The sequence below is a fragment of the Pyxidicoccus sp. M15 genome (assembly GCF_056858435.1).
This window is the reverse complement of sequence record NZ_CM166495.1, coordinates 1,084,706-1,544,703: the sequence shown is the minus strand read 5'-3', so window position 1 is coordinate 1,544,703 and position 459,998 is coordinate 1,084,706. Positions and strand designations below refer to the sequence as shown.

At 71.4% G+C, this 459,998-nt stretch carries 363 protein-coding genes, 1 tRNA gene and 2 pseudogenes (2 of these 366 running past the window's edge); 173 read left to right on the top strand and 193 right to left on the bottom strand.

The features are described 5' to 3' along the window. Positions 1–242, top strand: partial view of a Do family serine endopeptidase gene (locus tag ACX9TP_RS06200; protein ID WP_482978792.1) — the 3' end only. The gene continues 1,279 nt to the left of window position 1, outside the view; the window shows 242 of its 1,521 coding nt (coding positions 1,280–1,521); the start codon falls outside the window, past its left edge; it ends in the stop codon at positions 240–242. 156 nt (positions 243–398) lie between these two features. Further along, complete coding sequence (locus ACX9TP_RS06195; protein ID WP_482978791.1) at positions 399–4,421, top strand: serine/threonine-protein kinase; 4,023 nt, start codon at positions 399–401, stop codon at positions 4,419–4,421. Here the strand turns inward: ACX9TP_RS06195 and ACX9TP_RS06190 are convergent. Continuing rightward, positions 4,405–6,207, bottom strand: coding sequence for an OPT family oligopeptide transporter (locus ACX9TP_RS06190; RefSeq protein ID WP_482978790.1), 1,803 nt, complete (start codon positions 6,205–6,207; stop codon positions 4,405–4,407). The two genes, ACX9TP_RS06195 and ACX9TP_RS06190, sit on opposite strands and share 17 nt — an antisense overlap. Beyond that, complete coding sequence (locus ACX9TP_RS06185; RefSeq protein ID WP_482978789.1) at positions 6,204–8,465, bottom strand: serine histidine kinase EspA; 2,262 nt, start codon at positions 8,463–8,465, stop codon at positions 6,204–6,206. The genes ACX9TP_RS06190 and ACX9TP_RS06185 overlap by 4 nt, the downstream gene beginning before the upstream one ends. Positions 8,466–8,750: 285 nt before the next feature. Between ACX9TP_RS06185 and ACX9TP_RS06180 the strand changes: the two genes are divergently transcribed. From ACX9TP_RS06180 to ACX9TP_RS06165, 4 genes are all read left to right on the top strand, one after another. Continuing rightward, positions 8,751–10,160: a serine/threonine-protein kinase gene (locus tag ACX9TP_RS06180; protein ID WP_482978788.1), complete on the top strand. Its 1,410-nt coding sequence runs from the start codon at positions 8,751–8,753 to the stop codon at positions 10,158–10,160. A 237-nt stretch (positions 10,161–10,397) separates the two neighbouring features. Continuing rightward, complete coding sequence (locus ACX9TP_RS06175) at positions 10,398–11,387, top strand: hypothetical protein (RefSeq protein WP_482978787.1); 990 nt, start codon at positions 10,398–10,400, stop codon at positions 11,385–11,387. Positions 11,388–11,600: 213 nt separating this feature from the next. After that, positions 11,601–12,206 carry a hypothetical protein gene (locus ACX9TP_RS06170; RefSeq protein ID WP_482978786.1) on the top strand — a complete coding sequence of 202 codons (606 nt, stop codon included), beginning with the start codon at positions 11,601–11,603 and terminating at the stop codon, positions 12,204–12,206. A 226-nt stretch (positions 12,207–12,432) separates the two neighbouring features. Beyond that, positions 12,433–13,404 carry a sensor histidine kinase gene (locus ACX9TP_RS06165; RefSeq protein ID WP_482982368.1) on the top strand — a complete coding sequence of 324 codons (972 nt, stop codon included), beginning with the start codon at positions 12,433–12,435 and terminating at the stop codon, positions 13,402–13,404. Here ACX9TP_RS06165 and ACX9TP_RS06160 read toward each other — a convergent pair. Continuing rightward, the gene (locus tag ACX9TP_RS06160; RefSeq protein WP_482978785.1) at positions 13,340–13,951 is read right to left on the bottom strand and encodes a cysteine dioxygenase; all 612 of its coding nucleotides are present in this window, start codon (positions 13,949–13,951) and stop codon (positions 13,340–13,342) included. The two genes, ACX9TP_RS06165 and ACX9TP_RS06160, sit on opposite strands and share 65 nt — an antisense overlap. Positions 13,952–14,120: 169 nt before the next feature. Between ACX9TP_RS06160 and ACX9TP_RS06155 the strand changes: the two genes are divergently transcribed. The 5 genes from ACX9TP_RS06155 to ACX9TP_RS06135 all read left to right on the top strand — a co-directional run bounded on the left by ACX9TP_RS06155 (position 14,121) and on the right by ACX9TP_RS06135 (position 19,740). Then, entirely contained in the window at positions 14,121–15,620 is a 1,500-nt protein-coding gene (locus ACX9TP_RS06155; protein WP_482978784.1) for an FAD/NAD(P)-binding protein, read from the top strand. Between the two features lie 168 nt (positions 15,621–15,788). Then, the gene (locus ACX9TP_RS06150) at positions 15,789–17,102 is read left to right on the top strand and encodes a hypothetical protein (protein ID WP_482978783.1); all 1,314 of its coding nucleotides are present in this window, start codon (positions 15,789–15,791) and stop codon (positions 17,100–17,102) included. A 60-nt stretch (positions 17,103–17,162) separates the two neighbouring features. After that, on the top strand, positions 17,163–17,753 hold the full coding sequence (locus ACX9TP_RS06145; RefSeq protein ID WP_482978782.1) for a hypothetical protein: 591 nt from the start codon (positions 17,163–17,165) through the stop codon (positions 17,751–17,753). After that, entirely contained in the window at positions 17,750–18,763 is a 1,014-nt protein-coding gene (locus ACX9TP_RS06140; RefSeq protein ID WP_482978781.1) for a hypothetical protein, read from the top strand. Before ACX9TP_RS06145 ends, ACX9TP_RS06140 begins: the two co-directional genes overlap by 4 nt. Positions 18,764–18,876: 113 nt before the next feature. Continuing rightward, on the top strand, positions 18,877–19,740 hold the full coding sequence (locus tag ACX9TP_RS06135; protein WP_482978780.1) for an alpha/beta fold hydrolase: 864 nt from the start codon (positions 18,877–18,879) through the stop codon (positions 19,738–19,740). A gap of 1 nt (position 19,741) precedes the next feature. On the opposite strand, the gene ACX9TP_RS06130 is transcribed toward ACX9TP_RS06135, so the two are convergent. Beyond that, positions 19,742–20,527: a 2-keto-4-pentenoate hydratase gene (locus ACX9TP_RS06130; RefSeq protein ID WP_482978779.1), complete on the bottom strand. Its 786-nt coding sequence runs from the start codon at positions 20,525–20,527 to the stop codon at positions 19,742–19,744. Between the two features lie 80 nt (positions 20,528–20,607). Then, positions 20,608–20,925 carry a hypothetical protein gene (locus ACX9TP_RS06125; RefSeq protein ID WP_482978778.1) on the bottom strand — a complete coding sequence of 106 codons (318 nt, stop codon included), beginning with the start codon at positions 20,923–20,925 and terminating at the stop codon, positions 20,608–20,610. A 193-nt stretch (positions 20,926–21,118) separates the two neighbouring features. Here ACX9TP_RS06125 and ACX9TP_RS06120 point away from each other — a divergent pair, with 193 nt between their 5' ends. Continuing rightward, the gene (locus ACX9TP_RS06120) at positions 21,119–21,745 is read left to right on the top strand and encodes a hypothetical protein (RefSeq protein WP_482978777.1); all 627 of its coding nucleotides are present in this window, start codon (positions 21,119–21,121) and stop codon (positions 21,743–21,745) included. A 48-nt stretch (positions 21,746–21,793) separates the two neighbouring features. On the opposite strand, the gene ACX9TP_RS06115 is transcribed toward ACX9TP_RS06120, so the two are convergent. Continuing rightward, positions 21,794–22,576 carry an SDR family NAD(P)-dependent oxidoreductase gene (locus ACX9TP_RS06115; RefSeq protein WP_482978776.1) on the bottom strand — a complete coding sequence of 261 codons (783 nt, stop codon included), beginning with the start codon at positions 22,574–22,576 and terminating at the stop codon, positions 21,794–21,796. A gap of 213 nt (positions 22,577–22,789) precedes the next feature. Here ACX9TP_RS06115 and ACX9TP_RS06110 point away from each other — a divergent pair, with 213 nt between their 5' ends. Beyond that, a complete protein-coding gene (locus ACX9TP_RS06110; protein WP_482978775.1) occupies positions 22,790–23,020 on the top strand; it encodes a hypothetical protein in 231 nt (76 codons plus the stop codon). Then, positions 23,017–23,526: a DUF2243 domain-containing protein gene (locus ACX9TP_RS06105; protein ID WP_482978774.1), complete on the top strand. Its 510-nt coding sequence runs from the start codon at positions 23,017–23,019 to the stop codon at positions 23,524–23,526. Before ACX9TP_RS06110 ends, ACX9TP_RS06105 begins: the two co-directional genes overlap by 4 nt. A gap of 29 nt (positions 23,527–23,555) precedes the next feature. Here the strand turns inward: ACX9TP_RS06105 and ACX9TP_RS06100 are convergent, their stop codons facing one another. Continuing rightward, complete coding sequence (locus tag ACX9TP_RS06100; RefSeq protein ID WP_482974667.1) at positions 23,556–24,434, bottom strand: IS630 family transposase; 879 nt, start codon at positions 24,432–24,434, stop codon at positions 23,556–23,558. Continuing rightward, positions 24,358–24,549 (bottom strand): helix-turn-helix domain-containing protein, encoded by a 192-nt coding sequence (locus tag ACX9TP_RS06095; protein ID WP_482982262.1) that lies wholly within the window; start codon positions 24,547–24,549, stop codon positions 24,358–24,360. The genes ACX9TP_RS06100 and ACX9TP_RS06095 overlap by 77 nt, the downstream gene beginning before the upstream one ends. Before the next feature lie 294 nt (positions 24,550–24,843). Here ACX9TP_RS06095 and ACX9TP_RS06090 point away from each other — a divergent pair, with 294 nt between their 5' ends. Beyond that, the gene (locus ACX9TP_RS06090; RefSeq protein WP_482978773.1) at positions 24,844–25,971 is read left to right on the top strand and encodes a UTP--glucose-1-phosphate uridylyltransferase; all 1,128 of its coding nucleotides are present in this window, start codon (positions 24,844–24,846) and stop codon (positions 25,969–25,971) included. A 4-nt stretch (positions 25,972–25,975) separates the two neighbouring features. Here the strand turns inward: ACX9TP_RS06090 and ACX9TP_RS06085 are convergent, their stop codons facing one another. The 3 genes from ACX9TP_RS06085 to ACX9TP_RS06075 all read right to left on the bottom strand — a co-directional run bounded on the left by ACX9TP_RS06085 (position 25,976) and on the right by ACX9TP_RS06075 (position 29,766). Next, positions 25,976–28,165 (bottom strand): sensor histidine kinase, encoded by a 2,190-nt coding sequence (locus ACX9TP_RS06085; RefSeq protein ID WP_482978772.1) that lies wholly within the window; start codon positions 28,163–28,165, stop codon positions 25,976–25,978. Positions 28,166–28,278: 113 nt separating this feature from the next. After that, positions 28,279–28,824, bottom strand: coding sequence for a DUF2378 family protein (locus ACX9TP_RS06080; protein WP_482978771.1), 546 nt, complete (start codon positions 28,822–28,824; stop codon positions 28,279–28,281). A gap of 57 nt (positions 28,825–28,881) precedes the next feature. Beyond that, a complete protein-coding gene (locus ACX9TP_RS06075) occupies positions 28,882–29,766 on the bottom strand; it encodes a sigma-70 family RNA polymerase sigma factor (RefSeq protein WP_482978770.1) in 885 nt (294 codons plus the stop codon). 91 nt (positions 29,767–29,857) lie between these two features. Between ACX9TP_RS06075 and ACX9TP_RS06070 the strand changes: the two genes are divergently transcribed. Then, complete coding sequence (locus tag ACX9TP_RS06070) at positions 29,858–30,313, top strand: carboxymuconolactone decarboxylase family protein (protein WP_482978769.1); 456 nt, start codon at positions 29,858–29,860, stop codon at positions 30,311–30,313. Here the strand turns inward: ACX9TP_RS06070 and ACX9TP_RS06065 are convergent. Continuing rightward, entirely contained in the window at positions 30,273–35,270 is a 4,998-nt protein-coding gene (locus ACX9TP_RS06065; protein WP_482978768.1) for an ATP-binding protein, read from the bottom strand. The genes ACX9TP_RS06070 and ACX9TP_RS06065 overlap by 41 nt on opposite strands. 334 nt (positions 35,271–35,604) lie before the next feature. On the opposite strand from ACX9TP_RS06065, the gene ACX9TP_RS06060 reads away from it, so the two are divergent. Genes ACX9TP_RS06060 through ACX9TP_RS06030 form a run of 7 tightly spaced genes read left to right on the top strand, consistent with a single transcriptional unit; the run spans position 35,605 to position 42,418 of the window. Continuing rightward, positions 35,605–37,047, top strand: coding sequence for an aldehyde dehydrogenase (locus ACX9TP_RS06060; RefSeq protein WP_482978767.1), 1,443 nt, complete (start codon positions 35,605–35,607; stop codon positions 37,045–37,047). A 22-nt stretch (positions 37,048–37,069) separates the two neighbouring features. Continuing rightward, positions 37,070–37,501 (top strand): RidA family protein, encoded by a 432-nt coding sequence (locus ACX9TP_RS06055; RefSeq protein WP_206729888.1) that lies wholly within the window; start codon positions 37,070–37,072, stop codon positions 37,499–37,501. Further along, complete coding sequence (nbaC, locus tag ACX9TP_RS06050; RefSeq protein WP_482978766.1) at positions 37,502–38,026, top strand: 3-hydroxyanthranilate 3,4-dioxygenase; 525 nt, start codon at positions 37,502–37,504, stop codon at positions 38,024–38,026. It begins immediately after the preceding gene. Further along, positions 38,023–39,039, top strand: coding sequence for an amidohydrolase family protein (locus tag ACX9TP_RS06045; RefSeq protein ID WP_482978765.1), 1,017 nt, complete (start codon positions 38,023–38,025; stop codon positions 39,037–39,039). The genes nbaC and ACX9TP_RS06045 overlap by 4 nt, the downstream gene beginning before the upstream one ends. Further along, the gene (gene kynU, locus ACX9TP_RS06040) at positions 39,036–40,316 is read left to right on the top strand and encodes a kynureninase (protein WP_482978764.1); all 1,281 of its coding nucleotides are present in this window, start codon (positions 39,036–39,038) and stop codon (positions 40,314–40,316) included. Before ACX9TP_RS06045 ends, kynU begins: the two co-directional genes overlap by 4 nt. After that, the gene (locus ACX9TP_RS06035) at positions 40,303–41,703 is read left to right on the top strand and encodes an FAD-dependent oxidoreductase (RefSeq protein ID WP_482978763.1); all 1,401 of its coding nucleotides are present in this window, start codon (positions 40,303–40,305) and stop codon (positions 41,701–41,703) included. Before kynU ends, ACX9TP_RS06035 begins: the two co-directional genes overlap by 14 nt. Beyond that, positions 41,681–42,418: an SDR family oxidoreductase gene (locus ACX9TP_RS06030; RefSeq protein WP_482978762.1), complete on the top strand. Its 738-nt coding sequence runs from the start codon at positions 41,681–41,683 to the stop codon at positions 42,416–42,418. The genes ACX9TP_RS06035 and ACX9TP_RS06030 overlap by 23 nt, the downstream gene beginning before the upstream one ends. A gap of 9 nt (positions 42,419–42,427) precedes the next feature. Here the strand turns inward: ACX9TP_RS06030 and ACX9TP_RS06025 are convergent, their stop codons facing one another. Together ACX9TP_RS06025 and ACX9TP_RS06020 are read right to left on the bottom strand one after the other, a co-directional pair. After that, positions 42,428–43,789, bottom strand: coding sequence for an NHL repeat-containing protein (locus ACX9TP_RS06025; protein ID WP_482978761.1), 1,362 nt, complete (start codon positions 43,787–43,789; stop codon positions 42,428–42,430). An 81-nt stretch (positions 43,790–43,870) separates the two neighbouring features. Continuing rightward, complete coding sequence (locus tag ACX9TP_RS06020; RefSeq protein ID WP_482978760.1) at positions 43,871–44,677, bottom strand: alpha/beta hydrolase family protein; 807 nt, start codon at positions 44,675–44,677, stop codon at positions 43,871–43,873. 89 nt (positions 44,678–44,766) lie between these two features. Here ACX9TP_RS06020 and ACX9TP_RS06015 point away from each other — a divergent pair, with 89 nt between their 5' ends. From ACX9TP_RS06015 to ACX9TP_RS05995, 5 genes are all read left to right on the top strand, one after another. Then, positions 44,767–45,858: a hypothetical protein gene (locus ACX9TP_RS06015; protein WP_482978759.1), complete on the top strand. Its 1,092-nt coding sequence runs from the start codon at positions 44,767–44,769 to the stop codon at positions 45,856–45,858. A 13-nt stretch (positions 45,859–45,871) separates the two neighbouring features. Next, positions 45,872–46,804: a hypothetical protein gene (locus ACX9TP_RS06010; RefSeq protein WP_482978758.1), complete on the top strand. Its 933-nt coding sequence runs from the start codon at positions 45,872–45,874 to the stop codon at positions 46,802–46,804. Beyond that, positions 46,801–47,403 carry an imm11 family protein gene (locus ACX9TP_RS06005; RefSeq protein WP_482978757.1) on the top strand — a complete coding sequence of 201 codons (603 nt, stop codon included), beginning with the start codon at positions 46,801–46,803 and terminating at the stop codon, positions 47,401–47,403. Before ACX9TP_RS06010 ends, ACX9TP_RS06005 begins: the two co-directional genes overlap by 4 nt. A 10-nt stretch (positions 47,404–47,413) precedes the next feature. Continuing rightward, complete coding sequence (locus tag ACX9TP_RS06000; RefSeq protein WP_482978756.1) at positions 47,414–48,208, top strand: hypothetical protein; 795 nt, start codon at positions 47,414–47,416, stop codon at positions 48,206–48,208. 258 nt (positions 48,209–48,466) lie between these two features. Further along, positions 48,467–49,906, top strand: a complete 1,440-nt coding sequence (locus tag ACX9TP_RS05995; protein WP_482978755.1) for a glutamine synthetase family protein — start codon at positions 48,467–48,469, stop codon at positions 49,904–49,906. Here ACX9TP_RS05995 and ACX9TP_RS05990 read toward each other — a convergent pair. After that, on the bottom strand, positions 49,903–51,222 hold the full coding sequence (locus ACX9TP_RS05990) for an APC family permease (protein WP_482978754.1): 1,320 nt from the start codon (positions 51,220–51,222) through the stop codon (positions 49,903–49,905). The two genes, ACX9TP_RS05995 and ACX9TP_RS05990, sit on opposite strands and share 4 nt — an antisense overlap. Before the next feature lie 147 nt (positions 51,223–51,369). Here ACX9TP_RS05990 and ACX9TP_RS05985 point away from each other — a divergent pair, with 147 nt between their 5' ends. From ACX9TP_RS05985 to ACX9TP_RS05960, 6 genes are all read left to right on the top strand, one after another. Continuing rightward, a complete protein-coding gene (locus ACX9TP_RS05985) occupies positions 51,370–52,899 on the top strand; it encodes a TraB/GumN family protein (protein ID WP_482978753.1) in 1,530 nt (509 codons plus the stop codon). A gap of 394 nt (positions 52,900–53,293) precedes the next feature. Continuing rightward, a complete protein-coding gene (locus tag ACX9TP_RS05980) occupies positions 53,294–53,809 on the top strand; it encodes a hypothetical protein (protein ID WP_482978752.1) in 516 nt (171 codons plus the stop codon). 74 nt (positions 53,810–53,883) lie between these two features. Beyond that, a complete protein-coding gene (locus ACX9TP_RS05975; RefSeq protein ID WP_482978751.1) occupies positions 53,884–54,498 on the top strand; it encodes a hypothetical protein in 615 nt (204 codons plus the stop codon). A gap of 95 nt (positions 54,499–54,593) precedes the next feature. After that, entirely contained in the window at positions 54,594–56,420 is a 1,827-nt protein-coding gene (locus ACX9TP_RS05970; RefSeq protein WP_482978750.1) for a sigma 54-interacting transcriptional regulator, read from the top strand. Next, a complete protein-coding gene (locus tag ACX9TP_RS05965; RefSeq protein ID WP_482978749.1) occupies positions 56,417–60,535 on the top strand; it encodes an nSTAND1 domain-containing NTPase in 4,119 nt (1,372 codons plus the stop codon). Before ACX9TP_RS05970 ends, ACX9TP_RS05965 begins: the two co-directional genes overlap by 4 nt. Before the next feature lie 186 nt (positions 60,536–60,721). Then, the gene (locus ACX9TP_RS05960) at positions 60,722–62,224 is read left to right on the top strand and encodes an ADYC domain-containing protein (protein ID WP_482978748.1); all 1,503 of its coding nucleotides are present in this window, start codon (positions 60,722–60,724) and stop codon (positions 62,222–62,224) included. 6 nt (positions 62,225–62,230) lie between these two features. Here ACX9TP_RS05960 and ACX9TP_RS05955 read toward each other — a convergent pair whose 3' ends face one another. The 12 genes from ACX9TP_RS05955 to ACX9TP_RS05900 are packed head-to-tail and all read right to left on the bottom strand — an operon-like array spanning position 62,231 to position 73,895. Further along, positions 62,231–63,124, bottom strand: coding sequence for a MerR family transcriptional regulator (locus tag ACX9TP_RS05955; protein ID WP_482978747.1), 894 nt, complete (start codon positions 63,122–63,124; stop codon positions 62,231–62,233). A 13-nt stretch (positions 63,125–63,137) separates the two neighbouring features. Then, positions 63,138–64,007 carry a MerR family transcriptional regulator gene (locus tag ACX9TP_RS05950; protein WP_482978746.1) on the bottom strand — a complete coding sequence of 290 codons (870 nt, stop codon included), beginning with the start codon at positions 64,005–64,007 and terminating at the stop codon, positions 63,138–63,140. Further along, positions 64,004–64,681 carry a lysophospholipid acyltransferase family protein gene (locus tag ACX9TP_RS05945; protein WP_482978745.1) on the bottom strand — a complete coding sequence of 226 codons (678 nt, stop codon included), beginning with the start codon at positions 64,679–64,681 and terminating at the stop codon, positions 64,004–64,006. Before ACX9TP_RS05945 ends, ACX9TP_RS05950 begins: the two co-directional genes overlap by 4 nt. Continuing rightward, positions 64,678–65,028 carry a lycopene cyclase domain-containing protein gene (locus ACX9TP_RS05940; RefSeq protein ID WP_482978744.1) on the bottom strand — a complete coding sequence of 117 codons (351 nt, stop codon included), beginning with the start codon at positions 65,026–65,028 and terminating at the stop codon, positions 64,678–64,680. The genes ACX9TP_RS05945 and ACX9TP_RS05940 overlap by 4 nt, the downstream gene beginning before the upstream one ends. Beyond that, positions 65,025–65,402 carry a lycopene cyclase domain-containing protein gene (locus tag ACX9TP_RS05935; RefSeq protein ID WP_482978743.1) on the bottom strand — a complete coding sequence of 126 codons (378 nt, stop codon included), beginning with the start codon at positions 65,400–65,402 and terminating at the stop codon, positions 65,025–65,027. Before ACX9TP_RS05935 ends, ACX9TP_RS05940 begins: the two co-directional genes overlap by 4 nt. Further along, the gene (locus ACX9TP_RS05930; RefSeq protein ID WP_482978742.1) at positions 65,399–66,532 is read right to left on the bottom strand and encodes a glycosyltransferase; all 1,134 of its coding nucleotides are present in this window, start codon (positions 66,530–66,532) and stop codon (positions 65,399–65,401) included. Before ACX9TP_RS05930 ends, ACX9TP_RS05935 begins: the two co-directional genes overlap by 4 nt. Then, positions 66,529–67,455 (bottom strand): carotenoid 1,2-hydratase, encoded by a 927-nt coding sequence (locus ACX9TP_RS05925; protein WP_482978741.1) that lies wholly within the window; start codon positions 67,453–67,455, stop codon positions 66,529–66,531. The genes ACX9TP_RS05930 and ACX9TP_RS05925 overlap by 4 nt, the downstream gene beginning before the upstream one ends. Beyond that, on the bottom strand, positions 67,452–68,909 hold the full coding sequence (locus tag ACX9TP_RS05920; RefSeq protein ID WP_482978740.1) for a phytoene desaturase family protein: 1,458 nt from the start codon (positions 68,907–68,909) through the stop codon (positions 67,452–67,454). The genes ACX9TP_RS05925 and ACX9TP_RS05920 overlap by 4 nt, the downstream gene beginning before the upstream one ends. After that, entirely contained in the window at positions 68,906–70,216 is a 1,311-nt protein-coding gene (locus ACX9TP_RS05915) for a hydroxymethylglutaryl-CoA reductase, degradative (protein WP_482978739.1), read from the bottom strand. The genes ACX9TP_RS05920 and ACX9TP_RS05915 overlap by 4 nt, the downstream gene beginning before the upstream one ends. Before the next feature lie 22 nt (positions 70,217–70,238). Beyond that, positions 70,239–71,249 carry a phytoene/squalene synthase family protein gene (locus tag ACX9TP_RS05910; RefSeq protein WP_482978738.1) on the bottom strand — a complete coding sequence of 337 codons (1,011 nt, stop codon included), beginning with the start codon at positions 71,247–71,249 and terminating at the stop codon, positions 70,239–70,241. Further along, positions 71,246–72,802, bottom strand: coding sequence for a phytoene desaturase family protein (locus tag ACX9TP_RS05905; protein WP_482978737.1), 1,557 nt, complete (start codon positions 72,800–72,802; stop codon positions 71,246–71,248). Before ACX9TP_RS05905 ends, ACX9TP_RS05910 begins: the two co-directional genes overlap by 4 nt. A 7-nt stretch (positions 72,803–72,809) precedes the next feature. After that, positions 72,810–73,895 carry a polyprenyl synthetase family protein gene (locus ACX9TP_RS05900; RefSeq protein ID WP_482978736.1) on the bottom strand — a complete coding sequence of 362 codons (1,086 nt, stop codon included), beginning with the start codon at positions 73,893–73,895 and terminating at the stop codon, positions 72,810–72,812. Positions 73,896–74,162: 267 nt separating this feature from the next. Here ACX9TP_RS05900 and ACX9TP_RS05895 point away from each other — a divergent pair, with 267 nt between their 5' ends. The 4 genes from ACX9TP_RS05895 (at position 74,163) to ACX9TP_RS05880 (ending at position 77,332) form a co-directional block, all read left to right on the top strand. Beyond that, positions 74,163–74,585, top strand: a complete 423-nt coding sequence (locus tag ACX9TP_RS05895) for a hypothetical protein (protein ID WP_482978735.1) — start codon at positions 74,163–74,165, stop codon at positions 74,583–74,585. Next, positions 74,582–75,487: a TIGR01777 family oxidoreductase gene (locus ACX9TP_RS05890; RefSeq protein ID WP_482978734.1), complete on the top strand. Its 906-nt coding sequence runs from the start codon at positions 74,582–74,584 to the stop codon at positions 75,485–75,487. The genes ACX9TP_RS05895 and ACX9TP_RS05890 overlap by 4 nt, the downstream gene beginning before the upstream one ends. A gap of 10 nt (positions 75,488–75,497) precedes the next feature. Further along, positions 75,498–76,550 carry an alpha/beta hydrolase-fold protein gene (locus ACX9TP_RS05885; RefSeq protein WP_482978733.1) on the top strand — a complete coding sequence of 351 codons (1,053 nt, stop codon included), beginning with the start codon at positions 75,498–75,500 and terminating at the stop codon, positions 76,548–76,550. Positions 76,551–76,717: 167 nt separating this feature from the next. Next, positions 76,718–77,332: a hypothetical protein gene (locus tag ACX9TP_RS05880; protein ID WP_482978732.1), complete on the top strand. Its 615-nt coding sequence runs from the start codon at positions 76,718–76,720 to the stop codon at positions 77,330–77,332. Between the two features lie 485 nt (positions 77,333–77,817). Here the strand turns inward: ACX9TP_RS05880 and ACX9TP_RS05875 are convergent, their stop codons facing one another. Beyond that, entirely contained in the window at positions 77,818–78,465 is a 648-nt protein-coding gene (locus ACX9TP_RS05875; protein ID WP_482978731.1) for a hypothetical protein, read from the bottom strand. Positions 78,466–78,502: 37 nt separating this feature from the next. Between ACX9TP_RS05875 and ACX9TP_RS05870 the strand changes: the two genes are divergently transcribed. From ACX9TP_RS05870 to ACX9TP_RS05860, 3 genes are all read left to right on the top strand, one after another. Continuing rightward, the gene (locus tag ACX9TP_RS05870; RefSeq protein WP_482978730.1) at positions 78,503–81,427 is read left to right on the top strand and encodes a HEAT repeat domain-containing protein; all 2,925 of its coding nucleotides are present in this window, start codon (positions 78,503–78,505) and stop codon (positions 81,425–81,427) included. A 318-nt stretch (positions 81,428–81,745) separates the two neighbouring features. After that, positions 81,746–83,161, top strand: coding sequence for a reverse transcriptase family protein (locus ACX9TP_RS05865; protein WP_482978729.1), 1,416 nt, complete (start codon positions 81,746–81,748; stop codon positions 83,159–83,161). Beyond that, the gene (locus tag ACX9TP_RS05860; RefSeq protein WP_482978728.1) at positions 83,158–84,132 is read left to right on the top strand and encodes a hypothetical protein; all 975 of its coding nucleotides are present in this window, start codon (positions 83,158–83,160) and stop codon (positions 84,130–84,132) included. The genes ACX9TP_RS05865 and ACX9TP_RS05860 overlap by 4 nt, the downstream gene beginning before the upstream one ends. Before the next feature lie 22 nt (positions 84,133–84,154). Here the strand turns inward: ACX9TP_RS05860 and ACX9TP_RS05855 are convergent, their stop codons facing one another. Then, a complete protein-coding gene (locus ACX9TP_RS05855; protein WP_482978727.1) occupies positions 84,155–84,418 on the bottom strand; it encodes a hypothetical protein in 264 nt (87 codons plus the stop codon). A 173-nt stretch (positions 84,419–84,591) separates the two neighbouring features. Beyond that, positions 84,592–88,968, bottom strand: a complete 4,377-nt coding sequence (locus ACX9TP_RS05850; protein WP_482978726.1) for an RCC1 domain-containing protein — start codon at positions 88,966–88,968, stop codon at positions 84,592–84,594. A gap of 272 nt (positions 88,969–89,240) precedes the next feature. On the opposite strand from ACX9TP_RS05850, the gene ACX9TP_RS05845 reads away from it, so the two are divergent. After that, on the top strand, positions 89,241–90,713 hold the full coding sequence (locus ACX9TP_RS05845; protein ID WP_482978725.1) for a metallophosphoesterase: 1,473 nt from the start codon (positions 89,241–89,243) through the stop codon (positions 90,711–90,713). 19 nt (positions 90,714–90,732) lie between these two features. Next, positions 90,733–91,365, top strand: coding sequence for a TetR/AcrR family transcriptional regulator (locus tag ACX9TP_RS05840; protein WP_482978724.1), 633 nt, complete (start codon positions 90,733–90,735; stop codon positions 91,363–91,365). A 132-nt stretch (positions 91,366–91,497) separates the two neighbouring features. On the opposite strand, the gene ACX9TP_RS05835 is transcribed toward ACX9TP_RS05840, so the two are convergent. Beyond that, the gene (locus ACX9TP_RS05835; protein WP_482978723.1) at positions 91,498–96,159 is read right to left on the bottom strand and encodes a lamin tail domain-containing protein; all 4,662 of its coding nucleotides are present in this window, start codon (positions 96,157–96,159) and stop codon (positions 91,498–91,500) included. 217 nt (positions 96,160–96,376) lie between these two features. Between ACX9TP_RS05835 and ACX9TP_RS05830 the strand changes: the two genes are divergently transcribed. Then, a complete protein-coding gene (locus tag ACX9TP_RS05830) occupies positions 96,377–97,987 on the top strand; it encodes a serine/threonine-protein kinase (protein WP_482978722.1) in 1,611 nt (536 codons plus the stop codon). Between the two features lie 123 nt (positions 97,988–98,110). After that, a complete protein-coding gene (locus tag ACX9TP_RS05825; protein ID WP_482978721.1) occupies positions 98,111–98,962 on the top strand; it encodes an ATP-grasp domain-containing protein in 852 nt (283 codons plus the stop codon). Positions 98,963–98,975: 13 nt separating this feature from the next. On the opposite strand, the gene ACX9TP_RS05820 is transcribed toward ACX9TP_RS05825, so the two are convergent. Beyond that, positions 98,976–100,394: an alpha/beta hydrolase gene (locus ACX9TP_RS05820; protein WP_482978720.1), complete on the bottom strand. Its 1,419-nt coding sequence runs from the start codon at positions 100,392–100,394 to the stop codon at positions 98,976–98,978. A gap of 244 nt (positions 100,395–100,638) precedes the next feature. Between ACX9TP_RS05820 and ACX9TP_RS05815 the strand changes: the two genes are divergently transcribed. Then, a complete protein-coding gene (locus tag ACX9TP_RS05815; RefSeq protein WP_482978719.1) occupies positions 100,639–101,133 on the top strand; it encodes an FHA domain-containing protein in 495 nt (164 codons plus the stop codon). Between the two features lie 143 nt (positions 101,134–101,276). Here the strand turns inward: ACX9TP_RS05815 and ACX9TP_RS05810 are convergent, their stop codons facing one another. The 4 genes from ACX9TP_RS05810 to ACX9TP_RS05795 all read right to left on the bottom strand — a co-directional run bounded on the left by ACX9TP_RS05810 (position 101,277) and on the right by ACX9TP_RS05795 (position 106,709). Continuing rightward, entirely contained in the window at positions 101,277–102,002 is a 726-nt protein-coding gene (locus tag ACX9TP_RS05810; RefSeq protein WP_482978718.1) for a tetratricopeptide repeat protein, read from the bottom strand. Continuing rightward, positions 101,971–103,461, bottom strand: coding sequence for a serine/threonine-protein kinase (locus ACX9TP_RS05805; protein WP_482978717.1), 1,491 nt, complete (start codon positions 103,459–103,461; stop codon positions 101,971–101,973). Before ACX9TP_RS05805 ends, ACX9TP_RS05810 begins: the two co-directional genes overlap by 32 nt. A gap of 331 nt (positions 103,462–103,792) precedes the next feature. Continuing rightward, positions 103,793–105,493 carry a hypothetical protein gene (locus tag ACX9TP_RS05800; RefSeq protein WP_482978716.1) on the bottom strand — a complete coding sequence of 567 codons (1,701 nt, stop codon included), beginning with the start codon at positions 105,491–105,493 and terminating at the stop codon, positions 103,793–103,795. 7 nt (positions 105,494–105,500) lie between these two features. Further along, a complete protein-coding gene (locus ACX9TP_RS05795; protein WP_482978715.1) occupies positions 105,501–106,709 on the bottom strand; it encodes a hypothetical protein in 1,209 nt (402 codons plus the stop codon). Between the two features lie 195 nt (positions 106,710–106,904). On the opposite strand from ACX9TP_RS05795, the gene ACX9TP_RS05790 reads away from it, so the two are divergent. The 4 genes from ACX9TP_RS05790 to ACX9TP_RS05775 all read left to right on the top strand — a co-directional run bounded on the left by ACX9TP_RS05790 (position 106,905) and on the right by ACX9TP_RS05775 (position 110,777). Beyond that, positions 106,905–107,345, top strand: a complete 441-nt coding sequence (locus ACX9TP_RS05790; RefSeq protein WP_482978714.1) for a host attachment protein — start codon at positions 106,905–106,907, stop codon at positions 107,343–107,345. Between the two features lie 96 nt (positions 107,346–107,441). After that, a complete protein-coding gene (locus tag ACX9TP_RS05785) occupies positions 107,442–109,340 on the top strand; it encodes a methyl-accepting chemotaxis protein (RefSeq protein WP_482978713.1) in 1,899 nt (632 codons plus the stop codon). 16 nt (positions 109,341–109,356) lie between these two features. Continuing rightward, positions 109,357–109,956: an HAD-IA family hydrolase gene (locus ACX9TP_RS05780; RefSeq protein ID WP_482978712.1), complete on the top strand. Its 600-nt coding sequence runs from the start codon at positions 109,357–109,359 to the stop codon at positions 109,954–109,956. Next, a complete protein-coding gene (locus ACX9TP_RS05775) occupies positions 109,953–110,777 on the top strand; it encodes a glycosyltransferase (RefSeq protein ID WP_482978711.1) in 825 nt (274 codons plus the stop codon). Before ACX9TP_RS05780 ends, ACX9TP_RS05775 begins: the two co-directional genes overlap by 4 nt. A gap of 61 nt (positions 110,778–110,838) precedes the next feature. Here ACX9TP_RS05775 and ACX9TP_RS05770 read toward each other — a convergent pair whose 3' ends face one another. The 6 genes from ACX9TP_RS05770 to ACX9TP_RS05745 form a co-directional block, all read right to left on the bottom strand. Further along, positions 110,839–111,498: a glutathione S-transferase family protein gene (locus tag ACX9TP_RS05770; protein ID WP_482978710.1), complete on the bottom strand. Its 660-nt coding sequence runs from the start codon at positions 111,496–111,498 to the stop codon at positions 110,839–110,841. A 40-nt stretch (positions 111,499–111,538) separates the two neighbouring features. Next, complete coding sequence (locus tag ACX9TP_RS05765; RefSeq protein ID WP_482978709.1) at positions 111,539–112,138, bottom strand: adenylate/guanylate cyclase domain-containing protein; 600 nt, start codon at positions 112,136–112,138, stop codon at positions 111,539–111,541. 384 nt (positions 112,139–112,522) lie between these two features. After that, a complete protein-coding gene (locus tag ACX9TP_RS05760; RefSeq protein ID WP_482978708.1) occupies positions 112,523–113,347 on the bottom strand; it encodes a hypothetical protein in 825 nt (274 codons plus the stop codon). Positions 113,348–113,361: 14 nt separating this feature from the next. Beyond that, the gene (locus ACX9TP_RS05755; RefSeq protein ID WP_482978707.1) at positions 113,362–114,198 is read right to left on the bottom strand and encodes a hypothetical protein; all 837 of its coding nucleotides are present in this window, start codon (positions 114,196–114,198) and stop codon (positions 113,362–113,364) included. A 55-nt stretch (positions 114,199–114,253) separates the two neighbouring features. Continuing rightward, a complete protein-coding gene (locus ACX9TP_RS05750) occupies positions 114,254–116,530 on the bottom strand; it encodes a serine/threonine-protein kinase (protein ID WP_482978706.1) in 2,277 nt (758 codons plus the stop codon). Positions 116,531–116,700: 170 nt separating this feature from the next. Next, positions 116,701–118,779, bottom strand: coding sequence for a S46 family peptidase (locus ACX9TP_RS05745; RefSeq protein ID WP_482978705.1), 2,079 nt, complete (start codon positions 118,777–118,779; stop codon positions 116,701–116,703). Between the two features lie 133 nt (positions 118,780–118,912). Here ACX9TP_RS05745 and ACX9TP_RS05740 point away from each other — a divergent pair, with 133 nt between their 5' ends. Next, the gene (locus tag ACX9TP_RS05740) at positions 118,913–120,052 is read left to right on the top strand and encodes an esterase/lipase family protein (protein WP_482978704.1); all 1,140 of its coding nucleotides are present in this window, start codon (positions 118,913–118,915) and stop codon (positions 120,050–120,052) included. A gap of 4 nt (positions 120,053–120,056) precedes the next feature. Here ACX9TP_RS05740 and pdxR read toward each other — a convergent pair whose 3' ends face one another. Further along, entirely contained in the window at positions 120,057–121,538 is a 1,482-nt protein-coding gene (gene pdxR / locus ACX9TP_RS05735; protein WP_482978703.1) for a MocR-like pyridoxine biosynthesis transcription factor PdxR, read from the bottom strand. A 142-nt stretch (positions 121,539–121,680) separates the two neighbouring features. Between pdxR and ACX9TP_RS05730 the strand changes: the two genes are divergently transcribed. Further along, positions 121,681–122,136 (top strand): rhodanese-like domain-containing protein, encoded by a 456-nt coding sequence (locus ACX9TP_RS05730; RefSeq protein WP_482978702.1) that lies wholly within the window; start codon positions 121,681–121,683, stop codon positions 122,134–122,136. 924 nt (positions 122,137–123,060) lie between these two features. On the opposite strand, the pseudogene ACX9TP_RS05725 reads toward ACX9TP_RS05730, so the two are convergent. Further along, positions 123,061–123,138: pseudogene (locus tag ACX9TP_RS05725) on the bottom strand (hypothetical protein); the annotation flags it as partial. Positions 123,139–123,351: 213 nt separating this feature from the next. Beyond that, positions 123,352–124,242, bottom strand: coding sequence for a ferrichrome ABC transporter substrate-binding protein (locus ACX9TP_RS05720; protein ID WP_482978701.1), 891 nt, complete (start codon positions 124,240–124,242; stop codon positions 123,352–123,354). 759 nt (positions 124,243–125,001) lie between these two features. On the opposite strand from ACX9TP_RS05720, the gene ACX9TP_RS05715 reads away from it, so the two are divergent. Continuing rightward, the gene (locus ACX9TP_RS05715; RefSeq protein WP_482978700.1) at positions 125,002–126,807 is read left to right on the top strand and encodes a carboxypeptidase regulatory-like domain-containing protein; all 1,806 of its coding nucleotides are present in this window, start codon (positions 125,002–125,004) and stop codon (positions 126,805–126,807) included. Here ACX9TP_RS05715 and ACX9TP_RS05710 read toward each other — a convergent pair. Then, positions 126,801–127,292: a DUF4442 domain-containing protein gene (locus tag ACX9TP_RS05710; RefSeq protein ID WP_482978699.1), complete on the bottom strand. Its 492-nt coding sequence runs from the start codon at positions 127,290–127,292 to the stop codon at positions 126,801–126,803. The genes ACX9TP_RS05715 and ACX9TP_RS05710 overlap by 7 nt on opposite strands. Positions 127,293–127,699: 407 nt before the next feature. Between ACX9TP_RS05710 and ACX9TP_RS05705 the strand changes: the two genes are divergently transcribed. The 7 genes from ACX9TP_RS05705 (at position 127,700) to ACX9TP_RS05675 (ending at position 133,409) form a co-directional block, all read left to right on the top strand. Next, entirely contained in the window at positions 127,700–129,091 is a 1,392-nt protein-coding gene (locus ACX9TP_RS05705) for a flavin monoamine oxidase family protein (protein WP_482978698.1), read from the top strand. A gap of 93 nt (positions 129,092–129,184) precedes the next feature. Continuing rightward, entirely contained in the window at positions 129,185–129,733 is a 549-nt protein-coding gene (gene dps / locus ACX9TP_RS05700) for a DNA starvation/stationary phase protection protein Dps (protein ID WP_482978697.1), read from the top strand. 118 nt (positions 129,734–129,851) lie between these two features. After that, the gene (locus ACX9TP_RS05695) at positions 129,852–130,694 is read left to right on the top strand and encodes an SDR family oxidoreductase (protein ID WP_482982367.1); all 843 of its coding nucleotides are present in this window, start codon (positions 129,852–129,854) and stop codon (positions 130,692–130,694) included. After that, entirely contained in the window at positions 130,691–131,320 is a 630-nt protein-coding gene (locus tag ACX9TP_RS05690; protein WP_482978696.1) for a glutathione S-transferase family protein, read from the top strand. Before ACX9TP_RS05695 ends, ACX9TP_RS05690 begins: the two co-directional genes overlap by 4 nt. A gap of 77 nt (positions 131,321–131,397) precedes the next feature. After that, positions 131,398–131,901 (top strand): hypothetical protein, encoded by a 504-nt coding sequence (locus tag ACX9TP_RS05685; protein ID WP_482978695.1) that lies wholly within the window; start codon positions 131,398–131,400, stop codon positions 131,899–131,901. Between the two features lie 68 nt (positions 131,902–131,969). Next, positions 131,970–132,509 carry an inorganic diphosphatase gene (locus tag ACX9TP_RS05680; protein ID WP_482978694.1) on the top strand — a complete coding sequence of 180 codons (540 nt, stop codon included), beginning with the start codon at positions 131,970–131,972 and terminating at the stop codon, positions 132,507–132,509. Continuing rightward, the gene (locus ACX9TP_RS05675; RefSeq protein WP_482978693.1) at positions 132,510–133,409 is read left to right on the top strand and encodes a CHAD domain-containing protein; all 900 of its coding nucleotides are present in this window, start codon (positions 132,510–132,512) and stop codon (positions 133,407–133,409) included. It begins immediately after the preceding gene. Between the two features lie 117 nt (positions 133,410–133,526). Here the strand turns inward: ACX9TP_RS05675 and ACX9TP_RS05670 are convergent, their stop codons facing one another. Next, entirely contained in the window at positions 133,527–134,381 is an 855-nt protein-coding gene (locus tag ACX9TP_RS05670) for a hypothetical protein (protein ID WP_482978692.1), read from the bottom strand. Positions 134,382–134,546: 165 nt separating this feature from the next. Here ACX9TP_RS05670 and ACX9TP_RS05665 point away from each other — a divergent pair, with 165 nt between their 5' ends. Both ACX9TP_RS05665 and ACX9TP_RS05660 read left to right on the top strand, forming a co-directional pair. Continuing rightward, positions 134,547–135,803 (top strand): Hsp70 family protein, encoded by a 1,257-nt coding sequence (locus ACX9TP_RS05665; protein ID WP_482978691.1) that lies wholly within the window; start codon positions 134,547–134,549, stop codon positions 135,801–135,803. 121 nt (positions 135,804–135,924) lie between these two features. After that, positions 135,925–136,428 (top strand): hypothetical protein, encoded by a 504-nt coding sequence (locus ACX9TP_RS05660; protein ID WP_482978690.1) that lies wholly within the window; start codon positions 135,925–135,927, stop codon positions 136,426–136,428. A gap of 35 nt (positions 136,429–136,463) precedes the next feature. On the opposite strand, the gene ACX9TP_RS05655 is transcribed toward ACX9TP_RS05660, so the two are convergent. The 4 genes from ACX9TP_RS05655 to ACX9TP_RS05640 form a co-directional block, all read right to left on the bottom strand. Beyond that, positions 136,464–137,330, bottom strand: a complete 867-nt coding sequence (locus ACX9TP_RS05655; protein WP_482978689.1) for a hypothetical protein — start codon at positions 137,328–137,330, stop codon at positions 136,464–136,466. Between the two features lie 3 nt (positions 137,331–137,333). Beyond that, positions 137,334–139,955 (bottom strand): TonB-dependent receptor, encoded by a 2,622-nt coding sequence (locus ACX9TP_RS05650; protein ID WP_482978688.1) that lies wholly within the window; start codon positions 139,953–139,955, stop codon positions 137,334–137,336. Positions 139,956–140,006: 51 nt separating this feature from the next. Then, positions 140,007–140,786: an OmpA/MotB family protein gene (locus ACX9TP_RS05645; RefSeq protein WP_482978687.1), complete on the bottom strand. Its 780-nt coding sequence runs from the start codon at positions 140,784–140,786 to the stop codon at positions 140,007–140,009. Between the two features lie 128 nt (positions 140,787–140,914). Further along, entirely contained in the window at positions 140,915–141,469 is a 555-nt protein-coding gene (locus tag ACX9TP_RS05640; RefSeq protein WP_482978686.1) for a chalcone isomerase family protein, read from the bottom strand. Between the two features lie 339 nt (positions 141,470–141,808). On the opposite strand from ACX9TP_RS05640, the gene ACX9TP_RS05635 reads away from it, so the two are divergent. Both ACX9TP_RS05635 and ACX9TP_RS05630 read left to right on the top strand, forming a co-directional pair. After that, positions 141,809–145,018, top strand: a complete 3,210-nt coding sequence (locus ACX9TP_RS05635; protein WP_482978685.1) for a hypothetical protein — start codon at positions 141,809–141,811, stop codon at positions 145,016–145,018. 155 nt (positions 145,019–145,173) lie between these two features. Next, positions 145,174–147,267: a S8 family serine peptidase gene (locus ACX9TP_RS05630; RefSeq protein ID WP_482978684.1), complete on the top strand. Its 2,094-nt coding sequence runs from the start codon at positions 145,174–145,176 to the stop codon at positions 147,265–147,267. A gap of 141 nt (positions 147,268–147,408) precedes the next feature. Here the strand turns inward: ACX9TP_RS05630 and ACX9TP_RS05625 are convergent, their stop codons facing one another. Both ACX9TP_RS05625 and ACX9TP_RS05620 read right to left on the bottom strand, forming a co-directional pair. Then, positions 147,409–148,419, bottom strand: a complete 1,011-nt coding sequence (locus ACX9TP_RS05625; protein ID WP_482978683.1) for a 3-oxoacyl-ACP synthase III family protein — start codon at positions 148,417–148,419, stop codon at positions 147,409–147,411. A 222-nt stretch (positions 148,420–148,641) separates the two neighbouring features. After that, a complete protein-coding gene (locus ACX9TP_RS05620) occupies positions 148,642–149,526 on the bottom strand; it encodes a hypothetical protein (protein WP_482978682.1) in 885 nt (294 codons plus the stop codon). Between the two features lie 140 nt (positions 149,527–149,666). Between ACX9TP_RS05620 and ACX9TP_RS05615 the strand changes: the two genes are divergently transcribed. Beyond that, positions 149,667–151,880, top strand: coding sequence for a molybdopterin oxidoreductase family protein (locus ACX9TP_RS05615; RefSeq protein ID WP_482978681.1), 2,214 nt, complete (start codon positions 149,667–149,669; stop codon positions 151,878–151,880). On the opposite strand, the gene ACX9TP_RS05610 is transcribed toward ACX9TP_RS05615, so the two are convergent. Beyond that, positions 151,816–152,865 (bottom strand): lysylphosphatidylglycerol synthase domain-containing protein, encoded by a 1,050-nt coding sequence (locus ACX9TP_RS05610; protein ID WP_482978680.1) that lies wholly within the window; start codon positions 152,863–152,865, stop codon positions 151,816–151,818. The two genes, ACX9TP_RS05615 and ACX9TP_RS05610, sit on opposite strands and share 65 nt — an antisense overlap. A 312-nt stretch (positions 152,866–153,177) precedes the next feature. Between ACX9TP_RS05610 and ACX9TP_RS05605 the strand changes: the two genes are divergently transcribed. The 4 genes from ACX9TP_RS05605 to ACX9TP_RS05590 all read left to right on the top strand — a co-directional run bounded on the left by ACX9TP_RS05605 (position 153,178) and on the right by ACX9TP_RS05590 (position 156,554). Then, positions 153,178–154,164 (top strand): zinc-dependent alcohol dehydrogenase family protein, encoded by a 987-nt coding sequence (locus ACX9TP_RS05605; RefSeq protein ID WP_482978679.1) that lies wholly within the window; start codon positions 153,178–153,180, stop codon positions 154,162–154,164. A 3-nt stretch (positions 154,165–154,167) separates the two neighbouring features. Continuing rightward, on the top strand, positions 154,168–154,941 hold the full coding sequence (locus ACX9TP_RS05600; protein ID WP_482978678.1) for a glucose 1-dehydrogenase: 774 nt from the start codon (positions 154,168–154,170) through the stop codon (positions 154,939–154,941). A 129-nt stretch (positions 154,942–155,070) separates the two neighbouring features. Continuing rightward, on the top strand, positions 155,071–155,682 hold the full coding sequence (locus ACX9TP_RS05595) for a TetR/AcrR family transcriptional regulator (RefSeq protein ID WP_482978677.1): 612 nt from the start codon (positions 155,071–155,073) through the stop codon (positions 155,680–155,682). Beyond that, positions 155,679–156,554: an alpha/beta fold hydrolase gene (locus tag ACX9TP_RS05590; RefSeq protein ID WP_482978676.1), complete on the top strand. Its 876-nt coding sequence runs from the start codon at positions 155,679–155,681 to the stop codon at positions 156,552–156,554. The genes ACX9TP_RS05595 and ACX9TP_RS05590 overlap by 4 nt, the downstream gene beginning before the upstream one ends. Positions 156,555–156,566: 12 nt before the next feature. Here the strand turns inward: ACX9TP_RS05590 and ACX9TP_RS05585 are convergent, their stop codons facing one another. Next, positions 156,567–157,958, bottom strand: coding sequence for a hypothetical protein (locus ACX9TP_RS05585; protein ID WP_482978675.1), 1,392 nt, complete (start codon positions 157,956–157,958; stop codon positions 156,567–156,569). 147 nt (positions 157,959–158,105) lie between these two features. Between ACX9TP_RS05585 and ACX9TP_RS05580 the strand changes: the two genes are divergently transcribed. After that, positions 158,106–159,371 (top strand): phospholipase D-like domain-containing protein, encoded by a 1,266-nt coding sequence (locus ACX9TP_RS05580; RefSeq protein WP_482978674.1) that lies wholly within the window; start codon positions 158,106–158,108, stop codon positions 159,369–159,371. A gap of 144 nt (positions 159,372–159,515) precedes the next feature. Here ACX9TP_RS05580 and ACX9TP_RS05575 read toward each other — a convergent pair whose 3' ends face one another. The 5 genes from ACX9TP_RS05575 to ACX9TP_RS05555 form a co-directional block, all read right to left on the bottom strand. Next, positions 159,516–160,103, bottom strand: a complete 588-nt coding sequence (locus ACX9TP_RS05575) for a prolyl hydroxylase family protein (protein WP_482978673.1) — start codon at positions 160,101–160,103, stop codon at positions 159,516–159,518. Positions 160,104–160,128: 25 nt separating this feature from the next. After that, a complete protein-coding gene (locus ACX9TP_RS05570) occupies positions 160,129–160,668 on the bottom strand; it encodes a hypothetical protein (protein ID WP_482978672.1) in 540 nt (179 codons plus the stop codon). Between the two features lie 45 nt (positions 160,669–160,713). Next, positions 160,714–161,199, bottom strand: coding sequence for a GNAT family N-acetyltransferase (locus ACX9TP_RS05565; protein WP_482978671.1), 486 nt, complete (start codon positions 161,197–161,199; stop codon positions 160,714–160,716). Positions 161,200–161,260: 61 nt separating this feature from the next. After that, positions 161,261–162,568: a leucine-rich repeat domain-containing protein gene (locus ACX9TP_RS05560; RefSeq protein WP_482978670.1), complete on the bottom strand. Its 1,308-nt coding sequence runs from the start codon at positions 162,566–162,568 to the stop codon at positions 161,261–161,263. 56 nt (positions 162,569–162,624) lie between these two features. Beyond that, a complete protein-coding gene (locus tag ACX9TP_RS05555; protein WP_482978669.1) occupies positions 162,625–163,638 on the bottom strand; it encodes a zinc-dependent alcohol dehydrogenase family protein in 1,014 nt (337 codons plus the stop codon). A gap of 118 nt (positions 163,639–163,756) precedes the next feature. On the opposite strand from ACX9TP_RS05555, the gene ACX9TP_RS05550 reads away from it, so the two are divergent. Continuing rightward, a complete protein-coding gene (locus ACX9TP_RS05550; RefSeq protein ID WP_482978668.1) occupies positions 163,757–164,686 on the top strand; it encodes a LysR family transcriptional regulator in 930 nt (309 codons plus the stop codon). Positions 164,687–164,746: 60 nt separating this feature from the next. Here the strand turns inward: ACX9TP_RS05550 and ACX9TP_RS05545 are convergent, their stop codons facing one another. The 3 genes from ACX9TP_RS05545 to ACX9TP_RS05535 form a co-directional block, all read right to left on the bottom strand. Beyond that, positions 164,747–167,539 (bottom strand): M20/M25/M40 family metallo-hydrolase, encoded by a 2,793-nt coding sequence (locus tag ACX9TP_RS05545; RefSeq protein ID WP_482978667.1) that lies wholly within the window; start codon positions 167,537–167,539, stop codon positions 164,747–164,749. A gap of 73 nt (positions 167,540–167,612) precedes the next feature. Further along, positions 167,613–167,975, bottom strand: coding sequence for a hypothetical protein (locus tag ACX9TP_RS05540; RefSeq protein ID WP_163989898.1), 363 nt, complete (start codon positions 167,973–167,975; stop codon positions 167,613–167,615). Further along, on the bottom strand, positions 167,972–168,523 hold the full coding sequence (locus ACX9TP_RS05535) for a YaeQ family protein (RefSeq protein WP_482978666.1): 552 nt from the start codon (positions 168,521–168,523) through the stop codon (positions 167,972–167,974). The genes ACX9TP_RS05540 and ACX9TP_RS05535 overlap by 4 nt, the downstream gene beginning before the upstream one ends. 87 nt (positions 168,524–168,610) lie before the next feature. Between ACX9TP_RS05535 and ACX9TP_RS05530 the strand changes: the two genes are divergently transcribed. Then, positions 168,611–169,729 (top strand): hypothetical protein, encoded by a 1,119-nt coding sequence (locus ACX9TP_RS05530; protein WP_482978665.1) that lies wholly within the window; start codon positions 168,611–168,613, stop codon positions 169,727–169,729. Positions 169,730–169,898: 169 nt separating this feature from the next. Next, a complete protein-coding gene (locus ACX9TP_RS05525) occupies positions 169,899–170,264 on the top strand; it encodes a PilZ domain-containing protein (RefSeq protein WP_482978664.1) in 366 nt (121 codons plus the stop codon). A 24-nt stretch (positions 170,265–170,288) separates the two neighbouring features. Here ACX9TP_RS05525 and ACX9TP_RS05520 read toward each other — a convergent pair whose 3' ends face one another. Continuing rightward, positions 170,289–170,594 (bottom strand): catalase-related domain-containing protein, encoded by a 306-nt coding sequence (locus ACX9TP_RS05520; RefSeq protein WP_482982366.1) that lies wholly within the window; start codon positions 170,592–170,594, stop codon positions 170,289–170,291. 68 nt (positions 170,595–170,662) lie between these two features. Here ACX9TP_RS05520 and ACX9TP_RS05515 point away from each other — a divergent pair, with 68 nt between their 5' ends. After that, positions 170,663–171,574: a LysR substrate-binding domain-containing protein gene (locus tag ACX9TP_RS05515; RefSeq protein ID WP_482978663.1), complete on the top strand. Its 912-nt coding sequence runs from the start codon at positions 170,663–170,665 to the stop codon at positions 171,572–171,574. A gap of 12 nt (positions 171,575–171,586) precedes the next feature. Here the strand turns inward: ACX9TP_RS05515 and ACX9TP_RS05510 are convergent, their stop codons facing one another. Together ACX9TP_RS05510 and ACX9TP_RS05505 are read right to left on the bottom strand one after the other, a co-directional pair. Next, complete coding sequence (locus ACX9TP_RS05510; protein ID WP_482978662.1) at positions 171,587–172,480, bottom strand: sigma factor-like helix-turn-helix DNA-binding protein; 894 nt, start codon at positions 172,478–172,480, stop codon at positions 171,587–171,589. Continuing rightward, a complete protein-coding gene (locus ACX9TP_RS05505) occupies positions 172,477–175,536 on the bottom strand; it encodes a serine/threonine-protein kinase (RefSeq protein WP_482978661.1) in 3,060 nt (1,019 codons plus the stop codon). Before ACX9TP_RS05505 ends, ACX9TP_RS05510 begins: the two co-directional genes overlap by 4 nt. A 338-nt stretch (positions 175,537–175,874) precedes the next feature. Between ACX9TP_RS05505 and ACX9TP_RS05500 the strand changes: the two genes are divergently transcribed. Beyond that, on the top strand, positions 175,875–176,720 hold the full coding sequence (locus tag ACX9TP_RS05500; protein WP_482978660.1) for an urease accessory protein UreD: 846 nt from the start codon (positions 175,875–175,877) through the stop codon (positions 176,718–176,720). A gap of 103 nt (positions 176,721–176,823) precedes the next feature. Further along, positions 176,824–180,213, top strand: coding sequence for an Ig-like domain-containing protein (locus ACX9TP_RS05495; RefSeq protein ID WP_482978659.1), 3,390 nt, complete (start codon positions 176,824–176,826; stop codon positions 180,211–180,213). A gap of 58 nt (positions 180,214–180,271) precedes the next feature. On the opposite strand, the gene ACX9TP_RS05490 is transcribed toward ACX9TP_RS05495, so the two are convergent. Further along, the gene (locus ACX9TP_RS05490; RefSeq protein WP_482978658.1) at positions 180,272–180,649 is read right to left on the bottom strand and encodes a hypothetical protein; all 378 of its coding nucleotides are present in this window, start codon (positions 180,647–180,649) and stop codon (positions 180,272–180,274) included. Positions 180,650–180,826: 177 nt separating this feature from the next. Continuing rightward, the gene (locus ACX9TP_RS05485; RefSeq protein WP_482978657.1) at positions 180,827–181,858 is read right to left on the bottom strand and encodes a PDDEXK nuclease domain-containing protein; all 1,032 of its coding nucleotides are present in this window, start codon (positions 181,856–181,858) and stop codon (positions 180,827–180,829) included. Positions 181,859–182,152: 294 nt separating this feature from the next. Between ACX9TP_RS05485 and ureA the strand changes: the two genes are divergently transcribed. The 4 genes from ureA (at position 182,153) to ureG (ending at position 186,334) form a co-directional block, all read left to right on the top strand. Continuing rightward, positions 182,153–182,923 carry an urease subunit gamma gene (gene ureA / locus ACX9TP_RS05480; protein WP_482978656.1) on the top strand — a complete coding sequence of 257 codons (771 nt, stop codon included), beginning with the start codon at positions 182,153–182,155 and terminating at the stop codon, positions 182,921–182,923. Continuing rightward, positions 182,920–184,635: an urease subunit alpha gene (gene ureC / locus ACX9TP_RS05475; protein WP_482978655.1), complete on the top strand. Its 1,716-nt coding sequence runs from the start codon at positions 182,920–182,922 to the stop codon at positions 184,633–184,635. Before ureA ends, ureC begins: the two co-directional genes overlap by 4 nt. Positions 184,636–184,933: 298 nt before the next feature. After that, positions 184,934–185,596 (top strand): urease accessory protein UreF, encoded by a 663-nt coding sequence (locus ACX9TP_RS05470; protein WP_482978654.1) that lies wholly within the window; start codon positions 184,934–184,936, stop codon positions 185,594–185,596. 12 nt (positions 185,597–185,608) lie between these two features. Continuing rightward, positions 185,609–186,334 (top strand): urease accessory protein UreG, encoded by a 726-nt coding sequence (ureG, locus tag ACX9TP_RS05465; RefSeq protein ID WP_482978653.1) that lies wholly within the window; start codon positions 185,609–185,611, stop codon positions 186,332–186,334. Here the strand turns inward: ureG and cglB are convergent. Together cglB and ACX9TP_RS05455 are read right to left on the bottom strand one after the other, a co-directional pair. Then, positions 186,331–187,590 carry an adventurous gliding motility lipoprotein CglB gene (cglB, locus tag ACX9TP_RS05460; RefSeq protein ID WP_482978652.1) on the bottom strand — a complete coding sequence of 420 codons (1,260 nt, stop codon included), beginning with the start codon at positions 187,588–187,590 and terminating at the stop codon, positions 186,331–186,333. The two genes, ureG and cglB, sit on opposite strands and share 4 nt — an antisense overlap. Before the next feature lie 229 nt (positions 187,591–187,819). Continuing rightward, on the bottom strand, positions 187,820–189,832 hold the full coding sequence (locus tag ACX9TP_RS05455) for a S8 family serine peptidase (RefSeq protein WP_482978651.1): 2,013 nt from the start codon (positions 189,830–189,832) through the stop codon (positions 187,820–187,822). A 565-nt stretch (positions 189,833–190,397) separates the two neighbouring features. Here ACX9TP_RS05455 and ACX9TP_RS05450 point away from each other — a divergent pair. Continuing rightward, the gene (locus ACX9TP_RS05450) at positions 190,398–191,192 is read left to right on the top strand and encodes a hypothetical protein (RefSeq protein WP_482978650.1); all 795 of its coding nucleotides are present in this window, start codon (positions 190,398–190,400) and stop codon (positions 191,190–191,192) included. Positions 191,193–191,267: 75 nt separating this feature from the next. Here ACX9TP_RS05450 and ACX9TP_RS05445 read toward each other — a convergent pair whose 3' ends face one another. From ACX9TP_RS05445 to ACX9TP_RS05435, 3 genes are all read right to left on the bottom strand, one after another. Next, positions 191,268–194,453 (bottom strand): efflux RND transporter permease subunit, encoded by a 3,186-nt coding sequence (locus tag ACX9TP_RS05445; RefSeq protein WP_482978649.1) that lies wholly within the window; start codon positions 194,451–194,453, stop codon positions 191,268–191,270. Further along, entirely contained in the window at positions 194,450–195,637 is a 1,188-nt protein-coding gene (locus tag ACX9TP_RS05440; RefSeq protein ID WP_482978648.1) for an efflux RND transporter periplasmic adaptor subunit, read from the bottom strand. Before ACX9TP_RS05440 ends, ACX9TP_RS05445 begins: the two co-directional genes overlap by 4 nt. A 560-nt stretch (positions 195,638–196,197) precedes the next feature. After that, positions 196,198–196,974 carry an SDR family NAD(P)-dependent oxidoreductase gene (locus ACX9TP_RS05435; protein WP_482978647.1) on the bottom strand — a complete coding sequence of 259 codons (777 nt, stop codon included), beginning with the start codon at positions 196,972–196,974 and terminating at the stop codon, positions 196,198–196,200. Positions 196,975–197,098: 124 nt separating this feature from the next. Between ACX9TP_RS05435 and ACX9TP_RS05430 the strand changes: the two genes are divergently transcribed. Continuing rightward, on the top strand, positions 197,099–197,521 hold the full coding sequence (locus tag ACX9TP_RS05430; RefSeq protein ID WP_482978646.1) for a winged helix-turn-helix transcriptional regulator: 423 nt from the start codon (positions 197,099–197,101) through the stop codon (positions 197,519–197,521). A gap of 78 nt (positions 197,522–197,599) precedes the next feature. Here ACX9TP_RS05430 and ACX9TP_RS05425 read toward each other — a convergent pair whose 3' ends face one another. The 4 genes from ACX9TP_RS05425 to ACX9TP_RS05410 all read right to left on the bottom strand — a co-directional run bounded on the left by ACX9TP_RS05425 (position 197,600) and on the right by ACX9TP_RS05410 (position 202,305). Beyond that, positions 197,600–199,561: a tetratricopeptide repeat protein gene (locus tag ACX9TP_RS05425; RefSeq protein WP_482978645.1), complete on the bottom strand. Its 1,962-nt coding sequence runs from the start codon at positions 199,559–199,561 to the stop codon at positions 197,600–197,602. 3 nt (positions 199,562–199,564) lie between these two features. Next, entirely contained in the window at positions 199,565–200,785 is a 1,221-nt protein-coding gene (locus tag ACX9TP_RS05420) for a zinc metalloprotease (RefSeq protein WP_482978644.1), read from the bottom strand. Between the two features lie 115 nt (positions 200,786–200,900). Continuing rightward, positions 200,901–201,035 carry a hypothetical protein gene (locus tag ACX9TP_RS05415; protein ID WP_482978643.1) on the bottom strand — a complete coding sequence of 45 codons (135 nt, stop codon included), beginning with the start codon at positions 201,033–201,035 and terminating at the stop codon, positions 200,901–200,903. 226 nt (positions 201,036–201,261) lie between these two features. Next, positions 201,262–202,305: an MBL fold metallo-hydrolase gene (locus ACX9TP_RS05410; protein ID WP_482978642.1), complete on the bottom strand. Its 1,044-nt coding sequence runs from the start codon at positions 202,303–202,305 to the stop codon at positions 201,262–201,264. On the opposite strand from ACX9TP_RS05410, the gene ACX9TP_RS05405 reads away from it, so the two are divergent. Continuing rightward, entirely contained in the window at positions 202,294–202,776 is a 483-nt protein-coding gene (locus ACX9TP_RS05405) for a hypothetical protein (protein WP_482978641.1), read from the top strand. The two genes, ACX9TP_RS05410 and ACX9TP_RS05405, sit on opposite strands and share 12 nt — an antisense overlap. Positions 202,777–203,156: 380 nt before the next feature. Continuing rightward, the gene (locus ACX9TP_RS05400; protein WP_482978640.1) at positions 203,157–204,500 is read left to right on the top strand and encodes an erythromycin esterase family protein; all 1,344 of its coding nucleotides are present in this window, start codon (positions 203,157–203,159) and stop codon (positions 204,498–204,500) included. An 80-nt stretch (positions 204,501–204,580) separates the two neighbouring features. Here ACX9TP_RS05400 and ACX9TP_RS05395 read toward each other — a convergent pair whose 3' ends face one another. Continuing rightward, positions 204,581–205,096: a nuclear transport factor 2 family protein gene (locus ACX9TP_RS05395; protein ID WP_482978639.1), complete on the bottom strand. Its 516-nt coding sequence runs from the start codon at positions 205,094–205,096 to the stop codon at positions 204,581–204,583. A gap of 98 nt (positions 205,097–205,194) precedes the next feature. Here ACX9TP_RS05395 and ACX9TP_RS05390 point away from each other — a divergent pair, with 98 nt between their 5' ends. Further along, the gene (locus tag ACX9TP_RS05390) at positions 205,195–205,977 is read left to right on the top strand and encodes an alpha/beta fold hydrolase (protein ID WP_482978638.1); all 783 of its coding nucleotides are present in this window, start codon (positions 205,195–205,197) and stop codon (positions 205,975–205,977) included. 1 nt (position 205,978) lies between these two features. Here the strand turns inward: ACX9TP_RS05390 and ACX9TP_RS05385 are convergent, their stop codons facing one another. From ACX9TP_RS05385 to ACX9TP_RS05350, 8 genes are all read right to left on the bottom strand, one after another. Beyond that, a complete protein-coding gene (locus tag ACX9TP_RS05385) occupies positions 205,979–206,755 on the bottom strand; it encodes an SMI1/KNR4 family protein (protein ID WP_482978637.1) in 777 nt (258 codons plus the stop codon). A gap of 5 nt (positions 206,756–206,760) precedes the next feature. After that, complete coding sequence (locus ACX9TP_RS05380) at positions 206,761–208,920, bottom strand: caspase family protein (protein ID WP_482978636.1); 2,160 nt, start codon at positions 208,918–208,920, stop codon at positions 206,761–206,763. Positions 208,921–209,010: 90 nt separating this feature from the next. After that, positions 209,011–209,931, bottom strand: a complete 921-nt coding sequence (locus ACX9TP_RS05375) for a hypothetical protein (protein ID WP_482978635.1) — start codon at positions 209,929–209,931, stop codon at positions 209,011–209,013. A gap of 1 nt (position 209,932) precedes the next feature. Further along, positions 209,933–212,680: a TonB family protein gene (locus tag ACX9TP_RS05370; protein ID WP_482978634.1), complete on the bottom strand. Its 2,748-nt coding sequence runs from the start codon at positions 212,678–212,680 to the stop codon at positions 209,933–209,935. 149 nt (positions 212,681–212,829) lie between these two features. Beyond that, positions 212,830–213,618 carry an energy transducer TonB gene (locus tag ACX9TP_RS05365; RefSeq protein WP_482978633.1) on the bottom strand — a complete coding sequence of 263 codons (789 nt, stop codon included), beginning with the start codon at positions 213,616–213,618 and terminating at the stop codon, positions 212,830–212,832. 10 nt (positions 213,619–213,628) lie between these two features. Continuing rightward, the gene (locus ACX9TP_RS05360) at positions 213,629–214,057 is read right to left on the bottom strand and encodes an ExbD/TolR family protein (RefSeq protein ID WP_482978632.1); all 429 of its coding nucleotides are present in this window, start codon (positions 214,055–214,057) and stop codon (positions 213,629–213,631) included. 2 nt (positions 214,058–214,059) lie between these two features. Then, entirely contained in the window at positions 214,060–214,728 is a 669-nt protein-coding gene (locus tag ACX9TP_RS05355; RefSeq protein WP_482978631.1) for a MotA/TolQ/ExbB proton channel family protein, read from the bottom strand. A gap of 72 nt (positions 214,729–214,800) precedes the next feature. Then, positions 214,801–215,634, bottom strand: coding sequence for a YARHG domain-containing protein (locus tag ACX9TP_RS05350; RefSeq protein ID WP_482978630.1), 834 nt, complete (start codon positions 215,632–215,634; stop codon positions 214,801–214,803). A gap of 79 nt (positions 215,635–215,713) precedes the next feature. On the opposite strand from ACX9TP_RS05350, the gene ACX9TP_RS05345 reads away from it, so the two are divergent. Further along, on the top strand, positions 215,714–217,201 hold the full coding sequence (locus ACX9TP_RS05345; RefSeq protein WP_482978629.1) for a serine/threonine-protein kinase: 1,488 nt from the start codon (positions 215,714–215,716) through the stop codon (positions 217,199–217,201). Between the two features lie 62 nt (positions 217,202–217,263). On the opposite strand, the gene ACX9TP_RS05340 is transcribed toward ACX9TP_RS05345, so the two are convergent. The 6 genes from ACX9TP_RS05340 to ACX9TP_RS05315 form a co-directional block, all read right to left on the bottom strand. Next, positions 217,264–223,395 (bottom strand): Ig-like domain-containing protein, encoded by a 6,132-nt coding sequence (locus tag ACX9TP_RS05340; RefSeq protein WP_482978628.1) that lies wholly within the window; start codon positions 223,393–223,395, stop codon positions 217,264–217,266. A gap of 501 nt (positions 223,396–223,896) precedes the next feature. After that, positions 223,897–224,265 (bottom strand): hypothetical protein, encoded by a 369-nt coding sequence (locus tag ACX9TP_RS05335; protein WP_482978627.1) that lies wholly within the window; start codon positions 224,263–224,265, stop codon positions 223,897–223,899. Between the two features lie 92 nt (positions 224,266–224,357). Next, a complete protein-coding gene (locus tag ACX9TP_RS05330) occupies positions 224,358–226,676 on the bottom strand; it encodes a hypothetical protein (RefSeq protein ID WP_482978626.1) in 2,319 nt (772 codons plus the stop codon). 243 nt (positions 226,677–226,919) lie between these two features. Beyond that, positions 226,920–227,954, bottom strand: a complete 1,035-nt coding sequence (locus ACX9TP_RS05325) for an effector-associated domain EAD1-containing protein (RefSeq protein ID WP_482978625.1) — start codon at positions 227,952–227,954, stop codon at positions 226,920–226,922. Positions 227,955–228,128: 174 nt separating this feature from the next. After that, positions 228,129–230,570: an alpha-2-macroglobulin family protein gene (locus ACX9TP_RS05320; protein ID WP_482978624.1), complete on the bottom strand. Its 2,442-nt coding sequence runs from the start codon at positions 230,568–230,570 to the stop codon at positions 228,129–228,131. Then, positions 230,567–233,170, bottom strand: coding sequence for an MG2 domain-containing protein (locus ACX9TP_RS05315; protein ID WP_482978623.1), 2,604 nt, complete (start codon positions 233,168–233,170; stop codon positions 230,567–230,569). The genes ACX9TP_RS05320 and ACX9TP_RS05315 overlap by 4 nt, the downstream gene beginning before the upstream one ends. Positions 233,171–233,800: 630 nt before the next feature. Here ACX9TP_RS05315 and ACX9TP_RS05310 point away from each other — a divergent pair. Next, positions 233,801–234,991, top strand: coding sequence for a hypothetical protein (locus tag ACX9TP_RS05310; protein ID WP_482978622.1), 1,191 nt, complete (start codon positions 233,801–233,803; stop codon positions 234,989–234,991). Positions 234,992–234,998: 7 nt separating this feature from the next. On the opposite strand, the gene ACX9TP_RS05305 is transcribed toward ACX9TP_RS05310, so the two are convergent. Together ACX9TP_RS05305 and ACX9TP_RS05300 are read right to left on the bottom strand one after the other, a co-directional pair. Next, entirely contained in the window at positions 234,999–235,304 is a 306-nt protein-coding gene (locus tag ACX9TP_RS05305; protein ID WP_482978621.1) for a hypothetical protein, read from the bottom strand. 60 nt (positions 235,305–235,364) lie between these two features. Beyond that, positions 235,365–235,589 carry a hypothetical protein gene (locus tag ACX9TP_RS05300; RefSeq protein WP_482978620.1) on the bottom strand — a complete coding sequence of 75 codons (225 nt, stop codon included), beginning with the start codon at positions 235,587–235,589 and terminating at the stop codon, positions 235,365–235,367. Positions 235,590–235,810: 221 nt separating this feature from the next. On the opposite strand from ACX9TP_RS05300, the gene ACX9TP_RS05295 reads away from it, so the two are divergent. Then, a complete protein-coding gene (locus ACX9TP_RS05295; protein WP_164008711.1) occupies positions 235,811–236,020 on the top strand; it encodes a hypothetical protein in 210 nt (69 codons plus the stop codon). 120 nt (positions 236,021–236,140) lie between these two features. Here the strand turns inward: ACX9TP_RS05295 and ACX9TP_RS05290 are convergent, their stop codons facing one another. After that, complete coding sequence (locus ACX9TP_RS05290; RefSeq protein ID WP_482978619.1) at positions 236,141–236,941, bottom strand: nucleotidyltransferase family protein; 801 nt, start codon at positions 236,939–236,941, stop codon at positions 236,141–236,143. 667 nt (positions 236,942–237,608) lie between these two features. Between ACX9TP_RS05290 and ACX9TP_RS05285 the strand changes: the two genes are divergently transcribed. Continuing rightward, entirely contained in the window at positions 237,609–237,989 is a 381-nt protein-coding gene (locus tag ACX9TP_RS05285) for a DUSAM domain-containing protein (protein ID WP_482978618.1), read from the top strand. Between the two features lie 59 nt (positions 237,990–238,048). Here the strand turns inward: ACX9TP_RS05285 and sitI6 are convergent, their stop codons facing one another. The 4 genes from sitI6 to ACX9TP_RS05265 form a co-directional block, all read right to left on the bottom strand. Further along, positions 238,049–238,768 carry a SitI6 family double-CXXCG motif immunity protein gene (gene sitI6, locus ACX9TP_RS05280; protein ID WP_482978617.1) on the bottom strand — a complete coding sequence of 240 codons (720 nt, stop codon included), beginning with the start codon at positions 238,766–238,768 and terminating at the stop codon, positions 238,049–238,051. 6 nt (positions 238,769–238,774) lie between these two features. After that, the gene (gene sitA6 / locus ACX9TP_RS05275; RefSeq protein ID WP_482978616.1) at positions 238,775–239,443 is read right to left on the bottom strand and encodes a SitA6 family polymorphic toxin lipoprotein; all 669 of its coding nucleotides are present in this window, start codon (positions 239,441–239,443) and stop codon (positions 238,775–238,777) included. A gap of 70 nt (positions 239,444–239,513) precedes the next feature. Further along, entirely contained in the window at positions 239,514–240,419 is a 906-nt protein-coding gene (locus ACX9TP_RS05270; protein WP_482978615.1) for an AEC family transporter, read from the bottom strand. Continuing rightward, complete coding sequence (locus ACX9TP_RS05265) at positions 240,416–241,675, bottom strand: LysR family transcriptional regulator (RefSeq protein ID WP_482978614.1); 1,260 nt, start codon at positions 241,673–241,675, stop codon at positions 240,416–240,418. The genes ACX9TP_RS05270 and ACX9TP_RS05265 overlap by 4 nt, the downstream gene beginning before the upstream one ends. Before the next feature lie 102 nt (positions 241,676–241,777). Here ACX9TP_RS05265 and ACX9TP_RS05260 point away from each other — a divergent pair, with 102 nt between their 5' ends. The 6 genes from ACX9TP_RS05260 to ACX9TP_RS05235 all read left to right on the top strand — a co-directional run bounded on the left by ACX9TP_RS05260 (position 241,778) and on the right by ACX9TP_RS05235 (position 252,559). Further along, positions 241,778–242,374 (top strand): hypothetical protein, encoded by a 597-nt coding sequence (locus tag ACX9TP_RS05260; protein ID WP_482978613.1) that lies wholly within the window; start codon positions 241,778–241,780, stop codon positions 242,372–242,374. An 83-nt stretch (positions 242,375–242,457) separates the two neighbouring features. Beyond that, complete coding sequence (locus tag ACX9TP_RS05255) at positions 242,458–244,272, top strand: sigma 54-interacting transcriptional regulator (RefSeq protein WP_482978612.1); 1,815 nt, start codon at positions 242,458–242,460, stop codon at positions 244,270–244,272. Further along, positions 244,269–248,114, top strand: a complete 3,846-nt coding sequence (locus ACX9TP_RS05250) for an nSTAND1 domain-containing NTPase (RefSeq protein ID WP_482978611.1) — start codon at positions 244,269–244,271, stop codon at positions 248,112–248,114. Before ACX9TP_RS05255 ends, ACX9TP_RS05250 begins: the two co-directional genes overlap by 4 nt. Before the next feature lie 77 nt (positions 248,115–248,191). Then, positions 248,192–249,880, top strand: coding sequence for an ADYC domain-containing protein (locus ACX9TP_RS05245; RefSeq protein WP_482978610.1), 1,689 nt, complete (start codon positions 248,192–248,194; stop codon positions 249,878–249,880). A gap of 231 nt (positions 249,881–250,111) precedes the next feature. Continuing rightward, the gene (locus ACX9TP_RS05240) at positions 250,112–251,008 is read left to right on the top strand and encodes a hypothetical protein (protein WP_482978609.1); all 897 of its coding nucleotides are present in this window, start codon (positions 250,112–250,114) and stop codon (positions 251,006–251,008) included. A 300-nt stretch (positions 251,009–251,308) separates the two neighbouring features. Further along, complete coding sequence (locus ACX9TP_RS05235) at positions 251,309–252,559, top strand: MDR family MFS transporter (protein ID WP_482978608.1); 1,251 nt, start codon at positions 251,309–251,311, stop codon at positions 252,557–252,559. 74 nt (positions 252,560–252,633) lie between these two features. Here the strand turns inward: ACX9TP_RS05235 and ACX9TP_RS05230 are convergent, their stop codons facing one another. Then, a complete protein-coding gene (locus tag ACX9TP_RS05230; RefSeq protein ID WP_482978607.1) occupies positions 252,634–254,094 on the bottom strand; it encodes a M57 family metalloprotease in 1,461 nt (486 codons plus the stop codon). A 509-nt stretch (positions 254,095–254,603) separates the two neighbouring features. After that, positions 254,604–256,424: an outer membrane exchange accessory lipoprotein TraC gene (traC, locus tag ACX9TP_RS05225; RefSeq protein WP_482978606.1), complete on the bottom strand. Its 1,821-nt coding sequence runs from the start codon at positions 256,422–256,424 to the stop codon at positions 254,604–254,606. 343 nt (positions 256,425–256,767) lie between these two features. Between traC and ACX9TP_RS05220 the strand changes: the two genes are divergently transcribed. From ACX9TP_RS05220 to ACX9TP_RS05200, 5 genes are all read left to right on the top strand, one after another. Next, complete coding sequence (locus ACX9TP_RS05220; protein ID WP_482978605.1) at positions 256,768–257,619, top strand: hypothetical protein; 852 nt, start codon at positions 256,768–256,770, stop codon at positions 257,617–257,619. Between the two features lie 265 nt (positions 257,620–257,884). Further along, on the top strand, positions 257,885–258,121 hold the full coding sequence (locus ACX9TP_RS05215) for a hypothetical protein (protein WP_163989745.1): 237 nt from the start codon (positions 257,885–257,887) through the stop codon (positions 258,119–258,121). Positions 258,122–258,270: 149 nt separating this feature from the next. After that, the gene (locus tag ACX9TP_RS05210; protein ID WP_482978604.1) at positions 258,271–258,678 is read left to right on the top strand and encodes a response regulator; all 408 of its coding nucleotides are present in this window, start codon (positions 258,271–258,273) and stop codon (positions 258,676–258,678) included. A gap of 166 nt (positions 258,679–258,844) precedes the next feature. Then, positions 258,845–259,756, top strand: a complete 912-nt coding sequence (locus tag ACX9TP_RS05205; protein ID WP_482978603.1) for a DUF4202 family protein — start codon at positions 258,845–258,847, stop codon at positions 259,754–259,756. 90 nt (positions 259,757–259,846) lie between these two features. Beyond that, positions 259,847–260,635 (top strand): FRG domain-containing protein, encoded by a 789-nt coding sequence (locus ACX9TP_RS05200; protein ID WP_482978602.1) that lies wholly within the window; start codon positions 259,847–259,849, stop codon positions 260,633–260,635. 10 nt (positions 260,636–260,645) lie between these two features. Here the strand turns inward: ACX9TP_RS05200 and ACX9TP_RS05195 are convergent, their stop codons facing one another. Beyond that, positions 260,646–260,855 carry a hypothetical protein gene (locus ACX9TP_RS05195; RefSeq protein ID WP_482978601.1) on the bottom strand — a complete coding sequence of 70 codons (210 nt, stop codon included), beginning with the start codon at positions 260,853–260,855 and terminating at the stop codon, positions 260,646–260,648. Between the two features lie 159 nt (positions 260,856–261,014). Continuing rightward, positions 261,015–261,875, bottom strand: coding sequence for an alpha/beta fold hydrolase (locus ACX9TP_RS05190; protein ID WP_482978600.1), 861 nt, complete (start codon positions 261,873–261,875; stop codon positions 261,015–261,017). 183 nt (positions 261,876–262,058) lie between these two features. Here ACX9TP_RS05190 and ACX9TP_RS05185 point away from each other — a divergent pair, with 183 nt between their 5' ends. Further along, positions 262,059–262,934, top strand: coding sequence for an alpha/beta fold hydrolase (locus ACX9TP_RS05185; RefSeq protein ID WP_482978599.1), 876 nt, complete (start codon positions 262,059–262,061; stop codon positions 262,932–262,934). A 9-nt stretch (positions 262,935–262,943) separates the two neighbouring features. Here ACX9TP_RS05185 and ACX9TP_RS05180 read toward each other — a convergent pair whose 3' ends face one another. The 4 genes from ACX9TP_RS05180 to ACX9TP_RS05165 form a co-directional block, all read right to left on the bottom strand. Next, the gene (locus tag ACX9TP_RS05180) at positions 262,944–264,524 is read right to left on the bottom strand and encodes a PAS domain-containing sensor histidine kinase (protein WP_482978598.1); all 1,581 of its coding nucleotides are present in this window, start codon (positions 264,522–264,524) and stop codon (positions 262,944–262,946) included. A gap of 53 nt (positions 264,525–264,577) precedes the next feature. Next, positions 264,578–264,946 (bottom strand): response regulator transcription factor, encoded by a 369-nt coding sequence (locus ACX9TP_RS05175; RefSeq protein ID WP_482978597.1) that lies wholly within the window; start codon positions 264,944–264,946, stop codon positions 264,578–264,580. Positions 264,947–264,960: 14 nt separating this feature from the next. After that, complete coding sequence (locus ACX9TP_RS05170) at positions 264,961–265,590, bottom strand: response regulator transcription factor (RefSeq protein ID WP_482978596.1); 630 nt, start codon at positions 265,588–265,590, stop codon at positions 264,961–264,963. A gap of 74 nt (positions 265,591–265,664) precedes the next feature. After that, positions 265,665–266,516, bottom strand: a complete 852-nt coding sequence (locus ACX9TP_RS05165; RefSeq protein WP_482978595.1) for an alpha/beta hydrolase — start codon at positions 266,514–266,516, stop codon at positions 265,665–265,667. Between the two features lie 186 nt (positions 266,517–266,702). Here ACX9TP_RS05165 and ACX9TP_RS05160 point away from each other — a divergent pair, with 186 nt between their 5' ends. Next, positions 266,703–267,809 (top strand): sensor histidine kinase, encoded by a 1,107-nt coding sequence (locus ACX9TP_RS05160; RefSeq protein ID WP_482978594.1) that lies wholly within the window; start codon positions 266,703–266,705, stop codon positions 267,807–267,809. On the opposite strand, the gene ACX9TP_RS05155 is transcribed toward ACX9TP_RS05160, so the two are convergent. From ACX9TP_RS05155 to ACX9TP_RS05130, 6 genes are all read right to left on the bottom strand, one after another. After that, on the bottom strand, positions 267,778–268,947 hold the full coding sequence (locus tag ACX9TP_RS05155) for an ATP-binding response regulator (protein WP_482978593.1): 1,170 nt from the start codon (positions 268,945–268,947) through the stop codon (positions 267,778–267,780). The genes ACX9TP_RS05160 and ACX9TP_RS05155 overlap by 32 nt on opposite strands. After that, positions 268,944–269,402 (bottom strand): response regulator, encoded by a 459-nt coding sequence (locus ACX9TP_RS05150; protein WP_482978592.1) that lies wholly within the window; start codon positions 269,400–269,402, stop codon positions 268,944–268,946. Before ACX9TP_RS05150 ends, ACX9TP_RS05155 begins: the two co-directional genes overlap by 4 nt. Then, positions 269,399–272,545, bottom strand: coding sequence for a GAF domain-containing protein (locus ACX9TP_RS05145; protein WP_482978591.1), 3,147 nt, complete (start codon positions 272,543–272,545; stop codon positions 269,399–269,401). Before ACX9TP_RS05145 ends, ACX9TP_RS05150 begins: the two co-directional genes overlap by 4 nt. 147 nt (positions 272,546–272,692) lie before the next feature. Further along, on the bottom strand, positions 272,693–275,038 hold the full coding sequence (locus ACX9TP_RS05140; protein ID WP_482978590.1) for a xanthine dehydrogenase family protein molybdopterin-binding subunit: 2,346 nt from the start codon (positions 275,036–275,038) through the stop codon (positions 272,693–272,695). Continuing rightward, a complete protein-coding gene (locus ACX9TP_RS05135) occupies positions 275,035–275,505 on the bottom strand; it encodes a (2Fe-2S)-binding protein (protein WP_482978589.1) in 471 nt (156 codons plus the stop codon). The genes ACX9TP_RS05140 and ACX9TP_RS05135 overlap by 4 nt, the downstream gene beginning before the upstream one ends. Continuing rightward, positions 275,498–276,346 carry an FAD binding domain-containing protein gene (locus ACX9TP_RS05130; RefSeq protein ID WP_482978588.1) on the bottom strand — a complete coding sequence of 283 codons (849 nt, stop codon included), beginning with the start codon at positions 276,344–276,346 and terminating at the stop codon, positions 275,498–275,500. Before ACX9TP_RS05130 ends, ACX9TP_RS05135 begins: the two co-directional genes overlap by 8 nt. Before the next feature lie 198 nt (positions 276,347–276,544). Between ACX9TP_RS05130 and ACX9TP_RS05125 the strand changes: the two genes are divergently transcribed. From ACX9TP_RS05125 to ACX9TP_RS05105, 5 genes are all read left to right on the top strand, one after another. Beyond that, a complete protein-coding gene (locus tag ACX9TP_RS05125) occupies positions 276,545–277,369 on the top strand; it encodes a TadE/TadG family type IV pilus assembly protein (protein ID WP_482978587.1) in 825 nt (274 codons plus the stop codon). Between the two features lie 26 nt (positions 277,370–277,395). Then, positions 277,396–279,042, top strand: a complete 1,647-nt coding sequence (locus ACX9TP_RS05120; protein WP_482978586.1) for a TadE/TadG family type IV pilus assembly protein — start codon at positions 277,396–277,398, stop codon at positions 279,040–279,042. A 10-nt stretch (positions 279,043–279,052) separates the two neighbouring features. Further along, positions 279,053–280,183, top strand: coding sequence for a TadE family protein (locus ACX9TP_RS05115; RefSeq protein WP_482978585.1), 1,131 nt, complete (start codon positions 279,053–279,055; stop codon positions 280,181–280,183). Between the two features lie 223 nt (positions 280,184–280,406). After that, positions 280,407–281,072 carry a hypothetical protein gene (locus ACX9TP_RS05110; protein WP_482978584.1) on the top strand — a complete coding sequence of 222 codons (666 nt, stop codon included), beginning with the start codon at positions 280,407–280,409 and terminating at the stop codon, positions 281,070–281,072. Continuing rightward, complete coding sequence (locus ACX9TP_RS05105) at positions 281,069–281,269, top strand: hypothetical protein (RefSeq protein ID WP_482978583.1); 201 nt, start codon at positions 281,069–281,071, stop codon at positions 281,267–281,269. Before ACX9TP_RS05110 ends, ACX9TP_RS05105 begins: the two co-directional genes overlap by 4 nt. A gap of 14 nt (positions 281,270–281,283) precedes the next feature. Here ACX9TP_RS05105 and ACX9TP_RS05100 read toward each other — a convergent pair whose 3' ends face one another. Beyond that, a complete protein-coding gene (locus ACX9TP_RS05100) occupies positions 281,284–281,874 on the bottom strand; it encodes a hypothetical protein (RefSeq protein WP_482978582.1) in 591 nt (196 codons plus the stop codon). 250 nt (positions 281,875–282,124) lie between these two features. Between ACX9TP_RS05100 and ACX9TP_RS05095 the strand changes: the two genes are divergently transcribed. Continuing rightward, positions 282,125–282,712 carry a hypothetical protein gene (locus ACX9TP_RS05095; protein WP_482978581.1) on the top strand — a complete coding sequence of 196 codons (588 nt, stop codon included), beginning with the start codon at positions 282,125–282,127 and terminating at the stop codon, positions 282,710–282,712. A gap of 3 nt (positions 282,713–282,715) precedes the next feature. Here the strand turns inward: ACX9TP_RS05095 and ACX9TP_RS05090 are convergent, their stop codons facing one another. Continuing rightward, positions 282,716–283,333: a hypothetical protein gene (locus ACX9TP_RS05090; protein WP_482978580.1), complete on the bottom strand. Its 618-nt coding sequence runs from the start codon at positions 283,331–283,333 to the stop codon at positions 282,716–282,718. A gap of 309 nt (positions 283,334–283,642) precedes the next feature. Here ACX9TP_RS05090 and ACX9TP_RS05085 point away from each other — a divergent pair, with 309 nt between their 5' ends. The 6 genes from ACX9TP_RS05085 to ACX9TP_RS05060 all read left to right on the top strand — a co-directional run bounded on the left by ACX9TP_RS05085 (position 283,643) and on the right by ACX9TP_RS05060 (position 291,079). Next, on the top strand, positions 283,643–284,038 hold the full coding sequence (locus ACX9TP_RS05085) for a hypothetical protein (RefSeq protein WP_482978579.1): 396 nt from the start codon (positions 283,643–283,645) through the stop codon (positions 284,036–284,038). 22 nt (positions 284,039–284,060) lie between these two features. After that, complete coding sequence (locus ACX9TP_RS05080) at positions 284,061–285,863, top strand: acyl-CoA dehydrogenase (protein WP_482978578.1); 1,803 nt, start codon at positions 284,061–284,063, stop codon at positions 285,861–285,863. Positions 285,864–285,984: 121 nt separating this feature from the next. Continuing rightward, positions 285,985–286,794 (top strand): hypothetical protein, encoded by an 810-nt coding sequence (locus ACX9TP_RS05075; protein ID WP_482978577.1) that lies wholly within the window; start codon positions 285,985–285,987, stop codon positions 286,792–286,794. A gap of 504 nt (positions 286,795–287,298) precedes the next feature. Beyond that, the gene (locus tag ACX9TP_RS05070; RefSeq protein WP_482976662.1) at positions 287,299–288,711 is read left to right on the top strand and encodes an IS4 family transposase; all 1,413 of its coding nucleotides are present in this window, start codon (positions 287,299–287,301) and stop codon (positions 288,709–288,711) included. A 324-nt stretch (positions 288,712–289,035) separates the two neighbouring features. Continuing rightward, positions 289,036–289,707: a hypothetical protein gene (locus ACX9TP_RS05065; protein WP_482978576.1), complete on the top strand. Its 672-nt coding sequence runs from the start codon at positions 289,036–289,038 to the stop codon at positions 289,705–289,707. Positions 289,708–289,870: 163 nt separating this feature from the next. Next, positions 289,871–291,079, top strand: coding sequence for a DUF1615 family protein (locus ACX9TP_RS05060; protein ID WP_482978575.1), 1,209 nt, complete (start codon positions 289,871–289,873; stop codon positions 291,077–291,079). An 18-nt stretch (positions 291,080–291,097) separates the two neighbouring features. Here the strand turns inward: ACX9TP_RS05060 and ACX9TP_RS05055 are convergent, their stop codons facing one another. The 3 genes from ACX9TP_RS05055 to ACX9TP_RS05045 form a co-directional block, all read right to left on the bottom strand. Continuing rightward, positions 291,098–292,711, bottom strand: coding sequence for a hypothetical protein (locus ACX9TP_RS05055; RefSeq protein ID WP_482978574.1), 1,614 nt, complete (start codon positions 292,709–292,711; stop codon positions 291,098–291,100). Between the two features lie 120 nt (positions 292,712–292,831). Next, positions 292,832–294,307 (bottom strand): M16 family metallopeptidase, encoded by a 1,476-nt coding sequence (locus ACX9TP_RS05050; RefSeq protein WP_482978573.1) that lies wholly within the window; start codon positions 294,305–294,307, stop codon positions 292,832–292,834. After that, the gene (locus tag ACX9TP_RS05045; RefSeq protein WP_482978572.1) at positions 294,304–295,704 is read right to left on the bottom strand and encodes a M16 family metallopeptidase; all 1,401 of its coding nucleotides are present in this window, start codon (positions 295,702–295,704) and stop codon (positions 294,304–294,306) included. Before ACX9TP_RS05045 ends, ACX9TP_RS05050 begins: the two co-directional genes overlap by 4 nt. 191 nt (positions 295,705–295,895) lie before the next feature. Between ACX9TP_RS05045 and ACX9TP_RS05040 the strand changes: the two genes are divergently transcribed. From ACX9TP_RS05040 to ACX9TP_RS05030, 3 genes are all read left to right on the top strand, one after another. Beyond that, entirely contained in the window at positions 295,896–300,080 is a 4,185-nt protein-coding gene (locus tag ACX9TP_RS05040; protein WP_482978571.1) for a DEAD/DEAH box helicase family protein, read from the top strand. Positions 300,081–300,166: 86 nt separating this feature from the next. After that, a complete protein-coding gene (locus ACX9TP_RS05035) occupies positions 300,167–300,928 on the top strand; it encodes a hypothetical protein (protein WP_482978570.1) in 762 nt (253 codons plus the stop codon). Then, complete coding sequence (locus tag ACX9TP_RS05030) at positions 300,925–301,833, top strand: type VI immunity family protein (RefSeq protein ID WP_482978569.1); 909 nt, start codon at positions 300,925–300,927, stop codon at positions 301,831–301,833. The genes ACX9TP_RS05035 and ACX9TP_RS05030 overlap by 4 nt, the downstream gene beginning before the upstream one ends. Positions 301,834–301,843: 10 nt before the next feature. Here ACX9TP_RS05030 and ACX9TP_RS05025 read toward each other — a convergent pair whose 3' ends face one another. The 4 genes from ACX9TP_RS05025 to ACX9TP_RS05010 form a co-directional block, all read right to left on the bottom strand. Then, the gene (locus ACX9TP_RS05025; RefSeq protein WP_482978568.1) at positions 301,844–305,725 is read right to left on the bottom strand and encodes an SNF2-related protein; all 3,882 of its coding nucleotides are present in this window, start codon (positions 305,723–305,725) and stop codon (positions 301,844–301,846) included. Between the two features lie 182 nt (positions 305,726–305,907). Continuing rightward, entirely contained in the window at positions 305,908–306,450 is a 543-nt protein-coding gene (locus ACX9TP_RS05020) for a hypothetical protein (RefSeq protein WP_482978567.1), read from the bottom strand. Between the two features lie 162 nt (positions 306,451–306,612). Next, a tRNA-Phe gene (locus ACX9TP_RS05015) sits at positions 306,613–306,685 on the bottom strand. Between the two features lie 90 nt (positions 306,686–306,775). Next, positions 306,776–307,585, bottom strand: a complete 810-nt coding sequence (locus tag ACX9TP_RS05010) for a sigma-70 family RNA polymerase sigma factor (protein ID WP_482978566.1) — start codon at positions 307,583–307,585, stop codon at positions 306,776–306,778. Between the two features lie 119 nt (positions 307,586–307,704). Between ACX9TP_RS05010 and nhaR the strand changes: the two genes are divergently transcribed. Next, entirely contained in the window at positions 307,705–308,604 is a 900-nt protein-coding gene (gene nhaR / locus ACX9TP_RS05005) for a transcriptional activator NhaR (RefSeq protein WP_482982365.1), read from the top strand. Positions 308,605–308,623: 19 nt separating this feature from the next. Here the strand turns inward: nhaR and ACX9TP_RS05000 are convergent, their stop codons facing one another. Further along, positions 308,624–310,222 (bottom strand): amidohydrolase, encoded by a 1,599-nt coding sequence (locus ACX9TP_RS05000; RefSeq protein ID WP_482978565.1) that lies wholly within the window; start codon positions 310,220–310,222, stop codon positions 308,624–308,626. 99 nt (positions 310,223–310,321) lie between these two features. Beyond that, positions 310,322–310,537, bottom strand: a complete 216-nt coding sequence (locus tag ACX9TP_RS04995) for a hypothetical protein (protein WP_482978564.1) — start codon at positions 310,535–310,537, stop codon at positions 310,322–310,324. A gap of 219 nt (positions 310,538–310,756) precedes the next feature. Here ACX9TP_RS04995 and ACX9TP_RS04990 point away from each other — a divergent pair, with 219 nt between their 5' ends. Genes ACX9TP_RS04990 through ACX9TP_RS04980 form a run of 3 tightly spaced genes read left to right on the top strand, consistent with a single transcriptional unit; the run spans position 310,757 to position 314,272 of the window. Next, a complete protein-coding gene (locus tag ACX9TP_RS04990; protein WP_482978563.1) occupies positions 310,757–312,067 on the top strand; it encodes a glycosyltransferase in 1,311 nt (436 codons plus the stop codon). A 1-nt stretch (position 312,068) separates the two neighbouring features. Then, positions 312,069–313,436: an NfeD family protein gene (locus ACX9TP_RS04985; RefSeq protein ID WP_482978562.1), complete on the top strand. Its 1,368-nt coding sequence runs from the start codon at positions 312,069–312,071 to the stop codon at positions 313,434–313,436. Then, on the top strand, positions 313,433–314,272 hold the full coding sequence (locus tag ACX9TP_RS04980) for a slipin family protein (protein WP_482978561.1): 840 nt from the start codon (positions 313,433–313,435) through the stop codon (positions 314,270–314,272). Before ACX9TP_RS04985 ends, ACX9TP_RS04980 begins: the two co-directional genes overlap by 4 nt. A gap of 18 nt (positions 314,273–314,290) precedes the next feature. Here ACX9TP_RS04980 and ACX9TP_RS04975 read toward each other — a convergent pair whose 3' ends face one another. Next, positions 314,291–314,776, bottom strand: a complete 486-nt coding sequence (locus ACX9TP_RS04975) for a DUF2721 domain-containing protein (protein ID WP_482978560.1) — start codon at positions 314,774–314,776, stop codon at positions 314,291–314,293. Positions 314,777–314,967: 191 nt separating this feature from the next. On the opposite strand from ACX9TP_RS04975, the gene ACX9TP_RS04970 reads away from it, so the two are divergent. The 4 genes from ACX9TP_RS04970 (at position 314,968) to ACX9TP_RS04955 (ending at position 319,721) form a co-directional block, all read left to right on the top strand. Beyond that, positions 314,968–315,474: a MerR family transcriptional regulator gene (locus tag ACX9TP_RS04970; RefSeq protein ID WP_482978559.1), complete on the top strand. Its 507-nt coding sequence runs from the start codon at positions 314,968–314,970 to the stop codon at positions 315,472–315,474. After that, the gene (locus ACX9TP_RS04965; protein ID WP_482978558.1) at positions 315,471–318,125 is read left to right on the top strand and encodes a VIT domain-containing protein; all 2,655 of its coding nucleotides are present in this window, start codon (positions 315,471–315,473) and stop codon (positions 318,123–318,125) included. The genes ACX9TP_RS04970 and ACX9TP_RS04965 overlap by 4 nt, the downstream gene beginning before the upstream one ends. Positions 318,126–318,243: 118 nt before the next feature. Then, entirely contained in the window at positions 318,244–319,353 is a 1,110-nt protein-coding gene (locus tag ACX9TP_RS04960; RefSeq protein WP_482978557.1) for a hypothetical protein, read from the top strand. Between the two features lie 20 nt (positions 319,354–319,373). Continuing rightward, entirely contained in the window at positions 319,374–319,721 is a 348-nt protein-coding gene (locus ACX9TP_RS04955) for a hypothetical protein (protein WP_482978556.1), read from the top strand. Here ACX9TP_RS04955 and ACX9TP_RS04950 read toward each other — a convergent pair. From ACX9TP_RS04950 to ACX9TP_RS04940, 3 genes are all read right to left on the bottom strand, one after another. After that, positions 319,700–320,527: an SDR family oxidoreductase gene (locus ACX9TP_RS04950; RefSeq protein ID WP_482978555.1), complete on the bottom strand. Its 828-nt coding sequence runs from the start codon at positions 320,525–320,527 to the stop codon at positions 319,700–319,702. The genes ACX9TP_RS04955 and ACX9TP_RS04950 overlap by 22 nt on opposite strands. A gap of 105 nt (positions 320,528–320,632) precedes the next feature. Further along, positions 320,633–320,929, bottom strand: a complete 297-nt coding sequence (locus tag ACX9TP_RS04945) for a YkvA family protein (protein WP_482978554.1) — start codon at positions 320,927–320,929, stop codon at positions 320,633–320,635. An 89-nt stretch (positions 320,930–321,018) separates the two neighbouring features. Continuing rightward, positions 321,019–322,071 (bottom strand): ABC transporter ATP-binding protein, encoded by a 1,053-nt coding sequence (locus tag ACX9TP_RS04940; protein ID WP_482978553.1) that lies wholly within the window; start codon positions 322,069–322,071, stop codon positions 321,019–321,021. A gap of 291 nt (positions 322,072–322,362) precedes the next feature. Between ACX9TP_RS04940 and ACX9TP_RS04935 the strand changes: the two genes are divergently transcribed. From ACX9TP_RS04935 to ACX9TP_RS04925, 3 genes are read left to right on the top strand one after another with little or no spacing between them, the layout of a single operon-like run. Next, positions 322,363–323,100, top strand: coding sequence for a nuclear transport factor 2 family protein (locus ACX9TP_RS04935; RefSeq protein ID WP_482978552.1), 738 nt, complete (start codon positions 322,363–322,365; stop codon positions 323,098–323,100). A gap of 11 nt (positions 323,101–323,111) precedes the next feature. Beyond that, positions 323,112–323,948 carry a PfkB family carbohydrate kinase gene (locus tag ACX9TP_RS04930; RefSeq protein WP_482978551.1) on the top strand — a complete coding sequence of 279 codons (837 nt, stop codon included), beginning with the start codon at positions 323,112–323,114 and terminating at the stop codon, positions 323,946–323,948. A 53-nt stretch (positions 323,949–324,001) separates the two neighbouring features. Then, complete coding sequence (locus ACX9TP_RS04925; RefSeq protein ID WP_482978550.1) at positions 324,002–325,318, top strand: glycoside hydrolase family 2 TIM barrel-domain containing protein; 1,317 nt, start codon at positions 324,002–324,004, stop codon at positions 325,316–325,318. 544 nt (positions 325,319–325,862) lie between these two features. Here the strand turns inward: ACX9TP_RS04925 and gyrA are convergent. Both gyrA and ACX9TP_RS04915 read right to left on the bottom strand, forming a co-directional pair. Next, positions 325,863–328,655: a DNA gyrase subunit A gene (gyrA, locus tag ACX9TP_RS04920; protein ID WP_482978549.1), complete on the bottom strand. Its 2,793-nt coding sequence runs from the start codon at positions 328,653–328,655 to the stop codon at positions 325,863–325,865. 221 nt (positions 328,656–328,876) lie between these two features. Continuing rightward, the gene (locus ACX9TP_RS04915) at positions 328,877–329,659 is read right to left on the bottom strand and encodes a tetratricopeptide repeat protein (RefSeq protein ID WP_482978548.1); all 783 of its coding nucleotides are present in this window, start codon (positions 329,657–329,659) and stop codon (positions 328,877–328,879) included. A 172-nt stretch (positions 329,660–329,831) separates the two neighbouring features. Here ACX9TP_RS04915 and ACX9TP_RS04910 point away from each other — a divergent pair, with 172 nt between their 5' ends. From ACX9TP_RS04910 to ACX9TP_RS04900, 3 genes are all read left to right on the top strand, one after another. After that, the gene (locus ACX9TP_RS04910) at positions 329,832–331,214 is read left to right on the top strand and encodes a M24 family metallopeptidase (protein ID WP_482978547.1); all 1,383 of its coding nucleotides are present in this window, start codon (positions 329,832–329,834) and stop codon (positions 331,212–331,214) included. Between the two features lie 72 nt (positions 331,215–331,286). Continuing rightward, a complete protein-coding gene (locus tag ACX9TP_RS04905; protein ID WP_482978546.1) occupies positions 331,287–331,655 on the top strand; it encodes a response regulator in 369 nt (122 codons plus the stop codon). 17 nt (positions 331,656–331,672) lie between these two features. Beyond that, positions 331,673–332,419, top strand: a complete 747-nt coding sequence (locus ACX9TP_RS04900; protein ID WP_482978545.1) for an endonuclease/exonuclease/phosphatase family protein — start codon at positions 331,673–331,675, stop codon at positions 332,417–332,419. Between the two features lie 10 nt (positions 332,420–332,429). Here the strand turns inward: ACX9TP_RS04900 and ACX9TP_RS04895 are convergent, their stop codons facing one another. From ACX9TP_RS04895 to ung, 6 genes are all read right to left on the bottom strand, one after another. Then, positions 332,430–333,782, bottom strand: a complete 1,353-nt coding sequence (locus ACX9TP_RS04895; RefSeq protein ID WP_482978544.1) for a hypothetical protein — start codon at positions 333,780–333,782, stop codon at positions 332,430–332,432. Positions 333,783–333,983: 201 nt separating this feature from the next. Then, positions 333,984–334,787 (bottom strand): acyl-CoA thioesterase, encoded by an 804-nt coding sequence (locus tag ACX9TP_RS04890; RefSeq protein WP_482978543.1) that lies wholly within the window; start codon positions 334,785–334,787, stop codon positions 333,984–333,986. A gap of 76 nt (positions 334,788–334,863) precedes the next feature. After that, positions 334,864–335,814 (bottom strand): TolB family protein, encoded by a 951-nt coding sequence (locus ACX9TP_RS04885; RefSeq protein ID WP_482978542.1) that lies wholly within the window; start codon positions 335,812–335,814, stop codon positions 334,864–334,866. 293 nt (positions 335,815–336,107) lie between these two features. Then, positions 336,108–336,635 (bottom strand): hypothetical protein, encoded by a 528-nt coding sequence (locus ACX9TP_RS04880; RefSeq protein ID WP_482978541.1) that lies wholly within the window; start codon positions 336,633–336,635, stop codon positions 336,108–336,110. Continuing rightward, positions 336,622–337,227, bottom strand: coding sequence for an RNA polymerase sigma factor (locus ACX9TP_RS04875; protein ID WP_482978540.1), 606 nt, complete (start codon positions 337,225–337,227; stop codon positions 336,622–336,624). Before ACX9TP_RS04875 ends, ACX9TP_RS04880 begins: the two co-directional genes overlap by 14 nt. A gap of 57 nt (positions 337,228–337,284) precedes the next feature. Continuing rightward, the gene (ung, locus tag ACX9TP_RS04870; protein ID WP_482978539.1) at positions 337,285–337,962 is read right to left on the bottom strand and encodes a uracil-DNA glycosylase; all 678 of its coding nucleotides are present in this window, start codon (positions 337,960–337,962) and stop codon (positions 337,285–337,287) included. Positions 337,963–338,185: 223 nt separating this feature from the next. On the opposite strand from ung, the gene ACX9TP_RS04865 reads away from it, so the two are divergent. The 4 genes from ACX9TP_RS04865 to ACX9TP_RS04850 all read left to right on the top strand — a co-directional run bounded on the left by ACX9TP_RS04865 (position 338,186) and on the right by ACX9TP_RS04850 (position 345,291). After that, positions 338,186–339,988 (top strand): TadA family conjugal transfer-associated ATPase, encoded by a 1,803-nt coding sequence (locus tag ACX9TP_RS04865; RefSeq protein WP_482978538.1) that lies wholly within the window; start codon positions 338,186–338,188, stop codon positions 339,986–339,988. Positions 339,989–340,360: 372 nt separating this feature from the next. Further along, positions 340,361–341,344, top strand: coding sequence for an SPOR domain-containing protein (locus ACX9TP_RS04860; protein ID WP_482978537.1), 984 nt, complete (start codon positions 340,361–340,363; stop codon positions 341,342–341,344). Between the two features lie 14 nt (positions 341,345–341,358). Beyond that, positions 341,359–343,065, top strand: coding sequence for a hypothetical protein (locus ACX9TP_RS04855; RefSeq protein ID WP_482978536.1), 1,707 nt, complete (start codon positions 341,359–341,361; stop codon positions 343,063–343,065). A gap of 135 nt (positions 343,066–343,200) precedes the next feature. After that, a complete protein-coding gene (locus ACX9TP_RS04850; protein WP_482978535.1) occupies positions 343,201–345,291 on the top strand; it encodes a protein kinase domain-containing protein in 2,091 nt (696 codons plus the stop codon). Between the two features lie 27 nt (positions 345,292–345,318). Here ACX9TP_RS04850 and ACX9TP_RS04845 read toward each other — a convergent pair whose 3' ends face one another. Further along, positions 345,319–346,095, bottom strand: a complete 777-nt coding sequence (locus tag ACX9TP_RS04845; protein ID WP_482978534.1) for a transglycosylase domain-containing protein — start codon at positions 346,093–346,095, stop codon at positions 345,319–345,321. A 59-nt stretch (positions 346,096–346,154) separates the two neighbouring features. On the opposite strand from ACX9TP_RS04845, the gene ACX9TP_RS04840 reads away from it, so the two are divergent. Next, positions 346,155–346,847 (top strand): ferredoxin reductase domain-containing protein, encoded by a 693-nt coding sequence (locus tag ACX9TP_RS04840; protein WP_482978533.1) that lies wholly within the window; start codon positions 346,155–346,157, stop codon positions 346,845–346,847. On the opposite strand, the gene ACX9TP_RS04835 is transcribed toward ACX9TP_RS04840, so the two are convergent. From ACX9TP_RS04835 to ACX9TP_RS04820, 4 genes are all read right to left on the bottom strand, one after another. Next, on the bottom strand, positions 346,841–348,463 hold the full coding sequence (locus ACX9TP_RS04835) for an aspartyl protease family protein (protein ID WP_482978532.1): 1,623 nt from the start codon (positions 348,461–348,463) through the stop codon (positions 346,841–346,843). The two genes, ACX9TP_RS04840 and ACX9TP_RS04835, sit on opposite strands and share 7 nt — an antisense overlap. After that, entirely contained in the window at positions 348,460–350,631 is a 2,172-nt protein-coding gene (locus ACX9TP_RS04830) for an ABC transporter substrate-binding protein (RefSeq protein ID WP_482978531.1), read from the bottom strand. The genes ACX9TP_RS04835 and ACX9TP_RS04830 overlap by 4 nt, the downstream gene beginning before the upstream one ends. Positions 350,632–350,819: 188 nt before the next feature. After that, a complete protein-coding gene (gene dnaJ / locus ACX9TP_RS04825; RefSeq protein WP_482978530.1) occupies positions 350,820–351,950 on the bottom strand; it encodes a molecular chaperone DnaJ in 1,131 nt (376 codons plus the stop codon). 98 nt (positions 351,951–352,048) lie between these two features. Continuing rightward, positions 352,049–352,489, bottom strand: coding sequence for a hypothetical protein (locus ACX9TP_RS04820; RefSeq protein ID WP_482978529.1), 441 nt, complete (start codon positions 352,487–352,489; stop codon positions 352,049–352,051). A 161-nt stretch (positions 352,490–352,650) separates the two neighbouring features. Here ACX9TP_RS04820 and ACX9TP_RS04815 point away from each other — a divergent pair, with 161 nt between their 5' ends. Then, entirely contained in the window at positions 352,651–354,414 is a 1,764-nt protein-coding gene (locus ACX9TP_RS04815; protein WP_482978528.1) for an ABC transporter ATP-binding protein, read from the top strand. Between the two features lie 6 nt (positions 354,415–354,420). Here ACX9TP_RS04815 and darG read toward each other — a convergent pair whose 3' ends face one another. Both darG and darT read right to left on the bottom strand, forming a co-directional pair. Continuing rightward, a complete protein-coding gene (gene darG / locus ACX9TP_RS04810; RefSeq protein ID WP_482978527.1) occupies positions 354,421–355,473 on the bottom strand; it encodes a type II toxin-antitoxin system antitoxin DNA ADP-ribosyl glycohydrolase DarG in 1,053 nt (350 codons plus the stop codon). 6 nt (positions 355,474–355,479) lie between these two features. Continuing rightward, positions 355,480–356,109 carry a type II toxin-antitoxin system toxin DNA ADP-ribosyl transferase DarT gene (gene darT / locus ACX9TP_RS04805; protein WP_482978526.1) on the bottom strand — a complete coding sequence of 210 codons (630 nt, stop codon included), beginning with the start codon at positions 356,107–356,109 and terminating at the stop codon, positions 355,480–355,482. A gap of 149 nt (positions 356,110–356,258) precedes the next feature. Between darT and ACX9TP_RS04800 the strand changes: the two genes are divergently transcribed. Continuing rightward, positions 356,259–356,636: a hypothetical protein gene (locus tag ACX9TP_RS04800; protein ID WP_482978525.1), complete on the top strand. Its 378-nt coding sequence runs from the start codon at positions 356,259–356,261 to the stop codon at positions 356,634–356,636. A 955-nt stretch (positions 356,637–357,591) separates the two neighbouring features. Here the strand turns inward: ACX9TP_RS04800 and ACX9TP_RS04795 are convergent. From ACX9TP_RS04795 to ACX9TP_RS04780, 4 genes and pseudogenes are all read right to left on the bottom strand, one after another. After that, entirely contained in the window at positions 357,592–358,221 is a 630-nt protein-coding gene (locus ACX9TP_RS04795) for a hypothetical protein (protein WP_482978524.1), read from the bottom strand. Between the two features lie 25 nt (positions 358,222–358,246). Beyond that, positions 358,247–358,777 (bottom strand): IS630 family transposase, encoded by a 531-nt coding sequence (locus tag ACX9TP_RS04790; RefSeq protein WP_482982159.1) that lies wholly within the window; start codon positions 358,775–358,777, stop codon positions 358,247–358,249. Further along, positions 358,774–358,992 (bottom strand): winged helix-turn-helix domain-containing protein, encoded by a 219-nt coding sequence (locus ACX9TP_RS04785; protein ID WP_482982373.1) that lies wholly within the window; start codon positions 358,990–358,992, stop codon positions 358,774–358,776. The genes ACX9TP_RS04790 and ACX9TP_RS04785 overlap by 4 nt, the downstream gene beginning before the upstream one ends. A gap of 96 nt (positions 358,993–359,088) precedes the next feature. Further along, positions 359,089–359,187, bottom strand: a pseudogene (locus ACX9TP_RS04780) (hypothetical protein); the annotation flags it as partial. A 282-nt stretch (positions 359,188–359,469) separates the two neighbouring features. Between ACX9TP_RS04780 and ACX9TP_RS04775 the strand changes: the two are divergent. The 4 genes from ACX9TP_RS04775 to ACX9TP_RS04760 all read left to right on the top strand — a co-directional run bounded on the left by ACX9TP_RS04775 (position 359,470) and on the right by ACX9TP_RS04760 (position 362,306). Next, positions 359,470–360,510, top strand: a complete 1,041-nt coding sequence (locus ACX9TP_RS04775; protein WP_482978523.1) for an IS630 family transposase — start codon at positions 359,470–359,472, stop codon at positions 360,508–360,510. A gap of 196 nt (positions 360,511–360,706) precedes the next feature. Further along, the gene (locus tag ACX9TP_RS04770; protein ID WP_482978522.1) at positions 360,707–360,931 is read left to right on the top strand and encodes a hypothetical protein; all 225 of its coding nucleotides are present in this window, start codon (positions 360,707–360,709) and stop codon (positions 360,929–360,931) included. Between the two features lie 46 nt (positions 360,932–360,977). Beyond that, complete coding sequence (locus tag ACX9TP_RS04765; RefSeq protein ID WP_482978521.1) at positions 360,978–361,742, top strand: hypothetical protein; 765 nt, start codon at positions 360,978–360,980, stop codon at positions 361,740–361,742. A 3-nt stretch (positions 361,743–361,745) separates the two neighbouring features. Further along, the gene (locus ACX9TP_RS04760) at positions 361,746–362,306 is read left to right on the top strand and encodes a hypothetical protein (protein ID WP_482978520.1); all 561 of its coding nucleotides are present in this window, start codon (positions 361,746–361,748) and stop codon (positions 362,304–362,306) included. Positions 362,307–362,323: 17 nt separating this feature from the next. On the opposite strand, the gene ACX9TP_RS04755 is transcribed toward ACX9TP_RS04760, so the two are convergent. The 5 genes from ACX9TP_RS04755 to ACX9TP_RS04735 form a co-directional block, all read right to left on the bottom strand. Next, positions 362,324–362,926, bottom strand: a complete 603-nt coding sequence (locus ACX9TP_RS04755) for a hypothetical protein (protein ID WP_482978519.1) — start codon at positions 362,924–362,926, stop codon at positions 362,324–362,326. Between the two features lie 266 nt (positions 362,927–363,192). Then, complete coding sequence (locus ACX9TP_RS04750) at positions 363,193–364,146, bottom strand: hypothetical protein (protein WP_482978518.1); 954 nt, start codon at positions 364,144–364,146, stop codon at positions 363,193–363,195. A 1-nt stretch (position 364,147) separates the two neighbouring features. Continuing rightward, positions 364,148–365,689 (bottom strand): pilus assembly protein, encoded by a 1,542-nt coding sequence (locus ACX9TP_RS04745; RefSeq protein WP_482978517.1) that lies wholly within the window; start codon positions 365,687–365,689, stop codon positions 364,148–364,150. Next, positions 365,668–366,459 (bottom strand): TadE/TadG family type IV pilus assembly protein, encoded by a 792-nt coding sequence (locus ACX9TP_RS04740; protein WP_482978516.1) that lies wholly within the window; start codon positions 366,457–366,459, stop codon positions 365,668–365,670. The genes ACX9TP_RS04745 and ACX9TP_RS04740 overlap by 22 nt, the downstream gene beginning before the upstream one ends. 168 nt (positions 366,460–366,627) lie before the next feature. Beyond that, positions 366,628–369,675 (bottom strand): helicase-related protein, encoded by a 3,048-nt coding sequence (locus ACX9TP_RS04735; RefSeq protein WP_482978515.1) that lies wholly within the window; start codon positions 369,673–369,675, stop codon positions 366,628–366,630. A 251-nt stretch (positions 369,676–369,926) separates the two neighbouring features. On the opposite strand from ACX9TP_RS04735, the gene ACX9TP_RS04730 reads away from it, so the two are divergent. From ACX9TP_RS04730 to ACX9TP_RS04695, 8 genes are all read left to right on the top strand, one after another. After that, entirely contained in the window at positions 369,927–371,783 is a 1,857-nt protein-coding gene (locus ACX9TP_RS04730) for a sensor histidine kinase (RefSeq protein ID WP_482978514.1), read from the top strand. A 265-nt stretch (positions 371,784–372,048) separates the two neighbouring features. Then, positions 372,049–373,884 (top strand): cytochrome c3 family protein, encoded by a 1,836-nt coding sequence (locus ACX9TP_RS04725; protein WP_482978513.1) that lies wholly within the window; start codon positions 372,049–372,051, stop codon positions 373,882–373,884. Positions 373,885–373,914: 30 nt separating this feature from the next. Next, entirely contained in the window at positions 373,915–375,078 is a 1,164-nt protein-coding gene (locus ACX9TP_RS04720) for an FIST signal transduction protein (protein ID WP_482978512.1), read from the top strand. Between the two features lie 4 nt (positions 375,079–375,082). Then, positions 375,083–378,019 (top strand): response regulator, encoded by a 2,937-nt coding sequence (locus tag ACX9TP_RS04715; protein WP_482978511.1) that lies wholly within the window; start codon positions 375,083–375,085, stop codon positions 378,017–378,019. Further along, a complete protein-coding gene (locus tag ACX9TP_RS04710; protein WP_482978510.1) occupies positions 378,012–378,422 on the top strand; it encodes a response regulator in 411 nt (136 codons plus the stop codon). Before ACX9TP_RS04715 ends, ACX9TP_RS04710 begins: the two co-directional genes overlap by 8 nt. Positions 378,423–378,591: 169 nt before the next feature. Further along, positions 378,592–379,392, top strand: a complete 801-nt coding sequence (locus tag ACX9TP_RS04705) for a tryptophan 2,3-dioxygenase family protein (protein WP_482978509.1) — start codon at positions 378,592–378,594, stop codon at positions 379,390–379,392. Then, complete coding sequence (locus tag ACX9TP_RS04700; RefSeq protein ID WP_482978508.1) at positions 379,389–380,411, top strand: methyltransferase; 1,023 nt, start codon at positions 379,389–379,391, stop codon at positions 380,409–380,411. The genes ACX9TP_RS04705 and ACX9TP_RS04700 overlap by 4 nt, the downstream gene beginning before the upstream one ends. Positions 380,412–380,816: 405 nt before the next feature. After that, positions 380,817–381,605 (top strand): dienelactone hydrolase family protein, encoded by a 789-nt coding sequence (locus tag ACX9TP_RS04695; RefSeq protein WP_482978507.1) that lies wholly within the window; start codon positions 380,817–380,819, stop codon positions 381,603–381,605. 227 nt (positions 381,606–381,832) lie between these two features. Here ACX9TP_RS04695 and ACX9TP_RS04690 read toward each other — a convergent pair whose 3' ends face one another. After that, the gene (locus ACX9TP_RS04690) at positions 381,833–382,522 is read right to left on the bottom strand and encodes a response regulator transcription factor (RefSeq protein WP_482978506.1); all 690 of its coding nucleotides are present in this window, start codon (positions 382,520–382,522) and stop codon (positions 381,833–381,835) included. A 141-nt stretch (positions 382,523–382,663) separates the two neighbouring features. Next, a complete protein-coding gene (locus ACX9TP_RS04685) occupies positions 382,664–382,996 on the bottom strand; it encodes a hypothetical protein (RefSeq protein ID WP_482978505.1) in 333 nt (110 codons plus the stop codon). Positions 382,997–383,172: 176 nt separating this feature from the next. Here ACX9TP_RS04685 and ACX9TP_RS04680 point away from each other — a divergent pair, with 176 nt between their 5' ends. Further along, positions 383,173–385,119, top strand: coding sequence for a CheR family methyltransferase (locus tag ACX9TP_RS04680; protein ID WP_482978504.1), 1,947 nt, complete (start codon positions 383,173–383,175; stop codon positions 385,117–385,119). Next, a complete protein-coding gene (locus tag ACX9TP_RS04675) occupies positions 385,116–386,396 on the top strand; it encodes a sensor histidine kinase (RefSeq protein WP_482978503.1) in 1,281 nt (426 codons plus the stop codon). Before ACX9TP_RS04680 ends, ACX9TP_RS04675 begins: the two co-directional genes overlap by 4 nt. Before the next feature lie 129 nt (positions 386,397–386,525). On the opposite strand, the gene ACX9TP_RS04670 is transcribed toward ACX9TP_RS04675, so the two are convergent. Further along, positions 386,526–387,578 carry a chemotaxis protein CheB gene (locus ACX9TP_RS04670; RefSeq protein ID WP_482978502.1) on the bottom strand — a complete coding sequence of 351 codons (1,053 nt, stop codon included), beginning with the start codon at positions 387,576–387,578 and terminating at the stop codon, positions 386,526–386,528. Between the two features lie 314 nt (positions 387,579–387,892). On the opposite strand from ACX9TP_RS04670, the gene ACX9TP_RS04665 reads away from it, so the two are divergent. Then, positions 387,893–388,303, top strand: a complete 411-nt coding sequence (locus tag ACX9TP_RS04665; RefSeq protein ID WP_482978501.1) for a response regulator — start codon at positions 387,893–387,895, stop codon at positions 388,301–388,303. Between the two features lie 20 nt (positions 388,304–388,323). Here the strand turns inward: ACX9TP_RS04665 and ACX9TP_RS04660 are convergent, their stop codons facing one another. From ACX9TP_RS04660 to ACX9TP_RS04635, 6 genes are all read right to left on the bottom strand, one after another. Next, positions 388,324–389,628 carry an ABC1 kinase family protein gene (locus ACX9TP_RS04660; protein ID WP_482978500.1) on the bottom strand — a complete coding sequence of 435 codons (1,305 nt, stop codon included), beginning with the start codon at positions 389,626–389,628 and terminating at the stop codon, positions 388,324–388,326. A 99-nt stretch (positions 389,629–389,727) separates the two neighbouring features. Further along, on the bottom strand, positions 389,728–391,566 hold the full coding sequence (locus ACX9TP_RS04655; RefSeq protein ID WP_482978499.1) for a protein kinase domain-containing protein: 1,839 nt from the start codon (positions 391,564–391,566) through the stop codon (positions 389,728–389,730). 1,050 nt (positions 391,567–392,616) lie between these two features. Further along, positions 392,617–393,165, bottom strand: a complete 549-nt coding sequence (locus ACX9TP_RS04650; protein WP_482978498.1) for a hypothetical protein — start codon at positions 393,163–393,165, stop codon at positions 392,617–392,619. Between the two features lie 264 nt (positions 393,166–393,429). Then, positions 393,430–394,236 carry an ABC transporter permease gene (locus ACX9TP_RS04645; RefSeq protein ID WP_482978497.1) on the bottom strand — a complete coding sequence of 269 codons (807 nt, stop codon included), beginning with the start codon at positions 394,234–394,236 and terminating at the stop codon, positions 393,430–393,432. Between the two features lie 3 nt (positions 394,237–394,239). Further along, entirely contained in the window at positions 394,240–395,028 is a 789-nt protein-coding gene (locus ACX9TP_RS04640) for an ABC transporter ATP-binding protein (RefSeq protein ID WP_482978496.1), read from the bottom strand. A 144-nt stretch (positions 395,029–395,172) separates the two neighbouring features. Beyond that, positions 395,173–396,210, bottom strand: coding sequence for an alpha-hydroxy acid oxidase (locus ACX9TP_RS04635; RefSeq protein WP_482978495.1), 1,038 nt, complete (start codon positions 396,208–396,210; stop codon positions 395,173–395,175). 167 nt (positions 396,211–396,377) lie between these two features. Between ACX9TP_RS04635 and ACX9TP_RS04630 the strand changes: the two genes are divergently transcribed. The 3 genes from ACX9TP_RS04630 (at position 396,378) to ACX9TP_RS04620 (ending at position 399,434) form a co-directional block, all read left to right on the top strand. Further along, a complete protein-coding gene (locus ACX9TP_RS04630; protein WP_482978494.1) occupies positions 396,378–397,367 on the top strand; it encodes a hypothetical protein in 990 nt (329 codons plus the stop codon). A 139-nt stretch (positions 397,368–397,506) separates the two neighbouring features. Continuing rightward, positions 397,507–399,033, top strand: a complete 1,527-nt coding sequence (gene exaC, locus ACX9TP_RS04625; protein ID WP_482978493.1) for an acetaldehyde dehydrogenase ExaC — start codon at positions 397,507–397,509, stop codon at positions 399,031–399,033. Next, on the top strand, positions 399,033–399,434 hold the full coding sequence (locus ACX9TP_RS04620) for a DUF779 domain-containing protein (protein ID WP_482978492.1): 402 nt from the start codon (positions 399,033–399,035) through the stop codon (positions 399,432–399,434). The genes exaC and ACX9TP_RS04620 overlap by 1 nt, the downstream gene beginning before the upstream one ends. 134 nt (positions 399,435–399,568) lie before the next feature. On the opposite strand, the gene ACX9TP_RS04615 is transcribed toward ACX9TP_RS04620, so the two are convergent. Beyond that, the gene (locus ACX9TP_RS04615; protein ID WP_482978491.1) at positions 399,569–400,264 is read right to left on the bottom strand and encodes a type IV toxin-antitoxin system AbiEi family antitoxin domain-containing protein; all 696 of its coding nucleotides are present in this window, start codon (positions 400,262–400,264) and stop codon (positions 399,569–399,571) included. Positions 400,265–400,674: 410 nt separating this feature from the next. Between ACX9TP_RS04615 and ACX9TP_RS04610 the strand changes: the two genes are divergently transcribed. Next, positions 400,675–403,011, top strand: coding sequence for a S41 family peptidase (locus tag ACX9TP_RS04610; RefSeq protein WP_482978490.1), 2,337 nt, complete (start codon positions 400,675–400,677; stop codon positions 403,009–403,011). Here ACX9TP_RS04610 and ACX9TP_RS04605 read toward each other — a convergent pair. The 11 genes from ACX9TP_RS04605 to ACX9TP_RS04555 all read right to left on the bottom strand — a co-directional run bounded on the left by ACX9TP_RS04605 (position 402,971) and on the right by ACX9TP_RS04555 (position 418,654). Next, positions 402,971–405,643 (bottom strand): GAF domain-containing protein, encoded by a 2,673-nt coding sequence (locus ACX9TP_RS04605; RefSeq protein ID WP_482978489.1) that lies wholly within the window; start codon positions 405,641–405,643, stop codon positions 402,971–402,973. The two genes, ACX9TP_RS04610 and ACX9TP_RS04605, sit on opposite strands and share 41 nt — an antisense overlap. A 216-nt stretch (positions 405,644–405,859) precedes the next feature. Beyond that, positions 405,860–406,816, bottom strand: coding sequence for an aldo/keto reductase (locus tag ACX9TP_RS04600; protein ID WP_482978488.1), 957 nt, complete (start codon positions 406,814–406,816; stop codon positions 405,860–405,862). A 122-nt stretch (positions 406,817–406,938) separates the two neighbouring features. Then, complete coding sequence (locus ACX9TP_RS04595; RefSeq protein WP_482978487.1) at positions 406,939–408,108, bottom strand: alkaline phosphatase PhoX; 1,170 nt, start codon at positions 408,106–408,108, stop codon at positions 406,939–406,941. A 101-nt stretch (positions 408,109–408,209) separates the two neighbouring features. Continuing rightward, complete coding sequence (locus ACX9TP_RS04590; RefSeq protein ID WP_482978486.1) at positions 408,210–408,479, bottom strand: DUF5985 family protein; 270 nt, start codon at positions 408,477–408,479, stop codon at positions 408,210–408,212. Between the two features lie 10 nt (positions 408,480–408,489). Then, positions 408,490–408,750, bottom strand: coding sequence for a DUF5985 family protein (locus ACX9TP_RS04585; RefSeq protein WP_482978485.1), 261 nt, complete (start codon positions 408,748–408,750; stop codon positions 408,490–408,492). Next, entirely contained in the window at positions 408,743–409,150 is a 408-nt protein-coding gene (locus tag ACX9TP_RS04580) for a hypothetical protein (RefSeq protein ID WP_482978484.1), read from the bottom strand. The genes ACX9TP_RS04585 and ACX9TP_RS04580 overlap by 8 nt, the downstream gene beginning before the upstream one ends. 30 nt (positions 409,151–409,180) lie before the next feature. Further along, entirely contained in the window at positions 409,181–410,308 is a 1,128-nt protein-coding gene (locus tag ACX9TP_RS04575; RefSeq protein WP_482978483.1) for a response regulator, read from the bottom strand. Continuing rightward, the gene (locus ACX9TP_RS04570; protein ID WP_482978482.1) at positions 410,305–410,862 is read right to left on the bottom strand and encodes a chemotaxis protein CheB; all 558 of its coding nucleotides are present in this window, start codon (positions 410,860–410,862) and stop codon (positions 410,305–410,307) included. The genes ACX9TP_RS04575 and ACX9TP_RS04570 overlap by 4 nt, the downstream gene beginning before the upstream one ends. After that, entirely contained in the window at positions 410,859–411,692 is an 834-nt protein-coding gene (locus ACX9TP_RS04565) for a CheR family methyltransferase (protein ID WP_482978481.1), read from the bottom strand. The genes ACX9TP_RS04570 and ACX9TP_RS04565 overlap by 4 nt, the downstream gene beginning before the upstream one ends. Further along, positions 411,689–418,141 carry a HAMP domain-containing protein gene (locus ACX9TP_RS04560; protein ID WP_482978480.1) on the bottom strand — a complete coding sequence of 2,151 codons (6,453 nt, stop codon included), beginning with the start codon at positions 418,139–418,141 and terminating at the stop codon, positions 411,689–411,691. Before ACX9TP_RS04560 ends, ACX9TP_RS04565 begins: the two co-directional genes overlap by 4 nt. 198 nt (positions 418,142–418,339) lie before the next feature. After that, on the bottom strand, positions 418,340–418,654 hold the full coding sequence (locus tag ACX9TP_RS04555; RefSeq protein WP_482978479.1) for a hypothetical protein: 315 nt from the start codon (positions 418,652–418,654) through the stop codon (positions 418,340–418,342). A 233-nt stretch (positions 418,655–418,887) separates the two neighbouring features. Here ACX9TP_RS04555 and ACX9TP_RS04550 point away from each other — a divergent pair, with 233 nt between their 5' ends. The 3 genes from ACX9TP_RS04550 to ACX9TP_RS04540 all read left to right on the top strand — a co-directional run bounded on the left by ACX9TP_RS04550 (position 418,888) and on the right by ACX9TP_RS04540 (position 422,298). Continuing rightward, positions 418,888–420,795, top strand: coding sequence for a protein kinase domain-containing protein (locus ACX9TP_RS04550; protein ID WP_482978478.1), 1,908 nt, complete (start codon positions 418,888–418,890; stop codon positions 420,793–420,795). Between the two features lie 100 nt (positions 420,796–420,895). Then, positions 420,896–421,363, top strand: coding sequence for a tetratricopeptide repeat protein (locus tag ACX9TP_RS04545; protein ID WP_482978477.1), 468 nt, complete (start codon positions 420,896–420,898; stop codon positions 421,361–421,363). Next, the gene (locus tag ACX9TP_RS04540) at positions 421,360–422,298 is read left to right on the top strand and encodes a hypothetical protein (protein ID WP_482978476.1); all 939 of its coding nucleotides are present in this window, start codon (positions 421,360–421,362) and stop codon (positions 422,296–422,298) included. The genes ACX9TP_RS04545 and ACX9TP_RS04540 overlap by 4 nt, the downstream gene beginning before the upstream one ends. Positions 422,299–422,436: 138 nt before the next feature. Here the strand turns inward: ACX9TP_RS04540 and ACX9TP_RS04535 are convergent, their stop codons facing one another. The 5 genes from ACX9TP_RS04535 to ACX9TP_RS04515 form a co-directional block, all read right to left on the bottom strand. Then, the gene (locus ACX9TP_RS04535) at positions 422,437–422,937 is read right to left on the bottom strand and encodes a hypothetical protein (protein WP_482978475.1); all 501 of its coding nucleotides are present in this window, start codon (positions 422,935–422,937) and stop codon (positions 422,437–422,439) included. Positions 422,938–422,948: 11 nt separating this feature from the next. Next, positions 422,949–423,890 carry a DUF2381 family protein gene (locus ACX9TP_RS04530; RefSeq protein WP_482978474.1) on the bottom strand — a complete coding sequence of 314 codons (942 nt, stop codon included), beginning with the start codon at positions 423,888–423,890 and terminating at the stop codon, positions 422,949–422,951. An 89-nt stretch (positions 423,891–423,979) separates the two neighbouring features. After that, a complete protein-coding gene (locus ACX9TP_RS04525) occupies positions 423,980–424,798 on the bottom strand; it encodes a hypothetical protein (RefSeq protein WP_482978473.1) in 819 nt (272 codons plus the stop codon). An 8-nt stretch (positions 424,799–424,806) separates the two neighbouring features. Continuing rightward, a complete protein-coding gene (locus tag ACX9TP_RS04520) occupies positions 424,807–425,172 on the bottom strand; it encodes a response regulator (RefSeq protein WP_482978472.1) in 366 nt (121 codons plus the stop codon). 28 nt (positions 425,173–425,200) lie between these two features. Further along, positions 425,201–426,673 carry a DUF7125 family protein gene (locus tag ACX9TP_RS04515; protein ID WP_482978471.1) on the bottom strand — a complete coding sequence of 491 codons (1,473 nt, stop codon included), beginning with the start codon at positions 426,671–426,673 and terminating at the stop codon, positions 425,201–425,203. Positions 426,674–426,859: 186 nt separating this feature from the next. On the opposite strand from ACX9TP_RS04515, the gene ACX9TP_RS04510 reads away from it, so the two are divergent. The 4 genes from ACX9TP_RS04510 (at position 426,860) to ACX9TP_RS04495 (ending at position 431,499) form a co-directional block, all read left to right on the top strand. Next, a complete protein-coding gene (locus ACX9TP_RS04510) occupies positions 426,860–428,440 on the top strand; it encodes a sensor histidine kinase (RefSeq protein WP_482978470.1) in 1,581 nt (526 codons plus the stop codon). Between the two features lie 172 nt (positions 428,441–428,612). Beyond that, complete coding sequence (locus ACX9TP_RS04505; protein ID WP_482978469.1) at positions 428,613–429,305, top strand: hypothetical protein; 693 nt, start codon at positions 428,613–428,615, stop codon at positions 429,303–429,305. A gap of 248 nt (positions 429,306–429,553) precedes the next feature. Continuing rightward, the gene (locus ACX9TP_RS04500; protein WP_482978468.1) at positions 429,554–430,897 is read left to right on the top strand and encodes a short-chain fatty acid transporter; all 1,344 of its coding nucleotides are present in this window, start codon (positions 429,554–429,556) and stop codon (positions 430,895–430,897) included. A 98-nt stretch (positions 430,898–430,995) separates the two neighbouring features. Next, positions 430,996–431,499 (top strand): hypothetical protein, encoded by a 504-nt coding sequence (locus tag ACX9TP_RS04495; RefSeq protein WP_482978467.1) that lies wholly within the window; start codon positions 430,996–430,998, stop codon positions 431,497–431,499. Positions 431,500–431,574: 75 nt separating this feature from the next. Here the strand turns inward: ACX9TP_RS04495 and ACX9TP_RS04490 are convergent, their stop codons facing one another. The 4 genes from ACX9TP_RS04490 to ACX9TP_RS04475 all read right to left on the bottom strand — a co-directional run bounded on the left by ACX9TP_RS04490 (position 431,575) and on the right by ACX9TP_RS04475 (position 438,780). Next, complete coding sequence (locus tag ACX9TP_RS04490; protein WP_482978466.1) at positions 431,575–433,401, bottom strand: DUF4397 domain-containing protein; 1,827 nt, start codon at positions 433,399–433,401, stop codon at positions 431,575–431,577. 195 nt (positions 433,402–433,596) lie between these two features. After that, positions 433,597–436,338 (bottom strand): hypothetical protein, encoded by a 2,742-nt coding sequence (locus tag ACX9TP_RS04485; RefSeq protein WP_482978465.1) that lies wholly within the window; start codon positions 436,336–436,338, stop codon positions 433,597–433,599. A 198-nt stretch (positions 436,339–436,536) separates the two neighbouring features. Further along, positions 436,537–437,589: a Vgb family protein gene (locus ACX9TP_RS04480; RefSeq protein WP_482978464.1), complete on the bottom strand. Its 1,053-nt coding sequence runs from the start codon at positions 437,587–437,589 to the stop codon at positions 436,537–436,539. A gap of 123 nt (positions 437,590–437,712) precedes the next feature. Further along, the gene (locus ACX9TP_RS04475) at positions 437,713–438,780 is read right to left on the bottom strand and encodes a substrate-binding domain-containing protein (protein WP_482978463.1); all 1,068 of its coding nucleotides are present in this window, start codon (positions 438,778–438,780) and stop codon (positions 437,713–437,715) included. A gap of 945 nt (positions 438,781–439,725) precedes the next feature. On the opposite strand from ACX9TP_RS04475, the gene ACX9TP_RS04470 reads away from it, so the two are divergent. Continuing rightward, positions 439,726–440,970 carry a hypothetical protein gene (locus ACX9TP_RS04470; RefSeq protein ID WP_482978462.1) on the top strand — a complete coding sequence of 415 codons (1,245 nt, stop codon included), beginning with the start codon at positions 439,726–439,728 and terminating at the stop codon, positions 440,968–440,970. 301 nt (positions 440,971–441,271) lie between these two features. Further along, complete coding sequence (locus ACX9TP_RS04465; protein WP_482978461.1) at positions 441,272–443,800, top strand: sodium-translocating pyrophosphatase; 2,529 nt, start codon at positions 441,272–441,274, stop codon at positions 443,798–443,800. 81 nt (positions 443,801–443,881) lie between these two features. On the opposite strand, the gene ACX9TP_RS04460 is transcribed toward ACX9TP_RS04465, so the two are convergent. Then, positions 443,882–444,202 (bottom strand): transcriptional regulator, encoded by a 321-nt coding sequence (locus ACX9TP_RS04460; RefSeq protein ID WP_482978460.1) that lies wholly within the window; start codon positions 444,200–444,202, stop codon positions 443,882–443,884. Then, positions 444,199–444,753 (bottom strand): SPW repeat domain-containing protein, encoded by a 555-nt coding sequence (locus ACX9TP_RS04455; RefSeq protein ID WP_482978459.1) that lies wholly within the window; start codon positions 444,751–444,753, stop codon positions 444,199–444,201. The genes ACX9TP_RS04460 and ACX9TP_RS04455 overlap by 4 nt, the downstream gene beginning before the upstream one ends. A 266-nt stretch (positions 444,754–445,019) precedes the next feature. Here ACX9TP_RS04455 and ACX9TP_RS04450 point away from each other — a divergent pair, with 266 nt between their 5' ends. The 3 genes from ACX9TP_RS04450 to ACX9TP_RS04440 all read left to right on the top strand — a co-directional run bounded on the left by ACX9TP_RS04450 (position 445,020) and on the right by ACX9TP_RS04440 (position 446,494). Then, positions 445,020–445,223: a cold-shock protein gene (locus tag ACX9TP_RS04450; RefSeq protein ID WP_267857004.1), complete on the top strand. Its 204-nt coding sequence runs from the start codon at positions 445,020–445,022 to the stop codon at positions 445,221–445,223. Between the two features lie 101 nt (positions 445,224–445,324). Further along, complete coding sequence (locus tag ACX9TP_RS04445) at positions 445,325–445,891, top strand: endonuclease dU (protein WP_482978458.1); 567 nt, start codon at positions 445,325–445,327, stop codon at positions 445,889–445,891. Between the two features lie 243 nt (positions 445,892–446,134). After that, entirely contained in the window at positions 446,135–446,494 is a 360-nt protein-coding gene (locus ACX9TP_RS04440) for a hypothetical protein (protein WP_482978457.1), read from the top strand. A 123-nt stretch (positions 446,495–446,617) separates the two neighbouring features. On the opposite strand, the gene ACX9TP_RS04435 is transcribed toward ACX9TP_RS04440, so the two are convergent. The 3 genes from ACX9TP_RS04435 to ACX9TP_RS04425 form a co-directional block, all read right to left on the bottom strand. Further along, positions 446,618–447,154, bottom strand: a complete 537-nt coding sequence (locus ACX9TP_RS04435; RefSeq protein ID WP_482978456.1) for an NUDIX hydrolase — start codon at positions 447,152–447,154, stop codon at positions 446,618–446,620. A gap of 320 nt (positions 447,155–447,474) precedes the next feature. After that, positions 447,475–447,972 (bottom strand): hypothetical protein, encoded by a 498-nt coding sequence (locus ACX9TP_RS04430; protein WP_482978455.1) that lies wholly within the window; start codon positions 447,970–447,972, stop codon positions 447,475–447,477. Then, complete coding sequence (locus ACX9TP_RS04425) at positions 447,962–448,510, bottom strand: DUF2378 family protein (RefSeq protein WP_482978454.1); 549 nt, start codon at positions 448,508–448,510, stop codon at positions 447,962–447,964. The genes ACX9TP_RS04430 and ACX9TP_RS04425 overlap by 11 nt, the downstream gene beginning before the upstream one ends. A 54-nt stretch (positions 448,511–448,564) precedes the next feature. Between ACX9TP_RS04425 and ACX9TP_RS04420 the strand changes: the two genes are divergently transcribed. Further along, the gene (locus tag ACX9TP_RS04420; protein ID WP_482978453.1) at positions 448,565–449,317 is read left to right on the top strand and encodes a hypothetical protein; all 753 of its coding nucleotides are present in this window, start codon (positions 448,565–448,567) and stop codon (positions 449,315–449,317) included. A gap of 56 nt (positions 449,318–449,373) precedes the next feature. Then, on the top strand, positions 449,374–450,132 hold the full coding sequence (locus tag ACX9TP_RS04415; protein WP_482978452.1) for a hypothetical protein: 759 nt from the start codon (positions 449,374–449,376) through the stop codon (positions 450,130–450,132). Positions 450,133–450,779: 647 nt separating this feature from the next. Here ACX9TP_RS04415 and ACX9TP_RS04410 read toward each other — a convergent pair. From ACX9TP_RS04410 to ACX9TP_RS04395, 4 genes are all read right to left on the bottom strand, one after another. Then, positions 450,780–453,899 carry an efflux RND transporter permease subunit gene (locus ACX9TP_RS04410; protein WP_482978451.1) on the bottom strand — a complete coding sequence of 1,040 codons (3,120 nt, stop codon included), beginning with the start codon at positions 453,897–453,899 and terminating at the stop codon, positions 450,780–450,782. 36 nt (positions 453,900–453,935) lie between these two features. Beyond that, positions 453,936–455,039 (bottom strand): efflux RND transporter periplasmic adaptor subunit, encoded by a 1,104-nt coding sequence (locus ACX9TP_RS04405; protein ID WP_482978450.1) that lies wholly within the window; start codon positions 455,037–455,039, stop codon positions 453,936–453,938. After that, positions 455,036–455,815, bottom strand: coding sequence for a TetR/AcrR family transcriptional regulator (locus tag ACX9TP_RS04400; protein WP_482978449.1), 780 nt, complete (start codon positions 455,813–455,815; stop codon positions 455,036–455,038). Before ACX9TP_RS04400 ends, ACX9TP_RS04405 begins: the two co-directional genes overlap by 4 nt. Positions 455,816–455,979: 164 nt before the next feature. Continuing rightward, complete coding sequence (locus tag ACX9TP_RS04395) at positions 455,980–456,681, bottom strand: DUF2293 domain-containing protein (RefSeq protein WP_482978448.1); 702 nt, start codon at positions 456,679–456,681, stop codon at positions 455,980–455,982. Between the two features lie 114 nt (positions 456,682–456,795). Here ACX9TP_RS04395 and rnz point away from each other — a divergent pair, with 114 nt between their 5' ends. Continuing rightward, a complete protein-coding gene (gene rnz / locus ACX9TP_RS04390) occupies positions 456,796–457,719 on the top strand; it encodes a ribonuclease Z (RefSeq protein WP_482978447.1) in 924 nt (307 codons plus the stop codon). A gap of 4 nt (positions 457,720–457,723) precedes the next feature. Here rnz and ACX9TP_RS04385 read toward each other — a convergent pair whose 3' ends face one another. Next, entirely contained in the window at positions 457,724–458,248 is a 525-nt protein-coding gene (locus ACX9TP_RS04385; protein WP_482978446.1) for a hypothetical protein, read from the bottom strand. Between the two features lie 107 nt (positions 458,249–458,355). Next, on the bottom strand, positions 458,356–459,252 hold the full coding sequence (locus tag ACX9TP_RS04380) for an alpha/beta fold hydrolase (RefSeq protein WP_482978445.1): 897 nt from the start codon (positions 459,250–459,252) through the stop codon (positions 458,356–458,358). Positions 459,253–459,370: 118 nt separating this feature from the next. On the opposite strand from ACX9TP_RS04380, the gene ACX9TP_RS04375 reads away from it, so the two are divergent. Continuing rightward, positions 459,371–459,998 carry the 5' portion of a rhomboid family intramembrane serine protease gene (locus ACX9TP_RS04375; protein WP_482978444.1) on the top strand. 146 nt of this gene lie beyond the right edge of the window, so the window shows 628 of its 774 coding nt (coding positions 1–628); it begins with the start codon at positions 459,371–459,373; its stop codon lies off the right edge, out of view.

Here is a 459,998-nt window from a genome sequence, read left to right as displayed (position 1 = left end):
AGCTGCGGGACACGGAGGACGGCCCGCAGGTGATGGCGGTGGAGCCCGGCAGCCCGGCGGACAAGGGCGGCCTGGTGCCCGGCATGGTGCTCGTGCAGGTGGGCGACGAGAAGGTCTCCAGCGCGTCCGAGGCCGTGCAGGCCTTCGCCTCCGCGAAGCCCGGCGCGCCGGTGCTCCTGCGCGTGCGCGCCCCCAACTCCGACACCGCCCTGCTGCGCGCGGTGGAAGTGCCGGAGCGCTGAAAGCCTCCGCGTTCAGGCTTTGCTTGGACAAACCCCGCACACCCGGGAAGGTTGTCCAAGCCCGGGGCGGCGCGGTGGCGGACGACCCACCGGGTCGCCCCGCGGCCGGCCGTCCGATTCTGAATTGGCGGTGGACCTGACGTAGAGTGTCGCCCCGTGCCGCGCTGCCAGACATGTGGGCGGCGTTGGGAAGACTCCCACGCGCCGTGCCCGCCGAGCCCGCCCCCTCCCGGGGGAGGCCCCGCACCGTCCGCCGTGCCCACCTCGCTGCCCGCCGTCCCGGGCTACGAGGTGGAGCGGGTGGTGGCACACGGGGGCTTCGGCGTGCTGCTGGGCGCGTGGCGCGCGTCGGATGGCAAGCGGGTGGCCATCAAGGTGGCGCGCAGCGGCAACGTGCTGGGCCGCGCGCAGCTCGTCCGCGAGGCCGAGGCGCTCAAGGTGCTGGGCCCACCCACCGTGCCCGCCCTCTACGAGTTCGGCACGCTGCCGGGCGGCGCGCGCTTCCTCGCCATGGAGTACGTGTCGCTGCCCACGCTGGCCGAGCGCCTCGCCCGCACCTCCGGGCCGCTGCCCGCGGAGGAGCTGGCCCTGCGCGCCCTGGCCGCGGTGGACACGGTGGCCGCCGTGCATGCGCGCGGGCTGGCCCACTGTGACTTGAAGCCGGAGCACCTCTTCCTGGACGAGGTGGCCGGCCGCATGCGCGTCTTCGACTTCGGGCTGGTGCGCGGCACCGCCACGGAGGGAATCATCCTGCCGGTGGGGGCCACGCCCAGCGACACGTCGGGCTTCGCCGGCACCGCGGAGTACATGGCGCCCGAGCAGTGCGCGGGCAACCTGGACGTGGACGCGCGCACGGACGTGTACGCGCTGGGCGTGCTCCTCTACGAGATGCTCACCGGCCGGCCGCCCTTCTTCGGCGCCACGCCGGACGTGCTCCAGGCCCACCTGTCCCTGCGGCCGCCTCCGCCGTCGGACTTCGCGCCGGTGCCGCCCGCCCTCGAGGAGGTGGTGCTGCGCTGTCTCGCCAAGGAGCGCGCGCGCCGCCCGGAGGACGCCGCCGCGCTGGCCACCCTGCTGCGCGGGGCCTTCGAGCACGTGCACCGTCCCTCGGAGGCGTCCTCGCAGCGGCCGGTGTCGCCCGGAGAGCCGCGCCCCGCCCAGGTGCGCCGCTCCGTCGCCGTCCTCTTCCTCACCTCGCGCGCCAACCCCGTGTCCCTGCAGAAGGCGCTGGGCTCCTACGGCGGCCACATGGCCTTCACGGACGGGCCGCGCATCGCCGCCGTGTTCGACCCGGACGTGGGAGAGAATCCGGTGCGCCGGGCCATGCGTGCCGCGGAAGGACTGGCCGAGCGAGGGCTGGCTCCCGGCGCGCTGGTGGACGTGTCCGCCGTCACCGTGCAGCGCCGCCCCACCGGCGCGCCGCGCTACCTGGGCGCCATCTTCTCGCGCGAGGACCACTACCCCGTAGGGCCGGACGCGCACGGGCTCTTGCTGACGCCGGCCGCCGCGGAGGCCGTGCCGGAGGTGCCCTGCATGGAGGTTCCGGGCCTGCGCGGCCTGCTGCGCCCCGCGCCCCCGGGGGCCGCGCCGCGTCCGGACATCACCGTCCTCCAGCTCGGCAGCGAGGTGCTGGTGGGCCGCGAGGCGGAGCTGACCTCGCTCCTGGAGAGCGCGCGCTCGGCGGTGGGCGAGGCCGCGCCCACCGTCGTCACCGTGCTGAGCGACCGGGGCCACGGCAAGAGCCACCTCGCGGCCACGCTGGCCCGCAGGCTCCAGGCGCTCCTGCCGCACACGCGGGTGTACTCCACGCGCTCGCGCGAGCCGGTGCAGGGCGACCCGGACGGCACGCTGCGCACGCTGCTGCGCTGCGCGCTGAGCGCCTTCGAGCACGACGACACGGACTCGGAGGAGCAGGGCTACGCGGCGATTCAGCAGCGGCTGGGCCCCACGCTGGGCACGGAGCTGTGGCCCGGCGTGGCCGCCACGCTGGGCTGGTACGCGCCGGGCGGGCCGGAGCTGCAGAGCTGGGCCGCGGCGCCCGGCGCGCTGCGCTCGCTGGCCATGCGCGCCGCGGGCGAATTGCTGGCGGCCAACGCCCGCGAGCGCCCGCTGTGCCTCATCGTCGACGACGCGCACTTCGCCGAGGAGACGGCGCTGGACGCGCTGGAGTACGCCTGCCTCGCGGAGGCCAGCGTCCCCCTGTGGGTGTGCGTGCTGGCGCGCCCGGGCTTCGAGAAGAGCCGCCCCACGTGGGGCACGCGCGCCGCCCGGCAGGCCACGTTGTCACTGGCCGCGCTGCGCGCCGACCAGGCCCAGCAGCTGTGCCGCATGCTGCTCAAGCCGGTGGAGAACGTGCCCGCGCAGGCGGTGGAGCGCATCGTCGAGCGTGCCCAGCACGTGCCCCTGTACGTGGTGGAGCTGGTCCGCGGCCTCAAGCGCCAGGGGCTGGTGCGCCAGCGCGCGCCGGGCGGCAGCTGGTACCTCGTCACCGACGGGCTGGAGAAGGTGCCGGAGCTGCGCCTCGTGGAGTGGCTGGCGGACCGGGAGTTGGGCGCGCTGCCTCCGTCGCTCGCCGCGCACGCGCGGCTGTGCGCGCTGCTGGGCACGGACTTCACCGCCGCCACCGCGGAGGGCGTGGTGCGCGAGCTGGAGCGCGACGGCGCGGCGGGCGGCTTCCCGCTGGACGCGGGCCACGCCACGAAGCGGCTGCTGGACTCCGGCCTGCTGGTGGCCCACCGACAGGAAGGGCTGAGCTTCCGCAACGAATTGCTGCGCGAGGCGGTGGCGGCCACCCTGCCCGCCGCCGAGCGGCTGCGCATCCACCACGCCGCCTACCGCTACTACCTGGGCAGCGCGGGGGCCAGCGAGCGCCAGCGCCTGCCCCGCCTGGCGCTGCACGCCGCCGCCGCCGGCCTGCGGGACGAGGCCGCCGCGCTCTCCATTGACCTGGCCGAGTCCGCGCGCGGCCGCCACGCCTTCCTCGACGCGGAGGCCATGTACACGCGCGCGCTGGAGTTGCTGGAGCCGACGGACGAGCTGCGCTGCCTCACCGCGCTGCGGGGCCGGGGCCTCATGCGCATCCGCATCGGCCGGTATGACGACTCGCTGGCGGACTTCGCCACCGCGCGCGAGAAGGCCCGCCGCCTGGACGACACGCGCACGGAGGTGGAGCTGCTGCTGGACGAGGCCATGGCGCTGGACTGGACGAACGACTACGCGCGCAGCGAGGCCCGCGCGCTGGACGCCCAGGCCCTGGCGTCGCGCGTGGAGTCCCCCTACGTGCAGGCCCGGCTGCTCTTGGCGCTGGGCCGCGCCCAGTTCCGCAAGGGCGAGTGGCAGGAGGCGCGCATGCCCCTGGAGGCCGCCGCCGAGCGCGCGCGCCGCCTGGGGGACGCGGGCTACGAGACGCAGGTGGTGGCGCAGCTGCTGCTCGCCGTCATCCTCCCCAACCTGGGCGACATCGACGAGACGGACCGGGTGCTGACGGAGGTCATCGACGCGTGCACCGAGCGCGGAGACCGCTTCCACCTGGGCAGCGCCATCAACAACCGCCGCAACCTCTGGGTGGCGCGCAAGGATTTGGCCAGCGCGCTGAAGGACCAGGAGCGCTTCATGCACCTGGGCCGCGAGCTGGGCATGGTGGGCTGGGAGTACTTCGCCGAGCACAACCTGGGCGAGCTGCACTACCAGGCTGGCGACGTGGAGGCGGCCACGCCGCACATCGCCCGGGCCATTGCGCTGGAGCGTCGGCACCCGGAGGTGGCGCCGCGCCCGTGGGCGCTCCTGCTGCAGGCGCGGGCCATGGCGTGGACGGGCCGGCACGCGCGCGGGCGGGAGCTGTTGGCCCAGGTGCGGCAGGTGCTGGCGGACGGCCGGCACGGCGTGGACCTGAGCCCCTCGGAGGAGGTGCTCTTCGCCATGGTGGAGCTGGCCACGCGCGACGCCACGGCGGAGGCCTGGCGCGCGCTGCGCGAGCGCTCCGCCCAGGTGTCCGTGGAGCAGGAGCCCCTGGAGGTGCTGGAGATGATGGGGCTGGCGGCGCTGCGCCGGAACGACTTCGACGAGGCCGCCCGCGTGCTTCAGGAGGCGCTGGAGCGCGCCCTCCACGTGCCCAACCTCATGGAGGGCCGCATCCGCCGCTCGCTGGAGCGCGTGAGGGACCTCACCCCTGCTGCATGAGGCCCAACGCCATCAGCGCGGCGATGAGCACCCCGGTAATCGACTCGCCGGCAATCGCGCCCGCGCCCAGCGGGGCCACGTTGCGGTCCGTCGCGTCCGGCCAGCGCCTGCGCGCCAGCGCCATGCCCACCGCGCCCAGGCAGATGGACACCGCGTAGAAGGCCGGGAGGATGAAGCCGATGCCCATGGCCAGCGGCAGCGGCAGCCACTTCGCCGCCCGGCTCTTCGCCGCCAGCGTCAGCGCCGCGCCCACCACCGCTGCCACGCCCGCGGCCAGCCCCGCGTGCGGGGGCAGCCCGTCCAGCCCGCGCACCGCCAGCTCCGCCACCGCGCGGAACTGGGTGGCGAAGGGCGCCGGCAGCGCCTGCGAGCCCAGGCCATACGCCTTCGCCAGGAACAGGTAGGCCGGCACCGCCACCAGCGAGCCCGCGAGCACGCCCACCAGCTGCGCCACGAGCTGCCGGCGCGGCGAGGCCCCCAGCAGGTGCCCCGACTTGAGGGACCACATGCTGACGCCCGTCTGCGCCGCCGCGCCCGACGTCACCGCGCCGGACGTCACGTTGGGCGCCACCGCCCCGGGCAGCAGCGCGCCGAACACCACCTGCGTAATCTGGCCCATCTGCGACACCGGTGACACGTCCGTCTGCCCCGCGCCGCGCGCGCACACCGCGCACAGCGGCAGCACCAGCACGAGCGCCAGCAGCATGTACGGCACGCTCAGGCCGAAGACGAGCGCGCCCAGCCCCACCGCCAGCGCGCACGCCGCCAGCCCCACGCCCAGGGCCCAGCGCGGCAGCGCGTCCGCGCGCCCCAGCGAGCCCACGTCCTTCGCGGCCTTGAGGAAGTCGCGCGCCTGCACGCCCAGCGCCGCCAGGGCCGAGCCCACCAGCAGCCCCACGCCCGGCCACGTCAGCCACGTGTCGAGGCCGCCCTCGTAGCCCGCGGCCTTCAGCACGCCCGAGCCCTCCAGCCACGGCGCCAGCACGCCCCACCCCACCACCGCCCCGGCCAGCATGCTCAAGCCCAGGCGCAGGCCCGTCATCATTCCAATCGCCAGCAGCATCGGGCTCCAGCCGATGCCCCACGTCAGCGACGCCGCCGGCACGCCACCCAGCGCGCCCGGCATCGCCGTCATCCCCGGCAGCACCTTGAAGGCGTCCCGCAGCGCGGTGATGGCCACGGACACGCCGGCCACCGCCGCCAGCACCCACCCGCGATGCCCGGTGCGGGCCTCCGGCTGGGTGGGCGCGTGCATGGCGGTGATGAGCTCCGCGGTGGCGGCGCCGGTGGGAAAGGGCAGCGCCTCCTCCACCACCAGCCGGCGCCGCAGCACGTGCGCGGCCAGCACGCCCAGCGCGCCCAGCGCCACGCTCCACGCCACCACGCCCCAGTCGGGCACGGCCAGGCCCAGCAGGCTCAGCGCGGGCAGCGCGCCCAGCAGGCCCGCCGCCGCCGGCATGGCGCCCACCGCGGACGCGGCCGTCTGGGTGACGTTGTTCTCCAGCGGCGTGTACGGCGAGCCCCGCCGCCGCGACACCGTCGCCAGCGCGCTGAAGCCCAGCACCGCGGCGGTGACGGAGCCGCTCTCCCACCAGCCCGTCTTCAGCCCCATGTACACGTTGGTGACGGCCAGCAGGCTCCCGATGAGCAGCCCCACGCCCAGCGCGCGCGCCGTCAGCTCCCGGGGCACCTCGGGCGCCGGGGCCACGGAGGACAAGAGCGGCCGCGCCTCGGAAGGGGGCGGCTCGGCGGCCGGGAGTCCGGAGGGGCCCACGGGAGGACTCATCGCGCCGCCTCGGCGGAGCGGCCCACCAGCTCGCGCAGCTGCGTGAGGTCCAGCGGCTTGGAAATCTTGAGGTTGGGCACCTCGCGCAGGAAGGACACCGTGCGCGGGGTGAAGGCACCTCCCGTCATGAACACCATGCGTCCTGCCTGCTCCGGGGCACAGCGGCCCAGCTCGTTGTACAGGTCCATGCCCGTCATGCCGGGCATCATCACATCACACAGGATGAGGTCGTAGCGGCTGCCTTCGCTCACCAGCCGCAGCGCGGCCTGGGCGCTGTTGGCCGTCGCCACCTCGTGGTCCGCCGCCAGCGAGCGCTGCAGCGCCAGCGTCACGTTGGGCTCGTCGTCCACCACCAGGATGCGCGCCCGCGCGTTGCTCTGCACCGCGGCGGCCAGGCGCGGCAGCACCTCCAGCTCGCGCGTGGCCGCGCGCAGCACCACGCGGAAGGTGCTGCCCCGGCCGGGCTCGCTCTCCGCCTGGATGGAGCCGCCCATGGACTCGATGATGCCGTGGCAGATGGACAGCCCCAGCCCCGTGCCCACGCCCACCGGCTTGGTGGTGAAGAACGGGTCGAAGATGCGGCCCAGCACCTCCGCCGACATGCCCATGCCGGTGTCGCGCACCTCCACCACCACCCGGCCGCGCTCCTCGGCGCGGATGACGACGCGGATTTCGTGCTCGTGGGCGCGCGGGCCGTCCTCCGGAATGGCCTGCGCCGCGTTGAGCAGCAGGTTGAGGAACACCTGGCACAGCCGGGACTCGCTCGCCTCCACCGGCGCCACCGGCTCGAACTCCGTCACCAGCCGCGCGCGGTGGCGCACGACGTTGTCCGCCATCTTGCACGCCAGCTCCACCGCCCGGCGCACGTCCACCGGCATCAGCCGGTGCTCCTGCTCGCCGCGCGCGAAGACCTTCAAGTCCCTCACAATCGTGGCGATGCGCTCGGCGCCCTCCGTCGTCTCGCGCACCAGCTGCTGGAGCGACGCGACAGGGGCCGCGGGCACCACGTGCTCCAGCCGGTCCAACCCCTCGCGGATGAGGTGCAGGTTGACGAGCATGTAGGCCAGCGGGTTGTTGATTTCGTGCGCCACGCCCGCGCCCAGCGTGCCCACCGACGCCAGCCGGTCCGCCACCACCAGGTGCGCCTGGAGCTGCTTGCGCTCCGTGGTGTCGCGGTGGACCATGATGTTCGCAATCGCGCGCCCCTCGCTGTCGCGCAGCGGCACCACCACGGACTCGCACCAGCACGTGGTGCCGTCCCCGCGGCGGAACTCCAGCTCCCCGCTCCAGCGCCCCTGCTTCTCCAGCGCGGTGAGCACCTGCGCGGTGGTCCGGTCGGCCTCCTCCGGGTGCAGCACGCTGAAGAGCGTCTGTCCCAGCGCCTCGGACTTGTTGCGCCCGAACATCCGCTCCGCGCTGGTGTTCCAGTCGATGATGCCGCCGCCCAGGTCGGTAATCACCACGCCGTCGTAGATGCTCTCGAAGATGAGCGACTGGCGCTGCAGCTCCTGCTCCGCCTGCTTGCGCGCGGTGATGTCCATCACCGTGCCCGTCACCCGCGCGGGCGTGCCGGACGCGTCGCACAGCACGTCGCCCTTGCAGGAAATCCACCGCCAGCCGCTGCCCTGCGGCTCGATGCGGTACTCCACCTCCACCTGCGTCTTCTTCTCCAGCGCGGCGCGCAGCACCTCGCGCACGCGGGGCAAATCGCCGGGGTGCACCACCTCGTCCAGGTCCATGGCCCGGCCGGACAGCTTGCCCACCGCGAGCCCCAAGAGCCGGTCCACCTGCTCGCTCCACGTCACCCGGCCGCTCTGCGCATTCCAGTCCCAGATGCCCACGCGCGCGGCGGACAGCGCCTGGCGCAGTTGCTCCTCGCGCTGCTCCAGCACCTCGCGCTTGGAGAAGCGGAACACCGTGACGGTGCCAATCTGGAGCCGGTCGCCTTCCTGGAGCTCGGCGGTGGTGACGGGCACGCCGTTGAGCAGCGTGCCGTTGGTGGACTCGAGGTCCGTGACGTGGCAGCCGCCGTCGTCGGTGCGGACGATGCGCGCGTGCTTGCGCGACACCCCGTGGTCGTCGATGCGCACCGTGGCCTCGGAGCCGCGGCCAATGGTGTGCTCACCCGGCTCCAGCCGATACGCCTTGCCGATGGCGGCCGGTGTCGTCGTGCTGATGAGGATGAGGCAGGCACCGGTGGAAGACGGCGGAGCCAAGGCAAGGCCCGCGCACGTCGTGAGGTCGTCCAGCGTCGTCATGTCCACTCCCCCCGGCGCCCACCCGCGGCCCCGAACAGCCCACCCGTCCCCTGCCGCCGCGCGTGTCGCCACGTCCCGAAATCCAGCAGCCCCGGGCACTTGCCGTCCAATCCCCCCGGGTGTGGTGGGAAGCCCGAGCATATGCCAGCCGACACCCGGCCTGCCCGAAGGGCACCCGGGTGACGGGTGGTGAACGCACGGACGGTATTGATGCAGCCGGACGAGCCTCCGGGGCCCGGGCCGTGCAGCGGATACCTGGAGGAATGGTGGTAGAGTCGTCCACCCATGGCGGCGGATTCCGAGAGCACCTTCCGCATCCAGGCCCGGTCGGACCTCGGCGCCTTCGAGCGGGAGCGTGGAGAGACGACCAAGGGCGAGCGCGGCCCGGGAACGCTGGCCGGTGAGTACGTCCTCAAGGCGCTCCTGGCCTCTGGCGGACACGGCAGCGTCTACGAGGCCGAGCACCGAATCCTCGGGCGCCGGGCCGCGGTGAAGGTGCTGCACCCGCACCTGGCGGATCAGGGCGAGATGCTCAAGCGCTTCGTGCGCGAGGCGCGGGTGGTGAACCAAATCCACCACCCCAACATCGTGGACGTCTACGACTTCGGCCTGATGCCGGACGGCAGCCCCTACTACGTCATGGAGCTCCTGACGGGGCGCACGCTAAGCCAGGTCGTCCAGGAGCGAGGCAGGCTGTCCGCGTCCCGCGCGCTGGCGTACCTGGAGCCCGTCTGCGCGGCGCTGGATGCCGCGCACAAGGCCGGCGTCGTCCACCGGGACTTGAAGGCCAGCAACGTCCTCGTCATGGAGGAGGGCGAGCGCCCCCGGGTGAAGCTGCTCGACTTCGGCATCGCCAAGCTGCTGCACGCGGAGCCGTCCCAGGAGGGGCTCACCATCGCCGGCCAGCGGCTGGGCACCGCGCACGCCATGGCGCCCGAGCAGTTCCGCGGCGGCCCCATTGGCCCGCACACGGACATCTACGCGCTGGGGGTGCTGCTGCACCAGCTGCTCACCGGCCGCTACCCCTTCCAGTGCGAGGACCGCATGGAATTGGAGCGGCTGCACCTGGAGGCGCCCGCGCCCCGGCCCAGCGCGATTGCGCCCGTGTCTCCCGCCGTGGACGCGGTGGTGCTGCGCTGCCTGGAGAAGGACGGTGGCCGGCGCTACAGCAGCGTGGGCGTCTTCCTCGCCGCCCTCAGCGAGGCCGCGGAAGAGCCCGTGCAGCCCGCCCGCCGCACGCGCCTGGCGCTCGCCGTCCACTGCGAGGTGGTGCTCGCCTCGTCCGCCCAGGACGACGACGCCGTGTACGCGGTGCTGGCGGACGTGCTGGACGGGCTGGAGCAGGGCCTGCGCGGCGGAGGCTTCCTCTTCGCGCTCCAGTCCGGCACCACGCTGCTCGCCGTCCACCCCCTGGAGAATGGCGCGCCCAGCCCCGAGCGCACCGCGTACCTGCGCGAGGCGGAGAACTCCCTGCGCATCCTCCAGCAGGCCGCGCAGAAGCTCGCCGACCCCGTGAGCGCCCACGTCCACCTGTGCATGCACCTGGGCCAGGCCGAGACGCGCGGCGACTCCGGCGAGTCCGAAGTCGTCGGCGGCCCCGTCACCGACGTGGGCGCCTGGCGGCTGCGCGCCGCGGACGGCTTCGCCCTCACGCCCGCGGCCTCACTCGCCCTCGAATTTCCGGAGCCTGAGTAACAAACCGGAACACGGGCAACTCTCTGAGTCCAAGACAACCCGTTTTGCACCACACACACCGGGTGTCTGTGTTTTAACCCAGACGGCAATATTTCTGCGTGGTCGCATTTCATCTCACCGCGTCGCTTCGTCACACTTCCCTCACCTGCCAGCAACAGCGTTTTTGTTTGTCAGCGCTGGAAATGGTGGGCGCCACGGCGACCGGCCAAAAGCCGGCCGCTTCAAGCGGGGGGAGTCATGCGTCTCACACCAGCATTGCAGTCTCGCAGTGGAAGCCGTGTCAGCCGTGAGTGGAGCCAGCGCTGGCTCACCTGGGGACTCCTGGGACTGACATTGGGAGTGGGAAGCGCAGGTTGCGGTACAGCGGACGTGCCCGACACAAGCCCCGGGGAAGAGCTCGGGGTGGTGCTCGCGGAAGAAGAGACAGACAACGGCCTGTCCACCAATGGCCTGTCGACGAATGGCTTGTCCACCAATGGCCTGTCTACCAATGGATTGTCTACCAATGGCCTGTCGACGAATGGCTTCAAGAACTGGTTCAACCAGGACATCACCGCCGCGAACATGGTGATGAAGTACGTGGTGAAGTGCGCGGTGCCGGCCGGGCAGACGCGCAGCTACACAAGCCCCCTGACGGGGGTGACGTACACCTGGGCGGGCGCCCTGGGGCTGGCACCGGCCTGGGCTTCGGGCTCGACGGCGACGGAGCTGGAGCAGGAAGTGGTGTCCGCCTGCCTCGCGGCGCACACCAACAAGTACGGCATCCACGTCTCCATCTCCGTGCTGGGCCGCACCGCCCAGGGCACGCCCATTCCCTACACCACCTCGGAGCTGTCGACGTACAGCGAGCAGGAGGCGTGCTTCTTCGGCAACCTCTTCGACGGCACCGGCATCTACGCCGCCAACGACAGGGCCTACCTCACCTCGCGGGAGAGCACCTCGCGCGCCTGTGGGCTGGCCTGGAGCGCGACGTCCTCCTCGTGCCCGCCCATCATCCACCAGGGCTCGTGCGAGAGCCTGTGCGAGCGGGCCGGCACCGACTCCGACCCGAAGCCGTACTACCTGCGCTGCACGTACGGCGGGAAGCACTACCGGCCCATCGTCACGCGCATCCGTCCGCAGGAAATCTACAAGTGTGGCGACGGCAGGTGTCAGCCCACCGAGAGCTGCGGCACCGGCACGACCTACGACAACTGCCAGGCCGACTGCGGCACGTGTGGCCCCTGAGCGGTGCGCGGACCCGACGCGGCCCCGCGGCCTCTCAATCACAGACACGGACGCGGCCCCCCGGAGCGGCCCCTCCGGCGGTGTTCCACGGCAGACACCCTCCTGCCCGGCGGCCCGATGCCCCGCCGGACAGCTGAAGGCCTCTCGGATTTTGATATAGCGAGATTATTCGCGGATTGTCTGGCGAAGCCTCCAGTGGCTGGGGGGGTCTGGATGAATACGGAACGCATGCAGGAAGCGCCGGAGGGCACCGACAGCGCCGGCTTCGCGGTGGACGGCGTGCGGGGCCACACGCTGTCGCGCGGGGTGGCGGAGGCACGCTGGAACGCGCCGTCGTGCGAAGCGCCCCTGGAAGCGCAGCGCTCCGCGGATGGCCACCCCGAGTCGCTGGGGGCATGGCTTCCGGCCCGCGAGGCATGGGGGGAGGAAGGCACGGAGCGCGACGGCCCCGCGCGGCGGGGCGGGCATGCGCATACGTGGCAATGGGAAGAGGCGAAGTCGCGGGAGGACAGGCCGACGTTGAGGATTCGTGCGCCCCTGGCCCTCGTGTCCGCGCCTCCGGCGAGCGTCATGTTCCGCGCCACGGCGGTGCTGGGCATGGCCCTGGGACTCATGACGGCGGTGCTGTCGGTGCTCGGGTGGCATCCCTCCGTGAGACTCCTGGACCTCGCGGGCTCCTGGCCCTGGCGGGATGCGGCCGTGACTCCGGGGAAGGCATACGAAGCGCCGACATCTCCTCCGACGACGCGGCCCCCCGGCGATGACGTCTGGCCGCGGACACCCGCACCACACCCGGCGCTGGCGGAACCCACACCGTGAGTCCCCGCGCGCCTCCGTCCACGGGGCATCGGAGCATCCCCTCGACAACACCGGGGCACACCGCCTGAGCGCCACCTGACAAGAACCCGAGCAGGTTGGCGGGGGGCACGCCGGTTCCTCACCTCTGCTCCCTTGCCGCCACCCCCTTCCCGGTGTTGACTGCACGGGTCTGCCGCGACTTCCGGGCCTCGTGGTGAACAGCCACCGGCCGCCGGAGCTGGATGTGATGACGCTACGAGCGAGGGTGTTGCTGATGGCGGCGGTGGCGCGGAGGCGAGGCACGCTCCGGCGCGCCTTCGACGCGGTGCACGGCCCCACCGGCCGTCCCCGTCGCGAGGACACCACCCTGCTGGAGGACACGGTGCAGGAGCGCACGGCGGAGCTGGAGGCCGCCAACGCCAAGCTGTCCCGCAGCCTGGAGCAGCTCCGCGCCACCCAGGCCCAGCTGCTCTTCGCGGACCGGCTGATTGCCCTCGGGCGCATCGCCGCGGGCGTGGGTCACGAAATCAACAACCCGCTCGCCTTCATCCTCAGCAACCTCGAGTACATCCACCAGGAGCTCCAGCAGAAGGCGCAGCTGTCCGAGCAGGAACGCCAGGAGGTGCTGGAGGCCCTCGCGGAGACGCGCGACGGCGCCGAGCGCATCCGGCTCATCGTCCGTGACTTGCAGTCGCTCTCGCGCGCCGAGGACGTGGGCACCGGCCCGTCGGACCTGACGGCGGTGCTGCGCACGACGGCGAAGATGGCCATGCACGAGCTGCGGCACCGCGCGCGCCTGGTGGTGGAGTGCGAGGGCGTGCCGCCGGTGCAGGGCAACAACTCGCGGCTGGGCCAGGTGTTCCTCAACCTGCTGCTCAACGCGGCGCAGGCCATTGCCCCGGGCAACGTGGAGCAGAACGTGGTGCGCGTGGTGGCCCGGGCCGCCCCGCCCGGCCGCGTGGAGGTGGAGGTGAGCGACACCGGCTGCGGCATCTCCCCCGAGCACCGCGAGCGCATCTTCGACCCGTTCTTCACCACCAAGCCGCTGGGCGTGGGCACCGGCCTGGGGCTCGCGGTGTGCCATGGCATCGTCACGTCGCTGGGCGGCACCCTGACGGTGGACAGCGCCCCCGGCCGGGGCAGCACCTTCCGCGTCACGTTGCCCGTGGCGGGCGCCTTCGTTCAGCCCTCGCGACCCCAGGCGGACGCGGCGGCCTGAGCACGCCCTTCAGCGCCAGCTCCGCATCCAGCGTCCGTGCCACGCTCGCGTCGTACCGCGTCATCCCCACCATGGGCGGCGCGTACACGTGCAGCGACACGGCGCCATGACGGGATGCGTTGTGGATGCGGTGGATGGTCTCCGAGCGCTCCAGCAGGAAGTCCCCCTCTTCCGCGGCCGAGCGCTCGTCGGGCAGCAGCCGGTCTCCCCCCCAGGCGTAGCGCGTCTCCTGGAGCTGGCCGCGCACCACCCAGGACACTCCCGAGGAGCCGCCGTGGTCGTGCACCCGGGACACCTGGCCCGGCAGCCAGCAGACGAGCAGCAGCTCACACGCGTCCGTCCGCTCCAGGACCCGCCGCGAGTAGCCCGCGGCGTCGTAGCGGACGAGCGACTCGAGGAGCCGCCAGTCGGGCCGGCTCGCACGGAGCCGCTCCACCAGCCAGTCCAGGGACGGCACGTCCCGGGCCTGCTCCGGGAGCGACCAGCCGAGCAGGTCCACCGCCCTGGCACAGCCCTCGCTCCCTTCCTCGCTGGCGTGCTCGCGCATGGTGTCCTCCCGGTGTGCGTCGGAGTGTGAGCATCACTTCCGACCCTGGCCAGGGTGGATTGTCACCTCGTCACCTGTGACGCCTGGACAGTGGGCGGCCTCCGAGGATGCCCCCGGGGCGCACACGACATACGATTGCGACGTGCGAGCACAGACGGGTTGTTGGGACGTGGCCATCGTAGGAGGAGGGGCCAGCGGGACGCTGCTGGCGTTGAACCTCCTGAAGAGCGCGCGTGCGCCCCTTCGCGTGGCCCTGGTGGAGCGCAGCGGACGGGTGGGCCGGGGCCTGGCGTACTCCACGGACAGCGCTCGCCACCTGCTCAACGTTCCCGCCGGGAGGATGGGCGCCTTCCCGGACGACCCGGAGCACTTCCTGCGCTGGATGCGGCGCGACGCCCCGGACACGGCCCCCGGCGACTTCGTCCCGCGCCAGCGCTACGGCCGCTACCTGGAGTCGGTGCTGCGGGAGTTCGTCGCGAGCGCGCCGGCGGGCATCCACCTGGAGGTGGTGGCGGCGGACGTGGTGTCGGTGCGGGAGGACGCGGGCCGGGTGCTGCTGTCGCTGTCGGGCGGTGGACAGCTGGAGGCGCGCGCGGCGGTGCTGGCGCTGGGCAACGCGCTGCCGGCGGACCTGCGGGTGCCGGACGGCGGACTGTACGCGAGCGCGCGCTACCACCGCTCGCCGTGGGCGCCGGGCGCGATGCTCGACGTGGGCCCGAGGGACTCGGTGCTGCTCATCGGCACGGGGCTCACCATGGTGGACACGGTGCTGTCGCTGGAGGAGCGCGGGCACCAGGGCATCATCCACGCGGTGTCCCGGCACGGCCTGCTGCCGCACGTGCACCGGCGCGGCGCGCTGAGCTGCGCGACGACCTATGCGTCGCCCGGCATCCGCGACGTGCTGCGGGCGCTGCGCCAGGAGGTGCTGCGCGAGTGCGAGGAATGGGAGGGCGCCGACGGCCGCATGCACCCGATTCCCATCCGCATCCGCGCGGTGCTGCGCATCATGCGCCAGGAGGTGAAGCGGGCGACGGACGCGGGCGCGGACTGGCGGACGGTGGTGGACGCGCTGCGCCCGGCGACGGTGCCCCTGTGGCACCGGATGACGGAGGGTGAGCGGCGGCGCTTCCTGCGGCACCTGCGCTCGCACTGGGAGGTGCACCGTCACCGGATGGCACCGAGCATCGGCGACACGGTGGAGCGGCTGCGCGGCGAGGAGCGGCTGTTCCTCCACGCGGCACGCGTGCGGAGCTTCCAGCTGGAGGACGCGGGCGTGGAGGCGCGCCTGCGGCCGCGCGGAGGGGTCCAGGAAGCCGTGTTGCACGTACAACACGTGGTCAACTGCACCGGCCCCGAGGGCGCCATCACCCGGGGCCACCCGCTGCTCAAGGCAATGGCGGACACGGGACAGGTGAGCCCGGACGTGCTGGGCATGGGGCTGGCCACGGACGGGGACGGGGCGCTGCTGGACTTGAGCGGCCGGACCTCCGGACGGCTCTACACGCTGGGACCGCCGCGCCGGGGCGAGCTGTGGGAGACGACGGCCGTCCCCGAGATTCGCACCCAGGCGCGGGCGCTGGCCGAGCACCTGCTGCAGCGGCTGGGGCCGGCGCCGGTGACGCGCGCGCCGGTGGAGAGGGAGCACGCCGGGGTGCCGCTGGAGCAGTGAGCCGGGACGGTGCGCCCGGCCGGACGGGAGGATGCCTCGGGACTTCCGGCGTGCTGCTCGTGCGGAGGGCGCCCGGACAGGCGGTGAAGTGCACCAGGTGACACGTGGGAAATGCCGTGGCGCGGCATTTCGTGAGAACCTCGGTGCGCCTCTCTGGAGTCCCCCCGCATGTCCTCCCCCCGCCTCCTCCTCGCCGTTGCCGGCGGCGTGCTCGCCATCGTCCTCGCGAGCCTCGGGGGCGTGGCGTACGTGACGCTGCGCACGCGGCCCCTGGCCGAGCGGCTGGTGCGGGACGTGGAGGCGCTGGCGGGGACGCGCTACCCGAGGCCGTCGCACGTGACGCCCGCGGAGCCCGGCACCTTCGCGCAGCACCTGGAGCCGCTGATGGGAGAGGTGCTGCGGCTGTATCGCGAGCGGTCCGAGGCCTTCCAGTCCGTGGCCCCCGACTTTCCGTGCCTCGGTGTCATCGAGGGCCGGGAGCCCGTCCCCGCGCTGCCTTCCCCGTGCCGGGAGGAGTGGAAGAAGGGGCGCGAGTTGGTGGTGCGGGTGCTGGCGGCCACCCACGCGGAGGAGGGAGGGCTGCCGGAAGGCATGGGCGACCTGGCGTCTGCGGCGCACCCGTATGACCCGGGCCGGCCGGCGTTGCTGTATGTGATTCGGCTGGCCGCGCTGGAGACGCGGCTGCTGCTGGACGAGGGACAGGCGGCGAAGGCGGTGGACACGTGCCTGGACACGCTGGCGCTGAGCCGGGAGCTGACGCTGGGCGGAGGGTTGATTGGACAGATGACCGCCGCGGCGGGACATGGGCTCCTGTACCGGCCCTGCGCGGGGGCACTGGATGCGGCGCCGCAGGAGCGCAAGCGGGCCGCGGTGGCGCAACTGTCGCGGCTGGCGGAGGGATATCCGTCCTTCTCCCAGGTGCTGAAGCAAGAGTCCGTGGTGATGCAGCTCACCCTCTTTGGCGAGCGGATGCCGGCGGAGCTGCTGGCCGTGCTGCCGGAGGGAGCGCGGGAGGTCGCCACCCAGAAGCGGCCGGGTGCGCCGCTCGCCCCGGCCAATCCCGTCACCTCCCGCCTCATGTGGCGGAAGGTGGTGGCGGGGTATGACGCGCTGATACCTGGAGCCGACCGTGCGCCCGAGGCGCGGCGGCGGGCCTTCGCGGAGCTCGACACGCGGAGCGACAGTGAGCTGCTCTCCATCGAAGGGCCGAGTGGCGCCAACTATGACGGGTTCGCGAAGCGGATGGACCTGGCCCGGCTCCAGCACGACGCGCTCGTCACCCTGGCGGAGGCGGACCTGCGGCGCACGGAGGAGGGCCGCTGGCCGGAGCGCCTGACGAGCCGCGCGAACCAGTCCTTCGTGCTGGAGTCCACCCACCTCGGCGAGGCCCGGCTCAAGCCCTGCGCGCCCTCGCTGGCGGAGCAGGCGCTGCGGGTGACGGCGGATGCGCCTTCCGGCGCGTGGGTGCGGCAGACGCCGTGAAGCCGTGCGCGGGGCGGCTGCATGTCAGCCCCACGTACTACCTTTCGCGTCGTGCACGCCATGGACTACCCGATGGAGCAGCTCTACTCGGACCAGGACTTCGACTGGGTGGTGGATACCGTGCCAGGCGTCCTCGCATGGGTGCCGGGCCGCGCAAAGGGACGGCACCAACAACCCTTCCGCTTCACCGTCCACCACCAGCCGGCTCCGGATGCGCGGGCGGAACCGCTCCAGCTCTCACTGCGCTGGGACCTCCAGAAGCTCGCGGCCCATGACAGCGCGGTGCGGGAGCGGGCCGCGCGGATGCGGGCGGGGCGCACGGCGCAGCGCGAGCACGTCACCGAGCTGGCCGCGTATGGCCTGGCGCTCGTCGCCGTCTCGGTGTTCCTGCCGGGACGGCGCGTCGTGAGCATGCGCAAGGGCCTGCCACCGGACCTGTTGCTGGACGTGACACCTGGAGCGCTGCGCGGCGTGGAGGTCGCCGGGCGCAGCCAGGGTGGTCTCCGGGTGCTGGAGGAGCTTCGCCATGGCACCGGGGATGAGCCGGGCAAGCAGCCCCTGCTCCTGGCACGGACGGATGTCGCGGAAGCGCACCTGTCACTCTGGTGCGCCTCGCCCCGTGTGGCGCTCATGGCTAAGGTGAAGCCATGAGGGCGGAGCACTACCAGCTCGGGCTGGGTGAGTCGGGGAGGATGAAGCTCCGGGCCACCGCGCTGCTCGCCGAGGGAGGCAGCGCGCGGACGTTCGAGGCCGCCGCCCTCCTGCACGACGCCGCGCGCGCCGAGGCCCGGGCACTCCTCACCCTGGAGCACCCCACGCCCGAGCTGCGCCTCGCCTCCGCCGTCGAGCAGTGCGCCTGCTTCGTGGAGGGGCTCGACCCCGTGCTGGCCGCGAGGGCCTGGGGACACGTGCTCGACGCCGCGGGCCGGGTGCCCGACGCGGTGGCGGCGCCGATGCTCACCCGGCTGAAGCCCCGCTACTTCCGCCTGGAGTCCGCTTTCGGCGGCGCCCTGCGTAAGTCGCCGCTCGTGGCCCGGCACTCCGGAAGCATGGAGCTGCTGCGCGGCGGGGAGCGGCAGCGCTACGCCCGCGAGGTCGGCCTGCTGCTCGCGCGCTTCCCGGGGACGCCGTGGCTCTGGTGGGCGTCCTGCCGCATCGAGCACGTGCGCGGCCGTCCCCGCGTGGCGTGGGACGCCATCCAGCGCGCGTGCAGGTTGGAGCCGGACAGTGGCCACTATGACGCCGTGCGCCTGTGGCTCATGCCGCGCGCGGTGCCGGTGAAGCAGGTGGACGCGTACCTCTCGGAGTCCTACGCCGACATCCACCGCGCCTCGTCCGAGGTCTGCCTCGTCTACGCCCTGAACGAGATGGAGCTCGCCAGGCATGAGCCCTCCGCGAGCACGCCACGGCTGGAGCGGGCCTTCGAGGCCGTATTGCAGGGACGCAGCCGCGCCCAGCCCGAGACTCCCGTCGGCCAGTACCTGCGCGCCGCGCAGCTCTTGCTGAGCGAACAGCTCAAGGGGGGCGAGCCCACCATCGACCTGCTCTATCGCGCCGGACTGGGAGACCTCATCGTCGCGTCGTCCGCCGCCAGTCGCAGGGACCCCTTCCGGCTCCTGAGCCAGCAGGTCAGCCAGGTCATCACCCGCCACGCGGCCTGAGCTCCCTCGCCCGCCCTCTTCACCCCCAGGCAGGCAGGCTGCGACCGCCAGCCTGTCCGGGTGCGACGCGAGGGCTACCTTCCTGGCGGACCTCATACAGCTAGGGAGCGGGGATGGGCCTGCTGGCACACACGAGTCTGCGCCTCGCCGAGCGCGCGGGAAGTCGTCGGGCACTGGAAGGACTGGGCGGGCTGCCCATGGGGGCGCTGCGCAGCACCTGGCACCAGGTGAATGACTTGCGCATCCACACGCGAGTCTCCGCCCAGCCCGTGCCGGGCCGCGCGTGGAGCGTCGTCCTCCTCCACGGCCTCGTCGCGTCCAGCACGTACATGGTGCCCACCGGCATGGGCCTCGCGCCGTACTTCCGCGTCTACGCTCCGGACCTGCCCGGCTTCGGCCGCAGCCAGAAGCCCCGCCGCCCGCTCGACGTCGCGGGCCTCGCGGACTCGCTCGCCGCGTGGATGGACGCCGCCGGCCTGGAGCACCCCGCCCTCGTCGCCAACTCCTCCGGCTGCCAGTTCGCCGTGGACTTCGCGTCGCGCTACCCGGAGCGCTGCGGGCCCCTGGTGCTGCTCGGGCCCACGCTCGACACCCGCGAGCACGGCACCCCGAAGCAGGTGGTGCGCTGGCTCGCGGACGGCGTGCGCAAGCCGCCGTCCCTCAACGTCATCATGGCGCAGGACTACCGCACCTTCGGCCTCATGCGCGCCCTGCGCTCCGTGCGCTCCGCGCGCAAGGACGTGCCGGAACAGAAGCTCCCCCACGTGCGCTCGCCCGTGCTCGTGGTGCGCGGAGCCAAGGACCGCATCCTCCCACGCACCCGCGCCGAGTCGCTGGTGCGCTCCCTCCCCCAGGGCCGCCTGGAGGAGGTGCCCGGCGCCGGCCACACGCTCAACTTCAACGCGCCGGAAGCGGTGGTGAAGCTCATCCGCCGCTACCTCTACGAGCTGGAGGCGCGCGGCGAGGCCTGGCCCTGACTCAGGCCGCCGACACCGCCACCGAGCCCAGCCCCTCCACCGTCAGCTGCACCCGGTCTCCGGGCCGCAGCATGTGCGCGGCCGTCGCGGCGCCCGCGAGGACGATGCTCCCCGCCGGCAGCACCTGCCCGCGCTGCGCGAGCAGCTCGCACAGCTGGATGACGGACACCACCGGGTCCCCGGAGATGGCGTCCGAGCGCGCCGCCTGCACCCCCTCGCCGTTGACGGACATCTTCATGTCCAGCCGCGTCAAATCCAGCGCGCGCGGCGGGTGCTCCGCGGTGCCGAGCACGAACAGCGACGACGACGAGTTGTCCGCCACCACGTCCGGCAGGGAGAAGTACTTGAAGTCCCGGTAGCGCGAGTCGAGGATTTCCATCGCCGCGAAGACGGACGCGCACGCGTCCAGCACCTCGTCGCGCGTCACCTTCCCGCCCAGCTCGCGCGAGGTGCGGAAGGCAATCTCCGGCTCGATTTTCGGGTGGATGCCCTGCCCCACCTGGATGACGCCGTCCGCCGGCACCTGCATCCGGTCCGTGAGGACGCCGTACACCGGCGAGTCCAGGTTCATCTGCCGGCGCTTCGCCTCCGAGGTGAGCCCCATCTTCAGGCCCACCACGCGCTCCCCCCGGGACAGGCGCAGGCGGATGCCCGCCTCCTGGATGGCGTAGGCGTCCGCCAGCGACAGCTGCGCCAGCTCGCGGGTGAGCGGCGCCACCTCGCGGCGCTCCAGGCGCGCGGAGTCCAGCGCGAGGGCAAGCTGCTCGTGGTCCACAGGTGCGGTCATCCCCGTCCCTCTCTCGTCAGAAGTGGCCGGCGAGCTTCTGGCACCCGCGCGCGGGCGCGCAAGCACGCCGTGTCCCACTGTCAGCGGTTGAAGGCAACCAGGGTCATGAAGGCCAGAAGCGCGAGCGTCCCCAGGGCGACGAGCCCGTACGCCCCCACGCTCACCAGCCGCGCCCTGCCCGGCACGCCCACCCGGCCCAGCCCCCGGTAGACGACGGCGATGCCCGCCAGGAAGGTGGCCGCCGTCAGGCCGAGCGTCACCATCATCCCGAAGCCCGCGCGGGCGCCCATCGCCTTGCCCGCAATCAGGAGCCCCACCATCAGCCACGCGCCGGAGATGAAGAGACTGCCCGCGAAGGTCGCCGCCGCGACGAGCAGCCCCCGGACGGCGATGTTCATGACGCCACCACCCGGTCCAGGGTCAGCGGCTCCAGCACGCTCGCGTCCGGGGTGTTCACCATGCGCCGACAGGCTACCCGAGACGCCGGGAGGACTCACGGCGCCCCGCGTGAATATTGGCCTTCGCCCTGCGTCCTGCTGCATAACGTTGCTGCCCATGGCCGGGCGGGCTCATTCGGCAAGGAATCTCTTCATGCGACTCACTCCATGGATGGTCTCGGCAATGCTGCTCACGGCGACCGCGGCGAGCGCCCGCGACCGCGACAATGACCGCCGCGACGACGGCTTCCACGAGCACGACGGCTTCTACCTGCGCCTGCAGGTGGGCGGCGGCTACAACCGCGCCTCGGTGGTGGGCGAGGACCTGGCCGTCAAGGGCGGCGCTGGCGGCATCAACGCCGAAATCGGCGGCGCGGTGGCGCGCAACTTCATCCTCTACGGGAAGCTCTTCGGCACGTCCGTGCCCAGCCCGGACATCGAGGTGGGCGATTTGACCATCGAGGGCCGGGACGAAGACGTGAGCCAGAACTACGGGGCGCTCGGCGTGGGCTTCACGTACTACCTCATGCCCGCCAACGTGTACCTGTCCGGCGCGCTCTCGTTCAACCAGCTCACCATCGACGATGACGGCGAGAAGATTGCGGAGACGGACCTGGGCGGCGGCCTCCACCTGGGCATCGGCAAGGAGTGGTGGGTGAGCAAGAACTGGGGCCTGGGCCTCGGCGCCGAGCTCGCGCTCGGCCGCGTGCCCGAGAAGGACGAAAGCGCGAAGTGGAACGTCGTCAACGGCATGGTCTTCCTGTCCGCGACGTTCAACTGACGGCATGGCGGGGCGGCCCGCGGGCCGCCTCGCTCCGCCCGCCTCCGCTCAGCCCTGCTGGTTGAGGTTCGCGGCGACGGAGCGCACGGCGAAGCGGGGGCTGAAGCGCACCATCACCGCGCCCAGCCAGTTGAGCGCGCCGTGCACCGACAGCACGCGCCCGCGCATCATCGCCGCGTAGGCGTGGGCGGCCACGTCCGGCGCCTCCGCCACGCCGGCCCGCTGGAACAGGCGCGACTTGTCGTTGCCGGCCCGCTGGGCGAACTCGGTGTGCGTGGCGCCGGGGCAGTGGCACGTCACCGTCACCCCGGTGCCCTTCAGCTCGTACGCGAGCGCCTCCGACAGCGACATCACGAAGGCCTTGGTCGCGTAGTACGTGGCCATGTACGGCCCGGGCTGGAAGCCGGCGGTGGAGGCGACGTTGAGGATGCGGCCGGCGCCGCGCTCGCGCATGGGCCGCGCGAACAGGTGCGTCAGCTTCAGCAGGGCGGTGCAGTTGACCTGCACCATCTCCGCCTCGCGCGCCACGTCCTGCTCCAGGAACGGACCGGCGGAGCCGAAGCCCGCGTTGTTGACGAGGAAGTCCACCGCCAGGCCCTTCGCGCGCACCGCCTCGAAGAGCTTCTCGGGCGCGTCCGGCTGGCCCAGGTCCGCCGGCAGCACGTGGGCCTTCACCCCGTGCTCCTTCTCCAGCTTCGCGGCGAGCGCCTCCAGCCGCGCGGCGCCGCGCGCCACCAGGATGACGTCGTGTCCGTCCCGGGCGAAGCACAGCGCGAACTGCTCGCCAAGGCCAGCCGAGGCGCCGGTGATGAGGGCCACTTTGCGCGACATGGTGTTTCCTCCTAGTGCCCCCTTATAGCCGAGCGGCCACGGGCCCGTGGGAGGGGCTCCCCGTCCACCAGGCGGGGCGGCATCCCCTCCGGCCAGGGGAGGTCCCACGGCCCTTGTCGCACGGCGCGCGGGTGGTGAGCTTCCCGGCATCCACGGGGGAGATCCGCCACACGGCAGGCGCGCCACGTGCCTGCCCACCCAGGGGGCCAGTCCATGAGGGGGGCCGCAGCCACCGTCTTCACCCTGTCGCTCCTGGCGACACCGGCGGCCTTCGCGTGCACCACGTGCCGGCCGGCGGTGCAAGCCGGCATCTTCGACGAGCACTTCTGGGGACGGCTCGCCATCGCCGCCCTGCCCTTCCTCGTCATCCTGCTCGTCGTCGCCGTCCTGTATCGCCTGGGCCCCCGCCTCGAGTCGCGGCCCGGAGAGGAGCAACCCGGATGAGAGCCCTCCACCGTGGCCCGCTGGTGTCCGCGGGCGTGCTGCTCGGCGTGGGGCTGGGCGGCTTCTTCGATGGCATCCTCCTGCACCAGCTCCTCCAGTGGCACAACATGCTCTCCAGCCACCTGCCTCCCGATGACCTGGTGAGCGCCAAGGTGAACATGTTCTGGGACGGCCTCTTCCACGCCTTCACCTGGCTGATGACGCTGGGCGGAGTCATCCTGCTGTGGCGTGCGGGCCAGCGCCCGGACGTGCCCTGGTCCACGCGCACCTTCGCCGGCGCCATGCTGGGCGGCTGGGGGCTGTTCAACCTCGTCGAGGGCATCATCGACCACCAGCTCCTCGGCGTGCACCACGTGAAGCCGGGCCCGCACCAGCTCGCGTGGGACCTGGGCTTCCTCGCCTTCGGGGTGCTGCTGATGCTCGCGGGCTGGCTCCTCACCCGCACCGGACAGAGGAACCGCAGGGTGCGCGGGGGCGTGCGCGGCGAGCCGCTCGCGGCGCACTAGTGGAGTGTCCGCGAAGTAATCCAACATAGTCAGCGGCGGTGTCGCTCGAACCAGTCGTGCATCTTGGCCCGAGTCCAAAACCAGGTGAAGGGATGGGCGTAGAGGCGGTTGTACTCGGGCCAGCTTGCATCGAGGTGGGCGATGAAGTCGGAGCGGCGCTTCCAATCGCCGCGCTGCAGGTAGCGCGCGCTGAAGGCCCGCAGCAGCAACTCGGCCTGGTTGAGCCACGAGGCATGAGGTGGCGTTACGAGGACACGCACGTGGTGGTAACTGCGCAGCAACTCGCGTGTGTCCTGGGCGATGTGGCTGGAGCCTCCATCCCAGATGAGGTGGACCCGTCGAGCCTTGCGGTAGGGGTGCAGCAACTGGGGCAGGACTGCGCGCAGGCACGCCCCGTCGTTCTTCTCCAGGCACCAGCCCTGCATGGTGCCCGTGTGCACCACCAGCAAGGCCAGGAAGTTCACCGTCCCATGGCGCACGTACTCGAATTCGCGGCGCTCGATGAGGCCCGGACGCCCGAGGCGGGTAGCACAGCGGCGCTCAAGCACCTGGATGTTGGGCTTCTCGTCCACGCACAGCACCACCTCCTCGCGTTGGGCCAGGGCCTGGGCCCGCTCGTAGCACCAGAGGACCGCCGCCGCCTTCTGGCGGAAATCCTCGTCCAGGGTAGGCGTCTTCCAATACCGGCTCCGGTGAGGCTGCAGCTCCGCATGCTTGAGGATGAGCGCTACCGTGGAGTGCGACAGGGTGGGCGCGATGCCGCGCTCGCGGGCGACGCGCGCCAGCGAGCGGGTACTCCACTGGGTCATGTGCAAGCCCACTCCCGCTGGCTCACAGCAGGCCAGTTGCTCCACTTCTACGAGCTGTAGGGGGGGAGAGCCGCGATGGGCGGCCAGAACGAGGAGCATCCCAGACCACGAAGGCCCCCGCTGCTTCGTAACGTCGGCACAAGCTCCAGATGCTGGTGCGGTCCAGACCGAAGTGCTCGGCCAAGTCCTGCACAACGGTGTCCGGGTCGGCCATGGCCAGCAGAATGCGTGCCCGGCGCGCCACCCGCTGCTCGGTGCGGCCGTCGCGCACTAACTCCTCCAGGAGGGCAGTATCCTCCTGGGAGAGCTGGATGATTCGCGGAGGTCGTCTCCTCATTGAGGAGAACTATTCATCCTCCGCGACTATGTCGACTTACTTCGCGGACACTCCACTAGCTTCCCGGTGGGGAGGGCATTCCGGACCCTGAGTTCCCATCGTTCAGGAACAGACGGGAGCGGGCCTCTTTGGCATTGCTTTCATGCACGCGGGCGGGAAAGCCTCTGCCCCATGTCCTCCGAAAAGACCGACGCGGAACTCGAAAGTCCCCAGCTCGCGCGCGACGGCTTCGACGTCGCCAGCTTTCGCGACCTGCTCGCCCGGCTCAAGCGCGGGGAGCTCGCCGAGGCCGCGGCGCCCACCAGCGCGCTGCAGCCGCTCCACGAAGGCGACGTCCAGCCCCTGCCCCGCCCGGGCACGCCCGCCTACGAGAAGTACCGCGCGCGCGGGGAGGAGGCCTTCCGCCAGGGCCAGGTGGCGGCCCTCATCGTGGCCGGCGGCGCGGGCACGCGCTTCGGCGGCGCGGTGAAGGCGCTGGTGCCCGTCTACGGCGAGCGGACGTTCCTGGACATCAAGCTGGAGGAGGGCCGCCGGCTGGAGGCGCGCTTCGGGCGCCCGGTGCCCATGGCGGTGATGACGTCCTACCTCACGCACGACGGCATCGAGGAGCACCTGAAGAAGACGGGCCAGACGAAGCACGTGCACCTGTTCCGCCAGCGGATGCTGCCGCGCCTCACCGCCTCGCATGAGCTGTGGCGGGACGCGGAAGGCCAGCTGTCCTTCGCGCCGTCGGGCCACGGCGACGTCTTCCGCGCCCTGCGCGACAGCGGCGTGGGCGAGGCGCTGCGCAAGCAGGGCGTGCGCCAGGTCTACTTCTCCAACGTGGACAACCTCGCCGCCACGCTGGACCCGGCCGTCATCGGCATGCACCTGGAGCTGGGCAAGCAGATGACGGTGGAAGTCACGCCGCGCGCCAACCCCGGCGGCGCGCTGGACGCGGGCGCCGCGCCGGTGCGGCTCAACGGCATGCTCCAGCTCGTGGAGAAGGTGGACCCGACGAAGCACGCCACCATCTCCACCAACAACATCACCTTCGACCTGGAGCCCCTGCTCGACAAGGCCATCCCCATCCCCTACCGCGTCGTCACCAAGAAGGTGGACGGCCAGTCGGTGATTCAGCTGGAGCAGGTGACGGCCGAGGCCAGCAGCCTCACCCGGCCGGACGGCCAGCCGCTCTTGCCCGTCACCTTCATCGAGGTGGAGCGCGTGGACCCGGCCAACAGTCGCTTCGAGCCGGTGAAGGCCCCGGAGGACTTCCCCCGCGTGAAGGACCGCCTCCGGGCGCGGATGGGGAGCTGACCTCTCACCGGGGGAGGACCACCTCGAAGCGGCTGCCCTGTCCGGGCGTGCTGTGGACGTGGACCTCCCCGCCGTGGGACTCGACAATCTGCCGGGTGATGTAGAGCCCCAGCCCGAGTCCCCCGTAGTGCCGCTCGCTCACCGCGCGGCCGAAGCGCTCGAAGATGTACGCCAGGTGCTCGGGGGCGATGCCGATGCCCGAGTCCTCCACCACGATGCGCACGTGGGCCTCGTCCCCGCAGAGCGACAGGTGGATGGGCTTGCCCGCGCCGTACTTCAGCGCGTTGGTGAGCAGGTTGGTCATCACCTGGTCCACGCGCAGCCGGTCCCAGCTGCCGCGCATGTCGTCCCGCGCGTGCAGCGTCACCGGGCACCCGGCCTGGTTGGCGGGCAGCGAGAAGCGGGACACCACGTCGCGCGCCAGCTCGGCCAGGTCCATGGGCTCGCGGTCCAACGACAGCCGCCCGCTGGAGATGCGGGACACGTCCAGCAGCCCGTTCACCAGCGCCGACAGCTTCGTCACCTGCCGCTGCACCACGTCCAGCTGCGAGGCCACCGTCGCCGTGGGGAGGGTGGGCGTGCCCTTCTGTGTCTCCCGGCGCAGCGCCTGGAGGCGCAGCTGCAGCGGCGTCAGCGGCGTCTTCAGCTCATGGCTGGCGATGGAGAGGAACTCGTCGCGCAGCAGCACCGACTTGCGGGCCTCGCGGTAGAGGATGGCGTTGTCCAGGAGCAGCGCGGCGCGGCGCGCGAGGTCCTGCGCGGTGACCAGGTCCGCCTGCGTGTAGCGCCGCGAGGGCCGCACCGCGAGGAAGGTGAGCGCGCCCAGCGAGCGCCCCCGTGCCAGCAGCGGGACGGACATGATGCAGTGGAAGCCCACGGCGCGCATGATTTCGTAGTGCCGCTCGCTCACCGCCACCTTGCGCAGCCACGCCTCGGAGACGTCGTCCACCAGCACGGACTCGGCGCTGCGCACCACGCGCGTGGTGGGGTGGTTGGAGCCAGGGGCGCCGGGCGGGAAGTCACGCACCTCCCGGGCGAGCGCCTCGTCCGAGGCCTCCGCGTGCGCCACCGACATGCGGTGCACGGTGCCCGAGTCGTCCGTGAGGTCCACGAAGCACCAGTCCGCCATCGTGGGCACGGTGAGCCAGGCGAGCGCGTCGAGCGTCGCCTTCGGGTCGAGCGAGGAAGAGGTCAGCACGCGGCTCGCCTCGGACAGGAAGGCCGCTCGCTGCTCGGCCGCCTCCGCCAGGGTGCGCGCCGCCTGCTCCTCGCGCAGCAGCCGCTCCAGCTCGTCCTCGGCGGCTCGCATCGGGGCGAGGTGGGTGTTGATGCCCACCCACTCGCGCGCGGTGCCGTCCTCGTTCAGCAGCGGCACGCCGCGCGCCAGGGTGGAGAAGTACGAGCCGTCGCTGCGGCGCAGCCGGTACTCGCACTCGTAGTTGCCGCCCATCAGGGCGGTGCGGCGCACCACGTCCGCCACCCGGGCCTGGTCCTCCGGGTGGATGGCGGACATCCACCCCCAGCCGGCGTACTGCGCATGCTCCTGCCCGGTGAAGTCCCCCCAGGTGGTGCACAGCCGGGTGATGGCGCCCTGGGCGTCCGACGTCCACACCACCTGCTTCGACGCGCGGACGAGTGCCTGGAAGCGCTCCTCGGCCCGGTGGAGCTGCTGACGCAGGGCCGCGTTCTCCTCGCGCAGCCGCACGGCCTCCAGTGCCATGCCCGCCAGGTCCGCCAGGCCGTTGAGCGCGGCCTCGTCCTCCGGCGTGAAGTCCCTCCCCGACTCCGCGTCGAAGACCTGGAGGTTGCCCGTGACGCCCAGGAGGGGCACCGACAGCCAGCCCCGCGACGGGGCCGGGCGGGCCTCCCAGGAGGGAAGCGGCTCGCGCCCGCCGTGCTCCAGCCGCAGCCGCGACTTCTCCGTGCGGGGAGGCGGCGTGCCAGAGCCCGGGGGTGGCACATGGTAGCCGCCCCACGCCTGGTAGGTCTTCGACAGCGACGTGGCGAACAGGCCATGCGGCCGGCCGGCGTCGGCCCCCAACGTCACGGTGGCCTGGTGTGCCCGGACCAGGCCGCGCGCCGTCTCCGCCAGGAGGTAGAAGGCCTCCTCGAGCGTGGGCGCGGTGAAGAGCGAGCGTGGGCTCTCCTCCTCGGGCGGGTCCTGTAGCAAGGGCACAGCGGGTTCCATGGGCATGTTGAGCGAATCCCCTTGAGGCACAACCCCCACGGGACACGTCCACCTCCGCCGGGGCCGCGCCCCGCACGGGCCGCCTGCCCACCAGGCGAGCGGGAGCGCGGACGCCGCCGCTACCAGCGCACGCCGATGTCGAAGTTCGTGGGCTCGCGCAGGGTGACTTCCACCGAGGCCCGGATGCCGATGCGCAGGAGGCTGGCCTCCACGAGGCCCGCGATGAAGTCCGGCTTGGCGTCCGGGTCATTGCGGAACACCAGCGCCCAATCGCGCGGCGCCAGCTCGTTCGCCTCGACGCGGTAGCTGTACGTGTCCACCTTCATGTACTGCGGCAGGCGCCGGAGGAACCGCTCCGGGCCCAGCACCGGCAGCCCCACGGCCAGCACGGAGCCGACGAGCGTCTGCGTGAAGCCGTCGAAGAAGCGCTTCCCGAAGTCACGGTACGCCTGCTCCCGGGTCTTCTCCGGGCACAGGTGCTGCCAGGCGAGGCGCATGGACTCGTTCCACACCTCGATGGGGTACTCCCCCTTCGGACGCTTCGTGTCGAAGCCCGCCTCCTGCAGGGCCGCCACGAGCGTCCCCTGGACGCGCAGCCCGTTCGTGAAGAGCGCCACGAAGAAGCTGCCCTGGGTCATCCGTGGCTTGGGGGGAGCGACGGTCATGCGGCCATGTAACAACAGAACGCTCCGCCCCTGGAATACCGGCCTGGCCGCGACGCCTCAGGTGTTCAGCACTCCCAGGTCGAGCTCGCGGAGGCTCGCCGGCTCGCCGACCACGTCAATCTGTACGACCTTCCCGTGCACGAGCGTGAAGCGCAGGGCGCGGAGCAGCCGCCCGCCCGGGGCCACGACGAGGCCCACCGCCCCATCCACGAGCGCGGGCCGCGCGAGCAGGGCGCCCCGCGACACCTTGAGCGCCAGCGTGGCCGCGGCCCGGGCACCGCGAAACTCCGTCGGTGAACCCGGCGGGACGGAGACGGTGTCGGCCCGGAGCACGACGTCCGGGTCCAGCACCGCGAGCAGCGCGTCGAGGTCCCCGGCGCGCAGGGCCGCGAGGAACGCACCCACGGCCTCGCGCTGGTGGGCGAGCTCGGCCTCGGGAATCGCGGCGGCGCCCTGCACCCGGCGGCGCGCGCGGCTCGCGAGCTGCCGGGTGGCGGCCGGGGCGCGTCCGACGATGGGCGCAATCTCCTCGAAGGGCATGGAGAAGAGGTCATGCAGCACGAAGGCGACGCGCTCGGCGGGCCCCAGCGTGTCGAGGACCACGAGCAGCGCGAGGCCCACCGAGTCCGCCAGCAGCGCCTCCTGCTCGGGGGAGGCGCCGCCCTCGCGGTTGGCGAGAGGCTCGGGCAGGTGCACGCCCTGGGGCTCCTCGCGCCGGGCCTCGCGGGCGCGCAGCATGTCCATGCACACCCGGGCAACGACGGTGGTCAGCCAGCCGCCGAGGTTCTCCACGCCGCTCGTATCGGCGCGGCTGAGCCGGAGCCAGGACTCCTGGACGGCGTCCTCCGCCTCGCCCAGCGAGCCGAGCATCCGGTAGGCCACCCCGCGCAGGTGGGCCCGGTGCGCCTCGAATCGCTCCGCCAGCCCCTTTTGCTCGTGCATCGGTCACATCTCCTTTTCGCGTTTCGTCATCCCTGTGAAGGCCGAAACGGTCGCGGTGCCAATACACCTGATGAACCTCGAAGGAGAGCCCATGCAAGCCCGAATGAAGAACCCGGCGATGATTCACCCCGAAGCGATGCAGGCCCTGATGGCCCTGGGGAAGTCCGTGAAGAAGGGCAGCGTGCCGGCGAAGACGCTCGACATGGTCCACCTGCGCGCCAGTCAAATCAACGGCTGCGGCTTCTGCGTGGACATGCACGCGCGCGAGCTGAAGAAGAACGGTGAGACGGACACGCGCGCCTTCGCCGTGGCGGCCTGGCGGGACACGCCCTACTTCAACGACGCCGAGCGCGCCGCGCTGGCGCTCGCAGAGGCCGTCACCCGGCTCAACGACAGGTCGGACCCCGTCCCCGATGACGTCTGGAACGAGGCCGCGAAGCACTACGACGAGGCGGGGCTGGCGCAGCTCGTCCTGTGCATCGCCACCGTCAACCTCTGGAACCGCCTCAACGTCCCGACGCGGCAGGTGGCGGGCACGGGCTGGTGAGCGGGAGCTCCACGGTGAACGTCGCCCCCTGGCCGGGCATGCTGTCCACGAGGATGCGGCCGCCGAGCCCGCGCACCACCTCGCGCGAAATCCACAGCCCCAGCCCGAAGCCCCCGTAGTTCTCCGACACCGCGCGCTCGAACTTCTCGAAGATGCGGGGCTGGTCCTCGGGGGCGATGCCCATGCCCTCGTCGCGCACCACCAGTCGCGCGTGCTCGCCGTGTGTCCGGATGGAGACGTGGATGGGCTTGCCGGGCCCGTACTTCATGGCGTTGCCCAGCAGGTTGTCGAGCACCTGCTCCAGGCGCACTCCGTCCCAGCTCCCGACCACCGGCCCGGGTGCATCCAGCGTGTACTCGCACTTCACGCGCGCCAGCTCGTCCTTCCACCGGTCCACCGCCTCCACCGTGAGCGCGGCCAGGTCCACCGGCGCCCGGCGCACGGGCAGCCGGCCCTCGGACATGCGGGACACGTCGAACAGGTCCTCCACCAGCTTCGCCAGCCGCAGCAGGCGCGCGTTGGCTGTCTCCAGCTTCGTCACCCACGACTCCAGGCCCGCGGCCCGGGCCGGATTCTTCAGCGCGCCGAGCAGGCCCTGCATGTACAGCCGCATGGGCGTGAAGGGCGTGCGCAGCTCGTGCGAGGCCACGGCGAGGAACTCGTCGCGCTTGCGCAGCGCGGCCTGGGCCTGCTGGTACAGCCGCTCCCGTTCTTCCGAGAGGGCGTTCACCTCGGCGAAGCCCCGCGCGTTCTCCAGCGCGGCGCCGGCCAGCGTGGCGATGTACTCCGCGATGCGCAGCTCCTCCGGCCCGAAGGCCCCGGCCAGCTTGTGGTTGGTGACACGGAAGACGGCCGCGACTTCACCGCGCACCAGGATGGGGGCGCACAGCACCGAGCGCGCCTCCACGCGGCCCGCGCGCTCGAGCTCCTCCGTCGAGGGAACGAAGGGACGCCGCAGCTCCAGGGCGCGGCGCAGGAAGGGGCCGAGCCGGTCATCGGACAAGGCGGGGACGAACGCGCCTTCTGGAGTGACCTTGACGAGCACCGGGTCCTCGCCGCGCAGCAATCCCGGCACGGCCTCACGCACGGCCGAGCAGACGGCCTCCCGCGTCAGCGCCGAGGCGATGGTGCGCCCCGCCTCCAGGATGCGGGGGAACCGGTCCACGAGGGACAGACTTGCGGGGACTTCCTCGACGGGAGCGGGCTCCAGCGCCGCGCGCATCGGTCTCAGCGCCTCTTCACCGGCGGCGGCATCCCCGGCGGCCTCGGGCCACCCCACGGCCGCTCCCACCTGGGCGCGGGCCAGCAACGTGCGGGCCTGCTCGTAGCGCATGTCCAGGCGCTCGGCGATGGCGAGGCTCCGGTTGAAGTACCGGCGCGCCCGGGCATTGCGTCCCTCCATCGCCGCCATCAGCCCCAGCTCGCGGAAGATGCTCGCGAGGTTGTTGCGCAGGGGCAGCGGGTGGCGGCACTCCCTCCGGGCAACGGCCCGGGCCTGGCGCAACAGCCCTGCGCGCACGGAGAAGGCCCAGGGTGGCACCTGGGCGGCCTGCTCCCGGAGCGCCCTCACGCGCTGGGCTTGTACTTCGGCCAGGAACATGGGGACTCGAAGCCTGGAGGCTCGCGCGCTCCGGCCGGCCTGCTCCAGTGCCTCCACGGCGCGCCCGGGCTCGCCCACCCGGAGGAGCCGGCGTCCCTCGGCGTACAGGAGCTCCGCCTGGCGGAGCGCGGCGTTGCAGGCAGTGCCCGTCGAGGACCGCGCGAGCTCGGTGGCGAGGGCCGACTCCGGGACCAGCCCGTCCGATGCGCACGCCCAGAGGTACAGCCCGAAGCTGCGCCGGACGTCATCATCGTACTGCCTGCCCAGGTGGTACTGCTCCTGGCCATGGGCGGCGGCCGACGTCAGGTCCCCCAGCAGGTAGAGCGCGACGCCGAGATGGTCCTTCACGTTCCCGGCACGCCAATCGTCCGTGGCACCGGACTGCTGGCCCAGGTGAACGGCCCTGCGGCCCACCTCGGCGCTCTCCGCGAACCGCGCGCAGAACAGCAGCGTGAGCTGATACATGTAGAGCGTGACCCCTTGCAGGTAGGTGTCACCCAGGGCCTCTCGCATGACGAGCGCCCGCTGAAGGTACGTCCTCCCCCGAGCCAGCATCCAGGCCGCGACGAAGCGGGGCATGCCGGGCATGGCCTGGGTGAGCAGCGACAGCCCTGCGCCGTGGTTCACGTAGCACGTCGCCAGCTTCGAGCCAGGTGCATGCCGCTCGACGAGGTTCAGCGCATGCAGGTGGGCCCACCAACCCGCGGTCAGGGGCCGGGCCTGGACCCAATACGCCCGCGAGAGCTCGGAGGAGAGATGTGCCGCGAGCAGCGCCTCTCCCTCCAGGGGCGGCGAGCGGCGCGCCCACCTCAGCAACGGAGACACCCGCGACACATGGACGAGCATCGCCCAGAGCAGGAACCCGAGTCGGGACAGGAGACCGCCTGGCACCCGCTGTCCGACGAGCCGGAGCGCGGACTCCATCCTGTCGATGGAGTCCTGTCCGTCGAGTCTCCCGAAGGTGGCTTCTCCTCGCTGTCCCTCCAGCCGGGCCTGGTCCAGGCGCGTCGTGGCGAAGCCCTGTGCTCGCGCGTAGGCCTGCTCGGCCTCGGGGTTGCCTCGGATGCGCAGGACGTCCCCCAGTCCCTCCAGGATGCCCATCCGTGTCGCGTCGTCCGCGTCCACCGCCCCGCGGTCGGCCAGCCGGTAGTAGCGCTCGGCGACATCCAGGGTGGACCTGCGCCGGGCCTCTTGCGCTGACCTCAAGGCATGGGGCCACGCACGCTCCGGCGCTCCCGCCTCGTCGAAGTGCCAGGCCAGCTCGAAGCTCCGCTCCGGAGCCCGGCGCTCCAGCTCCAGCGCGGCCGCGAGGTGCAGCGCTCGCTCCTCCTCCGCCGGGAGCTGTTCCAGCAGGGTCTCCCGGATGAGGTCGTGCGCGAAGGTGTACGGGCCCCGGGGAAGCTCCGCCCAGACGAGGGTGCGCCGTCGGGCCTCCTTCAGCAGGTCGATGGCCCGCTCCCGGTCCTGCTTCACGAGGACCGCCGCCAGGTCCACCTCGAACTCCCTGCCGAGGACGGCCCCCGCGGCCAGCAGGGAGCGCGACTCCTCCGGGAGATGCGCCAGACAGTTCAGCAACAGCGAGGCGGCCCTCAGCGAGGAGCGCACCTCCGCGAGCCGCTCCGGCACCACGTGCCATCCGGAGGCCACTGGCTCCAGGGCCCCGGTCTCGACGAGCCCTCGCACCATCGCGGCGGCCATGAAGGGATTGCCTTCGGAAATCCTGACCACGACCTCCAGCGCCGCGTCGGGCAGGCGCCCCGCCATGGACTCCGCCAGGTCGCGCAGGTCCGGCGCGGTGAGCGGCGACAGGGCGACGTGGAGCATGGGGGACAGCCGGCGGAGCAGGTGGTCTCCGGGGACGACATCCGTCCGGAAGGCCGCCACCACGGTGACGAAGCGGCGGGCTTGCGATGCATCCTCGGAGGGCGCCTCCAGCGCGGCGAGCAGCTTGAGCGTCAGCTCATCCGACCACTGGCAGTCGTCCAGCATCACGAGGGCCGGTGTCTCCGCGTCCCCCAGCCCCCTGACCACCGCGGCGAGCGACCGCACCATGCGGGCTTCACCCAGGCTCTCGGGCCCGTTGGCGTCACATCTGAAATCAGGCAACTGCAACAACTGCTCGAGCCGGGGGTGGGCGGCACACAACGCACCGAGTGTTCCCGCTTCCGCCCGCAGGACCTTGGCCAGGGAGGGGGAGCGCTCCACGGCCGCGGCCAGGTCCTGCATGACGCCCAGCAGCGTCTGCAACGGCTGCGGCGCCGCGCGGTTCATGGCCTGGCCACGGAAGACGCGTGCACCGTGCGCCAGGGCCCGCCGCTCCAGCTCATCCAGCAGCATCGTCTTGCCTCCACCCGACACGCCCTCGACGAGGACGAGTCCCCCCTCCCCCCGGGCCGCTGCTTCCCGCGCGCGCTCCAGCGCCGTCAGCTCCTGGGCTCGACCGACGAAGGCGGGCTCGATGAGCCGGGGATGGAGGTCGGTCCTGCCCACCACCACGGCCGGGTCCGCGAGGCCGCGCGCCAGCTCCCCGGCAATCTCCTCGAGGTCACGAAGCGCCGCCTCCGCCGACTGGTAGCGCTCGCGCGGCTCCTCGCACAGCAGGTGCTGCACCACCTGCTCCAGCGCGCGAGGCACCGGGAGCCCCCGCGCGCGAAGCTCCGGGACGGTGCTGAGGTGCTGCTGGAGGAACTCTCCCAGCGTCTTGCCTGGAAACGGGAGCGTCCCGGCGAGGCACTCGAAGAGCATCAGGCCCACGGCGTAGAGGTCGGAGGCCGGTCCTGGCACGGCGGCCACGAGTCCCAGCTGCTCGGGGGCGAGGTACTGGATGGCGGTGAGCGGAAGCGCCAGGAGGGACGCCTCCCGGAAGTCCTCCAGCGCGAGTCCGAAGTCGATGAGCACCGCCTCCCTGAACGCATCCTCGGAGGCGATGACGACATTGGAGGGCTTGAGGTGGCGGTGAGGCAGGCGCTGGGCATGGGCCTCGCGCAGCGCTCGCAGCAGGCCCTGTCCCAGGTCGAGGGTTTCGTGGAGCAAGAGCGGACCTCGCGCCAGCCGCTCCGACAGCGTCCCAGACGGAGCGGAGGGGCTCACGCGGAGCAGCAGCTCGCCCTCCACCCCGCCGTGCAGGGGAGGCGAGAGCCAGGGGCTGCGCAGCTCGCGCAGGACGTCGTCGTCTCGCGACATGCGCTCGAAGGCCCCCACCTTGAGCGCGTGGAGAGGCGCCGTCTTCATCACCACCGCGGCGCCCGTGGCGAGGTCCGTCCCGCGCCACGTCTGGAGCGCGCCCTGATGGCGGAGACACTCATGCTTCAGGAAGCGTCCCTCCCGGGTAGAAGTCCGTTCGCCGCGTGTCTGCATGTGCAAAGCCTCCAGGGCCTTGAAGGCAGACAGCGCACGGCGGAGATGTGATGAGCCCCCGGCGAAGAACCTCCTGCCGGCGGGGAGGACGGCCCCGGTGACGGGCCCTACCAGCACGGCTGCTGCCCGTCAGAAGGAGCCGTCCTGGGGCGACGCGTCATCCCCGGGTGCACGAGTGGACGGCGCATGTGCGCGGCGCTGGTGGGAGCCCCCCTGGTTTCATACATTGCGCCGCGTCCTGCACTGCGCGGCGCGGCCCCCTCCCCTGCGAGCAACCAGGGAAGCGGGAGTCCGTGGCCGGGCCGTGGGGTTGGCACACACAGAGGGCCCGGCCATGGAGAAGGTACTCAACTACATCGGCGGTGAATTGCTGCCCGCCAGCAGCGGCACGTGGCTGGACAAGCCCGAGCCGGCCACGGCGGAGACGTACGCGAAGGTACCCGACTCGGACGAGCCGGACGTGCAGCGTGCCGTGGAGGCCGCCTCGCGCGCCTTCCCCGCCTGGTCCGCCACCCCGGCCACCGAGCGCTCCCGCATGCTCCGCCGCATCGCGGACGCGATTCGCGGCCGCATGGACGCGTTCGCCCGCGCGGAGTCCATCGACACGGGCAAGCCCTTGTCCGTCGCCTCCACCGTCGACATCCCGCGCAGCATCCTCAACTTCGAGTTCTTCGCGGACGCCGTCACGCAGTTCTCCAGCGAGGCGCACCAGACGGACAACGTCGCCCTCAACTACACCCTGCGCGCGCCGCTGGGCGTGGTGGGCTGCATCTCCCCGTGGAACCTGCCGCTGTACCTCCTCACGTGGAAGATTGCCCCGGCGCTCGCCATCGGGAACTGCGTCGTCGCCAAGCCGTCCGAAGTCACGCCGATGACGGCGTACCTGCTCTCCCAGGTGTGCCGCGAGGCGGGCCTGCCGCCCGGCGTGCTCAACATGGTCCACGGCCTGGGCCCCAAGGTGGGCGCGGCGATGAGCCGCCACCCGGACATCAGCGCCATCTCCTTCACCGGCAGCACGCGCACCGGCGCGGAGATTGCCCGCGTGGCCGCCCCCGCCTTCAAGAAGCTGTCGCTGGAGATGGGCGGGAAGAATCCCAACGTCATCTTCGCGGACTGCGACTTCGACGAGGCGCTCGCCACCACGGTGCGCTCGTCCTTCGCCAACCAGGGCCAAATCTGTCTCTGCGGCCCGCGCATCTTCGTGCAGCGCCCCATCTACGAGCGCTTCAAGGAGGCGCTCGTCGCCCGCACCCGCGCGCTCAAGGTGGGTGACCCGCTGGAGGCCGGCACGGACCAGGGCGCGCTGGTGTCGCAGCAGCACTTCGACAAGGTGCTGGGCTACGTGGACCTCGCGAAGCAGGAGGGCGGCCGCGTCCTCACCGGCGGCCAGCGCGCCAGCGTCCCGGGCCGGTGCCGCAATGGCTGGTTCGTGGAGCCCACCCTCATCGAGGGCCTGGACGCCGCGTGCCGCACCAACCAGGAGGAAATCTTCGGGCCGGTGGCCACGCTCATCCCCTTCGACCAGGAGGACGAGGTCCTCGCCTGGGCCAACTCCACGAAGTACGGCCTGGCCGCCAGCGTGTGGACGCGTGACTTGCAGCGCGCGCACCGCTTCGCCTCGCGGCTGCACAGCGGCATCGTCTGGGTGAACACCTGGATGCTGCGCGATTTGCGCACGCCGTTCGGTGGGGTGAAGGACTCGGGCGTGGGGCGCGAGGGCGGCTGGGACGCGCTGCGCTTCTTCACCGAGCCGAAAAACGTCTGCATCAAGCTGTGAGCCGCAAACCCGTCAGGAGCGCATCGTGAGCAGCAGCGAGCGAGTCGATTCCCAGAAGGCCCCGGAGCCGGTGGGCCTGTATCCCCACGCGCGGCGCGTGGGAAACCTCCTCTTCCTGTCCGGCGTGGGCCCGCGCGAGCGCGGCACCAAGCGGATTCCCGGCGTGACGCTGGACGCCGAGGGCAACATCTCCTCGTACGACATCGAGGCGCAGTGCCACTCGGTGTTCCGCAACGTCCGCTACATCCTGGAGGACGCGGGCTCGTCCTGGGACAAGCTGGTGGACGTGACGGTGTACCTGACGAACATGAAGAAGGACTTCCCCACGTACAACCGGCTGTGGGCGGAGTACTTCAAGGACAACCCGCCGTGCCGGACGACGCTCGAAATCAACTGTCTGCCTACGCCGATTGCCATCGAGCTCAAGTGCATCGCCACCATCGGAGATGAATGAATGGGCCGCCTGACTCCCATCAACTTCAAGAAGTGGATTGATGAGCACCGCCACCTGCTCAAGCCGCCCGTCGGCAACCAGCAGGTCTGGGCCGACCGCGAGTTCATGGTCACCGTCGTCGGTGGCCCCAACGCGCGCACGGACTTCCACATCAACGAGGGCGAGGAGTTCTTCTACCAGCTCGAGGGGAACATCACCCTGCGCGTCATCGACGAGGGCCAGGTGCAGGACATCCCCATCATGGAGGGGGAAATCTTCCTGCTGCCGCCCAACGTGCCGCACTCGCCGCAGCGTCCCGCGGGCACGGTGGGGCTGGTGCTGGAGCGCCGCCGCCAGCCGAAGGAGATGGACGGCTTCATGTGGCTGTGCCCGAAGTGCGGCGAGAAGCTCTACGAGGAGTTCGTGCACGTCACCAACCTCGTGACGCAACTGCCGCCCATCTTCGAGCACTTCTACGGGAACCCCGACAACTGCACGTGCAAGAAGTGCGGGACGAAGGTCACCAAGGGGAGCCCGGCGCGTTGAAGATCGACATCCACACGCACCTGTTGCCGGAGAAGCTCCCCCGCTTCGCCGAGCGCTACGGCTACGGCGGCTTCATCACCCTGGACCACCACGCGCCGTGCCGCGCGCGCATGCTCCGGGACGACGGGAAGTTCTTCCGTGAAATCGAGAGCAACTGCTGGGACCCGGTGAAGCGGATGGAGGAGTGCGACGCCCACGGCGTCCACGTGCAGGTGCTGTCCACCGTGCCGGTGATGTTCAGCTACTGGACGAAGCCCGAGCACGGCGCGGACATGGCGCGCTTCCTCAACGACCACCTCGCCGGCGTCGTCCGCGAGCACCCCAAGCGCTTCGTGGGGCTGGGCACGGTGCCGCTCCAGTCGCCGGACCTGGCGGTGCGCGAGCTGGAGCGGTGCGTGAAGGAGCTGGGCTTTTCGGGCGTGCAGATTGGCAGCCACGTCAACGACTGGAACCTGAGCGACCCGGCGCTGTTCCCCTTCTTCGAGGCCGCGAGCGAGCTGGGCGCCGCCCTCTTCGTCCACCCGTGGGACATGATGGGCGAGGCGAAGATGCAGAAGTACTGGCTGCCGTGGCTGGTGGGCATGCCGGCGGAAGTCTCGCTCGCCATCTGCTCCGTCATCTTCGGCGGTGTGATGGAGCGGCTGCCCAAGCTGCGCTTCGCCTTCGCGCACGGCGGCGGCTCGTTCCCGATGACGCTGGGCCGGATTCAGCACGGCTTCGAGGCGCGGCCGGACCTCGTCGCGGTGGACAACAAGGTGGCGCCCAAGGACTACGTGGGCCGCTTCTGGGTGGACTCGCTGGTCCACGACGTGGAGGCGCTGCGCTTCATCGTCCGGCTGTTCGGCCAGGACAAGGTCGCGCTCGGCAGTGACTACCCCTTCCCCCTGGGCGAGGACCGCCCGGGCACGCTCATCGAGTCCCTGGGGGAGCTGGAGCCGGCCGCGCGCGAGCGGCTGCTCTGGCGCAATGCCCTGGAGTGGCTCGGACGCTCGCGCGAGGACTTCGCACCATGACGACGCCGTACTCCTTCGAGGACACCGAGGCCTTCGCGCGCAAGCTGGACGGCGAAGACCCGCTGCGCACCTTCCGCGACGAGTTCCTCTTCCCCAAGGGCCCGGACGGCAAGCCCGTCGTCTACCTGGCGGGCAACTCGCTGGGGCTCCAGCCGCGCAACGCCGCGCGCTACATCCAGGAGGAGCTGGAGGACTGGGCCCGCCTGGGCGTCGAGGGCCACCACGAGGGGCGCCATCCGTGGCTGCACTACCACGAGCTCGTCACCGACATGGCCGCGCGGCTGGTGGGCGCGAAGCCGCTGGAAGTCGTGGTGATGAACACCCTCACGGTGAACCTCCACCTGATGATGGTGTCCTTCTACCGGCCCACGAAGGAGCGCTTCAAAATCCTCGTGGAGGGCGGCGCCTTCCCGTCGGACCAGTACGCGGTGGCCTCGCAGGTGCGCTTCCACGGGTACGACGCGCGCGAGGCGGTGCTGGAGCTGAAGCCGCGCGCGGGCGAGGAGACGCTGCGCACCGAGGACATCCTCGCGACGATTGAAAAGCACGGGCACGAGGTGTCGCTGGTGCTGCTGGGCACGGTGAACTACCTCACCGGGCAGGCGTTCGACATCGCGGCGATTACGAAGGCGGCGCACGCGAAGGGCTGCTTCGTGGGCTTCGACCTGGCGCACGGCGCGGGCAACCTGAAGGTGTCCCTGCACGACGACGGGCCGGACTTCGCGGTGTGGTGCTCGTACAAGTACCTCAACGGCGGGCCGGGCAGCCTGGGCGGCGTCTTCGTCCACGAGCGGCACGCGCGCGAGAAGAACCTCCCCCGCTTCGAGGGCTGGTGGGGGCACGACAAGACGACGCGCTTCCAGATGGGCCCGACGTTCGACCCGCTGCCGGGCGCGGAGGGGTGGCAGCTGTCCAACCCGCCCATCTTCCAGCTCGCGGCGCTGCGCGCGTCGCTGGAGCTGTTCGACAAGGCGGGCATGGAGGCGCTGCGCGCCAAGAGCGAGCGGCTCACCGGCTACCTGGAGTTCCTCCTGGACAAGCTGCCCCCGGGCTTCGTGCGCATCACCACGCCGCGAGACGCGAAGCAGCGTGGGGCGCAGCTGTCGCTGCGGTTCAAGGGCGAGGCCCAGGGCATGCTGAAGCGGCTGGCGGACGCGGGCATCGTCTGCGACTTCCGCAAGCCGGACATCATCCGCGCGGCGCCCGCGCCGCTGTACTGCAACTACACCGACGTGTACCGCTTCGTGAGGACGCTCGAAGGCCATGCCCGAGACTGACCGGAAGGAAGCCGTCACCGTGGTGGGCGCGGGCCTCGTCGGCTCGCTGCTCGCCATGTACCTCGCCCGCCGGGGCTACACCGTGGAGGTGCTGGAGCGCCGCCCGGACATGCGCCGCGAGGTCATCGACGCGGGCCGCTCCATCAACCTCGCCATCTCCACGCGCGGGCTGCACGCGCTGCGGCAGGTGGGGCTGGAGGCAGAGGCGCTGAAGCACGCCATCCCCATGCGCGGAAGGATGATTCATTCCGCGAAGGGCGAGCTGACGTACCAGCCCTACGGCAAGGACGACTCGCAGCACATCAACTCGCTGTCGCGCGCGTGGCTGAACAAGTTCCTGATGACGGAGGCGGAAGGCACCGGCCGCGTCCGCATCCGCTTCAAGCAGCGCGTCACCCACGCGGACTTCGAGACGGGCGCGCTCACGGTGCACGACGACACCACCGGCGAGACGCGCCGCGAGGAGGGCCGCGTGCTGTTCGGCACGGACGGCTCGGGCTCGGCGGTGCGGCAGGAGATGGACCGGGTGCCGGGCTTCCAGGTGTCGAACGAGCAGCTCGGCCACGGGTACAAGGAGCTCACGATTCCGGCGGGCCCGGGCGGCGCGTTCCAGATGGAGAAACACGCGCTGCACATCTGGCCGCGCGGCACGTACATGCTGATTGCCCTGCCCAACGAGGACGGCAGCTTCACGTGCACGCTGTTCCTGCCGTGGAAGGGCGGCGCGGTGAGCTTCGAGACGCTGGACACGCCGGCGCGGCTGGAGGCGTTCTTCGAGGAGCAGTTCCCGGACGCGAAGAGGCTGATTCCGGACCTGGTGGAGGCGTTCTTCTCGCGGCCCACGGGCAGCATGGTGACGGTGAAGTGCGCGCCGTGGCGCGTGGGCGGGCGGACGCTGGTGCTGGGCGACGCGGCGCACGCCATCGTTCCCTTCTTCGGGCAGGGGATGAACTGCGGCTTCGAGGACTGCGTCGTCCTGGACGGGCTGCTCGACAAGCGCGGACAGTGGGAGGACGTGTTCGCGGACTTCGAGCGGCTGCGGAAGACCAACGCGGACGCCATCGCGGACATGGCGGTGGAGAACTTCATCGAGATGCGCGACAGCACCGGCAGCCCGCGCTTCCTGCTGGAGAAGGCGGTGGAGAAGGTGCTGCTCAACGCCTTCCCCGGCGAGTTCGTCAGCCGCTACACGCTGGTGAGCTTCAGCCGCGTGCCATACCGGCTGGCGTACGAGGTGGGGGCGATTGCCGGTGGCATCGTCTCGGAGCTGTCCGAGGGGCTGACGCGGGCGGAGGATGTGAACCTGGAGCGCGCGGGGCAGCTCATCCGCGGCCGGCTGGTGCCTTTCATGAAGGAGCACGCGGATGGATTTCGGACTCAAGGGTAGGCGCGCGCTGGTGATGGGCGCGTCCGCGGGGCTCGGCTACGCGATTGCCCAGGCGCTGGTGAAGGAAGGCGCCACGGTGGCCATCTGCTCGCGCGGCGGGGACAAGCTGGAGAAGGCCGCGAAGGAGCTGGGCGCGGCGCTGGCGGTGTCGTGCGACTTGAATCAGCCCGGGGCGGCGAAGCGGCTGGTGGAGGAGACCGTCGCGAAGCTGGGCGGCGTGGACGTGCTGGTGGTGAACACGGGGGGGCCTCCGGCGGGCGGCTTCGAGTCGCTGACGGGCGAGCAGTGGCAGCTCGGGTTCCAGAGCCTGTGGATGGCGGCGGTGGACGGCATCCAGGCGGCGCTGCCGGGCATGAAGGAGCGCAAGTGGGGCCGCATCGTCCTGGTGACGTCGCTGGCCGCGCGCGAGGCGATGCCGAACCTGACCATCTCCAACGGCCTGCGCGCGGGCCTGCTGGGGCTGGTGAAGACGGTGAGCAACGAGGTGGCGCAGCACGGCGTCACCCTCAACGCGGTGCTGCCGGGCTTCCACGCGACGGAGCGGATGACGCAATTGGGGCTCACGGACGAGAAGGTGGCGCCGCAGATTCCCGCGCGGCGCCTGGGACGTCCGGAGGAGCTGGCCGCGCTGGCCGCGTTCCTGTCGTCGGAGCAGGCCTCGTACATCACCGGCCAGTCCATCGTGGTGGATGGCGGGGCGGCGCGCGGGTTCTGAAGCGGCGGCTCAGGGGTTGAGCCGCTGGAGGTAGAGGTCGCCCTCGTCCGCGATGAAGCTCGCGCCGCCGCTGAAGGTGCGCGGGCCCCGGAACACGCCGGTGCGGACGAGGGTGCCATCCTCCAGGAACTCGAGGTCGCGCGGGAGGAGCATATCCCGGGTGCACGGGCCGCTGAGGTCCTCGAAGCGCCAGCGCACCTCACCCGCGGGGGAGAACCGCATCACCCGCGAGCTGCACGACGACTCCCAGAACACCAGGGCATCACCATCCGGGGCCACCGCGAGCTGGGGGTTGATGGAGTAACCCTCCAGCTCCTCGGCCCATAGCGGCTGGCCCCGGGCGTCAGCGGCCAGGAGCGTCGTGGCGGGGGTGCAGGGAGCGCCGGTGGCGCAGGCCCGGTTCACCCGGTAGTTCCCCCACAGGAAGCTCTGCTTGACGGTGCCGGTGAGGAGCAGGCCGCCGTCCGGCAGGATGGCCAGGTCCGAGAAGTCCGCCCATCCCGCCTCCGGAGGCGTGGTGCTCCACCAGCGCTCCGCGCCGGAAGAGGACAGGCCCAGGATGAAGCCCGCGCCGTAGGACATGTCGACGAGCTCGTGCCCCGCCGCGACGATGTGGCCCTCGGAGTCCACCGCCACCGTGGTGAAGACGCGCGAGGCCTTCGAGGACGTCCAGGTCCACCGCGGTGCGCCCTCGGCGTCGTAGCGGCTCACGGCGCCCCGCTGCGTCACCGCCACCACGCCACCCTCCCCGTCCGCGGCCAGCGCAGACGCCTCCCCGTTCCGGGCCCAGCGCACCGAGCCATCCGCCGAGAACTTCGCGATGAAGCGGTCCCCCACAGGCGGGTTGTCCCCCACCAGGAGCGAGCCACCGCCCCAGACCTCGAGGGCCACGAAGATGTCGCCCGTGCGTGAGATTGCGAGCGCGGAGGACTGGGGAAGGTTCGTCCCGCTCGGGCCCGGCGTGACGACGAGGTCCTTGGACCAGAGCTGCACTCCCGCGGCGTCATGGCGGCGGAGCACCAGGTTGCCGACGCCGGTGTAGCCCGCGTCGCTCACGACATGCGTCCTCGCGAGCAGGATGAAGCCACCCGCGCCATCCGAGGCCAGGCCCATCACGTCCTGCGCTCCAGGCAGCGACACCTGCACCGACCACAGCGGGTCTCCGGAGCGCCAGCGGCCCGCTGGCGGAGGTGGGACGTTGGCAGGCTCCGGCTCGGGTTCCTGCTGCGCCACAGGCTCAGGCGCGGGCACCGGGTCTGCCGGGGGCGCTCCGTCCTGCCCGAGCTCCCGCCAGTCGTCGACTGCCCCACACCCCAGCGCCGTGCACACGCCCAGCGCGAGCCCCACCGCCCCCGTCCACCACCTGCTCATGACCCGCACCACTCCCGCCCGGCCTTCCCGCCGCGTGGAAGGTGGGGACACGGTGGGTGCACGGCAAGGGGAGCGCCGGCACTAGAGGAGTGAGCGCACGGCCTCCACCACCTGGGGCCACTCGCGCGAGCGCGGGTCGATGACCTCGAAGTGCCCGGCGCCGGGGAGCACGACGAGTCGCACGGGGTCTCCCAACTCACGGCCGCGCGCGTGGAAGGCCTCACTCATGGACACGGGCACGGTGTCGTCCTCGGTGCCATGCACGAGCACCTGTGGCAGCCCGAACGGCTGGAGCGCCGCGGGTGACGCCAGGTGGTAGCGCTCGGGCACCCGGGCAGGCGAGCCGCCAAGGAACTCTTCCACGATGCCTTCGCTGAGCCGCAATTCGAAGACGCGCTCCAGGTTCACGGCCCCCGCCAGGGACACCACGCCGCGCAGGGGCAGCGGGTCCGCATGGTGGAGCGGTCCGCCCGCGGGCAGTCGGTGACGCGCGCCGATCCACATGGCCAGGTGCCCGCCCGCCGAGTGCCCCATCGCCACCACGCGCGAGAGGTCCAGGGGGTGGGAGCGAGCCAGCGTGCGCAGGAAGTCCGTGCCGAGCGCCACGTCCTCCAGCGTCCCCGGCCAGCCGCCACCTTCATGGCCCACGCGGCGGTACTCCAGGCTCCAGGTGGCGAAGCCCTGCCGCGTCAGCTCCGCGCACAGGTGGCCGACGTGCTCCAGGTCGTACTTCGCGCGCCAGAAGCCGCCGTGGATGACGACCACCACCGGATGCGGCCCCGGGCCGACGGGCAGCCGCAGCTCACCGAACTGGTGCTCCAGCGAACCATAGGGAATCCGCGCATCCACGGCGGGCGGAGGCGTGTCGAGGACCCACATCGAGCTCATTCATCCACCATCCCACCAGCACTCCGGTCTTGAATTAACATACCTCCCTGAGCATGGCCCCAGGGTGCCATGCTCGGGGGGAGCACGTGATGGATGCGCATGTCATGGCCATGGGCATGAGCTCGTGCCTGGGCCCTGTTGTCACGGCCTGTGCCGCGTTCCGAGCGGGAATACGCCTGGCACGGGCCTCGCTCGATGCGGACTACTTCGCGGCGGACAGCAATGAGGCACACCCGCTGGATGCGTGCGCCATCCCATCGTCGACGTTTGGCTTCTCCGGCATCGGTCGACTCGTGGCCATCCTTCACGAGACCCTGGTGGACCTCCGCTGCGGCATGAGTGCCCCGGCACTGGAGCCGGAGACCCGCGTGTACCTGGCCCTTCCAGACCCGGTCGACCTGGAGCTTCCCGTCGAGCCAGAGGTCGCGGGTGTTCCCAGGAAGCGCACCGACGCCATGGGTCGCTGTGTCCTCGCCATGACACTCCAGACCCTGGGGCTTACCCACCCGAAGGCGAACTGGCGCTTCTTCAGCGGGGGCCATACCGCGTTCGCCCGAGCGCTGGAGGCAGCCATGAAGGACCTGGGGCGGGGGCGCCAGGAGTCGTGCCTCGTGGTCGCCGTCGACAGCCTGCTGGACCCGGTGGTGCGCGAGGGACTGCTGATGGAGGGCCGACTCAAGACCCAGGACCATCCAGTGGGGTTCACCCCGGGAGAGGCGGGCGTCGCGGTTCTCCTGCGACCGGCCCCGGCCATCCCGGGTGCCTCGAAGAAGTCTGGGCCGAAGGTCATCCTCCGACAACTGGCCCTCGCCTCGGGAAAAGCCGCCACGCAATGGGACGGGCAGGCACTCGCGAGCTGCGTGGAGCAACTCCTCCCCCACATGGAGCCAGATGCCGCGGCACCGACGCTGATCAGCGACCACTCGGGCGAGGAGAGTCGGGCCTCGGAGTGGGGCTTGCTGCAAGTCCGGCTGAAGGCGATGCGCCCGGCCTGGGACACGCCCGCTGCCTGGTTTCCGGCCATTGGCTTCGGAGAGACGGGCTGCGCGTCAGGGGCCATTGGCTTGTGCGTGGCGGCCCGGGCCTTCGAGCGGGGCTACGCACCAACGCGGCACTGCATCGTCCTGTCCTCGTCGGAAGGTGGGGAGCGGGCGGCGCTGCTCATGGAACGGCAGGGATGAAAGGAGACGCGACATGCCTCCCAGGAAAATCCCCAAGCACCTCTTCCTGGAGCTCAAGAGCGAGACGGAGGACTACCCGGCGCAGCTCAAGAAGCTTCGGGAAGAGAGACAGAAGTCTGGCAAGCACCTCCGCGTGCCCAGCAAGCGCCTGGTGCGCAGCGGCTTCAGCCAATACAGAGGCCCCGCCTACGTCCACCTGCACCGTGGCAGGGACCTCTACAACGTCCATCCTCTGGAGTACCTGCGCCCGCTCCTGGGCGGCAAGGCCACCTCCATTCCTGCTCCTGCAAGGCCGTGGCGGCTCCTCCAGGATGAAGCTGGCTGGAAGAACGAGGTCCGCTTCCCGGAAGGCGGCGCCTTCCCCGGCTCCAAGAATTTCTTCAACGTCGACCGGAACAGGCCCATCGACATCAAGGGGGTACTCAAGGGCTTCGCGTCCTTCCACCTGCCCTACAGCTGGAGCCCCCACCACCTCGTTCCCATCGAGGTCTTCAGCACCAGGGCAGGCGACGACCCCACCTTCACCGAAGAGGTGGCCCAGGCCATCCATGACTCCGGCTATGACGTGAACAACGGCCACAACCTGATGCTCACGCCCAGGAGCACCTATGACATTGCCTACCACTGCGTCATCCCGCACCAGGGCGGCCACCCGAACTTCAATAGCTATGCCCTCAAGGACCTGAAGAAGGTCAACCGCGCCGTGAAGGAAGAACTCGATGCTGTACGACGAGACCCGAGTCGCAAGCACGATGCCTTTCTCGACGTCGCGGTGGACAAGCTCTTCGAGGCAGAGACCGACTACTGGAACAAGCTTCGGGACCTGGGCCGCGATGTCGTGGCCTCACTGCTCAACGCAAGCCATCGGGTCCGGGATGAGGACCGGCTGCTCAAGAAAGTCGAGACGAAGAGGAAGACCCTGTGGCAACGGGTGAAGCTGGGATGAACACAACAGATGCGAAGGCGTGGTGGGTGCTCAGCACCGGGGGCAACTCGGGAGCCGTCATCTGGGGACTCCCCGAGGGCAGCCCGGAGGAGTACCACTTCTTCAGCGGCCACCGGATGAGGGACCAGTTCCCCCAGGATGGGAGCGTGCGGTTCTCGAAGAGGTTCCGGTCCCAGAAGAAGCTCTTCGACTCGGTCACGAGCCTGTCGAGCATCCCCATCGTCTCGGGCCGCATCAAGCGCATCCTGGAGTCCTTCAGCCCGAACGACTGCGAGTTCCTGTCCGTCACCATCCTCGACCACAAGGGTGCGGTGGCCAGCAAGGACCACTTCGTGCTCAACCTGCTCCGGAGCGAAGACATCATCGACATGGAGCGGTCGAACTACAAACGGGATGGGTACAACCCGGACAGGATCGACCGGCTCTACAAGCTCTACCTCCAGCCGCACGCCGTGCCCGCCGACGCGCGGGTCTTCCGGGCCAGGACGATGATGGACTGCTACTTCCTCCATCAATCCGTCGTCGACGCATTCACCCAGGAAGGCATCACCGGCCTGCGGCTGTTCCCCGCGGACGGCTGGGACGGCAACGACATGTAGTGGAGGAGTCATGCGCATCCACTTCCAAGAGCTGCGCGAGGACGCGGCACGAGACCTGGAGGAGCTGCTCGACGGTTTCGACCCACGAGCTCCCGCCGACCGCCTCGTCACGCAGGTGAAGCAAGCCTGTCTCCACCTGCACACGGTGGCCGTGGCCACCCTGCTCCTCGAAGGTCAGGTCCAGGACTTCCACCTGAACCTGTGCCGCGCCGCGGAGAACTGGCGCCGGCTGCTCACCCATCTGCGCTCGCACGGCCAGCCGCTTCCTCCCGCCACCGACAACACCCCACTGCTGGGAGCCATGGCCGCGGGACACTGGGAGCTCGCGCGGGCGCTCTCTCGCGCCTCCCCCCACGAGCGTCAGGAGGACGAGTATCCGGATGACTTCGACTGGGCCGTCCTGCTCCAGGAGCTCGTCCTCGCGGAGACAGGAGCCCCTCACCGGCTCGACGAGCAGCTCCAGCGGCTCGAAAACTCCGGCGCGCGCACCCATGCGGAGCGACTCGAGGTGGTCCGCGCCCTTAAGGCCCGGGATGCCGCGGCCTTCATCACCGCGTTCGAAGCGGCCGTGGTGGCCCAGGGCATCCTCATCGAGGAGCTCGCCGGCACCTTCACGACGCCCGTCCGGGAGTTCGCTGCGCACCGCTACCTCTGGTTCGACGGTCTCGCACTGCTGCGCCTGGCGGAACGCAGGGGCCTGCCCTGCCACGAAGAGCGGTTCCTCTACTGTCCGTGGCTCGCGAGACTGCCCATGCACCCCGTCGACCCGGAGGACTGGGACTGGGTGGTTCCTCTCGCCACCTGACCTCTTGTCCACTCGCACGCTGTCCTGCCAGGCGTACAGCCCGTGAAGCCCACCCTCTGTCCACCGCCCATCACTCCGGACCTCCCGCGGACATGTAGGTCTGTCCTCCAGCGAGCTACAAGCTTTGTGGACCCAGTTTTTAAGGCTTCCTGTCGCGAAATTTAGGCTTGATTTCCGCGCCCCAAATGTAAATACCTGCGCCCACGGATTTAGCGCGCCGCGTATACGGCGTGGAACCCGGCCTTGGGAGGCACGGACATGGAGACGAAGGGCCTGCGGACGTTCCTGGAGATTCCCTACGACGAGCTGGAGGAGAAGAACCTCCGCGTGAAGGAGCAGCGCCTCAAGCACGAGTCGGCGGACAAGGTGCGCGAGGAGCGCATCAAGTACCTCACCGACGAGCGCAAGCTGAAGGCCGTCACCGTGTGCTTCACCGACCTCGAGGGTCGGATGCACATGCTCGACTACGACAAGAAGTTCCTCCTCAAGAGCGCCGACAACCTCACCTTCGACGGCTCCTCCATCCGCGGCTTCTCGCAGCAGGCCGAGAGCGACCTGCGCCTGAACATCGACTGGGGCTCCTTCTACTGGCTGCCCTCGGACATCTTCGGGCCGGGCAAGGTGCTGGTGTTCAGCGAGGTGCTGGAGCGCGACGGCACGCCGTACCACGCCGACCTGCGCGGCCAGCTCAAGCGCGTCACCGAGGCCATGTACCAGAAGGACGGCACCGTGTTCCACGCGGCGCCGGAGGTGGAGGGCTTCCTCTTCAAGGGCCGTGACGCCGAGCGCCACTACCACGAGACGGGCAAGTTCGAGTTCATCTCCACCGGCGGCTACTACCACTCGCTGCCGGGCGACCCGCTGCGCGCCTTCATCGACAAGGCCGCCGAGGCCCAGCGCGCCATGGGCTTCCAGAACGAGAAGGACCACCCCGAGGTGGCCCCCAGCCAGTTCGAGATGAACTTCTCGTACAGCGAGGCGCTCGTCTCCGCCGACCAGATCCAGCTCTACAAGCTCCTGTGCCGCCAGGTGGCCGCGCAGATGGACACCACCGCCTGCTTCCTCCCGAAGCCGGTGACGGGCGTCAACGGCAACGGCATGCACATGAACATGTCGCTGTCCAAGGGCGGCAAGAACCTCTTCTACGACAAGGGCGGCCAGGACGGCCTGAGCGCCATGGGCTGGGAGTTCATTGACCGGCTCCTCAACAACGCGAACGACATCTGCCTGACGCTCAACTCCAGCGTCAACGCGTACCGCCGGCTGGACCCGCACTTCGAGGCGCCCAACCAGATCAAGGCCAGCGCCAACAACCGCGGCGCCATGGTGCGCATCCCCTACGGCAACGAGCGCAGCGCGCGCGTCGAGTGCCGCTCGGTGGCCCCGGACGCCAACCCGTACCTGGTGCTCTACACGCTGCTGCGCACCGGCCTGGAGGGCCCGCAGCCGCAGGAGGACGCGGAGACCAAGCGCAGCCGCACCCGCTTCCTGCCGGACAACATCTTCGACGCCGTCCGCCTCTTCAAGGGCAGCCAGTTCGTCGCCAGCATTCTCGGTGAGAACGTGCAGGGCAAGTTCGCCGAGCTGAAGACGGCCTCCGCCGAGCGCTGCCCCAAGCAGCTGGGCACCCGCGTGAAGGAAGCCGAAATCATGTTCCACCACGAGGTCACCAACCAGTACATCTGGAGCCAGTTCTAGGCTCCCGGCGCCGCGGGCGCCCCGGCACCTGCCCGGGGCCTCGCGAGCCGCAGCAGCACCAGGCCCGCCACCACCGTCAGCGCGGTGGTGGCGGCCTCTCGCGCGGTGGCGCCGTACGCCACCAGCGTCAGCCCCAGCACCAGCGTGGGCACGGCCAGTACGGCATGCAGCGGCGCAAGGCCGCGCTCGCGCCGGAAGGCCAGCGTGGCCAGCGCGGCGGCGGTGACGCCGTACTGCATCAGCACCGCGATGCTGGAGAGCGCGAACAACTCCGACAGGTCGCCCAGGTTGACGAAGAGCAGCACCAGCGCCCAGGTGACGGCCAGCGCCCGCACGGGCACGCCCGCCGGGGACATGCCGTCCAGGCCGAAGAGCGTGCGCTCGCCGGCCGCCAGCGCCGACAGGTAGCGCGGCGTCGTCACCATCATCCCCAGGCAGATGCCGAGCGCGGAGATGCTGGTGCCCGCCCCCACCCACCTCGCGAGCCCCGCCCCGCCCCACACGCCCGCCGACGCGGCCAGCGGCGCCGGTGACGTGGCCAGCGCCGGCAGCGCCGCGACACACGCCCAGACGAGCCCCACGTAGAGGAGCACCGCCACCAGCAGCGAGCCCACCGTGGCCAGCGGCACGCTGCGCGAGGACGAGCGCACCTGCCCGGCAATCACCGGGACGATTTCGAAGCCCTGGTACGCGAACATCACCGTCAGCCCCGCGCGCAGCCACGCGGTGTCACCGGCGCCCGCGGCGACTACTCCCGGCACGGGGCCCGCCGCGCCCGCCACCGCGAGGAAGGCGACGAGCAGCGCGGCCAGGGGCAGCAGCTTCAGCACCGTGAGCCCCGTCCACGCCCGCGCCGACACGCGGATGCCCGAGGCCACGACGCCCGCGAGCACCGTGGCGAGCACGGACGACAGGGCGCGCTGCCCCACCGGCCCCGCAAGCCCCAGCGAGGGCGCCAGGGCCTGCGACAGCCCGGCCACCACCGCGGCGGTGCTCAAGAAGGCGCTGACATAGGCCACCCAGCCCACGAGGAAGGAGGCCCGCTCGCCGAAGGCCGTCCTCGCGAAGAGCACCGGCCCGCCGTCCGCGTCGAAGCGGCGGCCCAGCACCGCGAAGGCGAAGGCCACCGGCACCAGTGCCAGCCCCGTCAGGGCGAAGGCGAGGATGGCGGCCGCGCCGGGCGCCTGGGCGGCGACCTCGGCGGGGGCGAAGAAGATGCCCACCCCGACGATGCCGTTGACGCCGAGCGCCAGCAATTGGAGCGGGCCAACAGGACGCTCTTGCGACGGGGCGGGGGCGGTTGCGGAAGCGGGCACGCCCGGAGTTCACTACAGGCCCGCCTCCGGCACCAACCCGCCAGGGACGGGCCGGGCCGATATGTCGGGAGCCTTCGAGCGTTGCCCCGTCAGGGGGGCACTGGCTCGACACGGTCCGACGCCTGCCCGGCTGCCAAGGAGAACGAGATGCGTCTGTACGGGATGCTGCTGGGGGTGGGACTGGCGTGCTCGGGCTGTGCGACCCTGACCCGGCCGCTGGGGGCCGTCCGCGACGACGAGACGGGGGAGTACGAGACGCCGAAGGAAGAGACGGTGTACCTGGTCCCCATCGAGGACGCGATGATGATGACCCGTCGCATCCTCGAGGAGCAGCGCTACGACGTGCTGGAGAAGGAGGGCGGGATGGAGATGTTCACCTCCGCCCAGGAGCCCGGGAAGAACATCGCGGGCTCGCGAACCTTCGAGCGCTACTACATCCGGGGCGAGAGGGTGGGCCCCCGGCAGTCGCTCGTGCGCGTCTTCCGGCTCCGCTACGACGAGACCAACAGGGTGCTGGAGATTCCGCACCAGGCCCTGGGCCCGAGCGATGAAACGCGCGGCGCCGTCAATGACCCCGACCACCCGTTCGACGCCAACCGCGTCGTCAAGTCGTCGCCCGGCTCGCAGTCGGCGATGCACAAGTACAACGCCAACCCGTTCCCGGACGCGCCCGGCATCGAGGGCTTCCAGCTCGTGCGCGGCAACCGGGACGTGGGCATCGAGCACACGCTGCTGGAGCGGCTGGAGATGGTGCCCTCGCTGGAGCTGGTGGGAGGCAATACCTCCGTGCCCGCCCGCTCCGTGGTGCTCGAGGGCTGGGCGGAGGCCTCCGAGACGGAGCCCGCGCCCCAGCCCGAGTGCGGCGCGCCGGTGGATGGCGCGGCGCCGCTGATGGCCCGGGGCCAGACGCTGCTATTGGCCGACCCGCTGGGCACGCGCGAGCTGCCCTCCGCCGCGCTGCGCATGCTGTGTGAGGCCGCGTCCCAGGGGATGCCGGTGACGCTGGCCCTCTCGCTGCCCGTCGCCGAGCAGCCGCTGCTGGACACGTACCTGGCCAGCGCGGGCTCGTCGCACGACGCGCAGGAGCTGCTGCGGGGCAGCTCCTTCTGGCGCCGCACGCACCAGGACGGGCGCAGCAGCCGCGCCATGCTGTGGCTCGTGGAGCAGGCCCGCAGGCTGCGCGCCTCCGGCAAGACCGTGTCCCTGGTGGCCTTCGACGTCGACAAGGGCAAGGGCAACGAGCGCGAGGCGCAGATGGCGCAGAACCTGCTGGACGCCCGGAAGAAGAACGCCGACGCGTGGATGCTGGTGCTGGCCGGCGGCACGCACGTGCGCACCTCCAGCGTGGGCTGGGACAGTGGCTACGAGCCGCTCGGCATGCGGCTGGCGAAGGCGCTGCCGTCGGTGAAGGCGCTGGACGTGGGCTTCACGCGCGGCTCGCAGTTCTCCTGCCGCTACAACGTCTGGGATGCCGTGGAGTGCAACGTCTTCGCCATCAGCCCGACGAAGCAGGCGCGGCAGGCGTCGACCGTCTCTCCCGGCGTGCAGCTCTACCCCGAGTCCCAGCGGGAGGGCTTCAACGGGCGGCTCTACGTGGGCGCACTGAATGCCTCGCCCCCGGCGCTGCAGGCCGGCGCCGCCGCTGTCAGCAGCGCTCCCGCGAGCCCCGGGGAGTAGGGCCGCGCAGGGCGCCGGACGGACCTCCCGGCGCCCCGCGGTCGTGCCTGCTACGGGCTGACGTAGACGGGCACGAGCACCTCGGCGAAGTGGCCGGCCGCGTCTCGCGGCCTGCACGCTGGGTCATCCAATCGGTTTTCACACGCCGAGGCACTCCGCGTGTCAGGCGGGCCATGCGGAGGGTGGAGGGCGGCAGCCGCTGCCAGGGCCGGCAAGCCTTGCCGGGCCCGGGGCCCGCGTTCGCGGCAAGGCTTGCCGGAGGTGCGCGGGGCTCCCTGGGAAGGGGCGCCGGCCGGGGCTGGCATCGCGGTTGCTCTAGGGGTCTGCACGCACGCATCCCCGGCCCGCATGACGCGGCTTCGCACGGGAGACGCGCGGCCCAAGGAACAGTCCCATGAAGAAGACCCACGGTTTCGTGTCGAAGTCCGTCGTTGCCCTCGCGATGCTGAGCGCCCTGCCCGCCGCCGCCGGTACGGCGAGCTACCCGGGCTCGCTGTGCACCTCCGTGTCGGGCTTCGGCGCGCCGACCATCTTCCGCAGCGGCCGCCTCCTCAACCAGTCGGCCAGCGCCATCGAGGTGGTCTGCCCCATCCAGCGCAACGTCGTCGCCCCCTACTTCACGGAGGACATGTCCGTCTCCGTCACCGTGAGTGACCCGCACATCAGCGCGGATGTCTGCTGCACCGGCTACGTGGCCGACAACGATGGCTCCACGCTCGCCTACGACGAGGCCTGCACCCCGGCGGGCACGGCGGACCTCACCAATCCCCGGACGCTCACCCTCAACCTGCCCTCGGTGAACGCGTCCTCGAACGGCTACCTGAGCCTGCGCTGCGAGCTGCCGGCGCAGTCCACCACCGCCGGCGTGAAGTACTCCTCCGTCCTCGCCAGCTTCGTCGTCTACGAGTAACCGCCATGCGCCAGAGCCGCTGGGGAGTCCTGGGTTCGGCCGTCGTCGTGGTGGCCGCCGCTGGAGCGTGGAGCATGAGGGGGAGTGCGCCGGAAGCGGCCACCGCGCCCACGGTGGCCACCGAGGCCCGGGCCCCCGCGGAGCTGGAGCGTGAGCTGCGTGCCTTGCGCGCGGAGCTGGAGTCGCTGCGTCAGGGCCAGGGGCGCCTGACGCGGCAGGTGGAGTCCGTGTCGGCCCCCACGCCGGTGGCCGCGCAGGCCACCGGGCCTGAAGCACCGCCGTCCGAGGAGGGCAAGAAGTCCGAAGCGGAGGAGCGGGCCGCGGCGGAGGAGGTCCGCAAGGAGCGGCTCATGGAGCTGGACGCCCGGCTGGAGGCCGCCGTCCAGACGGAGGCCCGGGACGTGACGTGGGCGGGAACCACCGAGGAGAAGCTCAGCGGCGCCTTCCACGCGCCCGAGCTCATCGGCTCGCACCTGACCCGGGTGGACTGCCGCACGAAGCTGTGCGTGCTGGAGGTGGAGCATGACACGCCGGAGGCCCGCGCGGAGCTGCTGATGTCGCTCCAGCGCTCGGCCGGAATCCGGGGGGCGCAGGCGGTGCTACGGCCCGCGGGTGACGGCACCCGGCTGGCGTCTCGCGTCTACCTGTCACGTCCGGGTGAGCGCCTGCCGATGAAGTCCCACCCGTGAGCTTCGCGACCCCACCTCCCTGGAGGCGGCGAGCGGCCCCGCCGCCCCCGGGTTGCTCCCCTCGGCGCGGGCGTGCCAGCATGGACGTCCGCGCGATGTCCGTCCCGCACCCCAGCGCCCGCGACACCCGGCCCCTCGGGGCCACATCGGAGTCGTCCGAGTCTGGCGCCGCGTACCTGCTGGTGCTGGAGGGCGACTCCTCCTGGCGTTTCCCCCTGCCCGACGAGGGCATGGTGCTGGTGGGCCGCGACGAGCAGGCGGACCTGCGGCTGCGTGACGACAGCGTGTCGCGCCGCCATGCGCGCATCCTCCTCACGGAAGACGGCGCGCGCGTGGTGGACCTGGGCAGCCACAACGGGACGTCCATCAACGGCCGGCCCGTGGACAGCGCGCAGCCGGTGCTGTCCGGGGACGTGCTCTCCTTCGGCGCGGTGGTGGCGGTGGTGCGCGCGCGCACGCGGGCCACGCCCGCCCGCCGGGCGCTGGAGGCGGAGCGGCTGATGGGGCAGCTGCGCGAGGAGGTGGAGCGCGCGCTGCGCTACAGCCGCCCCCTGACGATGCTGGTGCTCGCGCTGCCGGACGCGGGCACCGCGGGCCGCGAGGCGGTGGAGGCGGTGCTGGCCACCGACGCGGGCCCGGCCGAGGCCGCCGGCTGGCTGGACGCCACGCACCTGCTCTGGGTGCTGCCCGAAGTCTCGGGCGAGCCGGGCGAGGAGGGGCTGGGCGAGCGCGTGGAGGCGCTGCTGGGCGCCTGTCCCCAGGCACGGCTGGGGCTGGCCGCGTGCCCCGCGGATGGCTGCGACGTGGAGTCGCTGGTGGCCGCCGCGCGCACCGCCGCGCAGACGGCCGCGCCCGGGGCGTGGGCCTCCGCCGACGAGGGCATCACCCGGCTCGCGCTGGGCGAGCGCACCGTGCTGGTGGCCGACCCCGCCATGGGCCAGCTCTACGCGCTGCTGCGCCGGCTGGCCGCCAGCGAGCTGCCGGTGCTGGTGTGCGGCGAGACGGGCGTGGGCAAGGAGAACGCCGCCTTCGCGGTGCACCACTGGTCGCCCCGTTCCGCCGGGCCCTTCATCGCCGTCAACTGCGCCGCCCTGCCCGAGGGGCTGGTGGAGAGCGAGCTGTTCGGCCACGAGCGCGGCGCCTTCACCGGCGCCACCACCACGCGCACGGGCCTTTTGGAGAGCGCGCAGGGGGGCACGGTGTTCCTGGACGAAGTGGGCGAGCTGCCGCCCTCCGCGCAGTCCAAGCTGCTGCGCGCGCTGGAGGTGCGCCGCATCACCCGCGTGGGCGACGTGCGCGAGCGCCCCATCGACATCCGCGTGGTGGCCGCCACACACCGGGATTTGGAGGCGGAGGTGGCCGCCGGGCGATTCCGCGAGGACCTGTACTTCCGGCTCGGCGCGGCCACGGTGCTGCTGCCTCCGCTGCGTGAGCGCCCGCGCGAGGTGCCCATGCTGGCGCGCGACTTCCTGGCACGGGCGTGCCGGGCACTCGGGCGCAGCGAGCTGGAGCTGGCGGCGGGCACGCTGCTCGCACTGGCGCGCCATGGCTGGCCCGGCAACGTGCGCGAATTGCGCAACCTGATGGACTACGTGGCGGCGGCGGTGACGGGGGACGTGGTGGAGCCGCACCACCTGCCGGCGCGCATGCTGGGGCGCGGGGCCGCTTCCACGGCCGCACCGCCGCAGCCGGCGCCTCCCGCGCCTCCGGTGGCGGAGACGGCTCGGGGGCCGCGGGTGCCGCTGGCGCAGGAGATTCGGGAGCTGGAGCGCCGGCGCATGCAGGAGGCGCTCGACGAGGCGGAGGGCGTGCAGACGCGCGCGGCGGCGCTGATTGGGATGCCCATCCGCACCTTCTCCTTCAAGCTGAAGCAGCTGGGCCTGGTGGCGCGTCCTTCGCGGAAGGGGACGCCTACCGGATGAGCGCGGGCCCCGGGCTGCTGGAGCCTCCTCGCGAGTTCGAGGAGTACCGGCTGCTGCGCCCCCTGGGGCACGGCGCCATGGGGCAGGTGTTCCTGGCGCAGGACACGCTGCTGGAGCGGCTGGTGGCGGTGAAGTTCATCGCCACGCCCGCGGGGAGATTGCCGGACGCGGCGGCCCGGGCGCGCTTCTTCCAGGAGGCTCGCGCGATTGCGCGCCTGCAGCACCCCAACGTGGTGGCCATCCACCGCGTGGGTGAGGTGCGTGGACAGCCGTACCTCGTGTCCGAGCTCGTGCGCGGTGAGCCGCTGGACCGGCTGGCCCGGCCCGTGGAGGGACGGCAGGTGCTGCGGCTGGGTGTGGGCCTGGCGCGAGGGCTCGCCGCCGCGCACCGGTGCGGCGTGCTCCACCGCGACATCAAGCCGGCGAATGCCATCCTCTCCGAGGATGGTGAGGTGAAGCTGCTCGACTTCGGATTGGCCGAGCAGCACGAGGTGGCGCGGGCGCAGCTGGACGGAGCGACGGAGCACGCCGCCCCGGAGCGGCCCGTGGATGCGAAGGCGCGGGAGACGCGGCCCGTGGACACGCGCCCGCTACCCGGTGACCTGCAGCGCGCTCCGCAACGCGCGGACGAGGCCCCGGGCGCGCTCGCGGTGGACACCCGCCCGCTGCCCGGTGACCTGCAACGCGCTCCAGCACGCGCGGGCGAGGCTCCGGGCGCGCCCACCACGGTGGACACCCGCCCGCTGCCCGGTGACCTGCAGCGTGCTCCGCAACGCGCGGCGCATTCGACGGGCCCCTCGCGCGAGGAAAGAGCCGCCGCGCCCGACACGCAGCCTCGGCCCGGGGTCGTCTCCACGCCCGGGGACGCACCGCCGAGCTTCGGGACCGCGCCGTCCGGCGACGTGACGCGCACCTCCTCCCCGGCCCAGTGGCGGATGGTGCCCGGCACCCCGCTCTACCTCGCCCCCGAGCTGTGGCGCGGTGAGCCCGCCAGCCGCGCGAGCGACGTGTACGCGCTGGGCGTGGTCCTCTACGAGCTGTGCGCCGGCGCCCCGCCCTACCAGGACGTCTCGCTCGAAGACCTGGGCCGCACCGTGCTGGAGCACCCGCCCGCGCCGCTCGCGACGCTCGCCCCCGGACTCCCGCCCGGGCTCGCCGCCGTGGTGGACCGCTGTCTCGCCGCCGAGCCCTCCCGCCGCTTCGAGTCCGGGGACGCACTGCGCGAAGCCCTGGAGGCGCTGGCCGTCCCCGAGCGCCCCGCCAGCGCCCTGCCCTCCGGCAACCCCTACCTGGGCCTGCGCGCCTTCGACGCCGAGCACCGGGGCGTCTTCTTCGGTCGCGAGGCCGAGCTGCGCGAGGTGGTGGACCGGCTGCGCGGTGAGGCCTTCGTCCTGCTCGCGGGCGACTCCGGCGTGGGCAAGTCCTCGCTGTGCCGCGCGGGCGTGCTGCCCCTCGCCGCGGCTTCCGGCCTGGAGGAAGGCGGGCCCCCTCGCGTCGTCGTCTCCTGCACGCCCGGGCGCCGCCCGCTGGAGGCACTGGCGGAAGCACTGTCCCCCGTGCTGGATGAAGGCGCGGACGCTCTGCTCGCCCGCGTGGCCACGGAAGAGCCCGGCGCCCTCGCGCGCGCCCTGCGCCGCCGTCCCGCGAGCGCTCCGCCCGTGCTGCTCTTCCTCGACCAGCTCGAGGAGCTGGTCACCTTCTCCGAGCCCGCCCAGGCCGCGCGGCTCGCCGAGGAGCTGGCGCTGGTGCTGCGCCGCGCCCCGCGCGTCCGCGTCCTGGCCACCGCGCGCAGCGACTGTCTCACCCGGCTCGTCGCGCTGCCCGGCCTGGGCGAGGAATTGCCCCGCGCGCTGTACCTCGTGCGGGCCCTGACGGAGCACGGCCTGCGCGAGGCCGTGGAAGGCCCCGCCCGCGCGCTGGGCGTGCGCTTCGAGTCCCCCGCCATGGTGGACGCGCTCGTCGCCGCCGCCGCTCGCGCCGACGGCGGCCTGCCCATGCTCCAGTTCGCGCTGGAGGCGCTGTGGGAGGCACGCGACAGGGAGCGCCACCTCATCCCCGCCGCCGCGCTGGAGGCCCTCGGCGGCGTCGAGGGCGCGCTGGCCCGCCACGCGGACGCGGTGGTGGCGCGGCTGCGGCCGGAGCAGCGTCCCCGTGCACAGGCGCTGCTGCTGGAGCTCGTCACGCCCGAGGGCACCCGCGTGCGCCGCACCCGCGAGGAGCTGCTGCGCGGGCCCGGCGACGACACCGGGCGCGCGGTGCTGGATGGGCTCGTGCGCGGCCGGCTCCTCACCGCCGGAGAGGCCGAGGGCGGCGAGGGCGTCTACACGCTGGCCCACGAGAGCCTGGTGACGGGCTGGGACACGCTGCGCGGCTGGCTGGGCCAGGACGAGCAGCGCCGCGCCGCTCGCCACCGCCTGGAGCGCGCCGCCGCCGAGTGGGAGCGCCTGGGCCGCCCCGTGGAGCTGCTCTACGGCGAGCGCCAGCTGTCCGAGGTGCGCGCCGTGGGAGCCGCCGCCGAGGGGGCTCGCGAGCAGGACTTCCTCGCCCGCTCCGAGCAGACCTTCCGCCGCCGCCGCGCCGCCCGCTGGGCGGTGGCCGTCGCGGTGCCGCTGGTGCTGCTGTCGGCGGTGGGCGTCACCCGCGTGCAGGCCCGCGCGCAGCTGGAGGCCCGCATCACCGGGCACCTGGGCGAGGCCCGCCGGTACCGGGACGCCGCCCTCGCGCGAGGCGCCGAGGCGGACCGGCTCCGCGCCGAGGCCTTCGCCCTCTTCGACACGCCGGGACAGGACCGCCGCGACGCCGCCGAGGCTCTATGGTCCCGCGTGCTGACGGAGGAGCGCGGCGCCGAGGCGAGCGCACTCAAGGCCATGGCCGCGCTGGAGACGGCCTGGGGCCTGGACCCGGGAAGCGCCCGCGTGAAGGAGCCGCTGGCGGACCTGCTGGCCCACCAGGTCGAGTGGGCCACGCAGCGGCGCCAGCCCGAGCAGCGCACGCAGTGGCTCGCGCGGCTGGCGGCGTACGACGACTCCGGGACACGGAGCCACCTGCTGGAGGCCCCGGCGCGGCTGACCCTCGTCACCTCGCCTCCGAGTGTGAGCGTGCGGTTGCTCGGCACCGGGCCGGACGTCCCGGAAGGCCGCGTCCTGGGCGAGGCGCCGCTGCGCGACGTGGAGCTGCCGTCGGGCTCGCATCTCCTGCTGCTGGAGGCCCCGGGACACGCCCCCGTGCGCGTGCCCGTCCTGCTGGAGCCCGGTGAGCGCCTGGAACTGGAGCTCACGCTTCCGGAAGCCTCGGCCGTGCCGGAGGGCTTCGTCTACGTGCCCCCCGGACGCTTCCTCCAGGGCGTGTCGGAGAGCGAGTACCTGCGCCGCTCCTTCTTCTTCGCGCCGCCCCTGCACACGGTGCGGACGGGCGCGTACCTCATCGCCCGGCACGAGGTGACGTTCGCCCAGTACATCGCCTTCCTGGAGACGCTGCCCCCGGGCGAGCGCGCCGCGCGCATGCCCGGCGCGCGCCTGCGCTCCAGCGTGGTGGACCTGTCACGGAAGGCGGATGGCCGGTGGCGCCTGGACCTGCGTCCGGCCGCCGCGAGCTACAGCGTGCGCGACGGAGAGCCGGTGCGCTACGGCAAGCGCAGCCGCCGCGCGGTGCAGGACTGGCTGCGCTTCCCCGTGTCGGCCATCTCCTTCGACGATGCGCTGGCGTACGTGGACTGGCTCGACAAGACGGGACGGGTGCCCGGCGCGCGCGTCTGCACGGAGCGCGAGTGGGAGCGGGCCGCCCGGGGCGCGGACGGGCGGCGCTACCCCTCCGGCGAGTGGCTGGCCCCCGACGACGCCAACCACGACGTGACGTACGGCCGCGAGTCCTGGGGCTTCGGCCCGGACGAGGTGGGCAGCCACCCGCGCTCGCGCAGCCCCTTCGGCGTGGACGACCTGGCCGGCAACGTGTGGGAGTGGACGCGCTCCGACGTGGACCCGAAACAGCCCGCCGCGCAGGGCGGCAGCTGGTACCAGAGTGACTTGACGGCGCACTCCGCCAACCGGGACCGCGTGGAGCGCACCCAGCGTGAGGCCCTCATCGGCATGCGCGTGTGCGCCACGCCCCGGCCCTGAGCCGCCCCCCCGGCAAACCTTGCCGACAGGAGCCGCCGTCACCCCGGCAAACCTTGCCGGCAGGCGCCGCCCGCGAGAACCGCCGGCGAGTCACACCCGACCGAGGACTTCCACGCGAGGGCGTTGGTGTCGGTGGCATGCCGGATGCTCCGGAATTGCCGACAAGAACGAGAACGAGGTCCCCACGTGACGCCCCTCCTCCGCCTGCTGTCGACGTGTCTGTGTGTCTGTCTCCTGGCCGCCTGCGACGTGCCTCCGGATGGCGGAGAGCCTTCCCTGGAGACGCAGTCCTTCGCCGCGGGCAGCGACGGCTTCCACACCCAGGGCACGCAGCTGCACGGCACGCCGATGACGTCCGCGTCCTTCACGGGGGGCACCGTGAGGTACGAGGGCACCAACCGGAGCGCCACGCTGAAGCTCCTCCAGGGAGAGCTGGCCGCCACCATGCCGCTCCAGGTCACCGGCACCACCGCGAGCCTGCAGGCCTGCACCGGCTACTACGCCACGGGGGTGGGACGGAGCTGTGGCTGGGGCGTGGAGGGACAGGGCACGTGCACGCCGGGCACCTCCGTCCGCCTCACCAGCGGGGCGTGTGGCACCGAGGCCGGAAGCTGCTACGGCAACCCCATGGTGCGCGTCTGCGCGGGCGAGCATCCCTGCGAATACCGGGGCCGCGACTACCTCGCCTCAGGAGATGAGGCCACCGCGTGCGTGTCGTCCTGCCCGGACGTCTCGTTCGTCTGCCCCCCCAGCGGCGTCTACACGGTGCTCGCCGGAGCATCCTCCTACTCCACCCTGCGCTGGGGTGTGACGCTGGCGGCGAGCAGGGGCCTCTACCCCGCGACGTCGAAGCAGCTGCGCGGCACGGAGTTGATTGGCGCGGTGATGCTCACGCAGCCCGGAGCCACCACGGGCTTCCGCCTGGAAGTCGTCGACGCCATCAACGCCAACAGCGTCGCCAGCCCCGATGCCGAGGAGAAGTGGGACTCGAGTGGCGAGACCTTCCTGTACCGGGTGCGCTACGGGCCCAGCTACGGCACGCCCACGACGGAGCTGTGTGCGCAGAGCGCGGGCCCCGCGGGCTGGGCCTGGGCCGTGCCCATCAGGGGCGTCTTCAACAGCGTGACGGGCCACCGGACCGACAGCACCACCGTGTTCACGCTGGGGTGTGAGTCGGGGGTCATCGCCAAGTGCTACCGCTGGGGCTACAAGCCGTGGCTGGACGGCTCCGCGACGGGGAAGGTGACGCTGGCGCACCATGCGTGCACCCGCATGGCGCGCGCGGACTACTGCGGCAACGGCTCCTCGTTCACGCAGAACGGCACGCCCATCCGCCCCTGGGACAGCCTGACGCCAAACATCATCCCCGCGCCCCCGCCGGATGCGGGCGTGCAGGGAGTGACGTTCGAAGCGGGCTGGAGCCCGAGCGGCCCCGCGTGCCTCAGCCACTGGCGCTGGAAGCACCTGCCCGCGCAGCAATGCATGGAGCTCAACCCGCCCATCTATGACAACGACGGCGGCATCGTGAATGACTGCCGGGACGCGGACAACATCGCGGGCCCCTATATCGGCCCCACCAGCAAGTGCTCGCAAATCTGCAACAGCGCCGAGGACGCACAGCAGGTCTACGGCAGCCAGGTCTTCAACGAGTCCGCCAGCAACACGCTGGACGGCGGCGTCGGGTACTGAAGCGGCCTACTCCGCCAGCTTCACCCAGTCCTCCTCGTCGGAGAACACGTGCACGCCCAGGCGCAGGGCCACCTCCGGGCTGGCCTGCGCCGCGGGGCCGCCCACCCAGAGGGGCACGCCCGGGGGCAGCGCCTCCACGACGCGTGACAGCGTGTCCCCGAACACCTCCGCGCCCCTGTCGTTCACCGCCGACAGGCCCACGAAGTCCGGCCGCAACTCCGCCACCGCGCGGCCCAGGTCCACCGCCGGCATGCGCTGCCCCAGCAGCGTCACCCGCACGCCCGAGTGCCGCAGCCGCAGCGCCACGCCGAGCAGTCCCAGCTCATGCTCCTCGTCCGGGAAGCACGCCAGCACCGCGTGCCTGCGCCCGCTGTTCGGCGCCGCGTGCAGCAGGCTCACCACCCGCGCCCGCACCACCTGCGTCACCAGGTGCTCCTGCGCCACCGACAGCCGCCCCGCGTGCCAGCGCTCTCCGATTTCCCGCTGCAACGGGGCCAGCACGTCGTCGAAGGCGCGCAGCGGCGGCAGCGCGGCGAGCACCTCGTCCACCACCGCCGACACGCGCGCCTGGTCATACGCGCCGGCCGCGGCCAGCGCCGCCTCCAGCCACGCGTCCACGCGCGTCCCCCGGGCGTCGTCCGTGACGGCGGGAGCCTCCGCGCCCAGCTCCGCGCGCAATTGCGGCAGCAGCTTCGCCGCCTCGCTGATGGCCACGCCCTCGTCGGTGAGCGTCTTCAGCCGCTTGAGCAGCGCCACGTCCCGGTCCGTGTAGACGCGGTAGCCGGCCGGCGTGCGCCGCGGCTGGAGCACGCCGTAGCGGCGCTCCCAGGCGCGGATGAGCTCCACTCGCACTCCCGAGAGCTCGGCGGCGATGTGGATGCGGTAGGTGCGCTCGGCCATGTCGCGGGTGAAGTCAGGTACGACGATTCTGGGCGTTGCGCACCTGGTTCCAGATGGCGACGAGCTCTTCCGAGGACTCCGCGTACTGCGCCCCGAGCGTGAAGAGCGTCTTCAGGTGCTCCCGGGCGCCGGCCCCTCCTACCACGACGGGGAAGGGCGCGCAGGCCCGCAGTGCGTCCCCCAGCACCTCCAGGAACTCGTCCGGCTCGCGTCGGCGCACGAAGGACAGCGCCACGACGTCCGGCCGCACCTGGGCGCAGGCGACGTGCAGCGCCTCGGCCGGCGTGTCCGCGCCCAGCAGCGTCACCCGCCAGCCCTTGCGCTTGAGGTGCAGCGCCAGCGCCAGCAGGCCCCCCTCGTGGTGGTCCCTCGCCGGGCACGCGAGCAGCGCGCGGGGCCCGTCCTCCGCGGACTCCACCGCGTCCAGCACCTGCCGCAGCCGGTGGCGGATGAAGGCGGACGCCAGGTGCTCGCGCGCGATGTCCAGCCGCACGCCCATCTCCCGCAGCAGCGGCATGAGGAAGGTGTCGCAGTACGCCTCCACGTCCATGGCGGCCTGCGCCTCGTCCAGCACCCGCGTCACCTCGTCCCCGTCGAGCACCATGACGGCGGACCAGAAGCGCTCGTTCAGCTGCACCGGCGGAGGCAAATCCCGCAGCGGCGTGGCGCGCACCTGGGCAATCGCCTCGCTCACCGCCAGGCCGTCCTGCTGGATGAGGCGCGCGACGCGGCGGATGGCCTCCACCTCGTCGCGCGAGTACACGCGGTAGTTGTTGCCCTCGGTGCGGTGCGGGCGCGGGAAGCCATAGCGCCGCTCCCACGCGCGCAGCGTGGCCTCGCGGATGCCCGTCAGCCGGGCGATGGTGCGGATGCGCAACGTCATGGCGCCAGCCCCCGGGCCGCGTCCCAGCGCTCCGCCACGCCCCGCGCTCCGGACACCACCTGCGTGAAGCCCTCCAGCGACGTCGCCGCCGCCACGCGCTTCACCACCGACTCCAGGCCGCTCTGGAATTGCGCCAGCGGCCCCGGCGGGTGCGGCGTGCCCACCTCCAGCAGCACGTCCGGACGCTCGTGCTCGAAGAAGGCGTAGCGCACGCCAATGGGCACGCACTCCACCTTCGACACGCGCGCCAGCAATTCCACGCCTCGCTCCAGCTGCAGGGGCAGCACGCCGAAGGGGCGGTGCTCGCCCTCCGGGAAGACGTACAGCGCGGCGCGCGGCCGGCGCAGCAGCGCCTTCGCGTAGCGCAGGGACTCCACCGACGACACCGCGTCCTTGCGGCGGATGCTGAAGGCGCCGATGCGCGCGAGGAAGCGGTAGCGCCGCAGGTTCTCCTCCTCCATGAGGCAGTAGGAATCCCACCCCGCCGCGCGGCCGAGCTGGTGCAGCATGAAGCCGTCCCACCAGTTGCAGTGGTTCAGGTACACGAGCCGGCCTTCATCCCCCGTGGGCAGCGTGCCGCGCACCCACAATCCGCGGAACGCCGAGCGGAACTTCCACCCGATGTACGCGTCCAGGGCCCACCCGAGGGGGCCGCCTTTGGCATCACGAATCAAGATGCCCGCGCCTCCCGCGCCCGGGAGACCAGCGCGGTGAACAGGGCCAGCCCCAGCGACACGAGGATGCTGGTCAGCAGGAAGAAGAGGACCTCCTCCAGCGGGACGAGGCCCAGGTACACACCCAGGTGCCGGCCTTCGCCGAAGTTCCAGATGCCCGTGGAGATGGCCAGGTGGTCCGCCACCGAGAGGTAGACGCCGATGACGAACGCCGGAGGCAGCACCGCTCGCAGCACCGCGCCCGCGCGCTCCTTGTAGTGGCGCACCAGCACGATGAGCTGCAGGAGGATGAGCGGCAGCGTCCACGCGAGCAGGTGGATGAGGTAGGCCCACTTCGTCTCCATCATGGCGCCGCCTCCCGGGCCGTGAGCTTCCGGCCCTCGGAGCGGGGCTCGGGCCGCCGGGCCACGGGCTCCTTCTCCAGCGCCCGCGACAGGCGCGCGCGCGCCCACAGGCCCACGAGCAGCGTCTGCAGGCCGAAGAAGAGGTACTCCTCCAGCGGCAGGTAGCCCAGTTTGATGCCCCAGATGCGCTCCGGGTCGAAGCCCCACAGGCCCCACTTCACCGCCAGGTTGTCCCAGGGCGACGTCGCCACGTAGACGACGACGAGCAGCATGCCCATGGGCGCCAGGCTCCGCGCGGTGAAGGTGCGGCGGTAGCGCCACACCAGGAAGAGGATGGGCAACACGACGAACAGTCCGAGGAATCGCGCGTAGGTCATCCCGGTCCTCCACTCAGCTCCGGCCACACCCGGACCATCCGGCCCCCGGGTTGAAGCGCATAGGTTCGGCCCCGCCACGTCACCGTGCCCTGCTGCCACAGCGAGCACACGAAGGCCGCCAGCAACAGCCCCTCTCCCAGCAGCCAGTCCGTCAGCGCGTACGGCCGGCCCGGGTCCGCGCCCGTGTTTCCCGTGGGCGCACTGAGCGCGGCCAGCCGCAGGGCGAGCAGCGTGCGCACCCCCACGAGCACGGCCACCGCGCCCGCGAGCACTGGCGAGCCGAGCACGAGTGCCAGCAGCACCAGCGGCAGCGTGGGCGTGAAGAGCAGCGGCACCGTGGGGTAGAGCGCGGGGCGGTGGCTGGCCAGCACCTGCATCCACCGCGTGAAGCGCGCCAGCGGCGTGCCCCAGGACTCCACCGTGCCCAGCGGCACCACCGCCGGGGCCGTGCTCAAGGCCACGTCCAGCCCGCGCGCGTGCAGCCGCTTCGACAACTCCAGGTCCTCGCCGATGTGGTCCGCCAGTTCCTTCAGCGCGTCCATCGCCACGGGCGACAGGCCCAGCGCCTTGCCGCACACCGCCTTCGCGCCGGCGCTCATCACGTCCAGCGCGCGGAAGCTGTGGTGCGTGTAGCGCAGCAGGCCGGCCATGGCGCGACTGGCTCCGTCCTCCGGGCTCACCGGCGTGGGCGCCGCGGTGCTCAGCGCCGCGCCCGAGGCCACGGGGGCCGCGAGCCCTTCCACCAGCGCGCCCGTCACCGCCACGTCCGCGTCCACCGCGAGCACCACCCGGCCCTGCGTCTGGAGCACCTCCAGCGCGTAGAGCAGGTGGCCGACCTTGCGGTTCGGGGTGAGCGGGTCGCTCGGCAGCCAGCGCACGCCCGGGGCGAGCCGGGGACGGTACGGAGACACCACCACCTGCTCCAGCGGCCCCGCGTAGTCGATGGGGGTGGCCAGGTTCTCCAGCTCGCGAGGCGTGGGCGCGTCCACGGGGCGAAGCAGCAGCACGGGGACCTGCGTGCTCCCCGTCGCTGCCGGGCGCCGCGAGCGCAGCAGCCGCGCCAGCGCCACGCCGCTGAAGCCCGTGGCCAGCACGGCCCATGACAGGGACATGAGCGCCAGCGCGTTCATGCCGCCCGTCCCATGCGCGTGCGGAAGTGCGCCATCCAGCGGATGAACGGAGAGTGGAAGCGACGGAAGTCCGCCACCTCGCCCATCGAATCGAACCGGTCCTTGCGCGCCTCCAGCCGTGCGTAGAAGGGCGAGGACTCCAGCAGCCGGGCCTCGCCCACCACTTCATTGCCCGCATGCAGCCGCGACGGCACCCGCAGCCCCCACCCCGTCATGCTGGTGGGCCGGGTCTCCTGCGCCACGCCCCGCTCGCACAGCACGCCGCGCGCTCCCGCCACCACGCGCAGCGGCGGCACCCCGTCCGGCAGGTGGTAGTCCACCACCGTCTCGTCCTCGCGGTGCGTGCGCGCCCAGTGCCAGCCGGACAGCCGCGCGCCCAGCAGCTCATCGCCGTGGTTGGTGTCGTGGTAGCCCATCCCGTCCGCCTCCACGCCCAGCGACGGCACCTCCAGCCGCGCCTTCGCGCGCGGCGCGAGCGCCTGCCAGTAGTGCGGCAGCTCCGGCATCAACCGCACCACCTCGCCCACCGGCGTCATCGGCTCCAGCGAGAGGCTCGCGCGCACCGGCCGGCCCCACGGCGCCGTCCAGTCCTCCACGTCCATGCGCACCGGCCCCGCCCCCGCCGAGTACGTCAGAGTGGACCGGCCAATCCGCAGCTGCCCCGGCGACACCACCTCCGCCCTCGAGTACTCGCTCAGCACCCACAGCTGGCGCACGCCCTGGTGGTACAGCGCGAAGTTCACCGCGCTGTGCTCCAGCGGCCGTCCTCCGCGCCGCGCCGCCACCGAGTAGCGCGGCGAGAAGAGCGAGCCCAGCATGAAGATGCACACCGCGCTGAACGGCCCCGCGGTGACGTCCGCGTAGAACCACCGATATGCGCCCGCCGCGTCCGGCAGCGCGGGAAGGTCTCCCAGCGGCCTCATGCGCTCCTCCGCAGGTGCTGCGATGCCAGCTCCGCCGCGAACCGCCCGGACAGCATCACCAGCGGCACCCCGCCGCCCGGGTGCGTGCCCCCGCCCGCGAAGAACAGGCCCGGCGTGCAGCCGCGAATCCGCGGCCGGCGGAACGGACCGAACTTCCCGTGCGGCAGGAAGCCGTAGATGGAGCCCCCCGGAGCCCCCTGCGCCGCCAGGTCCACCGGCGTGCGCTGGCCGATGACGCGCGTGCGTCCTCGCAGCTCCGGGAAGTGCTGGTAGAGCTTCTCGAACATCTGCGCCTTCGCCCGCTCGGCGCCCAGCTCCCAGGCCCGCGCGGCTTGCTCCGCCTCCGCCTGTCCCACGGGCAGCGCCGGCGCGTTCACCATGACGAACAGGCCCGTGCGCCCCTGCGGCGCCATGGTGGCGTCCGTCGCGGACGGGTTGCAGAAGTACACCGTCGGGTCCGACGCGAGCTGCCCGTTGAACAGCTCGTTGAACTCGCGCCGGTAGTCCCCGCCGAAGAGCACCGTGTGGTGCGGCAGCCGGGGACGCCCGTCCACCTCCATCAGCAGCACGCAGCCCGACAGCGCGAGCGGCTCGTCGGCCCGGCGCAGCGACTCCAGCGGGTCCGCGTTCACCACCACGCTGTCATACGGCTCCGCGTCGCCCTGGGGCCCCACGCGGTAGCCGCCCGCCTTGCGCTCGAAGCGGGCGCGCGTGTTGAGGTGCACCGTCACGCCCAGCCGCCGCACCGCCACGCCCAGCGCCTCCACCAGCGCGCCCACGCCGCCGCGCGCGTGGTGCACGCCGTAGGCATGCTCGATGTGCGGAATCAGCGCGAAGGCCGCGCTCGCCTGGTATGGCGACGCGCCCGCGTAGGTGGCGAAGCGCCCCACGTACTGCCGCATGTGCTCCGTCTTGAAGTGCCGCACCGCCAGGTCATGCAGGGTGCTGAGCTTCATCCCCGCCATGACGGCGCCCACGCCGCGCTTCGCCACGCGCGCCATGAAGCCGGCCATGCCCTCGAAGGGGGCCTCCAGGTACGGCTCCCCCGCCGCGCGCCAGATGGCCGCGGACTCCTGGTAGAAGCCGTGCACGCCGCGCTTCTCGCTCGGCCTCAAGTCACAGGCGCTCTCGGCCATGCGCTCCAGGTCCTTGTACGCGGTGAGGCCGCACCCGTCCGTGAAGCGATAGGTGCACTGCGGCTCCAGCTCCGTGAGCGGGGGCAGCAGGTCCGCCGCGTCCAGCTTCTCGAAGGTGCCCCGCACCAGGTCCGGCAGCGTCAGCAGCGTGGGCCCGGTGTCCAGGGTGATGCCGTCCACGGTGACGGCCTGGGCCTTGCCGCCCAGCGAGGCGCTCCCCTCGAAGAGCGTCACCGCGTGGCCTTCCTTCGCGAGCAGCCCGGCCGCCGTGAGGCCACCGATGCCGCCGCCCACCACCGCGACGCGGGTGCGCTTCATCCCCGGGCCTCCTTCCGCCGGGCGACTTCCGCCGCGAGGATTTCCCTCGCGCGCTCCGGCCGGTAGACGCGCTCGCGAGACAGCCGCTCCGCGACGATTTCGATGAGCTCGCCCTGCGCCCCCGCCTCCGCCGCCACGCGCCGCGCGTGCAGCGCCATGTGGCCCTTCTGGATGCCCTCGGTGGACAGCGCCTTGAGCGCCGCCAGGTTGGTGGCCAGCCCCGCCGCCCCGGCGAGCCCCGCCAGGTCCACCGCGCCCGACACCCCCGCCAGCTTCAGCGCCCGCTGCACCCCCGGGTGCGTGCGCGCCGCGCCGCCCGCGGTGGACGTGGCCAGGGGCATGAGCAGCTCGCCCTCCAGCATGCCGTCCCCCGCCGCGCGCCACGTGGTGAGCGGCCGGTAGCTGCCCGAGCGCGCCGCCCACGCGTGCGCCCCCGCCTCCACCGCGCGCCAGTCATTGCCACACGCCACCAGCACGGCGTCCACGCCGTTCATCACGCCCTTGTTGTGGGTGACGGCGCGGTACGGGTCCAGCTCCGCGAAGCGGTGCGCCGCGAGGATGCCGTCGCGCACCGCACCACCGTCCGCGAAGCCCTCGGACACCAGCGCCGACGCGGGCACCCGGACACGCACGTGCACCTTCCGCCGGTCCGCCAGGTTGGTGAGAATCTTCAGCCCCGGCCGAGCGCGGGCCAGCTCCGCCAGCCGGGGCGCCATGCCCTCCGCCACGGAGTTGACGCAGTTGGCGCCCATGGCGTCGCGCGTGTCGATGTGCAGGTGCACCACCAGCGTGGTGGCGTCCAGCACGCGCACCTCCAGCTCGCGCGTGCCGCCCCCGCGCGCGCACATGGCGGGGATGAGCGCGTCCGCCTCCGCCAGCAGCAGGGCGGCGTGCGCGTGCAGCGCCGCGCGCGCGGCCTCCAGCGAGGGCACGTCCAGCAGCTCCACCTGCGCGGTGGTGATGGGCGGGTCCGCCTCCACGGTGAAGCCGCCGCCCTCCGCGCACAGGCGCGCGGCATAGGAAGCCGCGGCGATGATGGAGGGCTCCTCCACCGCCATGGGAATCAGCCGCTCCCGGCCGTCCACCACGAAGTTGAGCGCCAGGCCCAGGGGCAGCCCGTGGATGCCGACGACGTTCTCCACCATGGCGTCCGCGCACGCCTCGTCGAAGCCGGCCAGTCCCTCCAGCGACGCCGCGTCCTCGGGAGCCACCCAGCGCGCCTCCACCAGCCGCGCGCGACGGCGCTCCGGGGACTGCCGGTAGAAGCCCGACAGGCGGGAGGTGCGCTTTATTTGAAGACTCTTCACGCGGTCATCGCTCATCGCGTCCTCACCCTCCCGTCCCCGTGGGCAGCAGCGGCACGCCCGCGTCACCCCGGGGCGCGGGCAGCGCCGAGCCGGGGCGCATGAAGACGCCCGTGGCCAGCGCCAGCTTTCGGCGCATCGTCACGTGCGCCCGCGCGCTGAACACGTCGTAGTCGCGCGCCTCGATGTCCCGCAGGATGTCGCCGTAGATGGCGCCCATCATCCGCACCATCCGCTGGCTGCCGAAGCCCTGGAGGTAGTGCACGCCCGCGGCGGCCCGCGCGTAGTACACGCGCGCGCGCTCCACCTGGAAGCGCATGAAGGCCCGCCACCGCTCGTCCACCCTGCCGCGCCGCAGGTCGTCCTCGCCCAGCCCGAAGGCGGCCAGCTCCTCGGCGGGCAGGTAGACGCGGCCCCGCTCCAGGTCCTCGCGCACGTCGCGCAGGATGTTGGTGAGCTGCATGGCCCGGCCCAGGTCCGCCGCCGGCTGCGAGGCCTTGACCTCCGCGCAGCCCAGCACCGGCGTCAGCATCAGCCCCACCACGCCCGCGACGCGGTAGCAGTAGAGGTCCAGCTCCTCCCACGTGCGGTAGTGGCTCTTCGTCAGGTCCATCTCCATGCCGGAGATGAGGTCCTGGAAGGGCTGCTCCGGAATCCGGTAGCGGCGCACCGTGTGCTTCAGCGCGGCGAACTCGCTCGGCTCCCACGGCGACTGCGCCTCCGCCGCCATCAGCCGCTCGGCGGGAGAGCCCAGCTCCGGCGACGCCAGCTCCGGCATGGGCAGGTACACCTCCGCCACCATCTGCCGCGCCTTCGCCAGCCGCACCGACAAATCAATGGGCACCACGTCGGGCCCATCCCCGTCCACCAGGTCGTCCAGCCGCCGGCAGAAGGCGTAGAGGGCGAACGCCGCCTTCCGACGCTGGCCGAAGAGGAGGTACGAGGCGAAGAAGAAGCTCTTCGCGTGGTGGCGCGTCACCTCCTTCGCGCGCCGGTAGCCGTCCTCCACCAGGTCCTGCTGGTCGTGCGAGTTCATGCGGCCACCTCTTCCATCGAGCGGGGCGCGCTCTCGCGCGGGGGCAGGGAGACACCCGCGTCACGGGCCCAGCTCAGGAGCCGCTCGGTGACGAGGCGCGCGGAGATGAGCACCGTGGGCAGCCCCGTGCCGGGCTGGGTGGAGGCCCCCACGAAGAAGAGGTTCTTCACCCGCTCGTCCTGGTTGCGCGGACGGAACGGGCCAATCTGCGTGAAGTTCTGCGCCAGCCCGAAGGCGCTGCCGCGCGCGAGGTTGAAGGTGGACGCCCAGTCGTCGGGGGTGAAGATGCGCTCCACCTCGATGTCGGACTCCAGCCGGGGGAAGCCCAGCTCCGCCAGCCGGGCAAACACCTTCGCCCGCACCTTCGGGCCCTCCTCCCTCCAGTGCACGTCCGGGTTCTGGTGCGGCACCGGCACCAGCACGTAGAGCGCGTCCTTGCCCTCGGGCGCGAGCGACGCGTCGGTGCGCGTGGGCACGTTGACGTAGAAGCTCGGGTCCTCCGGCACGCGGAAGCGCTCGAAGATGTCGTCGAACGAGCCCTTGTAGTCCCGGCCGAACACCACGTTGTGGTGCAGCAGCTCGGGGACCTTCCGCTTCATGCCCAGATAGAGCATGTAGCCGCTGGACGTGTAGCGCAGCTTCTCCGGGCGCTTGAGCCGGGTGGCGTTCGGGTCCAGCAGTGTCTCGTACGCGTAGGGCAGGTCCGCGTTGCACAGCACCGCGTCCGCCTCCACCACCTCGCCGCTGGCCAGGCGCACGCCCGTGGTGCGGCTGCCGTCGGTGAGGATGCGCTCCACCGGCGTGCCGTAGTGGAACCGCACGCCCTCCTCGCGCCCCAGCCGCTCCAGCGCCTTGGGAATGGCATACAGGCCGCCCTTGGGGAACCAGATGCCCACGCCCAGCTCGGTGAAGGGCAGCAGGCCGTAGACGGCGGGCGACGCGAAGGGCGACACGCCCAGGTACATCGTCTGGAACGTCATCGCCGCGCGCAGCCGGTCGTCCTGGAAGTAGCGGCTGACGTCCGCGTACATGCGGCGGTGCGCGCGGACCTTCAGGATGCGCGCGAGCACCTTCGGCGAGAAGTAGTCGGAGATGCCGTCGTAGTTGCGGCCCACCAGGTAATCCAGCGAGGTGCGGTACTGGACGCGGCCCTGCGCCATGAAGGCGAGGTAGCGCTCGTAGCTGCCCGGCTCCACGCGCTCCAGCTCGCGGCCCATGGCGCACAGCTCGGAGGTGAAGGTGACGTCCGAGCCGTCGCGGAAGTGCACACGGTAGTTCGGCTCGCACCGCAGCAGCGTCAGGTAGTCCTCGATTCGGCGGCCCAGCGCGCGGAAGGTCTCCTCGAACACCTCCGGCATCAGCACGATGGTGGGACCGATGTCCCACGTGAAGCCATCCACGCGCAGCTGGTTGCAGCGCCCGCCGGGGCCGTGCGTCTTCTCGAAGACCTGGACGTCGAAGCCCTGGTGCGCCAGCCGCGCCGCGGCCGCGAGGCCTCCGACGCCCGCGCCCACCACCACCACCCGCCTGCCCTGCGTCCGTGCGCTCGTCATGGCGTCCTCAAGCGGCGCGGCGCGCCAGGCGGGCGATGAGGGCGTCCAGCAAGTCCCTCACGCCGTGCGGGTTGGGCAGCGACTGCAAGGAGCGACGCGCGGCGCGCGAGGCCCGGTCCACCATGCGCTCGCAGGCGGCGCGTCCGCCCCAGTGCTCCACCAGCGCGCGGGCGCGCTCGAGCGAGGCCTCGTCCTTCTGCTCCACCGGCAGCGCCCACAGCGCCTCCAGCTCGTCGCGCGCGGCGGCATCGGCGCGGGCGTAGGCGGCCAGCACCGGGAAGGTGCGCTTGCCCTGCGTGAAGTCGCCGTCCGTGGCCTTGCCCGCCACGCTCGGGTCGCCGAAGAGACCGATGAGGTCATCGCGCAGCTGGTAGGCGAGCCCCACGTGGCGGCCCACGCGCTCCAGCCCTTCCAGCAGCTCCGCGCCGGCACCGCCGAGCATGGCGCCGCACACCAGCGGGGCACAGAAGCCGTAGCGCGCCGTCTTGAGGTAGGCCACGCGCAGCGTCTGGAAGAGCGTCACCTCCGACAGGGGCGCGCGCCCCAGGTCGAGGTCCAGGTACTGCCCGGCCGCGGTGTGGCGGCACACGCCCAGGTAGTACTGCATCACCCGGGGCGCGCCGGGCAGCCCGGAGGCGAGCATGGCCTCCAGGGAGCGGGCGAAGAGGTGGTCTCCCACGACGACGGCAAGGTCCTCTCCCGCGCGCCCGGGCGACAGCATGCGGTGCAGCGCCGGCCCTCCGCGCCGCAGCTCCGCCTGGTCCGCCACGTCGTCGTGGATGAGCAGGAAGGTGTGCAGCAGCTCCAGCCCCGCCGCGAAGGTCCACAAGCCCGCGGGCACCGCCGTGCTCCCCCGCGCCAGCGAGTGCCCCGCCACCACCAGCGCCGGCCGCAGCCGCTTGGCCGGCCGCAGGGCGTACGTACGGGCCTGCTCCATGGCCGCCGCCCAGCGAGGGTCCAGATTGGACTCGTCCGGCAGCTCGAAGAGCGCCTTGAGCGAGGCCTCCACCTCCGTCTGCACGAGCTGCAGCCAGGCCTGCTCCAGAGGAAGCGCTCCCGGAAGGGGCCGAGCGTTGCGAACCGAGAGTGCCATGTGGCGTTCCTCCATGAAGCCTGTCCCCTTCGTTCCTAGAGGTAGCGTTTGCGTCCAGAGCTTGTCAAGGGTATGTCTAAGGTTTGCAAGAACCTTGTACACGGAGGTTCCCTCATGAAGGCGTGGATCGCAGGAGCGTTGACGGTGGCCCTGGCGACGGGCGGTGCGTACGGCGGAGAACCTGCGTACGGGCCAGTCGACGCGACGTTACGCACCTCGGCTGGTGAAGAGGTGCGCTTGTCCCGGTGGCGCGGGAAACCGGTCATCTTGTTCTACGAGGACAAGGACTCCACGACACTCAACCTGCCCTTGAAGGAAGCCCTCTTCTCCCGAGGCAAGGAAAAGGGCCTGCTGGGCTCCGCGTCGGTGGTGGCGGTGGCCAACCTGGAGAAGTTCGACTTCTTCCCCGCCCGGCAGATTGCCCTCTCGTACGTCCGGGACGAGGAGAAGAAGGTGGGCGTGCCCATCCTCGTGGACCTGGACGGGACGCTGGGCGCCGCGCCCTGGGATTTGCCCAAGAAGACGTCCAACGTGCTGCTGCTGGACGCGACGGGGGCGCCCGTCTTCCGGCACTCGGGGAAGATGAAGCCGGAGGAGCAGGAGGCGTTCTTCGCCACGCTGAGCCGGCTCATCGGCGTGGACCTGTCGGCGCCCGCGGTGCCTCCCACGGCGGCGGGGGACCGTCCATGAAGGTGGCCGTCACCGGGGCGACGGGGTTCCTGGGTCCAGGCCTTGTCCAACGTTTGCTGGCGCAGGGGCATGAGGTGCACGTGCTCGCGCGCAACGTTGAACGGAGCCTGAGCCGGCTTCCCGAGGGGGTGACGGGCGCGGTGTACGACGCCGTCACGCCGCTGGCGCCGGTGGCCCTGGAGGGAGTGGACGCCGTCGTCCACCTGGCGGGCGAGCCGGTGGCGCAGCGGTGGACGAAGGAGGCGAAGCACCGCATCCACGACAGCCGGGTGGTGGGCACGCGGCTGCTGGTGGAGGCGATGAAGGCCGCGGGCACGGTGAAGCGCTTCGTGTCGGCGTCGGCCATCGGCTACTACGGCGGCACGCGCGGGGCGGAGCCGCTGACGGAGGAGAGCTCGCCCGGGGACGACTTCCTCGCGCAGGTGTGCCGGGGCTGGGAGGCGGAAGCCACGCGGGCGCGCGAGGCCGGCATCCGCACGTCGGTGGTGCGCATGGGCGTGGTGCTGCACCCGGAGGGCGGCGCGCTGCACAAGATGCTGCCGCCCTTCCGCATGGGCGCGGGCGGCCCGGTGGGCAGCGGCAAGCAGTACGTGAGCTGGGTGCACCGCGAGGACGCGCTCGACTTGCTCCTCTTCGTGCTGGAGCACCCGACGCTGGAGGGCCCCGTCAACGCCACCGCGCCCACGCCCGTCACCAACGAGGCCTTCGCGCACGCGCTGGGCCACGCGCTGGGCCGGCCGTCGGTGATGCACGTGCCGGCCTTCATGCTCAAGGCGGCGATGGGAGAGATGGCGAAGGTAGCGCTGGAGGGCCAGCGCGTACTGCCCAGACGTGCACAGGAGGCGGGCTTCACGTTCCGCCATCAAGACTTGGAGGCGGCGCTCAAGGAGTTGCTGACATAGGTTGCGCCGCATGGATGCGAAGACGCTGGAGGCGCGGGCCCGCGCGGAAGGCACGCCGGTCATCGAGGGAGACACCGCCACCTTCGTGTGGCGCGGGCGCGGACCGGTGTCGGTGCTGGGGGACTTCCAGGACTGGCGCGGCGAGCCCCTGCCGCTGGAGCGCGTGGCCCCCGGCCTGTGGGCGCGCACGGTGACGCTGCCCCGGGACGCGTATGCGGAGTACGTGCTCCTGGACTCGCGCGGCAACAAGGTGGAGGACGCCTTCAACCCGCGCACGTCGGACAACGGCTTCGGTGACTTCAACCACTGCTTCTACATGCCCGAGGGCGGCCCGCCCGAAGTCCTCCAGCGCCCGCGCGGAGCCCCCCGGGGCCGCGTCACCCGGCACCTGCTGGAGACGGAGGACATGGCGGTGGGCGGCAGGCGCTCGGTGGCCCTCTACGCGCCGCCCGTGCCCGGCCCGGTGCCGCTGATGGTGGTGTTCGACGGGGACGACTACCTCAAGCGCGTGAAGCTGCCGGAGTTGGTGGAGTCGCTGATGGCGCGGGGGCTGATGGGCCCGGTGGCGCTGGCCATGGTGTCCAACGGTGGCGAGGCGCGCAGCGTGGAGTACGCGTGCAGCGAGTACACCGTGTACCTGCTGCTGCGGCGCGTGCTGCCGCTGGCGCGCGAGCACCTGTCGCTGGTGGAGGAGCCCGGCGCGCACGCGGTGCTGGGCTCGTCCCTGGGCGGGCTGATGGCGCTCTTCACGGGCTTGAGGGCCCCCGAGGTCTTCGGGCGCGTGCTGGCCCAGTCCGGGGCCTTCGCGATTGAAGGAAGAGACCTCGTCGTCTTCGACCTGGCGCGGCAGACGCCCCGCCGACCGCTGGACGTGTGGATGGACTGCGGCCGCTTCGAGGTGCTCCTGGAGGGCAACCAGCGCATGGCGCCGCTGCTCGCGACTTCCGGGCATCGCGTGGAGTACCGGGAGTACAACGCGGGCCACAACTACCCGGCGTGGCGGGACGACTTATGGCGGGGATTGCAGTGGTTGTTCCCGGTGTCGTCCGCCAAACGCCGGTAAGCACTGCGGTTTACAAGTGTCAGGTGGTGAAGGTCCGGGGGTGCGCGGGGGAAGGGCCGACCCCACCCTTCCGGGAGGGACGCAACTGGCGCCGCACGCGTCCGATAACCTACATGGGAATTCCCCTGGCCCTGTCCGCCAGGGGATTCCACCGCTGGAGCTCCCCCATGTCGCGCATTGATGGTGGCAACCGCCCGTCCTCCCCCAAGGGCCCCGTGACGGAGCGCTCCGGAGCGGAGCGGCCGGACACCGCCGCCAGGGGTGCGCAGCCGGGCGCGGGGACGAAGGGCGGCCAGACGCACCGCGCGGTACAGCCCTTCCAGGGGCGCAGCGACTTCGAGCCGGACCGCCGTCCCACGCCGCGCGCCACGCCGGCCGTGGCTTCACAGACGACCGCGGCGCAGGACCTCGCGGCCGCCGCCGGAGCCGACGCGGAGCTGGAGTTGCTCTCCGAGTTCCCCGACCAGGCGGATGCGCAGGGCGGCCTCGCCTCCGCGATGCTCCACGCGCACGCGGACGAGCCCGCCTCGCAGGCCCGCATCGTCGAGCGCCTGAAGCAGGACGGCCGGCTGGAGTCCCTCTTCGGCGAGGTGTTCCGCGAGGGCAACCCGTTCGTCGAGCAGCCGCACCGCAATGCCGTCGTGCGCGCGCTCGACACCGCGCTCGCGCGGGGCACGGTGACGGGTGAGGAGCTGCGAGCCTTCGCCCGCGGTGCCTATGCGCAGGAGTGGCAGCAGATCGGCTCCGAGCTGGCGTCGCCCGCAGCGCCCGGGAAGAAGTAGACAGCGCTCCTCTGGTTTCGCGTCGTCCCTCCTCATGCACGTTCCTCGTCGACGAAGCTCGGTTGCCGGCCGGCGGACGCCAACGTCCTGCCGCCCTGTCGTGGTGCGCCGCGCACAGGGCCCCCACCATGCCCGGCTCCGCCCGCCGCCTCCGAGCCGGTGCGGTGGGAGGACGCGCCCCGCACGCCGCTCGGTGTGAGGGCACTCCGCGCGCGCTACGGGGCGACACTTCCGTTGCCGCTCTGTTCCATCTCCGCTCGCGTCAATGAGGCTCCTCGACGAGCTCGGGCTCTGCCCGAAGCGTCGCAACGCCTCCGTGATCACGGGGCACAGGTCCGCACCTCCCGGCCGGACGGATACGTCCGCCCCATCGCCTGCGCACACCCACGCTCGAGACCGCGGCGAAGAGCAGCGACCCACGCACGCGTCAGGTGCCGAGGCTCCCAACCAGCGACCGCGGCGAAGAGCAGCGACCCGCGCACGCGTCAGGTGCCGAGGCGCCCCATCAGCGCACCACGCACCGACTGGGCGATGATGCGCGCATCAGCGGAGAGCTCCTCGGGCAGCCAGTAGTAGAGGACCTTGCCGCCGGTCTCCACCTTCGAGCGCAGGAAGGTGAGGCCACCCGTCGCGGCGCGCTCGGGGCTCTTCGGGAAGCAACGTCCGCACAGACACGGCAGCTTCGGCTGCGCCTCGTGCGCCGTGAGGTTGGTGGGGCCGCCTCCGGTGTCCTCGCCGCCCGCGGTCTGGAGCAGCAGCGCGGCGTCCGCCGTGGTGAGAGCCCGAGGCGTCTGCAGCGACATGCCCAGCGCGCCCTTCGCGGCCTGGATGCCCTTGCCGGACTCGAAGCGAATCTTCGGGATGAGCGCGGTGACGTCGGTGATGGGCACGGTGTTGGGCCGGGAGCGCCAGCCCTCGGCGTCCGACTTGAGCCCTTCGAGCACCGCTACCAGCCAGAGCGCCTCGTTGGGTGGACGCACCGTGAAGAGGAACAGGCGCCCGCCCGAGCTCAGTGACGCCAGGTGCTTGCTGTTGCTGCGGTAGCGGTCCATCGGAAGCACGTCACCGGGCTTCTTGCCGGCGGCTTCCTTCTCGAACACCGCCTTGCTGATGATGGCCAGCATGTCGGGCATGTCCCCGAGTGTACCAGGGCGCGTAGAGTCCGCCGCAATGCCCGACCTGGACCCGGCCACGGTGCGGTTGCTCGACGAGGACGTCGCGGTTCGACGCGAGGCGGTGGGCGAGGTCGGCACCTCCACGCTCGCGGGACGCTACGCCCTGCGGCAGGCCCTGCTCACGGACGAGGACGCGGAGGTGCGCGCCACGGCCGCGCAGCGGCTCGGTGGGACGCGGGATGCGCGCTTCACCCAGGCACTGCTCGACGCGCTCGCGGACCCGATGCCGCTGGTGAGGGACAGGGCGTGGCGCGCGCTAGCACGGCTGGGGGCACAGGCGCTGCTGCCGCAGGCGGTGCGCGCGGTGCGGGAAGAGCCCGTGTGGTGGGTACGCCGGGCGGTGGTGCGGGCGTCCGCGTCCGTCGCGGGCTCGGGGGCGATGGACGTGCTGCTGGGCGCGCTGGAGGACCCGTTCTGGCGCGTGCGACATGCGGCGGTGCAGGCGCTGGCGTGGATTGGCCTGGGCAACCCGGCCGTGCGGCAGCGCGTTCGGCAGGCAGCGGAGGGCGCCACACAAGGGCCGATGCGCTCCGCGGTGGCGTGGCTCGAAACGGCGTGGAACGAAGCGCCTTCGCTCCAGGCAACGGAGCACGTCGGGGGCGCACTAGAGCAGACGGAGCCACTGCGCACGGAGCGTCCCGAGTCCCTCGGCAACGAAGACCCGGCGGTGACGACGGCGCGACTGGAGGCCACTCCCGCCTCGGCGCTCACCGCTCGCGAGCTGGTCGAGTGGCTGGGGGACCCGCATGAGCCGCTGCGACTCCTCGCGCGTCGGCGCCTCCGCGAGCGGAAGGACGTGGACGCCCTGCTCCTCGCGATGCGCTGGCTGGACGAGCCGCGCGTGCCACATGCGGCAGCGGAAGCCCACGCGCTGCTCGAGCGCCTCGACGTGGAGGACCTCGAGCTCGCATCCCGGATTCTCGCCGCGCCACCTCGCCCAGGCGCGGTGGCCTGGGCCTCGCGCGTCGCGGTGCGTAGGGGGAGCCCCGAGCTGCTGGAGCGCGTGCGCATTCTGCTGCGTCACCACGAGCCCGCCCTGCGGCGCGCGGCGCTCTCCGGCCTCGTCTACGACCCCGACAGCCTGGACGACGTGCTCGCCGCGCTCGAAGACCCGGACGAGCACGTGCGCGCGGAGGTCATCGCCGCCTGGGAGCGCAGGCCCCCGGCACGCGCCGCCGCCGAGGCCTTCGCACTGGCACTGGCGCGCTTCGCACCTCGCGCCGCCACGACTCGCGAGCGGCGCGCCGTGGCCGTGGCGGCCATGTTCCTGGAGGAGCCCGAGCTGCTCATCCACGCCTCACACGACGAGGACCCGGCCGTGCGCGCCGTGGCCCTGCGGGCGCTCGCGTCGCTCGACCTGCTCACGGAGACCGAGCGCGAGGAGGCCGAAGGACACGAGGACCCATGGATTCGCTCCGCGGTGCTGGACACTGACTCCGCGCTCCGGGTCTGCGCGGAGGACCCGGACCCCACGCTGCGCCGCACCGCGCTCGAGCTGCTGCTGCCACTGGGCCGTCGTCTCGCGGCAGGGCCGGATGACGCGGACCACGGCATGAGCACGGCCGCCCTCGCCTGCTCACAGTCCCCCGACGCATGGCTGCGCGCCCGGGCCGCCGAGCTGCTCTCCCCCACCCGCGGCCGGGAAGAGCTGCGCGCCCTGCTGCGCCTGTCGCTCGACACCTCGCCCATGGCCCGCTCGGCGGCGGCCTCCATCCTGGAGTCGTGCCCCCTGCTCGACACGCTCCTCGACGACCTCCTGCACGGCCCCACGCGAGAGCAGGATGAAGCCCTGCGAACCTCCGCCTGGACCTGGCGCCTTCGCCTCGCGGATGCCTCCGCCTTCGAGCACCTCCGCTCCGCCCTCCTCGGCAACGCAGAGCCCGAGCGCGTCGTCTCCCACCTCCAGGCCCTCACCCTCGTCTTCCCCGACGAGCTCATCGCCTCCGAGCCCGCCCTCGCGCGCCACCGGCCCACGCGCCCCGCACAGCCGCGCGCCGCTCCCGCCCCGCGCTCCGCCGTGCCTCTCCACACCTCCTCGCGCGCCCTGGGCCGCACGGGCCTCACCGTCTCGCCGCTCGTCCTCTCCGGCGCGCACCTCACCACGCCCGAGCCCTTCTTCGAGGCCCGTGAAGCCGGCCTCAACACCTTCTTCTGGGAGCCGCGCTACAGCGCGCTCACCACGTTCCTCCGCAGTGGCCGCAACCTGCGCGACGGGCTCGTCATCATCGCCGGCAGCTACTACTCGGGTGCCACCGCCCTGCGCCGCGACGTGGAGACCGCGCTCCGCCGCCTGCGCACCCCGTGGCTCGACGTGTTCCTCCTCTTCTGGGTCCGCTCCCCCGAGCGCCTCCATGCGGAGGACTTCGCCGCCCTCGAGCGGCTGCGCACCGAGGGAAAGGTCCGCACCTTCGGCTTCTCCACGCACCTGAGAGACCTCGCCCGCGACGCGCTCCGCCAGCACCCATGGCCCGTCGTCATGACCCGCCACAGCGCCGCGCACCCCGGCGCGGAAGGAACATTCCTTCCGGAAGCCCGGGCCCGAGGTACCGGCGTGCTCACCTTCACCGCCACCTGCTACGGCCGCCTCCTCCAGCCGGCCCCCGGTACTCCGCCGGACGCGCCGCTCCCGACGGCCGTGGACTGCTACCGCTACTCCCTCTCACAGCCCGGCGTCAGCGCATCCCTCACCGCGCCGCGCAGCCGCCGCGAGCTTCTCCACAACCTGGACGTGCTCTCCCGCCCGTACATGGAGCCGGACGCCCTGCCCGCCATGCGCGTCCACGGAGAGCGCGTGCGTGCGCGAAGCCGCCAGCTCGACGCGCTCGTCCGCCGCGCTCCGGGCGGGCCGCGTGACGCACTGCTCTCACTGCTCGAAGAGGAGGATGGCCCTCCCGACGCCGGCGACCTCCCCTCCTCCTGAGTCAGCACCCGCATCCACCGCGGCCCCGGCGGGCCGCGTGACGCACTGCTCTCACTGCTCGAAGAGGAGGACGGCCCTCCCGACGCGGGTGACCTTCCCTCCACCTGACGGATGTGGTGTGCTCCACCTCGCTCCTGGGGCCGCGTGCAGCCAGCCTTCCGTCCGCGATGTCACGTCGCGGCTGCCTGTGACTCCCATTGAAGGACGAAGCGGTGCGAGGTCCGCCTGGCGGGCTTCCCCGACCTCGCCCGCCTCTGCCGTGCAGGTGGCGGCGGCCTCAGGAGCGTCGCAGTCCTTCACCGCGGTCGGAGCGCCGGAATGGACCTCGTTGGCCTCATCCTCGAGCTGAAGCCGCTGCTGGCCGACCCCGAGGCGAACTTCGACCGCATCGTCGCGCTGCTGGAGCGCCACCAGGGCCTGGCCGAGTACGAGGTGGCCCGCTTCTACGTGAGCCGCTCCTGGCTGGAGCCCGTCGCCCGCCGCCTCAAGAGCGTGGACCCGCGCGAGCGGCTCCAGGCCGTGCGCCTCATTCCCCTGCTCTTCGCCCGCGCCAGCGCCTCCGGCCAGCTCCGCCGCCGCGTGAAGGACCCGGACTCGCGCGTGGCCGCCCATGCCCGCGCCGCCGTGCGCCGCCTGGGCCTCGCGGACGTCTCCCCTCCCGACATCCGCGCCGACCCGCCGCGCTACGCCAGCGCCACCGCCCTGGGCGGATGGAATCCCACCGGCTGGAACTTCGGCCTCTACCCGAGCATGAGCCCGCCGGTGAAGCGCAAGCCCGGCCTCACCGCCGCCCTGCCCGTGCTGAAGTCGCACGCGGACGTGGCGACGCTCGTCGGCGTGCAGGAGGAGGAGCTGGACGCGCTGATGCGTCCGGGCTCGGAGGCCGGCTCCGGCTACGTGGAGTTCGACGTACCCAAGCGCTCCGGAGGCGTGCGCCGCCTCTGCGCCCCGCGCGCGAAGCTCAAGGCCGTGCAGCGCGCCATCCTCGACAAGCTCCTCGCGCACCTGCCCACGCACCCGGCCGTGCACGGCTTCGTCCCCGGGCGCTCCACGGTGACGAATGCACAGCCGCACGTGGGCTCCACCGTCGTCGTGCGCGTGGACCTGGAGGACTTCTTCCCCACGGTGCACTACCGCCGCGTGAAGGGCCTCTTCGCGGCGTACGGCTACCGCGACGAGGTGTCCTCCGTGCTCGCCGGCCTCACCACGTGGAGGCCCCGGCTGGCGGATGGCACCGTGGTGTGGCCCGGGGTGCTGCCGCAGGGCGCGCCCACCTCGCCCGCCATCGCCAACCTCGTCTGCCGCCGCATGGACGCGCGCCTCACCGCGCTGGCGAAGAAGGCGGACGCCACGTACACGCGCTACGCGGACGACCTGTCCTTCTCCTTCCAGAAGCCGCCCGAGAAGCTGGGCCGCTTCCTCTGGTGGGTGAACGCCATCCTCCAGCAGGAGGGCTTCGCGGAGAACGCCGCCAAGCGCCGCGTCATGCGCCAGGGCGGCCGCCAGCGGGTGACGGGCCTCACCGTCAACCAGCAGGTCTCCATCCCCCGCGAGGAGCGCCGCCGCTTCAAGGCCATCCTCGCCAACTGCCGCCAGCACGGCGTGGAGTCACAGGCGCGCGGGCGCCCGGACTTCCCCCAGTGGCTGGAGGGCTACGCCGCCTACGTGCGCATGGTGCACCCGGAGCTGGGGGAGCGCTGGCAGCGCGAGGTGAAGGAGCTGCTCGCCCGATGAGTACCTGGCAGGAGCTGGTGGCGCGCATCGCCGACGAGCCCGAGAGCAACGATGCGAGGCAGGTCTGCGCGGACGTCCTGTGCGGCACCGACGACGCGCGCGTCGAGCTCATCCACATGCAGCTGGCGCTGAGCGGACGCCTGGACCCGGTGCGCCGGGAGGGCTTCAAGAAGTGCGTGGAGATACTGCTCGCGGAGCACGGCCGCCGGTGGCGCCAGCCGCTGGAGGACGCCCACGCGAGCGACGTCGTCTTCTCCCGGGGCTTCATCGAGGAGGCCACCCTGTCCGAGGACAACCTCGCGAAGCACGGCGAGGCCCTGTTCGCACGCGAGCCGCTGCACCGGCTGACGTTGGAGACGAAGGACGGCAAGGGCCTGGCGCTCGCCGGCGGGCAGCCCTGGTTCGAGCGCATCCGCCAGCTGAAGCTCACCGGCTCCGGCGTGACGCGCGCGGCGAAGGCGCTGGCCTCCGCGCCGCACGCGGGCCACCTCGTGAGGCTGATGCTGGCCGGCGCCGACGACGAGGCCGTCGCGGCGGTGGCTGGGGGCAAGGCGCTGGCGGGGCTGCGCTCCCTGAGCGTCTCCAGCGCCGAGCTGTCCGACGCGTCCGCCGAGGCGCTCGCGAAGGGGCCGCTGTCGCTGGAGGCGCTCTACCTCTCCGGCACCGGCCTGTCCGACGAGGGCGCGGGGGCACTCGCGCGCGGCACCGCGCTCGGCGCGCTCCGGCTGCTGGCCCTCAACCGCAACAGCCTGTCCGACGAGGGCGCCGAGGCGCTCGCGGCCAGCAAGACGCTCCTCCAGGTGGAGCGGCTGGAGCTGTCCCGCAACGAGCTGAGCGATGAAGGGGCGCTCGCGTTCCGCTCCGTCAAGGCGATGCCGAAGCTGCGCCGCCTGGAGCTCATGGACATGGGCCTGGACCGGCGCGAGCTGGAGCCGGTGCACAAGCGACTGGGCGCGGGACTGCGGCTCTGACAGCCCCGCGCCAGGGACTGCGCTACTCCACCTCGAGGATGGGCTCGCCCTCCTCGTCCAGCAGGAGCTGGCAGTAGCTGCGCCCGAAGGAGTCACACTCCACGAAGCCGGTGCCCGCGGGAGAGTCCACCCTCCAGTAGCAGACCTTCGCGCCGGAACAGGACACCGTGGTGCCATCCACGCAACGGACGCTCACATTGCAGGGGCCGGCCTTCTGCCCGTACGCCCAAGCCACCGCCGGCACCAACGCGCCCGCCGCGGTGAGGACCGCAACCACCACTGCCATCCACTTCGACATGGACTCCCTCGCTTTCGGACAACCGGGGTTGTCACGACTCATGGTGAGCGAAGGACGGGCGCACGTCAACGCAACGGGGTTGCGCATGTTTCAGGATAACCAGCGCATCCCCATGGCGGCGCGGGGCGCACCGTGTGGGCCCCCGCGCACCCGGCCCGGGCTCAGGGCATGGCCACGGTGCCGGGGGAGCAGCGGGTGCCGCGGACGCCCTGGCCCAGCGTGCCGTGGAGGTTGCTGCCCCAGCTGAGCACGGTGCCGTCCTCCAGCATGGCCATGGAGAAGTCGCTGCCGGCGGACACGTGGCGGGTGGAGGCCAGCCCCTTCACGAGCACGGGCTCGGAGTGGTGGAGGCTGTCCCCGTTGCCGAGCTGGCCGTGGGAGTTGCGGCCCCACGTCCAGACGGCGCCCTCCGGGCTCACGGCGAGCGAGTGCCGGGCTCCGGCGCCAATGGCCATCACTCCCGTCATGCCCGCCACAGGCCCCGGCACCAGGCGGGGCTTGCCGCTGGACGTGCCAAGCTGGCCGAAGCTGTTGTCGCCCCACGTCCACACCGTGCCGTCCTCACGCCGCGCCAGCGTGTGGTACGCGCCGGCCCGCACCTCCACCACGCCGTCCAGCGACAACACCGACACCCGCGAGTAGCGCGTGGTGGTGGTGCCGTCTCCCAGCTGCCCGCTGGCGTTGTAGCCCCAGCCCACCAGGGTGCCGTTGTCGAGCAGCACCAGCGAGTGGTGGTCCCCACCCGCGGCGGCGCGCGCGTCCTCGACGCCCTCCACCTGCACCGGCACCAGGCGCGACGCGGCGGTGCCGTCCCCGAGCTGCCCGAAGGCGTTGTAGCCCCACGTCCACACGGTGCCGTCCGCGCGCACCGCCAGCGAGTGGTAGCTACCGGCGGCGATGGCCTTCACGTCCGCCAGGCCCTCCACGCGCACCGGCAGCTGCCGCGCGGAGGTGGTGCCGTCCCCCAGCTGGCCGAAGCCGTTGCCGCCCCAGGCCCACACCGTGCCGTCCGCGCGCAGCGCCAGCGAGTGGTACACGCCCGAGGACACCGCCGCCACGTCCGTCAGCCCACTCACCGCGGCGGGCGCGGACCGGCTCACCGTGGTGCCGTCTCCCAGCTGGCCGTAGGTGTTGTCACCCCACGCGTGCACGGTGTGGTCCGCCAGCAACACCAGCGCGTGCTGGTGCCAGGCGCGCACGTCGAGCACGGGCGGGCGGATTTTCGGCCCCTGCACCTTCACCTCCACCGGCTCCAGGCGCGGGCCCGACGCCACCTCTCCCAGCTGGCCGTACTCGTTGCTGCCCCACGAGCGCACCGAGCCGTCGCGCAGGAGCGCCAGGGTGTACTGCTCGCCCGCGGCCACGGCCACGGCGTCCGCCAGGCCCGGCACATGCCTCGGCAGGCCCGCGGCCGTGTACGTGCCGTCCCCCAGCTGGCCGTAGCTGTTGTCGCCCCAGGCCCACACCGAGCCGTCCGCACGCGTCACCACCACGTGGTGCGCGCCCGCGGAAACGGCGGTGACGGCCTCCAGCCCCAGCACCGGCCGGGGCACGCCGCGGCCGGCGTTGCTGCCGTCGCCGAGCTGCCCGGACGGGTTCGTCCCCCACGTCCACAGCGTGCCGTCCAGGCGGAGGGCCAGCGAGAAGGCCCGCCCCGCCGCCACGGCCATGACGCCCTCCAGCCCCTGCACCCGCACGGGCACGGTGCTGTTGACGGTGGTGCCGTCGCCAAGCTGCCCGGAGGCATTGGCGCCCCAGGCCCACAGCGTGCCGTCCTCGCTCAGGCCCAGGCCGTGCGTCTCGCCCAGCGCCACCGCCACCATGCCGCTCAGCCGCTTGACCTGGATGGGAGCCGCGCGGTCCGTCGTGCCGCCGTCACCGAGCTGTCCGTTGAGGTTGCTTCCCCAGGCCCAGACGGAGCCGTCCGAGCGCAGCGCCATCGACGTGTCTCCGCCCGCCGCGACGGACACCACGCCCGACAGCCCATCCACCATGACGGGCGTGGAGCGCGTCGCATAGGCCGTGCCGTTGCCGAGCTGGCCCCGGTTGTTGGCGCCCCACGCCCACACCGTGCCGTCACACGCCAGCGCCAGCGTGTGCTGCAGGCCGGTGGAGAGGGAGCGGACGCAGGGCACGCCGGGCACGGAGACGGGCACCGCGCGGTGGATGCTGGAGCCGTCGCCGAGCTGGCCGGAGGCATTCTGCCCCCACGCGAGCACCGAGCCGTCCTGACGCACCAGCAGCGCGTGCGCGCGGCCGGCCGCCAGCCGGTCCTCGCGCCCGAAGCCGCGCACCTGCACCGGCACCGGGCTCCAGCCGGCCACGCCGAGCCCGAGCTGGCCGAAGCGGTTGTAGCCCCACGCGCGCACCGTGCCGTCCTGGCGCAGCGCCAGCACGTGCAGGTAGCCGGGACACAGCGACTTCACCCCCGACACCCCCGGCACCGCCGCCGGCAGGGAGTGCGAGGTGAGCGTGCCGTCCCCCAGCTGGCCATAGCCATTGGAGCCCCAGGCGCGCAGCGTGCCGTCGGACAGCAGGGCCAGCGAGTGGGAGCGCCCGCCGCTGACGGCGGTGACACCCTCCAGGCCGGACACCTTCACCGGGCGGAAGCGGTCCGACCACGTGCCGTCGCCGAGCTGCCCGTCCGCGTTGTCGCCCCAGGCCCACACCGAGCCGTCCGTGCGCGCCACCAGCGCGTGCGCCGAGCCCGCGGCCACCGCCGTCACGCCCGTCAGCTCGGCCACCATCACCGGCGTCGAGCGCTGCACCCCGGCGCCGTCGCCCAGCTGCCCCTCGTAGCCCTCGCCCCACGTCCACACCGTGCCGTCCGCGCGCAGCGCCATGGAGAAGTAGGTGCCGGCCGCCACCGCCTTCACGTCCGCCAGCGCGGAGACCTTCACGGGCACCGCGCGGTCCCTGGTGGTGCCGTCACCCAGCTGCCCCAGCGCGTTGTAGCCCCAGGCCCACACCGTGCCGTCGCCGCGCAGCGCCAGCACGTGGCTGCCGCCCGCGGCCACCGCCACCACGCCCGTCAGCCCCGGCACCTGCGCGGGCACCGCGCGGTCCTTCGTCGTGCCATCGCCGAGCTGGCCGGAGGCGTTGCGCCCCCACGTCCACACCGTCCCGTCCTTGAGCAGCGCCACCGAGTGGTGGCTGGCCGCGGCCACGGCGACGGCGACGCCGGACATCGCCACCCGCGCCGCCGCGGTGCGCTCCGTCTGCGTCCCCTCCCCCAGCTGGCCGTAGGTGTTGCGCCCCCAGGCCCACACCGAGCCGTCCGAGAGCAGGCCCAGGGAGTGGAAGCTGCCCGACGCGAGCGACGTCACCCCGGCCAGCCGCAGCACCGGCTCCGCGGACAGGTGCCGCTCGGAGCCGCCGTGGCCCAGCTGGCCGGACGCGCCGCCGCCCCAGCCCCACAGCGTGCCATCCGCGCGCAGCGCCACCGCGTGCTGCGCTCCCGCCGCCAGGGCCGTCACCGCGCTCAAGCTCTGCACGGCCACCGGGGCGCCGCGCTCCGTGGTGGTGCCGTCGCCGAGCTGCCCGGAGGCGTTGTAGCCCCACGCGAGCACGGTGCCCGTCCCGCGCAGCGCCAGCGAGCCGGAGTCCTGCGCGGCCACCGCCTTCGCGTCCGAGAAGCCCGGCACCTGCACCGGCGTGGGCCGGTCCATCCACGAGCCGTCCCCCAGCTGGCCGGCGCCGTTGGAGCCCCACGCCCACACCGAGCCGTCCGTGCGCAGCGCCAGCGCGTGGTAGGTGCCCGCGGCCACCGCGGTGATGCCGGTGAGCCCGGCCACCTGCACCGGCACCAGGCGCTGGGTGGACGTGCCGTCCCCGAGCTGGCCGGAGCCGTTGGCGCCCCAGGCCCACACCGTGCCGTCCTTGCGCACCGCCACGGTGAAGTCATAGCCGGCGGCCAGCGCCACCACGCCCGTCAGGCCCGGCACCGGCCCGGGACTGGCCTCGCTGCTGGAGGTGGAGCCCCGGCCCAGCTGGCCATTGAAGTTGATGCCCCACGTCCACACCGTGCCGTCCGCGCGCAGCGCCAGCGAGTGGAACTCGCCCGCGGCCACCGCCACCACGTCCTCCAGCACCTGCTGCGGCGTGGCGCGGTCCAGGAGGGTGCCGTCGCCGAGCTGCCCGGAGGCGTTGCTCCCCCACGTCCACACCGTCCCGTCCGAGCGCAGCGCCAGCGAGTGCGAGTCCCCCGCCGCCACCGACACCACGTCCGTCAGCCCCGGCACCTGCGCCGCCGCCAGGCGCTGGAAGGAGGGCTCCCCCCCGCCCAGCTGCCCCGCCGAGTTGCCGCCCCACGCCCACACCGTACCGCCGGGGGCGAGGTAGAGCGAGTGCTGCGCACCCGCGGCCAGGCGGGGCAGGTCGCCCTGGGGCACCACCAGCCGGGAGGTCCGCGTCGAGGGGGCCTGGGGGGCGGTGGCGGCTCCGGCAGGGCTCGGCTCCCGCTCGCAGCCGGCCATCAGCAGGGCTCCGAGCAGCAGCCCCCACAGGGCGCGAGCTCCCGCGTTCATGTCCTTGCGCATCGGTTCTTCCTCCGGGTGTGCGAGCACGTCCGACTGGCGGCTCGCGCCGTCTCACGAGAGGCGCAGCGCCAGGGGCCGTCCGGCGGGGCGGTGTATACGGCCAAACCTCGTCCCCTTGTACCGCGAGAACGACCCTCGGCGCCCCTCCAGGCAGCCAGCTGTTTCAGGGTTGCAGAAAGCGCGGGGCCGTCTAGCCCATTTCGCTCGCGGTCCACACTTCTTCACACGGATTGCATTGCGTTGCGCCCCGGGGGGACGGCTATTGGATGCCCATGGATTCGCCGGTTCGCTTCGTCGTCTTCGCCGTCGTGACGGGCCTCGTCACGGTGCTCGCCCACATCTACCTGTACCGGCGCCTGTTCGTGGATACGTCGGACAATCCCCGGTGGCGGCGGCTGGGTGGGTGGGTGATGGCGGCGCTGGCCGTGCCGCTCGTGCTGTCCTGGTCCGTGACGCGCTTCGTGCCGCTGGACGCCACCTTCGCCGTGGCCACCGCGGTGTGGGCATGGATGGGCGCGGCCATCTACCTGCTGTTCGCCTTCTGGGTGGCGGGGGGCGCCCGCCGGGTGGCGGGGTGGGTGGCGCGGAGGCGGAGGGTGACAGTGACGGAAGCAGGCGCGCCCGTGGCGGGGACGGTGGAGCGGGCCCGGGCGGCCCCGATGACGGCGCCGGGGGCCGCGCGGACGGCGGAGCCGGCCCGGGTGGCCCCGATGGTGGCGGGGACGGTGGCGCAAGCGGTGGGTCCGGTGCTGGCGGAGACTGTGGCGCAAGCGGCGGGTCCGGTGATGGCGGGGGCGAGCCGGCAGGCGGAGGCGACCGCCGTTGCACCGGAGCCGCGGATGGCCCCCGCCGCCCCCAGCGAGGCCGTGGCCCCGGTGGCCCTCGTCGCGGCGCCGGAGCCCGCCCGTCCCGTCGACGTGGAGCGCCGCCGCTTCCTCGCGAGAGCCACCGCGGGCGGCGCGCTGCTCGCCACGGGCGGCGTGACGGGCTTCGGCATGTGGAGCGCCTTCCACGAGCCGGCGGTGAGCGAGGTGGCGGTGCGCCTGCCCGGCCTGCCCCGCGCGCTGGACGGCTTCACGATTGTGCACCTCAGCGACATCCACGTGGGCCCCGTCATCCAGCGCCGCTTCATGGACGAGCTGGTGGCGCGCTGCGACGCCCTGCGCCCGGACCTCGTGTGCATCACCGGGGACCTGGTGGACGGGAACGTGAAGTCGCTGGCCCCCGCCGTCTCCGCGCTGCGGAACCTGAAGTCCCGCCACGGCACGTACTTCGTCACCGGCAACCACGAGTACTACTGGAACGCCGCCGCCTGGGCGGACGCGCTGGAGCGCATGGACATCCACGTGCTGCGCAACCGGCACGTGCGCATCGGCGACGCGGCCGCCTCGTTCGACCTGGTGGGCGTGGATGACTGGGCCGCGCGCAAGACGCGTCAGGGCTACAACCTGGACGCCGCAATCGCAGGCAGGGATGCGCAGCGCGCCTCCGTGCTGCTCGCCCACCAGCCGTCGAACTGGGCGGAGGCGGCGAAGGCTGGCATGGGATTGCAGCTCTCCGGCCATACGCACGGCGGCCAGTTCTTCCCCTTCACCCTGGCGGTGTCCGCCATCTGGCAACACGACGCGGGCCACTTCCAGGAGGCAGACAGCCATCTCTATGTCAGCCGGGGAACAGGCTTCTGGGGCCCGCCGCTGCGAGTCGGCTCACCGCCGGAGATCGTCAAAGTCACCCTGATGGCATGAGGTATAGAGTTGCATTGGCATGGCCAAGGAACCAGCACAGCGGGAAATCAAACAGGAACGGGCGGCGCGCACGCGGGTGGAAATCCTCGAAGCCGCCATCACCCTGTTCTCCCGCCGCGGCTTCCTCGCCACGACGATGGCGGACCTGTCCCGCGCCATCCGGATGACGCCCGGGGCGCTGTACTGGCACTTCCCCACGAAGGAAGACCTGCTGCTGGCCGCAATCTCGGAGCTGCACCAGCGCTGCGTCCGTGAGTTCGAAGGCCACCTCCAGGAGGCCCGCAAGCTGCCGGCCCGCGAGCAGCTCCAGGCCTTCACCGAGCGCACCCAGGCGTTCCTCCGCTGCCACCGCGAGTACGGCATCTTCTTCGCCATGCTGGCGTCCGAGGCGGCCGAGTCGAATGACCGGGTGGCGGACGCCATCCGCGAGAAGCTGGCCCTCTACGCGAAGGTGCTGGAAGGCATCATCCGCCACGGCCAGAAGACGGGGGAGTTCCGCCAGGACGTGGACGCGCTGCACGCCGCCCACGGCCTGTTCGGCGGGTACATGGGCGTGCTGGTGCACCAGAACCTCTTCCGCGCCACGCTGGACTACGACCCGCTGGTGGGCGCGCTGCACCGCCTGGTGACGGACGGGACGCAGGCGCGGTAGGCCGCGCAATCCCTCTCTTCCCGGCCCGGAAGCACCGGGGCCCTGAAATGCAACGGGCGACCCCTGACATCGCAGGGGCCGCCCGTCTCAATTCCTCTCACCTGCTGGCGCGGCCTGGACGCCGCGCCTGCGTCACGGGGCCGGCGGCGGCGTCGGCGTGGTGATGACGTTGACCGCGCCCGGGGTGACGGTGGTGGTCTTCTTGAAGTCAGTCGCGTTGACGTCGGTATCCAGGGAGTCCGGGCCGCGAGCCAGGGACAGCTCGGAGGTGGCGGACACCGTGTCAACCAGCGTGGTGGTCGCCTCCGTGCCCTCCGTGACGTTGACGGTGCCGCTCACGCCCGTGAGGGTCGCCTCGGTGATGGCGCCGCCGTAGGACAGCGCGTCCACCACCCGCGCCTGCGTCGTGTCGAAGAGGGCCACCGCGTCCGGGTTGCCGTTCTGGATGGAGGACGGCCCCGCGAGCTTCTTCACGCTCGCCGAGGTGATGCCACCCAGCACCGTCTCCGAGCCGACCACCAGGTACTGGCCCGGAGCCAGCTCGGTGGCGGGCGCCAGGTTGGTGCGGGCGTACTCCTTCTTGTCCGCCCCGTTGACGAAGACGAGCACCAGCCCCTGCAGCGACACCGTCGAACCAGAGGTGTTGTAGATCTCCACGAACTCCTTCGTGTCCGTGCTCTGCTGGTCGTAGTCGATTTCGTTGATGACCAGGCCCTTGCCCGCGGCGACGACGACACTCACCTGCGCCGTCTTCTCCACGCCGCCGAAGCTCGCCTTGAGGGCCACCTGCGCCGGCCCCTGCAGGTCGGCCGCCGTGAAGGTGAACGTGGCCGTCGTCGCATCACGCGGCACGCGCACCGTGGCCGGCACCGAGCCCACGCCCGTCGCGGGGTCCAGCACCAGCGTCACGTCCGTCTCGTCCGTCTGCGCGGCGCGGTCCAGCGTCACCGTGAAGGTGAACGTCTTGCCCGCCGGCACCGTCGCCGTGTCCGGAGACAGCGTGGCCAGCTTCGGAGGCGGCGGCGTCACCGTGAGGTCCGCCTCCCGGGTGATGCCGTACAGCGAGGCGGACACCTTGCCCGCGCCCCCACCGTCCGCGGCGGCGGTGAAGGTGAAGGTGGCCTCCGTCTGGCCCGTGGTCAGCGTCACCGTGGCGGGCACCGTGCCGTAGCGCGCCCCCGCCGTCCCCGGCGTGGCCGCCAGCGCCACCACCGTGTCCTCCGTCACCGGCTCGTTCACCGTCACCCGGAACTCGCGGGTGCCACCGGCGGGCACCGGGCCCGCCTCGAGCGCTTCCACGGACACCAGCCGCGGCAGGTCCTGGTCCAGCGTCACGGTGATGCTGTCGCTGCTGCTGCCCAGCGTCGCCGTCACCGTGCCCGTGGTGCCCGTGGCGTCCGGGTCCGCGGTGAAGGTGAAGGTCGCCCGGACGGCGTCCGTCGGTACCGCCAGCGTCGCGTTCGCCACGCCGAAGGTGCCGAAGCCCTCCGCCGGGTCCACGCTCAGCGCCACGGTGGTGTTGGCCGGCGCCGGCCGGTCCAGTTCCACCGTCATCGTCACCGTGCCGCCCGGCACCAGCTTCGCCGTGTCCGAGGTGAGCTCTTGCACCGTGGGCTGCTCGTTCTGCCCCAGCACGCGCACCGTGTGCTGCTGCGTGGAGCTCCCCAGCGTCGCCGTGAGGGTGACGGCGGCGGCCTGGGCCACCGGGTTGAGCTTCACCGTCGCGGACGTCTGCCCCGCGGGGATGACCACCCCGCCGCCCACCACGGTCAGCGCCGTGGAGTCACTGGAGGTGATGGCCACGGTGACGTCCTCCGGGAAGGTGGAGGCCATCGTCAGGGTGAGCGCGGCCGGGAAGGTGTCCCCGGAGGCCGAGCCCACGCGGATGAAGCCTCCGCCCGTGAAGCCCGTCAGCGCGGGCAGCGGCGGCAGCGGGACGCGCAGGTCCCTCGCGTTGCGCGGCAGCAGCTTGTACTCGTTGAAGTTGAAGGTCAGCACGCCCGTCACGGAGAGGTACTTCGTGCCCGGCGCCTGCACCGGGTAGTCGAAGGCCTGGTCATCCACCTTGAGGCCCGTGGTGGCGCCGTCGCCGTTCGGGTTCTCGTCGATGATGAACTCGTCGAAGCTGTTGGTGGCGCCGGTGAGGGTGACGTCGCGCACCTGCACGAGCACGCCGTCCAGCTTCTCCGCGCGAGGCCCGCCGGTGCGCACCTCCTCGGTGCGGACCACCACGGGGTCCGGCAGCCCGTTGCCCGAGCTGCGCTTGGTGAACGTCACGTTCGTCAGCTCCAGCAGGCCGCGGTAGAGCGTCAGCGTCGCCTGGCTGATGTCCAGCCGGTCACCCACGGCGACGTCCGCCTTGGGGGCGAAGACGTAGATGCCGGAGTAGTCCACGCTCTGGCCCTGCGGCAGCGGCGAGGCCTGGATGAAGTAGCCGCTGGTGCCGGTGGCGTTCAGCGCGGTGACGACGACGTCGGACACCGCCACCTTGCTGTTGAGCAGGGTGATGGCGCCGTTCACCGGCGTCTTCATCTCCTGGATGGTGGTGGGGCACGAGGCGCCGTCGGGGTTCGCCACGGCGCACGGGTCACACGCGTTGCCCTGGCCGTCGCCGTCCGCGTCCGCCTGGTCCGGGTTGACCAGGTACGCGCAGTTGTCGCCGGGCGTCAGCACGCCGTCGCCGTCGGGGTCCGAGGGGTCCGCCTTGTCGCACGTGCCGCCGGCCTGCGCGGGGCAGCCATCGCACGCATCACCCTTGCCGTCCGAGTCCCCGTCCGCCTGGTCGCGGTTGGTCAGGAAGGGGCAGTTGTCCTTCCAGGTGGCCACGCCGTCGCCGTCGTCATCCGCGGGGTTCGGCGTGGTGCAGGTGGTGGCGTTGGCCGCCAGCGGGCACGTGTCACACGCGTCGCCCACGCGGTCCCCGTCCGAGTCCGCCTGCGCGCCGTCGTCCATGGGGCGCACCGGGTTGAAGATGGTCGGGCAGTTGTCCGCGCTGTCGATGATGCCGTCGCCGTCCTTGTCGTCCGCCTTCACCTCGCTCGTGTAGACGGTGGAGTTGTTGCGGGACGCCAGCCACCGCTCGTCCATCGAGGCGCGGCGGGGCGAGCACACCGGCTCGTTCTCCGGCGGGCCGTTGCAGGCGAACAGCTGGTAGGCGCTGCCGTTGACCGCCTTCAGGGCCGCCAGGTCCTTGCCCACCTCGCCCTTGAGGCACACCGCCTTGGCGGCGCCGCAGACGTCCAGGGTGTCGCAGGTGTCCGCGCCCTTCAGCCCGTCCACCAGGGTGCCGTCGCCGTAGAGCGCCTTGCCGCCGCGCATGGTGAGGACCACGTCCTCCGGGTTGGCGGTGATGACCGCGCGGTGCGGCGTGGCGGCGAAGGTGCGCAGCCGGAAGATGGACAGGTCGCCCATCCTGCCCGGGGCGATGCGGCCCACCTTCTCGAAGACGTCCGTGGCGTCCGCGGCGTTGGCCGTCACCATGCGCCACAGCTGCTCGTCGGACAGCGTCTTCGCGAAGTACGTGGCGTTGAGGTAGTCCGCGCACTGCAGCTCGCGCAGCAGGTTCATGGAGCCGGACTGAATCCAGTCGGTGCCCAGGGCGATGTTCACACCCAGGCGCTTGAAGGCCGGCACCATGGCCGTGTCGCCGTACAGCGCGATGTTGGAGCGCGGCGACCAGACGAGGCCGGTGCCCCGCGCCGCCATGCTGGCCATCTCCTTCGCCGTCAGGCCGATGCCGTGGATGATGGACGTGCGCGCGAAGAGCACGTCGGAGTTGCCCGCGGACAGGCAGCGGAACTCGTTGAGCGCCCGGGCGTCGATGCCCTCGGCGATGTGCGGCAGGTAGGCGGACACCTTCGGCAGCCCCGAGGACGACGGCAGCGCCGGGTAGCTGCAGCCCGAGGCCAGCGTCTCGCCCCCGGAGTCACCCAGCGGGAAGGTATCCGAGTCCGCGTAGCCCTCCTCGAGCCCCTCCTGGCGGGCCACCGTGCTGACGTCCAGGTTGCGCAGCAGGCCCGGAGACCCACCCGCGCCCGCGACGGAGGTGGTGCCGGCCATCAGCTGCCGCAGTTCCTGGTAGCCGATGATGTCGTTGCTCGTCTTGCTGCCGTTGTTGTCCACCCGGGTGTGCCCGCCCAGGCCGCGGCGCCAGTCCTGGCGCTGCTCGAAGCGCTCCTCCGTGCCGACGTACGGCTTGTCGGGGAAGGTGATGTGGTCGTGCGGGTTGATGAGGCCCGGGGAGATGACACCCGTCGGGCACGCCACCTGCGTGGCCTCGGCGGCGCCGGCCGCGCTGGCGCAGTCACACGCGGCGCACTGGATGACGCCCTTGTCGTCCACCAGCACCTGGCCGCCCAGCAGCGTCTCGCCGTCCTTCAGCACCACGCCCGTGAACAGGCGCGCGCCGTTGCCGGCCTTCGTCACCTCACAGGTAGCCCCGCTCGGGAGCGCCGGCGCGGACGCGGCGGCGCAGCGCGTGGTGGCGGCGACCGAGCAGTCCGCAGCGCAGGCGTCCCCGTCCGCCGTGTTGCCGTCGTCGCATACCTCCGGCGCTTCGACGCGCCCGTTCCCACATTGGGCGCTCCCCGTCGGCGTCGGCGTACAGTTCGCCTGGCAGCCGTCACCGCTGGTGGTGTTGCCGTCGTCGCACTGCTCGCTTCCCTCCTTCACGCCGTTGCCGCAGACGGGCGCGGCAACGCCGCAGCCATCCCCCTCGCAGTCAGGGTCGTCCGAACATCCGGCGGTGAAGAGCAGGACCGCGCCGAGCGCGGCCAGCAGGAGGCGTGGGGACATTCGCATTTCGTGGGTCTCCAGGCGGACGCCGCCACGGGGAAGGTGACAGGTCCTTGGCACGCACGGAGCGTACCCCGTGAAACATTTCAGCGACACCTTACGTACTGAGTCCAGCGCCCCGCAGTCCTACCTGGGTCGTATGTACCCCGGAGTGTGTTGCCACCACACTTCAGGTGCAACAGCACCCGCATTCCCACCCCTATAGAGTTCCCACTCCATGCCCTCGAACACCCAGACGAGTCCCGTCTCGCGCTTCCTCGACAGCCACCTGCGCCGGGACGCGCAGGGGCGGGAGCTGTCCGTGGCCCGCTTCATGGCGGGGCTGTCCGGTGCCTCGGTGGTGGTGGCGGCGGCGCTGGGGCCGTCGCTGGGCTGGGGGCTGACGCAGGCGCTGATGGGGCTCTCCGCGGTGCTGTGCGCCTGGTACACGGTGCTGTGGCGGGTGCTGCGCTCGGGCGTGTTCCACCCGGCGGTGCCGTGGATCAACGTGGCAATCGAGGTGAGCATCCCCGCGGTGGTGCTGGCGTTCGACCTGCGCTACCAGGGGCCCATCTACGCGCTCACCGCGCCCACGCTCGTCATCTGGCCCACGCTGATTACGCTGGCCACGCTGCGCAGCAACCCGCGGCTGGCGCTGTCCGCCGGCCTGCTCGTCGCCGCGGAGTACCTGGGCATCTACTTCCTCTTCGTGCGCCCGCTGTTGCCGGACGAGACGCTCATCACCCTCACCCCGCGCTTCATCGCCACGCGCGCCTTCTTCTTCGTCGCCGCGGGTGTCTTCACCGCCATCCTCGCGCGCCACTTCCTCCAGCTCACCCGGGGCGCGCTGTCCGCCCTGCGCGAGCAGGAGGTCATGGGCAAGTACGTGCTGCACGAGCGCATTGGCGCGGGCGGCATGGCGGAGGTGTACCGCGCCACCTACTGCCCCGAGGGCGGCTTCCAGAAGGCGGTGGCCCTCAAGCGCATCCTCCCGGCCTTCACGGACAACGAGGAGTTCGTCACCCTCTTCCGCCACGAGGCGGAGCTGTGCTCCTCGCTCAACCACCCCAACATCGTCCAGGTGTTCGACCTGGGCCGCCACGGCGGCACCTACTTCCTCGCCATGGAGTTCGTGGACGGGCTGCCGCTGAGCAGCCTCGCCAGGGCGCTGGGGCGCAAGCCGCTGCCGCTGGCGGCGGCCACGTACGTCGCCGCGGAGCTGGCGTCCGCGCTGGACTACCTCCACCGGAAGACGGGCCCGGACGGCCAGCCGCTGAACCTGGTGCACCGGGACCTCAACCCGCCCAACGTGCTGGTGTCCCGCTTCGGCGACGTGAAGCTGTCCGACTTCGGCATCGCCCGGGGCGCGGCGCGCGCCCAGCTCACCATGGCCGGCAGCGTGCGCGGCAAGCTGGGGTACATGGCCCCGGAGCAGGCCATGGGCCGGCCCTTCGACGGGCGCGCGGACCTCTTCGCGCTCGGGCTCACCCTCTATGAGATGCTCACCGGACGGCGCGCGCTGCAGGCCGCCACGGATGAGCTGCTGCTGCGCGCCGCGGTGGACCAGCTGGTGGAGCCGCCCTCGCGCTTCAACCCGGAGGTGCCTCCGGCGCTGGACGCGGTGGTGATGCGCCTGCTGGAGAAGGACCCGGCGCGCCGCACCGCCACCGGCGCGGAGCTGCGCGCGCAGCTGCTCGCCCTGGAGGGCGCCGCGGCCCCCTTCCCCCGCGGGCAGGCGCTGATGGCGCAGGCGGCGCGCGACGCGCAGGACCAGGCGCGCCGCGCGGTGGCGGCGCAGGAGGAGGCGGACGACGTGCGCACCAGCCGCAGGCTCACCGCGCGGGCCTGAGGGCCGCCGTACCCGCGGGAAGCGGACGGGCGGGCGCAGCCTCCCGCCGGATGCGGAAGCCGCTGCGCCCCCGCGCCGTCCGCGCTATCAAGGCGCCGCCGATTCCCCACCAGGAGCCGCACCTTGGACGTCGCCGTCCTCACCTACTCCGGCCTGCCCCAGCTCGACGCGTTCGACGCCCCCCTCCTGCCCGCGCTGAAGGACCTGGGCCTGGACGCGCGCCCCGTCGTCTGGGACGACCCGGCCGTGGACTGGCGCACCGTGCGCGTGGCCGTGGTCCGCTACACCTGGGACGCGCACCTGCGGCGCGACGAGTTCGTCGCCTGGGCGGAGCGCGTGAGCCGCCTCACCCGCCTCTACAACCCGGCCGACGTCCTGCGCTGGAACACGCACAAGCTGTACCTGCGCGAGCTGGAGGCGAAGGGCGTCCCGGTGACGCCCACCGTCTGGGTGGAGCGCGGCGGCGGCCTGGACGTGGCGGAGCTGTCCCGCGAGCGCGGCTGGGACGCGGTGGTGCTCAAGCCCGCCGTGTCCGCGGGCGCGCTGAAGACGTACGTCTTCCCCCGCTCGGACGCGAGGGAGGCCACCGCCCGCGTCACCGAGCTGGCCGCCGAGTGCGAGGTCATGGTGCAGCCCTACCTCACCGCCTTCGAGACGGAGGGCGAGCGCAGCTACATCTCCTTCGACGGCGCCTTCAGCCACGCGGTGCACCGGCCTCCCACGCTGCTGAGCGCGCCGCGCGGCTTCTCCGAGCCGCGCGCCTTCACGCCCGACAACCCGGCGGAAGTGCGACTGGCCGAGTCCGTACTGGAGGCCATCGGCCGGCCCCTGCTCTACGCGCGCGTGGACGTGGCCACCGACAACGCCGGCCACCCGCGGCTCCAGGAGGTGGAGGTGACCGAGCCGCGCCTGTTCCTCTCGCTCGACGCGGGGGCACCGGGCCGGCTGGCCCGGGCCATCGCCGCGAAGCTGTGAGGCGTGGGCGGCCCTAGAGGCCGCACACCTTCGGGTCCGCGTTGCGGAAGGAGCACAGGAGCTTCGGCAGGCGCTTCTTCCAGTGGACCCAGTCGTGCGCGGCGCCCGTGTCGTTCCAGTGGGCCACGCCGTAGCCCCGGGCCTTGAGCGCCGCCACGAACTGGAGGCTGGACTGGCAGTCGTCGCCGCCCGGCTCGTCGTCGCGGGTGCAGCCCGTCGCGGGCGCGCCGTGGTCCACGTAGAAGCGCAGCGGCACCACCGGGCCCTGCTCCGCGCGGACAATCATCGCGTTGCCGTCATTCCGGTCCACCTGCCCGTCATGCGGCCAGAAGAGCGAGCCGGACTGGCAGCCGACGAAGCCGAAGCGCTCCGGCATCTGGAAGCCCGCGTAGACGGAGATGAGCCCGCCCAGCGACGCGCCGGCGATGCCCGTGTCCTGCGGCCCCGTCTTCACCCGGAAGGCCGCCTCCACGCGCGGCATCAGGTCATCGCGCAGGAAGCCCAGGTATTCGTCTCCGCGCGGCGTGGGCCAGTTCGGGTCCATCTTCGGGGGGAAGGTGTACTGCGCCAGGCGCACGTTCTGGTTGGGCAGCGCCACGAAGACGAGCACCGCCGAGTCGCCCGGGTGCGCCGCGTACCAGTCGTCCGCGGCCTGCGCGAAGGACTCGCGGGTGAGGCTCTCGTTGCCGTCGTGGAAGTACATGACGGGCAGCGACGGGCAGTCCGCTCCGTCGTACGCGGCGGGCGTGTAGACGAAGACGTCGCGCGCGTCGTCCAGCGCGGTGGCGTGCACGCCGTACCACGCGGTGAGCCGGCCCTTCGTCGCGTCCTGCAGGCCCGGGTACACCAGCGAGTTGAACTGCCCCACGTCACCGCGGTTGAGGCCGTCCCACACCACGTGGTGCGCGGCCGGGTCCTGGAAGTAGTTGCCGGCCTTCACCAGCTTGTACGGCTGGGGGCCGGTGCGGGGGATGTCCACCTCCGCCACGTACAGGTCCGTGTCCCGCACCTGCACCAGCGGCGTGGCGGTGGCGGACCACTCGTTGAAGGCGCCCGACACGAAGGTGTCCCGCCCGGCGTCGCCGCGCACGAAGAAGGCCACCCGGGGACGGATGGAGGCGGCGTCACTCACCAGCGGCGTGCCGCCCTGCTCGCCCACCGCCGCCACGAACCGGTCGATGGCCGCCACGCGCGCCTCGCCCGTCGTCGCGCGGCTCATCTCCAGCTGCAGCTCCGCCAGCAGGGACATGGGCGCGCCATGCACCACCGTGTCGCGCTGGCACGCCGAGGGCTCCTGGGGCCCGGCGTCCACCGTCCCGCCGTCGGGGAACGTCTGGGTGAAGGGCGGGGGCGGCGGAGTCCCGGAAGCCGGGGAGTCATCACAGGCGGCCCACAGGGCCGCGCACAGCACGACGGCGGACAGACGGCGCATCACGTTTCCAGGAGGCAGCGGGTTGCCTTGACGGAGGGGCGATCAGCAGGCGCCGCATGGGACCTGCGACAGCATGTGGGAGTGGATGTACTACAGGCCCCGGCTCCCGCGCGAGAGGCCCCCCGCCGCCCATTCGTGGACCCGTGGACAACCTGTTGCGCCTTGTGCCGCGCGCCGCCCTGAGGGAGGTTATGCAGTCCCTATGGCCCGCGCTCTGTTGCTCTCTCTCCTCGTGCGTCAGCACATGGCACTGAAGGAGAAGTTCCGTGCCAAGTACCCACACCCGTGGCTGGTGTGGGAGGCGGGCGCATGGAACGTCCCGGAGACGCTGGAAGGCAATGTGGCCGCCACGCGGCTGCCGCTGACGGACCTGCGCGACTGCCTGCCGGCCGGGGACGCCATGTGCTTCGAGCTGGTCGCCATGGCGGAGCGGGGCCCCATTGGCCTGGGGCGTGCCTCGCACAACGCCATGGTCGTCAACGACGCCACGGTGTCCCGCGAGCAGCTCGTCCTGGCCCCCACGCCGGACGGGCAGTGGCAGGTGACGCGCCTGCCCGGCTCGCGCCCCGTGTCCCTGGAGGGCGCGTCGCTGGAGCCGGAGCAGCCCGTCGTCCTGCAGCCGGGCCTCCAGCTCCAGGTGGGAGACGTGCGCCTCACCTTCCATGACGCGGAGGGCTTCAACGAGCGCATCGGCCGCATCGCCGCGCAGGTCATGGCGCAGGCCGCCGTCCCCCGCTGAGGGCCCGACATCCGGCCCCTCACCGGCGCCACGGGGACGCTCCATGCCGCCCGGCCCCGGGTGGGCCCGCCGAGGGCGCCTCGGGCTGCCCACCCGCGCGGGGGCCTACCGGAAGACGGCCCCGCGGCCCGACGACATGGGCCCTACCTGGGACGCCCCACGCTGCCCAGCGAGGTGGGGCGCGCATCCGGGCCGCTCGTCGCCAGGATGACGCCGGTGGTGACGAGCGCCGCCGCGGCGCCCGCCCCGGCCCACACCCACCACTTGCGCGTCCAGGGCGCGCCCACCTGGGCCTGGCCCTGCGGCCCGGGTCCGGTGAGCGACTGCGCGGTGCGCACCTCCAGCGCGCGCTGCTCGGCCTCCAGCTCCGCGCGGCGCCGGGCGGCGGCCTCCGCCTCGGCCTTCGCGGCCTCCGCGCGGGCGCTCTGCACCTGCTTGTCCTGCTCGGCGCGCTCGCGCTCCAGCCGCCGCGCCTCCTGCTCGCGGGCGCGGGCCTCCATCTCCTGCACCAGCTCGCGCACCACCGGCGCGGACGCCGCGTCCGGCACCAGCGACAGGTAGCGCCGGTAGAAGAAGGCCGCGCGGGAGAACTGGCCGAGCTGCCGGTGGCACTGGGCCATGTTGAAGAGGAAGCCCGGCAGCGGCTTGAGCCGGTACGCCTCGCCGAAGGACTTCAGCGCCTTGCCGAAGTCGCCCACGTCGTACGCGAGGTTGCCCTCCGCGAAGCGCGCGCGCGCCTGCTCCTCCACGGCGGGCGACACCTCGGCGGGCGACTCCGCCCACGCGGAGGAAGGAGCCCCCAGCAGCATCAGGCCCAGCAGGACCAGCGACGGCCCGCTACGGAGCGGCGAACGGGTCGATGACCGCATCGCGCACCCCTCCCTTCCGAGCCGCCGGCCGCGAGGAGCCCGGCGCCTGCCGGGGCGCCGTCTGGGCCTTGGCGAGGGGAATCTCCAGCAACGCATGCTGGTCCAGCCGCACCACCCGCTCCAGCGGGACGTACCCGGCCAGCTCCACCCGCAGGCCGATGGGCGCGTTGCTCCCGGGGAGCTGCTTGATGAGCGGCGTGACGCCCAGCACCTCGCCCGTGTCCGCGCGCAGCACCTGCGCCCCTTCCGGGAACGAGCGCACCGTGAGGGTGATGGGCCCTTGCGGCTCGCCGGTGGGCGTGTCCTCCGCCGCCACCATCGACGCGGCCCCCGCCATCAGCGGCGCGGGCTCGCGCGCGAGCCGGAGCCCGGACCAGGTGAGCATGCCGGACACCAGCGCCAGCACCGCCGCGCCAGAGGCCAGCGCCACGCGGGGAGGCAGCCGCCCCACCGCCGCGCGCATCCGCTGCGTGGGCCGCTCCGAGGGGTCCACCGCCTCGGCCGCGGCCGCCGCCTGCGCGGGCGTCGTGGGCAGCAGCAGCAGCGCCGTGGTCACCTCCGCCAGGCTCTGCGGCCGCGCCTCCGGCTCCTTGGCCAGGCAGCGCAGGACGAGCGCGGACAGCTGCGACGGCAGCGGCTCTCCGGAGGGCAGGTGCGTGGGCAGCGGCGGCGGCGACTGGGTGATGATTTGAACCACCAGCTGGCCGAAGGCCGGCGCCTGGAAGGGCGGACGCCCGGCGAGCAGCTCGTAGAGGATGTTGCCCACCGCGTAGACGTCCGCGCGCGGGTCCACCGGCAGGCCCGCGGCCTGCTCCGGGGCCATGTACGCGGGCGTGCCGATGATGGTGCCGTCCATCGTCCCCGTGGTGTTGCCCTCGGACGTGAGGAGCTTCGCCACGCCGAAGTCCAGCACCTTCACGAAGTCCGGCTGGCCCGCGCGGTGGATGATGAAGAGGTTGTCCGGCTTGATGTCCCGGTGCACCACCCCCACCTGGTGCGCCGCGCCCAGCGCCGCGCACACCTGCACGACGATGCGCTGGATGCGCGCCAGCGTCAGCTTCTCCTCGTGGAGCAGCGACGACAGGCTCTGCCCGCGCAGCAGCTCCATCACGCAGTAGACGTGCCCGCCCTCGCCCTCGTCCACGAAGTCGAAGATTTCGACGATGTGCTCGTGGTTGATTTGATTGACGGTGCGCGCCTCCTGGAAGAAGCGCTGCACGAAGCTGCTGTCCCGCGCGTGCTCGGCCTTGAGCACCTTGAGCGCCACCTGGCGCCCCAGCCGCGCATGGCGCGCCTGGAACACCTTGCCCATGGACCCCTCTCCGAGGAGTCGCTCGAGCTGGTAGTTCCCCAGCATGGAGCCTTCCCGCAGCTCCACGTCGGACCGGTTCACGACGCCAGCCACGGCGCCTCCGGCGGTAGACAGGACGGTCTGTGCGAAGAGGTCATCTGAGCCCATGATGGGAAGAACTTTCCATGATCGGGCCCAACGGCAACCCTCTCAGGCCACTCTGTCTTCCCAGGGACGGCGAACTTGTCGGGCTGTGAGAATTCACGATGCCACGCACTGAGCGTTTCCGGGGGAGCGCCGTCGGAGCAACACCTACCCTTCCCGCCGGGGCAGTTCGCCAGTCGCCAGACCGGGGCCGCAGCCCCCCGCCGGTGACTGACGGCTGGCCAACAGTGCGGGGGTGACGGGTTCACGACGCGGGGGCTCTGGAGTCGAAACGAGGTGGGAAGCGGGGTGCGCGGCGGGGACTCGGAAGAGGACCCCGCCGCGGGTCAGGCGATCACCCACACGTCCTGTTGGGCTGGCACGTGCCCGCCGTGCCATTGCTGCGCGTGCAGGCGGTGTTCTGCGGACAGTCCGCGCTGTCCGCACAGTCGATGCCGTTGTTGCCGTCGTTGTCGAGGCGGTCGTTGCAGATGGTCTCCTTCTTGTTGCCGGTGTCGCAGATGCAGCCGGCGCCGCACGACTGGTTGTCGCAGTCGGCGCGGTCCGCGCAGTCGGTGCCGTTGTTGCCGTCGTTGTCCCGGCCATCGCCGCAGCTCGTCTCCCTGCGGGTGCAGTTGGTCAGAACGCAGCCGACGCCGCACTCGCCGCTCACGCAGTTCTCGTCCGCATTGCCGGTGACGCAGTCCGTCTTCCCGTCGCCGTCGTCGTCCGCGTTGTTGGAGCAGTTGGTCTCCTGCACCGCGCCGCCGATGCACATCTGCGAGGGCACCTGGCCCGAGGGCTGGGAGATGATGGCGTAGTCGCAGTCCAGGCGGTCGGCGCAGTCGGCGCCCTCGGAGCCATCGTTGTCGCGGGTGTCGCGGCAGTTGGTCTCCGCGCACCGGGGCGCCGTGGCGGAATACACGCACGCCGTGTTCGACTCGCCGGCCACGCACACCTTGGTGTTGCAGTCCGAATCCGCGCAGTCGATTTCCGGGTCACCGTCATTGCTGATGCCGTCGGTGCAGTCCGTCTCCGTCCGCTTGCCGCCGCCGCACGTGCAGCCCTGGCCGCAGGGCTCGCCGGTGCAGGACGCGGTGTCCGCGCAGTCGATGCCGTTCCTGGCGTCGTCGTCCACGCCGTTGGCGCAGTCACCCTCGACGCACGCGTTGACCTGGCAGATCTGCCCGTCGCCGCACGCCTGCCGGTCGCAGTCCGAGTCCAGGCAGTTGGCGGAGCCGTCGCCGTCATCGTCGATGGGAGCGCTCTGGGCCGTCTGATTGCCGCACTCCGTCTCCTCCTTGCGGCCATTCACGCACGCGCAGCCCGTGCCGCAGGCCTTGTTGTCGCAGTCGTCGCGGTCCGCGCAGTCGGTGAGCCCGTCGTTGTCCTCGTCGCCACCGGCGCCGCAGTTGGCCTCCGTCCTCCGGCCGTTGCGGCACACGCAGCCCTCGCCGCACGCCTGGTTGTCGCAGTCGTCGCGGTCCGCGCAGTCGGCCGGGCCGTCGTTGTTGTCGTCCACGCCGTTGCCGCAGTCCAGCTCGCCGCGCCGGACGCACTCACCATTCACGCAGTTCTGCAGGAAGGTGCAGGCCACGTCGCAGCGGCCGCAGTAGCCCGGGTCGGACTGGAGGTCGAAGTCCTCGTCGACGCTGTTGTCGCAGTCGTCGTCCTTGCCGTTGCACTCCTCGTTGACCGGGAGCACCTGGTTGACGCAGATGATGGCGCCGTTGCGGTCACACGCCGACAGGCCCGGGCGGCACGTGCCATGGCCGCTGGTCCCTTCGGGGCCCGTGTAGCAGGACGTGTCCAGCTCATCGACGGCGCCGTCGCAGTCGTCGTCCACGTTGTTGCAGCGCTCGGCCTCTTCCGGGAGGCAGCAGTACTTCGGCCCGTCGTTGGGCAGCGCCGTGCACAGGTAGCCGTCGCCGCCACAGTCCGCGTCCGCGTCGCAGGTGTAGGGCACGTCGTTGGGGAACTCCACCTTGCAGCCCGCCGCGCCGGACAGGAGCAGCAGGGCGCAGAGCGAGCGCAGCCAGGGATTGAAGGTCTTCATAAGAGGCTCAGAAGCTCCCGCCGACGACGAGGTGGAGCGCCGTGGAGGACGCGGCATCGCCGCGCCCGCCCGGCTCCAGCGAGGAAGAAGGGGTACTGCGCGCGGGCACCACCACCAGCCACACCACGCTGCCGGCGGCCACCACGCCGCCTCCGGCGATGAGCGCCGTGGCGAGGTTGGCCTGCGACTGCGCGTCCAGCCGCTCCTTGCGGCTCACGTCGAAGATGCCGTCCCCGTCCGCGTCGCCCGCGCGGGCCTCCACGTCCTTGGCGCTCTTGCCCATCACCATGCCCACGCCCACCGCCGCCAGGCCCACCAGCGCGGTGTAGAGCGCCGGCCGCTTGAAGATGGAAGCGCCGCCGCCGCCGCGGCCCGACGCCCTCGCCACCGCGTCGTCGCCGGGGCCTTCCGGTGCCGGGCCCGAGATTTCCAGCCGCACCTCCACCGCCTCGCGCGCGCCGGGCTTGAGGTTCAGCGTCCGGGTGAAGGTGCTGTACTCGTCCGCGGACACCTCGAGCTGCGCGGTGCCCGGGGGCAGGCGCGCCTCCACGCTGCCCACGCCGAGGATGCGCTCGCCCACCTTCACCACCGCCGTGGACACGTTGACGCTCACCTTCAGCACCGCGCGCGGCCGGGCCAGGGCCATCATCCGGTTGGACAGCTTGGTGGTGGCCTCCTTCTGGAAGGCGGCGTCCTTCGGGTTGCGCCCCGTCACCACGTCCTCGTGCACCACGCGCCGGTCCCGGTCATACGTCCACGCCCGCAGCGTCCAGCCCGCGTCCTCCAGGGACAGCCGCGCGGTGGTGAGCAGGTCCGCGTCCAGCGACTCGGCCGGCTCCGCCAGGCACGAGGCCTCCGCGCAGCGCACCGCCGCGTCATAGCCATCCGCCAGCCGCTCGCGCGCCTCCTGGAGGTTGGCCCCCAGCGTCACCATCCCGGAGGACATGGCCCCGCGCGCCAGCGCCCTCAGCCAGACGGCCGACTGCTGCGCGCCGGCCCGCTCGGGCGTGTCCAGCCCCAGCAGCACGAAGCGCGGCATCAGCTCCGTCTTCGGGTCGTCCGCCCGCAGGTCCAGCCCCATGTCGCCCGGCTGTTCCTGCGTCGTGGTGTCGCTGCTGAGGTCCAGGCCCAGCCCGCCCTGCTCCTGGGCCCACGCGGGGTGGACCCACAGCGCGAGCGCCAGCAGGGCGACAGAGGAGGCGGCGGGAATACGCATACTGAACGTTCTACCCTGTCACCCCCCCACAACGGAATGATCCTGGTCCGTGCACCCCTTCCGTGAAGGCAACCCCGTCAGGCAAGGGTGGGACATGGCCGCCTGCCCTGCGCACGACGGGGGCTCGGCTCGGTGACGGAAGCTTGCCGGGGGCCACGCCGGTCCTCATCTCCCTTCCTAAAGGAGAGAAACGACATGGCGGATGGAACGCTCTGGATTCTCGTGGGGAACGCGAGCCGTGCACGGCTCTTCGCGACGGACGCGAAGGCGCAGGGGGACTGGCGACTGGTGGAGGAGTTCCAGCACGAAGAGAGCCGCGCCAAGGCCTTCGAGCTGCTCAATCAGCCGGACAACCCGAATGCAGGCACGCTCCACGGCCCGCCCCCGGAGAACGAGCCCAACGGGCGCAAGGAGCTGGAGCATGACCGCTTCGCCCGCGAGTTGTCCGACTTCCTGGACAAGGGGCATGATCGCCAGGCCTTCGACAAACTCGTCATCGCAGCGCCTCCTGAATTCCTGGGACGCGTGCGGCGCTTGCTGAGCTCGCGGGTAAAGCAGCGCGTCTTGCTGGACGTGGACGCGGACTACTCCAACGTGCCAGCCAGGGACTTGCCCGACCGGGTGCCCGTCCTCTAGGCAAGGGAGCGCGGAAGGCCCCCGCGCGCGCGGGGCTCTGGTATAGGGCGGGGGCCACCTCCTCGGGGGGCCCCCGTCCTCCGAGCCCCGAGCCACATGTCCCTTCGCTTCCTGGGTGCCCTCTCGCTTCGCGGGCGCCTGACCCTGTACGTCGCCCTCCTGTCCGTCGTTCCGCTGCTGACGCTCAACTGGCTCCAGACGCGCAACGCGCGTCGGATGATGGAAGAGCAGATTCACGCGTCGCTGCTGCGGGAAGCCGAGGGCGTGAAGGACCTGATGGAGGCGACGCTCGCCGAGCGCGAGTCGAGCCTGCGCAACTGGGCGGAGGACTCGGACGTGCGCTCCGCGCTGCGCACCGGCAACACCCAGTCCGCGGACGTGCTGCTGACGCTGCTCCAGCGCCGCTACCTCACCCTCAACGGCATCGTCCTCTTCAACGACGAGGGCCACGCGGTGTCCGCCAGCATGCCGGCGCTGCGCGACGCGTACGCGGCCGACCCGGAGCTGGTGCGCACGAGCGCCTGGTTCCGCGAGGCCCAGCAGGGCCGCACCACCGCGGAGGGCGTCACCACGGAGGACCCCGTCCTCGGCGTGCGCGTGCTGTCGCTGGCGGCGCCCGTGGTCGACCCCGCGTCGGACCGCCGCATGGGCGTGCTGATGGCCGCCTTCGACTGGGCCCAGGTGGACGAGCTGGTGCGCCCCTCGCTGGTCCGCGCCAGCCAGCGCAACCTCGAGAGCTTCGCCCTGGTGCTGCGGCGTCCGGACGGCGCGGTGCTCTACGACTCGCGCGGCGCGGCGGGCGGCACGGACGCGGAGCTGCTGGCGGTGTCGGCCGTCAACGGCACGGATGTGAAGGACGCGGGCGACGGCTGGCGCTTCGAGGCGCTGGTGTCCCCGGACGAGGCCTATGCGCCGGTGAGCCAGGCGCGCACGGTGGCGATGCTGCTGGCCGCCGGCTTCCTGGCGCTGGGCGTGGCGGGCGCGTGGCTGCTCGCGCGCGGCATCACCCGGCCGGTGCTGGCCCTGCGCGAGGCGGTGACGCGCATCGTCCGCGAGGGTGACCTCACCCAGGCCCTCGACGTGAAGGCGGGCGACGACGAGGTGGGCGAGCTGGCGGATGCCTTCGGCCAGCTGGTGAAGCAGCTGCGCGACACGGCGCACAGCCTGCACCGCGGCACCCGCGTGCTCAGCGACACCGTGGCCGAGCTGCAGAGCGCCGCCGCCCAGCAGGAGCGCAACGTGGCGCGCCAGGCCTCCGCCCTGCAGGAAACGCAGGTGACGGCGCAGGAAATCAAGCAGACGTCGCTGCTCGCCGCGGAGAAGGCGGACGCGGTGCTGACGAGGGCCGTGCGCGCGCAGGAGGCGGGCCAGGAGGGCGAGGAGGACATCCGCGACAGCCTCGGCGGCTTCCAGTCCCTGCTGGACCAGTCCCGGCAGATGACCGAGCGCATCTCCCAGCTCAACGAGCGCACGCGGCAGATTGGCGGCATCACCCAGACGGTGAAGGACCTGGCGGACCAGTCCAACATGCTGGCGCTCAACGCGGCCATCGAAGCGGCGCGCTCGGGCGAGCACGGCAAGGGCTTTGGCGTGGTGGCGCGCGAAATCCGCAGCCTGGCGGACCAGTCCATCGACTCCACGGTGCGGGTGCGCGACATCCTCAACGAGCTGGGCAGCGCCATCCTCTCCACCGCGAAGATGACGGAGGCGGGCCACTCGCGCGTGGAGGCGGGGCTGGAGCAGGTGCGCAGCAGCGGGGACAGGCTGAAGGAGCTGGCCACCATCATCCAGGACAACGCGTCCGCGGTGAGGCAGATTGCCGGTGCGGTGGCCCAGCAGAACGCGGGCATCGCTCAAATCTTCGGCGCGGTGACGGACCTGTCCTCGATGATGAACGACACCCAGCAGGGCCTGGTGGCCACCACCAAGGCGGCGGCGCTCCTGCGAGAGGTGTCCGAGCAGATGCAGGCCGTGGCACGCGCCTACCGAATCTGACTTCCGAGGAGGCTGCATGGCGGCGGTGAAGGCGGTGCTGTTGGACCTGGGCAACGTCCTCGTCTTCCATGACAACGCGTTGCTCTTCGCGCGGCTGGCGGCGCGCGCGGGGCTCACCGGTCCGGAGGTGGGCCTGCGGCTCACCGGCGCGGGCTGGACGGCCGCCAACCGGGGCCTGCTGGACGCCGAGGGCATCCGCCAGGACGTGTGCCGCGCGCTGGGCGTGGACCTGCCCATGGCGGAGTTCGCGCCGCTCTGGAGCAGCCACTTCACCCTGCACGCCGCGGTGCTGCCGCGCGTGGAGGGGCTGGTGGGGCGGGTGAAGCTGGGGCTCGTCTCCAATACCAACGCGCTCCATGCCGCGTACCTGAAGCCCCTGCTGCCGCTGCTGAAGCGCTTCGACAGCGTGGTGATGAGCTGCGAGGTGGGCCACGTGAAGCCGGAGCCGGAAATCTACCGGCTGGCGCTGGAGGGCGTGGGCTGCGCCCCGCACGAGGCCGCCTTCTTCGACGACCTCCAGGAGTTCGTGGACGCGTCCAACGCGCTCGGCCTGCGCGGCCACCTCTTCACCACCGCGGACGCGTTCGACGCGCAGCTGATGGGGCTGGGGCTGTGAGGCTCGGCGGCTACGTCCTGCACCGCGACAACCGCGACACGCTGAAGCCGTGCCTGCGGGGGCTCCTGGCCCTCTGCGACGAGGTGGTGGCGCTGGACTCCGGGGCCACGGACGGCTCGGCGGAGCTGGCGCGCTCGCTGGGGGCGCGCTCGGTGCCGCACGCGTGGCGAGGCTACGGGGCGGCGCGCGACGCGGCCGTGGCGGCGCTGGGGCCGTGTGACTACGTCTTCTTCCTGGACTCGGACGAGTCGCTGTCGGCGGAGGCGGTGGAGACGCTGCGCGCGTGGAAGGCGTCCTCGCCCGGCGAGGCGGTGTACCGGCTGCCCCGGCGGGACTGGGCGGAGCTGGACGGGCACCGCTTCCTCTTCCGCACCCAGTGGCGCGCGCGCCTGGTGCGGCGGGAGCGGGCGATGTGGCGGGCGGAGCAGATTGTCCACGAGGCGCTGCCGAAGATGCCGGGCGGCCGGGTGCACGCGCCGATTGAGCACCGCTTCGCGACGTCGGTGGCGCGACGCTCGGCGAAGGAGGAGCGCTACGCGTTGCTCTGGGCCCTGCGTGCGCACGCCGAGCACCGGCGACTCAAGCCCGTGGGCGTGCAGCGGGTGGCGGCCTGGGTGCGCGACTGCGTGCTCAAGGGCGCGCTGTGGCGCGGCGGCACGGACGCGTCCCGCCTGGCGTGGGCCGTGGCGGGCTACCACGCCGCGAAGTACGCGTACCTCCGCGAGCTGCGCCAGGGCCGCTACCCGGAGCTGGCGCGCGCCTATGCGGAGGGCCGCTACGACGAGCTCTTCACGCGCGTGCGAGAAGGCGCGCTCGGCTGAGGCCGGGCCTCGCGCGAGACACCGCCGCGACGTGCTCAGCCGGGGCGCGTCCGCCGCGGCGTCAGTCGTACTTCGCCACCGGCTTGTCGTGCTGCGCCGCCTCGCTCCACTTCTGGAAGGACGGCAGGGCGAGCACCGCGTCGCGGTACGCGGCGCCCACCGCGTCCAGCGTCACGTCATACGTCACGAAGCGGGTGACGACAGGCGCGTAGAAGGCGTCTGCAATCGAGAACCGGCCGAAGAGGAAGGGGCCGCCCTGGCCGAAGCGGGAGCGGCACTCGTTCCAGATGGCCTGGATGCGCGTGATGTCCTCCGCCACGCCGGGCGCGCGGCCCTGGCCGGGCTTCCGGGCGCGGATGTTCATGTTCATGTGCTGCCGCAGCGCCGCGAAGCCCGAGTGCATCTCCGCCGTCACGGAGCGCGCCACCGCGCGGGCCGCCCTGTCCTCGGGCCACAGGCGCGCCTCGGGGAAGGTCTCCGCGAGGTACTCGCAGATGGCCAGCGAGTCCCAGATGGACAGCTCGCCGTGCTTCAGGAGCGGCACGCGCCCGCTGGGCGAGTGCTGGAGGATGTTCCGCGTGGAGTCCGGCTCCCCGAGATGAATCACCACCTCCTGGAACGGCTGACCGGTGTGGGCCAGCGCCAGGTAGGGGCGGAGGGACCAGGAGGAGTAGTTCTTCGTACCGACGACGAGCGTGAGCGGGGCGTGGGACTGGGACATGGCGGCACCCTAACGCCGTCCGGCCCCGCGCGCGCGGGCTTCAGTTCGCCGGCCCCCTGCGGCCCAGGAACGAGCGCATCCGTGTCAGCAGCGTCACCCGGTTGCGGCGCTCGGGCGGGTCGATGCGGTAGACGGCCACCGGCAGGCGGATGTTCTTCATCTCCCCGCGTCCCAGCCGCACCGGCGGCCTGGGCAGCCGGCCCTCCACCTGCCGCGCCACCGTCTCGCTGACGTAGAGCGTGCCGGGCCGGGCCAGCGCTTCGATGCGGGCCGCCAGGTTGACGCCCTCGCCGAACACGTCGCCGTCGCGGTGCACCACCATGCCCAGGTGCACGCCCACGCGCAGCACCATGCGGCGCTCGGCCCCGACACCGCCGTTGCGCGCCGCCAGCGTGCGCTGCAATTCCAGGCCGAAGTCCACCGCGGCCAGCCCGCCCTCGAACTCCAGCAGGAAGCCGTCCTCCAGCCGCTTCACCTCGCGGCCGCCGTGGCGAGGCAGCAGCTCGCGCACCAGCGACGCGTGCTCGTCACGCCAGAGTTGTTGGAGCGCGTCGTCGCGCCACGAGTCCCGCCCCGGGCCTTCGATGCCCGTGAACAGGATCGCAGAAAGCTTCCTGGGTTCCGGTGCCTCCATCACCATCGCTCAGCTCCCCTCCCCCCGGCACAGACAGTGGACGACGTTACTTCACGACGGGGTCCCCGGTCCCAGCCGGGCCCCCCGTCCCGGCTGGGACCGGGCCCCGGACGACCCTTCGCCACCGGGAGCGCGGCCGTACGACGGGCGCAGCCCCACCACCCCCGCAAACCCCGGCCCCGGAGGCGCCAGGGGAGGTTGGCCCCCCGGCGTCGGCTCCAGGCTGGACTGCGAGGTGGTGGACATTGCGTAAACCATCCTATTCACTCCCATCAGGATAGGTCATCACTGACGCAATGCACCAACCTCCCGAGCAGTTCGCGCGTGGGCTGTCCACGGGCGGACTCGGGAGGTCGGGTGAGGTCGGAGTCAGGACAGAGCGAAGGTCGGCTACAGGTCGTCGCAGGGCGTGCCCAGGCGCGCGCCGGTGTAGACGCCCAGCTCGTTGTAGATGAGCAGGCGGTTGTCCTCCACGGGCACGGGGCGCAGCTCCCTGCGCTTCTTCTTCACAACCCAGAACGAGGGCTGCTCGCGGTCCAGCACGAGCTGCAAGTCCCCGCCCTTCGTGGAGAAGATTTCCCCCTTCGAGTCCTCGACGACGTTGAGCATCTGCTGCGGCTTGAGCCGGCCGCGCGGGCCGATGGAGACGCGGTAGCCCTTCAGGCCGGACGTGGGCGTGCTCTTCTCCACGAGGTAGTAGGCGCCCTTCGCGTCCCGCAGCAGGGCATGCGGCGCGTACTTCTGCGGGCTCGGCTCGTAGGTGGCCTTGAGCAGCAGCTCGCGGGCCTGGGCGGGCTCCACCAGCGTGAAGGGCGTGGTGCGCCGGCCGCAGGTGACGGCACACGTCTTCGCCTTCGGGTCCACCTCGACGCGCGAGTAGGGCCGCAGGTCGAGGCCGCTGTCGTTCACGTTGCTGTTGGCCTCGGGGTTCTCGAAGCGCGGGTCCAGGAATGAGCCCGTGGGAATCCAGAGGCTGTTGGGCGCCAGCGGCATCTCATGGAAGCGCTTCCCGTCCCCGTAGAAGAGCTGGACGTGGGACTTGCCCGGGAAGGGCGTGGACGCGACGTAGTGGCCGCTGCCGTCGGTGCACAGCGAGGTGCGCTCGAGGGCCATGCGCTGGCCCAGGTTCTTCCCCGGGCCCCAGGGCGGCTCGAGGGCCGGGGACACACCGGAGGAGAGGAGGACCGCCAGGGCGAGGACTCGTGAGGGTGACATGCGCGGGCTCCCGCCTAGAGGGTGTCCATGAAGTACTGGGTAATCTGCTCGGCGCCCATGCTGTCCGCGCCGGGGGCGATGCTCCACTGCACGGTGTCCGCCTCGATGCGGCCGGAGAAGCGCTCACCGGCGCGGCAGTCCACGCGCTTCACCTTCGCCTGCACGGTGCGCCGCGCCTCCTCCGACTCGTCGCACAGCGACTTGAGCGCCTCGAGCGGCCTGGCGCAGTAGCCGCCGATGGCCTCTCCGTCATCGAGCAGCTTCTGGGGAATGGCGTCCCAGGTGATGGCCGCCGTCACCGAGGAGCCGCATGACGTGTTCAGGGCCTTCAGCGCCTCGGCGAGCTGCCGGTCATGGTCCCTGGACCAGAAGGCCTTGTCGAAGGCCTCGCCCCTGGCGAGCGTGCCGTCCGAGAACTGGCGCAGGTACAGCTCCTGGACGTCCTCGGAGCTCAGCGCGGCGGTGCGCTCGGCGTCGGGCTTCACGTGGATGACGCCGTCCTTCAGGACGCTCGAAATCATGAAGTCGCCGGTCTTCCTCCGGAAGCTCTTCCGCTCCTGGAAGAGGCGCATGTTCCGGCCGCGCCAGCGCGCCCAGAACTCCGTCCCGTCCTCGGTGGCGGTGTGGAGGAGCACCTTCCCGTCATGGTCATCACCGGGGACCTGGAACTGGATGAGGTACTTGCGCTCCTCGAGGGGCAGCAGCGGGACGACGCTCACCGACTCGCCGCTCGGGGCCGAGTAGACGGTGCCCTTCGCCACCGGATGGGTGCCCGGGCCGGTGGGACGGACGCCGCGGGCACAGCCGAGCGCGACGGTGAAGACGACACTCATGGCCAGCAGGTTTCTCAAGGCAGCTCACCTCGGGGTGGAAGCTCGGCGCGGGCCCGACGCGCGGGCCCGGTGCTCAGAGCGCGATGTCGTACTGCTTGCAGTACTGACGCACGCGGGTGCGCTCCCAGGCGGGGACGCTCGGCCACGCGGTGCGGGCATTGGAGAGGTCCTTCTGGAGGCAGTGCGCGCGGACGAGGAGCGCGTAGGAGGTGCCGGTGACCTGCACCCGCTGACTGCGGCGGACCAGGTGCAGCGCCTCGTCCGCGTCCCCGCGCGCCAGGGCCCGCTCCGCCGCCTTGAGGTCCACCAGCGCCGCCTCGGAGATGGGCCCCGACGGGCTCTTCCCCTTCTGCGTCGGCGTGCGCGCCCTCACGGAACCGCCGGGCGTCTTCGCCTCACCGGACATGTCGGAAGGGGACGGGGAGGTGCCCGTGTTCACCGGAGGCTGCGCGGCCATCGGCTGCGACGGTACCGGAGCGGTCTGTCGCGGCTCCGCCTGCGTCGTACCGGGCTGCGCGGGCGTCGCCTGCGCAGTGCCCGACGGCACGGAAGGCCCCGGCTGCGCGGGCGTCACCTGCGCCGTGCCCGACGGTCCTGGCTGCGCGGGCGGCACCTGCGTCGTGCCCGACGGCGCGGAAGGCCCCGGCTGCGCGGGCGTCACCTGCGCCGTGCCCGACGGCCCCGGCTGCGCGGGCATCACCTGCGCCGTGCCCGACGGCGCGGAAGGCCCCGGTTGCGAGGGCATCGCCTGCGCAGTGCCCGACGGCCCCGGCTGCGCGGGCATCACCTGCGCCGTGCCCGACGGCCCCGGCTGCGTGGGCACGGCCCCCGGCGAGGGCCCCTTTTGCGCGGCCTCCGGCTGCACGGGACTGGACGGACCGGTGCCCGAGGGCGCTACGCCCCCCGGCTCGGGCCGCGTCGGCGCGGGCCCCACGCCTGTCCCCGCGTTCGCGACCTCGGGGCGGGGTGGCGTCGGTCCGACAGGAGCATCTCCTCGCACGACGGGGGCGTCGGGCTTCGGCCCGGTGACGCCCGGCGACAGCCCCACGGCGAGCCCCACGGCACCGACGAGGACGAGCACTGCGGCCGCCACCCACCAGCGCTTCCCGGAGCGCTTCGTCTCGATGAATGGCGCGGGCCCCTGGGCGACGCCGACGTCCGGGCGCACCACGTGCGTGGCGCCTCCGGGAGGCGTCACCAGCACCTCGGGCTCCGCCCGGGGAGCCATCGCCTCCGGAGGCCCCTCCACCGTCATGGTGGACACCTCGTGGAGCGGCACATTGACGACGGGCCGCTTCGCCGAGGCCTCCACCGACGCGGCCGAGGACGGCTGGAGCGGACGCCGCTCCGACACCGTCTCCGCCCTCGACGCGGGTGCGCTCGCGGCCGGGGGCTCGCGCCTTCCGCCCACCGTCTCCAGCTGGGAAGGACGGACCGACAGGGCGGGCACGGGAATGGCGCTGGGAGGCAGCGTCTGCAGCGGACTCCCCGTCAGCTCGGCGATGAAGCTGCCCACGTCGGGGTAGCGATTCTCCGGCTTCTTCTCCAGGGCCCGCTCAATCGCCTTCACCACGTTCGGAGGCAGGCCGGGGACCAGCGCCGCCAGCGACTGCGGCGGGTCATAGACGATGCGCCAGATGAGCTCCGGAAGCGGCCCGTCCTTGAACGGGAGCCGCCGCGCCAGCATCTCGTACACCATGCACCCGAAGGCGAAGATGTCCGTCCGGGGGTCCACCTCCTGGTTCTTCCCCTGGGCCTGCTCGGGCGCCATGTACTGCGGCGTGCCCAGCAGGATGCCGCCCTGGGTGTTGATGCTCTGCGAGTCGATGACCTTGGAGATGCCGAAGTCGAGCAGCTTCACGTGCTCCATGACGACGCCGCCCATCTCCATGGGCATGAGGAACACGTTCCCCGGCTTGAGGTCCCGGTGGACGATGCCCGCGCGGTGGGCCGCCTGCAGCGCCGAGCCCATCTGCCGCGAGATGGAGAGCACCTCCTCCAGCGTCAGGCTCCCCCGCCGCAGCCGCCGGGACAGGGGCTGCCCGCGCAGGCACTCCATGACGAGGAACGGCGAGCCGTCCTCCAGGTTATGGAAGTCGAGCACCTCGACGATGTTCGGATGCCCCAGGCGCGAGGCGATTTCCGCCTCGCGGCGGAAGCGCAGATAGACTTCCTTGCCCAGGCCCCCGTCGCCGCGCAGCACCTTGATGGCCACCTGCCGGCCGGGAAGCCGCAGGTGGTTGGCCAGGAAGACGGTCCCCATGCCGCCCCGGCCCAGCACGCCGACGATTTCGTAGGTTTCCCTCAGGACGGTGCCGAGGGGGATATCGCGAGTCACGGAGGAAGGCATGAAGGATGGGCGCTCAGACCCGAAAGCCCATTCTATCCTGTCCCCCCCGACACCCCTTGGCGAGTTGTCCACCCCGCTCCCGGCTTCAGAGAGAGGGATTAATGCCTCTGACTTTTGAGAAAGCAGGAGGCCGGCCCGGGAGCCGACCTCCTGCATCCCGAAGCCGGAGCCTACTTCGCGGGCGGGACGCTGGCGTCACTGGCGGCGCGCAGCTCGCCCACCACGCGGGTGGCGCCGTAGATGTGCTCCAGGGCGGCGAGGATGCCGTCCCCGTGCACCGCGACGGCGCGGTTCGTCTCGGGCACGTACGCGTACCGGCCACCGAGCGAGTGCAGGTTGCCGTCGAAGATGAGCCCCACCACGCGTCCTTCCCGGTTCACCAGGGGTGAGCCGGAGTTGCCGCCGATGATGTCGTTGGTGGTGGCCACGTCCAGCGGCGTCGCCGCGGGCACCTTGCCCTGCGCCTTCATCCAGGAGTCCGGCAGCTTGAACGGCTCCTTGCCGGTGTGGCGCGCATAGGCGCCGCCGAAGGTGGTGAGCGGCGCCACGGCGCGGCCATTCTCGTCCCAGCCCTTCACCTGCCCGTGGTTGAGGCGCAGGGTGAAGGTGGCGTCCGGGTAGCCGGAGGTGCCGTACACCGCGACGTGCGCCTTGGCGATGCGCTCGCCGTTGCGCTTGAGCACCGCCTCCACCGTGTCCTCGTAGCGCTTGCGGACCGCGCGGGCCTCCGCGTCCACCTTGCGCGCGAGCAGAATCATCGGGTCCTTCGACGCCTCCACCGCCGCCCTGCCGCCCTCGAGCAGCGCCTGGCGCACCTTCACGTCGCCCAGCTTCGTGCCCTTCACCAGCGCGCGGGCGAGGTCCGCGGGGGCCTCACGGCCGAGCACCTGCTGCACGAAGGGGTCATCCGCGCCCAGCGTCTCGCGCACGCGGTTGAGGCCGAAGGCCAGCGTCGCCTGCTCCAGCTCGACGGCGATGGGCGCGTCGCGCAGCAGCTGCTGGCGCAGGGAGGGCAGCTGGGCATCGGTGTACTCGCGCAGCCGCTCCGCGTTGGGCCTGGGCTGCTCCTCGGCGGCGCGCACCAGGTGCCGGGCGATAGCGAAGAGCTCGCCGGGGTACGCGTCCGTGCCCTCCTTCATCTTGTACTGGGGGAGCATGCGGCGGTACGCGTCGAGCGCCTGCGCCGTCTCCTCCCACGCGCCCGCGGTGGCGGCCTTCACCTGCGCGTTGGCGTCCACCTTCTTGCGCAGCTCGGCCTCCTCCTGGCGCTTGCGCGCGAGCAGCGCCGGGTCGGCCAGCGCCTGCTGCCGGCCGCGCAGCGCCTTGAGGCCGTTCTCCACGGCGCGCAGCCGCGAGCGCGTGGTGCGGTAGCGCTCGGGCGAGGTGCTGGCGAACTCGCGCAGCATGCCGCGCAGCTCCGCGAGCTGGAGCAGCGTGTACGGCAGGTTGACGTCGCGCTGGAACTCCAGCTCGGCCACGGTGGCCTTGCGCTCGGTGCCGCCGGGGTGGCCGGAGACGAAGACGAGGTCCCCTTCCTTCGCGCCCTCCTTCGCCCACGGCAGGAAGTCCGGGCTCTTCGCCGGCGCGTCGCCCTGCCACACGCGCAGGAAGGCCGCGTCGAAGCCGAAGCGCGGGAAGTTGAAGTTGTCCGGGTCGCCACCGAAGGCGGCCATGGAGAACTCGGGCGCGAAGACGAGCCGCACGTCCTGGAAGCGGCGGTACTGGTACAGGTGGTACTTCCCGCCGTTGAAGAGCGTCACCACGTCACAGCGCCGGTCCACGGAGGTGGCGCACTCGGACTCGGCCGCGGCCATCTCCTTCTTGAGCGCGGTGTTGAAGGCGGCGCCGGCAAGGCCCTTCGTCGCCGCGTTCATCCGCTCGGTGACGTCCGTCATCTTCTCCAGCTGGTTGGCCTCCACCTTGGGGCAGCGGCGCTCCTCGGCGGGCGTCTTCGCCACGAAGCCCTTCGCCAGCAGGTCCTGCTTCGGCGAGGACAGGTCCTCGATGCACGCCCGGATGCAGTGGTGATTGGTCATCACCAGGCCGTCGGGTGACACGAAGCTGGCGGAGCAGCCGCCGGCCAGCCGCACCGAGCCGAGGCGGACCTTGTCCAGCCACGCCTGCGTGGGCGCGAAGCCGTAGGCCTTCTTCACGGCCTCCGAGGGAAATGCGTCGTAGGTCCACATGCCCTCGTCCGCCGAGGCGGGGAGGGACAGCAGCAGGCCGAGTGCGAGCAGTCTGCGGTCCACGTGCGGTCGTCCTTCTGGAATGACTGGGAGTAGAAGCCCGTTCTCGTCATGAGGACAGGCGCGCGTCAACCACCATGCGTGGGGCGCATTCCCGGCGGGGCTTCACGCGTCGCGTCAGGTATGGTGGGGGGCAATGCCCGCGAAGCACCACGTCTACCTCGTCCCTGGCTTCTTCGGCTTCATCAACCTGGGCGAGCTCATCTACTTCGGCCACGCGTACGACTACCTCAAGGCGGAGCTGGCCCGCCGCGGGGTGGAATCCGAGGTGACGATTGTCCTCTCGCACCCGACGGCCTCCATCCGGACGCGCACGGCGGACCTGCTGAAGGCCGTGCAGGAGACGGCGGCCGGCGACGACGGGCCCATCCACCTCGTGGGCCACTCGACGGGCGGGCTGGACTCGCGGCTGTTCGTCAGCCCCGGGGCACAGCTGGCGGAGGGGCTGGACCTGGAGCCCTTCGCACAGCGGGTGCGCTCGGTGGTGACGGTGTCCACGCCGCACGCGGGCACGCCGCTGGCCACGTTCTTCATGGGCCTGTTCGGCCAGAAGATATTGAAGCTGCTGTCGCTCTTCACGGTGTACGTGCTGCGCTACGGGCGACTGCCGCTGCGGGTGGCGTTCCGCTTCGGGCACGTGCTGGCGCGCGTGGACGACACCCTCGGGTGGAAGCCCACGCTGCTGGACCAGCTCTATGACCAGCTGCTGGGGGACTTCTCCTCCGAGCGGCGGGACGCGGTGGCGAAGTTCCTCAGTGACGTGGGCAACGACACGTCGCTGATTCCGCAGCTCACGCCGGAGGGCATCGACCTCTTCAACGCGAGCACCGTCGACCGGCCCGGGGTGCGGTACGGCTCGGTGGTGACGCAGGCGCGGCCGCCGTCGTTCCGCACGCGCATGGCCGCCGGGCTGGACCCGTACGCGCAATTGACGCACACCATCTACGCGCTGGTGTACGGGCAGACGCAGCGGATGCCGCTGACGTCGCTGCCGCCGCACACGCCCGCGCAGACGGCGGCCCTGGTGCAGGCCTATGGGGCGCTGCCGGGGCCCACGGCGTGTGACGGCATCGTCCCCACGCGCTCGCAGGTGTACGGCCGCGTGCTGGCGGCGGTGCGCGCGGACCACCTGGATGCGATTGGCCACTTCGACCAGCCGGCGCACCAGCCGCCGCACGTGGACTGGCTCATCTCCGGCTCCGGCTTCCGCCGGCCCCAGTTCGAGGCCATGTGGAAGAGCATCGTGGACTTCCTGATGGAGGGAGAGGGGCGCTGAAGGCTCAGCCGTCCCGCAGCCGCGTGAGCACGCGCACGGCCGCGCGCAGTCCCGCGGGGCTCGCTCCGGAGAAGCCCAGCACCAGCCCCTGCTCCGCGTCGCGGCCCAGATAGAGCGGCGACAGCCCGCGAACCCCGAGCCGCCTCCCCTGCGCGCGCCGCACGACGTCCTCGTCCCGCGCGCCCGACGCGAGGAACGTCGTCACGTGCATGCCCGCCTCCGCCGCTCCGGGGCGCAGCCACCCGCCAGCCTCGCGACGCAGGGCATCCAGCAGCGCGTCCCTGCGCTCGGCGTAGGCCAGGCGCATCTGCCGCAGGTGCGCGGCGTAGTGCCCGGCTTCCATGAAGTGCGCCATGGCCGCCTGGGAGAGCAGCGGCGCGTGGCCATCCGTGGCGGCCCGCGCGGCGGTGAAGGCGTCCACCAGCGCCTCCGGGACGACGAGGAACGCGAGCCGCAGCGAGGGAAACATCACCTTGTTGAAGGTGCCCGCGTAGAGGACGCGTCCCGCGACATCCAGGCCCTGAATCGCCGCCAGCGGGCGCGTGGCGTAGCGGAACTCGCTGTCGTAGTCGTCCTCGAACACCCAGGCGCTCGCGGCCCGGGCCCACTCCAGCAGCGCCAGCCGCCGGGGGAGGCTCAGCGTCACGCCGAGCGGGTACTGGTGTGACGGCGTGACGTAGGCCAGCCGCGCCCCGGGCGCGCGACGCCTCCCCACCTCGACGCGCAGCCCCTCCGCGTCCACCGGCACCGACAACACGCGCGCCCCCGCGGACTCGAATGCGGCGCGAGCCCCGAGATAGCCGGGCTCCTCCAGCCAGACCGCGTCCCCTTCATCCAGCAGCAGCCGCGCGGACAGGTCCAGCGCCTGCTGCGTGCTGGAGAGCACGAGCACCTGCCGCCACGCACAGCGCACCCCGCGCGCCGTGCCCAGGTGCGCGGCAATCGCCTCTCGCAGCGGACGGAAGCCCGCGGGCTCTCCCGCTGTCATCAACTCCGGTCCGAGCAGCCGGACCTGCTTCGCCACCGCGCGTCCCCACAAGCGCGTGGGAAAGAGGTCCAGCGCGGGCAGGCACGGGGTGAAGGGCTGGACGTCGCGGGGCTCGGGAGGGAGCACGTCGCGAGCCAGCCGCTGGCCCCGGCGTGACAGGCCCGGACGGGCCGGGACGCCATTCCGACGACCCGGCGTCACGGTGACGCCGCGGGGCAGACGCGCATGCTCGGGCAGGGCCACCACGCTGCCGGAGCCCACGCGCCGCTCGAGGAAGCCCTCCGCGTCCAGTTGTGCGAATGCGCCCTCCACCGTGCCTCGCGAGACGCCCAGCTCGCGCGACAGCGTGCGCGTGGAGGGCAGCCGGCTGCGCGGCGCGAGCGCACCGGAGAGGATGGCCTCCCGCAGGCGCTCGTAGAGCTGACGGTGGAGGGGCTCCCCTCCTCCCGTGTCCGGCTGCAGGAAGGGAAGTGACACCCCGGCGGCCCGCTTCGGCATGGCGCCATGAAGCCAGGGCCCAGACTTTCAGGCAACCGTCTCCACCGCCATAATGGCCCATGCCCGTGGCACGAAATGGAGCTTTCCGAAGGACCACTCCGAGGGCACATTTCCCCGCGTCGAAGTCCCTGGAGGTCTCGTCATGACCGCTGTCGCCACCCCGTTCTCCTTCGTCCTCGAAACCCCGGCCGCCGCCCCCGAGGAGGCCCGGCGTCACTTCCTCGCGAAGCTGTCCGTCGAGACAGACCCCGCCGACGTCCACCTGGACCTGGAGCGTGGCAAGAAGGGCTTCGTCGTGGTGGACGTGCGCGCGAAGGAGGCCTACGCCGAGCGCCACGTGCCCGGTGCGCTCAACCTCCCCTCGCGGACCATCAGCGCGGAGACGACGGCGCACCTGAACAGGGACGACGTCATCGTCACCTACTGCTGGGGACCGGGCTGCAACGGCTCCACCAAGGCGGCCGCGCGCTTCGCCGCCCTGGGCTTCCGCGTGAAGGAAATGATTGGCGGCATCGAGTACTGGGTGAAGGAGGGCCATGCCACCGAGGGCACGGCCCCGCGAGGCACGCCCGTGTACACGCACCGCGGCGACACCTGATTCAAGCCTCGAGGCGCGGTAGGAGACGGCACGGGCGAGGGCGTTGCCTGGAGCCCGCTGACACCTCACCGTGGCTGCTTCACTCAGGAGAGACGCGCCAGCCATCGGCTCCCGCGGCGTCTGCGAAGGCGCTGCCGCGGGTCCGTCAGGCATCGTGGGGGACTGGAGGGTACCTGCAGGAGGAGGAGTCTCCGTGCCCTGAGGTCCCGAGTCCGCAGCGGGAGCCAGGGCCCGCCAGAGGACCGTGGCCGAGGCGAGGACCTCGGCTTCAGTCACCTGCACGCCCTCCTCGGCCGGCGCGCGTACGAGCTCCAGCAGCGCGCCCCATACCAGGCCCTCGCCCGCGCGGGCGCTTCCTGGAGCCAGCGCCCCCTCACGCTCGCCTTTCTCCAGAATCTCGCGCACCAGCGCCCTCGCCGCCCTGCCGTGAGACTGCGTTCCCAGGGCACGAGGCGCGCGAGGCCTGGAGGACTGGGGCGAGCGTGGCCTCGGGTCATCTGCATCAGGGACGTCTGGCGCAGATGAATCCAGGGCATCGGACCCGGAGTCATCCGGGGCATACGGCTCCAGCGCATCCGAATCGAAGGTGGCTGGCGCATACGACGTCGCGGGAGCGGAGGACGGGAGCGGCCCGAGGGAGCGCGGCACGTACGGCGAGAGAGCGTAGCGCGCATGAGGACCCGGGACGTGCGGGTGCCAGTGCAGGAACGTGAAGGCGAAGAGGCCGGGCTCCTCCAGGGCCGCACTGACCAGCTCCCACCAGAAGGAGAAGAAGGCCTCGCGGAAGTCCGTGTCCTGCCTGTCGTGCAGGCACTCGAAGCCACTGCGCGCCCGGATGCACAGGCAATTCTCGGCGAAGTCCCGCACCGCCAGCGCGAAGCCGTGCTTGCTGCCGTAGCGCCGATAGAGGGTGCCCACCGAGATGCGCAGCGCCCGCGCCAGCTCCGAGGCCTGCACGTGCTCGTACCCGCGACGCGCCAGCAATCCCGCCGCCTCGCACATCGCGTCGGCACGCATCTGCTCCAGGATCCCCATGCCCCTTCCCCTCCCCCGCCCCTCCGGGCGACTCACGGCTGGAAGGAACGTTCCTTCCAGGCGCTCCTGTCTACCGGGTGGGTCTGACATGGGGTGAGCAACCGGTGGCGGCGGCTCGGGAGGAAGCAGCTCACGCGGTGCGGACAGGCGTGGACCCGGCGGGCTTCCTTCGGCCCTGGGTCAGTAGACGCCAATCAGGTGGATCTGCACCCTCGGGTTGCCGAGGAACTCCTTCAGTCGCCACCGGCTCCGCATCCCGTCGTCGTGGATGCCCACGCCGCCGTCGTCGGGGGCGTCCGCCCGGGCGAGGGCCTGGCGGAGCTGGGAGACGGCCCACTCGTCGAACCTCGGGTCGCCGGAGCCTTCAATCACCTGCAGGTCCAGCACCTTCCCGTCGCGGGCCTGGCGGACCTCGACGACGGCGGCGAGCGCGAGGATGGGCTCGGTGACGTCCACCATGAACATGTTCGCGGCGCGTCCCGCTTCCACGGCGGCCTGAAACCGGTTGCGCTGCTCCAGGCGATGGTCTCGCTCCTTCGGGGCATAGGGAGTGCCCGTCTTGCCAAAACGCTCGATGGCTTCCACCTGCTCGCGCTTCATCCGCGAGGCAAGCACCTTCAGGTCCGGCGGCGGTGGGTTGACCAGCTCCTTCGAGAAGTCCTTCTGCAGCTTCGCGAAGTACGGCGAGGGCGCTCCGCTCTCCGCGCGCGCCGCCGCCAGCGAGTCCCGGGCCCAGCCATCCACCTTCTCGCGCGCCTCCTCCGCCTGCTGCCGTGCGATGACCTGCGGGTCAGGCTCCTGTCCCGTGTTGCGCAACGTCCGTCCCGTCGAGGGCGGCTTTCCCGTCAGCCCCTCCCCCAGCAGGTTCCCCGGCACCTGGATGGACCACTCCGCCGCCGCGTGCTCCTCCGCCGCCGCACGCTCCGCTGCCTCGCGCTCCGCCGCCTTGCGCTTCGCCGCCGAGGCATACGGTATGTCCGACTTCAGGCGCGCCCCTGCGTTCGCGCCGTCCTGCCCGGACTCCACTTCCGAAGGCGTGTCCTGCCGGGAAGCGCTGGATTCCGGGGGCACGGTCGCAACCTGGGGAGCGGGCGTCCCCGTTTCCGATGATGTCGGGCGCTTGACCTGTCGTCGAGGAGGGGTGACCACACGGTCGGGGGGCTGCACGGTCGCGCCGGGAGCAGCCGGCACCGTCGTCTTCGGGGACGCGTGCAGGATTTCCAACTCCACCACCTGCACCGAGGCCTGCCCCGGGAGCCGGGCGGACGGGACCCGCGACAGCGCAAAGAAGAGCGCTGCGTGCAGGAGCACCGAGAGCAGCAGTGTGAGGCCCAGCCTGGAGCGACGTGACACGGGAGTCAGCTTGCCTCGACAGGCCACCCGCGTGAAGCGCCCCAAGGTCTGGATGTTGACCCGGCGAGCCGTCCTGCCTGCCGGGCTCTGCGTCGACCTGACCTGCCGCTCTCCGCGAGACACATACCCGCGCGTCCAAGCCCGCTCCCAGGTGCGCGTGCTGCCCCGACCATTTCCCTACCCTGGAAGGCCAGCGCGAGGTCGGTCGACCGCAGGCAGCCACGAGCCGGGCGCGGTCCGCATCTCCGCCTGGGATGAGCAGCAGGTGGTTTCTTGCAAGCCGCGCACGCAGCGCGGTCCGCGTCCCCCGTCAGTCCCACCTGGCGTCGGCCGCATGTGGTTTCTTGCGAGCCGCGCACGCAGCGCGGTCCGCGGCCCCCGTCAGTCCCGCCTGGCGCCGGCCGCATGCGGTTTCTTGTGAGCCGCGCATGCAGCGGGGGTCCGCGTCCATGGGCAGTCCCGCTTAGAGTCAACCGCATGCGGTCCTTCCTCCGTGTCCTGCTCGCGTTGCTCCTGCCCGCCCTGGCGTCCTGCTCGACTGGCGCCCCACCCACTGATGACGCGGGAGTGCCAGCTGCCGGTGCACGGCTGGAGGGCCCACGCGCGCTCCAGGTCCGCGTGCTCGGCCCCGACGGAGCGCCCCTTCCGGGCAGCCATGTGCAGGTCGTCCCCGAGTCGCTGGACGCCACCAACCTCTGGCTCCAGACGAACGACCATGGAGAGACCGGCCACGCGGCGCCCCCACCCGGCCGCTATCGGGTGCTGGCCTTCTGGATGGAGAGCAAGCGGTTCCAGCGCTACGTGTGGCAGGAGCTCGACGCGAGCCCCGGCCCGGACGATGCGCGCGTGGAGCTCCGCTTCGCGCCACGGTCCGCGCCATCCATCTCGGGACGGGTGCGGGGATTGGATGGGCAACCCGTGCCCGGCGCCACCGTGGAGGCCCGGCAGCATTACCCCTCCGTGCCGCTGGATGGCGACCTCCTCCGCAATACGTCCGGGCCCCGGGAGCTGGCAACCGCGACGACGGACGCCGAGGGCCGCTTCACGCTGGAGCCCTTTCGAGAAGGCGAGTACGGGCTCCACATCCAGCACGAGGCGGGCCTGGGTGATGCCACGGCTCGGACGGGCAACTCCGCGGTCGACCTCGTGCTGGCCCCCCGCTGCGTGAGGAGCGCCGCCGGCCGCGTGGTCGACGCGCAAGGCAATCCGCTCAAGAGCTTCGAGGTGGGCTCGATGCGCGTGCGCGACCCCAAGGGGCGCTTCCAGCTCGGGTCCGCCTGCTTCAGCCACATCGAGTCCGCCGGCTTCGTGCCCCAGGAACTTCCGCTGCTCGGCCTGAAGTCACTGCACGCGGAACTGCCGGACATCGTGCTCGAGCGGGGACGCGAGCTCACGGGGCACGTGGTGGGCCCGGATGGCAAGGCGGTGGAGTCGGTGAGCCTCCGCGCGAGCTGGGAGGGCTCCAGGGGCGGCCCCGCAGTGGGGAGCACGAATGCCTCCGGCCGGTTCTCCCTCGGGCCGGTACCTGTGGGCCGGGAGGTGACGCTCCGGGCGCAGTGGGACGAGCGGCTCCTGCGGCTGCGCGTTCCTCCCGGGAAGGAGGGGAAGGTCGAGGTCCGCTTCCCCACGGAGGACTCCCGCCTGGAGGTCCTCGCGAAGGATGCGCAGGGAGCGCCGCTCCCGGGCATGAAGGTCACCGCGGAGGGCACGTGGGGCAGCCTCACCCTGCTCACGGACGACGCGGGCCGCGTGAGCCACGGCGTGCCCTCGGGGAGCTACGAGGTCCGCGTCACCCACAAGCCCCTCAAGAGTCGGACGGGACCGCGCGTCCCGCACCGCTTCGCCCCGGTGCGCGTGCAGGCCTCCCCCGAGAACAGCACTCCGGTCGTGGTCCAGCCCACGCAAGGCACCGGGCGACTCCGGGTGCTGCTCCCCGAGTCGACGCACTACGACTCCATCTTCGTCGTTGCCGGCGCGCACGACTGGCCCGCCGACGTCCCGGGCTGGGTCGAGCTCGTGGAGTACCCGCTGCTCAAGAACACGAGCACGGACATGCGGGAGCAATACTCGGGCGGCATCATCTATTACGAGTCGCAGAACGACTTCAGCGAGCTGGTGCCGGGGCCCTACACCGTCTTCGCCACGAACCCGAGCGACGACGGCCCGGGCCTGCTCCTCTACCGCGAGGTCGTCCAGGTCGACGGCCGGGGGCGGCAGGTCGTCCAGGTCCGCTTCGAGGGCGACGGCGCACGCAGGCTGCCCGAAATGCCCACGCCTCAGTAGCGCTTGAGGACCGCGAGGAAGCGTGCGTCCGCGATGTGCCTGCCCTCGAAGTCCTCCAGCCGCACGGGCACCCACTCGCGGGCCTTGTCGTTCTTCTCGCGGAGGGCGGCGTCCAGCGTGGTGAAGACCTCGGCGGGTGGCTCGCAGATGGCGCGCACGCCGCCCTTCGCCTTGGCGTGGAAGGACACCTCCACCTTGTCCACCAGCGCGTTGTAGCGACCCGGCGGGAAGCGACGGAAGAGCCACAGCCCCATCGTCAATTCCATCACCGTCACCTGCACGCCCAGGTACACGCCGCCCACGTGGTTGCGCGTGCGCCGCTTGAGCGGCACGGACGCGCGGGTCCTCGCGTCGGACGCTTCCTCCACCTTGAAGCCCATCACCGCCGACAGCGGGATGATGTTCTTCACCGCCACCGTCATCAGGGCATTCGCCGCCGCTGGCGACACCTGGCGCAGCCGTTCCACGAGGTCGAGCGCGAGCATGGCTCCTCACCATCCACAACGAAGGGGCACCATCGTAGCGCCAGCACGGGCGTCGCGCGGCCCCTGAATGGCCACCCGACACCCCCTGTCCGGTGCGAACGCCCCGTGACGCTCGCACCGCGCGCCCTTGCCAGCATTCGTGCCAGCGCCTCTCCGGCCATCCGAAGCCATGCTACCGCCCCGGGCGCCCGCTCCATTCCCCGCCAGAACGGTGGCCAACTCCGCGCCCGCATTCCCGGCGTGCGCGCCCCCTCCAGGCTCCTGAAACCGCATCGCGTTCGTCCATCGCGCCGGCCCTGGCCGCTTGCGCCCGCCCGTTCACCCGCATCCTGAAACCGCGTTGCATTCGTACGTCGCGCTGGCCCCGGCCTCTCGCGCCCGGCATAGAGTCCCGCCCCGGAGGACACATGGACGCGAGCGGAGCGGATGTCGTCATCGTGGGCGCGGGCGTGGCGGGGCTCACCGCCGCGCGGGCGCTCTCGCGGACCGGGTTCTCCATCGCCGTCCTCGAAGCCCGGGAGCGCGTCGGTGGACGCACGCTCACGCAGTCCCTCGGCGGCGAGGCCGTGGACCTCGGCGGCCAGTGGGTGGGCCCCCACCAGCGCCACGTGCTGCGGCTCGCGGACGAGCTGGGCCTCAAGCGCTTCCCGCAGCACCACCAGGGCACCAAGGTGCTCGACGTGCGCGGGGAGCTGCGCACCTACCGCGGCCAGGTGCCGTCGCTGCCGCTGCTGTCGCTGCTGGACCTCCAGCGCATCATCTGGAAGCTGGACGGCCTGTCCAAGCGCGTCCCCCGCGAGCGCCCGGACGCCGCCCCCCGCGCCGCCGAGTGGGACGCCCTCACCCTGGAGGAGTGGAAGCAACGCCACGTGCCCACGTGGGGCGCCCGCGCCGCGCTCGACATCGCCACCCGCGCCGTCTTCGCCGCCGAGCCCTCGGAGGTGTCGTTCCTCCACTTCCTCTTCTACGTCCACTCCAACAACGGCCTCATGCCCCTCACCACCATCGAGGGCGGCGCCCAGGCCGAGCGCTTCAAAGGTGGCGCCCAGACGCTCAGCCTCCGCATGGCCTCGGAGCTGGGCACAAGCGTCCACCTCTCCACTCCCGTGCGCGCCGTGCTCCAGGACGCGGACGGCGTCACCGTCACCGCCGAGGACGGCCGGACGTGGCACGCGCGCTACGCGGTGGTCGCCGTGCCTCCCGCGCTGGCCGAGCGCATCGACTTCGGCGCCGCCCTTCCCGCCGGCCGCCGCCGCGCCCACGCGGACATCCCCATGGGCAGCACCCTCAAGGTGGTGGCCACGTACGAGCGCCCCTTCTGGCGCGAGGCCGGCTTCTCCGGCGAGGCCGTGAGCGACACCGGCCCCGTGCGCCTGTGCTTCGACGACTGCGGCGCGGATGGCCACCACCCCGCCCTGGTGGGCTTCTTCCTCGGGGAGACGGCGCGCGCGTGGACGGGGCGCCCCCCGGAGCAACGGCAACGCGCGGCGCTGGAGTCCTTCGCGCGCTTCTTCGGCCCCCAGGCCCTGAAGCCCACCGCCGTCGCGGACCTGGACTGGGTGGCCGAGCCCTGGAGCAAGGGCTGCTACGTGGGCCTCCCCCGCCCCGGCACCCTCACCGCCATTGGAGAGGCGCTGCGCACGCCCTTCGGCCGCGTCCACTGGGCGGGCACGGAGACGGCCATCGAAGGCTGCGGCTACATCGACGGCGCGGTGGAGTCGGGCGAGCGCGCGGCCACGGAGCTGTCCGCACGGCTGGCCGCGCCCGGGGACGCGCCCGCCCGGGGAGGCGCCGTCTAGGCCCGGCCGCCCGCCCTCCAGCCATCGCGGCGTGGATTGGCGTCCCCACGGGCCATCCCCACCCTTGGGAAGCCCTCTGGAGGAGGCCGGAACATGAACTTTCCCAGTCACGTGAATCTCCCCGCCGACGCTCGCGAGGAGCTCATCGATGTCCTCAACACCCTGCTGGCGGATTCCATCGACCTGCACTGGCAGATAAAGCAGGCCCACTGGAACATCCGCGGCAAGCACTTCTACAGCCGCCACGAGCTGTTCGACGAGCTGGCCAAGCACGCGCGCAAGCAGGCGGACGAGTTCGCCGAGCGCGCCGGCACCCTGGGCGGCTACGCCGAGGGCACCATCCGCCTCGCCGCGAAGAACAGCGAGTTGCCCGAGTACGACTTGCAGGCCGTGGACGGCGACTCGCACCTGCGCGCCCTGGTGGACCGCTTCGCGCGCTACGGGGCCAGCATCCGCAACGGCATCCACCGCTCCGAGGAGCTGAATGACCCCGTCACCGCGGACCTGCTCACGCAGACGCTGGGCCAGGTGGAGCTGGACCTGTGGTTCCTGGAGAGCCACCTGCACGGCGACGCGCGCGCCAACGTGCGCCGCGGCGCGGACGTGGGGGACGACGCCGTCACCCGGCCTCCCAACGCCTGACGGGCAATGAGCAGAAGCCACCGCCGCGCTCGCGGTTGGGCGAGCGCGCGGGCCTGCTCCGGCGTATAGAAGGCGTCCTCTCGCGACGGAGGACGCCTTTTTGACTTCACAGACGCGGATGGACGGGAAGGTCTGCCTCATCACCGGGGCCTCCGGCGGCATCGGCCTGGAGGCGGCCAAGGCGCTGGCGGGCCTGGGCGCCACGGTGGTGCTGGTGGGCCGTGACGCGACGCGCACCGAGGCCGCCGTCAGCGCCGTGCGCACCGCCGCCCCCGACGCGAAGGTGGAGTGGCTGAAGGCCGACCTCACCTCGCTCCAGTCCGTGCGCGAGCTGGCCGCCACCTTCAAGGCGCGCTACCCGCGGCTCGACGTGCTGCTCAACAACGCGGGCCTCATCCTGGACCGGCGCGAGGTGACGGGGGACGGGCTGGAGGCCACCATGGCCACCAACCACTACGCGCCCTTCCTCCTGACGCACCTGCTGCTGGACGTGCTCAAGGCCAGTGCCCCGTCGCGCATCATCAATGTCTCCTCCGATGCCCACCTCGCCGGCAAGGTCGACTTCGCGGACCTCCAGAGCGAGCGCGGCTATGTCGCCTTCCGCGTGTACGGCACGTCCAAGCTGGCCAACATCCTGTTCACCCGCGCGCTGGCGAAGCGGCTGAAGGGGACGGGGGTGACGGTCAACGCCCTGCACCCGGGCATGGTGCGCACGGGCTTCGGCCACAACACGAAGGGCTTCTTCCGCCAGCTCGTCAAGCTGGGCACGCCGTTCATGATTTCGGCGGAGAAGGGGGCGCGGACGTCCATCTACCTGGCGTCCTCGCCCGAAGTGGAGTCGGTGTCCGGGGAGTACTTCTACAAGTGCCGCCCGAAGAAGGCGTCCTCCGCGGCCCGGGATGACGCCCTCGCCGAGCGGCTCTGGCAGGTGAGCGCAGAGCTCACGGGAGTGAAGGCATGATTGACCTGTACACGTTCGCTACGCCCAACGGGCGCAAGGTGTCCATCGCGCTGGAAGAGATGGGGCTGCCCTACAACGTCAAGGTGGTGGACATCACCAAGGGTGACCAGTTCAAGCCCGAGTTCCTGGCCGTCAACCCCAACAACAAGATTCCGGCCATCGTCGACCACGCGCCGGTGGACCACCGGCCGCTGACAATCTTCGAGTCGGGCGCCATCCTGCTCTACCTCGCGGAGAAGACGGGCAAGCTCTTGCCCTCGCACCCGCGCGGCAAGGCCGAGGTGACGCAGTGGCTGATGTTCCAGATGGGCGGCCTGGGCCCCATGTTCGGGCAGCTCGGCTACTTCACGCGCTTCAGCAAGGCGTACGTGCCGCACGCGATTGAGCGCTACCGCAATGAATCCAAGCGCATCCTCGGCGTGCTGGATGCGCAGCTGGGCCACGGGGACTACGTGGCGGGCAAGTTCTCCATCGCGGACTGCGCCATCTACCCGTGGGTGGCGGGCGCGCGCGAGTACAACCCCGACATCTTCCAGGGCCTGCGCAACGTCCCGCAGTACCTGCAGCGCGTGGGCAGCCGTCCCGCCGTGCAGCGCGGCATGAAGGTGCCGGAGCTGAAGAAGTAGCGACGCCCGGGTGCAGGGCGGGCGGGCAGGCGGGGCGGGCGCGGGGCGGCGGAAGTCCGGTGCGTAGCTTGAAGCGCATGATGGAACCGTCTGTCCCCTCGCGTCCCCGCCTCCTGCTCCGCGCCCTCGGGCCGGGGCTGGTGGGCGCCACGTCCCTGACGCTCGTCCACGAGGGTGCCCGCCGCGTGCTGGAGCACCCACCCCGGATGGATGTGCTGGGCAAGCGCGCCCTGAAGAAGGGCATCCGCTGGTTCGGCGGCAGGCCCGCGCATGGCCAGCGCCTGCACCGGCAGTCGCTCGCGGGGGATGTGTTGACCAACAGTCTCTTCTACTCGCTGGTGGCGCTGGGCCGGCCGAAGCGGCCGTACCTGCGCGGGGCGGTGCTGGGGGTGCTCGCGGGCCTGGGCGCGGTGGTGCTGCCGCCGTACCTGGGGCTGGGCCGAGGGCCTGCTCGCGCGCGGACGTCCACGTCGCTGCTCACCGTCGCCTGGTACACGCTGGGCGGGCTGGCCGCGGCGCGGGCCACGCGCAAGCTCCTGGACGCGGCGCCACCCCTGGAGACTCCAGGCCCTGGCTGGTAGGCCGCGCTCCTCGGGGCCGAGGGGTGGGTGGTTGCCCCTGGCACCGAGGCGCTCAACCTTCCCTTCATATGGTGACGGACCTCACCCGCATGCCCCTGCGCGGGCAGAATGGCGCCTTCCACGTGGTCGTCGAGTCGCCACGCGGCTCGACGGTGAAGCTGAAGTACGAGCCGACGCTGGGGGCCTTCTCCATCTCCCGGCCCCTGACGCGCGGGCTGCGCTACCCCTTCGACTGGGGCTTCATCCCCTCCACGAAGGGGCCGGACGGGGACCCGCTGGACGTCATGGTGTACTGGGACGACACGACGTGGCCCGGCGTGGTGCTGCCCAGCCGCGCGCTCGGCGTGTTGCAGGTGGACCAGAAGAAGAGGGGCGGCAAGCCCGGCGAGCGCGAGCGCAATGACCGCATCCTCGCCGTGCCCGTCTCCTCCACCCGCGCCGAGCACCTGCAGACCTATCAACAGCTCTCCAAGCGCGAGCGCGACGAGTTGGAGCACTTCTTCCTCGCCGCCGTGCACTTCGCGGACAAGGACGCGCGCATCCTCGGGTGGGAGGGGCCGGAGGGCGCGGAACGGATGCTGCGGCAGTACGCGCTCACGGAGGGCTGAGTGGCACACCCCACACCCATCCGGGGGCTGGGCCCCGACAGCCAGTTGGGACACGCCGCGCGGCGCCTGCTCGCGGGGCGGCTCGCGGACGTGCGCAAGCCCGAGGCCGGGCTCAAGGACGGCGTCGACGACGAGTCCGTCCATGACATGCGCGTGGCCACCCGCCGCCTGCGCGCGGCGCTCCAGGTGTTCCGCTCCCTCGGGGGGCTGAAGAAGCTGGAGCGCGACGTGAAGCGCCTCCAGGACGCGCTGGGGGACGTGAGGGACTTGCACGTGCAGGCGGCGTGGCTGGAGGGCGCGGCCAGCAAGCTGAAGAAGGAGAAGCCCGGGACGCGCGCGGGCGTGGCGGCCCTGCGCGACGCGCGGCTGGCCTCGCTGGACGACAAGGAGCGCCGGCTGCACGCGGAGCTGCAGCGCTGGGTGAAGCGGACGGTGCCGCGGCTGTTGGAGAAGGCGGAGGCGCTGGATGACGCGCACCGCTTCGGCGGCCGCCGGGTGCGCAAGCACCTGCGCGCGCGGGTGCGCTCCGTGCGCAAGCTCATGGACGCGTACGCGGACGCGCCGGACGCGGAGTCCGCCCATGCGCTGCGCAAGGACTTGAAGAAGCTGCGCTACGAGCTGGAAATCTTCCAGCCCGCCTTCCGCCGGACGATGGACGCGATGCTGGAGGTGCTCGTCCCATTGCAGGACGGGCTGGGCGAGCTGCACGATGCGGACGTGCGACTGGAGCTCTTCGAGCGGCTCGCCGCCGAGGCAGGGCCGAAGGAGCGCAAGGCCGCGCGGGCGCTGCTGCCGCACGTCCGGGACGAGCGCGCGGAGCGGGCGAAGGAGATTGCCCGCGAGGTTCAGCGCTGGCACTCCGAGGAGATTCCCCGGCGGCTGCGCCGGATGCTCGCGTGACGGAAACGTGCGGGCCGACGCCGCGGCCTCGGCGCGAGGCCCCGCCCTCGCGAGGCACGCACAGCGCCCCGCCGGGCTCCACGTGGGAGTCCGAGCGGGGCGCGGGTGTCCTGACGCCTACTGCTGCTGCGCGGGCGCGCCCGGAGACGACTCGCCGCTCTCCGGCGTGGCCGGCGCGGTGGGCTGCACCTGCGACGTGGCCTCGATGCGCACCGCCTGCGGCTCGCCGCTGCCCTGGTCCGTGCGGTACGAGGCGCGCACCTGGCTGCCCTCCTGGATGTCCGCCGCGCTCGCCTGACGGCCGTCCACCGTCACCTGCGTCTGGGGCCCAATCTGCAGGCGCAGCTGCGGCTCACCCCGCGAGCTGAGCAGCACCTCCTGCTCGCTCGAGTTCAGCACCTCACCGACAATCTGCTGCTCGGAGCCCTGCGCCTGGGCCGGCTGCTGCTGCTGCTGCTGCTGCGAGGGCTGGGACGGCGCGGGCGCCGCGGCCACCGGCTGCTGCGCCTGCTGGCGGAGCTGCTCGGACTGCTGCTGAGCCTGCTGCTGCATCTGCTGGTTCGTCTGCGACAGCTCCTGCTGCTGCTTCTTCTGGGCCTCCAGCGCGCTGGCCTGGGCCGACTGCGCCTCCTGCTGGGCCGACTGCGTCTGCTGCTGGGCGGACTCCTGCGCCTGCTGGGCCTGCTGCGACTCCTGTCCCGCGCGGGCCTGGGCCTCCTGGAGCTCCTGCTGCTTCTTCTGCAGCTCCGCCTGCGCGTTGGCGGCCTCCTTCTGCTGCTCGCTGGCCTCCTCCTGCGAGTCGCGGGCCTTGTCGAAGGCGTTCTCCGAGCGCTCCTGCGCCTGCTCCACCTGGTTGCTCGCGGACGCCTGCTCGCCCGATTGCTCCGTGCTGCTCTTGCTCCGTTCCTCACAGCCTGCGCCCAGCACCAGCGCCGCCGCCCCAGCCATCAACCACCCCGCGCGGAATTTCATGGATGTCTCCTGTCGTGAAAGTGACAGCGCAAAGATGGCGAGGCCTCCGGCGGAACCAACCCACATCCAAGGCATGCGCCCGCCAACCCGCCCGGTCACCAGCAGGCAGCCCCCTCCACGCGGCGCTACCCTTGGGAGGGTTTTGACGGTAAGGGGCGCACCCCCATGCGTGCCTGCGGACTCGACTTCGGAACCAGCAACACCGCCGCGGCGCTGCCCGACGGCACGGTGCTGCCCCTGCAGCCCCACACCTCGGAGCAGCGCCTGTTCCGCTCCGTCCTCTTCTTCCCGGACGACGAGCAGCAAATCTACGCGGGCGCAGACGCCATCCAGCGCTACCTCGAGGACAACACCGGACGCTTCATCCAGTCCGTGAAGTCCTTCCTCCACTCCAACTCCTTCCGCGCCACCCAGGTGCGGGGGCGCACGTACACGATTGAGGAGCTGGTCGCCGTCCTCCTGCGCCGCGTGCGCGAGGCCGCCGGCGCCCACATGGGCGGCCCCCCGGAGGCCGTCATCCTCGGCCGCCCCGCCGTCTTCACCCCGGACCCGGAGGCGGACGCGCTCGCCCAGCAGCGCCTGCTCCGCGCCGCCGAGCTGGCGGGCTTCCAGAAGGTGCAGTTCCTCATCGAGCCCATCGCCGCCGCGCTCGCCTACGAGGCCCAGCTCACCCGCGACGAGCTCGTCCTCGTGGCCGACTTCGGCGCCGGCACCACCGACCTCACCCTCATGCGCCTGGGGCCCTCGCGCCGCGGCAACGTGGACCGCCGCCCCGACGTGGTGGGCTCCACCGGCGTGCGCATCGGTGGAGACCGCTTCGACGCCGAAATCATGCGCCACAAGCTGCTGCCCCGCTTCGGCGCCGGCTCCACGTACCGCGTGCGCGGCTTCAGCGACAAGCGGCTGCCCATCCCCCAGCACGTCATGGCCAAGCTGCTCTCCTGGCACGAGATGTCCTTCATCCGCGAGAAGTCCACCCAGGAGCTCCTCGAGACGATGCTCGAGACGAGCGACAAGAAGGCGGAAATCCAGGCGCTCCACGACCTCGTCATGGACAACCTGGGCTACCGGCTCTTCCGCGCGATTGAGGCGGCCAAGGTGCGCCTGTCCCGCGACGAGCAGGCGACGGTGGACTTCGAGGAGGGGCGCATCCAGCTCCACGAGCCGATTACCCGCGCCGAGTTCGACGCCTTCAGCAAGCCCCTGCTCGACGAGCTGCAACAGTGCACCGAGGGATTGCTCGCCCGCCATCCCGAAGCGGAGGCCATCGACGCGGTGTTCCTCACCGGCGGCTCGTCGCAGATTCCCGCGGTGCGTCAACTCTACGTGCGCCGCTTCGGCGAGGAGCGCGTGCGCACCGCGGATGCCTTCACCTCGGTGGCCGAGGGCCTCGGACGTGCGTCGGCCCATCTGACGTCCTGAGGAGCAGGCGGACTCAGGGCGAGTACGGGCGGACTCATTCCGCCCGTCCCGGCGCGTGCGTCATCATCCTGCACAAAGGGATGTCCTTCGCGCCCCCCTCGCGCGAAGGCGGACACACCACATGGCTGGTCAGATTCTGGGCGCCTATTGCAAGGCCGTCATGAGCTCCATGCTCGACGCCACCGCGACGCTGCTCTTCCCCCAGCACCGCAAGCGCATCGCGGAGATGAAGGACGACGTCTGGTACCCCATGGAGGACTACGTGCAGATGATTCAGGACCTGCACGCGAAGCTGGGTGACACCACCATGACGGCGCTCGGCCAGGCCTCCATCAACAAGACCTTCCACCTCACCAAGGCCCAGGGCTTCGACACGCTGGAGAAGGTCTTCAAGGACTTCAACGCGCTGTCGGTGGCCGTGGTGAAGAACGCGCCCCCCGAGGATGCCGTGCGCACGGTGTCCCTGACGAAGGACACCGTGGTGATGGAGAGCCAGTCGAAGCTGCCGCCCTCGCTGATGGTGGGCTACTTCCGCGGGCTGTTCTTCGGCTTCGGCAAGCTCGTCACCACCGAGACGGTGGAGCGCAAGGGCAACACCGTGCGCTACACGCTGAAGTGGCTGTGAGGCGCCCGCTCCAGCCCCCGCGCCACGACTGACGCCTACGGGCCCACGTCCACCGTGCGGCTCAGCCACCCCACCCCGCCGCGCCCGTCGCGCGCCACCACCCAGAAGGTGACGCGCTGGGGCGTGGCCGGCGTCTCGTACTTCGACGTCGGGTCGCCCGGCCTGCCGTCCACCGACTCAATCGAGCGGAACTCCTTCACCTCGCCGTCGCCGGTGGCGAACCAGCTGTAGAAGACCTGCTCGGTGCGCGGGCCGTCCTCGGCCTCGTAGACTTCCGCGCTGCCCTCCGTGAGCACCGGCTGGAAGGTCACCTCCGTGCCCACCGGCAGCGGGCCCGCCAGCGGCGCGCCCTCCCAGAGGACGTCCGCCACCGACGGGTTCTGGTTGGGCACCGCCGCCGCCCGCAGCGTCACGCGGCGCACGCCGCGCTCGGTGCCCTCGGGGGTGCCGGTGCCGTCCGTGGCCTCGTAGCCGACGAAGAGGGGAATGCCCTCCTGGAGCGCCTCGAGCAGCGCCGGGTCTCCCGGGTCCACCGGGCCTCCGTCGGGGTTGGCCGCCTGCAGGGCTTCCGCCAGCACCGCCTGCACGTTGGCGTCTTGAAGCGACAGCACGCCATCCGGCAGCGGGACGCCGTTGTCCCCCGGGCAGCGACCGTCGTACGGGTTGCCGGTGAAGCGGCACAGCGCGTAGCTGACGGTGACGGGGCGCGCGTCCGCGGAGACGGCCAGCGCGTCGAACGTCATCGGGCCCGGGAGCGTGGTGGCGTCCGGGTCCAACACCAGCTCCGCGGGCTCGGCGCGAATCGCGAGCACGCGCACGCGGCGGATTTCACTCTGCAGCTCGAGGTCGGGACCACACGCGGCCAGGAGCGCGGCCAGCAGGACGAGGATGGACGGGCGCATGCGCTAGAAGCTCCCCTTGGCGCCGAGAATCGGGAGGATGGGCAGCCCCTCGAAGAACGCGCTCTGCGAGTAGTTGTAGTTGTAGGCGATGCCTTCCACCGCCGGGTTGTTGTAGGCGTTCGTCAGGTCCAGGTAGACGTTCAGGGTCCACCGCTCGAAGACGAAGTTCTTGTCCACGCGGATGTCCAGCTGGTTGAAGGACGGCAGCCGCACCGAGTTCACCGCCGCGTAGAGGGGCACGAAGACGTCATTCACGTCGTCGCGCACGGCGCCGGTGACGGGCGTGGTGGGGTTGCCCGAGGCGAAGCGCAGACGCGCGCCCACCTCCCAGCCCCTGGGCAGCTTGTAGGACGCAATCGCCGTCAGCACGTGCGTCTGGTCATTGTCGAAGAGGCGCCAGTCCGCGCCGGGCGCGTCGCGGCGCTCGCTGCGGCTGAGCGTGTAGGAAATCCACCCGAAGAGCCGGTCCGTCAGCGAGCGGCGCACCAGCACCTCCAGGCCGTAGATGCGGCCCACCCCGCCATTCTTCAGCCGCTCCGGCACCTGCTCGCCGTCCCGCTCCACGGTGTCGGTGGAGCGGACGATGAGGCCATCCAGGTCGTTGTAGAAGACCTCGCCGCTGAAGAACCACTCGGGCCTCGGCTGCCACTCCGCACCCAGGCCGTACTGGAGCGAGCGCTTCGCCGCGAGGTCCGGGTTGCCGAAGGCCACGCTCGGCTCGTCCTGAATGGGCGGGCCGTGGTAGACGCCCGCGCCGCCCTTGAGCGACACCGTCTCCGTGAGCGCGTAGCGCACCGCCAGGCGCGGGTTGAGGGTGCGCTGCGGCGACGTCTGGTCCGTGAAGACGTAGCTCTCGGCGCGCAGGCCCGGCACCACCAGCAGGTCCTTGATGGGCCGCCAGCGCGCCTCCACCCAGGTGGAAGGGAAGTACTGGACGTAGTCTCCGTCGGTGACGAGCAGCTCGTCGGTGACGGTGGGGGTGGGCGGCTCGCCCTCGCGCGGCGGGGACTGGATGCGCGCGGTGACGTGCGCGAAGTTGCTCACCACGTCCACGCCGCCGGCCAGCGTGAGCGCCTCGCCGAAGGCGTACTCGGCCGTGGAGCGCAGATTCACGTCCGTGGAGGCGATGCGCAGGCCGCGCTCGCCGATGCCGAACTCGAGGAGCGTGTTGCCCACCAGCGCCTGCGTGTCCAGCGTGAGGGCGTCGCCGCGGTACTGGTGGCGCAGCCGCAGCTGGTTGAAGCCGGTGGTGACGTCCAGGTCGCCGGTGACGGTGGGGTCATTGTCCGACGGCCGGTCGAAGACGAGGCCCAGCCTGTCGCGCGAGGTGAGCCCCTGCAGCGAGAAGGTGTGCCTGGGCAGGGGCTTCCACACCAGCTTGAGCTGCGCGTCGTAGTAGCGCGGGGCCACCTGGAGGCTGGGCCCATTGTCGCCCTCGGGCACCAGCCCCAGCACCAGGTCGATGTACGAGCGCCGGCCGCCCACCACGAAGCCCAGCGTCTCGGTAATCGGCCCTTCAATCACCGCGTTGGACTCAATCAGGCTGACGCCCACGGTGCCGTGGATGCGGTCCATGCGCGGCTCGCGGCTGCGCACGTTGATGACGCCGCCGGTGAGGTCCCCGTAGTAGGCGGAGAAGTTCCCGGGCAGGTAGTCCACCGCCTCCAGCAGCTCCGAGTTGTACACGGAGGTGAGGCCGCCGAAGTGGTACAGCAGCGGAATGCGCTGGCCGTCGAGGAAGACGCCGGACTCCTGCGGGCTGGAGCCGCGGATGATGAGCTGGCCGCCGTTGAAGGCGGGGCGCGCCACGCCGGGCAGGTTCTGCACCACCTTCAGCGTGTCGCCCTGCGTGCCGGGGATGCGCTGCACCTCGGCCACCTGGATGGAGGTCTGCGTCACCTCCTTGCGCTCGCGCTCCGTGCGCACCACCGTCTCGTACTGGCTGAAGATGCGCTTGCGCACGTAGTACGTGGCACGCGTCTGCTGCCCTTCCGAAATCGTCTCCTTCGTGCGGAAGCGGTCGTACCCGCCCTGCACCACCAGCACCTCGTGGGTGCCCGGGGGAACGCCCCGGAACGAGAAGCGCCCCTCCGCGTCCGTGACGGAGGACAGGTCGAGCTCCGGCAGGACCACCTCCGCGCCGTTGAGCGGGTCTCTCGTGCCGCGCTCCAGCGCCTGGCCGCTGAAATTCACGGGGGCCTCGGACGTGGCGGCGCCGCCGTCGGGGCCTTCCGGCGGCGGGGCCGGGCGGAAGACGAACTGGTAGGCGTACTGGATGCGCACCGGGGCGGGGACGTTGTCCACCTCGGCGGGCTCGAACTGGAACTGCTTCACCGCCTCCACCGCCGCCTCGTCGAAGCCGTGGCCGGCGGGCTGGGTGATTTCGACATTCGTGACGGCGCCCGTCTCCGAGATGTCGATGAACATCACCACCGTGCCCTCGAGCTGCTGGGCGGCGGCGTCCGGCGGGTACGGGGCCTCCACCTGGCGCAGCAGGGCGGGCGGCTTCGTCAGCACGCCCGTGGGGACACCGGCATCCACGGTGCCGGCGTCCTCCGGAGACGGGGGCACCTGGGCCCGGGCTTCGGCGGCGAGGAGACAGAGGACGAGGGCGAGTGTTTTCATGAGGGGCGGGGCAAGGCCGGGCCCCTCATATACGTCCCTGCGTCCGGGGTGTTACTTGGGCGCGAGCACGATTTCGATTCGCCGGTTGAGCGAACGATTCTCCGGCGAGTCGTTCGCGGCGATGGGCTGGTACTGGCCATAACCCGCCGCGGACAGCGTCGTGGGGTCCACGCCGGCGTCCTGGAGGCTGCGCACCACCGCCATGGCGCGCGCCAGGCTCAGCTCCCAGTTGGTGGGGAACTGCCCGCCGCCGGTGGGCACGTCGTCCGTGTGGCCCTCCACGCGGACAATCTTGCCCTGCACCGTCTTGAGGGCGTCGGCGATCTTCGCCAGGGCCTCCTCGCCCTCCTTGCCCACGCGCGCGGAGCCGGACGCGAAGAGAATCTTGTCCTTGAGCTGGACGGTCATCTTCCCCTTCAGCTCGGACAGCTGAATCTTCCCGTCGGAAATCTCCTGCTTGAGGCTCTGTGCGAGGTTCTCGTACTCGGAGCTCTTCTTCTCCAGCTCCGCCTTCGCCTGGGCCAGCTGCTTGCTGTTGCGGGCCAGCTCGTCGTTGAGGGCCTGGAGCTGCGCGAGCTGCTCCTGCAGGGAGCGGCGCTCCGCGGCCGCGGCGCCCAGGCGCGACTCGGCGGTGGTGAGCCGGGCGGTGAGCGCGTCCCGCTCCGCCTCCAGCGCCTTCACCTTCTCCTCGGCGGCCGCACGCGCGCCCTTCTCGTCATTGAGCCCCTTGGCGAGCTGCTCCGCCTCCAGCGTCTTGGCTTCGAACTTCCCCTTCGAGACGCAGCCCGTGGAGAGCGCGACGAGAGCCGCCAGAACCAGCCGTGTCCGCATATGTACGTGTCCTCCCGACAGCAGTGAGTGCGCCGCCAGACTACCGCCAGCGACGGCCCGGGTCAGGAAGAACCTCTACATTATTTTGAACGCAAACGACTGCCCGCCTGCCGGACACCCTCCCGGGCTCAGCGGGGGAAGATGGGGTGGGCGTCCAGCCACACGGAGAAGAGGGCGTCGGCGAAGCCCTTGCCGGGGATGAAGGCCCCGCCGCTGGCGCCGCCGCCAATCTCCAGCCCGGAGCCGGGCAGGTAGGTGATGACGAGGTCCTCGCCCTTCCGGACATCCTTGAGCGACGACAGCATGACGCTCAGGTGGTCGGCCATGGGCCCCTGTCGCAGGTCCGGGTTCTTCTGGAGGCCGTCGCGCAGGCTGCCCACGAGCTGCTCGCGGCTGATGTTGCGCAGGAAGCGGAAGTGGAGGCGCTTGACGGAGTTGGAGGAGATGGCCTCGGACGCGCTGCGCGGCTGGTTCTCCAGGTAGAGGCTCCACACGTAGACCTTGAAGAACAGGCGCTTCTGCAGCTGCATGTGCGCAAGGGCAATCCTGCGCCCCTGCAGCGTCAGCGTGTCCGGCATGTCGACGCCGCCCACCTGCTTTTCGCCCGCTCGGGCCGTGCCCACGGCGAGCACCATGCCGAGCACGAGCCACCGCGCACCTGTGCGCCACGCTTGAGTTCTCATGCGTCCGACCCCCGAACCCCTCTCAATCCGGTACCGCGAACGGTGCACACGGACGCTCCGGACCGCCACCGTCTGAAACCCGGGGGCTGTGCGGCAGTGGACGGGGACCACGGGTGGTGAAGCGCGGCACACCTCGGGTGCCAGGACGGTGAACACACCCAACTCCCGTAACACGGCGGGGCGACATCCAGGACACCTGTGCGCAACGGAGAGGGCCTCGCGCCTCCGGGTGCTGGAGTGGTGTTGAAAACATCCAGCAGCCCAGTGCACAAGGCGCGCGCGGCGGCCCCCGCGGCGCACTCCCTGTGCCACGAGCCGCCCGCACATCCGGGAGAGGGAATGCTTCGCACGTTACTGGCAGTCACCCTGGCGCTGGCCGTGGGCTGCGTCACGCAGGAGGAGCCCGCGCCGTCCGCGCCGGCGCCCGTGGAGACGGAAGACCGGGCCCCCGCGCGGACCGAGGCGGCGCCGCTGAAGGAGCAGGTGTCCCGCCTCAACGCCCGGCTGCGCCGGGGCGCGGCGGACGTCACGCCCCTGCTGGGCGAGCGCGCCGAGGCCCTGGCCGCGCTGATGGACGTGGACGCGGGCGCCGCCCTGGCGCTGGCCCTGCCGGAGTCGGTGCGCGCGAGCCTGGCGCGCAAGCACCCCGCGGCCGCGCGGCACCTGGAGGAGCGCGGCGCCTTCGAAGGCGAGCTGGAGGTCCTCGTCGCGGACAGCCCCGCGCGGACCGAGGTGCGCACGGAGCACTTCCTGCGCGTGGGGGGTGAGCGGCTCCAGGTGCGCTTCGCGCGCGCGGCGCCCGGGGCGCTGCACAGCGGACTGCGCCTGCGCGTGTCGGGCCTGAAGCTGGGGGCGCGGCTGGCGGCGGAGGATGCGCAGGTGGTGCCGGTGCGCTCGGCGCTCTCCGCCACGTCGGCGTGCACCTCCACGGGGGACCAGCGCACGCTCGTCATCCTGGCCACCTTCCCGGGGCAGCCGCAGGCACTCACCGTGGAGCAGGTGCGGGAGGTGTTCTTCTCCAGCACGCAGCGCTCGCTGACGCGCTTCTGGAGCGAGACGTCCCAGGGTCGCACCACCGCCAGCGGCGACGTGGTGGGCTGGTACACGCTGGACCGGGGGTACTCGTGCGACGAGTCGCACGAGATGCGCATCGCCGCCATCGCCGCCGCCGACGCGGACGTGGACTTCCGCCAGTATGACCGCGTCTTCATCGTCCACCCGGAGGCGGACGGCACGAGCTGCTACTACGGCGGCCTGGGCACGCTGGCGTGCGGCACGCAGCAAACGCAGGACGGCCCCATCACCGCCTCCACGTCGTGGCTGCGCGCCGAGTACATGAGCCCCAATGACCAGGGCGTGGAGCTGGTGACGCACGAGGCGGGCCACAACCTCACCCTGCACCACGCCAGCTCGCGCGACTTCGGCGCGGAGGCGCTGGGCCCCGTGGGCGTCACGGGCAGCCTCACCGAGTACGGAGACCTGTTCTCCACCATGGGCAGCTGGAACCTGGGCCAGTACGCCGCGCCCCACAAGGTGCGCATCGGCTGGCTGGAGCCGGGCGCGGTGGCCACGGTGGACGGCACCGACGGCACCTTCACGCTGTCCCCGCTGTCCGCGCCGCTGGGCAGCGGCGTGCAGGCGCTGAAGGTGCGCCGCGGCTTCCACGGCGACGGCTGGCTGTGGCTGGAGGCCCGCCGCCCCGTGGGCGACTACGACGTCACCCTGCCCTCGCAGGTGTTCGGCGGCGCCGTCATCCACTACGAGGACCCGTACACCAGCAGCCACACGCACCTGCTGGACTTCACCCCGGAGACGCCCTCGTGGCTGGACCCGGCGCTCCTGCCCGGCGCCACGTGGACGGACCCGTACACCAACCTGCGGCTGACGGTGGACGGCGCCACGCCCGCGGGCGTCACCGTGAGCGTCCACTACGAGCCGGTGCCGTGCGTGCGCGCGCCGCCGACGGTGGAGCTCGACACCTGGTACGAGTACGCCGTGCCGGGCTGGCAGGTGGAGAGCGGCCTCACCCTCACCAACAACGACACGGTGGGCTGCCCCGCTTCCACCTTCGCCTTCCAGTCCTCGCTGCCCGCGGGCTGGCCCACGTCGGAGCTTCCCGCCAGCATCCTCCTGGCGCCCGGCAAGCAGCGCTTCCTCTCCTTCTCCAAGCAGGTGCCGGAAGGCACGCCGTACGCCACGTACACGGTGGACGTCACCGTCTCGCGGGACGGGGAGGGCCTCACCGCCGAGGACACGTTGGACGTGATTGCGCCGTGCCAGCCGGCGCCCCTCGAGGTGCGCTTCGACCGGCAGTCGCAGGTCGTCACCGCCGGAGACACCGCCGCCTTCGGCGTCACCCTCATCAACCGCGACTCGCGCGCCTGCGGCTGGGTGTACTTCGAGCCCGCGTCCACGCTGCCCCAGGGCTGGGCCACCGAGTATGAGCAGTTCGGCTTCGACATCGAGGCGGGCGGCTCCTTCGCGCTGAACATGTACAAGGCGGTGCCCGCGGACGCGCAGGGCACGTATGACGTGGACGTGCAGGTGCTCCGCGACGGCTACACGGTGGACGCCACCGCCACCGCCACGGTGACGGTGAACCCGTGCGTGCGCACGGCGCCTGCGTTCACCGCGCTGCCCGCGACGGTGGACGTGGAGCCCGGCGGCTCGGCGAGCTACACGCTGTCGCTCACCAACCACGACCCGGCGTCGTGCGGTGCGTCCACCTTCACGCTGGATTTGACCGACACCGACCCCTGGGCGTCCGTCCTCTCCGCGCCGTCGCTCACCGTGGAGCCCGGAGGTACGGCGACCGCCACGCTGACCGTCACGGCGCCCGTCAATGCGGGCAGCGGCAGCCGCTACTTCGAGCTGGGCGTGCTGCGCGACGCCACCTTCGTCGGTGGCGCGGAGCTGGAAGCACGCGTGGTGTGCCGGCGCAATGCGCCCGCCGTGAGCTTCACGCCGGCCACGGGCACCGTGGAGGCGGGCAAGCCTCTCACCTTCACCATGAAGGTGACGAACACCGACAACAGCGCGTGCTCCGCGAGCAGCTTCACGGTGGGCGCCACGGTGCCCACGGGCTGGACGTACGGCTTCGCGCAGCCGGCCCTCACGCTGGCTGCCGGGACGAGCGGCACGGTGGGCCTCACCGTGACTCCGCCGGTGACGGCGGCGGGCCGGTCCACGCTCAGCGCGCTTGCTTCACACCCGGGGGCGAGCACGACGACGGGCACCTTCACGGTGGACGTCACCCCGCCGCCGCTCAAGGCCACGCTGTCCGTGCCGGCCACCAGCTACAAGCGAAACAGCGCGGTGCCCCTCACCACCACCGTGACGCGAGGCACCCTCGCCGCGCAGGCCGGCGTGCGCTTCAGCGTCAGCCGGCCGGATGGCCTCACCGAGGTGCACACGGTGTCCACGGCCTCCAACGGCAAGGCCACGTGGAGCTACACGGCGCGCGTGCGCGGCACCCACAGCGTGACGGCCACGGCCACGTCGGGCACGGAGACGGCCACCAGCAACACGGTGAGCTTCTCGGTGCAGTGAGGCACCGCGCCACCTGGCGCGCCTTCCGGGCCGCGCGGACCCACGCGTCCGCGCGGACCCGGATGTCTCACCTGACCTGTTTCTCAGTTTATCATGCGATGTCAGACCTGAGCCTATCGTGCTTCGCGCAGCACCTTTCACCGAGAGGAGCAGGCGTGAAGAACCATGGGTTGAAGTCCCTGACGGGGGTCCTGACGGCGCTGGTCATGACGGGCTGTGGCGGCACGACGGCACCGGATGCGGCGCGCACGGGGCAGGGCGCTTCACGGAGCGAGGCACGGGCCGGCGCTCCAGAGCGGAAGGTCATTCCGAACCGGTACATCGTCGTCCTGAAGGATGCGCCGTCGGACGGCGTGCACGCGGAGGCCGTGCGGGCGGACGCCTCGGAGGTAGCGGCGGACCTCGCGAAGCGGCACGGCGCGAAGGTGGGGCACGTCTACCGGAATGCGCTGCGCGGCTTCGTGGCGGAGCTGGATGACGCGAAGGTGGAGCAGCTGCGCGCCGACCCGCGCGTGGAGTCCGTCGAGCAGGACACGGTGGTGGAGGCCGCGAGCCAGCAACTGAATGCGCCGTGGGGCCTGGACCGCATCGACCAGGCGAACCTGCCGCTCGACGGCAGCTACACCCACACCTCCACTGGCAAGGGCGTGCACGTCTACGTCATCGACTCCGGCCTGCGCATCACCCACCAGGAGCTGCAGGGCCGGGCCACGTCCGACTACAACATCGTCTCCGACGGCAACTTCGGTGACTGCTACGGCCACGGCACCAGGGTGGCGGCCATCGTGGGCGGCAGCACGTACGGCGTGGCCAAGGGTGTGTCGCTGCACTCGGTGCGCGTGCTGAACTGCAATGGCGGAGGCCTCGCCTCGGACGTCATCGCCGGCGTGGACTGGGTGACGGCCAACCGCATCCGTCCCGCCGTGGCCACGATGAGCTTCACCACGGCGGCCTCCAATGCGCTGGACCGCGCCGTGCGCCAGTCCTCCAGCGCGGGCGTGGTCTACGCGGTGGCGGCCGGCAACGGCACGGCCGACGCATGCACCACCTCGCCCGCCCACGCGCCGGAGGCCATCACCGTGTCGGCCACCACCAGCGCCGACGCACGGCTGGCCAACGCCAACTTCGGCTCGTGCGTGGACCTCTTCGCCCCGGGCGAGCACACGCCCACCGCGCAGGGCGGCGGGGATGACTCCGTCACCCACTTCGGCAGCGGCACCTCCCTGGCCGCGGCTCACGTCGCGGGCGTGGCCGCTCGCTACCTGCAGGCCAACCCCACCGCCTCGCCGGCCACCGTCGCGAGCGCGCTGACGGCGGGCGCCATCACCGGCAAGGTGACGAATGCGGGCACCGGCTCGCCCAACCGGCTCGTCAACACCGCGTTCCTGGCGGCCGTGGGCGATACCGTCGCGCCCCAGGCGCAGCTGGGCGGCCCGGCCGCGGGCAGCACGCTGCAGGGCACGGTGAACATCCCCGCCATCACCAGCGACAACGTGGGCGTGCAGCGGGCGGAGCTGTGGGTGAACGGCAGCCTGCGGCAGGCCGACACCGCCGCGCCGTTCGAGTTCACCTATGACACCCTCGTCGACGGCAACGGCCCGGTGACGCTGGAGACGCGCGCGTATGACGCCGCGTTCAACGGAGGCCGGAGCACGCCGGTAGCCTTCACGGTGAACACGCCGGGCTCCGCGAACTTCGACCCGGTGCGCGGCGTGCCCACCTGCGTGGGCGTGGGCCCCCTCTGCGACACGGGCACCCGCATCGCCGGGAGCGGCGTCAGCACCGAGCCCCACTCGCCCAACACGCTGTTCGGCAGCTGCGGGGGCGACACCAATGGCTACTACCACGAGGACGAGTCCATCGAGCGCATCCGCGTCTACACCACCGACGGCAGCCCGCTCGCGCCGGGCAAGACGGTGCGAGTGGACGTGTTCGCGTGGAACCACAGCCTCAACCAGTCCTATCCGAAGGGCTTCTACTGGGGCTGGTGGGATGACGGGGTGGAGATCCTCCACGCCGCCGACGCGAACAACCCCGTGTGGACGTACGTGAGCGACCACTACGCCGCGGGCCCCGGCCCCAACACCTACTCCGCCACGTTCGTGCTCCCCCAGGGCGGCGTGCAGGCCATCCGCGCCATCATCGGGAACTTCGGCTTGGAGGGCATGTACGACGTTGCGTGCCCGGATGACTACTACCGCGAGGATGTGGACGACATGGCGTTCGAGGTGGGCAGCGCGACGCCGTAGCGCGGTGTGAAGAAAGGCCGGGCCCCGTTGCTCGGGGTCCGGCCTGTCGTTCCGTGGGGCTCACCCACCCAGCGGTTCCAGCAGCGCCGCTCGGCCTCCGTCACCCGGGGACGGCGCAGCGCTACGGAGGCGGACCTCGCGCTACGGCTTCGCGGCCGCCGTGCGCTCCAGCAGCGCGCCCGCCCAGGTGAGCCCGCTGCCCACGACGCTCAGGACGACTGCGTCGCCCAGCGACGCATCATCCCAGTGCTCGCTGAGCACGCCCGGCGCTCCGGCCGAGCCCGTGTTCCCTCGCGCCTGCACGTTGTACTTATGGCGCGCGTCAGGCACCTCGCAGCGGCGCTGCACCGACTCCAGCATGCGCAGGTTCGCCTGGTGTCCGATGAAGGTGACGTCCCCCTGCCCCTTCGCCGGGTGCTTCGCCAGGTAGCGCCCGCGCAAATCCTGGAACGTCTCCCCCGTGCGGCGGATGGCGAACTTCTGCACCTCGCCGCCCTGCTGGGTGAAGTGGCCCACGCGGGGCACGCGCACCTTGTCCGCGCCCGCCGGGTCTCCCGCGAGCAGCGTCTCCGTCACCTGCCAGCGCCCCGGAATCCTCGGGGACAGAATCGCCGCCGACGCGCCGTCACCCCACAGCACCGCGCTGGAGCGGTCCGTGTAGTCCACCACGCGCGTGGAGTTGTCCATGTTCACCACCAGCACGTAGTCCGGCAGACGCTCCGGCCGCATGCCCGTGAGGAAGTGGAGCTGCATGCAGAACGAGGAGCACGCGCTCTGCAGGTCCACCGCCGGCGCGTCGATGCCCAGGAGCTGCGCCACGCGGTTGGACTCGGCTGGAATGCACTCGTCCGGGCTGCACCCGCCCGCCACCACCAGGCCAATGTCCGACGGCTTCAGCCCCGCCCGCTCCAGCGCCATCAGCGCCGCCCGCCGCCCCGTCTCCGCGTTGCTGAAGAGGGCCGCCTCCTGCGCCGCGCGCACGTCGCGGTTGCGCGTCTCGCGCAGGTAGTCCAGCGGCAGCACCGTGTGCCGCGTCCGGATTCCCACCCGCTCCAGAATCCACGCGTCGTTCGTCTCGAGGCCGAGCTCCTCGAAGAAGGCATTCGTCAGGAGGTTGGGCGGGTGGAAGTGACCGAGCGAGTGCAGGTACATGTGAAACCCTCTAACCACCCACACTGACAATTCTTTGTCAGCCTCATGTCACGGCCCTGCCGCGACGGGGGGCAGTCGGCCATGCGAGCAGGACACCGCGGCGCGGCACCGTCACGACAACGCAACACGTCATTCCCCGTCAGGCCGTGACGGTCCTCCGCCGCACGCCACCCGGGAGGGCGGGCACGGCCTGGCCGGAAAGGCAGACGGATGCCCCCGTGCCTAGGGCACCGAGGACGTCAGGTGCATCTTCATCTCGCCCTCCCCCTGCACCGTCATGCCCTGCTTGCGCAGCGTCTCCGTCACCGCCATCTGCGCGGGGCCGGTGAGGGAGAACTCGAGCACGCGGGCCCCTTCCGCCAGCACGGACAGCTTCCCCTCCAGCGGAACCGTCATGACCACGGGCGAGTCCGCCTGCTCGAGGGTCATCGTCGTCGACACACTGAAGATGCCCACGGGGCCCTTCGCGTCCTGGGTGATTTCGGCGAGCCGGACGCGCGTCCCACGGAAGCGCGTGGCCGGGTCTTCGGTCTGGAGGACTTCCTCGGTGAGGACCCTGGCGAAGCGGTCCAGGCTGTCCCCCACGCGGATGGGCTTGTCGGGAAGCGCCGCCTCCAGCGGGTCCGGCTTGCCCAGGTCCGGGAGGTTCTCCTTCACGGCGGCCAGCTCCTCCCTGGACACCGGCTTGCCCGCCTCGTCCGTCACCACCAGACGCCCCTTGGTCTTCCCGGCGACGTACGTCCTGCCGCTGACCGGGCTGGGCTTCCGCTCCTTCCTGCCGCCCTCCTCCGTCTCGTCGAACGTGTCCCCGTAGGCCACCTTCACCCGGTCCACGATGCCCTTGCGCGCGGCGAGCACCGTCATGGTGAAGCGGCTGGACGCCGTGCTCGACACGTTCATCGGCTGGGGGTCCAGCTCCGGCCCGCCCAGCTCGAAGGCCAGCCGCAGCATCACCTGCATGTCCACCGTGTCCACGTCACCGACCGCGGACTGCCGCTTCTTCAGCTGGAGGGACTGTTCCTTCCGCGCGCCCTCGGCCTGGGCTCCGACCACGGACGGCGCGAGCAGCAGTCCCACGGCGACGATGAATGACGAGACGCGGTGCATGTCAGGCTCTCCCTTTGGAGGCCATCCTTCCACGGGTCCGTGGCGTGGGGCTGGGGATTCCAGTTTCGCCAGGCGGTACACCACCGCGACCCGCCAGGGTGAAATCGAGCAGTGGCGCGGGGCGTTGTAGAGTCCCGCGCATGAGCGCCTCCGCCGCGTCCCGGGTCCACTTCCGTACCTGCAATCTCTGCGAGGCCATGTGCGGCCTGCGCATCGAGCTGGAGGGGGAGCGCATCACCTCCATCCGCGGCGACGAGGAGGACCCGTTCAGCCGCGGCCACATCTGCCCCAAGGCGCTGGCCCTCCAGGACCTGCACGAGGACCCGGACCGGCTGCGCCACCCCATGCGCCGCACCGCGAGCGGCTGGGAGCAGGTGTCCTGGGAGGACGCGCTGGACGAGGTGGCCCGCCGCCTCCACGCCATCCAGAAGGAGCACGGCCGCGACGCGGTGGGCGCGTACCTGGGCAACCCCAACGTCCACAACCTGGGCAGCATCATGTTCGCGCCCGAGCTGCTGCGCACGCTCCGCTCGCGCAACCGCTTCTCCGCCACGTCGGTGGATCAGCTCCCGCACCAGCTCGTCGCGTACCTCATGTTCGGCCACCAGCTCCTGGTGCCCATCCCCGACATCGACCGCACCCGGTACATGCTGGTGATGGGCGCCAACCCGCTGGCCTCCAACGGCAGCCTGATGACGGCCCCGGACGTGCGCACCCGCCTGCGCGCGATTCAGCAGCGCGGCGGTCGCGTCGTCGTCGTCGACCCGCGCCGCACTGAAACAGCCCGCATCGCCGACGCACACGTCTTCATCCGCCCCGGCACCGACGCGCTCCTGCTGCTCGCCCTGCTGCACGTGGCCGTCGTGGAGAACGCGCCGCACCCCGGGCACCTCGCCGCGCACGTGGACGGCCTGGACGCCGTGCGCGAGCTGGCCCGTGACTTCACGCCCGAGCGCGTGGCCCCGCACACCGGCGTGTCGGCGGACAGGGTGCGCGGAATCGCCCGGGACTTCCTCGCCGCGGAAGGCGCCGTCTGCTACGGCCGCATGGGCCTGTCCACGCAGCCGTTCGGCTCGCTGTGCCAGTGGCTCATCAACGTCCTCAACACGGTGACGGGCAACCTGGACCGCGAGGGCGGCGCCATGTTCACCCTGCCCGCCTTCGACATCGTCGGCGGCCCCAAGGCGCTGGGCCTGGGGCGCGGCAGCATCGGCCGCTGGAAGAGCCGCGTGCGCGGGCTGCCCGAGTTCGGCGGCGAGCTGCCCGTCGCCGCGCTCGCGGAGGAAATCCTCACCCCGGGCGAGGGCCGCATCCGCGCGCTCGTCACGCTCGCGGGCAACCCCGTGCTGTCCACCCCCAACGGCGCGCAGCTGGACCGCGCGCTGGCCGGGCTGGACTTCATGGTGAGCATCGACCCGTACCTCAACGAGACGACGCGCCACGCGCACCTCATCCTCCCGCCCGTGTCGCCGCTGGAGCGCAGCCACTACGACATCGCCTTCCACGTGCTCGCGGTGCGCAACACGGCGAAGTACTCGCCCGCCCTCTTCGAGCCCGGGCCCGACGCGCGCCACGACTGGCAGATTCTCCTCGCGCTCCAGCACCGGCTGGAGGTGCTGCGCAAGGGCCGCAAGTCGCTGCGCGCCACGCTGAAGCACCAGGCGCTGTCCCGCCTGGGCCCGGAGCGGCTCTTGGACCTGGGCCTGCGGCTGGGCCCCCACGGCGCCCGCTTCCACCCGCTGAAGCAGGGCCTGTCCCTGGCGAAGCTGCGCGAGGCGCCGCACGGTGTGGACCTGGGCCCGCTCGAGCCCTGCCTCCCCCACCGCCTCCAGACGAAGGACCACCGCATCCACCTGGCCCCGGAGCTGCTGGTGGCGGACGTGAAGCGGCTGCGCGAGCGCTTCCTCGACGCCGCGACGCCGGAAGTGCACAGCGGAGAGCTGCTCCTCATCGGCCGGCGCCACCTGCGCGACAACAACTCCTGGCTGCACAACGTGCCCGGGCTGGTGAAGGGCAAGCCGCGCTGCACGCTGATGGTGCACCCGGAGGACGCGACGCGGCTGGGCCTCACCGACGGCGAGGACGTCACCATCACCTCCCGCGTGGGCGAGGTGACGGTGCCCGTCGCGGTGACGGACGACGTGATGCCCGGCGTGGTGAGCCTGCCGCACGGCTACGGGCACGGGCGCCAGGGCACGCGGCTCAAGGTCGCCACGGGAAGCGCGGGCGCCAGCATCAACGACCTCACGGATGACCGGGCGCTGGACGCGCTCAGCGGCAACGCCGCCTTCAGCGGCACGCCGGTGCGGGTGAAGCGGACCGGGTCGCCCGCGCTCGCCACACCAGCGGCGTGAGCGCGCCCGCGGCGACGAAGAGCAGCTGCACCACGTGCCCGAGCAGCGCCACCGACATGGCGCGCGCGGCCGTGGTGTCCAGCACGCCCGCCGCGAGCGCGAAGGCACCGTCGCTCACCCCCACCTGCCCCGGCACCAGCGAGCCCACCGCCAGCGCGCACAGGTAGAGGCCCTGGGAGAACAGGGCCTGCACCACCGAGGTGTCGATGCCCACCGCGTGCGTCAGCACCGCGTACTGGCACACCTGGAGCACCCGGCTGCCCAGGAAGGCCAGCGTGGGACGGCAGGGCAGCAGCGCGCCGCACCGCGCGGAGGCCTGGAACTGCTCCGCGTGCGAGGCCCACCGGTGGAAGCGCCGCGCCATCCACGCCCCGGGCCGCTTCGCGCGCATGCACGCGCGCACGCCCGCCGACAGCAGCACCAGCACCACGCCGTGCACCAGCATGGCCACCGTGAAAATCGAGAAGCCCGTCAAGAGGTACGACGCCACGGCGCACGGGAAGGAGATGAAGCCGCCCGCCGCCAGGGACGCGGACTGCGAGGTGGCCGCCGCCGCGGTGGCGCTGGCGCCGCCCATGTGGGGCGCGAGGAGGGCCGCCTTGGTGGCCTCCGCCGCCGCGCGGCCCGCGGGGGCCATGCTGGACACCGCCGTGCCGATGAGCTGCGCACGCGCCAGCACGGAGAGGGGGACCTTCTCGGCGGCCGCCCCGTACGAGAAGCGCGTCGCCAGCGCGTCCATGCACTGGCGGCCCAGCTCCAGCAGCACCACGCAGGGCAGCCAGGCCGCGGCGTCCGACAGCACCGCGGCCAGCTCACGGGGGCCCGCCTTGCGCACCAGCAGCGCCAGCATCCCCAGCCCGGCCAGCGCGAAGAGGGGACGTAGGAATCCCGTCATCCGCCGGCGCCAGGTCCCGGGCAGCGCGGGCACCGGCATCGCGGCACTCATCGGCTGGCCCAGGGACATCTCCCCCTGCGCGTCGCTCACCCTCGCCCCCTCTTCGCCGTCCCACCCACCGTTGGGCCAGAAATGAAGGTGGGCAGCGTGATCGCCGCCGGGGAGGGCGGACTGTTCGAAGGCGTCCGCTGCCTGCCCTGCCCGTTCGAGGGTGGACACCCGGGCCTGTCCCACATGGCCCTGGCGGACCTCTTCCCACACGGCCCTCGCGGGCCAGGGACTCCACACACGGCCCCGGAGAGCGAGGCCCACCGGCGGACATCGCCCGCCTGCACGCTCGGCTCCCGCTCGCAAGGCCGCTAGGGTGGGCCCGGTTTTCCCCCTCGGACTACGGAGCAACGCATGAAAGCAGTGCGGTTCTCGACCTTCGGTCATCCCCTGAAGGTGGCGGAGGTGGTGGAGGAGCCGGACGCGGCGCTGAAGCCCGGCGAGGCGCGGCTGGAGGTGCTGGCCACCCCCATCAACCCCTCCGACCTGCTCACCCTCACCGGCCAGTACGGCCAGCTCCCCAAGCTGCCCGCCACCCCCGGCAACGAGGGCGTGGGCCGGGTGGTGGAGGTAAAGGACTCCACCGCCGTGCGCGTGGGGGACGTCGTGTTCCTTCCCCTGGGCGCGGGCACCTGGCGCACCCACCTCACCGCGCCCGCGGAGGCGCTGACGCCCGTGCCCCCGGGCACCGACGTGCTGCAGGCGTCGATGATGTTCGTCAACCCGCCCACCGCGGACATCATGCTGCGGCACTTCGTCACCCTGCAGCCCGGGGACTGGGTGCTGCAGAACGCCGCCAACTCGGCGGTGGGGCGCTACGTCATCTCCCTGGCGAAGCTGGCCGGGTACAAGACGGTGAACGTGGTGCGCCGCGAGGAGCTGGCGGCGGAGCTCACGGCGCTGGGCGCGGACGCCGTGCTGGTGGACTCCGACAACCTGCCCGAGCGCGTGCGCGAGGTGACGGGCGGCGCGAAGGTGCGGCTGGCCCTCGACGGCGTGGGCGGCGACGCCACGATGCACCTGGGCGACTCGCTCGCCACGGGCGGCACGGTGGTGAACTACGGCGTCATGAGCGGCAAGGGGCCGAAGCTGTCCGCGGCGGCCACCATCTTCAAGGACATCACCCTGCGCGGCTTCTGGCTGGTGCTGTGGATGAAGCGCACCCCGCGCGACGAGCAGCGCGCCCTCTTCACCCGGCTGGCGGGGCTGGTGGCCAACGGCACCCTGAAGACGGCGGTGGAGGGCACCTTCACGCTGGACGACATCAAGGACGCGCTGGCGAGGGCCATGGAGGGCGGCCGCGGCGGCAAGGTGTTGCTCACCCCCAACGGAAAGGTCTGAGTCATGAAGCGAGTCGAAGGAAAGGTGGCACTGGTGACGGGCGCCGCGGGCGGGCTGGGCAGCGCGGCGGCGCGGATGCTGGCGCGCGAGGGCGCGAAGGTGGTGGTGACGGACCGCAAGGAGCGCGAGCAGGACGGGCTCGCGCTCGTCGCGTCCCTGGGCGAGGGCGTGGGCCTCTTCCTCCCGCTGGACGTCACGAAGGAAGCGGACTGGACGAGCGCCATGGAGCGCACGCTGGCGCACTTCGGCCGGCTGGACGTGCTGGTCAACAACGCCGGCATGGGCATCCCCAAGGACATCGAGTCCATCTCCCTGGAGGAGTGGCGCATCGTCCACTCCGTCAACCTGGACGGCGTGTTCCTGGGCTGCAAGCACGCCATCAAGGCCATGCGTCAGTGCGGGGCGAAGGGCTCCATCATCAACGTGTCCTCGGTGGCGGGCCTGTTGGGCGTGCCCACCCTCATCGCGTATGGCTCGGCCAAGGGCGCGGTGCGCATGCTGAGCAAGTCGGTGGCCATGCACTGCGCGCACAAGGGCTACGGCATCCGCTGCAACTCCATCCACCCCACGTTCATCGAGACGGACATGGTGGACGCGCTGGCGAAGAGCAGCGGTGACGCGGCCAAGGCCCGCGCCAACATGGCGCGCACCATCCCCCTGGGCCACCTGGGCGAGCCGGACGACTTCGCCTACGCCGTCGTCTACCTCGCCTCGGACGAGTCGAAGCTGATGACGGGCTCGGAGTTCGTCCTCGACGGAGGCGCCACCGCGCAGTGACGCCGTCTGGAGCGGCGGCGCCCCTGGACGCCGCCGCCCTCCCCTTCCCGACGCCGGCTGGACATCCTCGCGCCGTTTCATTAAACACGTTCATTGAACGTGTCCAACGAACACAGGAAACAGCCCGGCGTGCGGGCGACGCAGAAGGAAGCCACCGCCAAGGCGGTGCTGGAGGCGGCGCGGGAGGAGTTCGAGCGCGTCGGCTTCGAGGCGGCCAACCTGCGCGCCATCGCGGCGCGGGCGGGCGTGTCCGCGGGGACGGTCATCCACCACCACGGCGACAAGCGGGAGTTGCTCCACGCGGCGCTGTTCGATGACCTGGACGAGACGCTGCGGCGCGCGCTCTCCGGGCTCGGCCCGGGGCCGCTGGAGTCCCAGCTCTCCGCGTTGACGCGCGCCGTATTCGCCTACTACCAGCGGCGGCCGAAGCTCTCGCGCACCCTGCTCAAGGAGTCGCTCTTCGCGGACGCGCCCTGGGCCGGGAGGTTCACCGCGCAGGCGGGCATGGTGCACGGCGCGCTCGCGAAGCTGGCCACCGAGGCGGCCGCCCGGGGCGAGCTGCGCGCCGACGTGGACGGCGCGCTGTTCGCCGCCGCGTACCTCTCCTTCTTCTACTTCGCCCTCATCGCCTGGGTGCAGGGCGCGCCCGTCGCTCCCGTGGCGATGGTGGAGCACCTGGTCCTCCAGCACCTGGAGGGCCTCCGTCCCACGAAGAAGCCCTCCCGGAGGAAGGCCCGATGAAGTCCGTGTTCCGAGGCGAGCAGGCCAGGGGCGTGCTCCTGAAGTGGTACGAGCATTTCCGCAACCGCCTGAAGGTGCCCACCGAGAGCCGCACGGTGCCGACGCGCTTCGGCGACACCCACGTGCTCGTCGGCGGGCCGGAGGCCGGCCCCAACGTGGTGGTGCTCCACGGGGCGCTCGCCAGCTCCGCGCACGTGCTCCACGAGCTGGCGCCGCTCATGGAGCGCTTCCGCGTCCACGCGGTGGACATCGTCGGGCAGTCGGTGAAGAGCGCGGACGCGCGGCCCTCGGTGTCCAACAACGAGTACGGCGCGTGGCTGACGGACGTGCTCGACGGACTGTCACTCCAGCGCACGCACGTGGTGGGCGTGAGCTGGGGTGGCTTCGTGGCCATCCGACTCGCGGCGTCCGCGCCCGAGCGCATCGAGCGGCTCGCCCTCCTCGTCCCCGCGGGCGTGGTGAATGGCTCGCATTGGGACGGGCTCACCAAGGTGGGCCTGCCGGTGATGCTCTACCGCATGTTCCCCTCGGAGCGGCGCCTGGAGGCGTTCACCCGGCACCTGCTCACCACCCGGGATGACGACTGGATGCCCTACCTGGGCGACGCCTTCCGCTCCTTCAACATGGACATGCGGGTGCCGGCGCTCGCGAAGCCGGAGGAGCTCTCCCGGCTGAAGGCGCCCACGCTGGTGCTGGGCGCGGACCTGGACGTGAGCTTCCCGGGCCAGAAGCTGCTCGCCCGCGCGCCCCAGCTGTTTCCCACCCTGGTCGACCAGGAGCTCATCAAGGACTGCCTCCACTGCCCGCCGACGACGGACGCCTTCCGGCGCTGGCTGTCGGAGCGCATCAGCGGCTTCCTGCTCGCGAGCTGACGCGCAGGCCCGCTAGTCCTTCATCACCTGGGCGGCCCTCAAGAGGCGCACCATCTCCTCCGCGCCGGGGGTCTTCTTCTCCACCAGCGCGCGCAGCCGCGCGGCCACCTGCGGGGTGAGCGACTCCATCAGCGCCTGCTGGAGCGCCTCCCGGTCGTGGGCCGGGCTCTCCAGCGCCGGCCCGAGCAGCTCCACGGCCCGCCGGTCCTTCAGCCGCAGCAACGCCGCCGTGGCATCCGCGCGGGCGCGCGGGCACTTGCGCGCGAGCTGGTACGCCGTGTCCGCCGCTTCCCGCCCCTTCACGAAGCCGAGCAACTGCAGGCCCGCGCCGCCAGCGGTGTCCCGGCAGAACACGGACTCGAGGATGGCCGCCTTCGCCTGCGGGTGGCCCTGCCGCGCCGCTGCCTCCAGCTCCTCCTCCTGGACGAAGGCGTGCTCCACCTTGAAGGTCACCTTCACCGGGACGGTGAAGCCCGCGTTGACGAGCCTCGCCGCCAGCCGGTTGCGCTGGTCCTCGGGGTAGCGCTCCAGGTCCTTCGCCGCGCGCGCCCCGGCCGCCTGCCGGCTGCCCACGGCAATCCACTGCTCGGTGGCCACCGGCATCAGCAGCTCCGGCACGTACCGGCCGCGCTCGGCCACCGCTTCGTACAGCGCCACCGCGCAGCCCGGAGCCACCTCCAGCGACTCGCCCGGCCCGGCACGCACCGGCACGCGCAGCTCGTCGTTGGAGCGGGACCAGCCATTCGTGGTCGCCGTGCCCGCCGCCAGCATCTCCACCCACCGCGGCTCGAGCTGTGCGGGCTCCTGGCACGTCTTCGCGTCCCGCAGCATCCGGGCCCGCTCGGACAGCGCCTTCAGCGGCTCACCCAGCGACGCCACCTTCTCGGCCTGCCGCATCACCGTGCACTGCACGAACGACTCCGCCCAGAGCACGAGCCAGGGCTCCTTCTCCTGGGAAAGCCGCTCCACGGCGCCGGGCAGGGCGTCGGGTACGCCGTCCGCGGCCAGCAGCGCCAGGGCGCGGTCGAACGGCTCCGCCGACGCCTGGGCGCGCTGGCGCAGCTCCGGGGACTGCACCAGCAGCTTGAGGGCCAGCTTCGAGGTCTTCTCCGGCAGCCGGGACTGCCCCGCCTGCGCGTGCATGCTCATCATGTGGATGGCGAACATGGGGCAGGGCCGCGGGCCGGCGGCCAGCGCCAGCGCGCGCTCCTCGCCGCTCACCCGCGCCAGCTTCACCAGCACGTCGTACGCGGCGGCGCCGCCCTTCAGCAGCGTGGCCTCCGCCGCCTCGCCCTTGCCCGGCTTGTCCAGCGTGTACGCGGCCTGCCACAGCGCGGCGTCATCCGCGGCACGCGCCGCGCCCGCGAGCACGAGGAAGGCGACGAGGAACATGAAGCGGTGCATGGAACCTCCGGGGGCGTCCGATGACGCGGCGACATCGTACACCCGGGTGCGCGGCACCCCGCTGGCATTGGCACGTTTCAAGTGATTTACAAGGAATCCACACCTTCATCCCGTGGCACGGCGGCGATGAACCTCCGGGAGAGCACCATGTTCTGGAAGTCCCCTTCGCTTCGGCGAGCCCTCGCCACCGTCCTGTGCACGTCGGCCGTCATCGGCTGCGAGCCGCCGCCTTCCGAGCCCGACGTCGGTGACGCGGACCTGGGTACAGCCCAGGCCGGCATCCGGTCCGCGTCCGCGACGCTGGGTGGCAAGGTGGTGTGGGCGCACTTCAACAACCCGCCCGCGTACAGCGGCCGGGACTACACCATCACCGACGAGCTGAAGCGGCTCATCAACGAGGTGCCGGCGGGCGGCACCATCCGCGGCGCCATCCACTCGCTGAGCATCGACGGGGTCGCGGATGCGCTGCTCGCGGCGCAGAACACGCGCGGCGTCACGGTGTACCTGGTGCTGGACGGGAAGAACGCGCCGTCCACGGACCCGGCGGTGAACACCATCCGGCAGGTCGCCAACACCCGCTTCTGCACCAACTCGAGCGGGGGCGGCGGCTGCATCGGCACGAGCGCCGCCGGCAACATGCACACGAAGATGTTCACGTTCAGCTCTACCAGGGACCCCAGCGGGGTGCTGCGCCCCTACGTGTCCTGGTTCGGCTCGGCGAACCTGACGTACGCGAGCGGCACGGACGCGTTCAACAACACCCTCACCGTGTACGACGCCGTCACGCTGTACGACGGGCTCAACGCCAACCACTCCGACATGTGGAACCGGCGCCACTACGCCAACAACGACTACTACGACTCGGCGAGCGGCCGGGGCTACTACCTGGCGAACCCGGCGGACGCGTATGCCTCGCCCGAGGCGCCGGGCCAGACGGACACCATCGTCACGCGGCTGAATGACGTCACGCCGGACTCGAGCTGCCGGGTGCGCATCGGCATGTCCTTCGTCACCACCGGGCGGCCTGAGCTGCTGGCGCAAATCAAGCGCATGAAGGCCGGCGGCTGCGCGGTGTGGATGGTGGTGAGCGGCAACGCGACGGACGGCATCGACATGTCGCAGTCCGTCTACAACGAGCTGCTCGACGCGGGCGTTTCCATCCGCCGCCGCGACAAGGTGCACGACAAGTTCTTCCTCGTGTACGGCAAGTACGGCTCCAGCTACGCGTACCGCGTCTACTCGGGCTCGCAGAACTGGTCCCAGGACGCGCTCAGCGAGAACGAGGAGATCTTCGTGAAGATGGCTCCGGAGACGGGCTCCGTGCACCCGATGTACGACGCGTATTACACGCACTTCAACGACGCCTATAACGGCGGCGTCACGTGCACGCGGAGCAACTACCCCTGCCGCTGAGGCGGCAGCCCGGGCTCCTCGCCATGCCTTTCCCGCGCCGCTCCGTGGGTACCGCCGCGCTGCCGCTGTTCAGGGCCCGCGCGCACACGGAGCGGTCGCCGGAGGAGTGCTGGCGCCACGTGCGTTCCGTCGCCCTGCCCTCCGTCACGCGCCAACACGCCGATACATGAGGTCGGTGCGGAGCGCGTATTTGCGGCCTTCGGTGACCTCCGCGCCTTCGTGAAGCAGATGGTGATTGAAGAGCAGGGCGGTGCCCGTGCTCGGCGTCACGGAGCGCTCGAGGTCGAAGAAGTTCGTCGCGCCTCCCTTCCGGCAGTCATTCAAGTAGACCATGAAGGTCAGCAGGCTTCGCTCATCCCGGTGGCGCACGAAGGCCCCGTCGAAGTGCGGAGCGAAGTACTGGCCCGCGTCATAGCGATAGCAGCGAAGTCGCTCGTTCGCCCCGCACACCTCCCAGTCGCGCTCGAGCCGGCGCGGCACGTGTGGCGCGATGCGCTCGAACAACATCGTCGCCATCGCGACGTCGTCGAACATCACCCGGGTGTTGTTGCGAATGTCGGGGCGCATCACGAAGCCCGACGACGTGGTGATGGGGGCCGCCGTCGGTCCTTCTCTCTCGATGCGCTCAATCAGCGCGTGGCACTCCTCGGCGCTGAGCAGGTGGTCCACGGTGATGAGGAGCGGGTTGCGCGTGTCGAGCTCCTCATCGGGATTCGGCAGGAGGGGCGTCATGGGGACCTCCGACGGCTCTGTCCCGTCACAGCGTGAAGTTCACCACCACGTCCACGGTGCCGGTGGCGCCCGTGGACTCCAGGGGCAGCAGGTGGGCCTGCATGGTGCCCTGGAAGCGGTACGACACCACGGTGCCGCTGTCGATGTAGTCCTCCACCTTCGTGAAGGTCAGCGTGCAGCTCCCGCGCAGGGATACTCCCGCCCGCGGGTCCTCGTAGTACGGATACCAGGCCTTGCCGCCGTCGCGGACCGTCACGGCGCAGTCCACCTGGGAGGTGGGGCCGACGAAGTCCCCCACGAAGGGACGGCCATCCGCGCTCGGGCGGACCTGCACCAGGGGCCTGGAGCCCGTCTCCATGTCCAGGGTGAGGCTGAAGTCGTCCGTCGTCTGCCTGTAGGTGAGCGACGCGTCCGCGCACGTGGGCGTTCCCGTCACCGCGCCCGAGACGGTGACGTTGCAGTCCGCCTTGAGCAGCGGCTCATCCTCCACCAGGGCCCCGCCCGCCCCTCCGCAGCCCATGAGCAGCGCCGTGCTCAACCACGTCAGTCCAGGGATTCTTCGCATACGAGTCTCCGTCGCCAGCAACGTGCGCTGAAGATTACCCCGGCCTCACAGCCGCTGGAACATCACGTGCAGTCCCACCAGGCCATGCCTCGGGTGGGAAAAAGCCTCGGGGACGGTGCCGATGATTCGGAAGCCAAGCGACTGCCACAGCCGCACGGCCGCCGTGTTCGTCTCCACCACCGCGTTGAACTGGATGCCGTGGTAGCCCGCCGCCCGCGCCCAGCCGAGCACGTACTCACCCAGGGCTCGGCCCACGCCGCGCCCGTGGTGCGCCGGGTCGACCATGAAGCTCGCCGTCGCGATGTGCGCGCCCCGGCCCGGCCGGTTCGGCCCCATCTTCGCGGAGCCGAGAATCGTATCGCCCTCGACGGCGACCACCGTCAACCCTGGCGGGTGCTCCATCCACAGCGAGCGGGCCTCCTCCAGCGAGAGCCCCTCCGGATAGGCGTACGTCTCCCCTGCCGCGACGATGGTGGAGAAGAAGGGATGGATGCGGGGCCAGTCCCGCGCTTCGGCCGTCCGGATGTCCATGGCGTTCCTCAAGTCAGCTCGCGCAGGCTCGCTTCCTCGACGCGTGTCGAAAGCCCAGGGCTCAGTACCCCACGTGCAGGCATCCAGGAGACAGCGCCTTCTCCAGTCGCTTCATCTCCGGCTCGGGGACGCGGTCCAGCGCCAGCTTGAACTGCTTGAGCCGGGCGAGCGGCGCGAGTCCCCCTGGCAGCGCGGACAGCTCTCCCTGGAAGAAGCCGGCGTGCGTCAGCTTCGGCAGCCTCCCGAGCCCGTCCACCAGGAGCTGAACCCGGCCCGGCGTCGTCTTGAAGAAGCGCCAGAACCAGAGCTTCTTCAGCCGCGGCAGCCGGGTCAGCACCTCGGGGAAGCCCTCCAGCGCCATCGCGTCGAGGTACAACTCCTCCAGCGACTCCAGCTCGCCGAACGCCTCCGGGAGATGGTGGAGGTTATTGCAGTACCGCAGGCTCAGCTTCTTCAGAGCGGGGAGCCGGCACAGCTCCACGGGGAGCGTCGTCAGCAGCAGGCTCTCCAGGCTGAGGCTCTTCAGCGCGCGCAGCTCGCCGATGCGCGGGGAGATTTCCGCGATGTCGTTGGTGTCCAGCGTGAGGCTCTCCAGCCCGGTGAGGGAGAAGACCTCCTCGGGAATGGCCTTCAGCTCCTTCTGTGCGAGCCCCAGTCGCGTCGCCTTCTCGCCCCGCGCCGCCTTCTCCTTCACGGCGGCGATGGCCTTCTCCACGGGACCGAGCCGGGTGTCCGCCAGCAGGGGCTGCCCCGCGCGCAGCTTCGCGAGGAGCCCCTTCCGGTCCACCGTCGAGTCGGTGACGTCGCCCTCGTCCTCGTCCTCCACGGTGAAGGCCCCCGGCAGGAGCGCCTCGTGCGGCTCCAGCCTCTTGCGGGGCTTCTCCGTCGCGGTGAGCTTGTCGCCCACGAGCACGTCCACGTCCAGCGGGCCGTGCACCTGGAGGTGGTGGTGCTGCTCGACGAGGGTGTGTGCCTGCAGCCCTCCGCCGACACAGAAGACGTCATCTCCGAACGAGTCGCCGAAGAGCAGCCCCCGAATCCGGACGTTGCCCGCGATGAACATGGCGGAGAACGTCGCCACGTTCTCCACCTCCAGGTCTCCCAGCACCACCAGGAGGGTGTGGTCCGCATTGTGGCCGTCCTCGAGCAGCCCCTTCAGCCGGACGCTGCCAGAGACGACGAGCGGCCGGGGGCCAACGACGAGCGAGTCGGCCTCCAGGTCTCCCTCGTGGAAGAGGACGCCCTGCTGGGTGATGCCCTTCCACCAGGAGGCCAGCTCCCGCCGCCACCCGGGCGTCCCCGCTGCCTCCACGTGGGCCCACACCTCTCGAGCGGAGGCTTCCCGCCCCCAGTCCTGCATCGCCGCCATGGCCCGGTGCTCCCTTCCGGGAGCCATCACGCCATGGAACCGCCGCGAGGAACAGCTCAGCGAACGCGGACGACGAGCTTGCCGAAGGGCCCGCGGTCCAGGTGCTCCAGCGCCTTCGGGAACTCCGCGAGCGGATACACGGTGTCGACGACCGGCTTCAGCGCGAGCGCGTCCACCGCGCGCACCAGCTCCTCCAGGCCGCGCCGGTGCCCGACGAAGATGCCCTGGATGATGCCATGTCGTTGCATCAGTGGCACGGTGGGGAAGCGCACGTCGAAGCCCTCGAACACGCCGATGAGGGAGATGCGTCCCCCCGGCGCCAGCGCCTTCGCCGAGCGCCCGAGGTTGTCGCCCCCGGCCAGCTCCAGGATGTGGTCCGCGCCCTGCCCTCCGGTGAGCTCCAGCACCGCCGCGTCCCAGTCGGGCGTGTGGCCCCGGTGCAGGCCATGCGCCGCGCCCAGCGCCTTCGCGCGGACGAGCTTGCCCTCGTCGCCGGAGAGCACGATGACCTTCGCCCCCATGGCGGAGGCGAGCTGCACCGCGAACAGCGACACCCCGCCCGTGCCCTGCGTCACCACCGTCTGTCCCGGCAGCGGCGCGCCCGAGCCCATCAGCGCCGTCCACGCGGTGAGCCCCGCGCAGGGCAGCGTGCTCGCCTGCACGTCATCCACCGTCGTGGGTGAGGCGACCAGCCAGCCCTCCGGCATGGCCACGTACTCGGCCAGCACGCCGGGGGCGGAGGCGCCCAGGCTGCGCATCTGCCGGGGCGGCGGCCCGTCCACCCAGTCCGTCTGGAAGTTGGCGAGAACTCGCGCACCCTCCTGGAAGCGCCGCGCGCCCGCGCCGGTGGCGACGACTTCACCGGCCATGTCGGACGTCGGGACGAGGGGGCCCGTCATGCCCGCATAGCCGCCGCCATCCAGCAGGAGCTTCTCGCGGTAGTTGAGGGAGACGGCCGAGACGCGCACCAGCACCTCGCCCGCGCCCGGCTTCGGAATCGCCACGTCCGCCAGCCTCAGGTGCTGCCGGCCGGGCTGCTCCAACCGCCACTGCTTCATCGTGCCGCTCATCGTCCGCTCCGGTTCATGCGTGAAAGCCGCACGCCGGATATAGAGGCGCGTCCCCGTCTCCAGTGGCGACACTTCGTCGACTCACTGCGGACAGGGAGGCACCAATCGGAGCAGCGCCATGACGGACCGACTCAGCGGAGTGCTCACCTTCGTCCAGGCCGTGGAGGCCGGCAGCTTCGCGCTCGCCGCCGAGCGCATGGGCCTGTCGCGCTCGGCCATCGGCAAGAGCATTGCCCGGCTGGAGGAGCGGCTGGACACGCGCCTGTTCCAGCGCACCACGCGCCGCCAGAGCCTCACCGACGACGGGCAGGCCTTCTACGAGCGCTGCGTGCGCGCGCTGGCGGAGCTGGAGGCCGCCGAGGCCGCGCTGGACTCCGGCCGCCGCGCCCCCACCGGCCGCCTGCGCGTCAGCATGCCCGTGCTGTTCGGCCGGCACTGCGCGGCGCCGCTGCTGTGGGAGCTGACGCGCGAGCACCCGGGACTGGAGGTGGAAGTCTCCTTCAGCGACCGCGTGGTGGACCTCATCGAGGAGGGCTACGACCTGGCCGTCCGCGTCGCGCCGCTCGCCGACACCGCCAACCTGACGGCGCGCCGGCTGGGAGTGCAGGAGATGGTGGTGTGCGCCTCACCGGCGTACCTCGCAAAGCACGGCAGCCCCCGGACGCTGGACGACCTGGCGCGGCACGAGGCCGTCGTCTACGGCCGCAACGGCGTGTCCAAGCAGTGGGGGTTCCCGGACGGCCAGGGCGGCCTGAGGCAGGTGGCCGTGCCGTCGCGCCTGCGCCTCGACGACCTGGAGACCATCGCCGACGCCGCCGTGCAGGGCGCCGGATTGGCGTGGCTGCCGTGCTGGCTCGTCGGGGAGCGCCTGCGCAAGAAGCAGCTCACCCTGGTGCTCCGCGACGTGCCCCGCTACGGCAACGAAATCTTCGCGGTGTGGCCGCAGAACAAGCACCTGCCGTCGAAGGTGCGCACCGCCATCGACGTGCTGGCGGCGCACATCCCCGGGCGGCTGAGCACGGTCCACCGTCCACGGCGCCGCGGGTAGCGCTCCTGGGTGGGCGTCTTCCGCGGCGCGAGCTTCGTCCTGCACGGCAGGCGCCTGTCTTCAGCGGGGCCGCTTGCTCTCCTGGAACGTCACCTCCAGCGGCACTTCCTTCCCGTCGCGGATGACCACGGCCCGCACCGTCTCGCCGGGCTTGGAGGTGTTGAGCACGAACATCAGGTCCTCCACGCCGCCAATCACGCTCTTGCCGAGCCGCACGAGGATGTCGCCGCGCTTCATGCCCGCCTGGTCCGCCGCGCCCCCGGCGCGCACGCCCGCGAGCAACATGCCCTTCCGGCCGTCTGACGGGCCCGCGTAGTCCGGCACGGTGCCGAGCGAGGCGTTGAAGCTGCGCATGTCCCCGCGCGGCGCGGGCGACGGCACCTTCCGGTAGGTGAGCGCCGTCTTCCCGTCCAGCGACAGCGCCACGGTGGAGACGATGCGCGCCACCCGCTCCGTGCCCGCGACGTTGAGGGTGTCCACCGTGTCGGACGGCTTGTGATAGTCCGAGTGCGCCCCCGTGAAGAAGTGCAGCACCGGGACGCCGGCCGCGTAGAACGGCGAGTGGTCGCTGGGGCCGTAGCCGTCGCCGCTGGGCGTGCAGGACACGCGGGCCTGCTCGCAGGCGGCGGAGATGAGCGGGCCCCACTCCCCGGCGGACTCGGCGCCCAGCACCGTCAGCCCACCCGCGCGCAGCCGGCCCACCATGTCCAGGTTGAGCATGGCCGCGATGTCCTTCATCCCCGCGTCACCGCGCTGCCGCGTGAAGTACGTGGACCCGAGCACGCCCGTCTCCTCGCCGGAGAACGCCACGAAGAGCACGTCGCGCGGGAGCTTCGCGCGCTGCTCCGCGAGGGTGCGCGCGATTTCGAGCAGGCCCGCGACGCCGGAGGCGTTGTCGTCCGCGCCACCGTGCGGCTCGTGCCGGTCCGGCGTGAGCGAGAAGCGCCCGCCTAGGCCCAGGTGGTCATAGTGCGCGCCAATCACGATAGCGCCGGGCAGCTTCCCCTCCCCCGCCGCGAGCAGGCCCACCACGTTGAAGGCGTCACGCTTCTCGAAGTCGAGCCGCGTCTCGACGCGGGCCTCGACACGCTTGCCCCGCGTCAGCGCGTCCATCAGCGGCGCCAGGGCCGCGCGCTTCACCACCACCACGGGGATGCCGGCGTCGCCGTGGCCCTCGGGCGACAGGCCGGGCAGCGACGCCTCCGGCGGCAACTGCCAGTCCTTCTGGGGCGGCGTGGGGGCCTCCGGCCAGTCGACGACGAGGAGCGCCTTCGCTCCCCGCTGCGCGGCCACCCACGCCTTGTAGCGGAGGTCCCCGAAGCGCCGCTGCTTGTCGGTGTCGGAGAACGCGGCCGTGTCCGGCACGAAGCGCCGCACCACCACGAGCTTCCCCTTCACCGACTGCTTCGCGTAGTCGTCCACCTTCAGCGAGGGCTCGACGATGCCGTAGCCGGCGAACACCAGCGGCCCCTGCGCCAGACCCTGCGAGGAGAACCCGAGCACCGTGAACGCGTCCGCCGGCACCACCGTCCCGCCGAGCGTCACCTGCGTGCCCGCGCCCGGCTTCACCGCCGTCGTCACCGGGAACACCTGGCGGAACGTGCCGCCGTCCCCCGCGGGCGAGAGGCCCAGCGACTGGAAGCGCTGCTCGAGGTGCTGGCCCGCCGCCTCCAGGCCCGTGGTGCCGATGCCACGCCCCTCGCGCTCCGGGGCCGCGAGGAAGGTGACGTCCTGCTTGATGCGGTCGGTGGCCGTGGCCTCGGTGACGGGCTTCGCGTCGTCCACCCAGCGCGAGAGGAAGAGGTTGGTGTCGTTCTTCCCGGGCGCGGTGGCGCGGTTGCTGGAGAACGCCAGCCACTTCCCGTCGGGGGAGAACATGGGGAAGCCGTCGAAGCCCGGGGCGTGGGTGATGCGCTCCAGGTTGGAGCCGTCGACGTCCACCGCCCAGATGTCGAACTCGCGGCCCTTCGGGTCGCCGTAGTTGGACGAGAAGAGGATGCGCCTGCCGTTGGGGTGGAAGAAGGGCGCGAAGGAGGCGGCGTTGAGCCACGTAATCTGCTTCGCCTCCGAGCCGTCCGCGTTGGCCACGTACAGCTCCAGCTTCGTGGGCCGCACGAGCCCCCGGGCCAGCAGGCCCTGGTAGTCCTCCAGCTCCTTGCCCGGGCGCGGGCGCGAGGCGCGCCAGACAATCTTCGAGCAGTCCGCGTTGAAGAACGCGCCGCCGTCATAGCCGGGCGAGCTCGTGAGCCGCCGGACGTTCTTCCCGTCCCGGTCCATGCGGTACAGCTCCAGGTCTCCATCCCGCACGGAGGTGAAGACGATGGAGCCGTCCTTCGCGCAGACGGTGCCCTCCGCGTCGTAGCCCGGCGTCTCCGTCAGCCGCGCCAGCTCGCCCGTGCCGTCCGCGTGCGTCTTGAAGATGTCGTAGGTGTCGTAGAGCGCCCAGACGTAGCCCATGGAGTGGTCCGGGCGCGGCGGGCACGCCTCGCCGCCCAGGTGCGTGGAGGCGTAGATGACCTCCTGGTCTCCCGGCAGGAAGTGCGCGCACGTCGTCGCGCCCTTCCCGCTCGACACCGGCGTCACCGTGGGCTTCGCGCCCGCCGGGTCCAGGGCCATGCGGTAGATGCGGTCACACCCCATTCCCTCGTGCCGGGCCTGGAGGGACAGCTGCTTCCCGTCGAAGGACCAGTAGGCCTCCGCGTTCTCTCCTCCGTCGGTGAGCTGCCGCAGGTCGGCCAGCCGCACCTCCTGGGGAAGCGGCGACGAGGTGGCCACGGGCTCCGCGGTGGGCGCGGGGCTCGGTGGCGTGGCGCAGGCGACGAGGACGAGACAGGGCAGGAGGCAACGCTTCATGAGGGAAACCATCGCAAAGCCTCCCGCATAGCTCAATCATTTGCCTGAGCAACTCGATTGCATTCCCGTGGAGTCACCCGCCTTCCACGTCGAGCAGCGCCGCGAGGAACAGGGAGTAGGTCAGCTCCGCGACGGGCCGCTTCTCGCGGCGGGCCTGGGTCCGCAAGGCCTTGGGCAGTGAGCACGGCTTGCCACGCTCACCGTCGCGGAGCTGCACATAGCCCCGCTCGGAGTACCCGAGCACCTGCCAGCCCCGCTGGCGGAGCGCCTGGCTCAGGTCGTCGGTGAGCTGGTGATGCAAGGCCTTCGCCGTCGGGTGCAGGCCGAAGATATCGTTGGACCACCGCCCCTTCTCCTCCTCGCGCCAGCCGCGCGCGCGCAGGTAGTGGGCCTTCCGGGCGAGCGAGAGCCCTCCGACATGGCGCTCCAGCTTCACGGAGTGGCGCGGATGAGCGGACCGTCGAAGCTCTGCCCGTCGCACTCGACATAGGCGTGGTCACCGGAGATGGTCACCGACACCCTGATGCGCCGTGTGTCGAACTGGGAGAGGTCTCTCAGCAGGTCCGCATCCACCGCGACGAGCTCCGCCTTGGACACGCGTGCCGCCTTCGCCTCGCGGGCCTCGGCGAGGAAGGCCTCCATCCGCTGGACGGACTCGAACACCACGGCGACCTTCGCGTGCGGGTTCTGGTCCACGGCGCGCTGGACCTTCACCGGGTCCGCCTTGCCCACGCGCACCCAGCGGGTGACGAGGCCCGTGTAGTCGCGGCACTCGAGGTCCGGCGCGTCGGGCTCGGCCAGGCCCTTGCCGAAGGCCAGCCGCTCCTCCCACAGCCAGCAGAACGCGAGCACCCGCAGCCACGCACGCTGCATCGTCTCCGACGGGTGGCGCGCGAGCTTGATGACCAGCGTGGGCTGGTCAATCGAGCGGTCGACGTGGCTCAGGGACACCTGGAAGTCGTACAGCGTCGGAACGAGGGTCATCAGGGCGTGCGGTATAGCCCATCCCCCTGGTTGTCGGCTCGCGGCGGCCTGGACGAGACTGCCGGCCGTCCACACCCTGGAGGCCGCATGGGAATCGCCGAGCGCAAGGCCGCGAAGCAGTTCGAGGAGACGCACTACCCGAAGCTGAAGAAGGACATCGACGCCGCCGCCCGCTTCGAGGTGCCGGTGGAGGTCGACTGGACGAGCCTCGCCGTGGACGGCTACGAGCACCTCTACGAGGAAACGTGGCCCAAGGTCTACTTCACCCCGCTCATCGGCGCGCTGCGCGCCGTCAGCCAGGATGACCTCGGGCGTGAGTCGCTCCAGGGCTCGCTCGAGCGCGTCGTCATCCGCAACAGCGCCGGCAACTCCTCCGCGTCCAGCGTGGCCACCTTCCGCGACGGCGTGCTCACCCTGGACCACGAGCCCGCCACCAACGTGGACGAGGTGGAGGACCGGCAGCAGGCCATCCAGAAGGCGCTGGAGGCCGCGCCCGAGCCGCCCCACATCTACAGCGTGACTGACCCGCTGCGCGCGTTCCTCGACTGGGACGCGAAGGGCCTGGACGCGACGCTGCACGCGCTGCTCCGCATCGCCGCGCGCCAGCAGGCCGGCATTCCCCTCATGCTGCCGCGCGTCGGCCTCTCCCTGCGCAGCGGGCGCACCGCGAGCGGCTTCGTGCGGGAGATGCTGGAGGACCGCCGCGAGGGCCGCGCCGTGCTCCTCTACGTGCCCTCCGAGAGCGGCATGCCCTACGACGAGGCCGTCCTCATCCCCGTGGGCACCATCGAGGCCATCTCCATCCTCGACATCGCCGCCTTCGGCGCGCTCAGGCGCGACTCGGTGCCCGTCCCCTCGCTGCTCCAGCTGCGCCGCCAGCTCGCCGCCGTGGAGGCCCGCGTGCGCGGCGCCACCGAGACGTCCGTCACCCTGGGCCTCGCGCCCGGCGTCGACTCCAGCAGCGCGGAGGAGCTGCGGGCGCTCGGCTTCCTCGCGGAGCGCGCCCGCGAGGTGCTGGAGGCGCTGGTGAAGGACGACATCGGCCGCTCCACCCTGCGCGACAAGGTGAAGCGCATCCACCTGCGCACCGACAAGCACGCCTCCGTGGCGCTCACCGACGGGACGCTGGAGCTCGTCACGGGCCGCCGCCCCGTGGACTGGCACACCCGCCCGGAGCTGGAGAAGGCCGTCGAGGCCGCCCTCTAGGCAGCCAGCCAGGCCCCGCGTCCGAGCCGCTGTCGCCAGCTCCGCCCCGGGCGGCTCGGATGAAACATGGCCACGGATTTCCTTGTAGATGTGGGAATCCCCTATGCTTCTCCAGGTTGTCCGGGAGGTGCGCCGGGCACCCTCCCGGAGAAGGCGCATGAGGCACAGCGTGAGCGAGAGTGACTCCCCATCGGACCGCCGCCGCTTTCCCCGGCTCGCGGCGCCGCTGTATGCACGCCCGGCACGGCTGCGGCGGGTGGACTGGCAGCAGGTGCTGGACGCCAGCCTCGGCGGGGTGCGCATCTACTCCGACGAAGAGTTCAGCGAGAAAATCCCCCTGGAGCTGGACCTGTTCCTCAAGGACGGCACGTCACTGAGCTGCGTGGCGCGCGTGGCATGGACGAAGAAGCTCCCCGCCAACGCGGTGGCCCGCTTCGAGGTGGGCCTCGCCTTCACCGAAGCGTCGCCCGCCATGCTGGACCAGCTCAAGACGGTGCTCGTCCCCGAGGACGAGGGCAGCCCGGACTCGCCGTAGCCGCCCCCGCCGGGGTACGTCTGACTAGCGCCCCAGCCCCTGCGCGACGCGCTTGCCGTAGTCGGCGTCGCACCAGGTGAGGTGGTGCACCATCCGGTCCTGGATGTCCCGGTCGCACTGCTTCAGCGCGCCCACCAGGTTCTGGATGAGCCCGTCCCGCTCCCAGTCCTGGAAGGCGCGGTAGCGCTGGGTGTCCGAATACGAGAACGTGCAGCCCTGCAGCACGCCGTCCTCCATGATTTGCACCTGCAATTCCCACTCGGGGAAGTCGCCGCGGGCGATGGCGTCGAACAAGTCACCGGTGGCGTGGTTGAAGTCCTTCGCCTGGATGGCCTGGGCCCGCTCCTGGGTAAGGTTGCGCTCTCCGCCCTTGGGGATGGAGTTGATAGCCTGGGACTATGAACCTCGCCCCCCATCCCTTCACCCTGCGTCAGCTCCAGTACGTGGTCGCGGTGGCGGATTCACTGAGCTTCCGGAAGGCGGCGGAACGGTGCCATGTGTCCCAGCCGTCGCTGAGCGCGCAGATTTCCCAGCTCGAGGGCGTGTTGGGGGTGCAACTGTTCGAGAGAGACCAGCGGCGCGTGTTGTTGACCGCCGTGGGGGCGGAACTGGTCGAACGTGCGAGGCGCCTGCTCCTGGACGTGGAGGCCCTCACCGAGGCGGCGCGGCGGGCGGGCGACCCGCTCAGCGGCACCCTGCGACTGGGCGTCATCCCCACCGTGTCGCCCTACCTGCTACCGGCGGTGACGCCCGCGCTGCGCAAGCACTTCCCCCGGCTCACCGTGCGCTGGCTGGAGGACAAGACGGAGGCGCTGACGCGGGAGCTGGAGCGGGGCGGGCTGGATGCGGCGCTCGTCGCGCTGGAGGCGGACCTGGGCGACGTGGAGTCGGCGGTGCTCGCGGACGACCCGTTCTTCCTGGTGACGCCGAAGGACCACCCGCTCGGACAGAAGAAGGGCGAGGCCACGCCCGCGGAGCTGCGCGGGCAGGACGTGTTGCTCCTGGACGAGGGGCACTGCTTCCGGGAGCAGGCGCTCGCCCTGTGCTCCAAGGCACGCGCGCATGAGCTGGAGTTCCGCGCCACCAGCCTGCCCACGCTCACGCAGATGATTGCCTCGGGCGCGGGCGTCACGCTGCTGCCGTCGCTCGCGGTGGCCACCGAGGTGAAGCGCTCGGAGCTGCGGGTGCGCCCCTTCGCGGCCCCGGCCCCCAAGCGGACGCTCGCCCTCATCTGGAGGAAGCGCTCGCCCTTCACGGGCGCGCTGCGCGAGGTGGCCGGGGCCATGAAGGACGCCTGGCCCCGGAAGTAGCGCGCCCGGCCTTCAGCCCAGCAGACGGTTGAGGCTCAAGTCCAGCCGGCTGCGCACGAGGCCCAGCAGGCTCTCCAGCTCCGAGCCCTCCAGCCGCATCCGCGCCGCCAGCTCCGCGCGGGTGAGCTTCAGGAGCCGCTCGCGGGCGTGCGCCACCTGGCGCTGCATGCCGGAGCGCGACTCACCGTACAGCGCGGCCAGCCGGTCCATGGTGAAGCCGTGGAGGTGGTGCAGCCGCAGGAGCGCGCGCTCGCGCTCGGGGAGGGCCGCGAGCACCTTGCGGAGCACGTCGACGAGCAGCTCGCGCGAGTCCCTGCGCACCAGCTCGTGCTCCGGGTCTCCGGTGGAGAGCATCCGCGCGAAGGCTTCCGGGGGCTCGTCGAAGAGCTCCTGGCGCCCGTCCCGGTGCGCCAGCTCGCCGGCGATGCGCGCGGCGGTGATGCGCACCCAGGCCAGCAGCGGGCCCCGGCCGGAGTAGTCCGCGACTTTCGGCGGCGCGTCGCCCCGGCCCATCAGCAGCCGCGAGCGAAGCACCTGGAGCACCTCGTCCACGGTGGCGTGCGGCAGTCCGCCCAGCTTCGGCGGCACCTTCTGGAGGATGTGCTGGTCGAAGGCGCGCAGGGCCTGCGGGTTGCCCTCGGCGCAGGCGCACGCGAGGTACAGGTCCGCGCCGTGGAGCTGGCGCAGCACGTCCGCCGTCGCTTCGGCCGGCACGTGCCGGGCCACGTGGCGCAGGAAGGTCTCCACCGGGAGCGCCACCGTGGGCCAGGCGCTCCGTGCCGCGGCGAGGTGCTCCGCCAGCAGGGCGTCCAGCCCGTCCACCGCCGCCACCTGCGCGCGGCACTCCAGCGGGACGTATGCGCGGAGCAATTCGGAGAGGGCGCCGGGTTCCGGGGTGTCACTCATTGCAAACCCTCCCGTCGCTGCCAGGCCACGACCTGGTCCAGCTCCCACCGGGCACGGCCGCCGATGTGCTCGAACCGGGCCCGTGCCTCTTTCACCATGGTGGCCGCGCGGGCCCTGTCCGGTGGCTTCAGCGCCACGAGCACCCGGGCCAGCACGAAGGCGCCCCACGCCGCGTCCATCTGCTCGCTGGAGGAGCTGTCCAGGCGGGCCCGGGAGCGCTCGACGATGGGCAGCGCCTTGGCCGGCTCGCCCAGCAGGAGCCGGGCCTCCGCGATGCAGTTGTCGGCGATGGCGACGTCCATGGAGTCCTCCCCCTGGACCTTCGCATCCAGCTCCCGCACGCGCTGGCAGAGCGTGAGCGCCTCCCGGCCCTCGCCAGCCGCCAGCGCCACGTCGGCCAGACGTGTGAGCGCCATGGCGACGTCGGGGCTGTCCGGCCCGTGCACCTTCTCCAGGATGGCCCGCGCATGCCGCGCGTCGCGCCGCGCCTCCGCGAAGCGACCCAGCCGGATGAAGAGGTGCGCGCGGTAGAGCAGCGTCGAGACGCTGCGCCGCGAGTCCGGCCCCAGCGAGCGCTGGAAACGGTCCAGCGAGTCCTGCACCAGGCGGAGGGCCTCCTCGCTCTCGCCCGCGTCACCGGCCAACTGCCCCAGGTTCGCCAGCGCCAGGGCCGTGGAGGGGTGGTCCGGCCCGTGGACACGCTCGAAGATGGCACGCACCCGCGAATGGTAGCCCCGGGCCTCGGCAACCTTTCCCTGGGCGCGCAGCTTCATGCCGAGATTGCCCAGCAGCATCGCGAGGGTGGCGCTCTCCTTCAATTCGGTCCGCTCGACGATGGCGATGGCCCGGCGCAGCGTGGCAATGGCCTCTTCCGGGCGGCCCAGCTCGTCGTACGCCAGGGCCAGGCCGTTGAGGGCGATGTTGAGGTCGGGGTGCTCCAGGCCCAACAGCCGCTCCTGGAGCTCGAGGGCCTGCTGGTGGAAGCGCAGGGCCTCCTCGAACCGCCGCTGGCGGAAGCGGGCCCGGCCGAGGACGTTGAGGAAGTCGGCGGTGCGCAGGCTCTCCGCACCATGGGCCCGGCGCGCCAGCTCGAGGCCCCGGGAGGCCTCGGCGTCCGCCTCGTCGTACTTCCCCTGCGTCAGCAGGACCTTGCTCGTCCAGAAGTGGAGGTCCGCGGTGATGACCGGGAAGCGCTCGCGGCCCAGCCGCTCCACGGCGGCCTGAGCGTGTCGGGTGATGCGCTCCGCGTCCGCCGGGCGGGAGAGCAGGTCGCCCACCACCCACAGGAGGAGGTTCCACGCGCGGGCCAGCGTCTCGTCGTCGCGTCCGGCCTCGGCGGCCCAGACGGCCTTGTAGAGGAGGTCCTCGCCCTCCTTCGGCCGGTCATCCAGGGCGGTGAGGTAGCCGTGCGTGAGGAGCACCTCGGCCTCCAGCGGCTTGTAGTCCAGCCCCTGGAGGTCCTCGAGGAGGACCGAGGTCAGCCGGAGCCCCTCCTCGTACCGGCCCGCGGCACGGTGGGCCTCGGCATCCGCCAGCTTGCGCCGGGCCGCGTCCACGCGGGGCAGCAGTGCATCCGGCGGCTGTGGGCGGGTGGAGAGCTCCGGCGCGTCGAGGCACCCCTGCAGTCCCTCGAGCGACGCCGTCAGCTGCTGCGCGTTGCGCACCGTCTGTGCGTCCGCCTTGCGCAGCACGTCGGTGACGGCGGCGAGCCGCCAGAGCCGGGCGTCGAGGCAGGCGGCCGTCTGCCACGCGGTGCTCTCGGGCTGCTCATGGGCCAGGACACAGGACTCGGCGCGCAGCGTGCGCCACTGGGCGGCGTGCGCGTCCAGCACCGTGGCCACCTTCTCCCAGGCGACGGCCGCGTACGGCGTGCCCGTGGCGAGGAAGGCCGCGCGCCCCTGCTCGCGCTGCGCGGGTCCCCAGGCGCCGGTGAGCTTCTGCGTCTCCTGCGCACAGCGCGCCTCGGTCCGGTGCGCCAGCGGCCAGGCCACCGCGGCGCCCAGCAGGCTGGCGACCACCGTCATCGCCGCCACCCGGGTCCACACGCGCCGGGGCGGAGGCGAGAGCGCCGCCAGCAGCGGCTCCATGGACGGGTAGCGTTCCTCGGGACGGGGCAAGAGGCCGCGCAGCACCGCGCGCCGCGCCCAGGCGGGCACCTTCGCGCCCGGGGCCGCGGGGCGCACCCGGCCCTCCAGCGCGGCGCGGGCCACCTCCTCCAGGCTGCCGCCCTCGAAGGGGCGCACGCCGTAGAGGGCCTCATGCAGGGCCACGCAGAAGCTGAACTGGTCCGACAGCGCGTCCGCACGTCGCCCGCCGAGCAGCTCCGGAGCCATGTACGCGGGCGTGCCCAGCAGCACGCCCGTCCGCGTGAGCGGGCTGGCCGTGGACGCGGCCGGGCCGGGCCCCGCGCCAGGGACGGAGCCCTGCCCCCGGTTGAGGGGGCGCGCCATGCCGAAGTCCGTCACCCGCGCGCGTCCGTCCCGTCCGACGAGGACGTTGGCGGGCTTGAAGTCGCGGTGCACCAGGCCCGCCGCGTGCGCCGCCGCGAGCCCACGTCCGGCCTCGGTGAAGACGCGCAGCACCTCCTGCCAGGAGCGCGGCTGCTTCAGCCACTCCGCCAGCGTGACGCCGTCCACCAGCTCCATGGCCAGGAAGACGCAGCCGTCATGGGTGCCCACGTCGAATACGGAGACGACGTTGGCGTGGGAGAGGCGGGCCAGCGACTGGGCCTCCAGCACCAGCCGCAGCCGCAATTCCTCCACCTGTCGGCCCTCGGGGCGCAGCACCTTGAGCGCCACCTGGCGGTCCAGCTCCGGGTCATAGGCCGCGTACACCACGCCCATGGCCCCGGCGCCGATGCGCTCCAGCACCACATAGCGAGACAGCGTGGCGCCGCGCTCCAGCGGCGCGGCGGACACGCTCGGGTCCGCCTTCGAGGAGACGGAGTCATCCCCCGCCGCGGCCAGCACGCGCTGACAGTCGGTACAGCCCTCGACGTGCGCCAGGACTCCGGACTTCTGCTCGGCAGGCAGCAACCCCGCCAGCAGGTCGCTCAAGGTCGTCTCGGCCGGGCACATCGTCATACTGTGGCAAGCGTACCAGCATTCCAGAAGGGCCCCGCCCGACGGTTGCGCGGCGAGCGACAGCTGGAGTGAGCGGAGATTTTTGCGACCCCGGTGGACCGTGTCGGAGCCTGATTGAGGACGCGGGATGCTCCCGCCGACGGGCGCCGCGGCGGAAGGAACGTTCCTTCCGCGAGACGGCTCGCGCCTGGGCCTCTCATTCCTGCGGTTTCGCCATCCTTCCCAGAAGCGTGAGCTCGCAGTCTCGTACGGAGAGAGTCCGCGGGCGATTGCACTCGCCTCGGTGAGGCACCTGCCGCAGGCTCGCGTCCATGAATGCCCACGTGCCCACGGAGGCGCCTTCTCGCACAGGACGCGCCGGCTTCGCGCGGCTCGCCTTCGAGCGCGTGGGACAGCGCACCGTGGTGCGCACCGCGCTCGCGCACAGTCCGCTGCGGCTGCTCACCCCGCGCAACCACGGCCACGCTGCGTGGGCGTACACCTCCTCGCTGGGCGGCGGGCTGGTGGATGGGGACCATGTCTCGCTGGAGGTGGACGTGGCACCGGGCGCCTCCGCATTCGTGTCCACCCAGGGTGCCAACCGCGTCTACCGCTCTCCCCAGGGCTGCCGCAGCGAGCTCACCGCCCGCGTGGAGCAAGGCGCGCTGCTCGCCGTGGTGCCGGACCCCACCGTGTGCTTCACCGGCGCGCGGTATGCGCAGACGTTCGACCTGCACCTGCACTCCAGCGCCTCGCTCGTCTTCGTGGACCTCGTCACCTCCGGTCGCGATGCCAGCGGCGAGCGCTGGGCCTTCACGCACTACACGTCCACGCTGCGCGTCACCGTGGACGGCCGTACCCGGGTGGACGAGCGCTGGCTGCTCGACCCGGCACACGGGCCCCTGCCCGAGCGCCTGGGCCGCTTCAACGCGCTGGCCTCCGTGCTGCTGCTGGGCCCGGCGCTGGCCTCCGCACGAGAAGCCCTCTCCGCCCAGCTCGCCGCGCTGCCCGTGTCCTCCCGCGCGGCGCTGACTCCCTCCGTCAGTCCGCTCGGCACGGACGGACTGCTGCTGCGCGCCGCCGCCTCTTCCGTGGAGGAATTGCTGCGCGCCACCCGAGCCTGGCTGTCCTTCCTGCCGCCCCTGCTGGGCGACGACCCGTGGGCGCGGCGGGTGTAAGGCGCCAGACGCGGCGCGGCAGGGAACTTTTATCCCCTCTCCACGACAATGCGGGGCCTGCCCCCACGACAAGGTGTGGGCCGGAATAGAGGGGGAAGTACAAATGCGAAGTATCCGTGGGATGTGGCTGGGACTCGTGTGCCTGGCGATGGGGTGCGAGCCCACGCAGGGGGAATCACAGGCGCCGCTGGAATCAACGCCTCAGGCCCGCGCGGAGCGGCTGGCCGTGGAGCGCGGCTTCGACCTGCGCGAGGCGACGCTGGTGGAGAAGCCCGGCGAGAGGGGGCTGCGCCATCAACTGCAGCTGCGGGGCGTGCCCGTCTGGGGCCTGGAGGCGAAGACGTCGCAGGGTCAGACGCACTTCACCAACGTCCGGCTGGCGCCCGGCGTGCGCGCCGAGACGACGCCCCGGGTGTCGCAGGAGCAGGCGGTACAGGCCGTCCTGGAGCGGCTGGCGGACGCGTCCGCGCAACTGACCAGCGCCCAGCTCGTGCTGATGCCCCAGGAGGAGCGCCGCCGCAGGGCGGATGCACCGCCCGCGGCCGTCGCGCTCCCCAATGCCGCGCACTACGAGCGGGTGGTGACGGGCTTCACGCTCGTCTACCGGCTGGGGCTGTCCACGAATGACGCCGAGGCCCAGGGCGAGATGCCGTGGACCGCCGAGGTGGACGCCCTGTCCGGACAGGTGCTGAAGCTGGCCCCGCTCCGGTTCGAGGCGGGCGATTTCCGCACCGTCAAGGGGTACGGCCTCCACTCCGGGACCCACTCGTTCCTCACCTACTACGACTCGGACGAGCAGTTGTACGAGCTCCGGGATACGCACGGGAACATCTTCAAGAGCGACTCGGCCGACTCCGACATCTACTTCAGTGACACCCCGAGTTTCGGCGACGGGAAGGTGTTCACCACCAGCAACGAACCGGACAGCGTGAACGGGGAGACCGCGGGGGTGGACGCGTTCTACGCCGTGAACATGACGTGGACCTTCTTCAACACCATCCTCAAGCGCGACGGGCCCAACGGGCGCGGCAGGCCCGTGCCCGTCCGGCTCCACCACCAGAGCGCCAACGCGTACTACTCCCCCAGCGCCACCAAGCCGCAGCTCCTGGTGGGCTACACCTGGCTCAGCACCTTCCCCCCGAAGTCGTACCGCGTCCCCCTGACGGCGACCGACATCATCGCCCACGAGCTCGGGCATGACTTCTTCTGGTCGGAGCTCTCGTCGGACGGGATGGCCTCGGACATCAGCTTTACCGAGCTGAACGGCATCAGCGAGGGCACGGGGGACATCGTCGGCTTCCTCACCGAGCTCACCCGGGATGCCATCCGGGGCGGAGGCCAGCCTGGCGACATCGACCGGATGGTGCCCCAGACCTCCAACTACACCCTCGGAGAGCAGGTCGGGACAGTCTCCCGCAACCTCCTCACCCCCTACTACAAAGAGTGGTTCGATGACATCGGCAGGAAGGACGAGCACGAGTCGTCCGGCCCCCTCTCCCTGATGTTCCTGCGGCTCGCGTACGGCTGTCAGCCCATGCCCTCCTCGGGAAGCGGGACGGAGAAGAACTGCCCGCGGATTCCCGAGGGCTTCGCCGGCATCGGCCCCATCCGCGCGGCGCGCATCTGGGCGGGGACGCTGGCGGCCATGCCCATGGGCGCGGACTACCTCCAGGCCCGGGAGCTGGCTCTGGAGGTGGCGCGCCAGAACGACAGCGTGTCCGGAGAGCAGCAGCGCAAGGCGGTGGCCTACGCCTTCGCGGCCATCGCCGTGGGCGGCCGGCCCGACGTGGACCCGCCGAAGACGACGCTGTCCTGCCAGCAGGTGGCCCTCGACATCCAGTGCACCGGCAGTGTCACCGACACCGGGCAGCTTCCCGGCGAGCCCCTGCGGCCCGCCCAGCTGCGCGTGCTGGGCACCTCGCTGAAGAACGGGCTGCTGGACTGGCAGTTCACGCAGACGTTCCCCGGCACGTCGCTCTCCACCGCGAGCTACGTCATCGAGCTGAAGGCCTGGGACGGCTGGAACAACGAGACCCTCCGGACCGTCACCGTCGCCTTCGACAAGTCGGGGCCCCAGGCCACGCTGTCACGCACCGGCCCGCCCAAGCAGCCCGTGCTCAGCGTGACGGCCAGCGATCCGTCAGGGCTCTTCAAGGCCGAGTTCCTCGAGGGCACCCAGCTCTTGAAGACGCTGCTCAACCCGCCGTATGCCGAGGTCTTCGACACCTCGACGTGGACGGACGGCACCCACGCCATGGCCGTCAAGGTCTACGACACGTTCGGCAACGTCACCGTCCTCAACCACGCGCTGCTCGTGGACAACACCCGGCCGGTGGTGACGATGACCGTGGGCGGCGGCACCACCCCGCCCTTCCCCGTCAGCGCCACCGCGACGGATGCCTCCCAGTTGGTCCGCGCGGACTTCAAGGTGGACGGGCTCGTCTTCGCCACCCGCACCACGGGCTCTCCCTACTCGGCGACGTACTCGCCGGTGGACCCGCTGCCCCGCAACCTCACCGTGGAGGTGACGGACGCCTTCGGGAACAAGGGCACCGCCACCGTGGCCGCGCCGCTCGACAAGGCGCCGCCCACCGTGACGTTCAGCGCCCAGCAGAACTACACCGGCACCATGACGCTCACCGTGGGCACGTCCGATACCTGCGGCGTCCAGTACCCGTATGCCCTGTACGTGGACGGCATCCTCGTGGGCCAGCCCACCACGCCCGGCTACGTCGTGGTCATGGACAGCGCAGCGGTGTCCGTCGGGGTGCACGCCTTCCAGGCCCTGGTCCGGGACAACTGCGGCAATCTGGCCCAGTTCAATACGACCTTCAGCAAGGTCTACACGCCCCCCGCCATCTCCTCCATCGCCCGCGACGACACCCAGCCGAAGAAGCCGAAGTTCACCGTGCAGTGCTCCGACTCCGACGGCATCCACCACGTGGAGATGCGGGAGAACGGCGTGGTCCTGGGTTCGGACAGCACGCCGCCCTATGAGTTCGTGGTGGACACCACCACGCGGGCGGACAGGGATTACTCGGTGCTGTTCCAGTGCTTCGACGTCTACGGGGCCTGGAGCCCGACGGAGTCCCGGACGGTGACCGCCGACAACACCGCGCCCGTCATCCAGGGCTTCACCATGTACGGCTCCGGCCACTCGTACCAGGTCGCTGTCTCCACCATCAGCGACCCTCGGGGGATAAAGACTGTCGTCCTCCGGGGCGGGCTCGGCATAGACCCCACGTTCCGGACCACGTTGACGCAGCCCCCCTGGTTCTACAACGTCTTCTTCAACACGAGCCTGGACCTGAACACGAGCTACGCGGTCTGGGTCGATGCCACGGACAAGTGGGGCAACATGCGGACCGACATGTACTTCTGTCCCCTGAACACGGACACCACCCAGAATGCGTACCTGCCCTGCACGCTCTTTGGCTCCCAGACCCAGAGCTCCCAGCTCCAGGCCTATGTGCCCCTGAGCTGGGGCGGGTGAGGCGCCGGACCCGCACACCGGCCCCTGGCGTGACACGGCGCCAGGGGCCAGCGTGGCGTCAGCCGTTCGTCTCGTATTCGGCCGTAGCGTAGAGAATCGGTGACACGGTGTTGGTCCAGGTGTCGACGACCTGGACCCGCTGGGTGGTCGAGCCCCAGTGGATGTCACGGATGCAGATGGAGCCCTCCTGCACGGTGTAGGACGTGCTGTCGCAGGTCCCATCCAGCCAGATGACATTGTAGCGGCCGCTGCTCTGGTCGAGCCCGAGCACGCCGAAGACGGCCGTGCCCGACCAGGGGCCCATGCCCCAACAGTAGCCGGGGTTGAGGTAGTCGAACGCGGAGGTGTCGACGTAGCAGGCGGCTTCCTCAGCGAATGCGGCGGGCGCGGACAGCACGGCGGCGACAGCAGCGACTCCGGCAAGCGAAGACTTCATGGCACCTCTCCGGTGAAGGGGCCATGGAAATAACAATCAGATGTTTCACTGCCAAGTCTGTCATTGGGAATTTATACGTGAACAAATGAATCAGGGTTGAGTATCTCTCCCTGCCGTACAAATCCGGCATGAGTGCCTGGTAGCGACAGGTGCGAACGTGGAGCCTTCGTCCTTTCCTCACCTGCGATGGGAGCTCCCGGGCGCCCTGCGCACCTCCAGCTGCTTGCGGGTCTTCACAATCTCGGCGGCGAGGACGCGCTCCTTCGGCAGCGCCGTCTGGTACTCAGCTGCAAGCACCTTGTTCGGCAGTCCCTCAAGCGCGTACTTCGCCACCGCGGTGTCCTTCTGGGCGCAGAGGATGAGGCCGATGGGAGGATTCTCTCCAGGCAGCGTCCAGTGTTCGCGCGCGTAGTTGAGATACAGGTGCATCTGCCCGGCATCCGCGTGGGTGAATTTCCCCAGCTTCAAATCGATGATGACGAGGCAGCGCAGCCGGCGGTGGAAGAAGAGCAGGTCAATCCGGTACCACTCGTCCCCCACCCGCAGGCGCCGCTGCCGCCCCACGAAGGTGAAGTCGCCGCCAAGCTCCAGAAGGAACTCCTCCAACTTCTCGATGAGCGCCGCCTCCAGCTCGCTCTCGGAGTACTCGTCCTTCAGGTCGAGGAACTCCAGGACGTACGGGTCCTTCACCTCCTCTTCGAGCGACACCGCGTCCTCGGGTCGGGTCACCGCCCCTCGGGTGAGCATCGCCGCCTTGTTCCGAGATAGAGCGGTACGCTCATAGAACTGGCTTCCAATCTGCCGGTCCAACTGCCGGACGGACCAGCCGCCCCGCAGCGCCTCTGTCTCGTAGAAGCTCCGAGCTTCCAGGCTGCGCACCGACAGAAGCCGGACGTAGTGGGACCAGGGGAGTGGAAAGGTGGCGTCCCCGACAGCCTTCTCGATGGGAGATAGTGCAGACGCCGTCTGCACTTTTCTGCGGGACCGCGAGGACGGAACTCCCGATGACGCCAGCTGCGGAATCTCGCGGAAGGCCAGGTAGAACGCCCGCATCTGGAAGAGGTTGCGGCGCCCGAAGCCCCGGCCGAACCGGGCCGTGAGGTCCCGGGCGAGCCGGTCCATCAACTCCTCGCCGTAGCCCGCACGCGCCGCACCGTGTTGCTCCTGTTCCACGATTCGGCGCCCCAGCGCCCAATAGGTGGCCGTCATGACAGCGTTGACCGAGCGAGCGGAGGCATGGCGCGCGGCTTCGACTAGGCGCACGGCATCAGCCAGGACGGAGTCGTAATTGAGATTCAAGAGTGCGCCTGTCGTCCGCTTGCGAGTCACAAGAACAGGGTGGCCCGAGCGAAGTGCCCAGGCAAGACGGATGCTGCATCCTTCGACGCGGCGACATCCCACGCCAGGGAGCAGGCCCTTCCCGAATGTCGGCCAGCAACGGGCGCCGAAACTGAACGCAGGCTCACCTTGGAAGTGGCTGACGCACCGCACTAACCTGCGGGCGTGCACCTCTCCCCCCGAGACGTCGACAAGCTGCTGCTGCACCAGGCCGGCTTCCTCGCGCAGAAGCGCCTCGCGCGAGGCGTCCGGCTCAACTACCCGGAGGCCGTGGCGCTCATCGCCACCCAGTTGCTGGAGTTCATCCGTGACGGCCGGGGTGTGGCCGAGCTGATGGACCTGGGCCGCCGCCTCCTCGGCCGCGCGCAGGTGATGGAGGGCGTGCCCGAGTTGCTGGTGGAGGTGCAGGTGGAGGGCACCTTCCCGGACGGCTCCAAGCTGGTGACGGTGCACCACCCCGTCGTCGCCGAGCATGGGGACCTGGAGCTGGCCCTCTACGGCAGCTTCCTGCCGGTGCCCCCGCGCGAGCGCTTCAGCGTGCCCGCACCCACGCAGGAGGGCCCACCCGGCGAGGTCCGCGTGCTCCCCGGCGAGCTGGTCCTCAACGAAGGACGCGACGCCATTTCCCTGCGCGTCACCCACAAGGGAGACCGCCCCATCCAGGTGGGCAGCCACTACCCCTTCTTCGAGACGAACCGCGCCCTCGTCTTCGACCGGGCGAAGGCCTACGGCCGGCGCCTGGACATCCCCGCGGGCACGGCGGTGCGCTTCGAGCCGGGGGAAACGAAGACGGTGCCGCTCGTCTCCATCGCCGGGGACGCGGTGGTGCGCGGCGGCAACGCGCTGGGCAGCGGGAAGGTGTCCCCCGAGGGCCTCGAGCGCGCCATGGACGCAGTGCGCGCACAGGGCTTCGGTCACCAGGAGGAGGGCTCATGAGCCGGAAGATGGACCGCCGCCACTACGCGGACATGTTCGGCCCCACCACGGGAGACCGGGTGCGGCTGGGTGACACGGGGCTGTGGGCCGAGGTGGAGCGCGACGCCACCGTCTACGGCGACGAGTGCAAGTTCGGCGGCGGCAAGGTGCTGCGCGAGGGCATGGGCCAGCAGGCCGGCGTCGGTGACGACAAGGCGCTCGACTGCGTCATCACCAACGCGCTCATCCTCGACTGGACGGGCATCTACAAGGCGGACATCGGAATCAAGCACGGCCGCATCGCCGGCATCGGCAAGGCGGGCAACCCGGACGTCATGGCCGGCGTCACCCCGGGCATGGTGGTGGGCGTCACCACCGAGGCCATCGCCGGCGAAGGGCTCATCGTCACCGCGGGCGGGCTGGACACGCACATCCACTTCATCTGCCCGCAGCAGGCCGACGAGGCGCTGGCCAGCGGAGTCACGACGTGGGTGGGCGGCGGCACCGGCCCGGCCACGGGCACCAAGGCCACCACCTGCACGCCGGGCGCGTGGAACCTCCAGCGGATGCTCCAGGCCACGGACACCATTCCGCTCAACATCGGCCTCACCGGCAAGGGCAACACGTCCCTGCCACACGGGCTGGTAGACCAGATTCGCGCGGGCGCCATCGGCCTGAAGCTGCACGAGGACTGGGGCACCACGCCGGCCGCCATCGACACCTGCCTCTCCGTGGCGGAGGACGAGGACGTCCAGGTGACCATCCACACGGACACACTCAACGAGTCCGGCTACGTGGACGACTCGCTGGCGGCGTTCAAGGGCCGCACCATCCACACCTACCACTCCGAGGGCGCCGGCGGCGGGCACGCCCCGGACATCATCCGCGTGTGCGGCGCGCCCAACGTGCTGCCCAGCTCCACCAACCCCACGCGCCCGTACACGGTGAACACGCTGGATGAGCACCTGGACATGCTCATGGTGTGTCACCACCTGGACCGCGAGATTCCCGAGGACGTCGCCTTCGCGGAGAGCCGCATCCGCGGGGAGACCATCGCCGCGGAGGACATCCTCCATGACCTGGGCGCCATCAGCATGATGTCGTCCGACAGCCAGGCCATGGGGCGCGTGGGCGAGGTCATCTGCCGCACCTGGCAGACGGCCCACAAGATGCGCGAGCAGCGCGGCCGCCTGCGCGACGAGCGCGGCGACAACGACAACCTCCGCATCCGCCGCTACGTCGCGAAGTACACCATCAACCCCGCCATCGCCCACGGGCTGGCGCACGAGGTGGGCTCCGTCGAGGTGGGGAAGCTGGCGGACCTGGTGCTGTGGCGGCCGGCCTTCTTCGGCCTCAAGCCCGAGCTGGTGCTCAAGGGCGGCTTCATCGCCTGGGGACAGATGGGCGACGCCAACGCGTCCATCCCCACCCCACAGCCGTACCTCATGCGGCCCATGTTCGGCGCGCGCGGCCGGGCGCTCGGAGCCACGAGCCTCGCCTTCGTCTCCGCCCGTGCGCTGGCGGAAGGGACGACGCGCGAGCTGGGGCTCACCAAGCGGCTGTCCGCGGTGAGCCGCTGCCGGGGCCTGGGCAAGCGGGACATGAAGCTCAACGACGCCCTGCCCGTCCTCACCGTGGACCCGGAGACCTACGAGGTGCGCGCCGATGGCGAGCTGCTGCGCTGCGAGCCCGCCCGCGTCCTTCCCCTGGCCCAGCTCTACTCACTGTTCTGAGATGCGCGGCCAGTCTCGCGGCGTGGCGGCTCACGGTTCCGGCGAGGCAACGAGCGGTGGTGCAGCATGGAGGGTGTCGCAGCGGTCGACTCGCCGTTCTGGGGAAGCAGCGGGTGGAGGCGCAGCATGGAGGTTGTTGCAGCGGTCGACTCGCCGTTCCGAGGAAGCAGCGGGCGGTGGCGCATCATCGAGGGTGTCGCAGCGGGTCTACTCGCCGTTCCGAGGAAGCAACGAGCGGTGGCGCATCATCGAAGGTGTCGCAGCGGGTCTACTCGACGTTCTAACGGAGCAACGGTTCATGGGCGCGTCGTGGAGGGTGTTGCAGCTGGCGGACTCGGGCTTTCCCACCGGGGGCTTCGCGCACTCGGCGGGGCTGGAGGCCGCCGTGCAGCAGGGCGAGGTGCGCGGAGCCCCGGAGCTGCGGCGCTTCGTGCGCGAGCTGCTCTGGCAGGCGGGCCATGGCGGGCTTCCGCTGCTCTCCGCGGCGCACCGCGAGCCCTCCACCCTGCCCGCGCTGGACGCGCGCACGGACACCTTCCTCACCAGCCACGTGGCCAACCGCGCCAGCCGCACGCAGGGCCGGGCCCTGCTGGACACCTGCGCGCGCATCTTCCCCGGCCCGGTGGCACCGCTGCGCGAGGCCGCCCGCGCGGACAAGCTGTGCTTCCACCATGCGCCCCTCTTCGGCGCGGTGCTGCGCGCGCTGGACGTGGAGCTGCCGGACGCACAGGCGCTCTACCTGTCCCTGACGCTGCGGGGCGCGCTGTCAGCGGCGGTGCGGCTGGGCATCGTCGGCACGCACGAGTCGCACCAAATCCAGCACCAGGCCACGCCGCTGCTGGACGCCGTCCTGGAGCAGTGCGCCGGGCTGGGTGTGGACGCCCTGGCGCAGCCCTCTCCCCTGTTGGACCTGCTCGGGTCCACGCACGACCGGCTCTATTCGAGGCTCTTCCTGTCCTGAGGTGAAGCGCACATGCACGACGACCACCGCGGCCACGGCCACGACGACGACCATGACCACGAGCACGAGGAGTGGGACCACCCGGGCCACTTCGACGAGCGTGAGGCGCCGAAGAAGCGCGACTACCAGGCGCGCGCCTTCACCATCGGCATCGGCGGGCCGGTGGGCAGCGGGAAGACGGCGCTGGTGCTGGCCCTGTGCCGCAAGCTGCGCGAGCGCGTCCGCCTGGGCGTCGTCACCAACGACATCTTCACCAAGGAGGACGCCGAGTTCCTCGTCCGCAACCAGGCCCTGCCTCCCGAGCGAATCAAGGCGGTGGAGACGGGCGGCTGCCCCCACGCGGCCATCCGCGAGGACATCAGCCATAACCTGATGGCGCTGGAGCAGCTCATGGAGGAGCTGTCACCGGAGCTGCTCATCGTGGAGAGCGGCGGCGACAACCTCGCGGCGCAGTACAGCCGGGAGCTGGCGGACTACACCGTCTACGTCATCGACGTGGCCGGCGGGGACAAGGTGCCGCGCAAGGGCGGCCCCGGCATCACCCAGTCCGATTTGCTGGTCATCAACAAGACGGACCTGGCGCCGCACGTGGGCGCGGACCTGGGCGTCATGGAGCGCGACGCGAAGAAGATGCGCGGCAGCGGGCCCTTCGTCTTCACCCAGGTGACGAAGGGCGTGGGCCTGGACGAGGTGGTGGAGCACCTCCTCGGCGCGTGGCGCCAGCGCACCGCCGCCTAGCGCTGGCGGATGGCGCGGATGCCCACGTCGATGGGCGCATCCGGCGTGGACGCCTTGATGCGCTCGCACATCGCCCCGGTGAACAGGACGCCTTCGTCCGTCAGCTCCCAGGTGTCCGCGCCCGGGGGGGTGCTCGCGCCTTCCACGTAGACGACGATGAGCTTGGGGTCCGACGGGAGCTGCGAGGGGTCCAGCTCGACGAGGCAGGGTTGCTGGTTGACGACCTCCTTGCTGATGGCCTCCAGCACCTGGGCCAGCTCGGTCTGGTTGCCCGCCTGGTAGAAGGGGCGCTGGCACAGGCGCGTCACCGGGTCACACGGGTCATTCGCGCCGCAGGACGTCTGGCCCTCCGCACAGGTGCGGGCGAAGCCACCGGCACGGGCCATGGCGTCCAGCACTGCGGGGCCGTTGCCCTCCGCCGTCTCCGTGCCGAAGCCGATGACGATGGTGGTGATCTGCTTCACGGCCAGCTCCTGCACCGCCTCCACCGAGGCTTCCATGTCCAGGCAGCCCAGCTTCTCCGCCGCGCCCACACAGGTCGAGGCCGTGCACCGGCAGCGCGGATCACCGCCCGAGTAGATATTGTCCTCGTTGCAGTTGGGCAGGCCGTCCGTGAGCAGCACGACGAACTGCTTGCGCTCCACGTCCTGGAGCCCGGCCAGGCCCTTCACGAAGCGCAGGCTCAGGCTCGTCGGCGTGCCGCCCAGGGGACGTCCCTCTCCCGCGTTGGGGATGCCCTGGATGATGTCGTTGATTTGATTGGCGTTCGCCAGCAGCGAGGCATCGTCCTCCGCCGTCGGCAGGGCCTTGCGCACGGTGGTCTCCGAAGCGGTCCGGCAGGACGCGAGGATGCCGGTTTCTCCGCGCGGGTCGGGATAGGTCGTCAGGCCGAAGCGGACGAAGGCCCCCGTGTCGGCGAGGAACTTCGGCACCGCGGCCTGCAGCTCCGTCCAGCGCGTGGGGCAGATGGCCGGGTTGCAGGCATCCTCGTCCCCGCAGACCTTGCCGCCATCCGACCCGGGCACGAGGCAGTCGGGGTCCGACGTGTCCACCGGGTCCGTCATCGAAGCGGAGGTGTCCACCAGCAGCATGACGTTGGGCTTGAGCCTGCGCCCGACGAGCGGCTCCTCGTAGGTCGTCTGCGCGATGGCGAGGGGCTCCACCGGCTCGAAGTCATAGGTCTGGCAGGCTCCCGCGATGGCGCTCATGCAGGCGCCGAAAGCGAGAGCACTCAGCAGGGTGGGCCGGGTGCGCATGGACGAGGGACTCCTTGCAGTTCAGGGGCGCGGGCAGCGTAGCGCGCCATTCTCTCGCATGGACAAGGACTCTGCATGCCGCGCGGCGGTCACCACCGAATTGCAAGTACCGCCCACATGCACACTGGAGTTTTTGAGGAGCCTGGGACGGGGCGGTGTTCCTGTGAGATGCCGGAACACCGCCCTTCAGTTTGTCCCACCTCCCTCGGGGGAGGGAGGACGCGGCCGCTCAGTAGAAGCGCAGGTTGAACGTCTCCTGCACGCCCGCGCTGGTGCGGGTGGCGTTCACGCTGCTGCCGCCGCCGTTGAAGGCGCTGACGTAGCGGCCGTTGAACGTCTCCAGCGTCACCGGCTCACCGGAGCCGATGGTGCCCGCGCCAATCACGCGGTGGATGCGGAACGTCTCCCAGTCGCCGGCCTCGTTCCGGTCCGCGAGCACGTCCGCGCCGCCGCCGTTGATGGCCACCACGTAGTGGCCGCTGTCGACCTTGAGCTGGATGAGGTCGTTGTTCTGCAGCGGCGGCCCGTTCAGGTCGACGACGGTGAAGCGCTCCCAGTCCCCCACGGTGGTGCTGGTGGCGACCACCGCGGCGCCGCCACCGTTCTGCGCGCCGAGGTAGTTGCCCATCGTCGTGCGCAGCGAGATGAGCGGCGGCAGCCAGCCATAGGCGCTTCGCAGGTTGGGCAGCTTGCCGATGTTGCGCGAGTCGCTCCCCTGCGCCGTGCCCGTGCCCACGAGGAGCCGTCGCACGAGGCGCGCGTCGAGCGGCGCGCGGCCGCTGGCGAGCGCGTAGCCCTGGAGGCTGGCCGCCGCGCCGGTGACGATGGGCGAGGCGCTGGAGGTGCCGCTGAAGGTGTGCGTGTAGAACTGGTCCTCGCCGTACGTGGAGCCGAAGAGGTTGCCGTAGCCCAGGGTGACGACGTTCTCCCCCCAGCCGAACACGTCCACGCGGCTGCCGTAGTTCGTCCAGCACATGGGCACGCGGTTGGAGGAGGCCCCCGCGCCCACCAGGATGGCGCCCGAGTCGCGCGTGGCGCGGTTGAAGGCGTTGCCGTACGCGAACGCGTCCAGGTTGGCGCTGCCGTTGCCCGCCGCCTCCACCACGATGACCCCGTTGGCGGTGGCCGTGGCGATGGCGTCGTAGTTGTCCTGCCAGTACTCCATGGCGATGAAGTTGCACTGGCTGAGATTGCACGAGCAGGGCGTGCCGTCCGACGGGCCGCCCGCGTGCAGCTCGATGAGGACGACGCCGCCGCGCCCCACGGCCGTGGCCGCGTTGGTGATGGCGCTCGCGGTGGTCTGCGTGGCGATGCCCTCGATGCCGACGTTGGCCCCGTTCACGATGCCCGTCATGCCGTAGCTGTTGGACACGCTGGCCAGCTCGCCCACCACCGCGGTGCCGTGGTCGCGCCAGCCGAGGTCCGAGAACTGCGTGCCGCCCGTGTAGAACATCGCGGGCATGTCCTCGTGCGTGGTGCGCCAGGCGCCCTCGATGTCCACCACGTTCACCCCCGCGCCGTTGCCTCCGGCGAAGCCCCAGGCGTAGCGGGCGTCGATGCCGCCGGGGGCCGCGTCGAGGTAGCCCTGGCTGAGCGACCAGCTCGGGGTGGTGGGCGGCAGGTCCGCCGCGGCCAGCAGCGAGCGCACGGCCGCGTCCATGCCGAAGTTCACCATGGCGGGCTCGGCCGGAGGCGCGGCGTAGGCCGTCTCCACGCCCTCCAGCGCGTTGAGCCGGTCCACCAGCTCCGCCACGCCTCCCGCGGTGGTGCCCGGCAGCAGCGGCACCTCGAAGTAGAGGTTGAGGTCCGCGAGTTGCTGGCCGCTGGCCGCTTCACCGGAGCGCTGGCGCGCCTCCAGCGAGGCCTCGTCCTGCTGGAACACGCGCTTCAGCCCGCCGATGCGCGGCGCGCGCGCCAGCAGGGCCTCCACGGCCCGGGTGTCCGCCTCCAAGCGGGCCTCGGACAGGCCGCGCCCGGCCACCAGCTCCCGCTCCCGCTCGGTGCGCTCCGCGGAGACGGCACGCAGCGCGCCCTCGCGCAGGCGCACCCGGCTGCCTTCCTGGAACTTCACCACCAACCGCTCCACGAGCGCGTCCGCCGCCAGCTCACGGCCGGTGTGCTTCACCACCGCCCGCGGCGCCAGCCGCGACGGCGCCGCCTGGACGTCCGGAGCGCCGGCCCACAGGGCCATTCCGACCAGCGCACCGGTGACATGCTTCACCCACTGCGAAGACCTTCGCATTCGCCTCTCCTGATGTCGAAGAACCCACGAGATGTGGCGACGGCTCCGGCCCCCAGATTCCGCGCCACGCCCGCATCCTGGCGAACGTGTCTGTCATTCCCAACGTCTTTCGCAGACGTGGCAGATTTCCGTGTCTGGTGTTCATTCCCGCAGCCATGAGCAGGAAAAGGTCCGGCTGCCTGGAATTGCGCCGGGTGGGAGCCCGCGCCCGCCCCTGGCGTGGCCGTGGGCATCCTCCGTGCCCGGGCGTCTGTCTCATTCCAGACAGAGGAAGCGCGGCCGGAGGAAACGTTCGACGGCGGCAACCCGGGCCCGCCGCCACCTGCTCGCCAACCTCGCTGTGACGGGAAGCGCCACAGCCGCGACGGAGTTGTGACCTGACGCGCTACAGGCGCGCTGTGTCTCGGAGGACACTTCCGTACTGCCCCAGAGGGAGGGAGGCCGGGTCATTCCACACGGCGCAGCGGGTGCATCGCGCTCCGGTGCCCGGCGAACGAAGCGAGCCCTCCCGCGAGCTTCACCTTCCGGGTGAAGGCAGCACCACCCCCCATCAACGAGGCAAGACATGCACATGAAGATGGCAGGTCGTCTGTTGGCGGCCGCGCTCCTGAGCCTGGCCGCGGGTTGCCAGGGCGAGGTCGGCGAAGCAGAGGCAGAAAGCCCCCTGAACAGCCAGGAGGCGAAGGCGGAGGCCCAGTGCGTCGAGCGGTTCGACGGCATCCGGACCTGCGCGACGGGCAACGCGAAGGTGACCGCGTCCGAGAAGGGCGTGGACGTCACCGGGCTCAAGGACCCCAAGACGGACAGCGTCTCCAGCAACTTCGCGGGCGCCATCGGCTGGTCGCAGCAGGCGTCCATCCGCGTCGGTGAGAGCCGGACTCCGTTCTCCCTGGCCGCGCGGGACGGCGACCAGGTGGTGAGCACGCTGAACGTCGCTCCCGGCAAGGCGCCCAACGAGCTCGCGCTGATGCCGAACTTCACCGGCACGGCGGGCGGCTCTCAGTACCGGGTGAACGTGTACCAGGACGGCAGGTTCGTGGGGTCCACCATCTATGAGCCCCAGCGCTACATCATCATCATCATCATCATCCACTGGTGGTGGTGGTGGGACTTCCACAACTGGCGGACCTACTACAGCCCGCACTACCCCATCCGGGACGGCGCCTGCGTGTGGCGCATGAACGCGGGTGACGGCGCCTTCAGCGTGAACATCGACGGCAAGGAAGTCCGCGGCAACCAGCTGGAGCTCGTCGAGGAGATTGGCGACGGCCACTACCCGTACACGAGCTTCTCCGGCATCGACGTGAAGGGCTCGATGGGTGACTTCACCATCCTGAACGAGTCCATCAGCCGCGAGTAGTCACCGCATCCGCCCGTCTCCGTGACGGGCACCGCGCCGGGCGGGAGCTCCACTCCCCGCCCGGCGCGTCTGCCTTCAGTGCCCCGGTGCGCCCGTGGCTCCGGGAGGAACCGGCGCGGGCTCCGGCGCGGCCCGGCGCAGCTCCAGCTTGCGGATGACGATGTAGAAGATGGGCGTCAGCACCAGGCCGAAGAGCGTCACCCCGAGCATGCCGGCGAGCACCGCCACGCCCATCGCCTGGCGCATCTCCGAGCCCGCGCCCGTGGCCGTCGCGAGCGGCACCACGCCCATGATGAAGGCCACCGACGTCATCAGGATGGGCCGCAGCCGCAGCCGGCACGCCTCGAGCGCCGCCTGGGCCACGCCCATGCCCTCGTCCTCCTTGGAGCGGGCGAACTCGACGATGAGGATGGCGTTCTTCGCCGCCAGGCCGATGAGCACCACGAGGCCAATCTGCGTGAAGATGTTGTTCTCCCCGCCGGTGAGCCACACCCCGACAATGGCGCTGAGCAGCGCCATGGGCACCGTCAGCAGCACCGCCAGCGGCAGCGTCCAGCTGTTGTACTGCGCCGCGAGGATGAGGAAGGCGAGGAGGATGGCCAGCGGGAAGACGAGCAGCCCTTCCTTGCCAGCGAGCTTCTCCTGGTAGGTGAGGTCGGTCCACTCGAAGCTCATCCCGGCGGGGAGCGTTTCCGCCGCGACGCGCTCCATGGCCGCCACCGCCGCGCCCGTGCTGACACCCGGCCGGGCCATGCCATTGAGGTCCGCGGACGGGTAGCCGTTGTAGCGCATCACCTGGTCCGGCCCGAAGGACGGCTCCACGCTGACGAGTGACGCCAGCGGCACCATGCCGCCCCGGGCGTTGCGCACCTGGAGCCGGCCGATGTCCTCCGCCTGCATGCGGTACGGCGCGTCCGCCTGCACGTTCACCTGGTACGTGCGCCCGAAGCGGTTGAAGTCATTCACGTAGAGCGAGCCCAGGTGGATTTGCAGCGTGTCGAAGATGTCCCCGAGCGGCACGCCCTGCGTCTTCGCCTTCACCCGGTCCACGTCGAGCTGGAGCTGGGGCACGTTGATTTCGAAGCCCGTCATCAATCCCGCCACCTCCGGCTCCTGCGCCGCCCGCTGCGCCAGGGCCTGCGCCGCCTCGTAGAGCGCCTCCGGCCCCAGGCCCGCGCGGTCCTCCAGCTGGAGCTTGAAGCCCGCCAGCGCGCCCATGCCCGGCACCGGCGGGGGCGGGAAGATGGCGGCGAAGCCGTCCTGGATGGTGCTGAACTTCGCCTGGAGGCGCCCGGCAATCGCGTTCGCCGACAGCTCCGGCGACTGCCGCTTCTCGAAGGTGTCGAGCGCGGTGAAGACCACCGCCGCGTTGGGCGCGTTGACGAAGCCGTTCACCGACAGGCCGGAGAACGCAATCACGTTGGCCACGCCCGGCTCGGACAGCGCCAGCTCCGACATGCGGCGCACCACCTCCGTCGTCCTGTCCAGCGAGGCGGCCGGCGGCAGCTGGGCGATGCCCACCAGGTAGTACTTGTCCTGCATGGGGACGAAGCCCTTGGGCACGTGCGCGAAGCCCGCCCACGTCAGCCCCAGCAGCCCGCCGTAGACGAGCAGCGCCACCGCGCTGACGCGCACCACGCGCTTCACCGTGCGCACGTAGCCTTCCGACGCGCGCTCGAAGAAGCGGTTGAAGGGCTTGAAGAGCCAGCCCCCCAGCGACCAGTCCATGAAGCGGGTGAGGGCGTCCTTGTGGCCGTGGTGCGGGCGCAGCAGCACGGCCGCCAGCGCCGGGCTCAGGGTGAGCGAGTTGAAGGCGGACAGCAGCGTGGAGATGGCGATGGTGAGGGCGAACTGCCGGTAGAACTGTCCGGTGAGGCCTCCGAGGAACGCGGTGGGGACGAAGACGGCCGCCAGCACCGACGTAATCGCGATGATGGGCCCCGTCACCTCCGTCATCGCCCGGCGCGCCGCCTCCTTCGGGCTGGCTCCCAGCGCGATGTGCCGCTCGACGTTCTCCACGACGACGATGGCGTCATCCACCACGATGCCGATGGAGAGCACCAGCCCGAAGAGGGACAGCGTGTTGAGCGAGAAGCCCAGCAGGTGCATCACCGCCGCCGTGCCCACCAGCGACACCGGCACCGCCGCCAGCGGGATGATGGACGCACGCCACGTCTGGAGGAAGAGCACCACCACCAGCACCACCAGGAACACGGCCTCCAGCAGCGTGCTCACCACGTTCTTGATGGACGCGCGCACGAAGAAGGTCGGGTCATACGCGACGCGGTACTCCATGCCCTTCGGGAAGGCCGCGCTCAGCTCCGCCACGCGCTCGCGCACGGCGGCCGAGACTTCGAGCGCGTTGGAGCCGGAGGCCTGGTTGATGCCGATGGCCACCGCCGGCTTGCCGTCCAGGAGCGCCTTCAGCCCGTAGCTGCTGGCCCCCAGCTCCACCCGGGCCACGTCGCGCAGGCGCGTCACCTGGCCGCCCTCGCCCACCTTGAGGACGATGTCGCCGAACTGCTGCTCGTCGGTGAGCCGGCCCTGCGTGGTGACGGTGACTTGAAACGCCGAGCTGGCGTCCGGCTGCTGCCCGACGACCCCCGCGGCCACCTGCACGTTCTGCTCGCGGATGGCGGCCACCGCGTCGCTCGCGGTGAGCTGGCGCGAGGCCAGCTTCTGCGGGTCCAACCAGACGCGCATGCTGTACTCGCCCGCGCCCCACACCACCACGCTGCCCACGCCGGGGATGCGCTGGAGCACGTCCTTCACCTGGAGCACCGCGTAGTTGGAGAGGTAGAGCGGCTCCAGCGACGCGTCCGGCGAGACGAGGTGCACCACCATCAGGATGTCCGTGCTCGTCTTCTCCGTGAGCACGCCCAACCGCTGCACCTCCTGCGGCAGGCGGGGCAGCGCGCGCGCCACGCGGTTCTGCACCTGCACCTGCGCGAGGTCCGCGTCCACGCCCTGGGCGAACGTCACCGTGAGCGACACCCGGCCGTCACTGGTGGACTGAGAGGACATGTAGAGCATGCCCTCCACGCCGTTGATTTCCTGCTCCAGCGGCGCGGCCACCGTCTCCGCGATGACGCGCGGGTTGGCGCCGGGGTACGCCGCGCGCACCACCACCGTGGGCGGCGCCACGGCGGGGTACTCGCTCAGGGGCAACTGGACGATGGAGAGCCCTCCCGCGATGAGCAGGAGGACGGAGAGCACGGCCGCGAAGATGGGCCGGTCGACGAAGAAGTGGGTGAACTTCATGGCCGGGCGCTCCCCGCGCGCCGCGGCTTCGCCATGGCCACGAGCTTCGGCGTCACCTTCATGCCGGGACGCGCGAGCCCCTTGAGGACGATGCGCTCGCCGGGCGACAGGCCCCTCACCACCGTGCGCAGGCCGCCGTCACTGGCGCCCAATTCCACGCGGCGCTGCTCCAGCGCGCCGTCCGCGCCCACCACGAGCACGTAGCGGCCCTGCTGGTCCGTGCCCACCGCCTGGTCGTCGATGAGGACGGTGTCCCGGGACGGGCCGGTTTCGAGGCGCACGCGCGCGAAGAGGCCCGGGGTGAGCCGGCCGTCGGGGTTGGACAGCACGGCGCGGGCGCGCGCGGTGCCGGTGCCGGAGTCCACCTTGTTGGAGAGGAAGTCGAGCTTCGCCTCATGGGGGAAGCCGTCCTCGCCCAGCAGGGCCACGCGCACGGGCACGGGGTGGATGCGCCCGTCGGCCTGGCGGCCCGAGGCGCCCACGCTGGCGAAGCGCAGGTAGGTGGGCTCGTCCACGTCGAAGTAGACGTAGAACGGGTCCACCGAGACGATGGTGGTGAGCAGCGTGGCCCCGGCGGTGCCGCCGCTGACGAGGTTGCCCGGCGTCACGAGCGCCTGCCCCACCCGGCCGTTGATGGGCGCGCGGACCTTCGTGTCCTGGAGGTCGATTTCCGCCGAGCGGACGGCGGCGCGGGCGGACTCGACGCGGGCGCGGCTCTCGGCGTGCTCGGCCTTGAGCACGTCGAAGTCGCTCTGGGAGATGACGCGCTCGGCGACGAGCTTCTCGCCGCGCTCGAAGCGGCTCTTCGCCAGGGTGCTGCGCTCCTCCGCCTGGCGCAGGTCGGCCTGCGCGCGCGCGAGCGTGGCCTCGTAGGTGCGCGCGTCGAGCTGGAAGAGCACCTGGCCGGCCTTGACCAGTCCGCCCTCGGCGAAGCGGACGGAGTCGATGTAGCCGCCCACGCGGGGACGCAGCTCCACACTCTGCACGGCGGCGAGCGCGCCGGTGAACTCCGCGCTCTCCGACAGGGGCTTGGTGACGACCTCGGCCACGACGACTTCGGGGGCCTGGGGTTGCGCGGCCGCCGGCCCTGGTTGCGCTCCCTTGTCGTCCCGGGCCAGGACGAAACCACCCACCACCAGCGGGGCGACCAGGGCCGCTCCCACCACGACACGTCTGAGCTTCATGGATGACTCCTCTGCTGCGAAGACACGACGGCACGAAACGGCGCGCGCTCCCGCGAGCCGCCGCGTCCTGCCGGCGTCGAGATTCAGGGCGTGAGCAGGGCTCCGCCCGGGCCCCTCCCGCGGAACAGGTGCGTCCGCCGGGGAGCCGGGATGTGGATGGAAGTCAGGGGCGCGAACGGACGTCCGCGCGGGCCCTTACGGGGAATCGACCGGGGCGCGAGTCGCGCCGCTGCGTTGTCGACGACAACATGGGCAAGCCGGGAGCCTCCCGCGTTCTCGCGCGTCATGGCGGGACGTCGGGGACGTGGCGGCCATCCGCGCCCCTTCTACGGGGGCGAAGGACGATTCGGGGGTGTAACCGGCCACTAAATGAAACATGCGCGGTTACTAATCACCCAGGCGCGGGGAGCGCAATGCATTCTTCCTTCCCTTCGGGGCGGGGGCGGCGACCTCCGGCGAACCGTCTCCGGGGTGCAGCTGAAATGACACGTCCGGGCCCGCGGTGGCGCAGGCCCGGACGAAAATAATCTCGCGACTGGAACGACTTGACGCAGAGTCCCTCAGAGCCTGAAGCCGCCCGTCACCTCGATTCGCTGCCCGGTGAGCCAGCGGGTCTCCGGGGCGAGCAGCATGGCCACGACGCCACCGATGTCGTCGGGCACTCCCACCCGGCCGAGCGCCGTCTCCGCGGCGACGACCTTTTGCAGCTCGACGTCGCGCATCACTCCGCCGCCGAAGTCGGTCTCGATGCCCCCCGGAGCGATGACGTTGACCGAGATGCGCCGCGGTCCCAGCTCCGCGGCCATGTACCGCGTGAGGACCTCGACGCCGCCCTTCATCACCGCATAGGCGGAGCAGCCTGGGAACGTGTAGCGCGCGAGGCCGGTCGACACGTTCAGGATCCGGCCGCCGTCCGCGATGAGCGGCAGGAGCTTCTGCGAGAGGAAGAACGTGCCCTTGAGGTGGACGTTCAGGAGCTCGTCGAACTGCTCCTCCGTGGTGTCAGCGAAGCTGGCGTTGAGGCCCGTGCCGGCGTTGTTCACCAGGTAGTCGAAGCGCTCCCGCTTCCACACGCGCTCGAGCTCGGCCCGCACCGCCATGGCGAACGCCTGGAACCCAGCGCTCTTGCCGACGTCCAGGGGCAGAACCGCGGCCTTGCGCCCCCTGGCTTCAATCTGCGCCGCCACCTCTCGCGCCTCGTTCACCGCGGTCCGGTAGGTGAGAATCACATCGACGCCGCGGTCGGCGAGGCTCAGGGCCATGCTCCTGCCAAGTCCGCGGCTGCCGCCAGTGATGAGGGCGATGGGGGATGCGGCGCTGTCGTTCGTCTTGCTCATGAGGCTCTCTTTCAAACGGCCCACGGTGTGCCGTGAAAGAGATGTGCAGTACGGCCCGAGTCGTCGCTAGATACTCTTTCGTCCCATACGAACCTTTTCGTTCCATAGGAACCTGGCGGTAACCATGCCGACACTCTTCAAGCAACTGCCTCCCGTGCCTGCGGAGCGCGCGCTCAAGGTCATCGGGGGCCGGTGGAAGGTCTTCATTCTCTATTACCTGTTCGAAGGCCCGAAGCGCCTGTCGGAGCTCAGGCGCCTGGCGCCGCTCGCGAGCCAGAAGGTCCTGGTCCAGCAGCTTCGCGAGATGGAGGAGCACGGCATCGTTGACCGAAAGGTCTTCGCTCAAGTGCCTCCGCGCGTGGAGTACTCGGCGACGAAGCTGGGCCTCAGCCTCCAGCCCCTCATCGCGTCGCTCTGCGAATGGGGCCGCCGGCACGCGTCGGAGCTGAGCGAGCTCGACTCACCTGAAGAGAAGGAGCGGCCGAGAGTCCGCAGCCCCCGGCCGGCTTCACGCGACGTCAGGTCGGCCGGGCAGCCCCTCGACTGACGTCGGACGCGAAGCCCTGCCGCACCCGCGGGGTGTCCAGCCGGAGCAGGTCGCGGCTGGAAGATGTGGGTATTCGCGTCAGGCAGCGGCCAGCCGCGACTGCAACTCCGCCAGCTTCCGCTCGACGTCCGGCCGGTCCTCCGCCGTGGGATTGAGACGCAGGTACTCGCGCAGGTCCTTCGCGGCTTCCGGCAGGCGTCCGAGGTCCGTCAGTGCGACCGAGCGATTCTGATAGAGGTCCGCCATCCCAGGCTCCAGGTTGATGGCCCGGTCCAAATCCGCCACGGCGGCGTCGAGCCGTCCGAACTCGTAGTGGAGCACCGCGCGACTCCCGAAGACGAGCCCCTGTGTGTCGTCGATCTCCAGCGCGACGTCGTAGTCCGCCAGCGCCTTCTCCGACTGGCCCAGCGCCTCGAACACCTGCCCCCGGTGCACCCGCGCCACCACCTGCTGCGGCAGCAGGTCCAGGGATTGCGTGAGGACCTGGAGCGCTTCATCCAGCCGGTCCTGCAACCGGTAGCACTGTCCCAGGTTCGTCAGCACTTCCATGTAGGGAGGGCTCAGCTCGATGCCCTTGAGGAAGTCACGCTCGGCTTCCTCGTACCGCTCCAGCTTCAGGTAGAGGCTGCCACGGTCGTTGTAGTACTCGGAGTAGTTCGGGTCCATCCGGATGGCCTCCGAGTACATCGCGATGGCGTCCTCCAGCCGGCCAATCGTCGAGTAGACCTGCCCCACGTTGTAGAGCAACACGGAGCGATGCAGCAGGTGCTCGTCGGGTCCCAGATGCCGGTCGAGCTCGGCGAAGCTTTCCTGGCACAGCGAGATGGCCTCGTCGTACCGCTTCTGGAAGTGACGCACGAGCGCCAGCCCGTTGCGGTTGAAGGCCGTCTGGAACAACCGTGTGTGCAGGGGCAGGTCCGCGTTCTGGATGTGGCGCAATCCCTGAGCCAGGTAGTCCTCCGCCAGCGACAGGTTGCGCTTGGGCAGGTAGCGCGCATGGAACATGGAGAGGATGTAGCACCAGCGATAGAGATGCTCCGGCGCGTCCGTGAGCGTCATGGCCTTCTCGGCCACCTGGAACCCCTCCGCGGAGCGCCCCAGCCCCGCGTAGCAGTTCACCAGCTTCATGTAGATGGCCATCCGCTTGTCCAGGTCATCGGGACAGTGGCGCTCGAGGGAGGCCAGGGCGGCCTCGCCGTAGCGAATGGCGTCGTCGTAGATGCCGCGCGTCGTGTACATGGAAAGCGCGTGCATCAGCGGTAGCAGGGCGCGCTCGGACTCGTCGCTCTCCTGCCACGCACGGATGAGCCGGGGCAAGACCCGCTCCAGGCCCGCATGGTCCTGGACCTCCGGAGCGAACGCGCGCGCCTGCGCGGCCCGCTGCTTCGGGTCCACGGGGGCCGCGGGCGGGTCCTGGGGAAGCTCGAGCACCGTCCGCTGGAAGGACACCGTCGGGTCGAACCTCGCGCGTACCGAGTCCCCTGCCCCGGGCTCCACCGCCAGCACCAGCCTCACGTTCAGCGCCGTGCCCCGGCGCCGTACCAGGTCCGCGAAGAACTGCCGCACCAGCGCTCCGCCCCGCTCGAATTCGTTGCAGATGAGCACCCAGGGCCTGCCATCGCTCTTCGGCCTCCAGGCGGTCAGCAGGTCGATGAGGCCATGGCCGATGCGGAACGCGCGGTCCGCTGCGTAGTTGCGCGTGCGCTCCGCCTCGGGGCTGATGTCCGTGAGCGTCGGGTTGCGCACCTGCAGGGTGCGCTGGAGCTCCTGGACCACGAGCACCAGCTCGTAATCGTGGCGCCGCACCAGCTCCGGCGCATGGGCCTGGAGGGACGGCACCAGCTCCGTCATGAACTCACTCAAACCAGCCCAGGGCCCGCCTTCCTCGCGGTCGCACTCCAGCAGCCAGCAGGAGGCTCCCTGCTCGCGGACCTGGGCCTGGAGCTGACGCAGGGCTTCCGCGCGAGCCCGGCCTCGCGGTGCCTCGACGAGGAGCACACCGCCTGGAACGGACGGAAGGGAATCGATGAGAGCCGCCATGGGTCAGACCTCTTGGGGTTTACGGAAGGACCGAATCCACAACCACAGACCGAGCAACTGCGGCCCGAGCGAGATGAGCACCATGCCCAGCACATCCGCGCTGCGGGGAAGGCCAGGGGCGCCCGCGCCATCCGAGGGGAATCCGAACAGCAGCCGCCCGTAGTGCCAGAGCAACGGCAGGGAGATGGCAAGTCCCACGGACACCGCCATCACCCGCCCGCCCAGCCAGATGACCGCGTACAGGCGGATCGCCCTTCGCTCGTGCGCCGGGATTCCCGACTGGTCCTCGTAGCGGAAGAAGGGGAGGACACGCGACATCAGGTTCTTCAGGAACGTGACGGTGTCGCCCAGCAGGTTCTTGCAGCGCAGGAAGGTGCTGATGACGTAGTAGAAGTCCGTGCGCACGAAGAAGTAGCACTGCCACGCGATGCCCATCACGTAGCGCATCAGCATCGCCTGGACGAGCGCCGCGCCCAGGGGCGGCAGCGTCAGGTAGCCGTGCTGCGCGGCATAGGCCACGAAGAGCAGCACCGAGGCGGAGAGCGCATCCAGCATCGGGCCGGCGAGGAAGGGCAGGTAGCGCCGCCGCGGCTCCACGCGCCAGATGCCGGTCATGTCCGTCTCCGCCACCAGTACCCAGAGCCGGTTGCCCAATCCCAGGCGGCTCGGCACCCCCAGCGCGCGCGCGGCGAGCAGGTGTGCCATCTCGTGGAGGAAGATGGACAGGTACCCGAGCACCGTCAGCAGCACGAAGGACAGGGTGATGTGCTCGGTGAAGAAGAGAGCCCGCCAGCCGGGCATGAGCTGCGGTTGCGTCACCAGCAGCGCGAGCCCCGCGGCGATGACGACGAGATAGAGCGCCAGCATGGGGCCACTGAAGACCCAGCGGGCCAGCGCCTCGGGGATGTTCTCGAAGTGGTACTTCAGGCGGACCTGGGACGGCCCCTGGCGCGTCGTGTCGCCTTCCGGCCAGACGAAGCCTTCGCGCTCCAGCCGGCCCAGCAGGTCCTGGATGTCCGGGTCGTCGCCGTAGCGCTGCTGGTAGCGGGTCCGGGCCTCGCCAACCGTGGTGCCTTGTGCCAGGTCATCCAGGAGGGAAATGGCATCCGCGGGCAGTGCCAGGAATACGTCCGTGTCCGGCCGGCCAATGATGACCTCGCCCCCCTCCTCGCGACGGGTGAAGGGAAAGACGGAGATTCGTGAGTCGGGCACATACTCAGACATCGATACCCACCTGGACGTGTGCGGCGCATGGCTGCCGCCAGGAGACTCCGGAAACAGAGGCGCACCGGTGAGAGCAGGTGCGCCCCGGGAGCAAGCGAGCTTGCTCCTTCGAAACTCAGGCGTTGCCGCCGGCCACGCCGCTCAGGCCGAAGACCTCGATGATGTCACACCAGAAATCGCAGCTGGCGCAGGCATACAGGGCGGCGGTGGTCTTCAGCGTCTCAACCTTGCGAACAGAGATCTTCTTCATGGTGAACCTCTGGCTGTGGGGTGATGGGGAGCGTGCCTGCCCGTGAAGCCTTGACCGGCGGCTCCGCGAGGGCCCGGAGCGAGCACCTCGTTTGTCGTTGTACCATCAATCCATGTGAAAACTTCAATCACCGAACAGTTTTTTAGACAGGTAATTCCTGACCCATGAACAGGCATTTACCGACCAGACGACAGACAGCTCTTCATTCCCGAATTGTCTCATTGCGTCAGGGGACCTGCTTCGTCGTGTGACGCGAAAGGACGGCGTCGACGGCGGACGTGAGGGCCGGCCACGCAACAGGGCCCAGATGCATCCCGAAGGCCCTGTCCACGTCCAGCTTCTCCCGGCTCGCCACGTCCACGGCCTCGGAGACCATCTGCGTGTTGAAGAACGTGCCATCCGGCAGGGGCTGGACCAGGTCACTGGTGTAGAGCAACCGGTGCTCGGGCATCCAGACGAACAGCATGCGCTCGCCCGTCTCGGTTCGCGCGGGGATGAGTTCCAACCGGTTCTTCCCCGCACCGAGGACCGTGCGCTTTCCCACCGCCTGGAACTTCGCGGCGCGGGGCGATTTGGCAAGCGGGTCCGGGAACAGCGTGCGCGGTGACTTCACAAGCCGCTCCACCAGAGGGCGGTTGAGGTCCAGGACATATACCGGGACTCCTCGCGCCACATACTCGCGGAGCCCGCCGACATGGGGCCAGGAGTCACTGGTCGCCACCACGGCCTTCACCTTCACACCCGGGAATCGGCGCGCGGCCTCCTCCAGCACGCGCTGTGAGTAGCCGGACGTCAGCGGCCCCTCCAGCACGACCAGACCGTCGTCCTGCTTCACCAGCGCCACGTTCCAGCGCCCGGGAAGCTGAACGACGCCCTCGGCCACGTCCACGGGTGGCGCATCCGGGCGCCCGAGCGGCAGGCTCTCCAGCGTTTTCGCGGCGCGCGCCTGGAACCCCTTCCTCACGTCCTCCGACAGGGCGAAGTCCTCCTCCTTGAGCGGAGGATCCACGGTCACCGTGGTCACCGTCTGGGACTGGAGGGGCTGTCCATTGCGCTCGTAATCCCAGGCATGCGGGTAGCGCAGTCCCCCGGGTTCCAGCGTCCAGGACTGGAAGCTCAGCAGGGTGCGTACATCGCCCCAGACATTCCAGAAGGTGTCTTCGGGACGCGCATCCACCGTCTCCACGGCCGTGGGAAGTCGGGTCTGGGCATTGAGGAACAGGCGCACGCGGGCCCGCCCCTGCTGGAAGGCCACGACATGGTGTGGCACGTCCTGGAATACGGCGTCCTTCTCCAGACGCAGATCCTGGGCTTGCAGTGCGGTGAGGAGGATGCGCTCGGGCGCGGTGTCAAGCCGCTCTCGGGCATCCTGGAGCTGAGCTGCGCCCGCGGGGCGGAGCTGGCCTTCCCGCCCCATCGCAACCACGTCGCCGGACAGGACAGTCACCTGCGGCGTCCAGGCTTCGATGGGCGCTCCCCGCCGCTCGACCTGGAGACGCATGCGCCCCTGTTGCAGGTCGCGCAGTTCATCGAATTGCTCATAGAGCACGAGGAACGGCGGAGTGGGCCGCTCGGACTGCTCCAGCAGATTCCGGTGGCCTATGCCCTGGAGGCGCATTCCTTTCAATGCCCGGAGGCGGGCTTCCCCTCCCATGGCCTCGACGGCGGCACGGACGTGCCCGCGAGCAGCGTCTGCTGCAATGGATGGGGGCGCAAACATGAGCACGGCGGCAATGATTAGAATCCGAGAGGGCATGGGACGCGCATACTTTCATACGCGCGAACCCCGCACCAAGTTCAAGGCAGTCCGCCTCACATCCGCCAATCGCTCTCCTACGAGAGACCTGTGAGACGCCTGGGACTCCACATGTTTGCAACACCTTGTGCCGTCAACGCGTCACGGCCTCCTCGCATCCTGGGGCCGTGATGGAGACCCAGGGCTGGTGGCGGCCATGAAGCCCGGCCAGAGGTCCTCACTTCCTCGCTCGCGGTACACCGCTCCATTGCGCCAGGGGCCGCCGGGGGCGTGCTCCCCTGCCCGCCCTCCGGTCTGCGGTGGGAGGCCGCTGGTCAGCGGCGCCTGTCCGCCCCACCTTTGAGGGCATGAGCCCGCCACGGGGTATGAGCCCGTTCGAGGACGAGGAGGACACCTCGCCTGCCCTGCTGGAGGGGGTGCGGGCGGCCGCGCTCCCGCTGAGTGGCCGCTCCGAGGACCTGGACCCGCTCATCGAGGGCATCGGCGACGCGTGCTTCGTCCTGCTGGGCGAGGCCACCCACGGCACCCACGAGTTCTACCAGGCCCGCGCGGCCCTCACCCGCCGCCTCGTCGCGGAGCACGGCTTCACCGCCGTGGCCGTGGAGGCAGACTGGCCGGACGCCCTGCGCGTCAACGCCTTCGTCCACGGCGAGGGCAACGACAGGGACGCGGCGAGCGCGCTCGGCAGCTTCCAGCGCTTCCCCAAGTGGATGTGGCGCAACCGTGACGTGGAGGAGCTGGTCACCTGGCTGCGCGCTCGCAACGCCACCGTGGCCCCGGAGTTTCGCGCCGGCTTCTACGGGCTGGACCTCTACAGCCTCCATGCGTCCATGCGCGAGGTGGTGGCCTACCTGGAGACGGTGGACCCCGCCGCCGCCCTGCGGGCCCGCGAGCGCTACGCCTGCTTCGACCACTTCGGCGAGGAGCCGCAGGCCTACGGCGCGGCCACCGCGTACGGCCATGCGGACACCTGTGAGGCCGCGGTCCGCGCGCAGTTGAGGGAGATACAGCGGCGCGCGCCCCTCAACGCGCGGGACGAGGACGCGCGCTTCTTCGCCGAGCAGAACGCCCGGCTCGCCGTCGACGCGGAGGGCTACTACCGCGCCATGTACGCCGGCCGGCACGAGGGGTGGAACCTTCGCGACACGCACATGGCGGACACCGCGGATGCGCTGCTGAAGCACCTGTCCCACAAGGGACGCAAGGCGCGCATGGTCATCTGGGCGCACAACTCGCACCTGGGCGACGCACGCGCCACGCAGATGGGAGACCAGGGCGAGCTGAACCTGGGGCAGCTCCTGCGCGAGCGGCACGGCGACGCCACGTACAACGTGGGCTTCACCACGTACACCGGCGTCGTGATTGCCGCGCACGAGTGGGACGAGCCGGGCCTGCGCCGCCGCATCCAACCCGCCATGGCCGGCAGCTACGAGCACCTCTTCCACGAGGTGGGCCTGCCGTCCTTCATGCTGCGCATGGAGGATTTGGGCGAGGCGGCGAGCGGCCTGCGCGAGCGCCGGCTGGAGCGCGCCATCGGCGTGGTGTACGCGCCGCGCACCGAGCGCTGGAGCCACTACTTCCACGCGGACCTGCCCGCGCAGTTCGACGCCGTGCTGCACTATGACGAGACGCGCGCCCTGCGACCGCTCGACGCCGACTCCGGCCACGAGGAGGAGGACGCGCCCGACACCTATCCCTTCGGCTTGTGAGGAGCGGAGTGGGAGCCACGACCCGGGTCCGACCCCAGGGGCCGTGGCACTCCCACTCCCTTCCTCACCCCGGAAGGGGGCTACTTCTTCGGAGCGGGGGCCGGCGCGGCCTTCGCCGCCTGCGCCTTCTCGTACGCGGCGACGCGCTTCGTGACTTCGTCCATGATGTCGTTGGGGATGGGGACGGAGAGGTTGTACTGGGCAATCTTCCAGGCGTTGCCCTCCTTCACCAGCACGCCGCTGCCCCGGCTGGGGCCCAGGTTGGGCGTGTCGAGCGTCTCGTCGAACCAGGCGATGCTGCCGTCCTTCGAGAGGGTGATGAAGCGCTTCACCGGCTTGAAGCTCCACGCCTTGCCCTTGGAGAAGTAGGGCTTGGACCAGGCGCGGAACTCGTCGCGGCTCCACCGCTCGGTGGCGTCGGTGCCCATGAAGATGGCGTCGGCGGTGAAGTGGCCGAAGTAGCGCGGCTCGTCCGCGGCGGCGGCGGCCTTGTGCCAGTCATCCAGCACCGTGGCGACGGCGGCCTTGGGGTCGGCGGAGGTGGTGCCCACGGGGGCGGTGGCGAGCGCGAGGAGCAGCAGGGAGACAGTGGTCACGCGGAGAGACCTCGTCAGGTGGAAGGTTCGCGGTATGAAGCGGCACGCGGTGCCCCGGGTCAAGCCGCTCGGGCGTGGAATAGAAAGGTGTCTCGCAGATGGTCCTCGAGAGCTTCGTGGTCGGTGAGGGCGACGTGCCCACGGTGATGCTGCACGGCTTCCTGGGGACGGGGCGGAACCTGCGCTCGCTGGCGGCGGCCTGGAGCGCGGCGGACCCGCGCCGGCGCTTCGTGCTGCCGGACCTCACCGGCCATGGCACCTCTCCTCCGCCGCCCTCCAGCGCGGACCTCTTCACCCTGGCCCGCGACGTGGTGGACACGGCGCGCGCGCAGGGAATCACCGGCGCGTTCGACTGGGTGGGCCACTCGCTGGGCGGGCGCGTGTCGCTGGCGGGCAGCCTCCACGTGCCCGAGGCCGTCCGGAGCGTCACGCTGCTGGACATCACCCCGGGGCCGGTGCCGGGTGACTTGTCGGAGAGCGGCAAGGTGCTGGGCGTGCTGCTCCAGGCGCCGCCGCGCGCGGACAACCGCCGGGCGATGCGCGCGGAGCTCACCGGGCGCGGCCTGTCCGAGCCGCTGGCGGACTGGCTGCTGATGAACCTCGTCACCCAGCCGGACGGGGTGAAGTGGCGGTTCGACCGGCAGGCGCTGGCGGAGCTGCACTCGCGCGTCAACGGCACGGACTTGTGGGAGGCGGTGGAGCGGCAGGGACGCCCGCCCATGCGGTGCATTCGCGGAGGGCGGGCGAAGTACGTGCCGGATGCGGACGCGGAGCGCATGGTCGCCGCCGGTTGCCCCGTGGCCACGCTCCCGGACGCGGGGCACTTCGTCCATGTGGACGCGCCGCAGGCCCTGCTGGAGTGGCTGATGCAGGGGGCGTGACTCAGAGCCTCTTCGCGGGGAGGCCGTACCGCTCGCGCGTCCAGAGCCTCAGGTCATCCGTCAGGTGTCCCTCGCCCACCACGCCGAAGATGCGCTTGGGCCCCTCGTCCTCGTCCTCGACGATGACGACGTCGCGGGCGTGCTTCACGAGCTTCTCGTTGATGAGCCGCAGGAACGACGTCAGGTCGTTGGCGATGAGGCAGTGCTCCTCCTCACGCGTGCCGAAGTTGATGAACTGCCCCGGCTTTCCGTTGGGCCCCGGCGCGAAGTCCAGGCCGAGGTAGTCCCCCTGGCCGTCCGTGAAGAGGGGTATCCACTTGCGGTGGAAGTACAGGTCCTGGACCGCGCCCTTGGGAACGGACCGCAGCCACTCGGCGGTGTTGGAGGGTCCACCCTCCTCGTGGCGCGGGAGGACGTCCCGCTTCCAGTAGTACGCCACCTTCTGGAGGGAGAGGAAGTGGAGGCCCATCATGCTGCCCCCGTTGAAGTCCTCATCGAGCTCGCCGTTGTTCTCCAGGTAGAGCGCCTTGAGGTCCTCCGGCAGCTTCACTCCCAGCTCGGCCTCCAGCGCCGTGATGTCCTCGGGCTTCGCCGGGCCGTTCAGCCGCTGGTGGTAGATGGGGACCTTCTTCGCAATCCACTGCTTGTACTTCCGCCACTCGCGAACGATGTCCATGGACTTCTTCCCCGAGGGCGCGGCGCCCCAGCCGTCCCGCGACGTGCCCAGGGTCACCAGCCCGCCCAGCAGGACCAGGGTCTGTCGACGCGTTGGATTCATGCGGCTCATATTCGCACGCCGAGCAGCAGGCCGGGCCACATCCGCGTCGCGTCCGGCCCGCGCCCCAGCTTCCACTGCGGCAGCAAACTGATGTCCGGGTCCTCCTCCTCGGACGACGGCTCGTACACGTTGAGCGAGACACCGGCGAAGAGGGCGAAGCGCCGCTTCAGCTCCCAGCCCACCATGGCGCGCAGCCGGCTCAGGGAGCCGTCCTTGTCCCCGCCGATGAACTGCGTGCCGACGTCCACGTCCAGGTAGTACCGCTCCGATGCGCCGAGCGGGAAGTGCACGCCCAGCCCCATCAGCGTGAGCGTGCGCACGGAGCGGTCCTTCAGTCGCGCGCCTTCCGTGACGAGCACGTACACGGTGCGGCTGCCGTACTTGAGGCTCACCGCCAGCGGCAGCACGTCATCGGAGGACGCCTCGAAGGCCAGCCGTCCCTTGCGCACGATGCTCAGGAGCCCGATGGGCACCGACACGTCATCCGAGATGTTGATGAGCCCCAGCTGCACGCCGCGCACATTCGCCGCCACGTTGATGAGCCCCACCTGCGCCCCGGACACGTCCCCGGAGATGTTGATGAGCCCCACCTGCGCCCCGGCCAGCCGCTCCGTCAGGTTGATGCCCGCCGCGACCTGGGCCCCTCGAAGCCTCGCCGCGGAGCGGTTGGCCGTGGTGCTGAGCTGGAAGCCCGTGTAGTCGCCCTCGGCGATGTTGAAGACCGCGGACACCTGACCGCCCGTCCCGCCCGCGAAGGCCAGGTTGCCGCCGGGCGCCACCTGCAGGCCCAGCACCTCGCCGCCCGCCACGTTGGCGATGCCGGAGACCTGGAGCCCCTCCATCGTCCCGTCCACCCACCCCACCCCGCCGGCCACTCCCAGCCCCTGCAGCTGGAGCGAGCGCACCGCCAGCGCCCCCAGCGCCACGTGGTTGAGGCCGCTGCCGCCCCACAGCGAGGTGCTCGCCAGCGGCGGCACCAGCGACAGGTTCAGCGGCACCGTGGGCATGTCCACCGTCTGCATGGGCGCGTCAGTCACCGCGGCCAGGGGCTCGCCGCCGCGCGCCGCCGTGCGCGTGAGCGTCACCGGGACGAAGTGCTCCGCGCGCAGCTCCGCGCCGCCCTTCGCGGACACCGACAGCTCCGCCTCGAAGCGCTGCGCGGGACGCTCCAGCACGAAGGTGTAGCGGCCCGCCGCCAGCCCCAGCGCGAGGCGCCGCCCGCCGGGCTTCTGCAGCTCCGCGACGAGCTGGTTGCCCCAGTCACGCACGAACAGCCGCCCCTGCACGTCCTCCGCCACCGCCAGCCGCACGCTGGAGCCGCGCAGGTCCGTCATCACCAAATCTCCGCTGCCCGCGAGCTGGATGTCGTAGGCCGCGTGCTGCGGGCCCCCCTGGGAGCGCTCCGTGCGCGCCAGCGTCTCGTGGAAGGCGAACTGGTAGGCCTCGTGCAGCGTCACCCGCCCGTCGCCGCTGGCGTCCGCCGCGCCCCGCAGGCCGGTGACGAGGAAGTGCGTGAAGAAGGACGCGCCGATGCTGTCCGACTCCTGCGCGACTTCATCCGCGGAGCTGGACGCGAGGTACGCGTGGCCCCTCACCTGCGAGGACGCGTCCGTGAGGAAGGCCGGCCGGCGCACGCCGCCCTTGTAGCGGGTGAGCGCGCCGGAGCCGCACGAGTCGAGGATGGCGATGCGCACGTCCGCCGGCACCGCGCCCAGCGCGCGCCGCAAGTCGTCGTAGGAGAAGCGCTCGCCGCGCGGCAGCAGGCCGTCCCCGTCCGAGTGGCCCGAGTAGTACAGCACCAGCTCGCGCCGCACGCCCGGCGCCTCCGCCGCCTCCACCAGCGACTTCATCTGCCGCAGCGCCGCCACCAGCGCATTCTGGTCCGCCTCCAGCAGCAGCACCCGGTCCGCCCCCGCCACGCCGCCCAGCTCCTCCAGCACGCGCGACATCGCCAGCGCGTCCGAGCCCGCGTAGCGCAGCCGCTCGCGGCCCGGGCCTCCCTCGCTGGAGCCGACGACGAGCGCGAAGCGGCGCAGCGTGGCCCCAGGCTCCTCCAGCAACTGGACGGCGGCGGCCTCCGGAGCGAGGAGGCACAGGCCCAACCCCGCGGCCGCCACCAGGCCGGCCACACGTCCCCACCCATGCCCTGTGGTGCGTCTCATCATCCGCATCCCGCTCCGTGCCAGCCCCGGCCCGGCGTCACATGAGCGCCGGTGGCATACCGCGTTTGGCCGCCCCCCGGCGAGCCCCTGCCCTCACGGACTCCAGCGGGCGCGGCGCACCAGCCAGGAGCTGCCGCCCCGGCCGTCGCGCACCACGGCCCAGAACGTCACCTCCTGCGCCGTCGCACCCTTGGCCGGCTCCCACTCCGTGCGGTGCCGCCCCTGCTGGCCGCCGAAGTCCGCGCCGCCCGTCTCCTGCGGAGAGAACTCGCCCAGGGTGGTGTGCCAGGAAATCTCCCAGGCCTCCTTCAGCGTGACGGCGTTCAGCCGCAGGCCCGGCACCACGTACGTCTCCTCCAGCGCCGACACGTCCTCGGACGTCATGATGAAGGGGCCGGGGCCGCTCAGCTCCAGCAGCGCGCCGTCCTCCCAGGGCACGTCGTCCACGCGCAGGCCCGGGAGCACCGGCTGCACGTTCTCCTTCATGCCCTCCACCAGCGGACACCAGAAGACCATCAGCTTCTGCGCGTACACCTCCTCGTCGCCCGCCGTCACATGGAGCACGAGCGGCATGCGGATGCCGCCCAGGCCCTTGTACGGGTCCTCCTCAATCACGCGCTCCAGGAGCAGCCGGTCGTCGCCCACCCGGACGGCGCCGGGGCGGATGGGGAGCACCAGCTCGCCCGCCGTCGTCGTGCCCTCCGCGAGCTTCGCGCGGCTCGCCTCGTCCGAGCAGGTGGTGTCGTCCGTGGCCGCGCACGCCCACAGCTCGTAGCGGATGGAGCGCCCCTCGCCGGCGGGGTCCACCAGCAGGGCGCGGAACGTGATTTCCTCAGCGAGCTGGTCCAACGCCTCCGGCGTCTGCTCGCAGGTGGAGGCATACATCTCCGGCTTCTCGGTGGAGAGGCCGAGCACGCGGAAGTCATGCACCTTCGACGGCTGGTCCTCGGGGTCGATGCAGGCGACAGCGCCGAGCGTGAGCAGGAGGCCGGCGCACTTGAGCAGGGCCTTCATGTCAGAAGCTTCCTTTCAGGCCCACCACGGGGAGGATGGGGATGCCGGGCACCTCGTACTCGCGCCGGCCACGGTAATCGTTGAAGACGAACTCGGCGTTCTCGGCGTTGTAGAGGTTCTGCACGTCGAGGTAGGCCGTCAGGGTCCAGCTCTGGAACTGGAAGGCCTTGTCCACGCGCACGTCCAGCTGGTGGAAGCCGGACGCGCGAGCGGACGCGTACGGGCCGAACGTGGGGCTGTAGCGGTTCGGGTCGGAGCGGTACACGTCATACCCGTGGTTGAGCGGCGTCGTCGGCCGGCCCGTGGTGTAGCGGAAGCGGCCTCCCAGCTCCCAGCCGTTGCCCAGGATGTAGCTGCCCACCAGCGTGAGGATGTGCGTCTGGTCCCAGGGGCTCAGGCCATACGTCTCGTCCGAGTCGCCGAAGCCGCCGCCGCCAAAGCCCCCGCCGCCGTCGGGCTGCGGCCCGGCGCGCCCGTCCAGGGCCCGGCTGAAGGTGTACGAAATCCAGCCGGACCACTTGTCCGTCTCGGACGCACGGTCCTTCTTCGCCATCAGCTCGATGCCCCACGCGCGGCCGATGCCGTCATTGGAGTAGGGCAGCTGGACGACGCCCCCGCCCTCGCGCTCCACCAGCTGGCCGGGCAGCGCGATGTTCTTGAAGCGGCGGTTGAAGAAGCCCGTCACGTCCACGTTGAGCACGTCGGTGAAGCGGTGCTCCACGCCGAGGCTGCTCTGGAACGCGCGCTGGTAGATGAGGTCCGGGTTGCCGTACGGCAGGCTGATGAAGCGGAACGTCTCCGGCGGCTGGCTGTAGAGGCCGAGCGAGCCCTTGAGGCTGGTGCGCTCGGTGGCCGCGAAGCGCACCCACAGCCGCGGGTCCAGCGCGATGTTCTGCGTGTCCCCCACCAGCTGCAGGTTGCCGCGCACACCCGGGGTGAAGGTGAACTTCCCCACCTTCATGTCCGCTTCGAGGAAGAGCGCGCCGTCGAAGGCGCCGAGCGCCAGCTTCTCCACCAGCACCTCACCGACGGACTCGGCGCCGGGGAAGGCCACGTACTCGAAGTCCTCCGGGGCGGGGAACTGCACGTCGTAGGACTGGTGCTCGTAGACCAGGTCCAGGCCGGTGCGCACGGTGAGCGCGGAGGACAGCTCCAGGCCCACCACCTCGCGCGCGCCCACCATGTACCCCACACCGTCCTGCTTCGCGGTGCCGAACTCGAAGCTGATGCCGTCGTAGCCCACGTACGGCGTGAAGACGGAGGTGAGCGCGCCCTTGCGGTACGTCCAGTCGCCCTTCACGCGGTGGAAGAGGGTGCGCGTGTCCAGCGACAAGTCCCGCTCCGTCTTCGGACCCGAGGACACGATGCGCAGCTGGTCGTCGCTGCCGAAGGCCATGACGTAGCCGCTGCTGCGCGCGCCGCCCGCGTCCGCCTCGGTGGGGGCGGCGCGCTTCGCGCCGAAGTCCACGCGCAGCTGGTAGTCCCAGTACTTCGGCACCACGGAGAGCGTCTCGCCGTCACTCTTGGGAAGGAAGGCGGGCAGCAGCGTGTCGATGTACGAGCGCCGGGCCGCGGCGGCCACGCTGATGCCGTCCGTAATCGGGGCCTCGAGGAAGAAGCCCGCGTCCAGCACGTCCACCTTCACCGAGCCGTGGAGCGTGTCCGCCGCGCCCTTGCGCGTGCCCACCTCCACGACGCCGCCCACCGCGCGGCCGTACTGGCTGCCGTAGCCGCCCGGGTAGAAGTCGAGCTGGTCGATGAACTCGGCATTCACCACCGAGGGGCCGCCGAGCAGGTGGAAGAGGATGGGGATGCTGACCCCGTCCATCATCGTCGCCGTCTGGCCGGGGTTGGAGCCGCGCACCAGCAGCTCGCCGGAGATGAAGGGCGCGCGCGCCACGCCCGGCAGCGCCTGGATGACGCGGATGGGGTCACCGAAGGTGCCCGGCGTCTTCTGCGCCTCCTCGCGCGTAATCGTGCGGCGCACCACCTCCTTCTTCGGCCGCTCCGAGCGCACCACCGTCTCCAGCGCGCCACCCGACGGGGCGAGGTAGAAGTTCACCTCCGTCGTCTCGTTCTCCTTGAGCAGTTCCTTCGTCTGGTAGAGCTGGTAGCCGGACGCCACCACGCGCACCGCGCACTCGCCGGGCGGTACCTCGAGGGTGAAGCGGCCTTCCGCGTCGGAGGTGGCCTCGGGGGCCTCCGGGTCGTCACCGCAGCGCACGGTGGCGCCCGCCACACGCGAGCGGCTGCCGCGCGAAATCAGCTGGCCGGTGAGGGTGGCCTTCAGGGCCTCCTGCTCGGCCGCCGGAGTCTCGCCTTCGGGTGGCGGCGGGGCGGTGAGGGTGAAGTGGTAGACGTACTCCACCTGCACCGGCGCGGGGACGCCGTCCACCTCCGCGGGCGAGAAGCGGAACTGGCGCACGGCCGCGATGGCCGCCTCGTCGAAGCCGTTGCCCACGCTTTCCGTGGGCTGCACGTCCGACACCGAGCCGTCCTCGGCGATGGTGATGATGAGGCGCACGGAGGCGGTGAGGCCCTGCGCGAGCGCCTCGGGCGGGTACTGGGCCTCCACCGGCTGCACCAGCTCGGGAGGCTTCGTAATCGTGGGCTGGTGGGCCTGCGCGGCTTCCGCGGGAGGCGCGCCGGCCTGGGGTTCCTGCGCGAGCGCGGGAGTCGTCAGCAGCAGCGAGGCCGCGGCGAGCGCGCTTCGGGCTTTCAGGTTCGAGGACATGGCGTGGGAGAGCATACGGGGTGATGGGACTTCCTGCTCCCGCTGAGGGAGGGGCGGAGCGGAGGCCTTGGAGAAGGCCCACGCGGTGTGGCCGAGGAGGGGAAATCACCGGCCGCGCGCGGGCGCTTCCTCGCTCCGCCCCTCTCTCAGCGGGAGAGAGGGCATCAGTCGAGAAGAAAGGTGTAGGAGTACTTCATCTCCGTGGAGACGGCCTCGCCGCCCTTGATGGCGGGCTTGAAGCGGAAGCGCCTGATGGCGTCCCGCGCCGCCTCATCCAGGCCGTAGCCCGGCCCCTTGAGAATCTTCGCGGCCACCACCCGGCCCTCGTTGTCGATGGTGATGGACAGCGTCACCGTGCCCTCGATGCCGGCGCGGCGCGCCTCGTCGGGGTAGGGAATCTTCACCTCGGAGGCCACGGTGGGCTCGGAGTCCACCTGGTAGATGGGCGTGTACTTCGGCGCGCTGTAGGCCCGCACCTCCTGCGGCGCCTTCGCCTTGTCGGCGGTGCGGCCGTAGAGCGTGTTGCCCACCGGGGCGGCGAAGCTGCCCGCGCTCGTGGTGGAGGACATGGACATGCCCACCACCAGCGGCGCCGGCTTCGCGGCCGGAGGGGGCGTCTCGTTGGGCGGCGGCGGCGCGTCCACCGGGGGAGGAGGCAGGGGCTTCGGTGCCTCGGCCACCTTCACCGGCGGAGGACGCACCCGCACCTTCGGCGGAGGGGGCGGCTCGGGCTTCGGCTCCTCCTTCACCACGGGCGGGGGCGGCTTCTGGACCTCCACCATCACCAACTCCACCGGCCGCTGCACCACCGGACGGTCCACGCGCCCGTTGTGCAGCACCACCAGCGCCAGCCCGTGCAGCGCGAGCGAGCCGACCACGAAGCCCACCAGCAGCCCGTTGCCTCCGCGCCTCGGCGCCACCCACGCCCTGTCGTCGAGCACCAGCTCACTCATGGGTTTCGCGTCAGCCCCGCGGCGCGGTGGGCGCGACGTCCTTTTCGATGTTGAGCGCGAACTTCGCGATGCCCTGGCCCTTCACCACGTCGATGAGCCGCATCACCCGGCCATACGGAATCGACTGGTCGGCGCTGATGATGGCGCGGGTGTCCTTGTCCTTCGCCACCTGCTCGGCCACCTTCACGGACAGGTCCGCCTCGCTCACCTCGGCACCGTCGAAGAAGAGCTTGCCGTCCTTGTCGAGCACCACGTTGACCAGGCCCTGCACCGTCTCGCCGCCGTTGGCCGCGCGGGGCAGGTCCACCTCCACCGTCTCGCGGACGATGAAGTTGGCCGTCACCATGAAGATGATGAGCAGCACCAGCACGATGTCCACCAGCGGCGTGACGTTGATGCCGGTGATTTCCTCTTCGTTGTCCTGCGCGCTGCCCGCCATGACTAGCGGACCTCCGCGCGCAGGCTGCCCACCAGCGCGTGGCCCAGCGCATTGGCGCGGCTGGTGAGCGTCTTGAGCTGGCGGTTGAAGATGTTGAAGGCCACCACCGCCGGAATCGCGACGGCCAGGCCCACCGCCGTGGCGACGAGCGCCTCGGAGATGCCGGCCATGACGGTCTGCTGAATCGCCGCGCCCTTGGCCCCCATGGCGCCCAAATCATGGAAGGCCTTGATGATGCCGAGCACCGTGCCGAACAGGCCGATGAAGGGCGCGTTGTTGCCCAGCGTGCCGAGGAAGGACAGGAAGCGCTCGTACTGGGGACGCTCGCGGGCCATGGTGGAGGCAATCACCTGCTCCACGGTGTCCGCGCCCTGGGAGGAAGAGGCGAGGCCCTCGCGGATGATGGCGGCCTCCATGCCCTTCTTGCCTTGAATGGCGACGCGCACCGCCTCCAGCTCGCCGCGCGCCAGCCGCACCGCTAGGCCTTCCGAGTCCGACAGCCGGTTGCGGGCGAAGTACACCGCCCGCTCCAGCATGATGGCGATGGAGAGCACCGAAAGGCACACCAGCACCCACAGCACCCACTCGGCGGAGCTGAGCGTCACTCCGAGCAGCTTGCTGCTGAGCCAACCCAGGTTTTCGGGAGCCTGGGCGAAGACGATGGACGACATGTTTTTCCCCTCGTGAAACACGTTGGCGCGAAGGGAACACCGGCCGCCCGGAAATGTGTCACCGGAGACTTTTCAGCCCTTCTTCCCCGCCTTCGTCTCGGCGGCCTGGATGAGCTCCAGGTGCTGCTGGTCCTCGGGCGTCAGACGTGCGTCCGTGTAGGCGGGGTCCGGCTGGTACCAGGGCTCCCGGGTGAAGAAGTCCTGGAGGTCCTTCGCCTGGAAGACGCGGCCGCGGCGGGCATACACGGCGTTGCGCAACAGGCGCAGCTGCGCCGGGGACAGCAGCACGAGCGCGTCCGCCGGCAGCTTCCCCTCCAGCGAGCGGATGGCGGCGGCCAGGAGCAGGTTCTGCCCATAGGGACAGGACAGGCGCTTGCGCGCGTCCGCGGGCTTCACCCCCGAGGGCAGCGGCCAGAGCTGGTCCAGCGTCACGTCCTCCAGGGCCAGCTCGGAGATGACGGTGTAGTGCTCGCAGTACGCGTAGAGCGCGCGGGTGAAGGCGGCGGCGTCCCCTTCCGTCGCCTTCACCAGCGTGTCCCACAGCGGCGCGCGGCCCGCGGCCACCATGACGGGGCGCACCTTCGCGCGCACCGGGACGTCCGCGTAGGACTGGGAGCCGAGCAGCAGGTTGACGGCTCCCTTGGAGAGCGCCTTGTCCTTCGACGCGGCCACCAGCGCGTCCACGCCCAGGCGGAAGGACTCCGCCGTCTGCTCGCCCTGCTTCACATTCTTGAGGGAGAGGCCCCTCATGCAGCTGAGCGCGTCGGCCTTGCTGGGACGGCCCTCCTCACACTTCGAGAGTTCCTGCGGCGTGGCCCTGCCCAGCAGCACCCTGGGGTACAGGTCGACCTCGCACAGACAGCTGCTCGCCAGCGCGCTGGGGGCGGCAAGCAACGAAGCGAGCATGGTGAAACATCCGAGGAGACTGGTGGGCAGTTTCATGCGCCGGGAACGATAGCCTACGCTCCGCGCAGGAGACCCTCTCTTGTCCTTCCTCCTCTATCCCTCGCGGGAGCGCACCGTCTTCCAGGATGGCGCCCCCCTGCTGTGGCAGCTCGGGCCCTACGTGGCGCTCTTCCAGCGGCCGGAGCTGGGGACCACGGGCGCGCTGCTGGCGCGGCGCGTGGCGGAGGACGGCAGCGAGCACGGTGACGTGCTCATCCACCAGCTGCCCACCGGCTCCGCGCGCACCCAGGACGCGGTGGACATCTTCCGCGAGGAGTGGCGGCTGGCGACGCTCCTGTCCCATCCGAACATCCTCCACACGCAGGACACGTGGCTCGACACACAGGACGGCGCGCCCCGGCCGCTGTTCTTCCAGCTCGTCACCGACTACGTGCCGGGCGAGACGCTCTCCACCGTGCTCGCCGCGCTGGACGCGAAGGGCGCGCGCATGCCCGTGTCGGTGGCGCTGGCCCTGGCCGCGCAGGTGGCGCACGGACTGCACGCCGCGCACGAGGCCACGGACGCGGAAGGCAAGCCGCTGGGGGTGTTGCACCGGGACGTGGGGCCCGCGCACGTGCTGCTCGGGTACGACGGCGGGGTGCGGCTGTCTGGCTTTGGCATTGCCCGCACCGCCGTGCGGCTGATGAGCGGCCCCATCTTCAAGCACCTGGGCTCGCAGCCGCCGGAGGCGCAGCGCAAGGGCAGCGGGCAGGTGGACCGGCGCGCGGACGTGTACGGGCTGGGCGTGACGCTCTACGAGGCGCTCACCGGCGCGGACCCGTTCCGGAGGCCGCTGGACTACGACTCGCTGAAGGCGGCGATGACCGGGGACGCGCCGCCGCCGGGCAAGCACCGCCCCGAGCTGTCTCCCATGGTGGAGGCAGTGGTGATGCGCGCCATGGCCCCGAAGGCCGGGGACCGCTACGCCACCGCCGCCGAGCTCGCCCGCGCGCTGGAGGCGCTGCGCACCACGCTGACGACGGTGGATGCGCGCGAGGAGGTGGCGGCGTTCCTCTTCGAGCTGTTCGGTGAGGAGCGGATTCGAGCTCGCACGCGGGTGCCGTCGCTGGAGGAGCTGCGGGGCCGGGCCGCCGCGGCCGCCGCGCTGGAGGCACTGCCTTCCGCTTCAGAGCAGGAGCCGGAGGACGCGGTGACGCCCGCTCCGCGCCGGGGGACGCGCTTCATTCCGCACTCGCGGCTGATGATTCTCTGCGGCGGCGCCCTGCTGCTCATCGTGTCCGCGGTGCTGACGCGGGTGGCGAAGACGCGCGAGTCCTTCGTCGCGGAAGTGACGGAAGTGGCTCACGAAGGGCGCGGGCGCGCGGTGTCGTGCCTGGACGGTGGCGGCGCCGAGCGCGTGCCGGTGCAGCTCATGCTGGACGGCCAGGGCCGCGCCGAGGCGAAGGTGGCGGGCCCGCTGGCGGGCACCGTGGCCGCGCGCTGCATCGAGGACGCGATGACGGCGCTCCCCTACCCGCACAAGCGCGGCATGCCAGTAACGGTGGAAGTGGCGACTGGCGCGCCGTGACCGGGCTCCCCACCTCACGGTGGGGAGCCGATGGCCGGAGTCACCGGGCCAGCTGCTGCCTGCTACGGCGACGTGAGGCGGTTGCGACGTCCCCAGAACGCCAGGGCCAGCAGGCCCAGGAGCGGCGCCAGTCCTCCGCCAGGAGACGAGGCACAGCCACAGCCCTGCGACTCGGACTCCGACGCCACCGTGAAGGCGCGCCCGTTGGAGGCCCGGCTGACGTTGCCCGCCGCATCCGTGGCAACCACCGTCATCGTGTGCGGGCCCTGCGCCAGCTCCTGCTGCGAGTTGACGCTCCACGCCCCCGCCGTGCCCACGGTGGCCGTACCGATGACGAGCCCATCCACGGACACCGTTACCGTGCTGCCCGCCTCGGCGGTGCCCGAGAAGACCAGCCCACCGGGTGCCACCGTCGCTCCTTCCGCCGGTGTCACCACCTCGGGTGCAGCCGGGGCCACGCTGTCCACCGTGAAGCGGTGCGGAGCGGACGGCTCGCTCGTGCTGCCCGACGCGCGCACGGCCGTTGCCGTGGCGACGTGCTCGCCCTGGGACAGGGGCGAGGCCAGGGCGAGGCTCCAGCTCCCCGAGGTGGTAGCAGTCACCGTCCCCACCTCGAGCCCGTCCACGAGCACGGTGACGGCGCTCCCCGGCTCCGCGGTGCCCGAGATGACGGGCGTCGCGGTGTTGATGAGCGCCGCCGGAGCCGTGAGCACCGGCGCCGGCGGGGTCGACGTGTCCACCGTGAAGCTCCTGGGCGCCGACGGCTCACTGGTGTTCCCGACGGCGTCCGTGGCGATGGCCACCGCCGCGTGCGCTCCCGGTGCCAGCGGTGCGGCCAGCTCGAGGTTCCAGAGCCCCTGGGCGGTGGCCGTCACCGTCCCCACCACGATGCCATCCACGGACACCGTCACCGTGCTGCCCGCCTCCGCCGTGCCCGCAATCTCCGGCTGCGCCGTGTCGACGTCCGCTGGAGGCCCCAGGAGCACGGGCGCCGCCGGGGCCACCGTGTCCACCGTGAAGACTCGCACCGCGGACATGAGACTGGTGTTGCCCGCGGCGTCCGTGGCGGTGGCGCTCACGGTGTGCTCCCCCTGGGCCAGCGGAGCGGCCGCCGTGAAGCTCCAGGCGCCGGAATCGCCGACAGTCGCCGTCCCCACCACGACTCCATCCAGTCGCAGCGTCACCGTGCCGCCAGCCTCCGCGGTGCCCGAGAAGAGGGGCGTCGCGGAGTTGACGCGCGCGTCCGGGCGGGTCAGCACCGGCGCGGCCGGGGGCACCGCGTCCACGGTGAAGTCGCGGGGAGACGAGACCGGGCTGAGATTGCCCGCGGCGTCCGTGGCGGTCGCCGTGGCGGTATGCGCTCCGTCGGAGAGCGGTGACACCGGGATGAAGGTCCAGGTTCCCGAAGCGGTGACTGTCACCGTGCCCACTACCGTCCCGTCCAGCGTCAGCGTCACCGTGCTGCCCGCCTCCGCGGTGCCGGCGAAGGTGGGCGCCCGGGTGTTGACGAGCGCGGCCGGCGCCGTGAGCACGGGTGCGGCCGGGGCCACCGTGTCCACGGTGAAGCCGCGCGTCGCGGAGGCCGGACTGATGTTGCCCGCGACGTCCGTCGCCGTGGCGCTGGCGACATGCGTCCCCTGCGCCAGCGGCGAGGCCGGCGTGTAGCTCCAGGCTCCCGAGTCACTGGCCGTCACCGTGCCCACCACCGTCCCGTCCAGCGTCAGCATCACCGTGCTGCCCGCCTCCGCGATGCCGGAGATGATGGGCGTCGTGGTGTTGACGAAGGCAGCCGGGGCCAAGAACACAGGCGCGGACGGAGCCACCGAGTCCACGGTGAAGCTGTGCGGCTCGGACGCGGGGCTGGTATTGCCCGCGGCGTCCCTGGCGGTCGCCGTCGCAACGTGCACCCCCTGTGATAGCGGTGAGGCCGGCGTGAGACTCCAGGCCCCCGAGGCGTTGGCTGTCGCCATGCCCACCACGCTGCCATCCACCCGCACCGTCACGGTGCTGCCCTGCTCCGCGGTGCCCGAGATGACAGGCGTTCTGGTGTTGACGAGCGCGGCCGGCGACGTGAGCACGGGTGCGGCCGGGGCCACCGTGTCCACGGTGAAGCCGCGTGTCGCGGAGGCCGGGCTGATGTTGCCCGCCGCGTCTGTCGCCATGGCGCTGGCCGCATGCGTCCCCTGCGTCAGCGGCGAAGCCGGCGTGTAGCTCCAGGCGCCCGAGTCACTGGCCGTCGCCGTCCCCACCACCGTCCCGTCCAGCGTCAGCGTCACCGTGCTGCCCGCCTCCGCGATGCCGGAGATGATGGGCGTCGTGGTGTTGACGAGCGCCGCGGGGGCCGTGAGCACGGGGGCAGCCGGAGCCTGCGTGTCCACCGTGAAGCTGCGCGACGCGGAGGGCGGGCTGATGTTGCCCGCCGCATCCGTGGCGGTAGCGGTCACCGAGTGACTTCCCTGGGTCAGCGGCGAGGCCGGAGTCAGGCTCCAGTCCCCCGAGGCACTGGCCGTCACGGTCCTCGCGGTGCCCCCATCCACCTTCACCGAGACGGTGCTCCCGGGCTCCGCGCTGCCCGAGATGGTGGGCGTCGTGGTCCTGACGAACGCGGCCGGCGCCGTGAGCACGGGCGCGGCCGGCGCCGTGACGTCCACGGTGAAGGTGCGCGGCCCCGAGACAGGGCTGGTGTTGCCCGCCGCATCCGTCGCCGTGACGCGGGCCACATGCTCCCCCTCCGCCAGCGGCTCGGTCGGCGTGTAGCTCCAGTTTCCCGAGGAAGGAGTCGTCACCGTCCCCACCACCGTCCCGTCCAGCATCAGCGTCATCGTGGTCTGCGGCTCCGCCGCTCCCGAGAGGGTGGGCGTCCGGGTGTTGACGAAGGCCGCCGGTGAGATGATGACGGGCGTGAGCGGAACCACCGTGTCCACCGTGAAGGTGCGCGGCGCGGAGACAGGGCTCAGGTTGCCCGCCGCATCCGTGGCCGTGGCCGTGGCGGTATGGGGCCCTTCCCACAGGGCCGAGGGCACCTGGAGACTCCAGGCCCCCAGGTCATCGGCCTGCACAGACCCGACCAAAGTCCCATCCAACGAGACGGTGACCGTGCTGCCCGCCTCCGCCGTCCCCGCGAGGATGGGCCTCACGGTGTTGACGAACGCCGCCGGAGCCGTCAGCGCCGGCGCTGGCGGCGGGCCGTCGACGTGGACCACCGCGCCGCCGGTGATGGCGTTGGTCGTCACGTTCATCAGGTAGTACCCATCCAGCAGGGACGGCACGCGCACTCCGACCGAGGTGCTGGAGAAGCCCTGGATGAACACGGGAGTCCGCCGCCCACCCTCCAGCGCGGTGAGAAAGACCAGGGGATGGTTGGTTGCGGAGCCCTGGGTGTTGCCGCCGCTGGACTCGGAGATGCCGCGCAGGCCGCTGCCGCTCACCGTGACGCTCACTCCCGACTGGAGGGAAGGCGGGGGCGTCACGACGGGGCGCCAGGCCTCCAGGGCGCCCGTGTCCTCGTACAGCTCCGCGCTCGCCAGCACGCCCGCCGACGCGCTTCCACCCACCGCGAGCACCCGTCCGCCGGGCAGCACCGTCGCGGTGGAGTCGGCACGGGCGGCCGCCAGCGGCCCCACGGCACTGAAGGTCCCCGTGGACAGCTCATAGACTTCCGCGCTGCCCAGGCGGCCCGCGGTCCCCAGCCCCGAGGCCACCAGCACCCGCCCCGCGGGCAGCAGCAGCGCCACATGGCGGGTGCGGGCGGCGAGCATCGAACCCGTGGCGCGGAAGGTGCCGAGCACCGGGTCATACAGCTCCGCGCCGGCCACGGTGCCCGAGGCGCCTCCTCCTCCGGTCAGCAGCACCCGGCCCGTGGGCAGCAGCGTCGCCGTGTGGTCCGCACGCGCGGCCAGCAGCGAGCCCGTCGCACTGAAGGTGCCCGCCGCCGGGTCATACAGCTCCGCGCTGGCCAGGGGGCCCGAGGCGGACTGGCCGCCAGCCATGAGCACCCGGCCCGTGGGCAGCAGCGTCGCCGTGTGCCCGAAGCGAGCCGCGGCCAGCGAGCCCGTGGCGAGCCAGGTCCCCGTCACGGGAGCGTACAGCTCGGCGCTGAGCAGCGGGCCCGAGGCGCCGCTGCCGCCCGCCACCAGCACCATGCCTCCCGGCAGCAGTGTCGCCGTGTGCCGCGAGCGGGCCGTGGCCAGCGCGCCCGCGCTGCTCCAGCTGCCCACCGCCGGGTCATACAGCTCCGCGCTGGCGAGCAGGCCGCTCGTTCCCTCTCCGCCCGTCACGAGCACCCGGCCCGTGGGCAGCAGCGTCGCCGTGTGGCGGGAGCGGGCCGTGGCCAGCGCTCCGGCGCTGCTCCAGCTCCCCGCCGCCGGGTCGTACAGCTCCGCGCCGGACAGGAGGCCGGAGGCGCCCTGCCCACCGGCGACCAGCACCCTGCCGTCGGGCAGCAGCGTCGTCGTGTGCGAGGAGCGAGCGGCCCCCAGCGGGCCCGTGCCGCTCCAGGTGCCCGTCACCGGGGAGTAGAGCTCCGAGGTGCGCGTGGGGCCCGAGTAGCCTCCGGCCACCAGCACCGCGCCGCCGGGCAGCAACGTCGCGGTGTAGTCGTAGCGGAGCACGCCCATCGGGCTCGCGGCGCTCCAGGTGCCCGTCGCCGGGTCATACACCTCCGGTTCGTAGAGGAAGGCCGAGCCCTGGCTGGAGGTGTACGAGTACCCGCACCCCACCAGCACCTTGCCGTTCGGAAGCAACGTCGCCGAATGGAACTGGTGAGGCTTTGCCAGCGAGCCGGTGGCGCTCCAGGTGCCCGTCGCCGGGTCATACAGCTCCGCGCTCGCAAGGGTGTTGGAAAGCGTTCCTCCATTGTCGCCTCCCGCCACCAGCACCTTGCCGTTCGGAAGCAGCGTCGCCGTGTGGTCATTGCGGGCGGCCACCAACGAGCCGGTGGCGCTCCAGGTGCCCGTCGCCGGGTCGTACAGCTGCGCGACGGCCGTGAGGCCGTAGCCTCCCGCCACCAGCACCTTGCCGTTCGGAAGCAGCGTCGCCGTGTGGGAGCCCACGGCCCTCACCATCGTGCCGGTGGCGCTCCAGGTCCCCGTCGCCGGGTCATACAGCTCCGCGCTGGCGAAGGGGGTGCCGTTGCAGTCGCCACCTCCCGCGACGAGCACCTTGCCCGTGTTCAGCAGCGTCGCCGTGTGGCCGCAGCGCGCGGTCACCATCGAACCGGTGAGGCTCCAGATGCCCGTCTCCGGCTCGTACAGCTCCGCGCTCGTGATGACGTTGCGTCCCGTGGTCGCACCCGCGGCGACCAGCACCCGGCCATCGGGAAGCAGGGTCGCCGTGTGGAACTCACGCGCCTGGGCCAGGCTTCCCGCGGAGCTCCAGGTGCCCGTCGCCGGGTCGTACAGCTCCGTGGTGGCAATCTGGACGCCCCATCCGCCTTCACTGTCACCCGCCGCCACGAGCACCTTGCCGTCGGGCAGCAGCGTCGACGTCTGCCGGTAGCGGGCCCCCGCCATGGAACCCGTGGCGCTCCAACCCGGGTCCACCACCACGGGGCCCTCCAGCCCCTCCAGCCCCACCTCCAGGTCCACCCTCAACGTCCGCCCCTGCAACGCCCACCGCGGCAGGTTCCCCGGGCCGCCCCGGCCCGCGGGCTGGACGCCCCACAGCCGCGCCTGGCCCTGCCGGCTGCGCCCCGCCGCGTCCCGCGCCACCGCGTAGTGCAGCCGCACCACCGGCACCTGCGCGCCGTCGAGGAACTCCAGGTACTCGCCCGCGTCCCGCACCACCTGGATGCCCTCGGGCACCTCCACCTCATAGGAGGCCCGGTACGGCGTCCCTCCGGCCTCCATCACCACGAACTCCTCCGCCCGCTCCGTCAGCCACAGCCCCTGCTGCTCCAGCCCCTGCCCGCCCGCCACCGTCCAGAAGTGCTTCGCTCCATAGAAGGTCGCGCCCTTGCCGGGCCTCGCCGCCGCGGCGGCGCGGGTGTCGCGCGGCCTGGCGCGGAACACGTAGCCCCGCGTGGCCACCTCCACCTCGCCGTCTTCCGTGGCCGGCAGCCGCACCCGCAGCGCCGTCGCCGCATCGAGCGACTCCTGCCGCGACTCGGGCTCCGCGCCGCCCACGAGCTCCGGGAAGTACGCCCGCGCCAGCAGGAGCGCGCTCTCCTCGCTCGGAGCGTCCTGCCACGCCCTCACCGAGGGTGCTCGCGCGGGAGGCTGGAAACGCGGGGCGCGAGGCGCGGACTTCCACGGCTGGGGCTCTCGCGGTGCCTCTTCCCGAAGCTCTCGCGGGCGCCCCACCGCCACCCCGCCACCTTCGAGGGTGCGAGCCCCGGCCGACTCCAGTCCCTCGTTCTGGCTACATGCCAACCCCACACACACGAGGGCCAGCCACGTCAGGGCTTCCGCCCGCGAAACCCTTACAGACGCCGCACTCCGGCCCTTCCGCTGCACTGGTGTCAAAACCGCCCCCAGGAAATCATGTCCACGGGGCGCAAACACAGGCCCCCGGAGGGGGAGCCGATAACACAGACATCGATGCAAGAAAAACCGAAGGCGCCTCGTTCCACGCGCGGGAGCGCCGGCTCCACGGTCGGATTGACTCCGCTGCAATCCCTGTCATCGAGCCCGCGGGCGCGGGCACTCCCGGGCCCCACGTGTGTCAGACTTCACCCGGCCGGAAGGGCCCGCGCGGGCTCAGGCCAGGCGCTCTTCCCGGCCGCGGAAGTAGTCGCTGAGCTTCGCGCCCTCGCCGGAGGAGCTGCGTGCCACGGCCGGAGCCTTCTCTCCCGTGACGGCCTCCACCGCCTTCTTGAGGAGCAACGGCAGGGCGGCGCCGACGATGAGGTACTGGCGTGCGGGCAAATCTCCATCCCCCCCGAACCACGCCCAGACCGCCAGGCCGGAGCCGAGAATCATCAGGCCGGTGATGACCCAGTACCCCACGGACTTGATGAGCTGCTTGTAGCGCGGCGTCGAGAGGTGCTCACGCAGGCCATACCAGTGCAGCAGTTCCTGGAGCGCGCTGCCCAGCGCTCCGACGAGGATGATTTCCAACGTGCCCATGACACTCCCCCAGTCAGTCTCCAGGTGGCTGGAGGGGACCGACCGGAGGATGTGACGCGGGGGGCGCGGCTTGCGCCCGGACGCCCGCCGGCTCAGCTGCCCGAGGCGCCCTGCTTCTCCACCCGCGTGAGCAGGCCGGTGAGTCCCTCGAAGGTGGCGTTGCCCACCTGGTGCAGGCCGAAGCCCCAGAGGAAGGCCGTCATGCCCGCGCCGAAGCCGCCCCACGTGGGCGAGAAGACGTTGAGGAGCTGCAGCCCCAGCGCCACCGCCACGCCGGTGAGCAGGAGCAGCACGGACAGCTCCACCAGCCACATGTGTCGCGGTGACGGGAGCGGTATCCCCTCGAAGTCCCCCAGCGCGGGCAGGCCGGTCGGAGCCTCCGGCAGCGCGGAGAGGCTGCCTCCCGTGGGAGCGCCGGGACTGGCGACTGGTGACGGGGCAGCCTCCCCTCCTTCCACCAGCGCATCCATGACGGAGCCTGTCGCGACGCGGTGGTAGGGCTGCTGGTAGCGGGAGAAGGCGATGCGCGCCTCGTCGTACCGCAGCGCGGCCTCGTGCGGCGCCTCCGACGCGAGCGCCTTGTGCGCCTCGCCCAGCTTCGCGCTCACGGCGTCCAGCGTGGCCCGCTGCGCGTCCGTGGTGGCCTCCTCGCGCGCCCGCTCCACCTCGCCGCGCAGCTCCTTGACGAGCCGGCGCACGTAGACGGCGTGGGCGCCCTGGTACAGGCGGAAGGCATCATCCACGCTGGCCTCCGCCGTGGCCCGGGCCTGCCGCAGCCGCTCCTTCACGTCCGTCGTCAGCTCGCGCCACTCCACGTCGTCGAAGCCGAAGCTGCGCGGCGCATGGACGGCCGCCACCGCCGTGGACAGCTCCTCGCACAGGATGTCGAAGTACGAGCGGCGGGCCAGCTCCAGCTGCTGCCGCGCCGTCGCCACGTCCGACCGGTCCAGCTTGTCGCCCACCGTGTCGAGCAGCGGCAACAGCTCGTACGTGAGCCGGAAGCCCAGCGAGTCATCCTCCCCGCGCTGCTTCACCAGCGCGCGCGCCTGCCGGGTCATGTCCTCCAGCTGCGCCTTCAAGCCCGCGCTCGCGAGCCCCACCACGTCCAGCTCCCGCACCGACTTGAGCCGCGCGTCGAGCTGCTCGGGGGAGGTGTCCTGGCTTCGCAGCGCGTCCTCGACCTCGTCGAGCAGCTTGCGGGCCTGCGAGGGGCGGACGGACTCCGGCAGCGCTTGCAGCTTCTTCGAGGCGTCGCACCACGCCTCGTAGAGCCGCAGGCGGGGCTCCATCGCCGCCAGCTCCTCGTCGCCCACCCGGATGCCGCGCACCGGCTTGCGAATCTCCGACACCAGCGTGTCCACCTGGGCCCGCACCGCGCGGCCCACCTCCTGCGCGTCCGTGTCCTGTCCCGACATCAGCGACTGGAGGCGGCGGCGCAACGCCAGGGCCCGCTGCAGGCGCTGCGCCCGGGGGCGGATGCGCTGCGTGTACAGCCGCACCGCGTACGACGACAGTGCCCCCAGCGCGATGAGCACCGCGCCCCACGTCCACGGCGAGCGCACCCAGACGGTGAAGGACTGCTCCACGGGCACGCCCGCCGGCACGGCCACGCGCACGGTGCCGGTGTACTCGCCCGGCCCGTCCAGGCCGCGCAGCTTCAGCACCAGCGCGCCGCTGCCATGCGCGCCCACGGGGATGCGCCCCTGCAGCGAGCCCAGGTCCTGGACGCCCCCGTCCGCCAGCACGCCCTCCACCACGAAGTCGGCGCCCTCGAACTCCGGCTGCACCAGCGCCGTGCCCAGGTCCGGCGCCTTGCGCTGGAGGTTGAGCAGCCGGGGCGCGGAGATGACCCCCGCGACGCCCGCCGTCTCCTTGAAGGGCAGCCGCACCGTGGCGTCCACCGAGTGCCAGCCCCACCCCGACGAGGCCACCGCCGGGGACGCCGCCACGAATTGCAGCGTGGGCGCCGCCTGCACGCGGGTGACGGTGAGCGCCGTCGTCTCGCGCCCGCCCGCGTGAATCAGCACCACCTGCCCCGTGAAGTCCCCCACCGTTGGCAGCTTTCCGGACACCTCCACCTGGAGCGGCTGCCGCGCGGTGAGGCTCGCGGTGGCGCCGCCGTCCGCGGCCCCGCCCACCGTCGCCGTCAGCGGCACCTGCACGCCGTCCTGCGACTGGAGCGGGTCCACCAGCACCGTCACGCCGCCGGGCACCTCCTCGTCCACGCTCACGCCGCCATCCGTCGCCACGGTGGACAGCAGGTCCACGCGCAGCACGTGGCGGAAGTCCTCCGACGGCGTGCGCAGCTTCACCTCGTTGCTGGCGTTGGCGCCGGCCACGCGCAGCCGGGACGTCTGCGCCCGGGCGGACATCCACGGCGCGGAGAGCAGCAGGCACAGCGCGAGGCGCACGAGGCTCGCGCCACGGAGGAAGGGGGAGGAACGGCGGGAGGCATGTTCCATCCACCGACGATAGCAGGCACGCCCCACGGCTCCAGTTCGCGCACCCGGCCAACGCTGTCCCAGCAACTCCAGCCACGCACCCAGGGCACCTCGCGGGACAGTCCGTCGCGGCCCCGCGCTCGGGCCCTCAACTCCAGCCACGCACCCAGGGCACCTCGCGGCACAGTCCGTCGCGGCCCCGCGCTCGGGCCCTCAGCTCCAGCCGAGCACGTCGAGCACCTCCCGGGGCAGGCTGTCGCGGATGGTGTCGGTGGGGATGCCCTCGTTGTGGCCCAGCGAGGACGGCATGCGCGGGCCGCCGCTGTGGTGCAGCGCGGCCAGGCGCAGGTCCCGCGTGAAGCACGGCGCGCCGGAGGAGCCCGGCCCCGTGCAGGGGCGGTACACCACGCGCGTGCGGGACGCGTTGACGCCGAGGAACTCGTCCACGGCCACGCTCATCGGCCGGCCCTCCGGGTGCTGGACGATGAGCACCAGGCTGCCGGGCAGGAAGGGCTCGCGGGCGCGGGGCAGCTCCAGCCAGCCCCGCTGCTCGCCGTCCACCTGCGCCTCTCCCGGGACGCCCTCCACCTGGAGGAAGGCGTAGTCCAGTTCGTCCGTGCGCGCCTCGCGAGGCCTGGGGTGCATCAGGTCCGCGGGGCTGTAGCGGCTGTACGCCAGGCACTTCGTCACCCGGTACACCGTGCCCGACTGGAGCAGCGTGCGGCCCGGCAGCACCTTGTGGTCGAAGCGCACGCGCAGCGACTCCAGCAGCTTGTTCTCGATGACGTGGAAGTTGGTGAGGACGACGTTGGGTGACACGAGGAAGCCGGTGCCCAGCGCCGCGCCCACCTGGGGCTCCACGCGGCACACCCGCCGTTCAATCGATGACAGCCGCCGCCGCCACGCCTCCGGCGCGCCGCCCATCCGCCCGGGGCCGAAGAGGCGCTCCAGGCTGACGCGGGGAATGCTCCGCTCCACGGACGCGAGGTAGGCCTGCACGAAACGGAACAACCGCCGGTGGCGGGGGTGGGCCTCGTACGCGCCCGCCACCAATTCGCGCGTCCACCCTTCCGACTCCGCCCGGTGGATGAGCTCGAAGATGCGCTCCCGCGCGCTGCCGGAAGCCACGAGCGACTCCAGCCCCTGGCGCCGGGCGGACTCCACCACGCGGCGCAGCTGCTCCAGCGAGGGGAAGGCGCTGGTCAGCACCCGCAACAGCTCGTCTTTTTCCGCGCCGTCGAGCTCCATGGTTGTCACCCGCGACGAGGCCATCCACGAGGCAGGCCGGCCCCGTGACGCTCACGAAAATGTGCCGCATCCCAGGAGTGGAATCACGGGGGCCAGTGCACTGACGCCGTTGATCGGACACTTTCGCGAGCCCGGTGTCCACGGCAGTGCCCCCGAGGGCAGGGGGTGGGTCGCTCAGCGCACCGCCCATATAGTGGGAGGTACGTAGGAAATGAGATCAGGACGCGACACCACCTTCAGCGAGGAGGCCCCGCCCTGCAGCGTGCCGGCCAGCGTGGGGATGACGCGGAAGCGCGCCTGGAAGGCCTCGCCCGCGCCCCGGGGCGGCAATTGCAGCGTCACCGCGCCGTCCTCGGCGTCCCAGGACGACACCCGCCCCTCGGCCACCAGCGCATTCAGGCTGGCCGGGTCCACCTGCACGCCGGCGGGCAGCCCGTGGCGCAGCTCCAGCGCCAGTCCGGACGGGGTGGCCGCTTCCACCACCACCTCCGCCGGCTGCCCCACCTTCGCCTCCGTGGGGCCCTTCACCACCAGCTCCAGCCCGCCCTGCGACTCCGGCTTCCAGGGCACGGCGGCGGCCAGCGCCAGCGAGAAGCCCAGCCCCGGCACCGCGGGCTCCGCGCGCACCGTCCACGCGTGCGCGCCTCCCGAGCCCGGCGCCGCCGCCTCCAGCGCCAGCACCTCGCGCAGCGCCTTCGCGTCGTAGGTGCCCTCGGTGATGACCTGGCCGTCGCGCTCCAGCACCACGCGCACCCGGGCGGGCAGCGGCTCGCGGAAGAGGGCCACCACCGCGCGCAGCGCCAGCCGGTTGGCGCGCCCGCCGCCCCAGCCGAGGGCCGGCGCGTAGGTGGAGAGCAACGACGCGCCCAGGTCCGCCAGCGGCGCCTTCGTGTCGCCCTCCAGCGCCAGCACCGCCAGCGCCGTGGCCTCCGCCTCCGAGGGCGTCGCCCCGCTGGCGTCCACCACGCCCGGCTCCACCGGCAGGTACGCCGTGCCGCCGTCGCGCGTCTTCACCGCGTCGCGCACCTGGGTGCGCAGGTCGTCCTTCAGCGAGCCGGACACCGCGCCGCTCGCCAGCAGCGCCGCCGCGGTGTAGCCGTCCTTCACGTGGGCCCGGTTGCGCTCCAGCGCGCCGGTGGCCTTCGCGGTGAAGAGGGCCGCCCGGCGCTTGCCCTCCGGCGTCCCCGCCGCCGCATTCACCGCGCGCGTGCAGTCCGCGGTGGCCACCAGCAGCCGCTGCAGCGTCCAGCCTTCGCCGCCCTGGCAGGTGCCGTCCGGCAATTGCGCCGCCGCCACCTTCGCGGCCAGCCGCTCGCCCAGGCGGGAGAGCACCACGTTGTCCGGGTGGGCCAGCGCGCCTTCCGCCAGCAGCGCCGCCGTGGCCACGTCCGGCGCCCGGCCCTCGCGCAGCGCGCGCTGCGTGGCCTGCGCCAGCGCCTTGCGCATCGCCTCCACGTCCACGACGGCCTCCACCGGCTGCGCCGGCGCCGCCAGGCGCTTCGCGGCCCCCGAGGTGAGCGCCTTCAGCGCCTCCGAGGACTGCGTCTCCCCCAGCGCGGCGAGCAATTCCGGCGAGCGGCCGATGAGCATCAGCGTGTAGGCCACGTCCGCGGCGCCCTCGCGCCCGCCCGAGGCGGCCAGCTCCGAGCGCAGCACGCCCAGCGCGCCCGGGTACACGAGCAGCCGCACCCGCTCACTGCCGGCCTGCGCGTCGGAGGGGCCTTCCAGGCTCACCGTGCGCGGCGCCGCCAGCGTGCCGCCGCGCTGCCGCACCACGGGCCGCCCGGTGGGCCACACGTCGAAGTCCCGCACCACCGCGTCCGAGCTCCCCAGCGCGGCGCGCACGGCCACCGCGCCCGGCCCGGCGGCGCGCACCGTCACGTACTCCACCACGCTGCCTCGCGCCGGCACGCGCACCGTGCGGCTGCCGCCCTCCACCGTCGCGCCCTGGGCCTCCACCTTCAGCGACGTCTCCACGGCGGCGTCCGTCGTGTTCACCACCTGCACCGGCAGCCGCGCCGCGTCCCCCGCGCGGAGGAAGGGCGGCAGCACCGGGTCCACGTACGTGGGCAGCGTGCCGGCGAAGCCCGCCACCGTGCCCGCCTGCGCCCCCGAGCGCGAGTGCGCCAGCGCCAGCACCCGCCAGCGCGTCAGCCGGTCCGGCACGCGCACCGGCACCGTCGCCGCGCCGGAGGCGTCCGTCACCACCAGCGGCTCGAAGAGGAACGTCTCCGGGAACCAGGCGCGGCTGGGCGCGGAGCCCTCCGCCGGCGCCTGGTTCGCGTCCTCGCCCCCACCCCGGTCCTTCTTGGACATGTCGATGGCACCGCGCAGCTTCCCTCCTCCGCCGGGTGCTCCGCCGAAGGATTCGGCCACGGCCTCCTCCATCGGCATCGGCGCCGAGGAAGGCGCCGGAGCGGCGGCCATCCTCGGTGCCGGGGCTCCCTCCAGGCTGTCGAACTCGGCCTCGGGCTCCGCCTTGAGGGCGAAGCTCTGCCCCGCGGGCGCCGCGGAACGGCTGGCACCGCCGACCAGCCGGAACCCGAGCAGCAACACGAAGGCCAGCACCGCTCCCAGCACCACGCCCACCGTCCCCATCATCAACGTGCGCTTCATGGCGCCTCCCGGGCGACCCACGCGTTCCAGTTCTCCACGTCCTCCGGCAGCCGCGTCCCGCTCGTCACCACCGCCCGCGGGTCGGTGAGGGCCAGCAAGTCCTGCGGCAGCCGCGACAGCCGCAGCCGGCGGCCGAACGCGTCCGTCACCTTCTCGCCGCGCTGCTCACACGCCTCCAGCGCGCCGTCCCACAGCTTCGCGAGGTCCTCCGGGTCCAGCGTCTCGCCCTCGGGCGCCTTCTCCTCCCACGTCCGCACCCGCGCGTGCAGCTCCGCGAGCACCGCGTAGAAGGGGTCCGTCAACTCCGCGGACGGGTCGAAGGGCATCGCCGCGCTCACCGACACCGCCGGCTCGCCGTCCTCGCGCCGGGGCACCGCGCTCACGCGCAAGAGCGCCGCCGCCGCCGCGTTGGAGCCGCGGATGCGCCCCATGGCCAGCGCCTGCCCGTCCAGCACGCCGAAGGCCGACGAGGCCATGCTCGGCGCGGGCCGCACCGTGTCCAGCGACTCCGCCCCCGGCAGCGGCGCCAGCTGCGCCAGCGTCTCGTCCACGCCGAAGAGGCCCACCGCGGCGGGGCCCTCCTTGCCGTCCACCCGCGTGCGCAGCTGGAGCCGCGCCAGCTCGCCGGGCGCGTACACCGGCTTCTCCGGCGACACCTCCACGGAGAGCTGCGCGCGCGGCGGCACGTACACCCGCGCCACCGCGCCCTCCCACTGCGCCTCGGCCCAGCCCTCGAAGTCCGCCGGCAGCCGGAAGCGCACCGAGCGCGAGCCCCTGTCCACCTTCTCCTCCAGCGCCTTCGCGCCCACCTGGAGCACCAGCTTCTCCGGCAGCTGGCCCACGTAGTGCGGGCCGCGCATCAGGTCGATGCGCACCTCGTCCCCCGCGCGCGCCTGCACCGGCGTGGCGCGCAGGCGCGTGTTGGGCAGCTGCGCCGGACGCAGCACCAGCTTCGTGTCGCCCGCGTCCCTGCCGTCCACCTTCGCGCTCACCTTCAGCTCGTAGCCCGGGAAGACGGTGGCCATGGCCGGCCCGTCCTCATCCGAGCTGCCCGCCGGGTACGCGGTGAGGCGCGCCACGCCCAGGGCCTCGCCCCGGCTCGCATCCTCGCCTCGCGCGGGCAGCCGCAGCCGCGAGAAGCGCTCCTGGATGCAGGGCATCACCGACGCCGCCAGCATGCCCTCCTCCTTCGGCAGCGACACCCACGAGAGCGCGACTTCGGGCCCCGTCTTCGCCAGCCGCCAGCTCAGCGCGAGGGGCAGCGGCGCCTCCGCCGCGAGGTCTCGGGGCAGGCACGCGCGCGCATCCCTCGCCGCCGTGGCCAGCACGCCCCTCAGGTGCGCGCCCTCGCCGAAGGCCGCCTCCAGCTCCACCTCCAGCCGGGGCAGGCCCGCGTCCCTCGCGTCCCTCACGCCCAGGTAGAGCGACAGCACACGCTCCCGGCCAGGCGGCAGCACGCGCGAGCGCAGCGCCGCGGCGAGACACGCCGCCAGAGGCCCCTCCTGCCCCGCCACGTCCACCACCGCGCCACCCGCGCCCACGCGCACGCCCAGCTCCACGCTGACGTCGCCGTCGTCCGGCTCCACGAAGCGCGAGCACGGGAAGAGCGACGGCAACCAACCCTCCACCGCGAGCTGGTCCTTCAGCGCCGGCACGCTGTCCTCGTTCAGCAGGTCGCGCAGGCCGTTCAGCTCCACCGACGGCGGCGGAGGCGGCCGGCGCACCGGCATGGGCGGCACCACCACGTTGACGGGCGGGCCCGGGTCCAGCTGGAAGGCGGCCACGCCGTCCTCGTCCGCCACCGCGCGCACGCCCTCGTCGCGAGCGTCCCACGCGCGCTTCACCGTCAGCTCCGCGCCGGGCAGCACGCGGCCGTCCGCGGTGGTGGCGCGCAGGTAGACGCGGTTGCTGAAGCCCGCCACCAGCCCGTCCTCCAATTCCGTCACGGCGGACACGGCGAGGGCGTCCTCGGCCAGCAGCAGCGACACCGCGCCCTCCACGCGGTCTCCCGCCGCGTCCTTCGCCGCCACGCGCGCGTGCAGCCGCGCCTCGCCGCGCAGGTCCGCGGGCACGCGCGGCAGCGTCACCCGGAAGCGCCCCGCGGCGTCGGTGCGCGCGTGCTGGGGCAGCCCGCCGTCGAGCCAGCCCACCGGCGGCGGCCAGCCCCCGGACGCGTTCCAGTCCAGCGCCACCTCGGCGTCCGCCACCGGCGCGCCCGAGGCGTACACCACCTGCCCCTCCACCTCCGGCGTATCGCCGGCGCGCCAGAAGGGCCGGGGGCTGCTCGCCTCCACGCGGAAGCGCGGCAGGGTGAAGGGCTCCACCTTGAACTGCGCCTGCGCCGGGGTGCCGTTGCTCACCCAGCTCACCGTCCACGTCCCGGTGGCGGCGCCCCGGTCCAGCGGGAAGCTGCCGGCCACCACGCCCCAGGGGCCCGCGGGCGCGCGCTCCTCCAGCACCACCTCGCCGGACGGGTCCGTCAGCGTCCACGTCCCGGGCCGGCCGTCCAGCGGCGACAGGTCCTTCGCGCGCAGCGCCACCGCGCGGAAGCGCACCTCGTTGCCGGGCTCGTACAGCGGCCGGTCCGTCAGCACGTGCACGCGCGCGGGCGCATATAAAGGTAGCGCCGCGTCCACCGTGTCCGTGCCCAGTGGCGTGGTGACGCGGGCGCGCAGCCGGTAGTCGCCGTCCGGCACCTGCGGCAGCGCCACGCGCGTCACCAGCGGCCCGTGCGACTCCCGCCGCCAGCCGTGCTCCGGGTCCGGCGGCAGCGGCGTCTCCTTGCCGTCCGCGTCCACGAGGAACAGCTCCGCGGAGCCGCGCTGCACCGGCGCGTCCATCATCCCGCCGTGGCGGGGGCTGGGCGCATGCGCCTGGGCCCAGACGGACACCTGGCCCGTCGCCCCGCGAGACAGCCCGTCCCCGCTCACGCGCACCGTCTGCCGCATCTGCCCGTCCGGGCAGTACGCCATGGGCACGCCGTGCAGCAGGTAGGAGGACAGGCAGACCTCGAACGAGAGCACGGTGAGAAAGCCCCCGGCGAGCAGACCGGCGAGCCCCCCGATGAACAACGGGAGCCGGCCTCGGAAACGTTGCGTCATGCATCCTCCCCTGCCCCGCACTCTATGCCGGGAAGCACACGCTCTGCCGAGTCCCCTCTTTTCGCGCTCCGCCAGCGGTGCGCTAGGGTGCCGCACCTGCCTGCTCTCCCTCTTCGGCAGCACCCCACCATGCCCGCGCCGACGCCCAAGTCCCGCCCTCCCCAGGACGCCCTGCCCTCGCGGCTGGAGGCGTTGCTGGAGTCCCTCACAGACCGTCACCTCGCGGACCGGCTGGAGCGCGTGCACCGCGCGGCCGCCGTGGCCATCGACCGGCTGGGGCACCTGAGCATCGCGAAGTACGAGCCCACGTCGGTGGAGCCGGACGGCGGCGCGGACCTGTCGCTGTGGGAGACGATGGCGCCCGCCATCGGCGACACGCTGGTGGGCGTCAACCAGCTCGTCGCCGCCATCCACAAGGAGTTCCCCCCGCCCTCGCGCCCGGCCGGCACGAGCGAGGGCTGGGCGCCTCCGCCCGCAAGCTCCGACGAGCGGCTGGCGCAGGAGGTGGAGGCGGTGCTGCACTCCATCGCCGCGCTGCTGGCGAAGCGCGTGGGGGAGCTGGGCCTGCAGATGCGCCGCCCCGAAGTCGTGAGCGACCGCTGGACGCTGATGGCGGAGCTGCAGGCGTCCCGCGCCGACTTCAGCGTGCGCATCGGCGACCTCGTGTACCTCACCGCGGCGGCCTTCGAGCACGTGCGCCGCGAGGACGTGGTGCCCGGCTACGTGCACCAGGTGGCCGCCCGGGCCGCACTGCGCGCGGCGGCGGCGGACCTGCGCCGCTCCCTGCAAGGCCGGCTGGAGCGCGCCGCGAAGGCGGAGGCCCGCGCGCGCCCCGCGCTGGCGAAGCAGGTGGCGGAGAGCCTGTCGGCCTTCGTCTCGCTCCCCGCCTCGGTGGCGCTGCGCACGCCGCACAAGCACCAGATCCTGGAGCTGCGCGCGCGCCTGGTGGAGACGGCCGCGAAGCCCGAGCTGGAGCCGGACGCGCTGCCGGCGCTGGTGGAGCCCTTCCTCGTGGCCCTGGACGGGCACATGGAGGAGGTGACGCGCACCTGGCTCATCGTGCACGACCGCGCGGTGTGGGCGGAGTGCGGCATGAAGCTGGAGCAGGTGGAGATGCACCTGTCGCTCGGCTCGCCGGGCGCCGCGCGGGTGGTGGCGGACGCGGTGGACGCGGCGGGCGCGCTGCAGGGACGCGTGGGCGCCTTCGACGTCTTCCTGCGCAAGGCGCGCCAGCAGACCACCGAGGGCCTGGACGAGGCAGGGACGCGGGAGCTGCTCACGCTCTTCCGGGAGCGGCTCGCGGCCCTGCCGTTCAGCTGAAAGAGGGCTACTTCTTCGCGGCGTCGCCGGCCGGAGCGGCCGTGGCCTGCGCGGGCAGCGCCGGAGCCACGGGCTTGGGCGGCGTGACGCGGAGCTCGGCGAAGCGCGCGGCGAGCGTCTCCGGCGTCATCTCCTCCTGGTCCTGCTTGGGGTTGGTGTTCCAGCCGAAGTCCGCCGGCACCTTGCCGCCGCCCTGGCTGCCGTAGCCAATCATGTCCGGGAACTGCGTGGACCAGCGGCCCGCAGGGTCCGGCTCCTTGGTGATGTGCTGACGGTTGGGACGGTGGAGGAAGGGCTTGGGTGCGTCGCTCATGGTGCGAAAGCCTCTCCGAAAGCAGCCCGCAAGGGTAGAGGGAAGCGGAGGCCCGAGGCCTCAGGCCGCCCGCCGGGTGCGCTTGCGGCGCACGGCCGTCACGGGGGGCAGCACCCTTGGCCCCAGGGCGAACACCGCCGCGAAGTACCGGGCCTGGGCCTCGCTGCCATAGCGGTAGCGCCGGACCTCCCCTTCGCGCAGCCGCACCTCCACGCCCCAGCCTCGTCTGTCGTGGAGGAGCTCCACCTGTCCCACCTCGCCCATGCCATCCCCTCCCACATCCATTCCCCTCCGCTCTTGAAATCCCCGTGCCAGCGCCGCGCCGTAAGGACTCCGGGTTGCGGTGTCAGGGAGTCATCACTCCCCGTGGGGGCGGTAAGGATTGCAGGAGGGCCCGGTTGGCCGCCTGCCATGCAGAGGCACCGTGGAAGCAGGCCCCGGGGTGTGGACCCGAGTACAACCCCGGGTCGCCTTGTGCCCCACGAATCCTGCGTTAACTCAAAGGCATGACTCACTTCGAGAGCAGCAACGGCGACCGGTTCGCCGAATTCGTCCTTCCCGACGGCTGCGTGCTCTGCGGCGGCGAAGTGACTGTGCGCGCCTCACAGGCGGGCGCGCACAGCTACTGCCCGCAGTGTCACTGGCTGTCCAAGCCGAGCATGCGCGTGCGTGACAACGGCGTGGAGCTGTCCTTCGCCACGTCGGCGCAGGCGTAGCTCCCGACATCCTTGCCGGGTGGCGCGCAAGGCAGCTCCTGCCCCGCCACCCGCCGCTGCCTCACCGGGGGCCCCGCACAGCGGGCCCCCTTCTCTTTTTGCGCGCGAGCTTCGTGGGCCTCAGTGCGGCCCGTGGAGGCTGCTGGAGTGCCCCGTGGCGAGCACCTCGTCGCCACGCTGGCGGTCCTGCTCATCCCAGGCGCGGCCGTCCTCGTAGCCCCACTCGTTGAGGTCGACCCCGTACTGGACGTGGGACAGCAGCCGGCCGCGGCAGAGCTTCCGCTCCCAGTTGCCCTCCTGCACCGAGCCGCTGGCGCGCGACAGCAGCTCCTGCATCAGCCACTCGGGGACGATGGCGCGGTCCGCGGGGTAGGCGAAGCGGAAGAGCATGAGGTGGGAGAGGAGCACCTCCCAGTACCGGTCGAAGCGCTTGAGGAGCCGCGGCCAGTCGAAGTTGGCGCCCGTCTTCACGAGGAGGTGGGTGAGCTCGTGGCCGTCGAAGCGCTCGCGCTCCAGGACGAAGGCCTTGCTCCAGAAGATTTCCTCCGCTGGGGGCACCTTGCACGCGCAGCCGAGGAGCTGGGCGCAGACGGCGTGCTCGAACCAGCCGTCGTCGACGACGGTGAGGCCGTTGCCGGAGGCGAAGATGATGTCGACGAGGAAGTCGTCCCAGAAGGCCTTGTGGAGCCAGCCGTGGACGTTGCTCTCGGTGCGCCACCCGTTCTGGGCGAGCACCTCGAGGGCGCGGTCCGCGTCGACCTTGCGGATGAAGAGGTCCAGGTCCTTGGTGTCTCGATAGATGCCCGTGTAGTGCGCGAATGCGTACGCGCCGCCGACGAGGAATGGAATGCCGGCGTCAGAGAGTAACTGGATGGCGTAGGCGCGTGCGCCCAACTCGGCGACAGGTCGCCGGACCTCCATCCGCCGCGGGTCGCCCCCGGGTGCTCCCGAGGCCTTCGGTGGTTGCTCAGCCATGCGCAAAAGATAGGAGGACAGAGCCTGCACGACAGCGGTACGGCCGCGCGCCCGGATGCAGGGCAGGCAGGGAGGCACAGCGGTCGGTTCGGGGCGAGCGGCGGAGTGTTCGGCACCTCACGCGGAAGGGCCGCAGCCCTCGTCTGCCAACGTGAGTGAGACAGTCCATACCCGGCCAATCACCATGCTATTCATGAAAATAATGAATAGCCTCTCTTTTGCCGCACTCGCCATCGCCGCCCTGGTATCAGGTTGCTCCAGCTCCGCGCATTCCATGGCGAGTCGCCGCGAGTACTACGCACAGAGCACATGCATGGACAGCGAGACCTGCTGCCTGCAGCGCAACGCCGGCATACCCGATGCGTGTGGCCTCAGCTCCTCCGAGGCCGCCGTCCTCATGGGCGGTGCGAAGGCGGCGGCAGACGCCGCTGAAGCTTGGGACGACTCGCATAACGCGGACCTTCCTGAATGGAAGCAGCGTTGCATCCGTGCCTACGGTGACTGCCGAGAATTTGGCTGGACCGGCTCGTGCTACGACTGCTTCCGATACTGTGAGGGCCAGCAGGAATGGCCAGAGGACAAGTGCACTCCGGGCAAGAAGTAGAGGTGACGCATGTCCGAGAAGGTTGATTGGGACCCCATCCGCGCACTGGCACGCAGGGTCATCCGCGAAGGGGCACCGCTCATTCTCAGTGATGATGTGTGCGCACTCCTCCGGCGCACAGCGCGAGAAGTGGGCATCGGCGATGCCGACACCGAGCAGGCACTGGCGACGGACGGGGGAGCGCTAGAGCTCCTACGCGAATGCTCGCGGCGCATCACTGACGGGTCCAACAGGCTGATGGACGCGTTACACAGGATGTACCGGCATCAGAAAGCTGGCGACTTCGACAGCGCACGCCAGGAGATGCGCGATGTGCTGGCCGTCGAAGTCGTGCCTCGCTACCGGGAAACGGCGCAAGGCCAACTGGCCGGCATGGCCGACGAGCCATGACGGAACCGGGAACGCCGCCACTGCCGCATCCCCCCGGTGAGTCTGAGTCGTCCCCGCCGTCAGCGGGTGGGCAGCTCGCGGCAGGCGAGGCCATCCAGGCCCAGGCGGCGGACGGCCTCCACGAACCGCTCGGTGCCGATGAACATCGTCGCGAAGTTGCCCACCCGGAACAGGTCCAGGTCCGAGGGCAGGGAAGCCGCGTCCAGGATGGGTTCGTCGGGCCATCTGAATGCGTGCCGACCGCAGGTGGCGCACGGTGGAGACACATCCGGCGGAATGCAGTCCGGGTGCAGCCGGCCATGAGGCTCCACCTGGAGCTCCAGCAACTCCAGCGGGTTCTTCTGTCGGAACCGCAGCGCTGTCGGGCAGCCCGACAAGCCCCGCACACCCTCTGCCTGGAGACGTTCCAGCGAATCCCGCTGCACGAGAAGTACCTCGATGACCCATACAAAGGCGGCAAGCTTCCCGGAGGCACGGCCCACCAGCGGCCCGAAGTCCGTGCCAGGTGGCAGTTCGGCATTCGGGGGCGCCAGGGGACGTACCAGCTCGCGCAGGCGCGCGAACTCGGAGAAGGGTTCGGGCCTCGGCCTCTCGAACTCACCACGCTCTGGCAGCTGCGACAGGTCGACGCACGGGTACGTGTGGCCCGAAGCGCTCCATGTCACGCCGCACATGTGGCACGCCGCACCGGGGAGCCCCCACGTGTGGGCCCCGTGGACTTCCCCGCCGTACTTCGTTGCGACCTCGTCGTCCTCATCCACCCAGAAGAATCGGCCCATCAGTCCTCACGTACCGGGGCGGGAATAGTAGGACTGAATAGGGCCGCCCGTGAGCTGGAAGCGGTAGATGAGCTCGCCCGCGTGCTTGTAGATCTCCTCTGGACTGGCCCCTGAGTTGCGCCTCTTGAAGTCTCGCCAGGCTTGATTCCACTGCCCTCCACGCCCACCTACGTTGTGAATCCGGTGATGCAGCTCGAAGGGAATCGGCATCGTGTAGCTGTGGATCTTGATGCCTTGTTTCTCGAACCACCTCGCCAGCTCCTCCTCCTGGGGGAAGATGTGGTGCTTCTCCCAGCGCCCGGGCGGGAGCCGGTGTGACGGCGGGATGATTCGCTCGGGGGCGCCGTTCCAGTTGGGAAAGACCATGACGGCGCCACCGGGGAGCTTCCCCGCGCCGCCCCAGTTTCTCCGGGGACCACTCCCCGGCGCCGCCGCTGCTGGAGGGCGCGTAGGAGGGAAGCGCGCCGGCTCGACTTCACCGGGCACGTCCTGGCAGCGGTAGAAGCCGCAGGCATCACCCAGACACAGAAGCGAGACGCACTGGTCATCCTCTGGTGTGTGGCACTCCAGCTCCGCCTCTTCCCATGCCTGCGCCATGGGAGTGGGTGGTGTGGTGGTGCAGCCCAACCAGAACACGGTCGACAACGAGAACCATAAAACAAGAAAGTCTCGCATATCCTGCGAACCCTACCATCCGGGTCTGTTCTCACATGGAGTAGCCCCGTCCTGGGGGCGCCACCCGCCCTCACCGCACCAGCCACAGCATCAACGGCGCCGTCGCGAACGACAGCGGAATCCCCACGCCGACCATCAGCACGGCCAGCTCCGGGTCCAGCTTGTGCTCGGCGGCGAGAATCGCCGCGCTCACCATGGGCGCCATTGCCGCCTGGAGCACCGTGGCCTGCACCACCACCGGCGCCAGCCCCGGCATCGCCAGCAGTCCCAGCGCCACCAGCCCCGGCACCAGGAACAGCTTGTAGGACAGCCCCAGCGCCAGCGCCGGAATCCGGTGGCTCACGCCCGTCAGCCGCAGCTGCAACCCCACCGAGAACAACGCCAGCGGCGTGAGCAGCGCGCCCAGCCGCTCCAGCACCGTGTCCACCCAGACGGGAAAGCCCCACGGCCGCAGCGCCAGCGACACCACCAGCGCGAGGAACGGCGGAAACGTCGCCACCTTCCGCGCCAGCACGCTCCACGGCAGCTCCTTCTCCGCGCTCGCTCGCGTTGCGGCCAGCGTCGCCAGCGTGGACAGCACGAGGAACGAGCCGAGCTGGTCCGCCACCACCGCCACCGCCAGGCCGCCCTGCCCCAGCAGCGCCTCCGCCATGGGCAGTCCGACGAAGGCCGTATTGCCCAGCCCCGCCGTCAGCACCAGCGCCATTACCGACTGCCGTGACAGCCCCAGCCGTGGCCCCAGCAGCCGGAAGAACGGACCCGCCGCCAGGTAGTACAGCCACGGCACCACCGCGGCCACGATGAGCTCTGGCACGAACTCCAGCCGGTGCATCACCCGCAGCACCAGCGCCGGCAGCGCGACATACAGGATGAAGGTGTTGAACGCGCCCGCCGCGCCCTCGGTGAACCTGCCGCTGCGCCGGGCCAGCACGCCCAGCAGCAAGCACGTCCCCAGCAACCCGATGACCGCACTCATGACGTCCGCGCCTTCCCTCGCCGCGCCTGTCCCGCCCGAGCGCGCGACGCCGCCTTCCCACGCTTCACCGCCCCACCCGAAGGCACAGGCGACTTCCCCTGCCCATCCGAGCCCACCGCTCCCGCCAGAGGCCCGGACGGCTTCTTCCGCGCATCCGAACCCACCGCTCCCGCCAGAGGCCCGGACGGCTTCTTCCGCGCATCCGAGCCCACCGCTCCCGCCAGAGGCCCGGCCGGCTTCTTCCGCGCATCCGGACCCACCTCCCCACCCGGAAGCATGAGCGACCGCCCGCGCGCCTCCGCCTCACCTCCCATCCCCGCGCTCCACTCCGAAGCCAATCCCCCTCCCGCCAGCAACGGCCGGTCGCGCTGGATGACCTCCGACAGGAAGTCCATCACCGCCCGCACCCGGGCGCTCTGCTGCAAGTCCGGATGCACCACCAGCCAGATGTCCCGCCGCAGCGCCGCCACCGGAGGCAAGAGCCGCCGCAGCCCCGGCGCCGTGTCCCCCTGGAAACACGGCATCAACCCCAGCCCCACGCCCGCCCCCGTCGCGGCCACCACCGACAGCAATGAATTGCACCGCAACACCACCCGCGCGGACGTGGCCACCTCGCCCATCCACCGCGCCTCCGGCCACTTCGCCGCCGCGTCCGCGTAGCCGATGACGTCATGCCCCGCGAAGCCCACCGCCGGGTCCGGCAGCCCGCGCCGCGCCAGGTACCCCTCCGACGCGTAGAGGGAAATCGCAATCTCCCCCACCTTGCGAGCCACCAGCGACGCCTCCTTCGGCCGCGTCAGCCGCACCGCCAGGTCCGCCTCGCGCCGCGCCAGGTCCAGCGCGCCATAGTCCGTGAGGAACTGCACCTCGATGCCCGGGTGCCGCTCGCGGAACACGCCGAAGCGCGGCAGCAGGTGATTCACGGCGAACGCCTCCGTCGTCGTCACCCGCACCACGCCCTCCAGCCGCGCGTCCTCTCCGCCCGCCCGCCGCTCCACCGCGAGCACCGACGCCTCCATCTCCTCCACCGTGCCGCGGATGCCCTGCCCCGCCGCCGTCAGCACCAGCCGCCCCGGCGTCCGGTCGAACAGCCGCGTCCCCAACTCCTCCTCGAGCACTGTCAGCCGGCGCCCCACCGTCGTCGCGTCCACCTTCAGCGCCCGCGCCGCCGCCGCGAGCGTCCCCTCGCGTGAGATGGCCAGGAAGTACCGCAGGTCATTCCAGTCCGGCATGGCGCCCTGCAAGATTGCAGGCACCCCCGGCAAACTCCAGCGTTTCCGCATGGCCGCCTCCAGGGCATTCATGGCTCCACCCACGGGCCGCGACGAAGCGGCCCCGCACCCCACGGGAGCACCGCCATGAACACCACCCTCCGCCTCGCCCTCACCCTCTCCGCCCTCTCCGCCGCCGCGTGCGGTGGCGCCAGGACTGCCGTGAAGCCGCAGGACCTCGCCGGCAGGTGGGACAGCGCCACCTGCGAGGCCATCCCCAACGGGGACGGCTCCAACAGCTACATCCAGCGCCACTTCCAGCTCACCGAGGCGAAGTGGACCCTCGACCTCGACGCCTTCGGCGACGCGCAGTGCCAGACGAAGCTCTTCACCGCCCGCGTCGCCGGCCCCTACACGCTGGAGCGCGACTCGGAGAAGGTGACCGGCGCCACCGAGGGCAACTTCGTCTTCGGCGAGCGCTACCTCACCGCGCACGTGCAGCCGCTCGCGGACGCCTTCGCCCAGTCCGGCTGCGGCGCGGGCGCATGGACGGTGGGCGCCGAGCAGGCCGTCCCCGGCGCGTGCCTCTCCTTCAAGCCCCTCACCCTGTGCGGCACCGACCACGACGTGGTGAAGGTGGACGGCGACAAGCTCTTCTTCGGCCAGCGCCCGGCGGACAACGACATGTGCTCCCCGGACAAGCGCCCGCAGACGCTCGCCTCGCACCCCTTGGTCAAGGGCTGAGGCCCTCGCACCCGGAACGCCTCGCACGGCCGCCGTCAGGAAGCGGCGGCCCGGTCGACTGTGCCAGACTCCCACGAGCGGACATGTCGACTCCGGACGCCAAAGAGACCCTGGATGCGCACCACCCCGACTCGCCCCCGGGAAGCGAGGCGGCGGAGCGGCTCTACCTCTTGGTCTTCGAAGGGGACTCGAGCTCGCTCTGTCCCCTGCCACGCGAGGGGGAGCTGCTGATTGGCCGTGGCAGCACGGCGGACCTCCGCGTGCAGGACGCCTCGGTGAGCCGCCACCATGCGCGGGTGAGCGTGACGGAGGGCGTGGCGCGCATCTCGGACCTGGACAGCCACAACGGCGTCAAGGTCAACGGGGTCCGGGTGGAAGGCGCGCAGCCCCTGCGCAACGGCGACGTGGTGGAGCTGGGGGACGTCACCCTCGTCCTCAACTGCGAGGCCCGCCCCCGCGCCACCCATCCCCTGCTGGACGCCAATGCCTTGCAGTCCCGGCTCGCCGACGAGCTGGAGCGCGTGGTGCGCTACGAGCGCAGCGTGGGCGTCGTCGCGCTGGAGCTCGGCCCCTCCACCGCCTCCCTCGCCGAGCTCGTCCGCGCCGCGAGCGGAGGCGGCCTGCGGCGCATGGACGTCGTCGGGCAGCAGGGCCCCGGTCAGCTCGTCATCCTCCTGCCGGAGCTGACGCGGGACGAAGCGGAGGACTCCGCCCGGCACCTCCTCGAGGCGCTCCTGCCGCTCGTCCCCGGAGCCCGCGCGGGACTGGCGACGGCCCCTCAAGATGGCATGGACGCGGATGCGCTCCTGTCCGCCGCGCGGGCCGCGGCGCTCGCGGCGCCCACCGGAGGCGTGGGCCTCAGTGGCCCCAACCTCTACCGGCTGGAGCTGGGAGAGCGCTCGGTCATCGTGGCGGACGCCGCCATGGTGCGCATCTACGAGCAGCTGCGGCGGCTGGCCTCCAGCTCGATTGCCGTCCTCATCCACGGCGAAACGGGCTCGGGCAAGGAGAACGCGGCCTGGGCCGTGCACCACTGGTCCAAGCGCGCGAGCGGTCCCTTCCTCGCGGTCAACTGCGCGACGCTCGTCGAAGCCCTCGCGGAGAGCACGCTCTTCGGCCACGAGCGCGGCGCCTTCTCCGGCGCGACGGCGTCCCAGCCCGGCCTGTTCGAGAAGGCCAGCGGCGGCACCCTCTTCCTCGACGAGGTGGCCGAGCTGTCCCTCCCGGTGCAGGCCAAGCTGCTGCGCGCGCTGGACCAGAAGCGCATCACCCGGCTGGGGGACACGCGCGAGCGCCCCGTGGACGTGCGCATCGTCGCCGCCACCCACCAGAGCCTCGCCGACGCGGTGAAGGCCGGGCGCTTCCGCGAGGACCTGTTCTTCCGCCTCTCCACCGCCGTGGTGCTGCTGCGCCCCCTGCGCAGCCGGCCGCGCGAGGTGCCGCTGCTGGCGCGCGCCTTCCTGGAAGAGGCCTGCGCTCGCGAAGGACGGCCGCCGCTCGACATCTCCGCCGCCGCCATGGAGCTGCTGTGCGCGTACCACTGGGAGGGCAACGTGCGCGTGCTGAAGGGCGTCATGGAGCGCGCGGCGGCCATGGCGGATGGCCCCGTGCTGGAGCCCTCGCACCTGCCGGACGCCCTCCAGCGCCAGGAGCCTGACGACGCCGGGCCGCCCGCGCCTCCAAAGGACCCCGAGGCGAAGGCCCCCGCGGCGCCACGCGCCTTCCGGCCCATCGCCGAGGAGCTCCGGGAGCTGGAGCGGCAGCGGATGCTGGAGGCCCTGGAGGCGACGGGCGGCGTGCAGAAGCACGCGGCGCGGCTCATCGGCATGCCGCTGCGGACCTTCGCGCTCAAGTACAAGCAGTATGGACTGTCTCGCTGGACCCGACCCGAGACATGACCGCCAAGGCCCCTGGCTCCTCCACCTGGCAGCCGCCCACCGACTTCGCGGAATACCACCTCCTGGAGCCGCTGGGCCGGGGGGCCATGGGCGAGGTCTACCTGGCGCGGGACACCCTGCTGGACCGGCTGGTGGCGGTGAAGTTCATCGCGGGCCTGGCGCCCCAGGAGGGTCAGCGAGAGCGCTTCCGCAACGAGGCGCGCGCCATCGCCCGGGTGCAGCACCCCAACGTGGTGGGCATCTACCGCGTGGGCGAGGTGCTCCGCAGGCCCTACCTGGTCTCCGAGTTCGTGCGAGGACAGAGCCTCGACAAGCTCGCCCTCCCGCTGCCGTGGACGCGCGTGCTCACGCTCGGCATCGGCCTGGCGCGCGGGCTCGCGGCGGCGCACCGGCGCGGTGTCGTGCACCGCGACCTCAAGCCCGCCAACGCCATGCTGACGGAGGACGGCGAAACCAAGCTGCTCGACTTCGGAGTGGCCAAGCTCCTCGACGCGGCGGCGGGACTGTCCGAGCCGCCGGGCATCCCGGACGTGGCCCCACCGCTCCGGCTTCCCGACGCGGGGGAGCGGGACGCGAGCACCGCGGACCTCGTGCGGACCGGCACGACTCCGCCACCCGCCGGAGCACCGCCCACGCCGCCAGCAGTCGCCGTCAGGACGGGACTGGTGGGCACGCCGAGCTACATGGCACCGGAGACGTGGCACGGCGCCGCCGCCTCCCCGCGCGGCGACGTCTACTCCTTCGGGGTGATGCTCTACGAGCTGTGCACCGGCGCCCCGCCGTACCGGGCGGACTCGGTGCAGGACCTGCGCGAGGCGGTGCTCCAGGGGCCGTACCGCCCGCTCGCGCAGGTGGAGCCCCGGGTGGACCCGGCCTTCGCCGCCATCATCGACCGCTGCCTGTCACGCGAGCCGTCCGCGCGCTTCGCCTCGGGCGATGCGCTCCGCGAGGCGCTCGAGGCGCTGCGTGAGAGCACCGGTGACGCGGCGCCGTCCACCGAGCCGCCCTACCCCGGCCTCCACCCCTTCAGCGCCCGCAACCGCGCCACCTTCTCCGGCCGCGCCGCGGACATCCGCGCGCTGCTGGACCGGCTGCGCGCCGAGCCGCTGGTGCTGGTGGCGGGTGACTCCGGCGTGGGGAAGTCCTCGCTGTGCCGCGCGGGCGTCCTGCCCCGCGTGGCCGAGGGCGCCCTGGGCCCGGGCACGTGGACGACGTGCGAGCTGCTCCCGGGGCGGCACCCGCTCGCGGCGCTCGCGGCGGCGCTGGCTCCGCTCACGGGAGAAGACGAGACCGCGCTGCTGTCCGAGCTGCGCGAGGCACCGGCGGAGCTGGGGCGCCGGGTGCGCGCGGGCAGTGACACGCGGGGCGTGCTCGTGCTCGTGGACCAGCTGGAGGAGCTGCTCACCCTCGCCCCGCCCGAGGACGCGGAGCGCTTCGCCGTCGCGCTGGAGTCGCTCACGGCGGGTGGGCCGAAGCTGCGGGTGCTGGCCACGGCGCGCGGCGACTTCCTCGCGCGGCTGGCCTCGCTGCCGGGACTGGGCGAGGTGCTCTCGGGCGGTGGGCTGTACCTCCTGCAGCGGCCAACGCCGGAGGGACTGAGGGAGGCCGTCGTCGCGCCCGCGCGCGGCCAGGGCTTCGCCTTCGAGTCGGAGGAGCTGGTTGAGACGCTGGTGAAGGCCGGTGGCGGGGACGGCGGGCTGCCGCTGCTCCAGTTCGCCCTGGCGGAGCTGTGGGAGCGCAGAGACCGCGAGCGCCACGTGATTCCTGCGGCGGCGCTGGTGGCATTGGGCGGCGTCGACGGCGCGCTGGCCCGCCATGCCGACGGCGTGCTGTCCACCCTGCTCCCGGTGGAGCGGAGCGCCGCGCGGCGCCTTCTCCTCCGGCTGGTGACGGCGGAGGGGACGCGCGAGCGGCGCACACGCGCGGAGCTGCTGGGCGACGAGGGCCGCGAGGAGCGCCCTGCCCGCGCGGCCCTGGAGGCCCTGGTGCGCGGCCGGCTGGTGGTGGCCCGGGAGGCCGCGGGAGAGGAGGCGGGCGCGGGCACCTACGCGCTGGCGCACGAGGCGCTGCTGGTGCGCTGGGACACGCTGCGCGGCTGGCTCGCGGGAGACGTGGAGCGGCGAGTGCTGCACCAGCGGCTGGAGCGGGCCTGCGCGGAGTGGCAACGGCTGGGGCAAGCGGAGGACCTGCTGTGGCGCGGCTCCCAGCTCGCGGAAGCCGCGCGCCTGCCCACGGAGGCGCTGGGGGATGCGGAGCGCACGTTCCTCCGCGAGTCACGCCGGCTGGGGACACGGCGGCTCGTCGCACGCGTCGCCGCGGTGCTGTCGCTGCCCCTCGTCGCGGCCGCCGTGTACGGGGGCCTCCAGCTCCAGGAGCTGCGCGCCCGGGAGCGGGACATCGCCCAATCCGTGGCGGTGGCCGAGCGGGCGATGGCGCTCGCCCACGCGGAGCAGGCGCGCGCGGAGACGCTGCGGCGCACGGCCTTCGCGGCCTTCGACACGGGCCGCAAGCAGGAGGGGGAGTCGACGTGGGCGGACGCGCTGGCGACCCTCGCCACGGTGGAGCGCGCGCATGGCGAGGCGAGCACGGCGCTGGACACCGCGCTCCGCAGGGACTTCGGCCACGCGGACGTGCGCCGCCGCTTCGCCGAGGTGCTCTTCGAGCGCATCGTGCTCGCCGAGCACCTGCGCCGCCACGCGCTGCACGCCGAGCTGCTCCAGCGCCTCGCCAGCGTCGACGACACCGGAGAAGTCCAACGCCGCCTCCAGGCGCCGGCACGGCTGGACCTGGAGACCACCCCCACCGGCGCCACGGTGCGCGTCGAGCGCGTGCTGCAGGACGGAGGCAGACAGCGCTGGTCCGCTCCCGAGCCTCTCGGCACGACACCGCTGCGGGGCGCCACGCTGCCGCCGGGCTCCTACCGCCTGACGTTCCACCTGCCCGACCGCCCGCCCGTCCTCTACCCGGTGCTGCTGGAGCGCGGGGAGCACCACGAGGCCCGTCTCGCGCTGCCCGCCGCTGTTCCCGACGGCTATGTGTATGTGCCGCCCGGGCGATTCCTGTACGGCAGCGGCGACGAGGAGGCCATCCGACGCAACCTGGTGCTGGCCCAGCCGCTCCACGCGCTCACGACGGAGGGGTACCTCGTCGGACGCACCGAGGTCACCCACGGCGAGTGGCTCGCCTTCCTTCGCACGCTCCCGCCCGACGAGCGCGCCAGGCGCCGGCCCCATGGCACCAACTACTTCGGAAGCATCGACGTCGTGGAGCTGGCCAATGGCCGATGGGAGTTCCGCATGGAGCGCCCGGGGCACGTCTACCGTGCCCGGGAAGGCGAGCGCGTTCACTACCCCGAGCGCGAACACCGCATCGACCAGGACTGGCTGCGCTTTCCCGTGTCCGGTGTGTCCTGGGAGGACGCCCAGGCCTACGTCGCCTGGCTGGACGCAACGGGCCGCCTGCGCGGTGCCCGCCTCTGCGATGACCGCGAGTGGGAGCGCGCGGCGCGCGGCGCGGACGGGCGGACCTTTCCTCATGGCGACCGGCTCGAACCGGACGACGCCAACTTCGATGCGACGTATGGCCGCAAGTCTCTTGCCTTCGGTCCCGACGAGGTCGGCTCACATCCCGACTCCGACAGCCCCTTCGGGGCCGCGGACTTCGCGGGCAACGTGTGGGAGTGGATGCGCTCGGTGACTTCGCCCGACATGCCCACCTACGGCGGAGGCTGCTTCTACCAGGACATGTTCACCGCCCGCAGCCTCAACCACGGTGACGGAGAGCCGCGACTGCGCAATCCCTTCATCGGGCTGCGTGTCTGCGCTCCGGCCCCCGCGCCCTGAGGTCCGTGCCCGCTGGCAGGCTTCCTGCTTTGGCAGGGGGTTGCAGCACGCGGATGACACATACAAGGAGAACATCGATGCGACTCTTCACAGGACCCGCGTTGGGGGCGTGGGTGGTCATCATGGGAGGGCTGTATGCCTCGACGGCCTGGGCGGAACCCCCTCCCCAGAGCGCCCAGGGCACCCACCTCCACGGCACCGGCTCCGTGGAGGACGCGCACGTCAACATCCGGCTCGAGCCCACCACGCTCCCGCCCGCGGGCTGCCAGTCCGTCACCCTGGAGAAGGGAGGCTTCAAGGCCCAGGCGCCCCTCTGCACTCCGACGGACTTCGCCGGAGCCACCTTCACGTCGGTGGATGGCAACTGGACCTTCAAGGTCAACTCCGTCCACACCCACGAGAGCATCTACAAGAACTGCACGCCGCCGAGCGTGTCGCTGCAGGACACGACCTGGGAATACGACGTGACGGTGTCCCGCGGCGGCCGCTCCTCGAAGCTGTGCCCCGACGGCAGCCGCGCGCTGGCCGTGCCCTTGATGTGGGCGCCGGGCGTGCCTCCCGAGGCGTGGACGGTCCGTCCCCCCAAATCAGGGGAGAACGCCTTCACCTTCGCCTGTGTCCCCAGGCCCGCCGCGCAGGGGAGCTGTGAGTTCACGGGAGGCGGTGTCATCGCCAAGTGCATCGACTGGGGCTACCCGCCCTGGGAGCACATGGGCCAGTCGCTGAGCGGGCAGTACCTCGTCGGCGACACCGTCGCCAAGAATCAGCTGTCGGGGATGAAGAACGAGGCGCAGAGCTTCCACCTGGCGTGCCTGCGCATGGCCACCGCGGACTACTGCGGCGTGGGCCAGAGCAACACGCTGGATGGCACGCCCATCGCCTTCTACGACACGAAGTACGTGCCCCTCGGCGCAGCGAAGTCCCCCGCGCCCGGCGACGCCCACATCGTCGAAAACCTCGCGGAACCCCACCAAGAGCTCGCCTTCGAGGCCGCCTGGGCGGACTGCAGGTTCGTCGACAGGCCCATCGAGGGCTCGGCCTGCGACACCTGGGACAAGCTCCGCTGGGGCTTCGGCGCGGTGTGCCTGAGCAAGAAGCGCTGGTCCAGCCTCCCCGTCGCCGGCACCTGCTTCGACCCCACGGCCCTCCAGACGACCGCCCAACCAGACATGGCGGGCAAGACGTGCGAGGCCTACACAGAGGCGGAGCTGGAGGCGCTTGGAGCGCGGTTCTTCTCCTTCTCGCGCTTCCTCGACACGGGCCTCTACCGGTTCACCAAGGTCAATGCCCCGGCGTCCTCCATCACCACGACGAAGTACGACGTGTCCTCGGCCTTCCCCGCGGCCGACTCCGTGAGCCTGAAGGCTGAAATCGACCCGGGCCAGCCCTATGGCTACACCCGGTTCGAGGGGGCCATCCTCTCCCCGAATCTCTCGCCGACGCTGCAAGCCAGGTTCAACCTCAGGGGTCTCTACCGCTGCGTGAGCCAGACCCCGAGCGGCCGTCGCTACCTCCTCAACACCACGAGCACCGGCGTCCCGCAGGACGCCTGCACCCTCCTGACGAATGGGAGTCTGGACACCCTCCCCGGTGAAGCACCCGAGAAGGCGCTGGAAGGCTACGTGTCCCGGCTGAGCGTGGGCTTCTCGGACACGGAGCTGTTCCTGTGGCGGGACCTGAATGGGAACTTCGTCGCGGCGACGGTGCACCCGGGCTCTTCGTGGACCTACGCCGGGTCGCTCGGCTTCATCCCCGGCAACGACTGACGCGCCAGGGGCGGATGCAACTCTTGCACACCCGTGCAGCCGCTGCTTCGCCCCTCGCCCGTCATCGTGCAAGCGCTGCATCCGGAGCGCGTGCATGCGGGGAGCGCGGTGCCACCGCGCGGGCCGCCAGCGACTGGCATCGGGGTTGCTCAAGGGGCATGCAGGCCCGGCGCAACCGCCGGGCGCACCCCGGCCCGCCACCCGCGCGGGCACCGCATGGAGACACCTCCCATGAAGCTCAAGAGCATGCTGTTGCTGGCGGCGCTGCTGTTCGTCCAACTCCCCTTCGCGGCGCACGCCTCCTCGGCCGAGAATGACCTCGACTGGTGCGGCACGGCCTGGCCGAAGTGGTGGTGGGGGAAGAAGGGACCGCCCGGCGGCCTCTCCCCGGAGAACTGGCGCATCGAGCCGGTGGGCCCGGACTTCCGCATCGTCGTCGACCTCGTCAACCGGGGCACCACCACCCTCACGGGCGGCATGGCCTATGCGCTGACGCACGCCGCGGTGGACCCGGCGGGCCACCCCAACCCCGCCTCGGGCGCGGCGCCGCCGGACGCGAGCTCGGTGCTGGGCACGGAGACGCTCTTCCGGGGCACGCTGCCCACGCTGCGGCCCGGTGAGTCCACCACGGTGTACGCCTCCGCGCGCCTCTTCCGGACGGACGCCAATCACATCCTCACCGTGGCCTTCCTCGACGGCAGCACCTGGCGGTTCGACCCCGAGCCCCAACCCTGGTTCTGGCTGAGCCTCGACAACGCGCAGAGCGGTGTGAGCCTGCGGCCCGTGGCCTCCACGGCGGAGCCGGTGGCCTCCACGCGGGTGGGCTACACGGCCAGCCGCGTCCGCGTCACCCTCCAGAACGTGGGCCGCGCCAACCTCGACGCGCGCACGCCCATCCTCATGGTGCACGGCAACGCCGCGTCCGCGGTGGGCTACTGGAGCCCGGAGGACGACAAGGACCCGAACGACCCCGGCAACCCCTACGCCCTCATCTACCGCGAGGTGCTGTTCCGCGGGCCCGTGGGCGTGGTCGTGAGGCCCGGCGAGACGGTGACGGTGGAGGGCATCGCCTTCTCTCCGGCGGGCACCCAGACGCAGAAGCAGATTGCCGTGAAGGTCGGCGGCTAGTCTCGCGGGCCCCCCCGCCCGGGAAGCCGTGACTCCCGGGCGGACACCGGCTCGCGCCACCTGGAGGCAGGCCTCGGCGCCACGCCAGCCCTGCTGGCGGCCCACCGCCGAGGCGACGTGGAGGCCGGGCTCCCCTGTCAGGTGGAGGGCTCCCGCGCCGTCGCCCCAGGTGCGGGCGTCACCGCCACTCCCGGCGACTTGGAGCGACAGCCCCGCTGCCCCATGCTCCGACCCCTTCATGGCACCCCACCCCGCGCCACCCCGCCCCGCCCCCTTCCCCACCATCCCAGAGTCGCGGCCATGACCGGCGCGCTGCGCGAGGTGGTGCGGGAGATGGCGGGCGGACTGCCCCGCACGTACTGGGTGCTGTGGATGGGCACGCTGGTCAACCGGCTGGGCAGCTTCGTGGTGCCCTTCCTCGCCCTCTACCTCACGCGCGAGCGCGGCTACTCCGCGGCGCAGGCGGGCCTCGTCGTCTCGCTGCACGGCGCGGGCACGGTGCTCGCCGGGCCGCTGGGCGGCACGCTCGCGGACAAGGTGGGCCGCCGCTTCACGCTGGCCGCGGGGCTCTGGCTGGGCTCGGGCGGCATGCTCTTCCTCGGCTTCTCTCGCGAGCCCCAATGGATTGCCGTGGCCGCCTTCACGCTCGGCATCCTCGGAGAGCTGTACCGGCCCGCGGTGTCCGCCGCCATCGCGGACGTGGTGCCGCCCGTGGACCGGGCCCGCGCCTACAGCCTCTTCTACTGGGTCATCAACCTGGGCTTCTCCATCGCCCTGCCGCTCGCCGGGCTGATGACCCGCTTCGGCTACGTGACGCTCTTCATCGCCGACGCCATCACCACCTTCGTCTACGGCTGCTGCGTCTGGCTGCTGCTCCCGGAGACACGCCCCCCGCGCCAGGCCCCCGAGGCAGGCGCAGCCGCGCGCGGCTCGCTGCTCGCGCCCTTCAAGGACCCCACCTTCCTCGCCTTCGGCCTGCCCATCTTCGCGGTGGCCCTCATCTTCTTCCAGGGCCAGGTGGCGCTGCCGCTGGACCTGGGCCAGAAGGGGCTGACGCCGGCGCAGTTCGGCTCGGTGCTTGCCGTCAACGGCGTCCTCATCGTCGTGCTGCAGCCCTTCACCGGCCGGCGGATGGGCCGCATGCGCCGGGCCCACGCGCTGGCGCTGGCCGGGGTGCTCACCGGCGTGGGCTTCGGGTTGCACACGCTCTCCGCCAACGTGGGGCTCGCCATTCTCGCCGTCGTGGTGTGGACGCTGGGGGAGATTGCCCAGGCCCCGGTGGCCTCCACCGTGGTGGCGGACCTCGCGCCGGCCGAGCTGCGCGGCAGCTACCAGGGCGCCTACCACATGCTCTGGGGACTGGCCGCCTGCGCCGCGCCTGCGGTGGGCGGACACGTGCTGGGCCGCTTCGGCGCCACCACGCTGTGGCTCGGCTGTCTCGTCGTGGGCGTGGCCGCGGCCGGCTGGCACCTGGCCATCGCCGGCGCCCGGCGCCGCCGCCTGGATGAGCTGCGCACCCTGCGCCCCGAGGTGAGCGCCAGCGCGGACTGAAGCCTCACGAAAAGCAACGGGCGGCCTCCCATGATGAGAGACCGCCCGTCGCCTACATCTCGCCGGAAGTCAGACTACGGCGAGGTGTAGTTGATGTTCAGCGTGAACGTCCCCGAGGAGTAGCCGCGCACCATGATGTACGCGCTCGTCTGGCCCGCGGGCACGGTGAGCTCGCACGTCTCGGCGGCGCCCGACTGGTACGGGCGGCAGTTGTACGTCGTCGTGGTGGGCGCCGCGCCGAAGCGGACGTAGAGGTCCGGGTCGCCCGTGCCCGACATCACCACCTTGAACGTGGTGCCGGCCAGCACGCTGTACGGGCCGTAGTTGACGTTCGACCCCGTGGCCACGCTGCCGGACTTCGTGTCCGTCTTCGGCGTGCCGGTGCCGGTGCCGGGCTTGGTGTAGTCGATGGTCAGGTTGAAGCTGCCGGCCGCGTAGCCGCGCACCATGATGTACGCGCTCGTCTGGCCCGCGGGCACCGTGACGGTGCACGTCTCGGCGGCGCCGCTGAGGTACGGGCGGCACGCGTAGCTGCTGGTGGTGGGCGCCGCGCCGAACTGCACGTACAGGTCCGGGTCACCCGAGCCCGACATGACCACCTTGAAGGTGGTGCCGGCCACCACGCTGAAGGGGCCGTAGTTGACGCTCCCGCCCGTGGCCACGCTGCCGGACTTCGTCTCCGTCACCGGCGTGCCACCCGTCGGGGGAGGAGTGCCACCCGGCGCGCCGTACAGCGCCTGGATGCCCTGGATGTCCTTGGTCGTCAGGACGAGGTCACCCGACTGCGAGCCGTTGCACTGCGGGTAGTGCATGACGGACGCGGAGTCGTACGTCGTCAGCGAGCGCCAGTTGTTGTCCTCGAAGCAGGTGCCGGACTCGGGGCGGGTGTGCTCGTGACGGAAGCCCAGCGTGTGGCCCAGCTCGTGGCGCATGATGCCCGTCAGCGTCCACGGCGAGGTGTTGCCGAAGGCCGAGGTGTCGATGAGCACGTTGCGGTTGGCGCGCGTGTCATTCGGGAAGAAGGCGCGGGCCAGGTACTGCCCACCCGAGTTCACCGGGCGCACGTCGAAGACGACGTTGTTGTTGCTCGCCGTGCAGTTCGAGTCCTGCGCGCTCACGTAGACGAAGTCCACGTCGCCCGCCTGCTCCCAGGCCGCGGCCGAGTTCGCCATCGCCGCGATGGCCGCGTTGTAGTTGCTGCCGAACGTGGTGCTCACGCAGTAGGTGATGTTCTTCTTCTGCGTGTCGCTCCACTTCGCGTCCGTGCCACCGGCCGTGTGGACGATGAGCTGCCCGTTCTTGATGTTCTGCTCGTAGAACTCGCGCAGCAGCTTCTCGTTGGCGAACGTCGTGTCCCCATCGGCGATGAACACGCCGGTGTCGGGCTCCTGGTGGACGACGGAGAGGAACTGCTCCCACGTCATGCCCTGGCTGGTGCTCTCGGGAGTGGACGAGGGGGTGCCCTCGGTGCCGCCGCCGCAACCGGCGAGCAGCGCCAGGCCCGCGAGGGCGCCGACGAACTTGGACTGGGACATGGAATGCCTTTCTGACTACGGGGGTGCGGGCCCCACAGCAGCCCCCGTGCCAGAACCCAACCTGCCGGATTCACTGACTTCTCGAATCAAGCCCCACCCTGACGCGGTGCGTGGGCAGTCCATGGGCCCACCGTCAGGATGTAAACCTTTTTGACGCTTTGAACGCAAAGCATCCCGTTTCTACGTACTTACCCGTAACTCGCGCACTGACCTGTCCTCGGACAGCCAGGCTCGCGGAAGTGACGGATTCCGCGTCACCCGGCCCCCCTCAGGTCGGGATGATGGCGAGCAGGGTGAGGATGACGAAGGCGACGAAGACGAACAGCGCGGCGGCGAGGTTCAGGTCGCTCTCGTGGAACAGCTGGTTGAAGTCGAGTCGCATGGCGGTGTCCCCCGTGGAAGTCCCTTCAAGAGGGGCTACGGGAGGCACCCTTTCGTGATTGCGAGGCGCACCGGCCCGGGCCCCTGGGACGCCCGTGTGACGGGCGGCGGGGGCGGGGCTTCACGCGCTACAGGCCGAGGAGGGCCTCGGGGCGGCTGAGCCCACGCGCGCGGCCGAGCGGCTGGAGGATGTCCGGCGGGGGCGCGTCCGCGGTGAGCAGCAGCGCCCGCACGGCCGTCTCCACCACGTCCTCGGCGCCCGGGCGCACCATGCCCCGGCGCGCGTCCTCCACGCGCTTGCCGCGGTACGTGTCGAAGCGCTCCTTCACCCGGCGGGCCACGTCGGCCACGGCCTTGTCGCCCACCTCCACGCGCAGCTCCAGCTCGTTGCGCAGCTGCACCGGGTCCGCGAGCACGCCGTAGCGGTCATAGCCCTTGTGCGCCACGTCCTCGTGCGCCACCGCGTAGTCCTGCGTCTGGGGGGCCACCACGCCCGCGTCCTTGATGAGGTCCTTCATCACCGCGGTGACGGAGGCGGTGACGGTGAGCCGGTGCAGCTGCACGTCGTAGACGAAGTCCGAGTACATGGGCTCCTCCACGGTGACGGGCTCGCGGAAGGCGGTGTCGCGGTTGCGCTGCACGTCGATGCGCTGCACCTCCGACTTGTCCAGCGCCGCCTCCAGCGCCTTCTCCTTCTCCTTCACCGCGTTGGCCTTCTGCACGAGCAGCTGCTCCTCCTGCGCGCACACGCCGCTGGCGCAGCGGGCGGGGTTGCAGTCGCCCGGGAGCTGTCCCGGCTCCTTCGCCTCACGGGCCGCCTCGCCGCACTCCTGCAGGGCCTCGCGGCACTCGCGGCGCTCGCGGTCCCTGCAGCGCTCGGCGCCCTCGCGCACGGTGAGCAGCTCGGCCTGCATGCGCAGGTACTCGCGCAGCACCGCGGCCTGCTTGCGGTCGGTCTCCTCCAGGGTGCGCTCGGCCTGGAGCAGCTTGCCCTCGAAGCCCGCGCGGCGCGGGTTGGGCACGGAGCGGTTGCCGGCGAGGTAGCGCTGCGTGCGCTGCGAGTCCTCGGTCACCTTCAGCGGCAGCACGCGCTCCAGCGACAAATCCAGCCGCACGCCCTCGCGGCCCTCGGGCGCGTCCGTCACCACGCGCAGAGGCAGTTGCGTGGGCAGCATCGTCGCCAGCCGGCCGGCCGCCAGGCGCTGCACCACGTCCGGCGCCCCGGCGCGGTCCTCCACGGGCGCGGCCACCACGAGGAAGGCCACCTCGTCGCGCAGCTTCTGTCGCACCGCCTCGGCCCGCTCTCGCGCGGCGGTGGCGCCCACGCGCTCCTGGTCCGCGCGCACGTACGCCACCAGCGCGTTGCCCAGCTTGCCCGCCTTCTCCAGGCTCTCTCCGGTGCCGAACCAGCGCTTCGCCCAGGCCACCTGCACGCCGTCCACGCCCCGCTTCGCGGCCGCGTGGTCCGGGGCCACGGACAGCACCGCGTCGAACTCGGCGCGCGCCTCCTTCAGCCGCTCCTCCTTCAGCGCCGTCTGGCCCACCACCACGCGCGCATCCAACGTCTGGCCCAGCAGCTCGCGCGCGGGCCCGTTCTCCGCGTTGAGCTCCAGCGCGCGCACCAGCCGCTTCATGGCGCCGTCCAGGTCTCCACTGGCGTGGACGCTCCGCGCCTCCTCCAGCACCACCTCGCTCCAGGCCGTGCGCACCTTGCCCAGCTTCACCTTCACTTCGGACGCCTCGGGGTCCGCGGCGAGCGCGCGCAGGTAGGCGGCCTCGGCCTCCGCCCACTTCTGCTGCTGGCTGGCGGTGTCGCCCTCCTTCACCGCGCGGGAGAAGGCGGAGCAACCCGTGAGGGCGAGCAGCGTGGCCAGGGCCAGCGCTCCCAGCCAGCGGGACGCGGCGGGAGCGGGACGGGGGCTTCGGGAGGGGTGGGTCACGGCCCGCATCTTCGGGGAAAGCCCCGTCCTGGTGAAGACTTCGACCGGATGCCCGCCTGCCCTCCGGCCCGGGAGCGGGCCCTGTCGCAGCCGCGGCGAGCACCGCCCCGCCGACGCGCGCGTCGTCGCGCGATGAGGCCGGAGATGGCGCGGGTGCCCTGGCCCCGTCGGACCCAGGTCCAACCCGCCTCATGCGTGGGTTGGGTCAGACCGGAGTGTCGAGGATCTCACGCAAAATTACAGTCACATTGCCCGGGTATATAAATACTGCATATAGTCCCCGCGGACCGGCCCTGGCCGGTCGCCCCTCTGCCAGCCCGCCGTCGACCTCACCATGGATTCAGCTCCTCGAATGGTGTCATCCCAGCCCCGGCAGGTCGTGCGGACGGTGCTCCACGAGGCCCTGGAGAGTCGGCTTGGAGGCGAGGTGGTGGTGAAGTCCGCCGCCGTCTCCGGGCGCATCTTCGTGGTGGAGCGGAAGGTGGCCTGGGCGGTCATCACCGAGCCGGCCACGCCCAACTTCGCCTCGCTGCTCGTCCAGCAACGGCTGGTCAGCCGCGAGGACCTCGAGCAGGTGATGGCGGAGTGCCGCAAGAGCGGCGGCAACTTCTGCGAGGTGCTCGTCGCCTGGGGCCTCATGCCGCGCGAGCGCGTGCGCGAGCTGCTCCGCGCGCACCTCGTCGGCCAGGTGGAGACGCTGCTGTCCGCGCCGGACGCGCAGGCCCTCTTCGTCCCCCAACCCCGCGCCTACTCCAGCCAGCTGACCTTCGGCCTGGAGGAGCTGGTGTCCTCCGTTTCGCAGCACCGCACCTCGCACGCACAGCAAGAAAGAGACGTCATGCCGAACGTGAAGCAGTCCCTGGAAGAGTCGCTGAAAATCGATGGAGCCTTCGCGGCCTGCCTGGTGGACGCCAAGAGCGGCATGAGCCTCGGCAGCATCGGCGGCGGCCCCACCTTCAACGTCGAAGCCGCGGCCGCGGGCAACACCGAGGTGGTGCGCGCCAAGCTGAAGACGATGAACGCGCTCGGCCTCAAGGACAAGATCGAGGACATCCTCATCACGCTCGGCGAGCAGTACCACGTCATCCGTCCGCTCGCGACGCGCGAGGGCCTGTTCCTCTACATCGCCCTGCACCGCTCCAGCGCGAACCTCGCCATGGCGCGCTACAAGCTGGCGGACATCGAGAAGGGGCTGGCGCTCTGAGCGAGCGGCCTCCCGCCCCTCTCACGGCGTGAGCCCGTCCGCCCCACGAGCGGGGCGCCGCTCCCCCACCGCGCGGCGCCCCCGTGCATGCGCGGGTGTACCCGGGACGTTAGACAGGACGACCCTCTCTGCTGGACCCCATGAGGCAGGCCCCGCATGTCGCGCGGACCGCCCGGGGGGGCGTCGGGAATGACGCGACGCACCAGCCGGTAGAGAAAATCAGCATCCCGGGAATCAGCACCCACGAGGGGGCGAGAGAGTCACCATGTCCTGTCCACAGCCGCGACCTACCGAGTTCCGTCTTCCTCTTCGAGCCGAGACCTTCTCCATCGAGGAGCACCGCAACGTGCACTGCCGCTTCTACGGCGGCTGCATCGACGTGGCGGTGAAGAAGGACTGGGACAGCTTCACCTGCGCCAAGTGCCCCATGTTCCACCAGGACCGGGCGCCGGGCGCGGACACCTACGCCTTCAACCAGCCCGCTGACGCCGGCCGGCCGTAGCCTGCCTGGCGGCTGGAGGGCCGAGCCCCGGCCGCGCGTGCTTCCGCGGGACGAGGACACGCGAGCGCCGGGGTTCTTGCGCAGCGGCGGAGAACGCATCCCCGGAGCCCTTCCCCGCCCTGCCCCCCTTCCAGGAAGCGAGCCCCCGCATGTCCCGCCGTCCCGTCATCGTGCTGGCCGAGGATGATTCCATCCTGCGCGAGACGATGACGGAAGCCCTGGAGCTGGAGGGCTACCGCGTCCTCGCCTGTGCGAACGGCTTCGCCGCGCTGAAGGCCTTCTTCACCGAGCCCTGCGTGGACGTGCTGGTGCTGGACTGGATGCTGCCCGACATCGAGGGCAGGGACCTCATCCTGCTGCTGCACGCGCAGCGCGAGCTGGCGGAGCTGCCCGTGGTGCTGACCACCGGCCTGGACCTGGAGCTGCCCAGCTTCGAGGGCGCGGTGTGCCTGCTGCGCAAGCCCTTCGTCCCCGGTGAGCTGTCGCGCATCCTCAGCCGCCTCTCCCACCCGGGCCGCTGCGAAGCCGCGCCGCGGACCGCCGCGCGCGTGGCCTGACGCCGGGCGGGTGACACCCGCGCGTCCCTCGGGCCCCCTCCCACCGCCCCGCTGTGCGCCAGCGCACCTCGTCCTGTCTCCGGAGACAGTGGGCGTTGGTGTGCCGCGGCTCCAGCTTGCCGGACAACCGGCTTGGGCTCGGGTACGCCGCCGGACGGGAGGCGCCATGCTCCGCCAGCTGCTGCTGTCCGACTACGGAACCGAGGGCCCCTGCGCGGGCAACGGCTGGGCCCTGGTGCAGGCGGAGTTCCCCACGGTGGTGGTGGCCCCGCTGTCCGCCGGCCGGGGCATGCGCGTGCTTCGCCTGGACGTGTCCGAGTGGGGCTCGCTGGACTTCGACCCCATCACCTGGGACGCGCGCGTCTTCGGCGCCGACGAGGCCTCCGAGCAGCTCGCGCTGCACCTGGAGGGCGCGCGGGGCGAGGCGCTCGTCCTCGCCGCGCTCGAGGTCCTCACCCGCTACCAGGGCCTCGTGGGCCGCCGCAACGAGGCGTCCGCGGCCCCGCTGTTCGACCGGGTGCTCGCGCGCCACCGGGCGCTGCATGACCTGGGCCTCCCCCTGGTGCGCGCGGACTACCAGCACGCGCTGGACGCGTGGCAGTGGGTGCTGCGGCTGCGCCCGGACGCGGACCTCGCGGTGCAGGCCGCCGCCCTCTTCCACGACGTGGAGCGGCTGGTGCCCGAGGCGGACCGGCGCGTGGAGCCCTGGTCCGAGGAGGCCGTCCCCGCGGCGCGCGGCGCGGAGCTGGCGCGCAGGGTGCTCAAGGAGGTGGGCACGGACGTGGACACCTGCCAGCGCGTGAAGGAGCTGGTGACGCGGCACGGGCGCACCGGAGAGGACCCGGACCTGGCGCTGCTCAACGACGCGGACGCGCTGTCGTTCTTCTCGCTCAACGCCTCCGGCTTCATCCGCTACTTCGACGCGGAGCTCAGCCGGCGCAAGGTGGCGAACACGCTCGCGCGCCTGCGCCCGGAGCAGCGGCGGCGGCTGGGACAGATGCGCTTCGCCCCGACGGTGAAGAACCTCCTCGACGTGCAGCTCGCCTCCGCGTCGCTCTACGACGAAGGGCCGGGCTGAATTGGCGGGGAGTCCTGCTCCCGACCGGGATATACGCACCGGGACGCCGTGTTCCATCAAGCAGGACACGGGTGGAGGGACGGGCACCCCATGCGGGAGCAGCGGGTCGGCACATGGTTGGAGCTCCAGGACGCGCTCTTCGCGGGCTCCTGGAACGAGCAGCTGGGACGTCACCGCCCCAGCTTCGTCTTCCGGGGCATGCCGCACGTGGAGCATGACCTGTCCACGGCGCTCAACCGCCAGGGCATGTTCGTGCGGCAGGAGCGGGACCTGCTGCGCGCCTTCCGCAAGTACGCGCACGCCGCGGCGCAGCAGCAGATGACCTCCATCTGGGACTGGCTGGCGCTGGCCCAGCACCACGGGCTGCCCACGCGGCTCTTGGACTGGACGTTCAGTCCGAACGTCGCGCTGCACTTCCTCACCGAGGACACCGAGCTGGCGGGACAGGACGGCGTGGTGTGGTGCGTGGACTACCACGAGACGAACCGCCTGCTGCCCAGGCCCCTGAAGGCCCAGCTCAAGCAGGAGGGCGCGGACGTCTTCACCGCGGACATGCTGGCCGCGGTGGCCGGAGACCTGGGCGCGTTCGACCGGCTGGCGAAGCACCCCTTCGTGCTCTTCTTCGAGCCGCCCTCGCTGGACGCGCGCATCATCAACCAGTTCGCGCTCTTCTCGGTGATGAACGGGCCCGCGCTGCGCCTGGACGAGTTCCTCGAGGACCAGGAGAAGGGCGTGAGGAAGCTCATCATCCCCGCCGCCCTGAAGTGGGAGGTGCGCGACAAGCTGGACCAGGCCAACGTCACCGAGCGCGTGCTCTTCCCCGGCCTGGACGGGCTGAGCCGCTGGCTGCGCCGCTACTACAGCCCGCGGCCCCGCTGAAGCGCCCGCCTCAAGCAGGCACGTGGCGGCGGTCGTCGTAGTCCAGCGCGTAGGGGTCGTTCATCGTGGTGTCCCCCGTCAGGCCCGCGGCCCGCTGCTGCTCGGTGAGCTCGCGCAGGTCCTTCACGCGCTTGTTGCCGAAGGCGCCGCCGATGATGACCGCCAGCATGAGCCCGTAGAAGATGACGACACCCAGCAGCGTGAATCCAAGAAGCGCCATGTGTTGGACCTCCGTATCGGGGGCCGCGCGCCAGGGGCGGGCGGCCGCGTTGACTCCACCCCGCCAAGATGTGTCCTGCCGCCGTTCGCGGCGCCGCCTCCCCGGACGCTCGCTCGCTGTCCGCCCGCCACCAGGGCAGGCAGGCGGCCAGCGAGCCCTTCAGCGGTTCGCGATGAAGCTCGTCATCAGGTCGGCGCAGACCTGCGGCGCCTCGTGCTGCGGGCCGTGCCCCATCTGGGGGAAGACCATCAGGTGCACCGACTGCGTCCGCGGCGCGACGTCGAACCAGTTCTCCACCGGGAAGACGATTTCCTGGTCGCCGGAGATGACCAGGACGGGGATGTCGGTCGTCATGAGGAAGTCCCGGTAGCCGTTGTCGTCGACGAAGATGTCCTCGGCCTTCGTCTCGGCCAGCAGCTTCATCACGGTGTCGATGGGAATCGCCGGGCTGGTGTCCGTGGTGCGCGCCGCGATGCGGTGGTGCGAGTCCACCGCGGCGGCGCGGGAGCGGCTCGACGGCGGATGGAAGAACAGCACCGTCTCATCATCCAGGTCATTCACCGGCTTGAGGGCGCGCTCGAAGAAGATGGGCTTCGCCCCGAAGCGCACCTTCCCCGGCGGGGTGGTGCCAATCAGGATGAGCTTGCTGACGCGCTCGGGGTGCAGGCGCGTCAGCACCTGCGCCGCGATGCCACCCAGCGACCAGCCGCCGATGACGAAGCGCTCCAGGCCGAGCGCGTCCGCCAGGTCGAGGGCGTCCTGCGCCATCCGCGTGCGCACGTAGCTGGGCGTCCCCGTGGACTGGCCCAGGCCGGAGTAGTCGAAGGTGATGACGCGGTGGTGGGCCGCCAGCGCATCGAGGAAGGCGGGGTCCCACGAGTCGAGGACGCCGCGAAACCGCAGGCACAGGATGAGCGGCACGCCCTGGCCGATGTCTCGGTACGCGAGGCGGCGGCCCTTCACCTCCACGAAGCGGGTGGGCGTGTTGACGGCGGTCTGGGTGGAAGCGGGCATGTCCATGGCGTTCTCCTTGGGAATCGCGTGGGGAATCATGCGGAGAGGGCCCGTCGCCGTCTTTTGTACTGTGGGCTGGCCGACCTGAACCTTCGTATGAGGCGCCCCAACCCCCGGTACGATGGCGGGACGTGATTGCGACGCGCATCCTCCCGGCGCTTCAACGCCCCTCGCCGAAAGGAAGCGCCCATGGATTCCAAGACGCGCCCCCATACCGTTCCCGCTGGCAAGCTCGACGGCAGCTACCTCACCACCCGGGATGGCACGCAGCTCTACTTCAAGGACTGGGGTCCGAAGGACGGCCAGCCCATTGTCTTCTCCCATGGCTGGCCCCTCAGCTCCGACGCCTGGGAGGACCAGATGCTGTTCCTTTCCGAGCAGGGCTATCGCACCATCGCGCATGACCGCCGGGGCCACGGCCGCTCGTCACAGCCGTGGGACGGGCACGAGATGGACACCTACGCGGATGACCTCGCCCAGCTCACCGCCGCGCTCGACCTGAAGAAGGCCATCCACATCGGCCACTCGACGGGCGGCGGCGAAGTCACGCGCTACCTCGGCCGCCACGGCACGTCACGCGTCGCCAAGGCCGTGCTCGTCAGCGCCGTGCCGCCCATCATGCTGAAGACGGACTGGCACCCCAACGGCCTGCCCCGCGAGGTCTTCGACGGTATCCGCGCCGGCGTTCGCAATGACCGCGCCAGCTACTTCAGGGAGCTGAGCCTGGCGTTCTACGGCTTCAACCGTCCGGGCGCGAAGGTCTCCGAGGGCCTGCGCGAGAGCTTCTGGATGCAGAGCATGATGGGCGCGCTGAAGGCCGAGTACGACTGCATCAAGGCCTTCTCGGAGACGGACTTCCGCGCCGACCTCGAGAGGTTCGACGTGCCCACCCTGGTGATGCACGGCGACGACGACCAGATTGTCCCCATCGACGGTGGGGGGCGGCTCACGGCCACCCTGGTCAAGGGCGCGAAGCTGAAAGTCTATCCGGGCTTCAGCCACGGCATGCTCGCGGTCAACAAGGACGTCCTCAACAAGGACCTGCTGGCCTTCATCCAGGGCTAGGCGCGGCCCCTACCGGGCGAACGGCAGGGTGAAGACGAAGCGCGCGCCGCCCGCGGGGAGGTTCTCCGCCCAGATGCGGCCGCCGTGCGCCTCGATGATGTTGCGGCAGATGGACAGCCCCATGCCCAGGCCGTTCGCCTTGGTGGTGAAGAAGCTCTGGAAGAGCCGGTCGTGATGCTCCGGCGGAATGCCCGGCCCCGAGTCCTCGATGCAGCAGCGCAGCTCGCCGTCGCGCGCCAGCGTCACCAGGTCGAGCCGCGGCCGGGGGCAGCCGGCGCGCTTCATCTCCTGCATGGCATTGAGCGCCAGGTTGACCACGGTCTGCTGGAGCTGCACGCGGTCGGCCTCGATGTCCGGCAGGCCGCTGGCGAGCCCGAGGCGCAGCTCCACCTCGTGCGCCATCAGCTCGTGGCGGAGGAACAGCACCGCCTCCTCGATGACCTGGTTGGGCGACAGCCGCTGTCGCTCCGCGGCCTTGTTGGACGCCATGGCGCGGATGCGGGCGATGATGTCGGCGGCGCGCCGCGCGTCGCCCACCATGTTGGCGTGGATGGCGCGCACCTCGTCCAGGTCCGGCTGGGGCCGCGACAGCCAGCGCGCCCCCGCCGCGCCGTTGGTGACGATGGCGGCCAGCGGCTGGTTCACCTCGTGCGCAATCGACGCCGTCAGCTCTCCGAGCATCGACAGGCGCGAGGCATGGGCGAACTCGCTCTGCAGGCGGCGCACCTCCCGCTCCGCCGCCACGCGGTCCGACAGGTCGATGACGCCGACGAGGACGGTGCCGCGCCCATGGTGGCCCGACGGCCAGCAGACAGTGAACAGCACCTCCATCATCCGCCCGTCGAGCGTGGACAGGCGCGTCTCCCGCGACAGGCCAGGCAGGCGGTCCACCGAGGCCAGCAGGCTCTCGGCATAGACGTGGCGGCTCTCCGGCGGCCAGAACGGGGCCACGGTGCCCCCGACGAGGTCCTCGCGGCTGCCGGCGCCGAACAGCATCGCCGTCTTGTCGTTGACGTCCACCACGCGCGTCACGGCGATGGCGGCGTCGATGAACTCGGGGTGCGCCGCGAAGTACGCGCGGAAGTCCTCCACGCCCTCGTGGATGCGCTGGCCCAGCATCTTGCGCACCTCGGAGAAGTCGAGCTCCCAGAACGACGCCGCCATGGCCTGGAACAGGTTGCGGTAGCGGTGCGCCTGCGCGCGGGACTCCACCTCCAGCTCGCTCAGGCGCGTGAGGTCTCGGCCATACTCGAGGATGAAGGCGGGCTGGCCGTCCGGGCCATGCTGCACCGTCCACCGGACCTCGACGCGCTTCTCCTCCCCGGAGGCGGTGGTCCGCTTCAGCTCGCCTTCCCAGTGCCCCTGCGCCAACAGCTGTTGCTCGAAGCGCGCCAGCGTCGGCGGGGAATGGGCATTGAGGCTGTCGTGGAGGTGGCGGCCCAGCATGGCGTCGCGCGCGTAGCCGTAGAGCGCCTCCGACGCCTTGTTCCACAGCAGGACGCGGCCATCCGTGTCCCGGACGATGATGCTCTCGGACGCTCCGTCGATGAGCGGGCCGAAGACGGCCTCCGCACCCTTTGCTTCCGGCATCAGCCTGCTCCGACAAGAGTCCTGAAGCGCTCCGGGGCGAGCGCCGGGGGAACCTACCTTGCCAGGGCGCGCTCGACGCAAGCAACGAACTCGTCGCTGTCGAACGGCTTCTTCAGCAGGCAGGACGGATTGCACGCCCGCGCGCGCTCCATCACGGAGGATTCAGACTTGGCGGTAATCATGATGACGGGCACGGTGGAGCCCCGCGCATCGAGCTGCCGCTTGAGGTCGATGCCGCTCATGCCCGGCATGTGGATGTCGGTGATGACCAGCTTCGTCGTCTCCAGCTCCCCCGACTCCAGGAACGCCTCGGCGCTGTCGAACGCCAGTCCCTTCAGTCCGAGCGAGCGGAGCAGGCTGAGGACCGCCGTGCGGACCGACGCGTCGTCGTCGACTACGGAGATGAGGGACTCGGGCGACATGGCCTTCTTCCAGACTAGGGTTTTCGCGCCTGGGAGGGAGGTGAGGCCGCGTCCAGGGTCTTCGGGAGCTTCAGCGCCTCGGCCATGCGCACCAGGTCGGCGAGCGAGTCCGCCTCCATCTTTCGCATCACCGAGCCGCGGTGAATCTTCACGGTGATTTCACTCAGGCCCAGCTCGCCGGCCACCTGCTTGTTGAGCAGCCCGGCCGTCACCCGCGTCATCACCTGCTGCTCGCGGGGCGACAGGCTGTCGAAGCGCCTGCGCAGGTCCGCCTGGTCCTCGCGCACGGAGCGCTGACCGCGATGTCTCTCCACCGCCACCGCCACCGCGTCGAGCAGGTCCTGCTCGCGAAAGGGCTTGGCCAGGAAGTCGACGGCCCCCGCCTTCATCGCCCGCACCGACATGGGGATGTCGCCGTGGCCGGTCATCATGATGACCGGCAGGTCGATGCCGAGCGACTCGAGCTGCCCCTGGAAGGCGAGGCCGCTCGTCCCGGGCAGGCGCACGTCGAGCAACAGGCAGCCCGGTGCGTCTCCCCGCTCGGCGTCGAGGAAGGCCCGCACCGAGTCATAGGCCCGGGCCTTCATGCCCACGGAGCGGAAGAGGGTCTGCAAGGCGGTGCGCAGCGACGAGTCGTCGTCCACGATGTGGACCAAGGCTTCCTCACCCATGCCGTCAGCGTGGCACGGTGAAACGGAGGCGGCAATCACGGCCCGGCTCAGACCGCCGCGCCCAGCCGCTGCGTGCCGGCGGCGGCCGCGACGGAGACGGGCACGGTGGCGCGGGCCGCGTCCACCGCCCAGTCGAGGGAGAAGTCGGCCACCTCTTCCCAGCCCTCCTCGAGGCACAGGAAGTGCGAGCGGTCGGGGAACATCTTGAACTCCGTCCTGGACGGCGACTTCGCCTGCTTCTTCGCATTCGTCAGGACCATCGGCAGGGGAATCGTCCGGTCGAACTCGGCGGCGGTGAGCAGCAGGGGCGCCCGCTCCGGATTGCCCGCCTTGATTTTCGAGCCCTTGCCCAGCACGGCCTGGAAGAAGATGCGGCCCGGCGTCGGGACGATGTACTTCTCCCAGGCCACGCGCAGCTCCGACTCCGGCAGGGTGTTGGCGAAGCCCTCGCGGAAGCCGTCGAAGCTCATCTTCAGCGCGCGGTTCCACCCGTTCCACGCGGTGAAGACGGACCGCGACGTCCAGATGGCCAAAGGATGCGCCGGGACGCCGAACGGCGGCCCCGGGTCGATGGCCACGCCCGCCACGCCCAGGCCGCGGTCCAGCAGCACCTGCACGATGAGGCCTCCGAACGAGTGGCCCATGAGGATGGGCTTCTCCGGCAGGGCGCGGATGATGGCGTCGTAGTGGTTGACGATGTCCTCCAGGTTCAGCTTCGCGAACCGGGGGTCCACGCCGTCGCGCAGCTCGGCGACGGGCCGGTCCAGGTAGGGCCAGGCCGGGGTGATGACCTTGTAGCCCCGGGCCTCGTAGCGGGCGCGGAAGCCCTCCCATGAAGCGGGGGTCAGCCAGGCACCGTGGATGAGCACAATCGTCTTCGAAGGAGCGGGAAGCGGCATGGCGCAATCTCCTGAGTCGTTGATGGCAGGAGAATGCGCCGGGGCCGCGCTGAAACCCATTCTACGTGAGGCTGTGCGGCCCATACCTAGGTATGGGTCTGCAAGGAGTGTGGAATACCCCTCTTCCCCTCCAGAAGGGGGCGCACAGGCATGAAGGTCCGCCAGGTACCTGTTAGGGCTTCGGGTATGGGGCCCAAGAACAAGAAGCCGCGCCAGGACCAGGACAGCACGGACCAGAGCCTCCGCGACGAGCGGCTGACGGCTGACACCGAATTCAGCAAGCGACGGAACTCCATCGAGGAAGACGCCGATGCGGCCGTCCAGCGTACGCGAGCCGATGCGGACGTATCGCTGAGGGAGGACCGGGCCAAGACAGATGCAAAGCTGTCGCGGAGCGAGGCGCCTCACCAGGAGCGCCAGAGCGTGGCCCTCGAGCGGGCCCGGGAGGACGCCACCCTGCTGCAGGAGCGGACGACCTCGGACGAGAAGCTCCAGGATGAGCGCGAGGCGAGCAAGCAAGCCCTGGCGAGCCTTCTCCGGCTGGAACGGGAGAAGACGGACCAGCACCTGCTGATTGAGCGGGAGCGCTCGGACGAAGTCCTGGCGGCGCGAGACGACTTCCTGGGGATGGTGAGCCACGACCTGAGGACGCTGCTCGGCGGCATCGCCATGCGCGCGGCCATGCTCGTCAAGAGCACCTCCGAGGACGCGGCCGGGCAGCGAGTCCGCAAGAACGCGGAGAGCATCCAGCACTTCACCGCTCGGATGAACCGGCTCATCGGAGACCTGCTGGACGTGGTCAGCATCGAGGCAGGCCAGCTCCTGGTAGAGCCCCGGCCCGAAGATGCGATTCGCCTCATCCGGGAAACGGTGGAGGCCTTCCAGCCTTCCGCGTCGGCCAAGAGCCTCTCGCTCGACTCGGAAGTGGCCCGGGACTCATTGCTGGCCCGCTTCGACCATGACCGGGTGCTTCAGGTGCTCGCGAACCTGATGAGCAACGCCATCAAGTTCACGCCCGAGGGCGGCCGGATTTCGATTCGCGTCGAGCCCGCGGGAGAGGAGGTCCGGTTCTCCGTCACCGACACGGGCCCGGGCATCAGCGGCGAGAAGCTGGAGCGAATCTTCGAGCGCTTCTGGCAGGGCGCCGAGCGGGACAAGCGTGGGCTCGGCCTGGGGCTCTACATCTCCAGGTGCATCGTGGAGGCCCACGGCGGACGCATCTGGGTCGAGAGCCAGCCGGACGCGGGCAGTACCTTCTTCTTCACGCTTCCGGGGGCGCGAGCCGCCGGGTGACGCCGGCCGTGGCGGCCTCGTGTCGCGGCAGGTGCAGCCAGAAGCGGGTGCCCTCCTGCGCCGTGGACGTCACCCGCAGCAGGCCGCCGTGGGCGCGCACGATTTCGTGGGTGATGTAGAGCCCCAGCCCCAGCCCGTTGCGCTGCGCGCTGCGCATGTCCTGGGCGCGCACGAAGGGGTCGAAGATGTGCGGCAGGCGCTCGGCGGGGATGGGCAGCCCCCAGTTGTGGACCTCCAGGTGCACGCCCCCGTCCTCGTCGCGCACGGACACCGTCACCGCCGTGTCCTCCGGCGAGTACTGCACGGCATTGCCCACCAGGTTGGAGGCCGCCTGGGCGATTCTGTCCGCGTCCCACTCGCCCCAGCCGTTGCCGGACAGGCTCAGCTCGAAGCGGCGCCTGGGGTGCGCCACCTCCAGTTCCTCCACCACCTGCTGGACGACGTCGTGCACGTTCATCCGCGCGCGGTCGAGCGCGTAGCCACCGCCCAGGCGCGTGCGGGTGAAGTCCAGCAGGTCGTTGATCATCCGCGCCATCCGGTCCGCGGAGATGGAGATGCGGTTGACGGCCTTGCGCTGCGGCTCGGCCAGCCCGCCGTAGCGCAAGAGCAGCGCCGCGTTGCCGGAGATGGCCTGCAGGGGATTGCGCAAGTCGTGCCCGAGGATGCCGAGGAACTGCTCGCGGAACACCGCCGTCTGCCGCGCGGCCTCCTCGCGCTTGAGCCCCTCCTCCACCCGCTTGCGCTCAATCGCGTAGCGCAGGGCGCGCACCAGCAGCGGGCCCGTCACCTGCCCCTTCACGAGGTAGTCCTGGGCGCCCTCGTGCACCGCCTGCACCGCGAGCCGCTCGTCGTCCGTGCCGGTGAGCACCACCAGCGGCACCGAGGGCGCCGCCTGCAGCATGCGCGAGATGTTGCCCAGCCCGTGCCCGTCCGGCAGCGACAAGTCCAGCAGCACCGCGTCCACGCGCGCCTCGGCCACCACGCCCAGCGCGTGTGCCAGGCGCTCCACGTGGACCACCTCGAAGCGCGTCGAAGACGAATACTCCCGCAGCTCCTCCTGGAGCAGGCGCGCGTCCCCGGGGTTGTCCTCCACCAGCAGCACGCGCAGCGACTGCTCGTCCGTCGCCCTCGCGCTCATGACGCCTCGGGCTTGGGCGGCAGCCGGACGACGGACAGCCAGAAGTCGTCGATGGAGCGCACCACGGAGATGAACTGCTCCAGGTCCACCGGCTTGGCGATGTAGCAGTTCGCGTGCAAGTCATAGGTGCGCAGGATGTCCTCCTCCGCCTTGGAGGTGGTGAGCACCACCACGGGGATGCGGCGCAGGGAGGGGTCCTCCTTGATTTCGGCCAGCACCTCGCGCCCGTCCTTCCGGGGCAGGTTCAGGTCCAGCAGGATGAGGTCCGGCCGGGCCGCGTGCGCATGCGGGCCCTGCTTGCGCAGGAAGGCCAGCGCCTCCACGCCGTCGCGCGCCACCGACAGGGTGTTGCGCACCTTGCCCTCCTTGAGGGCCTCAATCGTCAACCGCACGTCGCCGGGGTTGTCCTCCACGAGGAGGATTTCAATCGGTTGTCCAGACTCGTCGTGATTCATGGTGACTCAGGCTCCTGGGCGGACGGCGCGGCGGGCAGGGTGAACCAGAAGGTCGTCCCCTTCCCCTGCTGGGACTCCAGGCCGATGCGCCCTCCATGGCGCTCGACAATCTTCTTGCAGATGGCGAGCCCGATGCCGGTGCCCGGGTATTCCTCCTTACCGTGCAGCCGCTGGAAGATGATGAAGATGCGGTCGAAGTACTGCGGGTCGATGCCGATGCCCCGGTCCTTCACCGTGAAGCGGACCTCCGTGCCCTTCAGCTCGCCCGCCACCTCCACGTGGGGCGGCGCGTCGCCGTGGAACTTGAGCGCGTTGCCGACGAGGTTCTGGAACACCTGCGCCAGCTGCGTCTCGTCCGCGAGCACCGGAGGCAGTGGGCCGGTGTGCACCGTGGCGTGGCTCTCCTGGATGGCCGCCTGGAGGTTGGCCGTCGCCCGCTCCAGCGCCCGCCGCGTGTCACACGGCCTGGGCTGCAGGCCGCGCGTGCCCACGCGCGAGTACGTCAGCAAGTCCTGGATGAGCCGCTGCATGCGGTTGACGCCGTCCACCGCGTAGTGGATGAACTCGTCCGCGTCCGCGTCCAGCTTCCCCTTGTAGCGGCGGCCCAGCAGCTGCGTGTAGCTGGCCACCATGCGCAGCGGCTCCTGCAAGTCGTGCGAGGCCACGTAGGCGAACTGCTGCAGCTCCTCGTTGGAGCGGGCCAGCTCCTGCGCGTGCCGCTTGAGGGCCTCTTCCGCGCGGCGGCGCTCCACGCCCTGGGCGATGGCGTCCGCCACCGCGGCCAGCGCCGCCACCGCGTCCTCGCCCAGCGCCTGGCTGTTGTAGATGCCCAGCACGCCCACGAGCTGGTCCTTCACCAGCAGGGGGATGCCCGCGAAGGCGCGAACGCCCGTGTCGCGCACCCACGCGGCGTCCAGCACGCGCGGGTCCAGGTCCATGCGGCCCACCCAGACCTGCTGGCGCGTGCGGGCCACCTCGCTCACCATGCCCGGACCGCCCACGGACACCCGGTTCCACTTGTCGCGGGGCGGGGCCTGGGGGCCGGCGTTGCCCGCCAGCTCCAGCGTCTCCGTGGCACGCACGTGCAGCCACAGCCGGGCCACCTCGGCCTCCAGGTGCTTCGCCAGGGCCTGGGCGCAGCCCTGGAGGAGGTCCGGCACGGTGCCCTCCAGGGACAGCGCGTGGCTTACCTCCGCGCGCAGCGCCTCCAGCCTGCGGCCCGTCTTCTCGCGCACCAGCCGGCGGGCGGACTCCTCCGCGCGCAGCTGCGCGCTGATGTCCGAGTTGGTGCCCACCCACTCGCGCACGCTGCCATCCGCGTTGAGCACGGGCACGCCGCGCGCCCTCGTGGGCGTATAGGTGCCGTCCGGGCGGCGCACGCGGTAATCGACCTCGTAGGGCGCGCGTGCCTCCACCGCGACGCTCCAGGCCCGGGCCGCCAGCTCGCGGTCGTCCGGGTGGATGGCGTCCAGCCACCCCCTGCCCCGCCACTGCTCATACGACTGCCCGGTGAAGGCGCGCCAGGACGGGCTGTCCTCCACGATGTCGCCCTCCGGGTGCGTCACCCACACGGCCTGGGCGCTGGCGCTGACGAGCGAGCGGAAGCGCTCCTCCATGCGGCGGGCATCCTGGAACAGGCGCGCGTTGTCCAGCGCCACCGCCGCCTGCGACGCCACGCCCTCCACCAGCCGCGCATGCTCCGGCCGGAAGCGCCCCGGCTCCGGGTGCCCGAAGAACAGTCCGCCGAGGACCTCCCCCGAGCGGCTCTTCACCGGCACGGCCAGGTAGCTGCGCACGGGCAGGTGCCCCCGGGGCATGCCGTGGTAGGGCGGGCTCTTCCCGTAGTCGGGGTGCTGCGTCACGTCGTCCAGCAGCCGCGTGCCCTCGCCCCGGAAGGTGGGGCCGAAGATGGCGGTGTTGCGCGGCATGGGCATGTGCGCGAAGGCCTCGCGCGGCGCGCCGGTCAGCGTGTAGAGCATGTACGAGTCGCCGCGCGCGTCCACGCGGTTCTCGAAGAAGGCCCCGAAGGCGGCGCCGGTGAGGGCCACCGTCTCGTCGGTGATGCGCTGCACGAGCTTCGTGGCGTCCAACTCGGACGCGAGCGAGCCGCCGATGCGCATCAACAGCTCCGCGAGGTTGCGCTCGGACTCGCTGCGCCGCAGGGCCTCCTGCGCGTCGCGGTACAGGCGCGCGTTGTCCACCGCGAGCGCGGCGCGCGAGGCGAGCTGCTCGGCCAGCGGCATGTCCTCGGCGGAGTAGCGCCGGCCCGACTCCGCGGTGACGAGCGTGAGCGCGCCCAGGGTGCGTCCGCGCGCCTTCAGCGGCAGCACCAGCGCCGAGCGCAACCCCAGCTCGCGGGCGATGCGCAGGTGCTCCGCGTCGCGGGCGCTGACCACCAGCACGTCGTCCGGGATGTCGGGCATCAGGACGGGCTGGCCCGTGCGGATGACGGACAGCACGCCGGACGGGTCCTCCGGGCGGGGTGGGTAGCGCACCCGCAGCTCCTCGGCGAAGCGCACCTTGTCCGGGTCCACGTGCGCCACGCCCACCTGCCGCGTGGAGCCATCCTCGCTGGCGATTTCGATGGCGCACCAGTCCGCCAGCCGGGGCACCGTCAGCCGCGTCAGCGCCGCCAGCGTGGCCTCGTAGTCCAGCGGCGAGGCGGACAGGAGCGCGCTGGCCTCGTCCATCAGGCGCATGGAGTCCGCGGCGCGCTTCTGGTCGTCGATGTCCGTGCAGGTGCCGAACCAGCGGAGGATGCGCCCGCCCTCGTCCCGCACGGGGCGCGCGCGGCCGAGGAACCAGCGCCACACCCCGTCGTGGCGGCGGCAGCGGTACTCCACCTCGTAGGGCTCGCCGGTGCGCAGCGAGTGGGCCCAGCGCCTGCCGGCCTCCCCCAGGTCGTCCGGGTGGAAGGCCAGCCGCCACCCTTCTCCCACCGCCTGCTCGGGGGTGAGGCCCGTGTACTCGTACCAGGGCGCGTTGTAGTACTCGTGGTAGCCGTCCGGCCGCGTAATCCAGATGAGATGGGGAATGCTCTCCGCAATCTGATGGAAGGCATCCCCCAGGTGCAGGCCCGCGTGCGCTTCGGTCGCCAGGGGCTCCGGTGTCCTGGCCGGAGGACTGGAGAGGGGGTGTGTCATGGGAGGCACCGGACGTTAACAGCCCGTCCACACTCCACCTTTCGTCATGAGGCGGCCTTTCCGGCAGCCGACAATCACCTCCGGGGTCAGCCCCCTCTCCAGGCGTGCAGGCGTCGCTCGCCTCTCACGCCCACCTGGCTCCTGGGCTCAGGCGTCCTTCGCGGCCCGCTCCTCGTGCGCGAGCAGGGTGCGCAGCACCCGCTCGCCCGTGGCCGGAATCTGCCGGAGGCACACGCCCGTGGCATGGCGGACGGCGTTGATGATGGCGGGCGCCGCGCCCACCACGGCCACCTCCGCCACGCCCTTGGCGCCGAAGGGCCCGGGCCCGAAGGCGTGCTCCAGCAGGACGGGGTGGATGGCGACGGGCACGTCGAGCGCGCCCGGCACCTTGTAGCCACCCATGGAGGGATTCACCAGGTGGCCGTCCTTCCACACCAGCTCCTCCGTCAGCGCGTAGCCGAGCCCCTGGACGAAGCCGCCCTGCACCTGCCCCGCCGCCGCGGCGGGGTTGAGCGCCCGGCCCACGTCGTGGACGCACCACGCCTCCAGCACGTCCACCTTGCCCGTCACCTCGTCCACCTCGACTTCGGCCACCTGCGCGGCGAAGACGAAGAAGCCGTTGCCCATGGAGGGCAGCCCCTCCACCGTCGTGCGGCGCGTGTCGAGCTGCCACGCGGGGAACAGCCACCGCGAGGAGGCGATGATGGGCCCGCCCGCGACATAGAGCGCATACCCGGAGATGGCGCCGAAGGTGGTGGACCGGCCGGGCTCGCCCCGGACGCCCACGACGCCGCCGGGCCGCAGCTCGAGCTGCTTCACGGGACGCTCCAGAATCGCGCTGGCGTGCTCGAAGAGCTGCTCGCGGACCTGCTCGCACGCCTCGGCGATGACGTGGCCCACGGTGAAGGTGGTGCGGGTGCCGCCGGTGCACCAGTCATATGGGGACGTGTCCGTGTCGGGGCGGCTGAAGTTGACTTGCTCCAGGGAAAGCCCCAGCGCGCCCGCCGCCACCTGCGCGAGCGCCGTGTCCGAGCCCTGGCCGGTGTCCACCGCGCCGGTGCTCACGTTGACGGTGCCGTCCTCGTTGAGCCGCACGGTGGCGCTGGAGCCCAGCAGCGCGGACACGTGGCCCACGGCCGCGATGCCGATGCCGCGACGCTTTCCGGGTGAGGTGGTGGGCGGGCGCTCCCGGCGCCGGTGCCAGTCGGAGACTTCGCGGGCCTTCTCCAGGCAGGCGCGCAGCGTGCCGCTCTCCACCGGTGCGCCGCCCAGCCACTTCTCGCCCGTCTCCAGCGCGTTGCGCAGCCGCAGCTCGATGGGGTCCATGCCCAGCGCGTCGGCGAGCCGGTCCACCTGGAGTTCGCTGGCGAAGTGGACCTGCGGGTTGCCGAAGCCCCGGAACGCGCCGGCGCGGAGCTTGTTGGTGTAGACGCTCCAGCACTCCACGTCGACGTGGGGGATGCGGTACGGCCCGCGCGAGAAGTAGCTGCCGATGGCCGCGACGAAGGGCCCGTCGTCCGCGTAGGCCCCGGTGTCGTAGTGGATGCGCACCTGGCGGGCGAGGATGCGCCCGTCTCGCGTCGCGCCCGTGCGCATGTGGATGCGGGCTCCGTGGCGCGAGCGCATCATCCGCATGTCGTCCGTGCGGGAGAAGGTCAGCCGCACCGGCGCGCCAGCCGCCTTCGCCAGGGCCACGGTGATGGGCTGGTTGGTGGACTCCACCTTGCCGCCGAACGCGCCGCCCACCCGGGGCACCTGGACGCGGATGCGGGACATGGGCACCGCCAGCGCCTCGGCGGTGATGGCCTGCACCCGGAACGCCGTCTGCGTGGACGTATGAATGGTGATTCGGCCGGTGTCCGGGTCCACGGCCGCCAGCGTGGTGCACGGCTCCAGGTAGACGTGCTGCTGCGCGGGCGTCTCGTAGACGTCGTCGATGATGGCGTCGCACCGCGCCCACACCTTGTCGGGCTCGCCCTCCACCAGCCGGATGTGCGTGGCGACGTTGGGGTGCCCCTCGCCGCGCGGCGCGTGAATCACGGGTGCGTCCGGGCGCAGTGCCGCGTCGACGTCGAACACGGCGGGCAGGACTTCGTACCGGATGTCGATGAGCTCCAGGGCCCTGCGCGCGGTGGGCAGGTCCACCGCGGCGACGGCGGCCACGGGCTCGCCCGCGTAGCGGACCTTGCCCCGGGCCAGCAGCGGCTGGTCCTTGATGACGGGACCGATGTCGATGGGCGGCAGGTCCTCGGCGGTGAGCACGGCGCGCACGCCGGGCAGCGCCTTCGCCCGCGAGGTGTCATACGAGAGGATGCGCGCATGCGGGTGCGGGCTGCCCAGCAGGGCGCCGTGCAGCATGCCGGGCAGGACGAGGTCATCGGTGTAGAGCGCGCGCCCCGTCACCTTCTCGCGCGCGTCCGGCTTGGGCACGGACTGTCCGACGACTTCGCCCAGGGGCTCCGGGACGGGCTTCGGCTTCGCGTCGTGGCTCATGGACGACCTCCCACCGAGGCAATGGCCTCCACGACGCGGGCATAGCCCGAGCACCGGCACACGTTGCTGCCGAGCGCGTGTCGGACTTCGTCCACCGTGGGGGAAGGGTTGCGCGCGAGCAGCGCCTTCGCGGCGAGCACGATGCCGGACATGCAGAAGCCACACTGCACGGCGCCGTGCTGGACGAGGGCGCGCTGCACCGGGTGGAGCTCGCCGCCGGACTCCACGCTCTCGATGGTGCGGATGTCGCGTCCGCCCAGCCGCGCGGGCAGGGACAGGCACGAGAGCACGGGCAGGCCGTCCACGAGGACGGTGCAGGCGCCGCAGTCCCCCGCGTCGCAGCCGCGCCGGGTGCCCGTCAGGCGGAGCTCCTCGCGCAGCACGTCCAGCAGCGTGCGCTCCGGGGCCACCGTGAGCGCGTGCTGTGCTCCGTTGATGGTGAGGGTGAGGGAAACGGTGTCAGACATGGGCCAGCTCCCGGGCCTGGGACAGGGCGCGGCCGAGCAGGCGCGGGATGAGCATGCGCCGGTACTCCGCCGAGCCACGGACATCATCGAGGGGGGCCGAGGCCTGGACGAGGAGCCGTCCCGCCTCGGCCACGTCGCGCGCCTCCAGCCGGGTGCCCACGAGGGCCGCGTCCGCCGCGTCCACGTGGAGCGGCACGGGGCCACAGGAGCCCAGCACCACGCGCGCCAGGCGGCACGTGTCGCCGTCCATGGCGAGCACCAGTGACACGGACACGGTGGGGTAGTCGGAGGACACGCGGCTGAACCGCAGGTGGTGGCCCACCGCGCCGCTGACGCCCCGGGGGATGAGGACGCGCGTGAGCAGCTCGCCGCGCCCCAGGGACGTCTGGTGGGCGCCCGTGAGGAGCTGCTCCACGGGGAGGGTGCGCCTGCCGGCGGGGCCCGCGACTTCGACGAGGGCCGAGGCGGCGACGAGGGCCGAGGGCAGCTCCGTCTTCGGGTCGGCCAGGCAGAGGGAGCCGCCCAGGGTGGCCATGTTGCGGATGGCCGGGTGCGCGAGCTGGCTCGCGGCGCTGCGGACGACCTCCATGGCCCCGCGAAGGCGGGCCTCGGTGGCCACGGCGCGGTGGGTGGACATGGCGCCCAGCCAGAGGCCCTCGGTGGACTCCGTGGTGGTGGCCAGCTCCTCGATGCGGTGCAGGCTCACCAGCATCGCGGGCGAGGCCTGGCCCGCGTTCATCATCGACACCAGCGAAGCGCCCCCGGCGAGGCAGCGCGCATCAGTGATGGTGGAGAGGATTGCGAGTCCCTCGTCCACGGTCTCCGGCTCCGCGTATCGCATCGCGTCACCTCAGGCTTCCCAGGCGGTTCGACCTTCCAGGGTAGCGCAATCAGGTTACGAGAGAAAAGGAGTGTCACCCGCTGGACAGGCAATTCAGACGTGGGGGCATTCCCTTTCAAAGCCTTGCAGTACAATTGCAGCGGGCCTTCAGACGCGGGCCGGACTAAGGGCAATCCACTACAAGCGCTTGAGGGGGCCATGCATCCGATCCGCCCATCCAATTCCTGTCAGTCAGGCCAGGTCGCCGTCGAGACCGCGCTCGTGGTCCCGATGATGGTCTTCCTGGTGCTGGGCATCATCCAACTGGGCATGGTGCACCACGCGCGGCTGATGACGGAGTACGGCGCCTACCGTGCGGTGCGGGCCGGCATCGTCAACCATGGCGACTGCGGCATCATGGAGCGGTCCGCGCTGCTGGCGTTACTGCCCACGGTGGGCCCGTTGAAGGGCCTGTCCGGTCGCGTGGACACCATCGAGCAGGCTCTCGACCTCAACGATAAGTATGCCCAAGCGGTTCTCGGTCCCGGGGGTCCGCAGACCTTCTACATGGCGGGCCAACTTCCCCTCCTGCGGCTGCAGGTGGTCAACCCGAAGAAGAGCGAACTCCCCGCCCTGTTCGACATCTACGGCTCCCACATGCAGGAACGGGAGATCGACTACGACGATGTCCGGGATGACCGCGTCATCGAGGCCAACCTGCTCTCCGTGCGGCTGACCTATTTCTATGAGCTGCGCATTCCCTTCGCGAACTGGCAGCTCCACAGCTTCTACATGGGGCGCGAGTACCTGGACAGACTGCGCGGCGTGCAGTTCGAGAACAAGCGCGTCGGAGGACAGTCCGCCACTCAATACCTGGAGCAGCGGGGCGCCGAGCGGGACGAGGACCACCAACGCGTCGCCACACAGGCGGGGAGCGGCCGGTACGTCATCCCTCTGGTCGCCACCTGGTCCATGCGCATGCAGTCGAATTACTTCTACCAACAGAACCAGCACGGTCCTGACCGCTGCGCTACCGACAGCTGAAGCGCAGGCCCCACGGAGATTTGTGAATGTTCAGCCTCTTGAGAAGGATGCGCCGCGACGAGCGTGGGCAGGCCATGGTCATTGCCGTGGTGGCCATGCTGGTGCTGGCCGTCAGCGTGATGGCCTCGGTGAGCATCGGGCATGGCGTCTACGAGAAGATCAAGCTGCAGGATGCCGCCGACGCGCAGTCCTATACGTTCGCGGTGAAGGAGGCGCGGGCCTATAACTTCCTGGCCTACACCAACCGAGCCATGATCGTGCACTACTCGGCCATGCTCACGGTGATGTCGTATGTGAGCCACGCCGTGTACCTGGACCAGACCATCAGAGCCAACGCCGCATCGAAAGTGCTCAAGGCCCTTCCAGGAATAGGCACCGTCCTTACGGCCGTCTCACAGGCCATCAAGGTCTGGAAGAGTGCGGTGGACGCAGCAGCCCGAGCGCTCATCCCCATCCTGACGGAACTCAATGTGGCGCTCTGGCTCGCTCAGGAAGCCATGATGTTCGACACATTCCTCAGCCTGTTCCTGGATAAAGAGAACACCGACGACGACGTCTTCAAGCTCACGGACCCCAAAGCATTCCCAGGCTTCGATGGTGTCATCTATCAACCGGGCTCAGGCCCCGACATCACAGTTGATAACTTCAACTTCTCCAATCTGAAGAACTTCCTGCACATCATCGACGATGGTCCCACCAGCAACCAACAAGTCGTCAGCCTGAGCGACCCCACGGGACTCAAGCAACGCGCAAACCTGCTCAAGGACAATGCACTCTCCGAGCCCAACATGGCGAAGTACCGGCTGTTGATGGGCAACCTGGCCAACTCCGTACGCCGTGAGTGGACTGCTGTGGGGACAGGCCCGCAGTTCCTCGGACGCAAGTGGGACCTGAACCTCTGTGTCGTCATCGGGCAGGTGCGTATCCAGAAGACGGCCGACAGCCAGATCAAGAGCTTCGCGGAGAGCTTCGAAGGCAATCGCAAGGACCAGCTCTACGCCGCCGATGACATCCAGATTGACGTGCGTCCGGGCTGCGGCCTCGTTCCCTGGAACACGGTGTTCGAGTTGAACGTCCGTGTCGCCGCGGACGCTCGTGACGGCTTCCACAAGGACGACGGTGCGCGCGTGAGCCACCGGCATCACCGCTGGACTGGCATCACGCCTTTCCTGACGTCGGATACGAGCTTCATCAATCCCTGGAAGAACCACTTCGGCTACCCATGCAACATCGTCATCATGACCAAGGACATGAGACCTCTAGACATGAAGTCTCCTGAGGAACGCCAGGAGCAGGAGAAAGACAAGCCATTCCAAATGACCTCCCTCTCCAAGAGAGGCTTCATGGAGGAGAACAGCTCAGGCACCTTCGATGACCCGAAGAGAGGCATCAGGGGAGGGCTGCTCGACATGACCTGGCGCCGTGTGGGCGATGAAAAAACTTTCGCGGGCAGAACCTTCCAGGAGAGAACGAACGGGATGATGGCCATCGCGGTGGGACGCGCCATCTACCACCGCCCGGGCAACTGGCAGGAAGAACCCAATTTCTTCAATCCACTCTGGACGGCTCGGCTGGCCCCCCTGAAGACACACTGGGAGCAGAAGCTGCTGATAGAGGCCATTCCTGAACTGGATATCCAGTCTCCAGAGCACAGGAATGTGCTCAACTACTGACGGGGGCACCATGAATGTACGCAAGCGCGGGAATCAGCGGGGCGCGGCGACGGTGGAGCTCGCGCTGGTGGCTCCCATCCTGGTGGCGCTGGTGCTCTGGTCCAATTACTTCTGGGAGCTGCAGCGAGTCCGCCTCAAGGCCGCGGAGATAGTCCGCTTCATGGCCTTCGAGCGCACTGTGCGGAAGGACCCGAGTGGCATCGACGTCGACGCAAGAGCGCGATATCAGGACCTCGACGGCTCAACCCGGACAGGTGCATTGGGAACGGCTTTTCGCAACCGGCTGACGTTCAATGTCTGGGTTCAGGATGGGAGCGCGCCCCTTGTCAGAAAGGCTGATGAGCACACATCCATGGAAGACCGGGCTATAGAGGGTGGCGCAAGCCGGTTTCTCACCCCGGCTACGAAAGCGCTCGGCACCAATGCGGACGAGGTTGCCCGGATGATGGAGCTGAACCTGGACGAAGGCGCCGTCAAGGCAGAGGTCACGTTCACCATCGAGAACGGCATCATCCCCGACTACATTGCCTTCTACGCCACGGGCGTCGGCGCCACTCTGGATTACACAATCAACGAGAAGCTCTTCCTTGTCCATGACACATGGCGCGCATGGAAGCCGGGAGACCCTCCGCGCGACAGCTACGCGGCCGTGGAGCAGCACACCTACGACCACGTGAAGCCCATCATTGACGCGGGCATGAAGCAGCAGCTGGGTGGCGCGCTGAGCGCCCTCGGCGGCATGGCGTCTATGTTTCGCATGGATAACGTCAATGACACCTCCTACATCCGGGACTCCGTCAAGATTCTTCCGGTGGGTGAGGCGGCTGACTATCTGGCGGTGAAAGCAACCTACACGGTGCCCGGGAATGTGCTTCACGCGGCCTACTGGCAGAACGACACGCAGGCCTGTTTTGGAACCTGCGAGCCGCGGGCCATCCAGCTGAAGCGAGGCCTCATCAGCGATAGTGGCCGTGACGACAACTGGCCCATGCGGGCCTATAACTGCCGCGGTGAGTTCTTCCAGGGCGCCACGAAGTCCGAGCTTCCTGAGTCGGTGTATGGCTCGGACACCCGCGACAACAAAGTGGGTCGTGAGTATCACGACTATGGAGGCCAATCGTGTCACTACAAGCAGGACTAGGTCTGGCCTCCTGCACTGCACGCCTCGGGGTTGCAGGCGGATGAAGTCACTCCTGGACCGGACAGGCACCCTCACGCGAATGGCCGGACTGGGAGGTCTGCTGCTCCTGGTCGCGACCGCGGCCACGTTGCGTGAGCCTCCGCCCGAACCGGCGGCGGAGCCGCCCCCTTCCCCTCGGGACCTGCCGCCCGTGCAGCCCGTGCCGCAGGTGGGGTCGGCCCGCATGCAGCGACTCTTCCCCGAATACCCGAAGGCCACCGTCATCCCCATGGGACGGCTGGAAACCAACGGCAACCCGATGGAGCTGGCCTACTTCGAGACGCCGGACTCCGCCCCGCAGGTGCTCGAGTTCTACGTCCGCGAGTTCCGCAGGCGCGGCCACCGCGTCGTCACCCAGCCGGACGGCGCAGGAGGCGGAGCCGTCAACTACTACGACGCGCCACGCGGCGCGCTCGTTTCCGTCACGGCCATTGGAGTGGGAGGCAAGCAGCCGCGAACCCTGGTCTTCCCCTCCATCGTCGATGCGCCCCAGGGCATCCACCTCCAGAGCAGCGTGCCTGACTCGCTGCCGCGTCCTCCCGGGGCCATGACGGTGCTGCGTGTGGATGACCTCAACCCGGGCCCCGCCGAAGGAAGCACCACGGTCACCGAGGTCGCCACCGGCACTCCGCGCATGCTCGCGGATTTCTACCTCGCGCAGCTCCGGGAACGCGGCTTCTCTCAGGTGGAGTCGCGCGCCGGGGCCCACGGCGTGGAGCTGCGGGCTTTCGAGCGGCCCGGGGAGCGCATCTCCCTCTCCATCTCGCCCGTCGCGAAAAATGGGTTGCCCGAATCACTCGTCACCGTGGTCCTGGAGCGGACCACTCCTACCGAGGAGCACCGACCATGAACGGATGGATGTCCCGCCCGTACCGCTGGCTGAGGCGCTCCCGCTCACGCGGGCAGGCGGCGGCCGAGTTCTCCCTCCTGCTGATGGCCCTGCTGGTCCTCATGGGCGGTATTTCCTCCTTCGCGCCCGACATGCTCGCGGCCTTCACCATCTACGTGCGCGGGTTCTACGTCGTGCTCGGGTATCCGCTGGGTTGAGCGGCGCCGGCACCTCACTGCCCCTGCACCCGGGGGATGGCGATGGGCACCGAGCCCAGCTCCGGGCGGGCACCGGTGCCCGTCTTCCGGGCCACCCAGGTGGCCTCGATGTCACGGACGGACTCCACGCCGAACACAGGGACCTTCGCGGTGTTGACGGTCACCACGGTACCTCCCTGCTCCCGCTTGAAGGTCCGCTGATGCGCCCCTCCCGCGAAGGCACCTCCGCGCACCTCGGTGTCCTTCTCCGCCGCCAGCGCGCCGCGCAATTCGGGCTGGTCCACGTACAGGTCCACGGGGATGGAGATGGGCGCATTGGGCGGAACGGAAACGGCCAGCCGGTCCACCATGGGGCGCGCGCCTCCGACGACCCAGACCACCATCAGCGTGCGCGGCTTCGTGCCGTAGTCCAGCTCCACCTGGTACAGCGGGCTGCCATCCTCGCGGCGAATCGTCTCTCCCACGACGGCGGCGCGCACCGGGAAGCGTCCCTGCTTCGAGCTGAACTCATACTCCACCCAGGTGCCGACCACGGGCCTGAAGTCCCCGTAGAGCAGCGGCGGAGGCACGAGGGCCCGTGCCTCGGCCAGGCGGGAGGGGTCCACGGCCGTGCCCCCATCCGCCGGAGCAGCGATACCGGCATCGGCAGCGGCCCCCGGAGCGCCAATGACTGGCGCGGGGCCCCGCGTACCACCGTCGACGGCCAGCGCCGTCGCGAAGCCAAGCAACAGATTGCAGCAACAGACGACAGTCAGAAGGCGGACCATGGAAGCAACACTATTCGTCCCCTTCGCTCTGCCGGACAAGGGTGATGGCCCTGATTCGAAGCTCCAACCGAACACAAGGAGAGTGGGCATGAGCAGGGCATGGGTCGTCATGGTGCTGCTGTGCCTCCTGGCCTCACCGGTGCGCGCCCAGGACGTGGCTCCTGGAGGGATGCTCGGGCTGCCCCTCGTCGTCCGTGCGGGCGGCTGGGCCCGCTACGTGGCGGAGTCCTCGGACGGGCCCACACAGTTCGTGGTCAGGGTTGGTGCGCCCGGGAAGCACGGTGGCCGGAGCGGCCGGTGGCTCCTCCTCGAAATCGCAGTACCCGCCACGGGCCGCGTCGCCCTCCACTTCCTCATCGAGGGAGAGCGCTTCACCGCCGACAAGGTGCTCCTGCTCCGGGTGCTGGTGCCCGGACAGGCTCCGCGCGAGTCCTCGGACGCCTTCGCCGACGCGAAGAAGCCGCCCCGGCAGCCTCGCGTGCTCCGGCGGGGCACGGAGACAGTGGCGGGCAAGAAGCTCGAGGTGACGGAGTACTCCTATCCCGAGGGACTCACCGCGGAGTGGTCGCCCTCGGTGCCCGCGCTGGGCCTCGTCCGGGTCTCCGGCCCCCAGCCCTTCCAGCTCGTCGCCTTCGGCACCGGGGGCGACCCCTGGAAGGGCGCGGCGACGCCCTGAGCGTCAGGGCTGCCCCGAGCGTGACGAGAGTCCCGCCTGGAGGAGCGTCCCGCGCACGCTGCCCGCGTCCGCGTCGGCGAGCCGGGCCTCCAGATGCAGCGCCACGCCGCGCCCCGCCTGGAGCAGCACGCGAGGCGGCTCGCCCTCCTGCTTGCGCAGGCTGAACCACTCCAGCTCGGAGAACCGCGTCCGCCGGCCCAGCGGGTCGATGAAGCCGTCCCCTCCCAGAAAGAGGGCGGGCACGACGCGCAGGCCGAGACCTCCGAGCCACGCGGCCAGTCCCAGGCAGAACGTCCCAAGGGCGGGCCGCCCCTCCGTGTAGAGGAGGTGGAGCCCCAGCAGTCCCAGCACGCCCAGCGCCAGGAGCACCTGCACATAGGTGCCGACGCGCGCATGGGCATCGAGGACTCGCAGCTCCCGGGCCCGCGACAGCATCCAAGCCCCATGGAGGGACAGGAGCGCGAGCCCCACCGCCGCCACGGCCACGCCCAGGTCAATCATCCCCCGGCGCCCGCCCAGCGCCTGGGACTCGCGGACGAGCCCCACCGCGCAGCCGCAGAAGAACAGCAGCGCCAGCACCTGGAAGCCGACAGCGAAGCGGGGGAACGCGGGAGCCTTCATGGGGAGGGGTGAGCGCAGCACACCGGTGGCTCGGGCAGACGCGGAATCCGTCGCCTCCCGTCAGGTAGCCGACCAGGCGGGCGCCCGCCCTGCCCTCGCCCCTGCCCACGGACGGACGGCATCGGAGGACCCCTACATGGCGGGCCTGCCTGCCCGTCATCAACCTTCCCGGATGGACGTCCCTCAGCGGGGTGACTGCGTCCGGGGAGCGTGAGTCCCATGTGGAGTCCTTCGTTCCGCAGAGCGAAACGCACGCCCCGGCGGCCGCGAGGGCCGCGCGCGGGGATGCTCGGCCCCAGGACGGCGGCAGTGACGTTCGCCGTGCTGGAGGTCCTGTCCCTGCAACGCGCACCGGGCGGCGGGCTGGCACGGGCCCGCGCGAAGCGTGGCCTCGCCTTCGCGGCCCTGGGGGGCGCGACGTTGCGGCTGCTGAAGGGGCGCCTGGAGAAGCACCTGCGGCGGAGGAACCGGCAGGTCCGCCGCCGGGGGCCTCCCACGACGCGGGAGCCCATCGAAACGGCGCTCGCCATGGCGATGCTCGGCGCGCTGGCGCTGCCGCTGATGCTGGAGCAGGAGTCGAAGGCGCCGAACCGAAGAGAGCCAGCGCCTCCGCTCGGGAAGGGAGCCGCGTCCGCGCGCTCGGTAGACGACGATGGGGAGGACGGGGACGACCTGGGCCTCAACGGGGCCATCGCGTCCTGGTAGCGCTCCTGTTAACACCAGGGGCATGACCGCGCCTCGCCCCAACCCGCTGCTGTCGGACCGCGACGTGGACTTCCAGCTCTACGAGGTGCTGGACGCCGCGTCCCTGTGCGCGCTGCCCGCCTTCTCCGAGCACTCGCGCGACACCTTCACCCTGCTGCTGGACAGCACCCGCCGCTTCGCCCGCGAGGTGCTCTACCCCACCTACCGCCCCATGGACGCGGAGCCGCCGGTGTTCAAGGACGGCCGCGTCCACGTCCACCCGCTGATGCGCAAGCTCTATCCGCGGATGGTGGAGCTGGGCCTGCTCACCGCCACGCGGCCGCCGGACGTGGGCGGGCAGCAGCTGCCGCTCACCGTGCACGCGGTGTCCAGCGCGTACCTCATGGCGGCCAACCTGAGCGCCTACGCGTACGTGGGGCTGACGCTGGGCGCGGCGCACCTGTTGGAGGTGTTCGGCACGCCCGAGGTGCAGGAGCTGTTCATGGCGCCCCTGTACCGGGGCGAGTGGACGGGCACCATGGCCCTCACCGAGCCGCAGGCGGGCAGCAGCCTCGCGGACGTGAGGACGCGCGCCACGCCCGCGCCGGACGGCACCTGGCGCATCCAGGGCTCGAAAATCTTCATCAGCGGCGGCGACCAGGACTTCACGGAGAACGTCATCCACCTCACGCTGGCGCGCACCGAGGGCGCGGAAGCCGGCGTGAAGGGCATCTCCCTCTTCGCGGTGCCGGCGCGGCGGCCCGAAGGCGGGAAGCTGGTGGACAACGACGTCCGCGTGGCGGGCGTCATCCACAAGATTGGCTGGAAGGGCATCCCCAGCCTCGCGCTCAACTACGGCGAGGAGGGTGACTGCCACGGCTGGCTGGTGGGCCCACCCGGGCGCGGGCTGGCGTGCATGTTCCAGATGATGAACGAGGCCCGCATCATGGTGGGCATGAACGGGGTGGCCACCGCGCTGGTGGCCTACCACGAGGCGGTGGCCTACGCGCGCGAGCGCCCGCAGGGCCGGCCCGCCGGCATCCGCGACGCCACGCGCCCGCAGTCGCCCATCATCGAGCACGCGGACGTGCGGCGCATGCTGCTGCGGCAGAAGGCGATTGTGGAGGGTGGCCTCTCGCTGCTGCTCGCCGCGTCGTACCAGGCGGACGTGGCGCTGCACGGGACGGACGAGGACTCGCGCAGGCGCGCGCAGCTCTTGGTGGACCTGCTGACGCCGGTGGCGAAGACGTTCCCCGCGGAGCGCGGCTTCGAGTCCAACGCGCTCGCGGTGCAGGTGCACGGCGGCTACGGCTACTCCAGTGAGTACCCGCCGGAGGCCTGGCTGAGGGACCAGAAGCTCAACAGCATCCACGAGGGCACCACCGGCATCCAGGGCCTGGATTTGCTCGGGCGCAAGGTGGTGGCGGGAGGCGGCGCGGCGCTGCAGGCCTTCGGTGAGGAGGTGGCGGCGACGGTGGCGCGGGCGCGCAAGGCGGGCGTGGAGGCCGCGTGGTGCGACGCGCTGGAGACGGCGCTGGGCGAGGTCGCGGAGGTGGTGGGCGCACTGGGCGCGCGCGGCATGTCCGGCGAGGTGGAGCTGATGCTGCGCCACAGCGCGGACTTCCTGGACCTGTTCAGCGTGCTCGCCGTGGCGTGGCGCTGGCTGGCCCAGGCGGCGGCGGCGAAGGAAGGCCTGGCGCGCGGTGGCGACGGGGACTTCTACGAGGGCAAGCTGGCGGCCGCGCAGTACTGGTTCGCCGTGGAGCTGCCTCGCGTGCCCCTGCTGGCCGCGCTGTGCCGGACGGGCGAGGACTCCTACGCCCGCATGCGCCCCGAGTGGTTTTGACCTCTTCGCCCGCCTGCCTGGCTGCCCTCCGCGTCTGGACGGATGAAGGGACGGCCCGGGTGCCGGGGCAGGCCAGCACGTTTCTGATGCACCGATTGTTGGTGCTCGTAAGATGTAAAGCGTGACTGTTTCTTTCCACCTGTGCCAACCCGGCGGCGGCGCTTCGTGTGGCGCCTGCTGTGGCCTGTACAACTTCCGGGACCACTCGCGCGCGGCGCTGACCGAGCAGCTCGCGATGCAGACGGAGCGACTGCGCCGGGTGCCCTGGGAGGCGTCGGCCTGGCAGGCGGCGGCGCGCGAGCTCATCGCGGCGCGGCGCGCGGAGCCGATGTTCTCCGCGGTGCGGGTGTGTCCGCTGCTGGGGTTCCTGGACAAGGACCGCAAGCAGGTGGGCTGCCTGGGGCATCCGCTGGTGACGGGCGGGACGGACCTGCGGGACTGTGGCGTGTACCGGGCCTCCGTGTGCGAGACCTTCACGTGTCCGTCCTTCGGCTGGCTCACGGATGCGCAGGCGCGGCTGGTCCAGGTGGCGTGCGCGGACTGGTACCTGTACGGACTGGTCATCACCGACGTGGAGTTCGTGCGCGGCTGCCTGCGGCTCATTGAATGGGAGCTGGGCGGGCCGGCGAAGCCCGAGGTGCTGATGGACAAGCCGGAGGTGCTCGCGGCGGTGCGGAAGCTCTTCGCGCTGAAGGAGACCGCACCCCGGCGCGACGCGAAGGCCACGGTGTTCGGCCGCTTCAGCCGGGACGCCGAGGGCGAGCCGGTACCGCGCACGGTGGACTACGTGCGCCTGGGCATGCGCGCGTCGACCGAGGACGACGTGGTGCTGTGCCTCGGCTACACGCCCCAGGACTCCACCGAGCTGATGGCGGCGCGAGAGCTGGTGCGCTCGCACGTGAAGGCCGTGTCGCGCCTGCTCGCGAGCTGAGCCGAGCCGGTGCCTGCCCGGGCTGGCGTGACGGGGAGCGCACCCGCCGCGCCCGCGCCCCGTCCCGTGGCCGGTAGGAGCGGAAGGAGCATTCCTTCCACGGGACTGCCGCCCGAAGAGATGGGTCCAGGGGCCGGACCGCATCAGGCGGAAGGAGCATTCCTTCCACGGGACAGGCCCGAAGAGATGGGTCCAGGTGCCGGGCCGCATCAGGTGGAAGGAGCATTCCTTCCACGGGACGGCCACCGAAGGGATGGGTCCAGGGGCCGGGCCACACCAGGCGGAAGGAGCATTCCTTCCACGGGGCTGGCACCCGTCGCCGGTAGGAGCGGAAGGAACATTCCTTAGGATTCAACAGAACGCGAGACGGGTTGCGCATAGATGCTCTTGCGCAAGAAGCCTGCTGCGGCCAGTGTGCCTGCCTGTTCTTCAGCCCGGCTGCCTCCGCTTCCAGAGGAGTATGAGTCAGCGCAGTTGGGGGACACCCGTCGCACCCAGAGGTTGGTGGCCATTGCCGAGCGGCTCGCGCCTGCGCCCGGCACTAGCTTTCCGGAAGCCTGCCGAGGCGCGGCGGAGCTGGAGGGGTGCTACCGCTTGCTGAGCAATAAGAAGGTGGAGTGGGCGGACGTGCTGGCGCCCCATATCGCGCAGAGTCTTGCGCGCTGCCAGGCCGCGGCAGCGCAGGGCCGCCCCGTGGTCGTCGCTCACGACACCACCAACGTGCGGTTTGTGGGCAGTGAGGCGGGCGTGCGCGAGGGGGTGGGGACGCTCAACCGAGGCGAATCCGGCTTCGAGGCCCACCTGGCGCTCGCCTGCAGTCTACCGTCGCCTGAGCACGTGCTGGCGCACCCGTTGGGCGTTGTCGGACTGCACCCCCACGTGCGTCCTGTGCGCCCCAAGCGCACCACTGCGCAGCAGAAGAAGGAGAGCCAGGCACGCCCGCAGGCAGAGCGTGAGTCGCAGATGTGGCAGACGCTGGCGCACACCGTGCAGCAGCGGTGCACCCAGGCCAGCGTGCCCCAGGTGGTGCACGTCATGGACCAGGAGGCCGACAGCTTCCGTCTCTTCTACGAGCTGACCCAGCATGACTGCGCCTTCGTCATCCGCACTCGCTTCAACCGGCTGGTGGACGCACTGGGCTCTGAGACGGACCCGGCCCGCCACCTACACGCCGCACTCGAAACCGCACCGACACTGCTCACCCGAGAGGTGTCGCTCGGGGCGGTCAAGGCCCGGTGGAAGGGCCGCAATGGGGGCGCGCCCGCCAAAAAGCAGCCCGCACGGCAGGCGCGCACCGCGCACCTTGAGGTGCGTGCCCGAAGCGGGTTGGTCCTGCACGCCAGCGAGTACTCCCAACGCGATGCGGACGTGCCCTCCACCCTGACTCTCAATGCGGTGGAGGTGGTGGAGCCGCGGCCTGCCGAGGGCCAGCAACCGGTGCGCTGGGTGCTGCTGACGACGCTGCCGGTGGACACCCCGGAGGCTGTCGCGCACGTGGTGGATTGCTACCGGGCACGCTGGAGTGTGGAGGAACTCTTCAAGGCCCTCAAGACAGGCTGTGCCTTGGAGAAGCGTCAGTTGATGAGTTTGCACGCGCTGCTCAACGCCCTCGCACTCCTGCTTCCGCTGGCCTGGCGCCTGCTGGCCCTCAGAACCTTGGCGCACCAGTCCCCCACCACTCTCGCTACGGACCTCTTCAGCCCCGACGAGCTCGCGTTGCTGCGCCATCTCTCGGTGCGCGTGCACCTCGGCCCCAAACCCACCTGCGGTGAGGCACTCCTCGCCCTGGGCGGGCTGGGCGGCCACCTCAAACACAACGGACGCCCCGGGTGGCAGACGCTCGCGCGCGGCCAGGACAGGCTCACCACGGCTCTAGAGGGATGGCTGGCTGCTCGGGCCGCTCCAGAGTTCTGTTGAATCCTAAGGAACATTCCTTCCACGGGACTGCCGCCCGAGGGGCCGGGTGCCGTTCCGCGCGGCGTGAAGGAGCCACGCCACCGTCCGCCACCGCACACGCCGGGTGGCCATTGTCCACCCGCCACCGTGTTACCGGTGACGTCGCTCCCACCCTGACGGGCAAGCACGCAGCTTGCAGCGGCAAGCCGCGAGTCAATTCGGATGGGAACGCGAGGTGTACGGATGGGCAGTCGATGGGCGTGGGTGGGAATGGTGGGACTCTGCGCGTTGGCCTCGGGGTGTCATGAGCGTGGGGAGGAGAACACTTCGTCGGCCGCTCCGAGCATGGCGGTGGCGACGCCGGACACCTCGGAGACAGGGGCCCTGGGAGCCCATGCGCCGGTGACGAATGCGGTGGCGCAGGGGCCGATGGTGGCCCAGCCCGGCACGGCGGAGCGGCGCGCGCCGCCCACCGGCACGCAGGTGCGTGAGCCGACCGCGGGCGGCTCGACGACCGGCGCTCCGGCGGGAGCCAACACGGCGACGACGGGCACCCAGCCAGCAGCGGCCGGCACGGCGAGCGCGGGCACGACGGGTGCGCCCGCCACGGGCACGACCGCGGCCGGCACGGCGCAGGCGCCCGCGCGAGGCGGCCGGGTGATGATTGGCTACGAGGCGGTGCAGGCGAGTGACGACGAGGCCTGGCACCTGGGCGCGGCGCGCGCGGCGAAGGACGCGGCCACGGGCGGCAGCGGCAACGCGGGCGCGTCGCTGGAGGAGGTGGTCATCGCCTCCAGCTCGGTGAGCGGGCGTGTCACCCGGGTGGGCAAGAACGCCATCACCGTGAAGGACCAGGAGGGCGGCGTCTACGAGCTGCAACTGGACCGCCGCAGCCGGGGCCTGCGCCAGGGCCGCAAGGTCTCCCTGCGCGGGCTCGAGGAGGGCACGCCGGTGCGCGCCCAGTTCGTCCTCATGGGCGGCCGCACCGTCGCGCGCGACGTGCAGATTCGCCGCTAGCGTCACGCTTCCTCCCCGGCGCCGGGGCGTCACGCGGTATGACGCCCCGGTTCACGGCAGGTCGCCCGGCCGCCCTCCCGTCGAGGGAACGGGCGACTCGCGGGCGATGGCACTCCACCGGCTGTTGCAGTGTCCGAGTGGGGAGCCCTGGAGGCGAGCACATATGGAGGAAGTAGCACCCCGGCAATCCGGGACGCGGTGTCACCCCTGGCTCGCCGTGCTGTTCGCGGCCTGCGCGCTCACCGCGTGCAGGCGTGGAGCGGGCACGCTGGAGCCCTCCGTGCCGCCGCCGCCCCGGCTCACCGTGGAGCAGGTGGCGCGGCTCCTCCCTCCCGACGTGAAGGAGCGCGAGGGCTGGGCGAGGGACGTGCTCGCCGCGCTGGAGGTGGAGGAGCTCGCGCCCTCGCCGCCGGCGGTGTGCTCGGTGCTGGCCGTCATCGAGCAGGAGTCCGGCTTCGAGGAGGACCCGGCGGTGCCCGGCCTGCCGAAGCTGGTGCGCACGCGGCTGGAGTCGCACGCGGACAAGCTGGGCCCGCTGGGCCGCAAGGCGCTGGCCTCCGTCATGGAGGGCAAGGCGCCGGGCCAGAAGCGCACCTTCGACGAGCGGCTGCGCACGGTGCGCACCGAGCACGACCTGGACCGGCTCTTCCGGGACATCCTCGCGTTCTACGAGGACAAGTACCCGAAGACGTACGCGCTGGCGGACCTGGCCAGCTCGCTCTTCGCGACGGGGAAGCTGGAGGACCTCAACCCCATCACCACCGCCGGCTCCATGCAGGTGAGCGTGCGGTACGCGATGGAGAAGGAAGGCGACGACGCGGACCCGGTGGAGGTGCGCGAGCGGATGTACACGCGGGCGGGAGGCGTGCGCTACGGCACCGCGCGGCTTTTGGGCTACGAGGCCGCCTACCCGGAGCCCCTCTTCCGCTTCGCGGACTACAACGCGGGCGTCTACGCCTCGCGCAACGCGGCCCTGCAGGCGCAGGTGAGCCGCCTCACGGGCCTGGCGCTGGCGCCGGACGGAGACCTCCAGCTCTACGACAAGCAGGGCGAGCCGCTGGACGACGACAGCAAGTCTCTCAAGGCGCTGCTCGCCTTCCGCGAGCGCTACGCACCGGAGCTCAGCGAGCGGCAGGTGCGCCGCGACGTGCGCAAGGAGAAGGAGCGGGACTTCGAGGACACCGACACGTACCGCGCGGTGAGGCGCGTCTACGCGCGGGAGACGGGCGAGTCCCCTGCCTACGCCCAGCTCCCCCAGGTGACGCTGCGAAGCCCCAAGCTGAAGACCGAGCGCACCACCGCGTGGTTCGCGCGCTCGGTGCAGGCGAGATTCGACAGGTGCCAGACCCGCTACCGCGCGCTGGCGAAGTAGCGGGCCCGGCGAGTCAGCTCATGGCGTGGTGAAGAAGGAGCTGATGGCCTCCGAGGAAGCGAAGGGCAGCGGCTCGCCGTAGGTGAACGGCTTGCGCTCCACGTCGTACCCGGGTGACTCCATGGCCGCCACGCGCAGGTAGTAGATGCCGTCCGAAGGCAGCGCTCCGGGCGGCAGCCGCACCTGGGTGACCGAGCCAGGCACGTAGAAGCGGACGAACGACGTGCCGAAGAACAGCTCCGGGTCGAACTTGTAGATGGCCACCCGGTACGCCGAGGGCACCCCCAGCGTGGGCGCCTGCCACGAGATGACGGGGCTGGCCGAGCCCACCTCACGCGCCACGCTCGCGGGCACACCGTCGATGCTCAGCCCGCGAGGCGGAGACACGCGGGGCTGCACGGGACCCGCGACGAGGTTGTCCAGCCGGTCGTACGTCACCATGGTCCCCGACAGGTAGAACTGGCTGCCCGAGCCATCCGGAATGGGCTGGAGGGTGCGGAACGAGTACTGCGCGGAGGCCACCGTGCCCCAGCTCGAGGGGAAGGGGTTGCCGTACGTCAGCCGGCGCGTGAAGTCGTACGAAGCGCCCCGGGGAAGCTGCAGGGTGAGCAGCTCGCCCGAGTAGCCCACCCAGCCGTCCGAGAGGCCGTGTGCGGCGGGCGTGACGTAGAAGTACGGAGTGGACGGCGTGGCCGACGGGTGCACCTCGGCGGCCCGGGCGGTGTACTGGGGCAGCCGCCACTCGATGGGGAACTCCGCCATGGGCACCGGCTGCATCACCCCGGTGATGGGCAGGGGCGTGGTGCCGTCCGGGGTGAAGTCGAAGGCGCCCATCTCCACGCTGCGCACCACCGTGGAGTAGCCCAGCGCGCCGCCATCCGGCAGCGTGCCCGCGTCCATGGGGTGGAGCTGGTTGACGACCAGCCGGTCCCCCTTGTCCGCCTCGAACACGGGGATGGGGCCGGTGCCGGCCCACAGCTCGGAGCCGGTGGAGACGACGCTCGTCTGACCGGTGGGGTCGATGTCGAGGATGTCCACGCCGCCGTACAGGTCCACCTGCCGGGAGGCCACCTGGAGGCTGGAGCCGGGGAACGAGCTGCTCAGCCACTGCGCCCACGGCGCCATACCGACGAGGTTGAGCTGCACGGGCGTCGTCGTCACCGGGCTGAACACGGTGTCCGGACGGCCCAGGCGGTTGCCGCCGAGGTCCACCTGCCGCTCATCGGTGATGATGTAGCTGGAGCCGGCCTTCAGGTAGTACGGGCCGGAGGGCACACCGGAGAACTGGTAGCCGCCGTCCACGGCCGTGCCGGTGAGGTGCGTGAAGGTCGTCCCGTTGGGGATGAGCAGCTGGGGCGGGCTTGCCGACAGGTCATTGAGCCGCGTCGCGACGCCCACCGCGGTGTGGAAGCGGGTGGTGCTCGTCACGAGCACCGTGTCGCCAGCGGGAGTGCCGCCGTCGGACGCGCAGCCCTCGGTGATGGGCACGCCCATCCACGTGCCGTCGCCGCCGGTGGAGTCGGTGTCCACCTGGGACTGGCCGTCCTGGAGTTCCGGCGAGGTGCCGGGCTCGCCGCCAGCACAGCCCAGCCACGTGGCACAGAGCAGAAGGGAGAAGTGACGCAGGTACATGAAACCCCCGAGAAGATTGGGAAGGGTGGAGCACCCTACCGGGGGCCTCTGACGTCGCCTGGTGAGCAACCTGACATGCGCCGGCCCGACAGGATTCGGGCCGGCGGCGTGCGGCGTGCGTCAGTTCTTCGCGGGGGCGGCGGGCGGAGCGAAGCGCTTGTCGGAAATCTTCATCTCGGTGACGGTGCCGTACTTGCGGGCCACGTCGCGGATGGCGGACGCCTTGCCGATGAGGACGACGGTGAGGTCCTGCGGCGAGGGCAGCGTGCGCTGGATGACGGCGCGTACGCTGTCGCGGGTGGCGGCGGAGACGGCGCTGGCGAAGCCGTCCACGTCGCTGGAGTCGAGCCCGTAGAAGGCGAGCTCGGACAGCTTGTCGGCCACCTGCGTGCCGGTCTCCAGCGTGGGCGGGAACTGGCCCAGCACATACGCCTTGGACGAGGCGAGCATGGCGTCATCCATGCCCGTCTGCCGGTAGCGCGAGAGCACGTCCAGCGCGAGGTCGAGCGCACGGCCGGTGGACTCCGTCTTCGTGTACGAGCTGATGACCACGGGGCCCGGGCGCGAGTTGCGGATGAAGTACGAGCTGGCGCCGTAGCTGAGGCCGGACTTCACGCGCAGCTCGGTGTTGAGCAGCGAGGTGAAGCGGCCGCCGAACACGGTCTCCGCCAGCTCCACGGCGACGCGGTCCGGGTCATCTCGGGAGATGCCGGTGTTGCCAATCCAGAAGTAGGTCTGGGTGGCGTCCGGCTTGTCCACGAGCAGCACGCGGCGGCCCTTGGAGACGGAGGTGGCGGGCACCTCGGGAGCCGGCGACGCGGCCTTCGCCCAGCCGCCGAGCGAAGACTCCAGCTTCGCGGCGAGCGCCTTGGCGTCGAAGTCGCCCACCACGGAGAGGATGAGCCGGTCCGCGCCGAGGTGGTTCCTGGCGTAGGCGAGCACGTCCTCGCGGGTGAGGCCCGGGAGGGACGCCTCGCTGCCGCTCACGGGGGCGCCGTACGGATGGCCGGTGAAGTGGAACGCCTGGAAGTAGGCGCCGATGAGGGCGCGCAGGTCGCCATCCTTGGCGGAGGCGATTTCGGACACCATGCGCTCGCGCGTCTTCTCCAGCTCGTCCTGGGAGAAGCGCGGGCGGGTGAGCATGTCGGTGAGCAGCTCCACCATCAGCCCGGTGTCGCGCGACATGAACTGGCCATGGATGAGGAGGGCCTCGAGGGAGGGCAGCACCTCGAGGGTACCGCCCACACCGTCCACGGCCTCGGCGAACTGGCGGGCGTCGCGAGCGCCGGCGCCCTTCTGCATCAGCTCTCCGGTGAGGGCGGCCAGGCCCTCCTTGCCGGCGGGAGCGCCGAGCGCGCCGCCGCGAATCCACGCGCTGAACGAGACGAGCGGCAAGTCGCGCCGCTCCACGAGGAGCAGCTTCGCGCCGTTCTTCAGCGTGACGGTGGTGGCCTTGGGGAGCGTCACACCCTGCGCCGGAGTCGGAGCAGGCGTTGCCGGCTTCGGGGCCGGAGCGGCGGGGCCCTGCGCGGCGGAGGGGAAGGCGGACAGCAGCAGCGCGCTGAGCAGGACCTTCCAGGAGAGGGGCGCCATCATCGCGTGGCCTCCTTGCGGGTGTCGGGGGTGGTCTCGTCGGTGGGCACGAGCCACCCGACGGTGCGGCGCTGGGGGTTGAAGATGCGCGCGGCGACCTTGCGAACGTCGTCGCGCGAGACCTTCTCGAAGCGGGCGGGGGCGTCGAAGAGCTGGCGGTAGTCGCCGCGGAAGACCTCAGCGGCGCCGAGCGCACGGCCGCGGCCGTTGTTGGTCTCCAGGCTGCGCCAGTAGCCGGCGAGGGCGATGTTGCGGGCCTTGCGCAGCTCGGCCTCGGTGACGCCGTCCTTCACGACGCGGGCGAGCTCCTCGGTGAGCATCGCCTCCACCTTCGCGAGGTCACCGCCGGGGGGCAGGTCCGCCTGAATCCAGACGAGGGACGGGTCGAAGCCGGGGGAGAACAGGGTGTCGACGTTGATGGCGACACGGGCCTCCTCGACGAGGCGGCGGTGCAGGCGCGAGGAGTCGCCGTTGGAGAGGATGCGCAGGAGCAAATCCAGCGCCTCGGCGTCCGGGTCCTTCCCGGAGATGCCGTGGTAGGCGAGCTGGAGGATGGGGGACTGGGCGAGCTTGCGGACGACGATGCGGCGCTCGCCGTTCTGCTCGGGCTCCTGGGTGCGGACGGGGGCGGGAGCGGGCTGGGAGGGAATGGGCTCGAGGTGCTTCTCGGCGAGCGCGAAGACCTCGGCGGGGGTGACGGCGCCGGTGACGATGAGGGTGCCGTTGTTGGGGGCGTAGTACGTCTTGAAGTAGCGCTGGAGGTCCTCGAGCTTCCAGGACTCGATGTCGGACGGCCAGCCGATGACGGGGAACTGGTACGGGTGGGCGACGAAGGCGGTGGCCTGGACCTGCTCCTGGAGGGCGCCGGCGTTGTAATTGTCCACGGAGGAGCGGCGCTCCGAGTAGACGACGCCGCGCTCGGACTCGATGACCTTGGGGTCGAAGGCGAGGTTCTGGAGGCGGTCGGCCTCGAGGTCGAAGATGAGCTCGAGGGCGGAGCGGGGGAACCACTCCATGTAGACGGTGACGTCCTCGGAGGTGAAGGCGTTGTTGGCGCCGCCGTTGGCCTCCATGACGCGGTCGAACTCACCGGGGCCGTACTTCTTGGCGCCGTTGAACATCATGTGTTCGAAGAAGTGGGACAGGCCGGTGATGCCGGGGTACTCGTTGCGGCTGCCGACGCGGAACCAGTTGTAGAGGACGGCGTTGGGGATGTCCTGGTCGGGCCAGACGATGACCTTCATCCCATTCTTGAGGGTGCGCGCCTCGATGCCTGCGCCGAGCTTCTGCGTGGCGGCCGCGGCGGGCTTCGTCGCCGCCCTGCCCTGTCCCTGCGCGAGCGCGACGGGGGCCGCGAGCAGGGCCAGGCTGGACGCCCAGAGTAACGACTGACGGAACATCCGTGCTCCTGTCGTGAGGAAGACGCCCGGGAACGGGCGGCCGGGCACCATATTCCAGGTGCCGTCCTCCCGGGTGACCCGGGAGGGTGGGACGGGGGACACGGACCCGGAGTGGAGGAAAGCCTGGAAGATGGGTGGGTTAGAGTCCCCGAGTGTCTTCCCCCTTTCTGTCGATACCGGAATCCCAGTGGGTGGCGTCGAACGCGCATGCCTTCGCCATCCGTGACGGCTTCCCGGTGAGTCCGGGCCACACGCTGGTGATTCCCCGGCGGCTGGTGGCCACCTGGTTCGAGGCCTCGCCCGAGGAACAGCGAGCCATCTTCGAGCTGGTGGACGTGGTGCGGAGCCGCCTGGAGCTGGAGCTTCAGCCGCACGGCTACAACATTGGAATCAACGTGGGTCAGGCGGCCGGGCAGACGGTGTTCCATCTGCACGTGCATGTCATTCCGCGTTTCACCGGAGACATGGCGGACCCTCGCGGCGGAGTCCGGCACGTGATTCCCGGCAGGGGCAACTACCTCACCGGGCAGGCGAAACCGCTGGCCACGGGAGGCGCGAAGGACCCGTTCATCCATCATCTGGAGCCCCTGTTCTCGCAGGCGATGGAGGTCGCGGTGCTCGCGGCCTTCGTCCAGGACAGCGGGCTGGAAGTGCTGCGCGAGTCCGTGGACGCGGCGCTGACCCGTGGGGCCCGGGTCCGAATCCTCACGGGCGACTACCTCGCCATCACCCAGGCGGATGCGCTGCGCAGGCTGCTCGACTGGATGGACGAGGACACCGCGCTCCAGCGCGCGGGGCGAGGCCGGTTCGAGGCGCGCGTGGTGGAGGTGGAGAAGCAGGGCGTGCCCTCCTTCCATCCGAAGTCGTGGCGCTTCCACGGCCCGGGGCTCGCGGTGGCCTATGTCGGTTCGAGCAACATCTCCCGGGCAGCGCTGAAGACAGGCATCGAGTGGAACCTCCGCGTGGAGAAGGACCGCGACCCGAGAGCCTGGCAGGAGGTGGTCGAGGCCTTCGAGGGCTGGTGGACGCGGGCTTCCCCGCTGGATGCGGAGTGGGTGGAGCGCTACGCGCTTCGTGCGAGGGAGGCGGGGCGCGCGCTGCCGGCGGGCGACGTGGAAGCAGAGCCGGCGCTCCCCAGGCGTGAGCCGCATGCCTTGCAACAGAAGGCCCTGGAGGAGCTGGCACGCAGCCGGAGGGAGGGGCGGCGCCGAGCGCTCGTCGTCCTCGCGACCGGCCTGGGGAAGACCCTGCTCGCCACGCTCGACGTGGAAGCCTTCGGGAGGGAGCTGGAGCGAACGCCGCGAGTGCTCTTCCTCGCCCATCGCGAGGAGTTGCTCGTCCAGGCGGCGGAAACGTTCCGGCGGCAGCTGCCGACACTGAGCTTTGGCTGGTGCGTCGGTGAGCGCTCCCAGCTCGCGGGAGACGTGGTCTTCGCGTCCGTGCAGAAGCTCTCTCGTTCCGAAATGCTCCAGCGGCTCCGGGAAACGGCGAGCTTCGACTACGTCATCGTGGATGAGGTGCATCACGCCGCGGCGGCAAGCTACCGGGCCATCCTCGCGTGCCTGGAGCCGCGGTTCCTGCTGGGCCTCACGGCGACTCCCGAGCGCGCGGATGACGGTGACGTGCTCGGACTCTTCGATGACCACCTCGCCTGGCGCTCGGACCTGGGCGAAGGAATCCAGGAAGGACTGCTCGCGCCGTTCGCCTACTTCGGCCTGAAGGACGAGGTGGACTACGAGAACATCCCCTGGAGGAACCGGCGCTTCGACCCCGAGCAGCTCGCCGAGGCGGTGCAGACGGAAGCGCGCATGCAGACGTTGTGGCGCGCGTGGCGCAAGCACACCGCGAGCCGCACCCTGGTGTTCTGCTGTTCGGTGAGCCACGCCCATTACGTCCAGCAATGGCTGAATCACCAGGGTGTACGCGCGGTCGCGGTCTACGCGGGCGCGGGTTCGGCGGACCGGGCGCAGTCACTCCGGCGACTCGCCGAGGGCACGCTGGACGCGGTATGCGCCGTGGACCTGTTCAATGAAGGTGTCGACGTCCCGAGCATCGACCGGGTCGTGATGCTGCGCCCCACGGAGTCACCGGTGGTGTTCCTCCAGCAGCTCGGCCGGGGGCTGCGAAAGTTCGAGGGCAAGGAACAGGTCACCGTCATCGACTTCGTGGGCAATCACAAGCTGTTCCTCGACCGGGTGCGCACGCTGCTCGCGCTGGGACGAAGTCCGGTGTCGCTGCGCGACTTCCTGGTGGACGGCAAGGAACCCGAGCTGCCCCCTGGATGTGCCGTGCAGGTCGAGCTGGAGGCCAAGGACCTGCTCAAGCAGCTGCTTCCCTCGGGAGGTTCGGAGGTCGAGCGAAGCTACCGTGAGCTTCGAGACGCGCGCGGAGAGCGCCCCAGCGTAGGCGAGCTGTACCGCCGGGGTTCTCCCCCTTCGACCCTGCGCAAGGCGCACGGAAGCTGGTTCAACTTCGTGAGGAGCGAGGGAGACCTCGAGCAGGGCGAGGCTCTCGCGCTGAAGAAGGGACAGGACTGGTTCGAGGAGCTCGAGCTCACGCCCATGAGCAAGTGCTTCAAGATGGTGCTGTTGGAGGCGCTCCTCGAAGCGAACGCCCTGGAGCGGGGAATGGCCCTGCCAGAGCTGGCGCGGCGAAGCCTCGCCATCCTCCAGCGCTCACCCGAGCTGCTCCAGGACCTGCAGGACGTGGAGGCACTGGACGACCCTCGAAACCCGAGCGCCGCGAAGTTCCTCGCCTACTGGAAGGCCAATCCCATCAAGGCGTGGACCCAGGGCAGCAAGTGGTTCCGGGTGGAGAATGACCAATTCGTCCCGCGACTCCCGCTCGAGCCTGACGCCCGACAGTCCTTCGAGGAGATGACCTACGAGTTGGTGGACTACCGGCTCGCGCAGTACCGGCGTCGGCGGCAACAACAGGAGGAGGGGACAGCATTCGAGGCCAAGGTCTTCTCGAACAAACGAGACCCCATCCTCAAGCTACCGGACCGCGACAAGCGCCCGGACCTCCCGCTGGGCCCCACGGACGTTCGGCTCCCGGATGGAAGCATCTGGCGCTTCGACTTCGTGAAGATCGCCGTCAACGTGGCACGGCCACCGGGCTCTCAGCGCAACCAGCTCCCGGACCTCTTGCGACAGTGGTTTGGTCCCACCGCGGGCCTGCCGGGCACGGCCTTCCGCGTCCGCTTCACCCCTGGGCCCGACGGCTGGTGGGTGGAACCCGTGCAGGCGGAGGTGGTTCCATTCATTCGCCCTGGAACGCTGGTGGCCTTCCCGAGCCTGAGAGCAGCCGCGGGTGCGGTGAACCCCGCGGTGTCGCTGGAGAGCGCACCGGAAGCGGAGCATGTCCGGTTGCCAGTCCAGGCACGCGGCGAAGGACTGTTCGCGGTGCGCGCCTCCGGCGATTCGATGGAAGGTGGCGAGCGGCCCATTCGCGACGGCGACTGGCTGGTCATGCGCTACGCCCGAGCGGCTGGCGCTGGCTCGGTGGAGGGGAAGGTCGCCCTCGTGCAGGTGCCGGACTCCGCTGGCTTTGGATATCAAATCAAACGGCTCGTCCGCGGCGAGGGGCACTGGACTCTTCGCTCCGACAACCCGGAGCGCCCTTCGTTCGAGGCAGGAAAAGAGGTGGTGCCCATCGCCCTGCTCGTCGAGGTCATCCCGCCCGAGCGAATGGGCCCGGAGCGTGCGGCTCCGCTCACGGATGAGCAGCTCGAGGAGCACTTCGGTCTGAGCGGGGCACCCAGGACAGGCCGTTACGAAGGTCATCTGTTCCTATGCGTCACGAAACAGGGCGTACTCACCGGGCCTGACCGGCTGGACCTGAGAGTCGCGGACCGCCGCCCCGCCGAGACTGCATTCGTCCTGACGCGAGAGACCACGCAGGAGCCATGGCGCTACTGGGGTGTGGCGCGCTGGAAGGACGATGAGGGCCAATGGGCTCTTTCGGAGCCGGTGGACTACGGCACCTGGCGCGCACTCGGGCATGGACGCAGCAGCTCGAAACGGTTGCCGGATGAGGCAATGACCCAGGCTGCCATATGGGTCGACCGCTTCCTGGCGGAGAACCCACCGGGCCGAATCATCGAACACAGCGGGAAGCGGTGCCGCGTCGCAGGCAGGGCTCCAGCAGGAGGACTGCGTATCGACGGTGGAGAGGACGGGTTCGCGGAACGGACAGTCAGCCTCACGGACATCGCCTGGGCGATGTTGGCCCGACAGGATGCATATGAATCCGGTGGGATGCTCGATGAGGCGCGCGTCAACCAACTGCGCTACCTCGAAGGCACTCCGAAGGACTCGACCCGATGGATTGATACGGGCTGGGCCTTGTTCCTCCTGAAGGCCTTCACCTCGTGACCCTGCATCCAACCCGCCCCGAGCCGCACGAATGGACCACCATGTTGCTGCCCCACTCCCGGCGCTGGTGGATATCTGCGGGCTGCATGCTCCTCGCCGCCTGTGCGGGCACACCTGCTCCGAGACGCGCCGAGCCCTACCGCTTCGACACGGTGTCCAACTCCTGCCGGCAGACCCCCGCCAACTGCGCGGCACTCGCTGGCGGGGAGACGGCGAGCCCCACTCTGGCCGCGGCGGCGACCACGGGCTACGTGCTCGTGCGCGCGCTGGAGGACCCCGTCAAGGACCTCATCGAAGCGATACTGGTCGAATGCGCCGACCTGGCGCGCTCCGAGGTCCTGCTCCGCCATCGCCAGGACTTCGCGGCTCCGAGCCCCACGAGGGAGGAGTGCAACCAGCAGGTGAGGGATGCGACGGGCAGGCGTGTCAGCCGGTCCGCGCAGCTCGGCGCGGAGATGCACCAGGAGGCCTTCAGGTGCGTGAAGGAGCGGCTGGGCAGGTTGCGGCCCGGAGGCTTCAGCCTGGAGCCGCACTACCGCTACGACTCGAAGTCCGGAAGGACGACGCACATTCCCCAGGAGGATGTGACGGCGCTGCGGGAGTCCGGCAATGCGGGAGAGCTGTGGGGGACGCTCGCCCCGGATGTCGTCATCCATGCAGGGAGCCCCTTTCAAATCCAGGCAGTCTATGACTTCAAGTTCCCATGCTTCCATCTGGATGGAATACCTGCTTGGGACTCGTATTCGGCTGGGCATCCGCACCATGAATTCAATCAAGGGCAGCTCTATAAAGCAGCCTTGGGAGTGCCCCCCCTGCGTGTTGCGCCCAGGATAGGAGTCGAACGATGAACAGGCCTCCGCCCCGGATTCGCCTCCGGAAGCCCAACGGCGTGCCCATCGCGCGCGACGCCCTGAGCATCAACCTCTACATGCGCCATCCGCGTCGAGAGGTGGCTCCCGCGCTCCTGCGCTCCCTCGACCGCTACCGGCGTGTGCTGGGCAGCGAGGTCCTCAGCAGGTACTCCTCTGAGAGATGCGTCTGGGATGACCTCGACGATGCGGCGTGGGAGCACCTTCGCGGGGAGGTACTCGGCGGCACGACCCCCATCATCCATCTCACGGACATCACCAGCGGCGAGAATCGCTTTCGCTTCGACTACTACGGCTCCTACGGTGCGCTCATCGGCCCTCCCACGGACGAGCCGACTTCGGTGTGCGCGGTCAGCTTCTGGCTGCCCACCGAGTACCTGGAGGAACACGGTCCCGGGCACGTACGCGAGCTCGCGATGGAGCTGGCCGCTCCTCTTCCCTTCTGCTCCGGCCACGCGGGACTCGCCTTCAACACGGAGCACGACATGCTCTATGCGAAGCCCGAGCGGCGCAAGCTGCTCTTCCTCCACCCGGGCATGGATGCCCCCAGGCTCGACACGCTCGCGCTGCATCTGGGCGCGAAGGTCCGCACACCCTCCTGGCTCACCTTCCTCGGCCAGCCCGTGCTGGGCGAGCTCGGCGGTGCCTCCGGCCTCCGCTCCCGCCTCCACTCACCTGACATCACCGTGCAGGAGATGGAGGGCGAGCGCGTCGTCGTCACCGTCGGCCCCGAGCCGGAGGCAGGTGAGGACGGGCGCATGCCACCGCCCTACCGCGAGCTGGCGCGCGTCCTGGAGCCCTGGCTCTTCCACGAGAAGTACCTCATCGACTCCACCCTCACCGCCGAAGAGCTGCGCCGCTGGGAGCGCCGACTCCTCGACTGAGCCAGACGCGTCACCCCTGCCCACCAAACCGCAGCAGCGCCAGCAGTTGGTCGGGTGAAAGGGCCGCGGCGCCGTCCGCCTCGGACAGCAGGCTGTCGGCCAGCTCGCGCTTCTCCGCGTGCAGCGCGAGGATGGCCTCCTCCAGCGTCCCCTCGGACACCAGCCGCGACACCGTGACGGGCTTCGTCTGCCCAATCCGGTGTGCCCGGTCCGTGGCCTGGTCCTCCACGGCCGGGTTCCACCACGGGTCCAGGTGGATGACGTGGTCGGCCGCGGTGAGGTTGAGCCCGGTGCCGCCCGCCTTGAGCGAGATGAGGAACAGCTCCCCCTCCCCACGCTGGAACGCCTCCACCCGCGCCTGCCGTTCCGCCGGCGGCGTCTGCCCGTCCAGGTACTGCATGGACACGCCCCGCGCCTCCAGCGCCTGCCGCACCAGGGCCAGGTGCTTGACGAACTGGCTGAAGACGAGCGCCTTGCCTCCCCCGGCGCGCACCGCGTCCACCAGCTCCAGCAGCCGCTCCGACTTGGAGGACGACAGCGGCGAGTCCCCGTCCACCAGCCTCGGGTGACACGCGGCCAGCCGCAGCCGGGTCAGCGCGGCCAGCATCGCGAAGCGCTGCTCGGGTCCCGGCTGCTCTCCCAGCTGCGCCAGCGCGGCCAGGCGCACGTCGTCGTAGAGGCGGCGCTCGCCCTCGGACAGGGAGACGGGCACCACCGTCTCGATTCGCGCGGGCAGCTCGCGCGCCACCTGGGCCTTGGTGCGGCGCAACAGGAAGGGCCGCACCACACGGGCCAGCGACGTGCGGGCGTGCGCGCTCCGCTCGCGCTCAATGGGCACGGCGAAGTGCTTGCGGAAGGACTCGAGGCTGCCCAGCAGTCCGGGGAAGAGCAGCGCGTAGAGGCTCCACAGCTCCGACAGGCTGTTCTCCACGGGCGTGCCGGTCAGCGCCACGCGGGCCTCGGCCTTCACGGCGCGCACCGCGCGGGCCCGCGCGGTGTCCGGGTTCTTCACCGCCTGGGCCTCGTCCACGATGAGCGTCGCGAAGGACGTGCCGGCGAAGCGCTCCGCGTCGCGCACGAGCAGCCCATAGCTGGCGACCAGCACCTCACCGGGCCCCAGCGCGTCCAGCAGCGCCTCCCGCTCCGCCTCGCGATAGGAGTGCACGCGCAACGAGGGCGCGAAGCGTGCCGCCTCTCGGGCCCAGTTGAAGCACACCGAGGTGGGCGCCACCACCAGGGCGGGCCCCTCGCCCGCGCGGTGCAGCAGCAGGGCCAGGGCCTGCAGCGTCTTGCCCAGCCCCATGTCGTCCGCGAGGCACGCACCCGCCCCCCACTCGGCCAGCCGGGCCATCCACGTGAAGCCCTCGCGCTGGTAGTCGCGCAGCTCGGCCTTCAGCTTCCGGGGCACGGGCACCTTGCGTGCCTGCGCCTCCCGGACGCGGGTGGCGAGCCGGCGCCAGTCGGGCGGGGCCTGCACGCGCGCTCCCGCCTCCGCGAGCGCGTCCAGCGCGGGGGCCGCCGCCGCGCTCACCTCCAGCCCGTGGCGCGTGGGGTGCGCCAGGTCCGCCAGCGGGGCAAGCCGCTCCCGCAGCTCCTCGGTGAGGCGCAACCACCGTCCCTGCCCCAGCCGCGCGTAGCGGTGGCCCCGGCGCAGGGCCTCCAGCAGCACGGCCAGCTCCACCCGCGCTCCGTCCACCTCCACCCCGCCCTCCACGCCAAACCAGTCCCGCCCTCGCTCCACCCTGACCTTGAGACGGGACATGTCCGCCCAGCGCGACACCTTCCAGGGCTGCTCCTCCCACTCCACCGTCACGTCGGGGCCAGCGAGCGGCTCCAGCGCCTCCAGCAGCGCGAGCGAGGCGGCCGCGTCCTCACGCGTGAAGCGGTGCGCGTCGGCGGGCAGGCCCAGGCGCCCGAGCAGCGCCGCGGCCTCGGCGCGCTCGGCGTCCAGCTCGCGGCGGACCCGGACCCGCTGGCGGCCCCGCTGCCCGCGCACCACCGGAGCGCCCTCGCCCGGAAGCTGCGGCGGGGCCTCCGGCAGCGGCCGGACGAGCACCGTGCCCTCCAGGGCCTCTTCTCCCACCGCCCGCAGGCGGACGAGCAACCCGCGCGCGGGCTCCACCTCGGTGGCCTCCAGCGACTCGGGCAGGGACACCGGGAAGCCGGCCTCCAGTCCGCCCAGGCTCGCCAGCAGCGGGCGGCGCGTGGAGGCCGGCAGCCGGGAGCCGTACTCCCGCAGCGTGGCGAGCAGCGCGCGTGCCTCGGGCGGCACGGCCACCAGCGTGACGCGCGGCACGTCGGGTTCCACGAAGAGCCACGGCTGCGCGGCGTGGAGTTCCAGGGGTGGCGCGTACAGGTCCTCCGGCCGGAGCCCGCTCCCCTCGATGGAGGGCCGCACGCGCAGGGCGCCTCCGTCCTCCTCCTCGAAGGTGAAGCCGAGAGGCGCTTCGCGAACGCGCAGCGGCACGTCGGGGCGCTCCGCGAGGCGCAGGCGGGAGCTGTGCATGAGCGCGCGCAGCACCTGGAGCAGCAACGGCCAGTTCCCCCCGCGAGAGGAGGCGAACCCCGAGGACGACAGCACGGCGCCCGCTTCAATCAGGGCAAGCGCCTCCTGCTCATCCGGCCGGGTAAGCGCCGCGTGGACGCCGTCCCTTTCCCCCCAGCCCACCTGCGTGCCCTTGGAGAGTCCGCCCTTCTTCGTCAGCCGGTGCACGTAGGTCCGCACGGAGAGCGGGCCTCCGGAGAAGAAGCCCTCGAGGCGGAAGGTGACGTGCGGAACGGACTCCGGGGCCTCGCGAGCGCGGGAGGCGAGCGACGCCTTCTCCAGGGCGGCGAGGATTTCCTGACCGGGGACGACGAAGAGCAGCTCGGCCAGCCGCGCGTTGAACCCTCCGGCCTGCTCCCGGCTGAGCGCGTCCAGCACCGCGTCCACCGCGGTGAGCGCGTGCACGCACTGCGCCCCGGTGTCCTGGGGGAAGCCCTGGGGACACGGGCAGGCCAGGGCCGGGCGGCCTTCGAGCAGCATGCGCGGCTCCAGCCTGACGCCCGTGAAGGCGTCCCCGTGCACGCCGGGCGGCGCGGCCTCCCCCGTCGGCTCCGAGATGAGCAGCCGCAGCGGGCGCTCCTGGAGGTGCACCTCGGCCCTGGCCTCCAATGCGCGAGGAGGCGCATGGGCCCGCACGCGCTCGCGCTCCCGCTGGAGCGCGTCCACCAGGGGCGCCAGCCGCGCATCCGTGGGAGGCCCGCGCGGTGCCGCGGCCGCCTCCTGCTCCAACCCCCGACGCACCCGCTCCGCCTCCGCGAGCAGCCATGCCCACGCCGCATCCTTGAGCGCGTCGCGGTCAACGGCTCGCAGGTAGCGGCTGAGCTCGTCGGACGTCAGGAAGGAGAAGACGGTGTTCAGCGCCAGGGAGTGGAAGACGTGCCGCTGGAGAGCGACGGGCAGGTGCGGCCACAACATCCCGAGGCGGGTCTGGCCCGCGTGCGTGACGTGGTGGGCGTCCAGCCATGCACTCAGCGCCCCGGTGGTGCTGGGACGGGCGGACTCGGAAGCGTCAGGCGGGGGGACCGGGACGTCCCGCGTCAGGCGCAGCCAGGCGAGGCCCACGGCGATGACGTGCTTGCAGAAGAAGAGCTCCGCGAAGTCGGGGCACTGGCAGTCGAAGACGTTCCCTACTCCCGTGGCGGAGAGGCGGACACGGTAGGGCCCCTGGCGGCCGGCCGCGATGATTCCCTCGACCGACTCCCCCTCCGTCCGTACCGACAGGACGCGCTTGCGGGCGAGCAGCTCCCTTCCCTGCTCATAGAGGTCGTGGCCCGCCTCGTCGCGCAGCAAGCCATCGGTCAGCCACTGCCGGAGGGCGGAAGAGGGCGCGGGGGATGAGTCGAGCATGCGGGACGCGGAAGCTACCTGCCGGGTCATGAGGAAGCGAGCCCCACCAGTGGGTCACCTCCTCAAACTCCGCTCCCCCAGCCTTCATGTCCACCGGGCGGCGACCCCACCATGCCCGGCTCCCCGCTCCAGGAGCAGGCCAGGGCCGCGGCGGGACACCCCCGTGGAGATGTCCGGAACGCTCAGGCCCCGAGCACGCCGCGGAGCACGTCCTGGAAGTAGTTGATGCTTCCGACGTGGGTCTGGTGGTGCTTCGCGGACTGGTGGAGCCGCTCGACGACGGCCTCGAACTCCGCCTGGGAGACGTCGCGCAGGGACATGTAGAGGCGCGCGGCGCCCTGGAGATAGGAGAAGAGGGGGTTGCGGTCGGTGCCGTCGGGACGACGGAGGAGGTGGCGGTAGAGCCGCTCGAACTCCTGGTCCGTCTCCGTGTTGCGCACGGCGCGGCAGTAGGCGGCGGCGGTGGCTTCGATGAGGAAGAAGAAGGGGTGGTACTCGGGGGGCGGGGCCTTGGCGAAGCTGGGGGGCACCGCGGAGCCGGTCCACAGCTTGGAGATGGGCTGGAGCGTCACGTGCGCGAGCTGCTCGCCGGCGCGAACCTGGGCGCGCTCACCCACGGGAATCACGTGCTTCCCGTCCTGCCACTCCACGGCCACGTACAGGCGGTCCGGCTGGTCCACCTTCACGCCCGCCTTCTCCAGCTCCGCCACGGCATTCGCGTCCATCTCGGTCCATCCCTCCGACGAACGCTGCGTATCAGGAGCCGCTCCGGTCCGCCACGCGGTATCCGGGGCGGAGTCGGTTGCTCGACGGGCTCGTGCCCCCTGGGCCCGGAAACATCAAAGGCCCCCGGACTTGCGTCCAGAGGCCTTGGAAGTTGCGGGAAGTGCCCAGAGCCGGAATCGAACCAGCGACACGGGGATTTTCAGTCCCCTGCTCTACCAACTGAGCTATCTGGGCGTGTTGGGTCGCCGCGAGAAACAGCGCCCTCATAGCGAGCCCATCCCTCACCCGTCAACACCCATTTTGACGGGCCCGCTCGCTCTGCTCTCAGGCCGCCAGGGACATCGCCTCGCCGTCCCACCGCGTGAGACTCGCGGTGAGCCTGCGGCGCAGCTTCGCCCGCAGCGCCTGTTCGATCTGCCGGATGCGCACCGCCGTCACCCCGAAGCGGCGGGCCAGCAGCTCCGCGCTCGCCCCCTCGTCCACCAGCATCCGCTCCTCCACCAGCGCCCGCTCCCGCGCGTCCAGCTCCGGCCAGGCCTCCTCCACGCTCTCCCGCAGCTTCACGGCCCACTCCGAGCGCTCCACCACCTCCTCCTGCGACTCCCACTCCGACTCCAGCCCCTCCAGCCGCGTCACCTCGCCGTCCGGCGTCACCGGCGCGTCCAGCGACACGTCCCGCCCCAGCGACTCCGCCGCCCGCGCCACGTCCTCCTCGCGCTTCCCCAGCGCCTCCGCCAGCCGCCTCGCCACCTCCGGGTGCCCCTCTCCCCACCGGGCCTCCAGCCGCGAGCGCTCGCGCCGCAGCTGGAACACCACCCACGGCGCCCGCCCGCCCGCCATGCTCCAGTTGCGCCCCACGTACGCGCGGATCCGCGCCCGAATCCACTGGTTCGCGTACACCGCGAAGGGAATCCCCCGGTCCTCGAACCGCCCCGCCGCCTCCATCAACCCCACGTTCCCCTCCCCCACCAGCTCCTCCAGGGGCAGGCCCGTCCACCGGTACTTCCACGCCAACCGCTGCACCAGCTCCAGGTGCTCCCGCACCCGCGCCTCCACCACCTCGTCCGATGCCCTCGGCACCGACACCTCGAGCTCAGGGGACTGGCTGGACATGCTCTGGTTGACGGCTTCCATGGACCTCCTCCGGTCTGCTCCCCGGGGGACTCCCCGCGGAACGCAGAGAAACCTAAGGTCCGGCGGTCCATAAGAAAATGAGGTAGTTTAGACGCAACCCTTAGGTTATCTCTATGAGCATGAGCTGGCTCAACTACCATCATCTCCTGTATTTCTGGACGGTTGCGCGGGCGGGCAGCATCGCCAAGGCGAGCGAGGAGCTGCACCTGGCGCAGCCCACCATCAGCAGCCAGCTGAAGCTGCTGGAGGAGTCGCTGGGCCACAAGCTCTTCGAGCGCCAGGGCCGCAAGCTCGTCCTCACCGACGTGGGCCGCACCGTCATGCGCTACGCGGACGAAATCTTCCGCCTGGGCAACGAGCTGAAGAACGTCGTGTCCGGCATGCCCGCCGGCCAGCAGCTCCGGCTCAACGTGGGCGTGCTCGACGTCATCCCCAAGCTGGTCGCCGAGCAGCTCCTCAAGCCCGCGCTCGAGGCCGGCCCGTCGCTGCGCATCATCTGCCGCGAGGGCCCGCTGCCCCAGCTCCTCGCCTCGCTCGCGCTGCATGAGTTGGACGTGGTGCTCGCGGACGCCCCCAGCTCCGAGCCCGTCAGCGTCCGCTCCTTCAACCACCTGCTCGGCAAGAGCGGCGTGTCCTTCTTCGCCGCCGGCAAGCTCGTGCAGCTCAAGAAGGACTTCCCCCGCTCGCTGGACGGCGCCCCCCTGCTGCTGCCCTCGGACGAGTCCTCCGTGCGCCGCTCGCTGGAGCTGTGGTTCGAGCGGCAGAACCTGCGCCCCGTCATCGCCGGGGACTTCGACGACAGCGCGCTCCTCCAGGCCTTCGGCCAGCGCGGACACGGCGTCTTCGCCATGCCCACCGCCATCGAGGCCGAGGTGGAGCGCCAGTTCAGCTGCTCCGTCATCGGCCGCACCGACGAAATCGAGACCTGCTTCTACGCCATCACCGTCGAGCGCAAGCTGCGCCACCCCGCCGTCGTCGCCATCGCCGAGGCCGCCCGCTCGCAGATGTTCGGCGGGTGAGCCCCGCCCCTCGAGCCCGTCAGCTCGCGCCCGGCGCGCGGTACACCTCCGCGCCCGCCACCACCGTGGCCACCACCTGCGCGTCCACCAGCGCCCGCGCCGGGCCCTCCAGCGGGTCCTCCGACAGCGCCACGAAGTCCGCGTCCAGGCCGGGCACCAGCCGCCCGCGCCGCGACTCCTCGAAGGACGCCCACGCCGGGCCCACCGTGAAGCCCTCCAGCGCCTCGTGCGCCGTCAGCCGCTCCTCCGGCCTCCACCCGCCCTCCGGCCGGCCCGCCGCGTCCTGCCGCGTGACGGCCGCGTACAGCCCCGCCAGCACATCCGGGTTCTCAATCGGGAAGTCGCTGCCCAGCGCCAGGTGCGCCCCCGCTTCCTTCAGGCTCCGCCACGCGTAGGCGCCCTTCAGCCGCTCCGCGCCCAGCCGCGCCTGGGCCCACGTCATGTCGCTGGTGCAGTGCGTGGGCTGCACGCTCGCCACCAGCCCCGCCGCGCCCAGCCGCTGGATGTCCTCCGGCCTCAGAATCTGCGCGTGCTCCACCCGGTGCCGCAGCGCCTGCGTGCCCGTCTCCGCCGACGCGCGCAGCAGCACGTCCACCACCAATGTATTGGCACGGTCTCCAATGGCATGGATGCACACCTGGAAGCCCCTCGCCATGAAGGCCCTCGCGCGCGCCTCCAGCTCCTCGGGCGGCATCAGCAAGAGGCCGCGCTGTCCGGCCTCGTCGCAGTAGTCCTCGTGCAGCGCCGCGCCCCGGCTGCCCAGCGCGCCGTCCGCCAGGAACTTCACCGAGCGCATCGCCAGCATCCGCCCTTGCCACGGCCCCTGCTCCAGGTACGCGTGCCGCTCGTCACCCTGCCCCGCCGCCATGGCGTACACGCGCAGGGGCAGCTTCCCGGCCGCGTCCCACGCCTGCAGCAAGCGGAAGGCGTCCAGGTCCATGCCCGCGTCGTGCACGCCCGTCAGGCCCACCTGCGCGCAGCGCTCCAGCGCCGCGCCCAGCCGCGTCTCCAGCTGCTCCCGCGTGGGCGGCGGAATCACCGCGGCCACCACGTCCATCGCGTTGTCCACCAGCACGCCCGTGGGCTCGCCGCGCGCGTCCTTGAGGATGCGGCCTCCGGCGAAGTCCTGCGTGTCTCGCGTGATTCCCGCGCGCCGCAGCGCTTCACCGTTCACCCACGCCGCGTGGTGGTCCACCCGCGTGAGGAACACCGGCGTCGTGGGGAAGCGCGCGTCCAGCTCCGCCCGGCCGGGGAAGGCGCCACCGGGCCACTCGTTCTGGTCCCAGCCCTTCCCCAGCAGCCAGTCACCCTGGAAGCTGGAGGCCGGGGCCTGCGACAGCCGGCGCACCACCTCGTCCACCGAGGGCGCCTTCTCCAGGCGCACCGTCGTCAGGCTGCGCCCCAGCCCGTGGATGTGCGCGTGCGCGTCCACCAGGCCCGGCACCACCGTGGCCGGGCCCAGGTCCACCTCGCGCGCGTCGGGCCCCGCCGCGGCCCGCACGTCCGCGCGCGTGCCCACCGCCAGCAGCTTCCCGTCCCGCACCGCCAGCGCCTGGGCCAGCGGCCGCTCCGCGTCCAACGTCCAGATTCGCTCCGCCAGGTAGACCGTGGTCTCCACCGTGCTCCCTCCGGCGCACCCGTGCCCGGGCGCGGCGCGCGAACCGTGCCCGAGCCCGGCGGTGATGTCACGGGCGCGGTGGAGCCGCGGGCCGGAGCGCTACTCCGTTTCCGACGGGCCGCCGCTGCCTCCGTCCGCGTCGGGCATGGGCCCGGCGGGGCCGGGCGCGCCGTTCTCCGGCACGTTCTGGATGGGCTCGCGCACCTCGGTCGGGCCCTGGATGGGCTCCCGGTTCTCCGTCCCCTCGGGCTGCGTCGTCTTGCAGGCAAGCGGGATGGCGGCCAGACACAGGGCAATGAGGACGACACGACGCATGGAGCCTCCAACTCAGGTTGAGGGCCGGACCCTAGGAAGCACGCCCTCCAGCCACAATCTGCGGCGTGGGCCCAACGTCCACCAGCGGATGCACGGCCCACCGGACAGGCCCTCGCCCCGCGCGTCCGGCACCGGCCCACCAGCGGACAGCGGCGGAAGCTTCTTCGCACCATGCGCACCGTTTCCTCGGGACGCACTTCCTCCCGGAGAGCAAGGGCCATGCTGGACGTCGTGGATGTCGGCAAACGCTCACTCGCGAGCTACCGCGGCGTCGCTCCCGACTGGCAGCTCGATGAGCTGCAGCACCTGTCGGAGCGCCTGCGCGGCGCGCGGTGCATGCACCTCAACGCCACGTCCTACGGCGGCGGCGTCTCCGAAATCCTGCGCTCGCTGGTGCCCCTCTACAACGACCTGGGCATCACCACCGACTGGAAGCTCATCCACGGCGACGAGTCCTTCTTCCAGGTCACCAAGCGCATCCACAACGGACTCCAGGGCGCCCCCGGCGAGCTCACCGAGAAGGACAAGGCCATCTACCTGGCCAACGCACAGCTCAACGCCGGCCGCCTCATCAGCGACTCCGAGGACTACGACTTCATCTTCGTCCACGACCCGCAGCCCGCCGTGCTCGCCGCCCTGTCCTCGCTGCGCGAGTCGCGGTGGATATGGCGCTGCCACATCGACACGTCCCATCCCAACCCCAGCTACTGGGAGTTCCTCGCGCCCTACCTGCGTGCGTACGACGCCGCCGTCTTCACCCACGAGGGGTTCATCCCCCCCGGGCTGCCCATCCAGGACGTGCACGTCTACGCGCCCTGCATCGACCCGCTCAGCCCCAAGAACCACCCGCTGCCGGAGGAGCTCGCCAGGCACGTGCTGGAGTGGATTGGCATCCGCACCCACCGGCCCCTCGTCACCCAGGTCGGCCGCTTCGACCGGTGGAAGGACCCGCTCGGCGTCGTGCGGGCCTACCAGCGCGTGCGCCCCCACGTGCCGGACCTGCAGCTCGCGCTCGTCGGCTCGCTCGCCCTGGACGACCCCGAGGGCTGGGACGTGTACGAGGAGGTCCGCGCCGCCACCGCGGGCGACAGCCTCATCCACGTCCTCACCAACCTCATCGGCGTGGGCAACATCGAGGTCAACGCGCTCCAGTCGTTCTCCAACGTCGTCATCCAGAAGTCGATACGCGAGGGCTTCGGGCTCGTCGTCTCCGAGGCCACGTGGAAGGGCACCCCCGTCATCGGCGGGCGCGTGGGCGGCATCCCCCTCCAGCTCCCCGAGGGCATCGGCGGCGTGCTCGTGGACACGGTAGAGGAGTGCGCCGAGCAGCTCCTCCGCCTGCTGCGCCAGCCCGAGGAGGCCCGGCTGCTCGGGGAGCGCGGGCGAGAACACGTCCGGGAGAACTTCCTCATGCCCCGGCTCCTGAGGGACCACCTGCTGCTGCTCGACCACCTGGCCTCGGTGCGCCCCCTGCCCGCGCGCGGCATCATTCCCGCATCCTTCGCCCCCGCGGCGCTGCAGGGGGTGTGACATGCGGACGCGCTCGCGGCGAAGACTCCACGGGGCGGCGCTGCTGGGCGTCCTCGCCGGGGTCCTGCTCGCGGCGGCGCCTCCTTCCGAGACACCCGCGCCCCCCGGAGGCGTGCGTCCCACCGTGGCCCGCTGCGAGCTGGATGGCGTGGTGGACGCGGGCTCCGGCGGCTACCTGAAGGACTGCGTGGCGCGCGCGGAGGCGGAAGGGCACGGCGCGCTGCTGGTGCGGCTGGACACGCCGGGCGGCTCGCTGGAGTCCACGCGCGTCATCGTCCGGGCCTTCCTCGCCTCGCGCGTGCCGGTGCTCGTCTGGGTGGGGCCCTCCGGCGCGCATGCCGGCAGCGCGGGCGTGTTCATCACCCTCGCGTCCAACCTCGCGGCCATGGCCCCGGGCACCAACATCGGCGCCGCGCACCCCGTCGTCGGAATCCAGGGACAGGACCCGGAGGCCGCGGGCGGCAAGCAGCTGGCGCGCAAGGTGGAGAACGACGCCGTGGCCTTCGCGGAGGGCATCGCCCGGCAGCGGGGGCGCAACGTGGCGTGGGCCGCCTCGGCGGTGCGCGACAGCGCCAGCGTCCCGGCGGAGAAGGCCCGCGAGCTGCGCGTGGTGGAGCACGTGGCCGCCTCGGAGGCGGAGTTCCTCGCGTGGGCCGACGGGCGGCGTGTGGAGGTGGCGGGCGGTGACAGCGTGCGGCTGGTCACCGCGGAGGCGTCCATCGTCGGACTGGCGCCCAGCCTCTCGCAGCGCACCGTCCATGCGCTCGCGCACCCGTCCGTCGTCTACCTGCTGTTCCTCGTGGCGGCGCTGGGGCTGGTGGTGGAGATGTCGCATCCGGGGGCCATTGCCCCGGGGCTCATCGGCGGGGTGGCGCTGGTGCTCGCGCTGGTGGCGTCCTCCGCGCTGCCGGTGCGCGCCGGGGCGCTGGTGCTGCTGCTGGTGGGCGCGGCCCTCATCGTCGCGGAGCTGTTCGTCACCAGCGGTTTCCTGGGCGCGGCGGGCGTGGTGCTGCTGGCGCTGGGCGGCCTGTTCCTCGTGGACCGCTTCGACCCGGGCTGGTTCGTGGACCGCTCCTTCCACCTGTCGTGGAAGTGGGTGGTGCCCACCACCGCGGTGCTGGCGGGGGCCGCCGCCTATGTGGCGTACCGGGGCGCGCAGACGCGCCGGCTGCCGCAGCAGGGCGGCGACGTGGGCCTCGTGGGCGAGCACGGCACCGCGCTGGCCTCCGTCAGCCCCGAGCAGGGCGAGGTGTTCGTCCACGGCGAGCGCTGGCGCGCCACGTCCCCCACTCCCATCCGCCCTGGCGCGCCCGTGGTGGTGCGGCGCGTGGAGGGGCTCACGCTGTTCGTCGACGAGGTGAAGACATGATCAACATCACCGGGCTCATCGGAACGCTCGTCCCCGTCGTCATCGTCCTCCTGCTGTTCCTCTCCGGGGTGCGCATCGTCAACGAGTACCAGAACGGCGTGGTGTTCCGGCTCGGGCGCTTCGTGGGCCTCAAGCGCGCGGGCTTCCGCTGGCTCATCCCCTTCGTGGAGCGCATGGTCATCATCGACCTGCGCACGGTGGCGCGCGACGTGCCCCCGCAGGACGTCATCACCCGAGACAACGTCAGCGTGAAGGTCAACGCCGTCGTCTACTTCCGCGTCATCCACGCCGACAAGGCCGTGCTCCAGGTGGAGGACTTCCTCTACGCCACCAGCCAGCTCGCCCAGACGACGCTGCGCGCGATTCTGGGCCAGGTGGAGCTGGACCAGCTCCTCAGCGAGAGGGAGCGCATCAACCGCGACATCCAGCTGGTGCTCGATGCGCACACCGACCCGTGGGGCATCAAGGTCTCCAACGTGGAGGTGAAGCACATCGACCTGCCGGTGGAGATGCAGCGGGCGATTGCACGTCAGGCCGAGGCCGAGCGCGAGCGCCGCGCGAAAATCATCGCCGCCGAGGGCGAGCACCAGGCCGCGGAGAAGCTCGCCATGGCCGCCGACGTGCTCAGCCGCAACCCGTCCTCGCTCCAGCTGCGCTACCTGCAGACGCTGGTGGAAATCACCGGAGGCGGCAATCACACCATCCTCCCCATCCCCCTGGACCTCTTGCGCATGGTGGGCATGCACCGGACCGGCACCGGCGTGGCCGAGCGCCCGGGTGACGGCTACGGCGCCGAGGAGGAGGAAGGACCGCCCGTGGGGGGAATGTCCTCCTGACCTCCCGAGCCTGGCGCCTCAGGGGGACGGTGGCGGCTCGGGCTCGTCGAACAGCTCCCGCCGCTCCAGCGCAATGGCCCGCCGGCCCAGCCGCAGCGACGCGAGCGCGAGCAGCGCCATGCCCCCGAGCAGCATCACGCCCAGCGAGAAGGACGCCACCGGCAGCACCTCCGGAATGTCCAGGTCGCGCTTGGCGAGGTACAGCAGCGACGTCACCACGAAGGACAGCAACGCCGCGTAGGTGACGCCGATGGCCCGCGCGAGGATGGCGTGGCGCCGGTCCAGGATGGCCACCTCCTCGCGCAGCACCGCGCGCCGCGAGTGCCCTTCTGGCAGGAGCCGCCACTCGCGCGTCATGTCCCGGATGCGCGCCGACATCCGCGCAATCTGGTTGTCCAACCCCGTCGCCACGATGCCGCAGGCCGACACCATCACCGCCGGCGTCACCGCCGTACCGATGAGCCGGATGGACGCGAGGTCCAGGCCTTCCGAGCCGCCAGTCATGCCCTCCCCTGTCCCACCCCTCCCCCGGTGGCGCAACCCGTCTTCCCGTCTGACAGGAGAGAGCACCCCATCCCGACAGCAGGACTGGCAAGGCCCGGCTCGAGGAGAGCAGGTGCCCTACCTGCCAGTGAGAGCGACAAATCGACACTGACAACTTGACACCACGACTGTCACCTCTTACTGTCCTGGTTGTGAGCACGCCCAAGACACAGACCGAATGGAAGTTGGCGGAGCTGGCCGAGGCGGCGGGCGTCTCGCCGCGCACGGTTCGCTACTACGTCCAGCGGGGGCTGCTCCCCGCACCGCCGTTCCGGGGGCCGGACACCGTGTACGGCGAGGAGCACCTGCTGCGGCTCAAGGCCATCCGCGTCCTCCAGGCGCGGTTCCTTCCCCTGGACGCCATCCAGGTGGAGCTGCAGCGCCTGTCCGCCGACGAGCTGCGCAAGCTCGCCGCGTCGGACACCACCCCGACGCCGCCGACGTACGGGCCGTCAACGCCCGGCGTCATCACCGACGCGCAGGTGCTGGCGCCCCCGGTGATGGGCTCACGGCCGGCGGTAATGGCACGCTACCAGCGGTGGGAGCTGGCCCCGGGGCTGGAGCTGCACGTGTCGGAGGGGGCCGACGCGAAGGTCCGGGCGCTCGCCGAGAAGGTGCGCGCCCTCATCGAGGAGTTCCAGGAAAGGGAGAGGTCATGAAGACGGAGCAGGCCGGGCTGTACACGCGCGAGGGTGCGCAGGTTCCCCTCCAGGGCGTTGAAGTCACGGGTGAGCTGCTGGGAGGCCATGCGCGGGTGCGCGTGCGCCAGCGCTACCGCAACGACGAGAAGCGCCCGGTGGAGGCCATCTACACCTTCCCGCTGCCTTCCGACGGCACCCTCTCCGCCTTCTCCATGACGTGCGCCGGGCGCCGCGTGGAGGGCGTGGTGAAGGAGCGCGAGGAGGCCTTCCGCACCTACGACGACGCCGTCACCGCCGGCCATGGCGCCGCGCTCCTGGACCAGGAGCGCCCCAACGTCTTCACCGCGCAGGTGGGAAATCTCCTCCCCGGCGAGGAGACGGTGGTGGAGGTGGAGTTCCTCCAGGCCGTCACCGCGGAGGAGGGCTCCGTGCGGTGGATGCTGCCCACGCTGGTGGCCCCCCGCTACATCCCCGGCGCGCCGTCCGGAGACCGCACCGGCCACGGCGGCATGGACCCGACGAGCCGGGTGCCGGACGCGGACCGGATTACGCCGCCCATCGGCGAGGTGCACTACGGCCTGCGGATGGACCTGCTGGTGGACCTGGGCCGCGAGGTGGTGGTGGAGAGCCCGTCGCACGCCATCACCGTCAACCGGGAGAGCGGCACGCGGATGCGCGTGGGCTTCTCGCGGGGCGAGGTGTCGCTGGACCGCGACCTGGTGCTGAGCCTGCGCAGCCCGGACTCGAGCGCGGTGTTCGCCCCGCTCGTCACGCACCGCAAGGACGGCGCGGAGGCGGGCACCTTCGCGCTCACGGTGATTCCGGACCTCCTGGCCATGGCGTCCGCGCCGCCGAAGCAGGAGGTGGTCTTCGTGGTGGACGTCTCCGGCTCCATGGCCGGTGAGTCGCTGCCCCAGGCGCAGGCCGCGCTGCGGCTGTGCCTGCGCCACCTGCGCGAGGGCGACCGCTTCAACGTCATCGCCTTCGAGAGCAGCTTCCGCAGCTTCGAGCCGCAGCCGGTGCCCTTCACCCAGCGCACGCTGGAGCAGGCGGACCGGTGGGTGGCGGCGCTCCAGGCCGACGGCGGCACGGAGCTGCTGCGGCCCATGCAGGCCGCGGTGCGCACCGCGCCGGACGGCGTGGTGGTGCTGCTGACGGACGGGCAGGTGGGCAACGAGGACGAAATCCTCAAGGCCGTGCTGGCCGAGCGGAAGACGGCGCGCCTGTACTCGTTCGGCATCGGCACCAACGTGAGCGACGCGCTGCTGCGCGATTTGGCGAAGCAGACGGGCGGCGCGGTGGAGTTCATCCACCCGGGCGAGCGCATCGACGACAAGGTGGTGGCGCAGTTCTCCCGCGCGCTCGCGCCGCGCGTCACCGAGCTGCAGGTGAGCTTCGACGGTGTGGAGGGCACGGAGCTGGCCCCGTCCGAGCTGCCGCCCATGGTGGACGGCGTGCCCTGGACGCTGCTGGGCCGCTACCCCACGCCGGGCACCGGCAAGGTGACGCTGCGCGGGCGCTCGGGTCGTGAGCCCTTCGCGCTCACCGTGCGCGTGGACTTCCCCGCGCTGTCGGACCGGCCGGCGGTGGAGAAGTTGTGGGCGGCGGAGCGCATCCGCGGCTGGGAGGCGGCGGGACTCACCGGCCGCCGCGCCGAGTCCATGAAGAAGCGCATCGTCGACCTGGCCGTCGCGCATCAAATCGTCACCCGCTACACGTCGTTCGTCGTGGTGGAGGAGCGCACAGCAGAGCGCCGGGCCTCGGGGCAGCCGGAGACGCGCGTCGTCCCGGTGAATGCGCCGGCTGGCTGGGACATGTTCGGCACGGCGAAGCAGGAGGAGGGCGCGGACGGCGCGACGAGCGTGCGCCGTCGGGGTGGCCCCCTGGGCCGGGCCCAGGGGACCGCCGCTCCCGGGAGCAGGCCGGCGCCCGCGCCCGCCTCGGCCGGGGGGGCCTTCGCGCCCCCGCCTCCGCCCGCCATGGCCCCGGCGCCCTCCCCCGCGAGGGCCACGAGGCCCTCGGCCTCCGTCGCGCCCATGAAGGAGATGCGGGAGCTGAGCAAGTCCGCCCCCGCGAAGAAGAAGGGCGGCTTCTTCTCCGGCCTCTTCGGCGGCGACAGCGAGGCGGAGCAGGGTATCGCCCCGCTGGAGTCCCTGGCCCCTACGGAGCCCCTGATGGACGCGGCCTACAGCCAGGACGAGGACGACGGGAAGGTGACCGGCGCCATGAAGCTCGAGAGCCTCCACGTGGCGGAGGCGCCGGCCACCCTCTCGCGCGAGGAAGGTGGCCCGGGCGTGGAGGCGCTGCTGGGGCGGCAGCTCGCCAACGGCCTGTGGGACGGCGCGGGGGCGGGCCCGGAGCCGGTGCGCCAGGCGCGCGCCACGGCGCTGGCGCTGCTGGAGCTGCTGCGCGAGGGAGTCACCAGCAGCCATCCGCTGCACGGCGCGCAGGTGAAGAAGGCGGTGGAGGCGCTGCTGTCGCTCGCCGCCAGCCTCACCGGTGAGCCGCAGGTGGCGGAGCTGGCGCTGGGCGTGGCGTGGCTGGCGGCGGCGGGCCCGCGCACCCGCGGCCGTATCGAGCAGGCCGCGAAGCCGCTGGCCGGACTCAGCGGCCGCATGGGCAACGAGGTCGCCCTGCGGCAACACGTGGACGCGCTCGCCGCGCGCTGAAAGCAACCGGGGCGGGTGGCCTTCCCAAGGTCACCTGATACCCGTGTCCACAGGCCTCCCGCCCCTTCGCACGGAGTTACGCGAGGGGGCCGGGGTCCTCGCATAGAGTGCGCGTCCGATGACGCTCACCACGCTGCTGCTCGTCGCCCTCTCCGCCGCCCAGGCCCCGCCCCCCACGGACGCGCCCCGGGACGCTGCCACCGTCACCGCGCCGCCCCTGGTCCCCACGCCCGAGGCGTGCCCGGCCTCCGCCGAGGCCGCCTACTCGGAGGGCTTCGACGCGCTGGCGGGTGGCAGGGACGAAGAGGCGCTGGAGGCCTTCCAGCGCGCGCTGGCCGCCTGCCCCCAGCACCCGTACGCCACCGAGCTGGTGCGGCTCGCGCGGGCGCGGCTCAGTCCGGGAGGCCGGCTGGCGCAGGCGGCGGTGAGCGAGCTGGGCCCCGAGGGCCGCTCGGACGCCGGGCTCGCGGCGATGACGGTGGTGCAGACGCTGCACGGCGCGGCCCAGGGCATCCTCCTGTGCGCCATCGCCGAGTGCGGCGGCCAGGGCTACGCGGCCGCGTCGCTGGTGGGCGCGGGCGCGGGCGCCGCCGCCACGCTGCTGCTCGCCCGAGAGGACGGGGTGACGTCCGGGCAGGCGGCGGTCATCAACTCCGGCACCATCTGGGGCTTCTGGTTCGGCGCCGCCTCGCTGGTCGCGCTGGATTTGCAAGGTGATGACGCGCTGGCGGCGGCCATGATGGGCGGCGCGGGCTTCACCGGCGTGGGCATCCTCCTGGCCACCGGCGTGCGCCCCACCTCGGGCCAGGTGTCCATGGCCAACTCGGGCGGCCTGTGGACGGGCGTGGTGATGGCGCTGCTGCTCGCCACGTCCGACAGCAGCGACTCGAAGACGTTCTTCGCGGTGGAGCTGGGCGCCACCGCCGTGGGCCTGGCCTCGTTCGCGGTGGTCTCCACCCAGGTGCCGGTGTCGCGCGGCCGCATGCTCATCATCGACGCGGGCGGCATCCTCGGCGGCCTGCTGGGAGCGACGACCACCTTCGTCGTCGCCGGCAACGACGCGGGCGACGCCATCCTCGTGGGCAGCGCCGCTGGCGTGCTGAGCGGGCTGGGGCTTGCCGCCTACCTCTCGCGTGACTTCGACGTGCGCGAGGCGCCCCAGGCGGTGCTGACGCCCACCCTGCTCGGCCGCGACGGCGCGGGCGTGGCGCTGCTCGGCCGGTTCTAGCCGCACGCGAGCGCAAGGCCATGCCCCCACGGAAGCCCAAATCCCCGCCCGGCACGCCGGACGGGCGCTACCTCGTCGTGGACGGCCGGCTGTGGCGGCGCTCGGACCCCGCCCTCGGGCCCCGGCAGCGTCAACTGCTGGTGGAGGTGCTGATGCGGGCGCGGCGGGACGTGGGCCTCGCGCTCCGCGCGAAGGACGCGGCGGCGGAGCGCAAGGCCCGGGACACGGTGCACCGCGCGAAGGTGGCGCTCGGGGAGCGGGGGCCGCCGTGGTGGACGGACGGCGCCCCGGACTTCAACCGCCACCGCGTGGAGGGCACCCCCTACGCGGCGTGGTTCGCGGCGCTTCAGTCCCGGGACAGGCCGTAGAGGGACATGACGAGCGCCTCGAAGGCGCGCGAGGGCAGCACCCACTTCGCCATCACCGCCGCGCGCTGCACCCACCTGCCCACCGAGTAGCGCACGCGCACGTGCCCGTGCTCCAGCACCTCCAGCACCGTGTGCGCCACGGCCTCCGGGGGCACCCCGCCCCGCTCGTCGGCCTGGATGGTCTTCAGCGCCGTCTCGAAGGGCGCGCGGTACGCGGAGCCCGGGCCGGACTGGCCCGCGAGCACACGGTTGTCCGTGATTCGCGTCTGCACGTCACCGGGCTGGACCAGGGTGGCCTGGATGCCGAAGGGGGCCACCTCCTGGCGAAGGCTCTCCGTCAGCCCCTCCAGGGCGAACTTGCTGGCGCTGTAGAGCCCCTGGAAGGGCAGCCCCACCGCGCCGCCCAGCGAGCTGATGTGGATGAACAGGCCGGAGCGGCGCTCGCGCATGGACGGCAGCGCCGCCTTGCACACGCGCATCACGCCCAGCAGGTTGGTGTCGAACTGCTGCCTCGCCTCCTCGATGGAGGTGTCCTCCAGCGAGCCCGCCAGCGCGTAGCCAGCGTTGTTCACCACCACGTCGATGCGCCCCTCCGCCGCCAGCACCGCGTCCACCGCGCGCCGCACGGAGTCGTCCCGGGTGACGTCCAGCTCCAGCCAGCGCCAGCCCCGCGGGGCCTCTGTCAGCGGCTGGCGGCTGGTGCCGTAGACGGTGTGCCCGCTCGCGCTCAGCAGCTCCGCGCAGGCCCTGCCAATTCCGGAAGAAGCCCCGGTGATGAGTACGACCCTGCCCTGGGATGCGACCATGTCATTGCTCCGCAATCCCCCCAGGGCCCGCACAAACCATGAGCCCCTCGTGCGGACAAGGCACTGGAATGGACTGGAACGCGCGGTGCGGGCGCGCGACCCGGACTAGCGCACGCTGGGAGGCAGGCGCGTGCGCCCCTCCTGGTCCAGCGGCAGGCCGTCCGTGTCCTTCCAGGGCCGGTGGCGCTGCACCTCGCGCACCATGAAGAAGGCCGCGGCGGACAGCACGCCGACGTCGTCCAGCCAGCCGAGCACCGGGATGAAGTCCGGCAGCGCGTCCACGGGCGACACGAAGTAGACCACCGCCAGCACGCCAGCGAGCTTCCGCCAGAGCGACACCCGCGGGTCGCGCACATAGCCGAAGAAGCGGGTCCCCATGCCACGAAGGCCTGCGATGTTCATGCCCACCCCTACGCGTGAGGGGCCCGGGTGATTGCAGCCCCGGCCCACCCCCAGCGTACGACGGTTGCCCGGTTGGAGGGCAGCCGGCCTCAGTCCGGACTGTCCTCCAGCACCACCGCGCGGCCCACCACCTCCAGCCGGGCCCGCGAGCCCGGGCGCAGCGGCAGGTCGGGCGCGCCGCGCACGGTGAGCTCCAGGCCTCCGCAGGCCACGGTGTATTCGGCGCTGGCGCCCTGGAACTCGCGCGCCAGGACTTCCGCGCGCAGGGCGCCGCCCACCGCGACGGCGTCCGTGTCCGGCACCAGCTTCAGGGCCTCCGGCCGCAGCGACAGCAGCACGTTGCCCTTCGCGTGGCCCGTCACGGGGAGGATGCCGAGCATCGTCCGCGCCCCGTTGCCGAAGCCCACGCCGGGCAGCAGGTTGGTGCCACCCAGGAAGTACGCCACGAAGGCGGTGCGCGGCGTGGTGTAGACGGCCTCGGGCGTGCCCACCTGCTCCACCTTGCCGGCGCGCATCACCGCGAGCCGGTCCGCGAAGGCCATGGCCTCGCCCTGGTCGTGCGTGACGAACAGCACCGTGGTGCCCAGCGACTTCAGGGCCCGCCGCACCTCCACGCGCGTGGACGCGCGCAGGGTGATGTCCAGGCGGGAGAAGGGCTCGTCCAGCAGCAGCACCCGCGGCCCCGGTGCGAGCGCGCGCGCCAGGGCCACGCGCTGCTGCTGCCCGCCGGAGAGCGCGTGCGGCATGCGCGGCTCGAAGCCCTCCAGGCCGAACAGCTTCAGCAGGGCCCGGGCGCGCGCATGGGCCTCGGGACGCGGCAGCGCGGCGAGGCCGAAGGCCACGTTGTCGAGCACGGACAGGTGCGGGAAGAGGGCGGCGTCGTGGAACACCATGCCCACGCCGCGCTGCTCCGGCGGCACGAAGGCGCCCGGGCCCGCCAGGGTGCGGCCGTCCAGGGTGAGGGTGCCCGCGTCGGGGCGGTCGAAGCCGGCGACGAGGCGCAGGGCCGCCGTCTTGCCGCAGCCGGAGGGGCCGAGCAGCGCCACCACCTCGCCCGGCTCCACCGCCAGCGTGAGGCCGTCCACGGCAGGGGCACCGCTGGACGTGCGCAGGGTGAGGGCATCGAGCGAGAGGAGGGGCATGACGGAGCGCGGCGCACCCTACCGCGTTCCTGCGTGGGAGAAAGCCCTCCGGGGACGTGTGATTCGCGCGCAGGAGCGCGGGCGCTGGGCCCGGGGCGGCGCGGGCGCTGGCCGGCGAGCGCGGGGCCCGGGCGGCGCGGGCGCTGGTCGGCGAGTGCGGGGCCCGGGGCGGCGCGAGCGAGGGCCTCTCGCGGCGGACCACCGGACAGAGGGCCATCCCACCCGCGCGACGCGGCGCGGGGCGGGATAGCCTCCGCGGCCGTAAGCCACCCGCCGTCGCGGAGACACGCCATGCTTCGCCCGCTCATCGCAGCCTGTGCCGCCGTCCTGCTCGTCGCTCCACTCGCCTCGGCACAGCAGTCGCCGTCGCCTTCGCAGCCGCCCGCTCCGCAGTCAGCGCCCAAGTCGCGGGCCCTGCAGCAGCAAGCGGCGCAGCAGACACCGCCGAAGGCATCGGCCGCGCAGCAGACCCCTCCGAAGCCACCGGCCACCGCGACGGACACCACGCGCCCCAACTCGATGAAGACCGCGGGCGAGCGCACCCAGGCCGCGCTCCAGCAGGCGCCCACCGCGAAGCCCGAGGACGTGCGCTCCATCGCGAGCCTCATGTCCGCGCTCTACGACGTCATCAGCGGCCCCGCGGGCCAGGCGCGCGACTGGCAGCGCTTCCGCTCGCTGTTCTATCCGGGCGCGAAGATGATTCCCGTCCGGCGGCCGAAGCCCGGCGCGGGCCCCGGCATCTCCCCCATCACCCCGGATGACTACGCCACGTGGGGCGTGGACTTCTTCAACAAGCACGCGTTCTACGAGAAGGAGACGCACCGGGAGGTGTCCGGCTACGGCGACCTCGTCAACGTGCTCAGCGCCTACGAGACGCGCGAGGCCGCCAACGGCCCGGTGACGTCCAAGGGCGTCAACAGCCTGCAGCTCGTCTTCGACGGCCAGCGGTGGTGGGTGCTGAACATCGCGTGGATTGACGAGAAGACGGCCGGCACGCCGGTGCCGAAGGACTTCGCGCGCAAGGAGTAGAACCCGGACGCATGAGCCCTCGCGCCTCGTGTGACGTGCTCGTCGTGGGCAACTACTGCCACGACCTGCTGCGGCTCGGTCCGGGCCGGGAGGCGCACGCGCTCGGGGGCTCGTCGGCGTACATCTCCTCGGTGCTGGAGGCCATGGGCGTGGACTACACGGTGGCCGCCGTCGCGGGCGAGGACTTCCGGTACGCGGACCAGGTCCGGCATCCGCCGCGAATCGTCCCGGGCACGCGCACCACGCAGTTCACCGCGGAGCTGGGCCAGGGCGAGCGCGTGCTGCGTGTCAGCGCTCGCGCGGAAGCCATCCGCCCCGAGGACATCACCGTGAACGCGCGCGTGGCACTGGCCTGCGGTGTCATGGGCGAGCTGCTTCCGGAGACGCTGGTCCGCGTCTCCGAGCGCGCCCGGCACGTGGTGGCCGATGCGCAGGGGCTGCTCCGGGTGCTGGATGGCGAGGGGCGCGTGCTCAACCAGCGCCTCGAGGCGACGCCGTACGCCGCGCTCCTGGAGCGCATCCACATGCTGAAGGCCAGTGAAGAGGAGGCGCGCGCGCTGGACGTCGAACAGGTGCGCAGACGCACGTGCCTCGTCATCACCCGGGGCGCGGACGGCTGCACGGTGCTCACAGCGGAGGAGCGCATCGACGTGCCCGCCCTTCCCACCGAGGAGGTGGACCCCACCGGGGCGGGAGACTGCTTCCTCGCGGGCTTCGCGCTGGGCCTGCTGCGGGAGCTTCCGCTCGCGCGGTGCGCGGAGCTGGCCAACTGGTTCGGAGCGCAGGCGGTGATGCAGGTGGGCGTGCCGAAGCTGGACGTGTCCGCGCTTCCGGCGTCGCTGCGCTGACGCGGCCGTCACGGTGGGCGGCGCACCGGGCTTTCCTGGTACAAATGCAATCCATGAACCTGGCCCGCTCCACCGCCCTCGCGCTGCTGCTGGTGTTCGTTCTCGCGCCCACCGTTTCCGCTCATGCCGCCACCGCCATCGTGAAGCACGGCGACGGCTGGCAGCTCCAGGTGGACGGGAAGCCATACATCGCCAAGGGCGTCACCTTCAGCGGCGGCCGCTCCGCGGACTACGAGAAGGACTGCGCGCGGCTCGCGGCCCTCGGGGTGAACACGCTGCGCACCTGGGGCACCGGGACGGAGACACGGGTGCTGCTCGACGCCGCGCACAAGCACGGGCTCAAGGTGCTCGTCGGGCTGTGGCTGCGGCAGGGTCGCCCCGGCGCGGAGAGCGATGACTCCTTCGACTACCTCCACGACACCGAGGGCATGAAGAAGCAGTTCTCGGACACGCTCGCCCAGGTCCGCGCCTTCAAGGGCCACCCCGCCGTGCTCGCCTGGGGCATTGGCAACGAGGTGCTGCTCAACTCTCCCAATGACGCCGCCAAGGAGGCCTATGCCCGCTTCCTCGAGAAAGTCGTCCGCGAGGTGAAGAAGCTCGACGCGAGCCACCCCGTCATCTCCGTGGACGCGTGGACGCTCGGGGTGCCGTGGTGGATGAAGTACTCGCCGTCCCTCGATGCGTACGGCCTCAACGTCTACGGCGGCGGCATCCACGCCCTCCCCGGCGAGTTGCAGAAGGCCGGCGTCACCAAGCCCTGGCTCATCACCGAGTTCGGCGCCCAGGGCGAGTGGGACGCGCCCAGGGATGCGAATGGCATCCCCCGCGAGCCGGATGACTCGCAGAAGTACGACGCCATCGTCGACGGCTGGCAGAAGGCCCTCGCGCCGCACGTCCAGGAGGGCCGCTGTCTGGGGCTGTTCGTCTTCAACTACAGCGCGTCGTTCGACCACACCGGGCTGTGGCTGGGCATGCTGTCGGGCACGTCCACCCGGCCCGCGTGGCACGCGGTGCGCGAGGCCTATACCGGCCAGAAGCCCGCCACGGCGCTGCCCGCCATCACGCGCGTCACCGTGGGCGAGGTGAAGCGCGAGAAGTCCGGCACCTTCGCCCCGGTCCAGGTCGAGACGAAGGATGCGGAGGGGGCGCCGCTCGACGTGTCCTTCGCTTACAACTTCCGGGGCGCGGCCACGCGCCACGAGCGCGATGAGGTGGTGCGGCTCCAGGCCACTCCAGGCCCCACGCCCGGCGCCTGGCTCGTGCGCCTGCCCGCGGTGAAGGGGCCCATCAAGCTCTACACGCTCGGCAAGGACCGCGCGGGCAACCTCGCGGCCGCGACCACCTCCGTCGCCCTGCCCTCCGCGCCCTGATTCGAGGCGCGGCGGGCCTCCGCGCTCCACCGGAGGATTCGCGGAACGAACGTTCCTTCCAGGGTGCCCCCTTCCGGGCAGGGCCAAGGCCGATCCAGGCTCTGAGGATTCGAGGAACGAAACGTTCCTTCCGCAGCGACCAGCGACCGGAGGCGGCCCGGGTCGGTCCAGTCTCAGGGGATTCGCGGAACGAACATTCCTTCCGCGGCGACCAGCGGCCGGGAGGGCGGCCCGCCGGGTGTCCAGCTTCGGAGGACTCGCGGAACGAACGTTCCTTCCAGGGTAACCAACTGCCGGGCAGGGCTACTGCCACGTTCGGTCCAGTCTCAGGGGATTCGCGGAACGAACATTCCTTCCGCCGCGACCAGCGGCCGGGAGGGAGGCCCGGGGCCGTTCATCCCGCGCAGCCCGCACCCGCGGCCCGAGATGAAAACGCGGCCCGGCGCCCGGCTCACGCGCATCCAGGTGCCCACCCACCTCGGCCCAAGAAAAACGCCCCCTCCCAGGTGGGAGGAGGCGTCGTTCACTTCAGCCGTCCCGTCGCTCAGCCCTCTTCTTCGGGCGACTCGGAGCCGGTGGCGCCATTGTCCTCCGGCGTCCCGGGCGTCTCCTCCGCGGCAGGAGCCTCGGCCGTCTCACCCTCCGGCGAGGCGCTCGCCTCGGCAGGGGGCGCCGCTTCCACCGGGGACACCGTCTCCTCGTCCTCGGAGGCCTCGCCCTCGGGGAGCTTGGAGATGGCCATCACCTTCTCCTGCTCGTTCTCCAGCGCAATCAGCCGCACGCCCTGCGTGTTGCGGCCGATGACGGAGATTTCCTTCACCCGCATGCGGATGAGCATGCCGCCGTTGGTGACGAGCATCACCTCGTCCGAGTCCTTCACCTGCAACAGGCCCACCACCTTGCCGTTCCGCTCGGTGGTCTTGATGTCGATGATGCCCTTGCCGCCGCGGCCCTGCTGCCGGTACTCGGTCTCCTCGGTGCGCTTGCCGTAGCCGTTCTCCGTCACCGTGAGGATGGTCGTCTCCGGCTCCACCACGTCCGCGCCCACCACCTCGTCGCCGTCCTCCAGCGTGATGCCCTTCACGCCGTAGGCCTGACGCCCCATGGAGCGGACCTCCGTCTCCGGGAAGCGGATGCTCATGCCCGTACCCGTCGACAGCAGGATGTCCTTGGTGCCGTCGGTAATCATCACCGACACCAGTTCGTCCCCGTCGTCGATGCCCAGCGCGATGATGCCGCTGGAGCGCACGTTGGCGAACGCGCTCAGGTCCGTACGCTTCACCACGCCCTTCTTCGTGACGAAGAAGACGTACCGGTTCTCCGGGAAGTCGCGCGTCACCAGCACCTGCGCCAGCCGCTCGCCCTCGCCGAACTGCACCAGGTTCACCATGGCCTTGCCGCGCGACGTGCGGCTGGCCTGCGGAATCTGGTGCACCTTGAGCGAGTACAGCTTGCCCTTGGTCGTAATCGGCATCAGGAACGCGTGGGTGCTCGCCACGAAGAGCTTGCTGACGAAGTCGTCCTCCTTCGTCGCCGCCCCCGTCTTCCCACGCCCACCGCGCTTCTGCGCCCGGTACTCCGACAGCGGCGAGCGCTTCACGTAGCCGGTGTGCGAGAGCGTCACCACCATCGTCTCCTCGGCGATGAGGTCCTCGCTCGTAATCTCATCCACCGCGCCGGTGATTTCCGTGCGGCGCTTGTCGCCGTAGCGCTCGCGAATCTCGAGCAGCTCCGCCTTGATGACGCTGAGCAGGCTGCGCTCGTTGGCGAGGATGTCCTGCAGCCGGGCGATGTCGCGGATGAGGTCGATGAGCTCGCGGAACAGCTCCTCGCGCTGCAGGCCGGTGAGGCGCTGCAGGCGCATCTCGAGGATGTTCTGCGCCTGCTCCTGGCTGAAGCCCGCGCCCTCGTACTTGTGCGCCAGGCCCTGGTAGGACGGCTCCTCGTTGCGCGCGCGCGAGACGAGCAGCTCCATCTGCGCCTTCGCCGCCGCGTAGTCGATGCGGTCCAGCTTGCTGAAGCGCTCGTGCTCGTACAGCGCGGGCGACAGGATGTGCATCAGGCCCCAGCGCGCCTCGTCCGGGTCCTTGGACGCGCGGATGAGGCTGACCACCAGGTCGATGAGGTCCTGCGCGACGAGCAGGCCCTCGACGATGTGCATGCGCGCCAGCGCCTTGCGCAGCTCGTAGCGGCTGCGGCGCGTCACCACGTCGCGGCGGTGGGCGATGAAGCGGTCCAGCAGCTCCTTCAGGTTCAGCGTGCGCGGCTGGCCCCCGTCGATGGCGAGCATCACGGCGCCGAACGTCGTCTCCAGCGGCGTCATCTGGTACAGGTTGTTGAGCACCACCTGCGCAATCGCGTCACGCTTCAGCTCGATGACGATGCGCATGCCCTGACGGTCGCTCTCGTCACGGATGTCGCTGATGCCCTCCAGCTTCTTCTCGCGCACCAGCTCGGCGATCTTCTCGATGAGCCGCGCCTTGTTCACCTGGTACGGAATCTCCGTGAAGATGATGGCCTCACGGTCCGCCCGCTTGGACGTCTCAATCTCCGAGCGCGCGCGGATGGTGATCTGCCCGCGGCCCGTCTCGTAGGCGCGGACGATGCCCTCGCGGCCGGTGATGATGGCGGCGGTGGGGAAGTCCGGGCCGGTGATGAACTCCATCAAGTCGCGGACGGTGCAGTCCGGGTTGTCGATGAGGTGCAGCGTGCCGCTGATGACCTCGGTCAGGTTGTGCGGCGGGATGTTGGTGGTCATGCCCACCGCGATGCCGCTGCTGCCGTTGACCAGGAGGTTGGGGAACTTGGCGGGGAGGACGAGCGGCTCTTCGAGCGAGTCGTCGTAGTTGGGACCGAAGTCGACGGTCTCCTTCTCGATGTCCGCCAGCAAGTCCTCCGCCAGCCGCTCCATGCGCACTTCGGTGTAGCGCATGGCCGCGGGCGAGTCGCCGTCCACCGAGCCGAAGTTGCCCTGCCCGTCCACGAGCAGGTAGCGCAGGCTCCATTCCTGGGCCAGGCGCACCATGGCGTCGTACACGGACGCGTCGCCGTGCGGGTGGTACTTGCCGATGACGTCGCCGACGACGCGGGCGCTCTTCTTGTACGCGCGGTTGTGGGTGTTGCCGAGGTCGTTCATCGCGAACAGCACGCGGCGATGCACGGGCTTGAGGCCGTCACGCACGTCGGGCAGCGCGCGACCGATGATGACGGACATCGAGTAGTCGAGATACGAGCGGCGCATCTCGTCTTCGATGTTCACGGGGATGAGCTCCCCGGCGCTGCCAGGAGGCGGAGGCGCGGGGGGCGTTGCCGGCTTGTCGGTAGTGTCGTCAGCCATGAGCTCTGGAAGTGTCTGGGAGGGGCGCTCTCGCGAGGCCGCCGTCCGGTGGGTGAGCGTTCGTAACCCCCGGATTTCCCTACGTCAACAAGGGAAACGAGGGGGTGGCGGCCTGGATGCCCGGATGGTTGGAAATGGGGTCTGGAAAGGGCCTTCCGGCGCTCCATTTTGAACGCTCGGGAAGGCCTTTTTCAGCCCGCCAAAACGGGCTTGGAGGCAGCTCAGGCGGAGCGCGCGGAACCCTGGGGACGAAGGGGGGCGGCCAGCCGTTCGGCCTCGGTGCCGATGGCGCCTTCCGGGTCCTTTTCCCTTGCCTTCTCGAAGGCCTCCAGCGCGCCCTGGCGGTCGCCCTTGAGCTTCAGCGCCACGCCCACGTTGAGGTGCGCGGAGGCCAGGTCGCGGTCCATGGACACGGCCTCGCGGAAGAGCGTGAGCGCCTGGTCCACGTCACCCGACAGCAGCGCCTCCTTGCCGGCCTGCACGCGCTTCTCCGCGTCGTTGACCAGCTCCACCTGGAAGACGCTGCCGCCCACCACGTTGGCGATGAGCATGCGGAGGATTCCGCCCCAGTAGAAGGTGAGCCCCTCCGCGGCCACCACGGCGGCCAGCGGCAGGTCCGGCAGCAATTGCTTGCCGCGGAACTTGAAGCGCACCCGAGTGTAGCGGCCCTTGTTGGCCCAGTGGACCATCTCGCCCTGGAGCTTGCGCAGCCCCTCCTCCATGCGCTTCGGGTCGATTTCGAAGGGCAGGACGCGGCCCCCCACGGGCTCTCCCGCCGGCAGGGCCTTGCGGGGCTCGACGGGCTCGGTGATGGGCTCGGTGTCGAGGACGGGCTCCGCCTCCAGCACGGGCGGACGCGGCTCGGCCCTGGGCGCGGACGCCCTGGCCGGGGCGGCAGGCGCCTTCGCCGGAGGAGGGGTGGACGCCTTCGCCTTCACGGGGGCGGCGCGGGCCGCGGACTTCTTCGCCTTCGCCGGGGACTTGCGGGAGGAGCTCTTGGCCATGTCTCCACCTTAAACGAGCCACGGACCTCGCGCTTGCATGTCCCAATCACTCCGGCCTCCCGGAACACTTCTTCGCACTCGCGCCACACGGACTTCACGCCGGGGCCGTGCCCCCCGCGGGCGACCTCGGGGAAGATGGGGCGCCCTCCCTCCCGAAAGGACCCTCCACCGAATGACGCGCGCACGGCCCGTGGTGCTCTCCGCCCTGCTCTCCTCCGCCTGCCTCTGGGCGCCACTCGCCAGCGCCGCCGGTGGCGCCGACATCGCACCTCCGAACGTGCCTTCAGACGTCTGGCCCCGCATCCGGAAGGAGCGCATCCAGAAGCTGCTGCCCCAGGCCATGGCCCGCGCCAACGTGGACGCCTGGGTGCTCCTCTGCCGGGAGAACGACAACGACCCGCTGGCCGACCACGTGGGCTGCGAGAACGCGGGCGGCACCGCCGCCTTCCTGTTCTTCCGGCAGGGCGACGGGGTGCGCTCGCTCGCCCTGTCTCCCGCGGGCGAGGCCACGGCGCTCAAGGACGTGGGCCCGCTGGACGAAGTCATCCCGCTGGAGCGCGGGACGGACCTCTACGCGCAGGTGGCGGCGCGGCTGGCGGCGGCGAAGCCCGCGCGCATCGCCGTGAATTCGTCGGACAAGGTGACGGTGGCGGACGGGCTGTCCGCGTCGCAGCGCGCGGCGCTGGAGAAGGCGCTGTCACCCGCGCTGCGCAGGAAGCTGGTGTCCTCCGACGACCTCGTTTCCGAGTGGCTCTCCGTGAAGCTCCCCGAGGAGGTGGACATCCTCCGCAAGGCCGCCGCGCTCACGTCGCAACTGGAGGTGGAGGCGTACCGCGCAGTGGTGCCGGGCAAGACGCGCGACGTGGACGTGGCGCGCTTCCTCAGACGGCGCATGGCGGAACTGGGCGTGGGGGACGCGTGGGCGCCGGACCAGAACCCCAACGTGCAGAGCGGGCCCACGCGGGGCCACTCGCACGCCACCGAGCGCGTGATTCAGCCCGGGGACTTCATCCAGACGGACTTCGGCATCCGCGTGGGCGGCCGGTGGGTGACGGACATCCAGCGCTTCGCGTACGTGCTGGCCCCCGGCGAGACGAAGCCCCCGAAGGAGGCGCTGGAGAAGTGGGAGAAGGGCAAGAAGGGCAGCCGCATCGCCCTGGCCGCCCTGAAGCCCGGCGCGCGAGGCTGGGACGTGGACAAGGCCCAGCGCGACTGGATGCGCGAGGCCGGCTCCGAGCCCGTCATGTGGGGCACCGGCCACCCCGTGGGCTACTGGGCGCATGACGTGGGCCCGGCGCTCTCGGGGGCGCAGAAGGACCAGCCCGCGAAGGGCCAGTCGGCGCGCGTGGTCCGCCCCGGGCAGGTGTTCGCCTTCGATGGGTTCTTCGCGTGGAAGGACGGCGGGCCGGACCAGATGCGCCTCGTCTCCGTGGAGGAGATGGCCGTCGTCACCGACACCGGCGCGGAGTACCTCATCCCACCGCAGGAGGACCTGGTGCTCATCCCCTCTCCGGCGCCGAGCGGGGGGCCGTCCGGACCCGGCCCGGCGCGGTGAGTGGGGCGGCCCCTGTCGGCAGCGCCGCGGGGGCTCGGCTAGGATGAACAGGCTCTTCCGGAGAACCCCGCGATGCTGACCGTGCTCGTTATCGACGATGACCTCTTCGTGCTCGCGATGGTGAGGGACATCCTCCAGAGCGCGGGCTACGCGGTCGTCACCATGCAGACGCCGGAAGAGGCGTTCAACATGAGCGTGGCGGACGTCTCCGCCATCCTCTGCGACTTCAACATGCCGGGGATGACGGGCGCCGACGTGCTGACGGCCATGCGCGAGCTGCAGAACTGCCAGGTGCCGTTCATCTTCCTCACCGGACACGAGGAGCTGGACGACATCCTCCCCGTCGCCATCCGCTACGGCGCGGAGCTGCTGCCCAAGCCGATTCAACCCGTCGAGCTGATACGGCTGCTCGTCAAGCAGCTCGGCACCGCGGCGGCCTGACGCGCACGGCCGCCTCCGTGCCGCTCCGGGTCCTCACGTTCAACATCGCGCACGGCGCGCCCTTCCTCGTCCCCATGCCCTTCCTGCGCCCGCCGGGACGCCTGCGGCGGACGCTGGACGGCATCGCCGCGCTGCTCGCCCACGAGGCGGCGGACGTGGTGGCGTTGCAGGAGGTGGACCGCAAGTGCCTGTTCAGCGGCGGGGTGGACCAGGTGGCGCACCTGGCGGCACAGGCGGGCTATCCGCACGTCCTGCATGGCGCGCATCTGCGGGTGCCCGGCTTCTTCGAGCAGGGCACCGCGCTGCTGTCTCGCCTCCCGCTGCATGAGCCCGAGGCGCGGTCCTTCGAGGGGGACCGCGCCGTGGACAAGGGCTACGTGGTGGCCGCCATCCACTGGCAGGGAGGTGTCATCGATGTGGCCTCCATCCACCTGGACCCGTTCTCCGCGCAGCGGCGGCTGCGGCAGGTGCAGCGGCTGACTGGAGCCCTGGACCGACGCCCCGCGCGGCTGCGCGTGGTGATGGGCGACCTCAACTCCCACGAGGCCCTGGTGGCACCGCTCCGCCAGTCCACCCGCGTCCAGGCGCCGGAAGGCGGCGAGCCCACGTACACGTCGGCAGCGCCTCGCGAGCGGCTGGACTGGGTTCTCGCGTCCCCAGAGCTGCGCTTCACGCGCTACACACGGGTGCACTCGCTGCTGTCGGACCACCTGCCCGTGGTCGCGGAGCTGGAGTTGACGGCGTCCGGCCAGGGCCAGGGCTGACCGCGAGCCGTCAGTCGGACTCGGACAGGGACTTCGGTGCGCTCGCCACCACCTGGCGCAGCACCTCGCGGAAGCCGGAGGGTTGAAGCGCGTCCTGCTCCAGCCGCCGGGTCCTGTCGGGCGTCGTGAAGAGGTAGCAGTACTCGCCCTCGGGGAGCCGGCCCGTGCGGCAGGCTTCGGCGAGCACCGGCGCGCGCGCCTTCAGGTAGACGAGCGCCGTGCGCGCCGCGGCCTCCTCCACGTCATGGCCGCGAGTCCAGGGCGTCGCGTCCACGTCCGGCATCCTGGAGACCCGCTCCAACCAGTGCAGCCAGGCCTCCGCTTCCGCCGCGCGGCCGCCCGCTCGCAGGTGCCGGTACCAGTACACCGGCAGGAACCTCGGGCTGCTGCCGCGCCCGCCTCCCGAGGCATAGCCCGTCGCGAGCGGTCGCTCGTCCCGCCAGAAGGCCGTGGCCACCGCGCCCACCAGGACGTCCACTCCGAGCGGCGGCGGCGCCGTGCTCGCGAGCAGCGCGTCCAGCCGGGCCCATGGCCGCTCCGGCCGGGGTGAGAAGGCACGGGCCTGCCGGGGTGGCAGGGGAACGAGGAGCGCGGACTCGCGCACCTGCTTCAGCCGGTGCTGGTACGCGTTTCGCGTCTCCTCGTGGTTCATCGGCGGCCAGGGCGCCAGTGCCAGCGTCCCTGGAGCGTGCCGCCAGAACTGCACGCTCCTCGAAGGCTCCGGCACCGGGAGTGGCAGGGTCTGCTCCAGCGACGGCAGCAGCCGGCCCTCCAGCAGCCCGGGGTGCTGGGAGACGAAGTACACCGTGTCCTCGTCGAAGGCCCACGTGTCCTCGAGCGTCGCCAGCGTCAGCGTCTCGGCGGGAGGGTGCAGCCGCAGCGCGAGCGTCCGGTGCTTCTCGCGGTAGATGATGACCAGCGCGTCGCCATACCAGCGCATGAAGCCCACGCGGCAGCCGAAGTACGGATTGTAGGTGGGCACCTCCACCTGCCCGCGTGGATGTCCCTCCCAGGCGAAGTGGACGTCGATGCTCACCGGCACGTAGCCACCCTGGGACTCGCCGGTCCGTTGCTCGACCCAGGCCACGCGCCCGGTCGCCGCGTCCACCGCACCGCCGAGCACCTCGCGGCTCGTGCCCACCGGCAGCAGCTTCATCGTCCCGAGGTGGAGGGCGTCTCCCGGAGCCCCCGGCGCTTCCGGGTACGGCACGTCGCTCCCGAGCGCCCGGCCGATGGCCGCGAGCAACGCGTCATGTTCCAGGTGCCCCGTGCTGTCCGTCATCTCCGCCTCGACGTGTCCGCTCCCGCTTCGCGCGATGGAGCGCAGCTTCCCATGCGCGACGCCATCAGGACGTGGATTCAACCGCGCGCGGAAGCTCCTTCCGAATCTCGCGGTAGGCCCCGGTCGGCTTCCGGAGGCGTCCTGTTCGGAAATGTCGGGGGTTTTGAGCGGCGGTCTCAGCCGGTCATCGCAACGGCCCGGCGCGAAATGTCCCGACATTTCCGAACAGGACGGTGCCAGGAGTGTCCGGACCGCCCCCGCGCCGCCAGTACGTACCGCGGGTCAGCCCAGCAGCGCGAAGAGCTGGTGGCACTGCGCCAGCAGTTGGCCGTCCTCGGTCCAGAGCTGTTGGTGGTCTTCCGCGTAGCCCCCGGCGGCCTGGCGCGAGCGGCCGGTGCGCAGGAAGTGCGCGTCCTCGCGCAGGCCCGGACGCGGCAGCGCGTGGAAGAAGTCCACCCGGAAGTCCACGGTCGCCGCCGCCTGGAAACCGTCCACGCGCGTGAGCGCCGACGGCGGGTACGCATCCATCAGCCCCACGCACAGCGGCGCGTCCAGCAGCAGGTGCTCGCGGGGGCGAATCCAGCCGCCGGTCTCCGCCACGGGCCCGCCCGAGTACGGGGCGCCTCCGAGGCAGAAGCGGTACTCGAAGAACTGGCAGAACGTGGGCATGGGCACGTCGTCCGGCACCACCGGCACGTCGTGCGGCGGAGGCACTTCCGGGCGCGGCACCTCGAAGTACTCCATCGTTCCGCCGCGCGCCGCGCCGAAGGTGGCGCTGGCCACGCACACCACGCCCGACGCGGTCTCCACTCGCGCCGTGGCGTGCGTGACGAGCTTCCCCGCGCGCTCGATGCGCGTCTGGATTTCCGCCTCACCTTCCACGGCGGGCGCGCAGAAGTGCGCGGTGAGCGAGCGCACCGGCCTCCCCGCCGCGCCCACGTGGTGCTCCAGCGCTCGCAGCGCCGCTCCCGCCACCACGCCTCCGAAGGCCCCGCGTCCCTGGTACCAGGGCGCGGTGAAGTGGATGCGGTAGCGGCCAGGGGCGAGCGGCTCGGGCGAGGTGGCGGCGAGGAAGGCGGCGGTCATGTCGCGGCGCACCGTATCAAGCCGTTGGGGCTCGGGGGCCCACCGTACACACGGCCGCCGCGACGTGCTCTCTCGCTCAGCGAGCGGCCCCGGTATCCGTGACGAGCCCCACCGCGGAGAGGGCGACTTCGTACAGGTCTCCCTGGCCGTTGCCCGGAGCGCGCAGGCGGGCGTCGAACTCCTCGGTGGTGTACGGCGTGGCGCGCGGCTCCACCTGGAAGGGAAGGCGTGACGCGTACACCAGCACGCCGCGTGCTGGCACCACCACCGGTGTCAGCACGTCGCCCCGGTTGACGGCCGCGCCCAGGTTGCGCGGCGTGCTCCAGCCCGTGCCCTCGCGGAAGGACACCCAGAGGTCGTACCTGCCCAGGCTGCCCGGCCGGTCCTCCGAGCTGAAGAGGAGGTAGCGCTCATCGGGGGCGATGAAGTGGTTGCCCGCGCCGTGCTCCGTGTTGATGGGCGCGGGCAGCTTCTCGCCAGGGCCGTAGCGGCCGTCCTTCCACGGGTAGCGGTGGATGGCGCGCTTGCCCCCGGGAGCCACCGGCATGCGCGTGACGTAGAGCGCGCCGTCCGCGGTGACGGAGGTGTTCGTCTCCGTGTCGTCCGTGCTGACTTCGGGCACGTGGCGCGGTGCGCTCCAGCCTGTGCCCTCGCGCTCCACCATCCAGACGTCGAAGTCCTTCCGCACCGGCTCGCCTTCCTTCACGGGCCGGTTGGACGCGAAGAAGAGCCGCCGGCCGTCGCGTGACAGCGCCGGGTCGATGTCCCGCCAGCGGCCGGAGAAGGGCGCTACCTCCGGCTTCGTCCAGCGCCCGCCCCGGAAGTGGCTCAGCATGATGAGCTGGAAGGTGTAGCGCGTGGGGTCCGCGCGGTTGAAGTAGACGGTGTTGCCGTCCGGCGAGAAGGCGGCGCCGAACTCCTCGTGGGCGGTGGACACGACGTCGGCGGCGAAGACGCGCGGCGCCTGGGGAGCAGCGGGCGCGGCGGACAGCGAGGCGAGCAGCGCGAGGGATGCGACGGTGGACATGGCTCTCCCGTGCGGCCCGTGTCCTCGGTGAGAGACCACGGGCGCGAGTGTGGTGATTCAGCGCTTCAGGAAGGACGGTGATGGCGCGGGCGTCAGGCCCGGTGCGGCATGAGTCCGATGACAGCGCGGGCGTCAGGCCCGGTGCGGCATGAGTCCGATGACAGCGCGGGCGTCAGGCCCGGCGAAGTACGAGTCCAGGAGTAGCCCGGGTGTCAGGCCCGGTGCGGCATGAGTCCGATGACGGCGCGGGCATCACGCCCGATGCAGCTCGAGTCCGGTGGCGTCAGGCCAGCTCAGGCCCGCCGCAGCACCAGCGCGGGAGTGGACGCGAGCACCAGGCCCAGACCCACGCCGATGACTCCGGACGCGCCGTAGAGGACACAGGTAAGCGCACCGCACAGCGTGGCCAGCACCCCGGCCGCGAGCACGAAGCGGCCGCGCCCTTCCACCGGTGCCGCGCGGGTGATGAGGATGCCGGCCAACACCCCACCGCCCACGCACGCCCAGACGCAGAAGGCCCGGCAGCCCGACACACACACGTGCCCGGAGGCCACCACCAGCGGAGGCACCAGCAGCGGCATCACCCCGCCCAGCACCCCCGGCACCACCGCGCGCCCCAGCACTCCGCCCCACCAGCCATATCCAATCAGCAGCGCCGTGAAGACGGCGCCCAGCACCAGCGTCCCCGGGCCCACGTTGGAGCGCAGCGCCACCGCGCACAGCACCAGCACCACACCGTAGCCACCGAGCGGCAGCGCCCGCGCCAGCCGGCCCTTCTCGTACGCCCACCTCGCGCGGCGGGCGAGCTCACTCGACTCCATGTCTCGTCCTCCAGGCGGCCCTCAGCCGCGTCATCGCCCGCTCCACCCGCTTGCGGAAGGTGGCCGGCGGCACCGCCGGGCGTTCCACCTCACCCATGGCCGCGGCGAGCGTGGCCGCGTCCTCGGGCTTCAAGTCCTCCAGCACGTCCCGCAGCGCCTCGGCGAGCTGCGCCCCCACGAGCCTCGCCTCCGGCCCCTCCGCCGCGTCGGCGAACTCCTCGTCCGGAGGCGCCTCCTCGCGCCGCCGCTGCCGCGCCTGGCGGTACGTGCGGCACTCGTACGCCGCCAGGGACAACACCCAGGGCAATGCCTCCCTCGAAGCGTCGAAGTCCGACGCCCGGGTGAACACCTTCAGCAGCGCCGCCTGCGCCGCGTCCTCCGCGTCCGCACTGTCCGGCAGCAGCCGCGCACAGAAGCGCGCCACGAGCGGGTGCAGCACCCCGAAGGCCGGAGCGAACGCACTCCGGTCGCCCTCGGCGAGCCTCGCCATCCACTGCTGCAACGCCTGTCGCGCCGCGGAGTCCACGTCCGTGTCCGCCTCTTCCGCCTGCCCTGCCCTGCCCGCCTCGCCGCCCTCTCCCTCATTAGGCACGTGCCAGCAAAGCGTGACAGGGCCTCCGCGTCCCAGGCCCCCGAGTCACCCGCCACCTCAGGCGGAGAGCTTCCAGTCCACGGGGGGACGGCCGTTCGCCTCCAGCGCCTCGTTCACCTTCGAGAAGGGGCGGCTGCCGAAGAAGCCGTTGCTCGCGGACAGCGGCGAGGGGTGCGTGCCCTCCATCACCACGTGCCGCTTCGCGTCGATGAGCTTCTTCTTCTTCTGCGCGTAGCGGCCCCACAGCAGGAACACCACCGGTTCCTTCCTGGCGCTCACCGCGCGGATGACCGCGTCCGTGAAGTCCTCCCACCCGTGGCTCGCGTGGCTGTTGGGCTCGGCCTGCCGCACCGTCAGCACCGCGTTGAGCAGCAGCACGCCCTGCTTCGCCCAGGGAATCAGCGAGCCGTCCTTCGGGCGCGGCACCTTCACGTCGCTCTCCAGCTCCTTGAAGATGTTCACCAGCGAGGGCGGCGGCGGCACCCCGGGCTGCACCGAGAAGGCCAGCCCGTGCGCCTGTCCCGGCCCGTGGTACGGGTCCTGCCCCAGCAGCAGCACCTTCACGTCCCGGTACGGCGTCAGCCGGAACGCGGAGAAGAGGTCCTCCTCCGACGGGAAGACCGTGGCCGACTTCCGCTCCTCCGCGACGAAGCGCTCCAGCTCCAGGAACGACGGCGACGCGAGCGCCGCGCGCAGCTCGTGCTTCCAGTCCTCGGGCAACCTGTCCGCCAGCATGGCTCCCTCTCTCCCCATCCAGGGGTGAGGGCATTGAAGCACCTACCCGCCGCGTAGGCCCAGGGCTTTCACTGCGAAGGGGGCGCGATTCCGACCCGGGTGGACCGGGCCTCCCGGAGCGGCCTCCAGAGGGGGGAGGGTCTCCGCCAAGACGGACGGCAGCCGGGCAGGCAGGGCGGGTTCTTGGGGCCCACCCACCAGGCGCGCTAGCCTGGGGGACGCCATGACGATGTACACCGAGTCACTCCGCGCCTTCCTCAAGCCCGTCCTGCCCTACCTGGACGACGAGTCGGTGTCGGAGATCATGATCAACGGGCCGACGGACATCTGGATCGAGCGCAAGGGCAAGCTCACGCGCACCGATGCCTCCTTCACGGAAGAAGGGCTCATCGGCGCCGCGCGCAACATGGCCCAGTTCGTCGGTCGTACCCTCACGGACGAGCGCCCCCGCCTGGACGCGCGCCTGCCGGATGGCAGCCGCATCCACGTGGTGATTCCGCCGATTGCCCGCCAGGGCACCACCATCTCCATCCGCAAGTTCTTCAAGGAGAAGCTGAGCATCCAGTCGCTCCTGAAGTTCGGCTCGCTCACCCAGCCCATGGCGCGGCTCATCGAGGCGGGCATCGCCACCAAGCTCAACATGCTGGTGGCGGGCGGCACGGGCTCCGGCAAGACGACGCTGCTCAACATCGTCTCCTCCCTCATCCCCGACGAGGAGCGCATCCTCACCATCGAGGACTCGGCCGAGCTCCAGCTCAACCAGTCGCACGTCGTCGCCTTCGAGAGCCGGCCGCCCGACAAGTTCGGCAAGGGCGGCGTGGACATGGGTGACTTGCTGCACTCCGCCCTGCGTCTGCGCCCGGACCGCATCGTCGTCGGCGAGGTGCGCGGCGGCGAGGCCTTCCACCTCATGCAGGCCATGAACACCGGCCACGGCGGCTCGCTGGCGACGACGCACGCGAACACGCCCACGGACACGCTGCGCCGCATCGAGTCGCTGTGCCTCATGTCCGGCGTGGAGTTGCCCATGGTCGCCGTGCGCGCCCAGGTGGCCAGCGCCATCAACTTCGTCATCTGCTGCGAGCGCCTGCACGACGGCAGCCGCAAGACGATTGCCCTCTCCGAGGTGCTTCCCCTCAACGAGAAGGGCGACTACCGCACGCAGGACATCTTCGTCTTCACGCCCGTGGCGAAGGACGAGGACGACCACATCCTCGGCTACCACGCGCCCACCGGCATCATCCCCAACTTCGTCGCCAAGGCGCGCGCGTACGGCTTCCCGGACCTGGACGAGTCCTTCTTCGACCCGGCCACCTACGGCCTGCCGCCGCCGCCCACCTTCCACGTCGGCGAGGCGTTCCAGGTGCGCTGGGCGCCCTCGCTGAAGCACCGCGAGGAGGGACGGCCGGACCCCTCGCACTTCAAGGAGGAGTGGGCCGCGTTCGAGCAGAAGCTCAAGCAGGACGCTCGCGACGCGAAGGGTGGCAAGCCCGCCGCGCCCGCGCCTGCGCCCGCGTCCGTGCAGGTGCAGGTGCCGGCCAACCACCCCGCCCCGCCTCCCGGCCCGCGCCTGCGTCCGTCCGAGCCCGTGGGCGCGAAGCCCGCCGCGCCCACGCCTCCCGCCGGGATGAAGCCCGCGCCGCGCCCGCCGCCTCCGCCGAGCATGGGCGATGACGACAAGACGCCGCCGCCCACGCGCAACCCCTTCGCCGGCCCGCCCGAGGACACCCACGCCGCGCCGGTGTCCGAGTCCAACGTGGAGGTGGACGCGGAGCTGCTCACCGAGGCGGGGGGCTCTCGCCCCATGCCCGCGCGCCGGCCCCCGCCCGCCACGCCGCCCGCGCGGCCCGCGCCCAACTCCGTCTCCGGCATCCGCCCCGCCACGCCCGTGCGCCGGCCCCCGCCCTCGCCTCCGCCGCATGTGCCGGAGGATGAGGACGAGGACGCGACGGCCGGCTCGGCGGAGCGCAGCGGCGGCTCCGAGAAGACGCAGATCCGCCCCGCCCCCGAGCGGCCCCGGCGCTGATTTCCGGACGGCGGCCCGCCTCGCCTGACGGGCCCGCCCGAGCTGTCCGGACCTCCCGGCTCCGGCCCACGGAGGGCGCCTCCGCCCCGCTCCCGAGCAGCCTCCGCGCTGATGCCGGATGACGTCCCTGGCCCGCCCGGGCCGCCCGGGCCTTCCGGCTCGACAGGACGGAACCACTGCGGAGCCCGGGCGACGCCCCACTCCACGTCCCCGCCCGAGCGCGGGTGCCAGGTCCATCCGGCTCCAGCCCCACGGGGCTCGTGCCCGGGTCGGTGGGCTGTTCTCCCACCGCGCTGCCCGTGGAGCGCGCGCCCTCGCCGCGGGCGCCGGCCGCGCTTGCCGACCTTGCGAGGAGCCCGTGTCGGGGGGAAAGTGGCCACCGTGTGGATCTCCCTGCTCGTCGCGCTCACCCTGGCCGCCCCGGCACCCGCCGCGTCCTCCCAAGCGCCCATCACCGTGATGGTCGCTCCGCCTGACGCCTCGGGCGCCCCGCCCCACGTCATCGAGTTCGCCCAGGAGCACGTGGCCGAGCAGCTCAAGTCCCGGGGACTGCGGGTGGTGCGCGTCGAGGACGTCACCCGGACGATGACGTCCTCGCGCCGCCGCGCCCTGCTGCGCTGCAACCGCACGGAGCCCGCCTGCCTGCGCTCGCTCGGCGCGGCGGGCAAGGCCGAGGTCGTCCTGGTGGCGGAGCTGGGCCAGTTCGTCAGCGGCTACCGCACCGGCGCCCGCGTGTACAAGGCCGCGGACGGCACCCTCATCACCGAGCACCTCATCCCCGGCGTCAACGAGGACCAGCTCCTCGACGCGCTCACCAAGGCGCTCGACGTGGTGGTGCCCCGCACGCGCACCGCGCTGCGCGGCGCCTCGTCCATGCCCTCCATGCAGGACGTCCCGCCGCCCGTGGGCGTCCGCCCCTCGGAGACGAAGCCTCCCGAGACGAAGCCCGCCGAGACGCAGCCGGCGAAGCCCGCCGTCCAGCCGCCGGAGGTCGCCACCGCGAAGGAGCCCGCGCCGCGCGCCTACCCGCTGCGCCGCTGGGCGTGGCTGCCCGCCGCGGGCGGCGTGGCGCTCGCCGGCGTGGGGACGCTCTTCTACCTCCAGGCCGGCGACAAGTACGACACGCTGAACAATGGCGGCACCTCGGGGCCCGCCGTGGCCGACCCGGACGGCGTGGCCGCGGATGGCCGCCGGGCGCAGACGCTGAGCCGCGTGGCCTACGGGCTGGGCGCGGTGGCCATTGGCGCGGGCGTGGTGATGTTCCTGCTCCCCGGTGACGGGGACGCGAAGGTGCGGCCCTCGGCCGCCGTGGTCCCCGGTGGGGGCATGGTGGGCCTGTCGGGGACGCTGCCGTGACTTCGAGGAGATTCATGCGGAAGACCTGGACGCTCGGCGCTACCGGCGCGGCGCTCGCGGCGGTGCTCGCCACGGGCGGGTGCTACGACTTCGACAAGGCCACGGAGCAGTGCATCCAGGACGGGCGCTGCGACCCGGAGGGCGTCGGCCCCGACGCGGGGGACGCCGGTGACGCGGGGGATGCCGGTGACGCGGGCGACGCCGGCTTCGACGCGGGCTGCACGCCGACCTCCACCTCGGACCAGCCGGACGACAGCTTCGCGGACACCGACTGCGACGGCGTGGACGGCCAGGCCGACGCGGGCTTCTTCATCGACCCGGAGAACGGGAGCGACCAGGGCGCGGGCACGCGCGCGTCGCCGCTGCGCACGCTGGAGCACGCGCTGGAGTTGCTGCGCGCGGCGGACGGCGGCGGGCCGGCGCGGCTGTACCTGGCGGGCGGCGTCTACGCCGAGCCCGGGCTGGAGCTGGACGTGCCGGTGTCGCTGCACGGCGGTTACGTCCGGGGCACGGGCGACACGTGGGCTCGCGCACAGGCCAGCGCCGCGCGGCTGAATGGCGGCACGGTGGGCCTGACGGTGCGGGGCCTGACGGACGCGGGCATCGTGCTGGAGTACGTGCACGTGAACGCCATGGACGGAGTGCAGCCCGGTGAGCCCTCCATCGCCCTGCGCATGCTGAGCGCCTCGGGCGTGGCGCTGCGCCACGTCACCCTCGAGGCCGGCGTGGGCGCCAGCGGCGCCGACGGAGGCTCCGGCACGCTGGGCTCGGACGGGCAGGATGGCGGCGGCGGTGCCTCGGCGATGACGACCAGCACGGGCGAGGGCGGGCAGGTGCAGCCGAGCGTCTGCGGGTCCAGCGACCGCTCGGGAGGCCCCGGCGGGGATGGCGTGTTCGGCCGCAAGGACGGCAACCCGGGCACGATGGGCCAGCCCGACGCGGGTGGAGGCATGGGCGGCACGGCGGGGACCTTCGGGACGAACTGCGCGGGGACGCTGCGCTGCAACTGCAACGGCTTCATCGGAGACAACGGTTCGCCGGGCGCCCCGGGCGCGGATGGCCCCCTCGGCCCCTCGGGCGGGGGGCTGGGCGAGCTGGACGTGACGGGTGGGACGTGGCGGGCCAACCAGTCGGGTGGCCCGGGCGACGATGGCCTCCCCGGTGGCGGCGGTGGCGGCGGTGGCAGCGGCGGCACCTGCGTCAACACCACCCGCACCGTGGCGGCCAGTGGGGCGGGCGGCGGCGGCGGTGGCGGCGGCTGCGGCGGCACGGGTGGAGAGGGCGGCAGTGGTGGCGGTGCGTCCATCGCGCTGCTGCTCATCGACTCCCAGGTGACGGTGGGCGCGGGCTCGGAGCTGCGCACCCGCGGCGGAGGCCCGGGCGGCGCGGGCGGCCCCGGCGGCGCGGGCGGCGGTGGCGGCAGCGGCGGCGGTGGCGGAGACGGCGGTGTGTACGAAGTGCAGGAGGGCTCCGTGCTGTACTCCACCAGCGGCGGCAATGGCGGCCGCGGCGGCAGCGGTGGCGACGGCGGCACGGGCGGACCGGGTGGCGGCGGTGGCGGCGGCCCCTCCGTGGGCGTGTGGTGCGGGCCGCAGTCGCAGGTGACGCAAGAGCAGGGCGGCGTCACCTACACCCTCGCCAACGGCGGTGCGGGCGGGTTCAGCACCGGCAACCGCGGCACGCCAGGCGCGCGGCGGGAGACGGAGGGCTGCACCCCGTAGGTCATGGTGTGTTGTCCGACTTTGGGGGGCATGTGAGGGCGACCCGGCGTGCGGTGCTTGACCGCTTGCTGGGTCGCCGGTCCCGGCACGTCGCGTCGCGGGTTTCGACCTGCTACGCTGCTTCTCCTGGTTGAGATGGCATCCGAGCTGATCTGCGAGACCTGCGGTCTTTCCGTTCCTCCCGACACCGCCGTGTGCCCACGCGACGGGACGGTGGTGCTGACGTCGTTCCATGTGCCCACGCCGGCCCCGGTGCTGGAGGAGCCCAAGGTCGTGGTGCACGCGGCGGACGCCCGGCTCATGGACACCGGCACGAGAGACCCGCTCATCGGCCTGCGGCTGGGTGAGTACGAGCTGCGCGCCCGCGTGGGCGTGGGTGGCATGGGGCTGGTGTACGAGGGCATCCAGCCGCTCATCGGCAAGCGCGTGGCGGTGAAGGTGCTGCGCCCGGAACTGGCCCACTCCACCGAGCAGGTGGAGCGGCTGCTGGCGGAGGCGCGCGCCGTCAACGCCATCCGCCACCGGGGCATCATCGACATCTTCGGCTTCGGGCAGGTGCCGGACGGGCGGCAGTACATCGTCATGGAGTTCCTGGACGGCCACGCGCTCGACGCGGTGCTGGCGGAGAAGAACCGGCTGCCGGTGCAGGAGTCCCTGTCCATCCTCGACGAGGTGCTCGCCGCGCTGGCGGCCGCGCACGGCGCGGGCGTGGTGCACCGGGACTTGAAGCCCAGCAACATCTTCCTGGTGCGCCAGCCGGACGGCTCGCGCTACGTGAAGGTGCTGGACTTCGGCCTCGCCAAGCGCGCGCAGACGCCCACCGGCCGCAGCGCGCAGACGCGCACGGACATGGTGGTGGGCACGCCGGAGTACATGGCGCCGGAGCAGGCCCGCGGCCAGGAGGTGGGTCCGATGACCGACCTCTACGCGCTGGGCGTCGTCACCTTCGAGATGGTGACGGGCCGGCTGCCCTTCATCGGCACCTCGCCGGTGGACCTGCTGATGAAGCACGTGGAGGCGCGCCCGCCGCGGCCCTCGGAGTTCGTCTCCGACCTGCCGCCCGCGCTGGACGCCTTCATCCTGCAGATGCTCACGAAGGACCCGGAGACGCGGCCCGGCTCGGCGGACGCGCTGCGCCAGCAACTCCACAAGCTGCGCCGCACCCTGCGCTCCTCCACGCGCTCCAACCCCAGCGCGCTCGCGCCCGTCGAGAAGCCGAAGCCGAAGGACGACGTGGACTCGCGCCGGCCCACCCTGCCCGTGCCCGTGCCGCCGGAATTGAGCGCGGAGCTGACGTCGCAGGAGCTGCGCGCCGCCGGAGTGCCCGCGTCGGGACGCCGGCGCAGGGTGCCCATGGCCGCGGCCATCGGCGCCGCCGTGGTGCTGCTGGGCGGAGGCGTGGCCCTCGTCGGCCGTGGCTCCGGACAAGGCCCGACGCCCGCGCCGGTGGCTGGCACGGGCGCCGTGAGTGGCACGGCCCCGGCGCCGAGCTCCGCGCCTGGCCCCACCGCGAGCGCCGCGGCCGGCGCCATCGCCAACACCTCGGCCGGCGCGGCGAATGGGACGGACTCCGCCCCTGGCGCCATCGCCGCCCCCGGTACCGCGAATGGCTCGGGCGCGGCACCTGATGCCATCGCCAACGCCGCGGCCGGTACCGCGAATGGCTCGGGCGCAGCACCTGGCGCCATCGCCAACGCCGCTCCCGGTACCGCGAATGGCTCGGGCGCGGCACCTGACGCCATCGCCGCTCCCGGTACCGCGAGCGGCTCGGGCGTGACACCTGACGCCAACGCCAACGCCGCGCCCGGCAGTGCGAGCGGTTCGGGCGCCGCCATCGCGAAGCAGGCGGCCCCATCGGCGGACGTGGCGCCGTCGGGTGCCCCCGGCGAGGCGCTCTCTGCCAAGGCCAGGCCCTCCTCGGGCGCATCCCGGGCCGACACCCGGGCTTCCCGCGCGGGTGCTGGCGTCAGGGATGCCGAGGCCAGGGATTCGACTTCCCGGGAACCGCGCCTTTCGGGGGGCACGCCTGGTTCGGATGCCCTGAAGCGGCGCATCGAAGACTTGGAGACCCGCATCTCCACCCGCTCCCTCTCGGGCGAGCTCCCGGAAGCCGAGAGGGATGCCGCGTTCAAAATGCTGGACAAGAGCATCTCCAAGTCCCGATCCGACCGGCGGGAGGCCGAGAAGATGCTCAACTACCTGGAGCGCACCTACCTCAAGCCCTGAGCGGCGCGGGCCCGCTGCCCGCCCCGCTCACAGCGAGCGCGTGCAGAACACGGGCTGGGCAATGGCGTGGCGCGCGTGGGTTTCGCTCACCAGCTTCCAGCCCGCCAGGTCCTCCAGCAGCTTGTCGCGGTTCTGCCGGATGACCGTCGCGTTCTTGCACAGCTTGAGGTCGCCGTAATAACCGAACGGCGGCAGGGCGAGCTGCAGCTCCGCCAGCTCCGCCAGCTGCAGCTCTCCCAGCTCACGCCCGAAGAGCGACCACGCCGCGTCCTCCACGCCGACGACGCCGCGCTCGAAGTGGATGATGGCCAGGTCGTACGCGATGAGCTGGTCCTTCTGCATGAAGGCGTGCAGCCGGTGCGCGGCCACCGACTGCGGCAGCGGCCCGTGGATGCCCAGCGCGCTGGCGATGCGCATGGCGAGGATGCGCTCGCACCCCCCATCCCCCGGAGGCTCCCCACCCGTCATCACCCCGGTGAACAGGCGCCAGGCCCACGCGGGCCCGTCCTCGCGCGGCGTCTGGAAGTACCGCGGGCAGCCCAGGTGGCGGATGTAGAGCGCCACCAGGTCCTTGGGCAGCCGCGAGAAGTCCGGGGGCGCGAAGGTGAGGGGGCGCTGGTTCTTGTCGTACTGCCCCGCGCGGAGGCTCATCCGCTCGCCTTCGATGCTGTTCTTGAACTGCTTCTGGACGTCGAACTCGCTCTCCAACGGCGGCAGCTTGCTGGCCGTATAGAGATACGTCAGCGGAATGACCACGCCGGCCAGGCCCAGCAGGAACAGCACTATCCAGAAAAGACTCTTCACAGCCCCAGGTTACCAGGGGACGCACTCCCCCTGCGCAACGGGTTAAAACCAGGCTCACCATGCCCCACTGGCACCCGGCCACCGTCTCCGACACCTCGCCCGCCGCCGATGGCCTCACCGACCTCGTGCTCGACATCCAGGGGACACCCCTGGTGGGTACCCACGCGCACCCCGGGCAATACGTCCGCCTGCGCCTGCCCGGCCAGGAAGAGGGCATCTTCGCCATCGCCTCCCCGCCCGACCCCCGGGGGACGCAGTGGGAGTTCCTCCTCAAGGACGGCAGCCCGCTGCCGGACGCCCTCATCCGCCTGCGGCCCGGCGACCGGGTGGACGTGACAGCGCCCGAGGGCAAGGGCTTCCCGCTGGAGCGCGCCCGGGGGCATGACCTGCTCCTCTTCGCCACCGGCTCCGGCATCTCCGCCATCCGCTCCGTCATCGCCAGCATCCGCGGCGAACGAGACGCCTACGGCCGCGTGACGCTCTTCTTCGGCGCGCGCACGCCGAGCGCCTTCGCGTACTCGGATGAGCTGCACGAGTGGGAGGCCGGCGGCATCCGCGTGGTGCGCACCGTCAGCCAGCCCGGCGCCAGCGGGTGGCAGGGCCTCACCGGCTACGTGCAGGCGCACCTGGGCGAGGAGCCCCTGCGGGACGAGGTGGCCTTCCTGTGCGGCCAGTCGGAGATGGTGCAGGGCGTGAAGGCCACGCTCCAGGCGCGCGGCGTGCCCAGGAGCGCCATCTACCTCAACTACTGAGGCGCGGCGGCGCCCTCGATGGAGGGCTCCGCGTAGCGCACGCCGAGCAGCACCGCGGCCGGCTCACTGTCGCCGCTGCTGCTGGCCACCTGCGGCGTCCACGCGGCCACCCCCACGTAGCGCCCGTCCGCGCTGAAGCGCACCCGGCGCACGGACCAGCTGAACCCGTGCTCGGCCCGCGCGGCGTCGGAGCCCTCGGTGAAGAGGTACACCTTGCTGTCCCAGCCGCCCGTGGCCAGCGAGCGCCCATCCGGGGAGATGGCCGCGCTGGACACCACGCCCCGGTGCAGCGGCCACTTGTGCAGCACCTGCCCCGACTGCGCATCCACCAGCGCGCCCGTGTTGAAGGGGCCCTGCGGCTCTTCCACCTTCTTCTTCTCGCGCTCGTACACGGCCCGGTTGCGCTCGGGGAGCTGCTCCGAGAGGCCCACGCCCAGCCGCTGCCCGCGCGCGTCCACGGTGACGTCGCTCACGTGGGCCGGGAAGGTGAAGTCCGAGCGCGGCGACAGCACCAGCGTGTCCACCGCGCGCGCGCCGTCCGGCGCCGCGCCCTTCAACGTGAGGATGGCCTCCTGGGTGACTTCGTCGAAGGCCACCTCCACGCGGTCCGTGAAGGGACTGCCCAGCACGCCCTGGCTGCCCTTGGGCACGCACGAGTCACACACCGCGACGTCCAGGCCCTCCAGCACCAGTGACTTGAAGCGCAGCGACTGGTTGCGCGCCAGCCGCGCCGCGGTGGTGCCCAGCGCGCCGGGGAGGTTGAGCGTCTCCTTGAGGAAGGCCACGTCGATGCCCGCCGCGGTGGCCGCCGCGCTGGTGAGGATGACGGCCGGCACGCGCGCATCCAGAGAGAGGGACACGGGCGCCTTCACATTCACCGTGCCATTCAGCACCACGGAGCCCTCGCGCCGCTCGAAGCGCACGCGCGCCACGCCGGGCCGCACCGTCTCCACGCCCGTGCGCCAGGCGCGCAGGTGCTTGTCCCAGCCGCCCGAGTACAACGTCCCGTCCGGCGAGAAGGCCAGCGCGCTCACCACGCCCACGTGGCCGCGCTCCTCCGAGGCGTACTCCAGCTCCGGCGCCGACAGCACCGTCAACAGCCCCTTGAGGCTGCCCGCCACCAGCCACTTCCCGTCCGGGTGGAAGGCCACCGCGCCCAGCGGCTCCTCGGTGCGGCGCTCCCCGCGCAGCGCGCCGGTGGCCGCGTCGAACAGGCGCACCACCCCGTCCTTGCCCGCCGTGGCTACCAGCGCACCGTCCGGCGAGAAGGCCACGCCCTCCACGTCGAACTCGTACGGATTGATTTGCGGATCCGCGAGCGGCTGCAGCGGAGGCCCCAGCGACCAGAGCGACAGGAAGTAGAACTTGGAGCCCAGCCGCGTGTACGCCATGCGCCCGCCCCTGGGCGAGAAGGCCAGGCCCCAGATGAAGTCCCGCCGGTTGAGGATGGCCTCCTCCTCCACCCCCACCACGCCGCCGGAGAGGTAGCCGCCCGGCGTCGCCGTCAGCCGCGCTTCCACGTCCGGCGCCAGCTTCGGCGGCGCGTGCGCGCAGCCCGCCCCCGCCGCCAGCCACCCGAAGGCCAGCAGCGCCGCCATCCGCTGGCCCGGCTTCATGAGCCCGAGCCTCCCGAGGCCGCGGCCGCCTTCTCCTTGTCCACGTTGATTTCGGTGATGCCCTTGTTGTCGATGGACAGCAGGAACAGCTGCTTCACCGCCTCGCGCTTCTCGTTGAAGGAGGTGCGGCCGGTGGCGCCGTCGAAGTCCTTCAGGCCGGCCAGCGCGTCGCGCATCTCCGCGCGGGTGCGCGGCGCGCCCTCCTTCTTCTCGATGAGCTGGCGCAGCATGCGGCCGGAGTCATAGCCGATGGCCTCCAGCAGACCCGGGTCCTTGCCCGTGTCCTCCTTGTACTCGGCGCGATAGGCCTGCACGAAGCGGCGCGTGGCCGGGCGCTGCGAGTCCACGAAGAAGCCGTCCACGTACACCGAGCAGGTGACGAACTTGCCGCCGCGCTCCACCAGCTCCGGCAGCCCCGAGCGCCCCTTCGGGCTGCTCCACTGGTTGGCGCCGAAGAGCGTCACCGTCTTCAGCTCCTTCTTGCCCGTCGTCTTGCGGATGCGCTCCAAATCCCGCGGGTCACACGCGTTGGTGACGATGTCCTCTACCGCGAGCGCCGGGGCCACCAGGCTGACGCGGCGCCAGTCGTCCGGCATGAAGATGGCGTCGAAGTCGATGATGGGCTCCACGCCCGCCTTCACCTTCTCCAGCGCCTTGCGGCGGCGGTACGCGTCCAGCTGCTCGCCCTGGAGGTCGCGCACGCCGCCCACGTAGTCGCCGCGGTCCTCGAGGTAGTAGCGGCCCACCAGCTTCTTGGCCTCGGTGGTGAAGGTCGTCTGGTCGTGCGCGTAGCGCTCCGCGCCGCGGATGGCGCCGCCGCGCGCCACCACTTCATCCCAGAAGGTGTCCGCCAGCTCCACGCCGTAGGGGATGTTGGGGTACAGCACCGCGAAGCGCTTGTAGCCCTTCACGTTCATCGCGTAGTCGACGATGGCGTCCGCCTGCGCGGTGTTGGTGAGCATGTTGCGGAAGACGTACGTGCCCAGGTCGGTGACGCCCTCCTGGCGGCTCATGGTGAGCAGCGGGACCTGCAGCTCCTCCGCCACCAGCGCCGCGCGCTTGGTGTCGTCCCCGAGCAGCGGCCCGAGCACGGCGATGGCGCCGTCGTCGAAGGCGAGCTGCTCCATGGCCTGGCCCGTCTTGTTGACGTCGCCCTGCGTGTCCTTCACCACCAGCTCCACGTTGCTGCCCTCCAGCCCCAGCTGGATGCCGCGCAGCACCGCCTCGCCAATGGGCTGGTAGCGGCCCGTCATGGGCAGCAGCACGCCCACCGTGCGCGGCTTCGCCTCCACGCGGCGGGTGGCGCGGGCCAGCAGCTCCCGGGCCTGCGGCGCGAAGGCATGGCCCGGCGCCTGCGCGAGGAAGCGGTTCAGCGTCTCCTCCAGCCGCGTCCAGTCGCGCAGGTGGTAGTAGACGCGCGCCAGCTTGAAGGTGATGACGGGCCACGCCGGGTTGGACGGGGACAGCCCCTCCGCCACGCGGGCGATGTCCACGAAGTCCGCGCGGCCCTCCACCAGCGACTCCACGCGGGCCACCGCGGCGGCCTGCTCCTCGGCGCTCTGCGCCTGGCCGGCCTGCTCCACCGCCAGCGTCAGCGCCTGCCCGTACAGCCCGGCGCCCGCGGCGGCGCGCGCGGCCTCGGCCTGGAGCCGCTCCTTCTCGGCGCCCTCGGCGCGCTCGGCGAGGCTGGACAGCGTCTGGTACGCGTCGCGGTAGGCGCCCACCTCCATCGCGGACAGGGCCAGCTTGTGCTTGGCGTCATCCGCCTGCGGATAGAGCGGGTTCTCGAAGAGCAGCTCGTTGAAGGACTTGCGCGCGTTGACGAAGTCCTTCGACTCGTAGAAGAGGACGCCCGCGCGGTAGAGGGCCTCCTGGCCCGCGGTGGTGGCGGGGTACGCCTTGCGCACCGAGAGGAAGGCCTCGGCGGCCTTCTTCTTGTCCGGGGCGGCCTGGGCCGTCTGCGCCGCCTGGGCCAGCGCCGCGTCCGCCGCGGCGTCCTTCTTCGCCTCCAGCGAGGGGCGCTTGGGGAACGGGTCCCCCGTGGGGACGTCTTCCGTGCCGGTGCCGTCGCCAGCGGGCGGGGTGCGGGTGGTCCGGTTGGGGCAGGCCGTCAACGACAGGGCCAGCGCGACGGCGAGCGAGCGGCGCAGCAGAGATGGGACGTCCATGGCAGGGGCGTGCATAGCAGTGGGGTGCGGCATCCGTCGACAACGGAGCGGGGGGAAGATTCCTCTGGGAAACCCCTCCCCCCTGCAGCGCCCGTACCCGTGCCCGCCTGCCGTGCGGACGTCGGCTGCTTCACGATTGCGCGGCTTGGGGGCCACGCCCGGCGCGGCCCGACGCCCGCATCACGTCCTCAGCCGAACAGCTCCTTCACCTTGGCGAAGAAGCTCTTGGACTGCGGGTGGGACTCCTCGCCCGCGGCCTCGGCGAACTTCTCCAGCAGCTCACGCTGCTTCGAGCTCAGCTCCGTGGGCGTCTCCACCACCACGCGCACGTGCTGGTCTCCGCGCTGCTGGCTGTGCAGGTGGGGGATGCCCTTGCTCTTGAGCCGGAACACCTTGCCGGACTGGGTGCCGGACGGAATGGTCATCTTCACCTTCCCGTCGAGCGTGGGGACGTCGATCTTCGCGCCCAGCGCCGCCTGGGTGAAGGAGATGGGCACCTCGCAGAAGACCTCGTACTCCTCGCGCTGGAAGAGCGGGTGCTCCTTCACGATGACGGTGACGTAGAGGTCGCCGGCGGGGCCGCCGCGGTCTCCGGGCTCGCCCATGCCGCCCAGGCGCACGCGCGTGCCGTTGTCCACGCCGCCCGGGATGGCCACCTCGATGACCTCTTCGGAGGGCACCTTGCCACTTCCCTTGCAGCGCGGGCACGGGTCCGGCACCACGGCGCCGGTGCCGCCGCAGTCACCGCACGGACGGGACACCGCGAAGAAGCCCTGCGTGTAGCGCACCTCGCCCGCGCCGCCGCACGTGGAGCACGGCCGGGGGCCGGCGCCGCTCTTGCTGCCCGAGCCCGTGCACGTCTCGCACTTCTTCGGCCGCGGAATGGTGACTTTGGGCCGGCAGCCGAAGGCCGCCTCCTCGAAGGTGATTTCGAGGTTGTAGCGAAGGTCGGCGCCCCGCGCGCTCGTCCGGCGGCCGCCCCGGGCGCCCCCGAAGATGTCGCCGAAGATTTCGCCGAAGATGTCGTTGATGTTGACGCCCTGGAAGCCGCCGCCCCCGGCGCCGCCGAAGCCCTCGAAGGGGTTGCCCGCGTGCCCGAAGCGGTCGTATTTCGCCCGCCGCTCGGGGTCGCTCAGCACTTCATACGCTTCCGAGGCTTCCTTGAACTTCTCCTCGGCCTCGTGGTTCCCCGGGTTGCGGTCCGGGTGGTACTGGAGCGCCACCTTGCGGAACGCGCTCTTGAGCTCCTGCGCGGAGACCGCCTTCTGGACGCCCAGGACCTCGTAGTAGTCGCGCTTCTGACCCGCCGCACCTGCCATCGGTTACAACCCCTGGAATTTGCTGGACTTTTCGCTGACGCGTAGAACTCTGAGCCACTATAACGCAGCGAAACGCACCAGCAATCCAGGGGTGCAACCTAGACAGTCCAGACGCGGTTGGCCGTCAGCTCCATGCGAGCCAGCCGGCGTTTGAGCCCCGGGTCGACCGGTCCGTTGATGGACCACTTGGGCACGACGAAGTGCAGCTCCGCGTTGTAGAGCTTCGCGGCGCTGGCGAGCAGGCTCCACCGGTTCTCCGCCGTCGGGTCGTCCACCATGTGCGGGGTGACGATCTCCAGGATGATGGGCGTGCGGGCCGAGTCCGACTGCCGGCACGTGAAGTCGGGGCGGTGGTCCTCGATGGTGCCTGACAGGATGGGCGGTGGCATGAAGCCGGGGAGGCGGGCCTTGATGTCCGTGTACCCGATGGTGCGGAAGTACTCGGCCATGAGCCACAGGAGCCGCCGGCGCTCCTCGTCCTCTACCACCGGCTCACAGCCCGGATTGAACAGGGCCTCTTTTTCGTTATTGGTTTCCATGGCTCCCATGAAGCTGTCCGCAGGGATGTGAGGGAGCAACGGAACTGGGCTGCCTGCTCTCGGTGGCAGGAGGCAGGGCAGGCAGCAGGGCATGTAGGAAGGTGTGCCTCCTGGCCTTGGACGTTGCGGCGACTCGGTGACAGAGTGCGCCACCGAACACAGTGGCTCCAAGACCCTCTCCCCACGTCTACCGCCGGCTCCTCGGCTACCTGCGTCCGTACCGCCCGCTGCTCGCGGCGGGAGTGGGCGCGTCCCTCGTCGCCGCGGCGGCCACCTCCGCCTATGCCTGGGTGGTGGGCCCGCTCTTGCGCGCGGTGCTCACCGGTGAGCCCATCACGGTGGCCGGGGTGTCACTGCCGGGAGACGCGCTGCTCGAGCGGCTGCCCCTGCTGGTGGTGCTGGTAGCGCTGGTGAAGGCCACGGCCCAGTTCCTCCAGGGTGGGCTGATGCAGCGGCTGGGCCAGCGGGTGATGGCGGACCTGAGAGGGTTCCTCTACGGCCGGCTGCTCGGACAACCGCCCGCGTTCTTCGAGCGGCGTCACTCGGGAGAGCTGCTCACGCGCTTCACCTCGGAGGTTCCGCTGGTGGAGTTCTCCGTGACGCAGGCGCTCACGTCCTACATCAAGGACGGGCTGCAGATTGTCTCCCTGCTGGTCACCTGCTTCCTCATCGATGGAACACTTTTCCTCTTCACGTTCATCGTGGTGCCCGTCACCGTGCTGCCCATCAACCGCTTCGCCCGCTCGCTCAAGAAAGTGGCGGCGCGCTCGCAGCAGCGGCTGGGGGCGCTGACGGCGCTGACGGCGGAGCAGCTGCAGAACCTGCCGGTGGTGCAGGCCTATGGCGGCCAGGCGCGGGCGGTGGAGACCTTCGAGGGCGAGGCGGAGCGCTACCTGGCGGAGATGCGCCGCTCGCTGTTCCTGCGCGGCGCGGTGAGCCCCACGGTGGAGCTGCTCGGCATCGCCGGGGTGGCCATGGCGGTGGCGTGGGGCGCGCGCGCGGTGGCGGCGGACCCGGCGCTGGCGGGAAGGCTCCTGTCCTTCATGGCCGCGGCGCTGCTCCTGTACCAGCCGGTGAAGTCGCTGAGCGGCACGTTCTCCCAGGTGCTGACGGGGCTGGCGGCGGCGGAGCGGCTTTTTGCCCTCGCGGACGAGCCGGCGCCGCCCGACGTGGGAGACGTGGCGGCTCCGCTGTCCCAGGCGCTGGTGCTGGAGGGCGTGCGTGCCACCTACCAGGACGGGCGCGAGGCGCTGCGCGGGGTGGACCTGGTGGTGCCCGCGGGCAAGCGCGTGGCGCTGGTGGGCCCGTCGGGCGCGGGGAAGACGACGCTGTTCTCGGTGCTTCTGGGCTTCCTGCCCGCGTCGGGCGGACGGGTGCTGTGGGACGGCGCGCCGCTGTCGGGGCTGAAGCCGTCGAGCGTGCGCGGGCAGATGGCGTGGGTGCCGCAGGAGCCGGTGCTCTTCTCCGGGACGGTGCGCCACAACCTGCGGCTGGGCCGGCCGGAGGCGACGGACGCGGAGTTGTGGGAGGCGCTGCGGCTGGCGCACGCGGACGACTTCGTGCGCTCGCTGCCGGGCGGGCTGGATGAGCCGGTGGGGGAGCGCGGCAGCCGGCTGTCCGGAGGCCAGCGTCAGCGGATGGTGCTGGCGCGCGCGTTCTTGTGCCGGCCGTCGGTGCTGCTGCTGGACGAGCCCACGAGCGCGCTGGACGCGGCGAGCGAGGCCGCGGTGGGCGCGGGCCTGGCGGCGCTGATGAAGGGGCGCACGGTGCTGGTGATTGCACACCGGCTGTCCACGGTGCGCGACGCGGATGTGATTGCCGTGGTGGAGGGCGGCCGGGTGGTGGAGGCCGGCACCCACGCGGAGCTGCTCGCGCTGCGCGGGCGGTACACGCAGTTGCTCGGCGAGGGCGCTGTGGCGGCGTGAGGCGCGTCAGGCCGAGACGGTTGCTCCCCACCCCTGCTCGCGCAATCGCGTCCACGCGGCACGGACATGCCCGCTCTTCATCTGGGAGCGCTTCCGCTCACTCCAGGAATGAACCTTCGCGACGACGGCGTCCACGTCGTCAGCGTTGACCTCGCGCCGCATGACCCAGTGTACGGTGCCGAGCAATTCCATCCCGAATGGGGTCTCGAAGCCCTCGATGAGCCGAGCCACCCGCTCGAGCCTCGCGCCTGACTCGGGCCGACTCGCGAGGAAGGCCCGAGCGGCTTCGACCGCGTTGGACATGAGCTCCAGCGGGGTCTCCGGGCTGTTCTTTCCGTCACCGAGCCCCCGTGTGTAGTGTCCCTCCATGTTCCGTAAGGCCTTGCGCAGCGTGTCCGCATAGGGCCCGTAGTGGTGCGCCTGGTACTCCAGCCCCAGCGGCTCCCCCGCCTCTTGGAGGAAATACGCGAGCTTCTGCACCTCGACGAGCGAGAGCCTGTAGTCGTAGCCCGTCTCAACGTAGCGTCCCATCAGGGCAATCACGGCGGCCCGCCCGGAGGTCATTGATGGTTTCTCGCGGCGGTCGATGATGTCCGCTGCCGCGGGTGCGTCGGCGGGCTCGAAGAGGAGCACGCGAACCTCGGGCAGGGACTCAAAGGCCTGGACGATGATGGGCCTTACGTCAGCCCATGGGAGCCCACCGTTGCCACACCCCAATGGAGGGACGGCGATGGACTGGATGCCGAGCTCGCGCACCCGTGCGGCGAGGTCGTGCATACCCTCGCGGATGTATTGAAGCTTCGACGGCTGCCGCCAGTGTTTCTTCGTGGGGAAGTTGATGATGAACCGGGGAGACGCCAGTCGCCGCACGATGTGCATTCGCCCGGGAACGACCTCACCTGCCTTGCAGGCGCGCTCATAGGCCGTGAAGTTCTCAGGGAAGGCCTTCTTGAACTGCAGGGCGAGGCCCTTCCCCATGACGCCCTCGGTATTCACCGTGTTGACGAGGGCATCCACGTCGGCTGCCAGCAGGTTTCCATGGCCGCGTTCAATCGTCATGGCATCTCAGTAATACCACTCGGGCTTGATGGTGACTGTCGGCTGGTGGGCCGCTCCCCCGAGGACCGAGCGGACCCTGGCCGCAAGCGCCTCTGAGTGGACCGCCACTTCCATCACCGAACTCCAGGGGAAGAAGTCGTGAACGAGGAACTCCGCCTGCCGCTCTTCCTTGACCGCACTCCAGTACTTCTGCCGCATCACGTGCCAGGGCACCTCGTTCAACTTCTGGATGTCGTCAAAATGTAGCGCGTGCGCCAACTCCGCATGTCGATCCGTGAAGGCCCAGGGCCGGCCGAGCGCCATGGCACGCGAAACTGAACTGACAAGGTGGACGATTTCTCCCTGGCTGCCGTTGTAGTCCTGATGCCCGCAGTGAACCGCGAACAGCATGACGGAGCGCGGGCAGAAGTTGAATGGAACGTAGTCCCCCAACATGCCGCCAGCAGCAGTCGTCACGGGGCGGCTCAATCGGCGCTGTTTGATGTGGAGGTGACCGATGTTCCTGTTCCCCAGATTCTGGACAATCCGCTGCGCGTCGCACCACAACCCACCGGCCTGGAGGATGCCTGGGAGGTTGTCCACATGGGTGATGTGAAAGATGGGTGGGTCGCTGGGCGGATTGGAGGTCGTGCTCATGGGGAGCACCCGAAATCTAGCGGCGGACAGGTGCCCGTATTCGTAGTTGGCAGGCGGTGAGGAGTCGAGTGGGTAATGCATCCCACCGTGTCCCGCCGCCTCCGTCCTTGCCTCACCCTCCCCGCTCTGCCACCGTCGCACCCGTCCCCATGCGTTTCCGGGAGCCCCTGTCCCTCAACGCGCTGCTGCTCGTGCCCGCGCTGGCGCTCGCGGCGCTGGCGTGTGTGGCCGTCTCCGCCCGCCACCTGGCGCTGGCCGTCGCGGCCACCCTCACCCTCGTCCTGCTCCCCGTCGTCTTCCGCCTGTGGACACGCACCTGGTACCGCGGCCTCGTGCTGCGCGGCGTGGGCGTCTTCCTGCTCGGCATGCACGTGTCGGTGCTGCTCGGCGGCGCCCTCGAGCACGGCCGCATCGGGTGCGCCCAGGGCGGGTGTCCGAAGCTCTACCTGCTGGGTGTGCTGGTGTCTCCCGTGGTGGGAGCCCTCGCCAGCGTCGTCTACTGGCTGGTCGGTCGTCCCCCGGTCTGAATTCACAGTTTTAGCGGGAGAGACTACTCTCTCTGGAAATGCTCGTTCCATTCCGGCTCCGTCTCGCGCCCGGGCTCTCCGTGGCGTCGGCCGTGCCTGTCACGGTGTTCCTGTGGTGCTTAACACTTGCACCACTGATGCACGGCTCCACGGAGCTGGGGCACACCGTGGACGCGGCCGGCCCATTCGCGGCGCTGGTGGCGCTGGCGCTGCTGGTGGAGCTGCCGCTGCTGTCCCTGGCGCTCGCCAGCACCGGCATGGAGCGCAAGGTGCCGCTGGCGGTGATGCTCGGCATGGCCACGCTGCCGTGGATGCTGGGGTTGATGGGCACGGAAGTCCTCGTGGAGCGCGCCACCGCCGTGCTCCCCCACCTGGATGAGATGGAGGCCGGCGTCGCGCTCGCCTCCAGCACCGGGCAGGCCATGGCGCCGCGGCTTCTGGGCGCCTTCACCAGCGCGGCGCTGCTGCTGGGCCTCGCCCTGGGGCTGGCGCTGGCGCGCTTCGGCCCCATCCACGCGACGCGGGAGGAGTGCACGTGCCACCGCGCGCGCGGCCTGCTGCTGGCCAGCGGCGTCTGCGCGTCGCTCGCCTCGGTGGCGCTGGTGGGCGCGATGGAGGCGCGGCACCTCTTCGAGCTGCTCACGGGCCTGGCGCAGGTGCCCGAGTCGGGACGCCAGGAGCTGGTGACGGCGGGGCTCGAGGCGGCGGCGCGGCTGCGCACCGTGCGCTGGGCCTGCACCGGCGTGCTCGCGGTGCTCGGCTTCACCCTGCTCGTGCGCCGCACGGCGGGTGACGGGCACTCGCCGCTGGGCTGGTCCGCGCGGCTGGTGCCCGCCGCGGCCGTGGCGGCCCTGCTGGTGCTGGACGCGCACCCGGTGAGCTCCGTCACCGCGCGCGCGCCCGTGGCCATTCCCGCCGGCCAGGGCGTGCACCTGCCCGGCTTCGAGGCGCCGCGTCAGCCGAACAGGATGACCACGAGGATGGCGAGCCCCAGCAGCACGCCCACGCCGAGCACGGCCACCATGACCAGGCCCTCGGACCTGCGCACCACCGGCGGCGGCACCTCGTCCGGCAGCGGCTGGCCGAACGCGAGCTGAACCGGCGGCGGCGCGGGCTGGAGCGACGGCAGCGTGGGCTCCGACGGACGCTGTCCCGGGGTGATTCCGCCGCCCGCCAGCTCCAGCCCCTCGCGCGCCAGCGCCAGCACGCGCTGCATGTGGATGATGTAGCGGTCCTGCCCCGTGTACGTGCCCATGGCCGACGCGGCCTTGAGCAGCCGCTGCGGGACGAGCTCCGGGTCCGCCTTCACCACCACCGCGGGGCCGGCCTTCTGGGCGCCCCCGCGCTCCAGGCTCGCGGTGCGCACGCCCTGCCCGCTGGCCCAGATGTAGTGGTCCTCCAGCAGCGTCAGCTCCTGCCGCTGCACGCGCCCGTCCCCGTCCACCAGCGACAGCAGCTCCGCGCCGTCGGGGCACAGGTGCCACACCGTGCGCAGCCCGTTCTCTCCCGGCGGGCCCTCCACCGCGTGGACGCGGTAGAGCGCCTGCACCGCGGTCCTCAACGTCTCCACCGAACTGTCTGCCATGTGAGGCCGGAGACTAGCACGGTGATCACGGCGGTTGAGGCGGGTAGCCGCAGTAGGCGAACCAGGCGGCCGCGTCCTGCGGCCGCACGGTGGAGAGCGCCTCGCGCATGGCCTCGATGAGGGCGGCGTGGGTTCGCGCGCCGATGGCCCGCAGGCGCGTCTTCACCTTCAGCCAGCACGACTCGATGGGGTTGAGGTCGGGGCTGTAAGGCGGCAGGAAGAGGAGATGGGCCTTGCGGCTGCGAACGAGCGACTCGACTGCGGGACGGTGATGGGCGCTGAGGTTGTCCAAGACAACGACGTCGCCGGGCTTGAGGACGGGAAGTAGCCCCTCTCGGACGTAGGTCTCGAAGCGTTCGCTATTGGTGGCGCCCTCGAAGGTCAGCACGGGCCCCATCCCCTGGAGCGTCAGGTCCCCAATCATCGTGAGGACCTGCCGACGGCCCATCGGTACGTAGCCGCGTGTTCGCTGCCCTCGTTGAGCACGCCCATAGCGGCGAGTCATGGTGAGGGTGGCGGCGGTCTCATCGATGAAGTGGAGCTGCGAAGGCTTCAGCTCGGAGGCTTTATCCAGGTACCGCCGTCGCGCCTGGCGACTCTTCGCCAGCCGCCGCTCGGAGGCGAGGAGCGACTTTTTTTACGCGTGTAGCCCAGGCGCCGGAAGGCACGTCCCATGGTAGGGCGGCTCACCCGTACGCCTGTCGCCTTGGCGTAGGCATCCGCAATCTCCTGGGTGGTGCTGTCGGGGCTGGCATCCAGCAGCCGCTTCACCTTGGCGAGTTGCGAATCCGGGATTCGATAGTGGGGCCGCGGGCCAGGACGCAGCGGAGCGATGGAGTGGGTGCGCTTCCAGCGGCCGACGAGCCGATCAACCGTCGCGACCCCTACCCGAAACCGCTTGGCAAGTTCTTCCCACGTTTCTTCGTGCGCCAGGTACGCCTCGAGAATGCGTTGTCTCAAGTCCATCGACAGTGGAGTGCCCATAGTCCCAATTTGTGGGCTCCGCAGCGCACTGCCTTGCTCCTGTGCCACGGGACGGACCGATTCAGGGCTGCGCTACTTGCTTCGCACGATCAGCCTCCACGAGCACCGTTGTAAACCAACGTTCGCGATCGTCGATCGCGGTTGGAGAGCGAGCAGGCGCGGAGCGGACGGGAAGAGGCGGCAGGGGCACTTCCCGTTCGGCTCTGTGTGCGCAGAAAACCTGAGAGCGAGAAGGCCCTGCCCAAGGGCAAGGGTAGGTTCTGGTTGAAGCGTCGGCAGCGCCAGGCGCTGCTACGCTGGGGCGAGCTGAGCGGCTGCCCGCTCACCCTGCGGCGGTGCATGGCGGTGGCCGCCGTGGCGCGCGGCGAGTCGTGCAGCGCTGCGGCTCACTTCCTGGGGTGCGCCACCTCCACCGTTGTGTGCGCCGTGCGTCGCTACCGGGAAGGCGGGCGCGAAGCCCTCCGGGACAGGCGAAAGGGCAACGGCCAGCCCAAGGTCGATGACCGATTCCGCGAGAAGCTCTCGCGCGTGCTGGTGGGCACGCCCGAGGACTGGGGTTGGTGCCGGCCCACCTGGACGCGGGAGTTGCTGAGCCTGGAGCTGGAGCGCCGAGGCATGCCGCGCGTGTCCGTGGCGACCATGGGCCGGGCTCTGGCCTCACTCGGCGCGCGGCTCAAGGCAGCCAAACCCATCGTCCAGTGCCCCTGGCCGGGGTGGAAGCGCCGCCGCCGGCTCTACGAGTTGAAGTGCCTGGAGAGGTACACCCCGCCCGAGGAGCCGGTGCTCTACGTGGACGAGGTGGACATCCACCTCAATCCCAAGGTGGGACGCGACTGGTGCCTGCCCGGTCAGCGCCGGGTGGTGGTGACGCCCGGCAACAACCAGAAGCGCTATCTGGCCGGAGCTCTGAATGCGAGGACGGGGAAGCTGACCTGGATAGAGGGCAAGTCCAAGGCCAGTGACCTCTTCATCCAGCTTCTCTGGCGCCTGGCGGGCGAGTACCGACGGGCTCGTCGCATCCACCTCATCCTCGACAACGCCTCGGTCCACAGCAGCAAGAAGACGCTCAAGGCGCTCGCGCAGCTGGGCGGGCGCATCGTGCTCCACTTCCTGCCGCCGTACTGCCCGGAGGGCAACCGCATCGAGAGGGTGTGGCTGGACCTGCACGCCAACGTCACCCGCAATCACCGCTGCCGCACCCTGGCCCGCCTCATGGAGCGGGTGCAGGCCTACCTCTCCGGACGCAACGCCCAGCGCTCTGCCAGTCCAAGCCTGCGCCGAGGGGACCTCAGGCGCACCGCCTGAGGTCGTGCGAACATCGCGATCGGCCGTTTAGGAGCGACGGGCCGGAAACGGAAGACGGCCTGGCCCTCGGCTGCCCGGCTCCACACGCTCCTCTCCGCCACGGCGCCTGCCTAGGTTTGCCAAGGACAGGAGGACACTGGCCGCGTGTGACAGCGGACATCCGCGCGCGCCCAGGCCTCCTCGGAGGCAGTCCCCCATGGCCATCATCATCCCCAAAGAGCCCATCGACGCGCCCTTCACCCTTCCCGCCAACCGCCGGGCGGTGACGGGGGAGGACTCCGAAGACTTCCTGCGCGGCCAGGTGAGCTGGGACGGACAGGCCGCGCACGGCGGCGGCCACGTGCCCGAGGACTACGCATGGCCCACCAACCCGAAGGAGCACCAGGACGCGCTGATGGGCGAGTGGCCCGGCGAACACTGAAGCTGCGTGCGCCCGCTCGCCCGGTGTGGTTAGCGTCCCCTCCACCATGAGCCGCTCCCGTGACAGAGGTGCTGACTTCCAACGCCAGTTCGAGGGCGCGCAGACGCTCGACGGACTGCTCGACCTGGCCGGCAGCCCGTTGGATACCGCCGAGGTGCTCGCCCGCATGCAGGCCGCCCGGGCCGATGGCACGCCCTACAGCGACGTCATCCCCACCTTCTTCGAGGAGGAGCCGCGCTTCGCCTCGCCGGAAATCGCCCGGCGCCTGTACCAGAACCTGCTGGGCCTCTGGGATTTGGTGGAAGAGGGCAAGGGGGTGCGGCTGGAGGACGAGGGCCCGCGCCCGCCCCGCCCGAAGAAGGTGAAGGCCACGCCGCCCGCCCCCTTCCACCCGGCGGAGCCCACGGCCGAATTCGTCGAGGCCGCCTGGCGTTACCTGGAAGACGACGAGAAGTCGCGCACACGGCTCACGCATTCCTTCGAGAACCGCCAGGACGCGCTGCTGGGCGCGCTTGACGCGGCGGGGCTCACGGACGAAGGATACGGAGTCGCCCGCCACCTGCTCTTCGAGCTGTACGCCATGCTGGAGCTGGGGTGGCCGCCGGGACTCACCGCGGTGAGCCTGGCGGCGCTGGAGGCGGACACGGACGCTCCACCACTGCCCCAACCGCTGCAGGCCTACGCGGACGAGGCGCTTTTCGAGGCGGAGCAGGACGAGGAGCAGCCCCTGTCCTCCCAGGAACTGGAGGCGGTGCGGCGTCTCGTCCGTCGCGGACTGGCGGCGCTGTGGAGCGCGCGCAAGGGGAGATGAAGGATGGCCAAGGACAAGGACGACAACGGCGGCGGCTTCTCCGGGAAGCGGAACAAGAGCTGGCGTGAAATCGACGCGGGGCGCGGCAAGGGCAGCAAGTACGCCTCCCGCCAGGATGACCCCGCGCAGCAGAAGCTGGAGCGCAGCGCGAGCTACCAGAAGTACAAGGCCGCCGCCGACGCGCTCTTCACCGGCGGCGAGCTGCCCGAGGGCCTCGCCAAGACGTTCGACCCGGAAGGCAAGCGCAAGGCCCAGAAGGCGGCCATGCAGAAGGTGGCGGACTCGGAGTCCCGCGCCGACTGGGTGAAGGCCGTGGTGGACTACCTGGAGAAGTACCCGGAGCTGCCCGAGGACACGTACTTCCTCGACAGCCTCCTGGACCACCCGCGCGAGCGCATCGTCGACAAGGCGCTGGCGAAGCTCGAGGTGATGTCCGAGGAGGGCAAGCTCAAGACGAAGGTGCCGCAGAGCCTGGATCAGCGCCTGAAGTCCGTGGAGCTGACCAGCATGGACCCCGACATGCAGGGCCGTGCCAAGACGCTGCGCGAGAAGCTGCGCGCCTGACCGCGCGGGCGGAAAGCTCAGGGAGCCACGGGCTTCACGACGGCGGCAGCGCCCCTTCGGTACACGAGCACCACCGCGCGCAGGCCGCCCTCGCCCGGCTCGTGCACCACGCGCAGCTCCTCGCCGGAGCGCGTGAAGATGCCCTGCTCCTCGTCACTGCGCTGCCAGCCGTGCTGGGCCAGGGCGCGCGTGTAGAAGGCGTCCACATCCGCGCCGGACAGAGGGACGTGGAAGGCCATCGTCCGTGAGCTCTCGCCGCCCACGCGCAGCACCTGGCTCGCGCCGGGCGGCAGGGGCGCGAAGTCCCCCGCGGCGACGGGCTCGCGGCGCAGCATGTGGTTGGCCTCACCGAGATAGAGCGAGGTGGTGCCGTCCGGCTGCGGCTGGACGATGGCGGTGTACGTCAGCCGCTTGAACATATCGACGGCGGTGAGCATTACCGCGCCGCTGGCGAGCTGGGGCTGCTCGGGGCCCGGAGGAATGTGGAGCCCGCCTTCGCGGAACGCATCCGCGAGGCGCTGCACCACTTCCGGCAGCCGCTCCTTCACCCGCACCGCGCGCAGGGCCACCGGGATGCCGGCGGCCTCGATGACTTCGTTCGCCTCAACGTGTTCAAGCACCTGGAACCGGGGCCAGGCGAAGCGTGGCGCACCGTCAGTAGCGGGAGGCGTGCGCGGCGCCGCAGCGCGGGCCGGAGTTGCCGGGCCGGGAGCCGAATTGCTCGCCACCGGGCGACCCGATGGTGCGGTACCTGCCACAACCGAACCCGACGCCGCCGGGCTCGAGGCTGCCCTGCCCGGAATGAACGTTCCTTCCGCCGCACCGCCCCGCGCCGGGGGCGCCGCGCCGAGGAGCCACGCTCCGCACAGCACGACGACAGCCCGCCTCACCGGGGCATCCCGAGCCAGTGATTGCGCCGGCCCACGTTGTAGTTCGGGACGTTCGGCGCCTCGAAAGGCGTCGTTTCCCAGCGCGCCTGTCCTCCCGCGTGCGTGGAGCCGAGGTTCTCCTCGTAGTTGGCCTCCGCCCCACGGAAGCTCATGAAGAACTGGTCCTCATTCACGGACTCCGCCCCCACCAGCCCCGCGAGCGCGGACCCCGCGCTACCACCACCGCCGTTGGCCCGGTAGATGCGCTCCGTCCACCGGTAGTAGTCCACGTTGGCGCACTCCGTTCCGCTGTCGATGCTCAGCGGGCACGAACGCCCCTCCGCCACGCCCGCCAGCCCCCAGTCATCCAGCATCATCGAGAAGCGCCCCGTGCACCTGCCATTCGTCGCACGCCCCGCCGCGCACACGGTGAAGACCGAGGCCGCGCGGCGGTGCGCCTCCTGGAACTGCGCCTCCATGAACCGGCCGATGCGCGCGCCCCGCATCCGCGAGGACGCCGTGCACGCCATGCCCTCCGTGCCCACGCGCATCGCATCGCCCAGGGGGGACTCTCCAGGCGCCACCTCCGCGGACTCCGGAGGGAGGCTCGGCACGCCCGCGGCCAGCGTCGGCCGGCAGTCGACCTGGATGGCCTGCGCCCGCGCAATCGCCTGCTGAATCGGCATGCCCGTGCCGCCCATCCGCTCGCGCCCGTCGAAGTCCGCGTAGCGCGCGGTGGCCTCGGCCTCCGCGTCCGCCACCACGCCGCGATTGCCCCAGTCGCCTCCCGCCGGGTCGTGCAGCACGCGCCCGGTGGCGTCCCACATCGCGAAGTTGGCGGCCTCCTGCACCTTCAGCGTCAGCGCCCCCACCTCCGCGAAGTAGATGCCGAAGACGAGGATGGTGACGAACACCATCAACGCCAGCGACGTCTCCACCAGCGACTGTCCACGTGCCTGGCGCGAGCGCATGTCAGTACCCCCTCCCGCCCGGGCCACCGCCCCGGTAGCCCTCGCCCACCAGCCGGCGCAGCGCCCGCGCGTGGCCGGTGAAGCCCGCGCCCGCCAGACTGTCCGCGGGCCGGTCGTCGACGGAGCCCTCGGGGCTCGCCAGCGTCGCGCGCCAGAAGGGGTTGAGGAAGTTGGGAGGCTCGCTCCAGCCGCCCCCTGCCGCCGCGGGGCGGGGCCGGTGGTAGTAGACGAGGCCGGCGGACAGGGCCACCTGGTTGCGGTGCACGTCCTCGCGCCCGGTGGGGCGGATGCGGCCCAGCGGGCTGCCGTTGTCGAACTCCGCGTCGCTGTCCTCCGTGAAGCGGAAGCGGAAGAAGAGGTTCCACGGGTCCGGCTGCTGCCGCCGCCGGGGGCTGGCGTAGTCCCGGTAGAGCATCGCGTACAGCTTCGGCTGGCCGTACTGGTTGGCCGCTCCCCGCTGCAGCTCGGCCGTGTTGTAGCTCATGGAGAACGGCCAGATGCCCGGGCAGATGACGCACTCGCCCAGCGTGTGCATCTCCCAGACGGGGTTGGCATTTTCAGGCGCCTGGCCCGGGGGCGCGCGGGCGCCGTACACATGCTGGTCCTCGTGCGTCTGCCGCTCGTCGGACATCACCCACGCGTCGTCCGCGATGGGCGGCACGGGGGGCGGCGTGGGGCAGAGCGCGGGCGTCACGGTGCGCCCATGGTCATGCGCCTGCGCGTTGCGCCCGGAGACGGTGTCATACCGGGACGAGTCCATCTGCGCCGCGGAGTTGTAGTGCTTGAAGGAGGTGGACACCGCCGCGAAACCGGTACCGAAGCTCGCGCCGCCTCCCGGGCGGTTGTGCACCCACGTCCAGCCCATGCTGCCCATGGTGGCGTTGAGCGCGGCCTTGCTGCCACCCGACGGGCACACCGCGCCGTCCCCGACGGCGCAGTTGTTGGTGCCCGACTTCATCGCGTTGATGACGTCGTCGCGCGTGCGAATCGCATTGGCGCCGTTGAGCTCGGAGAAGCTCTTCTCCGCGCCCGCCGGTGGCGCCTCCAGCTCGGGGTTGACCGCCTCGGCGACCCGCTTCGCGAGCTCCTGGCCCGCGATGTGGTCCCCCAGCAGCTTGATGTAGATGGCCATGCCGCCCCGGTACATGTTGCCCGCCTGCCCCTGCAGGCTGAGCACCTGGGCGGCCGCCGCCTCGTCCCCCTTGAACCAGTCGCTGGGCAGGACCTCACCCGGGCACACCACGTTGTGCGCCGCGTACTCCTGGCTGCTGTGGCTGATGAGCGCCTGCGTGCCGGCCATGGCCACCATGTGGGCCACCTGCGCGCGGTTCATCACCGAAATCGCATTGAACGTCCGCGCCGTGGCCACCGCCTGGCTGTAGGCCGCCGCGTCCGCCGCCATCTGGATTTCCACGCGCTCCTTCGCGCGCATGCCGAAGCCCAGCGTCATCAGCACCAGCACCGCCAACAGCAGCAGCGTCAGCGCGAAGAGCACCAGCGCCTGTCCCCGCCGCGCGCGGGTCATGAACCGTGAAGGGCGCATGCGGGGCCTCCCTGGAAGTACTCGGACATCACGGGCGTCATCATCCGCATGGCCGCATTGACCTGGATGGGGAAGAGGAAGTGCCCGTCGTTGCTCCAGCGCACCATGCGGGCGCCCAGGTCTCCGCCCGGCCACCTGTCGCGCCCAATCGTCTCGTCCGTCTCGCCGTACCAGGCCGCGCGCTTCTGCGTGGGCATCAGCGGGTTGGTGGCCGTGTAGCGCTGGAGCTGGAAGTGGGCCAGGAACATGCGGCTCATCACCCAGTTCGCGAACGGGATGCGCATGTAGTACCAGGCCACCATCCGTATCTCCAACGTGCGCTGCCGCAGCTCCCGCGCGTTGTTGGTGGGCTGGTCGAACATCAGGTCCTCGTCGCCCAGCAGCGACTGCACCCAGCCGGCGTCCGGCGACTCGCGGACGATTTCAATCATCGGCTCGTTGAAGCGCTCGCCGGTGGAGCCGCGCACCCAGAAGTGGTTGTGGCGCCGCGGAGAGAAGGCATCCGCGAGCCGCTCCGCGGTGTCCGTGCGCGCCACCGTGGGCAGCATCGTCACCAGCGCCGCGTGCGTCATCGGCAGGCAGTTGCCGTGGTTGAGGCTGCCCGCGCGCACCGCCCGGTACACCGCCACCTGCGCCAGGATGCGCGCCTGCAACATCAGGAACAGCTGCAGCGTCCCCAGCACCAGGAACACCACCAACGGCAGCGTCAGCGCGGCCTCCACCGCCGCCTGTCCAGACTGACCTGTCCCTGAGGTGCCCCGGTGTGCCATGGCTATTACCGGATTCCTCTTTTCTGGTTGATTGAGGAATCGGTCAAATGGACGGGGCTCGCACATTGACGCACAGCACGACTGTTGCAGGCGCAGCCGGGCTGTGCGCGACCGGGTGGGGGGGACCCCGGCCGTTGAGAGGTGGACGTTACACGTCCACCCCGAGCGTCAGCGATTGATGACGAAGCCGCAAGCGGAGTCGAGAATGACCTTCGCGCCCGCCAGTGCCTTGAGCAGCCGCTCGTAGTGGGCGCGCTCCGCGTCCAGCTGGGCCTGCACCGCGTCGGCCGGGAGGCCCTGGTGGGCCAGGGAGAGGCGCAGGCGCTCGGCCGCGGTGTCGCGCTCGGCCTCGATGGCCTTGCGCGCACGGGTGGCCAGCTTCGCCAGGTCCGCCTCCGCGGCCTTCTGCGCCACCGGCACGGCCGCGTCCACGAAGGAGCCGAAGCCCGGGAAGGCGCGGTTCACCTCGTCGCCCTTGAGCGCGCGGCCTTCCGTCTCCAGCGCGGGCAGCACGGTGGTGTCCGCCTTCGGGCCGCTGGCACCCTCCACCACCGCCACGTGCAGCAGCGTGCGCTCCAGGAAGCGCGCCAGCTGGCGGCTGGGCACGCGCGCGCCCGGGGAGGTGTCCTCCGGCTCCGGCAGCTGCACGTGGTAGAGCACCTCCAGCCCGCGCGCCTTCATGGGCCCGCGCTTCTCGATGAAGCGGAACCCGCTGCGCCCGTAGGGCCCGTCGCGCAGGAAGCCGAAGAGGGCCTCCACCAGCGAGTGGCCGGTGGCGAAGTACTCCAGTTCCTCCGCCTCCACCGCCGTGTCGCGCCAGAAGGTGCCCAGCAGCGTCCGGTCCTCCATCACGTCGAGGCCCGGCAGCCCGTCCACCTTCAGCGCGTGGCCGAACTGGAAGGCCACCTGGAAGGCCTCCACCTGCTCGTCCACGTCCACGCCGATGCCCACGCGGCGCGCCAGCTCGGTGACGCTCTCCTCCAGGCGCTCGTCGAGGTCCCTGGCCACGCCCCACAGGCCGTCCTCGACGCTGGGGGCCTCGCCGTCCTCGCCCTCGTCCTCGTCTTCAATCCCCATGCGCTCCTGGGCGCGCTTCACCAGCCGCTCCACCGCCGGCTTGTCGAAGCTGCGCACGTCCAGCAGCGGGTCATACGCGCGCTTCACCTGTGCGCGCGCGGCCTCCACCTTCGCCTTCAACTCCTGGGCGTACGCCACGCGCGCCTCGCGCGGCAGCAGCGCCAGTTCCGCGAGCCGGTCCTCCACCTCTTCCAGCACCGCGTCCAGGCCGCCCACCGTCTCGCCGAAGACGCCGACGGCGTCCGCCAGCAGCATCAGCACGTCCGACGCCAGCGTGCCTGCCGGGTCGAAGACGTGGATTTCCACCGGGTGCGTCTGGCCGATGCGGTCCAGGCGGCCGATGCGCTGCTCCACCGTGGCCGGGCTCCAGGGCAAATCGTAGTGCACCAGGTGGTGCGCGAACTGGAAGTTGCGGCCCTCGCCGCCCACCTCCGTGCACAGCAGCACCTTGGGTCCTTCCGGGTCCCTGAAGCGCGCCACCTGCCTGTCGCGCTCCACCAGCGGCAAATCGCCGTGGTAGCCCAGCGCCTCCACGCCCTCGCGGCCCAATTCCGATTGGAGCGCGTCCAGCGTGTCGCGGCTCTCCGTGAAGACGAGCACCTTCGCCGCCGGCTCCGCCTTCCAGATGCCGCGCAGCACGCCGAGGAACGCTCCGAACTTCGCGTCGCGCGTGGGCAGCCGCAGCGCGTCCGCCTTCCCCTTGAAGACGGGGTTGGCCTTCACCGCGCCCGCGAAGGCGGCGGGGCTGGACTCCAGCCGGCGCAGCACGTTGCCCAGCGGCGCACCGCGCAGCGAGCCCTCGGCCAGCGTCGCCAGCGCGGCGTCGCGGACCTTCAGCTCCTCGGCGGGCAGCTCCACCGGGTGGCGGTGCAGCCGGCGCGTGGAGAAGCCGCCCACCACCGCGCGGCGGTTGCGCACCAGCCTGTCACTCAGGCTGTACGTCTCCGCGAGGTGCTGGAGCAGCGCGTCCCTGTCTTTGAGCGCCGCGAGCTTCGCGTCCTCGGGGAAGCGCTTCGCCAGCGCCTGCACCGCGGCGGAGGGCTTGCCGCCCTCCATCAATGCGCGCACCGCGGAGGACAGCTCCTCCTGGCGCTTCAAGCGCTCCTCGAAGCCCGCCACCGTGGGCGCGGTGCCCGCGTCGATGAGGGTGAGCAGCCCGTGGTACTCCGCCGGGTCCAGCTGCATGGGCGTGGCGGTGAGCAGCAGCAGGCCCCACGAGTTGCCCGCGAGCACCTTCGCCGCCTCGAAGGCCTTCTCGCCCTTGAGGTGGTGCGCCTCGTCGACGATGACCAGGTCCCAGAAGGCGTCCTCGCCGGCCAGCTCGCGGCGGTGCTCGGCGCTGCGCGACAGCAGCTCCAGGCTCGTCACCACCAGCGGGAAGCGCGCCCAGGGGGAGACGCCGGGCGCCTCCTTGAGGGACTGCTCGTAGCGGTCCGAGTCCATCAACGTGAAGAGCTGGTTGAACTTGTGGAACAGCTCCACCAGCCACTGCACGGTGAGGTGGCTGGGCGCCACCACGAGGCAGCGGCGCGCCAGGCCCGACAGCCGCAGCGCGCTGAACACCATGCCTGCCTCAATCGTCTTGCCCAGGCCCACCTCATCCGCCAGCACGAAGCGGGGCCGGCGCGCGGACAGCACGCGCTGCACCACGCCCACCTGGTGCGGCTTCACCATGATGCGGCTGGCCAGCAGCGCGCCCAGCGCGTCGCAGCGGCGCTCGTCGTCCAGCACCAGCGCCTGCTTGCGCAGCGTGAAGGCCTTCGCGTCGCCCACGCGCCCCTCGCGCAGCGTGGAGAGCAGGTCCGAGCGCGGCGGCAGCGCGCGCACCTCGGACTCGGGGAGCTCGTCCTCCTCGCCGTCGTCCGCGTAGCGCAGCACGTAGCGGCGCAGGCCGCGCGCGCCCGGCTCCTCGCGGATGACCAGGGCCAGCCGTCCCTTGTACGTCAGCACCGGCTCGCCCGGCGGCAGCGCGTACGGCACCAGCGCGCCGCCCTTGGTGGACACCAGCACCGGCGCGTCCTCCCGGGCCGGGAAGGAGACGAGCGCCTTGGCGCCCTCCTCCTGAAAAGACATCAGGTGTCCCACACCCCATTCGGGCTGCGGGAGGTAGCGGACCTTGGAACCTTCGACGAGGGACATGGGAGTGAGCGCAGGGCCCCCGGAAATGGGGGGTACGCCTCATAACCCCCTGGCATCACGAAGGCCATTCCGTCGACGGCGCCTCGCGAGCCTCCAGGCACCCGGCACGTCTCCCCGGCCGGGGCTGATCACAAAACTCACGGGTCGGATCCGCCCCGTCCAATGGGGTGATGTTTTCAGTGCTTCACATCGGTGATGCTGACCTTGCCTGTCGTACGGGGTTTCCCGGAGCGACTGGGGGGGAGTGCCAAATGATGCGCCGTTGGACGTTCGCTCAGCGAGTAGGGGCAGGTCTGTCCGCATGCCTGCTGGCCGGGGTGTTGCTCCTCGGGACGCTGCTGTCCGCAGTCCACGGACACCTCATCACCCAGGAGTCCCCGCCCGGCGCGCTGCCCCAGGCGCTGGTGGCGGGACTCCTGGGTCTGGCCGGGGTGGGCGCGCTGGGCTTCGTGCTGCACCGCGCCCTGGCGCCGCTGCATGCCCGGCACGAGCACAGCGAGCAGCGCCTGCAGCTCCTCATGGATGGCGTGACGGACTACGCGCTGTGCTTCCTCGACCGGGCCGGCCGCGTCACGGCGTGGAGCGCCGGCGCCGCGCGGCTGAGCGGCTGGTCGGAGGCGGACGTCCTCGGCCGCGAGGCGGACCGGCTCTACCCGGAGGACGAGGTCGCCGCGGGGGTGCCCCGCGCGCACCAGGAGCGCGCCGCGCGCGAGGGGCGCCTGCTGGCCGAGGGCTGGCGCGTGCGCCGCGACGGCACGCGCTTCTGGGCGGAGACGCTGCTCACCGCGCTGCATGACGGCTGCGGCCGGCTGCGCGGCTTCGCGCAGGTGACGCGCGACATCACCGAGCGCCGCCGCATGGAGCGCGCCCAGGCCCTCTTCGCCGAGGCCGGCCGCGTCCTCCAGCCGCTGTCCGGCGCGCGCGAGGTGGGCGAGGCCCTCACGCGCCTGTGCGTGCCCGAGGTCGCCGACGCCTGCATCCTCTTCGTCCCCGGCGAGGACGGCACCGTGCGGCCGCAGGCCGTGGCGTGCGCGGACATGGACGCCGCCGGCCGCATCTGGGAGCCGCTCCTGCGCTGCCCGGACGACGGCGAGGTGGGCCCCTCGCGCGTGGTGCGCACCGGCCGCGGCGAGCTGCTGCCCGAGCTGGACGCGGCGCGCACGTCGCAGGCGCTGGCCGGCACCGCGTACGGCGAGCTGTTGCGCACCCTGGGCGTGACGTCCGCCCTCACCGTGCCGCTGGACGTGGGCACGCGCGTGCTGGGCGCGCTGTGCCTCATGTCCACCGGCCCCCTGCGCCGCTTCGGCGAGGTGGACCGCGCCTTCATGGAGGAGCTGGCCGCGCGCGCCGCGCTCGCGCTGGACAACGCGCGGCTGCTGGCCGAGGCGAAGGACGCGCTCGAGCTCATCGGCGTGGCCGCGCATGACCTGGGCAACCCGCTCAGCTCGCTCCAGCTGCGGCTGCGGCGGCTGCGCATGCTGGAGGGCGCCAACGGCCACGATGCGCGCATGCGCGACGGGCTGGCCGGGGCGGAGATGGAGACGCGGCGCCTGGGCCGGCTGGTGCACAACCTGCTGGATTTGTCGCGCCTGTCCGCCGGCCGCATGGTGCTGGACACCGAGGAGCTGGACCTGGCGAAGCTGGTGCGCGAGGTGGTGGAGCGCCACGGCGACCAGGCCACCGCCGCCGGCTGCGCCCTCACCCTGCGCGTGGACGAGGGCGCCACCGGCCTGTGGGACAGGCAGCGGCTGGACCGCGTCGTCACCAACCTCATCAGCAACGCCCTCAAGTTCGGCCGGGGCCAGCCCGTGGAGGTGCGCGTCCACGCCGACGGCGAGCGCGCCCGCTTCACCGTGAAGGACGCCGGCATCGGCATCTCCACCGAGGCCCAGCAGCGCCTCTTCCACCGCTTCCAGCGCGTCCACGACGGCGGCGCGAGCCGCCACCCCGGCACCGGCCTGGGCCTCTACATCGTCCGCCAGCTGGTGGAAGCCCACGGCGGCTCCATCCACGTCCAGAGCCGCGCCGGGGAGGGCGCGGAATTCACGGTTGAGCTGCCCCGAACCCCGCACTCCGAGGCCTGCCTGCCGGCTGAAGCCCGGGCGTGACTTTGGAGCCCGACTTCACCGCCGGTCGCTCGCTTATCCACCTGACAACACTAATGGTTTGGATTACAGCGGATATTTCGCCCCCAAGTTGAATCGCTCTGTTCATTGCAGATATTCTTCGTACGGCTAAAAAGGCTCGAACCGGGGAAACCCGGAAACGGGAGAGACCCCGCCCACACCGTCCCCCCCCCGGGGCGACGGGCCACAGGGTCCGCTGGCCGGGGCGCCATGAGGGCGCCTTCATCAATGTACGAGGAGATTCACCATGGGTGGTCTTGGAGCCCCCCGGGCGAGCCGCGAGATGTCTGCTTCGCGCATGCCCTCCGTCCTGGCGACCTGCCGCGCGGCGCTGCTCGCCTCCCTCGCGAGCCTGCTGCTCGCCTGCGGCGGACCGGACGTTTCGGGTGACGTGGAGAGCGACGCCGAGCTGGAGGCGCAGGCCCAGGCGATGACGGAGCCGGACGCGCTGCGGCCCGGGTCCGTCAAGCCGGTGGCGCTCGCCCTGGAAGTGCACAATGGCGAGGGCCAGCCGGTGCGCGTGCGCGCGGGCGGCACCTTCTACATCAACCAAATCGACATCCGCGCCGTCGTGCAGGCCACCACGGACGAGGGCCTCGCGTCCCTGCGCACCCGCAGCGACTTCGCGGGCCTGGGCTGGACGGGCGTGCGCGCGGCGGACCAGGAGTCCACGGGCCTGGGCGCGCCCTTCACCCGCCGCCGCTTCTACCGGGGCGCCGCCTGGATGGACGTGCCCAGCTTCTTCACGGTGGAGCCGGTGGACCAGCACGGCCGCCTCACCGGCGCGCCGGTGCTGGTGAATGCGGGCAGCGAGTACACGCGCCGCACGGAGAGCGACGACTTCTTCGTCCGCCGCTTCCGCGCAATCCAGACGGCCACCGGCTGCGCCACCCGGACGGACTGCTCGGGCTCCACCTCGTTCGAGGAGGAGGCGCTCGTCGAGCTGCGCAACGCGTATGACCACGCCAAGGCGCACACGCTCACCTTCCAGCCGAACACCCGCGCCCTGCGCCTGCGCTGGAGCCTGCGCCCGTTCGCCCCCTACTCCATTCCCGTCGAGCAGGTGAAGAACCCCGAGTACTCCTACGGTTTCAAGCTGGAGCTCGCGGCCCTCACTCCGCCGCGGCCCGACGGAACCTATGCGCCAGGCAGCGACATCACCTTCCAGCTCACCCTGCGGGACGGGGCGGGCAAGCGCCTGCACCCCAAGGGCGTGCTGCCGGCCTACAACGACGTGGCGCCGGACGGCACCGAGTCCGGCCTCCAGTACTACCGGGCCTTCTTCGACGCCACGACGACGTACTACCGTCGCAAGCACCGCGAGCGCATGCTGATGGCGCAAATCATCGGCCCCGCGCAGAACATCCGCCCCATCCGCTCCATCGTCGGCCTGGGCGCGTTCCTCGACCCGGACATCGACGCGCAGGTGGTGGGGACTCCGGAGCGCGACGGCGTCTTCTCCCAGTTCACCACGTTCCCCTTCGCCAACGTCCTGTTCGGCGGCGCCTTCATCGACCCGAACCTCTGGAATCAAATCAACACGGACACCTGGACCTTCTCCGTCCCGGCGAACGCCGCCCCCGGCACCTACCTGCTCACGGCCAAGGGCCGCCGCGTGTACCTGGGCGAGGACCTGCCCGCCTCCACGACGATTGAAGTCCAGGTGGGCACGAAGACGCGCACCCAGGCCACCCTCACCACCGGCCCCTGCACCAGCTGCCACAGCCAGGGCGGCGAGCTGAGCCAGGTGCTGCACGCCAACGACAACCGCGCCGCGTGCGCCGGCTGCCACGCTCCCCTGGAGTTCGAGCTGGAGGGGCCCATCTTCGTGCGCACCCACTTCATCCACTCGCGCTCCAACCGCTTCGACGCCCCCCTGGAGAAGTGCTCCTCGTGCCACCTGACGAAGGCAAGCATCCAGCGCACCAGCAAGGCCGCCTGCCTGTCCTGCCACAAGTCCTACCCGGAGACCCACGTGGCGCAATTCGGACCCATCGAGAGCATGTATGTCGGTGGCGGGCAGGAGTCGTTCCAGCAGTGCACCGGGGCCTGTCATACTCAGCACCCGGGCAGCGGCCTCTAGCCGCCGCCCGCAACACACCGGAGGTCCTCCATGGCACAAGTGAAGATGCACACGGCCCGCACCACGCTGAAGGAGCCGGATGCCGCCGCGGAGGACCTCCTCAGCCAGCTGGGAGGCACGCATCCCCGGCTGGTGACGATGTTCGCCTCGCGCGAGCGCGACCAGCACGCCCTCAACCGCGCGGTGCGCGCGCGGCTGCCGCAGGGCACGCGCCTCATCGGCGCCACCACGGCGGGCGAGCTGGACAACACCGGCATCCACGAGGGCAGCGTGGTGCTGTCCGCGCTGTCCGGTGACTTCGAGGTGGGCCTGGGCCTGGGCAGCGGCCTGTCCGTGGACGCCATCGGCGCGGGCGCGGCCGCCATCAAGCGCGCCTGTGATGACCTGGGCGTGCGCCAGCAGGACCTGGACCCGCGCCGGTACGTCGGCCTCGTCATCGACGACGGCTTCCGCTACAAGAAGGAAGAGCTGCTGCTCGGCATCCTGGAGAAGAGCCAGACGCTGGTGCTCGTCGGCGGCGGCGCCAGCGACGACAACCGCGACCCGGCCAAGCAGTCCGCCCTCATCCACGTGGACGGCGAGGTGGCCGGCGACGCGGTGCTGGTGGCCCTCTTCAAGACGAATGCCCCCTGGGCCGCGCTGCGCTCCCACTGGTACGTGCCCACCGGCGAGAAGCTCACGATTACGAAGGTGGACGAGAGCCACACCCGCGCGCTCGAAATCGACGGCCAGCCGGCCGCGAAGCGCTACGCGGAGCTGCTCGGCGTGGAGGACCCCCGCCAGCTCGAGTTCGGCACCCCGCAGGGCTTCGCGGTGCGCCCCACCGCCCTGCGCGTGGGCCGCGAGTACTTCATCCGCAGCGCCTGGAAGCCCCTGGACGACGGCTCCATCCTCTTCGCCAACCTCCTGGAGGAGGGCACCGAGCTGGAGCTGATGAAGATGGGCGACATGGCCGGCATGACGCGCACCTTCTTCACCGAGGAGATGCCCCGCCGGGTGCAGAACCCCCAGGCCGCCCTCCTGTTCCACTGCGGTGGGCGCATGTGGTATGCGAGCGCCACCAACAGCGTTTCCCAGCTCGCCGAGACTCTCCGGGCCGCACCCACCGCCGCTGGGATGAACGTGCACTTCGAGATCTACTCGGGCTTCCACATCAACACCACGCTGACCACGCTGGTGTTTGGGGCGAACTAGAGCCATGGCGAACTCCGACACTTCGGACAACGTTTCCGTCCTGCTGGTGGCAAGCGAGCGCGAGTGCCAGCAGGTGGAGGCAGCGCTTGCCAGCGCGGGCATGTCCGTGAAGACCGAGCGCGCCACCACCCCGGCCGAGGTGGAGGCGGCGCTGTCGAAGAGCTGGTCGCTCGCCCTCTGCGGCTCCGAGCTGCCGGGCCTGGGCTTCGCCGAGGTGCAGGCGCTCTGGCACAAGTACGGCAAGCAGCTGCCCTTCGTGGTGCTCTCGCGCGACTGGAGCGAGGACACGCTGGAGGCGAGCGTGCGCGCCGGGGCGCTCGACTACGTCACCGAGGACCGCTTCAGCCGGCTGGTCCCGGTGGTGAGCCGCGAGCTGCGGATGACGGCGGACCGCCGTCGCCACAACAAGACGGCGGAGGAGCTGCAGCGCACCAACTACCTGATGGAAAACATCATCGACGCGCTCCCCTTCGTCCTCTTCGTGAAGGACGCGGAGACGCGCCGGCTGGTGGTGGCCAACAAGACTTTCGCGGACATCTTCCGCGTCACCAAGCAGTGGCTGCTCGGGAAGCTGGACCACGACTACTTCCCGAAGGAGCAGGCGGACTCCTTCATCGCCATCGACACCGAAATCCTCACCAGCCGGCAGATGAAGACCTTCGAGGAGGTGGCCCGCGCCGACGGCGTGGACCGCATCTTCGCCACGCGCAAGCTTCCGCTGCTGGACGAGCACGGCGAGGCGCGCTTCGTGCTCGGCGTCACCGAGGACATCACCGAGCGCAAGCAGCGCGAGGAGATGCTGCGCGCGTCGCAGGCGGAGCTGCTCGCCGCCAACAAGCAGCTCGCCGCCAGCCTGGAGGAAATCAAGCGCACGCGCGCCGTGTCCGCGCGCTCGCTGGCGTCCTACCAGCAGCGCGCGCTGCAGATGGAAATCATCCGCCAGCAGAACGAGGACCTGGACCGGCTGGCCCAGGAGCTGGCCATCGCCAAGCGCAACGAGGAGGAGCGCGCCCGCGAGGCCGAGGCCGCCGCCCGCCTCAAGAGCGAGTTTTTGGCCAACTTCAGCCACGAAATCCGCACGCCCCTCAACGGCATCATCGGCTACTGCGACCTCCTGATGCGCGAGGAGGGCAACCGCCTCACCGCCCACGGCCGCAGAGACCTCAACGTCGTCAAGACGAACGCCAAGACGCTGCTGGCGCTCATCAACGACATCCTGGACCTGTCCAAGATTGAAGCCGGCCGCGTGGAGGTCGTCACCGAGCAGGTGGACGTGCAGGAGCTGGCCGACGAGTGCATGGCCACGGTGAAGGAGTACCTCAAGGGCAAGGACGTGGCGCTGACCACGAACATCGACCCCGAGGCGCGCCTGCTCCGCTCGGACGCGCTGAAGCTGCGGCAGATCATGCTCAACCTCCTGAGCAACGCCGCCAAGTTCACCGACGCGGGCGAGGTGGCCCTCAACCTGGTGCCCGCCGGCGACGAGGTGGTGATGACGGTGGAGGACACCGGCGTCGGCATCCCCTCCGACCAGCTCCCCTTCATCTTCGAGAAGTTCCGCCAGGTGGACGGCTCCACCACGCGCAAGGTGGGCGGCACCGGCCTGGGCCTGGCGATTGTGCGCGAGCTGTCGCGCGTGCTGGGCGGCACCGTGTCCGTGACGTCCACGCTGGGCCGCGGCTCCACCTTCACCGTGCGCCTGCCCAACGCGCTGGAGGCCCCGGCCGGCATCCCCACGGCGACGCACCCGTCCGAGCGCGCGGTGCCCTTCTCCGAGGTGGCCCAGCACCTGGGCACCATGGCCCAGCCGGGCAGCACCGTGCTGGTGGTGGACGACGACCCGCTGATGCAGCAGCTGGTGGCGGGGCAGCTGGAGCCGGCGGGCTTCAAGGTGGTGGGCGCCGAGGACGGCATCGCCGCCCTCAAGCGCGCCCGCGAGCTCAAGCCGCAGGCCATCCTCCTGGACATCCACCTGCCCAAGCTGGACGGCTGGTCCGTGCTCAGCCAGCTCAAGGGCGAGCCCTCGCTGTCCGGCATCCCCGTCATCCTCATCTCCGTGGAGGAGCAGCGGGCGCGCGGCTTCTCGCTGGGCGCGTGCGAGTACCTCGTCAAGCCGGTGGAGCCGGAGCGGCTGGTGGAGGTGGTGCAGCGCTGCCTGGGCCAGACGGCCGGCTCCTCCGCCCACGCGGGCGAGGTGCTGGTGGTGGACGACGACTCCGCCACCCGCGAGCTGGTCAGCCGCAACCTGCGCCGCGCCGGCTTCTCCACCGCCGAGGCCCGCAGCGGCGAGGACGCCCTGCTCAAGGCGCGCGTGTCGCCGCCGGCCCTCGTCGTGCTCGACTTGATGATGCCCAACCTGGACGGCTTCGAGGTGCTGCGCCGGCTGCGCGCCGAGAAGCTCCAGGTGCCCGTCGTCGTCCTCACCGGCAAGACGCTGTCCGCCGAGGAGGAGGCGCTCCTGCGCGACGGCTTCGCCGGCTTCGTGAAGAAGGGCGGCCACGCGCTCGAGGACGTCATCGCCCAGGCCAAGGGCCTGCTGTTGTCCCAGCGCGCCGCCACCGCCGGCAAGCTGCCGCGCATCCTCTACGTGGAGGACAGCGCGCAGAACCGGGACATCGTCCGGCGCTACCTCGGCGGCCTCTTCGAGGTCATCGAGGCCGAGGACGGCGAGCACGGCCTGGAGCGGGCCACCCGCGACAGCCCGGACCTCATCCTCATGGACTTGTCCCTGCCACGGCTGGACGGCTGGGAAGTCACCCGCCGCCTGCGCGCGCTACCGTCCGCGGCCAACGTCCCCGTCATCGCCGTCACGGCGCACGCGGGGCGCGAGTACCAGGACAAGGCGCACGCGGCCGGCTGCACCGCCTACCTCACGAAGCCCCTTGATCGTGACCAGTTGCTCGAGATGATTCGCAAGCATCTAGGGAGAAACAATGGCTGAAGAGAAAGCACGCGTCCTGGTGGTGGACGATGACCCGGACCTGCTCGACCTCGTGCAGCGCTCGCTGAGCGCCTACGGGTTCGAGGTGCTCACGCACACCTCGGCGCTCGGGGTCTCCAACCTGGTGCGCTCCGTGGAGCCGGACTTCGTCCTCATCGACGTGAACTTCCCTGCCCTCAAGGGCGACAAGGTCGTCAACCTGGCCCGCCAGTACGCGTCCGCGAAGACGAAGTTCATCCTCTATTCGGCCTCGGACGAGTCCAAGCTCCGCTCGCTCGCGCTCGCCTCGGGCGCGGACGGCTACATCTCCAAGAGCGTCCAGGGCGAGGAGCTCGCCCAGCGCCTCCGCGCCTTCCGCCTCAAGCCGCGCCCCCCCACCCCCACTCCCGCCCCCGCCACCTGAGCGCGCGGCCGTAGACATTCCGGGCCCCCTTCCGGCCCGGAGGTATAAGCAGCACCTTCCGAAGTCCCCCTCCGGAGGGCCCATGAACACGGCCTCTGATTACAGTCCAGCTGAAAAGTTACGTCTCGAACTCTCGGAGCCTCTCTTCAACCCCCTGCTGAAGAAATGGGTGGGGCGTGGGGAGCTGGACTACGAGGTGTACCTCAAGACGCCGGTGCTGCTGTCGCTGCAGGCAGGGGAGACAGAGCGCGTCACCCACGACGAGCTGCTGTTCCAGGTGGTGCACCAGGCGCAGGAGCTGTGGCTGAAGCTGGCCTCTCGCGAGGCGGTGGAGGTGGTGGCGGAGCTGGACGCGGGGAAGCTGTGGGCGGCCTCGGCGCGGCTGGAGCGCATCCACCGGGTGCTGCGCTCCATGGTGTCCGAGATGGCCGTGCTGGAGACGATGACGCCGGACACGTACCAGGTCATCCGGCGCAGCCTGGGCAATGGCAGCGGCCAGGAGTCGCCCGGCTACAACATGCTCCGGCACGCGGCGGGCGGGCTGGAGGCAGCGCTGGAGCGGCTGCTGGCGCTGCGCAAGGTGTCGCTGAAGGCCGTCTACACCGTCGGCGGGCCGGATGACCTCAAGCGGCTGTGCGAGCAGCTGGTGGACGTGGACGAGGCGTTCCAGAACTGGCTGTACGCGCACTTCCAGCTGGTGCGCCGCACCATCGGCGTGGACCGCTCGGTGAAGGCGCTGGACGGGCTGCCCTCGCAGGTGCTCGCGGGGCGGATGACGCTGCCGCTGTTCCGCCAGCTGTGGGACGTGCGCGTGGAGCTGACGTCCTCGTGGCGACGCGAGGGCGGCATCGCCCCGGGCGCGCTGCGCGACGGCTGCATGCACGCCAGCGCCGGGACGTACGCGGCGGCGGCCCGGGCCGCGGGGTGCCCGGCACACGCAGGGGCCGCATTCCCTCCCGCGGAGCCATGAACGCGCCACCCTCCCCGCGCGCGCTGCTGCACCTGCTCTTCAACGGCGCGCGCGCCGTGGACGTGGTGGAGGCGTCGCTCCAGCTCGGCCTGCTGGACGCGCTGGAGCCGGGCCCCGTCACCCTGGGCGAGCTGGCCTCGCGCCACCGCCTCATCCCGGGGCGCCTCTACAAGCTCCTCGACTGCCTGGAGAGCCTCGGGCTCGTGAAGCGCGAGCAGCCCTCGGACGCGCTGGAGTCCGCCACCTACCGCGCGGTGCCGGGCCTGCGCGCGGCCGTGGACGCCGTGCTGGGCCCGCGCTCGCTGGAGAGAGACCGCGAGAAGTACGCCTGGAGCGAGCTGCGCGGGAAGCTCCCCCAGGTGCTGCGCGGCGAGCACGCCATGCCCGCCGCCGCCTTCGACTGGCCCCCGCGCACGCCCGAGCAGGTGGAGGGCTTCGAGGCCAGCATGGCCGCGGGCCTGCCCCCCATCCTCGAGACGTTCCGCGCGCACACCCCGCGCCTGTGGAAGGACGGCGCGCGCCTGCTCGACGTGGGCGGCGGCGACGGCACGCTGGCGGCACACCTCGTGCGCGAGCACCCCGGCCTCGCCGTGGACGTCTACAACCTCCCCGCCACCGCCCCGCTGGTGGCGCGCACGCGCGAGCACCACCACCTGCCACCCGAGCGCCTGGGCTTCGTCGGCGGCGACTTCCTGAAGGAGCCGCTGCCCACAGGCTACGACGCGCTGTCCTTCGTCCGCGTGCTGCACGACTGGCCCGCGGACACCGCGCGCGCGCTGCTGGAGGCCGCGTGGGAAGCGCTGCCCTCCGGAGGCCGCGTCCTCATCTGCGAGGAGTTCCGCACCCCGGAGCGGCTGGCCGCGCAGTTCTTCTGGTCCTACTTCCTCATCGGTGTGGACTCCTGTGTCAGCCGGCTGCGCGAGGTGGAGCACTACCTGCGCGTGCTCCAGGAGACGGGCTTCACCGGAGCCGAGGTGCTCCCCGGCCCCTTCGAGCTGGTGGTCGCCACGAAGCCGTGACGGCGGCATGTCAGGCCCGCGTCGTACGAAGGTGCAATGCGGCCGATGCGCCCCGCTCCTCCCGTAAAAACGAAAGTCCCTTCCCGACGCCGGGGCGGCCCTCACGGCCGTCACGGGCCGTGAGCATCCGGTCCACCACAGCCGCGCGCGGCGGCTCCGGGAGGGGGGGCCCGCGGAAGTCGCCATCCTGCTACGCTGTCCCCATGAGGAGGAACGCCAGCACCCGCTCTGGCTTCACCGCACCCCGGGCAGACGCCCCTGGGAGCCGGCCCGCCTCGCCCCTCCCTGAAGCCGCCCGCCTGCTCCCCCGCTCCATGACGGGCTGGCATGGGCCCTGCAGTCCCACTCACTCGTGGAGTGTGCAACTTCAAGGCTGACGCAGTCCGACAAAAGGAAGGACTCCGCATGAAGAAGCAGGGTTCACGCAGGTCGGATGAGGGTGCTGGGAAGGCGGTTCGAGGACTGGTGACGTCGGCGGGAGGCCCGGGGGCCTGGACGCCGCCCGCGAACAACGGCGAGGTGCGGGTGCCGGTGGACGAGGGCGTGGAATTGCGCGGCATCCTCCACGTCCCCCCGGCCGCCTCGGGTGTCGTGGTGCTGGCGCGGGGCCATGGCAGCAGCCGGCGCGGCGCGCGTGACTTGACGGTGGCCCGCCTCCTCCAAGCGGAGGGGCTGGCCACCATGGCGGTGGACCTGCTGACGGCGGCGGAGGAGGAGGCCTGGCGCGAGCGCGACTTGCGCTTCAACGTGGGCCTCTTCGCCGGGCGCCTCGCGGGCGTGGCGCGCTGGCTGCGCCGGGCGCCCCGCACCAGCGGCCTGCGCGTGGGCTACCTGGGCAGCTACACCGGCGCGGGCGCCGCGCTCGCCGCCGCCGCGCTGCGGCCCGAGTCCGTGGACGCGGTGGTGTGCCGCGGCGGGCGGGTGGCCATGTCCGGCACGGTGCTGTCGCGCGTGCGCGCGCCCACGCTGCTCATCCTCGGCGGACATGACACGTCCGCGCTGGAGCCGCACCGCCGGGCCTTCGCCGCGCTGAAGTCGGAGAAGCGGCTGGAAATCATCCCCGGCGCCACGCACCGCTTCGAGGAGCCCGGCACCCAGACGCAGATGGTGGAGCTGGCGGGGCTCTGGTTCCTCCAGCACCTGGGCGCGCCCCGCTGGGAGACGCAGCCCGAGCCACACGCCCTGGGCGTGTAGCGCGCGAGGGATGCGGGACCGGGGCAGCCCCTTCGGGTCTGCCCCGGCCCACCCTGGGGACATCGAACGAGCCCACGGTACCCGCCGCCGGGGGGAGACTCACGGCGGGCTCCGGGGCCAACGCCACGATGCGCTCATGGCGCGCGCGCGGATACTGGCCCGGAGTCGAATGCCCTGGAGGACTCGCCCCCGGGGGTGATGCGGGCTCCCCTCACGCGAGGGCGCGCCTAGACGGTGGCCGGGCGCTGCACACCCAGCTGGCACGCGAGCACGGCCAGCTGCGTGCGGTTCTCCGGGCCCAGCTTCTTGTAGATGCTGGTGATGTGCGCCTTCACCGTGCGCTCGGTGATGCCCAGACACGCGGCAATCTTCAGGTTGTCCGCGCCCGCGGCGATGTAGCCCAGCACCTCGCGCTCACGCAGCGTCAGCTTGCCCAGCTCGCCGCCGACGGACGCGGTCTCCTGCTGCGCCTGGAAGCCCTGGAAGGGAGACGACCACGACAGCCCTACCGGCATCAGCCGCTCGCCGCGCGCCACGCGCTGGACCGCCTCCACCACTTCCGCCAACCCGACGGTCTGCTTCCACAGGTACCCGGCCGCGCCGGTGTTGAGGCACTGCTCCACCAGCTGCGAGTCCTGGTTGCCGGACATCACCAGCGCCTTCACCCCCGGGTAGAAGTCGTGCAGGCACTGCAGCGCCGTCAGTCCGCTGGACGCCTCGTCGCGCCCAGGGACTTCCAGCCGCAGGTCCAGCAACACCACGTCGGGCTGCGCCTCGCGCACCCGCGCCAGGAAGGTGGGCGTCTGCGCGCAGCTCGCCACCACCTCCATCCCCGCGCTTTCCAGCACCGCGACCAGGCACTCCCGGAAGACCTGCTGGTCCTCCAGCACCGCGACCCGGATTCGTTGTCCCTGCATGGCGGTCCATCCTCTCGGTATCGCAGCCACGCCTCGTGGCATGCCCACAGCGTGGAGTCCCGCCCTAGATGTAACCCCCGAGGGCAATGGCGCACGAGTCCCTCGACAGGTAGGCCGCACCCGCTGTTCAGGAACCGATGTTCAGGAGATGTTCAAGGTTGCTCGGACAGCGCTGCTTGTGTCTGCCTCGTCACGGACCCCGGGCAGGCGGACGAGCACCCGCCCCATCTCCCGCACCACCAGGCGGCGGCGCTCGGGCTCCAATCCCAGCCGGACGCAGCAACCCTCCGCGTAGAAGAGCAGCTCCTCGCCCTGCTGCCGGGCGAGCTGCCCCCACCGCGGGTCTCCCAGGGGCCAATGCTCCGCGACCTCCGCCAGCCGCGCCAGGCGCGTCTGCACAGACAGGCGCGCCCGGGATGAGAGGGATTCCATCAGGTCCGTCAACGCGGAGTGCATGTGGATGGCGTAGGACATGGGGTGCGCGACAGCCTGGGTAGACTGTCCTCTGACAACACAATGGACCCCGAATGCAGGGGGGGAAATTGGACCTCGGAACGATGGGATCCAACGTCTCGTGGCGTCATGCGCGGGTCCACCCTCCCGGGTCGTCCCGCCTTGCTGCTCCCCATTCGCTGCGCTACAGCAATCCCATGGCGACCCGCCCCGCGCGTGACAACGAGCTCGAAGCCATCCTGGAGAAGGTGCGGCAGGTGCGGAACTTCGACTTCCGCAATTACAAGCGGGCCACCCTGCAGCGGCGCATCGAGCGGCGCATGGTCGCCACGCGCTGCCGCACCCGGGCGGCCTACCTGGCCCTGCTGGAGCGCGAGCCGCAGGAGGTCAACACGCTCGTCTCCTCCATGCTCATCAAGCTCACCACCTTCTTCCGGGACCGGGAGGTCTGGGTGGGGCTGGACCGGGTGCTGCGGGAGCTGGCGCAGCGCCGCCGGCCGGAGCAGGAGCTGCGCATCTGGAGCGCCGGCTGCGCCACGGGCGAGGAGGCGTACGCGGTGGCCATCGCCGCGGCGGAGGCGCTGGGCCCCGGCTATCCGGGCCCGGAGCTGAAGGTCTTCGGCACCGACGTGGACGAGGCCGCCATCGCCACCGCGCGCCGCGGCGTCTACTCCGCCGCCCAGCTGGAGAACGTCTCCAAGGAGCGGCTCGCCCGCTGGTTCACCCCCGCGCCCGGCGGCTACGCGGTGCGCAAGGAGATTCGCCGCGCGGTGGTGTTCGGCGTCAACAACCTGGTGTCGGACGCGCCCGTCTCGCGCATCGACCTCATCCTCTGCCGCAACGTCTTCATCTACCTGGACTCGGACCTGCAGAAGCGCGTGCTCGCGCGCTTCCACTTCTCGCTGCGGCGCGAGGGGCTGCTGGTGCTGGGCCGCTCGGAGCTCATCCCCTTCGCCGCGCGCCTCTTCGAGCCGCTGGACCTGCCACGCCGCATCTACCGCAAGGACTTCCGCCAGGAGATGCCCCTCACGCCGCAGCAGCGGCTGATGAACCTGGTGGAGCCGGACCCGCTGCCCATGCAATCGCCGGCGCCTCCGCGCGAGGTGTCGCGCACCCCGCCGCGCGACGCGCTCGACTCGCAGCCCTGCCCGGTCATCACCACCGACCTCGACGGCGTGGTGACGATGTGGAACCGCGCCGCCACCCGGCTGTGGGGCTACAAGGAGGCGGACGTCACCGGCAAGAAGCTCACCTCGCTGGGCCTGCCGGGGCTGGGCCAGGAGCTGCTCGTGGAGCAGAGCGCGCGGGTGCGCGGCGGCCGCTCGGAGCGCGAGTCCTCTGACGGCGTCGTCGAGTCCATGGACCGCGACCCGGTCCACGTGCGGGCCCAGGTGATGCCCCTGCGCGCCGCCGCCGGTGACCTCCAGGGCCTGCTCTACGTGGCCCACGACATCACCGCCCTGCACGGGCTGGAGCAGAACCTCCAGCGCGCCACCGAGGAGCTGCAGGCCAGCAACCTCCGGCTCCAGTCCTCCAACGAGGAGCTGCGCGCGTCCAACGAGGAGCTGGAGACGACGAACGAGGAGCTCCAGTCCGCCAACGAGGAGCTGCAGACAACGAACGAGGAGCTCCAGTCCACCAACGAGGAGCTGGAGACGACGAACGAGGAGCTGCAGTCCACCAACTCCGAGCTGGACGCCACCAACCGGGAGCTGGCCCACCGCACCGAGGAGATGGACGCGCTGACCTTCTGCCAGCGCACCATCATCCGCACCCTCTCCGTGGCGGTGCTGGTGCTGGACGCTCAGGGCTACATCACCACCTGGAACCTCGCCGCGGAGCGGCTGCTGGGCCTCACCGAGCGCGAGGCGGTGGGACAGGTGCTGTGGACGCTGCGCATCCCCGCCCTCAAGCGCGCCCTGCTGCTGCGGCTGCGCAAGCAGCTCTCGGAGGGCCGCTCGGTGCGGCAGGAGAACGTGAGCTACCAACTGCTGCACGGTGGCCAGGGCCACGCCACCGTGGTGGCCACGCCGCTCGTCACCGACTCGGTGGTGCTGGGCGCCGTCATCCTCTTCGAGGACACCACCCGCGTGACGGCGCTGGCGAAGGAGAACCGCGAGCTGAAGGAGCGGAACGGGAAATGACGCCGCCGCGCACACCGCCGCGCCGGAGCGCGGAGAAGGAGGAGGAGGAGCAGCCGTCGCTGCTGAACAAGTACCAGCAGCTGCTGCGGAAGCACGAGGCGCTGGTGCGCCGGCTGGCGGAGCACAACGTGGAGCACATCTCCACCTTCAAGCTGTCCTCCTGGGCGCTGGAGACGAGCGCCAGCGCGCTGGCGCTGCTGCGCGGCGGCCGGGTGGTGCTGGCCAACTCGCGCTGGCACGAGCTGGTCCGCGGGCCCGGCCCGTGGCGATGGCAGGGCGGCGGCGCGGACGCCGTGGAGGTCCGCACCCTGCGCGAGGCGGCCGTCCAGGAGACCGCGGCCCTGCTGGCGGCGGGCGGCGGCCTGCGTGTCATCCGCTACCGGCAGGTGATGGACGGGCGCGTGGTGGAGCTGAACTCGGAGCAGGTGACCGCGCCCGGCGAGGTGCTGGTGCTGGTGCTGGCCCGCGACATCACCGAGCAGGTGCGGGCGGAGGAGGAGCTGGAGCAGGCCCGGGCGTCGCTGGCCCAGCGTGAGCACCTGCGCGCCCTGGGAGAGATGGTGGCCGGCATCGCCCATGATTTGAACAACACGCTCAACGCCATGCGGCTGCGGCTGGAGCTGCTGGGCCGGCACCCGACGGTGGCCGCCGCGCCCCCCTCCCACCTGGACGCGCTGGTGCGCATCGTCGCGGACGCGAGCACGCGGGTGGGCCGGCTGCAGTCCTTCGCGCGCCAGCAGCCGGAGGACTCCTCGGAGCGGGTACAGCTCGACGCGCTGGTGCGGGACGCGGTGGAAATCGCGCGCGGTGACATCATCCACCGGGCCACCCGCGCGGGCGTGCAGGTCCACGTCGAAGTGGACCTCGCGCCGCTGCCCCCGGTGAAGGGCAGCGAGGCGGACCTGCGCTTCGTCTTCATCAACCTGCTGCTCAACGCGCGCGACGCCATGCCCCACGGCGGCACCATCCGGGTGCGGGGGCGCCACGAGGACGGCCGCGTCATCCTCAGCGTGGAGGACGAGGGCACCGGCATCCCGCCCGAGCACCTGGACGCCATCTTCCGCCCCTTCTTCACCACCAAGGGCAGCAGGGGCACCGGCCTGGGCCTGTCCATGGCCTACGGCGTGGTGTCCCGCGCGGGGGGGACGCTCACCGCGGCCAACCGGCCGCGAGGGGGCGCCATCTTCACCCTCACCTTCCCGGTGGAGTCGCCGGCCCCTCCGGACACGTCCGGCCTTCGTCCGCTGAAGAAGCGGCGCCCCCCCGCGGAGCGCTAGCACGCGCCCGGCCTCGGCGAAGAAGCGGCGCTGACCTGGGCCCCGCTCCCGGTGGACGGCGCGGCGCGAGCGGGCGCGGCTGGAGGCGCCGGGCAGTGAAGGAGTCGTCACTCGCCCGCCACGGCGGGCTCACCCCTGGCGCTGTCGCCGCGGGGCGGACTCTTCTTCCATCGCGTCCACGTCCGGCGAGGAGCCGCCGAGCAGCAACTCCCGCAGGACGAGCACCTGCGCCTCCGCCTCCTGCGCGCGCTCCTCGAAGCGGTCCGCCGAGTGCTGGTGGTGGTGCTCCTTCGCGCGGACGGCCATGCGGCGGGCCAGCGCGGCGCTCTCCTCCAGGGCGCGCAGCGCGGCCCACAGCGCCTCGTCAACGCCCTTCTGCTGACTGACGACCAGCGCCTTGCTGGTGTATCCATGGCCGGTGCGGCAGCGGAAGCGCAGCAGGCCCTCGTCGTCCATCTCGAAGAGCACCCCGCCGCACTCCGGGCAGGAGAAGTGCGAGGGGTTTCCATACTTCGGAGGCTCTCCCGCGACGGTGTCCTCCTCCAGTGTCATGGTCTTCACCTCTGCTTCCATCTGGCGCGAGAATCCTGACGGCTTCGGGACACGCACCGTCACCGGGGTGGACACGAGGCGCTCCAGCAGCGGCCCCATCTCCCTGAGTGGCACGCAGTGGTCCACCTTCACGTACTCCAGCGCGCTGCGGGGCATGTCCGGGCAGAAGGCGTCCTTCGGGTCCTGCACCACGGCGACGCCGCCCTGGCCCTTCACCGCCAGCAGCCCCGCCGTCCCGCAGTCCAGCGCCCCGGTGAGCACCACGCCCACCACGCGCGGGCCATAGGCGCGCGCCGCCGAGCGGAACAGCGTGTCCACCGCCGGCCGGTGCCCGTTCTCCCGCGGCCCCTTCACCACCAGCACCTTCCCGGCCTCCACCACGAGGTGCCGGTCATTCGGCGCCACGTAGATGTTCCCCGGCTGGAGCGGCTCGCCATTCTCCGGGTGGCGCGCGGGCAGGTCGCCTGCCCGGGTGAGGATGGCCGGCAGCACGCTCTTATGCTGCGGCGCCAGGTGCAGCACCACCAGGACCGCCGCCGGAAACTCCCTGGGCAGCTGCGCCACCAGGGCGGAGAGTGTCTCGACTCCCCCCATGGACGCGCCGATGACGATGATGTCGCGCTGGGCCATATGCCTCCGTCCTTCAGCTCAATCTAGGAAGCACGCCTGGCCAGGGCACCGCGCCAGCCCCCCCCGCCCCGCCCCACCGGACGCTCCCCTGTCACCTCGCTCCCGCCAGGGTCCGAACGGCCTCACGGCGGCAGGGTGCGACGCACCGGGTAGGGCGGCATCCGTCCCGGCTTTCAGACTGTGCGGGCTATTCAGGCGGTTTTGCGAGGGAGTGTCGGGGTCGGAAGGGCCCTCCCCGGGGGGTGGCGACAGGGGGACGCGGGTGCGGGATACTCGGGAGCGAAGACTTCCGCACTCTCTGGGGGACGACTCATATGTCGGAGATGAAGATCCGCGTCCTGGTCGTGGACGATGATCAGGACCAGCTCGCCCTGGCCGAGCGCACGCTGTCCACCTACGGCTTCGAGGTCCGCACCCACCGCTCGTCGCTGGGCGTGTCCAACCTCGTGCGCACGACGGCGCCGGACCTGGTGCTGCTGGACGTGAACATCCCCGCGCTCACCGGCGACAAGGTGCTGGCGCTGGCGCGCTCGCAGGCCCCGGCGGGGACGAAGTTCATCCTCTACTCCGCCTCGGACGAGTCCAAGCTGCGCGCGCTCGCGCGTGCGTCCGGCGCGGACGGCTACATCACCAAGAGCGTGCAGGGCGAGGAGCTGGCGCAGCGGCTGTCGGCGCTCCACCACAAGGCCCGCGCCGCCGCCGAGTCCACCCCGGCCGTCCGGTAGCACGCGGCGCGCGAGGCCCTTCAGCCCAGCAGCGCCGCCACCTCCAGGAAGACGCCGCGGAAGTCCCCGCGCGCGCCGAGCAGCCGCAGGTTCTGCACCAGCCCCCCGGTGGAGCGGAAGAACATCACCGCCTCCGCGGGCGGCTTGATTTTGAGGAAGCGCGGCGCGTTGCGCGCGAAGTGGTTGCGCAGGTCCCGGCTGATTTCACACGTCGCGTAGTCGTACGGCGTGGTGCGCATGGGGCGCCCGGCGATGTGGAGGATTTCGCGGATGAGCGCCTCGGCCTCCGCGTCCGGCAGCTCCGTGGTGAAGCCCACCTCGCGCGACAGGCCCAGCACGTCCATGGACTCCATCCGCGTGGCGTGCTGGAACATGCGCTGGTTGGCGTCCACGAAGCGCGGGCTGAAGCGCTTGATGCTGCCGAAGTCGAGCAGGCCCAGCCGCCCGTCCGGCATCACCATGAAGTTGCCCGGGTGCGGGTCCGCGTGGATTTCGCCGGTGCCGAAGAACGGGCCGTAGGTGGCGCGGATGAGCTGGCTCGCCACGCGGAAGCGCTCCGCGTTGGACGGGCCGGTGGGCACCCAGTCCTTGAGGGTGAGCCCCTCCAACAGCTCCAGCGTCAGCACGCGGCCGGCGCTGTGGCTGGAGATGACCTGGGGCACGTACACGTCCTTCAGCGGCGCCACGGCGCGCGCGAAGCCCTGCGCCAGCGCGGCCTCGCGGCGGTAGTCCAGCTCCAGCAGCAGCTCGTCGCGGAACTCCTGGAAGTAGGCGGAGCCGTCCATCAGCTTCGACGCCATGGACACCGTCTTCACCACCATGCCCACGTTCTGGAGGTCCTGCGCCATGGACTCGGCGATGCCGGGGTACTGCACCTTCACCGCGACGTGGCGCCCGTCGGGCAGCACGGCGCGGTGCACCTGGCCCAGCGACGCGGCGGCCAGCGGCTCGCGGCTGAAGTCGCGGAAGGCCTCCTCCGGCGGCGCGCCCAGCTCCTCGCGCACCACGCGGGCCACCTGCGCGTACGACATGGCGGGCGCCTGGTTCTGGAGGCGCGCGAGCACCTGGCGCACCTCCGGGGTGAGCAGGTCCGGGTCCATGGAGATGGCCTGGCCCAGCTTCATCGCCGCGCCCTTGAGCTCTCCCAGGGTGGAGACCAGCTTCTCCGCGGCGCCCATGGACAGCAGCTCCGGCGTGCTCCCGGTCAGGCGCTTCGCGCTGCTCTTGAGCACCTCCGAGCCCACCTGCATGGAGAGGCCCGCCAGCTTGCGCATTCGGGTGAACCGCCCCTGCGGGGGCAGCGTGTCGTCGGAGTCGGAAGCCATGGGGATGGCTGGGGATTAACGCGGCGCCGCCTCCGGGACGCAAGGCACGCGCTCAGCCCCGCGCGCCCGGCCGCCCTCCAGGGAGGCGGGAGTGGGAGGCTACCGGGGGATGGGCGTGTTGCGCAGCCGCGCGCGCAGGGAGCGCCAGCGCTTGAGCCCTTCCAGGTCCAGCGGGTCCAGGCGCACCGCGGACTCGTAGGCGGCAAGCGCCTCCTGGAGCCGCCCCACGGACGCGAGCGCGTCGCCGGACAGCCGGTGCACGGCGGCGCGGCCGTCCCGGCCGGGGTTGGCGGTGAGGAAGCGGCGGCGGCAGCCCTCCATCATGGTGACGGTGAGGCCGGCGGCGAGGCAGCGCTCCACGCCCTCCACGTTGCCCAGCGCCGCGTCGTACTCCGCGCGCCGCTCCACGTGCCCCAGCACGTGGAAGGCCGCCTGCACGCGCTCCTCGGCCCGCTCCAGCTGGGCGCGCTGGGCCAGGGACAGCGTGCGCGCCTTCAAGGGCTCCAGCGCCGCGCGCGCCTTCTGCACGGAGGCGCGCACCGCCTCGGAGGAGGCGTCGCGCGGCAGCTCCAGCGCCGCGTAGTGGTCCCCCGTCAGCCGCGAGCGGAAGCCCTGGAGGGCGCGCTCCGCGACGGCGTCCTCCTTCCCGGAGAAGGGCACCGGTGTGGGCGGGGCCAGCCGCGCGCCGGACTTCATGCGCACCAGGGCCTCCTGGAACTCAGGCGAGGTGTCGCGCAGCTGCACGCCGAAGCCGGGCACCATGCGCCAGGCGCGGGCCTGCTCGGCGGTGACGTGGCGCACCACCTGGCCCGTGCAGCCCAGCTCGCCCCCGGGCAGCCGCAGGAGCAGCCCCACGTCGGACAGCAGCGGCGGAGGCGCGCCGTCCGAGTGGAGGAAGAGGCCCGCGCGGCCCATCCACTCGCAGCGCAGCTCCTGCGAGTGGGGCGCGCCGGCCAGCCGCACCCGGGCGCTGAAGGTGGCGGGCGCGACGGACTCCGGCGCGGAGGTGAGCGACGCGACGAGGGCCGCGCGCAGCTCGGCGGCGTTGGCGTAGCGGTCCGAGGGGCGCTTGGCCAGCGCGCGCAGCAGCACGCGCGAGAGCGCCGGAGGCACCGCCGGGTTCACCTGGTGCGGCGGCACCGGCGTCTTCTGCAGGTGGCCGATGAGCACCTCCGCCGCCGTGCGGCCCGCGAAGGGCACCTGGCCGGTGACGAGGTAGTAGCCCAGCACGCCCGCCGCGTAGATGTCCGTGCGCGCGTCCACCGGCGCGTCGCCGCACTGCTCCGGGGCCATGAACTCCGGGGTGCCCAGCAGCATGCCCGCTTCGGTGGTGAGCTGGCCCGCCGGCCGCGACAGCAGCTTGGCGATGCCGAAGTCCAGCAGCTTCACCCGCTGGCGGCCGTTGGGCAGCGGCACGAGGAAGACGTTGGCGGGCTTGAGGTCGCGGTGGACGATGCCGTGCACGTGCGCGGCGCCCAGCGCGTCACACACCTGGGTGAGCAGCTCCACCGCCACGGAAGGGGCCAGCGCGCCCTGCGCGAAGGACGCCAGGCTCTGCCCCTCCAGGTACTCCATGACGAGGTAGGGGCGCCCGTCGCGCGTGTCCAGATCGTAGAGCGTGACGACATTCTCGTGCTGGACGAGCGTCAGCGTGCGCGCCTCGGACAGGAAGCGCGCGACGAGGTCCGGGTCCTGCGCGAGGTGCGCGTGGAGCACCTTGATGGCCACGCGCTTCTGGATGAGGGCGTGCTCGGCGAGCAGCACCGTGCCCATGCCGCCCCGGCCCAGCTCCTTCAGCAGCCGGAAGTGGCCCAGCTGCTTTCCCACGAGCTGGAAGGGCACGGGCACCGGCGTGTGGGCCGCCACGACGCCGGCCGGCGTCCCCCCGGCGAACAGCATCGTGCCCCCATCCACGGGCGTGTCCCGATGTGCGCGCACCCAGGTGGGGCACTCGCTGAGGTCGGCGTGCGACGGCACGCAGGAGCAGTTGGCGGTGGAGGATTGAGCGAACACAGTCGGGGGTGGTGACTGCCGTGTGGAGCGTGGCGGCGGGGAGCTGTGCGAGACACGTGCCAGGGGTGATTCAACTGCCTTCGTAGGGGGCTTCCACAGCAAGGCGTTGATCTGGTTCGGATTTCGGACAGTGTTGCCAGGACTTCATCTCGCCCAATCGCATGAGCCCCCTCTCTCGCGCTGGAGAAACTACAGCCACCGGGTTGAAAACATTACCGCCGCCCTCACCCTCGCGCGATGGCCATCCCACCTTTCCTCAACGCAGTGGGCGCACATTGTTGGGCGGAACACGCGCCGTCCCCGCCCGCGCGCGGGGCTTCCGTCGTTTTCCGACCTCGTGAGGGGTGGACGGTGGCGCAGGCGTCGGCACCGGAGGCCGCGGGTGGTGTGAGGTGGGCACGCGGGCGCGGGGCGCCGACCGCGTCCGCGCGGGACGCGGAGCGGGTGGGGACGCGCTGACGCCCGGCCACGGAGCGGCGGTGGGGCGGGCCTCCAGCGACTGTCCCGCCCGTAGAACCGCGTGAGGGAGGGTCGTGGGCTGACGGAACTCTCGCTCTGATGGAGCGGTCCGAGCCGGCTTCGCCGCACGTGATCTTCCACGTGATCTTCAAGGGCGCGGGCCGACGGCACTCTCGCTCCGGTGGCGGAGTCCGCGCCGGCTTCGCCGCACGTGCTCTTCAGCGCGTGGGCCGACGGCACTCTCGCTCTGATGGAGCCGTCCGAGCCGGCTTCGCCGCACGTGCTCTTCAGGGCGTGGGCCGACGGCACTCTCGCTCCGGTGGAGGAGTCCGCGCCGAGGACGCGGGCGGACTTCGCCGCACGTGCCCTTCAAGGCTTGGAAGGAGAGGCCCGCGAGCCCGAGGGCACCGGAAGGGCCGGCGTCCGAGGACTACGCGCACGCGTCCGCAGTGGACGCGTGCGGAGGGAGCCTCCCCTGCACGACGTGACAGGGAGGCTCCTGGCGAGGCGTGGGCCTCAGCCGATGATGGGCTCGCAGTAGCCCTCGGGGCCGCAGGTCAGCCCGTCGCAGCAGACCGAGCCGCCGCCGCAGGTGGAGCCCTCGGGCGCGCACTCGGAGGAGCCCGCGTCCGTCTCGCCACCCGTGCCCGCGTCCGTCTCGCCGCCGGTGCCCGCGTCCGTCTCACCACCGGTGCCCGCGTCCGTCTCGCCGCCGGTGCCCGCGTCCGTCGCGCTGCCGCAGGCCCCCAGCGTGTCGCCGTGCTTCGTGTGCGCCTTCAGCGCGGGCAGGCCCACGGTGATGGTGTGCGCGTTGGCCGGATTGCCGGGGGGGATGTGGCAGATGGTGACCTTCGCGATGTTCGCCGGATTGCCCGGGGCGTCGGCGGTGCCACCCTGCCCGTCAGCGGCCGGGTCCTCGGACGTCGGGGGCGCGCCCTCCAGCCCGCCGCTCTGCGGGTCATCCGGGGTGGGCTCCCCGTTCTGCTGCGGCTGGCCACCACACGCCAGCAGCGTGCACAGGGCCACCATCAGGGCGGACGAGGAAACGAGGTTGAAACGTCGCATGCGCGTTCTCCAGTGACAGGTGTTCGGGTACTGCTACAGCAACGGGGCCACCCCACCGTCAGGCGCTCCAGCCGAGCGCGCACGTCCGGGTGCCCCGCATGGAGCAGCGGTTCGAGCGTCGCGTCTGGAGCCGCCTGCGCGGTCCTTCCAGGTGCCAGCCCCCCGCCGGTACAGCCACCACCGCGAGAAGACCCTCCGTCCTCGCCACCGGCCACGCACGCCACCCCTCCATGACGCGGACAGACATGCTGGAAAAATGAACCCTTAGCTCACACTTTCGGCGCTGTAGCGGGCAATGAGGCCGGTGCGTACGGCGTGTCGGTGGACCCGCGAGAAGAAGGCGCTCGCGAGGACAATCTGCACGACGGCGAGCCCACCGCCCCACAGGAGCGCGGTGCCGGAGAACGCGCCGCCGGAGACGAGCGTGCGCATGCCCTCGAAGACGTACGAGGGCGGCAGGAGCCTGGACACCGCCTGCATCCACGGGGGCAGCGTGGCCAGCGGGTAGAAGACGCCGGCGAACGGGGAGATGAGCGCGGGGATGGGCCAGACGAACCACTCCGAGGCCGGCCCCAGCCGCAGGACTATCGCGCAGCCGAAGATGCCGATGGCGATGCCGAAGAGGAACAGCACGAGGAGGAACGGCACGAACATGACGCCGTACGCGGCGAAGGACAGGCCGAACACGGTGCTCGCGAGCAGGAGCATGACGGCGAGCCCCACCGCGCTCGTGGCGATGCCGGAGAGCACCAGCCCGCCGATGTACTCGGAGATGGAGAGCGGCGTGGCGAAGACGTTGAGGAAGTTGCGGGACCAGACGTCCTCGAAGAACACCATCGTCACGCCCTGCATGACGCGCGTGAAGAAGTCCCAGAGGAGCACGGCGCCCAGCAGCGTGTGGACGAAGTCGAGCCCGGGGGCGGCGGAGACGCTGTTGAGGTAGCGGCTCATGAAGCCCCACAGCACCATGTCGATGGCTACCCACGCGAAGAGCGGCAGGAAGCGGGCGACGCTGCCGCGCAAGAGGTAGAAGTGGCGCAGCGCGATGGCGTAGGCACGGGACGGGCGCATGGCTCAGGCCCTCCCCAGCGCGAGCGGCTCGCGCGCCACGGCGATGAAGAGCTCCTCCAGGGACGCCCGGCCGTGCTCGTGGGGCAGCGTCCTGGGGTCGCCCTCGAGGAGGACCTTGCCACGCGACAGGAAGAGCACGCGGTGGCAGACCTCCTCCACCTCGTACATGTTGTGGGACGTCCACAGCACGCCGCCGGCTCCCTGCGCGGCGAAGTCGCGGATGCGGCCGCGGATGTCGCGCGCGGTGGACGGGTCCAGCGAGGCGGTGGGCTCGTCCAGCAGGAGCAGGTGCGGGCGGTTGAGCATGGCCTTGGCCAGGGCCACGCGCGTCTGCTCTCCCGAGGACAGCACGCCGCAGCGGGTGTCGCGGAAGCGCACCAGGTCGAACTGCTCCAGCAACTCGGTGATGCGCGCGGACAGGGCCTTCACGCCGTAGATGAGGCCGAAGACGCGCAGGTTCTGGTACACGGTGAGGTTGCCCGGCAGCGGTGAGTACACGGCCGCGAAGTTGGTGCGCTCCAGGGCCTGGGAGCGCTGGCGGGCGAGGTCCACCTCCTCGATTCGGATGGTGCCGGAGGTGGGCTCCAGCACGCCGAGGAGCATGTTGATGGTGGTGGTCTTCCCCGCGCCGTTGGGCCCGAGCAGCCCGACAATCTCGCCGGGGCCCACGTCGAAGGAGACGCCGTCCACGGCGACGGTGTCACCGTAGGACTTTCGCAGCGCGGAGACGGAGAGCACCTTCGTCGCGGAGGGCCCCCGCGAGGGGCCGGGTGTCGTCACTGGAGTTGCCATATGGGGGCGGCATTGTTCCCCAGCCCGCGTGTCCGCGTTCCTGGAACCGGGGCCGGAGCGTGCGTCCGGTGCTGGAACCGTGGAGTGGAGCACCCCAGGTGGACGCGAGTTGGGGGTTTCACATCACTGAGGGTGGACCCGGGGTCAACGGTGGCGGGCCAGGGCGACGAGGTCTCCCCCCACGCCGGAGACCTCCGCCACCCCGGCGAGAGAGAGCGCGTGGGCGGTGTCCTCGCGCAGTCCATCGAGCACGCCGCGCACGCCTTCCGCGCCGCCAGTCGCAAGCCCCCACAGCACGGGCCGGCCCACGAGCACCGCGCGAGCCCCCAGCGCGAGCGCGCGCAGCACGTCACGGCCGGTGCGCACGCCGCCATCGACGAGGACGGGCACGCGGCCCTCCGCGGCCTCCACCACCTCGGGCAGCGCCTCCGCCGTGGACACCGCGCCGTCGAGCTGTCGCCCGCCGTGGTTGGAGACGATGAGGCCGGCGGCCCCATGGTGCAGGCACTCGCGCGCGTCGTCCGCGCGCAGCACGCCCTTCACCAGCACCGGCAGGCCGGACAGCTCGCGCAGCCAGTCGAGGTCCGCGAAGGTGACATCGGGGGCCTGCTCGGCCAGCTCGCGGCGGGTGAGCCCTTCCAGGTTGGCGAGGAAGTCCTCCTCGGGCAGGGCCAGCGCGGAGTCGCCCCTGTCACGCCGCTTGCGTCCGACCACCGGGGTATCGCCGGTGAGCACCAGCGCGCGGGCGCCCGAGGTGACGGCGCGCTGCACGAGCGCGCGGGTGAGGCCCCGGTCCTTGAAGACGTAGACCTGGAGCCACCAGGGCCCAGCGAGCGCGGCCACGTCCTCCACGCGGCGCGACGCGCGCGAGGAGAGCACCAGCAGCGAGCCGGCCTCGCGCGTGCCGCGCGCGGTGGCCAGCTCCCCTTCCGCATGCGCGAGCGAGTGGAACGCGGTGGGCGCGACGAGCACCGGCGCGGCGAGCGGCGTGCCGAGCACCTCGGTGGCGGTGCGCACGGAGGACACGTCGCGCAGCACGCGCGGGCGGAGGCGCACGCGGGCCCAGGCGGCGGTGTTCTCCGCGAGCGTGGTCTCCTCGCCGGAGCCGCCGGCGTAGTAGTCGAACACCGCCTCGGGCAGCCGCGCGCGGGCACCGGCCTCCAGCGTCTCGTACGGGAGCATGGCCTCGCGAGCTACCACGGCACAGCAGTCGCTTGAAGCCACGGACGCGAGCGGGGGGCACAGATGCTGAAACCATGAGGGTTCCGTGACGATTGCCGCGCGCCCCTTCCGTACCGTCCTCTCGAACATTGACGAAGGGGACACCCATGGCGGCATGGAGAGTTGGAGTGGCACTGATCGCGGTCCTGGCGGTGTTGATTCCAGGAGCGGGGCATCCCTGTCCCGTCCTTCCCCTGACGACCCGGGAGCTCATCCAGCAGGCGGAGCGCATCGTCCTCGTCCGGGTGGTACGAAGCTGGCGCGCGAAGCCCACCCAGTGGGACGTCGCATCTCCCCTGGAGACGGAGGACGCCCGCATCTTGCGCGAGCGCCTCCGGGACCTCGCGCCCCGGGACCGGGTGGAGCTCGAGGTGCTCGAAACATGGAAGGGCGCCCCCGCCAGGACCTTCACCGCCGTCTCGCATGCGAGCTGGGATGACCTGCCCTACGCCCAGCAGCGCCATGGAAAGGACCACACGCTGCTCGTCTTCCTCAGCCGCGAGGACGATGGCTGGAGCACGACGGGCTACAAGTCCGAGCGGGTGCTCGCGGACGGGGATGTGGCGGCCTGGAGGGAGCGGGTGAAGGAAGCGCTCGCGATCCAGGCGCTCGCTTCCGTACCTGAGCAAGCCCTCGTGGACTGGAACGTGCTCGCCGTTTCGAACCTCGCTACCCGGCTGGATGGCCTGACCTCCCTCTTTGGCGAGCACCTGCTGTGGGACTTCGAGCGCGACCATCCCCTGGAAATCCCGCGCCCGCACCCGCTCAGCTCCGTGGCGCAGCGGCGCATCGCCGACAGCTTCATCGCGCACCCGGGCCCACCCTCGATGGTGTCGCTGATGCTCCTGGCGCTGGACGGACAGGCGCATCCGGACGTGGACCGTGTCGCGGCCAGGCTCATCGACCAGCAGCTCGCGAATGAAGTCACCGATATCCTCGAGCTCCAGGTGGCGCAAGACGCCATGGACCTGCTGAGCGCACGGCTCGGGGCGAGCAGCCCCGGGACGGACCGATGCCGGCATGGGCAGTTGGAGGACATGCACCTCCCGACGTTCACGGCGTGCGTCCAGGCGCGATGGGTACACCTCCGTGCGCTGCTCCCGGAGCCGCGCCCCTGAAGCCCTCCCCTTCTCCATGACACGACGCGGTTGAACACTTCCGAACGAGGGCCGGCCCCTGGGGGTGAGGGACGTGCGACTGCGGGACGCCGCATCCTCGCAAGTCCTCACGAAACACCGCCGACGCGGGAGGTTGCGCATGTCGAAGGTCTATGAAGCTCCGGGGCAGCAGGGCAGCCTGGTGCGGTTCAAGAACCGGTATGGCAACTACATCGGCGGTGAGTTCGTCCCGCCCGTGCGAGGCCAGTACTTCGAGAACATCAGCCCCGTGAATGGCAAGCCGTTCTGCGAGGTGGCCCGCTCCACCCACGAGGACGTGGAGAAGGCGCTGGACGCCGCGCACCGGGCGAAGGACGCCTGGGGCCGCACGTCCGTCGCCGAGCGCGCGGACATCCTCAACAAGCTCGCCGACCGCATCCAGCAGAACCTGGAGGTGCTCGCGGTGGCCGAGTGCTGGGACAACGGCAAGCCGGTGCGCGAGACGCTCGCCGCGGACCTGCCGCTGGCGGTGGACCACTACCGCTACTTCGCCGGAGCCATCCGCGCGCAGGAAGGCGCCATCAGCCAGATTGACGACCAGACCGTCGCGTACCACTTCCACGAGCCGCTCGGCGTGGTGGGGCAGATCATCCCCTGGAACTTCCCGCTGCTGATGGCGACGTGGAAGCTCGCCCCCGCGCTGGCCGCGGGCAACTGCGTGGTGCTCAAGCCCGCCGAGCAGACGCCCTCCTCCATCCTGCTGCTGATGGAGCTGGTGGGGGACTTGCTGCCGCCCGGCGTCGTGAATGTGGTGAACGGCTACGGCATCGAAGCGGGCAAGCCGCTCGCGAGCAGCAAGCGCGTGTCGAAGGTGGCCTTCACCGGCGAGACGACGACGGGCCGGCTCATCATGCAGTACGCGTCGGAGAACCTGATTCCGGTGACGCTCGAGCTGGGGGGCAAGTCGCCCAACATCTTCTTCGAGGACGTGCTCTCGAAGGACGACGACTTCGCGCGCAAGGCGGTGGAGGGCTTCACCATGTTCGCCCTCAACCAGGGCGAGGTGTGCACCTGCCCGTCGCGCGCGCTGGTGGCCGAGCGCATCTACGAGGAGTTCATGCACCACGCGCTGGAGCGCACGCGCAAGCTGGTGCAGGGCAACCCGCTGGACACGGCGACGCAGGTGGGCGCGCAGGCGTCCAACGACCAGCTGGAGAAGATTCTCTCGTACATCGACATCGGCAAGAAGGAGGGCGCGAAGGTGCTCACGGGCGGAGGCCGCAAGGCGCTGCCGGGCGCGCTGGCCGAGGGCTACTACGTGGAGCCGACGGTGTTCGAGGGCACCAACCGGATGCGCATCTTCCAGGAGGAAATCTTCGGCCCGGTGGTGTCGGTGACGAAGTTCCGGGACATGGAGGACGCGCTGGCGGTGGCGAACGACACGCTGTACGGGCTGGGCGCGGGTGTGTGGACGCGAGACCAGAACACGGCGTACCGCATGGGGCGCGCGGTGCAGGCAGGCCGCGTCTGGGTGAACTGCTACCACCTGTACCCGGCGCACGCGGCGTTCGGCGGGTACAAGCAGTCGGGCATCGGCCGGGAGAACCACAGCATGATGCTGTCGCACTACCAGCACACGAAGAACATGCTGGTGAGCTACGACCCGAAGCCCACCGGCCTGTTCTGATGCGCGTGGAGCGAGTCACCGTGACACCGGCGGCGGAGGCCCTCCTGCGCAGGCTGCAGGAGGTGCACGGGCCGCTGATGTTCCACCAGTCCGGGGGCTGCTGTGACGGCAGCGCGCCCATGTGCTTCCCGCGCGGTGAGTTCCGCGTGGGGCAGCAGGACGTGTACCTGGGCACCGTGGTGGACACGCCCTTCTACATCTCGGGGCCGCAGTTCGAGTACTGGCAGCACACGCACCTGACGGTGGACGTGGTGCCAGGGCGCGGCAGCGGCTTCTCGGTGGAAGCCCCCGAGGGCGTGCGGTTCCTCATCCGCTCGCGGGTGTTCGAGGACGCGGAGTACCACGCGCTCCAGGAGCAGGGCCCGCCACCACGAGGGCCCCAGCACGAGCAGCGCGACTGACCGGGGGACTGAATGGTCCCCACCGCGGACCCTCTTCGGGGGCCGGGAACGGTGCGGGACCGCCCTGTTCGGAAATGTCGGGGGTTCGAACAGGACGCGTCCAGACCCGGGCCAATCGGACTCCCGAGGCGCCGTCACTCGAGCTCCATGTCTTCAGTTCCGGGGAGTGGCCCGGCCCGGAGAGCGGCCCGGGAGGCCTCGTGTTCCGCCTCTCGGGCAACACGGGCATGCTCGGCCCGCGCGAGGTCGGCGCCCCTGCGCGCCCGGATGACTTCCAGGTAGGGAGCCATCGCCGTCCCGACGCGACAGATGCCCGCGAAACGCAGCAATTCCTCCTGTGAGCATCGACCTGACAGCAATGCATCGCCCAGGGCGCGCACCGCAATCGGGTAGCCCAGCTTGCCGCGGTACTTGAAGAGGTCGGCCACTGTCTTGGCCACGCTGTAGACGGGCACCTGGACGCCGTGGATGGAGCGGTACTCGATGCCCTCGGATAGCGCGAGGCCGGAGAAGCGCACCACGTGGAGTGGCGGCTCCTCCCAGCGCGGCTTGCGTGCCTTCTCGTCGATGGCCATCCAGACCTTGTCGGGCTCCTCCTCCCGCGAGAGTCCGTGAATCCAGAGCGCGGTCTTCAGGCACAGCACGCCTCGGGGAACACGCCTGGCAGCCACTGCCACCGCCGGGAACTCGAACCGGTAGGGGCGCCAGAGGCCACGAGCCACCTTCCTCAAGGAGCCCATGCGCACCCACAGCTGGAGCTCCGAGCGGGGCATGCCGCGCGCTTCCAGGTCACGCCAGCGCAGCAGCCCCATTTCCTCGGCCAACGTCATCACCGCCGGCCGGTTCTTTCGTCCTGGCCGGAGTCTCGTTCTGCTCACCATCCTCCACCCCCAAAAAACCCCCGACATTTCCGAACAGCACGCCGCGCAACCTACCGGGGTGGGCTGACATGCCCATCTGACAGGCGGAGCGGGCCGGCTGCCCGCGGAATTGGAAGGCTCCACCTCGACGAACCGAGAGGGAGCGCTCCAGCGAAGGCCTGCAAGGGCAGCAACCCGCCTCGAGTGCCACCGGGCGTCACGCGAGGAGGCGCGTTTCCTCGTCACCGGATGCGGCGTGAGGTGCATGCCAGTTTTCGCGGAACCTCCCACCGGCCCACGGTGTCTGGAGCGGCCACCAGGAGGCGGGCTTGGAACGTGTCTGTGGCCGGCGTGCGCCGGTGGGGTCGTGGTGCGCCATCATGTTCGCGGTCGTTCTCGCGGCCGTCTCCGCGGAGGCCGCGGGAGGCGCACCCGCAGCGACCCGCGTTCCCGTGGCCGACGACAGGCCCGAGCCCGCCATGGAGAACGCCGCCGCCCTGGGGCGCGTCTGGGGCACGGTGAAGTACGTGCACCCCGCGCTCGCCTTCCGCGAGGTGGACTGGGACGCGGCCCTCACCGAGGCCCTCCCGAAGGCCACCGCCGCGACGACGCCGGAGGCGCTCGCCGAGGCCGTGCAGTCCATGCTGCGCCGCCTCGACGACCCGCTCACCCGCGTGGAGCGCGACACGCCGCCCGCTCCAGCCCAGCAGTCCGGCAAGGCCCCGGGCCCCTTCTCCCGCTGGTCGGGTGACGTGCTCGTGGTGGACCTGGACCGCCGCTACGCCAACCTCAACGAGCTCTTCCCCGCCATGGCGGCGCTCGCGCCCGAGCTGGCGAAGGCCCGCCGCGTCCTCATCGACCTGCGCGCCAGCGGCCCCGATGAGGCCATCTGGATGGACATGGCGCTCGGCTTCCTGGAGCGCTCGCTTCCCTCCGAAAAGGTGACGGCCCCCGCCGAGCGCTTCCGCGTGTACTCCGGCTTCCCCGTGCAGCTCGGCCCCAGCTCGGGCGGCTACAGCGCCTCGGTGGAGACGCGGCTGGCCCGCACCTTCGCGCCCGCGCCCGGCACGCCGAAGCGCTCCGTCGCCTTCCTCGTCAACGGCCGCACGCCGCTGTCACCGCTGCTGCTGGCCCTGCGCGCCTCACCGCGCACCTTCCTCGTGTCCCAGGGCGCGCTCGACGAGTCCTCCGCCGTGCAGGTCCTGCAGCTGCCCCTGCCCGGCGGCCACCACGCGGTGATGCGCGCCTCGGAGCTCGCCTTCCCTCCCGGCTCTCCCGGACTGCGCGCGGACGTCACCGTGCCCGCGAGCGCGGACGCGCAGGACGCCGGCCCCGCCTTCCAGGCCGCCCTGCGCCTGTTGCGCTCGGGCTCCGCGAAGTCTTCCGCCCGCGCCTCCACCCCGAGCACGGCGCCACGCTCTGGAGGCCCGGACGACGCCGGCCAACCTTCCGCCCGCGCCTCCACCCCGAGCACGGCGCTGCCCACCGGCGGACCGGACGACGCCTACGAGTCCATGCCCTACCCGGCCGAGCCCTACCGCCTGCTCGCCGTCATCCGCTTCTGGAACGTGATGCGCTTCTTCCACCCGGACCCGAAGGCGCTGCGCCACTGGGACGCGGTGCTGCCCGAATTCCTGGCCCGCGCCCGCGAGGCCGCCGACGCGTCCCAGTACACACGCGTCCTCTACGCGCTGGCGGCCCGCGTGGATGACGGCCACATCTTCGTCGCGGAGGGCGGCGTACCGCTGCGCTCGCTCGCGGAGGCCAGCGTGCCGCTCGGGCTCCAGGCCGTGGAGGGCCGCTTCCTCGTCACGGAGCTGCCCATGCCCGAGGCCGCCCGCGCCGCCGGCATCTCCCTCGGCGACGAGGTGATGTCCGTGGACGGGGAGGCCGTGGCCACGCGGGCCCAGCGGCTCGGTGCGCTGCTCGGCGCGTCCCACGCCGAGGCCTGGCAGGCGCGCGTGGCGAGCCTGCTGCTCGCGGGCGCGGACGGCTCGCCCGGGGTGATGATGCTCCAGGGCGCGGATGGCCGGATGAAGGAGTCGAAGCTGCTGCGCTCACGAGTATTCCTCCCCTTCCTCCGTCCACCACCGGAGAGCCCCACGCCGTGGAAGAAGCTGGAGGGCAACGTGGGCTACGCGGACCTGCGCCTGCTGCGCGCGGAGGGCGTGGACGCCATGCTGGACGCGCTGAAGGACACGCTCGGGCTCGTGCTGGACTTGCGTGGCTACCCACAGGGCAGTGCGTGGGCCCTGGCCCCGCGCCTCAACACGCGCGGCGCCACCACGTCCGCGCTCATCGCCCGGCCGCGGCTGTCCGCGGGCGAGGTGCGCGAGGTGCGCCACGCGGAAGCCCTGCCCACCACCGACAAGCCGCTCTACCGGGGCCGCGTGGTGGTGCTCGTCGACGCGCGCACGCTGAGCCAGGGCGAATACACGGCGATGATGATTCAGGCCGCCTCGGGCGCGCAGCTGGTGGGAAGCGCCACCGCGGGCGCCGTGGGGGACACCACCAACGTGTGCCTGCCCGGCGCCGTCTGCGTCCTCTTCACCGGCCAGCGCTTCGAGACGCCCGACGGCCGCGCCGTGCAGGGCGTGGGCCTGCGCCCCGACGTGGAGGTGCGGCCCACCGTGCACGGCCTGCGCTCCGGCCGCGACGAGGTGCTCGAGCGGGCGCTCACCGTCCTGCGTCGAGCCCGCGCGGCAGCCACACCGTGAAGATGGAGCCCGCGCCCGGGCGGCTCTCCACCGCGATGCGCCCGCCCATGGCCTCCACAATCTGCCGGCTGATGTAGAGCCCCAGCCCGAGCCCGCCGTAGTGCCGCTCCGACACGGCGCGCTCGAAGCGGCCGAACACGCGCGCCAGGTCCTCCGCGGCGATGCCGATGCCCTCGTCGCGCACCGACAGCCGCACTTCCCCGGCGCCCTCGGGGGCGGCCACCACCACCACGGGCCTGCCCGCGCCGTACTTCGCCGCGTTGGTCAGCAGGTTCACCAGCACCTGGTCCAGCCGCAGCGAGTCCCACCGCCCCGGCAGCGGGCCCGTCACCTCCACGCGCACCGAGCACCCGGCCAGGGCGAACACCTCCTCCATCCGGTCCACCGCGTCGCGCACCGCCTGGCCCAGGTCCACCTCGGCGGGCTCCAGCGACAGCCGGCCCAGGGAGATGCGGCTGACGTCCAGCAGGCTGTCCACCAGCCCGGTGAGCCGGTGCACCTGGCGCATCGCCGTGGCCAGCCGCGGGCCCACCTTCTCGCGAGACGCGGCGCCCAGCGCGCGGTCGATGAGCCCGTGCTGCAGCTTGAGGCTGGTAAGCGGCGTCTTCAACTCATGGCTGGCCACGGAGAGGAACTCGTCGCGCAGCCGCACCGCCGCCTGCGCGTCCCGGTACAGCGACGCGTTCTCCAGCGCCACCGCCACCCGCCGCGCCAGCTCTTCCGCCATGGTGACGTCCGCGGTGCCCAGCCGCCGCTGCGGGGGCGCGGTGCCCAGCGTAATCACCCCCAGCGTACGCCCGCGCGTCCGCACCGGCACCGCGAGCAGCGACTGCGGGTCGAGCACCTCCAGCAGCGCCCGGTGCTCGGGCCCCTCGCACATGCGCTCGCGCAGGTCTCCGCCTACCTCTGGCAGGTAGCGCGTCTCCCCCGTCTGGAAGCAGTCACGCGACAGGTGCAGCGTGCCGTCGCTCCGGGTGGGCGACAGCGAGGACAGCACGAAGGCGTCGCGCGTCGCGTCCCGGTGGACGGCGGCCACGCACCGCAGGGCCCCGTCCGGCCCCGCCAGCTCCACCAGGCAACAGGTGGCCACGCCTCGCGCCGCCGCGCGCGCCACATGCTCCAGCGTCCACTCCACGTCGTCCAGGTGCTCCGCCAGCGCGCGGCTCGCGTCGAGCAGGAAGAACAGCCGCTCCTCGGCCTCCTTCCCCATCTCCAGCGCATGGTGCAGCCGCGCGCCACGCTCGCGCAGCGTCTCGTACAGCACCGCGCGCTCCAGCGCCTGCGCGCACTGGTACGCCAGCGCCTCCAGGAAGGCGCGCTCGGCGGGGACGAAGGAGCGCGGCGCATCCCAGGCCATCACCAGGAAGCCGCGCGTGCCCCGCTCCACCAGAAGGGGCAGGAGGGCCCGCGCGCCCTCGCCCAGCGACTCCGCGGTGCTCCGCGCGGGGTCCGACGCGGACAGCATCGGCCCCAACTCGGTGAACCACTGCGGCTCGCGCTGCTCCCGTGCCCGCCGCAGCAGCGTCTCCTCGGAGACCTTCCGCGTCCGGAAGTACTGGACGAGCTCCGGCGTGTAGCCGAAGGAACCCCGCACGGTGAGGCCATCGTCCTCCCGGACCTCGAGGACGGCGACGCGCGCCGCGCCGCTGGCGCCCAGCCCCTCGCGCATCACCACCTCGGCGACCTCTTCCCCGCTGACGGCGCGGGAGAGGGAGGCGGTGACGGCCTGCAACCGCTCGGTGCGCAGCTGGGCCTCGCGCGCCTCGGCGTACAGCAGCGCGTTGTCCATCGACAGGCTGGCGCGGCGGACCAGCTCGAGGGTCAGCTCCAGCTCCGCTTCGTGGAAGCGTCCGCCTTCGTCGTTGCGGACCAGGGCGACGGCGCCCAGCGTCCTGCCGCGCGCGCGCAACGGGATGATGATGCCGGAGCGGACGCCCAGCTGCTTCGCCACCTCGAGCTGCTCGGGGGCGCGCAGCATTCCCGGCAGCATCGAGTCCGTCACCTCGGGCAGGAACGCCGGCGCGCCCGTGCGCAACACCTCGGAGACGGGGCCCGGAGTGGACAGGTCCGGGGGCCGCATGCGCCACAGCTCATGAAGCAGCGCGACCTTCTCCGGCTCCCGGTGCGTCGCGGACACGCGCTCCACCCGGCCGTCCTCGGTGAGGACGTCCACGACGCACCAGTCCGACAGCACGGGCACCGCCAGCTCCGCCAGCCGCCGCAGCACCGTGCGCCACTCCAGCGACGAGGACAGCAGCTCCCCGGCGGTGGCGAGGAAGGCGATGCGCTCCTCCGCGTCGTCGCAGCCATTGAGGCGGACGGACATCCTGGAGCCCTCGCGAGCGCCAGCGCCGCGGCCGTCCACGGAGACAGACGCTCCCGAGTCCTCGCGCACGAGCACGTTGCCACCGTCCACGGAGCCAGACACTCCCGAGTCCTCACGTCCGAGCACGTTGCCACCGTCCACGGAGCCAGGCGCTCCCAAGTCCTTACCTGCGAGCACGTTGCCACCGTCGAGGGAAACAGGCGCCGCGGAGCCCTCGCGCGCGAGCACGCCCCCGTCGTCAGAGACAGACGTGGGTGGCTCGGCCACGGACGCGGGCCGCGACGAGGACGGAGGGCGGCGCGACATGGCGGGCCCAGATAATGACGCACCCGCAGAACGGCCACCGGCCCCCTCCCTGAAGTACGAGCGGAGTGTCAGGTGGCGAACCCGCTGTCTCGCGCATCATGCAAGCCGACTCGCCGCGAGCACGGGGCTCCACTCACACGACAACACTCATGCTGAACGAAGGGCCTGCCTGGACGCGACGAGCCCCGTCCGGCGGGCGACAGCCCCGGAAGCGGGTCACCCCGCGCCGGTGGCCGCGGCGGGCGGGTCCCACCACACGGCGCCCTTGCCCTGGATGGCCTCACGGGCGTGCTCACGCACCCGCGCCATCTCCCCGGTGGACAGGGGCTGGAAGGCGGCGGCCGCGCGCAGCGCCGCGTCCTGCTCGTTGGGGTGGCTCATGCCCATCAGCATGACGTCCGGGTCCAGCGTGAGCGTGTAGCGCACGCACGCCTCCACCGTGAGGTGCGGCAGCGACGGTGCCTCCCGGTCCTCGCGCCCGCCGGAGCCCACCTTGCCGCGCGGCCGGGCCTCCAGCGGCCGGCCATAGCCCTCCGTGTCCCCCAGCAGCTTCCCCGCGCCGAACGTCTTGAACGACACCACGCCCACGCCCAGCGAGCGCGCCAGCGGCAGCACGTCCACCACGTAGCGCGCGTCCACGAAGGGGCCCAGGGGGAACATCACCACGTCACACAGCCCGGAGCGCAGCGCCGCGCGCAGCACGTCCGGGTGGTGGCTGGAGATGCCCCGGAAGCGCGCCTTGCCCTCGCGCACGCACCGGCCCAGTTGCTCCATGCCGCCCCCGGACGCCGCCAGCCGCTCCCACGCCGCGGGCTCCGACACCGCGTGGAAGACGAACAGGTCCACCGCGTCCCGGCCCAGCCGCCGCAGGCTGCCCTCCACCTGGGGCGCCACCGGCGCGTCCAGCACGTCCACCTTGTCGATGAGGAAGACGCCGTCGCGCCGCCCGCGCAGCGCCTCGCCCACCGTCTCCTCGCTCAGGCCCTCCTCGTAGTTGGGCGCGGTGTCGATGACGTTGAGCCCGGCGTCCAGCGCGCGGCGCAGCGTGCGGACGAGCGTGTCCCGGGGCGTGGCGCGGTCGGCGATGTCGCCGATGCCCACCGCCGTGGCGGTGAAGCCGGTGCGCCCCAGGGCGCGGCGCGGCGTGAAGCGGGGAAGCGAAGTGGCGGCCATGGGCCACACGTTGTCGCGGGAGCCCACCGCCACCGTCAAGCACCGCCATGGCCCCCCGGGCGACACCGTGCGCTGCCGGCCACGGCGCCCCCGGCGCAACGTCCGCGAGTCACCGAAAAGCCTCAGCGGAACGGGCCACTCACCTCGAACGTCATGCCCCCGTCTTCCATGCCGGTGGTGCCCCACTGCGAGCTGAAGTACAGCCGCCGCCCGTCCGGGCTGAAGGCCGGGCCGGTGATTTCCGAATAGTCGTGGCCCACCACCTGGATGAAGGGCGCCACCACGCGGCGGGGGCCCGGGGTGATGATGCAGATTTCCATGTTGCCGCCATCCTCCGCCACGTAGACGTCGCCCGAGCGAGACACGGTGACGTTGTCCACGCCGGTGAGCGGCGAGGACGAGGAGACGTCGTCGTAGATGACCTCCAGCTTCCGGGTGGCCGGCGTGTGCGCCCACACGCGGTTGTCTCCCTTGGTGGTGAAGTACACGACGCCGCTGTCGAACCAGCAGCCCTCGCCGCCGTCGAACACCGTCGTCTCCGCCGCCACGGCCGGCTGCGACGACGCGGGGCTGGACGGAGCGCAGTTCACCCAGCTCAGCGTGGCCGTGCCGGCGAGCGGGTCTCCCGTCACCTTCGCCGCCTGCAGCGTGCCCGCCTTCAGCGAGGGCCACGCAGACGGAGTGAAGCGGTAGAAGCGGCCGCTGCCGGTGTCCTCCGTGAGGTACAGCCGCCGGCCCACCGGGTCCACCGCCACCGCCTCGTGCGGGAAGGTGCCCAGCGCCCCGCGCGCCACGCCCTGCGACGGCCGCGTCGGGTCGCACTCCCACACCCTGCCGTCGCCGTGCTCCTCGCACGACAGCCACGTGCCCCACGGCGTCGGGCCGCCCGCGCAGTTGACGCGCGTGTTGGCGAGGATTCGCCACGCGCCCACCACCGCGCCGCCGCCGTCGAAGCGCACCGCGCTCGCGCCGCCCCCCTCGTACAGCTCGCTGTTGGACGCGTACACCCAGCCGCCCTCGGGCAGCGCGAAGCACGCCCCGCCGTCCGGCGCGCTGTGCCACGTGTAGCCCGTGCCCGCCACCACCCGCCCCGAGCCGGCGATGATGCGCGACGAGAAGCCCGCCGGCAGCCGGATGCCGTTGGCGTCGGGCGTACCGGACATGGCGCCATACGGGCTCGGCCCCGGCCGGGCCGGCGCGGCATACGCCTCCTTCCAGAAGGAGGGCCCCAGGGCCAACGCTCCGCCTCCCAGCGCGGAGAGACGAAGCAGCTCACGACGGTTCAGGCGCATCCAGGCTCCCCCTTCAAGAAACAGGAGGGAGCAGTATTTCACGAATTAACAGAAAGTTAAGCACCGGCCACGTGAGGCGCCGCGGGCGGCCGTGTGCCGACCTACCCGGTGCGGCGTGACGCCCGGTTCTTGTCCCAGATGGCGTAGAGGATGAGGAGGAAGGCGAAGAGGCGGACTACGTAGATGTAGTAGCGCCGCTCGTCGCTCACGTCGATGAGCGCCCCCGCCACCGCGTTGCCCGCGAGCAGCGCGAAGGCCAGCGAGAAGAAGCCGAAGAGCCTGTCTCGCGACTGCTTCCAGAAGCGCAGGAAGAACAGGGCGCACGCGAACCACGCCATCGCCGTCGCGCCATTGAGGATGGGGTTGATCATGCGTCCACCTTCACGATGCATCCCAGATGAGGCCGTAGAGCAGGATGGTCGCGCTGGCCATGCCGGTGACGAGGCGCGGCACGTACAGGTCCACCGAGGTGGGCAGCAGCACCAGGTCCACGAAGAGCAGCGTGTTGTTGAGGACCAGCCCCGCGAAGCACAGCCCGCTCCACAACAGCAGGCGCGACTGGGTGCGCTTGTAGGCGCGCAGCAGCAGCACCGCGCAGGCCACGCTGGTCAGGGCGCAGAGGATGTAGACGGCCTCAGCCATGACCACCACCGTCCTTGTCCTTCTTCAACACGAAGGCCTCCGCGAAGCCCCGGACCTTGTCCAGGGGCCGGGAGAAGATGAAGGTGATGACGCTCACCCGCTTCGCGCCATACACCGCCGCCAGCTCCGTCACCGCCTGCACGTCCTCCGAGTCGGAGGGACTGTAGCGGTAGGTCGGCGGACTCGTTCCGCTGCCCGTCAGCAATCCACGCGAGGCCAGGTCCACCAGCCGCGCGCTCGCCGACGATTCTGTGATTCGCAGTTCCAGGCTCACCGCTGACGCCGTCCACTCCCGGTCCGCTCGGGCTCGAAGCAGGAGGAGCACCTCCAGCTTCTCCAGGGAGTCGATATGCGTCGTGATGAAGCGCTGGACCCGCGGTGGAAGTCCGGCATCGCTCACGCGCCCACCTTGCCCATGTTATTTGGGCCGTCAACCATTTCCCTCACGGGGTTGTTCAGCGCTGGGGGCACCGGGGTTGGACGCCTGCCCGGTGTCCACCGCTGGAGGGGAGCCCTCCGGTGCGGGCAGGTTGCGGAGACCTTCGACGAGCCGGGCCGCGTCGAGCGGGGCGTCGCGCCCCAGCAGGGCCCGCCGCAGCTCGCGCTCGGTGGCGCGCAGCGCCGTCACGTCCAGCAGCGCCAGCAGCACCGTCTCCGGGCGGCCGTGCATCTGCGGCAGCTGCGCGCTGAAGGCGAGCGCCGCGCCGTGCTGCCCGTTGAGCTCCCACTCCACCGCCAGGCCCTGGAGGGCCTCGCCCCGGGCCGCGCGCATCAGCGGCATGGCCGCCTCCGTCAGCACCTGCCCGTCGGGCCCCCGGAAGGCGGCGTCGCCGTAGAGGTCCCTCGCCTCGCGGTACGCCAGACACCCGCCGGCCAGCCCCTGAGCCGCCCGGTTGGCCAGCAGCGTGCGGCCGCTGCCCGGCTCCACCAGCGCCAGCGGCGTGGGCAGCGCGGCCAGCACGGCCTCCAGCCAGCGGTACTGGTTGCGGCTCGTCTCCATCTCCCGCCGCAGCAGGTCCTCGCGCACCCGGCCGCGCTCCACTTCCGCGCGCCGGTTCGCCTCCGCCAGCTCGCGCTCGTGCTCGTGCCGTTGGACTTCGCGCAGCGCCTCCGCCTGCCGCCGCACCAGCTCCGTCTTGCGGAACAGGTCCACGAAGACGCCCACCTTGGAGCGGAGGATTTCCGGCTCGTAGGGCTTGAGGAGGTAGTCCACCGCGCCCACCGCGTAGGCGCGCAGCTCCGGCAGCTGCCCCTGGGACAGCGCGGTGAGGAAGAGGATGGGGGTGTCGCGGCTGCGCTCGCGCTCGCGGATGAGCTGCGCCGTCTCGAAGCCGTCCATCTCCGGCATGACGACGTCCAGGAGGATGACGGCGAAGTCGCGGGTGAGCAGGTGGCGCAGCGCCTCGCGGCCGCTGCGCGCGGTGACCAGCCGCTGCCCCAGCGGCGCCAGCGTCGCCTCCAGCGCCAGCAGCCCTTCCGACTGGTCATCCACCAGGAGGACGGAAACCGGCTCCAGCGACACCGCCGGCAGGCGCTCGCGCGTGGGTGTGGCGCTCAAGGCTGCACCTTGGCGCGCGGCACATACGCCAGTCGCGTCAGCCACGCGCCCACCGTGTCCAGTGACAGCTGCTCCACCGGGCCGTCCTGTCCGCCGCCCCCCTCCCAGTCCTCGCCCACCACGGCCACGCGGCCGCCGCGCGCCTGGAGCAGCGCCAGGCCCGCCGGGCCATCCTCGTGCCCGGTGAAGAGCAGCCCGGCGGCCCGGGGGCCGTAGCTGTCCGCGGCGGACTCGAAGAGGGCGTCCAGGCAGGGCCGCTGCCCGTGCTCGGGCGGCTCCACGGACAGGGCCACGCTGCCCCGGTCCACCAGCAGGTGGTAGCCCGCGGGCGCCAGGTACACGCGGCCGGGCGTCAGGTCATCCTTGTCGTCCGGCTCCACCACCGGCAGCGCGCAGCGGCGCCCCAGCGGCGCAGCCAGCGCGTCATGCGGCCCGCGGTGCAGCGCCAGCACCACCGGCGCCGCCAGCTCGCGCGGCAGCAGCGTCAGCAGCGTCTCCACGTCCGCCGCCGCGGCGCGCGGAGCCCCCACCACCAGCATGCCAATGGAGCTCATGCCACCCTCCGGAAGATGCGACCCGAGCCTTCCAGCTCCTCGTACACCGCGGCATGCGGCGTGCGCGACAGCGACTCCTTGCGCCCCAGGCACAGGAAGCCGAAGCGGGCGAGGCTCTCGAAGAGGCGCCCATGCACGCGGTTGTGCAGCGTGCGGTTGAAGGTCAGCAGCGTGTCCCGGCAGATGATGACGTGGAACTCGTTGAACGAGCCGTCCGTCGCCAGGTTGTGCTGGGTGAAGAAGATGCCGTCGCGCAGCTTCGGCTGGAGCAGCGCCCAGTTGCCGTCGCGCATGTAGTAGTCGGCGAGGGCGCCCCTGCCGCCGGCCTCCACGTACCGGCGCGCGTCGTCCTCGGTGGGCAGCGGCAGCACGCCGGTGCGCGCGTCCGCCAGCAGCCCCTCGCTGGAGTCGGACGCGTACAGCCGGCACTTGCCCCACAGCCCCTCTTCCTGGAGGAGGATGGCCAGGGCATAGGTGTCCTCGCCCGTGCCGCAGCCGGCGTGCCACACGCGCACCGACGGCCAGGTGCGCAGCACCGGCACCACCCGCGCGCGGAAGTCGCGGAAGAAGGCCGGGTCCGAGAACAGCGACGCCGGCGTGCAGGACAGCGTGCGCAACAGGCCGTCCATCGCCTCGCCGTCGTGCAGCACGCGGGCCTGCAGCTCGGAGAAGGTGTCCAGCCGTTCCTCGCGCAGGTGCCGCCGCAGCCGCCTGAGCAGCAGCGGCCGGGCATGGCTGCGCAAATCGAAGCCCCACTGACGGGCCACGCCCTCCAGGAGCAGGTCCACCTCGAGGGACTCCAGCTCCGCGCTGGGGGTGCCCGCGCTCAACTGGAGACCTCCGTGCGCGGGCCTCGGGGCTGCGTGCCGCGCGGCGCGTGCATCCACACGCGCAGCAGGCTGAGCAGCTTCTCGATGTCCACCGGCTTGGTGATGTAGTCGGACGCACCCGCCTCCAGGCACTTCTCGCGGTCTCCCTTCATCGCCTTGGCGGTGAGGGCCAGAATCGGCAGGTGGCTGACGCGCTCCATGCGGCGGATGGCGCGCATGGCCTGGTAGCCGTCCATCTCCGGCATCATCACGTCCATCAGCACCAGCTCGATGTCGGCGTCCTTCTCCAGCAGGCCCAGGCCCTCGCGCGCGCTCTCCGCGAAGGCCACCCGCATGCCGTAGCGCTCCAGCACCGTGTTGAGGGCGAAGATGTTGCGCACGTCGTCGTCCACCACCAGCACCTTGCGGCCGACGAGCAACGGGTCCCTCTCGCGCGCCTTCTCCAGCATGCGGCGCTTGGGCTCGGTGAGCTGCGCGGGCGCGCGGTGGAGGAAGAGGCTCGTCTCCTCCAGGAGCCGCTCGGGGCTCTGCGCGTCCTTGACGACAATCGCCTCCGCCACCCGCCGCAGCTCCGTCTCCTGGGAGCGCGTCAGCTCGCGGCCCGTGTAGACGATGATGGGCGGCCCGCCCGCGCCGTGCAGCTCGCGGATGCGGCGGATGAGCTCCGTGCCCGCCATGTCCGGCAGGCCCAGGTCCAGCACCATGCAGTCGAACCGGCGGCTGGCCAGCGCGGCCAGCGCGTCCGCCCCGGTGCCCACCGCCGTGGTGCGCACGTCCTCGCTGCCCAGAAGCTCCAGCAGCGTCTGCCGGTGGACGTCGTCGTCCTCGACGATGAGCAGCGCGCGGCCCTTGCGCTCCACGAAGCTCTTCAGCGACTCCAGCGCCTGCGCTGCAATCTCCGGGTCCGCCGCCGCCTGGAGGTGGCCGATGGCGCCCAGGTTGAGCGCACGCTCGCGGTGGTCGTCATCCGACACCGTGTACACCGGCAGGGCGCGCGTCGCGGCGTCGTGCTTCAGCCGGTCCAGCACCACCCAGCCCGCCATCTCCGGCAGGTCCAGGTCCACGGCCACCGCCACCGGCCGCGCGTTGCGCACGGCGTCCAGCGCGCCCTCCACCTCCGTGGAGACGAGCACCTTGAAGCCCGTGCCCTGCGCCGCGGCCCGCAGCCGCGCCGCGTGGTCCGCGGTGTGCGTCACCGCCAGCAGCACCCGGTCTCCCGGCTGGATGGAGCCGCGGTCGTCCTCGATGTCCACCCGGACCGACGGGAAGGACACGTCGTCGTCGGGGAGGTGCGCGGGCAGCGACGGGGCCGCATGGAGCGGCTCGCGAGCCCTCGACTCCTGCGTGGGGCGCTGCTCCACCACGAAGTCCAGCGGCAGGTACAGGGTGAACATGCTGCCCTTGCCCACCTCGCTCTCCAGCCGGATTTCGCCGCCCAACAGGCGCGCGATTTCACGGCTGATGGACAGGCCCAGGCCGGTGCCGCCGTACTTGCGCGCGGTGGAGCCGTCCGCCTGCTGGAACGCCTCGAAGATGATCTGGTGCTTGTCCTTCGGGATGCCGATGCCCGTGTCCACCACGGAGAAGGCCACCACCGACGGGGCCGTGGACAACACCGGGTGGTCCGACGTCCAGCCGCTCTTCGCCATGCCGATGCGCAGGGCCACCGTGCCGGACTCGGTGAACTTGAAGGCGTTGGACAAGAGGTTCTTGAGCACCTGCTGCAGGCGCTTGGCGTCCGTCTCCAGCTCGCCGGGCAGCGCCTCCGCCAGGCCGATGGTGAACTCCAGCCCCTTCTTGTCCGCCACCTGCCGGAAGGTGCGGTCCACGAACTCGCGCAGGTCGCTGAAGCGCAGCGGCCCCACGTCCACGGCCATGGTGCCGGACTCGATCTTGGACAGGTCGAGGATGTCGTTGATGAGCTCCAGCAGGTCCGCGCCGGAGGCGTGAATCGTCTTCGAGAACTCCACCTGCCGCGGGGTGAGGTTGCCGTCGACGTTGTCGCTGAGCGTCTGGCTGAGGATGAGCAGCGAGTTGAGCGGCGTGCGCAGCTCGTGGCTCATGTTGGCGAGGAACTCGGACTTGTACTTGGAGGTGAGGCTGAGCTGCTCGGCCTTCTCCTCCAGGGCGCGCTTGGCCTGCTCCACTTCGCCATTCTTGCGCTCCACCTCCGTCTTCTGCTCGGAGAGCAGCTTCGCCTTCTCCTGCAGCTCCTCGTTGGTGCTGCGCAGCTCCTCCTGCTGCCGCTTGAGCAGCTCCTCGGACTGCTGGAGCGACGTGGCCTGCTGCTCCAGGCGCTTGTTCGTCTCCGTGAGCTCCTCCTGCTGCTTGCGGAGCTCGTCGGTGAGCGCCTGCGACTGCTTCAGCAGGGCCTCCGTGCGCATGTTCGCGGCAATCGTGTTGAGCACGATGCCGATGGACTCCGTGAGCTGCGCCAGGAAGCCCAGGTGGACCTCGCTGAAGCGGTGGAAGGACGCCAGCTCGATGACGGCCTTGACCTCACCCTCGAAGAGCACCGGCAGCACAACGATGTTGCGCGGCACCTCCTCGCCCAGCCCGGAGGAGATGCGGATGTACGAGTCCGGCACGTCCGACAGGAGGATGGGCTCCTTCTCCAGGGCGCACTGGCCCACCAGCCCCTCGCCGTACTTGAAGGTATTGGAGAGCCCCTTGCGCTCGCGGTACGCGTACGAGGCCAGCAGCTTGAGGACATGCTCCCCGGCCTCGGCGCGCTCGGAGATGTAGAAGACGCCGTGCTGCGCGTCCACCAGCGGCGCCAGCTCCGACAGGATGACCTTGGACACCGTGAGGAGGTCGCGCTGTCCCTGGAGGACGCGGGTGAACTTGGCCAGGTTCGTCTTCAGCCAGTCCTGCTCCGTGTTCTTCCGCGTGGTGTCCTTCAGGTTGCGGATCATCTCGTTGATGTTGTCCTTGAGGGCGGCCACTTCGCCCTGCGCGGACACGGTGATGAACCGCGTGAGGTCACCCTTCGTCACCGCCGTTGCGACCTCTGCAATCGCGCGCACCTGCGTGGTGAGGTTGGCGGCGAGCTGGTTCACGTTGTCCGTGAGGTCGCGCCAGATGCCGGCGGTGCCGGGCACACGGGCCTGCCCGCCCAGCTTTCCTTCGATACCCACCTCGCGGGCCACCGTGGTCACCTGGTCGGCGAACACCGCGAGGGTGTCAATCATGCCGTTGATGGTGTCCGCCAGCTCCGCGATTTCGCCCTTCGCGTCCACCACCAGCTTGCGCTTCAGGTCGCCGTTGGCCACCGCCGTCACCACCTTGGCGATGCCGCGCACCTGGGTGGTGAGGTTGGAGGCCATGCTGTTCACGTTGTCCGTGAGGTCCTTCCACGTGCCGGCAACGCCCTTCACCTCGGCCTGACCGCCCAGCTTGCCTTCCGTGCCCACCTCGCGGGCCACGCGCGTCACCTCGGAGGCAAACGAGGAGAGCTGGTCCACCATCGTGTTGATGGTGTTCTTCAGCTCCAGGATTTCCCCCTGCACGTCGACCGTAATCTTCTTGGACAAATCACCCCGGGCCACGGCCGTGGTGACTTCCGCGATGTTGCGCACCTGCGACGTCAGGTTGGACGCCATCGAGTTCACGTTGTCGGTGAGGTCCTTCCACGTCCCGGCAACGCCCTTCACGACGGCCTGACCACCGAGCTTTCCTTCGGTGCCCACCTCGCGGGCCACGCGCGTCACCTCCGACGCGAAGCTGTTCAGCTGGTCCACCATCGTGTTGATGGTGTTCTTCAGCTCCAGGATTTCACCGCGCACGTCGACCGTAATCTTCTTGGACAGGTCACCGTTGGCGACGGCCGTCGTCACCTCCGCGATGTTGCGCACCTGCGCGGTGAGGTTGGACGCCATGCTGTTCACGTTGTCGGTGAGGTCCTTCCACGTTCCACCGACACCGCGCACCACGGCCTGCCCGCCCAGCTTTCCTTCCGTGCCCACCTCGCGGGCCACGCGAGTCACCTCGGACGCGAAGCTGTTCAGCTGGTCCACCATCGTGTTGATGGTGTTCTTCAATTCGAGAATCTCACCGCGCACGTCCACGGTGATCTTCTTGGACAGGTCTCCCCTCGCCACCGCCATCGTCACCTCGGCGATGTTGCGCACCTGCGAGGTGAGGTTGGACGCCATGCTGTTCACGTTGTCGGTGAGGTCCTTCCACGTTCCACCGACGCCGCGCACGATGGCCTGACCGCCGAGCTTCCCCTCCGTACCCACTTCCTTCGCGACGCGCGTCACCTCCGAGGCGAACGAGGAGAGCTGGTCCACCATCGTGTTGATGGTGTTCTTCAGCTCCAGCACCTCGCCCTTCGCGTCGACCGTAATCTTCTTGGACAGGTCGCCCTTCGCGACGGCCGTCGTCACCTCGGCGATGTTGCGCACCTGCGCCGTGAGGTTGGAGGCCATGGAGTTCACGTTGTCCGTGAGGTCCTTCCACGTGCCGGCCACGCCCTTCACGACGGCCTGACCGCCCAGCTTGCCTTCCGTACCCACCTCGCGGGCGACGCGAGTCACCTCGGAAGCAAACGACGAGAGCTGGTCCACCATCGTGTTGATGGTGTTCTTCAGCTCCAGGATTTCACCCTGCACGTCGACCGTAATCTTCTTCGACAGGTCACCGTTCGCGACGGCCGTCGTCACCTCCGCGATGTTGCGCACCTGGGCGGTGAGGTTGGACGCCATGCTGTTCACGTTGTCCGTGAGGTCCTTCCACACGCCGGCAACGCCCTTCACGTCGGCCTGACCACCGAGCTTTCCGTCGGTGCCCACTTCCTTGGCGACGCGAGTCACCTCCGAGGCGAACGCGCGGAGTTGGTCCACCATCGTGTTGATGGTGTTCTTCAGCTCCAGCACCTCGCCCTTCACGTCCACGGTGATCTTCTTGGACAGGTCACCGTTGGCGACGGCCGTCGTCACCTCCGCGATGTTGCGCACCTGCGCGGTGAGGTTGGACGCCATGCTGTTCACGTTGTCGGTGAGGTCCTTCCACGTTCCACCGACACCGCGCACCACGGCCTGCCCGCCCAGCTTTCCTTCCGTGCCCACCTCGCGAGCGACGCGCGTCACCTCCGAGGCGAACGAGTTCAGCTGGTCCACCATCGTGTTGATGGTGTTCTTCAGCTCGAGAATCTCGCCGCGCACGTCCACGGTGATCTTCTTGGACAGGTCGCCGTTCGCGACGGCCGTCGTCACCTCGGCGATGTTGCGCACCTGCGAGGTGAGGTTGGACGCCATGCTGTTCACGTTGTCGGTGAGGTCCTTCCACGTGCCGGCAACGCCCTTCACCATGGCCTGACCGCCGAGCTTCCCCTCCGTGCCCACCTCGCGGGCCACGCGAGTCACTTCGGAGGCGAAGCTGTTCAGCTGGTCCACCATCGTGTTGATGGTGTTCTTCAGCTCCAGCACCTCGCCCTTCGCGTCCACGGTGATTTTCTTCGACAGGTCGCCGTTGGCGACGGCGGTCGTCACCTCGGCGATGTTGCGCACCTGCGCCGTGAGGTTGGAGGCCATGGAGTTCACGTTGTCCGTGAGGTCCTTCCACGTACCGCCCACGCCCTTCACGACGGCCTGACCGCCCAGCTTGCCTTCCGTACCCACTTCACGCGCCACGCGCGTCACTTCCGAGGCGAACGAGGAGAGCTGATCCACCATCGTGTTGATGGTGTTCTTCAGCTCCAGGATTTCGCCGCGCACGTCGACCGTAATCTTCTTGGAGAGGTCACCCCTCGCCACGGCCGTCGTCACCTCGGCGATGCTGCGCACCTGGGCGGTGAGGTTGGAGGCCATGGAGTTCACGTTGTCCGTGAGGTCCTTCCACGTGCCGGCCACGCCCTTCACCTTGGCCTGTCCGCCGAGCTTTCCGTCGGTGCCCACCTCGCGGGCCACGCGCGTCACTTCCGAGGCGAACGCGCCGAGCTGCTCCACCATGCCGTTCACCAGCCGGGCGGTGCGCAGGAACTCGCCCTTCAGGGGCCGGCCGTCCACCTCCAGCGCCATCGTCTGGGACAGGTCGCCCTTGGCCACCGCGCCGATGACGCGGCCCATTTCGGTGGTGGGCTGCACCAGGTCCGCCACCAGCGTGTTGACGGACTCCACGCAGTCCGCCCAGGAGCCCACCGCGCCCACCACGTTGCCGCGGTGGGTGATGCGGCCTTCCTTGCCGACGACGGTGCCGATGCGCTCGAACTCGCGAGCCATGCGCTCGTTGAGCTCGATGATTTCATTGAGCGTGTCGGCCACCTTGCCGGCGCTGCCCACCTTGTCCATGGGCATGCGCTGCGAGAAGTCGCCCTTGCGGACGGCGGTGAGCACGCGCAGCAGCTGGCGCGAGTCCAGGGAGTTGGCGTCGTCTTCCTCACGCGCCCGTGACGGCGGAGGAGGAGCCACCGCCGGGGGGCGGCGAGGGGAAACCTTCTTGGTGGTCATTATGAGCCCCTGGTCGGTCCGGGAACGGCGCAGCCTGCGTCCGCCTTGGGACGGGAATCTCTTGGCAAGCCGGTGTTCTCCCGCATTGACGCGGACTTGGGCCAGCCCCCCGGACAGCCCTGCCTGGTCACCAGGCGACAGTGCAGGGCCCCTCTGTCCGGCATCGGACAGCCCTGCACGCTGGGGATGGGAGGGTCTTCAGGAACCCTTGGTGCGGAGTCGCTCGATGAGTGCGGGCAGCTCCTGGAGCAGCTCCGCGTCGGAGCGCTCCACGATGGCCTTGATGTAGGCGGGCGTGACGGGCTCGACGGCCGCCGCCATGGGGGGCGGCGTCCCCTTCAGCATCTGCCCCAGCGTGCGCAGGCGCTGGCCGCGGTCCGCGAGCCGGCGCGTCAGCACCTCCAGGGCCTCCACCGCCTCCGCGTCGAGCTGCTGCGTGGCCAGCACCTCGCGCAGCAGCTGGAGCTGGCGATTCAAGGCGCTGTCGTAGACCGAGCGGGAAAAGGTCTCCATGTTGCCTCCCGGGCGCCAGCGGCCCCACGAAGCCCGCAAGCTAGGTCCTGCCTCATCGGGTTGGCTACCCGCCCCCCGCTCGTTATTCGTCCAGCCGAGGACAGCGGCCCGGCCGGCTTGCATGGCAGGGCAGCCCGGCTTCACAATGCCGCTGTCAGCGCATGTCATCGACCGAAGATTCACCGGGTGCCCGGCGCGACGCGTCCACGCCACCACCGCAAGACGCACCCACCGTGCTCCCCACGCCGCCACCGGCGCGCACGCTGGGCGCATACCTGCGTGGCTTCGGTCAGCTGTCACCGCGCGAGGTGCTGGAGCTCGTCGAGCCGCTGAGCAGCTTCCTGGAGCAGGCGGGTGCGCCCGCGGGGAGCGCGCTGACGGCGGACCGGGTGGTGCTGGAGGACGGGCTGGCGAAGCTGTCCGCGTCGCTCGCGCCCGGGGTGGGGGCCGTGCCCGCGGAGCCCCGGGAGTGCGTCCGGCAGCTCGGGGCGCTCCTCTATGAGGCCGCGTCCGGCGTGCCGCCCGGCACGCCGCTGCGGCCGCTGGAAGGTGACATGGCGTGTCTGAACGCGCCGCTCTTCCGCTGCCTGGACGCGGAGCCGGAGGCGCGGTTCGCGGACCTGGAGGAGGCGCGGCGGGCCCTTCGTGCCGCGCTGGACCCGGGCGGGCTGGAGGTGACGTGGTTCCGCACGCCGCCGCCTCCGGCGACGCCCGCGCCCCCGCAGCCCGTGGCCGGGACGAGCCCGGTGGCCAACCTCGGCGAGGTGCTCGGCACCTACCAGCTCGAGCGCGTCATCGGCGAGGGGGCGATGGGCGTGGTGTTCGAGGCCCGGCACGTGCGGCTGGACAGGCCGGTGGCGGTGAAGATCCTCAAGCCCCAGCACGTGGTGGACCACGCGCTGGTGCAGCGCTTCTTCCAGGAGGCGCGGGCGGTCAACGCCATCAACCACGAGAACATCGTGGAGATTTTCGACTTCGTGGAGGAGCCCGCTCCCGCCGGGGCGCTTCCGCGCATCTACTGCGTGCTGGAGCTGCTCCAGGGCTCCAGCCTGCGGGAGCTGCTCCAGCGCGAGACGCTCGCCGTGCGGCGGGCGGTGCGCATCGTCGAGCAGCTCTGCGCGGCGCTCGGGGCGGCGCACCGCACGGGCGTCGTCCACCGCGACATCAAGCCGGACAACGTCTTCGTGACGGCGCGGGGCAACCAGCCGGACTTCGTGAAGGTGCTCGACTTCGGCGTGGCGAAGCTCACCACGGGGCGGCTGGCGCAGAACCCGGACACCTTCGCGGGCGCGGTGATTGGCACGCCGGGCTACATGGCGCCGGAGCAGGCGTCGGGCCTGGAGGTGGATGGGCGCGCGGACCTCTATGCGGTGGGCACGGTGCTGTACGAGTTGCTCGCCGGGAAGCGCCCCTTCGAGCCGACGAACCTGGGCACGTGGGCGGTGGACCTCATCGTCCGCCCCCCGCCGCCGCTGCCCGAGACGACGCCCGCCGGAGAGCCGATTCCGCCCGGGCTCGCGGCCGTGGTGCTGCGCTGCCTGGAGAAGGCACCGGAGGACCGCTTCGCGTCAATGGACGCGCTCGCGGAGGCGGTGCGGCCCTTCGCGCACGCGCCCATTCCGCTCGTGATTCCCGCAGTGCCGACCCCGGTGCCCGAGGCGCGAAAGCGCCACCGCTGGCCCTGGGTCGCGGCCGCGGGCGTGGTGCTGCTCGCCATTCCGGGCGCCCTCGTCTGGTCTCGCGGGGAAGCACCGGCCCCCCAGCCGCCTCCGCCAGCGGTGGCGGAGGCGGCCCCGCCCCCGGTAGTGCAGCCGCCTCCGTCCGCGCCGCCGCCCGCTCCGGCGGAAGTCGTGCTCCAGGTCCGCACGACACCGGCCGGCGCGCGGGTGATTCAGGACGACACGGGCGAGACGCTCGGCGTCACCCCGCTCCAGCTCTCCGTGACGCAGCCGCGCGCCCTGCGCTTCGAGCTGCACGGCCACCAGCCCGCGCAGGCGGTGGTGCGACCCGAGGACGGCGCCGACGTCGAGGTGACACTGGCGCCCAATAAAGCCCCGGCGGGCGGCAAGGCCCCGGCGGGGCCCAGGCGAGGCGCTAGACTCAAGTCCACCGATGGCCTCCTCAATCCGTTCCGCAAGTAGCTGGCTGCTCATCGCCCTGCCCCTCTTCGCCGCCGCCACGTCCGCCGCGTCGCCGAAGCCGGGCGCCGCCGGCAAGGAGGACCCCAAGGACGCCGCCCGCGTGCTCTTCGACCACGCGCAGCGCGAGTACGACCTCGGGAACTTCAACGACGCGCTGAGCGGCTACTCGGAGGCCTACCGGCTGGTGCCGGAGCCCGCGCTCCTCTTCAACATCGGCCAGTGCCACCGGCAGCTCGGCCAGTACGAGCGCGCCGCGTTCTTCTACCGCCGCTACCTCGCGCTGGACCCGGAGTCGCCGGACGCGCCGCTCGTCAATGAGCTCATCCAGACGATGGAGGCGAAGCAGGCCGAGCTCGACAAACAGAAGTCCCAGCAGGGAACGCCGCTCGCCGTGCCCCTGACTCCGGAGACCCAGGCCACGGAGCGCCCGTCCTCCGTCCCCGCCTTCCTGCGCAGCAAGTGGTTCTGGGCGGGCGTGGGCGTCGTCGCCGTCGGGGCCACCACCACGGTGCTGCTCACACGCTCCAGCGAGCCGCGCGCCAACCTGGGCACGGTGACGGTGCCATGAGCCGCGCCTCCCGGGCCCTCCTCGCGCTGCTGCTCACCGCCGCCGTGTCGTGCGGCGACGACACCACCTCCCTCTTCCTGCGCGTCGAGGGCGCGGACGGGGCCACCCAGCTGGAGCTGCGCGGCCTGCGCGACGGCGAGCCCTGGTTCGGCCCCGAGCGCCGTCCCGAGCAGGAGGGCACGCCCTTCTCCGGGGAGCAGACGCTGCGCCTGCGCTTCAACACGCCCCCGGGCGGCCCCTTCGAGCTCCAGGTGGACGCGCTCCTGCAGGGCGAGCCCTTCGCCCGCGCACGGGTGGAGGCCACGCCGCGCAAGGGCGAGGAGCTGGAGCTCCGGCTGCGGCTGACGCGCATTCCCGACGGGCCCGGCCCCCAGCCGGACGGAGGCACGCCGGACGGAGGGGAGCCAGACGCCGGAGACTCCGACGCGGGCACGCCGGACGGAGGCACGCCGGACGGAGGGGAACCGGACGCCGGAGACTCCGACGCGGGCACGCCGGACGGAGGCAATCCGGACGCGGGCAGCAGCGTCTGCACCACCTGCGTCCAGCCCGGTGGCGCGTGCGTTCCCACCACCTCGGCGAGGGCCTGCGGAGGCAGCGGCGTGGCATGTGTCGACTGCGTCGTCGACGGACGCGCGAACCAGTGCACCGCGAGCGGGGCCTGCTCGTGCGGCACCCGGGGCACGCCCTGCGGCGAGGGCGAGCGCTGCGAGGCGGATACCTGCGTTTGCGACCCGGATACCTGCGCCGGCTGCTGTGCGGGGAACGTCTGCCGCAACGGAAACACAGCGAGCGTGTGTGGAGTGCAGGGGGCGGACTGCACGGACTGCACGGAGCTCCGAGCCGACACCTGTTTCGAGGGCGGGTGCCGCTGCGGGACCAGTGCGCCATGCACGGGGCTGCTCAGTTGCAAGAGCGGCCAGTGCAGGCTTTGAGCGCCGCCTGACAGGCTTGAACGGATTTCCCAACCTGGATGTGCTCGGCAATCGAGGGAAGTCTCGTCCCGTTGCCGCATCGTGATGAATGGGTGGCCCAGGGGAGGCCGGACGGCCCGGGCCTTCAGCCGGCCCGCGCTACCGGAACTCGTTCACGATGTAGACGCCGGCACGGGGAGAATCGAGGATGGCCGTCCCGGGCTTGGACTCGGGCCGCTTCCGGAGCTGGCCCAGCCCGAGCCGCGCCACCGCGCAGAGGGGTATCTCCTCGCCCCCATTCAATGGCTGGGCGGCGTAGTACCGGATGACGGCTTGTGGTCCGCCAGTCCAGACCCGGCCATAGAGGCGGGCCGGCGCTTCAAGCAGCCCGAGGTCCTCGTCCAGCACGCTCTCGATGGTCCCTTCGTACAAGGTGATGGGATAGGCCCGGGTCTGGTTCGCGTCGAGCTGCACCCACGCGGACTCCCCGACGAACAACCGGAGGTATTTCATCACCTCCCGTGCCTTCTCGGAGCACTTCTCGGGCCCCGGAGTGCCATCAACACGCAGGGCCACTCCTCCCGTCGCGGTTCCTGGGCACCCGGAGGACATCATGAGCAGGACGGCGCAGCCCAGGAGCGCTGACTTGTTGGAGGCCATGCCTCTCGCTCTTACCGCGCAATGAGGGCTGGTTCTAGCAGGACGACTGCTTGCCGCTGCCCATCATGCCGGTAGACCTCCAGCCACAGGCCCGTCAACGCGCCATCGTCAACGAAGGCACTGCCGTCCGCGACGACGGCCACCACACCGGACCCACCGGGCATGACCTCACGAACCGTGGCGCGAACCGCGACCACCCGCTCATGGCCGCTGTCCCGGGTCACCAGCCGGATCCGCTGCACGCTCCAGGAGTTCTCCGCGTGGACGTTCTTGACCTTGAAGACGACCGCGACCTTGCCTTTCCCTTTGAAAACCTTTGCATCAATCTCGGTATCAGCGTCCTTGCCAGAAGAGCGGTCCACGACCTTGAACGGCGTCTGCGCCACCGCGCCCGACGCGAGCAGCGCGGCAAGGGCGTGGTCCTGCGAGGTCTCCTCCTGGCGGTATCGCTTGTTCTCCTCGGTCAGCGTGTCGTTCTTCTTGAGCGCGTCCATCATGGCCGCATGCATGGCCGCGTAGCTGTCGCGGTCCTTGAATACGTCGACCTGTTGGTCGGCCGTCTGCGTCCACCCGCCGCCCCGCCTGCTCCTGGGGGGTCTCACGAGGAACGGAATCGCGGTCCCATCCGCCAGCGTCACGACCAGGGGAATCCCTTCGTCCCTGTTGAGGTCATGGATGGGCTCGAGCATCACCTTGTTGCGGACCACCGCCAGCGGTTCGAGCCGCCCCTCCCACCCCATCATCTTCGTCTTGCTCGGGTCCACGAGCTGCTCGAACCGCAGCGTCGTGACGACCTGCCCCTTCACGTAGATGGGGTGGGTGTCATCGGCCGGGTGTTCGGAGAGCATGACGGGACGCACGGAAGGCGTGTTGCATTCGCCGCTGGCTTGAGCGGCGGATGACGCGACGACGACCGCCAGCAGGCCACACCTGAGAAGTCGGACGGTGCGCATGATGGAGCCAACGTACCAGGAGGGGCATGAGGCATCCGATGCTCACCTGCCGAAACGGTCAGTGCACGCTGTGAACGGCGCCCGGTGCCTCAGTGCCGGACGCGCGGGGCGGGGGCGCGCACGCGCACCTCCATCTGCGCTTCCCCCGCCACCACGGTGCTGAGCACCTCCTGCTGTTCGGGGGACAGCCGCGCCACGGCGCGCAGGGTGGCCACCAGCAGCACCGCCTCCGTGGGGTTGGGGACGCTGATGCCGTCAGGCCCCGTCTTCAGCGGCATGGGCAGGCGGGGCACGCGCCCCGCGTCGGAGAGCGCCTCCACCGCGTACGCGGGGGACGTGTCCAGCGTGACGGCGATGGCGGGCAGCTGCGTGGCCGCGTCACCCTGGCCGCGCGCCTGCATCTCCATCAGCATCTGCAGCGCGCCGGGCTTGAAGTACAGCGCCAGCCCCGCGCGGCCGTCCCCGGTGTGGAACACGCACCCCTCGAAGCTGTGCGTCAGCGCGCCTGAAACCGCCACCTCGAAGGGCTGGCTGTCGTCCCAGTGCGTCCACGGCTTCGCCTCCCAGTACTCCGTGGACGCCTGCACGAAGAGCAGGGCCTTGTCCGAGCCGAGCCCGGACAACCCCCGCTGGCCCCACGCGAGGAAGGTGGCGATGGCCGCGCGCGACGAGAGCGCCGCCTGGGGCGGCTCCTCCACCTGCACCCCGAGCCCGGCCCCCGCCTCGGCCAGGTCCGGCGCGCAGCGCACGTCCGCGACGTCCACTCCCTCCAGCAGCGCCCGCATTCCCGCCTCGTCCTCCGCCTCGAAGACGGGGGCGGACGGCTCCCCCGTGTCGGAGATGCGCAGGTAGACCTGGGTGGTGCCCTGGCTGAGGGGCACGGGGCCAAGCTTGAGCAGGTAGAGCATGGGGCCTTTCAGAGCCGCCGCGAGTCCAGGGCCTTGCGGACCTGACGCATGAGCGCGCTGATATCGAAGGGTTTCTGGAGGAAGGGGACGTCCGGGTACAGGCGGCGCAGCGCCGACACGTCCACCGCGCTCATGCCCAGCAACGCCACGCCCTGGAAGGCCGGCTCGGCGCGGATGCGCTCGATGAGGGCCGGGCCGTCCAGCACCGGCATCATCCAGTCGGTGAGGACGAGGTCGGGACGAAGCTCCGCCATCCGCTCCAGCGCTTCACGGCCGTGGGAGGCCGTCACGACGCGGTAGCCCTCCTCTCGGAGGAGGTCCGCCAGGGCCTCAAGGATGCCCTGCTCGTCATCCACCACCAGGACCGTCTCCATACGGGCGGCGCTACTCCTCGCGGTTTGTTCAGGAATGGCCACCGCCCGGATGCCGGGCAAGGCCAGTCAGCAGGGTGTCCACGGTGACGCTGAAGGGGGGCAGTACCTCGATGCCTTGACGGGAGATGACGAACTCCCGAAGGGTAGGGTCGTAGTCGGTGTCTCGGAGCTTGAAGATGGACAGCAGCCTGCGCAGCCGGCCTTCGAGCTCGACGTGTCGCAGGAAGAAGAGGTTCTCCGCCACAGCAGAAGGCCCCGTCTCCAGCGGGACGTCCAGCACCGGACCGAAGAGCCGGGGCGTCTCCAGGCCGAAGAGGGTGGTGGTGCCCTCGCAGCGCAGCTCCTGGGTGAGCGCGGCGAAGAACGACGCCATCCGCGACGACTCCGGCGTGGACTGGCTCATCGCGCTCAGCCCGTCCACGAAGACGCGCTTCACCTTGCGCTTGCGCACGTCCTCCAGGAGCTGGTCCGCCAGCACGTCGAGGATGCACTCCGCGGGCGGCTGCCAGATGAGGTTCAGCCGCCCATCCTCCACCGCCCCCTTGAGGTCGATGCCCGCGGACGCCACCTTGTTGAGCAGGCGGTTGGGCGGCTCGTAGAAGCCCATGTAGAGGCACGGCTCGCCCTGCCTCAGTCCCTCGGCGAGCAGGCTGCTGCCCATCATCGTCTTGCCGACCCCCGGGGGGCCGAGCACCAGCGTGGTGGAGCCGGCGGCCAGCCCCTCCGGGAAGAGCGCGTCCAGGGAGTGGATGCCGAAGTGGATGCGGTGCGCGCCCGGGTCCGGCGGCGGCGAGCGGCGCACGCGCGCCTCCAGGCGGGGGAAGACCTCCAGCCCCGCGCTGGTGACGCGGAAGTTGTGGACGCCCGCCAGCGTGGCGCTGCCCCGGAACTTGCGCACCTGGAGCTCACGCCACGAGCGCACGCCGGAGGTGCGCTCGCGCAGCTCCAGGATGCCGTCCACCATGGTGTACTCGGGGTGGACGGTGGGGCCGTCACTGGTGAGCATCAGCGAGGTGAAGCGCGCCAGGCTCGCGGCGACCTGCAGCTCGTGGATGAACTTCTTGAAGTCGCGGTTGCTGCCGGCCGCCTCCTGCGCCTGCACCAGCCCGTCCAGCACGAGGATGCTGGCGTTGTGGTTGCGCACCTCGCGCCGCAGCAGCTCCAGCAGGCCCGGCAGCCCCTGCTCCTCCAGCGTGCGGAAGCCGCTGACGTAGTAGACGCCCTCGGGCAGCAGCGCGGGGTCGAAGAAGGCCATGTCGCGCATGTTCGCGAGCATGCGCGCGTGGGACTCGGCCAGCAGCGTGACGTAGAGGCAGCGAGCCCCCGCGCGCGCCTGGTGGTAGCAGAGCTGGTTGGCGAGGAGTGTCTTCCCGGCGCCAGGCTCGCCCACGACGATGTAGACGCCGGACGGGACGAGGCCGCCGCCCAGTACGGAGTCGAGCCCTGGCACACCCGTGGACACACGCGCATCCGCTCTCGCGGGCTGCTCGGAAGAGGACATGATGGCCGCTCATACCGTAAACGCCCCCGCCGCGCCGCTCTATTGAGGCCGAAACGTCTCGCACCGGTGGACCCGTGTTCGCCGCGCGCCCCGCTGGCCGCCTGGGGCCCGGGGCGGCGCCCGTGGAATGAGGCCATGCCGCGCCTCCCCCACCGATGGAATGTTGGTGCATGGAGGACGCGTGCCATGGCGGACATCCAGCCAGACCCGGCGGGCCCCCCTGCGTCAGGCCCCCCGGACGGCCACGAGACGGCGCGGGAGCTGTCCCGGGCCTGGCGTGAGCACGAGGAGCTCATCGACAGCATCGACGGCATCGTCTGGGAGGCCGACCCGTCCTTCCGTTTCACGCTCGTGAGCAAGCAGGCGGAGCGGCTGCTCGGGTACCCCGTGCAGCGCTGGTACGAGGAGCCAGACTTCTGGGCGGAGCACCTGCACCCGGATGACCGGGAGTGGGCGGTGTCCCACTGCCGTGAAGCCGCGGCGCAGTGCCTGCCCCACGAGTTCGAGTACCGGATGCTGGCGGCCAACGGGCACGTCGTCTGGCTGAGAGACCTCGTCACCGTGCTGACCAATGAGGACGGGCGGACCGAGCGGCTGCGCGGCATCATGGTGGACGTCACCGCGCAGCGCGGGACGAAGGAGCACCTGGAGCGCACGGTGGCGCTGCTGGAGGCCACGCTCGAGTCGACGGCGGACGGGCTGCTGGTGGTGGGGCTCGACGGCCGCATCCGGGCCTGCAACCGCCGGTTCCATCAAATCTGGGGGTTGGACCCGGCGAAGGTGGGCGTGCGGGACGCGCCGCTGCTCCGGGAGGTGGGAAGCAAGCTGAAGAACCCGGAGGGCTTCATGGCGCGCGTGCGGGCGCTCTATGACACCCCGGGAGAGGAGAGCTTCGACATCATCGAGCTGCGCGACGGGCGGACCCTGGAGCGCTACTCGCTGCCCCAGCGGCAGCGCGGCATCATCACCGGCCGCGTCTGGAGCTTCCGGGACGTCTCCGCGCGCGTGCAGGCGGAGCGGGAGCGCGAGCAGCTCCTGCGCGACGCGAACGAGGCCATCCAGGTGCGCGACGACTTCCTCTCCATCGCCTCGCACGAGCTGAAGACGCCGCTGACGCCGCTGCGGCTGAACCTCCAGCTGCTGAAGCAGTCGCTGGAGTCGGGCCAGCCCGTCACGCCCGGGCGCGTGGACAAGGCGCTGGGACAGGTGCGCCGGCTGTCCGCGCTGGTGAACGACTTGCTGGACGCGTCGTGCGTGGGCGCGGGGCGGATGGAGCTGCAGCGCATGCCCATGTCGCTGCCGGAGGTGGTGCGCGAGGTGTACTCCGACTTCCGCGCGGCCGGCGACGCGCAGCACCCGCTCACGTACGAGGGGCCCGAGGAGGACGTGCTCATCCAGGGCGACCGGGGCCGGCTGTCGCAGGTGCTGACGAACCTGCTGGAGAACGCGCTGAAGTACAGCCCGCTGGGCGGGGCGGTGCGCGTAATGCTCACGCACTCCGGAGGGGACGCCGTGGTGACGGTGGCGGACTCGGGCATCGGGATTCCGAAGGAGGAGCAGGCGCACCTCTTCGAGCGCTTCTTCCGTGCCCGCAACGCGCCGGTGTCGGGCTTCGGGGGGCTGGGGCTGGGGCTCTACATCTGCCGCGACATCGTCGAGCGGCACGGCGGGCACATCTGGATGGAGAGCGAGCTGGGGCGCGGCTCCACGTTCCACGTCTCCCTGCCGGTGCTGGCCACCCGCCCACGGCAGGAGGAGCGCGTCTAGGGCAGGCCGCCCGGAGAGCGCCTGATGCGTCCGGGCGCCGGTGCGCACGCGAGGCGACACGGGGCGGGCCTGCGGGCGCCCGGTGCCGGTGGGCGGGGCTGGCTGGGAGGTGGTGTCCGGCGTGCGGCACATGCCTACCGTGAGAACAGGGCACACGGCATGGGAGGAAGACATGGTCCAGGCGGGTGGGCATCGGGTCCTCGCGGGACTGCTGGGGGCGGTCCTGCTGGGGCTGGGGGGCTGTAGCTCGGAGCGGGCCAGCACGAAGGTGGACGAGGCGTGGCTGGCACGGGTGCCTCCGGCGGAGATGGAGCCGGTGCACAAGGCGCGAATCACCCAGAACAAGGCGGTGGACGAGACGACTCGCGCCCGGGTGTCGCTGGAGGACGGGAAGCGCGCGCTGGAGGTGGCGAAGAACGACGAGAAGGCCGCGAAGGCGCGTCGGGAAGCGGAGGAAAGCGCGCTGCTGGCGGCGCGGGCAACGGCCCAGGTCGACGACGTCACCCGGGCGCAGCAGGGGCTGCGGGACGCGGACCTGGAGCACCGGGCGGCCCAGGCCGAGGTCGAGTTCCGCGAGCAGGTGGTGGCGACGCGGGAGGCGATGGAGCGGATGCGGGCACGCGAGCTGGCGGTGGCGGACGCGGAGCTGGCGCAGACGGAGTACCAGGCGCTCATCCGGAGCGGAGACCTCCGGGCCCGGGAGCTCGACGGCAGGGACTTCGCGAACAACCTGGCGAAGGCGCGCAGCGAGGCGTGGGAGACGCAGCGCGAGGTGGATGCGCTGCTCCAGGCCCAGCGGCAGTCCCAGGCAAGGTGGCAGCAGCTGGACTCGCAGGTGAAGGCCTACGGCGGTAGCGGTCGCTGAGCGGCGAAGGCGACATGGGCTCATGCGGCCCATGCTGCCTGCCCCCACGAAACCGAAGCCCTGCGACGTGAGCCGGCCCTGCAACCCGAGCCATCCGGGGACGCGCCGCGTCCTGGATGAGCCCCCGTGACAGGCCTGGTGGCCAGCGCGGCACCCTCCGAATCCCCGCCCACCGTGGAAGGCCCGGAGTGTAGAACTGCCCTCCCCTGCCCATTCCATGATGGGCACCGCCCAGGAGCGCCCGCCGCGTGGAGACCCTCGTCCGCATCGCAGAAGGACTCGGCCGCTTCTCCGCGCGCTTCGTGCCCAGCGCCTTCGCCATCGCCGTCCTGCTCAGCCTGCTCACCATGGGCCTCGCCATGGGCTGGACGGGCGCGGCGCCTCCGAAGGTCCTCGACGCGTGGGGCGGCGGCTTCTGGGAGTTGCTCACCTTCTCCATGCAGATGGCGCTGGTGATGTTCACCGGCTACCTGCTGGCCCTCACCCACCCGGTGCGCACGCTGCTGGAGCGCGTGGCGGGGCTCGCGCGCACGCCCCGCGGCACCGTGGCGCTGATGGCCTTCGTCTCCATGGCGCTGGCGTACATCAACTGGGGCCTGTCCCTGGTGGCCAGCGCCATGCTGGTGCGCTTCATGGCGCGCCGCCGGCCGGACGTGGACTACCGGCTGCTCGTCGCGTGCGCGTACTTCGGCCTCGGCGCCACGTGGCACGCGGGCCTGTCCGCCTCCGCGCCGCTGCTCGTCGCCACGCCCGGCCACTTCCTGGAGAAGAGCATCGGCGTGCTGCCCATCGACAGGACGCTGTTCTCACCCTTCAACGTGGGCCTCACCGTCGTCGTCGTGGCCGGGCTGACGCTGCTGGCGTGGGCGCTCCACCCGAAGCCGGAGAACGTGGTGCGCGTGGACCCGGCGGTGCTGGAGAAGCTCGGAGACTTCGTCCCGCCCGAGCGTCCGAGAGAGACGAGCCCCGCGCTCTGGATGGACCACTCGCGGCTGCTCAACCTCATCTTCGGCGGCCTCGGCCTGCTGTGGCTGGGGCGCCACCTGTGGATGAACGGCGGCTGGCGCGCGCTCAACCTCAACGTGGTGAACTTCACCTTCCTCATCCTGGCGGTGCTGCTGCACGGCACGCCCGCGCGGCTGCTCAAGGCCAGCGAGGAGGCCGCCAGCGTGCTGCACGGCATCGTCCTGCAGTTCCCGCTGTACGCCGGCATCTACGGCATCTTCAAGGCCACCGGGCTGACGGACCAGATTGGCGCGCTGTTCGTGTCGCTCTCCACCCGCGAGACGTTCCCCGCCATCGTCTACCTCTACAGCGGCGTGGTGAACTACTTCGTCCCGTCCGGCGGCTCCAAGTGGGCCATCGAAGCGCCCTACCTCCTCGACGCGGCGCAGACGCTGGGCGTCGCCCCGGAGAAGGTGGTGCTCGCGTACGCCTGGGGCGACATGGCCACCGACCTCATCCAGCCCTTCTGGGCGCTGCCGCTGCTGGGCGTGGCGCGCTTGGAGTTCAAGGACATCCTCGGCTTCCTCCTGGTGGCCTTCCTGACCTACCTGCCGCTGGTGACGCTGGCCTTCTTCCTCTTCGGGTGAGGCGCGGGCGCACACGGGCGATTCCGTGATAGACAGGCGGTCAGACAGGCCGGCCCGGGGGGCCAGCCTTCACCAACACAACGAGGGGACCCCGAGACATGAAGAAGATGCTGACCCGAAGCGTGGTGTGCGCGGTGCTGGGGCTGTCGTCGCTGGCCATGGCGCAGGACGCCGAGGCGCCCGCCAAGGAGCCCGCGAAGGTGCCGAGCGCGGACGCGATTCGCGACACCTGGAACTACTTCTACAAGGGCCAGGGCCAGGGGCCCGTGCTGGTGGAGGCCAAGCTGTGCACCGAGGTGGCCAAGGACGGCCCCAACAAGTACGAGTGCACCGCCGAGGTGGGCGCCGACGGCATCAAGGCCGGCACCACCGTCATGCTGTGGCAGGCCTACCTGGTGCCGCAGGGTGACTCCATCGAAGACATCATGGTGCAGACGAAGCAGGGCAACGTCGTGCGCGAGACCAAGGACGTGAAGATCAAGGGCGAGGGCTGGCGCGCCCGTCAGTGGACCGGCGTGCGCCTGAACAAGGCGGGCAGCTGGACGGTGGCGGTGATGCGCGGCGACCAGGTCCTCAAGGAAGTCCAGGTCAAGGTGAACTGAAGCACGAAGCACCCTGAAGTCCACGACGCCCGCCCGCGAGCCCGAGAAGGCCCGGGCGGGCGTCGGTGTTTCAGCTCACTGGAACACGTCGAACGGGGCGACGCCGGACCAACTGTTCTCCCGGACGTTGAAGCCGAGGAAGAGAAGGAAGCCCGTGTCCCAGTCGCCCAGCAGCACGAGGAAGTGGGGCCGCTCCATGGCGTTGCCCGCCGCGCTCAGCGCGGTGTCGCTCCCGGAGGCCCGCAGGCCGTAGTAGCTCAGCGAGGTACCGGTGGTGACGGGCGCGGGGAAGACGACGCCACTCTCGGGCCCGGTGAGGTCGCCGTACTTCACGCCGGTGAACATGGGCGTGAAGGTGCTCCCCTTGTCCGTGCCGTTGGCGACGTCGAAGTAGCCGAAGTCCGCGCCCTGCTCCGGGGTGTTGGGGATGGCGTTGAGCAGCCGCAGCCGTGCGTCCGTCGCGCCTTCGGCGAAGCGGTCCTGGACGACGAGGAGCCGGGGCGACAGCGCGCCCGTCTGGCCCGCGCGCCCCGTCACCACCGCGAGGTAGCGCCCGCCCGCCTGGAGCGGTCCGGTGTCCGCGCTCGCGAGCACCGTGGCGTCGACGTCGTCGTTCCGGGCAATCCGCAGCGTGTGGCCCGCCTGGGTGACGGGCAGGTCGCCAATGGCGGGCGAGTAGTTGAACTCCATGCCCACCGCCACCTTCGCCGTGCCCTGGAGCGCCTGGAGGACGAGCGGGTCATTGTCGGGCGTGGTCGGCAACAGCGCGTTGAAGAAGTAGACCAGTGGGTCTCTCTTCAGCCGGAGCGCCTGGGCCTGCCCGGCACGCACCAGCAGCATCGCGGGCTGGCCTCCGTCCGGAAGCGGGCGCCGGTCATCACCGGTGAGGATGGCGAACCACGCGCTGCCGTCCACCAGGGTGCCGGCCGGCACGCTGAAGAACAGGCGCTTGCTGACGGATGGTGCGAAGCCCGTGTCCCCCGAAGAGGAGATGACCAGCCGCTGGGTGGTGGCGGGAATGGAAACGCCCCCGGCCGCGTCCGCCGCGTAGGGATTGACGGTGGAGACGGGGGAGGCCGCGGCCGACTCGAGCCCGAGCCGGCGCGTGCGCCCCTGCTCCGGGATGAGCGTCACCCGGTCCGCCGCGACGAAGCGCACCCGGGCCCGCCCCGCGCTCACGGTGTCGAAGGACTCCTTGAGCGCCAGCAGTCGCGCCCGCTCCACGCGGTCCGGCTCGGTGCGGTCCGAGAAGCCCACGGCCACCAGGGTGAGCCGCTCCCCCTCCTGCAAGGTGACGGAGCCCGAGGTGGCGAGCGCCGCCGAAGCACCGGCCTCCGCGTTGCGCGTGGTGAACTCGAGGGCCGTGCCTGCGGGCACCGGCTTGTACTCCGTCACCGCCGCGTCGCCCGGCACCACCGAGTCGAACAACTCCGTGCCGCCCTGGTAGACGTCCAGCGCGTACGGCCGCCACGGCGCGCTGTCGCTGTCGCCGGGGTTGTCCTTCAGCCCCAGGGACGCATTCACGAAGCGGACATAGGCCACGGCGGACGCGGGCGGAGGACAGCCGCCATCCGCGCCGGGTGTGCCGCCATCCGCGCACGTGGGCGGAGGAGGACAGCCGCCGTCCTCGCCGGGCGAGCCCCCATCCGCGCAGGTGGGCGGAGGAGGAGGACAGCCGCCATCCGCGCCGGGGGTGCCCCCATCCGCGCAGGTGGGCGGCGGGCAGCTGCCGCCGTCGGCACAGCCGCCGTCCGTCCCCGGCCCGGCATCCCGGCCCGCGTCGTCGCCAGGGCCCGCGTCCCTGCCGGCATCCACTCCGGCGTCGTCCTTCGGGTCATCATCGCCGCAGCCGGTGCCGCCGACGGCCAGGCACAGTCCCACCGCCAGCAGCCATCCTCTCAAGGCATGTCTCATCGCACGTACTCCCGCTCCAGGAAGAAAGGTGGGCGCTTCAGGCCGGCACTCACGGCGCGGTCTCCGCGAGGGCCTGACGCTCGTGACGCTCGAAGGTGGGCGCTCCAGGCTGGCGCTCACGGCGCGGTCTCCGCGAGGGCCTGACGCTCATGGCACTCGAAGGTGGGCGCTCCAGGCCGGCGCTCACGGAGGCGTCACCGCGGTGGCCTGACGCTTGTTGCACTCGCTGCGCAGCAGGGCCGGGGGCTTGCCCTGGGAGAGGTGGTCCTTCAGGTAGAAGTAGGCCATGACGCCCGCGTTGAACTCCGCGCGCCGCAGCCACGTCTCGTAGGCCGGCGAGGCGCCGCCGCGGACCGCGTCGGTGAGCGGGTTGTCGACGGTGCAGATGTCCTTCCACATGGTGGCGCCGCCGAGAGCACGCGGGTTGCCGCTCTTGGGCTCCGAGGAGGTGCCAGTGCCGAAGCGGCCCACGCGGACCAGGTCGCACGCGCCACGCGCCGCGCCGAGCATGTTGGCTCCCCACCGGGCCCAGTCGACGGCGTCACCCGAGAAGTCGATGTCCACCTCGCCGTACTTCACCCAGGCCTGCATGAAGGCATCCCGGAACTCCACCTTCGTGCCGCCCGTGCCCATGAACACGAGGTACTTCGCGCCACCGTGGGGGCCGAGCGCGTCCTCGAAGGGGCGCAGGTGGCTCGTGCCGTCAGTGCCCCGGCCGGAGAAGCCGGCGACCAGGTTGGCCACGCGAGCCCCGCTGGTGGCCATCAGCGCCTTGGCGGCGCCGCTCTGGCCGTCACCCGTCCGCCCGTGGCAGTTGGAGCAGATGCCCTGGAACACCGTCGCGCCGGGCGTGGAGAAGTAGAGCTCACCCCACGGCTGCCGGGGATTGCCCAGCTCGTCCACCATCCACGGCTCCACCGGGTCCGGCGGCGGCGCGTCCTCGAAGGCGCACTCGGGCCGGGCGACCCAGAAGCTGGTGGGGAAGAGCTTCGAGGCCAGCTGCGTGTGGCGCTCGCTGATGGCGTAGTCCATCAGGTGCCGGTGCGAGCCCTCCTGGATGGACAGCCGCCAGTCCAGGTTGCGCGGCTCGTAGGGCACCCTGTCGGTGAAGTCCTCGGAAATCCACCGCACGTCCTTCGGGTCCTTGCAGGTCTCCCAGACGACGTCCTCGGCCAGCTTCACGCGGGCATTCCGGGCCGCCTCGCGCGCCGCCGGCGTCAGCGCGGCATCCCCCGGACGCTCCAGCGAGCCGAGCCACTTCGCCACCAGCGACACCAGCCGGCAGTCCCGGCCCGGCACGTTGGCCGGCATGTGGAGGTAGACCTCGTGGGCCTCCTGGGTGACGCGCTGGTACAGCGTGCTGTTGGGCGAGCCGGCGCGCAAATCCCGCTCGAAGTCCACGCCGGCGCGCATGTCCGCGTAGTACTTCTGCTTGTTGCTCTCCATGCGGTTCGTGTCGAACCCGGGCAGCACGCCGCCCGGGGAGAAGTCCAGGTCCGCGATGGAGGGGTTGCTCTGCACCGCGAAGCCATTGGGGTTGTGGCACTGCGCGCAGTTGCCGACGAAGTAGCCCTGCAGCGCCAGCTCGTGCGCGTTGCGGTACTCCTTCCCCTCGGGCTTCAGGTCCTCCAGCTTCGGCAGCTCCGCCGCCGAGCGCAGGCCGGTGAGGACGCCGTAGCGGATGAGCCGGTCCACCTGGGACAGCTCGTCCCCCAGCACGTCCACGCTCGCATCCTGCCCGCCCTCACCCTTCGCCCGGCGGTTGAGCTGCAGCGGGGTGAAGCCGAGGACGAAGTCCTGTGCCTCGGCGCCGGTGTGGCAGTTGACGCAGCGGTGGCGGCCGGGGATGGCGTAGTTGCGCGTGTCCCCGCGGCCCTCGTGCGAGGTGTAGACCAGGACGCGGTCGGAGAAGGGCGAGCCGTCGCGGTAGCGCAAGTCGTGCAGCTCCGCGGACGTCCCCGCGTCATTCCAGACGTACGTCCCGAAGAGGGCGTCCTGCCAGCGCTCCCGGGTGACGATGAGCCGCGTCTCGATGCGCCGGTACTCGACGCCGCCGTTGCGGTCCGTCACCGCCTTGAAGAACGTCTTGTAGAAGCGGGTGTTGGGGGGAATCTTGAAGCGCTTCGTCGCGGCGTCGTACTCGATGGACTTCCCCTCCGGCACGTGGACGAGCCGGAGCTTCTTCGCGTGGTCGGAGAAGAGGGGGTAGGTGGGCGCGAAGGCGAAGGTGCCGTGGCGGGCCAGCTTCAGCGTGTTGAAGGTGGTGATGTCGGTGTCCGTCTCGGACAGCGAGCGCGGCAGCGCGGTGAGCCCCGCGAAGTACGCGTCCTTCTGCGCGTCGCTGCCCAGGCGCTCCTTGTCGGGGATGCAGTGCCCCAGGTCGGTCATCCCCAGCGCCACCGGGAACGCAAGCAGGGCGCCGCCCGTGCTCCCCTCCTGCGCGCACTTCACCTCGAAGGGCTCCGCCTCCGGGCTGCCCTGCGCCGCCCAGGCCTCGAGCGCGCAGCCCAGGGCCGCGGCGTCTCGCGCCTGGTCCGCGGTGGCCAGCGGCGGCATGGCGCCCTGCGAGGCCAGCGACGCCATGCGCGGGGCCGCCACCTTCAAGCCCTCGTAGTCGGAGACGTACTGGAAGCCGCCCCGCGTCTCCGGAGCCCGGTGGCAGGAGCCGCACTGCGCGTCCACCCGCGCCTTCAGGGTGCCGAAGACCTCCCTGGGCGCGGCGCTGGCCGGCGTGGTGATGCGCACCGGGAAGTGCTCGCCGGAGCGCGCGGGCGCGTCACAGAGCGCATCCGCGTCCACCACCACCGGCACCTCCGGGCCCTTCTGCCCCTCCCCGGACGAGCAGCCCATGGCCACGGACAGCGCGAGCAGACTCCCCCAGAGCGCCCGGCGACACCGGGCGTGCCAATTCCTCTCATACGACATGAGCTGTCCCTCCTTGGGAATCCCGATGTCAGGCATTCCGCGAGCGCGGCGCTCTGTACCGCGATTGCTTGACGGAAGGCGAGAGCGCAGGCCCCTCGAAAAGGGGCCTGCTGTCTGTTTTCACCGCGCCGTGACAGCCAATTCCTGTCAGGACAGCGAGCTGAAGCCAGACTGTGTCACGGTTTCATTGTCACGGTTTCACGGGAGCGTGACGGCGCGGATGCGGCCCAGCTTGTTGCCGGCGCGCTCGGTGAACCACAGGTGCGCGTCCAGGCAGAGGAAGCCCGGCGGGGCGAAGACGATGCCCGCGGGCTGGCCGTTGGCGGTGGGCACGGCGTACTCGGTGAGGGCGCCGCCCACGGTGAGGCGGCCCACCTTGTTGCCGCGCAGCTCCACGAACCAGAGGGCGCCGTCCGGCCCGAAGGAGATGTCCACCGGCGCGCTGCTGGGGTCCGGAAGGGCGTACTCGGTGATGGTGCCGTCCGCGGTGATGCGGCCAATCTTCCCCGCGAACTGCTCGGTGAACCACATGGCCCCGTCCCAGCCGAGGGTGATGCCCGAGGGCCCCGCGTTGGCGGTGGGCAGCGGGTACTCGGTGAGGACGCCGTCGGGGGTGATGGCGCCCACCTTGTTGCCGCGCAATTCGGTGAACCACAGCTTGCCCCCGGCGCCGAGGGCAATCGCGGTGGGCTGGGCCTCCGGGGTGGGCAAGTCGTACTGGGTGACGACGCCGGCGGGGGTGATGCGGCCGATGCGGTTGCCGGCCACCTGGGTGAACCAGAGGTTGCCGTCCAGGCTCGCGGCGATGCCGTACGGCGCCGAGCCGGGGTTGGGCAGGGGGAACTCCGTCACCACGCCCTTCGGGGTGATGCGGCCCACCTGGTCCACGCCGAGCTGGGTGAACCAGAGGTTGCCGTCGAAGCCGAGGGTGATTTTCTGCGGAATCGAAAACTCGGTGGGCAGGGGGAACTCCGTCACCACGCCGTCACGGGTGACGCGGCCGATGGTGCCCGCGCCCGTCTGGGTGAACCAGAGGTTGAGGTCCGGACCGACGGTGATGCTCGTGGGGCCGGCCTCCTCGGTGGGCAGGGGGAACTCGGTGATGGTGCCGGCGACGCCGGACGGACGGCGGCACACGAAGGGGTTGTCCAGGGAGGCGGCGGCCTCCTGGGCCAGGGCGGGCGTGCCCAAGAGCAGCGTGGAGGCGGCGAGCAGCGACTTCTCGAGGAAGGAGCGCGTGAAGGCAGACATGACGGTGTTTCTCCAAGGTGGACCGCGAACGACGACATGGGACGGACGCACCGGTGCTTCCCGGTGCGTCCGTCCCGGCTTCAGGATTCAGGATTCAGGGATGGGGCGGCTGACGGTGCGGCTTCAGTTGCCCTTGCAGAGGCCCGCGCCGCGGCCGTCGTTGGCCGCGCCACCGCAGCGCAGCGCGCCGGTGGTGCTGCAGGCGATGAAGCCCTGGCCCGTGAGGATGTTCTGGAAGGAGCTCTTGTTGCTGTAGACCCAGTCGTACAGCGTCTGCTCCTTGGGGTCCTTCGCGAAGTTGACGTTCTCGTTGAGGAAGAGCGGGCGGGACAGGGGGTAGGCGCTGGCCGGGTTGGTGAGCAGCAGGCGCACGTTGGCGGCCGTGGGGGCGATGCCGTCCACGCTCAGGGCCACGTTGCCCGAGGTCTTCGCGGAGTCACCGGCATAGGCAATGGCGTTCGCGTTGTTGGCGGTCAGCTTGCCGATGCAGACGGTGGCGCTGTCGGAGGTGGTGCAGGGCGACGGGTTGGAAGCGGAGCCGTCGGTGATGACGGTGATGCCGGCGCAGAAGGTGGCGCTGGAGCTGCCGCCGACCTTCTCCTTGAAGACCTCCGTGGTGCCGGACAGGTCGTCACGGCGATACTTCACGATGGCGCCCGTGCGGGTGCTGCCCGGCACCTGGCTCCAGTCCGTCCAGCAGGCGCCGTTGTTGGAGAAGAAGAGGTTGGCCAGGTTGGCCTTGCTGATGTTGGTGAGGCCGTTGTCGGACTTCACGAACGCGTTCACCGCGTCCAGCGCGATGATGTTGCTCTTCTCGCCGGGGCAGCAGGCCGGGTCACGGCCGGTGCCACCGGACGCGGTGCCGCCAGCACAGGCCGTGGCCGTCGCCCGGAAGTCGCGCGACATGGGGGCCAGCGTCTGCTGCCGGCCGCTGCAGAAGGTGCCGGAGCCCGTGCGCGCACAGCCCTCGCCCACGCTCGAGCCCTTGCCCTCGATGGACAGGCCGGCCAGCGACGACGCGTTGGCGCTGATCAACGCGCCCTTGAGCGTGTCGGAACCGAAGAACTTGTTGCCGTCGGTCAGCTCGGCCTGGAGGGAAGCCGGGACGACCTCGTCGGCGGACTGGCCACCGCAACCCACAACCGAAACCGCCATCACCGCGGCGGACATCACCATCTTCATCATCTTCATGGACGACTCCTCTGGTGTTGCACTGGGTTGACACGCCACTCGCCGCCCGTGGTGCATTGGCAGAACGGTGCCTCCCCGCGATGCGGGACTGGACTGGAAGGACTTGCTCTGGGGGAGGACCATCGGACCCGGCTCATCCCGGATTCGACGGGACGCAAGGTGCCTCAATGGCCAGACATGCGGTGACTCAGTTGCGTCAAATCTCTGCCAGCACCGGGTCACACCGCTCCGCGCGAATCTTCCCGCGGACGAGCGTCACGAATCCGCAAGTCATTGCATGACGGCGGTCGTGACAATCCATGCAAGGGCTTGCGCGAAAGTGGCGTGTCACGTCCGTGATTCGCGGCCGGGGCGGCGCCGCTCCCCTTCCGGCGCGCCCCTGACGTGACGTGCCGGAGCGCGAGGCGGGTTGCCCGCCCGTGCGCACGCGCACGCGCGCGCCCGAGCCGCGACAACCCTGTAGCAATGGCAACCCGGCCACATATGCCGCTGCCGTCGCACACGGGAGGACTTCGCTGTCCGCGCATGGACACGTGGGGCGTGGAGGCCACGCCCGCCTGCCGTGAGCCCTTCCTGCCTGCCCTTCTGGCGGAGGAGTCCGTCGCTTTTTCTCCGGCGTTCTCCGGAGGACAGGGAGTTTTTTCAGCACTCCGGACAGCCGCCTCGCCCCCGGGGGCCGGAGTTCCAGGCCGCGTCAGAGGGGAAGGCGTGCCGCGGCGCGTGCTGGCAATGCCCTTGCAGTAGAGCTTCCGCGGTTGAGGGGCAGGGGGCTGTCGGGCAGGGGGCGGGGGAGAGGCCGGGGCGGTGATGGGGTGGCGGGGGTGGACATTCGCGGTGTGCGCAACAGGACTTCTCCTCGTGGGGTGCGGGGAGAAGGCGCATGCGTCGCCGCGTGCTCCGGGCTTGGAGGTAGCGGGGTCGGTTGGCGGTGAGGGCGAGGGGGCCATGGCGTGGTCGCGGTCGCTGGTGCTCGGGGACAGCGAGGCGCCGCACACCGTGGTGGCCCCCGACGGGGACGTCCTCGTCGCGGCGACGTACCGGGAGCCTCTGGATGTCGGGGGAGGCCCCCTGCCCTTCAACCATGTTTCAAAGCAGCCCCACCTGCTGGTGGCGCGCTTCTCTCCGGACGGGGCCCTGCGCTGGGCGCATGGCTGGGTGCCCCGGGAGGGAGCGGCGCGCGCCCGGGTGGGCGGGCTCGCGGTGGACCGTGACGGCAACGCGTGGCTGGGTGGCACCTCGGCGGGCTTCGAGCTGAATTCGGAGCGCCTGCCGGAGGGCCCCTTCGTCGCGCGGCTGTCACCACAGGGCGCCGTGGAGCGGGTGCGAGGCTTTGCCGGAGACGGCGCGCTCAGCGTGCAGGCCGTGGCGGCGGATGGCGCCGGCGGCGTGGTGCTGGTGGGCGACTTCACCGGGCGCCGGGACTTCGGAGACGCCACGCGCGAGGCGGGCGTGGGGGGCCGCGCCGCCTTCGCCGTGCGCCTGGACGCGGACGGCGCCACGCGCTGGAGCCGGGGCTGGGCGGCCGGGGCGGAAGGGCTCGTGACGGCGCGCGCGGTGGCGGTGGACCTCTTCGGCGGCGTCCACGTCGCGGGCGGCTACGCAGGCGCCGTGAGCTTCGGCGGCTCCACCTTCGTCACCGTGCGCCAGCGCACGCCCTTCGTCCTCAAGCTGTCGCCCGACGGCGACCACGCCTGGAGCCGCGACTTCCGCGGCGCCGAGGGCATGGCGAACGCCGTGGCCGTGGGGCCGGACCGCGTCTTCGTGGGCGGCAACTTCTCCGGGCGCTTCTACTTCCACGGGCAGGCCCACGCCGCGGGCGGCTACCAGGGCTTCCTCGCCGCCTTCAGCGCCGGGGGCCAGCAACGCTGGGCCCGCTCCTTCGCCGCCACCGCCAGCGCGCTGGCCACGGACGAGTCGGGCCAGCTCACCCTGGCCGGCACCCACGACGGCGGCCTGGAGCTGGGCCGGGGCCGCACGCCCGCGGGCCTCTATGTCGCCCGGCTGCTCCCCGAGGACGGGGCTTCACTCTGGGTCCGCGGCTTCACCCACCCCGGCGCCGCCCTGGCGCGGGCGGTATCCGTGGACCCGGGTGGCCACACGCTGGTGGCCGGCGCCCTGACGCGCCCCCTCCCCGGGGAAACCCCGTACCCGCGCCCCCAGGACGGCTTCCTCCTCCGGCTGAGACCCTGAGTCCGGCCCGGAGCCGACTTCGGAGGTGGATACAAACCCGTATTCCCTGAGAAGTCGGGCGTATTGGGAGCGCCAACTCCCCCGGAAATTCGACTTTACAGTCGCGTCCATGCTATTCGCGGGCCCGCCTTCAGGGCGTGCGACTCTGCGCCGTGAAGGGCGAGGCTGAGCTGAAGCGCAGGCGTGCGGTGTCCCCGCCCGCAGGCGGCCAACCCCTCGACACCACTCCCTGTTTCCCATGGCACGCGGAGCACCCGAACCGCGCGCGTGGACTTGAGTCTCTGTGAGGAGTTGCACCCCCATGACACCCACCGTTTCACCGATGGCCGCTCTCAGGAAGAGCGTCACCGGCGCGGCCGCCCGAGCCCTGGGGCTCCTGACGGTCCTCGCCGCCAGCGCCGCCCACGCCAGCGAGGCGGACCTCGTCCTCCCCAACTTCGCCGAAGTCACCTTCTTCGGTGGCCTCAACGGCTACCAGCTGCTGCTGTCCGGCATCGCCGTGTGCGTCGTCGGCCTGGTGTTCGGCTTCCTCCAGTACGCCAGCCTGCAGAAGATGCCCGTCCACAAGGCGATGCTCGACATCTCCGAGCTCATCTACGAGACGTGCAAGACGTACCTCGCCACGCAGATGAAGTTCATCGGCATCCTGTGGGCCCTCATCGCGGTGGTGATGGTGGGCTACTTCGGCTTCCTGCGGCACATGGACGTGGGCCGGGTGGTCATCATCCTGGTCGCCAGCCTCGTCGGCATCGCCGGCTCGTGCGGCGTCGCCTGGTTCGGCATCCGCGTCAACACGTTCGCCAACAGCCGCACCGCCTTCGCGTCGCTGCGCGGCAAGCCCTACCCCACCTACGCCATTCCGCTGCAGGCCGGTATGTCCATCGGCATGGTGCTCATCAGCACCGAGCTGCTGCTGATGCTGGGCATCCTCCTGTTCATCCCGGCGGACTTCGCGGGCCCCTGCTTCATCGGCTTCGCCATCGGTGAGTCGCTCGGCGCGTCCGCGCTGCGCATCGCCGGCGGTATCTTCACCAAGATTGCCGACATCGGCTCCGACCTGATGAAGATCGTCTTCAAGATCAAGGAAGACGACGCGCGCAACCCGGGCGTCATCGCCGACTGCACCGGCGACAACGCGGGCGACAGCGTGGGCCCCTCCGCGGACGGCTTCGAGACCTACGGCGTGACGGGCGTGGCGCTCATCACCTTCATCCTGCTGGCCGTCGAGGTGCCCTACCGCATCGAGCTGCTGGTCTGGATCTTCATGATGCGCATCGTGATGGTGCTCGCGTCCCTGGCTGCCTACGCCCTGAACAACCTGTACCAGGGTGGCAAGTACAAGAACGCGGACCACATGAACTTCGAGCACCCGCTCACCGCGCTGGTGTGGGTGACGTCCATCATCTCCGTGGCCCTGACCTTCCTGGTCAGCTACCTGCTCATCCCCAACCTGGGCGGCGACAGCAGCCTGTGGTGGAAGCTGTCGGCCATCATCACCTGCGGCACCCTGGCCGGCGCCATCATCCCGGAGGCCATCAAGGCCTTCACCTCCACCGAGAGCCGCCACGTGCGCGAAGTGGTGACGGCCAGCCGCGAGGGTGGTGCGTCCCTCAACGTCATCTCCGGCCTGGTGGCGGGTAACTTCTCCGCCTACTGGATGGGCCTCATCATCGCCGGCCTGATGGGCCTGGCGTTCTGGTTCAGCGGCGCGGGCATCGAGGGCCAGGGCGTGGGCCAGCTGATGCTCGCCGCGCCGGTGTTCGCCTTCGGCCTCGTGGCCTTCGGCTTCCTCGGCATGGGCCCTGTCACCATCGCCGTGGACTCCTACGGCCCGGTGACGGACAACGCGCAGTCCGTGTACGAGCTGTCGCTCATCGAGAACGTCCCCAACGTGAAGGACGAGGTGAAGCGCGACTTCGGCTTCGTTCCGGACTTCGACAAGGGCAAGCAGTTCCTCGAGGAGAACGACGGCGCGGGCAACACGTTCAAGGCCACCGCCAAGCCGGTGCTCATCGGCACCGCCGTGGTGGGCGCCACGACGATGATCTTCTCCATCATCGTGCTGCTGGTGGGCATCGTCCCCGGCGCCGGTGGCGAGCAGATTCTCGACCCGGCGAAGGCGCAGTTCCTGTCGCTGCTCCACGCCCCGTTCCTCCTGGGCCTCATCACCGGCGGCGCGGTCATCTACTGGTTCTCTGGCGCGTCCATGCAGGCCGTGTCCACCGGCGCCTACCGCGCGGTGGAGTTCATCAAGGCCAACATCCGGCTGGAGGGCGTGGAGAAGGCCAGCGTGAGCGACTCCAAGAAGGTGGTGGAGATCTGCACGCAGTACGCGCAGAAGGGCATGATCAACATCTTCCTCGCGGTGTTCTTCAGCACCCTCGCCTTCGCCTGCCTGGAGCCGTACTTCTTCGTCGGCTACCTCATCTCCATCGCCATCTTCGGCCTGTACCAGGCCGTCTTCATGGCGAACGCGGGCGGCGCCTGGGACAACGCGAAGAAGCTGGTGGAGACGGAGCTGAAGGCCAAGGGCACGGACCTGCACGCGGCCTGCGTCGTCGGCGACACCGTCGGCGACCCGTTCAAGGACACGTCCTCCGTGGCGCTCAACCCGGTCATCAAGTTCACCACCCTCTTCGGCCTGCTGGCCGTGGAGCTGGCGGTGGAGCTGAACACCTCGGCCTCGGGCAAGCAGCTCACCACCATCCTCGCGGCGGTGTTCTTCGTGCTCTCGACGGTGTTCGTGTACCGCAGCTTCTACGGCATGCGCATCCAGAGCGTCGGCGGCACCAGCGACACCAAGTCCGACGTGGCGATGAAGACGGCGTAGAGGCCGGCTTTCACGCTCCACTGAAGTGACACGAGCGGCAGGGTGCCTCCGGGTGCCCTGCCGCTTCGCTTTTCTCCCGCGTCAGCTGGTGACGCGGAAGGCGGGCGGGTCGATGCGCGTCGAGCGGCACCGGGGGCAGGCCCCCGGCCGGGTGAAGCGCTTGCGGTCCTTGAAGGCGAAGCCGCACTGGATGCAGCTGGCGGGCGCCACCTCCAGCTTCAGCCCTTGCGCCTTGAGGGACTTCTCCAGGTGGACGAGGTGGTCGGCGACGTCCTTCTCGGAGATGCCCACCAGGGCGGAGAGGTCCTTCGCGGTGAGGCCGTGCTCGGGCGCGGAGGCCAGCGCCGCCTCCAGCGCGCCTCGCACCGTGCTGCCGCGCGCGGGAGGGACGGGGGCGCTCACGCGCCAATCGCCTCCGGGTCCGTCGCCAGCTCGCCGCCCAGGTGCATGCCCGTCTGGCACCGGTAGTCCGTCACCAGCGAGGCCAGAATCGTGGACAGGCCCACGAGGACGTGGATGGCCGCGGCCACCGGGCTGCGCCGCGCGTAGCCCAGCACGAAGGGCGCGAGGATGGCGGCCGCGCCGTAGGCGTAGTCCGCGATTTCGTGCGCCTCGATGGGGATGAGCTTGGTGAGGCTCAGGCGGTAGTCGGTGAGCAGCGACACGCCGATGACGGACGAGCCCAGCGCCAGCCCCGCCGCCTTCGCCACCGGGTCATCCGACAGCAGGCCCGCGAGCGCCGTGGCGGTGCCACCCTGGTAGTCCAGCAGGGAGTGCACGTCCTGCGGCACCCACCGGCGCAGGGGCAGCCGGCCCAGCAGCGGGCGTGAGAGGATTCCCGCCGCGGCGCTGGTGTCCAGCGCGCGGTGCACCACCCGGCGCAGGCCGGTGTCCGGCCCCAGGGCCGGCGGGGTGATGGAGGTAGCGAGGTAGGGGGTCTGCGGCTCGGCCATGGCGGCGCTCCTTCCGGACATCCGTTCGTGACACTGCCGCCAAGGTAGGCACGCGGCCTCCGACGCAGGGCGCCAGGACCCTCGCCTGCCCGGGCTCCAGGGGCGGGAAGGCCCTTCGCCCCAGCCTTCCCGCTCGGCTTGCTGCCAGGGGGGCTTCCACTCGGCCGCCCGCCCCGGGCAGACTAGGAGCCGCAGTAGGGGCCTTCGGTTTCTCAGAGGGCGAAACGCCGCGGCGCGAGCCGCTCTGAAACGAGAGAACGCGATTCATGGCAACTGGTACCGTCAAGTGGTTCAACGATGCGAAGGGCTTTGGTTTCATCGTGCAGGACGGCGGCGGTGAGGACGTGTTCGTCCACCACTCCGCCATCAACATGGACGGCTTCCGCACCCTGGCCGAAGGCCAGAAGGTGGAGTTCGAGGTCGGCCGCGGCCCCAAGGGCCTGCAGGCGCAGAACGTTCGCGCGGCCTGAGCTGAACAGGCTGTAGACGTCACGGAAGCCCGGTCTCGTCGCACGCGAGGTCGGGCTTTCTCTTTGCGGGCAACGGGTGGCTCTTGAGAGGCTTGCAGCCCATGCGCCTGCCCCGCCTCCCCCGAGTCATCGGCTTCGACGATGGGCCCTTCGCGCGCCGCCCCGGCGTCGCCGTGCCGCTGGCCGGCGTGGTGTGCGGCGGCACGCGCTTCGAGGGGCTCGTCTGGGGGCGCGTGCGGCGCGACGGCTGGAATGCCACGGACGAGGTGTGCCGGCTGCTGGAGGGCGGCAAGTTCCTGCCCCAGCTCCACCTGGTGCTGCTGGACGGCATCGCCTTCGGCGGCTTCAACGTGGTGGACCTGCCGGCCCTGGCGGCGCGGCTGAAGAAGCCCTGCGTGGCGGTGATGCGGCGGCCGCCGGACCTGGACGCGGTGGAGCGCGCGCTGCGGCGCCTGCCCCGCGCGGACGCGCGCTGGGCGAAGCTGAAGCGCGCGGGACCCATCCACCAGCTGGGCGGCTTCACCTTCCAGGTGCAGGGCGCGCAGGCGGACGAGGTGGCCGAGGCCCTCACCCGCGTGACGGACCGGGGCCGCGTGCCCGAGGCGCTGCGGCTGGCGCACCTCATCGGCTCGGCCGTCGTCACGGGGGAGAGCGGGCAGCGCGCGTAGGAGCCGGGCCTACCCCCCGCATCGGGTGGCACGCGAGGATTGCACCCGCGTGGGACGCGACTGCGCAATCCATTCCCACAATTCCAGCGGGGCCAGAGCGTCCGGGGGTGGGGGTGCTTTTCAATGTCTGACTTTGTTAATCTTTGCCCTCGTGGGGAGGGCGCACGCATGTTCGAAGTCACCAATGACACGAATCGCCGTACCGTCACCGTCCGCTTGAGCGGGTTTGTCCGACCTAACGAGATGAAGGACTTCGTCTCGGCCTACAAGATTGCGACGGACACCTACGGAGGAGGCAGGCACCTGGTGCTGGCGGACATGCGCGGACTGCGGACGCTGGAGCCGGAGTCGGCGGCCCTCTTCGGCGAGGTGGTGGCGTACGGCCGGCAGAAGGGCTGTCTGATGTGCGCGCACGTGTCGGACTCCACCATCTCCCGCCTGCAGACGGCCCGGGTGGCGTCCGAGGCCGCGCCCGGCGACGACATCACCGTGGACTGCGTCTCGCTGGAGGAGGCGCACACGCAGCTGGCAAAGGCGCGCGCGAAGCACTTCCTCGGCGCGGAGCCGGTGCCCGTGGCGATGGCGCACGCGGCCGGGCGCTGAGGGCGGACCTCCGCGCGCTGGCATGGCGCGCGTCGCCAGCTCGGCGCGGGCCACTGGCTCCGAGGGCACACCCATCCCTCCGGACATGAAGCACGGCGCCAGCCGTGCGGGCGCCGCGCTGCCTCAACCGCGGCGGCGCTTCGCGTCCTCCAGGTAGGCGCGCACGAGCGCCGAGAGGTTCAGCCGCAGGGCCGTGTCCAGGTCGATGAACGCGGCCCACGTCACCTCGCGGCGGTCGATGGTGACTGTCGGCTCGGCATCCACGTCCACCTCCACGAAGGTGACGTGGTCATCCTTGTTCTCCTCCGAGCCCACCGTCTCGAAGACGGTGCGCAGGGCGGCGGGCGCCATGGCGATGCCCACCTCCTCGCATAGCTCGCGGGCGCCGCACTCGGGGGCGGACTCTCCGCGGTGGTAGCCGCCGCCCGGCATGCTGAGCAGGTGCTTGTAGGAGTTCTGGAGCAGCAGCACGCGCCCCGCGTGCCACACGCCCACGAAGACGCCGCGCGTCCGGGGGCGGCGCACGAACCAGTACACGCACGCCAGCGCATACGCGCCCCGGTACGCCGTGCGGGCGAGCGGGTCCACCCACCGGTTCAGTCCCTCGCCACGGGGCACGTCGGTCTCATGCACGGGGCGCTCATCGGGCGGCTGGGCCATGCGCCCCATCATGGAGGACGGACAGGCCCCGTGTCCCGCGAGGCGCGTCCACGGAGGGAGCGCGGCGTCCGCGCGGAGCGGCACGAGCCCCGCCTCCGCCCTGCTCGCGCTCAGCGCCGCGGGCACCCGCTCCCGCCAGCACGGCCCGCGCTCAGCGCCGCGAGCCCCCACTCCACCCAGCACCTTCCAGCGTGGACCGCGCTCAGCGCCATAGCTCCGCGGGCACCCACTCCACCCAGCACCCTCCAGCGTGGACCGCGCTCAGCGCCATAGCTCCGCAAGCCCCCACTCCACCCAGCACATTCCAGCACGGCCCGCGCTCAGCGCCGCAGCTCCGCGGGCACCCGCTCCAGCCAGCCCACCTCCAGCACGGCCCACAGGCCCAGCAGAATCGCCTCCGCCGCGTCGTGCCTCAGCGACGTGGGCTTCGCCGCGCCGGACCAGACGATGACCCTGCGCGCCAGCACGTCCGCCGCGTCCTTCGCCAGCGTGCCGCTGCGCTGCTCCCGCGCGTAGAGCAGCTTCTCCCGCCAGTCCTCCGCCGCCACCCGCAGCACCGGCAGCGCGCGCCGCGCCGCCTCGCGCTCCCAGACGTCCGCCACCGGCCCGCCCCCCTCCAGCACCAGCCACGCCAGCGGCCCCACCCCATGGAGCACCGACGGCACCGCCCGCTTCAGTCGCGCCTGGGAGCCGAAGTTCTGCGAGCGGTACTCGCACAGCCGTCCGTCCCGCCCGTACACCGCCAGCCCCGAGCGCAGCCCCAGGTCCACCGCGAGCAACCGCGGCCCCTCCCCGCTGGCGCCAGCCTCAGAGCTCACGCCAGGTGAGCCGGTAGGTGACGTGTTCGTCGTTGAAGTCGCGCACCCGCACCTCCGGCTGCCGCGCGCCCACCGCGCGCAGGCCGGCCAGCAGCGCGCCCCGGGTGAAGTAGCGGATGGTCCCCGCCTCGTTCATCCAGAGGTCCACCTCCGTGGGGGACACGTCCTCCAGCCGCACCTCGGTGTAGTTGTTCCCCGAGCGGAACATCTGCCGCGCCCGGCTCACGCCACGCCGTGGCCCCAGCAACTGGATGACGCCGAAGGCCGCGCGCCCCAGCACCGTCTCGCGGTAGCCGTCCACCATCCGCTCGCCGAGCATTCCGTAGCCCACGTCGTCCGGCACGTCCGGGTGCAGCTCGCGCGCGGCCACCCGCACCGCGGAGCACCAGGTGTTGAAGCCATAGGCGGGCTGGAGCTTGCGCTCCAGGTCCACGCCCACCTCCTTCAAGCGCTCCCGGAGGGTGGGGGTGACGCGCCCCACCAGACCTCTCACGAAGAGGCCTTCCAAGGTGTGCTCGAAGACCAGCTTCTCCGGCATGCTCGGAGTCTACCCCGGTCCGGTAGGATTGTGCGGGGAGGGGGAACGAATCCCATGGGACTGCAACGACAACTGGCCATCATGGCCATGAACGCCACCCCGTTGCCGGGGAAGACGAACTTCCTGGAGGAGGCGGGCCTGGGCACGCCGGTGCCGGCCATTCCGGGCTCGATTGGCGCGGTGGCGCACGAGCCCTTCCTGGCGTTCGACACGAAGCGGCTGATGGATTTGCTGGTGGCCTTCACCATCGGCGACTTCCCGTCGGGCGTGGGGTGCTCGGAGTACTTCAACCCGAACAGCCCCTGGTACAACGTCTTCTACGGCGCCTATGGCGTCCGCTCGTACAAGCGCAACGGCAGCCCGTGGGGCTTCAGGAGCGACGGCCGCCCGGACGTGGACGAGATGCTGGAGGTGCCGCAGCTCGACTACAACTTCCTCACGGCGGGGGAGCTGGGCTGTCCCGCCTCGAGGATGTGCTTCGAGGTGCGGGAGGTGTCACCGGGCCGCGAGGGCCCGTGGCACATGGCGGACGTGGCCTGCATCATCCCCAGCGGGCTGCACCGGGTGGAGGACGCCGAGTCACCGGACCTCACGTACTACGCGGTGTTCGGCGTGCCGGAGGAGGACTACCTCGCCGGTGGGCGCGAGAGCTACGAGCCGGTGCGCATGCGCGGGCGCATGTACTGGCGCCCCGTGGCCGAGCGCCTCACGCTCGTCTGGGGCGGCCTGTGCCCGGACACGCCCGACGGCCAGCGACTCATGCACACCCTCATCGACGCGATGACGCCGCTGTACGCGGTGAAGTGAGGCGCCTCCTATGATGGCCCCGGGCTCCCGGGTCCAGAACGGAAGGCGGCGGTGGCATGACGTCCATGAAGCATGCGGTTCCGCTCCTGCTTCTCACCGGAGGGTGTGCAGGGCTGCCTTCGCCCAACACCACGGCGCAGGACGCAACTCTCGCAAAGGGGCCATGGTCTGAGGTTCCCGCCGTCGAAATGACCGTGGGAGACAGCTCCATCCCCATCGCGCTGCTGCGTGACGTGGCGGACGCGCTTCTCAAGCGCCCTGGCGCCAGGGTGTGCAATCAGGTGACTCGGCGACCCATCCGAGGCCTTTCCACGGAGTACTGCTCGACGGTCTACGTCGCGGGAGACCGCGACTCTCTGTCGTGGCGGGTCAGTGAACCCGTCACGGGAGAACAGGGAGCTTGCAAGCCGTTCTTCGGGGTTCAGGATGAGGACTACTCCTCCGCTCAGGTGTGGGTCGTGGGGTACGTCCACAACCATCCGTGTGGCGCGCCGCCCTCCTCCAACGACCTGGGGACATGGCCAACGAATGCCTTCGACCCGTATGTGGCCATGGCGGAAGTGCGCCTGGTTCCAGGCAACCCGGCACCCGCCGTCCACAGAAACACGGCCATCGAGATGGCTTCCGCCATCGTGGCCGAGCGTCAGGACGGAACCCGCATCTACCTGCGCTACTTTCCCACGGGAGAGGTCCAACAATGGAGTACCGCGAGAGACGGCTGGCGCCTCCTCGGACGCTGCGCGCCACGTGGAGCCGAGAGCCACGGCCTCACACCGCGCTGCACGGAGGAGCCTCTGCGGCTGTTGCACGAGTAGCCGCAAGTGCCGCTCACCGGCTTCGGATTCAGGAGACAGAGATGCTCAAGCGGTGTGCACTCGCAGTGCTCGCAGCACTTCTACCGGGATGTGTCGCACGGAGTCCCGCCTGGAAGGGTCCGGTCGAATGGCCAGACGAACACTCCGCCAGCCTCGTCGGTCAACCCATGGCGGCAGGTGCGGCGCTCGCCGCGGCCGCCGCCGTTCGTGAGCTGGTGAAGCAGAATCCGTTCCCGCGCCTCTTCGATGGGTGCTCCAGCCCCGAGCAGGGCCTGGATGTCGCCATCTTCACGGGCCCGACGGTGGGCCTCTACTACGTCGTGCTGCATCAACGCTTCGACCGATGCGGAGGCCCGAGAGGACGGGTCCTCGACTGGTGGTACGAGTACGCGGTCACACCTCAAGGTGAAGTGGTCGCGGAGGCACTGCCGGGAGAAGGAGAGGCTCCAGCGCCATCAAGCCCGCCACCTCCCGAACAAGCACCATCGCAGCCCCAGGGTTCCGAAGGCGAAACGCCGGCACCCGCCCAGGAGCCAGCGCCTCTCCCCGCCCCTGCGCCTCCGCCCCAGGGTTCCGAACCCCACCCCTGAGCGGACCGTCACGCTGAGCACCGGGCCCGTGGCGAACGCCACGGACCCGAGCCTTCGTCAGGCCGCCTTGCCCGGGCCCTGCTCCACGACGGGCACCTGGGGCATGGCCGGCGGCTGCGCGGCCGGACGGCGGCGGAAGCCAATCCGCTCCATGCCCGCGAACACCACCGGCACCACCAGCAGCGTGAGGAACGTGGACGTAATCACGCCGCCAATCACGGCAATCGCCATGGGCGCGCGGAACTCCGAGCCCACGCCCGTGCCCACCGCCGTGGGCACCATGCCAATCGCCATGGCCGCGCTCGTCATCAGGATGGGCCGCAGCCGGCGCGGGCCCGCCTTCAAGAGCGCCTGGTCCACCGTGTCGCCCTCGCGCAGGTGCTGCAGCGCACCGTCGATGAGGAGGATGGCGTTCTTCGTCACCAGGCCCATCAACAGGATGATGCCAATCATCGCGCCCATCGACAGGTTGTAGCCCGTCACCACCAGCCCCAGCAGCGCACCCACCAGCGCCAGCGGCAGCGACACCATGATGGTGAACGGGTGCTTGAAGGACTCGAACTGGCTGGCCAGCACCATGTAGATGAAGACGAACGCCAGCCCGAAGGCCATGCCGAACGCGTCGTTCTGCTCGTCCAGGCTCTTCATCTGCCCGTCGTAGCGGATGGCATACCCCGGCGGCAGCGGCTGCGCCGCCACGCGCTCCTTCAGCGCCTTCGCGATGTCCCCCAGCGCCGCGCCCTTGCCCAGCTGCGCGTAGACGGCAATCTGCCGCTCGCGGTTGTCGTGCTCGATGACGCTCGGCCCGTCCCGCAGCTCCACGTCCGCCAGGTCCGACACCGGCCGCAGGCCCCGCGGCGTGTACACCTCCAGCTGGCGCACGCGCTCGGGCGTGGCGCGGTCCTTCTCCGCCAGGCGCACGCGGATGTCCGTCTCCGTCGTGCCCTCGCGCAGCTTCGCCACCACGTCACCGCTGATGGCCAGCCGCAGCTGCGTGGCCAGTCCCGCCGCATTCACCTCCGCGTCGCTCGCCCGCGCGCGGTCGATGCGCACCTGCATCTCCGGCTTCGGCGGGTTGGCCTCCACCCGCACGTCCGCCGTGCCGGGCAGCTCGCGGAGGATGCCCGCGATGCGCTCGGCCTCCTGGGTGACGCGCGGAATGTCCGGGCCCGTGATTCGCACCATGATGGGGTAGTAGTCGCCCAGGCCCTCGAGCATGGGCGGGTCGCTCAGGTTGACCCGCGTGGCCACCAGCGCCGGCGCCAGCAGCGCGCGCGCCTCCTCCTTGAGCGTCTGGATGCCGCGCTCACGCGCGTCCTTGCCCACCGTGAGCACCCGCAGGCGCGACTTGTTCACGTCGCCGTTGATGCCGACGATGGCGTAGATGTCCATCACCTCGGGGATGCCCTTGAGCAGCGCCTCCGCCTCCGCGGTGCGCGCCTGCGTCTCCAGCAGGTTGGCCGAGTCCGACAGCGTCAGGTCCACGAGGAACTGCGAGCGGTCCTCCGGGGACATGAACTCCGCGCCCAGCCGGCTCGCCGCGCCGAAGGACAGCACCAGCGCCAGCACCGTGAGCCCCGCCGTGGCCCACTTGTGCGCGAGCACCCAGCGAAGGATTCCCTCGTAGGCGCGCTCGGTGCCCTCCAGGAAGCGGCGCAGCGCCGCGGCCACCGCGTTGTCCCGGTGCACCTCGCCCGGCACGCGCGCCTTGGCCAGGCGCGCCGACAGCATGGGGTCCAGCGTGAAGGAGATGAACAGCGAGACGAGCACCGCGACGGAGATGGTGATGCCGAACTGCTTGAAGAACTGGCCGACGATGCCGGGCATGAAGGCCACCGGGACGAACACCGCCACCAGCGACAGGGTGGTGGCGAGCACCGCCAGGCCCACGTCCCGCGTGCCCTTGGACGCGGCGCTCACCGGGTCCTCGCCCTGCTCCAGCCGGTGGGTAATCGCCTCGCGCACCACCACCGCGTCGTCGATGAGCAGACCGATGGCCAAAGACAGCGCCAGCAGCGTCATCTGGTTGAGCGTGTAGTCCAGCGTGTACATCACGAAGAACGTGCCGATGACGGAGGTGGGCAGCGCCAGCGAGGAGATGAAGGTGCCGCGCGCGTCCAGCAGGAACATCAGGATGATGAGCACCGCCATGGCGCCGCCGAAGACGAGGGCAATCCACACCTCGTGGGCGTTCGCCTCGATGAGCACCGACTGGTCGATGAGCAGCGTGGCCGCGAAGCCGCTGCCCACCGCCGGCGCCATGTCCTCCATCACCTTCTTCACCGCGGCGCTGACCGCCAGGGTGTTGGAGCCCGGCTGCTTCACGAGCTCGAGGATGACCGCGTCCTGGCCATTGAGGCGCGCCAGGGTGCGCCGCTCCGCGACGCCGTCCGTCACGGTGGCGATTTCGTCCAGGCGCACCTGCGCGCCCGTCTTGCTGCGCGCCACCGGCAGCGCGCGAATCTCCTCCACGTCCTTGAACTGCCCCAGCGAGCGCACCGTCAGCTCGCTGGCCCCGAGCTGCAGCCGGCCCGCCGGCAGGTCCAGGTTCTCCGCGCCCACCCGCTGGGCAATGGCCAGCGGGGACACGCCCGCCGCGCGCGCCTTGTCCAGGTCGATGTCGATTTGAATCTCGCGCGTGTCGCCGCCGGTGACGCGCACCTCCGCGGCGCCCTCCAACTGCGCGAGCGCGGGGGTGATGCGCTCGTCGATGAGCCGGCGCAACTCCTGCGAGGGCAGGTTCGCGGACACCGCGTAGGTGAGGATGGGCGTGGCGGACAGGTCCACGCGGCCGATGACGGGCGCGTCCGCGTCCTGGGGCAGCTTGTTGGCGATGCCCGCCACCTTGTCGCGCACGTCCTGCACCGCCCGGTCCAGCGGGGCGGTCAGCTTGAACTGGACCACCACCGTGCCCAGGTTCTCCCGGCTGAAGGAGTGAATCTTGTCCACGCCGCTGATGCCGGCGACGGCGTCTTCAATCGGCTTGATGACCTGCGTTTCGAGCTCGCCCGGGCCGGCGCCCTTGTAGACGGTGTTGATGACGACCACCGGGAAGGACACGTCCGGGTAGAGGTCCGTGCCCACGCGGCCCAGGCCCATCAGGCCCAGGACGATGAGACAGAGCGACAGCATGGCCGTGAAGACGGGCCGGCGGATGGAGACGTCGCTGAGAAGCATGGGGAGGCTCCAGGTGGGCCTTGCGAAGGAGAGCGGCTACTTCACGGAGACGCGGGTGCCCTGCGCGAGGCCCGGCGTCGGGTGGTCGATGACGGACTCCAGCGGCGCCGGGGCCAGCACCACCACCTCGCGCTCGCGCCGCTCCAGCACCTGCACGTCCACCCGGCGCACCTCGCCGCCCGTCACCACCCAGACATGGTCGCCGTTGCTGGAGGACAGCGCGGTGCCCGGCACCACCTGGGCCGCCTGCGACTCGCCCATGGGCAGCACCGCACGCGCCAGCGTGTGCGCCACGAAGCGGCCGTCCGTGTTGGGCACGGCCAGCTCCACCGGCACGCGGCGGGTGGCGGCGTCCGCGGACGGGAGGATGGTGCGCACCACCGCTTCTTCCGTGGACGCCCGCGCGCCGACGGACTCCACGCGCACCTTCACGCCGGGCTTGAGCCGCGAGCGCATGGACTCGGCCACCGTCGTCTTCAGGAGCAGCGTGTCCAGGTGCTCCAGGGTGAAGAGCGGCGTGCCCGGGGCCACCGTGGCGCCCGTCTGCTCCGGCGCGTCGATGATGGTGCCCGCGAAGGGCGCGCGCAGCTCGTGCCGGCGCCGCGCGGCGCGGGCCTGGGCAAGCTGCGCCTTCGCGGCCAGCACCTGCGCCTGGGCCTGGGCGGCGGCGGCGGTGGAGGAGCGGTTCTGCAAGTCGCTCACCCCGCCCTCCTGCTGGAGCTTCACGTTGCGCGCGGCCACGTCGGCGGCCATGCCGGCGGCGGCCTCGGCGGCGGCCACCGCGGCCTCGGCGCCGGCCACCTGCGCGTCGGAGATTTCCGAGTCCAGCTGCGCGAGCACGTCCCCCTTCTTCACCACCTGCCCCTTCGCCACCTTCACCGCGGCGAGCCGGCCGCCCACCTCGAAGCCCACCTGCAGGCCCTGCGCGGGGAAGAGCGTGCCCGTCACCTGCTCGCTGGGCGCGGCCTGGACGGTGCGCGCGGAGACGACCTTCACGGCGGGCGCGGCCTCGGGCGTGGCGACGGGCACCGTCGGCGCCGAGGCGTCCGCCTTCTGGCAGGCGGACAGCGACAGCGCGGCGGCGGCGAGTCCGAAGGCGGCGAGCGCGCGGACGGCGGACGGCTTCCTGGTGGAGTTCACTCGGGTTTCCTCGGTGTGCGACGGGTCTTCGCGCGGGCGCGGGGCCGGCGCGTGGAAGGGGATGAAGGTCTCGGGGCGCGCGCGGACAGGGCACGCACGGGGGCCGGGGCCTCCGCCGGGGCTTCCAGGCGGGGCATGGTGCCCTCCTGGCACAGCCGCTGGAGCGTGCGGGCCCAGGCCGTCAGGTCCGGCTTCTCGCGCATGCGCGCCATCTGCTTCGACAGCAGCAGGTACGCGCCGACGATGACGGAGCCGAACAGGTGCGGGTCCATCTCCCGGTCCACCGCGCCGGCCTCCTGCAGGCGCTGGAAGTTGCGGGCGACACGCTCCACCTGCGCGTCCGTCACGTTCCACAGGAGCGACTCGAACTCCGTGCCCTGGCTGCCGCTTTCGAGCACCAGCGAGACGTCACGGTAGGCCCACACCCACTCCATGGCCGCCAAATCACTCGCGGACTCCAGCTCGATGAGCTGGCGGAAGCGCTCGCTGCGCTCCTGTCTGTCTTTCGGGCCGGGCACGCCGTGCTCCTCGAAGAAGCGCTCCACGGCCTCCATGCGCTGCGCGTTCAGCGCGTCCAGCCCGGCCTGGAAGGCGCCCACCACCTCCCCGAAGAGCGCCTCCTTCGACGGGAAGTGCAGGTAGAAGGCGCCCTTGGACAGCCCACACGCGGCGGTGATGTCCTCGATGCGCGCACCCCGCAGGCCCTTGCGCGCGAACTCCGCCCGGGCGGCGGCCACCAGGGCGCTGCGAGCATGAGGGTCCGCGGGACGGGGCATGACGGGCGGTTACTAACCCGCCGGTCAGAAACAACGCAAATATCGCTGACCGCCGGGTCATAAACCCACACGGTGCGGCTTATCCCCCTGTGAAGTCCCAGGGGTGACGCGCGCGGGCGTGTGCGTCTTCGGAAGGCCCGGGCATACATCCAGGCCCGTGCGGCTCAGGGGCCGTCGGGGCGGCTCTTCACGGGCGCGGCGAGGGCGGTGCAGAGGGGGCAGGCGCTGGGGCCGTGGGGGACGTCGCGGCGGTGGAGGTCCAGCACGGCGCGGGAGATTTCGGCCAGCTCGCGGCGCACCTCGCGGCGGGCGCCCTTCACGCGGGCGATGCGCATGTCGTCGTAGGTGGTCGTCTGGTGCCGCATCCAGGCGATGACGGCGGCCTCGGCGCGCCGCTCAATGGGGATGCGCTCGGTGCGGGCCACGGTGCCGCTGCCCACGGGGGTGGCGTGGGCGGCCACGAGGACGGCCAGCCGCTTCGCGTGGGGGAGCCACGCGGGGGAGAAGGCGAGGAAGCGCAGCACGGAGTTGGCGAAGTCCACCTCGTACTGCTCCTGCTCGCGGGCGCGGCGCTCGCGGCCGGCGGCCAGCTTCTTCTCGTAGGCGGGGGTGGCGCGCTCGGCGTCGAGCACGGCGCGGGCCCGGACGATGTGGGCCTGTGGCGCCCACACCCCGCGCGAGAAGAGCTTGCGGCCCACCTTCTCCACCACCGTCCAGGTGGGGCCGGCGGCCTTCACGCGGCGGGTGAGCCCGGCATCGCCCGGGGGGAGCAGGGCCCACCCGTCAGGCACGGTGAGGACGCGGCCGTCCTGGGTGCGCACGCGGCGGGGGTCTGCGGTGGGGCCTACAGTCAGGGAGTCGGACATGCGAGTGTCAGGGGGGCGGCCTCATAACACGCGGGCGTCCAACCCTGGTAAATGGCCGCCTCGCGCCGCACCTTCGGGCGCACGGAGGTCCTCTCACGCGTGGGAAGCGCCGGCATGTCCCTCCTCAGGCTCACCTTCCTCGGCACCTCCGCCGCGCAGCCCACCCTGCACCGCAACCTGTCCGGGCTCGCGGTGAAGGCGGACGCGGACCTGCTCCTCTTCGACTGTGGCGAGGGCAGCCAGCGGCAGATGGTGCGCTTCGGCACCGGCTTCACCGTGGACGCGGTGTTCTTCACGCACTTCCACGCGGACCACTACCTGGGAATCATCGGCTTCCTGCGCACGCTGGGGATGATGGGCCGCGCCGAGCCCATGCGCCTGTACGGGCCGCCCCCGGCGAAGCGGCTGTTGCACCAGGCCGTGCACCTGGGGCTGGAGTCGCTGGCCTTCCCCATCGAAATCCACGAGGTGAAGGACGGGGACGTCGTGCAGCGCAATGGCTACGCCATCCACGCGGTGGGCGTGGACCACCGCATCAACGCGCTGGCGTACGCGCTGGTGGAGGATGAGCGGCCGGGGCGCTTCAACGTGGAGACGGCGCGCGCGCTGGGCGTGCCGGAGGGGCCCAGCTTCGGCAAGCTGCAGAAGGGCGAGCCGGTGACGCTGCCGGACGGGCGCGAGGTGAAGCCGGAGGACGTGCTGGGCGCGGCGCGCGCCGGGCGCCGGCTGGTCATCTCCGGGGACACGCGCCCCTGCGCCTCGGTGGTGAAGGCGGCGAAGGACGCGGACCTGCTCATCCACGAGTCCACCTTCTCCGACGACGAGCAGGAGCGCGCGCTGGAGACGCGCCACTCCACGGCGCGCGAGGCGGCGCGCGTGGCGAGGGAGGCGGGGGTGCGGCGGCTGGTGCTCACCCACCTGTCCAGCCGCCACGACACCGACCCCGGGAAGCTCCTCGCGCAGGCGCGCGAGGAGTACAAGGGGCCGGTGGAGGTGGCCTTCGACGGGCTCACCGTCGAGCTGCCGCTGCGCGACTGAAGCGCTACTGAATCTTCTCCGCCTGGGCCTTCAGCGACGTGGCGGACTCGACGTCCACGCGCTGGATGAGCTCCCACTCCAGTTCCTCGTCGCGGTTGAAGTTGCCGGTGTCCGTGCGCGGGGCCGCGTCGTTGACCTCGTTCTGGCGGCCGGTGGTGTTGTCCGCGCCGCGCGCCTCGGTGGAGATGCGCTTCCAGTACTCCAGCGAGCACTGGCCGGGCCCCTTCTGGACGCCGCGCACGAGGTAGGCCACGTAGGTGGTGCCCAGCGAGGACGGGGCGCCCTCCATCTTGAACTCGGTCTGCGCCTCGAAGCCCTCCTTGCCGGCGCGGAACGAGAAGCCCTTCTCCTTCAGCAGGGCGACGGCCTGGGGCCACACCTCGCCAATGGGCTTGCGGTAGACGTGCTCGCGGGACTTCTCGTGGAGGAAGGCCTCCTTGCGGTGGCCGGCGCAGCCAGCGGTGGTGAGGGAGACGGCGGCCAGCAGGAGCAGCGCCGAGGCGCCGCGACGGATCAACGACAGGTTCATTCTCATGACTCCGCGGGAGTGTGAGGTGGGCAACCATCCCTCACCCTCCGCCCGGCGCCAAGTGCCCCGCCAGACAGTTGCCCTGGGCAACTGTCCACCACCCACGCTCAGCGTGTGGCCGGCCCCAGGTGCTCCAGCAGCAGGGCGGCCACCTTGTCCGGGGCCTCCAGGGGCGCGAAGTGGCCCACGCCGGGGAGGTAGCGCACGTCGGGCGGGTGGGTGAAGTACGGCTCCAGGCCCACCGTCAGCTCCCGGCCCAGCGCGAAGTCCTCCTCGGCCCAGACGAGGCGGAAGGGGGCGTGGATGCGGGGGTAGTGCTGGAGGAGCCGCCGGGCGCCCCGGGGCGTGAAGAGGCCGCGAATGGCCTGCCGGTAGTAGTCCACCGCGGCGCGCGCGGCGTCCGGGTGGGAGAAGTGGGCCGCGTAGGGCGCCAGGCGCTCGTCGCTCACGCGCGAGGCGTCCACCATGCCCCGGCGAATCATCCGGCGCACCGCCTCGCCGCCGTACGCGGACAGCAGGCGCTCGGGCAGCACGGGCAGCTGGAAGAAGAACATGTACCAGGAGCGCGCCAGCTGGGGCGGCCACCAGATGCGCTTCGCCAGGACGGTCGGGTGCGGGCAGTTGACGACGGCGAGCCGGTCCACCACGTCCGGGTGGAAGGCCGCCACGTGGTAGGCGATGCCGCCGCCCCAGTCATGGCCCACCAGGTGCGCGGGCCGGCCGGGCTGGAGGTAGCGCGCCAGCTGGACGATGTCCTCCGCCAGCGTGTCCAGGTCATAGCCGGAGGCCGGCCGGTCCGTGCCGCCGTAGCCGCGCAGGTCCGGGGCCACCGCGTGGAAGCCCGCGGCGCCCAGGAGCGGCAGCACGTCGCGCCAGCTCTCGGACAGCTCGGGGAAGCCGTGCAGCAGCAGGACGAGCGGGCCGGTGGCGGGGCCCGCCTCCAGCGCCTGCATGCGCAGCGCGGGCAGGGGGATGGAGCGCGGGGTGATTGGTGTCTGTCCCATACGGAAGCGGCACCCTACCCGCGCCGCGCGGAGCCGGCAGGGCTTCGTGGCGCCTTGCGTCGTGCGCCGCACAACCTCGCCATCCCCGTGCCACCCGTGCTCAAGATGGGGGCCTGCGATGATTCCCATCAGCGACGACAACCCGACCCTGCGTACCCCCGTGGTGACGTACCTGCTGCTCGGCGCCATCCTCTTCACCTGGGTGGTCATCCAGGGCGCGGGGCTGGACGCCATCAAGCTCGCGGAGAGCGTGTGCACCCTGGGCATGGTGCCCGCGAAGCTGACGGGGATGCTGCCGGTCGGCTCCATCCTGAAGCTGGGCGACGGCCTGTCGTGCGGCGTCAACGACCCGACGGTGGACAGGCTCACCCCCATCACCTCCATGTTCCTGCATGGCGGGTGGATGCACCTCATCGGCAACTGCCTCTTCTTCTGGGTCTTCGGCAACAACGTCGAGGACAGCATGGGGCGCGCGCGCTTCCTCGTGTTCTACCTGCTGTGCGGGCTGGCCGCGGCGGCGGCGCACGTACTGGTGGACCCGGGCTCGACGATGCCGACGGTGGGGGCCTCCGGCGCCATCTCCGGCATCATGGGCGCCTACCTCGTGCTCTACCCGCGCGTGCGGGTGAACATGCTCTTCGTCATCTTCATCTTCATCCAAATCATCCCGGTGCCCGCCTGGGCGGTGCTGCTGTGGTGGTTCGTGGTGCAGGTCATCAGCGGCCTGCCCCAGTTGATGACCATGG

Coding starts and splice junctions, on each gene's coding strand:
- ACX9TP_RS06190 (WP_482978790.1), bottom strand. CDS start 6,207: ATGAGTCCTCCCGTGGGCCCCTCCGGACTCCCGGCCGCCGAGCCGCCC.
- ACX9TP_RS06185 (WP_482978789.1), bottom strand. CDS start 8,465: ATGACGACGCTGGACGACCTCACGACGTGCGCGGGCCTTGCCTTGGCT.
- ACX9TP_RS06180 (WP_482978788.1), top strand. CDS start 8,751: ATGGCGGCGGATTCCGAGAGCACCTTCCGCATCCAGGCCCGGTCGGAC.
- ACX9TP_RS06175 (WP_482978787.1), top strand. CDS start 10,398: ATGCGTCTCACACCAGCATTGCAGTCTCGCAGTGGAAGCCGTGTCAGC.
- ACX9TP_RS06170 (WP_482978786.1), top strand. CDS start 11,601: ATGAATACGGAACGCATGCAGGAAGCGCCGGAGGGCACCGACAGCGCC.
- ACX9TP_RS06165 (WP_482982368.1), top strand. CDS start 12,433: ATGACGCTACGAGCGAGGGTGTTGCTGATGGCGGCGGTGGCGCGGAGG.
- ACX9TP_RS06160 (WP_482978785.1), bottom strand. CDS start 13,951: ATGCGCGAGCACGCCAGCGAGGAAGGGAGCGAGGGCTGTGCCAGGGCG.
- ACX9TP_RS06150 (WP_482978783.1), top strand. CDS start 15,789: ATGTCCTCCCCCCGCCTCCTCCTCGCCGTTGCCGGCGGCGTGCTCGCC.
- ACX9TP_RS06145 (WP_482978782.1), top strand. CDS start 17,163: ATGGACTACCCGATGGAGCAGCTCTACTCGGACCAGGACTTCGACTGG.
- ACX9TP_RS06140 (WP_482978781.1), top strand. CDS start 17,750: ATGAGGGCGGAGCACTACCAGCTCGGGCTGGGTGAGTCGGGGAGGATG.
- ACX9TP_RS06135 (WP_482978780.1), top strand. CDS start 18,877: ATGGGCCTGCTGGCACACACGAGTCTGCGCCTCGCCGAGCGCGCGGGA.
- ACX9TP_RS06130 (WP_482978779.1), bottom strand. CDS start 20,527: ATGACCGCACCTGTGGACCACGAGCAGCTTGCCCTCGCGCTGGACTCC.
- ACX9TP_RS06125 (WP_482978778.1), bottom strand. CDS start 20,925: ATGAACATCGCCGTCCGGGGGCTGCTCGTCGCGGCGGCGACCTTCGCG.
- ACX9TP_RS06120 (WP_482978777.1), top strand. CDS start 21,119: ATGCGACTCACTCCATGGATGGTCTCGGCAATGCTGCTCACGGCGACC.
- ACX9TP_RS06115 (WP_482978776.1), bottom strand. CDS start 22,576: ATGTCGCGCAAAGTGGCCCTCATCACCGGCGCCTCGGCTGGCCTTGGC.
- ACX9TP_RS06110 (WP_482978775.1), top strand. CDS start 22,790: ATGAGGGGGGCCGCAGCCACCGTCTTCACCCTGTCGCTCCTGGCGACA.
- ACX9TP_RS06105 (WP_482978774.1), top strand. CDS start 23,017: ATGAGAGCCCTCCACCGTGGCCCGCTGGTGTCCGCGGGCGTGCTGCTC.
- ACX9TP_RS06100 (WP_482974667.1), bottom strand. CDS start 24,434: ATGCTCCTCGTTCTGGCCGCCCATCGCGGCTCTCCCCCCCTACAGCTC.
- ACX9TP_RS06095 (WP_482982262.1), bottom strand. CDS start 24,549: ATGGCCGACCCGGACACCGTTGTGCAGGACTTGGCCGAGCACTTCGGT.
- ACX9TP_RS06090 (WP_482978773.1), top strand. CDS start 24,844: ATGTCCTCCGAAAAGACCGACGCGGAACTCGAAAGTCCCCAGCTCGCG.
- ACX9TP_RS06085 (WP_482978772.1), bottom strand. CDS start 28,165: ATGCCCATGGAACCCGCTGTGCCCTTGCTACAGGACCCGCCCGAGGAG.
- ACX9TP_RS06080 (WP_482978771.1), bottom strand. CDS start 28,824: ATGACCGTCGCTCCCCCCAAGCCACGGATGACCCAGGGCAGCTTCTTC.
- ACX9TP_RS06075 (WP_482978770.1), bottom strand. CDS start 29,766: ATGCACGAGCAAAAGGGGCTGGCGGAGCGATTCGAGGCGCACCGGGCC.
- ACX9TP_RS06070 (WP_482978769.1), top strand. CDS start 29,858: ATGCAAGCCCGAATGAAGAACCCGGCGATGATTCACCCCGAAGCGATG.
- ACX9TP_RS06065 (WP_482978768.1), bottom strand. CDS start 35,270: ATGCAGACACGCGGCGAACGGACTTCTACCCGGGAGGGACGCTTCCTG.
- ACX9TP_RS06060 (WP_482978767.1), top strand. CDS start 35,605: ATGGAGAAGGTACTCAACTACATCGGCGGTGAATTGCTGCCCGCCAGC.
- nbaC (WP_482978766.1), top strand. CDS start 37,502: ATGGGCCGCCTGACTCCCATCAACTTCAAGAAGTGGATTGATGAGCAC.
- kynU (WP_482978764.1), top strand. CDS start 39,036: ATGACGACGCCGTACTCCTTCGAGGACACCGAGGCCTTCGCGCGCAAG.
- ACX9TP_RS06035 (WP_482978763.1), top strand. CDS start 40,303: ATGCCCGAGACTGACCGGAAGGAAGCCGTCACCGTGGTGGGCGCGGGC.
- ACX9TP_RS06030 (WP_482978762.1), top strand. CDS start 41,681: ATGGATTTCGGACTCAAGGGTAGGCGCGCGCTGGTGATGGGCGCGTCC.
- ACX9TP_RS06025 (WP_482978761.1), bottom strand. CDS start 43,789: ATGAGCAGGTGGTGGACGGGGGCGGTGGGGCTCGCGCTGGGCGTGTGC.
- ACX9TP_RS06020 (WP_482978760.1), bottom strand. CDS start 44,677: ATGAGCTCGATGTGGGTCCTCGACACGCCTCCGCCCGCCGTGGATGCG.
- ACX9TP_RS06015 (WP_482978759.1), top strand. CDS start 44,767: ATGGATGCGCATGTCATGGCCATGGGCATGAGCTCGTGCCTGGGCCCT.
- ACX9TP_RS06010 (WP_482978758.1), top strand. CDS start 45,872: ATGCCTCCCAGGAAAATCCCCAAGCACCTCTTCCTGGAGCTCAAGAGC.
- ACX9TP_RS06005 (WP_482978757.1), top strand. CDS start 46,801: ATGAACACAACAGATGCGAAGGCGTGGTGGGTGCTCAGCACCGGGGGC.
- ACX9TP_RS06000 (WP_482978756.1), top strand. CDS start 47,414: ATGCGCATCCACTTCCAAGAGCTGCGCGAGGACGCGGCACGAGACCTG.
- ACX9TP_RS05995 (WP_482978755.1), top strand. CDS start 48,467: ATGGAGACGAAGGGCCTGCGGACGTTCCTGGAGATTCCCTACGACGAG.
- ACX9TP_RS05985 (WP_482978753.1), top strand. CDS start 51,370: ATGCGTCTGTACGGGATGCTGCTGGGGGTGGGACTGGCGTGCTCGGGC.
- ACX9TP_RS05980 (WP_482978752.1), top strand. CDS start 53,294: ATGAAGAAGACCCACGGTTTCGTGTCGAAGTCCGTCGTTGCCCTCGCG.
- ACX9TP_RS05975 (WP_482978751.1), top strand. CDS start 53,884: ATGAGGGGGAGTGCGCCGGAAGCGGCCACCGCGCCCACGGTGGCCACC.
- ACX9TP_RS05970 (WP_482978750.1), top strand. CDS start 54,594: ATGTCCGTCCCGCACCCCAGCGCCCGCGACACCCGGCCCCTCGGGGCC.
- ACX9TP_RS05965 (WP_482978749.1), top strand. CDS start 56,417: ATGAGCGCGGGCCCCGGGCTGCTGGAGCCTCCTCGCGAGTTCGAGGAG.
- ACX9TP_RS05955 (WP_482978747.1), bottom strand. CDS start 63,124: ATGGCCGAGCGCACCTACCGCATCCACATCGCCGCCGAGCTCTCGGGA.
- ACX9TP_RS05950 (WP_482978746.1), bottom strand. CDS start 64,007: ATGACGTTGCGCATCCGCACCATCGCCCGGCTGACGGGCATCCGCGAG.
- ACX9TP_RS05940 (WP_482978744.1), bottom strand. CDS start 65,028: ATGATGGAGACGAAGTGGGCCTACCTCATCCACCTGCTCGCGTGGACG.
- ACX9TP_RS05935 (WP_482978743.1), bottom strand. CDS start 65,402: ATGACCTACGCGCGATTCCTCGGACTGTTCGTCGTGTTGCCCATCCTC.
- ACX9TP_RS05930 (WP_482978742.1), bottom strand. CDS start 66,532: ATGAACGCGCTGGCGCTCATGTCCCTGTCATGGGCCGTGCTGGCCACG.
- ACX9TP_RS05925 (WP_482978741.1), bottom strand. CDS start 67,455: ATGAGGCCGCTGGGAGACCTTCCCGCGCTGCCGGACGCGGCGGGCGCA.
- ACX9TP_RS05920 (WP_482978740.1), bottom strand. CDS start 68,909: ATGAAGCGCACCCGCGTCGCGGTGGTGGGCGGCGGCATCGGTGGCCTC.
- ACX9TP_RS05910 (WP_482978738.1), bottom strand. CDS start 71,249: ATGAACTCGCACGACCAGCAGGACCTGGTGGAGGACGGCTACCGGCGC.
- ACX9TP_RS05905 (WP_482978737.1), bottom strand. CDS start 72,802: ATGACGAGCGCACGGACGCAGGGCAGGCGGGTGGTGGTGGTGGGCGCG.
- ACX9TP_RS05900 (WP_482978736.1), bottom strand. CDS start 73,895: ATGGCACTCTCGGTTCGCAACGCTCGGCCCCTTCCGGGAGCGCTTCCT.
- ACX9TP_RS05890 (WP_482978734.1), top strand. CDS start 74,582: ATGAAGGTGGCCGTCACCGGGGCGACGGGGTTCCTGGGTCCAGGCCTT.
- ACX9TP_RS05885 (WP_482978733.1), top strand. CDS start 75,498: ATGGATGCGAAGACGCTGGAGGCGCGGGCCCGCGCGGAAGGCACGCCG.
- ACX9TP_RS05880 (WP_482978732.1), top strand. CDS start 76,718: ATGTCGCGCATTGATGGTGGCAACCGCCCGTCCTCCCCCAAGGGCCCC.
- ACX9TP_RS05875 (WP_482978731.1), bottom strand. CDS start 78,465: ATGCCCGACATGCTGGCCATCATCAGCAAGGCGGTGTTCGAGAAGGAA.
- ACX9TP_RS05870 (WP_482978730.1), top strand. CDS start 78,503: ATGCCCGACCTGGACCCGGCCACGGTGCGGTTGCTCGACGAGGACGTC.
- ACX9TP_RS05865 (WP_482978729.1), top strand. CDS start 81,746: ATGGACCTCGTTGGCCTCATCCTCGAGCTGAAGCCGCTGCTGGCCGAC.
- ACX9TP_RS05860 (WP_482978728.1), top strand. CDS start 83,158: ATGAGTACCTGGCAGGAGCTGGTGGCGCGCATCGCCGACGAGCCCGAG.
- ACX9TP_RS05855 (WP_482978727.1), bottom strand. CDS start 84,418: ATGGCAGTGGTGGTTGCGGTCCTCACCGCGGCGGGCGCGTTGGTGCCG.
- ACX9TP_RS05850 (WP_482978726.1), bottom strand. CDS start 88,968: ATGCGCAAGGACATGAACGCGGGAGCTCGCGCCCTGTGGGGGCTGCTG.
- ACX9TP_RS05845 (WP_482978725.1), top strand. CDS start 89,241: ATGGATTCGCCGGTTCGCTTCGTCGTCTTCGCCGTCGTGACGGGCCTC.
- ACX9TP_RS05840 (WP_482978724.1), top strand. CDS start 90,733: ATGGCCAAGGAACCAGCACAGCGGGAAATCAAACAGGAACGGGCGGCG.
- ACX9TP_RS05835 (WP_482978723.1), bottom strand. CDS start 96,159: ATGTCCCCACGCCTCCTGCTGGCCGCGCTCGGCGCGGTCCTGCTCTTC.
- ACX9TP_RS05830 (WP_482978722.1), top strand. CDS start 96,377: ATGCCCTCGAACACCCAGACGAGTCCCGTCTCGCGCTTCCTCGACAGC.
- ACX9TP_RS05820 (WP_482978720.1), bottom strand. CDS start 100,394: ATGCGCCGTCTGTCCGCCGTCGTGCTGTGCGCGGCCCTGTGGGCCGCC.
- ACX9TP_RS05815 (WP_482978719.1), top strand. CDS start 100,639: ATGGCACTGAAGGAGAAGTTCCGTGCCAAGTACCCACACCCGTGGCTG.
- ACX9TP_RS05810 (WP_482978718.1), bottom strand. CDS start 102,002: ATGCGGTCATCGACCCGTTCGCCGCTCCGTAGCGGGCCGTCGCTGGTC.
- ACX9TP_RS05805 (WP_482978717.1), bottom strand. CDS start 103,461: ATGGGCTCAGATGACCTCTTCGCACAGACCGTCCTGTCTACCGCCGGA.
- ACX9TP_RS05800 (WP_482978716.1), bottom strand. CDS start 105,493: ATGAAGACCTTCAATCCCTGGCTGCGCTCGCTCTGCGCCCTGCTGCTC.
- ACX9TP_RS05795 (WP_482978715.1), bottom strand. CDS start 106,709: ATGCGTATTCCCGCCGCCTCCTCTGTCGCCCTGCTGGCGCTCGCGCTG.
- ACX9TP_RS05790 (WP_482978714.1), top strand. CDS start 106,905: ATGGCGGATGGAACGCTCTGGATTCTCGTGGGGAACGCGAGCCGTGCA.
- ACX9TP_RS05785 (WP_482978713.1), top strand. CDS start 107,442: ATGTCCCTTCGCTTCCTGGGTGCCCTCTCGCTTCGCGGGCGCCTGACC.
- ACX9TP_RS05780 (WP_482978712.1), top strand. CDS start 109,357: ATGGCGGCGGTGAAGGCGGTGCTGTTGGACCTGGGCAACGTCCTCGTC.
- ACX9TP_RS05770 (WP_482978710.1), bottom strand. CDS start 111,498: ATGTCCCAGTCCCACGCCCCGCTCACGCTCGTCGTCGGTACGAAGAAC.
- ACX9TP_RS05765 (WP_482978709.1), bottom strand. CDS start 112,138: ATGGTGATGGAGGCACCGGAACCCAGGAAGCTTTCTGCGATCCTGTTC.
- ACX9TP_RS05760 (WP_482978708.1), bottom strand. CDS start 113,347: ATGTCACCCTCACGAGTCCTCGCCCTGGCGGTCCTCCTCTCCTCCGGT.
- ACX9TP_RS05750 (WP_482978706.1), bottom strand. CDS start 116,530: ATGCCTTCCTCCGTGACTCGCGATATCCCCCTCGGCACCGTCCTGAGG.
- ACX9TP_RS05740 (WP_482978704.1), top strand. CDS start 118,913: ATGCCCGCGAAGCACCACGTCTACCTCGTCCCTGGCTTCTTCGGCTTC.
- pdxR (WP_482978703.1), bottom strand. CDS start 121,538: ATGCCGAAGCGGGCCGCCGGGGTGTCACTTCCCTTCCTGCAGCCGGAC.
- ACX9TP_RS05730 (WP_482978702.1), top strand. CDS start 121,681: ATGACCGCTGTCGCCACCCCGTTCTCCTTCGTCCTCGAAACCCCGGCC.
- ACX9TP_RS05715 (WP_482978700.1), top strand. CDS start 125,002: ATGCGGTCCTTCCTCCGTGTCCTGCTCGCGTTGCTCCTGCCCGCCCTG.
- ACX9TP_RS05710 (WP_482978699.1), bottom strand. CDS start 127,292: ATGCTCGCGCTCGACCTCGTGGAACGGCTGCGCCAGGTGTCGCCAGCG.
- ACX9TP_RS05705 (WP_482978698.1), top strand. CDS start 127,700: ATGGACGCGAGCGGAGCGGATGTCGTCATCGTGGGCGCGGGCGTGGCG.
- dps (WP_482978697.1), top strand. CDS start 129,185: ATGAACTTTCCCAGTCACGTGAATCTCCCCGCCGACGCTCGCGAGGAG.
- ACX9TP_RS05695 (WP_482982367.1), top strand. CDS start 129,852: ATGGACGGGAAGGTCTGCCTCATCACCGGGGCCTCCGGCGGCATCGGC.
- ACX9TP_RS05690 (WP_482978696.1), top strand. CDS start 130,691: ATGATTGACCTGTACACGTTCGCTACGCCCAACGGGCGCAAGGTGTCC.
- ACX9TP_RS05685 (WP_482978695.1), top strand. CDS start 131,398: ATGATGGAACCGTCTGTCCCCTCGCGTCCCCGCCTCCTGCTCCGCGCC.
- ACX9TP_RS05680 (WP_482978694.1), top strand. CDS start 131,970: ATGGTGACGGACCTCACCCGCATGCCCCTGCGCGGGCAGAATGGCGCC.
- ACX9TP_RS05670 (WP_482978692.1), bottom strand. CDS start 134,381: ATGAAATTCCGCGCGGGGTGGTTGATGGCTGGGGCGGCGGCGCTGGTG.
- ACX9TP_RS05665 (WP_482978691.1), top strand. CDS start 134,547: ATGCGTGCCTGCGGACTCGACTTCGGAACCAGCAACACCGCCGCGGCG.
- ACX9TP_RS05660 (WP_482978690.1), top strand. CDS start 135,925: ATGGCTGGTCAGATTCTGGGCGCCTATTGCAAGGCCGTCATGAGCTCC.
- ACX9TP_RS05655 (WP_482978689.1), bottom strand. CDS start 137,330: ATGCGCCCGTCCATCCTCGTCCTGCTGGCCGCGCTCCTGGCCGCGTGT.
- ACX9TP_RS05650 (WP_482978688.1), bottom strand. CDS start 139,955: ATGAAAACACTCGCCCTCGTCCTCTGTCTCCTCGCCGCCGAAGCCCGG.
- ACX9TP_RS05645 (WP_482978687.1), bottom strand. CDS start 140,786: ATGCGGACACGGCTGGTTCTGGCGGCTCTCGTCGCGCTCTCCACGGGC.
- ACX9TP_RS05640 (WP_482978686.1), bottom strand. CDS start 141,469: ATGAGAACTCAAGCGTGGCGCACAGGTGCGCGGTGGCTCGTGCTCGGC.
- ACX9TP_RS05635 (WP_482978685.1), top strand. CDS start 141,809: ATGCTTCGCACGTTACTGGCAGTCACCCTGGCGCTGGCCGTGGGCTGC.
- ACX9TP_RS05625 (WP_482978683.1), bottom strand. CDS start 148,419: ATGTACCTGCACTCGCTCGGTCACTTCCACCCGCCCAACCTCCTGACG.
- ACX9TP_RS05620 (WP_482978682.1), bottom strand. CDS start 149,526: ATGCACCGCGTCTCGTCATTCATCGTCGCCGTGGGACTGCTGCTCGCG.
- ACX9TP_RS05615 (WP_482978681.1), top strand. CDS start 149,667: ATGAGCGCCTCCGCCGCGTCCCGGGTCCACTTCCGTACCTGCAATCTC.
- ACX9TP_RS05605 (WP_482978679.1), top strand. CDS start 153,178: ATGAAAGCAGTGCGGTTCTCGACCTTCGGTCATCCCCTGAAGGTGGCG.
- ACX9TP_RS05600 (WP_482978678.1), top strand. CDS start 154,168: ATGAAGCGAGTCGAAGGAAAGGTGGCACTGGTGACGGGCGCCGCGGGC.
- ACX9TP_RS05590 (WP_482978676.1), top strand. CDS start 155,679: ATGAAGTCCGTGTTCCGAGGCGAGCAGGCCAGGGGCGTGCTCCTGAAG.
- ACX9TP_RS05585 (WP_482978675.1), bottom strand. CDS start 157,958: ATGCACCGCTTCATGTTCCTCGTCGCCTTCCTCGTGCTCGCGGGCGCG.
- ACX9TP_RS05580 (WP_482978674.1), top strand. CDS start 158,106: ATGTTCTGGAAGTCCCCTTCGCTTCGGCGAGCCCTCGCCACCGTCCTG.
- ACX9TP_RS05575 (WP_482978673.1), bottom strand. CDS start 160,103: ATGACGCCCCTCCTGCCGAATCCCGATGAGGAGCTCGACACGCGCAAC.
- ACX9TP_RS05570 (WP_482978672.1), bottom strand. CDS start 160,668: ATGCGAAGAATCCCTGGACTGACGTGGTTGAGCACGGCGCTGCTCATG.
- ACX9TP_RS05565 (WP_482978671.1), bottom strand. CDS start 161,199: ATGGACATCCGGACGGCCGAAGCGCGGGACTGGCCCCGCATCCATCCC.
- ACX9TP_RS05560 (WP_482978670.1), bottom strand. CDS start 162,568: ATGGCGGCGATGCAGGACTGGGGGCGGGAAGCCTCCGCTCGAGAGGTG.
- ACX9TP_RS05555 (WP_482978669.1), bottom strand. CDS start 163,638: ATGAGCGGCACGATGAAGCAGTGGCGGTTGGAGCAGCCCGGCCGGCAG.
- ACX9TP_RS05550 (WP_482978668.1), top strand. CDS start 163,757: ATGACGGACCGACTCAGCGGAGTGCTCACCTTCGTCCAGGCCGTGGAG.
- ACX9TP_RS05545 (WP_482978667.1), bottom strand. CDS start 167,539: ATGAAGCGTTGCCTCCTGCCCTGTCTCGTCCTCGTCGCCTGCGCCACG.
- ACX9TP_RS05535 (WP_482978666.1), bottom strand. CDS start 168,523: ATGACCCTCGTTCCGACGCTGTACGACTTCCAGGTGTCCCTGAGCCAC.
- ACX9TP_RS05530 (WP_482978665.1), top strand. CDS start 168,611: ATGGGAATCGCCGAGCGCAAGGCCGCGAAGCAGTTCGAGGAGACGCAC.
- ACX9TP_RS05515 (WP_482978663.1), top strand. CDS start 170,663: ATGAACCTCGCCCCCCATCCCTTCACCCTGCGTCAGCTCCAGTACGTG.
- ACX9TP_RS05510 (WP_482978662.1), bottom strand. CDS start 172,480: ATGAGTGACACCCCGGAACCCGGCGCCCTCTCCGAATTGCTCCGCGCA.
- ACX9TP_RS05500 (WP_482978660.1), top strand. CDS start 175,875: ATGAATGCCCACGTGCCCACGGAGGCGCCTTCTCGCACAGGACGCGCC.
- ACX9TP_RS05495 (WP_482978659.1), top strand. CDS start 176,824: ATGCGAAGTATCCGTGGGATGTGGCTGGGACTCGTGTGCCTGGCGATG.
- ACX9TP_RS05490 (WP_482978658.1), bottom strand. CDS start 180,649: ATGAAGTCTTCGCTTGCCGGAGTCGCTGCTGTCGCCGCCGTGCTGTCC.
- ACX9TP_RS05485 (WP_482978657.1), bottom strand. CDS start 181,858: ATGACGGCCACCTATTGGGCGCTGGGGCGCCGAATCGTGGAACAGGAG.
- ureC (WP_482978655.1), top strand. CDS start 182,920: ATGAGCCGGAAGATGGACCGCCGCCACTACGCGGACATGTTCGGCCCC.
- ACX9TP_RS05470 (WP_482978654.1), top strand. CDS start 184,934: ATGGGCGCGTCGTGGAGGGTGTTGCAGCTGGCGGACTCGGGCTTTCCC.
- ureG (WP_482978653.1), top strand. CDS start 185,609: ATGCACGACGACCACCGCGGCCACGGCCACGACGACGACCATGACCAC.
- cglB (WP_482978652.1), bottom strand. CDS start 187,590: ATGCGCACCCGGCCCACCCTGCTGAGTGCTCTCGCTTTCGGCGCCTGC.
- ACX9TP_RS05455 (WP_482978651.1), bottom strand. CDS start 189,832: ATGCGAAGGTCTTCGCAGTGGGTGAAGCATGTCACCGGTGCGCTGGTC.
- ACX9TP_RS05450 (WP_482978650.1), top strand. CDS start 190,398: ATGCACATGAAGATGGCAGGTCGTCTGTTGGCGGCCGCGCTCCTGAGC.
- ACX9TP_RS05445 (WP_482978649.1), bottom strand. CDS start 194,453: ATGAAGTTCACCCACTTCTTCGTCGACCGGCCCATCTTCGCGGCCGTG.
- ACX9TP_RS05440 (WP_482978648.1), bottom strand. CDS start 195,637: ATGAAGCTCAGACGTGTCGTGGTGGGAGCGGCCCTGGTCGCCCCGCTG.
- ACX9TP_RS05435 (WP_482978647.1), bottom strand. CDS start 196,974: ATGAGCAAGACGAACGACAGCGCCGCATCCCCCATCGCCCTCATCACT.
- ACX9TP_RS05430 (WP_482978646.1), top strand. CDS start 197,099: ATGCCGACACTCTTCAAGCAACTGCCTCCCGTGCCTGCGGAGCGCGCG.
- ACX9TP_RS05425 (WP_482978645.1), bottom strand. CDS start 199,561: ATGGCGGCTCTCATCGATTCCCTTCCGTCCGTTCCAGGCGGTGTGCTC.
- ACX9TP_RS05420 (WP_482978644.1), bottom strand. CDS start 200,785: ATGTCTGAGTATGTGCCCGACTCACGAATCTCCGTCTTTCCCTTCACC.
- ACX9TP_RS05415 (WP_482978643.1), bottom strand. CDS start 201,035: ATGAAGAAGATCTCTGTTCGCAAGGTTGAGACGCTGAAGACCACCGCC.
- ACX9TP_RS05405 (WP_482978641.1), top strand. CDS start 202,294: ATGGTGTGGCACGTCCTGGAATACGGCGTCCTTCTCCAGACGCAGATC.
- ACX9TP_RS05400 (WP_482978640.1), top strand. CDS start 203,157: ATGAGCCCGTTCGAGGACGAGGAGGACACCTCGCCTGCCCTGCTGGAG.
- ACX9TP_RS05390 (WP_482978638.1), top strand. CDS start 205,195: ATGGTCCTCGAGAGCTTCGTGGTCGGTGAGGGCGACGTGCCCACGGTG.
- ACX9TP_RS05385 (WP_482978637.1), bottom strand. CDS start 206,755: ATGAATCCAACGCGTCGACAGACCCTGGTCCTGCTGGGCGGGCTGGTG.
- ACX9TP_RS05380 (WP_482978636.1), bottom strand. CDS start 208,920: ATGATGAGACGCACCACAGGGCATGGGTGGGGACGTGTGGCCGGCCTG.
- ACX9TP_RS05375 (WP_482978635.1), bottom strand. CDS start 209,931: ATGAAGGCCCTGCTCAAGTGCGCCGGCCTCCTGCTCACGCTCGGCGCT.
- ACX9TP_RS05370 (WP_482978634.1), bottom strand. CDS start 212,680: ATGCTCTCCCACGCCATGTCCTCGAACCTGAAAGCCCGAAGCGCGCTC.
- ACX9TP_RS05365 (WP_482978633.1), bottom strand. CDS start 213,618: ATGAGTGAGCTGGTGCTCGACGACAGGGCGTGGGTGGCGCCGAGGCGC.
- ACX9TP_RS05360 (WP_482978632.1), bottom strand. CDS start 214,057: ATGGCGGGCAGCGCGCAGGACAACGAAGAGGAAATCACCGGCATCAAC.
- ACX9TP_RS05355 (WP_482978631.1), bottom strand. CDS start 214,728: ATGTCGTCCATCGTCTTCGCCCAGGCTCCCGAAAACCTGGGTTGGCTC.
- ACX9TP_RS05350 (WP_482978630.1), bottom strand. CDS start 215,634: ATGCTCGCTTCGTTGCTTGCCGCCCCCAGCGCGCTGGCGAGCAGCTGT.
- ACX9TP_RS05335 (WP_482978627.1), bottom strand. CDS start 224,265: ATGGGCACGTTGGAAATCATCCTCGTCGGAGCGCTGGGCAGCGCGCTC.
- ACX9TP_RS05325 (WP_482978625.1), bottom strand. CDS start 227,954: ATGGAGCTCGACGGCGCGGAAAAAGACGAGCTGTTGCGGGTGCTGACC.
- ACX9TP_RS05320 (WP_482978624.1), bottom strand. CDS start 230,570: ATGAAGCGCACGTTGATGATGGGGACGGTGGGCGTGGTGCTGGGAGCG.
- ACX9TP_RS05310 (WP_482978622.1), top strand. CDS start 233,801: ATGCCCGCGCCGACGCCCAAGTCCCGCCCTCCCCAGGACGCCCTGCCC.
- ACX9TP_RS05305 (WP_482978621.1), bottom strand. CDS start 235,304: ATGAGCGACGCACCCAAGCCCTTCCTCCACCGTCCCAACCGTCAGCAC.
- ACX9TP_RS05300 (WP_482978620.1), bottom strand. CDS start 235,589: ATGGATGTGGGAGGGGATGGCATGGGCGAGGTGGGACAGGTGGAGCTC.
- ACX9TP_RS05295 (WP_164008711.1), top strand. CDS start 235,811: ATGACTCACTTCGAGAGCAGCAACGGCGACCGGTTCGCCGAATTCGTC.
- ACX9TP_RS05290 (WP_482978619.1), bottom strand. CDS start 236,941: ATGGAGGTCCGGCGACCTGTCGCCGAGTTGGGCGCACGCGCCTACGCC.
- ACX9TP_RS05285 (WP_482978618.1), top strand. CDS start 237,609: ATGTCCGAGAAGGTTGATTGGGACCCCATCCGCGCACTGGCACGCAGG.
- sitI6 (WP_482978617.1), bottom strand. CDS start 238,768: ATGGGCCGATTCTTCTGGGTGGATGAGGACGACGAGGTCGCAACGAAG.
- sitA6 (WP_482978616.1), bottom strand. CDS start 239,443: ATGCGAGACTTTCTTGTTTTATGGTTCTCGTTGTCGACCGTGTTCTGG.
- ACX9TP_RS05270 (WP_482978615.1), bottom strand. CDS start 240,419: ATGAGTGCGGTCATCGGGTTGCTGGGGACGTGCTTGCTGCTGGGCGTG.
- ACX9TP_RS05260 (WP_482978613.1), top strand. CDS start 241,778: ATGAACACCACCCTCCGCCTCGCCCTCACCCTCTCCGCCCTCTCCGCC.
- ACX9TP_RS05255 (WP_482978612.1), top strand. CDS start 242,458: ATGTCGACTCCGGACGCCAAAGAGACCCTGGATGCGCACCACCCCGAC.
- ACX9TP_RS05250 (WP_482978611.1), top strand. CDS start 244,269: ATGACCGCCAAGGCCCCTGGCTCCTCCACCTGGCAGCCGCCCACCGAC.
- ACX9TP_RS05245 (WP_482978610.1), top strand. CDS start 248,192: ATGCGACTCTTCACAGGACCCGCGTTGGGGGCGTGGGTGGTCATCATG.
- ACX9TP_RS05240 (WP_482978609.1), top strand. CDS start 250,112: ATGAAGCTCAAGAGCATGCTGTTGCTGGCGGCGCTGCTGTTCGTCCAA.
- ACX9TP_RS05235 (WP_482978608.1), top strand. CDS start 251,309: ATGACCGGCGCGCTGCGCGAGGTGGTGCGGGAGATGGCGGGCGGACTG.
- ACX9TP_RS05230 (WP_482978607.1), bottom strand. CDS start 254,094: ATGTCCCAGTCCAAGTTCGTCGGCGCCCTCGCGGGCCTGGCGCTGCTC.
- traC (WP_482978606.1), bottom strand. CDS start 256,424: ATGCGGGCCGTGACCCACCCCTCCCGAAGCCCCCGTCCCGCTCCCGCC.
- ACX9TP_RS05220 (WP_482978605.1), top strand. CDS start 256,768: ATGGTGTCATCCCAGCCCCGGCAGGTCGTGCGGACGGTGCTCCACGAG.
- ACX9TP_RS05215 (WP_163989745.1), top strand. CDS start 257,885: ATGTCCTGTCCACAGCCGCGACCTACCGAGTTCCGTCTTCCTCTTCGA.
- ACX9TP_RS05210 (WP_482978604.1), top strand. CDS start 258,271: ATGTCCCGCCGTCCCGTCATCGTGCTGGCCGAGGATGATTCCATCCTG.
- ACX9TP_RS05205 (WP_482978603.1), top strand. CDS start 258,845: ATGCTCCGCCAGCTGCTGCTGTCCGACTACGGAACCGAGGGCCCCTGC.
- ACX9TP_RS05200 (WP_482978602.1), top strand. CDS start 259,847: ATGCGGGAGCAGCGGGTCGGCACATGGTTGGAGCTCCAGGACGCGCTC.
- ACX9TP_RS05195 (WP_482978601.1), bottom strand. CDS start 260,855: ATGGCGCTTCTTGGATTCACGCTGCTGGGTGTCGTCATCTTCTACGGG.
- ACX9TP_RS05190 (WP_482978600.1), bottom strand. CDS start 261,875: ATGGACATGCCCGCTTCCACCCAGACCGCCGTCAACACGCCCACCCGC.
- ACX9TP_RS05185 (WP_482978599.1), top strand. CDS start 262,059: ATGGATTCCAAGACGCGCCCCCATACCGTTCCCGCTGGCAAGCTCGAC.
- ACX9TP_RS05180 (WP_482978598.1), bottom strand. CDS start 264,524: ATGCCGGAAGCAAAGGGTGCGGAGGCCGTCTTCGGCCCGCTCATCGAC.
- ACX9TP_RS05175 (WP_482978597.1), bottom strand. CDS start 264,946: ATGTCGCCCGAGTCCCTCATCTCCGTAGTCGACGACGACGCGTCGGTC.
- ACX9TP_RS05165 (WP_482978595.1), bottom strand. CDS start 266,516: ATGCCGCTTCCCGCTCCTTCGAAGACGATTGTGCTCATCCACGGTGCC.
- ACX9TP_RS05160 (WP_482978594.1), top strand. CDS start 266,703: ATGGGGCCCAAGAACAAGAAGCCGCGCCAGGACCAGGACAGCACGGAC.
- ACX9TP_RS05155 (WP_482978593.1), bottom strand. CDS start 268,947: ATGAGCGCGAGGGCGACGGACGAGCAGTCGCTGCGCGTGCTGCTGGTG.
- ACX9TP_RS05150 (WP_482978592.1), bottom strand. CDS start 269,402: ATGAATCACGACGAGTCTGGACAACCGATTGAAATCCTCCTCGTGGAG.
- ACX9TP_RS05145 (WP_482978591.1), bottom strand. CDS start 272,545: ATGACACACCCCCTCTCCAGTCCTCCGGCCAGGACACCGGAGCCCCTG.
- ACX9TP_RS05140 (WP_482978590.1), bottom strand. CDS start 275,038: ATGAGCCACGACGCGAAGCCGAAGCCCGTCCCGGAGCCCCTGGGCGAA.
- ACX9TP_RS05135 (WP_482978589.1), bottom strand. CDS start 275,505: ATGTCTGACACCGTTTCCCTCACCCTCACCATCAACGGAGCACAGCAC.
- ACX9TP_RS05130 (WP_482978588.1), bottom strand. CDS start 276,346: ATGCGATACGCGGAGCCGGAGACCGTGGACGAGGGACTCGCAATCCTC.
- ACX9TP_RS05125 (WP_482978587.1), top strand. CDS start 276,545: ATGCATCCGATCCGCCCATCCAATTCCTGTCAGTCAGGCCAGGTCGCC.
- ACX9TP_RS05120 (WP_482978586.1), top strand. CDS start 277,396: ATGTTCAGCCTCTTGAGAAGGATGCGCCGCGACGAGCGTGGGCAGGCC.
- ACX9TP_RS05115 (WP_482978585.1), top strand. CDS start 279,053: ATGAATGTACGCAAGCGCGGGAATCAGCGGGGCGCGGCGACGGTGGAG.
- ACX9TP_RS05110 (WP_482978584.1), top strand. CDS start 280,407: ATGCAGCGACTCTTCCCCGAATACCCGAAGGCCACCGTCATCCCCATG.
- ACX9TP_RS05105 (WP_482978583.1), top strand. CDS start 281,069: ATGAACGGATGGATGTCCCGCCCGTACCGCTGGCTGAGGCGCTCCCGC.
- ACX9TP_RS05095 (WP_482978581.1), top strand. CDS start 282,125: ATGAGCAGGGCATGGGTCGTCATGGTGCTGCTGTGCCTCCTGGCCTCA.
- ACX9TP_RS05090 (WP_482978580.1), bottom strand. CDS start 283,333: ATGAAGGCTCCCGCGTTCCCCCGCTTCGCTGTCGGCTTCCAGGTGCTG.
- ACX9TP_RS05080 (WP_482978578.1), top strand. CDS start 284,061: ATGACCGCGCCTCGCCCCAACCCGCTGCTGTCGGACCGCGACGTGGAC.
- ACX9TP_RS05065 (WP_482978576.1), top strand. CDS start 289,036: ATGGCGGTGGCGACGCCGGACACCTCGGAGACAGGGGCCCTGGGAGCC.
- ACX9TP_RS05060 (WP_482978575.1), top strand. CDS start 289,871: ATGGAGGAAGTAGCACCCCGGCAATCCGGGACGCGGTGTCACCCCTGG.
- ACX9TP_RS05055 (WP_482978574.1), bottom strand. CDS start 292,711: ATGTACCTGCGTCACTTCTCCCTTCTGCTCTGTGCCACGTGGCTGGGC.
- ACX9TP_RS05050 (WP_482978573.1), bottom strand. CDS start 294,307: ATGATGGCGCCCCTCTCCTGGAAGGTCCTGCTCAGCGCGCTGCTGCTG.
- ACX9TP_RS05045 (WP_482978572.1), bottom strand. CDS start 295,704: ATGTTCCGTCAGTCGTTACTCTGGGCGTCCAGCCTGGCCCTGCTCGCG.
- ACX9TP_RS05035 (WP_482978570.1), top strand. CDS start 300,167: ATGCTCCTCGCCGCCTGTGCGGGCACACCTGCTCCGAGACGCGCCGAG.
- ACX9TP_RS05030 (WP_482978569.1), top strand. CDS start 300,925: ATGAACAGGCCTCCGCCCCGGATTCGCCTCCGGAAGCCCAACGGCGTG.
- ACX9TP_RS05025 (WP_482978568.1), bottom strand. CDS start 305,725: ATGCTCGACTCATCCCCCGCGCCCTCTTCCGCCCTCCGGCAGTGGCTG.
- ACX9TP_RS05020 (WP_482978567.1), bottom strand. CDS start 306,450: ATGGACGCGAATGCCGTGGCGGAGCTGGAGAAGGCGGGCGTGAAGGTG.
- ACX9TP_RS05010 (WP_482978566.1), bottom strand. CDS start 307,585: ATGGAAGCCGTCAACCAGAGCATGTCCAGCCAGTCCCCTGAGCTCGAG.
- nhaR (WP_482982365.1), top strand. CDS start 307,705: ATGAGCTGGCTCAACTACCATCATCTCCTGTATTTCTGGACGGTTGCG.
- ACX9TP_RS04995 (WP_482978564.1), bottom strand. CDS start 310,537: ATGCGTCGTGTCGTCCTCATTGCCCTGTGTCTGGCCGCCATCCCGCTT.
- ACX9TP_RS04990 (WP_482978563.1), top strand. CDS start 310,757: ATGCTGGACGTCGTGGATGTCGGCAAACGCTCACTCGCGAGCTACCGC.
- ACX9TP_RS04985 (WP_482978562.1), top strand. CDS start 312,069: ATGCGGACGCGCTCGCGGCGAAGACTCCACGGGGCGGCGCTGCTGGGC.
- ACX9TP_RS04980 (WP_482978561.1), top strand. CDS start 313,433: ATGATCAACATCACCGGGCTCATCGGAACGCTCGTCCCCGTCGTCATC.
- ACX9TP_RS04975 (WP_482978560.1), bottom strand. CDS start 314,776: ATGACTGGCGGCTCGGAAGGCCTGGACCTCGCGTCCATCCGGCTCATC.
- ACX9TP_RS04965 (WP_482978558.1), top strand. CDS start 315,471: ATGAAGACGGAGCAGGCCGGGCTGTACACGCGCGAGGGTGCGCAGGTT.
- ACX9TP_RS04960 (WP_482978557.1), top strand. CDS start 318,244: ATGACGCTCACCACGCTGCTGCTCGTCGCCCTCTCCGCCGCCCAGGCC.
- ACX9TP_RS04955 (WP_482978556.1), top strand. CDS start 319,374: ATGCCCCCACGGAAGCCCAAATCCCCGCCCGGCACGCCGGACGGGCGC.
- ACX9TP_RS04950 (WP_482978555.1), bottom strand. CDS start 320,527: ATGGTCGCATCCCAGGGCAGGGTCGTACTCATCACCGGGGCTTCTTCC.
- ACX9TP_RS04945 (WP_482978554.1), bottom strand. CDS start 320,929: ATGAACATCGCAGGCCTTCGTGGCATGGGGACCCGCTTCTTCGGCTAT.
- ACX9TP_RS04940 (WP_482978553.1), bottom strand. CDS start 322,071: ATGCCCCTCCTCTCGCTCGATGCCCTCACCCTGCGCACGTCCAGCGGT.
- ACX9TP_RS04935 (WP_482978552.1), top strand. CDS start 322,363: ATGCTTCGCCCGCTCATCGCAGCCTGTGCCGCCGTCCTGCTCGTCGCT.
- ACX9TP_RS04930 (WP_482978551.1), top strand. CDS start 323,112: ATGAGCCCTCGCGCCTCGTGTGACGTGCTCGTCGTGGGCAACTACTGC.
- ACX9TP_RS04925 (WP_482978550.1), top strand. CDS start 324,002: ATGAACCTGGCCCGCTCCACCGCCCTCGCGCTGCTGCTGGTGTTCGTT.
- gyrA (WP_482978549.1), bottom strand. CDS start 328,655: ATGGCTGACGACACTACCGACAAGCCGGCAACGCCCCCCGCGCCTCCG.
- ACX9TP_RS04915 (WP_482978548.1), bottom strand. CDS start 329,659: ATGGCCAAGAGCTCCTCCCGCAAGTCCCCGGCGAAGGCGAAGAAGTCC.
- ACX9TP_RS04910 (WP_482978547.1), top strand. CDS start 329,832: ATGACGCGCGCACGGCCCGTGGTGCTCTCCGCCCTGCTCTCCTCCGCC.
- ACX9TP_RS04905 (WP_482978546.1), top strand. CDS start 331,287: ATGCTGACCGTGCTCGTTATCGACGATGACCTCTTCGTGCTCGCGATG.
- ACX9TP_RS04890 (WP_482978543.1), bottom strand. CDS start 334,787: ATGACCGCCGCCTTCCTCGCCGCCACCTCGCCCGAGCCGCTCGCCCCT.
- ACX9TP_RS04885 (WP_482978542.1), bottom strand. CDS start 335,814: ATGTCCACCGTCGCATCCCTCGCGCTGCTCGCCTCGCTGTCCGCCGCG.
- ACX9TP_RS04880 (WP_482978541.1), bottom strand. CDS start 336,635: ATGGAGTCGAGTGAGCTCGCCCGCCGCGCGAGGTGGGCGTACGAGAAG.
- ung (WP_482978539.1), bottom strand. CDS start 337,962: ATGCTGGCGGACAGGTTGCCCGAGGACTGGAAGCACGAGCTGCGCGCG.
- ACX9TP_RS04865 (WP_482978538.1), top strand. CDS start 338,186: ATGACGATGTACACCGAGTCACTCCGCGCCTTCCTCAAGCCCGTCCTG.
- ACX9TP_RS04855 (WP_482978536.1), top strand. CDS start 341,359: ATGCGGAAGACCTGGACGCTCGGCGCTACCGGCGCGGCGCTCGCGGCG.
- ACX9TP_RS04850 (WP_482978535.1), top strand. CDS start 343,201: ATGGCATCCGAGCTGATCTGCGAGACCTGCGGTCTTTCCGTTCCTCCC.
- ACX9TP_RS04840 (WP_482978533.1), top strand. CDS start 346,155: ATGCCCCACTGGCACCCGGCCACCGTCTCCGACACCTCGCCCGCCGCC.
- ACX9TP_RS04835 (WP_482978532.1), bottom strand. CDS start 348,463: ATGAAGCCGGGCCAGCGGATGGCGGCGCTGCTGGCCTTCGGGTGGCTG.
- ACX9TP_RS04830 (WP_482978531.1), bottom strand. CDS start 350,631: ATGGACGTCCCATCTCTGCTGCGCCGCTCGCTCGCCGTCGCGCTGGCC.
- dnaJ (WP_482978530.1), bottom strand. CDS start 351,950: ATGGCAGGTGCGGCGGGTCAGAAGCGCGACTACTACGAGGTCCTGGGC.
- ACX9TP_RS04820 (WP_482978529.1), bottom strand. CDS start 352,489: ATGGAAACCAATAACGAAAAAGAGGCCCTGTTCAATCCGGGCTGTGAG.
- darG (WP_482978527.1), bottom strand. CDS start 355,473: ATGACGATTGAACGCGGCCATGGAAACCTGCTGGCAGCCGACGTGGAT.
- darT (WP_482978526.1), bottom strand. CDS start 356,109: ATGAGCACGACCTCCAATCCGCCCAGCGACCCACCCATCTTTCACATC.
- ACX9TP_RS04800 (WP_482978525.1), top strand. CDS start 356,259: ATGCGTTTCCGGGAGCCCCTGTCCCTCAACGCGCTGCTGCTCGTGCCC.
- ACX9TP_RS04795 (WP_482978524.1), bottom strand. CDS start 358,221: ATGGCAGACAGTTCGGTGGAGACGTTGAGGACCGCGGTGCAGGCGCTC.
- ACX9TP_RS04770 (WP_482978522.1), top strand. CDS start 360,707: ATGGCCATCATCATCCCCAAAGAGCCCATCGACGCGCCCTTCACCCTT.
- ACX9TP_RS04765 (WP_482978521.1), top strand. CDS start 360,978: ATGAGCCGCTCCCGTGACAGAGGTGCTGACTTCCAACGCCAGTTCGAG.
- ACX9TP_RS04760 (WP_482978520.1), top strand. CDS start 361,746: ATGGCCAAGGACAAGGACGACAACGGCGGCGGCTTCTCCGGGAAGCGG.
- ACX9TP_RS04750 (WP_482978518.1), bottom strand. CDS start 364,146: ATGCGCTCGCGCCAGGCACGTGGACAGTCGCTGGTGGAGACGTCGCTG.
- ACX9TP_RS04745 (WP_482978517.1), bottom strand. CDS start 365,689: ATGCGCCCTTCACGGTTCATGACCCGCGCGCGGCGGGGACAGGCGCTG.
- ACX9TP_RS04740 (WP_482978516.1), bottom strand. CDS start 366,459: ATGGCACACCGGGGCACCTCAGGGACAGGTCAGTCTGGACAGGCGGCG.
- ACX9TP_RS04735 (WP_482978515.1), bottom strand. CDS start 369,675: ATGTCCCTCGTCGAAGGTTCCAAGGTCCGCTACCTCCCGCAGCCCGAA.
- ACX9TP_RS04730 (WP_482978514.1), top strand. CDS start 369,927: ATGATGCGCCGTTGGACGTTCGCTCAGCGAGTAGGGGCAGGTCTGTCC.
- ACX9TP_RS04725 (WP_482978513.1), top strand. CDS start 372,049: ATGGGTGGTCTTGGAGCCCCCCGGGCGAGCCGCGAGATGTCTGCTTCG.
- ACX9TP_RS04720 (WP_482978512.1), top strand. CDS start 373,915: ATGGCACAAGTGAAGATGCACACGGCCCGCACCACGCTGAAGGAGCCG.
- ACX9TP_RS04715 (WP_482978511.1), top strand. CDS start 375,083: ATGGCGAACTCCGACACTTCGGACAACGTTTCCGTCCTGCTGGTGGCA.
- ACX9TP_RS04710 (WP_482978510.1), top strand. CDS start 378,012: ATGGCTGAAGAGAAAGCACGCGTCCTGGTGGTGGACGATGACCCGGAC.
- ACX9TP_RS04700 (WP_482978508.1), top strand. CDS start 379,389: ATGAACGCGCCACCCTCCCCGCGCGCGCTGCTGCACCTGCTCTTCAAC.
- ACX9TP_RS04695 (WP_482978507.1), top strand. CDS start 380,817: ATGAAGAAGCAGGGTTCACGCAGGTCGGATGAGGGTGCTGGGAAGGCG.
- ACX9TP_RS04690 (WP_482978506.1), bottom strand. CDS start 382,522: ATGCAGGGACAACGAATCCGGGTCGCGGTGCTGGAGGACCAGCAGGTC.
- ACX9TP_RS04685 (WP_482978505.1), bottom strand. CDS start 382,996: ATGTCCTACGCCATCCACATGCACTCCGCGTTGACGGACCTGATGGAA.
- ACX9TP_RS04680 (WP_482978504.1), top strand. CDS start 383,173: ATGGCGACCCGCCCCGCGCGTGACAACGAGCTCGAAGCCATCCTGGAG.
- ACX9TP_RS04675 (WP_482978503.1), top strand. CDS start 385,116: ATGACGCCGCCGCGCACACCGCCGCGCCGGAGCGCGGAGAAGGAGGAG.
- ACX9TP_RS04670 (WP_482978502.1), bottom strand. CDS start 387,578: ATGGCCCAGCGCGACATCATCGTCATCGGCGCGTCCATGGGGGGAGTC.
- ACX9TP_RS04665 (WP_482978501.1), top strand. CDS start 387,893: ATGTCGGAGATGAAGATCCGCGTCCTGGTCGTGGACGATGATCAGGAC.
- ACX9TP_RS04660 (WP_482978500.1), bottom strand. CDS start 389,628: ATGGCTTCCGACTCCGACGACACGCTGCCCCCGCAGGGGCGGTTCACC.
- ACX9TP_RS04650 (WP_482978498.1), bottom strand. CDS start 393,165: ATGCGACGTTTCAACCTCGTTTCCTCGTCCGCCCTGATGGTGGCCCTG.
- ACX9TP_RS04645 (WP_482978497.1), bottom strand. CDS start 394,236: ATGCGCCCGTCCCGTGCCTACGCCATCGCGCTGCGCCACTTCTACCTC.
- ACX9TP_RS04640 (WP_482978496.1), bottom strand. CDS start 395,028: ATGGCAACTCCAGTGACGACACCCGGCCCCTCGCGGGGGCCCTCCGCG.
- ACX9TP_RS04635 (WP_482978495.1), bottom strand. CDS start 396,210: ATGCTCCCGTACGAGACGCTGGAGGCCGGTGCCCGCGCGCGGCTGCCC.
- exaC (WP_482978493.1), top strand. CDS start 397,507: ATGTCGAAGGTCTATGAAGCTCCGGGGCAGCAGGGCAGCCTGGTGCGG.
- ACX9TP_RS04620 (WP_482978492.1), top strand. CDS start 399,033: ATGCGCGTGGAGCGAGTCACCGTGACACCGGCGGCGGAGGCCCTCCTG.
- ACX9TP_RS04615 (WP_482978491.1), bottom strand. CDS start 400,264: ATGACGTTGGCCGAGGAAATGGGGCTGCTGCGCTGGCGTGACCTGGAA.
- ACX9TP_RS04610 (WP_482978490.1), top strand. CDS start 400,675: ATGTTCGCGGTCGTTCTCGCGGCCGTCTCCGCGGAGGCCGCGGGAGGC.
- ACX9TP_RS04605 (WP_482978489.1), bottom strand. CDS start 405,643: ATGTCGCGCCGCCCTCCGTCCTCGTCGCGGCCCGCGTCCGTGGCCGAG.
- ACX9TP_RS04600 (WP_482978488.1), bottom strand. CDS start 406,816: ATGGCCGCCACTTCGCTTCCCCGCTTCACGCCGCGCCGCGCCCTGGGG.
- ACX9TP_RS04595 (WP_482978487.1), bottom strand. CDS start 408,108: ATGCGCCTGAACCGTCGTGAGCTGCTTCGTCTCTCCGCGCTGGGAGGC.
- ACX9TP_RS04590 (WP_482978486.1), bottom strand. CDS start 408,479: ATGATCAACCCCATCCTCAATGGCGCGACGGCGATGGCGTGGTTCGCG.
- ACX9TP_RS04585 (WP_482978485.1), bottom strand. CDS start 408,750: ATGGCTGAGGCCGTCTACATCCTCTGCGCCCTGACCAGCGTGGCCTGC.
- ACX9TP_RS04570 (WP_482978482.1), bottom strand. CDS start 410,862: ATGAGCTCCATTGGCATGCTGGTGGTGGGGGCTCCGCGCGCCGCGGCG.
- ACX9TP_RS04560 (WP_482978480.1), bottom strand. CDS start 418,141: ATGACCACCAAGAAGGTTTCCCCTCGCCGCCCCCCGGCGGTGGCTCCT.
- ACX9TP_RS04555 (WP_482978479.1), bottom strand. CDS start 418,654: ATGGAGACCTTTTCCCGCTCGGTCTACGACAGCGCCTTGAATCGCCAG.
- ACX9TP_RS04540 (WP_482978476.1), top strand. CDS start 421,360: ATGAGCCGCGCCTCCCGGGCCCTCCTCGCGCTGCTGCTCACCGCCGCC.
- ACX9TP_RS04535 (WP_482978475.1), bottom strand. CDS start 422,937: ATGGCCTCCAACAAGTCAGCGCTCCTGGGCTGCGCCGTCCTGCTCATG.
- ACX9TP_RS04530 (WP_482978474.1), bottom strand. CDS start 423,890: ATGCGCACCGTCCGACTTCTCAGGTGTGGCCTGCTGGCGGTCGTCGTC.
- ACX9TP_RS04525 (WP_482978473.1), bottom strand. CDS start 424,798: ATGCTCTACCTGCTCAAGCTTGGCCCCGTGCCCCTCAGCCAGGGCACC.
- ACX9TP_RS04520 (WP_482978472.1), bottom strand. CDS start 425,172: ATGGAGACGGTCCTGGTGGTGGATGACGAGCAGGGCATCCTTGAGGCC.
- ACX9TP_RS04515 (WP_482978471.1), bottom strand. CDS start 426,673: ATGTCCTCTTCCGAGCAGCCCGCGAGAGCGGATGCGCGTGTGTCCACG.
- ACX9TP_RS04510 (WP_482978470.1), top strand. CDS start 426,860: ATGGCGGACATCCAGCCAGACCCGGCGGGCCCCCCTGCGTCAGGCCCC.
- ACX9TP_RS04505 (WP_482978469.1), top strand. CDS start 428,613: ATGGTCCAGGCGGGTGGGCATCGGGTCCTCGCGGGACTGCTGGGGGCG.
- ACX9TP_RS04495 (WP_482978467.1), top strand. CDS start 430,996: ATGAAGAAGATGCTGACCCGAAGCGTGGTGTGCGCGGTGCTGGGGCTG.
- ACX9TP_RS04485 (WP_482978465.1), bottom strand. CDS start 436,338: ATGTCGTATGAGAGGAATTGGCACGCCCGGTGTCGCCGGGCGCTCTGG.
- ACX9TP_RS04480 (WP_482978464.1), bottom strand. CDS start 437,589: ATGTCTGCCTTCACGCGCTCCTTCCTCGAGAAGTCGCTGCTCGCCGCC.
- ACX9TP_RS04475 (WP_482978463.1), bottom strand. CDS start 438,780: ATGAAGATGATGAAGATGGTGATGTCCGCCGCGGTGATGGCGGTTTCG.
- ACX9TP_RS04470 (WP_482978462.1), top strand. CDS start 439,726: ATGGCGTGGTCGCGGTCGCTGGTGCTCGGGGACAGCGAGGCGCCGCAC.
- ACX9TP_RS04465 (WP_482978461.1), top strand. CDS start 441,272: ATGACACCCACCGTTTCACCGATGGCCGCTCTCAGGAAGAGCGTCACC.
- ACX9TP_RS04455 (WP_482978459.1), bottom strand. CDS start 444,753: ATGGCCGAGCCGCAGACCCCCTACCTCGCTACCTCCATCACCCCGCCG.
- ACX9TP_RS04450 (WP_267857004.1), top strand. CDS start 445,020: ATGGCAACTGGTACCGTCAAGTGGTTCAACGATGCGAAGGGCTTTGGT.
- ACX9TP_RS04445 (WP_482978458.1), top strand. CDS start 445,325: ATGCGCCTGCCCCGCCTCCCCCGAGTCATCGGCTTCGACGATGGGCCC.
- ACX9TP_RS04440 (WP_482978457.1), top strand. CDS start 446,135: ATGAAGGACTTCGTCTCGGCCTACAAGATTGCGACGGACACCTACGGA.
- ACX9TP_RS04435 (WP_482978456.1), bottom strand. CDS start 447,154: ATGGCCCAGCCGCCCGATGAGCGCCCCGTGCATGAGACCGACGTGCCC.
- ACX9TP_RS04425 (WP_482978454.1), bottom strand. CDS start 448,510: ATGCCGGAGAAGCTGGTCTTCGAGCACACCTTGGAAGGCCTCTTCGTG.
- ACX9TP_RS04420 (WP_482978453.1), top strand. CDS start 448,565: ATGGGACTGCAACGACAACTGGCCATCATGGCCATGAACGCCACCCCG.
- ACX9TP_RS04415 (WP_482978452.1), top strand. CDS start 449,374: ATGACGTCCATGAAGCATGCGGTTCCGCTCCTGCTTCTCACCGGAGGG.
- ACX9TP_RS04410 (WP_482978451.1), bottom strand. CDS start 453,899: ATGCTTCTCAGCGACGTCTCCATCCGCCGGCCCGTCTTCACGGCCATG.
- ACX9TP_RS04400 (WP_482978449.1), bottom strand. CDS start 455,815: ATGCCCCGTCCCGCGGACCCTCATGCTCGCAGCGCCCTGGTGGCCGCC.
- ACX9TP_RS04395 (WP_482978448.1), bottom strand. CDS start 456,681: ATGTCCGACTCCCTGACTGTAGGCCCCACCGCAGACCCCCGCCGCGTG.
- rnz (WP_482978447.1), top strand. CDS start 456,796: ATGTCCCTCCTCAGGCTCACCTTCCTCGGCACCTCCGCCGCGCAGCCC.
- ACX9TP_RS04385 (WP_482978446.1), bottom strand. CDS start 458,248: ATGAACCTGTCGTTGATCCGTCGCGGCGCCTCGGCGCTGCTCCTGCTG.
- ACX9TP_RS04380 (WP_482978445.1), bottom strand. CDS start 459,252: ATGGGACAGACACCAATCACCCCGCGCTCCATCCCCCTGCCCGCGCTG.